Origin of the sequence: Pantoea vagans, assembly GCF_001506165.1 — a bacterium.
GTDB classification, from domain to species: domain Bacteria; phylum Pseudomonadota; class Gammaproteobacteria; order Enterobacterales; family Enterobacteriaceae; genus Pantoea; species Pantoea vagans_C.
Map to the genome: position 1 here is coordinate 2,124,323 of NZ_CP011427.1, position 460,187 is coordinate 2,584,509.

Sequence of the window (460,187 nt, forward strand, 5' to 3'; positions counted from 1 at the left end):
TCGCAGGATGGTGCAAAAGCCTTGACGTTGGGTTGCTCAAAACTTGCTGATCAAGGTATTTTGTATCTAACGAATAATTAATGAGTAGAAACCATGCCAGCGATCAATAAACGCATACAACTTGAATGCATCCTGGATGATATGGACGATGCACAGGTTGAAATTGTTCAACTAAAGATGGTTATTGGTCTGATAATTGCTAAATTGCCACCCGAAAAAAGACAAGAAATTCTTCAGGAACTGCGCAGTTTTGGACTGGGCAATAGCGCTCAAGAGTTCACTCAGTTTGTAGTGGAATGAGATGAAAATCTGAGAACTGATCTTCAATTTGGATGGAAAATATTCCGCCCCGGCAATAATTCTCATGCAGACCAATAACAGGCAGATCTGATGGATGACAACATCCATATGGAAAAGAAAGCTTAATCAGGCGGGCTACTCAGCCTTTTTAACTTTCTATTCTTTCTAGCCAGATAATCATCAGCCACCGCGTCATACTCTTCTTTAGTGAAGCCCTTCTGGTCCGGGAACTTCGCAGCCAGCAGCATCTGGAACTCGGTCATTGTGAGCTTTTCAGCCTCATCGCGAGACAACTCTAATCCGATACGCGCGGCGCTGATGTATTCAAAGGCATTGAATCCTGTCGTAGACTCGCCTCCCTCGTGGCGCTGCAGCTTTCTCACCTTAGCCTTACCGATTATGCCGTGCTGAATGAGCGATTGTGCGATCAGCACCATATCCGACACTGGCATGGCGCCCTTACGGTAAACAAAAGACCAGCGGCCAGTGCGTCCAGGGCGCAACTCACCAACCAATGAGCTGACATTGTCATCACAGCATGCGGAAAGCACATTCATAGCCGAATAAATCACGGGCTTATTAAATTGCGGCCTGCCAATGTACGTCATCAACCACTGAGGGATGCCGCCATAAGCCGCGACAGAGCGCCGAATAAGGGACGTATACTCGTCGTTATGCAGGTCATAAAAGGCCTGAACTATCGATTCCGGATCGCCAATACGCATCATATTTGCGAAGGATGGACGGAAAAAGTAATCATGGTCGCCCATTGAGACCAGGCACTCGCCAATCTCTTTGTATGGTGTCATATGGTCTCCATAAGCATTATCAGGGGCAGCACGCTACCCCTTGGAATGGTTACGAAGCGGTAACCGTTACTGCGCAATTGGCGGTGAAACTGCCATCGGTAGATGTGAAGGTGATCGTCGCACTACCCGCTGCCACCGCAGTGACAAGGCCTGTATTGCTCACGGTGGCCTTAGTAGCATCTGAAGTTGTCCAGGTTCCGGTGCGGTCGGTTGCATCAGTTGGCTGGACTGCGCCCGTTAATTGGCGCGTAGCTCCAACGGCGAGCGATGCTGTCGCCGGTGCAATAGTCACACCAGTTGCTGGAATGGTCTCGTCGGTGTCGATCACCTGAATGGTACTGGCATCACCCACCTTAAACTCAGTGGTGATTGGCACAATGTCGTTGGTCCCGCCGCTAGAGCTAAGAGCAGTGATGTTCATGTAACCAATGAACGTGATTGGACCGTATTCTAGACGAACCCAAATACCAGGCTGTCGGCGGTTGGAGATCTCAGTGTGGTAATACTTAATCAAACGACCAACGCCATATTGATCAAGCTTGTCCTTCTTACGAACTTCACCCTCAAAACTAATGGTGAAATCCGAGTTGGTTACGATAGTTTCAACATATCCCTTGCCGTCATCAGCATCACTGGTGACACTATTCGGGCTGAAGTCGAAACCTTTTGTTGTACCGGCCGCCAGTGCTTTCCATTCCGATTCCTGCGGCAGCGCATCGCTGCAGCCATCGGCAACTTCAAGCACAACGGCGCCACCGAACAAACGTTCGTTGCTGTTCTGGCATTCAGCCATGTTTTATTCCTCTTTGACGTTTTAGGAGCTGCCGAAAGTGGCAACAAACTGAAGTCGATAGACCAGACGGCCTTCGGTGGTGAGAACGGGAGCAGGTATGCCACCAAGGTTTTGCAGATAGCCGATACAGTTGTCAGACATGGGGTTTCGCTGGACGTAGGAGATGATGGACTGAACCACTTCATCAACTACACCGTTGCCGCCTTTGGCACCGACCACATCCAGAAGGACATAATATTCAGCACCAAGCTGGCTGCGTACCGCGCTACCACCATTTGGGCGAAATACCATGAACTTATCCGATTCTGTACCAGTGTCACTCCAGACAAGCAACTGCGTTTTAAACCCGTCCGTTAGACCTGCATCCACCATGTAATTACGCACGCGCGTATGCATTGGAGGATTCAAAGCACCATCTCCCTTTTGATCGCTGCACTGATGGCATCGCGCGAATCCTCAAAGCCCTTGGACAGAAACTCTTTCTGAGCGGTTGAGCGCTTGAAGTTTTGCGGGATATTAGGGTCGTGAACGTAGACGGCATAGTTGGCCGAATAACCTACGCGACCAACAATGCGTGTTCCGCTCGCAGTCACCTCACGGTACTGGCTATTTAGCAGCGTTGATGTGTCGATTGGGGTGTAGAGTGCCGCCTGAGACGAACCGATGATCAGCACGCTCTGGATGGCTCGCAAAACCCTCCGCCCCTGAATATCATTGATGACTGCATCAAGGTTTCTCTTAGCCTGCTCAACTCCACGTATTTTGATGCCCATGGTCACACTCCCGTGATGACCGCCCAGTCATCAGCAGTACGCTCGAACGTATCGGCGTACTGAATTGACTGCATGATTTCGTCAGCGCCCGCAGCCATGGGGTCAGACTCAGCCGATGCGCCGATCAGGATGTAGTCGCCAGGGGTAGCCAGCGCATATTCAGTCCAGATGGTGTTTTTAACGACCTTCTCTACACCGATAGCGCCGAGGCGTTTAGACAGGCCGCCCTGATAATCACAGGCGATGACTAACGGCTCCGACCATCCAAGCGAATCGCCATACTCATTGAGCCCGAGTCTGCGCCAGACGGTCGCCTGAGCCGTGTAAGACCAGCTCGCTAATGATGACATTTCACGCCCTCCAGCCCAGTACAATGGGCTTTTCAGCGGCAACACGTCTGCAATTGAACACCCACTCACCGCCGCTGTTGATGTAGCCGGTTGTTTCCCGGCCAGTGGACGTTTTAAGCCAGACGCGATCGTAAGGTTTCGGCGGTGATGATGGGGGTTGCCAGTTCATCAGCAGCCCCCGACAACTTCGAAGAAGCCAACCGACACGCCAGAAAGAGGCAGGCCAGCAAGACAGCCGTTCGTATCCCATGACAGCAACTGCCTATACAGGTAATCCGTACCGGAGCTGTCGTAGGTGAACGAGCGTGAAGCGCCAGACGGGGCAGACTGAGAAGCTATCTTTCTGGCACCGGACAGGGCGGCCAGTCTCGCGGCTGCATAGATAAGCATGAGCTTCTGCAGGCTTTCGGAGTAGCCCGCCCCGTCCATACATGTAGACGTGGCGTTTACCTGGTCGAGAAGTAACTGCAGGACAGCATCAGGAACCGTGAAGCCCAATTCAGCCATCAGCGGTTTGACGTCTCCCAGCGTGATTTGGGCTGCCATGGTTATTTCGCCTTCTTGGTTGCTTCCACCAGGTCAGCTTCAGCTTTATCAGCACGGGCTTTCTCGGCTTCCAGTTCAGAAGCATGAGCAGTTTTCAGCTGTTTCAGCGCGGCTGCGTGGGCTTCATCCTTTGCATCTGCATCAGACTGGGAAATTTTCAACTGCTCCAGCGCGACGTTCAGTTGATCCTGAAGCGCAAAAGTGTCAGTGCTATCCGGCGCTGACGGCGTGGCCACTTCGAATACCAGTTTTTCACTGGCCTTCTCTTTGGATGTCTCAGCCTTGCCTTGCTCGACCCACTTTTCAGCGATCGCGCTGTCCACGTCATAAACCTTACCAACCTCCAGTTTCTGGAAGTTGGCACCAGCAAAGAGGTTTGCTGCGATGATCTTTACGAGTGCCATGATCTTTCCTTAGCTCGAGGCGTGGATGACAGAGAAGTGGCCGTTGATGTCCTGCTTAACCATCAGGCCAGCAGCACCCCATGTGCGCCAGATGTAATCGCTGTTGTAGAACTGGCGCGGATCGGCAACAGTGCCGAAAGCCTGACCTACGATTGGGGCGATAACACCGGCCGCCAGCGGAACAATCACGATTTCATTGCCTGACAGTTCGGAATCTTCTTTGATTGCCGAGATACCAGCCAGTTTCGCAATTTCTTCCAGCACGGTTCGCAGAGAGTTCACATCGAAATACTGTTCCCAGTTCGACATGATTTCGCTTGAGACGTACCAGGTCTGCTGACCGTACTGCATGTTTTGCAACTTCAATACATCACGCAGCGCGATAGCGCCCGCACGCATGGCTTTCACATCGGTGCTGGTTGCGAAGTTAACTGTCAGAGTCACTTGGGCGACACGTTCATCGTGGCGTAAGCCCTTCCACGTTTTACCGTCGAAGTTGATGAAGTTGCCCGCCGGATCGCGGAAGCCTTCCCAGATGTAGTCTACATACTGACGGCGAACATCATTCACCGAACCAGCCTGCGCATCAGCCAGAGAAGCCAATGCAGAGCCTTTGTTGAAGACCGGATCACGCCAGTTGAACTTGAAGCCAGAATCATGGATAGGAACCATGGTGCCGTCGAAGGTGTAGGACTTCGCATCAAGTGCCGCACCAATCTGGCCGGACATGGAAGTGTGAGCCCAGCCGCGACCGCCGGTGCGAGCGTACTCATACACTGACTCTTCCAGGCGAACTGAGCGAGACAGCGGCATCAGGTCGTTAAGAAGCGTGAACTCAGTGTTTGGCTCGAACTCAGCCAGAACGGTCTGGTCATACGCGCGGTACAGGCGACGAATATCGTCGACTGCGTTAACTGCATCCAGTTGCGGGGCATTGGCCGCTTCACCACGTACACGGGTGCGGGCAATGAAGTCAGCAGCAGCCTGAGCGCTGGCATTACGGGCAAACTCCAGTTCGCGGAACTGAGCAGTGTTTGCCTCAAGGTTGCGCGTCTCAGTTGCCATTCGGGTGGAGAATACAAACATTCGGTGCTCCTTACTTAATGACAACGCGCAGGAGATCACCTGCAGTCGCGATGGTGGTTGAGCGGTCTTCTTCCACAAAGGCGCGGATAGATTCATCAGCAGCTAACGCTTTTACACGACCATTGGCGATCGACAGCGGTTGGCCCTTGGTGTAGGTGCCAGTCGCGGCCGGCACGTTGAAGAAGACACCAGGCGTTGGGTGCATCGCTACAACCCAATCGCCCGCGGCAATCGTGTCATCAACCGTTTTGCAGCGCAGATAGTCATAGTTAGCCACATACAGGATCGCCTCTTCGTTACCATCTACCGAGGCAGTGAACTTTTTCGTGGTGTTATCGAAGAAGCCAATGGTGCCGGGTTGAGTGTCAGCCGCCGCGGCGCCTTCACGATGAAGTTGCGGATTAGCAAAAATGCCACCCGCATGGATGACGTGCTTTCCATCTTTAGCCATTTCTTACTCCGGCATTTCGCTGAATGAATTGGTGTTGTTTACCTGACGCAGACCGCCGTTCAGACCCGTGGTTGACTGGCATTGCGCATACAAGCCGTCGAGAGCAGCGCCATCGAGGGCATTAACCGCCAGATCTTCAAGCTGGAACTTCGCTTTAACCGCGGCGCGCTTTTCGGTCTTCTCTTTGTCAGAGTTAACGGCGAGGCCGTTTTCAATGGTGCTCAGTTTTTCGGCGAAGGGCTTGAACCATGCCGGAGCCTCTTCGCTGTTAGTGGCGGTTTCTTTGGCTTTGCGGTCAGCCTCTTCTTTATCTTTCTTGGCCTTTTCATCAGTTGCAGCTTTCGCTGTTGCTTCTTCGGTGGCCATCTGGTTGTAAGCGTCCATCAGCTCAGCATCGGACTTACCTTCAACGTCAATGCCTTTCGCTTTCAGCGCATTTGTGATGAGTTCTTTCATCGGGTTTGCTTCCTCTTTGACGGAATTGCTGTTGGCGCTGAAAAACGCCTTAAGCTGGGTAAAAAATGATTTGAGTGCGGGGTCATGCGGTGAATCGGTATCTGGTGAATGGCCTTCCGAAAGGTTGACGACTTCCAGCTCTTGTTCGGTGCCATCGGAGTTGACGAAGATGCCAACGCCCTCTTCTGGCGTCCCAGCCCCAGGTTCATCGAGCAACACGGCAACGTGGTCAAACATCATGTTCGTGGCGATTTCGTTGTATTTTTTGCCCTTCGATTCACCATTTGCAGCTATGCCGGAATAAAGCAGGCCGGTAGAGATGTGAATTGGGTCCACATTGGCTTTGGATGCCATTTCGTCCAAGCGGTTGATCAGGCGCTTGCCATTGTCACTGCCTTCGGCATAGCGGCGGTCAACGTACATGTCGCCAGTGACTTTGCCGTCAACGTGGCTGACGTTCTGGAGCCATGCGCCTACGTGGTAGTTGTTTACTGCGCGGACATCGCGGGCCGATACGTGCTTGCCGTCCACCTTTGGGTGACCGAACGGCATCGGATTTCGCTCAAGCGTGTTAAACGCCTTTTCAATTTCTGCTGCCGGGTACAACTTCCGGTTCATCACGATGTCATCGACAACGGGCGTGATTCCGCGAACCACAATATGTGGCTTCCCGTCGATGGTTTCAGTGGTGATGTTTGAAGCGGAGTTGACGACGGTCAGCACGTTTACGCGGTTGCGCTTCATGCTGTGTCCTCATGGGGGTGATAGGTTAAGCGGCCTGCTGCCACTCCTTGCGCTCTTTGAGCAGCCTCTCAACAAGGCCGGTATTCACTATCTTGCCGTCATCATCGAGGATGACCGGTATCTGGCTGCAATAGCAGTGATAGCGGTTGCCGTCACGGCTATACCACTCACGCACCTCGTCAACAGTGCGTGTTTTCCCATGCCAGAAAGCATGAGTTGTTCGCGTGGTTGGCTTTAAGGCTGATAGGTGCAGTAACGCGGTATTGAGGCCAAGCCGTTCTTTTGACCATTCTGTTTCATTCCATTGAGCCTCGCGCAAAGCGCCAACCTGCTCGGTCTGCGCCATGTTCTTGGCTCTCGCCATCGATACATCAAGCCGCTTGCTGACGATCCGCGCGGTTTCCCGTGGGTTAATTCCCCGGCCAATCGCATCGGAAATCACGTTAGCCAAGTCACCACGCGCCCTGTCGGATTCGAGTAGCCAGTCGCTGTACGTAGAGACGTAGGCCGCCGCCACCTGATTCTGATAAGCAGGACTGCTTAGCAGTTGCGCCAGCGTGGTCTGCTGCTCATATATCGGAGACTGCACGGACAGATTCGTGAAAGCCTGATGCGTGCCGCGCTCATACTCGTCAGATACGTAACTCAGCGCCCACAGGTTATTACTGCCACCTTCGAGCAATGCGTCATCGAGGATGATTTGAATGCGCTGTAACAGGTCAGCCAGTTGGGTTGCCGTCATGTCGTAGACATATGCGCCTGCATTCACCTTGTAGATGACATTGCCGTGCAACGCATGCGACTGTTGGTTGGTGCCACGCTCCCGGCCAGTTAGTCGCTCATCGAACAACTGCTTTAACGCCACCTTGATGCGGTAGTAGCGGTTGACAATGTCGCGGAACATCCTGTTAACTGGCCTGGCGGACTGTGTCGGATCTGCCTTGTTGCGGGGTATTACCGGCGTCCGGATTAGCTGGAGGGTCGTCACTTAGCGGGTCTCCCGGTGGCACCGTTGGCGGCAATTCGTTTTCTGGCAGCGGCTCCAGCTCTCCAACAGCACGAATCTCGTTCTGTTCAATCGCCGGGGTGCCATACGCTGCCTGTGTTTTCTGTGCCACATCTGCCATTGCCTGCATGTTGGCGATCTTCTCTTTCTCGCTCGGGGCGAGTAAGTCAGACCAGGCCAATGTGACTTCGCCGGATGATGGCGGGTCAATTACGCCAATCGTCCATAGACGCTCAAGAAGTGTTGTTACCACTGCGGTCATGAATCCCCAGCGGCGGCCATTGCAGCGCTTAGCCCAGTCGGCTTTGTCTTCATCAGAAGCAAGGCGCCCGGTCTGCTGCCCAAACTGAATGGTGAACGGACATTGAATTGATGCAGCGAACTCGTTGGCGGTGACTGTCCATGTCGGCTGCGGATCGGCTGCGGCCACAGAGAGAACTGATGTTGTGCCTGACTGAGTTACCAGAGCTGAATCAGTGCCGCGGTTAAGCTTTTGCATTTTCTCATTCATCGCCTCGCCGATATTGGCGTATCCAGCTTCTTTAGCCTGGGCGGCAATGGTAGCCATATCGGTCTGAGAATCGAATGCGATGCCGAGCTGGCGGCTGGCGTTTTTTAGGAAGCCTTCAGAGCTGCCCCCGGAGACCTTCTCCAGATCGAGAAGTTTGTTGTAGCCAGCTCGTAAGAAAGGTACGCCTGATAGCATGTTCTCATCTTCTGAGCCTTCACTCAGGATGAGGATCCGCTCAGGGTGCACCGTGACGCCGCGCACTACGCCATAGGTGCCATCATCGCCCACGGGCTGCTCGTTGAAGTTGTAACTGAGCGGCTGGCTGTAGGTTTCCGACATTGTGTCAGTGTCGAAGTTGCCAGGCTTAACCTGCGATTCCCATGCGGGGATTAGCTTAACAATGGCTTTTTCTTTGAGCTTTGCTACGACGTTACGGTCTACCGGCTGGCTCCACTCACGACCATCCCGAAACTGGATGAGAATTGCCGAGTACCGGCCAATGAGGTTGCGGCGATCCGCATCCTTAATTTTTGGCCAGTGCTTCTTCAACACCTTAGTGACCATCGTTTCCCAGGCGGTGGTTTTGGTAGACTCTTTTGCTTCATCGCCATCGATGATGGTTGGATGATCTACCCAGCAACTATCCAGCACTTTATGCACCGCCGCGTGAGCCACAGCGTTACGCTCGTAAGCGCGATAATACTGTTCAAACCCAATCTGGTCGGGATAACCGAATTCGTCCCATAATTTGGTTCGCTTCGTATTACCATTAACCCCGGCATAAAGGGAGCGCAGACGCCCCACGGTAGCGGCCAGCGCGTTTACTAGGAAGCTTTCCCCCGGTTTTAATTCACTCACTGGTGCTCCTTAGAAGAAGATTGCGCCGACTGACTTGTGGTTGTTCTTCGCAACAGCGAAGTAGCGGAACCCATCGGAGCCGTGTGATGTGTGATCGTGAAGTGGCTTGTCTTTCCAGCAGCCGCGTTTGTCGTCCCACTCTTTGCGATAGCCTTCGAGATGGGTGATACCTTCTGAGCACTTTTCTTCGTCGAATACGCACTTAGGCAGGATTTCACGCACGGACTCAATGCCGGTATCAACACCAGTTTTCGGCACAACTTTGAATGTCATGGAATATGTCTGACCGTCGATTTCGTATCCTTCACGCGCCAACTCTTTGCGGGATTTGGCATCTGATCCAAACTCACGGTTTTCGATATCGTGCGGCCCCCAGTGCTCACCGTACTCATAGCCACGATCTTTCAGCACCTTCATGTAATGGCGCAGACCTTCACCGCTGTTCTCGTAGTAGTCGATGACATGAAATTCCTCGCCAACTTCGCGTACGAACCAGATAGCCGTTGAGTCACCCACGCCGATATCCCAGAACGTGTGAACCGGCAGGTGTGAGTTATCAGGCAAGGTGCCAATGCGTTTGTTGGTATAGAGCCAGCGAAACTGCTTGGCGTAGTACGCGCCCTCGACAGATTGCTGGAATGCTTCAGCGGGTATCGTTGGATACTCGCGCTTCATGTCATCGCCGAGCGTCTTCTCTTTGGCGTAGTACCAGGCTCTCTGGCGCTCGTTGAGGATGACTCCGTGCTTGGCTTCCATCTCATCGAAATAATCAACCAGGCGCTGAGGTAACGCCTCTACCGGGTCGATTGCATAGAGAGGATTCTTCCACCAAGAGAAGAAGAAAAACTTCCAGTCGAGGTTTGATAGCTGCTTACCCTGCAGCTGAGCTTTCTCTGCTGTCTGGCAGTAATCGAAGAAGTAACTGGCACGACCTTCAGCTGTGCTTTCGATGGTGGTGAAGCAATCGCTTGATACCGCCTCAAAGGCACCGGTGACAATCTCGCGAGCTTTTTCAGGAAATTTGGCGCATATCTTCCCGAACTCTGACACGTGCAGGAAACGCAGCGTTCCGCCACGGAATGAGGTGCTGACGTAGAGTGATCCGCCCTTCTTGAAAACCAGTTCGCCAGCTGAGTCATTGCTCGCAGGATTTGCCGCTCTGATTTCCGCTGGCAGTAGGTCATAGGCATACTTGACCTTTTCGCGAAACAGGCGCTTAGCGTCATTCAGCGTATGGGCGATCAGCGCACACTTCGCAGCCTCGAACAAGGCTGCATCCAACTGGATAATGCAGACTTCGGTGGTAAAGCCAAGCTGGCGCGCTTTGAGGATGATATTGCGGGTGTGCATGCCATTGAAGTATTCAAGCTGCTCCGGCGTCATTTTGAACCGGACTGGCTTACCTTCTTTGTTGGTGATCCAGTAGAGGTTGTTCAGTCGCCAGAGCTTGTCACGCAGAAGCGCGAGGTGTTCTGGCTTCATGGTTACCCCTTGGCTAAATCATCCATCAGATCGGAAAGTTTCTTCGTTGACTCGTCGCCGGTTGGTCCGTCGATATCGTAAGCCTGTCTCTCAAGGCCAATCAGCGTTTTGAGGGTATCGGATAAATCTTTCATCGACTTCACTCGGCCCGGCATGCTGATGACCTTATGATAAATCTCGTTGAGTTTGTCGTAGCCCTTATCATCAGGCTGATACATCAACTCGCCCAACTGCTGAAGCGCTGGCACGTCCGCGCACTCTGCTTCGAGTTCATCAAACAAAGAGTTGGCAATATTTCTTGCACGCCGGATGTCACCGCGATGCTCCATGCGAACGCTGGCTATTACCTCTGCGTTTGCCTCAATTAGTATCCGTTCGTTGGTAGCCGTTTCAGTGGATACCTTTTTGGATACCTCACGTTTGGATACCAGCGCATCAGCTTTGGCTTTTATCTTCGCCTTTAGGTCGCGCTCCCATCCATCGCGTTTGGCACGTTTGTTTATGGCGCCGTGAGTAATGCCATGTTGTGAAGCTATTTCTCGGATAGACATCAAACCAGCACGGTAAGCCAATTCGATGGCCTCCCAATCTGGTGATGCCATATTCACTCCAATAAAAAACCGCCCGTAGGCGGTTAGTTTGTCAGGGTGGGATTCGAACCCACGGTCTTGCAGTATTGGTCACGGCACCACTGCTTGATTCAGCTAGTGTCACGCTTTGTCCCGTCGAAGCTTTCGCTAAGCCATCTCGCGCACCTGACTTCTAAATCATACACCAGCTTCGCACCGTGACTAACAGTTATCCCTTGTCGGTGGATTCAGTCACGCCGCTCCCTGCTGGTCACTTTACCTGACAGCAGTGGTATTCTACTAAAAAGAGAAAATTAACGGGCTTCTAAACGATGCTTACCAGTAAACAGAACTATGCTTTGAAAATCATGATGTCACTGAGTGAGGAAAAAGTTACTCCTGTCAGAGAGTTAATTTCAGAAATTTCAATTTCTGTTAGTTACCTTGAAAGCCTGATCGCAGTGCTCAGGGATGAAGGCTTAGTTAAGAGTATGCCCGGCATGTATGGTGGTTACGCCCTGTCCCGGAGTCCCGCAATCATCACGGTGGCTGATATTTTGGCTGCCTTCATCCAGTCAGCTACTCCTTATCCTGTGGTAAAAGCTCTTACATCCGTTTCGCTTAGAGATTTAAAGGATTCGGCTAAAATTACTAATCTCGAGTCATAGTGGCGTGAATATCATCATTTGCACAGTTCGTTAATTTACTGCTGCAATCCGGCTATTTGCTTTCCGTCCCTACAATTCGAACGTATAAAGTGAATCATTCCTGCTCATTCGCAGCTCAGGCATGGGAAGCCACCCGGGCAGCATGAGAAGCCATTGCATTCTGCTTGAATGACTTCACTCGGGAAATCGCATAGCGTATCGCTTTTATCCAGCGAGGGTCGGCTGAAATTATCAGGGAGTTTTTTAGCGAAGTATGTAAACCACTCCATACCATGATGCGTACAGACACATCTCTCCCCAGCCTGTGGTTGAAGTGAGTTAAGATTGAGTTGATTGCTTCTTTGGTTTGCTGGTAGCCGTCCCCCATCTGATACATGCCCGCCAGACGTTTAATCTGAATTTCACACTCAGTCGCAATGTCATCTTGCATGATAAGCTCCGTTTTCGTCTTTGAAATTTGACTTAACGAAGAAAAGTGTAGTTGCTACCACTCAAATTTTCGACCAATTTAACTTCGAGTACGGCAGAGATTTTATCAACCAAACGAATCGGATACTTAAATATTGACAATGGGTTATATTTAAATTGCGCGCTATTTACTTAAGAAATGTCTGGTATTTGTCATTATTACCAAAAGTTTCCGTCAAATCCCGGCAACATATTTTGAAAGGTATACAATTCACCCCGCACTGGTAATGTGCCTTAGTGCATATTCCATGATTAACGAGCAGCATTAATAGCTGACAACCCTGTGTGTGACATCTCCCGCCGTAGTCCGATACGGCGGATTTTTTTTCCAGTCAGAATTTACCTGCTCTTGCAGAACAGCCTTCATTAACGCCCCTCTATCACAACCCTTCACCTCACAGATTTTCATATGTTCAGCTATTGCCAAGCTTTGTACCAGGCCTGCCATCGGTAAGTGTTGAGTCGGAGCGTTCTCACACAATCCGCATTCTCAACATCCGATTGCAAGTCTGCATCACTGTCCTTTCCCGCCGGACTGAGTTTGCATGGCGGGCTCATCAAATCCTGCGATATTGTTGGCCGCGTCGATTGCTCGCTGCCGCAGGCTGACAGCAGCATCATCAAAACGGCACACAGTGCGATTCGGATCCTGAACATATTTCACCACGTCGCGTGTAATGGTTCGATAGATGACTTTTCCATCAGCGTTGGCGGCTGCCGCTCTCTGCTCAATGGGAACCAGCTTGGATTCGGCCTTCTGTTTCTTGATTGCATATTCAGCGTTAACTTTGGCGCTGTGGGCATACCAGCCATTAAGGTAACGAACCTGCCCGTAAACTAAAGCCGCGACAATCATCAATGCGATGGTAATCAGAACGGATCGCAGGCTAAATGTCATTTCTGCCCCCACAAGCAAACTTCGCGCTCAATCTCACGGCGATTCATTAACCCTTTCCACTTTTGTCCCCCCGCGTATACCCATCGGCGCAACTGGTCGCAGGCGCCAGCGGTGTCTCCCTGGTTGATGCGCTGAAGTAGAGTCGAGGTTTTGAAGTTGCCAGCGCCAACGTTATAGGCGAACGAGTAGATAGCAGCGCGGGTTTCATCCGGTATTGGCTTTTTGATATAGGGGTCAATCTGAGCAGCTGTTGTGCGCAGATCCTTATCGAGTAGCGCGCGGCATTCCAGTTCTGTGTAGGTCTTACCAAGCATGATGTCTATGCCAGTGTGCCCATAACAAACAGTCCAGATACCGGCCACGTCTTTATATGGGGTGTATTCAACGCCTTCAAGTGAAGGGATGAGCGTTGTAGCAATAGCAATCGCGCCAGCCCCGCCGCCTACGGCAGCAACTAGCTTTTTCCGTAGAGACGGGGATAGGGACATGTTTACTGATCCTGTGGTGGGTTTGGAACGTATCCACGACGCAGAGCGGCTTCATAAGCACGTGTCTGCCGATTTTTGTAATACAGATTCACCAGGAAGGTGGCGATACCGATTACCACGCCGCTGATTACTGCAATCTGGTTCCAGTCGAGGTCATGAATCCATTGCGACACACTACCTCCGCAGACCAGCGTGCCAGAGACGCAATAGCTGGCACCTGATGCAAGTTTGTCAGGCATAATTTTCATATCCAACCCCATTTAGGGGATCCGCTTTTAAGATTTTGCCGAGGGATGAAGAAAGCGAACCCGGTTATAATTTCAACTGCTGAGGAAGAAACTTTCCAGAGTTCGACATAACCCGCCTTGCGCGGGTTTTCTTTTGCCAGTAGTCGAAAAAAAAGATGCCCGCCACCACTTGGGGATATTCCTTGAGGTCATAGGGATTGGCAGGGGCGAAAACGATAAAGGCTCGCCGAAGCGAGCCCTTATATACGTGAATTTGGAATTGCTATGCCGGGTGCCTCCCGGTGATAAGTACCAGCCAATACTTACCGCTTGAGACCGATCTTGGGAGTAAAGCTGACGCCCCTCCGCATAGGGGGATTCATAGCAATATTATCATATTAGCAGGTTGCCGGAACGCCGGGTGCCTCCCGGTGAACGAAGTGCAGCCACCTCCGTCCGCAAACTTGCGCTGGTTCTTGGCTGATGCCCCGCCGCTTAGGGGGATTCGTTCCAACACTGAATATAACATACGGTGCCGGGTGCCTCCCGGTGAACAAAGCCAGTACACTCTGTCCGCGTTAGTCCCGTCTTGGAGAAAAATGCCGCCCCATTCACTGCCGCCCCGCCGCACAGGGGGATTCACCGTATTATTATAATAACACACCAAAATTAATCTGCTGCGGTGCCGGGTGCCTCCCGGTGAGTAAGTACAGCCATGCTTACCCGCGATTAGGCTTGTTGTTACTCAGGAGAGTAATAGCTGCCGCCCCTTCGCATAGAGGGATTCACCGCATTGGTCTAAATGTAGACCAGATACGCTTGATTATGAAGACTATTCATAATTTTAAGTTGGCATACGAAATCTCAATCAAACATAAAGCAACTGAACTTCAACTACGTGCCCCTGATCGATTAACTTATTATCTCATAAACAAAAGCCCCGTCGGTTAGGACGGGGCTCAGGGCCTGGTATGCGAGATGAATGATTGGACGATAAAACAAATAACACCAGGCAACAGTTTATTTACTAAATCACTATTATCATGTCAAGTTTGACGTAGTAAAGCACAGCTTAACCTGTGCTTCTGAAATTGGTGCGCCCGTTTATCGTCATTGATTAGGTAACAATCCATCGTTAGATGTGGCGCATTGAAATGATACACAATCAATACTAGCCGTAATCTTCGGCATTTCAACAATGTTAATTTTTAATTTTGACGTAGAACAAAGCTCAGCAGTTTACGTCTATCAATATCGTAGTAAAGCCGTGCAGGTACAAATCCGAAAGCGCCAATCGGATTTCAAGTCTGGAAGCATCATCGATGAAAAACGTCAGGAATTCGAAAAAACGCCAATGAAAGACCTGATTAAGAATGTGCTTAAGGTATTTAAACTGATTACGCGTATATTACTCGGCGGGTACTACCCAATCTCTTGAAGAAACTTGAATTTTTATCCCGGAACTTATCATTTCGGGATCTTTTTTCAAAAAGGCCCACCAAGGTGAGCCATGCTTTGCTGAAGCATTATGGCTTATCTGCGATGCCGCTCGTTAGACGGTGAGTAAGGTACAGTCCCCTTAGCCGCTTGCTCAGACAGCCCTCCAGAGCTTTGACTGTTGCCACGCCACTAGGCGTGATTCACCGCATTAACCCCAGCATATAGTTAAGCAATATTTAAGTGAAGTCATTTTATGTCAATATTTTGACTTGATACTAAATGCTCTTTGCATTTAAAGCCGCTAATGGAAACAGAAGGGCCGCCGTCAAGGATTTTAACCCCGTCCTCTGGCACTAGTGCCAGCGCTCTGTCCAATAAGCTAACGGCGGATTAATTGACATACAGGAATAGAATCAGCTGATGATTTTAACCTACACGCCACAAAGAGATTATAGTCGCTACAGCGCCGGGTGCCTCCCGGTGGGCTCGTAAACAATCAACGATACCCGCATGTTAACGCACTTCGATTGTTATGCCCCTCCGCAAAGGGGGATACGTTGTAGCAAAAAAGAATTTAGCATTTGATTAAAACTATATGATTTTAGTAAATAAAAAAAACGCCTACGGCAGCTAACCTTGGCGCTTCTAATCATTCACAGATAATGGAACTGCTCAGTCCGCTTTGCTTCCCGAGCGTAAACTGAATATGCCAGGTCGCCCGCCCTTTGTCTTTAGCTATTGGTGCTATAAATTCTCTTCCATCATTATTTTAGGGGATTTAATTCTCCATTTCACGCTTAATTGCGTAAAACATTTCCCCTTCAAGGATGTCCAGTGCCCATTCCATTCTGTTTCGGGCTTCCTTGAGGCTTATGCCCGTGAAATAGATCAGAGATGCACTTATGTTTTGCACGCTCTTGCGTTTGCAATAACGTAATCTGGCTACGTTTTTAATCGGGTTGTCCTTACCGAATGTTTTCACCATAACCGATTCAACAAAGGCAGCATCATCTGATTCTTTGGCGAGAGCAATGATGTTTGCTGTTGAGGTTTGCGGCATCAGCAGGTCACGGGCTTTGCGGAATAACTCTTTTCCGCGCAAACCTTCACAGTGAAGCTCTGATACGATTTTCTCAATCTGCCTGCCCTTCTGTTCGCTCCATTCGCAACGCATCATAAGGCGGCCGATAACGTTCACTTCTCCCCGATCGTAATCTTCATTGCCGAGGTGCTGCCCCCATACGGTGAGCATGTTACGCACCCACGCCTGTTGAGATGAGTTGATAGTCTTCCACCCGTTACCAAACAGGCGGCGCATGTCCGCAGCGCTGCGTACACCGGCAAGCCTGACGAGTTGCTGGAAGTCTCGTTCAATGCGCATGTCTGAGCCTCTTGAGTTTTGCTGAGTTACAGATGATCCGATAGTTGATTTCCCCCAAGCCAGGCATTCGCAGGAGCGTGAATCGGAGCCACTTCTTTTTGAGGTATTCGGTCATGCTGCTTCGCTCCTTTGTGCGATCAGCTCGCGTGTCTTTTGACGGTAGTGTGCTGCTAGTTCCTGCAACTCTTCCCGCGTCCACTTGCTAATAGGGTGTGGCCCCATAAGGCGATCGAAAGCATCCTGCCCAATTTTCTTAATCAGGTTTGGCGTGTAGTTTTCGATGTTTCCTGAGAGGTGCTGATTGCAGGGAACGCACTGCTTATGGCAGTTGGTTTCGTCATAACGTGTGGCCGGCGATGCACCGCGGGTACGGTAATGACCAGCATCATATTTTCCATCGTGAAAGCGACCGCAACTTATGCATGGAGCGGCGGCATCGCGGGTGCGGATAAACTCGTTGAAGGCGGCTTGAGCTTGTTTGTGGAAGTGTCTGAGGGGCTGTAGTGCTAACTTGCGAATCTTGAGGTGGCGTGTTTCCTGCTGTGCTTCTTTCTTTCTGAACTTGTCCTGCTGCTGTATCCGTTTCTTTCTGGCTGCTGTTGCGAGATGGTTTATCAGTTCGTCCTGGTGCTCATCGCAACACCACCACTGATAAAGAGTAAGAGGCTTATAGCGCTTTTTACATATTCTGCATTTACGCACTTTAGGTATTTTCCTTTCTTCAGGCATTGCACCTCTCCTTACTGCGGTCATCATAATATCTGAGGTCGTCGCCCTTTAGCGGCATAAGGTATTTGGATGGGAAAATACACCAGCCATAATTTCTGAAATCCCTTAATGAGACGGACATTTTGCCAACACATACAATGTCACCTACACACAGCCAGCCGCCTGTGTTAGAAGGCATTTTTCCGCAAGTGCCATCTGGTGCATTGAAAAATTCTCCAGCCTGGACCCAACTCAGTAATGTTACAGACTTTCCGACGTTCTCAGGATTCACTGAGTCAATTACCAAGGCAACGCAACCTGCTTCAAGTCCTGATTTCATCGGATTTTCTCCATATGAACACATTTGGTCCTAATTCACATTCATAAGGACCCGGAAGTTTAAAAGCTATTACAGGGAAGACATGGTTAAAACTTCGGACGTTATCTTTGTTCTAATTTAAATATTAGATGGTAAATACAGAATTGCATGATGGAGTTATGACACTTCATCTGTGCGATTCTTTTGCACATAATCGGGCCAATATTTACTGAGGATGATTGCTGGTACCTTCAGCTTCAGACCGAGCGAGTGCGCCTTACTTGTTACAGCTGACACCGATTTGTTTATAGCGGCAGCCATGACGTGCACAGGAACTTTTCCGGCGACGCGTTCGATATAAGCCAGATCCTTATCGGACCATGTCTTTTTAGCCATTTTGATTGTCCTTCAGTTTTTGATATTCGCTATCGTGGGGAATGGTCAGTGACAGCCCGAACTGCCCGCACCACTTTTCAACCTGATTCAGGAAGAAATGCATGTCTCCGGTATCGAGGCTGGAAGTGTGGCGTGGTTCGTAGGTGGTGACCTTCTCGCCGGTAACGAAGTCGGTGTAAGTGATTTCTTCACAGCCCAGGTAAGTTCTTTTGAGGTTGCGCTTTACCCATTCAGGTGTGGCATCGATACGGCCGGACTTAATGAGGTATTCGCTGATTTCGCCAAACCACATATGGGCCAGGTTGTTCTGCGAAAGGCTACGTTTTTCTTTCCAAGGCCTGAGTATTAGCCGGTAGCATTCGCCAGATTCGAGCAAAGGCAGTAACTGTTGCCCCACGTCGAGGAAGTTCGATTTGTGCAACCGAACCCCTTTATTTGAGATGTCGGCCATATAATTTAACTGGTTTATTTTTAAGTTTTGCTTGATTTCCCTGGTGCTTAGTTTACTTAACGGTGAGGGTAAGCCCAGGAGTGGTCAATGCCCATTGATGATAAAATTCCGGTAATGGCTAAGTAAGCCAATACCAGCGTGAAGATAACAATTGCTGTAATTTCAAGTGACTTTAAAACATGATGCTTAGCCATAAATATCCCTCTTCAGTTTGTGTGTATTGAACCTCCTTACTGAAAATACGATGTTACCGGTAAAGTGCAAGTCGAATTCACACTTTGAAACGTAAAGCAGAACTTATTGATTTTTTGCGTTGCGAACTTAAACCGCTTCGCTTTAGGGCAATCATCGCCTTAATTTCGAATTTTCCTAAGCCCCCCTATACAGCCAGCTGAAGTTGCATGTTGAATTTATCCCGATGCTCACAATAGATGAGCGAGCCGGGACTATTATGCGACTCAATGCGCTCAACCATTAGGGCGGCGCGAGTCTCTTTTGAGGCCGGCGCGTATGCACCAGACCACGCCTTGTCGATTCCTATATTTCTGGCAACGTTCGTGCTATCGGCGCTGGCAAGCGGAAGTTTGGTGAAGATGAGCGGGTTCAGCATACGCAGGCCGTGAAGCTTGGTGATGGGTTGCCCGTAATCATCGGTGACATGGCGAATCAGGTCTTTCATGCGCGCCACTGCGATGTTTGGCCGCTTAACGTCATACTCGCCACAACTGCCTATCGCCACCCGCGGATACGTGTTGCACAGTCGAATAAATCGCTCGTCACTTTCGTTCATGTGCCATACCGGTACACCATAGAAAACACCGTGCGGCCATTCCTCGAGTAATGCCTCGTTCTCAGCTTCACCACCATCGATGACGTCAGGGATTATCGCGAAGTCGAAGCCAGGATTATTTTTCCAGCGCGCTACAAACTCGTAATAATCGCTCCACTCGATTTTATTCCGGCCAGCTGCTTTCCAAGCAGTAAACGCGCCGTTATCGAGGGCGAATGACTGGCAGTATTCAGAGGCGAGGTTAATCTGGCTTGCGTGGGCAAAGGATATGAATGCGTGCCGGGCTTTCCACGCTTTGATGGCGCAGGTGTCAGGCGTTATTGGTCCGCCGTGATAATGGATCATCATTTAACTCCATGTTCGCTGTGAATGCATACCCTGTTTTCTACCGGCAATCGTTGGATAAAGGCACGAAGCAACTGCAGTTTCCATCGCTCATGACTTACCTCGCTTCAGGGTGGCACGGAGCATCGCAATGCCTTCCTGCGCTTTCTCGTTAGTTGATGGGATAGAGAGCTTTAACAGCTGCTTACGCGGCTCGGGTATTTCTTCTCCAGCTTCGATGCGCTGTGACATCTTGCGCAGCTCAGAGCGGCATTTCACGCGTAGTTCGGGTTCACTCAGATTGTTAGCTCGCATCATGCTGTACAGGCCGGTGACCATCCAGTATTCGGCGTTGCTGCCCCACGGATAGTCTTCTGCCGTAACGTAACCGCCGCGTCTGGCGCAGTAGGTCATCACAAGCGAATACAGCATGTCTTCGTCTGGCAGCCCAGCAGCGAAAAATGAGCCCTTCTTGCACCATGCGATGAACTCACCAGGTGACGGCAGGAAAGGCGAACCGCTGGCACGCGCTTCACGCATACCGGCTGAAAGTTGCTGGCGATTGTGAATGCCGTTCTCTGCGAAAGCGGCGATCCACTGGCGCTTGGCTGCTGCTTCGTCTTCCGGACGCTTCCAGGCGGTGCTTACTGATGCCGGGAAGACCTGCTTCAGGTTGGTGAATAGCGCATCAACCAGACGTTCCACGTCTTCGTGTACACCGCGTTCGACAGGTGGCGGTCCATCACCAGCCATGCGGGCCAGCGCGCTACTGTCACGTTTTTGAATTGCTGATACGAGTTGTCTCATAGAAATTCATTCTCCCAGGCCTCGCGGCTGTTCCAGTGATGAGTGGACTCTTGTGGCGCAGATGCATGTCGGTTGCGGTTTGATTGGTTCATCTGAGCCTTAAGCGTGTCCCACTTTTCGCGAAGCTTTACAGGACTCATGACATTGGTTTGCCAGAAGGCATCGGTGTTAGCCCATTTGAACAATTCGCAGATTTCATGATGGGTGCACTTCAGCGCATTGCGCATCAGGCGAATATCGTTAGACCAAGCTGGCCAGTTAGGCTCCTGAGCTGTCGGAGAGACGATGAGTACCTTCGTGAAAATCCACTCTGCCGCTTTCAGGTCGTCGGCTGTACCCCACTTATCGCCTTTCGGTGACTGTACAGCTGCATCAGGACGAAGAGCAGGAAGCTGCTTAAGGGGTGAGTCTGAGGATTCGAAAGAATTCTCAGACGTAGTGTTTTTATTAATGTTCTTGTTCTTATATTGGGTGGCTACCGTTTTCGGGAAGGTTTTTCCTGATTTCGGGAAGGATTTTCCCGGTTTCGGGAATTTTGTTCCCGTTTCCGGTTTGTCTAAAATCCACGCTGAAATTTCAGTATTTACCCCTACAAGTTTCATCATCCCCTGCTTATGGCTGAAGATGATATTTCTCTCTGCCAGAGATTTGATAGCATCCGATACGTGCGTGTCGCTCAGCCCCGTCAACTCAGCAATCACAGTGTTCGTTACCCTGTCCTGCTTTTTGTTCCATCCGTAAGTGAGCCATATCACCGCTTCAAAACATTGCCATTCCCGACCCGATAATTTGAGGCGCGGTTTAAGCTTCTGAATCTCGTTGGCGACCTTGGTATACCCGTTGGACAGGTCGGCCATATGACCTCCTGTTTGTTCAGTTTTCTTTGGAAATGAAATGACTTTAGCTAGGTTCATGAATCCTCCCACTTACCGGGAGTACCAGCGCGATAGTCAGTTAAGATCGCCATGACTTCTTGTACGCTCTTTGAATCGATATAAAGAATTGAATGACCTTCAGCACTTTCCCCACTTTGAGCATCAGAAATGAGCTCAGCCAGGCGACGTGCTTTGGTTGCACTAAATTTAGGAATGGCCGCACTAAGCGACAGTTTTTTCTTTCCAGCCGCTTTAGCTTTTGCCATCTGCTCGGATGCTATGCTTCCGGCATTAGGACCATGCTCACGAGCCAGAGCCACAGCGGTAGACGGTGCAACTTCGCCAGTCTTAACCATGCCTATTAGCTCATCACCACATGTCAGAAGCTGAAGGTGGTGATCAACATCGGCCACAGATCGCTTTACCTTGCTGGCGATTTCGCTCACTGACCAACCCTGATTTTCCAGACGCTGATAAGCTGCTGCGCGTTCCAGTGAAGTCAGCGGCTTGCCCTGGCTACTGGTAACCATGAAGGCAATGCGATCGGCTTCGGTACCGGAAAAGTCTTTGCACTCAAGGCGGGGAATTTCTGTACCGGATTCTGTAGCCAGAAGCGCACCGTGATAGCGGTGGTGACCATCGATGATCTTGATGCCCTTGTCAGTTACCTGCACCGCCAGAGGCGGGACAAATTCTCCAGCGATATACGCATCGCGGAATTCTTCGATGTGTGCCTGGTCGATTTCACGCACGTTGTAACCCGGCTCGATGTACAGTTCCGCCAGCGGTACCAGAAACGTTTTCTTAACCGTGGTCTCGGTGCCGTTCTTTTCTTTGCCCTTGTAATGCAGTGATAAACTACTCATAATTACTCCTGTATGTTGATCCAGTGAACCCATACATCAGGCGCTGAAACTGTTCCCGCAGTTCGGCGCTTTTTCTTTTCCCATCGCAGCAGCTACCGCTTGTCGGGCAACCTCTGCGATCAGGCTCGTTTCCCATACCTTCTCCAGCAGCACGAAAACCGTTGCCATATCGCGCAGGTTTAAGCGGCTTACTTTCGATTCATGCCATCCAGCTTCATCAGCCAAAACACGCTGGCCTTTGTGTGTCAGGCGAGATCGGAGTTCTGTTTCCACTTCATTGATTAACTTGCTGTTTCTTGCACTGTCCATATTCGATAATTCCTTTTAGAAGTTGATAGACGTGACAAAGCCGAAGCAAATGCCACGTTTGATGTGTTTGTTTCATTGGATTCGCTTTTCAGCGACGTAGGACAGGTTGTCCGTTTTTAGAGAGCGGTTGCTGCTTATGCGGCTTGTACGTCACGCTTACTACTAGGGAACGGCTTAAGTTCCTCAGCAATCACCTTGCCATTTTCGAGAATGGTTACGGTGATATTTCTCCCTGATGAAAGAGCTTTACTTATGGCGCTTTGGCGAACATTGAAGATTTCAGCTGCCTTTTCTTGCCCGTTTCGGGAGACGAAATCTGATAGAGGCAATCTTTCCATTGAGGTCTCCTTAATAACAATCACATTATCACCAATAGTAATTAAATAGTCAACACTGTTGGTGATTGGTGATTATTCCTTGCGGTTATAAAATAGTTGTATGAAAAAGAAGCCATTAACACCTGAACAAGTCGCTGACGCCTTAAGGCTTAAAGCGATCTTTGAAAGCAAGAAAAAAGAACTTGGATGGTCTCAGGAGACCTTAGCCGAGCACATCGGCATGGGACAAAGCGGCATAGCTCAGTTACTAAATGGATCCAATGCAATTGGAGCTTCGCATGCTGCAAAGCTTGCAAAGGCATTGAAGGTGACGGTTGAAGATTTCAGCCCCTCGATAGCTCTTGAGATAAAAGAGATGAACGAGTCACTTATGGGCTCGTCTGTAGTTAGAACTCATTATGAATACCCGCTGTTTACATACGTACAAGCTGGTGATTTCTCTGAGGTAGGAAGCTATACAGTAAGAGATGCAAAGGCGCACGTTCCGACTACTAAAAAGGCCAGTGAGAAAGCTTTTTGGTTAGAAGTTAAAGGTCATTCTATGACTGCCCCGCAAGGAGTGCGCCCTAGCTTTCCAGAAGGGATGCTAATCCTAGTTGATCCAGCAGAGGATGTTGAGTCTGGAGACTTCTGCATTGCCTCAGCAAACGGTGATAGTGAAGTAACTTTCAAGAAGTACGAAAAAGATGCCGGTGTTAGCTATCTGGTACCGCTGAATCCTGCCTATCGAACGCTGGATTGCGATCACAGCTGTCGCATCATCGGCAAGGTGGTTAAGGCTCAGTGGCCGGAAGAGACGTTTGGATAGAGGTACAAATGCCAGATGAACACATTACCGCCATAATGATTATCATCATCGGCATCCTTATCCTGGTCTGGCTGATGAGGCCATAGTGAGCCTAGCAAGAAAGGATTTAGCATGAAAATTGGATATCTGTTTCCAGTAGCGATCATTGTTGCTGGTATAACACTTCTGGTGTGGTTCATCGCAAGTGGAGCTTATGCGCCAGGCGGCTAATCGCAGGAAGATAGGTTTGATAATTAAGGAGAATCATTTTGGATGATGCAGATTTGGCACAAGAGCGCGAAGAAGCCCATCTGGCGGCGTCAATGTCAGCACGTAAGCCGAGGCTGGTTAGCCGAAACGGTAAATGCATTTGGTGCGAGGATGAAGAAGTCATAGCAGATACAGCCTTCTGCTCAGCTGAATGTGATGAGGACTATCACAAATACCAGCGCGAGATGAAGCAGCGCATTTCTGGTGAGTAGTGGCTGAAGATACGTTTGGATGATAGTTGAAGATTTACTGTATAAACGATCAGGTTTAGACTAATGCACAGGACGGGCATTGATGGATAGTGATGATATGAAGTTTAGAATAGTTTACGATGGACCAGCTCTGGATACGCATGAAATGGATGTGCGTGATCTTGCGCCTGCACTGCTGTCGCTATCAGATGCCTTGGAAGAAGCTGGGAAAACTATTTATGGAAGAGAAAAGCGCATATCAGTCAAAGTTAACGCATCTTTCAGGGCCGGGTCATTTGGAGTTGATTTAATTGCGCAATCATCATCATTAACAAGTCAAATTATGGGTGTCTTCTCAGGAAATAACGCCTCTGCTGCCTGCAACATCATAAGTCTTGTTGGCTTTGGATATTACGCTACAAAAGAATCCTACAAAGGACTCATCCAACTAATAAAGTGGATTGGACCGAGGAAAATAAAAAGAATTGAGCCAACATTTGATGGTTGTACAACTATTATAGTTGATGATGAAAGCGAGATTTTTGACGATCAAGTCGTTGAACTTTACAAGAATAAAAAACTTAGGCGATCCCTTGAGAAGGTGATTACCAAACCCTTGGAAAAAGATGGGATTGATAGTTTTGCAGTAACCATCGATAATGGAAAAACATTTGTAGAAGTAAGTAAAGATGAGGCAATTTATTTCAAAGTAGATGGGGTAGCCGAAACTATTATTTCTGAATCTACGACTGAAAAGGCTCTTCAGCCTATTGATATCTCTTTCAGGGAAGGCAAAAGATGGCAATTTTCTGATGGCGGATCTTTATTTGAAGCAGAGGTTAGTGACCAGCACTTTATTGAAGCCATTGACAATCAGACGGTCGCCTTCGCTAAGGGAGATCTTTTATTGGTTGATTTAAAGGTTACTCAATTTCTAGCTGAAAAGGGAATTAAGACTACTTTTGAAATTATTAACGTTAAGAAAATAATAAATCCTCAACGGCAAATCGACTTCCCATTTTGATCGAAATTTGTAAACGCGAAGTATTATAATCCAGCCGCCGCGCCAGGTTTTTTCATGCCACCGGCAACCAACCCGTCCTGACCAGTTCCGCAGCATCCCTGTAGACCCCCTTCCCGATCACGTTCGTTTCCCGCCGTCGCATCTCCTCCAGTTTCTCCGATAGCGTGTATTCAGTTATCAACTCATCACTGAATTTTAGTTCAAGCACCGCCGTGCCGATTGCCGTGGTGATCATCACTGCACGTTCTTCGTTTAGTTCGAAAAGTCATCAACTCAATTTTCACTCAAATCAGCATATCACAACTGCGACTTTGCGGGCTTTATAGTACCTATTGAAAATAAATTCCCTTTCAAATCATAAAATTCATCACCGCTCGTAATTTAATATCACCACTAGTGTTGACTATAAAATTACTATTGGTGATACTAAGCCTATCAGCAGGACGCTGGCTAACAACGAAACGGATAACACGCTCTTGTAAAAACGGTGACGGATCACCTACGTGGCTGAAAAGCCAACTAATACCAAAGCGTGAGTTTTGGGATGGGAAAGTGCAGCCCACCGAGGCGAGCCGAAGATAAGCACCGGCGCCCATCACTAAAATTCACTCAGGAGGTATCTATGACACGCAGAACTCAATTCACTGGTTCAGCTGCAGGTCGTCGACGAGAACGCCGTGCAGGCCTCCAGAGCGAAGCCAGCAACAGTTCAGAAGTAATGCACCGCCCTACTCCAAATCGCGTCGTGTTGCAGTGCAAGCGCAGGGTAACACCAAGCGTTAATCGCGCAGTCGACACCGAGACTGATTATCACAAGCAGATTCTGGCGGGTGCCGCAGCATATGTTGAATACCGCATCAGCAGCAAATTTCAGAAGGTCAGCAACGAAGCGGGTCGTCAGATTCATGCGGTGCAGAAAATGCGAGGCAAGTCGATCCCATTGATATGAGGTGAGTAAAGTTGAATGGTCTGAACTGCCAACACATTGCGCTGGCATTTAAAATGTTCAGTTCTTAGGAAGAGTTTTATCAGAAGCTTCACTTACACCGGTAATATCATTAAGACCGTCATGATTAATTTCTTCGTCAGCACCATCAACCGCTCTGGAGATGCTCAACAAATTTTGAAGTTCGCTTAACAATAATGCAGCGTCTGACTTCAACACCTCATCGGTCTCTACTGAATCAATAACTGTGTTGATAGCTTTATTTGCTCCCTCTATCATCTCGGTAACGCCGCCCTGCTTCCCTACAGCTAAAACAAGTGCACTTATCAGTAGGGATTGAGCTTCAACACGGGCTGTTAATTGTTTCATCTCCGCATCAATGTGGGAAATTTTGGCAAGCATGCTTAAGACAACGTTTTTCATGTCATTGACCCCATAAAACTTGGATCATAACTTCAGAAAGGAGCGCTGCAAACAACATAGTTCCTAAAATTTCTAACCCGTCTCATGCCAAATTTTTGAAACCTAAAATGTGGTTACTTTTTCATCAACCGATAAACATCGAGCAACATCAGTTACTTACTCACTTTCGCCGACAGCGTTCGGAACACTTGCGAACCTCATCCCAGCACTTTTCCCATTTTTTACGCCAAGTAAAGGGGCGGCCACAAACTGTGCAAATTTTGGTTGGGAGTTCGTTTTTATTCACGGTGTTCCTTATGAGATTTGGCCTCAACAAGAATCAGCGGACATTTCCTCACTTTACAGGCTTGGGAATACGCCAATTCACATACATCGCAAATACTTCTTACTTCAGACTGATATTCGTACTCCATGTAATAACGGAAGTTGCCACCATTCGTATCTGTTCGCCAGAAACGGAGGGGTTCCAGTAGTTCATCTAGCTGCCTGAAAGTCAGGCCTGTGGGGTTATGAAAACCCACTCTTACGCGATAAGTAGTCATGATTTGATAATCCCTAACCCTCTGATTTGTTACAACCCGGTAATTAATCTCGCTGTGATAGGGATTTCCTAAATACACCCGCCTCTGAGCGGGTATTTTTTTGCCCGCAGGAGAAGGAAATGAGTGAAACAACGGATTTAGTCGTCATCGAAAAGTCGAACGCGATGGCGGTGTTTACTACCAAAGAGCAGCTCGACCCGATCATTGAAGCAATCGAGAAAGAGGCGCGCAGCCTTGTTCCTGATGTCACCACGAAGAAAGGCCGTGATGCTATTGCATCAATGGCGCATAAGGTGGCCCGCTCTAAAACCTATATCGACAACGCAGGCAAGGAGCTGGTTGCCGAGCTTAAAGCCCTGCCTAAGCAGATTGACGAAAGCCGCCGCGTGGTGCGTGAGCGTCTTGACGCTCTAAAGGATGAAGTGCGTCGACCACTTAATGAGTGGGAGCAGGCAGAAGACGAACGCAAGCAGGCATTACGGCAGCGATTGGCTGACCTCAGGGCGCTGGCAGACGTTATTGACGATGCAGGTAACTATCTGCCGTCCTCTGACATTCAGGCCCGTCTCAGTGAAGCCAAAGCAGTGACGCTGGATGACACTTGGCAGGAAATTGCCACTGAAGCAGGTGTGGCTAAGGATGCCACAGTGCAGAAGCTGGAATCCGCGGTAATTGTAGCCAAACAGCGTGAAGACCAGGCCGCTGAACTCGAGCGCCTCCGCAAAGAAGCGGAAGAGAAAGCGCGCCGCGATCACGAAGAGAAGTTGAAGCAGGAAGCCGCTGAAGCCGCCCGCCGTGAAGCCGAACAGAAAGCACAGGTTGAGCACGAAGCAGCAGAGCGCCGCGAAGCAGAGTTGAAGGCCAAAGCAGAACAGGCAGAGCGTGACCGTATCGCCGCACAGGAACGTGCAGAGCGCGAAGCCAGGGAAGCGCAGGAGCGAACCGCCAGACTGGCGCAGGAAGCTCGTGAGCAGGCTGAACGCGAGAAGCAGGCAGCCATCGCCGAAGAGCAGCGCAAAGCCAAAGCGGCGGAGGATGCCCGCCTGGCTGAAGAGAAACGCATCGCCGACGAAACTGCAAAGCGCGCAGCAAACGAAGCGCACCGCAAAGCAGTGGGTACCGCTGTAGTTAACGCGCTGATCGCTAACGCTGGCCTGTCACGCGAAGCAGCTATCGCCACTCTGGTAGCGCTGAAAGACGGCCTGATTCCTCACACCACCATCAATTACTGATCACCCAATCTAACCAACACCAAGGAAACCCACGATGTCATATGCAATCGCGGGCGATGCCATCGTGGCTCGCCCTAGCTTTACCACGCCTGTAATCAACCAGTTCGCATTCAAATTATCAGGTGCAGACGTTATGCACTGGCAGCCAAAAAGCCGCTTGCAGCAGCTTTGGGAGCGTTTGGTTGAAGTTATCACGCAGGACGGCAACCCATGAAATCAGAACAAAAAGCCGAGCAGTACCAGAAGCAACAGGAAACGTGGGACCGCCAACGCGCCGAGTTACTGAAGCGCTCCAACGGCTTCACCTTCATCAACGCTTTTTTGCAGCGCCTGATCATGGGGGAACGCAAATGAAATTCCGCCTGCACAACAAAGACGGAAAAGAGGTTCAGGCCATTGCCAACAGCCTGCCGGATGGCGAACTACAGATCATCGCAGCACGTGTTGACGAAATCATGAATAAGCGCGGCATGAGCCCTATTGTGGCGCCAGCCTGCGCATGGATGCTTCGCCACTTCGACCATGAAGCCATGGGCATGTTTGACATGGATGATGAGCTGGAAATGGCAGCTGACGCATTCATGCGCGACATGATGATCACCGCCGCTAAGCGCGAGCGGGCAATTGAAATCTGGAAGCACAAACACAGTTACGACGAGGTGGCGTGATGGAACCGGGCATTTACTTCGATATCAGCAATGAGGCGTATCACCATGGCGCCGGGATCAGCAAATCACAGCTGGACGACATTTCGATTAACCCCGCCATTTTCCAGTGGCGCAAAGAAGCGCCGGAAGACGAAGAGAAGAAATCGGCACTCGACATGGGAACGGCACTTCACTGCTTGCTGCTCGAGCCGGAAGAGTTCGATAAGCGCTTCATCATCGCACCGGAGTTTAACCGCCGAACCAACGAGGGCAAGGCGAGCGAAAAAGCCTTCCTGGCGGATTGCAGCGGCATGGGTATGACGGTCATGGATGCCGAACAGGGGCGCAAGTTGCAACTGATGCGCACCAGCGCCCTCGCCCACCCCGCCGCGCGCTGGCTGCTTGAAGCTGAGGGCCATCAGGAAGCCTCGATTTACTGGAACGATGACCAGACCGGTGAGTTGTGCCGGATTCGGCCTGACAAATTCCTCACCGGGCAGCCAGTCATCGTGGACGTGAAGAAGGTGGCGGACATGAGCCGCTTCGCCCGCCACGTTGAAGAGTTCCGCTACCACGTTCAGGACGCCTACTACCGCGAAGGCTACAGCAAGCACTTCGGCGAATACCCGCTTTTCGTTTTCATCGCCGTCAGCGAGTCGATTGATTGCGGCCGGTACCCGGTTCGCGTGTTCCAGCTATGTGAGGATGACGTCACGGTTGGTTATGACCTGTTCCGCCGCGACCTGACCGCCTACCACGAATGCATGCAGTCCGGTAACTGGGGCGGCATTGAAGAAATCACGCGCCCTGAGTGGGCTAAGAGAAAGGATTACGCATGAGCAACGAACTGACGCAGTCACCAGTCAATGAGGCTGACACTAAGGCAGCCATCTTCAGCCCGAGCGGCCTGCAGAAGTTACAGGCGTTTGCCAATGTGATGGCAGAAGGTCGCGCAACGGTACCGGCACATCTGGCCGGCAAGCCTGCTGACTGTCTGGCGATCGCTCTGCAGGCCGCGCAATGGGGAATGAACCCCTACGCAGTCGCGCAGAAAACGCATCTGGTTAACGGCACACTGGGATATGAAGCTCAGTTGGTTAACGCAGTAATCACCAGCTCAACCGCTGTGCAGGGGCGTTTTAAATATGAATATGGCGGCGACTGGGAGAAGTTTAAGCCGGGGGCAGCTAACGCGGCCAATGAGCGAGGCTTGTTTGTGCGCGTCGGCGCAGTGCTGCGCGGTGAAACTGACGTCACCTGGGGTGAACCGCTATTTATGGAGTACGTCACCACGCGTAATTCCCCGCTATGGAAAACGGCACCAAAACAGCAGTTGGCTTATCTGGCCGTCAAATACTGGGCGCGCCTTTACTGCCCTGATGTGATCCTTGACGTTTATACGCCAGACGAGTTCGAGCCACAGCAGCGGTCAGAACGTGATGTTACTCCGGCGCGCAGCCGTGCCGACCTGAACAACCTGATCAACAACAAGACAGAAACACAGCAGCCTGAGCGCGAAATTAACCCAGCGACGAACACCAGTGCCCCAAAGCGCACGCCGGATGAACTGCTTGCAGATTTTACCGAAGAGGCTGGAAAGGCGGATTCAATTGACCGCCTGGACAAGTGCTACAAATACGCCTCGAAGCATCTGGCGGAGCAAGCAGAACTGCTTGATCAGGCAACCAACACCTACCTCAATCACAAATCGCGACTGGAAGAATCCGGATCGTAATTATGCGCAGCATCCCTCAGTACCGGAGAAACGGACGCCCAAACCAAGGCTTTAAGGAGAAAACCGTTTATTAACTCATCAAAAAACCAATGACAGGGGGCGAATTAAGCGCCCTTTTTCAAATGTCACTCGGTGAGTTTAACGCGCTCATGCAAGGCTACCTTCGTGGTTAAATGGCAGTGATTAACGCCAGCGCATCGATTAGGTTGAAGAAATGATTCCCGGTAAGTTTGGCCTACCAAGGCAGATGAGCCCTGAAGCGAAAGAGGCGGACCTGATTATGCGGCTGCCGAACGCCGTAGCCTCGATTAAGATGACGGCGGGCATGCCAGATTCTTGAAAATGTTGAGCCTGATGCGTTCCTGCCCCCCCGATCAATCCTCGCTAGGCACCCGTACTTTTCCTGCAGCACTACAATGATCTCAGAGAAGTAGCCATGGCTTAACACCGCTCTCGCGGCGTATCAATCAAATCGAACGCGATTAAGTGGATGCACCGCCGCAAATTAGCGGTCGAATACCCTACGTCAACAGTTACGTATGCTTTATATATAAGTCCAATTATTTAAACTTTTAATTAGAATAAATCATAGGAAAATTATATAATTAAAAATCCCTTAATCCCCAAATTGAAAGCGCAGTTTAAAAACTGCGCTTTGATTACCTCACTGATTATTGATACTTATAATATGAGAGTGTACATCCACCCTCTCCAAGCCCCATGAGTCATCTTTTAACCTGCAAAAGTAGACTTTTGCATCAGGGAAATACTTTTTGGTTTTATTAATGACTAGTTCAACATATTCCTTGTGGTATGAGTTTCTCATTCCAAAATATATTTCCTTCACTGCGGCCCGCTCAATACTTTCTATAAAGCTCTTCTTAGTTCTACCAGTATTTCTTATTACTCTAACCTCTTCCTCATAAGACCATTCTTGGGCTTTCATGAGGAATACCCTTTGCATGGTTTCTAAATTTTCATACTCAAACCTATGAGCTCCACCTTCAAAAAATTGATAGTTATCACTTTTTAAATAATGGTGAAATGGTCTCGTTTTAGTGTAAATAACACTACCAAACTTTGCTGGCAAAACATTTTTCGACTCATCGTTTAACCCAGCTTCATTCACATCTATACCTATAACCATCCCAGCATGCGCGTGATTATTTATGTCAAGGCTTATAAAATTTCTATTCGAAAACTTATGCCCATAAGCATAATGCGACCACATTAAAGAATTCAGTGGATTTCTGGAGAGGGATAATGCCCCATAACATTGAGATAAAGTCATCAAATTCCAGTCGTGATTTTTTGAACCATCATATTTAAGCGCTGCAGCTTCAAAAGGATCATTCAGTTCATCAATCCTAGTGAACCTTACCGAAGGACTCCTTAATAAAAATCTTGAAAGATTAAGCCTGTGATATTTATAAAGAATCAAAACGCCCCCTTTAGTTTAACTTTAAATCCTGATTGCCAATCATAGTTGCTTTAGAGGCATAAAAATGATGCCCCATTCAAAAATCCCATAAATTAAGTTGAAAATCGATTAGTTAAATTTAGGAGTATTAGGAAATGACTAAAAAACAGCGTTCAGTCTATGTGAATGCTCTTGAGACTTTAAGAACTGCATCGGTGCACCAACTAAAGCAGGTTGGCGACCAGTGGCGCACCCCTGATCCAATCTGGTGGGGCATTAATTCGCTGTACGGCCCTTTCGTGCTCGACCTGTTTGCCGATCGCGAGAACAACAAATGCGAGGCGTATTACTCCGCCGAAGATAATGCGCTAACGCAGGACTGGTCAGCCCGGCTGGCGGAACTGAATGGCGCAGCGTATGCGAACCCGCCTTACAGTCGAGCCAGTGAGCACGATGGGCATTACATCACCGGCATGCGCCACATCATCGCCCACACCATGGCAATGCGTGAGCTTGGCGGGCGATATGTCTATTTCATCAAAGCGGCAACCGCCGAGACGTGGTGGCCGGAAGAAGCGGATCACGTTGCCTTTGTGCGCGGGCGCATCAGTTTCGACTTGCCAGAATGGTACCGGCCAGAGGAAGGCCAGCCAGCAGAATCATCAGCCGGGTTCGGCGCAGCGATCGCTGTGTTCGATAAGAACTGGCGCGGGCCGAAAATGGACTATGTCAGCCGGGAAGAGCTGGAGATGCGCGGCGCAGCAATGATGTCGATGATTGAACGCGCAGCAGGCAAGATGGCGCGACAGATTCAGCTGCAAAATATTCCTGAAATTATTCCTGAAACAGGTAACCGTGTCTGGCCCGCAGAAGTCACGTTGATTGCGAAGCAGATCCCCGCGCTTCATTCAATTGAAGATGGACACCATCAGAAGGTGATGCAGCACATAAACCGCATGTTGCTTGAACGCCACCCGTCAGCAGAAATCATCACCGCAGCTCAGTCGCTAACCGCATCGTTTGGAGAACAAGTCCTATGAGGGAAATCATCGTCGATAACTTCGCCGGCGGCGGCGGAGCCAGTACCGGTATTGAAATGGCTACCGGCCGCAGCGTGGACATTGCCATCAACCACGACGAAAACGCGATCGCCATGCACACCACCAACCATCCGGACACGCTGCACTACTGCGAATCGGTGTTTAATATTGACCCGGTCGCGGCGACTTCTGGCGCGCCGGTTGGACTGGCCTGGTTCTCCCCCGACTGCCGCCACTTCAGCAAAGCGAAGGGCAGCAAGCCTGTTAAAAAAGAGATTCGCGGCCTGGCTTGGATTGTCATCCGCTGGGCACTGGCTAAGCGTCCGCGCGTTGTGATGCTTGAGAACGTGGAAGAGTTTAAAACGTGGGGCCCGCTGCTGGACAGTGAAGACCGTCCGGATCCGGCGCGAGCGGGAGAAACCTTCGCGGCATTCGTTGGCATGTTGAGCACCGGCATTCCGGCGGATCATCCGGCGCTGGATGAGGTGTGCGACTTCCTACAGATCGGCCGTCACAGTGGAGACGCCCGCCGCCTTGTCGCCGGATTGCGCTATACGGTCGAATACCGGGAGCTGCGCGCCTGTGACTATGGCGCGCCAACTATCCGCAAACGCTTCTTCATGGTGATGCGCTGCGACGGTCAGCCAGTGACGTGGCCACAGCCATCGCATGGTGATCCAAAAAGCCTGGCTGTGCAGTCAGGACATTTGAAGCCATGGAGAACCGCGGCTGAATGCATCGACTGGTCAATTCCCTGCCCCAGCATTTTTGGACGCAGTAAGCCGCTGGCCGAAAATACGATGAAGCGCATCGCTCGCGGCATTCAGCGCTTCGTAACCGACAACCCAACGCCTTTCATCGTGAAGTGCAATCACACCACCAGCAAAGGCGGTTATGACTGTTTCCGGGGCCAGTCACTGGATGACCCACTTCAGACGATTACCCGCAAGCATGGGTATGCCGTGGTCGCGCCGATTTTTGCTGGTACCGGCGGATCAACATTTCAAATGAAGCCGCGCCCGGTTGATAAGCCTTTTTTTACGCTGCTGACTCAGAACCGCACCAACATTGTCTGCTCTATGCTTGCGCCGGTCATCTCCCGCCAGTTCGGTAACAGTGTTGGTCACCCGGTTGATGAACCAGCGGGAACGGTCACAGCTGGCGGCGGCGGGCATAGCGCGTTAGTCGTGCCAACAATGATTCAGATGGGATATGGTGAGCGCCCCGGACAAGCGCCGCGCGTTCTCGATATAGACAAGCCAGTTGGAACCGTTACCGCCGGGGGCAATAAGTTTGCCCTCGCGACCGCTTTCCTCGCCAAACACTTCGGTGGCAACTATACCGGCCCCGGCGCCGCGTTGGATGGGCCAGCGCATACGGTGACCACCACCGATCATCATGCGCTGGTTACGTCGAACCTGATTAAGTTTCGCGGTACCAACACCGGCCAACCTACCGACACGCCGCTGCACACCATCACCGCCAGCGGCACCCACCTGGGCGAGGTGCGCGCTTTCCTGATGAAGTATTACGGGAACGAGAAAGGCGGCGTTGGCCTGAATGAACCGCTTGGCACCGTCACCACCAATGACCGGTTCGGCCTGATCACGGTTGATGGCACCGATTATCAGATAGTCGATATCGGCATGCGCATGCTGCAGCCTCACGAACTCTACGCGGCGCAAGGCTTCCCTTCCTGGTACGTCATTGATCAGGACTTTCGCGGCAAGAAATACGCCAAAGACAAACAGGTTGCCCGCTGCGGCAACGCGGTACCGCCGCCGTTCGCTGAAGCCCTGGTGCGCGCCAATCTTCCAGAGATGTGCTCACCGCTAGCAAGAGAGAAAATTGCATGATGTCGACACAAACTGAAAACGCGCTCCGGGCGGTAGCGCGCAAGTGCCGGTCAGATATATTGGCCGCGCTTAAAGATAAGCCGCGATCAGAACGCGACGGCATCATTACCGCCATTCTCGATCGCCACGCCAAAACTATTGATTGCCTGCCGCCAAATACGTTCAGGCCTAAAACCTGGCTGATCCACTATGTGCGGCGAATTGATAAAGAAATGCGGACGGCAAAATGACTGCCACATGCGATGAAGTCGACACGGGCTGGGTTATCACAAACCTGGCCCTTTTTATTGCCCTGCTGCTGGCGTGGCTTTGGCCGCCTAAACAATAAATTTTGAAATGCAGCCACATTCCACCCGCTACCCATTTGTAGCGATATACCAAAATCCGGAGAGCCAATGGAAAACCTTATTCAACTGACACCCAATAAATGGGTGTCCGAGTCCGTTCTCACCACAGTAACCGGCATGACCAAACACATGATCCAGCACGCCCGCCGCTCTACCTGGATGGAAGGCCGTGAGTATAAGCATGTCTCACCAGACCTCGCGCCGAAAGAAAACAGCACCATCATGTACTGCCTGCCAGAAATAAATCACTGGATTGAGAAGCAGCGCCCAGCGATCCGCAGAAAGATTTCTGCTTAAATGTCGGCTCCATCAACAACCGAGGAAAGCGAATGGCTAGCTATCCAACCGGCGTAGAGAACCACGGAGGGTCTCTGCGTATCTGGTTCATATACCAAGGCAAGCGAGTAAGGGAGAGTCTTGGAGTGCCTGATACACCCAAGAACAGGAAGATGGCAGGAGAGCTGCGCACATCGGTGTGCTATGCAATCAAGACCGGGAACTTTGACTACAGCAAGCAGTTTCCGGATTCAGCTAATGTCGAAAAGTTTGGAGGGAAAAGGCAGCCGGTGACACTGTCACAGCTGGCTCAAAAGTGGATGTCGCTGAAAGAGCTCGAGTTGACGAAAACGGCACGCATCCACTACCTCTCATACATCAGGTCAGTATTTGAGGTGCTGGGTGAGCAAAGATATGCGAACAGCATTACGCAGGAAGATATGCTTCAGGCAAGAAAGATGCTTTTGAACGGATATCAAAGGCCAAGAGGAAGAGACCACCGACCACTGGAAGGAAGAAAGGCAACAACAGTGAATGGATACATCGCCTGCATAAGGGGTATGTTCTCGTTTGCAGTGCGGAATGGTTACATGGATCAAAACCCACTTGATGGGGTGTCGCCGCTCAAGAAAGAGAGGCCAAATCCTGATCCGCTCACGCGTGAAGAGTATGATCGCGTGTTAGATATGTGCCCTTCTGACCAGATGCAGAACATGATCATCTTTGCCGTGAATACCGGTATGCGCCACGGTGAGATTTACGCTTTGGCCTGGGAAGATATCGACACAGTCAACTGGACGGCAAAGATAGTGCGCGGCGAGTCCCTCGCCAATCACTTCACGCCACCCAAGACAGAATCAGGGATCAGGACGGTTCAGCTATCAGCGCCAGCGATTGAAGCTCTAAAGCGACAAATGCCGCTCACCAGAATGGGTAAGCAGCACGAAATCAAGGTTCACCTTAGGCAGAATGGCGAAAAGCGCATTGACCTGTGCACATTCATTTTTTCTCCGCACCTGACCGCGATGAATGGGAGGTCTGAGGATTACTATACTAACGGTTCTCTTGGGTCAGCATGGCGAACAATTTTGCGACGGGCAGGAGTCCGACACCGCAAAGCCTACGAAACGCGCCACACGTTTGCATGCTGGGCATTAGGTGCCGGAGTTAACCCGAACTTTGTTGCTAACCAGATGGGCCACTCTTCTGCACAGATGATTTATACCGTTTATGGAAAATGGATGACAGAAAACAACCTTGATCAGATGGCGGTGTTGAACGCTGAATTTTCAAGAAATGCCCCACCGATGCCCCACTGTAAAACAGCCTGAACGTAAAATACTGTTTTTAAAGTCACTTTCCCCCTCAATCGTTATTCATCTGGATGGCCAAGCTGGGCTCATTTGCCTTCAGCTACTTGCCGGTCATGTTCGCGATTGCTATCCCGCTGGGCATGGCGCGAGAGAATAAAGGCGTGGCCGCCTTCGCCGGTTTTGTCGGTTATGCCGTGCTCAACCTCAGCGTCAACTTCTGGCTGAACATCAATGGCATTTTGCCTACCACTGATGCGGCCGTGCTGAAAGCCAATAACGTACAGAACATTCTCGGCATTCAGTCGATCGACACCGGTATTCTCGGCGCGGTGATTGTGGGTGTGGTGGTGTTTTGGCTGCATGAGCGCTTCCACAACATCCGTCTGCCAGACGCACTGGCCTTCTTTGGCGGCACGCGTTTTGTACCGATTGTGACCACGGTGGTGATGGGCCTGCTGGGCCTGGTGGTGCCATTGATCTGGCCATTCTTTGCCCGTGCGATAACCGGTTTAGGTTGGGTCATTAACAGCGCAGGTGAATTTGGTCCGATGATCTTCGGTACCGGCGAACGTTTACTGCTGCCCTTCGGTCTGCAACATATTCTGGTGGCAATCATCCGTTTCACTGATGCCGGCGGCACCCTGGACGTGTGCGGCAAAAGTGTCAGCGGCGCGTTGACCATATTCCAGGCACAGTTAGCCTGCCCAGAGACCCATGGCTTTGCCGAGAGTGCCACGCGCTTCCTGTCGCAAGGCAAGATGCCAGCCTTCCTCGGTGGATTGCCGGGTGCGGCGCTGGCGATTTATCACTGCGCCCGTCCTGAGAATCGTCATAAAATTAAAGGATTGCTGATCTCTGGCGTGGTGGCCTGCGTGGTCGGTGGCACTACCGAACCGATTGAATTCCTGTTCCTGTTTGTCGCGCCCGTGTTGTACTTAATCCATGCGCTGCTGACTGGTTTAGGTTTTACCGTGATGGCAATCCTCGGCGTGACTATTGGTAATACCGACGGCAACGTCATCGACTTCTTCGTATTCGGCGTGCTGCACGGCCTCTCCACGAAGTGGTATTGGGTGCCGGTGATCGCTGCCGTGTGGTTTGTCGGTTATTACGCGATTTTCCGTTTCGCCATCACTCGCTTCAATATCAAAACCCCTGGCCGAGAAGCAGAAACCAGCAGTGTTGAACAACAGGTGAGTCGTGCTGGCGTGGGGAAATCCGGTTACAACACACCGGCTATTCTGGCGGCACTGGGTGGCATTGAAAACATCACTTCGCTGGATAACTGCCTGACCCGCCTGCGCTTGTCCATCGCGGACATGAGCAAAGTGGATGATGCCGCGTTGAAAGCCAATGGTGCGATTGGCGTGGTCCATCTCAATCAAACCAGTTTGCAAGTGGTGATTGGCCCGCAAGTCCAGTCGGTGAAAGATGAGATGGCACACCTGATGAGCACCTCGGTGGCATGATGGATATGTTTGATTTTAATCGTGTGGTAGATCGCCACGGCAGTTGGTGTACGCAGTGGGATTTTGTTGCTGACCGCTTCGGCGTGGCGAATCTGCTGCCTTTCACCATCTCAGATATGGATTTCGCGACCGCGCCCTGCATTCTTGATGCCCTGCAACAGCGTGTGGCACACGGTGTGTTTGGCTACAGCCGCTGGCAGCATGATGATTTCCTCGCTGCCCTGCAGCACTGGATGCAGCGCCGCTTTAGCACAACCGTCGCCGCCGAGTCACTGGTCTACGGCCCGTCGGTGATCTACATGGTGGCGCAGATGCTGCGCCACTGGACCCAGCCCGGTGACGAAGTGCTGATCCATACGCCAGCTTACGATGCGTTCTACAACACCATCAACGGCAACCAACGCCGCGTGCTGGAACTGCCTCTACAGCGTCAGGGCAACAGCTGGCTCTGTGATATGGCTCAGTTGGAGACATTGCTGGCGCGGCCGCAATGCAAAGTGATGCTGCTGTGCAGCCCACACAATCCTACTGGCAAAGTATGGCAGAAGGCGGAATTGCAGCAGATGTCCTCGCTGTGCGAACGTTACGGTGTGAAGGTGATCAGCGACGAGATCCATATGGATATGGTTCTTGGCTCGGAGCGCCATACGCCGTGGAGCGAGGTGGCGCAGTCCGGATGGGCGTTGTTCACCTCTGCATCTAAGAGCTTCAATATTCCGGCGCTGACCGGGGCCTGGGGCATCATCCCAGATGCCACCGATCGCCAGGCGTGGTTCCACGCGCTCAAACAGCAGGATGGTTTGTCGTCTCCGGCGGTGATGGCCGTCGCTGCTACCATCGCAGCCTATCGTGAGGGTGCGCCCTGGCTCGATGCTCTGCGGGACTACCTGAAGCAGAATATGCAGCATATTGCCCTGCGGCTGAATGGCGCATTTCCGGATCTCGACTGGCAGCCGCCTGCGGCAACCTATCTGGCATGGATTGACCTTAATCCCCTCGGTATTGATGAGCAGGCCCTGCAACAGCAGTTAATCCATCACTACAAGGTGGCGATCATGCCGGGTTCTACTTACGGCGAAGCCAGCCGAGGGTATTTGCGTCTTAATGCTGGCTGCCCGCGCAGCAAGCTGGATGAGGGTCTGGATCGTTTGCTGGCGGCTTTACACACCGGTTAATAGCCTGTGGATGCTGATTATTTCAGCATCCCTTTCTCGCTTTGCGCAAATCACTGGCGCTGTTGCGCAAGATGTTTTTATAATGCTCTGCACTTTATGTAACTTTAGCGAGTGCGACATGATTGACCTGAAACTCCCCCTGACTGACATCCACCGCCATCTTGATGGCAACATCCGCGCACAAACTATTCTTGATTTAGGCCGCCAGTTTAATCTTGCTCTGCCTGCTCATACCCTCGACGAACTGCGTCCGCACGTGCAAGTCACCGCCAACGAACCGGATTTGGTCAGCTTCCTGCAAAAACTGGATTGGGGCGTAAAAGTTTTGGGCGATCTCGATGCCTGTCGCCGCATTGCGCTGGAAAACGTCGAAGATGCCGCCCGTGCAGGTATTCACTATGCAGAACTGCGCTTCTCGCCGGGTTATATGGCCATGACCCACAATCTGCCGATTGCCGGTGTGGTTGAAGCCGTCATTGATGGCGTGCGTGCAGGCGCAAAACAGTATGGTGTGGATGTCAATCTGATCGGCATCATGAGCCGCACCTTCGGTGATGAAGCCTGTCTGCGTGAACTGGAAGGTTTACTGGCACACCGTGATGGCATCACGGCGGTGGATCTGGCAGGCGACGAGTTAGGTTTCCCGGGCAGTGAGTTCCTCAGTCACTTCAATCGCGCCCGTGACGCCGGTTTCCGTATTACCGTGCACGCCGGTGAAGCCGCAGGCCCGGAAAGCATCTGGCAGGCCATTCGTGAGCTGGGTGCCGAACGTATCGGCCACGGTGTGAAAGCGATTGAAGATCGTGCGCTGATGGATTTCCTCCCCGAGCAGCGCATTGGCGTGGAGTCATGCCTCACGTCAAACATTCAGACCAGCACCGTTGCCTCGCTGGCCACCCATCCGCTGAAGGCCTTCCTGCAGCATGGCATTCTCGCCACCATCAATACGGATGATCCTGCAGTTCAGGGTGTGGAACTGGCACATGAGTATCAGGTTGCCGCACCGCAGGCAGGGTTAACCGTCGCAGAGATGCGTCAGGTACAGGAAAATGGCGTGACCATTGCCTTCCTGAGTGATGCAGAGAAAGCGGCGCTGCGAGCGCGCGTCGCGGGATAAATAATAAGGTGCGCAAAAATGCGCACCTTACAATATTGGGCCACCCTAAAAGGTGATTATCCCAATCTGCGCATCATAAATTGTACGGTCACCATTTATGGTGACCGTTTCAATCAACGCACAGCCTGTATCAGGTTATCCTGTTACTTCAGCGACATCGTCTGGCGCTTCTCGGCAGACTGCAGACCCAGTTCGATCAGCTCCATCACCTGAATTGCCTCTTCAGCCTCGACCGGGTTTGCTCCGGTGCCGGCAATCGCATCACGAATGCCTGCATAGTAGGCTGGATAGTTGCCCGGCAGCGTTAACAGCTCTTTTTCCACCATCACATCGCCTTCCGCCAGTGTCAGTGTGCCGTTGCGCATGTCGTAGCCCCAGTCCTCACGCGGTGGACGTTCGCCCGCTTTCAGACGATCTTCCTGCGGGTCCAGGCCATATTTCACGTAGCTCCCACGCGTGCCGTGCACCACGAAACGCGCTGACTCAGCCGCCACCAACATGCTGGCGTGCAGCACCACGCGGCGGGTAGGATAGGTCAGTACCGCATGGAAGTAGTCGGTGGTTTGTGCGCCTGGGCGCAGCTCGGCCATATCCACATTGATCGCCACCGGTGGACCAAACAGCTGCAGCGCCTGGTCCAGCACATGCGGCCCCAGATCAAACCAGATACCGCTGCCCGGCCCTTTCATCTCACGCCAGCGCTGACGCACTTCAGGACGGAAACGGTCAAAATGGGATTCCAGATAACGCACGTCGCCCAGCGTACCGTCCGCCAGTAAGGTTTTCAGCGTCAGGAAATCGCTGTCCCAACGACGGTTGTGGAATACCGACAGCAGCAGCCCTTTGGCTTTGGCTAACGCGTCCAGTTCACGCGCTTGTGACAACGTCACGGTAAACGGTTTATCGACAACCACATGCTTACCGGCATTGAGCGCTGCTTTTGCCAGCGGGAAGTGGGTATCGTTCGGGGTAGGAATTACAATCAGTTGCAGTGTCGGGTCATCCAGCAACGCTTGCGGATCCGCCACCACCTGCACCGATGGCCAGTCAGCGTGCACTTTGCTGGCATCGCTGCTGGAGATCGCGGCCAGTTCAACACCCGGCGTTCCGGCGATCAAAGGTGCATGGAAGGTTTTACTGGCAAAGCCGTAGCCCATCAGGCCGACACGTAATTTATCGCTCATTCTCATTCCTCTTGTTCGTTACCAGACTGATTTAAGACGAATCAGTCAGTAAGAACAAGGTGGAATCACCTGAAAACTCAGGAGATCGCACTCCGTGCCGATTGCCAGCTCTCCTGAGCCACTAAAGCATCGTGTGCATCCTGGCTACGCCGACGGAAATCACTGGGGCTGACACCCACCCGTTTGCGGAACACGCGAGAGAAATAGAGTTGGTCGTCATAACCCACTTCACGACCGACCGAGGCAATCGGTTCCTGGGTAGTTTGCAGCAGCAACTTGGCGCGGATAACGCGCTGATCCTCGCGCCAGCGCAGCAAGTTGATGCCCATTTGCTCACGGAACAGATGCGCCAGCCGCGAAGGCGATAAACAGACATGCCGTGCCACTTCCTCAATTTTGACTTCACTCGCCAGATGATTGGTGACGTACTGGCAGGCCTCAATCACGCGCGGATCGCGGATTTGCTGATGGCTCCGTGGGTCCTCTTCCACGGCACGCAGCAGCAACCGTTCGAGCAGATTCATTGCCAGTTCTTCCGCAAAGCGACGCCCCGAATTGTGCGTTTGCTCGATACTGGCAAACAGGCGATCGAATTCAGCACGCTGCGCCTCAGACAGGCGCAAACGCCCTACGCCCTGGCTCTCATCCTGCCACTGCAGCCAGTCGGTCCAGTAAGCGCGTGGGCGGAAATAGACCCAGCGATGGAACCAACAAGGGCTGTCCGGGGAACGGCCATAGTAGTGTGGCGTTTTTGGCTGGAACAGCAGCAGGTCACCCGGCTCACAATCAAAAGCCGATTCACCATCAAATACCCGCCCCTGACCTTTGATGGTCAGATTCAGGATGTAGCCCTTCATACCCAGAGGGCGGTCAATAAAGAAATCCAACTGATCGTTGGCATTAATTGGCGTCAGCCCCGCCACCAGCCAGGCGTTGAACGGGTAGCCCGGTAATAAGGGGTTCTGCTGCTCATTTGGCGGTTCACGATGGTACATAGTGCCCTCACTGAAACGTAATTTGCGGGCGGCCTGGAGGCCGCCGCTACAGAATCCAGCATTAGATCGCTTTATTTTTCTGTTTGTAGCGGTCAAAAATCACCGCCGCTAACAGTATCAAACCGCGCACCACATACTGTGAGAACGGCGAGATATTCAATAAATTCATCGCATTCTCAACCGTGCCTAAAATCAGTACCCCGGCCACCACATAGGAAATTTTGCCGATGCCGCCTTTCAGTGATACTCCGCCGAGCACACACGCAGAGATCACAATCAACTCATAGCCCAGCGATGTCATCGGCTGGCCGCTGGTCATACGTGATGCCAGAATAATACCCGCGGCTGCCGACACCAGACCTGACAAAATGAAGATGATGATGCGCGTGCGCACCACCGGCACCCCTGCCAGTCTCGCCGCCTCCTCATTGCCGCCGATCGCCAGCGTATTGCGGCCAAAGGTGGTTTTGTTGAGCAGGAATCCGAAGACAATCATGGTCGCAATAGTGAGCCAAATGGGGGCCGGCACACCCAACCAGTTGGCGTAGCCGAGGGTGAAGAAACGTTCATCTTCAATACCCACCGCTTTACCATCCGAGAAGATGTACGCCAGGCCGCGCACAATCTGCATGGTCGCCAGGGTGGTGATCAACGCATTGATCTTCAGCCGGGCAATCACAAAACCGTTGATAAACCCGGTGGCCATGCCCAGCAGCAAACCCGCTGCCACACCGATCCACAGGCTTTCCGTCATGTTGATCACGACAGCGGTGACCACGCCAGCGCAGGCGATCACGGAGGCGACAGACAAGTCGAAATCGCCGGAAGCGAGGCAGAACAGCATCCCGCACGCCACCATGCCCGACATCGACATTGCCAGCCCCAGCCCTTTCATGTTGATCAGTGAACCAAAATTCGGCACAAAGATGGCGCAGACGATAAACAGCAGCGCGAATACCACCAGCATGCCGAAGTTGTCCCAAATCCGCCCCAGTTGCAGGCCATGGCGCTGCGCGGGTGGCGTGTTGGAAGTGGTAGATGAAGCCATTATTGCTCTCCTTTACATCAGGCCACGGCGGCCGCTTGAGTGGTTTTCGGCATCGCCAGGCTCAGCGTCAGCTGTTCCGTGGCCGCATCGTGTGTGAGTTCACCGGCAATTTCCCCTTCGCGCATCACAATGATGCGGTCCGCTAATCCCATCACTTCGGGCAGATCGCTGGAGGCAAACAGCACCGCGATCCCTTTATTGGCCAGCTGATAAATCAGGTTGTAGATTTCGTGTTTAGCGCCGACATCAATACCGCGCGTCGGCTCATCCAGCAGGATCACGTTCATCTCTTCCGACAACCAGCGGCCCAGGATCGCCTTCTGCTGGTTGCCACCGGAGAGATTCATGATCAGCTGTTGCGGGCCGGGGGTTTTGATGTTGAGCGATCGGATGTGGATATCGGCGTTTTTCGCTTCCCAACTGGCATTAATCAGACAACCGGCGGTGAGATTGTGGCGACGCGCGCTGATGTTGATGTTGTCTCGCACCGAGTGCACCGGAATGATGCCTTCGGTCTTACGATCTTCCGGGCACAACATGATCCCGGCGCGAATGGCATCAATCGGCTGGCGAATGTTGAGCTGTTTGCCATCCAGCGTCACCGTACCGCCACGCAATTTGGTGGCGCCAAACAGCCCTTTCATCAATTCGCTGCGTCCGGCACCGACCAGCCCAAACAAACCGACAATTTCACCGGCTCTTACCTGGAGGGAAATCGGCATACGCACGCCCTTCGCTTCGACGTTTTCCAGCTGCAGGCGTACCTTGCCGAGCGCGCGGGGTGCGTAGCCGTAGATATCGCCGAGATTGCGCCCGACCATGGCCTGCACCAAATCATCGTGATCGGTATTTTTCATGTCGGTAAAAGTGCGCACATAGCGGCCATCTTTGAACACCGTAATGGCATCGCTCAGGGCAAAGATCTCCTCCATACGGTGAGATACGTACAGCACCGTGCGGCCTTGGTCGCGCAGTTGTCGGATCACACGGAACAGATGCTCAATTTCACGAGCCGAGAGCGAACTGGTCGGCTCATCAAACGCGATAATGCGCGCGTTACGGGCCAGCGCTTTCGCAATCTCTACCATCTGCCACTGCCCCAACGACAGATATTTCAAAGGCATATCCGGATCGATATCCATGCCGAGGTTCTTAAGCTGTAAATCGGCCTCGTAGCGCAGCAGCTTACGATTAACCAAGCCACGTTTGTGCGGCAGTTGGCCGAGATAGATATTCTCCGCGACGCTCATTTCCGGCACCAGATGCAGTTCCTGGTAAATAATCGCCACGCCCGCATCCAACGCCTCAACGGTGTTGTTGAAGGTTTTCACCTCCCCTTTAATACGGATTTCACCCTCTGTGGGCTGATAGCTGCCGCTCAAAATCTTTAACAGCGTCGATTTCCCGGCACCGTTTTCGCCCATCAGCGCGTGCACTTCCCCGGCGCGGCACTGGAATGAGATGTCCTGCAGCGCTTTCACGCCGGGAAAGGTTTTGCAAATGCCATGAAAAGAGAGAAAAGCGGAATCAGTGCTATTCATGGAAACTCCTGAATCATGCTGGATCTCAGGTGCGCATGAATGCGCACCCTACACATATCGCGTTCGTCATTCGTAAGCTCGCCTTTAACAGCGACCTCAATCGGTTCACATATCGCGTTCATCATTTGCCATTCGTAGGGTCGCCATTAATGGCGACCTCCATCAATTACATCAGCCCTTTCTTCGCCAACTCAGTTTTAAAGTTGTCGCGGGTGATCAGCACTACGTCTGTGACTTCGGTAAATTTCGGTGGCTCTTCACCTTTGGTCACCCAGTTGTAGAGCATCTGGCTGCTCTTATAACCGTGCACATCCGGGCTAGGCAGCAGCGATCCGTAGAATCCGGTGGGTGCGCCTTTTGACAGTTCACTGACCGCATCCACGCCGTTGATACCAATGCCAATCACGTCAGGAGCTTTAAAGCCTTGCCCCTCAGTCGCACGCACGCCGCCCAACACGGTGTTGTCATTCATGCCGACAATCAGCCAGTGTTTGACTTCTGGATGCTGCACCAACAGCGAGTTACCGGCATCAAAGGCGCCAGGAATATCATTCGATTTGGTGGGTACCTGATAGATCTGTTTTTCCGGGAAGCCGGCTGCTTTCAACGCATCCATCGAGCCGCCAGTACGACGACGCGCGGTATCCAGTTCGTTTGCAGTGATCGCCATCACGCCGGTCTCTTTCACATCCCAACCGCGTTTTTGCATCTCTTTATACAGCTCCTGCCCCTGACGCTCGCCAATCTTGGTCGCGGCCATCATCACCAGCGGCACGGTATCCATTGGCTTGCCTTTAGCAGTGACGAACTGGTCATCTACCGCGATGACTTTCAGGCCATAACCACGCGCTTTGGCGGCAATGGCGGAGCCTAACTTGGGATCGGGCGTGCAGATCACGAAACCTTTGGCACCGCTCGCCGCCAGGCTATCGATGGCATTCAGCGTTTTTTCGCCATCCGGTACCGCGATTTTGATGACCTCAAAGCCGAGATCTTTGCCCGCTTTGTCGGCGAATTTCCATTCAGTCTGGAACCAAGGTTCCTCCGGTTGTTTAACGAGGAAACCGAGTTTCATGGTCTCGGCGATAGCGGATTGTGACATAACCGCGGCGAGACCTACCGCCGCCAGCGCTTTAGTGAATTTATGCATGATGCTCTCCGGCACAATGGTGTTTTATCGCTGTTAATAACGAATCGGTGTAAACGCTACCAATCAGATTTCACGTTCGGGTACAGCGCAAAATCAGCGCGTTAGCTCAAGGTTTGTACAAAGGCTGTGCAAACGCTGGGCTAGTTGTAGCGGGAATGGAAAGGAAAAATGTAGAGCGGTATCACATCCCAAAACGATGACAAAATCCTCCATATATTCAGCGAAATTAACCAGTCATTAACTTTTGCTGCCGATCACACATCCTCGTCGATAGCAGAAAAGTGCATGTTCTCAGCCAGCGATGACTAACCGCTTAAACAGCCGCATTCCAGGATAGAGCCAGATAACTCACACAGGAGAATCCCAATGGGTGCTGGCGCCATAACAATTGGGCTGGATTTTGGCAGTGACTCGGTGCGTGCCCTCGCCGTGGAGTGCCACAGTGGTAAAGAGCTGGAAAAAGCCGTGGTGAACTATCCACGCTGGGCGAAGGGTGATTTCTGCGATGCGCACGCCAATCGCTTTCGCCATCATCCACAAGACTATATTGATGCGTTAGAACAGGCGGTAGTCGCGGTAGTGCAAGCGTTATCACCGCAACAGCGTGCAGCTGTGGTCGGCATCGGCGTGGATTCCACGGGTTCCACCCCCGCACCGATTGATCGTGAGGGCCAGGTTCTGGCGTTAAGACCGGAATTCGCCACCAACCCGAATGCCATGTTCGTATTGTGGAAAGATCACACCGCTATCGAAGAAGCGGAAGAGATTAACCAGCTGTGCCGTAACGGTCATTTCACTGATTACACCCGCTACATTGGCGGCGTGTACTCATCGGAGTGGTTCTGGGCCAAGATTCTGCACGTGTCGCGCAGCGATGCTGCAGTGCGTGACGCGGCAGTGTCTTGGGTGGAACTGTGCGACTGGGTGCCCGCTTTGCTGAGCGGTAACACGGCACCAGCACAGCTACGTCGTGGACGCTGCGCCGCCGGTCACAAATCGCTTTGGCATCCTGAATGGGGTGGCTTACCACCCGCCGATTTTTTCCGCGCCCTCGATCCACTGCTGGTTGAGCAACTCGATTCTCCGCTGTTTACCGATACCTATACCGCCGATGTGCCGGTCGGCACGCTCTCTGCTGAGTGGTCGCAGCGTTTGGGATTATCGCAACAGGTGATCCTGTCTGGCGGCGCATTTGATTGCCACATGGGAGCGGTAGGCGCGGGCGCACAGCCTTATACCTTGGTGAAGGTGATTGGCACTTCCACCTGCGACATCCTGATAGCTGATAGCGAAAAAGTCGGTGACCGCGCGATTAAAGGTATTTGCGGCCAGGTAGACGGCAGCGTGATGCCGGGTGCTATCGGCTGTGAGGCGGGCCAGTCCGCATTTGGCGATATATACGCCTGGTTTAGTCGCCTGCTCGGCTGGCCATTGCAGCAGGCCGTGGCGCGTCATCCCGAATTACAACCTCAGCTAGCCGCAATGCAACAGGATTTAATCCGCTCATTGACCGAAGCCTGGGCCGCCGACCCGCAGTTAGACCATCTGCCGGTGATCCTTGACTGGTTCAATGGTCGCCGCACGCCGGATGCCAATCAGCGTTTGAAAGGGGTGATCACTGACCTGAATCTGGGCACCGATGCCCCCGCACTGTTTGGCGGCCTGGTCGCCGCCACCGCCTTTGGCGCACGCGCCATCATGGAGTGTTTCGAACAGCAGCAGATCCCGGTGGAGAGCATCCTGACGCTTGGCGGTATTGCGCGTAAATCTCCCGCCATCATGCAGGCGTGCTGCGATGTGATGAACCGACCCTTGGATATTGTCGCCTCCGATGAGTGCTGCGCCTTAGGTGCGGCCATTTTTGCCGCCGTGGCTGCCGGAGTGCATGCCGATGTGCCTGCTGCCCAGCAGGTCATGGCCAGCCCTATTGCCGTGACATTGCAGCCCAACAGCCTGCGCGTAGCGGGCTATCAGCAACTTTATCAACGTTATCAAAACTGGTGCCAGGCTGCTGAACCGCAGTACGCCGCATCCGCCAAGTAAGGAGCAGTAAATGGAACAGAACGTTTGGTTTGTGATTGGTACTCAGCACCTCTACGGAGCGGAAACCTTGCGCCAGGTGGAGCAGCACGCCCGCCAGGTAATGGACGGCCTGAATCAGGCAGGTAATTTACCGGTGCCGCTGGTGTTGAAACCGTTGGTGAAATCTCCAGATGAAGCGCTCGCGCTGTGCCGCGAAGCCAATCACGATAATCAATGCGCCGGTATCATTACCTGGTTGCATACTTTCTCTCCCGCCAAGATGTGGATTGGCGGCCTGAGCATCCTGAATAAACCGCTGCTGCAATTCCATACCCAGTTCAACGCGGAGATTCCGTGGGACAGCATGGATATGGATTTTATGAACCTCAACCAAACCGCTCACGGCGGCCGTGAGTTTGGCTTTATTGGCGCCCGCATGGGCTTACAGCACAGCGTGGTGACCGGCCACTGGCAGGATAAAACCAGCCAGCAACGCATCGCGCGCTGGATCAATGCCGCACTGGCCAGGCAGGCGAGCCAGCAGCTGAAAGTGGCGCGCTTCGGCGACAATATGCGTGAAGTGGCCGTTACCGAAGGCGATAAAGTCGCCGCACAGATTCAGTTCGGCTATTCGGTCAATGGCTGGGGTGTCGGCGATCTGGTCGAGGTGGTGAACAGCGTGAGCGAGGGGGAAGTGAGCGCGCTGATTGACGAATATGAGAGTCAGTATCTGTTCAGCGAAGCCGCATCAGTTAATGGCGATAAGCGGCAGAACGTATTGGATGCCGCGCGCATCGAACTGGGCCTGAAACGTTTCCTCGATGCAGAGGGCTGTAAAGCGTTCACCACCAACTTCCAGACTTTGCATGGCATGACACAGTTGCCCGGTTTAGCGGTACAGCGCCTGATGGGGCAAGGTTATGGTTTTGCAGGTGAAGGTGACTGGAAAACGGCTGCACTGCTGCACATCCTGAAAGTCCAGGCCGGGGACCGTGCCGGTGGTACTTCGTTTATGGAGGATTACACCTACCACTTCTCACCGGGCAACGATCTGGTGTTAGGTTCGCATATGCTGGAAGTGTGTCCATCGATTGCCAAAGAGACCAAACCGCTAATAGATGTGCAGTTCCTTGGCATCGGCGGCAAAGCTGACCCCGCGCGCATGATCTTTTCAACGCCAGCAGGTCGTGCGGTGAATGCCAGCGTGATCGATATGGGGGATCGCTTCCGTCTGCTGGTGAATGTAGTCGATGCCATTGAACAGCCAAAACCGCTGCCGAAATTGCCGGTTGCCCGCGCGCTGTGGCGTGCACAACCCTCGCTGGCGACCGCGTCTGAAGCCTGGATTTTGGCGGGCGGTGCCCATCATACGGTGTTTAGTCAGGCCTTAGATCTGGACGATATGTACCTGTACGGCGAGCTGAACGGCATTGAAGTGCTAGTGATCGATGAAGAGACACGTTTGCCCGCGTTTAAAGACGCACTGCGCTGGAACGAGGCGTATTACCGACTGGCACGGTGATACGGTGATACGGTGATACGGTGATTTGATAAATGAAGCCGCGAAAGATTCGCGGCTTTTTATTGGTTAAACCGTGCTGGTCAGTCAACAAAGGCGGGCGTTGCGTAAAGTCGGCGTGAATACATCCCTGTAGCCTCGACCGCCGCATCCCTGCGGCGGACGCTTTACTCCACTGCCCGCCTTTGTTTCCTTACTGAAAATCTCGTGCGTTTTGCTAAGTCATAAAAACCTGCCAGGAACGTCAACACGATCTCGGGCCACAGCAATAACCATGCTTAAAGCCCCGTAAAGGCCATCCCGAAGAGCAAAGCGTCCGCCGCCGGGATGCGGCGGCCGATCTGCATGGATGCGAGATTCCTTTGCGATCGGGCTGGCCTTTATGGGGCCGTGCACGATACCCACAGCAAGCGCGGCCGATGCGCAATAAATTGCGCCACCAAAGTTGGAGAGAATACTGATGCCATCGCGGAATACAGCAATGACCATACTCAAAGCCCCGTGAAGGCCAGCCCGAAGAGCAAAGCGTCCGCCGCCGGGATGCGGCGGCCGATCTGCATGGATGCGAGATTCCTTTGCGATCGGGCTGGCCTTTATGGGGCCGTGCACGATACCCACAGCAAGCGCGGCCGATGCGCAATAAATTGCGCCACCAAAGTTGGAGAGAATACTGATGCCATCGCGGAATACAGCAATGACCATACTCAAAGCCCCGTGAAGGCCAGCCCGAAGAGCAAAGCGTCCGCCGCCGGGATGCGGCGGCCGATCTGCATGGATGCGTGATTCCTTTGCGATCGGGCTGGCCTTTATGGGGCGATGCACGATACCCACAGCAAGCGCGGCAGATGCGCAATTAATTGCGCCACCAAAGTTGGAGAGAATACTGATGCCATCGCGGACTACAGCAATAACCATGCTTAAAGCCCCGTAAAGGCCAGCCCGAAGAGCAAAGCGTCCGCCGCCGGGATGCGGCGGCCGATCTGCATGGATGCGTGATTCCTTTGCGATCGGGCTGGCCTTTATGGGGCCGGGCACGAGACCCATAGCACCCCAGCCAAACCCAGCAACAAGTGCGCATAAATGCACACCCTACGAGGCCATACACTCACGACGTCAGGCGTTTAACCGGTGCATTCTTCTGGCGATCCCACATCACGGTCAGCAAACGCTGCAACGCGATAAAGGCAAACAGCAGAATACCGATGGCAATCTTCGTCCACCACGAACTCAGCGTCCCGTCGAAGTTAATCCAGGTCTGAATCAACCCCTGAATCAACACCCCAAACAGCGTGCCGAGCACCGTACCGACACCGCCCGAAAGAAGCGTACCGCCGATCACCACTGAGGCAATCGCATCCAACTCCACGCCCAAACCCGCCAGCGCATAACCTGCGGAGGTATAAATTGAAAACACAATCCCCGCTAAAGTCGCCAGTGTCGTCGAAAGCATATAAATCTTAATGGTGGTCGCTCGGGTGGACACTCCCATCAACTGTGCGGACGTCAAATTACCGCCGATGGCATAAACCTGATTACCAAAACGGGTGCGATGCGCGAGGATAATTCCCCCCACCACGACCACCAGCATAATCACCGCCAACAGACTCAGCCTTCCACCGCCGGGTATCTTCCACGCCAGACTCGACAACGTGGTATACAGCGGATGATCGATAGGAATCGAGTTCTCCGACACCAGATAACTACAGCCGCGCAGGAAAAACATCCCGGCCAGGGTAATAATAAAAGCCGGGATCTTCAGGGCATCAATCAGCCACCCCATCATGGCGCCAAACAGTGCGCCCATCGCTAACACAATGGCGAACGCCAGAACCGGATCGACATGGTAATCGCCAATAATCCGCGCCAGAAACACCCCGCTAAAGGCGATAACGGCACCCACTGACAAATCAATCCCGCCGGACAAAATCACAAAGGTCATCCCCACTGCGATAATGCCCAAAAACGCATTATCGGTCAGGATATTGCAAATCACGCGCGTCGAGGCAAAGCCAGGAAACTGACTCAGACAAAACAAATAACCGGCGACAAACACCAGCAGCGTAATCATCAAAGGCAGATGGCGTTTGATCATTTTGGACGTCTCCCTTTCAGCATCGCGATAAAGCGCGGTGATTGCAGCAACAGCACGCACATCACCACCACGGCTTTCACCACCTGATTCAATTCAGGCGGGAAACCTGACAGCAAAATACCGGTATTCATCGACTGAATAATCAACGCACCAATCAACGACAACACCAGATTAAAGCGCCCACCCATCAGCGATGCGCCGCCAATCACCACGGCCAGAATGGCATCCAGCTCCAGCCACAGACCAGCGTTATTGGCATCCGCACCGCGAATATCTGCCGCCACAATCAATCCCGCCACGGCGGCACACACGCCGCTAATCGCATAGGTTGACATCACCACCAGCCAGCCGGTCACCCCTGCATTGCGCGCAGCGCGTAAGTTAATCCCCACCGCTTCAATAAACAGGCCAAGTGCGGTTTTGCGCGTCAGCAACCACACCAGCAATGCCACCAGCAAGGTAATCCATACCGGTACCGGCATCAGCCACAGCGAACCGCTACCAAACCAGCCCAGGCTATCACTGTTAAAGGTCACAATTTGCCCTTGGGTAATCAGCTGCGCTATACCACGCCCCGCCACCATCAAAATCAACGTGGCGACAAAGGGTTGAATCTTCAGCAGCGCCACCAAAACCCCATTCCACAAACCGCAGGCCAGCCCAGTACCCAGCGTAGCAAGGATAATAAAGCCCAGGCTGTGTCCTGCTACGGTCAGCGTGGCGGCGGTTGCGCCGGCAATCGCCATCACCGCGCCGACTGACAAATCGATGCCGCCAGTCGCGATCACCAACGTCATACCAATGGCCAAAAGCGCAACCGGTGCCGCGCGATTGAGGATATCGATCGGACTACCGAATAAACGGCCCTCCTGCACATGGATGGCAAAAAAATTGTTCGCCACCAGGCTATCCACCAGCAGCACCAAAATCAGTGCGGCAATCTGTGGCATGCCAGGCGGCAACTTCGGCTTACGCCGTTCGGGTTTAGGCTGTGTCATAGGCGATTCAAGCATGTTGTGCTCCTCCGTCAGCGATGGCGTTAACGATCGACGCCACCGACAGCTGCTCCAGCGGGATTTCGGCCACTTGCTTCAGATCGCGCATGATCAACACACGATCGGCGTAGCCCACCAGTTCTTCCAGTTCAGAGGAAATAACTAACAGCGCCAGTCCATCGGCGCACAGGGATTCAATTAAGCGAATAATCTCGGCGTGCGCTCCCACATCGATACCGCGTGTAGGTTCGTCGAGGATCAAAAATTGTGGCTTGGTCACCAGCCAGCGTGACAGCAACACCTTCTGCTGATTCCCCCCCGACAGCAGCTCTACCGGCTGATCGGGGTGCGGCGTGCGGATACCGAGACTTTTAATAAAACGTTCGGCTATCGCCTGTTGTTCACGGCGCTTGATCGGTCGCAGCCAGCCGCGCTGAGCCTGCAACGCCAGAATGATATTCTCGCGCACGCTGGCCGCACCGATAATGCCGTCGGTTTTGCGATCTTCCGGGCAAAAGCCCATGCCAAGATGCGAAGCTTTCGCCGGGGTGCGAATGTGCTGCACTTTCCCTTTGATTTTTGCCGTACCGCGATCGGCACGACGAATACCGAACAGCACTTCAGCGGTTTCAGTTCGACCCGAACCGAGTAATCCGGCCAAACCGACCACTTCACCCGGTCGAACCTGCAAGTTAAACGGCTCGATGGTGCCCTTCTTGCCGTAATCTTCAAATTCCACCACCGGTTGATTGCTGCGCAGAGTACTGCCCTGTCGCTGCAATGCGGTTTCCAGCAGTTCGCGGCCCAGCATCAGTTTGATCAGATCAATTTGCGGCAGCGATGCCGTCTCGCGCGTCGCGATAAACTGACCATTGCGCAGCACCGTGATACGGTCGGTAATGCGATACACCTGGTCTAAAAAGTGCGTAACAAAAATCAGGCTCATCCCTTTGGCTCTTAACTGCGCCATCAGAGTAAAAAGCATCTCCACTTCACTGGCATCGAGGCTGGCGGTAGGTTCATCGAGAATCAACACCTGTGCCGACAGATCCACCGCGCGACAAATCGCAATAATTTGCTGCATCGCCACCGAGTAATGCCCCAGCGGACGTGTCACATCCAGTGCAAAGCCGTAATTACGCATCAGTGCATCGGCATCGCGCACCATTCGCTTGCGATCAATCATGCCGAATCGGCGTGGCTCACGGCCAATATAGAGATTGTCTGCCACCGACATGTTCGGCAGCAGGTTCACTTCTTGATACACGGTGCCAATGCCCATCTGCTGAGCTTCGGCCGTGTTGTGCGGGGAAATGGTTTTGCCATTCAGTGTAATGGTGCCAGCATCACGGGTGTAAACACCGGTCAATACTTTAATCAGTGTGGATTTTCCCGCACCGTTTTCACCCAGCAGCGCCATGATCTCGCCTTTGCGAATACTGAACGAAACATTATCCAGCGCTTTAACACCGGGAAAACCTTTGCTGATGCCTTGCAGCGTCAGGAGTGCGGATTCATCGGAGGTGCTCATCAGGTTCTACCTCGCCTTACGTCATGAAAAACCGCCCCGAAGGGCGGCTGCGGGGATCAGTAACCCATGCCTTTTTTGGTATCGAGCTGGGCCTGCGCAGAATCTGGCAGATACAGTTTCGATTCGGTCTTGATGATTTTTGGCGGCAAGGTGCCGTCTTTCTTGAATTTCTCCAGCGCGTCAAAGGCCGGACCGGCCATATTTGGCGTCAATTCAACGTTGGCATTGGCTTCTCCTGCCAGCATCGCTTTGTAGATATCTGGCACGCCATCGATTGAACCGGTCAGGATATCCTTGCCGGGTTTCAGGCCAGCTTCTTTGATCGCCTGAATCGCGCCGATTGCCATGTCATCGTTGTGGGCGTAAACCATGCAAATGTTCTTGCCGTTGTTCTCCGCCTTGATGAAGCTCTCCATGACTTCTTTACCCTTACTGCGGGTAAAGTCGCCAGACTGAGAGCGGATCACCTTAATGTTATTGTGGCCCGCGATGGCCTCCGCAAAGCCTTTCTTACGATCGATCGCGACGCTGGCACCCACCGTGCCCTGCAACTCAACCACGTTACACTGCTTATCACCCACCGTTTTAACCAGCCAGTCACCAATCAACTTGCCTTCCAGCACGTTATCCGCCGTCACCACGGCCATATAAAGTGACTTGTCTTTCACCACGATGGCGCGGTCTAACAGGAACACCGGAATCTTCGCGTCTTTCGCTTCTTCCAATACCGGTTCCCAGCCCGTTTGCACCACCGGCGCGATAAAGATCGCATCAACGCCCTGTGCAATGAATGAACGCACCGCTTTGATTTGGTTTTCCTGCTTCTGTTGACCATCGGCGATTTTCAAAGTGATACCGCGCTTTTGCGCTTCACTTTTCGCCACGTTGGTTTCTGCTGATCGCCATCCAGATTCCGAGCCAACCTGTGAGAAGCCCACCGTCATATCTGCAGCCAGTACAGATGCGCTGAGTGCTGAACTCACCATGGCGGTCAAGAGTAAACGTTTCCACATAATTTCATTCCTCTGAAGGGAGTGTGCTGTAGGGGTACAAAACGCGGATTAAGCCTGGCGCAAAAGGAAATAAACAAGCGCGACATGCCTCACAAATTAGAATGAATTAAAGGAGTTACGGAATTAGCCCCGTCAGAAGTCGTACCAGCTTTATGGACATTTCACCTGTGATTTATTTCAACTGCTGTTAAATAAAGGTAATAAACAGAATCGGTTATGTGCACAACAACTGGAAGCGATTACAGCTGCTACGTAAAGAATGGTTATGCGCTGTAGACGTGAGCAATGATCAGAATTGTGACTATTCGCACACTATGTGATCGGTGGTTTCAAGAGCCGTGCATTAACTTGCAAACCAACTGGTAATAAATCAGCTAATTATGCGTAGCCTGATAAAGAAATAAGCCATTTAACGGACTAAAACAGGCAGAGAGAGACGAGATTTTGAGGGTGTGAGATTTTTTCACGCCCCCCCGAATATCAAGGGGCAATTTGCCTTAGATACAGTAAGAAATGGGCGTAAAAAAACAAGAAAGGGAGAAAAAATGCCTTTTGATAAACAAATTAGCTCGCCTTGTCTGATTTTTGAATTTTTTTAACGCTGACATATGGACTCTGGCCGTGTGCTCCCTATACTTGGGCACTTCCCAGTACTTTATTTTTTTAAATGGCAATCATGACTGCGCTCGATTACCTGCTGAAATTCCGTAAAGTGAATAATCTCGATAGTCTGGAAAAGCTCTATGACCATCTCAATTATTCGCTGACCGATGATAATGACATCATCAATATGTATCGTGCCGCCGACCATCGCCGTGCTGAACTTGTTTCCGGCGGTCGCCTCTTCGATTTAGGCTGCGTGCCAAAATCTGTCTGGCGCTATGTAATGTAATTGGATTTTCCTGCCTTTTTCTGCACTATTGCGTTGTCCATGTCGGGCGTGCCCCGTTTGGACATAATACGCCTTCTCTTATTCGTTACAGGATCTGCAAGATGACCGAACCGGTGAACCCGCCGCGCATCGCTGGTTGGCTATTACTGCCGCTGGCTTGGCTGATAATGACCATGTTGACCAGTGCCCTGGTGGTGGCGATGTATCTCAGCCCGCTGTTCAACACCGAATTACGTGAAACCCTGTTTTCTCACGGTGGTCTGCTATTGACCCAATGGTCGATTTCCCTGCTCACGGCTGGGCTGGTGTGGGTTTACAGTATTTGGGTGTGCTGGATTTTTTGTAAACGTTCGCGCCGCTTACCGCGTCATTACATTCTCTGGCTGCTGCTGACGGTGTTGTTAGCACTCAAAACCTTTGCCTTTACTCCAGTGCCCGATGGCAAAGCGATTCAGACCCTGCTGCTGTCGTTGCTGGCCGCCGCGGTGTTTGTTCCCTATCTCAAGCGCTCACAGCGCGTGAAACAGACGTTTATCCAGCCATAATGGTGCGAGTTTCGTCAGGAATTTAATTCTGAGTGCTCTCAACTGCCGCACTTTTTGTGTAGAGGTTGAGATGCACCTCTCAATTCCGGATAATAGTCGCCTTTCGGCTTCCCAGGTTAAAAAATGACCGATTACTTACTTCTCTTTATTGGCACCGTGCTGGTGAACAACTTCGTGTTGGTCAAATTTCTCGGCCTATGCCCGTTTATGGGCGTGTCAAAAAAACTGGAAACGGCCATTGGCATGGGACTTGCCACCACTTTCGTGATCACCCTGGCGGCGATCTGCGCCTGGCTGGTGAACCACCTGATCCTGGTCCCGCTTGACCTGGTTTACCTGCGCACCCTGGCCTATATCCTGGTGATCGCGGTTGTCGTTCAGTTCACCGAAATGGTGGTGCGCAAAACCAGCCCGTCACTGTACCGCTTGCTGGGCATCTTCCTGCCACTGATCACCACCAACTGCGCGGTATTAGGCGTGCCATTGTTGAGCGTTAATCTCAACCATACCTTCCTGCAGGCGGCGATCTATGGCTTTAGCGCCTCACTGGGCTTCTCGCTGGTGATGGTGCTGTTCGCCGGTATGCGTGAACGTCTGGTGCTGGCCAACGTGCCCGCGCCATTCAAAGGCAACTCTATTGCGCTGATCACCGCAGGCTTGATGGCCTTGGCCTTTATGGGCTTTACCGGTCTGGTGAAATTCTAATGACCGCGATTTGGATTGCTATTGTGGCATTAGCTGCGTTGGGCCTGGTATTCGGTGCCCTGCTTGGCTATGCCTCGCGTCGATTTGAAGTGGAAGAAGATCCGATCGTAGAACAGATCGACAGTATTCTGCCGCAAAGCCAGTGTGGCCAGTGCGGTTATCCGGGCTGTCGTCCGTATGCAGACGCCGTCGGCAACAACGGTGAAGCCATCAACAAGTGTGCGCCAGGCGGCGAGCAAACCATGCTTAAACTGGCTGCGCTGCTCAACGTCGAACCGCAACCGCTGGATGGTGGCGAAGAGGTGCAGGAGCCGATCCGCACCGTGGCGTGGATTGATGAAGCCAACTGCATCGGCTGTACCAAATGTATTCAGGCTTGCCCGGTTGATGCGATTGTCGGCGCCACGCGCGCCATGCACACCGTGTTGAGCGACGTTTGCACCGGATGCGATCTGTGCGTTGCCCCCTGCCCGACCGACTGCATTGAGATGCGTCCGGTTGCCACTACCACGGCCAACTGGAAGTGGAATCTCGACACCATTCCTGTACGGGTGATTCCGGTAGAAACTCATGCTTAATTTGTTAAACCTGTTCCGCAAAGAGAAACTGTGGGATTTTCAGGGCGGTATTCATCCGCCGGAAATGAAGACGCAGTCAAACGGTACGCCGCTGAGTCAGCTGCCGCTGCCTGAACAATTTATCATTCCACTCAAGCAGCACATTGGCCATGAAGGCGAGATTTGTGTCTCTCCTGGCGAGCACGTGCTGCGTGGCCAGCCGCTGACCTTCGGCGGTGGACGGATGCTGCCGGTGCATGCTCCCACCTCCGGCACCATCGAAGCTATTGCGCCCCATATGACCGCGCACCCTTCGGGTCTTTCGGAACTGTGTATCTTCCTGCGCGCCGATGGCGAAGATCGCTGGACTACGCTCGATCCGCAACCTGACTTCCGCGCCCTGCCGCGTGAAGAGGTGGTGAAGCGCATCCATGATGCGGGTATCGCGGGTTTAGGCGGCGCGGGTTTCCCTACGGCGACTAAATTGCGTGGTGGTCTGCGTGGTGTAAAGACGCTGATTATCAACGCAGCCGAGTGCGAACCCTACATCACCGCGGATGACCGCTTAATGCAGGATTGCGCAGCGGAAGTGCTGGAAGGTTGTCGTATTCTCGCCTGGGTTTTACAGGCAGAGCGGGTGTTAATTGGCATAGAAGATAATAAACCTGAAGCCATTGCTGCACTGAAGCAGGCGTTGGGTGGCGATCGCGAATTGCAACTGCGCGTGATCCCAACCAAATATCCTTCTGGCGGTGCCAAGCAGTTGACGCAGATTCTTACCGGACGGGAAGTGCCACACGGCGGGCGCTCCACGGATATCGGCGTGCTGATGCAAAACGTCGGTACCGCCTGGGCGGTCAAACGCGCCATTGTCGATGGCGAGCCGATCACCGAGCGCGTTGTGACGCTGACCGGTGAAGCGATTGCTCAGCCGCGTAACGTCTGGGGTCGTTTAGGCACGCCCGTCAGCCATCTGCTGCATCATGTCGGTTTCACTCCCAGCGCGCGCCAGATGGTAATAATGGGCGGCCCGTTAATGGGCTTTACCTTACCATCGCTGAATGTTCCGTTGGTGAAGATTTCGAACTGTATTCTGGCCCCCTCTGCCAGTGAGATGGGCAATAACGAAGAAGAGCAGTCCTGTATTCGTTGCAGCGCGTGTGCCGATGCGTGCCCAGCCAAATTGTTACCGCAGCAGCTGTTCTGGTATAGCCAGGGCGGCGATCACGATAAAGCACGCGCGCATAATATTGATGACTGCATCGAGTGCGGTGCCTGCGCGTATGTCTGCCCGAGCAATATTCCATTAGTGCAATATTATCGCCAGGAGAAGGCCGAACTGCGTGCCATTGATCTGGAGGCGAAACGCACTGCCGAAGCCAAAGCCCGTTTTGAAGCCCGTCAGGCGCGTTTAGAGCGTGAAAAACTGGCACGCGAAGCCCGTCATGAGCAAGCCAAACAGCGCGTTGCCCGCACTGACCAGGGTGAACTCGATGCGGCAGTGGAACGTGTGAAAGCGCGTCAGGCCAAAACCCCAGAGCAGGAGGCTGCCGAGCGCGAAGCACGTCATGCGCAGGCACTGGCTCAGCAAGCAGAAAAACAGGCTGAAACTCAGGCACTGAGCCACCAGTCAGGCGACCCGCGTAAAGCCGCGGTGGAAGCGGCGATTGCACGCGCTAAAGCTAAAAAGGCGTCTGCGCCGGAGCAACCTGCTGAGGCACCTGCTGCTGAAGGTGATCCGCGTAAAGCCGCTGACGAAGCGGCCATTGCACGTGCGAAAGCCAAGAAAGCGGCTGCCGCCGCTGAACAACCGGCTGATGCACCTGCTGCTGACATCGATCCGCGTAAAGCCGCTATCGAAGCGGCGATTGCACGTGCGAAAGCCAAGAAGGCAGCTGCCGCTGAACAACCGGCTGAGGCACCTCCTGCTGAAGCCGATCCACGTAAAGCCGCTGTCGAAGCGGCGATTGCGCGTGCGAAAGCCAAGAAAGCGGCTGCCGCCGCTGAACAACCGGTAGAAGCACCTGCTGCTGATGTCGATCCGCGCAAAGCCGCTGTCGAAGCGGCGATTGCGCGTGCGAAAGCCAAGAAGGCTGCTGCTGCTGAACAACCCGATGAGGCACCTGCTGCTGAAGTCGATCCGCGTAAAGCCGCCGTCGAAGCAGCGATTGCGCGTGCGAAAGCCAAGAAAGCGGCTGCCGCCGCTGAACAACCGGCTGATGCACCTGCTGCTGACATCGATCCGCGTAAAGCCGCTGTCGAAGCGGCCATTGCACGTGCGAAAGCCAAGAAAGCCGCCGCCGCTGAACAACCGGCTGATGTACCTGCTGCTGAGGTCGATCCGCGTAAAGCCGCCGTCGAAGCGGCGATTGCGCGTGCGAAAGCCAAGAAAGCCGCAGCCGCACAGCAGGCCGAAGTGCAATCTGAATCATCCCCTGAAGTGGAGGCTGCTGCCTCTCCTGACTCCGCCGACCCACGCAAAGCGGCAATTGCTGCCGCGGTCGCCCGTGCCAAAGCGCGTAAAGCGCAGCAGCAGCCTTCGACGACTGAGGAATAAATGGCTTTTCGTATCGCAAGTTCCCCTTATACCCATAACCGCCGCAGCACTGGCAATATCATGCTGTTGGTGGTGCTGGCTGCGCTGCCAGGGATGGCCGCGCAATGGTATTTCTTTGGCATTGGTTTTCTGATTCAGGTGTTACTGGCCACAGCCACCGCGTGGATCACCGAAGGTACCATTCTGCGCCTGCGTAAAGCGCCGGTCGTGCCAACGCTGAGCGATAATTCCGCGTTACTGACTGCACTGCTGCTCGGCATTAGCTTGCCGCCGCTGGCCCCTTGGTGGCTGGTGGTGCTGGGTACCGTCTTCGCCATCGTGATCGCGAAACAACTTTACGGCGGTTTGGGGCAGAACCCGTTCAACCCGGCGATGGTTGGCTATGTGGTGTTGCTGATCTCGTTCCCGGTACAGATGACCAGTTGGATGCCACCTGACACGCTACAAGCCATCAAGCCTGGCTTGTTAGACTCGCTCAGTATGATTTTTACCCACCACACACTGGCGGGGGAAACCATGCAACAGCTACAACTAGGCGTCGATGGCGTGAGCCAGGCTACACCGCTGGATACGTTCAAAACCGGTCTACGTGCGGGACACACCGCAGAGCAACTGCTGGCTGAGCCAATTTACACCGGCGTGCTGGCGGGTCTGGGCTGGCAGTGGATTAACCTCGGCTATCTTCTGGGCGGCATGTTGCTGCTGGCGAAGAATGCGATTCGCTGGCACATCCCGGTTAGCTTCCTGGTCTCACTGGCTTGTTGTGCCACCCTCGGTTGGCTGTTCTCGCCTGAATCGCTTAACTCACCGCTGATTCATCTGTTCTCCGGTGCCACCATGTTGGGCGCGTTTTTCATCGCCACCGATCCGGTCACGGCATCAACCACCAATCGTGGTCGTCTGGTGTATGGCGCACTGATTGGTTTACTCGTGTGGCTGATTCGCAGCTTTGGTGGTTATCCCGATGGCGTGGCGTTTGCCGTACTGCTGGCCAACATCTGCGTACCGCTGATTGATTACTACACCCAGCCGCGCGTTTACGGCCATCGCAAGGATTGAAGATGATCGAAGCTATTCGTAAAAATGCGGTCACGCTGGCGGCATTTGCCGTGATCACCACCGGCGTGACGGCCGTGGTGAACTATGTCACCAAGCCGACGGTGGAGCACCAAACGGCCTTACAGCAAAAAAACCTGCTCGATCAGGTGGTGCCGACCGATCTGTATGACAACCACATCCAGCAGGAGTGTTTTCTGGTCACGGATGCCGCCGCGTTGGGTAATGATAAACCCCATCATCTCTATCTGGCACGCAAAGGCGATCAACCCGTTGCGGCGGCGCTTGAGACTACCGCGCCAGACGGCTATTCTGGTGCGATTCAGATGCTGGTCGGTGCCGACTTTCATGGCAAAGTTCTGGGTGTGCGCGTGGTCGAACATCATGAAACACCTGGCCTTGGCGATAAAATCGAGCTGCGTATTTCGGACTGGATTAATAGCTTTAACGGTAAAGTGGTACACGGCGCCGACGATAAGAATTTCGCCGTGAAAAAAGACGGCGGTGAATTCGACCAATTTACGGGTGCGACTATCACACCACGCGCGGTGGTCAATGCCACCAAACGCACTGCCCTGCTGATTGAAACGTTGCCAGCGAAGCTCGCTTCGCTGCCCGAATGTGGAGATGCCCAATGAGTGAAGCCAAAACCCTACTGGTCGGTGGCCTGTGGAAAAATAACTCCGCCCTGGTGCAGCTATTGGGCCTGTGCCCGCTGCTGGCCGTGACATCAACAGCCACTAACGCCCTTGGACTGGGTCTTGCCACCACGCTGGTGCTGACCATCACCAACAGTGCCATCTCTGCTTCCCGACGTTGGGTGCCAGCTGAAATCCGTATTCCTATCTACGTGATGATCATTGCTTCGGTGGTGAGCTGCGTTCAGATGCTGATCAATGCCTACGCTTACGGACTTTATCAGTCACTCGGGATTTTTATTCCCTTAATCGTAACCAACTGCATCGTTGTGGGTCGTGCTGAAGCGGTGGCATCAAAAAGCAGCATCCCGCTCTCGGCGCTGGACGGTTTTGCCATTGGCATGGGGGCAACCTGTGCCATGGTCACGCTGGGATCGATTCGTGAACTAATTGGTAGTGGCACCCTGTTCAACGGTGCCGATCAGCTGCTGGGGCCATGGGCCAAAGCGCTGCGCATTGAGGTGTTCCATTTCGATTCACCGATGCTGCTGGCGATGCTGCCACCGGGTGCCTTTATCGGTTTGGGAATGTTGCTGGCAGGCAAATATCTGATCGATCAAAAGATGAAACAGCGTGCGGCTCATCGTGCCGCTGCCCCTGAAGCCGCACCGCAAGGTGAAACCGGGAAGGCAGTGTGAATAAAGATAAGCGTCTGCAAATTCTCACACGCCTGCGTGATGAGAATCCGCACCCTACCACTGAGCTTTACTTCAGCTCGCCGTTTGAGTTGTTGATTGCCGTACTGCTCTCTGCGCAGGCCACGGACGTCAGTGTCAATAAAGCCACGGCTAAGCTCTACCCGGTCGCCAATACCCCAGCGGCGATACTGGCGCTGGGTGTGGATGGCGTGAAAGAGTACATCAAGACCATCGGCCTGTTTAACAGCAAGGCTGAGAACGTGATTAAAACCTGCCGTATTCTGATTGAGCAACATGGCGGTGAAGTACCGGAAGACCGTGCCGCGCTGGAAGCGCTGCCAGGCGTAGGGCGCAAGACCGCCAATGTGGTGTTAAATACCGCCTTTGGTTGGCCGACCATTGCCGTGGATACCCATATTTTCCGCGTCAGCAACCGTACCCGTTTTGCACCGGGTAAGAATGTCGAAGAAGTGGAAGATAAGCTGATCAAAGTGGTGCCCTCAGCCTTTAAAGTGGATTGCCACCACTGGTTGATTCTGCACGGTCGCTACACCTGTGTGGCGCGTAAACCTCGCTGTGGTTCCTGTCTGATTGAAGATCTGTGTGAGTTTGACGCCAAAACCGAACTCTGACGCATTGCCGCCGCTACCCGAGCGCAACCTCGCGCTCTGGTATCGGCAATTCGGCGATCCTGCCCAAGTCCTGACGCTGGAATCCTCCCCCTTATCCCCGCTTGCCGAGGGTATGTTGCGCGTGCAAATGCACTTCGCGCCGGTTAACGCTTCCGATTTGATCCCGATTACCGGTGCCTATCGCCATCGTGTTGCGCCACCGCTGGTGGCTGGCTATGAAGGTGTCGGCACCGTTTTTGAGGCATCGTCAGAGATGCAACACCTTTTAGGGCAACGCGTATTACCGTTACGCGGCGCTGGATGCTGGCAGCGCTATGTTGATATTGATGCGCGGCTTGCGATCGCTGTGCCCAACGATATTCCTCATCAGCTTGCTGCCCGCGCCTATATCAATCCGCTTGCCGCCTTATTGATGCTGCAACAGTGGCCCGTGACCGGAAAAAATGTGTTGATCACCGCTGGCGGTTCTACCTGCGCACAGTTGCTGGCGCAGTGGGCCCTGCGTCAGGGTGCAAACCAGGTGGTGGTGGTGTTTCGTGCCGCCGAACATGCTGTACGTTTGCAGGCCATGGGTATGACGCCCATACAGGAATCAGCGCGAGATGCGTTGAAGGCCGTCAGCGCTGTCACAGACGTGGTGTTTGATGCGGTGGGCGGTGATGTCGGGCAGTTGATTTGGCAACAGCTTAATGAAAATGCGCAGTTTGTCGCTTATGGCGTGCTCAGCGGCAAGCCGGTGCAGGTAAAAGCAGCCCGGCCAGCACTGCACTGGTTCCATGTTCGGCACACATTGGGTGAGATTGGCATGACGCAGTGGCAGCACCTGTTTGCGCAACTCTGGCCGTTGTTGCGTAACAGTGATTGTGGCGAGGTGGAAATATTCCCCCTGACGGAGTGGCGCGCAGCGATCGACTGTTATCACCAGTCGGGTCGAGCACGGAAACCCTTATTGTGTTTTGATGAGTCAATATAGGGAAGGCCTAAAGGCCTTCCTCTGAGCTTATTGCGCTGCAGCTTGCAGCCAGGCAACAACCAGCGGTGACAAACGGTTTTGTAGCGCCGCACGTTCTGACTGGAACAGCGTCGCGACAAAGAACGGATGGTCGGTCAACTCTATACCGCGTACGTCACCGTCCAAATCCCACGAGATGATATTCAGGTTTTTGCTGGCCAGCGCAGCGCTGAATTCCGGATTCACGCCAAAATTGCAGTGATAGCCTTCATCACTTTCTAATGCACCGTAGGCTTGCGCGATACGCGATCCCGGTTCGAAGGTCACCGTCCCGCGCTGTTCCACCAGCGAACAGGCCAGCGGCGCGATCACCCAGCGCCCCTCTTTGTCGGTTTCCGCGTGGGACGCATCTTCCCAACCCAACACATGGCGCGCGTACTCCACTATCGCATACTGAAACCCCCCGCAGGATCCGAGGAAGGGTTTGTGGTTTTCGCGTGCCCAACGGATCGTGGCGAACACACCTTCATCATTAAGATAGGGGCTGCCTGGCACTACCCAAATGGCATCGTAATTGGCCAAATTGCATTGATCAATTTCAGGGGTGGCGATCCAGTCGGCGGTGACGTGGAGTGAAAGCGATTTTGCAGCGAGCTGAACAGCAGGAGGGATGGCTTGGTGTGCAACGGCATTGGCACGGTAATCGCCGATCAGGGCGACACGAACGGACTGCGTCATGATGACTTCCTTTCAGGGAAAAAACGAGGTTACAGCAAAGTTGAGTCGCTGTCTAAACGGAGTTCGGCGCGATGAATCAGGTTTTCGCATTCGCGCATTTAACTGCAAGCCTACATTTTATGCGGTTAAACCACGCTGTTAACGGTGATTTACTCGCCAGATGTCATCTACGCAAACGTTTACTTCTTTTACTGGTTTAATTAATTCGCAATTATGTGCGCAGGATCAACAAATTAGACTATTGGAAACTTCTGGCTGCGCTTTACGCTCATTAATCAACCTATTGTGCTCAAATATTAAGCTTGCATGGACGTAATGACGGTATAAATAATCATCTATAGGGTTATGTTCTGTATAATACCGATTAAGCGGTTTATTTCAGGAAAATGATCCTTCAGATCTCCAGCCGACAGATTTATTCTGATATAATGCCACTCAGCAATATTTAACACTGATTTACAACTTCTTATAACGGCATTAACCCTACCTGTTACAAGTATTTCAGCGTGCAGAAAATGCTTGCCCTGATGGCCTGATTCAGCCAAATTAGGCGCCGTTTTTCCTTTCTAATAACAATGTTGCGCGGGATGACTCAGCCCGACGCAGACTTAATTCCTGTCGTAAAACAGGCTATGTATAAACTGAGGTACACGTGTCAACTGCAAACAAACACACTGACGAGGCAGTAAGCCTCAACGCCTTCAAGCAACCGAAAGCGTTTTATCTGATCTTCTCCATCGAACTGTGGGAGCGTTTTGGCTACTACGGTCTGCAAGCCATCATGGCGGTTTACCTGGTGAAACAACTGGGGATGACCGAAGCGGACTCCATCACCCTGTTCACCTCTTTCAGCGCCTTGGTTTACGGTATGGTCGCCATCGGCGGCTGGTTGGGCGATAAAGTGTTGGGTACCAAACGTGTGATCGTTCTCGGCGTCATCGTACTGGCATTAGGCTATTCGCTGATTGCCTTCTCCGGCCACGATACCGCCATGGTGTACGCGGGTATGGCGACCATCGCCGTCGGTAGCGGCCTGTTTAAAGCGAACCCATCGTCTCTACTCTCAACGTGCTATGAGAAAGATGACCCGCGTATCGACGGTGCTTTCACCATGTTCTACATGTCGATCAATATCGGTTCGCTGTTCTCCATGATGCTGACTCCGTGGCTGGCTGCCCATTACGGCTGGGGCGCGGCCTTCTCGCTGTCGGTTGTTGGGCTGGTGATTACGCTACTGAACTTCCTGTTCTGCCAGCGTCTGGTGAAAAAACTACGGTTCTAAACCAGACTTCGCCCCGCTGAATGTCAGCAAGCTGCTGATGACGCTGGTTGCCGTGGTGGTCCTGATTGCCATCGCCGCCTGGCTGTTGCATCACCAGAGCATCGCGCGTATGGCGCTGGGCGTGATTGCCATCGGTATCGTGCTGGTGTTTGCCAAGGAAGCCTTTGCGCTGAGAGGAGCCGCACGTCGTAAAATGATCGTCGCCTTCCTGTTGATGCTGGAAGCGATTGTTTTCTTCGTGTTGTACATGCAGATGCCAACCTCGCTGAACTTCTTTGCCATCCGCAACGTTGAGCATGCGATTCTGGGTATCACCTTTGAGCCAGAGCAGTTCCAGGCGCTGAACCCGTTCTGGATCATGCTGGCGAGCCCGATTCTGGCTGCGGTTTATAACAAGCTGGGCGACAAACTGCCGATGCCACACAAATTCGCGATTGGTATGGTGTTGTGTTCTGCCGCCTTCCTGGTGTTGCCGTTTGGCGCCAAATTCGCTAACGATGCCGGTATCGTTTCAGTTAACTGGTTAATCATCAGTTATGCGCTGCAGAGTATTGGCGAGTTGATGATTTCGGGTCTGGGTCTGGCGATGGTTGCACAGCTGGTACCACAGCGTCTGATGGGCTTCATCATGGGTTCATGGTTCCTGACCACCGCTGGCGCAGCAATGATTGCCGGTAAAGTGGCCAACCTGATGGCAGTACCAAATGATGTGACTGACCCACATGCCTCGCTGGCTGTGTATAGCCACGTGTTCCAGCAGATTGGTATCGCTACAGGCGCTATCGCCATCCTGATGCTGATCACTGCGCCACTGCTGAATCGCATGACGCAAAATGATGCTACTCAACCGGAACTGAAAAGCGCTAACGCCAATCAGTAATAAGGTTTGAGACCAGAAAGCCGGGCAAATGCCCGGCTTTTTAACATCCCCCGCCTTTTCTTCCCGCTTCTTTAACGTTTCCTGCTACCAAAGCTTCGCTTTTTATCTCATTAAACGCATGATGACGGCACCCTGTTAACCGAGCTGGCATCATCATGGATAGGTTTGAAGAGCTACAGATTTTTGTCGCGGTGATTCAGCAAGGTAGCCTGGCAGGCGCTGCACGCCTTCTTCAGCGATCTCCTCCGGTGATCACGCGCACCTTGAATGCCCTGGAATCACGCTTCAGTACCACACTGATTGAGCGTACCACCCGTCAGTTGGCACCCACTGAAGCCGGCTGGCAGCTGTTTGAACAGGCGCAACAGTTGCTGAGTGATTATCAAAAGGCGCTGGATAGCGCGCACCACAGCGGCTTACAGGGGCTGTTACGCATCACCGCGCCCGTTCCTTTTGGTCGCCTCCACGTGATGCCACTGGTGAATGCGTTTCTGCAGCAGCATCCGGAGATGCAAATCGAAGTGGTGCTCAGCGACAGCTATCAGGATCTGATTGAAAACGGGCTGGATATCGCCCTGCGCATAGGTGAGCTGCAGGACTCCTCAATGGTGGCGCGCCAGGTAGGGAGCGTGCGTTCTACGCTAGTCGCCAGTCCCGATTATTTACAGCGGGCCGGTGTGCCCACTCATCCAGCTGAACTTCAGCAACATGCGCTGATCACCAGCTTGCGCCACACGCGAGAGTGGCGCTTCGCCCACGATCTCCGGGTGAGAATTTTCCCCCGTTTACGTGTTAATGATATTGCCAGCCAGCTGGAAACACTGCGCGGCGGCCAGGGCATCGGACGTTTGCTCTCTTATCAGGTACTGGATGACGTGCATGACGGAAAGCTGGTCCGTTTATTACCTGAGTGGGAACCCGCGCCCTTGCCGGTCCAACTGGTGGCGCAGCGCGTGAAGAATATGACACCCAAGGTCCGTCAATTTTGGGATTTTGCCCTTGAGCAGTTGCCTTCGCTTCCCTGCTTCACGGCAGAAAAGCGCAACCCAGACGGTGATTCCTGATCGCTGTCACTGGTAAAATTTTTTTGCAGATTTATGCTGTTTCGATCACTACAACACTCCAGGAGAAGCCATGATGAAACTCTATTGCAAGCCCGGTGCCTGTTCGCTGTCACCGCACATCGTTGCGCGTGAATGCGGGCTGGACTTTACGCAGGTGAATGTCGATCTGCAGAAGAAAGTCACCGAGTTGGGAGAAGATTACTGGCAGATTAACCCGAAAGGACAGGTTCCCGCGCTGCAGTTTGATGATGGTAGTTTGCTGACCGAAGGCGTGGCGATTGTGCAGTATCTGGCGGATCTCAAACCGGATCGTAATCTGCTGGCACCCACCGGTAGCCTGACACGCTATCACACGCTGGAATGGCTGAGTTTTGTCAGCAGTGAGCTGCACAAAACTTTCTCTCCACTGTTCCGTCCGGACACGCCAGAAGAGTACAAAGCGATTGTCCGTGCGCAGCTTGAGAAGAAATATCAGGCGGTGAATGCAGCGCTGGAAGATAAGCAGTGGCTGATGGGCCTGCGTTATACCGTTGCCGATGTGTATCTGTTCGTGGTGACACGCTGGGCAAAAGCCATCAAGCTGGATCTGAGTGGGCTGGATGCGCTGGAAGCGTGGTTTAACCGGATCGCTGAACGTCCTGCAGTGCAGGCAGCGTTGAAAGCGGAAGGACTGTCTTAAGGGCTCGCGTTTTGGTCGCCATCAATGGCGACCTTAGAATGAGTTCATATTGTCGTTGTAGGGTGCGCATTCAGGTACAACCGGGCACATGGGTAACAGATCAGACCGGGCACATAGGTAACACTTTTGTGCTCAGTCGATTCGAATAATACTTTTTTCTGCCCGGTCATAATACGCCAGTATCACCCTGTCGAAGAGGATGACGTCAACTCCGTCATCCACTTCCAGGAACCTCACGTACTCACCCCGTAATGCCGAACTCAGGAACGTGCGCCCGTTCAGGCTCAGGTCACCTTTTTCTCCGACTTTATATAGCTTTGCCCCCTCCGGATAGTTCACCTCAGGCACTTTTCCATCCCAACTTCGCGGTGAGGGCACCCATATTTTTGCGGGCGGTACCTGTCCATGAGCCTCATGCGGCTTCTCCCGATTGAACTCATTACGCCATCCGTTACACCACACCCGTTGTTCCGACAGCGAGCCAAACACATCATGGTGGCTCATCGCGGTCTTCATCGAGAGATGCATGCGCTCGTGACGGGCATTTTGCCCCGGACATCCCGGCGTGGTTCTTTCTGTTTTAATACCCAACTTCATCAGCCACACGCTCCACTGTGTCAGCGCCAGGATGCCCGGCGCGACGAAGGGAGAGCCGTTATCGGTGCGGATAATGTCGGGGAGTCCACCTTCGCGGAAGGCGGCTTCCATACAGCCACGCACGAATGTCGTGGTCTCTGACGTGCCGGGCTCACAGCACAGGAGGTAGCGGCTGTGGTTGTCGGTGAGGGTGAACGGGCGGCACCAGCTGCCGTCTTTCAGGCGAAAGCGGCCCTTAAAGTCAGCGCTCCAGACGTGATTATTCCTGTTCGCATCGGTGAGTTCGTTCAGATTTCCCGGCGTACGCTTGCGCCTTATCCGTGGAGAAACCAGCCCTTCTTCTTTCAAAAGGTCCCCTATCGTGCTGGCCGCGGGAACGATGAAGTCAGCGTTGTTATTGAGGAACCAGTGGCGAATTTTTTTAGGCCCCCAGTCGGGATGCTGCTGGCGAAAGAGGACGAGTTGTCCGGCGATATCCGGAGGGATTTTTTCTGGCTGCGTGAGACGGGCACGGGAGCGATTTTCAACAGAGGAGAGCTCTTCAGCATTAAATCGCTTAAGCCATTTATAGCCGGTTTTTCGACTAATGCCGTGAAGGTGGCAAAGCTCGGTCATGGATTTCTCGCCTGCCTGACAGGCGAGGATGAAATGAAGGCGTTGCATGGTAACAGTCTCAGTCCAGGGCATAGTGAGTCTCCTCTGCTATACCAATTTATAACTGTTACCCATGTGCCCGGTCTAAAGTGTTACCTATGTGCCCGGTTTGCACCTTCATGCGCACCGATATAAGCGCTCAAGTGGCTGTTATAACCCCAAGGCCGCCCTTACAGCTTTTCTGCGGCGAAATGCTGGGTTGGCTGGGCAATCGCATCCTGTGCTGCCACCAGCTGCAGCTCGTACTCACCCATTTCATGGGTTTTCAGCATCACTTCATATACCGCTGCCGTCACGTGTTCCAGCGCATCCTGCAGTGATTTACCGTGCAGCAAGTCGACCAACAGCAGACCACTGGTGAGGTCGCCCACACCGACCGGTTGGCGCACACCAAAATCCACCAGCGGGCGACTGATGTGCCAGCACTCGTCAGCCGTCACCAGCAGCATTTCAAAGCGGTCACTTCGACGTCCGGCGCGTGCCAGATGTTTCACTAGCACCACTTTCGGGCCTTGTGCGACTAATGCACGAGCCGCCACCACCGCTTGATCAACGTTGGCGATTTCATGGCCGCTGAGCATTTCAAGTTCCAGCAGGTTTGGTGCGATGATATCGCTGGCGGGCATCGCCATCTTGCAGTGGAACTCCGCAACGCCTGGCGCCACGATACAGCCTTTCTCAGGATGCCCCATCACCGGATCGCAGAAGAACCAGGCATTCGGGTTGGCCACTTTTACCTGGCGCACGATCTCTAAAATTTGCTCGCCCTGCTCCGCAGAACCTAAATAACCACTCAGCACCGCATCACAGGTCTTCAGGCGATCGATCGCCGCAATACCTTTGACGATATCCGTCAGATGGGTAGCGGGCATCACGGTGCCGGTCCAGTGACCGTATTGCGTGTGATTCGAGAACTGAACCGTGTTCAACGGCCAAACGTTTGCGCCCATGCGACGCATTGGGAATTCGGCGGCGCTGTTACCAGCGTGGCCGTAAACCACATGAGACTGGATTGCGAGGATATTTTTCATTATTGCCCTGTACTGCCTTGCCATAAAAAAGGGCCGGAAACCGGCCCTCGAACCTTACTGCCAGTTTATCAGGCAGTAGTGTTTTTTACCGCGACGCAACAGCGTAAAGCGACCAAACAGTTTGTCACTCTCGCTGAAACGATACTCGGCATCAGATTGTTTTTCACCGTTCAGAGACACCGCGTTAGAGCCGATCATGGTGCGCGCCTGCCCGCGTGAAGGCACCAGTTCAGCGGCAACCAGCGCCTGCTGCAGATCGTCATCGGCGGTCAGATTGATCACCGGCATACCGTCCTGCGCTAACTGCTCGAAGTCCGCTTCGGTCATCTCACTCAGGCTGCCAGAGAACAGGCTTTCAGTAATGCGTTTCGCTGCTGTCAGACCCGCTTCGCCATGTACCAGACGCGTCACCTGCTCTGCCAACACATACTGGGCGCGTGGCGCTTTACCGCTGTTTTTATCTTCTTCTTCCAGCGCATTGATCTCTTCAATGCTCATGAAGGTGAAGAACTTCAGGAAGCGATAGACGTCAGAATCCGCGGTATTAATCCAGAACTGGTAGAACTTGTACGGGCTGGTTTTCTTGGCATCGAGCCAGACCGCGCCACCTTCGGTTTTACCGAACTTGGTGCCGTCTGATTTGGTGATCAGAGGAACCGTCAGGCCCCAGGCTTGCTGTTGATGCAGACGACGAGTTAAGTCGATACCCGAAGTGATGTTGCCCCACTGATCGGAACCGCCAATCTGCAGCACCACGTCATAACGCTTGTTCAGTTCTGCAAAATCGTAACCCTGCAGCAGGTTGTAAGAGAACTCGGTGTATGAAATACCCTGATCTTCACGGTTCAGACGCTGTTTTACCGCTTCGCGGTTAATCATCTGGTTAACAGAGAAGTGTTTGCCGATGTCGCGCAGGAAGGTCAGCACATTCATGCCGCCGAACCAGTCGTAGTTATTGGCCGCGATGGCGCTGTTATCACCGCAATCGAAGTTAAGGAAAGGCGCCACCTGGTGACGAATTTTCTCAACCCATTCGCCCACGGTATCGGTGGTGTTGAGTTTACGTTCTGCTGCTTTAAAGCTGGGGTCGCCAATCAGACCGGTGGCACCACCCACCAGCGCGACCGGCTTGTGTCCGGCGTCCTGAAAACGTTTCAGGCAGAGCAGCGGCACCAGATGGCCCAAATGCAAGCTATCAGCGGTCGGATCGAATCCGCAATAGAGTGCAATTGGCCCTTGCGCCAGTCGCTCTGCTAACGCTTCCTCGTCCGTTACCTGGGCGACTAAGCCCCTTTCTTGCAATTGTTGTATCAGGTTACTGCTGGTCATCACTGACTCCAAATTGATCAGACTGCACCTAGGCTGGTACACAGCTTTCCGCTGAGATGCGGATACGAAAAAAAAGAGGCGTATAGCATAAAGCGCTGACGCCAACTGCGCCAGCGTTGATAGGGGGTAAAACGCAGTTTTAAGGCGCTAAGCGGTCAATCGTCCAGCCGTTGCCTTCACGTTGGTAGAGGAAGCGATCGTGCAGACGGTGTTCTCCCCCCTGCCAGAACTCCATGGTGTGGAATTTGACACGGTATCCACCCCAGAAACTGGGCAGCGGCACCTCACCTTGCTGGAACTTCTGCTTCAGTTCCAGGAACTTGCCCTCCAGCACACCGCGCGCCGAGATACGGCTCGACTGCTTTGAAACCCAGGCGCCAATCTGGCTGTCACGCGGGCGGCTGCTGAAGTATTTCAGCACTTCCAAGGGCGTCAGTTTCTCCACTTCTCCCAGCACCATCACCTGGCGCTCAAGATAGTGCCATGGGAAGTGCAGCGAGATGCGAGGGTTATCCGCCAATTGCATCGCTTTACGGCTGCCGAGATTGGTGTAAAACACCATTCCCCGATCGTCATAGTGCTTGAGCAGCACAATGCGCTGATAGGGTTGCCCATTGCTGTCCACCGTGGCCACCGTCATGGCCGTAGGATCGGGCAACTGCGCAACACACGCCTGCTTTAACCACTGTTCAAACAGTGCCAGAGGCGTGTCTGGCAGATCATTACGTCGCAGCCCGCCGCGGGTGTATTCACGACGCAGATGGGCAATATTTTGCAAGCTGTCACTGTCGCTCATGCTGGTTCTCTTGGTTACTGGGCGGACGCATCCGCATGTTGCAATTCACAGTCATTAATCACGATTTTGTCATTACGCTCAACAAAAGCGCCGTTGCCTTTTGACCAGAAGACATAGGTCCCGTCACTGTAACGCGCCCCTGACGCTGACACGGTTTGCGTTAACGTCAGCGGCTTGCCATCCAGAATAAAGCTAACCTGCTGCTTTGGATTGTCCAGCGTGACCGTCAGGGGCAAAGTGCCGCACTGATAACGTAACGTCTGAGGTGCCTGTTCCTGTTTGTGCAGCATACCGCAGCCACTCAACATCACCAGACTTCCCACTAAAATAACGATTTTTTTCATCTTTCACTCCTTAACGTGTTGGTCGGGTATTGGCGGGATAGATCGCGCCCAACACACTCATTTCCCGCGCACCCGTCACCGCAGGCAAATTGCCCGGCAGGCCCGATAATGTGCGATAGGCCAGCCAGGCAAACGCCAGCGCTTCCATATCATCACCGCGTATACCCGCCGCATCGGTGGTACCCACTTCCGTACCGGGCAGATGCGCAGCCAGACGCGCCATCAGCAACGGATTTCGTCCGCCTCCCCCGCACACCAGTAGACGATCGCAGCCATCATTCAGTTGCACCTGCTGCGCGATAGTGAGCGCGGTCAGTTCACTGAGTGTGGCTTGCACATCCTGGGGTGCCAGCGCAGGGAAACGCTGCAGTTGCCGTTCGACCCAACCGAGGTTGAAGTATTCGCGACCGGTGCTTTTTGGCGGCGGCAGGGCAAACCAAGGATCATTTAACATCTCTTCCAACAGTGCGGGAACCACCTGTCCGCTGCGCGCCCAATCCGCATCTTTATCGTAGGCTAACCCTTTGTGGCGCCAAATCCAGGCATCAATCAGCATATTACCTGGCCCGGTATCGAATCCGCGCACCGGCTGACCGGGAATCAGTAAGGATAAATTGGCGATGCCACCAATATTCAATACCATGCGCCGCTCAACGCTATCCATTAACAGTGCCTGATGGAAAGCAGGTACCAAGGGTGCGCCCTGCCCACCTAACGCCATATCACGGCGGCGGAAATCACCAATCACCGTGACACCTGTTGCAGCGGCTATCTGATTGCTATCGCCGATTTGCAGCGTATTGGGTGCGTCACTTTGCGGTTCGTGCCACACCGTTTGGCCGTGGCAACCAATCGCCATAATGTCACTGGCCTCCAGCGACTCTTGCTGCATCAGGGTTAATACCGCTTCAGCAAACAGCTTGCCCAAGCGGGTATCGAGTTGCCCAAGCTGGGACAAGGTGAGTGACTGGCCCTGACAAATCGCCAACACCTGCTGGCGGATCTCTTGCGGCATCGGGTGGCAATAGCTGGCCTGTTGCGCGACCATGTGCTGATCAATAGCCGCCAGCACCACATCCACGCCATCGAGGCTGGTGCCGGACATCACGCCGATATAGCGTCCTGATTTCATAGCGGTTCCTTACCCACACGCGAGTCTGTGATTCATCTTTGTTTAGCCTGGCAAAATAACGCGGCTAATTCTATGATAAAATTCCGCTTTTCAACTTCGCGACACACTCCTGTTCAGCGCTAAAATATTTTCAGCACGAAATTGAATTTTTGTTGAGGGGCAATGGTCTATCCTCTGCTTCAGCCGCGTAATATTTGGACATAGAGTCAATTGCCAGCTTTCTGTCTTATACTCTTGCAGTAGAGGACGAGAACATGGCGTTTTTTTGCATTAAGGAGCTTTCTGATGATTAAGCGTTTTGTAGCCGTGGCACTCACCGGCCTGACGCTGGCAGGTTGTGTCAGCAACGATACCCTTTCCGGTGATGTGTATAGCGCCAGCGAAGCCAAACAAGTACAAAGTGTTTCTTACGGCACCCTGGTGTCGGTTCGCCCGGTTAAAATCCAGGGCGGGGATGAGAATAACGTGATTGGTGCGATTGGCGGTGCCGTGCTGGGTGGTTTCCTCGGTAACACCATTGGCGGCGGCACCGGTCGTAGCCTGGCAACCGCCGGCGGTGCGGTACTTGGCGGCGTGGCCGGTCAAGGCGTTCAGGGTGCGGTGAACAAATCTGATGGCGTTGAGCTGGAAATCCGTAAAGATGATGGCAACACCATCATGGTGGTGCAGAAGCAGGCCGCAAGCCGCTATTCCGTGGGCCAGCGTGTCGTGATGGCTTCCAATGGCAGCCAGGTGACCGTTTCACCACGCTAAGCGAACAGATAAAAAAAACCGACGCCAGCGCGTCGGTTTTTTTATTTCTCCCGGTTTTGTAACTCGAGAATATTTTTTTCCAGTCGAGCAATCAGCGTTACCATCTGATTGATCTCCTCCAGGCTGATGCCGGAGAGGATGTCATCCCGTGTGGCATCAATTACGCTCTCGACCTGTTCGATAATCGGTTCAGCCTGCTTGGTCAGCTTAATGCGCTTGGCACGACGATCGTTGGCGCAAGTTGCACGGGTGATTAACCCTTTATCTTCGAGCTGATCCAGCGTGCGCACCAATGAAGGCTGCTCAATGCCGATGGCCTTCGCCAGTTGGATCTGTGACTGCTCTGGCGGGAGTTGATGAATATTGTGTAACGTCACCCAATGCGTTTGTGTTAACTCAAGCGGCTTCAAACGCTGGTCGATCAAGGCGCGCCAAATGCGTACCAGGCGAGACAGGTCTGTTCCGAGGGGCGTATCCATTTCATCTCCTTATAATTAGCTTGCTAGCTATCAAGCCAGATTTTACACTATTCTGCGAGTTTACAGGACAAATTACAAATCTCAGGCCAGACGGCACGCTCTCTTCTACGCTTCTTTGAGAGAGAACCTGGGACAAAGAAGGATGATGACACGTGTCCATAACCGCACTTTCCGCCACCGCTCCGCTTACCGACCTGGTTTTCGGTGCTTCGCTGTTCTTTCCGCCGCTGTTCAAAGCTGTGCTGTTGGGTTTCTTCTTCTGGTTACTGATTCACCCATTGCTACGCGGCTGGATTTACTCTGGCGACATCTGGCATCCCACCTTGATGGATCTTTCCCTATTCGTTTTGTGCGTCACTGGCGCACTGTGGATACTGAGCCTCGGATAAATCACCATGAAATTCAACCCTTTTAAATACTTTTCCACCCTGGTGGTGTTTGCCCTGGCCCTGATTGCCGGTTGGTGGATGTGGAATTACTACATGCAGTCCCCCTGGACGCGTGATGGCAAAGTGCGCGCGGAACTGGTGGATATCACCCCGGAAGTGTCTGGCCGCATCATTGAACTCGCCGTCCGCGATAACCAGTTTGTGCACAAAGGTGACACCTTACTGAAGATCGATCCCGTGCCATGGCAAATTGCGCTGGATAATGCCGACGCGCAGTTGGCCAAGGCACAATCTGACCTGGCCAAAGCCCAGCATGAGGCCAATCGTCGAGCCAGTCTGCCGCGTAACGTCATCTCAGCAGAGGATATGGATGCCGCACGCCTGACAGCCAACGCCGCGGCAGCCACCACCAAAGCGGCCCAGGCCAGCCTCGATCAGGCGCGTTGGAATCTGCAGCAAACCACCATTACTGCACCGACTGACGGGTGGATCAGTAATCTCACACTGCGCCCAGGCAATTACGCCACGGCAGGCACACCGCTGTTCGCTATGGTAGATAGCCACTCTTATTACGTGATGGGTTATTTCGAAGAGACCAAATTGCGCCATATCCAACCGGGTGCGCAAGCGGACATCGTGCTTTACAGCAATGGCACAAGGTTGCAGGGTAAAGTGGAGAGTATTGGCCGGGCGATTTACGATCAAAGCGTCTCGACAGACAGCGGGCTGGTCCCCGATATCAAGCCCAACGTGCCTTGGGTACGTCTGGCACAGCGCGTACCGGTGCGGATTCGCTTAGACGCCATTCCCGATGACGTGCCGCTGGTAGCGGGCACCACTTGCACCATATCGATTGCGCACTGAGGTCAGGATGAATTTGCAGTGGCTGGCTTGGCAAAACCTCCCGTGGATTAAGGCAACCGGCGGTGAATGGCGCTATGCCTTGCGCAATGCCATCGCCATGTGTCTGGCGCTGACTATCGCCTATGCCCTTCAACTCGACGAGCCTTACTGGGCCATGACCTCGGCCGCGGTTGTCAGCTTTCCCACGGTGGGAGGCGCCATCAGCAAAAGTTTGGGGCGCATCGTCGGCAGTCTGCTCGGCGCTACGGCCGCCCTGCTGATTGCGGGCCATACCTTAAACGAGCCCTGGCTGTTTGCCTTCTTTATGGCCGGTTGGCTGGCTTTCTGCACCTGGATTGCCAACCACTATCAAAATAATGTCGCCTACGCTTTTTCTCTTGCCGGATACACCGCCGCCATTATTGCCTTCAGTAGCGTGAATATCACTGACGTCACTCAGCTGTGGGATATCACCCAGGCGCGGGTGTGCGAGGTGATTTCGGGCATTCTTTGCGCCGGGCTGATGATGATGATTTTGCCCAGCACCTCCGATGGCAACACCTTAATGACCTCGCTGCGTCAGATGCATGCACGTCTGCTCGACCACGCGGTGCTGCTGTTACAGGAGAGCAGTACTGACAATGTGCGTACCGCGCATGAAAATGTCATTAGCCAGATTTTGACCATGAACCTGCTGCGTATTCAGGCGTTCTGGAGCCATTACCGCTATCGACGCCAAAACAATGTGCTCAACTATGTCCTGCATCAGCAGTTGCGCCTCACCAGCGTGCTCTCCAGCCTGCGCCGCATGCTGCTTAACTGGCCCGATGCTCCGCCAGAACTGTATAACGCCATTCAGCAGTTGTTGCATGAGTTGGCACTGCCACAGTGCGACAAATATCGCCTGGCGCTGATTTTACGCAGCATTACCCCTGAAGCGACGGGCGATTTTCGCCAACGTGCGTTTGTACAGCGCCTGCGCTATTTCTGCTGGGTCTATCTCAACGTTAATCGCTGGATACGCCTGATAGAACGCGCCGATGCCGATACCCGTTTTCAACCACCTTATGCCCCCTCGCTAGCCCGCGAGAGTGACAGTGCTGAAGCCGGCTGGAGCGCGTTGCGCACCTTCAGTGTGATCATGCTGGGCTGCGCCTTCTGGATTGGCACCCAATGGGATGCTGGTGCCGCGGCATTAACGCTCACCGCCATTGCCTGCGTGCTTTACTCCTCTGCGCCCTCACCCAGTGGCAGCGTGTCGTTGTTACTCAAAACCTTGTTATGGCTGTCGCTGTTTAGTTTTTTGCTGCAGTTTGGTCTGATGGTGCAAATCAGCGCCTTATGGCAATTCCTGCTGGTGCTGTTTCCACTGCTGATCACCTTGCAACTTTTCAAATTGCAGCAGAAAAAACGCGCCGGAATGTGGGGCCAGTTTATTGTCTTCATGGGGTCTTTTATTGCGGTAACGAACCCGCCGGACTGGGATTACCAAAGCTTCCTCAACGATAACCTGGCAAAAGTGTGCGGCGTCATGCTGGCGTGGATGGCCTTCCAGGTGTTGCGCCCGAGTTCGGATGCTCGTCGCAGCCGTCGCCATATCCGCGCGTTACGTCATGCCTTTCTCGACCAACTGCGTCGACATCCGCGATTAAGTGAAAGTCATTTTGAATCGCAGATTTATCATCACATCAGCCAGTTGAGCAATAGCCGGGATGAACAGGCACGTGTCTGGCTGCTGCGCTGGGGCGTGGTGTTGCTCAACTGTTCCCATATCGTCTGGCAACTGCGTGAATGGCAGCCCGCCTCCGCCACGCTGGCCCAGGTGCGAGACAGCAGTTTGCAAGATCTGCAACGGATTATGAGCCTGCGCGGAGTGCGTCACACCTCCTTGCAGGCCACACTGGATGAGCTGGAAGCCATGATTTCACAACTGCAAACACAGCCAGACAGTGAAGCCAGCACCCTCGCCGGAATTTTATGGCGCTTGCGCTGCTCTCTGGCTCAGTTAAGCCAGGCGGTACCGGATTGATTACTGGCAGTATTGCGTCATCTGACGATCAAAATCGTCCTGCAGTTGCTGCAAGGTTTTGTGCCCCTCAAAACGGGTTTTGTCCTGATCGGTCATCGGTTCAATCACCAGCGCTTTTTCTTCTGATGAGTAGATAAAGCGGCGATTGAGGGTGGTGCCAGTGAAACTTTTGCCTTGTATACCGCCACAGACGGTGGTCAGGGCACGGTGGAAGATTTCGGTGTGAGTGAAGTTGGTCTCGGTGGCGCTACGCAACACATTCTGGCAGCCTTTGGCCTCCAATTGCTCAAGGGTGCGCGGCGTCAACCATTCTCGTCCACGGGCGATGCTCTCACAGCTGCCACGCAGTGGATTGGTGTCGATGGTGCGCTGTAACTGCCGACTGGCGTCCAACCTCAGCTGTGTCTCATTAGGTTGGTCACACCCTGCCAGCAAAAAACATAACAGCAAAATCCCACGCGTTTTCATTCCAGCCCCTGAGCGGTTTTATTCCTGAATCAACATCATAGGATGGATAGGGCGCAGAGTGTAGCGGGAAAGTGGTGCAGAATTTTTCGAGGCGAAGAGAGAAAGGCGACAGATTATCTGCCGCCTGGCGATTAAATCACACCACAGGCAAAACGCGCACCGCCGCCGCCCAATGGTTGCGGATGATCGGCATGGTTATCGCCCCCCACATGCACCATCAACGCTTTGCCTCTAATTTCACTGAGCATTTTAATGCGCGGGGCGACCACCGGATAATCTGCCTTGCCATCATCGGTGACGAAAATAGCGGGCAGATCACCCAGATGCCCGTCAGCGTAAGGCCCCAGATGTTTCCCGCTGTTCTGCGGATCAAAATGTCCACCAGCGGCTCCCGCAGCAACGGCTTTTCCTTCAATCGTTGCCGGTTCACAACTGCCTTTGGCATGGACGTGGAAACCATGTATACCCGGTTTGAGTCCGGTTAACGCGGGCGCGAACTGCAGGCCATACGGGGTTTCACTGATTGTCACCTTGCCAATCGCCGCGCCAATACCTTGCGCGGTCACTTCATGCAGCGTGACCTCTTCAGAAGCGGCCTGCGCTGCCGTAGCACAGGCCAGTGCCACAGCGGCAATGAGGATTTTCTTCATAACGTCTCCTTACGGTTAAGATGCCCATTAATCCTAAACTGGAATGCGCCGGGCTGCCGTAATTTGACTTAGTTTTACGTTTCAGGGCACATCATAACCGATTGCCGCTTTGCGTATGCGGAACCACTGCTGACGATCCAACGTCAGATTACAGGCACCCACCGCGTCTGCCACGCGCGTCGCTTTACCCGACCCGATAATCGGCAATGGACGGCTAGGGAGCTTCATCACCCACGCATACACCACCTGCTCAATGCTGCTGGCGCCCGTTTCGCGCTTCACCTGTTCGAGTTCGTCGCGCAGCGGTTGATAAAGGGGATCATTAAACAGACGCCCGCCGCCGAGGCATGACCACGCCATCGGGCGCATGCGCTGCTGCTGACACTGGTCCAGCGTGCCATCAAGAATGCTGGATTGTTCCAGCGGAGAGATCTCAAGCTGATTGGTCACCAGGCTAAACGGCAGGCGTGATTGCAACAGCTTGAACTGCGAAGCGGTGAAATTAGACACACCAAAATGACGCACTTTGCCGCTCTGATGCAGATCCATAAAGGCTTCAGCAATTTCATCCGCGTCCATCAACGGATCAGGACGATGAATCAGCAGCAGGTCCAGATAATCGGTGTTGAAATGCTGCAGCGAGTTTTCAGCGCTGTGCAGTATATGGCTGGCTTCAGTGATGTAGTGCCCAATTTTGTGCTCTGGTTTGGCGCGAGTGGCAATACCGCATTTGGTCACGATCTGCAGTTTTTCACGCAGTCCCGGCGCCAGACGCAGTGCGGCACCAAATGCCGCCTCACAGCCGTAATCACCATAAATATCGGCGTGATCGACAGTAGTGATACCCAATGACAGGTGATGTTCAATAAAGCCTACCACCTGTTGCGGTGTCATCCCCCACTCCAACAGGCGCCAGTAGCCGACAATCAGCGGCGAAAACAGGGGGCCCTGTGGGGCGATAGTTTGCTGTTGTAACATCGATACACTCCCTTAAATACGAATCCGGATCGTCAGGTCGGGAGTATAACGGAAAGACCAATCGTCGTTTTCTTAAAACAGCGACGGTTGTTCCGGATCATGATTTTCATCCACTTTTTGCTGGCGATGTAGACGCAACCAGCGCTGACGGCATAGACGCAACACATCGCGTTTCTCAGCATCCGTGAACTTCATCCAGTTAAAACGCTCCTCACGGCTACGCAGGCAACCGCGGCAATAGCCCCGCGCATCGCTTTGGCAAATTCCGCGGCAGGGGCTGGGAACCGGAAAGAACTCTAATTGCTCGGCCACATCTACTCCAGTGTTAACCACACACGCCTTATTGATAACAGCTTAGTCACATTGTGCAAAGTGCAAACGCCATTTGTCGACATTTCAATCGAATCCTCTGGCGGTAATGGATATTTACCAATGATCGCTGCACGTAAACCTTTAGATCAGTAGTGTTTAGTGAACGTTAAGGTTTTCCTCATATTGAATTCATACGATTGTCACATTCCATTTTGCTATTGAGTTTTCATGAAATTCCCGAACAAGCCACAGTGCCATGCCAGTCGCTTTAATCTGATTGCCGCCCTGTTCTTTACTTTCGTTCTCAACGCCCTGTTTCTGCTGCGGGCCTGGGAGATCATCCCTTATGATCGCCTGCATGATTATCTGTTCGCGGCCAGTATTCCCGTGGTGCTGGCATCTGCTTTCTATTTAATATTCTCGTTGCTGGCGTGGCCCTATGTTCGCAAGCCATTACTGATCGCTTTAGTGCTGGTCAGTGCTGCGGCCAATTACTTCATGCACAACTTCGGCACGGTGATCGACACCAACATGATTGAAAACGTGTTTGAGTCCGATGCACAAGAGGCCGGGGCCCTGATCAGCAGCAGTTATGTGGTGTGGATGGTGTTGATGGGACTCGTGCCCGTCGCGGCGATCTGTCTGGTGCGGATTAAAACGGGACAGCGCTGGTGGTGGAGCCTGTTGCAACGTCTTGCGGGTGCGCTGGGCGCCATCTTGCTTATCCTGTTGATGGCGGTGCTGTTCTATAAAGACTACGCCTCACTGATCCGCAACAATAAAGGGCTGGTGAAAATGATCACCCCGGCTAACATTGTCAGCGGCACCGGTCACTACGTCGACCAGCGCTATCTGCAAGGCAGCCAGGCACTGGTGAAATTGGGCCAGGATGCGAAGAAAGGCCCGCTGATCGCACAAGCCCAGAAGAAAACGCTGGTGGTGTTGGTGGTGGGCGAAACCGGCCGTGCAGAGAATTTCTCACTGGGCGGCTACGCGCGCGAAACCAACCCAGAACTGAAAAAACAGCAGGTTATCTACTATCCTGATGCCAGCTCCTGCGGTACCGAGACCGCGATTTCAGTGCCTTGCATGTTCTCAAATATGCCGCGCGAACACTACGATGCCAATCTGGCGCATCATCAGGAAGGCGTGCTGGATATCCTTGCCCACGCGGGTGTCAGCGTGCTGTGGCGTGAAAACGACGGTGGCTGTAAAGGTGCCTGCGACCGCGTCCCGCACACCGATATGACACAGTGGAAATTGCCGCAATATTGCCACGACGGTTTCTGCCTGGATGATGTGCTGCTGCACCGTTTCGATAATTACGTAGACAGCCTGCATAACGACGGCATCATTGTGTTGCATCAGATGGGCAGCCATGGTCCGGCCTATTTCCAGCGCTATCCAGCGGCATTCCGACGTTTCACACCAACCTGCGACAGTAATCAGATTCAGGATTGCGATCATCAGGCGCTGGTCAACACCTATGACAATTCGCTGCTGTACACCGACGATATGGTGAGTCGCACGATTGATAAACTCAAAGCCTTAAGCGATCGCTTCAACGTGGCGTTGGTGTATCTCTCCGATCACGGTGAATCCCTTGGCGAGCACGGCATGTATCTGCACGGCGCACCTTATCTGTTTGCTCCTTCACAACAGACGCACATTCCCTTGCTGATGTGGATGTCACCGGGTTACGCCGCGGCCTATCATATTGATGAGTCATGTTTACGCCAGCAGGCTGCGAGTGAAAAAGTGTCGCAAGATAATCTTTTCCATACGGTTTTAGGCATGTTCAACGTCCAGACAAGCGAGTATCAACCGCAGTTGGATATGATCAGATCGTGCCAACATGTTGGATAAGGTTTGCATTAGACCGACCGGTCTAATAACCTGCTGCCCATGAACAAGACTGTGCAACGCAACGAAACCCGTGAACATCTGCTCGCTACTGGCGAGCAGGTTTGCCTGCAACGCGGTTTTACCGGAATGGGCCTGAGCGAGATGCTGGCGCTGGCGGAAGTGCCGAAAGGATCGTTTTATCACTACTTCCGCTCAAAAGAAGCTTTCGGTGTCGCGCTGCTGGAGCGCTATTTCGTTAACTATCTGCAGCAGGTTGAGCAGCAACTGAATCAGCCCGGTATCCCCGCGCGTGAACGACTGCTCAATCACTTCCGCTATGGCGAAACCTTGTTCGTCGAACAGGGCCATATCGTCGGCTGCCTTGGCGTGAAGTTATCAGCAGAAGTGTGCGACCTCTCTGAGCCGATGCGTGATGCGCTGCAACATGGCGCAACCGCGATGATTGCGGCTTATGCGCGCTGTTTGACCGAAGTCGCAGCTGAACAGGCTCTACCTTTCGGGCAAACGCCGCAGCAACTGGCGCAACGTTGCTATTTGCTGTGGCTCGGTGCCAGTCTACAGAGCAAAATTTCCCGTGAGCCAGGCCCGATTAGCCTGGCACTCGAAACCATCGAACAGTGGCTAACTGGCTACTGATTTTTAAAAACCGTAGTTTCTAGACGACCGGTCTACTTACAGGAGTCATCATGGCGAGTAAACAGCTGTTCTCCCCGCTTAAAGTAGGTGCGATTACCGTACCTAACCGCGTATTTATGGCCCCGCTGACGCGTCTGCGCAGCATTGAGCCGGGCGATATTCCGACCCCGCTGATGGCTGAGTACTACCAGCAGCGTGCCAGCGCCGGTTTAATCATCACCGAAGCCACGCAGATTTCTTTCCAGGCGAAAGGCTACGCAGGCGCACCAGGTCTGCATACGCAACAACAAATTGCCGCGTGGAAAGTGGTCAACGAGAGCATTCATGCTGCCCATGGTCACAGTGCCGTTCAGCTGTGGCACACCGGACGTATTTCGCATAACAGCGTTCAACCAGAAGGCAAAGCACCGGTTGCCCCTTCCGCACTGGCAGCCGGTACCCGCACCTCACTGCGCGCCGCAGATGGTAGCGTCTATCGTGAAGATACTTCCCTGCCGCGTGAACTGAGCGTGGCGGAAATTCAGCAGATCGTAAAAGACTTTGGCCAGGCTGCGTCCAACGCGCGTGAAGCCGACTTCGATTTGCTGGAGCTGCACTCTGCGCACGGTTATTTGATGCACCAGTTCCTGGCGCCAGGTTCTAACCAGCGCACCGATGAATATGGCGGTTCCATCGAGAAGCGTGGCCGTTTCGCCTTAGAAGTGGTCGATGCGGCAATTGCCAACTGGTCTGCCGATCGTATCGGTATTCGCGTGTCACCGATTGGCGCGTTCCAGAATCTGGAAAATGGCCCGGATGAAGAAGAAGCGGCGCTGTGGTATATCGCCGAACTGGGTAAACGCGGCCTCGCGTATTTGCACCTTTCTGAGCCAGACTGGGCCGGTGGTCAGCCCTACAGCGACGCCTTCCGTGAGAAAGTGCGCGCGATCTTCCCAGGCGTGATCATTGGTGCCGGTGCGTATACCGTTGAGAAAGCGGATGACCTGATTGCTCGCGGCCTGATCGATGCCGTGGCCTTTGGTCGCGACTTTATCGCTAACCCTGATTTGGTGGCTCGCCTGCAACAAGACGCCCCGCTGAATCCGCAGCGTCCGGAAAGTTTCTACGGTGGCGGCGCAGAAGGCTACACTGATTATCCAACCCTGTAAGAATCAAGCTGCCGCACCGGATGTGCGGCAGTGCTGTTTCTTCAGGGCGTTAACTGGCTATACTTGATAGTCTTTGTCATTCCCTGATGACTTTTAAAAAGAGGATGTTATGCGTTTACTTCACACCATGTTACGTGTTGGCGATCTGCAACGCTCAATCGATTTCTACACCCGCGTGCTGGGCATGCGCGTGCTGCGCCAGAGCGAAAACACCGAATACAAATACACCCTGGCATTTGTTGGCTACACCGAAGAGAGTGAAGGCGCGGTGATTGAGCTGACGTACAACTGGGGCGTGGATAAATACGATCTGGGCAATGCCTATGGTCATATTGCACTGGGCGTAGATAACGTGGCGGAAACCTGCGAGCGCATTCGCAGCGTGGGCGGTAACGTCACCCGTGAAGCGGGCCCGGTCAAAGGTGGCACCACCATTATTGCGTTTGTTGAAGATCCCGATGGCTACAAAATCGAGCTGATCGAAAACAAACATGCCGGTCACGGCCTCGGTCACTAGTCCCGTTTGTCAGCCTGCTAATTTGCGGGCTGACCTCCCTCTCCTGCTGCACCCCGCTGTATTTTTTGCCATAATGCGCGCTGCCCCATTTCCAGCTATGAGATCCTGATGTCTGATTCGAACGCCTTAAACGCTCTCCATCAACGTTTCCGTGGTTTTTATCCTGTGGTAATTGATGTCGAAACCGCGGGTTTTAACGCACAAACCGATGCGCTGCTAGAGATTGCAGCCACCACGCTCAAGATGGATGAAGATGGCTGGTTACACCGTGATGAAACCCTGCATTTTCACGTGGAGCCGTTCGAAGGCGCGATTCTCAATCCGGCAGCACTGGCCTTTACCGGCATTGACCCGACCAATCCATTACGCGGTGCGGTGAGTGAATATGAAGCGCTGCATGCGATATTTAAAATGGTGCGTAAAGGCACCAAAGATCACGGCTGTAATCGTGCCATTATTGTGGCGCACAACGCCACTTTCGATCTCAACTTCGTGATGGCCGCTGCCGAGCGCGCCAGCCTGAAGCGCAATCCCTTCCATCCGTTTGCCACTTTTGATACGGCAGCGTTGAGTGGTTTAGTGTTGGGTCAGACCGTTCTGGCTAAAGCCTGTAAGGCTGCGGGGATGGATTTCGATAGCACACAGGCCCACTCCGCACTGTACGACACCGAGCAAACAGCAACGCTGTTTTGTGAACTGGTGAATCGTTGGAAACGTTTGGGCGGCTGGCCGCTGGCGTTTAATGATGAGCAGCCAGAAGACGACGCATCGGCCTGATCAGCAGCCAAAGAAAAGGCCGACATTTGTCGGCCTTTTCACTTATTCCGCTTCTTTATACTTCTCAGCGGTTTCTTTCAGCAGCGGCTGGAGTTCGCCACGCTGGAACATCTCGACGATGATGTCGCAACCGCCGACCAGCTCACCATCCACCCACAGCTGCGGGAAGGTTGGCCAGTTAGCGATTTTTGGCAATTCGGCACGGATATCCGGGTTCTGCAGAATATCGACGTAGGCGAAGCGCTCACCACAGGCCGAGAGTGCCTGCACAGCTTGCGCAGAGAAACCGCAGCTAGGCAGTTTCGGGGAACCTTTCATGTACAGCAGGATTGGGTTTTCTGCGATCTGGCGCTGAATTTTTTCAACAGTACTCATTATTGCCTTCCTTAAAGCATCACTTCGTGTTTGTTTATTGTAGCGACTTCAGGCCTGCACTGAAAACGGGATTTTGCGTTCGCGACCTGCGAATCGCCATGTTTGTTAAGTCCCGCCAACTTCAATAACAATTTCATATCATTAAAAGGCATGAACAAATTAATAATTAGCAATAGTTTCGCTGCGTTAACCAGCTGAAATTGCTCATTAAGGCGACAGAATAAGCCGTGTAACAGATTAATAGAAAAAGGCCTTACCTTTTGGAAAAAAAGTGGATTAGAATCACTTCGGCGCTGATCGTTGATCAGATTTCTCTTACGTAGCCGCGGCCTGTTTTTTTATCAGACTGCTTAACCTGTAACCGGACTATGCGTTTACTGATTACGCTTATCATACTGGCTTTCGCCCAACTGTTCGTTAATGTGGCCTCTGCTTCACCGCATGCGCCTGTTAACGCCAGTTTGCATAATGCTGAGAAAAAAAGCGCGCGCGAAGATGAGCGCCGCAAGCGACGTCCGGTGAAAACCACGGCTAAAAAGTCTCGCCTGTCTACTACGGTGCAAAAACTCAAGCTGAAGAAGCAAAGCAAGACAGAAACCGCGCTGCACAAAACCACCCGTAAGAAATCCCTGCTGAAATCGCCAGCAAAGAAATATGGCCATCAACGCTTAGCCAAAAAAACGCGTGAAGTCGATGATGAAGCGCTGGAGCTGACCGGCATTCGCATGAGCAAATCACACCGCCAGCGTTATCAAAAGGCGCGTGAAACAGCGATGACCAAATTGATGGGCCAGTTGGGCAAACCTTATCAGTGGGGTGGCACCTCGCCGAATACAGGTTTCGACTGCAGTGGTCTGGTGTGGTACGCCTACAAAGATTTAGTCAAATACAAATTCCCGCGCACTGCGAATGAGATGTATCACTTGCATGATGCCGCGCCGATTAAGCGTCAGATGCTCGAAAAAGGCGATTTAGTCTTCTTCCGTATTAATAATCGTGGCACTGCCGATCACGTAGGTGTCTACCTTGGTAACGGTAAATTTATTCAGTCACCGCGGACCGGTAAAGACATTCAGATTAGTGCGTTGGGTGAGGATTACTGGGAGAAGCATTATGTTGGTGCACGCCGCATGATGACGCCGAAAACCATTCGTTAGTCGTTGCGCAACGTATAAAAAAAGCCGGATGCTTTCACAGCACCGGCTTTTTTTATACGCTTTTGTTTAATGCAGGATGGCCGTAAAGCTGAACGCAATAATCATTAACAGTGCGCCAACCGTGGTCATCAGGGCCAGCTTCAGATCTGTACTCATCACTACTCCTTAGTCACACTTTTATTAGGGTTAAAACAATTTTCGCACAGCGTCAGGCAAAAATCTCGTGTTATCCGCGCCAGCTTGCTAGAATCGCCGCCTTTCGTTGCGCAACCCATTTTGCGCATGCTGTATTTACAGCCTGCTGAAGCGATTTTTCCTGCCTGAACAGGCAGCGTTGACCCAAATTTTCGGGTGCAAAACCCTTCGCAGACGCAAACGTTTAACAATATACTTATCAGTACGTTGCGATAAGCCGGGGAGTACCTTTTTCATGGCCACAATTAAAGATGTAGCAAAACGCGCGGGTGTCTCCACCACCACGGTTTCGCATGTCATCAACAAAACGCGTTTTGTCGCAGAAGAGACGCGTAACGCCGTTTGGGAAGCAATTAAAGAATTGCACTATTCCCCCAGCGCCGTTGCGCGCAGTTTGAAGGTCAATCACACCAAGACATTGGGATTGCTGGCGACTTCAAGTGAAGCTCCCTACTTTGCTGAGATCATTGAAGCGGTTGAGAATCACTGCTTCGAGCGCGGCTACACATTAATCCTTGGCAATGCGCACAACGACCTGCAAAAGCAGCGTGCTTATCTCTCGATGATGGCGCAGAAGCGCGTCGATGGTCTGTTGGTCATGTGCTCCGAATACCCAGATGACCTGCTGCAAATGCTGGAGGAGAATCGCAATATCCCGATGGTGGTGATGGACTGGGGTGCTTCGCGCGGTGACTTTACCGATACCGTGCAGGACAATGCTTTCCATGGCGGTTATTTGGCTGGGCGCTATTTGATCGAACGTGGTCACCGCGATATTGGCGCGATCCCGGGACAACTTGAACGCAACACGGGCGGTGGACGCCACGCTGGCTTCTTGCAGGCAATGAATGAAGCCGGGGTCACGGTGCGGCCAGAGTGGATTGTGCAGGGTGATTTTGAACCCGATTCAGGCTATCAGGCGATGCAACAAATCTTGAATCAGAAACAGCGTCCAACTGCCGTATTCTGTGGTGGCGATATCATGGCAATGGGTGCGATTTGCGCAGCCGATGAGATGGGCTTGCGCGTCCCGCAAGATATTTCCGTGATCGGGTACGATAACGTGCGCAACGCGCGCTTTTTCACACCAGCGCTCACCACCGTGCACCAACCGAAGGCTGAGTTGGGTGAGAAAGCGCTCGAAATGTTGCTGGATCGCATCACCAGCAAGCGTGAAGAGCCACAAACGATTGAGGTTCAACCGACCTTGATTGAGCGCCGCTCCGTTGCCGATGGCCCATTCCGCGACTATCGCCGCTAACCTCGCGTTTCGCTGAGCCATTCGTGGTTCAGCGTCTCTGCATCACCCAGATAAGCCAGAAGCCAATCCAACGCGGGTGATGCTCGCTGCTCTGACCAACTGACACAGCAAGGGCTGTCAGGAAACGGCTGCGGCAGTGGCAATTCCACCAGCGTGCCTTGATCCAACAGTGGCCGCGCTAAATGCCCTGGCACCATGCCGACACACAATCCCGCCTGCAAACAATCCATTCCGGTTTCCCACTCCGGCACCACCAAACGCCGCTGATTGTCCAGGGTCCAGGTCATACGTCTGGGTAATGCGCGAGACGTATCTTCCAGCACCAGCGATGGCCAGGCACGCAATATTTCATCATTTAATTCTGTATTGTTGACCAACGGATGATCGGGACTGACAACGCAACGCCAGTTTAAGGCCCCCATATCCTGAAAGGCGAAACGCCCGCCAACCGGAACCGCCTGCGTTGCGCCAATAGCGACATCAACACGCCCGTCGGCCAGCGCATCCCAGACACCGTTGAACACTTCGTAGCTGATAATCAGCTCCATATCCGGGAAATGACGGTAAAAATCTTTCACCAGTTGTCGGGTGCGCTGGGGTTTGACGATGCAGTCCACCGCGATGCTCAACTGTCCGCGCCAGCCGTTCGCCAACTGTTGGCACTGCCTGCGCGTTGCAAGCATTTTTTTGATAACAGATCGCCCTTCACGGACAAAGTGCTCTCCAGCTGGTGTTAAGACGACTTCACGATGCTGGCGTTCAAACAACGGAACCGCTAACCAGGTTTCCAGCTGCCTGACGGTATAGCTGACGGCAGAAGGCACACGATGCAACTCTTGCGCTGCCGCGCTGAAACTGCCGCTGCGCGCCACCGCATCTACTACTTCCAGTGCATACTCAGACCACATGTATTTGCCTTCAAAATTTTTAACAGCAGGTTGCAAATATTAGCGTTTCACAAACCGCAACGCACTCTTTTACACTCCCCGGCGTTCAATCTGCCAATGAGAATCACTATGTTGTCTTCAAAAGGATTTCTGCCCTACCTTGCCTTGCTGAGTATGCTCGGCTTTCTCGCCACGGATATGTATCTGCCCGCTTTTGGTGACATGCAACGCGATTTTGCCACGGCTCCGGGTACGATCAGCGCCAGCCTTAGCCTGTTTCTCGGTGGATTTGCCTGTGCGCAGGTGTTTTGGGGCCCCTTGTCGGATCGCTTTGGTCGTAAACCGATTCTGTTGGCAGGATTGACGCTTTTCGCCTTGGGCTGCCTTGGCATGTTGTGGGTAACAGACGTCAACCTGATGCTGGCATTGCGTTTCGTACAGGCTGTGGGCGTCTGTGCGGCGGCCGTGAGCTGGCAGGCACTGGTGGTGGATCGCTACCCGAAAGCACAAGCCAACAAAGTGTTTGCCACCATCATGCCTCTGGTCGCGCTTTCGCCAGCTTTAGCCCCATTGCTGGGTGCCTGGCTAATGGGACACTTCCATTGGCGCAGTATTTTTATCGCGCTCACAGCGATCACCGTTTTGCTGCTCATTGGCACCCTGCAACTGACTGCCCGCAAAAAGGGTCAGGCTGCAAAGGTTGCGCAACCTGGCTGGCTCACGCTGCTGAAGACCCGCGTATACAGTGGCAACGTGCTGATTTACTCAGCCTGTTCTGCCAGTTTTTTCGCGTGGCTAACCGGTTCACCTTTTATTCTCGCCTCAGCAGGGTTAACACCCGCAGACATTGGCTTGAGCTATATCCCACAGACCATTGCTTTTCTGATTGGTGGCTTCGGCTGCCGCGCGCTGCTCAATCGTTATCAGGGTGCGCAGCTTCTTCCATGGCTGCTGGTGGTTTATAGCCTGAGCATCCTCAGTCTGTTTGTGGTCGCCATGCTGCCTGCGCCATCATTGGTGGCATTATTGTTGCCTTTCTGCGGCATGGCACTGGCGAATGGCGCGATTTACCCGATAGTGGTTGCCAGTGCTTTGGCCCCCTTCCCTCAGGCCACAGGTAAAGCGGCGGGTTTACAGAACCTGTTTCAACTCGGCCTGTGCTTTATTGCCAGCCTGCTGGTATCCGCCGGATTAGCACAAGCGCTGCACAATACGACCCTGGTGATGGTGGCGACGGTCGTGCTGGCATGGGCTGGCTTTATCTGGCAGCGTTCGCCTTGCGCACAAAGTGATGTTGCTCACAACTCTCGTCCCTGCGAAGATAATCACTAACGAAATAACTTTCGTTAGCATACTAACGATAACTCGTTGAATATTGCCCCACGTGAGCATATACTCGGTGGGTCAGCATTTCCGTAACAAATCAATAACATAATTGTATTAATTTTAAGCGACTCTGTCGCTGGGATGGCGTCTGCACGATCTTCCTCTCCTGATTTGTGCCAGACATTTCTATTCAGATTCATACCTCTGTAAAACGTCGGCTATGTGGCGCACGGATTTTCCGTGAGTTCTCTCACAGGCCTGGGGAAATTGACTATTATTTCCTCAGGTTCAAATCGGAAAGGTGATGGAGAAGCTATGAGTTCATCGTGTATAGAAGAAGTGAGCCTTGAAGAAAACCACTGGTTTCGTATCGTCAGCGAATTACTGGAACGCGCTGATGTTACCATCAATGGCACACGCCCCTGGGATATTCAGGTTAAGCACCCTGATTTTTTCAAACGTGTTTTGCAAGAAGGATCGTTGGGTTTAGGTGAGAGTTATATGGACGGCTGGTGGGATTGCGAACAGCTGGATGTATTTTTCCATCGCGTACTGAAACAACATCTGGACAAACAACTGCCTCACCATTTCAAGGATACGTTGCGCATTGCTGCCGCGCGATTGACCAATTTACAGTCGAAAAAACGCGCATGGATTGTTGGTAAAGAACATTACGATCTGGGCAATGACCTTTTTTCGCTGATGCTCGATCCTTTCATGCAATATTCCTGCGGTTACTGGAAAGATGCGGAGACGCTTGAACAGGCGCAATACGCCAAATTAGATATGATTTGCCGCAAATTGCAGCTCGAACCGGGTATGACACTACTGGATATCGGTTGCGGATGGGGTGGACTGGCGGAGTTTGCCGCGCGTCACTATGGCGTGAAAGTTCATGGCGTCACCATTTCCGCTGAGCAGCAGAAACTGGCCCAGCAGCGCTGTGAAGGCCTGGATGTCACCATTCTGTTGCAAGACTACCGCGATTTGAATCTGCAATTTGACCGTATTGTTTCTGTTGGGATGTTCGAGCACGTGGGGCCGAAAAACTATGCCACTTATTTTGACGTCGCTGATCGCAACCTCAAACCAGACGGCATATTTTTACTGCATACCATTGGTGCCATCACCACGGATATGAATGTCGATCCGTGGATTGATAAATACATTTTCCCGAATGGCTGCCTGCCTTCTGTGCGTCAAATTGCTGATGCCAGCGAGAAACATTTTATTATGGAAGACTGGCACAACTTTGGCGCTGACTATGACACCACGTTAATGGCCTGGTATGAACGTTTCCAGGCGGCCTGGCCGCAGCTGTCAGAGAAGTACGGCGACCGTTTCAAACGCATGTTCAGCTACTATCTCAACGCCTGCGCGGGTGCTTTCCGTGCGCGTGATATTCAGCTGTGGCAGGTGGTATTCAGTCGCGGGAAGGATGGCGGTTTGCGTGTAGCACGTTGATTGTGCGTGAAGCAAAAAACAAAGGCGCCGCGGGCGCCTTTTTTCTCTCTTATTCCGCGTCGTCGAGGTGAGCTAACGCTGCTGCTTCACGTTGCGCCAATACGCGCTCAACGGTTTCGACAATCGCCTGCGTGTGCGGGTCGATCTCAATGTTGACCTTATGCCCCAGCTTTTTGGCTCCCAACGTGGTGCGTTCCAGCGTTTCCGGAATCAGGTGCACGCAGAATTTGCTTTTCGTCACATCCCCAACCGTAAGGCTGATGCCGTCGATGCCCACAAAGCCTTTATGCAGGATATATTTCATTTGCGACGCATCCTGCAATTTAAACCACACTTCACGGTTGTTTTCTGACTGGATAATTTTGCAAATTTCAGCCGTGGTCATAATATGGCCGGACATTAAGTGACCGCCAATTTCATCGCTGAACTTCGCCGCACGCTCAATATTCACGACATCGCCAACCTGTAATTCACCCAGGTTAGTAATGCGCAATGTCTCTTTGATCAAATCGAAACTGACGCGATCGCCCTCAATCGCCGTCACGGTCAGGCAGCAACCGTTATGCGCAACCGATGCGCCCAGTGCCAGACCGGGCAACAACTCTTCCGGCAAACGCACAATATGGGTACGAAACAACTCTTTTTCTTCAACGGCGATAATTTCGGCCGTGCCCTGCACAATCCCAGTAAACATAATCTCAGCCTTGGTGAAGTTTGCCGTAGTTTATCACAGCTTGGCCTGCGGCGTTTAATTTGCCGGAGTTCAAACTTTACACAAATAACTTAACAAAATGCGATCAAAGTTTGGTGGAACAGAGTGCTCCCGTTACACTATGCCGCGCATTCTCTGGGGATTTCACCCCACTCTCTTGATAATTTAAGCAGGTGTTACGTGCAGAAGTATTTAACAGAAGCGCGTCAATTGCTGGCCCTCGCGATCCCGGTCATCCTTGCTCAGGTGGCTCAGACAGCGATGGGTTTTGTGGATACCATTATGGCCGGTGCGGTAAGCGCCACGGATATGGCCGCCGTTGCTGTCGGCACCTCTATCTGGCTTCCCGCCATTCTGTTTGGTCATGGTCTTCTACTGGCTTTGACGCCAACCGTTGCGCAACTCAACGGTTCAGGGCGACGTGAACGCATCGCAGAACAGGTACGCCAGGGGTATTGGTTAGCCCTGGCCGTGGCGTTGCTGATCATGATTGTGCTGTGGAACGCGGGTTATCTCATCCATGCGATGCATGATATCGATCCGCAACTGGCAGCTAAAGCAGAGGGGTATCTGCACGCCTTATTGTGGGGCGCGCCTGGCTATCTCTTCTTCCAGGTCGCTCGCAACCAATGTGAAGGTTTGTCAAAAACCAAACCGGCGATGTTACTCGGTTTTCTGGGCCTGATGGTGAACATCCCGCTGAACTATGTCTTCATTTATGGCCATTTTGGCATGCCCGCGCTCGGCGGTGTCGGTTGCGGCGTAGCAACAGCCTCGGTGTATTGGGTGATGTTCATTGTGATGCGCTTCTGGGTGAAACGCATGGCCAGCATGCGCGATATTCGCATGAACACACGTTGGTCCGCGCCTTCAAAAGCCGTGCTATCGCGTCTGTTCACGTTAGGTTTACCTGTGGCGTTGGCGCTGTTCTTCGAAGTGACCCTGTTCGCCGTTGTGGCGTTGCTGGTTTCGCCGTTAGGCATTGTTAAAGTTGCGGGGCACCAAATAGCGCTGAACTTCAGTTCGCTGATGTTTGTGTTGCCACTATCACTCGGCGTGGCAACCACCATCCGTGTCGGTTACCGTTTGGGGCAAGGCTCCGCAGATCAAGCACGTGTGGCGGCGTGGACCGGACAAGGTGTGGGGATCAGCATGGCCGCGATCACGGCGATCTTCACCGTGACATTCAGAGCAGATATTGCGGCGCTTTACACCGCGAATCCTGAAGTGATTACGCTCGCAGCCCAGTTAATGCTGCTGGCCGCGATATACCAGTTCTCCGACTCTATTCAGGTGATCGGTAGCGGGATTCTGCGTGGCTATAAAGATACGCGGTCGATCTTCTTCATTACCTTTATTGCCTATTGGGTGCTGGGATTACCCGTCGGCTACATTCTGGCGTTGACGGACTGGGTCGTACCTAAACTGGGTCCGGCTGGATTCTGGTGTGGATTCATTGTTGGCCTGACATCCGCCGCCATCATGATGATCTGGCGAATTCGACGTTTGCAGCGCCTGCCTGCACAGGTCATTTTGGCACGTGCAGCGCGCTAAGTGGCTGAAGGGGCCGTTATTTGGCCCCTTCTCGCTTAAAAAAACAGCGGGTCGCACAGATGCTGGTCAGTCGTCATGGAAATTCATTTTTTCCCTTGCCAGCATCGCGGCCTGCCGTTAATATTCGTCCCCGCTGTCGCCCTGACAGCATGTTGCGCTCTTAGCTCAGTTGGTTAGAGCACCACCTTGACATGGTGGGGGTCGATGGTTCGAGTCCATTAGAGCGCACCAAGTGCGTCCGTAGCTCAGTTGGTTAGAGCACCACCTTGACATGGTGGGGGTCGGTGGTTCGAGTCCACTCGGACGCACCAAATTTCTGCAATGCGCTCTTAGCTCAGTTGGTTAGAGCACCACCTTGACATGGTGGGGGTCGATGGTTCGAGTCCATTAGAGCGCACCACTTTTCGTATTCTCTCTCTTTGCGCAACACCCCTTTCCTTGATCTGAATCGTTTTCTCTCTTAGCTTTTATATTGGTTTTCGCATACTTAGCGACTATACTATGCCGCGTTGTCCACCTGAAAGGTTTCAGCGCTAACGTGCCTATGCAAACAACTCAAATGATTTGCGCAACACTGCCTAACCAGTTCCCTCGCGTACTGCATAACTTCTCTGCACGGCTGGCCTTCGTCACCTATTCTTACTTCTGTACGATCCGAACCAACACCATACTCATTTTCACTTCGCTGCCTTGCGCTGCGAATCCCGACCTTTATCATCCATCACAACTTACAGAAAACCTGACATGAAAAAGACCAAGATTGTTTGTACTATCGGTCCGAAAACCGAATCTGAAGAGATGCTGACTCAACTGCTGGAAGCAGGCATGAACGTCATGCGCCTGAACTTCTCTCACGGTGATTATGCCGAACATGGCCAGCGTATTACCAATATGCGCGCCGTCATGGAAAAAACCGGTCGTCAGGCCGCGATTCTGCTGGACACCAAAGGCCCTGAAATCCGTACCATGAAACTGGACGGTGGCAATGACGTTTCATTAAAGGCTGGCCAGACCTTCACCTTCACCACTGACCAGTCAGTGATTGGCAACAACGAACGTGTTGCTGTGACCTACTCTGGCTTCACTGAAGACTTGAAAATCGGCAATACCGTTCTGGTTGATGACGGCCTGATCGGGATGCAAGTGACTGAAGTCACTGAAAACACCGTAGTTTGCACCGTATTGAACAACGGCGATCTGGGTGAGAACAAAGGCGTTAACCTGCCAGGTGTCTCCATTCAGCTGCCCGCTCTGGCGGAAAAAGATAAGCGTGACCTGATTTTCGGTTGCGAACAGAACGTCGATTTTGTTGCTGCTTCCTTTATCCGTAAGCGTTCAGATGTCCTGGAGATCCGTGAGCACCTGAAAGCACACGGTGGCGAACACATTCAGATCATCTCTAAGATCGAGAACCAGGAAGGTCTGAATAACTTCGACGAAATTCTCGAAGCTTCTGACGGCATCATGGTGGCTCGTGGCGATCTGGGTGTTGAAATCCCGGTTGAAGAAGTGATCTTCGCTCAGAAGATGATGATCAAGAAGTGTAACAAAGCACGCAAAGTGGTGATTACCGCTACGCAGATGCTGGACTCCATGATCAAAAACCCGCGCCCTACCCGTGCGGAAGCCGGTGATGTGGCCAACGCCATCCTGGATGGCACCGATGCTGTCATGTTGTCTGGCGAAAGTGCTAAAGGTAAGTATCCACTCGAATCTGTCACCATCATGGCAACCATCTGTGAGCGTACCGATCGCGTGATGAAATCACGTATCGATGAGCTGCTGGAGTCCCGCAAACTGCGTATCACTGAAGCCGTTTGTCGCGGTGCTGTTGAGACCGCAGAGAAACTGGAAGCGCCAGTGATTGTGGTGGCAACCGAAGGCGGTAAATCAGCCAAGGCTGTGCGTAAATATTTCCCATACGCCACCATTCTGGCACTGACTACCAATCCTACCACCGCGCGCCAGTTGATTCTGAGCAAAGGTATTGAAACGCGCCTGGTCACTGAAATTGCCTCGACTGACGATTTCTACCGCATTGGTAAAGAACTGGCGTTGGACAGCAGCTACGCACAAAAAGGTGATGTCGTGGTGATGGTTTCTGGCGCACTGGTGCCAAGTGGCACCACCAACACCGCTTCGGTGCACATACTCTGATTTTTGGTTGAAGTTTTATTTAAAAGCGCCTTTTTAAGGCGCTTTTTTTAATCTTGCGCTAATACAAAAACCAGAATTTTCCAATCGAAAATAACTATTCAATATCCCGCACAATTAAGGTTAGTCCGATTAAATCTCTCTGTTTTAGCTAAATATTTTCATCATCTTCTGCGAAACGCTGCTTCTTTGAGCGAACGATCAAATTTAAGCATGTTCTCATCAAAAATTTATTCTCAACTCAAAAAGCTTTGTGTAATACTTGTAACGCTACATGGAGATTAACTCAATTCTAGAGGGTATTAATAATGAATCGTACTAAACTGGTACTGGGCGCGGTAATTCTGGGTTCAACTCTGCTGGCTGGTTGCTCAAGCAACGCTAAAATCGACCAGCTGTCTTCAGACGTTCAGACTCTGAACGCTAAAGTTGACCAGCTGAGCAACGACGTGAACGCAATCCGTTCTGACGTTCAGGCTGCTAAAGATGACGCAGCTCGCGCTAACCAGCGTCTGGACAACCAGGCTCACTCTTACCGTAAGTAAGAGTTCTGGTTTGAAAAATGGTGCCCATGTGGCACCATTTTTTTTGTCCTGATTTTGGCCCTGCGTTAAGGCGTTGTCTTAGCCTCTCCCAGTGCCTCGGTGATGGTGGCTTGTTCCCCCTTCTGCTGCGTTTGCAGCACTGCAGGTAACGCCGTGTCCTGTGTGACTGGCTCGCCACTGCTTACCAACACCGGCATGCCAGAACGGCGTGCAATCGCCTCTTTCATCAATGCCGTGTCACTGTGCTGGCTATTGAGGAAAGCCTTCATCTTCGCCGTCAGCGCAATTGGCATGGTTTGCGGATCATCCTTCTCATTACGTGACAGTGGCTGATGCACTTCGACGTAACGCTTACCATCCGGCTCCACGGCCACCTTAATCGGCTCATTGATGATTTGTACGCGGGTTCCCTTCGGCACGCTGTTAAACAGCGCTTCGATATCATCCGGACGTAAACGAATGCAGCCAGAGCTGACACGCATGCCAATGCCGAAGTCAGCGTTGGTGCCATGAATCAGATACTGCCCGGTTCCTCGCGCCAGACGCATGGCAAACAGCCCCATTGGGTTATCAGGCCCTGCAGGCACCACACCCGGTAGAGTAATGCCCTCTTTGGCGTAGCGTTTGCGGATATTGACGGTAGGAGTCCAGGTCGGGTTGGGGATCTTCTGGCTGATAGTAGTGACCATATTGGGTGTCGCTGCACCCAACTGACCGATACCGATCGGATAGACCACCACGCGATTTTCGCCTTTCGGATAGTAATACAATCTCAGTTCCGCAAGGTTAACAACGATACCTTCCCGTGGCGCATCCGGTAGCAGCATCTGCAGCGGCACCGTTAATTGGGTACCGGCCTTCGGCAACCAGGGATCAACGCCAGGGTTGGCCTCTAACATGCCGAGCATACCAATCTTATAATGCGCAGCAATGCTCTCTAAGGGCCGTTTGTCGTCCGGCACGGTGGTCAGGGTATTCTCGCCAATTAAACGGCTGTTATCGGCTGGCAGGGGATATTCCGTAGCAAATGCAGGTGCAGAAAGCCCGAAGCAGGACAACAGCAATGCACCGGCTAAACGTAACGCTGGTTTCATGCAATTTTCTCTTTGTCGGATGGAACAGACCCCGGTCATGCCGGGGTCTGGGGAGTGTAACTTAGCTGAGGCTTTGTGCGTTATGACGGATCGCGCGAATCATCGCTTCCAGTCCCTGCGAACGCGTAGGAGTGAGGTGTTGAGTCAGTGCTAATTCGCCAAACCAGTGACGAACATCGAGGTCGAGAATTTCCTGTGATTTCAGCCCTTGATATAGACTAAACACCACTGCAATCAAACCCTTAACAATAGCGGCATCACTGTCACCTTCAAAGGCGATGGTGCCATCTGCCTGGGGGGTCATGCGGATCCAAACCTGGCTCTGGCAACCTGAAATCACGTACTTAGGTTGCTGCAAGCTTTCAGAGGATTCTGGTAATTTCGCCCCAAGCTCAATGATGTAAAGGTACTTCTCTTCCCAGTTTGCGCAACGATTAAAATTGCGCACCAGTTTCTCTTTATCTGGCAAATTCGCCATGGATTACTCCTGAAATCTGCTCAACCGCCCAGCAGACGATGAATACGGGTCAAACCTGCCGCCAGGCGATCGGCCTCTTCTTCACTGTTGTACAGGGCGAAGGAGGCGCGACACATGGCTGGCACCGCAAAATGACGCATCAGCGGCATCGCACAGTGATGGCCGGTACGGATGGCAATACCGTATTGATCAAGGAAACTTCCTACGTCAAACGCGTGGTGTTTGCCGAGGTTAAAAGCAACGACACCGCTACGCTGCGCGGGACCGTAAATCACCAGATCAGGCACCGAGGCCAGTTTATCCAGTGCGTAACGCATCAGCGCGCTTTCACGCTCATTGATCGCTTCCAAACCCAGTTCGCTGATCCAGCTCAACGCGGCACCCAGTCCGATAATGCCACCAGTATTAGGTGTACCCGCTTCAAAACGCCATGGCGTGCTGTTCCAGGTGGTGCCAGTTGGCAGCATAACCTGATCGATCATTGAACCGCCGCCTTCCCACGGCGGCATGATTTCCTGCAGCGCTTTACGCGCATACAGTACACCGATACCGGTCGGACCATAGATTTTATGGCCGGAGAAGGCGTAGAAATCGCAGTCAATATCTTGCACATCCACCGCGTGGTGCATCACGGCTTGCGCGCCGTCCACCAGCGTCACCACGCCTGCGGCTTTCGCCTGCGCAACAATGGCTTTGACCGGGTTCACCGTGCCGAGCACGTTGGAAACGTGCGTCACCGCCAGCAAACGGGTGCGGCTATCAATCAGACCACCCAGTTGCTCCAGAGCCAATTCGCCTTGTGCATTCAGTGGCAACACGCGAATTTCAGCACCGGTGCGTTGCGCCACCATCTGCCAAGGCACGATGTTGGCGTGATGCTCCATCTCGGTGATGATGATGTTATCACCGGGCTGCAACTGACTGCCGCCCCAGCTGTTGGCGACCAGATTGATGCCTTCAGTGGTGCCTTTAACGAAGATGATCTCTTCCGGCGAGGCCGCATTAAGAAAGCGCGCAGCCTGGGTGCGCACGTTTTCCATGTCGGTAGTGGCTTGGGCACTCAGCGAGTGAATACCACGATGCACGGCGGCGTAGCCGTGCTGGTAGAAATAACTTTCCGCATTGATAACCGCGAGCGGGCGCTGAGCGCTGGCCGCGCTATCAAGGTAGGCCAGCGGATGTCCGTTGACCTCACGTTTCAGAATCGGAAATTCCGCTCTGATTCGTTCGAGATCGAAACTCATAACTCAACTCCGGGGAAACGCGCCGTAATGCGTTGCAGTACCACCTGACGCAGTGACTCTTCTTCCAGGATCTCGGTCAATTCGGCCGCGAACGCATGGATGATCATCTGCTGTGCCGCTTCTTCGGTGATACCGCGCGAACGCAGATAGAACATCTGCTCGTCATCGATACGACCAATAGTCGCGCCGTGGCTGCACTTCACGTCATCAGCATAGATTTCCAGCTGTGGCTTGGTGTCAACTTCCGCCAGGCGACCAAGCAACAGGTTGTTGTTGGTCATCTGCCCGTCAGTTTTCAGCGCATGCTGTGCCACTTTAATGTGACCATTGAAGATGGAACGGCCTTTGTCACGCGAAATGGTTTTGTGCAGCTGACGACTCAGGCAGTGGCCTTTGTTGTGCTCCAGATAGCTACGGGTATCCGCCACTTCTGAATTGATCGGCAAGATCAGGCTGTTCAGTGCCAGCTCAGTATTTTCACCATTGAGCTGCACGCTGGTGTTGTGACGTGACAAGCCCGCACCCAGCAGAAAACTGGTACTGCTGACCTGCGCATCACTACCAATCACAATGTCATTGTGCGCAAAGTGGTAGCTGCTGCTCTCTTCAAAGGCCAGCTTAATGTGCTTCAGCTTGGCATTGTCTGCGACAGCAAAAGTAAAACGCGCGCCGGTAAAGTGCGAGGCACCGTTAAGCGTGACGTAGTGCTCAATCACCTCAGCTTCAGCACTCTGCTCCAGCTCAAGGTGATGACGGTGATGCACCGTGTTTAGCGCATCGGCCTTGCCGCTGGTGATGTGCAGCAAGTAGAGCGGGCGAGCTGCTGATTTGCCGCGCGCCAGACGAATAGAGGTGACCTCTTCCGCCAGGCTTTCAGTCAGATGCAGAAACACTTCAGGCTGCACGGCGGCTGGCAACGGACGGCGCTCAGCCGCGCGGCTGTGCTGCACCTCAAACAATTCGGTGTCGCGCGCGCTCAGCTCGGGCTGGAAACGGCCATCAACAAACACCAGACGAACAGCGTCCAGCGGCAGAGCCAATTCGGCCACCTGCTCGGCAGACACCGCCTGTTCTTCGGGTAACACGAACTGATTGGCCAGCAGACCATCCAGCGCGGTGTATTTCCAGTTCTCGTGCTTGCGAGTTGGCAAGCCAAGACGCATCAGTTGCTGCCAGTGCTGCTGTGCCTGCAATGAGCGCGCTTCACCGCGCGATTCAAACAGGTGGTGCCACTGTTGCAGCGCATTATCACTCTTCGTCGGTAAGCCAGCCATAGCCTTGCTCCTCCAACTGCTTAACCAGCGTGAAGTCGCCAGATTTCACGATCTTGCCCTGATACAGCACGTGTACGTGGTCAGGCTTGATGTAATCCAGGATGCGCTGATAGTGAGTCACGATGATGAATGAACGCTTACCGTCACGCAGGCTGTTAACGCCTTCAGCGACAATTTTCAGTGCATCAATGTCCAGACCGGAGTCGGTTTCATCCAGAATGCACAGTTCAGGTTCCAGCGCTGCCATCTGCAAGATGTCATTACGCTTCTTTTCACCACCGGAGAAGCCGACGTTTACTGAACGAGTCAGCAAATCTTCTGGCATCTTCAGCAGTTTGATTTTGTCTTCGATGAAGTCCTGGAAGTCGAAACGATCCAGTTCTTCTTGCTCACGGTATTTGCGCACCGCATTGACAGAAGTCTGCAAGAAGAATTGGTTACTGACACCCGGGATCTCTACCGGGTACTGGAACGCCATGAAGATACCTTCACCCGCGCGCTCTTCCGGCTCCAGCTCCAGCAAATCTTTGCCTTTGAAACTGACAGAACCGCCGGTAACTTCGTAATCTTCACGACCAGCCAGTGTTGCCGACAGGGTACTTTTACCCGAACCGTTAGGTCCCATAATGGCGTGCACTTCACCCGGTTTTACTTCAAGGTTCAGTCCGCGCAGAATTTCTTTGTCTTCAACACTAACCTGTAAATCTTTAATGCTTAACATACTCTTTCCTTCACATTGCTTCCGGCAACGCGTGTGGCATCAGCCCACACTGTGCTCAAGGCTGATAGCCAACAGTTTTTGCGCTTCCACAGCAAATTCCAGTGGCAGCTCGGAGAAAACGTCTTTACAGAAGCCGTTAACGATCATGGAGATCGCATCTTCTTCGCTAATGCCACGCTGCAGACAGTAGAACATCTGATCTTCACCAATACGTGACGTGGTGGCTTCATGTTCCAGCTGTGCGGTGTTGTTGCGCGTTTCCACATACGGGAAGGTGTGCGCACCGCAGTCCGGGCCAATCAGCATGGAGTCACACTGGGTGAAGTTACGCGCGTTAGTCGCGGTTGGCATGATTTTCACCAGGCCACGATAGGTGTTTTCGCTCTTACCGGCGGAGATCCCTTTCGAGATGATGGTCGACTTGGTGTTTTTACCAATGTGGATCATCTTGGTGCCGGTATCCGCCTGCTGGCGACCGCTGGTCAGTGCCACAGAGTAGAACTCGCCCACAGAATAATCACCGCGCAGGATGCAGCTCGGGTATTTCCAGGTGATGGCAGAGCCGGTCTCAGACTGAGTCCAGGACATTTTGCTGTGATCGCCTTCGCACAGGGCGCGCTTGGTCACGAAGTTGAGGATACCGCCCTCGCCTTCACCACCAGGGAACCAGTTCTGAACGGTGGAGTACTTCACTTCCGCATTTTTATGAATGATGACTTCAACCACTGCGGCGTGCAGCTGGTAGGTATCACGCACCGGCGCGGAGCAACCTTCGATGTAGCTCACATAGCTGTCTTCGTCGGCAATCAGAATCGTACGTTCAAACTGTCCGGTTTTGGCGGCGTTGATACGGAAGTAGGTTGACAACTCCATCGGGCAGCGCACGCCTTTCGGGATGTAAACGAAGGTTCCGTCAGAAGCCACCGCTGAGTTCAGCGCCGCGAAGAAGTTATCGTTAGGCGGAACCACTGTGCCGAGGTATTTCTGCACCAGCTCTGGATGATCATGAATGGCTTCACCGAAAGAGCAGAAAATAATGCCCTGCTCAGCCAGTTTGTCACGATAGGTGGTGGAAACGGATACGGAGTCGAAAATGGCGTCAACCGCCACTTCACGCCCTTCACGTACCGGAACGCCCAACTGGTTGAACGCGTCTTCCACTTCTTTGGTCAGGTAGTCGCTTGACGCTACGCTGCCAGAAGTCTGGGTCGCACCCGGTTCAGAGGCACAGCTGTCATCACAATTGCCGCAGGACGGCGCAGAGTAATAGCTGTAATCCTGATAATCGAGTTTGGTGTAGTTCGCTTTCAGCCAGTGCGGCTCTTCCATCTCTAACCAGGCGCGGAACGCCTTGAGACGGAATTCCAGCATCCACTCAGGTTCGTTACGTTTGGCCGAAATAGCGCGCACAACATCTTCGTTAATGCCGTGAGCCATTTCGTCGGTTTGCAACTGGGTAAAGAAGCCTTCTTTGTAGTTCAGGCTACCTTCCCACATTTGTACATCGTCAGATGCTTCGCTGTGTCGTGACATATTTCACTTACTCGACGCCAAAGCTCTCACCGCACCCGCAGGCGTGCTGAGCTTTAGGGTTGTTGAATTTAAAAATCTGATTCAGGCCTTCACGGACATAATCCAGCTCGGTACCGTCAACAAACGGCATCGCCTGAAGTGGCACAAATAATTTTGCGCCGAATTGCTCAAACGTCAGGTCGTCATCGGCAGGCTCTTTCACCAGATCCATAACGTACCCAAAACCGGCACAGCCGGACTGCTTCACACCCAGTTTCAGGCCTTTAATTTCAGGATCCTGATCAACCAGGCTAAGAATCTGTTTCGCTGCCGTTTCGGTCAGCGTAAGTCCTTTCCAGACGAAATCTTCGGGTGAAAAAGAAGCTGCATTTACTGATGACATGGTGCTACCTCGTAAGTCTGGGCCTTTTCAGGCTATCCCCCTATGGTAGTGATATCAGATATCACTTCAACCGCTTGTTTTGCAGGGATAATCATCTCGTGCTGTTTTTTACTGCTGCTTTATTAAGCATAGTCCCTTCACACCAGCTTGTGAGCGGCATTCCCGTGCGCGCCTTTACTGCGTAACCCGTTAAAATATCGAAAAATTTAAAAATTCAACTTTACGGTAATGTCACAATTGATAGGTTACGCCTTTCTTCAATGTAAAGAGATTGTTATTGCCGATTTTACTAACAGGCAAAGGAAATCAATAAAATTTCATTGCGGGAATTGCATTCCTGACGCGGTTGAATATGATAATGATTATCATTAACCCATTTAGAGCAGCGACATGACGCTTACCGTCTCGGCCTGGTTACAACACAAAATCGATGAATATAAGTTTTCGGTGCGTGATATCACCGTAGACTTCTATATGGCTCAGGCTAAGCTCAACCGCACCGATTGTACTATCGACCAACTGCGCCGCTTTAACGATACCTGCCTCGACATGGCCGAAATCTGCGAACTGAACGGCGACGATCAAAGCTATTTGCATGCCATGGGCAAGCTCCATCACCGCTTGGTGCAGGAGATGGGCAATGCCGATCGCGACCGTTTGTTCCGTATTCAGGCTTATCAACTGGCGCGCCTGTCGTTGACTCGCTTGTGTCATCAACTGGCGCTCAGCGGCCAGTGGGACCAAGCCACCAGCCTGCAAAGTGATTTCGTCCGTCACGCAGGCTGGATATTCTAATCCAGCTTTGTGACGTCTACTACAATTTGTTTACATCATTTCCAGCAGCGCTTGCAGTGGATGCCGCATGCCATTGCCTTCTGCTCGTTTGACCTGACTACGGCACGAGAAGCCAGTTGCCAGACAACGCTGACGCGGTAGCTTCTGCAACTGTGGATGCCATGAAAGCGCATAAATCCCCAGTGAATTCTCCAGGTTTTTACTTTCGTGGCCGTATGTGCCGGCCATGCCGCAGCAGCCGACATTGACGTTTTCCAGCTTAGCGCCGAAGCGCGCAAAAATATCCTGCCATTGGTTGGGAGTGGAGGGCAGCGCGGTTACTTCTGTACAGTGTGCGAACAGATACCAGGCTTCCCCACTGGCCATTTGCACGGTGCGCGAGTCTGTCGCTTGCTGTAACCATTCGTGAACCAGTTGCACCTGGAACTCACCTCGCTGCTCGCCCAGGACTTCTTTATATTCGTCGCGATAGCACAACACGGTGGCCGGATCGACGCCGACCATGGGCATACCCAGTTTTGCCACGCGGTTAAGAAGTTCTGCAGTTTTAGTGGCGGTACGTGCAAAACGCTGCAGGAAGCCCTTCACGTGTTGCGCTTTGCCATTAGGTGAAAACGGCAGCAGCACTGGGCGATAGCCCAGCTTTTCAATCAGCTTCACGAAATCAGTCACTAACTTGGCTTCGTAATAGCTGGTGAAAGGATCCTGCACCACCAGCACGCAGTCTTCACGCTGAGCCACATCCATCGCTTCGAGCTGCTCCAGCGTCAGGCTCATCGCCGGATGACCACTGAGCTGCTGTTTCAGGCTCGGAGATGAGAGCAGCGGCAGATCCACCATGCCGATATGGGTTTGACTCAACTCGCGAACCCATGGCTGCTTGAGAAAGAAGTTGAACACTTTCGGCGCTTTTGCCATTAACGGCGCATAACTCTCCACCGTTGCCACCAAATGATCGCTCACCGGGCGCAGATAGCGGGTGTGATACAGCTGCAGGAAGCGCGAGCGGAAACTCGGCACATCTATCTTTATCGGACACTGGGTCGAACAGGCTTTGCAGGCGAGGCAACCGGACATGGCCTCTTTGACTTCATGCGAGAAATCATATTCGCCCTGTTTCGCGTGCCAGGAGTTACGGGTGCGTTGAATCAAGGTACGCAGACTGGCGCCCTGCTTCGGCAGTGCCTGCTCCAGCTGAGAGGGATCAACGCCCTGCTCTGACAACAAACGCAGCCACTCACGCGTTAATGTGGCACGGCCTTTTGGAGAATGGATACGGTTGCGGGTAATTTTCATGGATGGGCACATCGGGCTGCGCGCATCAAAGTTGAAGCATAAACCGTTACCGTTGCACTCCATGGCTCCCCGCCAGTCGTTACGCACGGTGACCGGGATCTGGCGATCATAGGTGCCACGTTTGACGGCATCCACCTGCATCATCGGCTCACTGCAGCCAAAAGGTGTGCAGATTTTGCCAGGATTCATGCGATTATCCGGGTCAAAAGCGGCTTTGATGCGTCGCAGTTCGTTGAACAGGGTTTCACCGAAGAAGGCTGGACTGTACTGGGCGCGGAAACCTTTGCCGTGCTCGCCCCACAGTAATCCGCCGTAGCGAGCCGTTAGCGCCACCACTTCATCGGAGATTTGTTTCATTAATAGCTCTTGCTGCGGGTCGCACATATCCAGCGCCGGGCGCACGTGCAGCACCCCCGCATCAACGTGACCAAACATGCCATAGCTCAAACCATGGCTGTCGAGTAAGGCACGGAAATCGACAATGTAATCGGCTAACTGCTCTGGTGGGACAGCGGTATCCTCGACAAACGGAATCGGCTTGGCACGCCCTTTCGCGTTACCCAACAGGCCTACGGCTTTTTTGCGCATATTGTAGATGCGCTCAATGCCGCCCAAATCGTTACACAGCTGATAGCCAATCACGCCGCCTTGCTGTTGCTGCATCAGCTCATCCAGCCGTGCACACAAACTCTTGACCTGGTGTTCAATCAGTTCACCATCGTCACCGGCAAATTCAACGATGTTCAGGCCGAGCATCTCTTTGTCAGGCACATCAGTAATCAGCTCTTTCACTGAATGCCACACGATATCTTCGCGCGCCAGGTTCAGCACTTTTGAATCCACGGTTTCGACAGACAGTGCTTTGGCTTCGACCATAAAGGGCGCATTACGCAGCGCGGAGTCAAACGAGTCATATTTGATATTGACGAGATGCCGTACTTTCGGAATGGGTGTGATATCGAGGCGCGCTTCGGTGATGAAGGCCAGCGTCCCCTCGGCACCACACAACAAGCGCGTCAGGTCAAAGGTTTGCAAATCATCACTGAACACGTGACGCAGGTCGTAGCCCGTCAGGAAGCGGTTCAGTTTGGGGAATTTTTCCAGAATCAGCTCGCGCTGACCGCGGCAACGATTGAGCACTTCATGATAGATGCGCCCTTCCGCAGTCGGGGTGGCGGCCATTTGCTCTGCCAGCGTGGTCGGCATCGCGCGGGTATCAAGAATATCGCCGCCGATTAATACGGCGCGCAAACCTTCAACGTGATCGGAGGTTTTGCCATACACCAGAGAGCCTTGACCAGAAGCATCGGTGTTTATCATGCCCCCTAAGGTCGCGCGGTTACTGGTAGAGAGTTCAGGCGAGAAGAAAAAGCCATAAGGCTTCAGCCAGGCATTCAGTTGATCTTTCACCACGCCCGCTTCAACGCGCACCCAACCCTGTTCAGGATTAATTTCCAGGATGCGATTCATATAGCGCGACATGTCGACCACGATACCCTGATTCAGTGATTGACCATTCGTGCCGGTGCCCCCCCGCGTGGGGCGAAGGTCAGGCTGCTGAACCGCTCCTCGCCAGCCAAACGCGCAATCAACGCGACATCGGCGGTCGAGCGTGGGAACAGCGCTGCATCAGGTAACAGCTGATAAATGCTGTTATCGGTAGAAAGTGATAGCCGATCGGCATAGCTCGTGGCGGTATCACCGGTAAATCCTTGCTCTTTTAATGACTGCAGGAATGTCAGCACCCGTTGAACGAGGCCGGGTGCCTGGGAAATCTGTGGGATCATTATTGCGCGACCGAGATGTTGTAAACGTTTGCGTGGTTATTTTTTTCAACCATTGGTTTTATCATATTTTTTTATCGCCTGCTGTTTTTTCAGGAAAGACCTCTGCGACACCTGCTTTTTTCTGTTTAATTTTCAGGAAATAGCTCATCATTGATTAGGGCCCGTGCGGCCCACCATGAAGGATTAATTGAGGTCAAAACGTTGTGATGAAAAGCCTGCAACGCGGTATGGATCTACCGCAACTGCTGTTCTCGTTGATGTTCATACTGATCATGATCATCGCCTGCCTGTGGGTGGTACAACCCTTCATTCTGGGCTTTGCCTGGGCCAGCATGGTGGTGATTGCCACCTGGCCATTAATGATACGTTTGCAGCATCTGCTGTGGGGACGACGATCGCTGGCGGTGATCGCCATGACCATTCTGTTACTGCTGCTGTTTATTATTCCGATAGCCCTGCTGGTGAGTAGCCTGATCGACAACAGCGCGCCGGTGATTGCCTGGGCCACGCAACGCCATCTGGTTTTCCCGGACTTTGTCTGGCTGCGTGAAATTCCATATGTCGGTAACAAAACCTACTCCAGCTACCACAAAATGGTCGATGGCGGCGGTACGGCGATTTTAAATCAGCTGCAACCTTACATTGGTCGCACCACGGGCTTCTTTGTCGCACAGGCTGGCCACTTTGGCCGCTTTATGATCCACCTCGCTGTGATGCTGCTGTTTAGCGTGCTGCTTTACTGGCGCGGTGAACAAGTCGGTCATGGCATTCGCCACTTTGCTTATCGCATGGGCGGACGTCGCGGCGATGCGGCAGTGCTGTTGGCCGGACAAGCAATCCGTGCCGTGGCATTGGGCGTGGTGGTGACAGCGCTGGTACAGGGTGTGCTGGGCGGCATTGGCCTGGCGATTTCCGGCATTCCTTATGCCACCTTGCTCACCGTGCTGATGATTCTGACGTGCCTGGTGCAGCTTGGCCCGTTAGTGGTGCTGGTGCCGGCCATCATCTGGCTCTACTGGAGTGGTGATACGACCTGGGGCACCATATTACTGGTGTGGAGTTGCGTGGTCGGCACGCTTGATAGCGTGCTGCGTCCGATGCTGATTCGTATGGGCGCAGATTTGCCGATGATTTTAATCCTCTCTGGCGTCATCGGTGGATTGATCGCCTTCGGCATGATCGGGCTGTTTATTGGACCGGTGGTGCTGGCGGTATCCTATCGTCTGGTTTCCGTGTGGATGCATGAAGCCCCCGCACCTGATGATGACCCGCAAACGGCAATTGAAGCGCTGGCCGAGCACGAAGAAGATCAACCGTAACGACTGACACCCTCCAAAACGGTGCGTTAACGCGCACCGTCTCTCTCTTCTCTCATTTGCCTTATGCGATGGCAATTAATGCCTGTTAATCGCCATCACTTAATTGCTTCCGTTACGCATTATTTTTCATAAGCGATTTTTAAGAAAAAACGCAGATTTGGCCTATTTAGGAGAGTTTCGCTAACGGAATGATTATTTTTCGCACTGAATCATCAGGCTAAACCGGTGAAAAAGGCCACGAAAGATTATCAGCTTTAAACTAATAAGAGGATTCTTAAAGACGCCAGCAGGCGGTGTGAATAACATGAATCCTAAGTTTGAGATCAAACCACTGATTTTTAAACAACCTTTTTCCCCTGAGTAAAGTAAAGAATTGCTGTGTGTAGTCTTTGCCCATCCCCTGTGATGGGCTTTTTTTTTTGCATTTTTTATGCATAAACAAAAGGCCAGCAGAGCTGGCCTTGATGATTTCAGCAAGGACACTTCAGAATCTTACTGAAAGCGTCCTAATTAATAGCTGACTAAGATTTTGCAGCATCCAGCTCAGCCAGATTCAACCAGGTTTGCACCACGGTATCTGGATTGAGTGACAGGCTATCAATGCCCTGATCCATCAACCAGGCGGCAAAGTCCTCATGATCTGACGGCCCCTGCCCACAGATACCGACGTACTTACCCTGCTTCTTCGCGGCCTGAATCGACATCGACAGCAGCGCTTTAACCGCCTCGTTACGCTCATCGAACAGCGCAGACACCACGCCGGAATCACGATCCAGCCCCAGCGCCAGCTGGGTCATATCGTTCGAACCGATAGAGAAGCCGTCGAAATACTGCAGGAACTGTTCCGCCAGCAAGGCATTAGAAGGAATCTCACACATCATGATCACCTTCAGGCCATTCTCGCCACGTTTCAGACCCTGCTTGCCTAGCTCTTCCACAACGGCGGCAGCCTGGTCTACGGTACGCACAAACGGAATCATAATTTCGACGTTAGTCAGACCCATCTCGTTACGCACCCGCTTCACTGCTGCGCACTCTAACGCGAAACAGTCACGGAAGCTGTCCGCCACATAGCGACCCGCCCCACGGAAGCCCAGCATCGGGTTCTCTTCTTCAGGCTCATAACGCTCCCCCCCCACGAGGTTAGCGTATTCGTTGGATTTGAAGTCAGAGAGACGCACAATAACGCGTTTTGGCGCAAAGGCCGCACCCAGCGTGGCAATTCCCTCGGTCAGGCGCGCAATGTAGAATTCAACCGGATCGTCAAACCCTTTCATCATCTGACGAATCTGCTGCTGAATCTCTGGCGTCTGCTGGTCAAATTCCAGCAGCGCTTTTGGATGCACGCCGATCATACGGTTGATGATGAATTCCAGACGCGCCAGCCCGACCCCCTCATTGGGCAGGCAAGCAAAATCAAATGCACGATCGGGGTTACCGACGTTCATCATAATCTTCAGTGGCAGATCGGGCATGGTATCCACTTGTGAGCTGGTGACTTCAAAGTCCAGCAGATCCTGGTAAACGTAGCCGGTGTCGCCCTCCGCACAAGTGACCGTCACCTTATGGCCATCTTTGAGATGATCTGTCGCATCGCCACATCCCACCACCGCAGGAATACCCAGTTCACGTGCGATGATCGCGGCATGGCAAGTACGCCCACCACGGTTGGTAACAATCGCTGAGGCTTTCTTCATGATCGGCTCCCAATCCGGGTCCGTCATGTCGGTCACCAGCACGTCACCTTTCTCGATACGATGCATTTCGCTGATATCGTGAATCACCTTCACTTCACCCGCGCCAATACGATGTCCGATGGCTCGGCCTTCGACCAGCACTTTGCCTTTGCCCTGCAAGGTGTAGCGTTCCATCACCTGACCATTGGAACGGACAGTCTCCGGACGGGCCTGCACGATAAACAGCTTGCCGGTGTGACCATCTTTTGCCCACTCAATATCCATTGGGCGTTTGTAGTGCTGCTCAATCAACACCGCCTGACGCGCCAGATCTTGCACTTCGTCATCGGTCAGGCTGAAGCGGTCACGCTGTTCTTGATCGACATCTTCAATCCGCACCTGCTCCCCATGCTCTTGGGAATCGGCATACACCATGCGAATTTTTTTCGAGCCCATGGTTCGGCGTACAATCGCCGGGCGGTTAGCCGCCAGCGTCGGTTTATGCACGTAAAATTCGTCTGGGTTAACCGCGCCCTGCACCACCATCTCACCCAGACCGAACGCCGAGGTGATAAACACCACCTGGTCGAAACCGGACTCGGTATCTATGGTGAACATCACCCCCGATGAAGCGAGGTCCGATCGCACCATGCGCTGAATCCCGGCCGACAACGCCACACCGCGATGGTCGTAGCCTTGATGCACACGATAGGAGATCGCACGGTCGTTAAACAAAGAAGCATAAACGTGCTTCACGGCCACCAGCACCGCGTCAAATCCCTGCACGTTGAGGAATGTCTCTTGTTGACCGGCGAACGAGGCATCGGGCATATCTTCCGCCGTTGCAGAAGAACGCACCGCAAACGAAGCGTCGGGGTCATCAGAAGAGAGCTGCTCATAGGCTGTTCGTATCGCCTCTTCCAGTTCAGGCAAGAATGGCGTATCAACAACCCATTGACGAATTTGTTTGCCAGCTTTCGCCAGCTCTTCCACATCATCAATATCCGTAACGTCCAGCAAATCATAAATACGCTGGTTCAGTCCGCTTTGGTCGAGAAACAGATTAAAAGCGTAAGATGTCGTCGCATAACCGTTTGGCACGGATACGCCCAGAGACGACAAGTTCGTAATCATTTCTCCCAGGGAAGCATTCTTGCCCCCCACCCGATCAACATCATGCATGCCAAGCTGGTTGTACCAGAGCACTAGCGACTGTTGGTCTTGATTGGACATTGAGATTATCCTTCATTTAAATGATTGGAGCACATGGAACAATTTGCTATTCGCCAAAACAGCCTGGCACAATCAATAAATAAAGACTAAGTGTTGAATCGTTAAAGCAGAAAAAGAAACGCAAAATCGGATTAGTACCCGTCATAAATCGAGTTGCGCAACAGGCTTATTAACCGACCGCAAATGGCTACAGTGATATTTTTCCCTTTTTCAGAGGGTTAGAGATTGCTTTTCGTTGCGCAACAGCATCAGACTTTATTTCCCAGATTAAATGGAAAATGCGAGTAAATAGCGTTTTTCAAAACAGCATTTCATCTAATATTCCCTTTTGAAGAACAGCCTTGTGTGATGTGACCGTCACTGATATGGATATTTCATTTTATTTTTAATTAAAATGAAATATTGGCAGTGAGATTGTTATGTAAAAGTAAATGAGAGGATTGCTTGCCTATGAGCACTGAACGCAGTGTGTTCTACATTTCAGATGGCACCGCCATTACCGCTGAAGTTTTGGGGCACGCAGTGCTCTCACAATTTCCCGTTAGCACTAACAGTGTCACCCTGCCTTTTGTTGAGAATGTCCAGCGCGCGCAGGCGGTTAAAGCGCAAATTAATGCTTTGTACCAGCAGAGTGGCGTGCGTCCGTTAGTGTTTTTCTCAATTGTGACGCCTGACGTCCGCGAGATCATTCTGGAGAGTGAAGGCTTCTGTCAGGACATCGTGCAGGCACTGGTCGCCCCGTTGCAAAGCGAACTCGGTGTAGCTTCGATGCCCGTGGCGCATCGTACTCACGGGCTGACTGCCAGCAATCTGGGCAAATATGATGCGCGTATCGCCGCGATTGATTACACCCTGGCCCACGATGATGGTATTTCTCTGCGCGGTCTGGAAGATGCACAGGTCATTCTGCTTGGCGTCTCGCGCTGTGGCAAAACGCCGACCAGCCTCTATCTGGCGATGCAGTTTGGTGTGCGTGCGGCAAACTACCCCTTTATCGCGGATGACATGGATAATCTAAAATTACCCCCCGCATTACGCGCACATCAGCATAAGCTCTTTGGATTAACCATCGATCCCGAGCGCCTGGCGGCGATCCGTCAGGAGCGCGCCGAAAATACCCGGTATGCGTCAATGCGTCAGTGCCGCCTTGAAGTGGGTGAAGTCGAAGCGTTGTTCCGTACCCATCAAATTCGCTACCTCAACAGTACCAACTATTCGGTCGAGGAGATTGCCACCAAAATCCTCGACATTATGGGGCTGCGCCGCAGCATGTATTAGCGTGTAAGCCAGGCCGTAAAGCCTGGCTTCCGTCTTGAATAACTTTCCTTTCTTTTTAGCGGGTTGAATTCGCGAGCTATTGGTTTATTGTGACCACCATCACTTCCCGGTATTTCACCGCTGCGAAGAACAGAATTTTGAGAGTCCCAATGAACAAGACTGATGAACTGCGTACTGCGCGCATCGGCAGCCTGCTAACGCCAGCGGCCCTCGCGCAAGAACACCCTATTTCGGCGGAGATTGCCGCTAACGTCACCGCTGCGCGCCAGCGCATTGCCCGTATCCTGACGGGTGAAGACCCGCGCCTGCTGGTGATTATCGGTCCGTGCTCATTGCACGATCCCAAAGCGGCGATTGAATACGCCGAACGCCTGAATCTCTTGCGTGAGCGCTACAAAGATCGCCTTGAAATTGTAATGCGCGCCTATTTTGAGAAGCCGCGCACTGTGGTGGGTTGGAAAGGTTTGATTTCTGATCCTGATCTCGACGGCAGTTTTGACGTCAACCGCGGCATCGCTATCGCCCGCAAACTGCTGCTGGATATCAATGCACTGGGGATGCCGACCGCCACCGAATTTCTCGATATGGTGATCGGCCAGTTTATTGCCGACCTGATCAGCTGGGGCGCTATTGGCGCACGCACAACGGAAAGTCAGATCCACCGTGAAATGGCCTCGGCACTCTCCTGTCCGGTGGGTTTCAAGAACGGTACCGATGGCAACGTGCAGATCGCTGTAGATGCGATTCGCGCTTCTCGCGCCAGCCATATGTTCCTCTCGCCGGATAAACATGGCCAGATGACGATTTACCAGACCAGCGGCAATCCGCACGGCCATGTGATCCTGCGTGGCGGTAAGCAGCCCAATTACCATGCTGAAGATGTGGCGGCAGCAGCAGCGAACCTGCGTGATTTCAACTTGCCTGAGCAGTTGATTATCGACTTCAGCCACGGTAATTGCCTGAAGCAGCATCGCCGCCAGCGCGACGTCGCGGATGACATCGCCGCGCAGATTCGCCAGGGTTCACGTGCTGTTGCGGGTGTGATGATTGAGAGTTTCCTGCAGGAAGGTAACCAGAAGGTGGTGGGCGGTGAACCCTTAACTTACGGGCAGTCCATTACCGATCCCTGCCTTGGCTGGGAAGATAGTGAAGAAGTGCTGGAGAAACTGGCTGCCGCGGTAGACAGCCGTTTCTAATTAATTTAGCTGGAGCAACTCACTTCCAGCGTTTTGCCCCACTCGGGTGGCCGTTGGCGCAACTGCGCGCTAACGGCTGCATCACTAAACGGCTGCTGCAATGCCAGATGCAAGGTTTCCAACGCCGCAGTTTCCCCTTTCTCGACCTCTTCGATAACCTGCTGAGCCAGATAATTACGCAATACCAGCGCGGGATTAGCGGCTTTCATTACCGTTTGACGCTGTTCATCCGTCGTTTCATCTTGCAGCAGTCGTTGGCGATAAGTGTCATACCAGCGATCAAACGCCTCACGATCGATAAACTCATCGCGCAGCGGTGAACGGCTCTCCTGCTGTTGCGTATCGCTTAACAAACGGAACGTCAGCGTATAATCACTGTGTTCTTGCGTCATCAACTCCAGCAGCGAGGTGAGAATGGCGTTGTCATTCGCATCCGCGGTTAACAGCCCCAGCTTGGCACGCATCTTCTCACCCCAAACCCGCATCAGTTCGGTTTCATATTGACTCAGCGCCTGTTTGAGCTGATCCGTGGTCATTAACCCTGACAGAGCATGCGCCAGACGGTTGAGGTTCCACAGCCCAATCATCGGCTGGTTCTCAAACGCATAGCGGCCTTGATAATCACTGTGATTGCAGATGAAATCGGGCTGGTAATCGTCCAGGAAGCCGTAAGGACCGTAATCCAGTGTTAATCCAAGAATCGACATGTTGTCGGTGTTCATCACGCCGTGTGCAAAGCCGACACTCTGCCAGTGAGCGATCAGGCTCGCGGTACGTTTGACGATGTCGCTGAACCAAAGCTGATAGCGGTCAGCCTGATCGCGTAACTGCGGCCAGTGATGGTGAATGGCATAATCCGCCAGTTGGCGCACCTTCTCCTGTTCACCACCATAATAGAAGTGTTCGAAATGGCCGAAGCGCAGGTGGCTCTCCGCGATGCGCATCAGCATGGCGCCGCGCTCTTGGGTTTCACGCAACACTGGCTCTTCACCAATCGCCAGTGCCAGGGCACGCGTGGTGGGAATACCAAGGTGGTGCAATGCTTCGGAAGCCAGAAATTCACGCACGCTGGAGCGGATGACCGCGCGGCCATCGCCCATGCGTGAGTAAGGAGTGAGTCCCGCGCCTTTGAGGTGCCAGTCGAGTTTGCGCCCATTTTCCAGCTGCTGTTCGCCCAGCAAAATACCTCGACCATCACCTAACTGTCCGGCCCAGACGCCAAACTGATGGCCACTGTAGACCTGAGCCAGCGGTGCCATACCCGGCAGTAATTCACGACCGCTCCATACGCCATGGCCTTCGCCTTGAAACAGGTTTGGCTCCAGCCCCATTTCAGCCGCCAGCGGCGCATTGTGATAAAACAAGCGCCCACCTGCTAAGGGGGTCGGGGCCAGCGCGGTGTAAAAGCCCGGCAACTCTTGCTGCCAGCTATTGATAAATTGCATTAATACTCCAGTAGATGCATGTGTGCAACGCACCGACATTGAGTGTATCGAAGTGAGGTTTAGTGTAACGCTGACACGAGGTGGAGAACAGGTGAAAGGATTACTGCTTTGAGGGTGTATGCAAGCTCACATCAGGATAAATAAGATCGCTTAACCGTTCCGCTTTAACAACCGGGAACAAATTTCCTTGCAGTTGCGCCCCATTTAACTGGCTAACTTTCTCCAGCAGCAGGCCATCGTCGACGCCACATATAATTATCTGGTCGGCGAAATCGGAAAACGTATCAATCATCGTTTGCATAAAAGGTGTAAAAGATGCACGTTTTGCAAGCCCCTGAATAAAGACCTTATCCAGTTTCAATACGTTAAACAGATTATCATAGACTGCGGTTGCAGGCGCTTTTCCCGCCCCAAACTGCGAGAGTGATAAACGGAATTCTTGCTGTAAGGAAGCTAAAAGCGGCTGCGCTTTTCCCTTGGCTAATTGCGGAAACGTTTCGCTGACATCCAGAATAATAAAAGAAAGTTGTTTAAATTTCCTTAACAGAAATTCGCTTTCCAATAGCATTGTGGCCATGGAATCATCAATACGTACCAAGGCGGTAATTTGATGTAACTCAAAAAATTCACGGTACTTTTCCAGCAATGAAAGCTGGCTCTGCAGTAAGCGTAATTGCTGCGCATCGTCTAACTGCGGCAACAACAAATCCTGCGGCAGCGTAATAGGTGCGCTGTCGTGGACGAATTGCGTCACCAGCTCGACCGAAGTCAGCTGGCCCGCCAGAGAGTAAACTGGATAAAACCAGGTTTCCGACTGATAGTCGGCAGATAAATGGACTTTCATTTCTACAGCCAGAAGCAGTGGCAATTGGCGCATCGTATATCAATGAAAACCACCAGGCAATAGGACCAAACGTTTGAAGAGACGCTGTTTTTATGCCTGATTAAGCGGTTTTAAGCCTGAGATAATACTTAAGCCAAATAACCGGGGTTAATATCCTTACCGATTAAATAAACTTAGCACTCTTTTTAGTATTGAAGAAAGGCTATTTAAAGTTCCATTTTAAATGAGAGTTAAGTCAGGCTTTGCCATCACAATTAATAATGCATAAAACCACGCGCCTTTTATGGCATTATTACCTAGTATGGTACTCAATCAGATGCGACGCGCTTGCCAAAATACTTTGCGCCAATAAACATTGTCCAGTGAGGAACGGATTACACCCTGACTGGTAGAGGCATGAATAAAGGTGTTATCGGTATCATAAATACCAACGTGCAGGCCATTTTCACCGCTGCCGGTCTTGAAGAATACCAGATCGCCAGGTAGCAGGTCACTTTTGTCGATTCGCGTGCCAATATCGGTTTGATCAATCGTGGAACGCGGCAGCTGCATGGCAAATTGATCACGGAAAGTCAGATAAACAAAGCCCGAGCAATCCACCCCACCGCGACTTAACCCGCCGTATCGATAAGGCGTTCCCCGCCAGTGTGTGAGTTGTTCATTGAGTTGGGCAATAACGGTAATCGAATCAGACAGGCGACCATTCGGCGGCGGTGCACGATGGCTGCTACAGCCTGCCAACAGCAGAACCAGAATAAAAACCGTAAGTCGCATCAGAATAATCCTTAAATCCGTCGCCCGGCAGACACTTTAGCGGTAAATCTGCCGTTCAGGCAACGACATTCAAGGGATAAACAGCAGCGGGCCTTGTGCGGTGTCGATTTGCTCGAAGTGAGTCTGATACAGCGGTGCCAGTTGTTCGGCAGTCAATACTTCCCGTGCGCCGCCTTGGCTCACCATACTTCCTTGATGCATTAACCACACAATATCCGCATGGCGCAGGCTATGATTGAGGTCGTGGCCACTGGCGATGATGGCGATGCCTGCGTGGCATAGGCTGCTCAGTAACTTATCCACCGCACGCTGTTGCGCGACGTCCAGCGCGGTCATTGGCTCATCCAGAATCAGCAACTTCCCGCGTGGATTGAGCAACGGATGAATCTGTAATACGACCGCGGCCAGCCGTACACGCTGCCATTCACCACCCGAAAGCTGTGTCAGGTTGCAGGTCAGTTTGTGTTGCAAGCTGAGCTGAGTGAGAACATCCGACAGCGTGGCATCTGCCTGGGGAGACGCCGATGAGCAATGTAGCCGCAGAAAGTGCCAAACCGGCATCGACCCTAATGCCAACTGCTGCTGAGGCAACCACGCGCGCAACTGCGCCAACGCAGCCCCACTTAAGGTCTCAAGTTGCTGGCCAGCGATCCGAATGCTGCCTTTAACAGGCAGCAGGCCTGAAAGCGCGCTTAACAGCGTGCTTTTGCCCGCGCCATTTGGCCCAACCAGGTGAACCAGAGAGCCAGCATTCAGGGTAAGGTCGACGGGAGTCAGTCGCCCTGCGACGCTCACTCCCTCGCACTGCAACAGCATTTACTCGGCCAATGCCTGCTCAACGCGTTTCAGGATAATCGGATCGTCTGGCGTCATATCCGGTGAGAAACGCGCAATTACTTTGCCCTGCTTGTTGATCAGGAATTTCTCGAAGTTCCACAGAATATCGCCTTCCGCTTTCGGCGCACGACCTTTGCTCATCATACGTTCCAGGAAACCGCTGCCTTCCGGACGCTGGGCCTCTGGCTGAGCCGCAGTCAGTTGCGCATACAGGGGATGGCGATTCGCCCCGTTGACGTCGGTTTTATCGAACATCGGGAAGGTCACACCATAAGTGGTGCTGCAGAACGTTTTGATCTCTTCATTACTGCCAGGTTCCTGCTCAAGGAACTGGTTGCACGGAAAACCGAGCACACTGAAATCTTTGTTCTGCCAGGCTTTTTGTAATGACTCAAGCTGCTCATACTGCGCCGTCAGACCACATTTAGACGCCACGTTAACCACCAGCAAGACTTTATCCTGATACTGCGCCAACGTGGTTTTTTCGCCATCCAGTGTAACCAGATCAGTTTGATAGATACTCATTGTTGATTCCTGTTGTTGAACCCAAGATGCCAGCCGCAGCTAGCGCGAAGACTTCACTAATAGCACAATAAATAGTGGTGCTCCCAGCGTGGCGGTCACCACACCAATCGGTAATTCCGCGGAGGTCAGCACCAGGCGCGCGATAATATCCGCCCCCAGCAACACCGCGGCACCCGCCAGAGCGGATGCCGGTAACAGATAACGATGATCACTCAAGCCACTCAGCCGAAGCAAATGTGGGATCACCAGTCCGACAAAACCGATTGCGCCGGCCATCGCCACACTGGCCCCCACCAGCCATCCCATTGCCAGCACTAACAGATTGCGCCACAGCAGCAGCGGTAAACCCAGCTGACGTGCTGAGGTCTCTCCCAGCGCCAGTAAATTGAGAGGGCGCGCGGTAGCGATGAGCAGTAACGTGACCGGCAACAGTGCCAGCATCATCCAGCCGTAACGCCAGTCAATGCCGCTGAAGCCGCCCATCATCCAGTACATCAGCTGGCGCAGATCGAGGCTGGTGCTAAAGTACACCGCCCACGTCATGATGGCGCTAAAGATAATGCCGAGCGCCACGCCCGTCAGCAGCAGGCGAGTAGCCGATAGCTGACGGTGAGCAAAATGCAGCAGAATGAGGGTGATGAATAACGCACCCGCCATGGCGGCCAACGCCAGACTCCACAACGAGCCATTACCCAGCATCACCCCCAGCACTAGACCGATTCCCGCACCATTGGACACGCCCAGCAGGCCGGGTTCTGCCAGCGGATTATTAAACAGCGCCTGCATCACCACGCCACTCACCGCCAGCGCGGCACCCACCAGCAATACAGCCAGGGTGCGCGGCAAACGCAGTTGCCAGACGAAGAGGTCGTTCGATGCGCTAAACCATTGTGTGGGGGGGATCCAGTTATCACCGGCACACAGGCTAATGATGAACAGAAGCAGCACAGCGGCACTGAGTAGCATCAGCCAACGCTGGCTGCGGCGGTCGGCCTGTCGGGCAAGCTGGTCCAGCAGAGTCATAGAAAAGATTGGCTGAGAAAACAGAGATTTGATTGTAGTGGGATTGTGGCAAAAAGAAAGCGGCACCTGAAGGTGCCGCTGAGGAGACTTAATGACGCGGAGGAATCGGTTGACCGTGATCATCATGCTGGTTGTGATTATCACGCGGGTCGTTGTGCTGCTGGCGAGGCTGCGGTTTGTTGTCATGACGCGGTGCGTTGCCCGGGTGCTGTGACTGCCAGCCGTTACCGTTCCAGTAACCGTGTGGACCTTTCATACCAACACGTTGGTTATGATGCTGTTTCCACCACGTAGGCGCACGCCAGTCATAGCCATCCCAGTAGTAGCCACGTTTATCCTGGTCACCGATATGAATCGATACCCCTGGGGTGTTCATGTTGACAGAAACATTGGCACTGGCCAGCAGCGGCATTCCTAACAGGATGCTTAATAAAAGTGCTGTCTTTTTCATCAGCGAAAACCTCTTGTAATGTGATGGCGCTGTTATAACAAATGAAATGAGACAGTCACTATCGGCGAGTGCCGATTTTCATCCTATTTTCCGGATACTTACGAAATCCTGACAATATGGAAAGATTGCGTAGATCGCCTGTTTTTCAGCCAATAAAAAAGGCCGCTAAGCGGCCTTTTTGTCATACTGAAATTAGTCAGCGTCCTTCGGTGTCGCGTTCTCGACGCGACTTTTCAACTTCTGCCCCGGACGGAATGTCACCACCCGGCGGGCAGTGATTGGAATATCTTCTCCCGTCTTCGGGTTACGGCCTGGACGTTGGTTTTTGTCACGCAGATCAAAGTTACCAAATCCGGACAGTTTAACCTGTTCTCCGTTTTCTAACGCACGGCGAACTTCTTCAAAGAAGAGCTCAACCAACTCTTTGGCATCGCGTTTGCTCAACCCGAGTTTTTCAAACAGGTACTCTGACATTTCAGCTTTTGTAAGCGCCATAGGTTCAATCCCTCAAGGTTGCCTGGAATCGCTCTTTTAATGCCGCAACGCATTTGGCAACGGTCGCGGCAATCTCCTCTTCTTCGAGTGTCCGGCTGGTATCCTGCAAAATCAGGCTAATCGCAAGGCTCTTTTCGCCCTCGTTTACGCCCTTACCACGGTACACGTCAAACAAGTTTACGCCAACTACCTGATTTACGCCAACTTTCTTACACTCCGCGATGATATCTGCTGCGGGCACGTTTTCAGCCACTACCACAGCGATATCACGACGGTTTGCTGGGAAGCGTGAAATCTCGCGCGCGTCAGGCAGGACGCGGTCTGCGACCTTATTCCAAAGCAGTTCAAACACTAAGGTGCGGCCGTTGAGATCCAGCTTACGTTCCAGCTCCGGATGAACCACCCCGATAAATCCGATTCGTTCGCCACGTAAATAAATTGCAGCGCTCTGTCCTGGATGCAGCGCCGGATTGGCCTCTGCACGGAAAGAAATCTCATCAAGTTTACCGGTCAAATCCAGCAGCGATTCTAAATCGCCTTTTAAATCATAGAAGTCAACCGCCTGACGCGCCAGATCCCAATGCTCTTCGTAGCGATTACCGCTCAGTACGCCCGCCAGCATAAGATCCTGGCGAATACCGAGATCGGCCTGAGTATCAGGAACAAAGCGCAAACCGCTTTCAAACAGGCGTACACGGCCTTGCTGACGGTTCTGGTTGTACACCACAGCCCCTAGCAGACCGGTCCACAGTGACAAACGCATCGCGGACATATCGCTGGAAATCGGGCTTGGCAGAATCAGCGCTTCTTCACCGGGATGCAGCAGCTGCTGCACTTTCGGATCAACGAAGCTGTAAGTGATGGCTTCCTGATAGCCTTTATCCACCAGCAGGCTGCGCGCACGTTTCAGGGATAAATCCGCTTCGCGATGCTGTGTCATGATCAGGTTGGCTTTCACCGGCACATCAGGAATGTTGTTGTAGCCGTAGACACGCGCCACTTCCTCAACCAAGTCTTCCTCAATAGCCATGTCGAAGCGCCAGCTTGGTGCGACAGCTTTCCACTCGCCGTTGCCCACGGTCACTTCACAACCCAGACGCGTCAGAATGTCTGTGACCTGCTCATCGGCAATCACGTGACCAATCAGGCGGTCCAGCTTTTCACGACGCAGCGTGATGGTGGCACGCTCAGGCAATTTGCTGGCGTCAGTTTGATCGATAACTGGACCCGCTTCACCGCCACAGATGTCCAGCAGCAGCTGAGTCGCGCGTTCAATCGCTTTGAACTGCAGCGCAGGATCGACACCACGCTCGTAACGGTGTGAAGCATCGGTATGCAGACCCTGACGACGGGCACGGCCGGTGATCGCCAGCGGTTCAAAGAAGGCGCACTCGAACAGCACGTTTTGGGTCTGATCGTTCACACCTGAGTGCTCACCACCAAAAATACCGCCCATCGCCAGCGCTTTCTGATGGTCCGCAATCACCAGCGTGTCGCTGCTGAGTTTAGCTTCGGTGCCATCCAACAGCGTCAGCACTTCGCCCTCTTCCGCCATGCGCACCACGATGCCGCCATCAATGCGGTCGAGGTCAAAGGCGTGCATAGGCTGGCCGAGTTCCAACAGAACGTAGTTGGTGATATCCACAACCGGGTCGATTGAACGAATACCGCAGCGACGCAGTTTTTCACGCATCCACAGTGGCGTTGCCGCCTGCACGTTGATGCCTTTTACTACGCGGCCGAGATAACGTGGGCAAGCATCTGTGGCATCTACGCGAATGGGGAAGGTGTCAGAAATGGTCGCGTTAACGGGTTCAATAGTGGGCTCCGTCAACGGCAAGCCGTTAACCACCGCCACGTCGCGCGCGATACCGATAATACCGAGGCAATCTGCACGGTTTGGCGTTACGCTGATTTCGATGGTGTTGTCATCCAACTGCAGATAGCTACGGATGTCAGTCCCGATTGGTGCATCCGCTGGCAGCTCAATGATGCCACTGTGATCGTCGGAAATTCCCAGCTCAGAGAAAGAGCACAGCATGCCTTCTGAAGGCTCACCGCGCAGTTTTGCCGCTTTGATTTTGAAATCACCTGGCAGCACAGCGCCCACGGTGGCGACTGCCACTTTCAGACCCTGACGGCAGTTTGGCGCGCCACAGACGATGTCCAGCAGGCGATCGCCGCCTACATTGATTTTGGTGACGCGCAGTTTGTCGGCGTTCGGGTGCTGGCCGCACTCCACCACTTCACCCACCACCACGCCATGGAACGCGCCGGCAACCGGATCAACACCGTCCACTTCCAGGCCGGCCATGGTGATTTGCTCAGACAGCGCAGCGCTGTCCAGGGCTGGATTTACCCATTCGCGTAACCAGAGTTCACTGAATTTCATTGGATAACCTGCCCTTATTTAAATTGTTTGAGGAAACGTAAATCATTTTCGAAGAAGGCGCGCAGATCGTTAACGCCATAGCGCAGCATGGTAAGACGCTCCATACCCATACCGAAGGCAAAGCCAGAGTAGACCTCCGGGTCAATGCCGACATTGCGCAGAACATTTGGATGCACCATGCCGCAGCCCAAGACTTCCAGCCACTTGCCGTTTTTACCCATCACATCCACTTCAGCGGAGGGTTCGGTGAACGGGAAGTAAGAAGGACGGAAGCGAATCTGCAGGTCTTCTTCAAAGAAGTTGTTCAGGAAATCGTGCAGCGTGCCTTTCAGGTTGGTGAAGCTGATGTCTTTATCAACAATCAGACCTTCCATCTGATGGAACATTGGGGTGTGCGTTTGATCGTAATCGTTACGATAAACGCGGCCTGGCGCAATAATGCGAATCGGCGGTTGTTGGTTTTTCATGGTGCGAATCTGCACGCCCGACGTTTGAGTACGCAGCAGGCGCGTGGCATCAAACCAGAAGGTGTCATGGTCGGCACGCGCTGGGTGATGTCCAGGAATGTTCAAGGCGTCGAAGTTGTGGTAGTCATCTTCGATTTCCGGGCCGGTTACCACCGCAAAGCCTAACTCGCCAAAGAAGTTTTCAATACGGTCGATAGTGCGGGTGACCGGATGCAGGCCGCCGTTCTCAATACGACGACCCGGCAGTGAAACATCAATGGTTTCTGCAGCAAGACGCGCATTCAGTTCAGCACTTTCCAGCGTGTTTTTACGCTCGTTAAGACGGTCCTGCACCTGCTGCTTGGCTTCGTTGATCACCGCGCCTGCCGCTGGACGGTCTTCTGCTGGCAGTTCGCGCAGGGTGGTCATCTGCAGCGTCAGGTGCCCTTTTTTACCCAGAAATTCGACGCGCACGGCGTCCAGGGCGGCGATATCCGACGCCTCGTCGATAGCGGCCGTGGCACGGGCCACCAGGTCTGCGAGTTGGGACATGATTTCCTCTTCTTCCAGCCGGGCTGGTCAGTTCTTGTTGGGATCCTGCGATCCGATTAAGTGTCGCCAGAAACAAAAAAGCCTCCACGGGGGAGGCTTTCAGCGCGATTTTTCGTTTCTTTTCTTATGCGCAAAAGCCCCTGATTTTCAGGTGCTAAAGTAAAAAAAGAAACGGAAAATAGTAGCGTGCATGCTTGCGTTACCTTGTCTTGATAGAAACCGCACTATTGAAAAGCCCAGCGGTTAAAATGTCAATCATTTGCGTGAGTTGCAGACAATAAAAAAGGGAGCAAGCTCCCTTTTTCACCTGACTTACGCCAGAGCTGATTTCGCTTTTTCAACCAGTGCCGTGAAGGTCACTTTGTCGAATACTGCGATGTCTGCCAGAATCTTACGGTCGATTTCAATAGAGGCTTTTTTCAGGCCATTGATGAAACGGCTGTAAGAGATACCGTTCTGACGAGCCGCTGCGTTGATACGCGCGATCCACAGTTGACGGAACTGACGCTTACGTTGACGACGGTCACGGTAAGCATACTGACCAGCTTTGATAACAGCCTGGAAAGCAACGCGGTAAACACGTGAACGTGCACCGTAGTAGCCTTTAGCTTGTTTTAAGATTTTCTTGTGACGTGCGCGAGCAATTACACCACGTTTTACGCGAGCCATGTGAGCTCTCCTATATCATATTCTGTGACGCCCTATTCCCTGCAATACGCAAAGTGTTCGGGCAGATTTATAAAAAGTTTACTTATGCGTATGGCAGGCAGGCAACAACCAGGCCCAGATCGCCTTTAGACACCATGCCTTTCGGACGCAGGTGACGTTTACGCTTGGTAGACTTCTTAGTCAGAATATGACGCAGGTTCGCGTGCTTACGCTTGAAGCCGCCAGAAGCGGTCTTCTTGAAGCGCTTAGCCGCGCCACGGACAGTTTTAATCTTTGGCATTTTTACAAATATCCACTTCGCATTGTTAATAAAATGAACCAGACAGGCGAATAAAATTCCGCACAGCGCAAACGCTGCGCGGGTTTATTACTTGAAGGCCTACTGTTTCTTCTTCGGTGCGAGCACCATGATCATCTGACGACCTTCGATCTTCGAAGGGAAGGATTCGACAATCGCCAGATCTAAATCATCACACAGGTCTTTACGGACGCGGTTAAGCACTTCCATACCGATCTGCTGGTGCGCCATCTCACGACCGCGGAAACGCAGCGTGATTTTGGCTTTATCGCCCTCTTCCAGAAAGCGAATCAGGTTGCGTAGTTTGACCTGATAGTCGCCATCATCGGTACCAGGACGGAATTTAATTTCCTTAACCTGGATAACTTTCTGCTTCTTCTTCTGCTCCTTAGAAGACTTACTCTTTTCATAAAGGAACTTGCCGTAATCCATAATACGGCAAACCGGCGGTTCGGCGTTCGGGCTGATTTCAACTAAATCTACGCCAGCTTCTTCGGCTTTCTCAATTGCTTCACGCAATGAAACGATGCCAAGTTGCTCGCCGTCTACGCCAGTTAAGCGCACTTCGGTAGCACGGATTTCGCCGTTGATACGGTTCGGACGCGTCGGTTGTACTCGTTTTCCGCCTTTAATAACCTTATTCCTCTAATTGGTGAAGATGTCGGCTGCGAATCTCTTGTTGCAGCTTCTCAACAAACACATCTACGTCCATGCTCCCGAGGTCTTTACCACGGCGGGTGCGAACAGCAACTTTGCCTGCTTCCACCTCTTTCTCACCGCAAACCAGCATATAAGGGACACGACGTAATGTGTGCTCGCGGATTTTAAAGCCTATCTTCTCGTTTCTCAAGTCTGCTTTGACACGAATGCCTGCTTTCTGCAATTTCTTTGTCAATTCGCTGACATAATCTGCCTGGCTGTCGGTGATATTCATCACTACAGCCTGCACGGGTGCCAGCCAGGTCGGGAAGAATCCTGCGAACTCTTCGGTCAGGATGCCAATAAAGCGCTCCATGGACCCCAGAATTGCACGGTGGATCATTACCGGTGTCTGGCGATCGTTGTTTTCACCCACATAAGTGGCGTCCAGACGTTTTGGCAGGGAGAAGTCTAGCTGAACGGTGCCACACTGCCATGCGCGGTCGAGGCAATCGTACAGGGTAAACTCGATTTTCGGGCCGTAGAAGGCGCCTTCTCCTGGCTGATATTCAAACGGAATTTCGTTTTCCTTCAGCGCTTCTGCTAAATCGACTTCCGCACGGTCCCACATTTCGTCGGTACCGATGCGTTTTTCCGGACGGGTAGACAATTTCACCACGATTTTTTCAAAACCGAAGGTGCTGTACATGTCGTACACCATGCGGATACAGCTGTTCACTTCATCACGTACCTGATCTTCGGTACAGAAGACGTGAGCATCATCCTGGGTAAAGCCACGAACACGCATCAGGCCGTGTAAGGCACCTGATGGTTCGTTACGGTGACAGCTACCAAACTCTGCCATGCGCAGCGGCAGGTCACGGTAAGATTTCAGACCCTGATTAAAGATCTGCACGTGTCCTGGGCAGTTCATCGGCTTGATGCAATATTCACGGTTCTCAGAAGAAGTGGTGAACATCGCCTCTTTGTAGTTTTCCCAGTGGCCGGTTTTTTCCCACAGCACGCGGTCCATCATGAACGGACCTTTCACTTCCTGGTAGTCGTACTCTTTCAGCTTGGTACGGACAAACACTTCCAGTTCACGGAAGATAGTCCAGCCGTCGTTGTGCCAGAACACCATGCCTGGCGCTTCTTCCTGCATATGATACAGGTCAAGCTGCTTACCGATTTTACGGTGATCGCGCTTCGCCGCTTCTTCCAGACGCTGCAGATAGGCAGCCAGCTGCTTCTTATCGCCCCACGCTGTACCGTAAATACGCTGCAGCATTTTGTTATCGCTGTTGCCGCGCCAGTAAGCACCGGAAATTTTCTGCAGTTTGAAGTGATGGCAGAAACGCATATTCGGCACGTGCGGACCGCGGCACATGTCGATGTATTCTTCATGATGATACAAACCAGGTTGATCATCGTGACTGATGTTTTCATCAAGAATGGTGGTTTTGTAGCTTTCGCCACGCTCAGCAAACACATCACGTGCTTCCTGCCAGCTCACCTTTTTCTTCACGACATCGTAATTTGTCTCAGCCAGCTGGTGCATGCGCTTTTCCAGCAGCTCAAGATCTTCCTGCGTCAGGGTGTGTTCGAGATCGACATCATAATAGAAGCCGTTATCAATCACCGGACCAATCGCCATTTTGGTATTCGGCCACAGCTGCTTGATTGCATGACCTAACAGGTGCGCGCAAGAGTGACGAATAATTTCCAGACCGGCTTCATCTTTGGCGGTGATAATTGCCACCTGAGCATCTTCGGTGATCGGATCAACCGCATCCACCAATTCGCCATTTACGCGGCCGGCAATACAGGCTTTCGCCAAACCCGGACCGATATCCAGAGCGATATCCATCACGCTGACCGGACGGTCAAAAACGCGCTGGCTGCCATCAGGAAGAGTAATTACTGGCATTTCATATCCTTATTGCAGTGGTAAGCCACACGAAAGCCTACATGCAAGATTCAGTTTCGTTTGAGTAGCTCGGCGTAATGTCAGACCCACGTTGTCGGAATGACGCCAGGAGTGTAAAGCGCCGGAGATAATAGCAGCTTTCACTCGCCAGCAAAACCCATCAAAAATGCGCTAAGCCAAAGAGAGATAAAAAAAAACCGCTACGCGGCACAGACCGGGTAGCGGTTGTTCAATCCGATCTCGCTTACATCGCGTAGGAGAGCTGAATCGTGGTTTTGGTGTCGGTACGATCCGGCGCAGATTCCGGCGGATTGTTGTTCCAGGTCACGTTGTATGCCAGCTTCAAAGCGAAGTGGGCATTGATTGCCACTTGCAGGCCGGTTTCAGAGTTGACGGTGGTGTCATCTCCGAAGCTGCTCAGAACGGAGACACCCTGAATGAACTTGGTGGTGTCCGTCAGCTGCCACTGATAGCTGACCGCGCCATAACCCAGCGCTTTGGTTTCATGACCACCCGCGTGGAAATCGTCATAACGCACACCCGGACCGAATTCAGCACGCAGTGAGTGCACTGGGCCGTTCAGGATCTGGCGACCATAACCTGCAGTCAGTACGTCACGTGAATCATAACCGTTGAAACGATCGCTCAACCAGCTTGCCTGACCGAACAGGTAGTCAGCGCTGTTGAGGTTGTAACGGGTACGGCCACCGAGGCTGTAAGTCTCTGACGAACGCTCATCATTTGAGGAGTTGTTCGCAGCATTACCCCAAAGACTGTAAGCGGTGTTGGTCTGATACCAGGTCATGTTGGTCGCAGCACTCAGCGCTGAGCTGGTGGTGTTACCGGTCTGAGCCAGATATCCCGCTGACGCGCTGCCTTCAAACGGTTTTTTCGCCGTTGAAGGGTCATCCATGGAGGTGAATACGGTGTTATCTGCAAATGCCTGGTGACAAAATGCTCCAGCAGAGAGCAATAAAACAGCGGACAGCTTATTAAAGGCTTTCATTAAATGTGACCCGTACGACAGTTTAAAAAATGATGAGTCTGAAGAGTTTTCCCGGCCAATCAATGCAATTTACGGTAAGTTTTGTAAAAAAATATGAAAGCGCCAGAAAAGCCAGGTTTCGTGTGGAAACCGCCCGTGGAATGAGACCTTTCCCATTTCCGGCGCGCATTATAAGAGGCAATTAGCGAAATAGCAGCTTAATTGCTACAAGAATTTTCCGAACCCTGCTGACACAGATTTACGCCCCTTCCCGGTCAGAATTGAGCAGAATTCGCTCTATCCGTTGCGCTGGTCTACGCTGAAATTTGTTCCATTACAATGAGGTGAAAGATGAGCGACCATGACCTTAAACGTTACGTTGTCACGCTAAACTATCTGGATGCGAGCTTAAGTGATTTGCAGTCCCTGAACAGTGTCATGGTAAATGGCGGTTATAGCACCACGTTGCACGATGAGAACGGCCACGCACATGAGTTGGGTACAAATAGTTATGGCCTGATAAGTGCACTGGAACAGCAGGATGTCATCGAGCAAACAATCGGGTTAGCTGAAGTGGCTTTGCATCGTAAACCGGAAGTGGTGGTCACCACTCTGGACGCTTTTTTGAAGGCGCAATCCTGAAGCGTGCAAAAATTAGGCAGCACCACTGGTTTTGCTGAAGTTTTGCGCGTTACAATCACACTTACGCAGCGAATAAAGAGGATTACCCAATGTGGTCAGCCGTTAGTCGTCTGTTAAGCGAACATGTCGGCAGTGCCGAAATCACTGAGCGTCAGGAGTTACCCGGTGGAGATGTCCATCCTGCCTGGCGTATTCGTTATGGTGAATTGGAGGTGTTCGTTAAGTGTAATACCCGCGATATGCTCACCCTGTTCAGTTGGGAAGCCGATCAACTTGATTTGCTCGCGCGTACCCAGACCGTTCGCGTACCCAAGGTGTATGGCGTAGGCAGCGATCGCGACAGCAGTTTTCTGCTGCTGGAGTATATTCATCCCGACCCTCTCAATGAGCACAGTGCCTTCCAACTCGGTCAACAATTAGCGCATCTGCACCAATGGAGTGAGCAGCCGCAGTTTGGCCTCGACTACGACAATAACATCACCACATCACCGCAACCCAACAGTTGGCTACGGCGCTGGTCCGTGTTCTTCGCTGAACAACGTATTGGATGGCAGTTACAACTCGCGGCTGAAAAAGGGGTGCAGTACGGCAATACAGAGTTGATTGTTGATTGTGTGCAGCGCGCCCTGGCTAACCATCATCCTCAGCCCTCTTTGTTACACGGTGATTTGTGGCCTGCTAACTGTGCAGGCAGCAGCAGCGGGCCATGGTTGTTTGATCCGGCCTGTTATTGGGGCGATCGCGAATGTGATTTAGCAATGCTGAGCTATTACGCCGATTTGCCTCGGCAGATTTACGAGGGTTACCACGCCGTGTGGCCGCTGGCGGAAGGTTTTTCACAGCGTCAGCCGGTTTACCAACTGTATTATCTGTTGAACCGTGCCAATGTGTTTGCTGGCAACTGGGCAAATGAAGCGCAATTCGCCATTGACCAGTTGCTGGAAGAAGATGTGTCAGGACAGCGTCAGGCCAAACCGGCCTGACCGCTTAAAGCATGCCTAACAGCTTGAGTACAAAGTATCCGGCAATCGCAATGACGATGGGCAGGATATAGAGCGGGAATATCTGTAGCAGGATGGTGTGGCGCGGCACATGGATTTTTTCTTCCAGCTGCGCGCGAGTCCGCCCTTCCGAACCTTTCGCTTGCTCCAGAATCATTTGATCCTCTATCCCTTCTTTAATATGGCGAGATTGACGCCACATCCGTGCACCAGACGCCTGCAACGCAATCCCGACAAAGATCAGGATGTAGATGATCCAGAAGCCGATGTTGGCACCGCCGTTGAATTCAGGCACCGGAGAGTTTTGCCAAAATACGTTTAAAAACGGCGTGTTGAACTTGACCATATCCACCATGACGTGGACAAAATCGAGCATGACGGCATCAATGCCAGGCTGCTTTTCACTGTGTTTAAACATGAAGCCGAGGATTGAGATGATGGTCGATAGCAGCGCTGGAATGAAAATGACCCAGCCGGCCACTCGCTTAAGGATGGCGATGCGGCCAGCCTGTTGATAAGTCATGGTGTTTCCTTCACATACAGTAGTTTTGCCCTAAGTCTACCTGCACTGATGCATTTTTTCCTGAAAAATGCGTAACCTGCCGTGAGTCGGTTTTCCAGGCCTGCCATGTTAAGGTATGACAAATTTTTAAACGGAGCTGTTGTATGTCTTATCGTCGCCCTGTCGTGGCCGCTATTTTTGATATGGACGGATTGCTGATCGATTCAGAGCCGTTATGGGATCAGGCCGAGCTGGATATTTTTTCCAGTCTGGGTGTGGATATCTCCCGCCGCCACGAACTGCCGGATACCTTAGGTCTGCGTATTGATCAGACCGTGCGCATGTGGTTTGAAGCGCTGCCGTGGAATGGGCCAGATCAAGCCGAAGTGACGCAGCGGATTATTGCGCGTGCGCTGGGCTTAGTTGAGGAGACACGACCACTGTTGCCGGGTGTGGAGCAGGCTCTGCAACTTTGCCAACAGCAGGGATTAAAAATCGCCCTCGCCTCTGCGTCTCCTCTGTTTATGTTAGAGCGTGTGCTGGAGATGTTCGATCTGCGTCACTATTTCGATGCTATTGCGTCGGCGGAAGCCCTTCCTTATAGCAAGCCACATCCTCAGGTGTATCTGGATGCTGCCGCTAAGTTGGGTGTTGATCCGTTGAACTGCGTGACGCTGGAAGATTCGTTTAATGGCATGATCGCCACTAAAGCTGCACGCATGCGTTCCATCGTGGTGCCAGCGGAATCGCATCGTGACGATGCACGTTGGGCGCTGGCGAATGTGAAGCTGGCGGATTTGACAGAGCTGCGGGCTGAGCATCTGTTTAACTAATGCCATCGGTTCGGTCGCTGTACGTTCAGGCGCTCAAGCCAGGACAGACCCGTCCGATCGCAAAGACAACACGCATCCCTGCAGATCGGCCGGGCCATCCTTGGCCCGGACGCTTTGCTCTTCGGACGGGTCTGTCCTGTCTATAGCACGTTAATCATCGCTTTAATAAATGCATGCATTGTGCGTTTTTGATCGTCCACACAAATAAATAAAACAACGTTTCATTTTTATTGAATTACCATCCCATCCTGCCTAAGATGCCCAAAGACCCGATTCGGGACACTTCCTTTAACATTGAGAGGCCTGAGATGGACGTTCGTCAAAGCATCCACAGTGAGCATGCAAAGAATCTCGATACTGCGGGACTGCGCCGCGAATTCTTGATCGAAAAGATCTTTGAGGCAGATAACTACACACTGACCTACAGCCATATTGACCGCATCATTATCGGTGGCGTGATGCCGGTGCAGCAGTCGGTGACTATCGGAGAGGAAGTCGGCAAGCAGTTGGGCGTCAGCTATTTTCTTGAACGCCGTGAATTAGGGGTGATAAATGTCGGCGGGCCGGGATTGATTGACGTTGATGGTAAAACCTGGGAGATCGGCCATCAGGAGGCCCTGTATGTGGGGCAAGGGACGAAGCGCGTCATCTTCCGCAGCAGCGATGCCCGCCATCCTGCAAAGTTCTACTACAACAGTGCACCGGCGCATACGCGCTATCCCGACAGGAAAATCACGCTGGAGGATGCCGTCAAAGCCACACTGGGCGATGCCGCCACCTCGAACCGTCGCACCATCAATAAATTCATCGTGCCGGACGTCCTTCCCACCTGTCAGCTCACCATGGGATTGACCCGCCTTGATGATGGTAACCTGTGGAATACCATGCCCTGCCATACCCATGAGCGCCGCATGGAAGTGTACTTCTATTTTGATATGCCAGATGACAGCGCCGTGTTTCATATGATGGGACAACCACAAGAGACGCGCCATTTACTGGTGCATAACGAGCAAGCGGTTATCTCACCCAGTTGGTCTATCCACGCCGGTGTCGGCACCCAACGCTATACCTTTATCTGGGGCATGGTCGGTGAAAATCAGGTGTTTGATGATATGGACCACGTCAGTATCAGCGCGCTGCGCTAACAGGAGGCACAATGATCCTTAACGCATTCAATCTCGAAGGCAAAGTTGCGCTGGTGACCGGCTGTAATACTGGCTTAGGCCAGGGGATGGCATTGGGTCTGGCGCAAGCAGGCTGCGATATCATTGGAGTAAACCGCGCAGGTCCGGCTGATACCCAAGCCAAAGTCGCAGCGTTGGGGCGGCGCTTCTGGTCCATTCAGGCCGATCTCACCAAGCCGACAGGGGTGCCGCACATTGTCGAGCAAGCCGTTGCCTGTGCCGGGCGCATTGATATCCTGGTCAACAATGCCGGTATTATTCGCCGCGAAGATGCACTCAATTTTAGTGAGCAAGACTGGGATGATGTGATGAACATCAACAGCAAAAGCCTGTTTTTCCTGTCTCAGCACGTTGCCCGCCAGTTTATTGCGCAGGGTAACGGCGGCAAGATCATTAACATTGCCTCAATGTTGTCATTCCAGGGCGGTATTCGCGTACCTTCTTATACCGCATCGAAAAGCGCAGTAATGGGCTTAACCCGCCTGATGGCGAATGAGTGGGCCAAACACGGCATCAACGTCAACGCTATTGCACCGGGTTATATGGCAACCAATAACACCGAGCAACTGCGCAGCGACGAATCGCGTAATGAAGAGATCCTGGGACGTATTCCATCGGGCCGTTGGGGTAACCCCGATGACATGATGGGGCCGATCGTGTTTCTCGCCTCAAGCGCGTCTGACTATGTTCAGGGATATACGTTGGCCGTCGATGGTGGATGGTTAGCACGCTAAGCTAACCTGTTCTTTTCCCGCGTCATTATGACGCGGGGAAGTGAAAAATATTAACGCTTCGTTACAGCGTCACCATTCTCATTTACTGGATAAATCCCTATACTGGATGCATCGACAGTTTTTGCAGCCAGGTTTCATCATGACGGCCGAAGGCCATATCATTTTTGCCATTGCCAGCGCGATTTTTGCCAAGCGCGCGGAGTTGACGCCGGTTTTGGCTAGCGCCGATTGGTGGCATCTTGTGCCTGCTGCGCTGTTGACTTGCCTGCTGCCTGATATCGATCATCCTAAATCCGTGCTGGGCCAGCGTTTAAGATGGATATCCCATCCGATTGCGCGCGCCTTCGGCCATCGCGGCTTTACGCACAGCTTGCTGGCGGTCGCGGTCAGCTTGTGGCTGTTCCAGATTAATGTTCCCGCCGACTGGTTTTTACCCGCAGATGTGTTGCAGGGCATGACGCTGGGTTATCTCAGCCATATCATCGCCGATATGCTTACCCCCGCTGGCGTCCCGCTGCTGTGGCCCTGCCGCTGGCGCTTTCGCCTACCTTTGCTGAATAGCCAGAAAGGCAATCAACTAGAGCGTGCGTTGTGCCTGGCATTGGTGGGTTATGCACTGTGGTTCCCGCCCGGCACGCCCTCTTTTGGTGCTAACGGCTGGCCAGAACAACTGTTCAATACGCTACAAAATGGAGTGGGTCGGGTAATAAACGGACAGAAAGAGCAATAAGCATACAAATTGCGAGATTAAGTTATAAGCCATTCTTTTTGGATATAAGCCTGCACTTTCATGAACTGGTAACATTCCTGACATTCCCTGACGGGAATTGACTATTTTCCGCGCCAGCTCATGACGCTGCGCGGCTCATCTCTGGAGTCGAGCATGGATTTTCCCCTCATTCTTAATATCGTGGCCTTTGTCGCGCTGCTGATTGTTCTCAATCGCATTGGCAACCAAAGCTGGAGTTTGTCGAAGCGCGTACTCACCGGTCTGGTGTTTGGCGTGTTTTTCGGTTTGGCGCTGCAAACCATTTATGGTGAGAACAGCCCGGTCGTGAAGGACTCGATTAGCTGGTTCAATATTGTCGGTAATGGCTATGTGCAGTTGCTGCAGATGATCGTCATGCCTTTAGTGTTTGCCTCTATCCTCAGTGCCGTTGCGCGTCTGCATAATGCTTCTTCACTGGGCAAAATCAGCGTACTGACCATTGGTGTGCTGCTGTTTACCACCGCCATCTCCGCCTTGGTAGGCGTGCTGGTCACCGGACTGTTTGGCCTGAGCGCGGAAGGTTTAGTGCAAGGTGCCCAGGAAACCGCCCGTCTGAGCGCGATTCAGAGCAACTATGTCGGCAAAGTGGCTGATTTGAGTACGCCGCAGTTACTGCTCTCCTTTATCCCGAAAAATCCGTTTGCGGACATGGCGGGTGCTAACCCAACCTCAATCATCAGCGTGGTGATTTTCGCCGCCTTCCTTGGTGTCGCGGCTTTGCAGTTGTTGAAAGATGACAAAGTCAAAGGCGAGCGTGTGCTGGTAGCTATCGATACCCTGCAATCCTGGGTGATGAAGCTGGTGCGTTTGATCATGAAGCTCACCCCTTACGGCGTGCTGGCGTTGATGACCAAAGTGGTAGCGGGCTCTAACCTGCAAGACATCATCAAACTGGGTGGTTTCGTGGTGGCTTCTTACCTTGGTCTGGCCATCATGTTCGGGGTGCATGCCCTGCTGCTGTCAGTTAATGGCATTAACCCAATGCGTTTCTTCCGCAAAGTGTGGCCAGTGATTACCTTCGCCTTCACCAGCCGTTCCAGCGCGGCCAGCATTCCGTTGAATGTGGAGACGCAGACGCGCCGCCTGGGTGTGCCAGAATCGATTGCCAGCTTCTCTGCCTCGTTTGGTGCCACTATCGGTCAGAACGGCTGTGCTGGTCTCTATCCGACCATGTTGGCGGTGATGGTCGCGCCAACCGTGGGCATCAATCCATTTGATCCGATGTGGATTGCCACCCTGGTCGGTATCGTCACTCTCAGCTCTGCCGGTGTGGCTGGCGTGGGTGGTGGTGCCACCTTCGCGGCACTGATTGTCTTGCCTGCGATGGGTCTGCCAGTGACGTTAGTCGCCCTGTTGATCTCCATCGAACCGTTAATTGATATGGGCCGTACCGCCTTGAACGTCAATGGTTCGATGACGGCCGGTTCTTTGACCAGCCGCTGGCTCGGTTTGACCGATAAAAAAGTACTGGAAAGCGACGAACACGCCGAACTGGCGCACCGCTAATCTTCCACAGCCAGACAACGGCAGGCCGCAAAGCCTGCCGTTTTTTTTGGCTTCAGCTCCGCAATTCAGCCTAATCGTGGTGCCAGCGTCAGGAAAGTGTTAAGCATGGTAAACAGACGAAAAATCAGCCATTTTTCACTTGAGTTTTAGCGTGCAAAGGCTAATTCTGCTATCAGTCATAGCAGGAGAAACACCGATGAAAAACGTTATCGCCTCGGTGCTGGCGTTAACCTTATTAACACCAGCCATTAGTTTTGCCCACCCTTACGGATGGGGACCAGGTCCAGGTCCACATTGGGGTGGCGGTCCACGTTGGGGTGGCCCCGGCCCGCTGCGCTTCTTACCTGAAGCGGCAACTGCGGTGCTGATCGGCGGCCTGACCTATTACATGCTGAATGGCAATTACTATCAACGTCAGGGTGACACCTACGTCGTGGTGCAAGCGCCTGAAGCGCCACCATCAGGCGGTATGCGGGTGCTGGATTTCAACGGTAAGCGCTACTATGTGCAGGAAGGCCACTATTACCAGCGCGAAGTCGGTGGTAATTATGTCGAGGTGCCGCGTCCCTACGGACTCTAAGCCCAACGAAAAACGGCCCGTCTTAGACGGGCCGCTTCGTTAATCTGTCACGCTTACTGTGCGGCTTGCGGGTCAGTATCGTAATCTTTGCAGCTCTGGAAACCGTAATTCATGACGCGACCCACATCGTTATAACTCACGAAGTAGGTTTGTTGTTTACCATCACGCTCACCGATAACATAAGTCTGGCAAGTACCACGGGCATGCACCATGGTAATTTCAGTCGACGGCGGTCCAGCAATCTGGCGAACCTGGTCGCGGGTCATGCCTTTTTTCACATCCTTCACCACCGGCTTAGTCACATAGCTTTCGGCTTTGTCATAAGTCGTACAACCAGACAGGGCTACCAGCGTTAACGCAGTAGCGATACATCCCAGCACTTTATTCATCTTTATATTCCTCATACTTTGTCCATGTCACACTAATCCTGGAACATAAATCCAGATTTATCAAATCACTGGCTTCGCTTTCAGCCCATTCTGAAGCGTTAGTTTTTCGTAAAGTTGCTGTGTTGCGGCCTCCCGCTTCGTATAATCCTCCGGCAAAAAAATCTTAAGACAGAAAGAAAACAGAGGATCAATGACACCTGCACACTCCAATCGGTTGGTTTACGCCATTACGCTCGGCTTGCTGGCGGCACTCGGGCCGTTATGTATCGACCTGTATTTACCCGCACTACCTGAACTGGCTCGCGACCTGCACACCGAAACCGCCACCGCACAGCTGAGTTTAACCGCCGGTCTGCTGGGTCTGGGCGCAGGCCAACTGCTGTTTGGTCCCATGAGCGACAAATTCGGTCGTATTAAACCGTTGCTGTTATCGCTGGTGCTGCTGTTTATTGCCTCAATTGGCTGCGCACTGGCTAAAGATATTCATTCACTGCTGGTCGCTCGCCTGTTTGAAGGCTTAGCGGGCGCGGGCGGCGCAGTCCTGTCGAGAGCCATCGCGCGCGATATGTACAGCGGCCATGAATTAACGCGATTCTTCGCGCTGTTGATGTTAGTTAACGGCCTGGCACCGATTGGTGCACCGGTGCTTGGTGGCGTACTGATGACGGTGCTGAACTGGCGCGGCATTTTCGTGGTATTGGGCTGTATTGCGGTGTTACTGATTTTCCTCGCGCGCTGGAAGCTGCACGAAACCTTGCCCGCTGAACGTCGTAGCCAGGGCTCGATCTTTTCCGCATGGGCCGCGCTGGGCCAGGTTGTCACCCATCGTCCCTTTATGGGCTTCTGCCTGACGCAAGGTTTCATGATGTCAGGGATGTTTGCTTACATCGGCGCATCGCCATTTGTACTGCAACAGATTTATGGTTTATCACCGCAGGCGTTCAGTTTTTGCTTCGCTGCTAACGGCATCGGTCTGATTATTGCATCACAAACCAGTGCCCGATTGTGCCCGCTGTGGGGTGAGTATCGCGTGTTGAAAGGGGGACTAGCATTGGCATTCGTCGCCTCAAGCTGTCTGTTGCTGGCGGGACTGACCCACGCTGCCCTGCCGGTGATTTTGGTTGCGCTGTTCTTTACCATCGCCAGCAACGGTGTGATTGCCACCACCGCGTCATCCCTGGCGATGCAGAGCCAGGGACATCGCGCAGGCAGTGCCTCAGCGGTCATTGGTGTCACCATGTTTACGCTGGGCGCAATCAGCGTGCCCGTCACCGGACTGGGCGGCACCTCGGTAGTCAGCATGACGGGTACTATTTTTGGCTGCTTCATGCTGGCAATTTTGATGTTCATCGTATTGGCGAAAAAGCCTAAAAGCGCCTGAAAATCCTGCAAATAAGTGCGACAGCAAGCCTCGCGGCTTGTTGTTTGCCAGCAGAGGGGTTAGCTTTAACAAATGATTCGCATTGTGCCGTCAGGCTACAGACTTGAGGAGAGGTTCATGTCACTGCAGCAGGAAATCATTGAAGCCCTTGGTGTAAAACCCGTTATCGATGCACAGCAGGAAATCCGCGTAAGCGTTGATTTTCTGAAGTCCTACCTGAAAGCCAATCCCTTTTTAAAAACTCTGGTGCTGGGTATCAGTGGCGGCCAGGACTCTACGCTCACCGGCATCTTGTCACAAACCGCAATTCGCGAACTGCGTGAAGAAACCGGCGACAACGATTACACCTTTATTGCGGTACGCCTGCCGTACGGTGTGCAGGCTGATGAACAGGATTGTCAGGATGCGCTGGCATTTATCCAGCCAGACCGCACGCTGGTGGTGAATATCAAAGAGGCGATTCTGGCCAGTGAACGTGCGCTGAAAGAAGCGGGCATCGTGGTCTCTGATTTTGTGCGCGGCAACGAGAAAGCCCGTGAGCGTATGAAAGCGCAGTACAGCATCGCTGGGATGACCAAAGGGGTTGTCGTCGGTACCGACCACGCGGCAGAAGCCATTACCGGTTTCTTCACCAAATACGGTGATGGCGGCAGTGACATTAACCCAATCTTCCGTCTGCACAAAGGTCAGGGCAAACAGTTGCTGAAAACTCTGGGCTGCCCGGAACATCTTTACCTGAAGCACCCAACGGCTGACCTGGAAGATGATCGCCCTGGCTTGCAGGATGAAGTGGCGCTTGGCGTCACTTACCAGCAGATTGATGCCTATCTGGAAGGTAAAACCATTGATGCCGCCGCTGCGAAAACCATCGAAGGCTGGTATCTGAAAACCGAACACAAACGTCGCCCACCGATCACTGTGTTTGACGATTTCTGGAAGAAGTAATCTCTTAGCGTTTCCCGCGATACCGGCGGGAAACGCCCTCTTCAGCCACGCGTTGGCGAAATAAGCACCTGCCTGATATACTGGACGAACAACCAGTAATCGGAGTGAGCTTTGGTCAGACGTGCTGCCAGCCACCGCCTCGATTTTGATGCGGCGGCCATTTATCAATATCCCGAACATCTTCGCCAATGGCTGGAAGGATTACCCAATCAGCCTGGGGTGTACACCTTTCACGGTGACAGCGAAAACTTACCTTTGTATATCGGTAAAAGCGTCAACCTGCGCAGTCGCGTGATGGCGCATTTTCGTACGCCCGATGAAGCCAGCATGTTGCGCCAGGCGCGACGCGTCACTTGGATACCCACCGCCGGCGATTTGGGCGCACAGCTGCTTGAAGCGCAAATGATCAAAACACAGCAGCCGCTGTTCAATAAACGCCTGCGTAAGAATCGTCAGCTCTGTTCACTGCAACTTGACGCTGGCGCGCCGCAGGTGGTTTACGCCAAAGATCTCGATTTCTCCTGCTCACCCAATCTTTACGGTCTGTTCCGCAGTCGTTTTGCCGCGCTGGAAAAGCTTAAATCCATCGCCGATGAACAGCGGTTGTGCCATGGGTTATTAGGATTAGAGCGCTTGAGTGCAGGACGAGGCTGTTTCCGCGCCGCACTAAAGCGCTGTGCCGGAGCCTGTTGTGGCAACGAATCGGTTGAGGATCATCAGCAACGTTTGCATGCGGCGCTAGAGCAGATGCGCGTGGTGTGTTGGCCGTGGCAAGGTCCCGTTGGCATGGTGGAAGTCGGTACAGAGATGACGCAGATCCACGTGATTGATCATTGGTTCTGGCTGGGTTCAGTCACAACAGAGGCTGAAGCGCGTCAACTAGAGCGCGCGCGTCATGGCTTCGACCATGACGGATATAAAATTCTCTGCCGTCCCCTGCTCTCTGGCGTCTTCCCGCTTATCGAGCTTTAAAAACAAAACCGCCGACGCTGCCCAAAGCATCAGATGCAGTGGACAACGTCGGCGGTCTCAAACCGATTAGCTAAACGGCTTATTCACCATCAGCCGGCGGTGGCGGCATTTTACCGTCATGCGGGCCTTTCTCTGTCAGACGTTTCTCAAAATTAGCGTTGTACTGTTTTTTCTGCTCAGGCGTCAGCACGTTGTAAATCTTGTTCTGAGTTTCCATCATCTTCAGCGCACGATCTTTTGCGTTGGCGGTCATTTTCTCGGCCTGCGCTTCTGCTTTCGCCTTATCGAAGGTATCGGAAGCAATGATGCTGTGGTTCGCACGGCGCTCTTCCAGCGACGGACGTTTCATATCTTTATGGCTGTCACGCATGATGGTTTTGATCTGGGCTTTCTGCGCGTCAGTCAGATTAAGGCCTTTAAACATCATCTCCATGCCGTGATGGCGCATCGGCGGCTTGTGCATCGGCTTTTCGCTACCCGCTGGCGGTGGTGTGAGGTTGTCCGCAGCAGCGTGGACGATGTTGGCAGCACCAAGAGCCATTGTAGTAGCCAGGAACAGGGAAGTGAGTTTACGCATAATATTGTCCTTACTATTCAGTTTCATGACGACAAGGTGTGTCGCGTCTTCGGAAACAAGCATACGACGCCAAACGTCAACTACTCAGAGGCTGAGTAAAGCCCTGAAAGCATAAAAGACAAAGATCAGGCAATCATGGAGAGAAAGAGAAGAAATGCGTGAGGAATTGCAAAAGAGTATGACAATCAAGAAGAAATGCGCAGGAATTAAGGAGGAGTGTAACGGTATTGTCGGATTTGAGGAAGGAAAATATCGGTCTGTTAAAGGATGCCAGATATCGTCGTGCGCAACCTTCAGGCCCGCCCCTTGCCCCCGACCGTGACGGCGCGATTTATCGCACCAACAGGAAGTTATTCCGCTGCTTAAAGGCGCGCAATAAATTGCGTAATGCTCGTCAGTTAAGAACTCTGGTTGCTCATTGATAAGTGGCCTGTCTTTTCAGTGCGGGCTCTGCCGCCACTACTACCCCCACTGGGCCGTCCTCGCGCCGCTAAAGCGGTACCTTCGACTTCCACGTCGTGCCGGACGGACCGTTCGCGGATGACCATCCATGGTCGGCCGCGAACTGCCCCACGCCTCCCCGCGTGGGGCTCCTGGCCCAACGTAAAAGTCTCAGCGCTGCGGATAACCCTGAGGGGGCAGTAGAGGCGTCATAGCCTCAGACAATGTGCCCTGACAAGTCGCACTGAAGCTAATGAGCTGGCTGGGGCCGCACCGGGGCTGGCATTCCGCAGCGCTGAGCTGAGCGAGTATGCCAGGAGAGCCCGCAGGACGCGGGCGAAAGGTGTCGCTGGAACATGGATGTTCCATCGGCACCGGTCCGTTAAGGCAGACGAGTGAAGTGAAGGCACCGCGTCAGCGGCGCGAGGACCGCCAGCCCCGGTGCGGCCCCAGACGGCGTTATAACCAGTCGCTTAACTGACGAGCATTACGCAATAAATTGCGCCGCTACGGCTTGACGTTCGTGGCGCTAGCTACATGATCGGCGCTTTTACAGCGCCTGAGTCTGTTCGTTCTCTTCGACCAGCATCAATCCCGCACGCAATCCCGCCGCCACCTTAGGATTGGGAAATAATACATACTCTCGCGCTTGCTGCACGTAATAGCGTGTCTCACCCTCTTCTGCCAGCAAAGTCCCCTGCGGGAAGGCAGTAAAGTTCAGGGTTTCCGACCCCATGTGCAACACAAAATCGTCTCCATGACGGGTGATTTGCTGCGTCACGCGATAACGGCGCGGTGTTTCATGCACCTCAGGCAGTTTCTCACCGTACAGCAGCGCCGCTAAGGCACGCTGCACCGCGCTAAACTGATTAAGGTCATTCTCACCAAAGGGTAAGGCTTTACCCAGCTCCAGCGTGCTGCTCGCTGCATCATGATGTTCACAGCTGTAATGCGTGAAGGTTCCGCCAGGGGAGCGGTGGAACACCAGCGCTTCCAGCTCTGCCGCCGCCAGCCAATGCAGGAACGCTTCTGGCCATGGCTGGGGATTCAGCGGCATCACGCCAAAGCGCGCATGGTAAGAGCCGCGAATCGCCGTATGTAGATCCAGATGCCAGCGCACCTCATGATCGCGACAGGTGCGCCAGAAGTTCTCCAGCGCTTGCTCCAGCCGCAGCGCACGCTGCGCTTCCGGTAGTTCCGACACCTTCTGCCAGCGTCCACCAAACAACCGGTTCATATCGTACTGCTGATAACGCTTGCCACTGCGTAACGCCTCGGGATTACCTAAAATGACCAGCAAACGCACTGCCAGCGGCTTTTCTCCCTGCAGTAGCGGCGTCAGCAACAGATTAAGAATTTCGACTGGCGCGGTTTCGTTACCGTGAATACCGGCAGACAGTACCAGCGCTTGATGAGTCGCATGATGCGGGGTCAGCGATAAGATGCCTTCGTCGAGCCACTGCCAGCTCAAATGGTCATTACGGCCTTCTCTCTGGCGAGGTGGCTGACCGGACAAGGTTTGCTGTAAAAAGTCCTGCATGATTTCTCCTTTCTCACTCAGAGGCGGGCCTGTCGCCCGCCCCCAGTGTTAACGCTGAAATGCGTAGACACTGCCTAAGTCTAGCAGCTGAGTCAGCTCATCCAGCGCGGTACGTCCTTCGCGCAGCAATTGGGGGTCGGCCAAATCAGCCTGGGTTAAACGATCGCGATAATGACGATCAACCCACTGATTCAGCGTGGCGAACAGTCGGTCGTTCATCATCACCGCAGGGTTAAGCGCCTGCCGTTCTGCTTCAGTCAGCACCACACGCAGACGCAGACACGCCGGACCGCCACCGTTGTACATGCTTTCACGCAGGTCAAAGACTTTCAGCTCGCGAATCGGCCCCCCGCTTGCCACCAGCTCCGTCAGATAGCGCCACACGCCCGGGTGCTGGCGCGACTCCTCTGGCAGCACCAACAGCATACCGCCGTCAGGATGGCGCAACAGTTGGCTGTTAAACAGATAGGTATTGACCGCATCGGCGACAGAGACTTGACTGCTCGGCACCACAATCGGCTGGAAACCCGGCACCGCTTCCGTCAGTTGTTGCAGTAGCTGCGGTTGATCGACAAAGGCTTCCTGATGGCAGAACAGCACCTGCTGGTTACTTACCGCGATCACATCATTATGAAAGACGCCCTGATCGATCACCGCAGGATTCTGCTGCGCAAACACAGTGCGGCTGACGTCCAGCTGATGCAGCCGCGCCACCGCTTCACTGGCCTCACGTGTCTGACGCGCCGGATAGCGTGCAGGAACATTACCCTGCTGCTGCCCGTCACGGCCATAAATAAACAGCTGTACGCCCGCATCACCATACTCGGCACCAAAGCGGTTATGGTTCGCGGCCCCTTCATCGCCGAACAGCGCGACTTGCGGCAACGCGTCATGCACACTGAAATGCCGTGGATCGCGGAAAATGGCCCGCAAAAGATCGGCCGTTTCCGGCGCTTCGATTGCACGATGAAACTTATTGTTCAGATTAGCGACGGTGAAATGCACACGACCATCGGCACTGTCTGCCGAAGGAGATACCGTTGCCGCGTTCGCCACCCACATGGCGGAGGCCGAACTCACCGCAGACAATAGCTGCGACGCCTGCTGTGCCGCTTTGGCCAATACCTGCTCATCCGTGCCGCTAAAACCCATTTGGCGCAGTAAAGGAAGATTGGGCCGCTCATGCGGCGGGATCACCCCTTGCACAAAGCCCAAATCAGCCAATGCTTTCATTTTCAGCAGTCCCTGCTTTGCCGCCAGACGCGGATTAGAGGGCTGCAACTGGTTGCGCGTCGAAGCTTCGTTACCAAACGACAATCCCGCGTAATGGTGCGTCAGGCCGACCAACCCATCGAAATTGGCTTCAAACGCCTTCATCATAATGACTCCTCAGCGGAGAAATCGAGGCCCGGTGACAGGCTGCCTGGCAGCGCCAGACTTGGGCTTTCCAGCGAAGCCATCGGCCACGCACAATAGTCGGCTGCATACCAGGCGCTGGCGCGATGGTTGCCGGAAGCGCCTATACCGCCAAACGGCGCGGTACTGGCGGCGCCCGTCAGCGGTTTATTCCAGTTCACAATCCCGGCACGCGCCTCAAGTAACAGCTGATCAAACTGCGCACGCTGCGGAGAGATTAGGCCGCATGACAGCCCGTAACGCGTGTTGTTTGCCATCTTAATCGCCTGCTCATACTCGTCGTAACGGATGACCTGCAACAGCGGCCCAAACACCTCTTCATCCGGCAGATTGGCCACACCAGTCATCTCGATGATACCCGGTGTGAGGATAGCGCTGTCACGGTCTGGCCAGTGCATGCCCAGCAGCACTTTACCGCCGGAAGCGATTAATTGTTGCCAGGCAGCAAAAATGTGCCCAGCAGCCGTAGGTGAAATTACGCTGCCCATAAAGGGTTGCGGTTCCGCGTTCCATGCGCCAGGCTGCAAACGCGCCGTGACTTCAACCAAACGTTGCAGGAAGGCATCGCCTGCGGCACCCCGTTTCACCAGCAAACGCCGTGCGCAGGTGCAACGCTGCCCGGCAGTGATAAAGGCAGACTGAATAGCGATATGTACCGCACCATCCAGATCGGCAGGATCTTCCACAATCAAAGCATTATTGCCGCCCATCTCCAGCGCGAGCATCTTCTCTGGCTGTCCGGCGAACTGGCGGTGCAGGTGATAACCGGTGGCCGCGCTGCCGGTAAACAGCAAACCATCGATTTGCGGCTCATGGGCCAGCGCCTGCCCCGTTTCACGACCGCCCTGCACTAGCGCCATCACGCCAGCGGGCAAGCCTGCCTGCTCCCACAGCGCGACGGTTTTTTCGGCGGTCATCGGCGTCAGTTCACTGGGTTTAAACACCACGCAGTTCCCGGCCAGCAACGCAGGAACAATATGGCCGTTTGGCAGATGCCCCGGGAAATTGTACGGGCCAAACACGGCCAGCACGCCGTGCGGGCGATGGCGCAACGAACTCTCACCTTCGGCCTGCTCACCGGTACGCGTGTGGTAGGCTTTGACCGAGATGGCAATCTTATTGATCATCGCCTGCACTTCAGTCAGCGTTTCCCAGCGTGGTTTGCCGGTTTCGCGGGCGATGGTTTCTGCCAGTGCGGTTTTATTGCTGTCGAGTAATTTGGCAAATGCCTCCACTAACGCCTGACGTTCAGCGACCGGTTTCCGTGCCCATGCCGGAAAGGCTGCACGTGCCGCTTCACAGGCCGCAGCAACCTGCGCACCGCTCGCGGCTTTACCCTGCCAGAGGGTTTCACCCGTGACCGGGTTATGTTTGCTAAAGCTCTCCGCGCCGCCCGTCACCCACTGACCATTAATAAAGTGCGTCATGCTTTTTTCTCCTCGCGGCACAGCGTAACGACACGCAGTGCATCGCCAAATTCACAGCGCAACGCGGTGCGTTGTGCTTCATTTATGCGTACCTTGCCGGATGAGATATCCACCGGCAGTAATGCGACACGGAAATGTAGGTAATCGCTGTTAGCCACCAGGCACAGCGGCCAGTTTTCATCGGCCTCACCCGCTTCCGCGTGAAGCATCTGGCTTTTGCGGATGGCGCGGATGCGATCGATCTCGCACTCCAGCGTTGGGCCACCGTCAAAAATGTCGATATAGTTGAGGTAGCGAAACCCTTCGGCTTCCAGAACGGCGCGTGCCGGTGCAGTTTTTGGATGCACTTCGCCAATGACCTTTTGTGCCGCTTCAGTCAGGTAATGGATATACAAAGGATGCTTAGGCATCAGCTCGGCAATAAAGGCTTTTTGCCCGGTGCCGCTGAGGAAATCGGCCTCGCTAAACTCCATCGAGAAGAAGCGGCTGCCGACGCTGTCCCAGAACGGGGAATGACCATTGTCGTCACTGACGCCGCGCATCTCTGCCACCACATGTTTCATAAAGCGGTCACGGAAATTCGCCATAAACAGGAAGCGCGATTTTGATAACAGGTAGCCATTCTTCCCGTCGCGATAGTCAGGATCGAGAAACAGCGTACAGAGTTCACTGCTGCCGGTGTGATCGTTACTCAGCGACAGAGTGGGCAAACTGGCATACACATTTAACTCTTTGGAGGCGTGCACCTGGGTGCCAACGCGGAAGTTGTACCAGGGATCCTGCAAACCTACCGCTACCTCAATGGCACAGATGCCTACGGCGCGGTTATCTTCGCTATCGGCCAACACAAACACATAGCCCTGCTCAGCGCGGGATAACGTGCCCTGCCAGGTCTGCAGTGACCGCTCAATTCGCGCTTTCAGTGTTTCGCTATCGGCAGGCAGCGAGGTTAAACCGCCCCCGGTTTTGCCCGCCAGCGACAGCAACTGCGCAAGGTCGTCACGTTCAACGGGGCGAATCACCATCATGATGCGGCTCCTGATAGCACGCGAGCGCAGGCACGTTCAAAACGAGCCAGCCCTTCTTTTACTTCTGCTTCACTGATGTTGAGCGCGGGCGCGAATCGCACCACGTTAGCACCGGCAATCAGCACCATTACGCCCTCTTCAGCAGCCGCGAGGTTAAATTGCTTGGCCTTACCAGCAAAATCTTCATTCAGCACCGCGCCAATCAGCAGACCCAGCCCACGGATCTCTTTAAAGATTGGCAGGCGTTGATTCAGTTCCTGCAACGCTGCGACAAACCACTGGTGGCGTTCAGAAACACCGGCCATAAAATCGGGCTGATTGATCAGCTCCATCACTTTGCCCGCCACAGCGCCCGCCAATGGGTTACCGCCATAAGTGGTACCGTGTGTGCCCACACCCATCACCAGCGCCAGATCTTCACGCATTAGCATGGCACCAATCGGGAAGCCGCCGCCCAACGCTTTCGCCGTGGTCAGAACGTCTGGCGTCACGCCATAGTGCATGTAGGCGTAAAGTGAACCGGTACGGCCCACCCCGCTTTGCACTTCATCGAAAATCAGCGTGGCCTGATGTTTGTCACACAACTCGCGTAAACCACGCAGGAAAGCCGGATCGGCAGGTAACACCCCACCTTCCCCCTGAATCGGTTCAACAATGACGGCGCAGGTTTGGTCATTGATCAGAGCGGCAGCAGAGGCAAGGTCATTGAAGTGGGCATGCTGAATTGCGGGAGGTAGCGGCGCGAAGTCGCGCGAGTAAGCGGGCTGACCGCCGGCGGACACCGTGAACAGCGTGCGGCCATGAAAGGCGTTATTGAAAGCCACGATGCCATTTTTTTCCGCACCAAATCGATCGTGCGCCACTTTACGCGCCAGCTTAAGTGCCGCTTCGTTGGCTTCAGCACCGGAGTTACAGAAGAACACACGGTCAGCAAAGGTGGCATCTATTAACTGCTTAGCCAGACGCAAGATCGGTTCATTTGTGTAACCATTACCGGTGTGCCACAGTTTGCTCGCTTGCTCTGTCAGAGCCTGTTGCAAAGCAGGATGCGCATGTCCTAAGGCATTGACCGCGATGCCACCTGCAAAGTCGATGTAATCCTTTCCCTGCTGATCCCAAAGTGTTGAACCTTCAGCGCGCACCGGTACAAAAGCCGCTGGGGCATAAACCGGCATCATCCATTGATCGAAATCGTGACGCGAAACTTGCAGTGACATAGCCATTTCTCCTGCTCCACTTCAGGTGAAGCTTTTGTTTTAAAATTGTTAAAAGCTGTTGTATTGCAGCTCTACTGTAGAGTGCAGTAAGCGTGCCAGCTAGCAGAAAAAATGCATAAATGGCTTTGAGTAACGCAATATCAATGAGTTAAGCAATGTCGATATTCACTTTAAATGCATAAAAAGTGAATACTTGTCTGATGTGGATTGATGTGCAGGAATTTCTTTAGCGGATTTATGCATTCGCAAAATGAAATCATGCTTTTGTGATCGAACATGAAATATTTCGCCAAAATGACGCGCGCAATGCCTCTTTTTGGGGCGAGCTGTGCACCAATGGTGCGCGGGAGTGCAGGAATTGTGCAGAGGCCGATCGCTGTTGAAGCCCGCTAATTGTGAACTTTATTAACAATTAACCGAGGCCAATAGAATGTTTTTTAATCAGGGTTAATTAAACGGATCCTAAATAACATTTAGTGACTAAGGTTATTATCAAATCGGAAATAAACAGATACAAAGTGGTGAACTTGATAATTACCCTGCTAATCATTAGGGGGTTCTGGATATTTGTTATTGAACAATAACGCATAGGCTTGTGCTATTTAACTCACAAAATTAAAATTTTACTGACCGTTCTTTAACCTACATTAAAGCTTTTATTTTCAATATCTTAGTTATTTTATCAACCCATTAACTCTTCATGAATGGGATAAGTTTATCCAATGTAAAATCCCACATATTGGAAGTTAAGATTAAAAATCACACAAAAAGCCAATAGGAAATATTTAGTTACATATATTGCACTTTTGATCTTGAACTTTTTGTGTCATTTTCTTTTCACCCCGAAAGCGGGGATACAATTAAAAAATATCACAGGGTAAAAATAAATGATGAAGCGCTCTTTACTGGCAGCAGTGATGCCTTTACTGCTGGGACTTTCTTCGGCTCACGCCGCCGAAATCTATAACAAAGATGGCAACAAACTGGATCTGACCGGCAAAATTAACGTTTCGCATTTGTTCTCTGATAACGACAGCTCAAACGGCGACGTGTCTTCTTACACCCGTATAGGCTTTAAAGGCGAAACCAAAATTAATGACCAACTGACCGGTTATGGTCAGTGGCAATACCAGTACAGCCTGAGCAACTCTGAAGGCAGCGATGCGAACTCAGGCAACAAAACCCGTCTTGGTTTTGCTGGTCTGAAAATCGCTCAGTTCGGTTCAATCGACTACGGTCGTAACTACGGTCTGGTTTACGACGTATTGGGTTACACCGATATGCTGCCGTACTTCGGTGGTGACTCGGGTTATACCGATGCCTTCCTTTCTGGCCGCTCAACGGGCGTGCTGACCTGGCGCAACAAAGATTTCTTCGGTCTGGTGAAAGGCTGGAACTTTGCGGCACAGTATGAAGGTAAAAATGAGCGTTCTGACAGCGCCACCGCGAGCAATCTGGCAGTGCGTCGTTCAAATGGTGACGGTTTCGCACTTTCAACTTCATACGATTTCGACTTTGGTTTAAGCATCGTAGGTGCTTACGCTAACCTGGACCGTGTCACGGCACAAAATACCGCGACCTACGGCAGAGGCGACAAAGCGCAGAGTTGGGCAACCGGTCTGAAGTATGATGCGAACCAGATTTACCTGGCGACCATCTATGGCGAAACCCAGAACGCGACTCCGGTCGGCAATACTGGTTTTGCGAATAAAGCGGTGAATTTTGAAGCCGTTGCACAGTATCAGTTCTTGAACGGTCTGCGTCCTTCTTTAGCTTATGTTTCTTCTCGTGCTAAAGATCTGGAAAACAATGTCGGTGATACTGACCTGTTCAAATACGTTGCCGTTGGCCTGACCTATTACTTCAACAAAAACATGTCTGCTTACGCGGAATATAAGATCAACTTGTTGAAAGATAATAATCCGTTGAACATCAATACTGACGATGTTACCGCTGTAGGCTTGGTGTATCAGTTCTAAGTTGGTTTCCCCTCATTGCATACCGGCTAGTGTCGGCTGGGTATGAGCCAAGGGCAGCGCAAGCTGCCCTTTTCTTTTGTATAAGCTAAAAAATCAGTACTGGATCGTGATTCAGGACGCGCTAACCGTCTGTATTCGCTATTTATCTTCATGACTCAACTCATGGAGACTGCAATAAATGATTCGACCTTATGTTTTGGCGCTGTTACTGATTCTCATCTCTTCTTATGCACAAGCTGGAACCGGATTCCGCCAACTGACGCTAGAAGCGCAAACCGCTCGACCACTCAACGTGACCCTCTGGTACCCCAGCAACCCGGCAGGTGCGTCCGAGCAGGCAGGAGAAAATGCAGCGTTTTACGGCGAGTCAGTATTACGTAATGCCACTCCTCTGCATCAACCTCATCCCTTAATTATGCTGTCCCATGGATATGGTGGTAGCTGGCGCAATCTGAACTGGTTAGCCGTTGCCTTAGTGGCGCAGGGTTATATGGTTGCCGCTCCCGATCATCCGGGCACCACCACGGCAAATACTGAACCGCAATTTGCTCAACAGCTGTGGCTTCGTCCGCAGGATATTAATCAGTTAATCGCTGCGTTGCAGGCGAACCCGCAGCTGGCAGGCGAAGTGGATACCACGCGTATTGCGGCCATCGGACATTCACTGGGTGGTTGGACGGTGCTGGAATTGGTGGGTGCACAATTTTCATCGGCATCCTATATTCAAGATTGCCAGCACCGTCAGCAACTCTCAGACTGTAAGCTAATTGAAACCTTGGGGATCAATCACACCGCCAATCATGCATTACTGGATGCGCCCTTGCGCAATCCCGTCATTAAAGCAGCCGTGTCGCTCGATCTGGGTTTAGCTCGCGGATTCACGCCAGAGAGCCTGGCCAATATCAACGTGCCGGTGATGGTGCTTTCCGCAGAACAGGATAGCGTTGAGTTACCTGCCTCGCTGGAATCCGGTTATCTGGCACAGCATATTCCACCGCGCTGGGTGCAGTTCTCACGTGTTCGTGGCGCAACCCACTTCAGCTTTATGCAGCGCTGTAAACCTGATGCCGTAGCGCTGATTGATAAGTTTTCACCCGGCGATGGCATTATCTGTAACGATCAGGGCAGCCGCAGTCGTGCGACCATCCATCAAGATATCATTCAGCGAATCACACCCTTTCTCGCTCAGGCGCTGAATTTCCCAGCTGCCGAAAGGCGCTCGGCGTCATCCCGCTAATACGTAGGAACTCGCGATTGAAGTTAGATTTGGTGGTGAAACCTGATGCCAACATAATCTCCGTAATCGGCAGAGAGCTGTTACGAAGTAAATGCTGTGCGTGAGAAATACGCAGACCATTAATCCACTGTGAGACATTGCAGTGGTAAGTCGTATTCACGGCGCGAGAAATCTGACGAGCAGGAATGCCGGCTTTCCGCGCCAACATATTCAACGTCAGGTTGTTCTCAAGAAACAGCGCATCTTTACGCAGCCGTTCTTCCAGTTGTTCGCAAAGCGCGGCCTGCTCAGGGGATGGGATATCAACAACCTCAGCCTCGGGCACTGACGTTTCGGCAATTGGGCGTGTACGTGCGGCAAGCGCAATGGCCAGTGCCAGAAAAGGCAGCATGAATGTTTGCAACAGCGCTATGAGTGGAAGCGCAAATTTACCCTGATGCCAGGCAAATTCCACTGCCACTAACAGGTCAGTGACGCCGGAGAAACAGAGAAAAATACCAGTCGCCAGCGCCATCTTCGCCGCGAATGGCACTTCGCTAATACGCACCTCAGTCAATTTCTCGCTGCCGCATATTCCTACATGGATCAGTGCCATGCCGTAAGCAAGATAGAGTGCAAACAGCACGGCATCAATGGCTGGGGGCCAGCATTGCTGAATAATAATAGCCAGTATCACTGGCGCGATGTGCCAACGAGAAACGCTATGTTGGGTGAGATGACTGAAACAGTGCCACGCCAGCGCAGGCAGCACCGTTGCGATCAAGACACGAAGCAGCATCAGCATCGGCGAGGGCCAGACCCAACGCACTATTCCCACCGTGAGTAATAGCGAGCATAAAAGGAGGAAGCGTAGCGTATGGCGATGACGTTGCCGATCGCCAATCCATAGCGTCAACATTAAGATTAGCAGCACCAGCAGCGTGACCAGCGGCAGTGGAATTGATGGCATAGCGAGGAAGTCCATTCCTGAAATTCAGCTGCCATGTTACACAGGATCAACCCTCATCCGGCAGCAATTTCTTCGTCGTTTACTGGCAGAGTTACGGTGCCATGACGTTGAAGCGGTTGTCCTCTCCTGAGTCAATCGAGAAAGGCTCCTGTAGCTGCAGGGTGATCCAGTTTGACGTTACGCGGCTGCCTTTACTGTCTTCTAATGTCACCGAGAGACGATAGCGGTTGCTGGCACCTGAGGTGGCGTCCCATGCGGGCATGATGATGCTCCAGCCCTGCGGATCGTTAGGGTTACTGCCCGGCGTCAGGCTAAGTGCCTGCGTATCACCCTGCCAGACCACTTTAGTAATCGGATTGGCATTACGGATTTGTAGCTTCAGCGGCAGGCTCTCCCCGCCGTTAAGCTGCCACGGCGGCGTGGCGAGGAACACCGATAAGGTTTTACGCTGGCGATACTCCATCACCGGCGTGCTGTTGCGGGTGACCATATCGTAACGGCTGCCACGCAGCGATCGCGCCTCGGCTACATTATCCGCGCTGAGTTGCTGGCTGAGCGGCACGCCAAAGCGATAGTTGAGATGCAGGCCAAGTTGATCCTGGCTCTCACCTTCATTGCTGGTTTTGTGGCTGGCAGAGAAGGTGACCAGTGGCACCGGCGTGTAGGAGACACCAAAGGTCAATGCCGACGGATTATGGTAGCTGTTGCCGGTATTAAATAAATCCACGTCGTTGCCGAGATACTGCTCCCAACTCACCGACATGCCTAGCTGGCGATAAAACGGTAAGTAGCCTTGCGTCGTGACGTCGTAGCCACGCGCCAGGCGTTCCTGTTGAAAAGGATCGCGGTTTTGCCAGCCTGAAAGTGGCGTGTAATAGTTAGCAGAGAAGCGTAGGTAGTCGCTCCAGGCTTCTGTTCCCAGTGATGCTCGCTGCAACCCGCTGTTGAACATCCGGTCGACGAAGCCGTTGTAGCCTAGTAGCCATTTTCCTGCCGTCCAGCGCTGTCCGAGTCCCAGATTGCCCACCAGCCCGTCATCGGTTTGATGGAAACCCACTTCAGTGAAGGTGAGATATTGATAACGATCGGCCCACGGCGTCAGCAGGGATGCCCCGCTACCGGTGAAGTTGCCGTCCATATCTACGTTGAAGTCGATCTGCGCTTTGCCATAGGGTGACAGTAGCGACTGCCCTTCATCGACAACGCGATCCCCCAGTTCATCACGAAAGTGATTGAAAGCCCAAATCCCCGCCTGATGGCCAAAGGTACTGTCATTGCTGCTGTCCTGGCTTGCCTCCCCAATGCTTTTTGCGATGGTTGCCAGCTGTTTACTGAAGGCGGCATTCTGATCCTCATAACCCAGCGCAGGCAGCGCATCCGCCATTTTTTGGAAGCGTGTTGGATCGCTGAACGGCGTTTCTGCGACATGGGTGTCTGTTACCAGAGCCAAAGCTGGCGCCGACAAGATTAAGCCCATGGCAGCGGGCAGGATGCGCAGAGATTTGAAGGTAAACAAAACAGGTAACATAACAAAAACAGGCTTTTATCCAGTTAAGAATTAGAGGTAGATCACAAATTCCTACTGGAATACCCTAGCACATTCTGCCGTTGATGCCGAAAACACTGGGGTAATTCGGACATTTTACATACGGATATCGTGGGTCAAGGAAGTCAGGGATGACACACACGGTGGTAACGGTAATAAAGCAAGCAGGTGTCGCACCGGGGCTGGCGGTCCTCGCGCCGCTAGCGCGGTGCCTTCACTTCACTCGTATGCCTTACGGACCGGTGCCGATGGAACATCCATGTTCCAGCGCCACCTTTCGCCCGCGTCCTGCGGGCTCTCCTGGCATACTCACTCCGTTCAGCGCTGCGGATGCCTGCCCCGATACGCCATCAGCCTGCTTATCGGCGTCACTGCGGGTTGCTTAAAAATTCTTTTAATTCTGGAGCAATGCTGCCCACATCAAACCGCTGATTAATTAAGAGAAAATCAGCCCGCCATCCACATTAATAGTCTGCCCGGTGATATAGCGTGCATCGTCAGAAGCGAGGAAAGCCACCAGCCCGGCCACATCTTCGGGTTGGCCGGCGCGCTTCAGCGGGATATTTTCCACCCACTCGGCCATCAACTCTCCTTTACCGTACTGCTTTTTATCACTGCTGAGGATTTCCCCCCACACGCGGTCGTTGTAATCCCACATCTCGCTTTCAATAATGCCGGGACAGAAGGCATTGACGGTGATATGCCAGGGCGCTAATTCCAGCGCCAGGCTCTGGGTAATACCAATTACCCCCATTTTGCTGGCGGCGTAGTGCGGCGTGTAGATAAATCCCTGCCTTCCCTGCCCTGACGAGGTGTTGATCAAACTGCCGCTGCCCTGTTTCACCATGTACCTGGCCGCCTCGCGACAGCACAGCCAGACACCGGTGGTATTGACCGCCAAAATCTTTTCAAAGTCGCTTTTCGGCATCGCGTCAAAGCGATCAATGGTAATCACCCCGGCATTCTGGATTGAGACATCGATGGTGCCAAAGCGCTGTGCGGCCTGCTGATACAAGCGCTGCACGTCGGCCTCATCGGTGACATCCACCTGCAACGGTAAGATTTCACTGCCGAATTTTTCTTCAATCTCTTTTGCCGTGGTGAAGACCCGCTCTGAGTTTGACACCATCACCAGTTTTGCCCCATCGCGCGCAAAGCGGGCGGCGATGCCGGCCCCTATGCCACGGCATGCGCCGGTTATCACCACTGTCTTTCCACTAAAATCGCGTGTCATATTGCCTCCTGTTATCCATGCGTTGCTTCAGGCAGGGCGGCCGATTGCTGCTTTTTTTCATGTCTGCGCAGCAGCACCACCTTACTTTGTAATTTTTGCTGGAACTGATCGATGACCACGGCGGTGACAATCACCAGCCCTTTAATCACCATTTGCCAGAAATCGCTGACGCCCATCATCACCATGCCATCCGCGAGGAAGACGATGACAAAGGCACCGATTATCGAGCCTGATACACGACCTCGACCTCCCGCCAGCGCCGTCCCGCCCAATACCGTTGCCCCGATGGCATCCATCTCGAACATGTTGCCGGTCATCGGGTGTGCTGTTTGTAATTGCGAGGCGACGATCAGCCCCACCAGCGCGGCACACAGGCCTGAGAAGGCGTACACAAAGACTTTCACTTTGATGATTGGCACACCCGCCAAACGAGCAGCGGATTCATTGCCACCCGTGGCATAGATGTAGCGTCCCAGCGGTGTTTTTCGTGTCAGGTAGAGGCCCAGCAGTAAGAAGCCCACCATCAGCCAGATGGGGATATAAATACCTAACAGACTGCCAGAACCGAGAAAGGCAAAGCCGGTGTTGCCCAGTGCAGGCATGCCCACCAGATTGGCGTAAGTGCTGCCATCGTTAAACAACAGTGCCGCACCACGGGCGACGTACATCATCCCCAGCGTACAGATAAACGGCGCCACGCCGAGACGGGTGACCACCGCGCCGTTGATTAAACCCAGCACGATACCGAACAGCGCCACCACCAGAATCACTTCCGGGACATTAAAGAACAACGTATTGCCCCCCCACAGCGGCACACCATTGGTGAGTAACGCTCCGGCGACCATGCCGCAAATCCCCGCTACGGCACCCACCGAGAGGTCGATGCCGCCGGTGAGGATCACCAGCGTCATCCCGATCGCCAGTAAACCGGTGATGGCCACGTGCTGCGTCATAATCAGCAAATTGGAGGTGGTCAGGAAATTCGGCACCATAAAACTGAAAAAGCCGACCACGATCAGTAAGGCGATAAAGGTACGCGCCTTAAGTAAGTACATATAGAGCAGGTATTTCTGGTTCATCGGTTATTCTCCTGCGGCTCAATCATGCGGCGTCGAGGCGCTAATCAGGGCTTCACGTGTCGCCGCGCTGCGCGGTAAATCGGCGGTAATGCGGCCATCCGCCATCACCAGAATGCGATCGGCCAGTGCCATCACCTCGTCCAGTTCGGAAGAGGAGAACATCACCGCCAGACCCTGCTGTGCGAGGTTGCCAATCAGGTGGTAAACATCGGTTTTCGCCCCGACATCAATGCCGCGCGTTGGCTCGTCCAGCAACACCACCTGCGGGCCGGTCATCAATGCCTTACCCAACACCACTTTCTGCTGGTTGCCGCCGCTTAAGGAGGTGATTGGCAGTTCTGGGTCGCTGACCTTGATGGCGAGGTGGCCAATCATTTCATCCACCCGCGATTGCTCTTTTTGTGGGTTGAGCAGCCGCAAGGCGCGACGAAAACCGCGCAGGCTGAGGTCGCTCAAGGTCATGTTGGCGGTGATGGACATCAGCTGCACCACGCCTTCGGTCTGTCGATCTTCGGGAACTAAAGCGATGCCTTTTTTCAGCCGCTGCTGGAAGTTACTTTTATCCAGCGTGGCGCCATTGAGGCTGACGCTGCCGGACTGGCAATGCATCATGCCAATCAGCCCTTTAAACAGCTCAGTGCGTCCCGCCCCCAACAAGCCATAAATCCCGATCACCTCCCCTTTGCGCAGTGAAAACGACACATCATTCAGCTTGTAGCCGCCGTTCTGATGCAGCGCGGTCAGGCCGTTGACGTTCAATACGGTTTCACCCTGCGGGGCCGGTTGGTAATCGAAGTGTTTTTTCTTGTCGCCCACCATCTGTTCGATGATCCAGGGCACCGAGGCGTCACGCACGTCGCGCTCGCTGATAAAGCGTCCGTCACGAAAAATGGTGATGTGGTCACCAATCTCCATCAACTCTTCCAGCCGATGGGAAATGTAGATGATGGTGACACCGCGGCGTTTGAGCTGGTCAATGACGTTGAACAACACTTTCACTTCAGACTGGCTCAGGGCGCTGGTGGGTTCATCCATGATCAGCACGCGCGTGTCCTTCGACAGCGCCCGCGCGATCTCCACCAGTTGCTGATGACCGATGCCCAGTTCCCCTAAAGGCGCATAAGGATCGACATCCAGCTCCAGTCGCTCCAACAGGGATTTCGCCAGTGCGTACTGATACTTCTCGTTGATCACGCCACGCTGGAAAAACTCATTGGCAATAAAGATGTTGTCCATCACGTTCATGTTGGGGAACAGGTTCAGCTCCTGGAAAATAATGCTGATACCGTGTTTTTCCGCCTGATGCGTCGAGTTCAGCGTGACCACTTCGCCATCCAACAGGATGTCGCCCGAGGAAGGCGTTTCGACCCCCGCCAGCATCTTCATCATGGTGGATTTGCCCGCACCGTTCTCACCGATCAGCACATTCACTTTGTTGCGATAGACGCGGTAATTCACCTGATCGAGTGCCGTCACGCCGGGATAAATGCGTGACACATTGCGGGTCTCGATAATCACGTCCGATTGAGGATTCTGCATGCCCGCTCCTTACTGCCGGGTGATGGCAGCGGGCGTCACATTCGGCACCTGCTGTGGGATATCAAAACTGCTAAACACACCAGATATCTGAACTTTATCGCCCACCTTCGGCTTGAAGTTATTCATCATGGTGGCCGCTTGTTGGTTTATCGCGCGGCTGTAATCACCGAACAGCACCTGATCGTTGAAATCCTGATAGCTCGCCCCTTTATAGGCATCACGCAGAACCGTGCCTGGGAAAATCGGGCCGATTTGTACCGTCACATCGTCACCGGAGACATCCTTCACGGTCATGCGGCCGTTACGTGACGTGGTGTTGACTGCCGTCACTTCGCCACTCACCTTGACACTGAATACGCAGGGGTTCTCCTCCTGCGAACGGTAGCCATAGGTTTTACAGGCGCTGTCAAAATCGTTGGTCGATTTCAAGGCATTCAGCAGCTCAGCGACCGGTTTCGCATCATGCTCGACCTGCGGTACCAGTTTTTGCTGCCAGGTCTGTGCAATGTTGTCCATCTTAGGATTCGGGGGATTTTTCAGGTCGGCCAGCTCCTGCTGCGACACAATGCGGCAACCGCTAAGGATCACGACAGGAAGCAGTAACCAGAGTCGTTTGTGCATCATTTACTCCTGGACGCCCGCAATGCGGGCGTACCGATGATTAATTACGACTTGTAGTTAAAGTCCTGTACGCCTTTGGCATTGTCTGGGGTAATCAAGATGCCGCGGAACATCACGCGCTGTTTCTCTGGCTTGACGCCTTTCTGGATAAAGTTGTCGAGGTCCGTCACTCCCTGCGCGGCAATGGCTTGCGCCTGTAACATCACAGTGGCTTTCAGATCGCCTTTTTCCACCGCATCACGCTCATCATTACTGCCATCAATGCCCACTACCGTCACATCGGTGCGGCCTGCAGCTTTCAGCGCGGCAATCGCACCTAATGCCACCGGACCGTTGCCGCAAATCACCCCTTTCACATCGGGATGCGCCTGCAGGATGCTGTCCATGATGCGCTTGCCATCAATCAGGGTGCCTTTAGCATCCTGACGCGCCACGCTTTTCATGTCGGGGTACTGGTCCAGCACCTGGTGGAAGGATTTAGAACGCGTCACGCAGTTGTTGTCAGCAAGGTTACAGGTCAACTCGGCATAGCTGCCCTTCTCGCCCATTTTCTCAACAAATACGTTGGCGACATCGGAACCGGCCTGGAAGTTATTGTGCGTGATTTGTACCAGCGCCACGTCATCCACCGGGATTTCACGGTTGATCAGCACCACCGGAATACCGGCATCTTTCGCTTTTTTGATGGCGGCTACGCTGGCGGTTGAGTCAGCGTTATCCAGTACGATCCCCTGCACTTTTTTACCGATAGCGGCATCGATCAACTCACTTTGTTTTTTCACATCTTCGCCGTGCGACAACACGCTGGTTTTATAGCCAAGCTCTTGTGCTTTGAGGTTGGCACCTTTGGCTTCGGAGGCGTAATAAGGGTTATCAAGGGAGTTAACCAGAATCATGATCGTGCCTTTATCGGCAGCGAAACTGGCTTGAGCAAACAGGCAACTGGCAATGGCGGTGAACAGCAGGGTACGTTTTTTCATCTTCGTGTTCTCTCATTGTTTTGTCGTTATGGTAGGGGTGAGGCCTTACTGGTGCTGGCGCGGTGTTACCAGATGGTGAAACCGCCATCGATCATTAAATCTGCGCCGGTGATCATGTCGCTGCCGTTGCTGGCGAAAAACAGTACGGCGGCGGCGATTTCATCGGTGTAAGCAAAGCGGCCTAAAGGGATCAGTTTTTTCATCTGCTCGCCCTTCTCACCGCGCCAGGCTTTTTCCCCCATCGGCGTCAGTACCACGGTGGGTGACAGGGTGTTGACGTTGATGCGATGCGGCGCGAACTCTTTCGCCATCACTTTGGTCATGCCGAGCAGGCCGGCTTTTGCGGAGGTGTAAGCCACGTGATTATCAATAGCGATAGACGCAGCCTGAGAGGCGATATTGATGATTTTGCCGCCCTTACCGGCGCGTACCATGCGCTTGCCCGCCGCCTGTGAACAGAGGAAAGGGCCGGTGAGGTTAACGGCTATCTGCTTTTGCCATTCGGCAACGTCGGTTTCCAGTACCGGCTGCAACATCACATAGCCGGCGCAGTTCACCAGAATATCGATGTGGCCGTAGTGCTGTTCAACCTGTTCAAAGGCCGCCTCGACAGACGCAGCGTCAGTCACATCACAGCACACCAGCAGCACGCTATCGGCGGAGAACTGATCTTGCACTGCCGCCACTTTGTCACTTTCGAAAGGCGGGTATAGCAGTGCCAGCCTTGCCCCTTTCTCCAGCAACATGGCGTTACTCGCCATGGCAATCCCACCCAGCCCGCCAGTGACCACCGCCACTTTGCCGGTTAAATCCAGGTCGGTGTTTACGCCGTAGCGCAGGTTGACATCGTATTCCCCACTCATCCTCTCTCTCCTGTGCGTGCCCGGCAGCTCTGATAATGTCTGGCCGTGTGAGTACATGGCTTTATTGATTTTCGAACAAAAATATAAGCTATCGTTTCGCAATGGTTTGTGGAGGAGATCAAATTTCATACAAATGATGTGAATTAATTTTACATAACTGTTTTTATTGAAAATAATAAATGACTGTCATTTTTGATATAGAAATATCGGCTGCAGCGGCAATGAGAAATCAATCGCATGGCTTTATCTTATTTTCATTCGAAAATGTACATTTGTGCAGGTTGCCTCGCAAATCCTCAAGGCGCAGAGTAAAATCATCACGGGTTTTCTTATGGGCAAAACCAGACCGTGATTGGAAAGAGGGAGCATTTCGATTGAAAAGCAAAACTGAGCAGTTGGCTGATATGCAACAGCGCCGTGAGAAGATCCTGGAGATGATCCGTGAAGACGGCACCGTCACGGTAAAAGCCTTGACCGATACTTTTGGCCTGACCGAAGCCACCATCCGTACCGATTTACGCATGTTGCAAAAGGCCGGGCACGTTCAGCGCTATCACGGTGGTGCCACCCTCATGACCGGAAAACAGAATACGGGTGCACTGCTACTGGAACGTCAGACGCATCTCGAAGAAAAAGAAGCCATTGGCCGCCTGGCGGCGCAGCATGTGGAAAATGGCGACACGGTGATTTTCGATTCCGGTACCACCACCACCGCGATTGCTGAGGCGATTGGGCATATCCGTCGTTTATCAGTGATCACCACGGCGGTGAATATCGCACTGAAGCTTGGTGGGGAGCCCGGCATAAACATCCTTTTGACGGGAGGCACCTTTAAGTTCCCGACGCTCTCCACCTCAGGGGAAAAAGCCGCCTCCTTCTTCGAGAACGTGCTGGCAGAGAAACTGTTTCTCGCCACCGCCTGCATCTCGCCACGCCTCGGCCTCAGCTTCCCGAGTGAAACCGATATCAAAGTCAAAATGGCGATGATCAACTCAGCCAGTACGGTTTACGTGGTGGCGGACTCCAGCAAAATCGATAAGGTGTCGATGTTTGCGCTGCCGTGCGAATGGAGCAAGATTCATTATTTGATCACGGACAGCGGGATTACTGCCACTCAGATTGCCGCATTTGAGGCGTTGGGTGTGCAGGTGTTGGTGGCAGGTGTTGAAGAGATGAAAAAGCGCGCCGTATTTTAACGGCGGCTGACGAAAATGGGCCGTGTTATGGCCTGTTGGGGCGGCCAGCTGACCGCCCGCCGCATCAGAACCCTAAGCTATCCAGCAGGTCATCAACCTGGTCCTGGTTCGCCACCACACCGGGTGCGTTGGCGTGGATCTGCGGACCATTCAGCAGACTGCTGGCATCTTTACGCGCCGCTGCATTGGCTTCTGGCATATTCTCCAGTAGCACCATCAGCAGTTGACGTTCGATCTCCTGGATCACATCCATCATGCGCTTGATTACCTGACCGGTCAGGTCCTGGAAATCCTGCGCCATCATGATTTCCAACAATTGCTTGTTGGTATAAGACGTGTGCCCCGGTACGTCGGTCAAAAATTGACGCGTATCCGAAACCAACTCACGCGCATCAGTCAGTTCAATCGGATTTTCAAACCACGCATCCCAACGGCCTTTCAGCTGGTTGGCGCTGGATTCCATTTGGTCCTGGTGTGGCTGCGCAGCTTCTACGCAGTTCAGCGCACGTTCTGCCGCTTGCGCCGTCATTTGCACCACGTAATCCAGACGGTCACGCGCGTCCGGAATGGCTTCCGCCGCTTCGGCAATCGCCTGGTCTAACCCCAATTCGCGCAGGCTGTCACGCAACATGCGCGTCAGCGAGCCGATACGGGTAATAATGTCGTGTGCCGAGGCTTCTTCGGTTGGTTTCGGAAGGTCGCTCATCACATCTCCTTACATACCCAGTTTTTCGAAAATTTTGCCCAATTTCTCTTCGAGTGTTGCCGCAGTAAATGGCTTCACGACGTATCCGCTGGCACCGGCTTGTGCGGCTGCGATGATGTTCTCTTTCTTGGCTTCTGCCGTCACCATCAGCACCGGCAGTTTGCTCAATGCGGCATCGGCACGAATCGTCTGCAGCAGTTCCAGACCATCCATGTTTGGCATATTCCAGTCAGAGACGACAAAATCAAAGCCGCCAGCACGCAGTTTGGTCAGCGCATCAACACCGTCTTCTGCTTCTTCAACGTTATTGAACCCCAGCTCCTTCAGCAGGTTACGCACGATACGACGCATCGTGTTGAAATCGTCCACCACCAAAAAGCGCATATTTTTATCAGCCATATCTACTCCTGTGTTGTCTTGTCCGGCAGGACCGGCTCGTTAAATTCGCAATGCCTGTCCGGCGCTAATTTTCGCCAGCATATGCTGGCTGATGTGTCCTAAATCGACGACTTCACTGGTGCCGCCCATCGCAATCGCTTCGCGCGGCATACCAAATACGACGCAGCTGGCTTCGTCCTGCGCGATGGTCCAGGCACCCGCGCGATGCATTTCCAGCATCCCGGCGGCACCGTCATTCCCCATCCCGGTCAGAATCACGCCCACTGCATTTCGTCCTGCATGAACCGCAACCGAGCGAAACAGCACGTCAACTGACGGCTTATGGCGGTTCACTGGCGGTCCATCATTAAGTTTCACCACGTAGTTTGCGCCACTGCGGCCTAACTCCATGTGCATCGCCCCGGGTGCGATGTAGGCATGTCCGGGCAAAATACGCTCGCCGTCTTCTGCCTCTTTCACGGTGATCTGGCACAGCTTGTTCAGACGCTCGGCAAAGGAACGCGTGAATCCCGGTGGCATATGTTGCGTGATCAGCAGTGCTGGGCTGGTGGCAGGCAGCGGTTGAAGCACATGGCGAATTGCCTCTGTGCCGCCGGTTGACGATCCGATGGCAATCAGTTTTTCACTACTCAGTAACGGACCGGCTTTCAGCGTCACCTGGGCTGGCGTAGCAGGCCGCGCATGCAATTTCGCCCGCGCCGCGGCACGAATTTTGTCAGCGATCATCTGGCTGTAGGCCAGCATGCCCTCACGAATGCCTAACTGCGGCTTGGTGACAAAATCCACCGCACCTAATTCCAGTGCGCGCAGGGTGACTTCCGAACCTTTTCCGGTCAGCGAAGAGACCATCACCACCGGCATCGGGCGCAGACGCATCAGCTTCTCAAGGAAGTCGAGGCCATCCATACGCGGCATTTCCACATCCAGCGTCAGCACCTGTGGGTTGTACTGTTTGATTAAATCCCGCGCCACCAGGGGGTCCGGTGCCGTCGCGACCATCTCCATATCGGCATGGCTATTGATGATCTCGGTCATCAACTGGCGCATTAACGCAGAGTCATCCACGCACATTACGGTGATTTTGCTCATCGTCTTTCCTTGGTCAATCCATAGACTGTCTGTCCACGCAGCCAGAACTCTTTACTGATCTGGCTGAAGTTCTCTGAATGGCCGGCAAACAACAAGCCGCCCGGCTTCAGCAGGGGAACGAAACGGCGCAAGATTTTCTCCTGCGTCTCTTTATCAAAATAGATCATCACGTTACGACAGAATATTGCGTCGAACGGACCCGGCAACGCCCAGTCGTTAGCCAATAGGTTCAACTGCGAGTAATTCACCATGCCAGCCAGCTCAGAGCGCACACGCACCATGCCTTCATGTGGCCCGGTGCCGCGCAGGAAAAAGCGCTGCAGCTGTGATTGCGACAAGGTGCGCAGCTCTTCCTGGCGATAGACACCCGCCACGGCCTTTTCCAATACTTGCGTATCGATGTCGCTGGCGTGCACCTGGAATTTACCCGGTCCGGTGCCTAGCGTTTCCGCCAGCGTCATGGCGATGGAGTACGGCTCTTCGCCGGTTGAGGCGGCGGTACTCCACACGCTGTAACTGCCACTGCGCTTACGCGCATGATCCGCGAGGATCGGGAAATGGTGCGCCTCGCGGAAAAATGAGGTCAGGTTGGTGGTCAGCGCGTTGATAAACGCCTGCCACTCAGCACTGTTCTGGTCTTGCTCCAGCAACGCCAGATAACGACCAAAATCATCAATATTCAGCATGCGCAAACGGCGCACTAAGCGGTTGTAAACCATCTCCCGCTTATGATCGGCCAGCACAATACCTGCGCGCTGATAGATCAGCTGGCTGATACGACGAAAATGAGTATCTGAGAGCGGCAGGCGCTGCACCATTTGCGAGAGCAGCGTTGTCGCTTCACTTTGATCCAATAACGTCGATTTCTTCATGTCAGGTCACCCGGCAACAAACTGATTAAATTGTGATACTGCGGTTACTGCTGTGCTGCCAGTTGGGCCGCCTTGCGGCGGCCACTCGGATTAAAAGGTTTCCCAGTTTTCGTCCGCGTTACGTGTACCTGCCGGTTGCGCCAGCGCTTTTGGCGCGGCTGAACGCAAAATTTTTGGCGCTGTAGTTACGTTAACGGCCTGAGCGACAAATTCTTTACCAATATTGAACACGGCAACCGACTGTTTCAGTCGGCTGGCCTGATCTTCCAGTGCCGCCGCTGCCGTCGCGGACTCTTCCACCAGCGCGGCGTTCTGCTGAGTAACCCGATCCATTTCGTTCACCGCTAAGCCAACCTGGTCGATCCCGCGGCTCTGCTCATCAGACGCAGAGGCGATTTCACCCATGATGTCGGTCACACGCGTGACGGCATTAACGATGTTGGTCATGGTTTCGCCGGCGCTTTCTACCAGCACCGAACCGGTGTTCACGCGGCTCACCGAATCCTCAATCAGACCTTTGATCTCTTTTGCTGCCTGGGCGCTGCGTTGTGCCAGGCTGCGCACTTCGCCCGCGACCACCGCAAAACCACGGCCCTGTTCACCGGCACGCGCGGCTTCAACCGCGGCGTTCAGCGCCAGGATATTGGTCTGGAAGGCGATGCCATCAATGACGCTGATAATGTCGGCAATTTTCTTCGAGCTACCGGTGATCTCTTTCATGGTGGTGACCACGCCATCGACCACTTTGCCGCCGTGCTGCGCCGTTTCTGAGGCGGTCAGCGCCAGCTGTGAAGCCTGACGGGCGTTTTCGGCGTTCTGTTTCACCGTGGCGGTTAACTGCTCCATGCTGGCGGCAGTCTCTTCAAGCGAAGCTGCCTGCTGCTCGGTGCGAGAGGAGAGATCGTTGTTGCCCATGGCGATTTCACTGGCGCCGGTATAGATGGCGTCTGAACCATCACGCACGGTACGCACGGTGTTAGACAGCTCCTGCTGCATATGCTGGAGCGAGCTGAGCAATTCGCCCATCTCGTTACGCATGCTGACATCAATCTGCTGCGTGAGATCACCACGCGCGATATGGCGGATATGCTCAATACTCTGTTTCAGAGGACGGATCAGCACGTTACGCATGCCATTCCACACCAGCAGAATCACCAGGAAGGTCACCAGCAACGTGCCAAGTACCAGCATGATAGAGTGTTGATAAGCGCTTTCGTTGGCATCGATACCCTGCTTGGCCAACACCATGTTATTAGCGAGCCAGGCGTTGTAATCGGTTTCAAACTTATTCTGGAAACCCTGCGTCGGCTGGTCGACGAAACCTTTGAAATTTCCTGCACCCAGGAAATCAATCAGCTCAGCCAGTGCACCACGGAAGGCTTTATAGTTCGCCTGTAACGTCAGCACGTTTTCGGCAGACTTGCCTTTTTCAGACAAGTTGGCGTTGAACTCAGCAAACCCTTTGTCAGCGGTTTGTAACTCCTCATTGGCCAGTGCCACCAGTTCTTTCACGGTCGCGCCTGAGCCAGCCTGCTGGCTGTCCAGCAGATAGCGGATCCCTGCACGGTTCAGCGTGTTACGCGCCTGAACCAGTGATACCCAAGAGGTGCCCATTGCCCGTTGCAGCGTGCTGAGACGCTGGTTGTAAGCAAAATTCTCTTTATCGGCTTTCACCGTGGTAAAAAACATCCCTCCGGAAAACAGCTGCAGCAAGGCAAACAAGGCCAGCACACACAACAGCCCGGAAACGACTCGAATACGACTAAACATAAACACCTCATTGGTTGGCGGATCGCTCCTGTTATCGGCCTTCGCGGGGGATCTTTACGGATGATGTGACGGGTTGGACCAGCGGGAATTAGGGAGGAATCGGGATAAATTGGCTTTAGGGGGTAGATAAGCGGGAGAGGGGTAGATTCCCCCCTCCCTCAACGCTTAAAACGTTTCCCAGTGGCTGTCACTCACCGGTGCTGTCACTGCTTTACGTGGTGTTTTCACCGCTTGCGGCGCGATCTGAGGATGACGCACCACCACCTCTGCTTGCGCAGCACGCGGCACGCGGAAGACCGCCACCGACTGGCTCAGTCGGCTGGCCTGCTCTTCCAGTGAAGCCGCAGCAGCAGCGGACTCTTCCACCAACGAAGCGTTCTGTTGTGTCACGCGGTCCATCTCAGTGACGGCCTGACCGACCTGATCGATTCCCCGGCTCTGTTCATCAGAGGCTGAAGCAATCTCGCCCATGATATCGGTGACGCGAGTGACCGCCCCGACGATATCGTTCATGGTTTCACCGGCGGTGCCCACCAGCTGTGAACCGCTATTGACGCGGTTGACCGAATCTTCAATCAATCCTTTGATCTCTTTGGCGGCCTGGGCACTGCGCTGCGCCAGATTACGCACTTCACCCGCCACCACGGCAAATCCACGCCCCTGCTCACCCGCACGCGCAGCTTCAACCGCGGCGTTGAGCGCCAGGATGTTAGTCTGGAAGGCAATACCGTCGATCACGCTGATAATATCGGCGATTTTTTTCGAACTGCCTGCAATGTCATGCATGGTACGCACCACCCCATCGACCACTTCGCCGCCTTTACGTGCCGTATCCGAAGCGCTCAGTGCCAACTGCGATGCCTGACGGGCATTTTCCGCATTTTGTTTCACGGTAGCAGTCAACTGCTCCATGCTGGCTGCCGTCTGCTCCAGCGAGGCCGCTTGCTCTTCGGTACGCGCAGAGAGGTCGTTATTACCCGCTGAGATTTCACTCGCCCCGGTAAAGATGGCATCGGAACCGTCACGCACGTTGCTGACGGTTCGTACCAGCGACTGCTGCATCTCATGCAGGCTGGCCGCCAGCTGGCTCATCTCATTGCGCCCTTCCACTGTGATGTTCTGCGTCAGATCGCCAGAAGCGATATGGCGAATATGCCCCAGCAGCTGATGCAGCGGTTGGATCAGCACGCTACGCAAGCCAAACCAGCAGCCGACAATGACAAACACCACCACCAGTGCAACAAACGCCAGCAGCCACATCATGGTGTGGAAGGCACGCTGGTTCTGCGCCACGCCTTCCGCCGCCAGAGCGCTCTGTGCGGTGCGCCACTCGGCATAAGTCGCTTTCATCTTCACCTGTTTGGCTTCGATATTCTGATCAAACATACCCTGCAGGTCGTTGGCTTTTAGACGTTCCAGCATCGCTTTTAAGCCATCGTTAAACGCCGCGTAGTCCGCTTCCAGTCGGTCGCGCAACGCGTCCGGTAAACCTGGCGTGCCCGGCAGATCGTAATACCGCTGATAGTGCCCTGCGGCGACATCCAGCTGTTTTTCCGTCTGCGCAATCAGCGCCTGAAGCTGACCGCCGTTGGACTGTGCCGCCATAGTGCCCTGCATGCGCAGCATGGCGCGGTTCAATACGGTACGGGTCTGGTTGAGCTCAATCCAGGCATCGGACATCGCGCCAACATTATTGGTGGAGGTCTGCGCGACGGCAAACGCCTCTTTATCTTTCTGTAAAGCAGACCAGAACAGCCCGCCCGACAGTAACTGCAAAGCGCCAAACACCAGCAAGACGGTGATAAGGCTGGTGACGACATTAATTCGTTTTAACATGGGTTCTCCAGAGGATGATGCGTTTCGGCTTCCGCTGTTATCGACCGCAGTTGTTAAAATTTGAGGGGCTTTAACGGCTTTTACGAAATATAATTCTGCCAATAAGTTTCTTTACAGAGTTTTATAACTAAAGAAATTGTCATTAAAAAAAATGCGCCTTTACCGCAGGAGCGATAAAAGCGCATCGTGGTTATCTATTCTTAGCCAGGCTATAACCTGCCGTCTGTAGGGTGCGGCACTTGTGCCGTCCGCCTACTCCCGCAATCGGTTAGAAGGTTTCCCAGTTGCTGTCACTTACAGGTGCAGTCACGGCCTTACGCGGCGCACTTAACACAGGTGGCGCAATCTGTGGATGACGAACCACAGCGCCGGCCACTGCAGGCTGTGCTGCGCGCGCAACCTTGAACACCGCCACAGACTGGCTCAGGCGGCTGGCCTGCTCTTCCAGTGAGGCGGCTGCGGCGGCAGACTCTTCCACTAGCGAAGCATTCTGCTGTGTCACGCGATCCATTTCGGTGACCGCCTGGCCGACCTGGTCGATACCGCGACTCTGCTCATCCGATGCAGAGGCGATCTCGCCCATAATGTCGGTTACACGCGTCACCGCACTGACGATTTCACTCATGGTGTCACCCGCGGTGCCCACCAGCTCAGAGCCGCTGTTGACACGACTTACCGAGTCTTCAATCAGGCTCTTAATCTCTTTCGCGGCTTGTGCACTGCGCTGTGCCAGGTTACGAACTTCACCCGCGACCACGGCAAAACCACGCCCCTGCTCACCGGCACGGGCCGCTTCAACCGCCGCGTTTAGCGCCAGAATATTGGTCTGGAAAGCGATGCCATCAATCACGCTGATGATATCGGCAATTTTCTTCGAGCTACCGGCGATATCGCTCATGGTACGCACGACGCCAGCCACCACATTGCCGCCCTTCTGTGCCGTTTCGGACGCGCTGAGTGCCAGCTGCGATGCCTGTCGGGCATTTTCGGCGTTCTGTTTCACCGTTGCGGTGAGCTGCTCCATGCTGGCAGCGGTCTGCTCCAGCGATGCCGCCTGCTCTTCAGTACGTGCAGAGAGGTCATTGTTACCCGCTGAGATTTCACTGGCACCGGTGAAGATGGCGTCAGAACCATCACGCACGTTGCTGACAGTGCGCACCAGCGACTGCTGCATATCATGCAAACTGGTGGCTAACTGCGTCATCTCATTGCGACCTTCAATCGCGATGGTCTGCGTCAGATCGCCCTGCGCAATATGTTGGATGTGCTGAATATTGTCGTTGAGCGGCTTAATCAATACCTTGCGTAAGCCGACCCAGCACAGCGCAATCACGGCAATCACCACTACCATCACGGCACCCAGCAACCACATCATATGCTGGTAAGCCGATACGTTAGCTTGCACACCGGCTTCGGTCAGACGATCCTGATCGGCACGCCACTGGCTGTAATCTTTCAGGAACGCACTCTGGCTTGGTGCCACCGGTGCTTTACCGGCCAGCACCAGATCTTTTGCCAGCAGCGCGTCCTGCATCTGGCTCAGTGCACTGGCATAAGCGGTGTAAGTCTGATCCAGATGCTGATTCAGCTCGACGTCCTGTCCCGGTGTATCCGGAATCGCTTTAAACTCCTGGTAGTGATTCGCTGCACTTTTCTGAAACGCCTTGCTGTCGTCATACAGGCCAGCAATATCTGGCTCAGTACCGTTCAGTTTGCTGGTGGCCATACGCAACTGAATGCGGGTTAACACCACACGGCTCTGGTTGAGACTCATGTAGGCATCGTTGATGGCAGCCGTGTTTTTACTCGCCAGCTGTGAAACGTTGAAACTAGTTTTGTCATCACTCAGCGCTTTGAAAAACAGCGAGCCGGATGCCAGTTGCAGAAAACCAAACACCAATAGCACCAGCAATAAACTGGTGACAACACGGATTTTTGTAAACATAGTTTGCCCTGGAAAAAGAAGAAAAATGACGCAGTTCAGTTATCGACCCATGGCGAGGAATATTGAGAGTAAATGTAGGGGCTTTTGGATTTTTTTTGTTGAATTACAAGTAATTAATTTAGGTTGGTGATGATAACGGGCCACAGAGAAGCGGCCCGTTTGGGGGCATTACGCGCTACGCAGTGTATCCACCAGCGCCATCTCTTCGCTGCTCAGCAGCTTTTCGATGTCGACCAGAATCAGCATACGCTCACCCAGCGCACCCAGCCCGGTCAGGTATTCAGTGGACATGGTCACCGCGAATTCCGGCGCTGGGCGAATCTGATCCTGCGTCAGAGACAGCACGTCAGACACGCCATCTACCACGATACCGACCACACGGTGTTCGAGATTCAGGACGATCACCACGGTGTTCTCGTTATATTCCACATCCTGCTGCGCAAACTTCACGCGCAGATCGATGATAGGCACGATCACGCCACGCAGGTTGGTCACACCTTTGATGAACTCTGGGGTGTTGGCGATGCGCGTTACCTGATCGTAACCGCGAATCTCCTGCACTTTCAGAATATCGATGCCGTACTCTTCGTCACCCAGAGTGAAAACTAAGAATTCCTGGCCCACGGTTTCGCCAGCGATTTTGGTCACGGTTGCCATGTCAGTCATTTTTTTGCCCTTTAATTATCTATTACGCTGCGGCACCGGCCACACGCTTTTCACGGTTTAACGATTGCAGTGCAGAGACATCCACAATCAGCGCCACGCTGCCATCGCCGAGGATGGTGGCAGCAGAAATGCCCGGCACTTTGCGATAGTTGCTTTCCAGGTTCTTCACCACCACCTGATGCTGACCAATCAACTGATCGACCAGCAGTGCATAACGGCGGCCTGCGCTTTGCAGAATCACCACAATGCCTTGGGTGGCATCGGTTTTGGCGTTCTGCACTTCAAACACGTTCCACAGCTCAACCAGCGGCAAGTATTCGCCACGCACTTCCAGCACGCGCTCGCCACCGGCCAGCGGTTTCAGTTCTTCTGCGGTAGGCTGCAGTGACTCCATCACGGCGTTGAGCGGCAGAATGAAGACCTCATCTGCGACGCGGACTGACATGCCGTCCAGAATCGCCAGCGTCAGCGGCAGCAGGATGCGGATGGTGGTGCCTTTGCCTTGCTTCGAGGAGATCTCGACGTGTCCGCCCATCTCCTGAATATTCCGCTTCACCACGTCCATACCCACGCCACGACCGGATACATCGGTGACCTGCTCAGCGGTAGAGAAGCCTGGCGCGAAGATCAACATGCCGACTTCTTCATCGCTCATGTTCTCGCTAACCGGCAAGCCTGAAGACATAGCCTTGGCCAGAATGCGCTCGCGGTTCAATCCGGCACCGTCATCTATCACTTCGATGCAGATGTTGCCGCCCTGATGTTCCGCTGACAGCGTCAGGTTACCGACGCCCGTTTTGTTAGCAGCCAGACGTTTCTCTGGGGTTTCGATACCGTGGTCGAGACTGTTACGCACCAGGTGCGTTAACGGATCGATGATGCGTTCAATCAGGCTCTTATCCAGTTCGGTGGAGCTGCCGAGCAGCGTCAGTTCCACTTCTTTACCCAATTTGCTGGCCAGGTCACGCACCAGACGAGGGAAGCGACTGAAGACATACTCCATTGGCATCATACGAATCGACATCACGGACTCTTGCAGGTCACGGGCATTACGCTCCAACTGGCCCATGCTATTCAGCAGGTCGCCATGTGCCACCGGGTCCAGTGCGCCTGAGCGCTGCGCCAGCATCGATTGGGTAATAACCAATTCGCCGACCAGGTTGATCAACTGATCGACCTTCTCAACCGCAACACGGATGCTGCTGGATTCGCTAGCTTTTGCTGGTGCGGCCGCGCGTTTCGCTTCGCGTTTAGCGGGCGGCGTAATATCTGTCACGGTGGCGGTGTGTTCGGCCACTGGTACCACTTTCGCCTCGGCTGGCGCTTCTGCTACTGCGCCCTCAGGGAACTGAATCTGCGCTTCATCCAGTACAAAGCACAGCACCGCGACGATGTCATCTTTGCCCACGCCATCAACGGTGGCTTCCAGCGTGTTCGCGCCCTTCACTACGTTGCTGACGGTACCCAAGTTGCCAAGCTCTTCCAGCATCAACTCAGGCTCTTTCTCTTTCAAATCCACCAGTTTTAAGCGCAGACCGGCCGCTGCAACAGGGGCGGCGATTTCCACCACTTCGGCCACTTTCGGTGCTTCCGGCGCTATGCCTTTGGCTTCCAGCGCCAACTGACGCAGTGCTTCGCAGATGTATTTAAAGCTTTCTGCATTCGGTTCCTGCGCCGTTTTATAGGCATCGAGCTGTTCTTGCATAATATCTTTGGTTTCCAAAAACAGGTTGATGATGTCGGTGCTCAGCTGCATTTCGCCGCGGCGCGCACCATCCAGAATGTTTTCCAGGATGTGGGTGGTTTCCTGTAAAACCGTAAAGCCAAATGTACCGGCTCCGCCCTTGATGGAGTGGGCGGCGCGGAAGATGGCATTCAACTGCTCGGAATCGGGCTCCTGGGGATCCAATCCCAACAGGTGTTGCTCCATATCCGCTAACAGCTCATCGGCTTCATCAAAAAACGTCTGGTAAAAATCGCTGATGTCCATGCTCACGGGATCACCTCGGCTGTGAGGGTTGGTCTGGTGTCACCGCGCTCGCCGCTGGCTTATCCGCTGGAGCAGGTGTCACCACGTTGGTCGGCGCTGCCGGCTTCGCGGTTGAACCTGCCGGTGCAGTGGAGGCTGCCGGGCCGGTGGGTGCGGTAATGTCGGGAATAATTTGTGCCGGGTCAGTTACCTGCGCGGCATCGCTCTCAGAGTTCTCTTTTTCAATCGCAGCCTGGGTGTCGTGGTTCAACACCAGCAGACTGATACGGCGGTTTACGGCGTCATTTGAACCACGGTTTTTCAGCTTCATGGTGTCGGCCATGCCAACGACACGCAGCATTTTTCCACCATCCAGACCGCCGATAACTAACTCACGCCGCGAAGCATTGGCACGATCGGCAGACAGTTCCCAGTTGCTATAGCCACGATCGCCATTAGCGTACTGGAAATCGTCGGTATGACCCGCCAGGCTGATTTTGTTAGGGATATCGTTCAACACCGGTGCGATAGCACGCAAGATGTCACGCATATAAGGCTCCACCTCCGCACTACCGGTTTTAAACATCGGACGGTTTTGGCTATCGATAATCTGAATGCGTAGCCCCTCTTCCACCATATTGATGATTAAATGCGGGCGCAGTGCCTTCAGACGTGGGTCGGCTTCGATGAGTTGGTCTAATTTTTCGCGCAAGCGATTCAGACGAATCTCTTCCAGCTTCTTCTTCTGCGCATCCATATCGACCACTTTTTTCACTTCACCGTCTTTACGCGTTGGGTCGTCACCGCCACCCGGAATCGGGCTTTCACTGTCGCTGCTGCGCTGCCCGCCGGTTAATGCCACTTTCAGCGGCGTGCGGAAGTATTCAGCTATCTGGATCAACTCTTTTGGGCTGGAGATCGAGAGCAGCCACATCACCATAAAGAACGCCATCATCGCCGTCATAAAGTCGGCATAGGCAATCTTCCACGAACCGTGGCTGCCATGGTGACCTTTATGTTTGCGCTTTTTAACCAGCACAATGGGGCGATTGCCTGCCTTCATGAGTTCTGATCCGAAGTCTGTTTCGCTGGGTTTTTGGCGTTACGTACGTGCTCTTCCAGTTCTGAGAACGAAGGACGCTCAGCGGAGTACAGCGTTTTACGTCCAAATTCGACCGCAATTTGCGGGGCATAACCATTCAGACTGGAAAGCAGAGTCACTTTGACGCATTGCATCATCTTGGTGGTTTCAGCACACTTCTGACGGAGTACCGACGCCAGTGGAGAGATAAAGCCGTAAGCGAGCAAGATACCGAGAAACGTTCCCACCATGGCATGAGCCACCAGCGCACCTAATTCCGCAGCAGGACGATCAGCGGAAGCCAGCGCATGGACCACGCCCATAACGGCTGCGACGATGCCAAAAGCCGGTAATCCATCCCCCATGGCTGAGATACTTTGTGCCGGCACTTCACACTCGTGCTCATAGGTTTCAATCTCTTCGTCCATCAATGCTTCAATTTCAAAAGCATTCATATTCCCGCTGACCATTAATCGTAAATAATCGGTTATAAAATCCACCAACTGTTTATCGGCCAAAATACGCGGATAGTTAGCAAAAATTTCACTCTGGCTGGGATCTTCAATATCACGTTCTAATGACAACATGCCTTGCTGGCGTGATTTTGCCATCAGGCGATAAAGCAGAGCCATTAAATCCATGTATACAGATTTGTTATATTTCGAGCCGCGCATTAACAAAGGCAGCGCTTTTAACGTTTTTTTGATCGACTTGCCATTATTACCCACCAAAAAGGCACCAATACCGGCCCCACCGATAATGATCAGTTCAGCAGGCTGGTAAAGTGCGCCTAAATGGCCACCGACCATCATATAGCCGCCCAACACGGAGCCGACGACCACGATATAACCCAGAATAATCAGCACAAAAAATCCTTACGTCCGTAACGTGTTGGTAGAAGTTAAGCCAGAGAGCCGCAGGTGTTATTCGGTGATCGTGGGCAAAAAAAAAGCAGCGGGATTAACCGCTGCTGGATGTTTTCCACGATGCGAACAAATTTAAACGGCGCGTTTAACCTGTTCATCCAGCAGTTGTGGAAAGGTATCGGCAGAATCTGCAGAAAGTTTACGTCTTTTTACGGCACGTGATGGCGGCTGGCACAGGCTGCAGACAAAGCTGCCCACTGGCTGATGAGCGTGGTTAATAAAGCTTCCACCACAGCATTTGCAGTCAGAAAGTTCCAGCATGCCGCTTTCAACGAATCGCACCAGGGTCCATGCGCGCGTTAGCGCCAACAGCGGGCCCTCGTCCGATTGCGGACATTGCTCAAGATACAGGCGATACGCCTTGATAACGGCTTCAACACCATTGCTCAGCCCGGTTTTCAACAGAAACTGCCAGGCATTACAGAACATGGATGCATGAATATTTTGTTCCCAGGTCATGAACCAGTCGGTAGAGAATGGCAGCATACCCTTCGGTGGTGGCGCACCACGCAGCTCTTTGTACAGTTTAATCAGGCGACCACGGCTTAGCTGGGTTTCACTTTCCAGCATCTGCAGTCTCGCGCCCAATGTAATCAGCTCCATCGCCAGCTGAATATCGCGCGCTTCCTGAACAATACTTTTTTCGGTCATTACACCGCCCTCTTCTTCGCAGAAGCATCATCTTTCGACGCGCTTCGCAGTAAACGGCTGGATAATAAAATACCGGTGTGGATTTGCTGCAAGTCATCCACGCGTGACTCTTGCGTCAAACGGTTAATATGATTGTGGTCAGTAAAGCGGAACTGGCAAACCAATTGATTAGTTTCTGCTAACTTCACCATTTCCGGCAAAGTTAATTGCGACAATGCATCTGCCATCGATTCATCGATGCCTAAACGAAACATTGCTGAAGCTTTTTCCTGGTTAATTAAACGCTGAGCAAGAAGCAAATATGACAAATTGATGTCATATATATGTTTTAGTAATTCTGATGTACCCATTTTTTTCCATCCTGATAGACGCGACACATATACGGCCACAGAATTAAAGTTTCTATGGTTCGGGTTGCTGGTTGGTAAATCTAAAGATGGCAAAAAATAATCAGGCAAAGCCAACGTGTACTGAACTGTTTCACTTCCCGCCGGGACACTGATCAGTAGTAGTCAAAACTCCAGGCCATTCTTTTCTTGAGTTGTAACCATCTTCCGTGACGTCTGCTTACAGTTTTTTAAGACTAATCCGAAAACAACGCAAATCTATATCGTCTGATTTCTACATACAACGTGAGTGGCGCGAAATTTTAGATAAAGTGTGATCTACATCACACTTTTAAGGCAAATTTTTTCCTGGAAGCTTCAGGATTGCTTTTCTGTTGTGCGTTTTTTAAGCAAATTTGAATTGTTTCGCTAATATTTCACAGCTAAACAGAAGGTTTTAGCCTCTGCGGAATATTGTCATTACAATGCGATCTTTTATCTGTCACGTTGTGTTTAGATTGCTATAACGAACCAAAAATCAGAAAAAACACAGAATAAAACTCCAACTCAGCCTAAAACTAATCGCTTTTAAATTAATCACTTACTGGGAATATTGCTGCAGGACATTAACAGGAGGTCGATAGCGAAGCGTGAAGACTGAGCGCAGCCTGCCTGGGAACTGTTAGGTCTTTGTAGGGAGTGTTTAGTGAACGGCAGTGGATGTAACAGTGCGTTACATTAGAGAAACGAATGAATTGAGGATTTTACGTATTGATGTAACCAAACTATCGGCCTGGCCAACCAAATCTTTAGGGTTGAGATGAAAAAAAAGCTTTTTGATGGTGTGATTGAACGGTTTTTAACCAAAATGTGCGCTTTTGACTGTGGTGTCAGGCAGTTAACGCATAACAAAAAGCAAACGATTGCGTGGATTAATAATGGGGTGTGGAAACGGTGCGCATCCCTGCGCACCTGACAATTAGGCTAACTTTGGAAAGGTGGCGACCTTGTTGGCGGTTCCGTGATCGTCACTGCGCACTGGCAATGTGTTTAAATCCTCAAGAAAGCTCTCACGCCAGTGAGTGATATCTTGCTTGCGCAGCACTGCCATCATGTCGTTATAACGCGAGATACGCTCGGTGCGTGGCATCGTTAATGCCCGGTCCATGGCGGCTGCCACTTCATCCCGATCGTAAGGATTAACGATCAGTGCCGATGTCAGCTCATTTGCCGCACCCGCGAATCGTGACAGCACCAGTACGCCGGGATCGTCAGGGTCCTGCGCCGCAACATACTCTTTGGCGACCAGATTCATCCCATCACGTAATGGCGTCACCAAGCCGACATCCGTCAGGCGGAAGATTTTCATTAACAAGCGACGGTCAAAGTGCTGATTCAGGTAATAGAGCGGCGTCCAGCCCAGGGTGCCGTATTTACCGTTGATACGCCCGGCTTCGGTTTCCAATTGATGACGAATATCCTGATAAGCCTGTACGTCACCTCGTGAGGTGGGCGCAATTTGCGAATAACGGATATTGCCGCGATGCTGCGGGAAATTCTCCAGCAGCGCTTCATAAGCCTGAAAACGCTCAGGCAAGCCCTTGGAGTAATCCAGACGTTCACTGGCAATAATATTCTGTAAGTCCCCCAGCTCACGCTTCATCGCGGCCATTTTCGGCGGCAAGGGCCCTTCTGCCATCTCTTTAATGCTGTCAGGCTCAATCCCAATCGGATAGACCTCAGTCATAAAGGTATTGCCGAAGGCACGGTGTTTCTTCTCGCCTTTATTCTGCAACTGCGTTAACTGGCTCAAGCTGTCGAGGAAAGCCACGCGATCGGATTCTGTCTGGAAACCCAGCAAGTCGTAGTCGCAAAGCATTTCCAACAATTCCTGATGTGTCGGCAACGCATTGAAGATTTCAGGCGTCGGGAACGGGATATGCAGAAAGAATCCGATACGGTTATTGATGCCCAGTTTGCGCAGCTCTGCGGCAAACGGTAGCAGGTGGTAATCATGCACCCATAAAACGTCATCGGGTTGCAGCAGCGGTTTCAGACGCTGCGCCAGCAAGGTATTAACGCGGCAATAACCCTCCCACGCTTCACGCTGAAATTGCACTAAATCGAGACGATAGTGGAATGCCGGCCAGATGACCGTATTGGAAAACTGGCAATAGTACTGATCATAATCGTTTTGATTGAGCGGGAGGGACGCATAAGTAATGCCATCATGTTCGACCTGCGAAAGTTCATCTTGCTCTTCCCCTGAGAACTCACTGATCTCCCCATTCCAGCCAAACCACAAGCCTCCGGTATTGTGTAATGCATCCATAATGCCTACTGCGAGTCCCCCCGCGCTGGCTTTGCTCCCATCCGGAATGGCAATACGGTTAGATACGACGACTAAACGACTCATAACCTTGACTCCTTACCGACGATGTCATGTTCTAGTTGTAATAATAGTTGCGCCAACCACTGCCATACCGCATCAACGCTGTTGAGACGGTAGCGCGCGTGACTGGCGCCTTCTCCGACTTTGACAGAGATGCCCTGCATGGCGTTCACCGCGATAAATCCTTTTTCGTCTGTCAGATCGTCACCCACAAATACCGGAATGCGCCCGATAAAGGGTGCTTCTTGCATAAACTCACGCACGGCAGCGCCTTTATCGATACCTTGCGGTTTTAACTCCACCACGCACTTGCCGGGCTGTAGCGCCAACGCCGGAAAACGCGTCACCGCGTCCTCCGCCAACTGCATGATGGCTTTTTCATAGTCCGGTGCGTTGCGATAATGCAGGGCAAACGCCATCCCTTTCACCTCCAACAACGTGCCCGGCCACTGATCTAGCGTCTGCTGCAACTCGATTTGTAGCGTTTGTGCAATGTCACCCGGCAATGTTTGTCGGTGCACTCGCCCACTGGCATCACGCCGCTCCGCACCGTGAACACCGGCGGCAGGTGCTTCCAGTGGCGCCACCAGTGCATCCAGTTGCGAAATGGGACGACCGGAAACTAACGCCAACGCGCCGTGACTTAAATTGGAGATTTGTTGCAGATGCTGACGCACTGATGCGGGAATGGAAACGCGTTCGGGCTGCGATTGAATCGCCGCCAACGTACCGTCGACATCAAAAAAGAAGGCATAAAGTCCACCGCTTAACGACGGCAAGATAGTGTTCTGGTTAACCGCAGGGGTCACGTCTCCTCCTGTATTTTGGCTGCAACAGGATGTTCGGAGTCAGGCTGGGTGTTTTTCAGTCCAGGAAGGTGAAATGGATCACGGGACTGACTGCGAGGAGATTTTGTCGATAACAGGGCAATTCGCTAGGTAACTCTCCACAAACAAACAACTTTATCGTATTCACTGCAACCTGACTGCGAACATCGTCATCATTAAGTGTAGACCGGGATCACAGTTTTGCCAGGCACACAGGGTTTATTCGCCATTTAAGGTACAGTTTCGTGCCTTTCAGCGGCAAAAAATCAAGACAGCCTCTTTTATACGCTTCGCTTGGGTCTGCCTTTATTACCAGATTTTCCTCACTTGCATCCGCGCCGCCGATTAGCATATGGTGCGTCTACCGCGCGTGTTAAGGCGGAAATAAGGCCGGAAAAGGCCTATATCTGCGTCATTTGACGCCTTCAGGCAGGCATTCAGGAAGATGAGAATCCGATCAAGTTCACATTTTGGTGATGTTATGGCAGGTGGCTGCTGATGATCCCTCAGAGCTACAGTCAGCGCGTCCATTTCTATTACTGCATTCTGGTGGCGCTGAAAATCAATGCCAAATCGCGTAAATCAGGCGGCGTGCGCGGCAAGAATAATTTTTTGCTGAAATGGCTGCGCAACGCGCAGAACAACACCATTTTTCACCCCGATATCACCAGCGAAATTGAGTGGCTGCGCGGCAAAATTATCAGTGCTGGCCCGGACGCCGATTTAGAACCAATGCTGCAATACGTCTATGACACCGCGAAACGCGCAGAGACCATGCGATTAGGATCGTAAACTCCCCTACGTAACTCTACCTGGTTGCCCAGGTAATCAACCGAATTTTTCCCGCGCCCTGCCTTTTCTATGATGCGTTCTCTATTAACAAGGGAACGGAATCATATGAAACTCAAAGCATTTATCTTTGGCCTGCCGATGGTCATGGCTGCAGGAACAGCCGCTGCATCCGACACCAGCGAAGGCTACTACGCTTCCGCAAAATATCTGCAGAGCCAACAACGCGCGAAAGAGATGGATACCAGCGCACGTCCTGGCGTGGGGCAGTTTGTGGCAGGCAATGAAAAGGCCAGCAATGCGGCAGCAGCACTCGCAGCGGGTTATCAATGGGGTAACGGCTGGCGTACAGAAGGCGAATATACCTTTGGTCAGAAATCTGAGTTCACCAGCGGTTCATCCACGTTTGCCACCAGCTATAACCATCTGCAAACTGACGTCCAGCGCCTGATGCTCAACGTGTATCGTGATTATCAAATCGGCTATAACGTGGCGCTGTACGGTACGACGGGCGTGGGTGTCAGCAAGATTAAAGCGGGCGGCTGGCAGGGCAACACCTCACGCCAATATGCTTCCACCACCCAAAACAACCTGACTTACAGCATCGGCGCTGGCATCAGTTATACCCCGATTGAGCAGATCAGTCTGGACCTGGGTTATCGCTATGTGGATATGGGCAAAATTGAGAGCGGTTACAACACTTTCGCTAATGCCCGTGGGTTAAAAGATGAGCAGATGAAGGCCCGTCTGGTGGAAAACCAGTTTGTGCTGGGTGCTCGTTATTTATTCTGATATCCGTTACCAGACCCTGTCGGACGCATCGGCGGGGCTGGTTTTCTCTGTGTTCCGCTAACACCCCGCGCCGATTCAGCATTTCACCAACAGAAATGTTACGTGTTCTGTGTAACAATGTGGTCATAATGTAAAAATAACACATTGAAAAGCCAGCATATGGAGCCTCCAGCTGCGCCAGCATAAACACGGGACATCTGATATGAATTTCACCATACGCAAAGCTCACGCCGAGGATGCGCAACTGCTCCATCAGTTGGGACGCATGACTTACAGCGCCCATTTCAAACATATGTGGGTTTCGGCCGACGAGATGGATGCGTTTATCGATAAAGAATATGGGCTGGCCGTGTTACACAGCAGTCTTGCGGCAGAAAATGAAAGCTGGCTGATTGCCGAGACCGATCACCCCGTGGGCTTCGCTAAAGTAACCTGGAATTCGCCCGTACCCGATTCCGGCATGACCGGAGCGATGCTGAATAAGCTCTATCTTAATCCTGACCAGACCGGTAAAAACTACGGCAAAATCATGTTTGAGAGCATCATCCGTGAGGCCCGTGACAAGCGCGAAGGTTACATGTGGCTGGAAGTGATGGCGGAAAATGTGCGCGCCCGTAAATTTTGGGAAGCCTTTGGCATGCAGCACATCAAAGATATTCCGTTTGTCACCGCCTCGCAGCGAAGCACGCTGCAAATTCTGGGCATGGTGATCTAATCCCTCTGTTGGCGCTGCGAGTCTGATATTGCTGCGCCATCCCTCCCTTACCACTTATTCAGGTTTGTTATAACGATATAATCAGTTTTTCTTTTAAGCCCTTCCTCCGCATCATAACAGCAACACAGGAGGCTGTTATGGCTGATATTACTCTTCAAAAACACTCACACGGCATCGCGCATTTTGCGCCCGGCTTGCTGCTTACCGCTGTTATTGCACTGGCAACTGCATGGCTCGGCAACGTACCTTCGGTGGCGCAACTCGGCTTAGGTGCGCTGACGCTGGCGATTATCGGCGGGATTATCTTGGGCAACACCCTCTACCCCACCGTGCACGGTCAGTGTGATGCTGGCGTGCAGTTTGCAAAACAGAAACTGCTGCGTCTCGGCATTATTCTTTACGGCTTTCGGCTGACTTTTCAGCAGGTGCTGGATGTGGGTGTAAGCGGTGTCGTCATTGATATCCTGATGTTAACCAGTACCTTTACCCTCGCCTGCTGGCTGGGGCGTAAGATACTGAAACTGGATCGTGAAACCGCGTGGTTGATTGGTGCGGGCAGTAGCATTTGTGGTGCCGCTGCGGTACTGGCAACTGAGCCGGTGATCAAAGCCGAATCATCCAAAGTGGCCGTCGCGGTGGCGACCGTGGTGATCTTTGGTACCGTGGCGATTTTCCTTTACCCGCTCATCTGGCATAGCGTCTCTCCGCTGCTGCCAGGTGTCAGTCTGAGCGAATTTGGTGTTTACACCGGCTCAACCATGCATGAAGTGGCGCAGGTGGTTGCCGCTGGGCACGCCATCAGTGGGGAAACCGAGAACGCGGCAGTGATCGCCAAAATGTTGCGCGTGATGATGCTGGCGCCGTTCCTGGTGGTCATTGGCTTGATGATGCGTCGTACCTCACCCGTCACTGGCGGCGAGAAACAACGCATTACCTTCCCTTGGTTTGCACTGGCGTTTATCCTGGTGGCGCTGTTCAACTCTGCGCACCTGATTCCCGCTTCCGCTATTGCGATGATCAATCAACTGGATAACGTTTTACTGGCGATGGCGATGGCCGCTCTCGGCCTGACGACCCATATCAGTCAGTTGAAAAAAGCTGGTTTACGCCCGCTGCTGTTAGGGCTGATGCTGTTTATCTGGCTGATTGTCGGTGGCGGTGCGATTAACCTCGCGGTGCACCACTTCTTGGGGTAACCCCTATCAGGAACGGCGGAGAAGAGTATTTTCATGTCGGTGCGCATCAATGCGCACCCAACGAAAAACCACATCCATTCTTGTAAAGTCGCCATTAATGGCGACCGATTATTGCTCAACGTTCACACTATTCTCCCCTTACTGGCGAAAATGTTTGCGCGAGTAGATGGCGGTTTGCCTGCGGCTTTTAATGCGGAATTTGGCATGCGAAATCACCGTCATCCACTTCGGATCGACCTTATTGGTCAGATAGATATTTAACTCGCTCAACAACGCTTCCCATTGTTTAGCCTGCCAGACTTTATCGCTACCGAGCGTCTCTTTCATTTGTTGAATAAGGTGATCCACTCTGGTTTTCACTTCGTTCAATGTTTCTCCAGCCTGATGGGCTGCCGCTAATTTCCGGATCTCGGTGGCGTAATAATTGATATCGATTTCGTTCTCGCGCACGCGAACCTCTGCTTATTATTGGTCCATTTTATTACAATAACTCAACTACTCGGGTTAACATAATCGGCAGAACCTTTCGCCGCTTCGCTATTATCACACATTCGTTGTTTTATTCTGCGGCACAGCGCAATGCTGATGTCCCGATGAAATAAAAATGCCGCCAGTGAGCGGCGGCCTGAGTGAATTTTTCGGAAAACCTTGAAACAGAGTTTCATTATTTTTTCGAATTCCTTACGCAATACTGAAACTCACTCTGTCTGACCGCCAAGCCTCGACTGGCGTGCCTTGCGGCAGTTCTGACTTACGCTTTAATGGTGAACGCTAATTCACTGAGCTTTTGATATTCCTTCGCCAGTTTTTTGAGTTGCGCTGCACGCATCTTATCTGCTCGCGCCAAGGCCTCTTCCTCGGTCAACTGAAACTCTTTCTTCTTAAAAAACTGCTCAAAGTTATACTCACGGTCACGCTGCTGTACAAATACGTCACCGTCATTTTTAAGCTCACCTTCCGCGATGTAGATGCCCCGGGTTAATGCATATTTTGTTATATAGGCTTTTGTCATACTGTCCTCTCATCATTCTACATCTGATAATTAAAGCAAAAATGCCCATTTTTTTACAGCCCTGACTAAAATTACGGGCCATCCTTGGATTCCCTCTACATTATTTTCTACTCATCTTCTTCTGGTTTAGCAAATCTACTTTGCAACAGGCAAGTCAACATATCGGGTCGTGTAAGCCGGAGATAACATCTCGCGTTTCATCGACCAGGCTTTCTGTATCCCTTGTCCAGCAAACCAAAGATGACCTTTTCCTTTTTTATTGATGTCATCTATCACATGCATCAGTGCTTCACTGTTGGCCTGCGGTTGGATGCGATCAAACAGGTCCAGTTGCGCGATGCCCTGACTGTAAAAGTCACCCAACATGACGCCTGCTTTCATATAGCGACATCCTTCCCGCCAGATACGATCTAATGCTTCCAGAGCAACACGAATAATGTCGCGTGTGTCGTTAGTCGGCGTCAGCAACGAACCAATTGCCTGATTACCGTAAAAAACTTCACCTTCAGCATGGGGACTGGTGCGAATAAACACGCCAATCTGTCGACAATATTGCCGCTCTCCACGCAGTTTTTCGGCGGCACGCACGGCATAGTTGCACACGGCCTCTCGCATATCGGCATAGTCAGTGATGCGCCCGGCAAAAGAGCGTGAGCTGATGATCTGCTGTTTGGTTGGCACAGCCTCTTCCAACTCCAGACAGGGCTCACCACGCAGTTCCCGCACGGTGCGCTCCAGCACCACATTGAAATGTTTGCGGATAACCCAGGTACTCTGCTCGGACAAATCTTTGGCAGTGATGATGCCCATGTCGTTCAGTTTTTTACTGATACGACACCCGACACCCCATACCTCTTCCACCGGCACCAGTGCCAACAGTTTCTTTTGTCGTTCAGGGTTGGAGAGATCCAACACACCACCGGTTTTCGTCCATTTTTTTGCCGCATGGTTGGCCAGTTTGGCCAGGGTTTTGGTGGGCGCGATGCCTACCCCAACCGTCAAATGCGTCTCGCGTTGGATTCGTTCACGGACTTCCCGGCCAAACTCTTCCAGCACACAACAATTACGCACCCCCGTGAGATTCATAAACGCTTCGTCAATCGAGTAGATCTCAACAGCAGGCGCCATCTCTTCCAGTATCGTCATCACGCGTAGGCTCATGTCCGCATAGAGCGCATAGTTAGAACTGAACACATGCACGTTATGGCGACGTAGCTCATCTTTGATTTTGAAATAGGGGCCGCCCATACCAATCTTTAACTTTTTGGCCTCCGCAGAGCGCGCGATGACACAGCCGTCGTTGTTACTTAACACGATCACCGGCTTGCCTTTGAGATCGGGTCTAAACACCGTCTCACATGAGGCATAGAATGAGTTCACATCCACCAGCGCGAACATTATTTTTTCAACGTTTTGATGACATGTTGCACAACTCCAAAGATCTCAAACTGGTCTGGGTCAGAGACAGGAATGATGGCGTGTGCGGCATTCATCGGTTTGAGATGCAGGTAAGGCTTCAGCATCAACTGCTTCACCGTAAACTCACCGTCTATGGCGGCCACCACCACATCGCCCTGCTCTGCTCTTAGCGAGCTATCCACAATCAGCATATCGCCGTCACTGATCCCACCTTCAATCATCGAGTCACCGCTGACTTTAATGAAATAAGTTGCGCTGGGATGCGCGACGCAGAGATCGTTGAGGTCAATACGCTGCTCAACGTAGTCCTGCGCTGGCGAGGGAAAACCACAGGGCACACGGCTGATAAACAGGGGCAAGCTGAGGATGGCGCGGATTTCCGCGGGTTGATAAAACACCATGATGATGGCCTTCAATAATACTGTATATAAAAACAGTATTACCAATCCCCTCGGTTTGATCAACTCAGATCTTGGGGGGTTGTGCAAACCGATTGGCAGGAAAGAAGATTTAGTTTGATCGGCGTTTGACAGTGGATTAACCACCATCCCACACGGAACAGGCGGTGCCTTAGCGGGCACCGCCTGACGTCAGGGATAACGGGGTTAGAACTCCACGCTGGCGCTGAGCACCAGGTTACGTGTTTCGCCTTCCGCTACGCGCAGATTACCGCCGCTCGAGGTGTAATAATGCTTGTTAAAGATATTGTTGAGATTCAACTGCAGATGCGTTTTTTTACCCAGCAGTTGGTTATCCCAGCCAATAAAACTGTCGGCAACGGTATATGCAGGCAGAGTAAAGCTGTTGCTTGGATCGCCCGTACGCGTGCCCATATAACGCACCCCTCCGCCGAGACGGAAACTGCCCGGCAACAGATTTAAGTGCAGATTATGGCTTAAATAGACCGCCCCGGAATTTCGTGGTGCGTTTTGCAGACGGTTGCCATTATTCGTCGGATCGGTTTTATCGTTAACAATTTTCGCCTGGTTGTAGCTGTAATTGGCACTGATATCCCAGTCCGGCAAAATCTCTCCGTTCAGCTCTAGCTCAACGCCGCTGGAGCGGGCTTTATCCACGGCATAGGTTCCCTCGTTTAACGCTAAGGCAACATTGCGCTCATCGATACGGTAAAGCGCAACCGTGGCCAGCAGGGCTGGTGTCATTTGCCATTTACTGCCCACTTCATAGGTTGTGCCCTGTTCCGGTGCTTCGACGTCACCGCTGTCATCCGGGTTAGTAGAAGGTGTAAACGATTTACTTAAGCTGCCATAGAAAGAGACGGTCGGTGTCAGCTTATAAATCAACCCGGTTTGCGGCAGGAACTTATTCCCTTCGTCGCTGTAAGTCAGTGTGGAATTACTGCCTCTTGATTCACGTTGCTCATAATGCTGATAACGGGCACCGGCGACAGCAGTCCACTGCGAAGTCAGGTCAATACTGTCTTTAAAATAGACGGAACGATTGTGAATGCGGTTGAGCAGATTACTGTCAGCGGTTTTCTCCGTACTGCTGTCAGTGATGGTATCCAGGCCATAGACCGGATTGCTCAGGGTGAAGTCGTTATTCTTTGTACCGTTATAAGCGTGAGCACGATAGGTTTGGTTCATTTCATAATCAGTGCCGACCACCAGATTATGCACCATGCCAAATATTTCTGGCGTACCAATGGCGTCCCAGGAAACATATTTTGTTTTATGGTTAAAGCCACGGAACGCATCCGGACGCCGAGTGACAACACCGGTAGTAGTATTAATGGCGGTGGTGGTCATGGTGTTGCTGCTGTACTTACGTTGGTTCATACCCAAGGTTACGCGAGTCGACCAGGTATCATTAAACTGATAATCCCAATGGGTATTAAATGTCTGATTACGCCCCCACGCTCGGTTCGAATAATCATCCAGACGGGTTTTGTAGCCGATATCAATCGGTTTTCCATCAATAAATGCCGTACCACGGTCGTACGGAATATCGTATTGATAGCTTTCATAGCTGATATAAAAGCTGGCGTTATCGCCATACCATTGTAATGAAGGCGCCAGTAAATTGTGTTTTTCATTACCGTATCCACGCCAGTAGTTCTGCGCTTGCTTCTCAGCAATCAGACGAAAAGCAAAACCATTGCCCAGTGGTCCCGTAATATCAATATTTCCGGCCCCGCCGCCGGTGCTGTTGTAATGCCCACCGACAATGGTGTGCCAGTCATATTGTGGTTTTTTACTGACGACATTAATCATCCCGCCGGGATTGAGGATACCGTATAACAGCGAGGAGGATCCTTTTAATACCTCGACATGATCCGTAGTCGCATCAAGATTAAGCCCCTGGCTGCTACGGATACCGTCACGGAAAACAGATCCATCAGAGTTTGAACCAAAGCCGCGACGAACAATGCCGTCTTCTGTCTGGCCCAATGTATTCGCTTGCGACGCACCACTAACAAAACGCATGGCGTCGGACACAGTAGTAGACTGATAATCTTGCAGCTGTTTTTGTGTCACGACACTGACTGACTGCGCTTCATTCAGTTTCGACGTCGGTGTTTTACTGGCGACGGAGGTGGTCGGGCTGGAGTATCCATTATCAGCTTGTACCGTTGGTTCAGCAGCGGTAACAGTAAGGGTATTATTATCATCAGCGGCAAAACTGCTGGCTGAAGATAATAATGCACCACTGTAAACCGCAAGCCATATTTTCCCCATGGAATGCTTGCGGCGCTGAGCGGATTTATATTGGCTCATTCTTGACTCTTATCCCCTGAAATTAACACAAACTGTTTTTTATGGTTTGACCCCATCCTGTCATGCTTCCGTCTGTGATTGAGCGGGGTAGCGTGGTCGGCAGGTCCGGTATTTTTTTCGAAAAAATGCACATCCAAATGCAAGTGATAATCATTTCATCATGATTTGATGTAGTAGTAAATATGCAATGTCGGTCTTAACACTACAGGTTTGCGTCATCAATATTCAGGAAAAAGCGGTGCCATCCATAAAAATATAATCGTTAAATTTCAGTCATTAATGCATTAATCTTTGACGTCACTCCTCTACAAAGTTGAAAGTAGCAACACTATTCCATCCTATTTATCCCAGTGAATTCACTACATTTCGTTCACGAAAAAACGTGGAAGTTAATGATTCTCATTGTCTTTTTGACAGTGATTGACTGGATATAGAAAGAACGCCGAATGCCGCACGGGAGTGAAAGCATCACGACAGATTCAGAGGGGCAAACGCCACTGCATGATATTCATTGCCTGAAAATAGCGGCTGTCGTTAAAACCCATGACGTTACAGCGGGGCATCACCTAAGGCTTCAGCAATAAAATCCACAAAGCTGCGCACTTTAGATGGAATACGAATCGCGCTGGGATAAACCGCTTGCAGGGTGAGTTCAGTGGTGCGATATGTAGGCAGAAGGGTTATCAGCCTGCCCTGCTTTATATGTTCGCCAAACACAAAGCTTGGGCCGTACGCAATGCCTGTTCCAGCCAACGCGGCTTCAAGCAGCAGCTGGATGTTATTGGCCGTCATACGGCATGCGCCTTCAATAGTGTGTGGCCGGCCTTGAGTGTCATAGATCGTCCAGTCGCCTGTTGATACCGCCTGACTAAACGCCAGACGAGGCGCACGGGAAAGTTCCTCTGGCGTCTCAGGTGTACCCTGCTGTTGCAAGTACGCGGGTGAGGCACACAACATCATCCTGCAAGGTGCCAGCCGCCGCGTAACGAGCAACGGATCATCAAGACGCCCAACCCGGATAGCCACATCAATGCGGTTTTCCAGCAGGTCTGCGTATTTGTCATCCAGTACCACATCCAGAGTGACTTGCGGAAATTGCTCAAGATAGCGTGAGACGATCTGGCCTAAATGCATGGCACCGAAGGCGACCGGCGCGGCGATGCGAAGCAAGCCTCGTGGAGTGGTTTGAATATCGCTGGCTTCCCGGTTCGCTTCTTCCATCGCCTCAAGAATCGCTTTGCAACGAACGTAATATCGCTGACCGGCATCGGTCATGCTGAGACGGCGGGTCGAACGCTGTAGCAACCGGACATTTAAATCGGACTCTATCGCGCTGACATGCTTTCCTGCCATGGCAGGCGAAAGCTGAAAACGTCTGGCGGCGGCGGCAAAGCTGCCTTCCTCGACTGCCGCGATAAAGATCTGCATGCTGGTAAATCTGTCCATTAACCTCAACCATTCGATACTCTGGATATCGTCTGTCGATACATTTTCGCTAATTATCATCCACCGAAATCATAATTACCATGACCTCAATTTCCTGAAGAGGTATGAACGATGAAAATGGTAGTGAATGGGATTGGGATTAACGTGCAGCAGCAGGGCAGCGGTGAAATAGCGCTGGTGTTTCTCCATTATTATGGGGGCTCGTCCCGTACCTGGGAGAAAGTGATACATCAGTTACCCGATCGTTACCGCACCGTGGCTATCGACCACCGCGGCTGGGGCGAGTCTGACGCACCGTCCTCCGGATATCGGATTGCTGATCTTGCCCAGGATGCCGAAGGGGTTATTTCAGCACTTGAGCTAAAACGATACATATTGGTGGGTCATTCGATGGGAGGAAAAGTGGCCCAACTGATGGCGTCGCGTCGCCCTGCGGGTCTTGAGGGCCTGATGCTGGTCGCGCCTTCCCCACCTGCGCCAATGCGCCTGACCACCGAACAGCGTGAGACGTTAGCCAGCGCCTATTGCAGCCGCGAATCGGTCAGCTATGTGATCGATAATGTTCTGACTGTAGGCGCATTAAGTCCTGCACTGCGTGAGCAGGTTATTGAAGATAGCCTGAGCGCTTCCCCTGGGGCCAAAGAGGGTTGGCCAAACGTGGCGATCAGCGATGATATTCGCAAGGAAGTCGCTGCGATAACGGTTCCGGTGAAGGTCATTTCTGGGGAACTGGACCGCGTCGATCCTCCCTCGACATTGCAAAGCGATTTACTGCCGCACATTCCACATGCTGTTATGCAGATCATCCCCGGTGTTGGACATCTCCTGCCTTTAGAGGCCCCAGAAAAGGTGGCGAGTCAGTTGTTAGACTTTATTGCTGCTATTTATGGCGACCAAAAGTGCTGAAGTGACCAGCGGGGGAACGCTTTATCCCCTATTCCCCCGCATTTTATCTTTTCAGAAAATAAGATTGCCTATCGATGCGCCGCCATCAACATACAATGTTTGCCCGGTCATGAAGGCGGCATCTTCAGACAACAGAAAAGCAATGGTCGCGGCAATCTCATCCGGTTTGCCAAACCGATTCATTGGCACGCTCTTCAGATAACGCGCTTCACCTGAACTTCCCGGCGGATTATTAGCACGGAATAACTCCGTTTCTGTCGGCCCGGGCGCAACCGCATTAACGGTAATCCCTGTCTGTGCGAGTTCCAGCGCCCAGTTACGGGTGAAGCTTAGTAGAGCCGATTTAGCGGCTGCATAAGCGGTTCGCTCAACACTGCCGAGCACTGTAAGGCTGGAAATATTGATGATGCGTCCCCAGCCCCGCTCTCTCATACCGGCGAGAATGGCCTGCGTTCCCTGGATTGCCGGGTAAAGATTCACTCGCATCACATCCTCGAAAGCGGCTAAATCAACCTCGCCTAACCGCTGCGGTTTAACCAATCCCACATTGTTCACGATGCCATCAAAGGTGAAACGCTGACTGAGCTGGTCAAACATCTTCTGCGTTTTATTTGTGTCTGCCAGGTCTGCGCTGATCAAGGTACCCGGAAAATCATCGCGGATTGCTCGGGCAATGCCCACCACCTGGTGGCCCGCGTTCGCGAGGCGATGCGCCAACGCCAGGCCAATGCCTTTACTGGCACCCGTAATTAAAAACGTTCTCTTCATCATGTCCTCCGATTAACAGTACTTACTGTGGAGCAAGCGCGTTAACGCGTTCGATAGCGCGCTGAACCGCAGGCCGGGCCGCCATCTCATCAAACCATCGAGCCACATTAGGGGCATGCTCAAAGCTTACCCCGGCAAATTCACGACGCCACAACCAACCAAAGTGCGCAATATCCGCAATGGTCATCTCTTCTCCCGCCACAAAATGATGATCAGCCAGCACCTTATCCAGCACGTTCAGAGTACGAGCCGCTTCGGTGGTAAAGCGCTGGATCGCCAGCGGCTGCGGTTCGGATGCCTGACGCTGAAAGAAACCAGACTGACCAAAGGCTGGCCCCAACCCTGAAGCATGGAAAAACAGTTGTTCGAATACGCGCGCCCTTGCCTCACCAGAAGTCGGCAACAGCTTGCCAGTTTTCTCGGCAAGATAAACCAGAATGGCCGCTGATTCCGTCAGAATGAAAGGTTCAGATGCAGCCTCGCTATCAACCAATACCGGGACTTTTCCGTTAGGGTTCAACGCAATAAATTCGGCTGACTTCTGTTCGCCTTTGCGCACATTCACCGCATGCAAAACATAATCAACACCGAGTTCTTCCAGTGCGACAGGCACTTTAATGCTGTTGGGCGTGGCAAATGCATAGACATCAATCATGGTGAATCCCTTATCAAGATTTTGCCGGGCCAGCCCCGACAACGTGATCCGGATATTGGCTGGCGCCCATTGGGAATGGTAGATATGCTGCTGGGATAACATCTATTCTTTTGAGGAATGATATGGATCGCTTTCAGGCCATGGCCACCTATATCCGGGTGGTGGATACCGGCTCCTTCTCTGCAGCGGCCAGACAACTTAATGTCGGCCAGCCAGCGGTATCTAAAATCGTTGCTCAGCTGGAGTCGCGCTTACAAACCCGTTTACTGACCCGATCGACCCATGGTCTGACCCCCACCGAAGCCGGACAACGCTATTACGAACGCGCCCTTACCGCCCTTCAGGAAGCCGACGAAGCTGAACTGGCCGCCAGAGGAGCCGGAAAAGGGTTATCCGGTAAATTACGGCTTTCCGCCGCCACAACCTTTGCCAGGCTGCATATCATCCCTCAACTCCCTCGGTTTCTTGAGGAGCATCCGGAGCTGGAGGTGGATGTCATTCTTGATGATCGGGTGATTGATCTGATTGCCGAAGGTATCGATGTGTCACTGCGCATGGGAAATTTACCTGACTCCGGTGTAGTGGCACGCAAGTTGGCTACGGGGCCGCGGTCGGTGATGGCGACACCGCAATACCTCGCGATAAAAGGGAAACCGAAAAAACCGGCTGATTTAGTCGAACATGAGGCGGTGCTGTATAACCCGCAGCCCAGCGTCTGGTCATTCACCTGTCAGGATGCGGTGGTCTCTACGGCGTTGCGAGGGCGCATTCGGGTAAGCGCCGCAGAAGGACAACGCGCTGCCGTCCTCAGCCATATGGGATTATGTATTGCTTCCGACTGGATGTTTGCGGATGAGTTAAAAAACGGGACGGTGCAGAAAGTCCTGACGTCATGGCAACTGCCTGCCATCGATCTGTGGGCCGTGTTTCCTCATGGCCGGCTGGCGAGTGCTAAAGCACGGCAGTTCGCTGGCTTTGTCGAAAACGTCATGGCGGAGCAGTGAAAACACCCCATTCCTTAACGGAATAGGTGTTATCTAATTTCGCGGCGATCCCATTCTTAATGGAATGGAATATTGTTGTTTCACGGCCAGCCACTCCGGACTGGTAACAACAAGGATCGCCACCATGTCAACGTTCGAAACTTATCGTCATAGCTTCCCTAACGCTCACCTGACCCGCAAACCGAACGGTGTGCTGGAAGTCAAATTCCATACCGCCGGTGAGAAACTGGTGTTTGATGGCCACACCCATGAACAGTTCGTGGCCCTATTCCATGCGATTGGCGAAGATCGTGAAAACCGCGCAGTGATCCTAACCGGCTCAGGCGATGCCTTTATGGACGCCATCAGCCCGGAAGGCTTCGATTTCTTCAGCCCATTAGGCTTCGACAAAATTCTGCGCGAAGGCAGAAAAGTGCTGAGCAATATTCTGGATATCGAAGTCCCAATGATCACCGCGTTGAACGGCCCGGTTCTGCTGCACAGCGAATATGCTCTGTTGACCGATATCATTCTCGCCACGCCAGAAACGGTTTTCCAGGACAAGCCGCATTTCGAATTCGGCATTGTGCCCGGTGATGGTGTGCACATCTTGTGGCCAGAGGTAATCGGATCGATTCGCGGTCGCTACTTCCTGCTCACCCGGCAGGAACTGGATGCTCAGACGGCGAAAGACTGGGGTGTCGTCAACGAAATCGTTCCAGCCGATAGACTGCTGAGTCGTGCCCATGAAATTGCCGACGGCATTGCTGCACTGCCACCATTGACCTCTCGCTATACCCGCATCGCGCTGACTCAACGCCTGAAACGTCTGTTAGACGAAGGGATTGGCTACGGCCTGGCACTGGAAGGCATTAGCGCTGCTCAGGTTGCTCACTCCATGAACACGCAGTGATCCCCTCTTAGATTGCTAAAAATTGATGCCGCCAGGGACTCCTGCGCGGCCACCAGGAGAAGCGAATGCAAACGTTAATGTCACCGGTTACAGCAGGAAAATTAGAGTTAGCTCATCGCGTCGTCATGGCGCCCACTACACGCATGAGAACCGAACAAGGCGGCGTGCCTGGCGAATTGATGATTGAGTATTATCGTCAGCGGGCGAGCCAGGGCGGCCTGCTTATCGCGGAAGCCACAGCGGTTTCGCCTTTCGCCAATGCGTATCAGGATGCCCCCGGCATCTTTACCGACGCGCAACAGGCAGGCTGGCAGCGTGTAGTGGACGCCGTGCACGCTCGCGGCAGCAAAATCATCCTTCAGCTCTGGCACCCCGGCCGCCAGTCACTGCCTGAACTGTCATCTGGACGCCAACCTGTTGCCCCTTCGGCACTCATTGCCAGAGAGACGTATGGCGTTGTCAAAAACGCGCAAGGTGCCTATGAGGGTAAGCTGTTCCCTACTCCACGCGCTTTGGATGTCAGTGAGATTGAGGGGCTGATGGCGGAGTTACGCCAGGCAGCCTTACGCGCAAAATCGGCGGGTTTTGATGGTGTCGAACTGCATGCTGCCAATGGATATTTACCCGAGCAGTTTCTGCTGGATGGCAGTAATACACGCACCGATAACTATGGCGGCTCCCTGGCAAACCGGGCGCGCTTCTTGCTGGAGTCGGTTGAAGCGCTGACGGAGATTTGGGGCACAGGACGCGTGGCGGTGCGTATTTCGCCCAGCGGAATTTATGGCGATATGCATGACAGCGATCCCGGCGCAACATTCCGTTATCTCGCAGAACAGCTCAACCCATTTGATCTGGCTTATCTGCATATTATTGAACCGCGCATCGTGGGGCCGGAAGATCGGGAGGCTGGCTATTATAACGAGCCGGTTGCCAGCCATGATTTGCGCGCATTTTATCAGGGGACCATTATCGCAGCGGGCGGGTTCAAGCCAGGTGATGCAGAAAACATGCTGCAAAATGGCGATGCCGATTTAATTGCCTTTGGTCGCCTGTTTACATCGAATCCTGATTTGCCGCATCGCATTCGTCATGGCTACCCTTTAACGGCTTATCAGCGGGAGCATTTCTTTGGAGGCGATGATAAAGGATACAGTGATTACCCTGCGTATACGCCATTAACGATGAACGAACCGACAATTTAATAACGCTTCCGCGTAACGAAGCCGCTGCGCACAATATCCTTCAGGCACATTGGCCTGCTGCACCTGGCAGGCCATTTTGACGTGTTCTGATGTCAGTAAAAGTTAGCGTAAAGTCGAATGCCCTACTCACAAATTTTATTTACTCTATATATATCAGGGCATTAAATATTAAAATCACTCACCCAGCAGATTATTTACGCATGAATCAAACCAATAAGCCCAATCTTTCATAAACTAATAGATGTGAATCCCGTCATTCACAGATAAACGAGAAAACATCGATGACTGATTTTTGGGACTTATCTGACAACTTTAGGTTGTGAGATTAATATAAGGGGAAATAATGCCGTTGATATTTGATGAGTTATCTGGCGCGCCATCGTGGGTGCCTGCTGTATTGCTTGTCACCCTCTCATTAGCAGTGGGTTTCCTGGCCCGATTCTTACTCCTCCGATTCATCCGCTACTGGCAGAGTCGTGATCGAAAGCTCTTCAAATCACTTGAAAAGCACCTGCGTGGCTCCCTGTTTTTATTCATCCCTTTACTGTTGATCAATGTTGGGGTGAATTACGTTAATGTCCGACCGGACTCGCTCTCCTTTATTACCACCACGCTGAATATTTTTACTATATTGTCATTGTGTTCGATTTTAATTCGCCTGACCAATGTCGCACAGGATATGTTGTTTATTCGCTATGATATCAACCTGTCAAATAATCTTCGCGCCCGTAAAATTCGCACGCAAATCATCTATGTCAAAAAGGTCGCGATTGTCATACTGGTCTCATTCTGTCTCACTCTGATTCTACTCAGCTTCCCTGGAGTGCGAAAATTCGGCACCACTATCCTTGCCGGTGCGGGCGTGGCGGGCATCATCATCGGCTTTGCCTTGCAGAAGTCGCTGGTCAATCTGTTTGCAGGCATACAAATTGCCTTTACGCAGCCGATTAAAATTGATGATGCGGTGGTGGTGGAAAATGAGTGGGGCTGGATTGAGGAGATAAACCTGACTTATGTGGTGGTACGTATTTGGGATTTGCGACGTCTGGTGCTGCCCATTACCTACTTTACCGAAAACGCCTTCCAAAACTGGACGCGTAATAACGCACAGATATTAGGCTCGGTGTTTCTTTACCTGGATTACTCCATGCCACTGGAGCCACTGCGAAAGCATTTTGAAAAAGTCCTCAGTGAAACCAAGCTGTGGGATCAACAGACCCAGGTACTGCAGGTGACCGATACGACGGATAAAACCATGACTATCCGCTTATTGATGACCGCGCAAAACTCCCCTACGGCCTGGGATTTACGCTGCTACGTGCGCGAGAAGATGATTGAGTTTGTGCAGCAAAATTATCCGCAGAGCCTACCGCGTTTGAGAGCGACACTGACGGAGCCGGGGATGGAGAGTTCGGTGGAGCAGTAGTTGATTGTGATGAACGCCATGCTGGTTCAGCTGATAAGGCGGCCGTAGCCGCCACCACAATCGGTGTGGCGGCTATAATGTGATCTACATCTCATTATTTCCAGAGGGTAGACATGGGAAATCTGTCACGTAGGCACTTCTTGCGTTGGGTCTCAGCCTGTTCAATCGCTGCGCCCGCTATCTTTGAGCACTTCTCGGCAACGGCAGCGACCACATCGAATATCCAGCTACTTCATCTGGAGCGCAATGGTTGGGTGCCTAATAATCCAAAGCTTCCCGTCATTCTTTACCATCACGCGTTAATGCCCAGCTCTGATATGACTGATTCCACCGAAACGCAGTTTGAGAAGAACAACTGGCCGCCACAGTGGGTGGCGAGCATCTTTAACTACCACCACTATCACAGCACCGCACATGAGGTGCTCGGGTGTGTCAGCGGAACCGCGAAAGTGATGCTGGGTGGGCCGGGGGGAGAAATAGTGACCCTGAACGCAGGAGATGTGGCACTGCTGCCCACCGGCACAGGTCACTGCAACCAAGGAAGCAGCGATGATTTCCAGGTGGTCGGCGCTTACCCGCCCGGCCAGCAATGGGATATCTGCCGCGAAGCGCCAACGGCATCAATGATACAGCGGATGCGCCACCTTCCCTTTCCTGAGAGCGATCCGGTGCAGGGCAAGAATGGTGCACTTACGCAGAAGTGGATGAGTGAATTTGTGGATTGCTTGAGGATTGGGCTGAAGGAGGTGGTAAAGCTGCCTAAATGTGAAATGAGTAATTCTGAAGGCCTGTGTCATGAAAGGGCAATGTCAGGAATGCCCGCGGATTGCCGTGGCAATGTCTGCTGTGTGCCCAGGCTGTGTGAAAACTGTTTTGGTCGCTTAATCTGCGTAAAACAGGGTTGAAAATAGCGATCATACGTAAAATTCGGCTCAACTAACCTGTCGATTAATTCCAGATTTTGCGTAGATGCGCGCACTTAAGTTTTAGGTCACAGTTTTCACACAGCCTGTGCCAGAAGCGGAAGTTGCTTGCATCGTGCTATGTTAGTTTGTCTGGAGCTGATCAAATCAGCTAGTTCATATGACGCTTTCGTTTGAGAATGGAATAATGATTACTTATCAAAATGCGACAGACAAGGCTCTGGATTACCTTAATGGCTTTGACACTCCAGTCGTCATTACACTTCATGGTCGATTCTCAGAAGGCTGGTTCTATTGTTATCAATCGAAAGAGTATCTGGAAACGGGTGATTTTTCTGCTCAGTTGGCGGGAAATGCACCGTTCATAATTGATAAAGATAATGGAGAAATTCACTCTCTTGGAACTGCTTATCCATTAGATAAATACTTGCTGGATTACGAACAACAAAAAAACGAATAACGTCCGTTCATCGCTCATAGCTGCCCCTGCATAACGTCTTGATGGGTAGCTCCGTGCCAGAAGCGGAGTAGCGCATGAACTGTTATGGTAAATTTGGACGTCCGGCTTAATCACTTGAGGATAAGCAGAATGCTTCTGGAGAAGCTCAGATTGCTTGAGTGCAGCCTTCACGGCGACAGGCGCAATGATCGGGAGTGGCTGGAACTGATTCTTCATCCGGAATTCCGTGAAATCACCCGGTCAGGTGTGACAGTCGACCGGTCAGAGACCATTGCGTCGCTGCTAAGTGAGAAGGCTGCACCGTATATTCTCAGCAGCGATTTCCGTCTTACGGAGATGGGCTGCGGTTACGCTCTGCTTCACTATCGGACATTTTATGCTGATGGCAGCCATCATGCATTACGTTCCTCTTGCTGGATTTGTTCGGATGAGGGCCAGTGGACTCTGTTTTTTCACCAGGGGACGCCGGCTGCAGGCAATGCCGGGGTCCAGGGTTGAGTTGCACACTTAGGACAGAGAGAATGTGTTTATGCGGAAGATTATTGTTGTGCCATACGATGATAGATGGCCTGAGATGTTTAAAGCTGAAAGTTTACTGATAAAAACATTGCTCGGTGGAATGGCTAAAGATGTCCATCATATTGGAAGCACGTCAGTTCGTGGTCTCTCAGCAAAGCCCATAATTGATATGCTACTTGAAGTTTCCGACATCAATGCATTGGATAAGTACCATTCAGCAATGGCCCACGCCGGGTATGTTGCTCGCGGTGAGAACGGGATTGCGGGGCGCAGATATTTCATTAAAGGTGGTGATCAGCGTAGTCATCAAGTCCATGCGTTTGAAGTCGGAGATATGCAGATATTGAGACATCTTGCTTTCCGTGATTATCTTCGAAGAAACAAAGACATTGCAGAAGAGTATGCTGAGATAAAACACGCAGCTGCATTACTCAGCAGGAACGATGCTCATCGCTATAGCGCCCTCAAAGCGAAATTTATAGAGCGTCATCAACAACTAGCGCTAGTTGTCTGAGAACGATTGAGATTGAGTTCGTTGCCGGGAGGGTATGTTCAATAATGATGAATTCACTAAGTAGTCATCAGTCAACGTCTGCTGTTCGCTCAGGCTGTGTGAAAACCCTGACCTAAAACTGAAGTGCGCGCATCTACGCAAAATCTGGGAATACTCGACTGAGTATCTGAGAAAATTCTATCCAAGAGCGCTGTTTTCATACTTCTTTTTGGCAATTTTAGCGACCAAAACAGTTTTCACACAGCCTGCGCTCATAGCGGACATTGGTCTGCATCTTGAATACTGCCCAGCGTAATCGATGAATCTCGAGGTCTTTGTTTTTTAAGTGTTCGCCATCAGACCATAGCTGCAGACCCGAAACACATCTCGTGCGGTTCGTATCAGCTTGCCGGTATGGCCGGTTAGAGCAGTCGGGCTGACGACCCGACGTGACGGGAAGCTGGAGGGGGCATGAAAGAGTGCATATTAAAGGCTTCAAGGTGATTCTCTGGCCGTTATCCCATAAGCCAATCTGTCTTTATAAGCGGTAAACTTTTCGCTAGAGAATGGGCGTCAAAACAGAGAGTGCTAGTTTTTCTTAACGCTGACGCAGTTGTATTGGTTTCAATAACCTTCCATTTATGGAGAAAAATCGCTATAAAGTTTGACAGTTCTATTTTTATGCAACATAGGGATATGCTGATGATTGATCAAATGCTTTCATTGATTAAAATCCGACAAGAATTACCCGATGCTATAGGCTATGCCTTAACTGAGGAGAATCACATTTTCTCGCTCCCAGATGAGATAACTGACTCTTGCGACAAAGAGTTGAAAGAGAAACTTAGCCACTTATCCTGTGTCTATTTGCGCATTGATAATTTTACCAATGAAGTTCAGAAGTTTATCCGCGTGTTACTGGCTGGAAGCAGTGAATTCACACCCCGTATATTATTTCGTCGCCGTAGCAACAGAGCCACTCATGAGATTCTTTCAGAAGAAAATGAAATTATAATACATGAGATTCCTCCAAACGATTCCATTTATATTATATTTTACAACCCTGACAATAAATTCAGTATTGAGCAGATTTTGGTAAGTGACAAATCGATCACACCAATGATGCAAAAGCTAGCTGCAGCTAAGCGAGACCCTGAAATTGCCAGGCTTAAATTCCTGGCTGTATTTCTTATTATAATTGCTATATTAGTTTCAATAGGAAGCATTCCTATGATTGGCTATGCATTATGGAATCGCCATGAGACAGATCAAATCATGAAGGATGCATTCTCTGGCATTCCATTGTGTCAGAGCGAGATTTTTAACAATTCCGCTGAAAAAGAGAAAGAGCTTGAGCGTCGATTCAAGCAACTAGGTTCAGCCAGTTCAACGACCCTCTTAATGAATCACGTCTCTTCGCTTGATGAGCTCAAATTAAAAGACAATGTTATTCTTTGTGTACCCGTCAAAGGTTCTTGAACTCTTAGATTACTGACATAAAGCTATCAACACTTATTTTGTCAAAATGCCTACCGCATTAAACTGCCCAGTTCACTAGAAACAGGACGACGTGAGTGGAAGAATGAGCAGCTCACCATGTATTAACACGATGGAGCATTGTCACATTGACATGCTCCCGGTTAATTGACACAAAGCGCTGTTAGAAATGTCCGCAGATCGCTCATAGCTGCCCCCCGCACTCAAGCGTACAGCTTTCAGTGGATTATGATTGGTCCTGATTATCCTCATACTCTTTGATTGCATCGTTAACCATTCTGAGAACCAAATGAAGAAAGTCTTCTGCGGTCGTACCCCACAGTTCCGGAGCAAATTCATCTCGGAAGTAATGGTTAAACAATGCTCCAGGGGCATCACTTTTGCTAAGAAAGAGTTCTATATCGGCCACAAGTCCATACCAGCTTGCCCGGTGCTCTTGTTCTAGAAAAATTCGTATTTTCGGCTCAACTTGAACCGTATCATCAATCAGGTCGTAGTCCTGACCGAAATATATTGTAATGAAACAGCTTAACTCGTTGAAATCGGAACGGTGCATATCAGGCCTTTGGAAAAGCGGTGAGTACGAAATAGGGTTTACCGTGCCAGTTCTGAAAACGCAGTACCAGCCGAACGCGATAGCAACGGATGACCTCAGATGAGCCCCTGCGAACCATTATCCCGGTTTGCCCGGCAAAAACGCTTTCCAGCTCCATTTTAGCGTTCATGCCTGCCGGGAGATGCTTCACCCACATTTCAATTTGGTTCTTATTATCTCTGATGACGCGGCTTATTATCTGCTCAGCTTCGCGCTGGGTACGAAAGCTACTTGTCGCAGATAATGCAGGACGCCTTTCCAGCCGTGCAATAAGCTCCTCAGCAGATTTTCCAATATGGCGTTCGAGTGTATGACCGCCGGTTGCCCCAGAAGAAAGAGCTTCATGCGCGGCCAGGCTGATACTTCCGGAGCGGATTGACACGATGCGCACGGCCCCCACAGCTAATGCAAAGCCGAGGGGAAGCGTTAGGTCAACTGTTGTACCGACTTTCATTGCGGTTTTGGTGTCAGCGCCAAGTTCCTCTGCAAGCTCGACGGTGGAATTATAGGTGTCCGTCGTTATCTTGCGCCCCGTCCAGACCTGTCTGATTGAAGCCTGTATGGTATCCAGACTGTGCGTACCGACGAAAATGCATCCAGCTTTGGAGAGCATTGTGGGTTCAGGCACTACACACATTGCACCGGCACCGAACATTTCAACAACGCCACCAGCAAGATTCAGGCCGCCGTATATTCGATTACTCAGGGTTTCCCCTTCACTAACAGTTCTGTCTGAGAGAACCGCAGCCATCTGCACCGGCGATAGCGCAACTCTCAATCCGTTGTCGTCATCCATAAAACCTATCTTCTAAATTGACTCAGATCTGGCAGTTCTTATGCCAGGGTGTTTTTTTACACTTACATACTAGCCCGAAGGATATCAATAAGAATGAGGGGATAAGTTTTACTGAACTTGAATTAAGTGCGCGCATCAGCTTTAGTTTTCCTTCACGCAGCTTCAGATACACAGAACTAAATCATTTGGTTCAGTCGGCTGTATTAAGTTCTCTACTCATGCACCGACATGTCATCACTCTCAGCCGACTTTTTACCGTGCCAGGATGTCTTATAAGAGTGATGCGGAGTGACGAATCACATATTACTTAACACGTGATGGATATATTCCTCAAATGCCGCATCGGCGAAAAAATATCTGTTGTGACCGCCCTTTTTTCTATACGTGCATAGCCATGCAGTAGGTCCAAAATTAGCATGGCAGAGATTTTCGCGTTCGGGCAAGGAAAGGGCTGCATTTAAGCCCGGAGGCCTCATAAACACGCTGGGGCCTCCGGGAAAGAGGACCGAAGCAGTCTTATGTTAAATGACGTGCTGTTACGTGCTTGGGTGGGTTGCCTGTTAACAATAACTGAGGGAGTCTTTCCAGTTACACCTATACAGGAGCAACACTGTGAAAATAACGAAGATTGACCATGTACACGTGTATGTTGATGATATTGATCTGGCTGAGCGCTGGTACGAAGATGTTCTCGGTTTTACCCGCGATGACTCGTTGTACTTCTGGTTCGAGCAGGGAGGACCGCTGGTGGTCAGGAATCACGGCGCGTCGCTTTCGCTTTTTCTCAGAAAAAATCAGTCTCCCGGCCATACGATAGCTTTCGCTGTGGAAGCTGCGGCATTTGTCGATTTAGTCGCTACTCTCAATGCCAAAAATATCCCGTTTACCGCCTGCGATCACGATATATCCATGTCCCTGTACTTCAGCGATCTTAGCGATAACAAGATTGAACTGACCAGCTACGACTACTCTCAGGCAAAAAGGGTTCTGAAGAGTATGGTATAACCTTTGCCCTAGGCTGCAATCTGATCGTAACAGAACCCTTGTGTTAAATTTGAGCGCACAGCCCACGTCACAAAGAGAGAAATAAAAATCATGACCGAGACGATGCGAATCACAACGATAAGTGAAGCAGACCATCTCCCTGCCCTATCCAAAATCACTTTCGCAATAAGCCCAGACTATAATCCAGTAACCGCAACACCGACTCAATGAATGATGCTCGTTAGTCCTCAGACACATTCAGCCAACAGTAGGATAATGATGCAAAAAATTATTCTTGTTCCATCTAATCTTGGGCTTAACCCGCTCTATGAAGGGCACATACCCGGAACGTATCGCGCTCCGTCAGTGTTGATGCAGCAGGGACTGGATAAATGCTTCTCAGCTTTCAAGATCGTGACGGTTCCCTGCCCTGAATACAGCCCGGAGAGTGAACCGGGCACTGACATTTTAAACGGTCATAAACTGAGGCAGCTTAATCTGCATCTGGCAGATGAAGTAGAAGCTGCCCTTCGCTGCAAATTAAAGCCTGTTTTAATTGGGGGCGACTGCGCAATACTGCCCGGTGCTTTGCTGGGTTGCAGACGTCAACTGGGTAACTTGGCACTTGTGCATATCGACGGTCACAGCGATTTTCGTCATCCAGGCAACTGGAAGCGTGAACCTGAAGATCGTCCCGGCGCGGCGGCCGGAATGGATCTCGCACTCGTCACTGGCCGTGGCGAGCCGTTACTCACAGAGTGGCCCGGTATTGATGGCCCTTTGATTGAGGATAAAGCCGTTATTCAACTGGGAGAGCGCGAATCACTGCTGGAAGATTATGAATGGCCTGACATCGCAGAGACTGAAATTTTACGCATCACTGTTTTTGACGCGCTGAAGTTGCAGGATAGCCAGCTCGTCCATTTGATAAATGAACGCCTCAATGATTTTCCTGCAATACCTTACTGGATCCATCTCGATTTGGATGTGCTGGACAGTGATGAAATGCCAGCGGTCGATTGTCCCGGTCAGCCTGGCTTATCTTCTCAACGCCTTGTCAAAGTCTGCCGAACACTGTTTAACCCTTCCCGCTGCTGCGGCATAACAGTGACCATCTATGATCCTGATATAGATGCAGACAGGAATATCGCTAAACGGGTAGTCGATATGATCAGAAGCATTACGCAAGAAAGTGCACATTGCCCGAATGGCTAATGCGCACCTGCCACGATTAATCCAACTATCAAGGCCGTGCTGCTGTGCCATCCGGTAAGCGTGCGTTAGTCCATTCGGGGATATCACCCTGCACCGGATATTTCGCGGCTTCTTTCAAATCAATATCCACGCCGAGTCCAGGACGATCGCTGAGATACGCATAGCCGCGATCAATTTCCGGACATCCAGGGAACACCTCCATCAATGCCTCATTAACAGGCGTATATTCCTGAATACCCAGATTAGTAATGCTGAGATCAATGTGCAGGTTAGCCGCCACACCAATCGGCGAAATATCGCCAGGCCCATGCCATGCTGTTCTGACGCCGTAAAGCTCGGCAAACGTGGCTAACTTTTTCGCCGGCGTGATGCCACCAATCGTGCTGACATGACAGCGAATATAATCAATCAAGTGATTCTGGATCAGTGGTTTCCACTCATTGATCTGGGTAAACAGTTCCCCCATCGCAATCGGCGTGCTGCTCTGCGCGCGCATTTTATCCAGCCAGTCGATATTCTCAGGTGCGACCGGATCTTCTAAGAATAAGAGCTGGTAAGGTTCCAGTGATTTAGCCATCTGAATCGCGGCGATCGGAGTGATGCGCTCATGGACATCATGGATAAACTCAACGCCAAACCCAATTTTATTACGCAGATGATCAAACAGACGAGGCACGGCACGCGCGTAAGCATCAGGATCGAAGTAAATACCCTGAGTCTGTGTGCGCGGCGACACCTTGGGCTGGATGTTGCGTGCTTTCGCCAACTTACCGGCGATCAAACGCAGATCGTCTGTGCCCGCCCCACCATACATCCCCACCTGACAACGCACGTACTGATACCCCTCTTCCATACGTGCACGAATGTTGTCTTCCACTTCCACTTCGTCAGCGCCATCGCAGTGACGATACAACGCCACGCCATCACGGCACTTGCCACCCAACAATTCATAAACCGGCAAACCGGCCACTTTGCCCTTCAAGTCCCATAACGCCATATCCACGCCTGAAAGCGCATTGTTCATCACCGGGCCGTTACGCCAGTAGCCACTGACCGCCGCAGATTGCCAGATATCCTCAATACGCGCGGGATCTTTGCCCAGCAAGAAGGGTTTCATATAGTTATCGATTGCAGCCGCCACCGCATGAATTCGTTGCGTAAAAGTGGCGCATCCCAAGCCGTATAAACCCGGTTCACTGGTTTCAATTTTGACCACGACCAGATCAATGCCGCCGGGTGCAGTCAGTATGGTGGTGACGTTGGTAATCTTAAGTTGACTCATGGTACTCCTCACTATCTTGTAAGATGTCCTACATGTGATGTGCTTTAAAAAGCCCTGACGGGCTTTTCATTAGAATCAGTTGTTACGCACATCCTCTATGGCATGCACGTTATGCGTCATGGCGCTGTTCAGCGTTTCGGTAGCGAGCGAAGCATCGCGATTTTTCAGCGCCATAAAGACTTTAATGTGCGCTTCTACGCTCTCTAATGTGATGCCCAACACGCGGTTGAGCTCTTCCAGGTAGTGAACGTAAATCCCTTTCAGCGACTCCATGACGTGAATAAAGATGGAGTTATGCGATGCCTTCACGATCGCCAGGTGAAAATCATAATCTGCCAGCGAATATTTTTTGTAGTCGTCCTTGTTCACCAGCATACGGTTGAGCGCTTTTTCCAGTTCCTTGATATCGTCATCCGTGGCGTTTTGCACCGCGAGCTCCATACAGCGAAACTCAACGGTTTGGCGAAAAACGCGCATGTGATCAAACTCTTCCTGCGAGAGATGCAGAATCGGTTGATTGTCGTTGAAGGCACCGTAGCGGGCCACATCGCGCGTAACATATGTCCCCTTACCGTGATGCGTCACCACCACACCCAGATCACGTAGCTTCTGCACTGCACTTCGTACGCTCACGCGGCTAACCTGAAAAGTGGCCGTTAACGTGGGCTCCGAAGGCAGTTTGCAGCCCGGCTCCCAGATGCCATCCTGAATGTTTTTCTTCATCTGCTCGTAGATCGCATCCACGATGTTATGTTTTTGCACGCTTTCCAGGGTCACAATATTCGCTCACTTGTCCTACATGTTTGGATTTGTATCGTTTATAGCAGATCACTACAAGAGAATTTTTGTTGAGGGAATATTTTTTCATACCGGAGATAATCTTATTTACCGATTAATAATCATAGTATTAGGTTAAAAATCGCAACCTATTCCTGTACCACAGCAAACCCATTTTTTGTGAAGCACACTGCATTTTGCTTTAAGGAGAATTGCTGGTTCCATCAACCTCAAGTACAACAATCAGCATTAACTTGTTAGTCATGTTACATGAGGATTAGATATGACCACTCTTTTCGACCTTAAAGGTAAGACCGCGCTGATTACCGGATCAACGCGTGGGCTGGGATTGGCTTACGCCTGCGGACTGGCTGAAGCCGGAGCCCATGTCATCCTGAATGGCACCAGCCAACAGCATATGGATGCCGCGCTGAGTGAGCTGCAGGCCAAAGGGTATAGCGCGCGCGGCTTTATCTTTAACGTCGCCGATGAAGACGAGATCGAGCAGGTGTTCAACCAACTCGATCAGGCCAATATTCATGTCGATATCGTGATCAACAATGCCGGTATCCAGTTCCGCCAGCCGATGCTCGAACTGGCGTTGAGCGACTGGCAACGCGTGCTGGATGTCAATCTGACCAGCGCCTTTCTGGTGGCACGGGCCGCGGCGAAACGCATGGTCGCACGTAACAGCGGCGGCAAAATCATCAATATCGGCTCGCTGACCAGCGAAGCCGCCCGCCCGACAGTTGCACCTTACACTGCAGCAAAAGGCGGCATTAAGTTACTCACCAAATCAATGGCTGCCGAGTGGGCTGTCCATAACATCCAGACTAACGGTATCGGCCCCGGCTACATCCTGACGGACATGAACGCCGCGTTGGTAGATAACGCTGAATTTAATCAGTGGGTGTGTAACAGCAACCCGTCAGGCCGCTGGGGCAAACCCGAAGAGCTGATCGGCACCGCCGTGTATTTGGCGTCATCCGCCTCCAATTACGTCAATGGCCAAATGATCTACGTGGACGGCGGCTGGCTCGCCACGCTGTAAGGCAAAAACTGAGCATCAAGACTCATCGCACCCTACCGACAAAAACCTAAGAGGTCAGAACCATGAATCAGACCGTTGCAGGATCATTTATGACCACCAAACCGACTCGAACGCGTTTCTCCGTGCTGACGATGTTGTTTATTGTCACTGCGATTAACTACATGGATCGTGCAAATCTGTCCGTTGCGGGATCGCATATACAGGGCGAATTCGCTCTGTCATCCACGCAGTTAGGCTTACTGTTTTCCATGTTCACCTGGTTTTACGCCATGAGCCAGATACCGGTGGGCTATTTGCTGGATCGGATTGGCTCGCGGTGGCTGTACGGCAGCGCCATTGTGCTATGGAGCGTCTTCACGCTGCTGATGGGCTTTGCGTCACACAACCTTTTTACCACTGCAAGCGCCTCTTTTATGATGTTGCTGGCGTGTCGTGCCTTGGTAGGTATGGCAGAAGCGCCCTCTTTCCCGTCTAATACCAAAATCATCGCCACCTGGTTCCCGGATCATGAGCGCGCACGTGCAACGGCAACCTACTCCAGTGCGCAATACATCGGTCTGGCGCTGCTCACTCCGGCGCTGTCGTTTGTCGTCAGCCAGTGGGGCTGGGAGATGTCCTTCTATATCTCCGGGGCGGTAGGGATTATCTTTGGCATCTACTGGCTGTTTGCCTATCGCGATCCGCAACACAGCACGGCGGTGAATAGCGCCGAACTCGATATCATCCGCAAAGGGGGCGGATATGGTTCCGCGTCACAAAGCACCCATAGCCGGGTGAACTGGCAGTCGGTGCGCTATATCCTGCGCCAGCGCACCACATGGGGCTTATTCATCGCCCAATTCGCCGCCTCCTCAACGCTCTACTTCTTCCTGACATGGTTCATCGTCTATCTGGAAAAAGGCTTACACCTGTCGATTGATAAGGCCGGTATCGGTGCGATGTTCCCTTATTTGATGGCGATGGCGGGGGTACTCTGTGGCGGTACCTTAAGTGACATGCTGCTCAAGCGCGGCAGTAGCCGCACCTTTGCGCGCAAGTTGCCGGTGATGGCCGGCATGCTGCTGACGTGCTCGATTGCCCTGGTCAACTTCTTCCAGGACCAGCCAGTGATCGCCATTGGCATCTTGTCTGTCGCCTTCTTCGCTAACGCCTTCTCGAACCTTGGCTGGGTGGTGTGCAGCGATGTTATTCCCCGCCACCTGATCGGCACGATCGGCGGCTTTCTGAATATTTTTGGCAATCTTTCCGGTATTGCCAGTCCCATCATCATTGGCGTGATCCTGCAACGCACCCAGAATTTCCAGTATGCGATGTGGTATATCGCCGCCGTTGCGCTGATGGGCTTCCTCGCCTACCTGTTCCTGGTCGGGAAAATCGAATTGATCACCCCACCTGGAGAAAAACAGCAAAACAACGAAGAGAACACCTTCAATACTCCATCCAATGCGCAGGGATAAGTCATGCAGCAAAAAACAGTCAAAGCGGTCATGGTCAAAGGGGCACACGATGTGTGCGTGGAAACACAAAGCATCAGTTGGGATGAAGATCAGGTTTTGGTGCGCGTCGAACGGGGCGGGATTTGCGGCTCGGACATCCACTACTTTCAGCATGGCAAAGCGGGAATGTCGGTGCTGAAATCCCCGATGGTGTTAGGGCATGAATTTGTCGGCGTAGTGGAGCAAGCACCTGCTGCAAGCCATCTTCGTGTCGGTCAACCTGTGGCCATCAATCCGTCTCAACCCTGTCAGCAGTGCGAGATTTGCCGCAGCGGCAGGCAAAACCTGTGCCGCGCAATGCGTTTTATGGGCAGCGCGCAGTTCTTCCCGCATGTGAACGGCGGATTTGCACAACATGTGGTGGTGAGCCCGCAGCAGTGCGTGCCTTATGCGGAACACGCTGAGGCTAAAATTATCGCATTTGCTGAACCGCTCGCCGTGTGCATTCACGCGTTGAAGCAAGCCGGTAACTTGGTAGGCAAACGCGTTTTGGTAACCGGTGCCGGGCCGATCGGCTGTTTGATCATCGCCTGCGCATTGGCTTCGGGCGCAACGGAAGTGATCGCCACCGATATCAGCGAGCGCTGTCGCGCGTTGGCCGTTGAAATGGGTGCCACCGCCGCATACGACCCACGGGATGAAACCGTTATCTCATCATGGACTGCCGATGGCGGACATTTTGATATCTGTTTCGAAGCTTCGGGTGCAGCGGTGGCCATCGCTTCAGTGGTGTCTTATACGCGTCCAGCGGGTATTATCGTCCAGTTGGGCATGGGTGCTGCGGAGGTCAATTATCCGGTTGGCCCCTTGCTGGTGAAAGAGATTCAACTGAGAGGGTCATTCCGCTTTATCGATGAGTTCACAACCGCAGTCAGATGGCTGGAATCCGGTAAAATTAATCCACTGCCGCTGCTCACCACCGAGTTCAACATAAATGACGCGGTTGCCGCACTGGAGTTAGCATCAAATAAAGAACTGGCAGCCAAAGTTCAGTTAGTGTTTTGAGGTTAATCGCAGCGCAAAGCGTACGATTTAATAATTCAAACATAAACGGTCTTCAAATCGAACTGATTCTACGTCTCGCTTATTTCCGATTCTGACTGGCATGGGTTGAATAACACCAATTTCAATGCGATATTCCTGATGCACATTACTTTATTCACACCGAACGCCGTTCATATTTGCTTAGGGAGTAATAATGTCAGCTGAGGATAGAATCAAGGAACTGGAAGCAACGGTTCAGTACCTGAAGATTGAAACAGAAGTGCTGCGCGAATTGATGATCAAACAGGTTGCGCTGAACAACATCACTTTTAAGGGTAAGTACGATGAAGTTCTGATTCAGATGGCCAGGGAATATGAAGCCCGTGGGCTGGAATCAGATCGCAATCGTGCCCTGCATGAAGCGATACGGCAGTATGTTCGTTATGACTCGCCATCAATAGATGGCAGTGAGCCGTCAGATTAGCACTTTGCCGCAGCAACAGAGCCGCCCATAAGCGGCTCTTCGCTTAACGCTTAGATGTTAGGCTTCTGCTCATCAGGCAGATCCTGACCATCATCGTCGTCATCTGGTAACGGCTCATCGTCACCCGGCAGCGGTATCACTTTATCTGGATCTGGACGCTCTGACATATTTACCTCCAGCTACCCGGAATGGGTAAGTTAAGCTTAGTCGCTGTAGTATTCGCGCGATTTAAATAAGGAAAAGTTGTGATTAAGGCGTCGAATAAATAATATCAAGACTTACACGCTTGGCTTATTAGTGAAAAATAACATAACGATGAAAGAAAATAACAAATCATTTTACCCGCAATAAAAATAAACTTGATATTATCAACGTGATACCTTTTTATTCAGCCGTCGCGCTTGAAGCGATGTATTTCGCAATTAAAATTAAAGATGCAAAAGCACATGATGTGTTTTCCCATCATGTTAATGATCACGCATCAAGAGGCAAGACCATGGCTCAACATAGAGGCGGTTCAGGTAACTTTGCGGATGACAAACAAAAAGCGTCTGAAGCAGGTAAGAAAGGCGGCCAACAGAGTGGCGGCAGTTTTAAAGACGATCCACAAAAGGCCTCAGAGGCAGGTAAAAAAGGTGGGAAAAGTAGTAACAAAGGATCCTGATGATTCACCTTGATAATTACCGGACCGGGAGCAAGGAACGCTCCTCACCCACATTTTTTATTATGCTCATTCAATCCGGGCGATACCTCTTCTCCCACGCCCTACACCGTTCAATCGATGTTAACCGTGCACCACCACATTAAACCCTTCATCCGCGCCCGGTGCAGTAAAGTAGCTGCTGATCAGCTCAAACTGCGCATCCGTCGCCGTAAAGTCGTGGCTGCCTTCTGCATTGCGCGCGTGTAAACGGCTCTTGCACAGTGCATCCGGCACATCAAGGAAATGCAGTTGATGTTCTGCCTGCGCACTCTGGATCACCGCTTTCATCCACTGGCGTTGACTCAAGGTGTTGGCTGGGAAATCCAGCACCACCGATACGCCACGTTGCAACAACGCGATTAAATGCGGCGTCATCGCATTGCGCAGTTTGCCCGCACAGCGCACGTAATCAGCAACATCCTGCATCTCTTCTGCAAATAAATGCGCCAGCCAGGCATCTTCGCTGATGATGACGGCTCCATTTTCTTGTGCCAGTTGATGCGCCAGCGTCGATTTTCCCGCAGCAATTTTGCCGCACAGCAGATGTAAGACAGGACGAGATGTGGACACAGACGCAGATTCCATTAACCAGCTCCAGATAAAATGACGCTCTACCATGCCGTGAAATGCCGGTCCAGTAAAGTCTGGCAGCTACACTTACTTTATCTCTGTTAAAAAAGGAGACGCATGATGAGCCAACGCCTGCATAAAATTGACTTTCCGGTGAGCAAGGCGAGGAAATATCTGGAGCCCGGTCCGGTGGTGTTGCTGAGTTCGCAGTTTGAAGATCAGCACGACATCATGACGCTGGGCTGGCACACCATACTGGAGTTCTCCCCCTCCCTGGTGGGTTGCATGATCGCCAGCGGCAATTACAGCCATGAGTTGATTCGCCACAGCGGCCAGTGCGTGATCAATGTGCCATCCGCTGATCTGGTCGATAGCGTGGTCGCAATAGGCAACAGTCACGGCGATGGTATCGATAAGTTTGATGCCTTCAAACTCACCCCCGAACCCGCCAGCGTGGTCAACGCGCCGTTGATCGACGAGTGCTTTGCCAGTTTTGAGTGCCAGCTGTATGACGACTCGATGGTGAACAACTACAGCTTCTTCATCTTCGAGATCGTCAAAGCCCATGTTGCCGAGCAACCGGAATTTCCACCCACCCTGCACTACACTGGCGAAGGACGCTTTACCATCATGAGCAATAGCGTGCTCGATAAACACCGCGATTTTAAGCCAGAAATGTTAATTTGAGTCTGTTGAAATCGCACCCGAGCGCCCTCACAGTATTGCTTTCGACCTGACAGGAGTAAAAAACAATGGCAACCGAATATGCGGTGATCGCCGGTGGCTGTTTCTGGTGTACCGAAGCAGTGTTTAAAGATGTGATTGGCGTAGAGTCAGTCGAAAGTGGTTACACCGGCGGCGAGCGCCCGAATCCAACCTACGAGCAGGTGTGCAGCGGTGCAACCGGTCATGCCGAAGCGATCCGTGTTGGTTTCGATCCCGAGCAGGTGAAGTACGGCGATCTGCTGGATATCAGCTTTGCGACACACGATCCAACCCAGTTAAACCGTCAGGGCAACGACGTTGGCACGCAGTATCGTTCTGCGATCTTCCCGGCTAACCCAGAGCAGGAAGCAGAGGCGATTGCCGCCATTGCCCGCGCTCAGGCCGATCTCAATGTGCCCGTGGTCACCACCATTGAGCCGCTGAAAGAGTGGTACCCGGCAGAAGATTATCACCAGGATTACTGGGATGGTGCCGGCCAGCGCAACGGCTACTGCATGGCGGTGATCCCACCGAAACTGCAGAAGCTGCGTAAGAGCTTTGCTAACCGCGTGAAGCAGGGTTAATCCCTCACACATGCACAACGTCCGACGACGTTGTGCATGTTCACGCTACCCCGCCATCTCCCGTTTAAACACCGCCAGCGTGTGCGCTTTAACTCTGACAAACTCCGGGTCACTCATGATTTCTGCCGTACGCGGACGCGGTAGTGCAAAAGGCACGATTTCAGCCACGCGCGTCGGCCGACGCGTCAGCAATAAAATTTCATCCGCGAGAAAGACCGCGTCCTCCAGATCGTGCGAAACAATCAGCATCGTCACGCCAGTCAACAGCTGGACCTGCTGCAGTTTGTCACGGATGAACAGCGTCATCTCAAAATCCAGTGCTGAAAACGGCTCATCCAGAAACATCACTTCTGGCTCAGTGGCCAGCGCACGCATGATGCACACCGTCTGTTGTTGCCCACCCGAAAGCTCATAGGGATAGCGCTGCAGGTCAAAACGGATGTCAAACATCTCCGAGAGTTCACTCACCCGCTTTTTCACCGCCGCAGACTTCATACCCTGGCGCTTTAACGGATAGGCGATGTTCTGCCAGGCGGTGAGCCAGGGAAAGAGCGCGTCACGATAGTTCTGGAATACATAGCCAATATTGGTCTCGGCGAGGGTTTTTCCATCGAACAGGATTTGCCCACGATCGATCGGAATCAGTCCGGCAATCATATTCATCAAGGTCGATTTACCACAACCGTTGGGGCCAAATATCGACACAATCTTGCCTTTCGGCAGATCAAGATTGAGATCCTGATACAACGGTTGACCCGCAAAGCTTTTATCCAGCCCGCGAATAGTGACATGGGTATTAGGTTGCGGATATTCCCTGTTTCTCATGCTTTGCCACTCCAGTGCACGCAGCGTTTCTCAATCAGCAGAAACCCCAGATTTAACAAATAACCAAAGGCACCGGTGATCAGAATCGATGCATACATGTCTTTGATATTGAATAATTGCTGCGCATCTATGATGCGATGGCCCAACCCCGTTTCAGAACCAATAAACATCTCTGCGACAATGACGATGACCAACGCCATAGAAACGCCAGTGCGCAACCCCACGAACGTTTGCGGCAGGCTTTCCATCAACATGATGTCTTTAAATACGTGCCAGCGTGAAACGCCCATCACCTGCGCCGCCATAATGCGGGTCTTTTTCGCATTCATCACCCCGTAGGCGCTGTTGAACAGAATCACTAACACCGCAGCAAAGGCGGCAATAGCAATCTTGTTGGTATCGGTAATACCGAAAATCAGCATGAATAGCGGGATTAACGCCGAAGATGGCGTTGAGCGGAAGAAATCCACCAGGAATTCGACGCTGCGATAAAGCCGTTCACTGCTCCCTAGCATCACGCCCAACGGCACACCGATAATCGCGGCCACAATAAAGGCCATCAGCGTGCGATACAGTGTTGCGCCGATGTCCTGATTCATACTGCCATCGGTCAAAGCTCCCAAGAGATAACCCAAGGTTTCCCCCGGAGAGGGAAGCAATACCGGATTAAGCCATTTGGCACTGACCGCCGTTTGCCATAGCAAAAAGAGCAGTATCGGGCCAATCAGGGGGATCAGTTTGGATCGCCATTTCAGCATGTTCGCTTCTCCTTAAGCTTTGTAGATCAAGGGTTCAACCTGTAATGGCTTGCTGAAAATTTTGCGTTCCGCGAACACGTCATAAAACTTCTGGAACCATTGCAGGTTGTCACCGGTAAGCTGGTCATACATAACGAACCCTGGTAACGGCACTTCTTTCACTAATCCCGCTTCAATGCCGGTATAGCCTGCCACATATTGCCGAGCCTCTTCTGGCTGCTGTTGAATGAACTTCACGGCTTCGCCATAGGCATTGATAACCTGCTGTGCACGCGCCTTGTCCGCGTTAATAAAACTGCTGGTTAGCGCCGCGGCACCGCCAAACCACGGAGCGTTGGCATCACCGAGTACATATTTGGCGATCACGCCGGTTTCCAGAACCTTACCCATGCCTTTCATCCGCGCCACGGTCCCGGTCGGTTCCAGCGTGTAGACACCGTCAATTTGTCCGGCGGCCAGTGACGGTGCATGCTGTCCAACAGGCAGCTCAATCACTTTGGTGTCGGTGAAACCGTTTTTCTCCAGAATGATTTTTGCCATGGTAACGTTTTGGATGCCCGGACCACTGGCAATACGTTTACCCTTGAGATCGCTGATGGATTTTGCCGTGCTGTTCATCGGCACAAGGAACTCATCCAGCACCATTTTTTCATTTGAGGGGTTAGAGCAGATAATTTTGAACAAGTCTGGGCTGGTAATCGCCCCCAGGCCCAGCGCGCCGGTTGCGGTGCCGTTGGCACATCCATGAATGCGACCGGTGATCATCGCTTCAACCACTTGTTGCGGGCTGGCAAATTTAACCGCCTTGACATTCAACCCAGCTTGTTTGAAGAAGCCCTTCTCAATACCGGCGTATAACGGCAAACCACCCACAATCGGCCAATAACCAATCAGAATTTCATCATCTGCTGCCAGTGCCGCTGTACTGCCTAACACGCCACTGAGTGCGACACCGCCGAGTGCCAGCATGGAATATTTCATCATCTGACGACGCTGTGCGTTGATGTTCTCTTTATCATTATCATTGTTACGCATGTTTACCCCTCCAGGGTGATTGACTGGTATGCGGCCTTGTATACAAGCCATCAAAACCTATGCAGATGTCGTGCCAATCACAATTGAACCGTGGTGAGGGGAAAAGGTGTTAACAAAGGGGATTAAGCGAAAATTATTGGTGCAACCTACGCACCACAGACGCACATCGCGTGGCAACTTCAGGTCCTTGTGAGTTTATGACGACCTTTTTACATTTAACCGTCATAATAGCCCCCTCTTCTTTCAGGGAGCGACAATGAGCACGCCACAGCCTGTAACACCCGCACGTAAGCGCCCAATGAAACTCAACACCCTGGTGACACTGATGCTCAGCGCAGTGATCGTGCTGGTGCTGCTCAGCGTGCACATGTTCTATTTCTTTCAGATTGGTGCCGCTACGCGAACGCAGTTGGAAGAGAAAGCGATGGCCGTGGCGCGTACACTGGCCAAATTGCCGGAAATACAGCGCGCGCTGGTACTACCGCCCAACACCACCGCGATCCAACCTATCGCCAGAGAAGTGCAGCAGAGCAATCATCTGCTGTTTGTGGTGGTGACCAACATGGACACCATTCGCTATTCGCACCTGAATCCTGAGCTGATTGGCCAACACTTCATAGGCAATGACATTGAACCTGCGCTGCTGGGTCACGAGAACGTCTCGGTGAATCAGGGCGTGCTGGGGCGTGCGATGCGCGTTTATACCCCGGTTTATGATGCACAGCATAAACAGATTGGTGTGGTGGTAGTGGGTATATCACTCAGTGCCGTTGCCGATCAAATCAATGAGAGTCGCTGGAGCATTCTTTGGACCATCCTGATCGGCACCGTGGCGGGCGCAATTGGCACCTTTATTTTGGTGCGAGTACTGAAACGCATTCTGTTTGGCCTGGAACCGTATGAAATTTCCACCCTGTTCGAGCAGCGCCAGGCGATCCTCAACTCGGTGAAGGAAGGCGTGGTGGCGATGGATGACCAGGCCGAAGTGACGCTGGTCAATCAGGCAGCGCGCACCTTGCTCAACAACGCCTTGGCCAACGGCAACGTTAGCGGTGATGCGTCCGTGATTCATGACCATCTGCAAGCGGTGCTGCACAGCGGTCGCGCACGGCGTGATGAAGAGTTAAATGTGAATGGCCGATTGCTGCTGAGCAATACCGTACCGGTGCACAGCCAGGGCCGCATCATCGGTGCGGTCTGCACCTTCAGGGATAAGACCGAAATTAGCCAGTTGATGCAGCGTCTGACCGGCATGGTAAACTACGTCGATGCGCTGCGTGAGCGTTCGCATGAGTTTATGAACAAACTGCACGTGATTCTTGGCCTGCTGCACATGAAAAACTATACGCAGGTCGAAGCGTATATCCTGAAAACAGCCAATAATTATCAGACTGAGATTGGCTATCTGCTGGATAAAATTAAGTCACCGGTCATTGCTGGTTTTCTGCTCAGCAAGATTAATCGCGCTTCGGATTGCGGCCATCGCCTCACCATCAGCGATGCCAGCTTCGTGCCGGATAGCGGCAATGAAGATCAAATGGCGGCCCTGATCACCGTGATCGGCAATCTGGTGGAGAATGCGATTGACGCGCTCAGCGAGCAAACCGAAGGTGAAATTCACCTGATGCTGCACTATCAAAACGGTTGGCTGGCCTGTGAAGTGAGCGATGATGGTCCGGGCATTGAACCGGAGCACCTTGCCACCATTTTTGACAAGGGCTTCTCGACCAAAGGTGAAAACCGGGGCGTAGGGTTATTCCTGTTAAAACAACAAACAAAAAACCTCGGTGGCGGTGTGAGTGTTGAATCAGAACCTGGTGTGTTTACGCAATTCTTAGTACAACTTCCCTGGGATGGAGGAAATAAATCCACATGATCAATGTGTTAGTGGTCGATGATGACGCCATGGTTGCCGAACTGAACCGATCGTTTATCGGCCAGGTACAAGGCTTCAACTGCTGTGGCACGGCTTCAACCCTGAAGCAGGCCAAAGAGTTCCTGTTTAATAGCGACACCCCGATCGATCTGGTGTTGCTGGATATCTACATGCAGCAGGAAAATGGCCTCGATCTGCTGCCTGAACTGCGTCAGGCGCAGAGTGCGGTGGAAGTGATCATCATCTCTTCTGCGGCCGATGCCGAAAACATTAAAACCTCGCTGCACTATGGCGTGGTGGATTACCTGATCAAGCCATTCCAGTTCCCGCGTTTCGAAGAAGCACTGACCAGCTGGCGCCAGAAGAAGTCGCTGATGGATAATCAGCACTATTATCAGCAGTCCGATGTTGACCTGTTGATTCACGGCAACCCGGCCACCCAGCATGACAACAAGCGCCTGCCGAAAGGCTTAACGCCACAAACGCTGCGCACGCTGTGCCAGTGGATTGATGCGCATCCCGGTCATGAGTTTTCCACGGATGAACTGGCAGCAGAAGTGAATATTTCCCGCGTGTCTTGCCGTAAATACCTGATTTGGCTGGCGCAGATTAATATTCTGTTTACCAGCATCCACTATGGCGCCACCGGCCGTCCGGTGTATCGCTATCGTTTGCAGCCGGAATACCATTCACTGCTGCAACAGTACTGTCAGTAACGTAGCTGCCAACTAAAGTCGCGCTGCTGGAATCGGAAGTGGCGCGGCGAAGAGCAGATGATCTGTCGATCGCGTGTGACAAATATTGCATCAAGCTCGGGTTGGTCGGCAAGATACGCCAGCCCTTGCTCCACGCCCATGCCATACAGCAAGGTGGTGTAGATATCACCATCCAGCGAACGATCGGAGATCACGGTGATGCTCAATAGCTCGTTATCCAACGGATAGCCGGTGTGCGGATCGAAGATGTGATGCCAGCACTTGCCGTCCAGCTCGAAGTAACGCTCATAAATCCCCGATGTCACCACCGATTTGCCCTGCACCTGCAACACCCCTAACAGCTCATCCCCGGCAAAGGGTTTTTTCAGGCCGATACTCCAGCCCTGTGGTTCATGTGGGGGAGAGCCAAGCGTCTGCACGTTACCGCCGAGATTAATCAACGCCTGCGTGACACCCTGCTGGCGCAAAAATGCCTGCACCACGTCGGCGATATAGCCTTTGGCGATGGCCCCGAGATCGATCTCCATGCCTGCTTGTTGCAGAAACACCGAGCGGTCCTGCTCATTGAGGATCACCTGGTGAGGATCGGTCAGCGGCAATAGCGCGGCAATCTCCTCTGCGGGGGGAATTTCACGCCCCTGAAAACCAATCTTCCAGCGTTTCACCACCGGACCAATGGTGAAGTTGAAGGCGCTGCCCGGGGAGATGCTCACAGCATGCGCCACGCTAATCAATCGAAAGACCGCCTCACTGACGCGCACCGGATGGCGACCAGCAGCGTGGTTAATCGACATCACTTCGGATTCGGTACGGTTGACCGTGAACAGGTTTTCCTGCTGTTTGATAAGTTGAAAAACCTGACGCGCTAAGGTGGGATTGTCATCGAAGAGTTTGAGCAGAATGGGGGAACCCATTAGTACGGCGGAGTAATTGTAGATGCCGGCGTCAGTTGACATTTTAGCCTCATGAAAGCGGCCAGGTGCGCATCAATGCGCACCCTACAAAACACCGCAATGAACTTTGTAGGGTCACCATTTATGGTGACCTCCAACTTGCTTAGTGACCTAACGCCAGTTTAGCCGCATTGTGGCCAGCCTTGATACCGAAGATGATGATATCCGCCACTGCGTTACCGCCAATACGGTTCGCGCCGTGAATCCCGCCGACCACTTCACCGGCCGCCCACGCGCCCGGAATCACCTGTTTCTGCGCATCCAGCACTGAAGTGTCGGTGTTGATGGTAACGCCACCCATGGTGTGGTGCACGCCCGGGGCGATGCGAATGGCGAAGTACGGTCCTTGATTCAGCGGATGACGCAGCGCGGTTTTGCGCCCGAAATCTTCATCATCCTGCTTCGCCACGAACTCGTTATAGCGACCGAGCGTGGTTTGCAGCGCTTCCTGATCCATGTTGAGTTTGACCGCCAGCTCGTGCGGGGTTGGTGCACTGATCACAAAGCCTTTGGCGATATACTCGTCGGCCGCTTTATTATTAGCACGCACCTGCTCATCGAACACGATCCACGCGCTTTTCTCTGGCAGCGCGATGATCTCAGCAGAGACTTTGTCACGCGTTTCCATTTCGTTGTAGAAACGCTTACCGGCCTGGCTGACCAGAATCGCACCGCCGCCGCGCATCGCTTCAGAGATCAGGTAAGAAGTGGTCTGTTCAACGGTTGGGTGAATCTGGATCTCACCCATGTCAACGGTATCCGCACCGATTTTCTGCAACATGGCGATGCCGCTACCTGTGGCACCTTTGTGGTTAGTGGTAACAAAACCATCCAACTCAGGGCGATATTTCACCACCATCTCACGGTTGGCGCTGAAGCCGCCAGTGGCGACAATCACGCTTTTCGCGTTGAGGATACGGCTGTCGTTATACTCATCCACCACTTTCACGCCGGTCACAGCACCGTTTTCCACCAGAATCTCAGAGACTGAGGTTTCCAGCAGCACTTCGATTTCGCGCTTATTGACGTTCTTGACCAGACCGCTGATCAGGAAGCCACCGACCGCAGAACGATCTTCGGGGCGGTGCGTACGGTCAATGCTCATCCCGCCGGTGATGGTGATATCGCACAGTTCGATATCTTTCGCCGCCAGCCACTCAATCGCTTCCGGCGCTTGCTCCACAAATTCACGCAGCAACACTGGGTTGTTTTTGAACTTGCCGCCTTTCAGCGTCTCTTCGTAGAACAACTCTTTGCTGTCTTCGATACCCTTCAGTTTTTGATAGCGGGTTTCTGCCGCGTTCATACCCACTGAAGCTTTAATGGTGTTACCGCCGATGGTCGGCATCTTCTCAATGATCACCACGCGAGCACCGTCGTCGTGCGCCTGAATGGCGGCTGCCAGACCTGCACCGCCGGTACCAATCACCACCACGTCGTAATTGACCGGTGCGTTCGGGTTGCCGCCCTCCTCAATCACATACTCTTTGTTGGAAGTGGTCATGGCGCGAGACACGGCTTTTTTCAGCGCCTCACTCTGGGTAGTGGCACCGGTGATGGCATCCACGTGTGGGCTGTTGGCCACCAGGATGCGTTCACGCAGGCTTTCAAAGGTGCTGGTGAAGTCGACGTCCAGACTTGGGTCCGGCACCAGTGAGATGTCGGTGATACGGTCGGTATCCAGCGTGACGTTGATTTTCAGCTTCAGCGCTTCGGCTTCGACTTTCGCCTGATAGACGCCCGCTTTGTATTTACGATGGCCATCGCTGACGTCGCGGATCATCGCATCCACCAGCGAGAAGCGCCACAGGGGCTCTGGGATCGTCAGCGCTTCACGCTTGGTGCTGTCGATGTAGAGATCCATGTGCTCGTTTTTAATGATGCGGTCGGCCCAGTCAGGGTAAGCAATACAGGCTTTACCGACGGCAACCAGATCAAAGCCGTGCTCCAGTGCGTTCTCAGCATCTTCTTTATTGACAACGCCACCCACGCCAATCACCGGCACTTTCGCCAGAGTCGCAGAGCGTTCAGCCAGATATTTGGTGATCAGTGGCGTTGGATCTTTGGTATCGACAATGGAGGGACGCAGCAGTTGGCCCACGGAGAAGTGCACATAATCCAGACCGCGCGCGGCCAGTTTTTCCAGCAGGTACATGGTGTCATCCCAGCGGATGCCGGGCACTTCCAGCTCTTCCGGTGAGAAGCGATAGCCGATAATGAAGTCAGCAGCGGCAAAGCGATCCGCCATTTTATGGGTGATTTCCAGCACTTCCATTGGGAAACGTGCGCGGTTGTCGCGGCTGCCGCCCCATTTGTCATCACGCTGGTTAGAGTTAGGCGAGTAGAATTGCTGTATCAGATAGGTGTTGGCACCGTGGATTTCGACACCGTCGAAGCCCGCTTTGATGGCACGGTTCACCGCATCACCAAACTTAGTGATCATCACGTCCACTTCTTCCGCCGTCAGCGCTTGCGGTTTAGTGGCCCCCTCACGTGGTGCAGCAATGGCGCTGGGTGCAACAGGGGTTTTACCGCCAATCAGCGCCGGTTCGACCATACGGCCGCCATGGTAAATCTGCAGAATGGCTTTAGAGCCTTCAGATTTGATGGCATGGGCGATTTTTGCCAGGCCGGCAATTTTGTTGTCGCTATCGATACCCAAGGCACCCGGGAAGGCCGGGCCTCGGTTATCAATAAAGCAGCATTCGACAATTACCGTACCGATGCTGCCCGCGCGCACGCGGTAATACTCGACGAGGTCACTGGTGACACCGCCGTCAAAGTAGCCGGTACAGGTGGTCATGGGTGCCATCACCAAACGGTTTTTCAGCACCGCACCTTTCGGTAGCGTAAGCGGGTTAAGGATGGGGGTGAGCTTATTCATAATGAGCAACTCCAGAATTAAGAAATTGTGTATTCAATTCTTTTGCGGTTCGGAGCAATTTTATAATTATTTGAGTGGTCCGATTTCATGGCGTAAATATACCATTTTCTTTAGTTACATAACCCAGATTGTTAGTTATATAAGTTTTACGTTTAGAAATAGAATTTGATGCTCATTGCTGTAATTAGCGCTCCGCTAAGTTTTAACCAAGACTTGACAAAAATCAACTTTTTACTTACATTTAAAACAAATCCAGTACTATCATAAAGATAAAACCACTCACCCTGCCCCATTTCGCTTGATTTTTTGCGTTTCGCTCGCCGCAGACGCTTAATCCACAGCAGACAGAAAATTAAATAAAAAGCAAAAGCTAAAAATTAAAAAAGAGTGCATATTTTTTATTGATCTAGATCAAAATAGATATTTTAATTAATCGCATCATAGCTGCATTCAATTGATAATTCGCGTATCGAATTTGCAAAGCAATGTTTCATTAAAGAGCAACTTTAAATTGTCCTGGCCACGCATGTTGAGACTAAAAAAACAGTGTGTCCCTGACGATCAATCGCATTCTCCATAACTTGCAGACCAAAACTATGAACACACAAACAACCCAGAGTGAATCCCTTAAAGCGCCCCCTGCGGCGCCGGGGAAAAAGAACCGCCTGATCATGTTGTGCCTGCCTATCATCGTCGCGGTGCTGTTGCTGCTGGTACCTACCCCTGCCGGGTTGGAACCTTATGCATGGCACTTCTTTGCCATCTTTGTTGGCGTCATCGTTGGACTGATCTTTGAACCGCTGCCCGGCGCCGTTATCGGCCTGACGGGTGTCGTCGTCATTGCGCTGTTCAGCCAGTGGGTGCTGTTTAGCCCGGCAGAACTGGCGGACCCTAAGTTCAAAACGGCAGCACAGTCGTTCAAATGGGCGGTGAGTGGCTTCGGCAACTCCACGGTCTGGCTGATCTTTGGTGCCTTTATGTTTGCGGCTGGCTACGACAAAACCCAGTTCGGTCGCCGTCTGGCGCTGATTCTGGTGAAGTATCTGGGTCGTCGCAGTTTGACGCTGGGTTATGCCATCACCTTTGCCGACCTGTTGCTGGCACCGTTTACCCCGTCTAACACCGCGCGCAGTGGCGGTACTATCTACCCCATCATCGCTAACCTGCCGCCGCTGTACGGTTCAAAACCTAATGATCCGAGCGCGCGTAAAATTGGTTCTTATCTGATGTGGGTCGCGATTACCGCCGCCTGTATCACCAGCTCGATGTTCCTCTCTGCGCTGGCACCTAACCTGTTGGCGCTGGCGCTGGTGAAAAGTGTCGTTGGCTTCGAAATCTCATGGGGCATGTGGTTCCTCGCCTTCCTGCCACTGGGTGTGCTGCTGATTCTGACCATGCCGTTGCTGGCCTACTGGCTCTATCCGCCGGAAGTGAAGGTTAATGACGAAGTGCCACGTTGGGCCACCGCTGAACTGGAAAAGCTGGGTCGTCTGAGCCGTAATGAAATCCTGCTGCTGGTGTTTGTGGTGTCCGCGCTGATGATGTGGATCTTCGCTGCCGCATGGATTGAACCGGCAATGGCCGCACTGTTAGTGATTGTATTGATGCTGTGGACAGGCGTACTAAACTGGAACGATATCACCAGCAATAAAGCGGCATGGAACACCTTTGCCTGGTTCGCCACTCTGGTGGCACTCGCAGATGGTCTGGCACGCGTTGGCTTTATCGCCTGGCTGGGTAAAGAAGGTGCGCAGTTGCTACACGGTTATGACCCACAGGTTTCTGCTGTGGTACTGCTGGTGGCCTTCTACTTACTGCACTATCTGTTTGCCAGCACCACGGCGCACACCACCGCGCTGTTGCCAGCGATGCTGACCATTGCGGCCTCCATCCCAGGCATCAATATGCCGGTGTTCTGTTTGATGATGTGTGTTTCTCTGGGTGTGATGGGCATTATCACCCCATACGGCACTGGCCCAAGCCCGATTTACTACGGTAGCGGCTACCTGCCAACCAAAGACTACTGGCGTCTCGGTACCATCTTTGGTGCCATCTTCCTGGTTGCTCTGATGGTTATCGCCTACCCATGGATGGTGATGATGTTCTGATGATGTTGCTCCGATGTTAAAAACGGAGCCGCGTATGACCGTGAAAGTGTTATGATGCTCGCCAGTCAGCCCCTGCGGAGGCTGGCGAGAGAAAAATCGAAAAACAGATCGCCTATTTGTCGCCCGTCATGCTGGCGGGCAACACGAAGCTAAGTGAGCCAACATGTCGAACAAACCCTTCTATTATCAGAATCCTTTTCCTCTCGCCAAAGATGATACCGAATACTATCTGCTGAGCCGCGATTACGTGTCAGTAGCGGAATTCGATGGCGAGGAAATCCTGAAAGTCGATCCTAAAGCCCTGACGTTACTGGCGAAGCAAGCGTTCCACGACGCGTCCTTTATGCTGCGCGCTTCACATCAGGCGCAGGTCGCGTCGATTCTGGCGGATGACGAAGCCAGTAAAAACGACAAATACGTAGCCCTGCAGTTCCTGCGCAACTCTGAAATCGCCGCCAAGGGCGTGTTGCCAACCTGCCAGGATACCGGTACCGCCATTATCATGGGCAAGAAAGGCCAGCGCGTCTGGACCGGCGGTGGCGATGAAGCCGCACTTTCTCGTGGCGTCTACGACACCTTTATTGAAGATAACCTGCGCTATTCTCAGAATGCCGCGCTGGATATGTACAAAGAGGTCAACACCGGCACCAACCTGCCGGCACAGATCGATCTGTACAGCGTGGATGGCGATGAGTACAAGTTCCTGTGTATTGCCAAAGGTGGCGGTTCAGCCAACAAAACCTATCTGTATCAGGAAACCAAAGCGCTGATTACCCCAGCCAAGCTGAAAAATTACTTGGTCGACAAAATGATGTCGCTGGGTACTGCCGCTTGCCCGCCATACCATATCGCATTTGTTATCGGCGGCACCTCCGCTGAGAGCACCCTGAAGACCGTGAAACTGGCCTCCACCCACTACTACGATTCGCTGCCGACCGAAGGCAACGAGCACGGTCAGGCATTCCGTGATGTGGCGCTGGAAGAAGAACTGTTGAAGGCATCGCAAGAGCTGGGCTTAGGCGCGCAGTTCGGTGGTAAATACTTCGCACATGACATCCGTGTGGTGCGTCTGCCGCGTCACGGCGCCTCCTGCCCGGTGGGTATGGGCGTGTCTTGTTCCGCAGACCGTAACATCAAAGCCAAGATTAACCGCGAAGGTATCTGGATTGAGAAGTTGGAAGACAATCCAGGCCGCTACATCCCGGAAGAACTGCGTCAGCAGGGCGAAGGGGAAGTCGTGCATGTCGATCTGAATCAACCGATGAGCGAGATCCTCGCCCTGCTGTCAGCCTATCCGGTTTCTACGCGTCTTTCGCTGAATGGCACCATCATCGTGGCGCGAGATATTGCCCACGCCAAGCTGAAAGAGCGCATTGATAACGGCGAAGGTCTGCCGCAGTACATCAAAGACCATCCGGTGTATTACGCAGGCCCGGCGAAAACGCCAGAGGGTTATGCCTCCGGTTCACTTGGCCCAACTACGGCGGGTCGTATGGACTCCTACGTTGACCTGTTGCAGGAACACGGCGGCAGCATGGTGATGCTGGCGAAAGGTAACCGTAGCAAACAGGTGACGGATGCCTGCCATAAACACGGCGGCTTCTACCTTGGCAGTATCGGTGGTCCAGCGGCAGTGCTGGCGCAGCAGAGTATTAAGAGCCTGGAGTGCGTGGAGTACGCTGAGCTGGGTATGGAAGCGATCTGGAAAATTGAAGTGGAGAACTTCCCGGCGTTCATCCTGGTGGATGACAAAGGCAACGACTTCTTCCAGCAGATCCACAACAACTGTGCAGCCTGTGTGAAATAAGCGCTTAAGCTGAGCTGAAAACAAAAAATCCGCGGCTAATGGCTGCGGATTTTTTTATGGGTGGGGTATTGCCGTTTGCTTACATCTCACCGATTTGCACGTCTAACAGCAGGTCGGCATCATCATCGTTTTGACCAATCACGTAGATCGCCTGACGACCGGGTAGATTTACCGTGATGATATGTTGGTCATCCGCATCCAACACATCGTCGTGCTGCTGCTGAAATTTATGCTGTGTGTTCATCTCTTCTCCTTAAAATGGCGCACTGTTTTAGTTTCCTTGCTCTCTAATATCGTCAAGACACGGCTTAAATGTAGCGGAATTGTCTGTATTCGTGATGCAGGCACTGTGGCACGGCAAAATGACAGTCAGATTAAAGAAGTGACGCACATTTTTTACTGTGAAGGGCAGCGGTATCACCCGCTGCCCTGTTACTTAGAAGAAGCCCAACGGTTGGGTGCTGTAACTCACCAGCAGGTTTTTGGTTTGCTGGTAATGATCGAGCATCATTTTGTGGGTTTCACGGCCAATACCGGATTTCTTGTAGCCACCAAACGCCGCATGCGCCGGATAGAGGTGGTAACAGTTGGTCCAGACACGCCCCGCTTTGATCGCGCGACCCATGCGGTAAGCACGGTTGATGTCACGCGTCCAGACGCCTGCGCCCAAACCGTAAATGGAGTCGTTGGCGATAGCGATCGCTTCTGCCTCATCCTTGAAGGTCAGTACGCCGACCACGGGTCCAAAGATCTCCTCCTGGAAGACGCGCATGCTGTTGTCGCCTTTCAGCAGCGTAGGTTGGATATAGTAACCGCTGTCGAAGGCTTCACCGATTTTCTCCACGCCACCGCCGTGCAGCACTTGCGCACCCTCTTTCTGCGCAATCTCAAGATAGGAGAGAATTTTATCGAACTGCTGCTGTGACGCCTGAGCACCAATCATGGTCTCGGTGTCCAGTGGGTCGCCGCGTTTAATGGTTTTGATGCGTTTCATCACCGCCGCCATAAAGGGTTCAAAGATAGACTCTTGGACCAGCGCACGTGAAGGGCAGGTACAGACTTCACCCTGGTTGAGGAAGCCCAGCACCACACCCTCCGCCGCCTTCTCGATAAAGCTCTCTTCGGCCTGCATGATGTCTTCGAAGAAGATATTCGGTGATTTGCCGCCCAACTCCACGGTGGACGGAATCAGACTTTTGGCGGCCAGTTCGAGAATGTGCCCCCGGTGGCGGTGGAACCTGTAAAGGCGATTTTGGCAATGCCCGGATGCGACGCCAGCGCTTCACCGGCCTCTTTACCGTAACCGTGCACCACGTTAATCACACCCGGTGGCACCAGATCTTTGATGACTTCCATAAACAGCGTAATCGACAGCGGGGTTTGCTCCGCCGGTTTCAACACCACGCAGTTGCCCGCACCCAACGCAGGGGCCAGCTTCCACGCCGCCATCAATAGCGGGAAGTTCCACGGGATGATTTGCCCCACCACGCCCAGCGGTTCGTGGAAGTGGTAAGCCGCGGTGAATTCATCGATTTCGGCCGCCGTGCCTTCTTGTGCACGCACACAACCCGCGAAATAGCGGAAATGGTCCACCGCCAGCGGCAAGTCCGCGGCCAGCGTTTCGCGCACCGGCTTACCGTTATCCCAGGTTTCGTTGACGGCGATATATTCCAGATTGGCTTCAAGCCGATCGGCAATTTTCAGTAGCACTAACGAGCGTGCCTGCGGAGAGGTCTTTCCCCAGGCATCGGCAGCGGCTTGTGCAGCGGCGACAGCATTATCGACATCGGCTTTATCGGAGCGCGGAAACTCGCCAATGGTAGAACCATTAATCGGTGTGGTGTTGACGAAGTAGTTACCGTTCACCGGCGCAACAAATTCGCCGTTGATAAAGTTGCCATAACGCGATTGCAGAGTAATGAGAGAACCTTGTTCTCCCGGAGCAGCGTAACGCATGGTGTTTCTCCTTGCGGGACAGAGTGGCGAATAACAACTATGAAACCTGTTATTAACATTGATCGATCAATGTCAGCCTGTCAGATCGCAGAGCGGGAAACTGTGACCGCACCGAAGGAAAATCCCGGGATTTTTAATTTGAGATTTAGCCATATCGGTATCAACAGCGGTCGCCATAAATAGCGACCCTACAATGGCATTTCACGTTTCTGTAGGGTGCGCATTTATGCGCGCCAGGAATGGGCATCTTTGCCGCGCCTCGCTGCGGATAATTCCGAGTTTTAAGCAGAATGCAGCGAAAAGCGAAACAAGCGCGCCGAATGTGGTCAATATGAAGCAGGACACTAATCAGGAGAAAGAGATGTTGGCTTCAGCCCTGACGTTAATGCGCGCCAAAGCGAACTTTGTTCAGCAATTTATTCGAAACCCGCGCAAGATGGGCAGCATCACGCCCTCCTCTGCCGCGCTGTGCCGCACCATGTGCGATGCCGTTCACTGGGATCGCAGCCTGCGTATCGCCGAACTCGGCGCGGGTGATGGCGTGCTGACACGGCACATTCTGGCAAGGATGTCCCCTCAGGCACAGTTGGATGTGTTTGAAATCAGTCCGGAGCTGGTTGATAGCCTGCGTGAATGGAGCGACCCGCGCATGCAGGTACGCGCCTGCTCCGCCGAGTATCTTTCCGGGGAGTACGATGTGATTTTCTCTGGCTTGCCACTGCTGTCGCTGCCGCCGGAAACCCGCGAAGCGATCCTCAGTGCGGTGCATGACGTGCTGGGGCCGCGCGGTGTGTTTGTGCAGTTCCAGTACACCTCGCTGACCCAGCCCGATTTGTCGCGTTACTTCACCTGGCAGCGCCAGCGAGTGCTAAAAAACATGCCACCCGCGTGGGTCTACCGCTGCACCCGGCACTACGCGCCCTGAGCTTGCACACGCGGCTGCGGCCGCGTGTGCTGCCAGAAACGGCGTAATAACTCTCGCGACCAATCCTCTCCCGTCACCGTTGTGCCATCATCGCTGACACCCGCCGGTAAACAGGCGGTCATGATGTCGCGGGTGAACTCCGGGTGGAATTGCACTGAGAGAGCCTGTGCGGAGTAACGCAGAATCTGGCAGCCATCCTGTTCCGATCTCGCCAAAACCTCAGCCTGAGGTGGCGGAGTGAGCACCGATTGACGGTGGGATAGCCAAGCCTGAAACTCGCCTGGCAACGAACCCAACCAGGGATCGCGGCTGGCACCGTGCGTCAGGGTTTTGAGTCCGCGCTCCCAGCCATTGGGGTTATCACCCACTTTGCCGCCCAGCGCATAGGCCATTAGTTGGTGGCCGTAGCACACACCTAACAACGGTAACGCCGCTTCCAGCGCACCACGAATCCATGCCGCAGTGCGCTCGCTCCAGTCGGCATGGTCAGTTACCATCGCCCAGGATCCACTGAGGATCGCGCCACTGACGCGCTCAAAGGCGGGCAGCTCTTCGCCCAGATGCGGACGGATAATCACATAGTCGTCAGGCTGCAGTTGCAGCGCGTCGATAAACCAGACGGGTTGTTCACCAATTTGCGCCACAACCGACGGCGGCGGCACTTCGAGTTGAATCAGGGCAAGAGGTAGAGCGCGGGTGTGTGTCATTCCGAATTCATTCCTTAACGGAGTCAGCTTTCGGACATCCACTTTGACAGGAAATCAGGGACATGTCTTATTTTTTTCCTGCATAAGCTCATGCGCACGCGAAAAATATTTTTGCTCAATGTCACAGAAAGTAGCGGCTTCGTGCCATGATTAGCCGGTGATAACTCCCCCTTTGATGTGAAGGATGACACTGTGGCAGTGCGGCATTTCTTTATGGTTTTGATGGTGGTTTCCATCTGGGCTTTCAATAACGTAGCAGTAAAGTGGGGATTGCTGGAGCTTCCTCCGCTGTTTCTCACCTGGATGCGTTTTGTGGTGGTAGCCATCGTGCTGGTACCCTTCTGCCGCATCACCCGTGAGCAGCTGCCATGGTTACTCACCCTCGCCTTCACCTTTGGTTTCATGCACTTCTCACTGCTGTTTGTCGGCATGCGCTATACCGATGCCGGTACCGGAGCAATTGTGGTCCAGCTGGGCACGCCGATTGCGATGCTGCTGGCGATGCTGGTGCTGAAAGAAAAACTGCGTCTGGTGCAGTTATTTGGCATCGGCATTTCTCTCAGCGGTGTTGCCGTGCTGTCTGGCAGCCCGACCATTCCCGCATGGTGGGTGCTGTGTATTTTGCTGTGCAGCGCCTTTGGCTGGGCGATAAGCAATATGATCGTGAAAAAATCACCGCCGATTAAACCGCTCACTCTGACGGGCTGGATCTCCTTTCTTGCCGTGCCGATTGTCGGTGCCGCCTCCTGGCTGACCGAATCACAGCAGTTTTACGCACTCAGCCATGCCGGTTGGCGCGGCTGGTTTGGCATTCTCTACAGCGCGCTGGCCTCCTCGATTGTCGCCTACACGCTGTGGTATGCGCTGCTGAAGAAGTACAACGTCAATCTGATCATGCCCTACTCCCTTTTGACCCCGGTACTGGCGGTGTTGATGGGCGTACTGGTGCTGGGCGACAGCATGAACAGCTTCAAAATCCTCGGAGCCTCTTTGGTGGTGCTGGGCACCGCGATTGCGGTGATCAATCTGCGTAACCTGCGCATGCACGCGCGTTTTCCGCGGTTGCGTCGCCGTTAAAACCCCTCTGCTATGCTTGAGTCTCGCGTGTTTTCCGGAGACTTAACATGGATACTCAATCTGCTGCTGCGTTATGGCAGCAACTCTGGCAGGGATTGCGTGGTGAAGACCCGCGCCCTGCTCTCAGCTTTCTCCAGCCCGATACCTTCCAGTCTGCCTTCGCCGTCAGCGAACTGGCGGCCACCAGCATTGGGTTAGCCAGCCAGGCGCTGAGCGATTTACTCGGCCAGTCCACCCCAGTAAGTGTGAATGTCCGGCTTGCCTCACGCTGGTTCCAGCATAGCCTGACGCCGCTCAATCGTCCGTCTGCTGCGTTATGGGATCCCTTTGCCGGTGACTACGCCACTGCGGATGGTTGGATCCGCCTGCATACCAATGCACCGCATCATCGTGCCGCGATGGAACAGGTGTTAGGTCAGCATCCTGACCGCGCGGCATTGAGTCAGGTAGTCGCCACCTGGCAGGCCGAAGCCCTTGAACACGCGGTAGTGATGGCAGGGGGTTGTGCCGCGCTAATGCGCAGTGAGCAGCAGTGGCAACAGCATCCACAAGGCATGGCGGTGAACAGTGAACCCCTGATTGACCAACAGGCCACCGGAGAAGCCCCAAGGCCGGGTTGGCGGTTGCCTACGGCACGCCCTTTACTCGGGGTACGCGTGCTGGATCTCACACGCATTATCGCAGGACCGGTTTGCACACGCTTTCTTGCCAGCCTCGGTGCGCAGGTATTACGCATCGATCCTTATGGCTGGGAAGAGCCGACGCTGGAAGAGGAGATCACCTGCGGCAAGCGTTGTGCGCGGCTCGATCTGAAAAGCAAAGCTGGCCGTGAGCAGCTGCGCGATTTAATCCAACACGCTGATGTGATGGTGCATGGCTATCGTGCTGACGCACTGGAAAAACTGGGGCTGGATGCCGACACCCGCCGCTCACTTGCCCCCGGACTGGTGGATGTCAGTCTCAATGCGTGGGGCTGGAGCGGTCCCTGGCGTAACCGGCGTGGCTTCGATAGCCTGGTGCAAATGGGATGCGGCATTGCCGAGCGCGGGATGATGTGGAGCGGTAGCGCGAAACCGCACCCGTTGCCGGTGCAGGCGCTCGATCATGCCACCGGTTACATGATGGCCGCCGCCGTGCTGGAAGGGCTGCGGCAGCGACGTGAGAATCATGTGGGCTGGCAGGCACGCTTGTCACTGGCACGCACGGCTCGGCTGCTGCAACAACAGGGGTCAGCGCCGCAACAGCCGCAAAGCGGCATTACCGCGCAGCGCGATGATGCGCTGAGTGCGCTGGAGATCAATGCCTGGGGGATTGCGGAGAGGCTGCGTGCCGCCGCGTATCTGCCCGGCACGCCAATGATCTGCGCCACACCGGGTGTCAGGCTCGGCAGTAGCGCAGCCAGCTGGTAATCAGGCTTCTTCTTCGTTGCCTTCGTTCAGCTCATCGTACATGGTTTGGATTGCCTCACGACTCAGCGCAGCCAGCGTGCGGTAGAACGCGCTGGTGGCGTGTGCTTCGACTTTTCCGAGGAATGCACCGCACCACGGCAGCAGATAGTCATCGAACAGCGCCAGCTGCGCAGCTGACTCATCTTCTGCCGACTGATCTTCCAGCCACGAAGCCGCCAACAGCAGCACACCAAAGTGATCGGCAGGCGCATCGCTCAACGGCATGCCACGTGAACTCAGAAACGCACGCACATCCGCTTCGGTTGGACCGTTTGGCCACTGTGAAGCGTACGGCGGCACGCTGCACTCACTGCCCACGAACAGCGCGTTGTAATCCGCGGCCAGCGCCTGAGGATCGCTATTTTGTTGCAGACGGGTCAACAGTTCATCCTGCTCCAGCGGCCACTGGTCTTTCAGTTTGCCTTCACGCAGCACGGTGAAAAGCGGCACCAGCAGCGGATCTTGCGGCTGGCGGTTGAACAGCGAGCCGATGACGCGGCAGAGAATGGAAAACTCATTCATGCAACAGAATTCCTTGAGGCAAAAAGTTAAAAGTCTGCAAATTCAGCAATATGCTTCCCGGTACGCTGTTCGAGGAAATCGAGCAAGCGGCGTGGCGTGACATTTAACACGCGATCCTCGGGAAAATCCACTTCACGCGTAATACGGATGCAGTGTTCAAAGTGGCCCAGCGTAAAGGCAGTGTGGGAATCAGAACCAAAGGCCAGACGCCCGCCGGCATCGCGCACCGCTTCGGCGATGGCGCGGCAGTTAGGTTCACTGCCAGGTCGTGAATGGGTAAACGAGGAGTTGTTGATCTCCAGCGCGACATCATAATGCGCCGCCGCTTCAGCAATCGCGCGGATATCGACCGGGAATTTCGGATTGCCAGGATGCGAGATGATGTGCACCAGTCCACCGGCCATCGCCGCAATCATCGCTTCGGTGTGATGCGCTTTATCACGTGGCGCGTACACTGGCTCGTGGAAGCCTGCCACAATCAGATCCAGCGCATCCAGCATCGGGCAACTGCAGTCGATCTCGCCCTGCTGGTTTTTGATGTTGGCTTCAATACCGCGCAGCACGCCCACGCCATCGATCACGCGTGGCCAGATGCGCATATTGACGAAGTGCCAATAATGCGGCGCATCCGCCATATCCGGACCGTGATCGGTTATAGCAAACAGCTTCAGGCCATTCTGCTTAGCCTGTACCACGTAATCGTGCAGCGTACTGTAGGCGTGGGTGCTGGCAACGGTGTGCATGTGCAAATCGACGGGATACATCCTCTTCTCCTGACAAAATGTGAATTAATAACCGCGTTGACGATCGACTAAACCGCCCGGCTGCTGGCCTTGCTCCAGAGCAAGTATGGCACCCGCAATGAAATCCATCGCCTCACCCGGCAATGTTATGGCAGCAGTATGTGGCGTGATTGTGACATGCGGATGCGACCAGAGCGGGTGATCCTTGGGCAAAGGTTCCGTCTGGAACACATCCAGCGCGGCACCTGCCAACTGGCCGCTATTCAGGGCCGCCAGCAAATCGGCTTCCACCACGTGCGCACCGCGCGCCATATTGAGGAAAAAGGCGCCGTGCGGCAGTACGCTTAGCACGTGCTCATCAATCAGGTTGGTGGTCTCCGGCGTGGTCGGCAGCAAATCAATCAGCACTTGCGTGCCATCGAGAAAGGCATTCAGCTGCTCGCGACCGTGGAAGGTTTGCACGCCTTCAATGGTTTTTGCTGAACGGCTCCAGCAGCGTAGCGGGAAGCCCCACTGACGCAGACTCTCCAGTACGCTGCGCCCCAGCACACCGGCACCCAGAATACCGATGGTAAAGTTCTCGCGTTCATAGCCCTTCAACTGCTGCCAGTGCGCCCGTTGCTGCTGTTGACGATAGTCGGCAAAACGACGGAACCAGCCCAACACGCACCAGTTGGCATACTCTTGCATCTGACGCGCCATTCCGGTGTCTTCTAAACGTATCAGCGGCACTTCATCGGACAGCATTTCCGGATGGGCGTGCTGTTGTTTAAGAATCTCATCCACGCCAGCGCCCATGGCGAATACGCCTTTCAACGGGCGTCCGGCGAGCATCTCTGTGGGCGGTGAACGCACGATGGCGTAGTCGGCCGGTGCATTATCACCCGGTTGCCAGTAGCGTACGTTGACGCCCGGTATACGTTGATGCAGTCCGTCAATCCAGCTCTGCGGATTGGATGAGGGGTGATACCAGATGATCTCCATACAGCTCTCCTTTTTTTCCTTCAGCCTCAGGCAAATACCTGTTGAGGGCAAGCAAAAACCTTAGGGTTAATGCAATTTCTCCCGTGATTAATTCCGAACGCTTCACATTTCCGCCCCCTTGGGGGGATAAGCGGCGGATAAGCGACTAAAGTTGTTCGAGTGGTCAATGCGTTAGCACACCACCTTTTCGGACAAGGAGAAAAACCGATGATAAAAAATGTCATATTCACGCCCGCGCGCCTCACCTTTTTACTGAGCGCTGCCCTGCTCGCGGGTTCTGCCGTTGCGCAGGCTGAAGATAACAGCCGCATGCTGAGCAACCAGCCCCAACCACCGGATATCCGTTTGGGGCCACTGTTTAACGCCGTGCAGCAGGCGAAATTTTATCCGGACCAGAAAACCTTTGCCGACGCGGTCCCGAAGTACAACCCCTCTTCCATTCTGGCCGACTGGCAGATGCAAAAGAGCCAGCGCAACTTCGATCTGAAGCACTTTGTTGACGCCAATTTCACCTTGCCTAAAGAGCAGGACAAATATGTGCCGCCCGCTGGGCAGAGCCTGCGTGAGCATATCAACGGCTTGTGGCCGGTGTTGACCCGCTCCACGCCTAACGCCAGCCAGTATGATTCCCTGCTGCCGTTGCCTAAGCCTTACGTTGTACCGGGTGGTCGCTTCCGCGAAGTCTATTACTGGGACAGCTACTTCACCATGCTGGGCCTGGCGGAGAGCGGCCATTGGGATCGGGTGCAAGATATGGTGGACAACTTCGCCACCGAGCTCGACAAATATGGCCATATCCCGAACGGCAACCGCAGCTACTATCTCAGCCGATCGCAGCCACCGTTCTTTAGCCTGATGGTCGATCTGTTAGCCACTCACAAAGGTGATGACGTCTATCGCCAGTATCTGCCGCAGTTGCAGAAAGAGTATGACTACTGGATGGCCGACAGCGATAAGGTCGCCGCAGGACAAGCCAGCAAGCGCGTCATTAAGCTCAGCGATGGCACCTTGCTCAATCGCTATTGGGATGACCGCGATGCCCCACGCACCGAATCCTGGCTGGACGATGTGAACACCGCCAACAAAGCACCGGACCGCAATAAACAGCAGGTGTATCGCGATCTGCGTGCTGGCGCGGCATCGGGCTGGGATTTCAGCTCACGTTGGTTTACCGATGCGCATAATCTGGCCTCCATCCGCACCACACAACTGGCACCGGTGGATCTGAATAGCCTGATGTTCCATCTGGAGCAGGTGCTGTCTAAGGCATCCAAACTGGCGAAACAGGATGACCAGGCCAAACAGTTTGCTGCTGATGCCGAGAAGCGTCGGGCGGCGATCAATCGCTATCTGTGGGATGCAAAACAGGGCTGGTATGCCGATTACGACTGGCAGAAAAAACAGATCCACCCGCAGCTCACCGCGGCAACACTGTTCCCGCTGTATATGCAGGTGGCGAGTGAGAAACAGGCCGATCGCACGGCGAAAGCGGTAGAAAAACAGCTGCTAAAACCGGGTGGGTTAGTGACCACCACGGTGAATAACGGTCAGCAATGGGACGCACCTAATGGCTGGGCACCGCTGCAATGGGTTGCCATTGAAGGACTGGAGCATTACCACCAGCCCAAACTGGCGCAAGAGATTGGCCAGCGTTTCCTGCAAAACGTGCAGGCCACCTATGACAAAGAGCATAAGCTGGTTGAGAAGTACGTGGTGGAAGGCGCGCAGCTGGGCGGCGGTGGCGGCGGTGAATATCCGTTGCAGGATGGCTTCGGCTGGACCAATGGCGTGACGCTAAAACTGCTGGATAAGTATTGCCCGAAAGATAAGACCTGCAATAACGCTGGGGATATCCCGAATATGCCAGCGTTAAGCGCGGGGAAATAAGCGCTTTAGACAGGGGCGGCCTAAGGGTGCAGCAGAGGCGTCATGGCCTCAGACAACGTGCCCTTTTTGACAACGCGCACTGAAGCTAAGGAGCTGGCTGGGGTCGCACCGGGGCAGGCATCCGCAGCGCTGAGCTGAGCGAGTATGCCAGGAGAGCCCGCAGGACGCGGGCGAAAGGTGGCGCTGGAACATGGATGTTCCATCGTGAACTGAACCCCTTAACCTGGACTCTTTAAGTCAGCTTAATTTGATTATGAGTCCGGTACTCCACCGGACTCAGTCCGCCCAGTCCCATCTTTATCCGCTTGTCGTTCCAGAAGTCTATGTACTCACCGATCGCAGCACTCAGTTCGCTCACACTTCGGAACGTCTTCAGATAAAACATCTCTGTTTTAAGATGCCCAAAGAAGTTCTCTATCATCGCATTGTCCAGACAGTTGCCTTTCCTGGACATACTTTGCTGTATTCCTCTCTCTGCGAGTTGACGCCGGTAATATGGCCGCTGGTAATGCCACCCCTGATCACTGTGCAACAACACGCGGCTCAGGCTACTCAGGTGACTGAACGCCTTTTTCAGCATGCCATCTATCAATGATGCCGTTGCCTTCTGTGAGCCTTCCCAGGCCACGATTTCATCGTTGTACAGGTCCATTATGGCTGACAGGTAATATTTATCCTCTCCCACTCGGAACTCCGTCACGTCTGTTACCCATTTCTCTTCAGGCGCTGAAGCAACGAAGTTTCTTTGTAGCAGGTTAGCCACTGTCGGATTCACGCCTCCCCGGTAGGAACAATATTTCTTCCGCCTTACCGGGCACTCCAGCGACAGAGCTTTCATCAGCTTAAGGATAGTTTTACCACTGTGACTGTAGCCACATTGTCTGAGAAGCTCGTTAAGCCGCCGGTAGCCATACAGGCTTCTGTGTTCACTGAACAACCGGAGCATCAGCACCTTAACCTCAGCATATTTATCCGGTATCTGAAGGCGAGCCAGATGATAAAAGAAGGTGCTCCGGGCCAGTTGAGCCGCTTTCAGCAGCACCGGCAGGCGATGTTGCGTACGCAACAGGTTTACCGCCGCTGCTTTTTCAGCGACTCCAGCCGCTTTTTTTCAAGGAGTATCCCCTGCAGCGTCTTCAGATAGTCATTTTCCGCCCGGAGATATTCGAGCTCCTTCAGCAGTTCTTCAGGCGTTTTATCATCTGCTTTACGAGGCTTGTCTGGATTAACTGGCATAAATACGCTCCGCTCCGGTTGTGTCGGACAAAAGGCACTGTACCCCTTTAGTCTGAACCGTTTGAGCCAGTTATCAACAGTGGTATGGGAAGCAATACCAAATCGGGCCGCGAGCCTTGCCGATGTCTCAGGATGGTTGATGGCATAGGTGACAACCTCTCGTTTGAACTCCGGTGAATACATCTGAGAGCGGGAGCGGGAACGGGGACGCAGTGCTTCCTCACCGTGGTGAAGATAAAGCTGTATCCAGCGGATAGCATGCGTCCTCGAAACCCCGAAATGTTGTGCTGTCCCGCCCTGACCGGCATGACCGTCGAGAAAGTAACGCACGACCTTTAACTTGAATTGAGTGGAATATTTGGGCTTCATGATTTATCCCCATTATGTCGTTTTACAGTCCAACATTATGGGTTCAGTCCATCGGCACCGGTCCGTTAAGGCAGACGAGTGAAGTGAAGGCACCGCGTAGCGGCGCGAGGACCGCCAGCCCCGGTGCGACCCCAGACGGCGTTATCGTCAGTCGCTTAACTGACGAGTAATTTGCCATAATTGGCGGCCCGACAAGCAAGGATACGGATTTCTGGGGTGTGCATTCATGCGCACTAGCAGAAAGCCAGTCAGTTAATCCCCCAACTTCCGCCCACCTTGTGAGATTTTCTCACACCTCATCTATCTCAAATTTACATCTTGAAACACAGCCTACTAAAAGATAATAATTATCACTCTAATATCGACTCTTATTCTCACATTTGAGGTGGTGCTTTTACATGTGCTGCCATTTTGCCTGCTTTCAGTTAAAGGATTTCTGATGTCGCTTTTTACCCTCAATCGTGGCCGCGTGCTGTGTGCGCTGGCTTTAGCCCTGCCTGGAGCCACCTTCGCTGAAGAGTCCATCGTGGTAACGGCACAACCGCAAGAGAGCGCCAACTCACCGACACAAGGTTATCTCGCCACACGCAGTAGCGGCAGCAGCAAAACCGATCAGCCCTTAATCACCACGCCACAGTCGATTTCAGTGGTAACGCGACAGCAAATGGAAGACCAGGGTGCCCAGGATCTTAACCAGGCGCTCAACTACACCCCTGGCGTGTTTACCAACTTCGGTGGTGCGGCAACGCGTTACGACACTATCGCTTTACGCGGCTTCCACGGCGGCGATGTGGATAACACCTTCCTTGATGGCCTGCGCATCATGAGCGATGGCGGCAGCTTTAATATCCTGCAGGTCGATAACTGGTTCCTGGACCGCGTGGACGTGATTAAAGGCCCCTCCTCCGCGCTGTACGGCCAGACTGTACCGGGTGGATTGGTAAATCTGGTCAGCAAGCGCCCGCAGTTTGCCGAGGAGGGTCACTTCCGCCTGTCGACTGGCACCAATGCCACCAACAGCGCCGCGTTTGATTACACCAACGCCATCAACGATCAGTGGGCATTTCGTCTGACCGGCATCACGCGCAACAGTGATACCCAATATGACCATACCCGCGAAGAAAAATACGCCATTTCACCGCAGCTGATGTGGCAGCCGAGTGAAGACACCAACCTGGTGCTGCGCGCCTATCTGCAAAAAGATCCTTCCGGTGGGTATCACGGTTCCGTACCTGCAGAAGGGACGCTTTATAGCCACAATGGCCGTAAACTGAGTGACAGCTTCTATGAAGGCGACAGTGCGCTGGATCAGTTCAAACGTAATGAACAGATCTACAGCTACGACTTCTCACACCGCTTTAATGATGTGTGGTCGTTCTACTCCACCGCCAGCTATAGCCACTCGAATGTCGATCTCGATCAGGTGTATCAGATTGGTTGGGATGCCACCAACCCCGATTTGCTGACGCGTTACTATTCTGGCGAACGATCATCACTCAGCGCCTGGGCCAACGACAACCGCCTGCAGGCCGATTTTTCCACCGGTGCAGTGCAGCACCGTGTGATTTTAGGTGCGGAGTACCACCGATATAAGAACGATCTCAGCAACGCCAGCGGCTACGCCAGCTCACTGAATCCATGGACGGGCGAAGCTGTTGGCACCATGCCGGATTACAGCTGGACAGAATCGACCCGCCGCTACTATCAAACCGGGATTTATCTGCAGGATGAGTTACAGCTGGATCGCTGGCATTTGGATCTCTCTGGCCGCTATGATCGCATCGTGTCGAATAATGGCACCAGTCGCCGCCAGGATGACCATATCAGCGGTCGTGCTGCACTGCTGTACGCCTTCGACAGTGGCATCTCGCCTTATGTCAGTTGGAGTCAGGCGATCACTCCCGCCTCACTCACTGACCCGTACGGCAATCAGCTGAAACCCACCACCTCGGAACAGTATGAGGCCGGCGTGAAATACCAGCCGGTTGGCACGCGCGATATGTATTCAATTGCGTTGTATGACTTGACGCAGAATGATGTCGCCAACCGCAACGTCATCGACAGTACCTTCACCCCTTCTGGCAAAGTGCATTCGCAGGGAATTGAGCTGGAAGCGCGTAATCAGCTGACACCGCGCCTGAGCACCATCGCGGGTTACACCCTCAACCACCTGCGCTTCAAAGACTCGGTGGATGGTAACGAAGGTCATACTCCGTATGTCACCCCCAATAGCATGGCGTCCTTCTGGGGACATTATCAGTTCGATTACGGCTTGAGTGCCGGTGCCGGTGTGCGTTACATCGGTAAGCAGTGGGCGGATAATGAAAACACCACCCGTTTGCCGTCAGTGACGCTGTTTGATGCCTCGGTGCGTGCCGATCTGGGTGCCTGGAATTCACAGCTGAAAGGCGCGTGGTTGCAGGTGAATGCCAATAACCTGACCGATAAAAAGTATCTTACCGCCTGTTATGGCACTGGATACTGTTATCGCGGTGCAGAGCGTACGGTGATGGCGACAGTGGGTTATGATTTCTGATAAGACGGGAGGCCTAAAGGCCTCCCGCGCATAAAAAAACCGCACCCCATGAGGTGCGGTTTTCTTTAAATCAACGCGTGTTATCAGGCACGCACTTTGCGGTAAATCCACAACACCACAATGGCACCAATTACCGCCACCACGAAGCTGCCAAAGTTGAAACCGTCAACTTTACCGAAGCCAAACAGGGTACTGATCCAGCCGCCGACGACCGCACCTACGATACCCAACACCACAGTGATGATAAATCCGCCGCCATCTTTACCCGGCATGATCCACTTAGCGATAATCCCGGCAATCAAACCAAAAATAATCCATGAAAGAATACCCATTTACTGCTCCTTACGTTATGAATCAAGGTGTTCACTGCGATTAGTATAGCCTGGAATTTTCATTGTGCCGGGTGAGCGCAACGGTAAAATAATCGTTAGCACGCTAAAGCTTTTTTGGGCCAGGCCGATAACAAATCGGTAGCATTGGCACTCGTGATAATAACAATCGGATAAGTGGAGCAGGACGTGAAAGAAGCCGATAAAGAACAATACCTCAAACGAGGCACGCTGGCAGTATTGAACGTAATGAAGGACTTGCTACGTTACCAGACCCCGCTGATGGTGAGTTTTGCGCGCGGACAGTTTATTAGCCGCTTACTGGCTGCCGACGAAGACCAGGTGATCTTCGATCTTGGCAGCAATGCGCTGGATAATGATTTAGCCTTACAGGGTGGCGAATTAAATATCGCCGCCGAAACCCAGGGAGCCAAAGTGGAATTTGGCCTGGCGGGATTACAACGTGTCGAGTTCGAAGGCTTACCTGCTTTCTCCGCGCCACTACCGGAACTGGTTTGGCAAATTCAACGCCGTGAGTTCTTCCGCGTAAATGCCCCAATGGAACCGGTGTTTTATTGCCACAGTGAATGGCCGGATGGCAGCAAAGTGCGCTTCCGTTTGCAGGATCTGTCGCTGGGTGGCGCAGGTGTGCTGCTGGATGAAGCACTGCCAGAAGGCTTGAATCGCGGCGACACCTTTAAAAAACTACGCGTGGAACTGGGTGAATATGGCCATTTCGAGGTCACCGCGCAGCTGCTGCACATCGGTGAACGCAGCACCATCACCAGCAAAAATGAAACCCGCACCACACCCCGTTTGAGCTTCCGCTTTACTACCATTGAACCGGTGCAGGAGCGTCAGTTACAACAGGTTATCTTTGCGCTGGAGCGTCTGGCACGGGATAAGGCTAATCGTTTTCAGTGATGGGCACAGGTCGCTTAAGTGGCGTCATGCTTGCCAGTTAAGCGCCTTTCGGTCGCCATAAATGGCAACCCTACGGCGATCGGGCGAGGTTTTCGTAGGGTGCACATTGATGCGGAATTGGGGGGCCTCGGAGTTTCAATGAGGCTGATAACGGCATCGCGCCACCGCATCCAGCCAACCGCGATAAGTTTCCTGCATCATGACCGCCCGTTCTGTTCGCGGTTCAATCACCGAACCTCCTTGCAATGCCTGCATTTCACTGCCCTGCTGCCACCAGCCTAACAAACGCCCGGCCAGTAAGGCTGCCCCCAGCGCTGAGACTTCGGCTGTGGGAACACGTTTCAGCGGACGCTGTAACACATCGGCCTGCAACTGCATCAGCCAACCGTTCTCGGTGGCGGTGCCGTCGACACACAGCGCCGGGAGCTGCACACCGCTGGCCTGCTCCATGGCGAAAAACACATCGGCAATCTGGAACGTGATGGATTCGAGCGCCACCCGCGCCAGTACTTCGGGCGTGGCGGCATCGGTCAGTCCACACACCATGCCACGCGCCTTTAAATCCCACCAGGGTGCGCCCAAGCCAGACAGCGCTGGCACAAAATAGATCCCCTGATTGTGCTCACTGCGCTGTGCCATTGCCGTCAGCTCACGCGGATCGCTGATACCGAGCATACGCCCCAGCCACGCCGCCCCTGAACCGGTGTGAGTAATATTGCCCTCAAACGCATAGCGCAAGGTGCCATCATGCCATGCCACCGTGGTACTCAGGCCGTTTTCCGTCAGCAGTGGCGTGGCCATCGACATCATTAACGACGAACCCGTGCCGTAGGTGGCCTTCACCACTTCTTCACCGGCACTGCGCTGTGCCTGCAAAGCAGCGTGAGAATCGCCAATTCGCGACAAAATCGGCGTGCCGGGTTTCAGACCCGCAATATCATTAACCGTCACCACACCCTGCGCACTCGCGGAAGGCACAATCTGCGGCAGTGCCGCCCGTGGGATATGGAACAGCGCGAGCAATTCATCATCCCAATCGCCGCTGTGCAGGTTATAAAGTTGGGTGCGCGCGGCGTTGGCATGGTCGGTGACAAAGGATTCACCACCGCTTAATTGCCAGCTCAACCAGCTGTCTACCGTGCCGATACACAGTTCACCGGCTTGTGCACGCGCCAGGCCATCGGGCAATGTCGCCAACATGCCGGTAAGTTTTCCTGCCGGGAACATCGGGTCGACCGCTAACCCGGTTAGACCGGTAATGCGCGGTGCTTTGCCCGCGACGCGCAGATCGCGGCAAAACGCTTCGGAGCGGCGATCTTGCCAACTCACCAGCGGTGTCAGCGGCTGCCCATCCGCACGCTGCCAAATCAGCACCGATTCGCGCTGGTTGCTGATGGCTACAGCCGCCACCTCCGCCCCGGCACACTGAGCCAGACAACTTTCAATCGCCTGTTTTACGGCATGCCAGATGGCTCGCGGATCTTGCTCCGCCAGACCCGGCTGCGGGTGCGCCAGCGTTAACGGCTGGCTGCCACGTGCCACTACCTGACCTGCACCATTCACCGCAATCGCTTTGGCGTTGGTGGTACCTTCATCAATTGCCAGTATTAACGGTCCCGCCATGTTTATGCTCCTGCCACCATGCCCACTGCGCTATTCACTACGCTGGCGGCATCAATTCCGTGATGCGCCCGCGTCGAGGCGCGATCGCCCGCTATCGCATACTGCCCATCCGGGATGCCCAAACGCTGCAACGGAATACCACAGCCACCTTCCGCCAGCACTTCGGCCACCAGGCTACCGACACCACCGTTAACGTTATGCTCTTCTACGGTTATCACCGCGGAGTAATGATTTAGCAGCTCTCGCAGCCGTTGGGTATCACAAGGGCGAATCGATGGAATGGCGATCACACCTGCGTTGATGCCCTGCTCTTTAAGCTGCTCTGCAGCCTCAACCACCTCGTGTACCGTCGAACCCATCGCCACCAGCGCAATCTCTTTGCCTTCGCGCAGAACATCAATTTGTCCTGGACGGAACTGGTAGTTTTCATCGTGCAGTTGCGGCAGGTCTTTACCATCCAGACGGATATAGACCGGCCCAACGTGTGCCAGGGCGTACTCGATGATTTGCCGGCACTCTAGCGGACAGGATGGTGCATAAATTTCGATATTGCCGAAGCCGCGCATCACCGCAATGTCATCAATACTGTGGTGGGTGCTGGCCAGCGGACCATAACTGGCACCGGCATTCAGGCCAAACAGTTTGACGTTGGTGTTGTTGTAGCAAACATCGACCTTGACCTGCTCATTCGCACGGGAAATCAGGAAGGGTGCGGCGTTGCAGGTCACCGCCACTTTGCCACCAATCGCCAGGCCTGCCGCCGTGCCGACCAGGGTTTGCTCAGCGATGCCAACGTTGATCAGTCGATCGGGGAATGCCTTGATAAAAGGCGCAATTTTGGCGGTTGAGGTGGAATCTGCCACCACCGGGACTAAATCGACACCCCGATTCACCGCATCGATAAAGGCTTCCACCATCACCGTCGCCAGATGTTTTGCATTACTCATCTTTCAATTCCTCCAGTGCCAATGCGATCTCTTCCCCTTTAGGTACACGGTGATGCCACTCCGGCTTGCCTTGAATAAAGGAGATGCCAAAGCCCTTCTCGGTATGCGCCACAATCACCTGCGGCTTGCCATTGCGTGGCAGGCTCTCTATGGTTTCCACCACCGACGCCATATCGTTTCCGTTGCATTCGGTGACCTCTAACCCAAAGGCACGCCATTTATCCGGTAGCGGATCGGTATTCATGATGTCGCGCGTATGGCCCGCCAGTTGCAGCTTGTTCTTGTCATTGATGATCACCAGGTTATCGAGGCCGTAATGCGCCGCCACCAGTGCGGCTTCCCAGTTACTGCCCTCTGCCAGTTCACCGTCGCCTGTCACCACAAAAATACGGCGATTGCTGTTGTCCTTTTTCGCCGCCAGCGCAATGCCCACCGCAACCGGTAAACCGTGACCGAGCGCACCGGTGTTTAACTCCACGCCTGGCGTTTTCTGCCGTACCGGATGGCCAGGCAGATGTGAGTCAGAGTGCTGATACGTCGGCAACCACTCAGTTGGGAAATAGCCCGCCTCAGCCAGCACGCAGTAATAGCCGCCCACCGCATGGCCTTTCGACTGGATATAGATGTCGCGCTGCGGATCGTTAGTACGATCCGGCGCGCAGTTGAGAATGCGGAAATAGAGTGCGGTGAGAATCTCTACCTGGGAAAGGTCCGCCCCGGTGTGGCCGCCCGCCGGGCTACCCGCATTAAGCTGGATAATACGGCGGCGTACGGCTCGCGCTTTCGCTGCCAGATCGGCTACCGAATATTTGAAAGGATTCATAGACACCTCTGAATTTTCATGCGTTATTGAATATATATTCAATCTGGATAAAAAAAGAGGGAGCAAGCAAGCGTGGCTCGCTCCCAACCGATTAACCTTTGGTATCAGCCTCCTCGATCAGCGCCTTTTGCGCTACAACGGCGGCCTTCTGCTGCATACGGCTCTGCATTTGGTCGATGATCACCGCCACAATGATCACGATGCCCTTGATCACCATCTGCCAGAATTCACTGACGCCCATCATGATCAACCCGTCGGCAAGGAACCCGATGACGAATGCCCCCACCAGTGTACCTAAGATGGTGCCGCGACCGCCTGCGAGTGAAGTGCCTCCCAGTACCACCGCAGCGATGGCGTTCATTTCAAACGAGGTGCCGTTAGCCGGATGGCTGGCCACAAGTTGTGAAGAGACCACGATGCCGGCAATGGCAGCGCAGAAACCGGAGATGGTGTAGACCCAGATTTTCACCGACTTCACTTTGACGCCCGAAAGTTCAGCCGCCCGCTCGTTGTCACCAATCGCATACACCTGGCGACCAAAAGGCAAGCGCCGTGCGACATAAGCAATCACCAGCGCCAACACCACCATCATCCAGATGGCCCACGGCAGGCCGAGAAAATAGCCCGCGCCAATTTTGTCAAAGCCGGTATTGCCAAGTAGCTGATTGCCCTGCAAGCCCGGGAAAGTCTCACCGCCAGAAGTCAGCATCGCCGCACCACGCAGGATGTACATGGTGCCCAGCGTGCAGATAAACGGTGCCACATTGTATTTGGTGATAATCCAGCCGTTGACCGCACCAATCAGCCCACCAATCACTAACACCAGCGGCACAATCACCCAGACACTGGGGAAAATGGCGATGCCAAACATCGGCAGGACAATCCCTTTGGTAATCAGCCAACCGGCAATCATGCCGCACAGCCCGAGTGTCGCTCCGATCGAAAGATCAATTCCGGCGGTGATGATGACAAAAGTGATGCCCAGCGCCAGAAAGGCATTGATGGCGATATGTTTCACCATGATCACCATGCTACCCACCGCGAGGAAATCCGGCACCGTGATGGCAAAGAAGCCAACAATCAGAAACAGCGCGATAAAGGTACGCAGTTTGAGCAGCAGCAGAATCAAGCCTTCGCGTGAGTTAAAGGCTTTACCTGGTGTCGCGAGCGCCATTGCGCCTTGATTTTTCATGTTCAGAATCCTTGTGCGCTTGCTTTCACCAGCGCCGCTTCTTCCGCTTCTGCTCGCGGGAGATCGGCGGTTAATTTGCCGCCAGACATCACCAGGATGCGATCGGCGACAGCCATAATTTCTTTCAGATCGGAAGTGGAAAACACCACCGCAATGCCCTGCTCTGACAACCGCACCATCATGCGGAACACCTCGGCTTTGGCACCCACGTCAATGCCACGGCTGGGTTCATCCAACAGCAGCAAACGCGGATTGGTCAGCAAAGAGCGACCAATCACCACTTTCTGCTGATTGCCGCCGCTCAAGGCGCTGATGGCGACATCAGGCGAGGAAATTTTAATCGCCAGATTGCCAACCGTACTGGTGACGGCCTCGCGCTCTGCCTGTTCAGAGATCACTGTACGGTGAGACAAACGCCGCCACAGGCTGGCGATGGTGAGATTGCTGGCCACTGACGACACCGGAAAGATGCCCGCCCGCTTGCGGTCTTCTGGCACCAGACTCATGCCCATGCGGATGCGTTCAGCGGTAGGCAGGCGCGTCGGCAGGGGTTTGCTGTCCAGCCACAGTTTTCCGAGGTAGTTGCGCTGGCTGCCGAGCAGGCATTCAAATAATTCGGTACGCCCGGCCCCCATCAAGCCATAAATGCCGACGATTTCCCCAGCGCGCACGTTGAAGCTGACATCGTCCACCAGCGTATTGCCATTGGGACTGACACAGGTGATGTGCTCTGCTTCCAGCACCGCGGCACCAAACTGGCGGTTCGGCGGCAGGAAGTTACTGACCGGTTCGCTGCCGAGCATCTCGCGCACGATCCACGGCACATCAATATCGCTAACCTTGGCCTCCGCCTGAAAACGGCCATCACGCAGGATGGTAATCACATCGCCAATCGCCATCAGCTCTTCCAGCCGATGTGAGATATAGATGATGGAGACACCCTGACGCGTCAGTTCGCGGATCACCCGGAACAGGATTTCGACTTCGGTTTTGCTCAACGCAGAGGTCGGTTCGTCGAGGATGAGAATGTCGGCGTTTTCCGCCAGCGCTTTGGCGATTTCGACCAACTGCTGCTGGCCGACTTTCAGGTTGCCCACCGTCTCATCCGGCGAAATCGGCTGGTCGAGACGTTGCAGTAAGGCAGCGGTACGACGCTTCTGTTCCGCCTCATTGATCGGGCTGATACCGCGCTGGATCTCGCGACCCAGAAAAATATTCTCCGCTACACTGAGGTTTTCAAACAGGTTAAGTTCCTGATGCACCATACCGATGCCGTGGCGTGCCGCATCACGCGTGCTGCTAAATGCGACCTTCAGCCCATTAAGGAACATCTCTCCGCTGGTGGGTTGCTGTACCCCCGCCAGGATTTTCATCAGCGTCGATTTTCCCGCGCCGTTTTCACCGATAATGACGTTCACTTTGCCGCGCCATACGCGGTAATCCACCCGATCCAGTGCCAGCGTGCCGGGGAATAGCATCGACATCTGGTTCGCCTGCAAGATGATTTCATCGCTCATCATGGATTCCCCTGCTGCAACTGAATCGCTACCACGTCATCCACCTGGTTCAGTTTCATGCTGACCGCCAGCAGCGCCTGCACGGGTTTGCCCACCCAGCTCGCATCTATCGCAGGTAACTGCTGCACGGCATGGCGGTTAAGCGCTTTGGTCAGCTGCGCGTACTGCACCTGATTGGTAAACTCTTCGAAGCGGAATCCGGCCGCATCACGAATCGCATTGCTGCGCAGCACCGGGCCAATCAGCACCTGAACCGGCTTGCCGTTGATGGTCATGGTTAAACTGCGCTCACGATCGTTACTGTTATCAAAGGCCGTCACGGTTCCAGCCGCACGCACAAACACACTTTCACTGGTACCGGCTTTCACGGTATGGCTTTTGGTTTCCATGTCCGCCCAGCTCAGCGCCTGTTTTTCTGCCGGTTGCTGCACCCGGCTGGCCCAACTGGATTCGGCAATCTGCTGCGGGGTTTGATCGCTGTAGCCCGGTTTGGCGTTGGGATCTTTCGGCATGATGGGATTGCCATTAGCATCGAGATCCACCACGGTGCAGGCGGTTAACACCAGCGTCATCAGCGCAACCACTAGCCCGCCAGCTGTTTTTCCCTTCATGCCGACCTCCGTCTTATTTCGCCAGGTTGAAGTTTTTCAGCTTTGAGGCGTTGCTGTCGTCAATCAGCACGCAGTCCATCAGCTGCTTCTCTTCTTTCTGCGCTTTGCCGTTTTTCAGGTAGTAATCCACCTGCTCAACGGCCATTTGCGCCTGGGCCCAACCCGGCTGCAGCACAGTGGCTTTGATGTTGCCTTTATTGAGGATGGAATCACGGGTGTAATCACTGCCGTCGAAGCCCACCACGATGACGTTGGTTTTACCGGCCGCTTTCAGCGCAGCTTCAGCACCGAGCGCCATGGTGTCGTTGCCAGAAATCACGCCGACGATATCGGGGTTTTTCTGCAGGATGGTTTCCATACGGCTGAAGGCTTCGGTCTGGCTCCAGTTGGCACTCTGCTGTGCCACCATTTTCATGTCTGGATAATCATCCAGCACGTCGTGATAGCCCTGAGAACGCACGCCCGCATTGGTATCGGACTCTTTCCCCAGTAACTCAACGTAGGTGCCTTTACCGTTTAACAGCTTGGCGAACTTCTCTGCGCCGAGCTGCGCGCCCTGATAGTTGTTGGAGACGATCTGCGCCACGGCGACGCCGGTTTTGTTAATCTCACGGTCAATCAGGAAGGTCGGGATACCCGCGTCTTTAGCTTTCTGTACAGGACCCACGGTGGCGTCAGCGCCGGCGTTATCCAGAATGATCGCTTTGGCTTTACGCGCAATCGCGGTTTCGATCAGTTGGTTCTGCTTATTCACGTCATCATCGTGTGAAGCCACCAGCGTGGCGTAACCGAGCGCTTTGGCTTTTTCCTGCGCGCCATCCGCTTCGGCTTTAAAGAAGGGGTTGTCGTGTGAGGGAGTGATGATGGCGATCAAACCTTTATCTGCAGCCAGCGTTGCCGCCGATGCCAACATCAGTGAAGCCAGTAGGGTAACTTTCAGGACAGATGCTTTCATTGATTTTTCTCCGCTTGAATATATATTCAATTGCGATTTTATATGCATAATGACTATGCGCTGGCTTATCGAGCACGTCCATCACCCGATCCTGAAAAAGCGAAAACGATCACAAAATGTTCTGCGTTGTTATTTATGACGGGCTGATTAACAATACCAGGCAGCTTAAGAGAGAGAAAAAACCATGGCAAAACAGGACGAACAGCGGCTGATGGTGAAAATCGCCACGCTTTATTATGTGGAAGGCATGAAGCAGTCCGACATTGCACACTTGCTGAAGCTGTCGCAATCCTTTGTCTCACGCATCCTGAACCGCAGCGTGAAAGAAGGCGTGGTGAAGATCAGCGTGGTGCCGCCCGCGAATGTGTTTCCCGAACTGGAGAAAGCCATTGAGCAGCAGTATCAGCTGCCGCAGGTGATCGTGGTGGATGTGCCGGATCAGGCTTCGGCGTTGCAAATCAAGCAATCCATTGGCTCGGCCGCCGCGCACTATCTGGAAACCCGTGTGCGCGCGGATGAGTTGATTGGTATTTCGTCATGGAGCGGCACGATTCGCGCGATGGTTGATGCCCTGCATCCACTGAGTGCGCCCTGCAAAGGTGTAATTCAATTATTGGGCGGCGTGGGCGCGAACGGCAACGTACAGGCCACGATTCTGACGCAAAATCTGGCTGCGCTGCTGGATTGCCCGGCGTGGTTGCTGCCTTCGCAGTCAATTGAGCATTCAGTACAGGATCGTCAACGTCTATCGGTGAACCCCGACGTGGCGGTGGTGCTGGAGAAATTTGATCAGGTGGACTTAGCGATTGTCGGCATTGGCGATCTGGAGCCATCTGCGTTGCTGCGTAATTCTGGCAACTATTACGATCAAGAGATGTTACGCACGCTAGCGGAACGCGGTGCCGTGGGCGACATCTGCCTGCATTATTTTGATGCGGATGGAAAACCGGTATTGAGCGCTGAGGAAGATCCGGTCATCGGCATGGAGCTGGCGCAGGTGAAACAGTGTTCTCAGGTGGTGGCGCTGGCGGGAGGCAAAGAGAAAGCGCAAGCCATTCGCGGCGCCTTGCGTGGCGGCTACGTCAAAGTGTTGATTGTGGATTACCCCACGGCGCGGTTGTTGGTGGATTGATGCGGCCTGGCGGGTCGTTATTGCTTTCGTGCGATGATTGACTGGTCGCCATAAATGGCGACCCTACAGTGTTTGGTGTGCTTTCGTAGGGTGCGCATTGATGCGCACCAGGACCTGTTAACCAATGGTGCGGTACGCGGTGGTGACTTTCCACAAGTAACGCGGGGCCTGCGCTGCCGGATGTTTATCCTGCACGTGCTGATAAAACTCATCTGGCGTCATGGCGTTGATCATGGCAATAGCCCGGTCACGGTTACGTGAGAAGGTGCGCAGCAGTGCCCCCGCCCCGTTAGCATAAGAGACAATCGTGGCATAACGCAGCGTCAGTGGATTGCGAATTCCTGCCAACTCGGAGTCCTGCAACAGCTTCAGGTAAGCCGCACCAATATCAATATTCTTCGCCGGATCGCGCAGCTCAGAAGAGGTTGGCTGACCATGACGCCCTTGAGTGCGATAGACCGCTCGGCCCGCAGTCGACGCCTTAATCTGCATCAAGCCAACGGCATTGGAACGGCTGGTCACAGTGGGATTCCCACCCGATTCGACACTAATAATGGCGCTGATTAACTTCTCATCAACGCCATAATGACTGGCGGCATCTTCGGTAAACATCGACCATGCATCATTCACTTTCGACGGCGGCGCCTGGGTTAACGGCGTATTTTTTTCGGGTACAACCGTTTTTTCCGGCTCGCTGGCACAGCCAGCCAGCAACAGCGCTGATAGCATAAGTAGGCGAATTTTCACTAATTTTTGGTTCCGCAATAAGATTGGCGCAAGCTATCATACCTGGCGCAGCGCAATGCAAAATTACCGTTTATCCTAATTAAGTAAAAAACCTTGTGCTGTCGTGACATCAGTTACGGATTTCGCCATCATCGGCAGGCCACTTTATATCAGGATGAACGCTATGCTCGCCTCTCGCTCCATTCGTCTGATCGCCCCTTCCGGCTATTGCCATAATCAGGATGCTGCGCAACGCGCCGTAAGTCGTTTAACGGCCGAAGGCCACCAACTGGAAAACCTCTCCGCAATTACGCGCCGTTTCCAGCGATTTGCCGGCGAGGATGAACAGCGTCTGAATGATATGAATCAGTTGGCCGTGTTAGAGACTTTGCCTGATATCGTTCTTGCCGTGCGCGGCGGCTATGGCGCGTCACGGTTACTTGACCAGATTGACTACGTTGGCCTGCAACGTCATTTACTCAACCAACCGATCGCACTCTGCGGTCACAGTGATTTCACTGCCATCCAGCTCGCCCTACTGGCGCAAACTGGATTGATCACCTTCAGTGGACCGATGCTGGCGGGAAATTTCGGCGCAGAGACATTATCTGAATTTACCCTGTCGCACTTTTGGCAAACGCTGACATCACCTACAGTCAATATAGGCTGGCGCAGCCTCAGTCCTGATGTGGGCCGCTGGCAAGGCACTCTCTGGGGTGGCAATCTGGCGATGATCTGTTCGCTGATCGGTACACCATGGATGCCGCAGATTGAAGGCGGGATTTTGGTGATTGAAGATGTCAACGAACACCCTTTCCGTATCGAACGCATGCTGATTCAGCTGCAACAAAGCGGTATTTTGGCGCGTCAGCAGGCAGTTATTACCGGCAGTTTTACCAGTACTGCCCTGTCGGCCTATGACAACGGCTTCGACTTTGCCACCGTGTGGCAGCGCATCCGCGACCAGTATCAAATCCCGGTGATCAGCGATTTGGCATTTGGTCACGATGCCGATACCGTCACGCTGCCACTGGGTGCCAGCGCCACCTTACAGCTTGAAAATGGCGAAGCCCAACTCGCCTTCACCGGCCACCCGACATTGCGCTAACGTCTTGCCGCAGGAGACCGACATTGAAGCCACTGTACGAAGATTTGTGGATCTCCACGCCGGAATTTCCCGCAGAAGAAACCGCAAGCGATGTGATGATGCATGGCTTCATGCTGCGCCACCCGCGCGGTAACTTGCTGATTGGTCGGGTTGAACACCCGCTGGATCATGAATTTCTCAATGATGCCGGTGGCGTGATTCGCCATTACCTTACGCACTCGCATGAAGCCGCCCCCGGCGCGGTGGCGATTCAGCAGCGCTTTAACAGCGCGCTCTATTGCCATAGCCGTTCGCTGGGTGCCGTCAGCCTGATCATCGAACCTGATGAGACCTTTACGCAACAGGAAGCCCACTTTGGTGATTTTCATCTGCTGCCCACGCCGGGCCATACACCTGGCAGCAGCAGTTTTCTCTATCACTCGCCACTCGGACAAACCTACCTGTTTGTAGGTGACACCCTGACCTGCGATTACAACCGTTGGATCAGCGTGCTGGTCCCGGAAAGTAATCCCATGGAGCTGCAACAGTCACTGGAGCTTTACCGCGCGCTGCGACCTGATGTGGTGCTAATGAGTACCACGCGCGGTCATCTCTCCTGGGCAAAGGTGGACTTGCCCGGCTGGCTGGCGGCGATTGATGAGGCGGAGCAGTCCCCGCTGGATCTGCGCCAGCAGCAACTGATTTGATATAACGCTGAGGCGACCGTTAAGAGTTAGGCCGTTGGCTGTCGTCGTAGCGTTCCAGTGAAAGGATCTCCGTATCGCGTTTTTCCGTGCGATTACACGGCAGCAGCTTATCGCTATTGGCGTAGACAAAGAACGTATCGCCATTGTCCTTGTTCACAAGCAGCTGATCGCCGTTACGAAAACGCGTAATGGCCACCTTGTCCCCACCTTTTATACTGGTGCGCTGTTGTCCAGCGGCTATCTGGAAGTGACGCGTCGGCCACATCAGGGTGCTTAAGCCGTATTCCGCACGGGAAACAGTCATGGTCGCGCGTCCAGGACAGGTGATTTGAAATTCGGTATCGCTCCAGGCTGGCATGATATGGCACGCCGCTAAGCCAACGGCAATCGCTATCGCCTTCATGGGATTCTCCACTGCGGTTAGATGATGATTTTGTTGGGATTTTGTGGAGAGGAGCGTAACACAGAATGGCGCAGAGTGACGTTTAATGGCCCGCCAGATGCGGGCCAGTCAGGATTGAATCAGGAAAAAACATTAGTTCACCGAATTCATATCCTTGATTTGATTACGGTTTATTTGCTGTTGCTTACCATCAATATCTTTGTAAGTAATCATGCCGGTATCTTCATCTACCACCGGTTTGCCTTGCGCCACGATGGTTTGCCCGTCAGTGGTATGGATTACATGGTCAGATGCACAACCCGCCAGCATTAGGCCGAGGCTAAAAGTACCAATCAATAACAGTGTCTTTTTCATCTCATCCTCCTTTTGGATTCACTCTCAGGTTTAGCACAACCCACAGGAAAGTGAACCAGGAGAAAGACTAATGCGAATTTGCACAATCGCTGCGCGTCAGCCGATATCGACTGAGCAGCAGCTATATTGCAAGGATTTTCCACCGCAAACGGGTGGGAAGAAAGGTTTGTCTTGGGGATTACTCTGCCGCAACCTGCGCAGCGACCAGCATTAATGCCAGACCCGCTGCTTCTGAGTCGAAACGTTGCATCACTTCTTGCAGGGCCGCTACGCAGTTCATTACCTGCTTTTTCTTGTCGGCTTCTAGTTTGTCGATCGCGTGTTGAAGAATCATTAAACTGGCTTCTTCTTCTCTCATAGATTTGCCCTTGTTTTGCTTACCTGATGCGCAACGCTGGCAAGAATAACGTTTATCTGCTACCAAAGTCACCCCTTTACATTCTTACCGCTTAACGATTAAGCAAATGACAAATGGGAAGCGGCGCCAGACCTGCTATGATCAGCGTATCAGTGCGCAATTATGGGCCACTGCAAACCAGGGAACGAACCAGGACAGGATCATGTTGCGAATCACGGCGTTACTTACCCTCTTAATTTTACTGGCTGGCTGTAGTTCAACGCCGAAAGGTGTCGACTGCCCCGGCGAAGTGTCGACCATTTATGGGCAGTCGATGGGCCATACGGAAGCGCGTATTTTCGATTTAGTTAGCGCCTTCACGGTGACGCGGGATGGTGTGGCCGTTAAAAGCGGTACCCTGCACTCCAGCGACCGATTCCAGTATGTGCCGTCTGCCATCACCTCCGAGGGATTCACCGCCCAACGACTGTCCGATAAGCAGTTCAGGCTAATTAACCCTTATCAGAACACCATGATTACCTGGACGTGTCCTTAAACGTGCTTAGCAGTGCGAGATGGTTTATTGTCAGGCTTCCTCACGCTGCGGACCTGCATCATGGAAAAGAGTCTGGATAATAACGGCTATATCGAGTTTCCCTTCCCCGCCACCACCAACGCAGATGGTTCGGTGAATCCGTGTGGTTTTGACCTTACGGTAGAAACCGAACGGATTGATGAGATCGCAGCGGGAGAACATTCCGAAAATTTGCGTCGCTTACTGGAAGAGGTCAATTTGCAGGATGGCGTGTTTATGACGCTGGCCTGTGACTGGCAACAGCGCGAGGACGGTGTTTGCGGTTTTATTGACATTGCCTTCCGCCCTGCACTGTCCAGCGGCAGCAGTGAAGAGACGCAAAGTCTCGACCAGGCTTTTGAACTCTATCTCGGACGCCAGGAGAAGCAACACAATATGCAGAGTGGCACTTTGGTGAACTATGCCCGCGCCGTGCTTGATTGGGGCTGGTCGCCACTGCATCAGCGCCATATGCGCTATGAGAAAGTCACGGTTCGCTATTACTGCCAGCAGGCTGAAGACGCTGAATGGTGTTTTGACCATCTGCGCCATTTTTTAGTGACCTGGTACCCCGCCTATCGCGGCAAATCTTAATATCGTGATGACGTTAAGGTTTCACCAGACGAATCGCATGTTCCAGCATGCGTTGTTCGTCACGTTCATCATGGGCGCGATGATGGCGGGTGCGCTGTAATAAATCGGTGATCTCCGCCCGCTTGGTTTCATGGCCGCATTCGGAAAGAACAATGACGGCATCACCAATGACCCGGCACACTTCATCGTAATCATCTTCACTCAGTACATCGCGTTTCATTGTTCCCCCAGGACCCATTTGGCTGGCATGATAGCCATCGCAGGTTACCCTTCAAGCCTGGACAGAATTCCCACATCCTGCAAACCGCTGTTACAACCTGGTCTGACTCTCAGTTGCTGCACTGAGATTCTGTGACTACGCTGAAACGTAACATTCACAACCATCAGGGAGTCATTATGACTGGAAAAGCGGAAGCAAAATTGAATGAAGCAGCGGGTGCAGTAGAAGAGAAAATCGGTGAGGTCACCGGTTCGCGTAAACATCAAGCCCGTGGCGCAGCACGTCGTTACCCTGCGCAGGCCAGCTACGCAGTGCAAGATGCCGCAGATTGTGTGGTGAAGTCGGTACGTGAAAATCCCGCCACCGGTCTCGCTGTAGCGGCCAGTATTGGCATCATTGTCGGTTTTCTTTTGGGAAGAAAATAAACTGAATTCGGGGGCCATCATGGCCCCGTCATGAATGAGAGTGCCCTACGTCGTCCTGCCGTTCCTTTATATGCTCGTCTGGCGTTTCAGCCACATCAGCCGTGTTGTTTTCCACATCCAGATGACGACCATGGTGAAAGGTGATGTTCACAGGGATATTCGGTAATTGTGCACAGCTGCCGAATGAAACCAGCAGAAAAAACCACGCCACGATAAATTTGCTACCCATCTCTTCAACCGCCCGCTCTGATTTCGTCGGCTAAGATTGCCTGAGCGAGTGCAAATTAGCGTCAATATCACGCAAAGCTGTGTGGGCAGATGTGAGCAATCAGGCTTGGGTACGCCGTGCTTTGTAGCGCGCCACCATGGTCATCAGCGCCTGATAAATCAGACCCGCATACAAGCTCTTCACCACCACCATGCTGATTGCTTCACCTTCTGCCTGCCATGACATAAACCACATGAATACACCCCACAGCAGCGAAAACAGCAACCAGCCTTTTACAAACTTGATGACACCCTGCATACCACCTCCAGAATCTGAAGCGCTGAAGATAACGGTTTCACCGGCAAAAGGCACGGTTGATAAAGCCTGAGTGTTAACTGTTTCAAAGTTTTGCTGAATGTGTTGCTGAGACTCTCCACATTCCGTGAAACAAACTCGCACAGAGAGACTTTGCGGTATTCAACTCCCTTTACGAGATGGCTAGTGTGGCCATCACCACGCTCGATGCCGTGCCAATCAGATTGCAAAGGTGTGTATCGTGTGTATAATCCCCATTCAAGGATAGCCATGAAAAGCGCAGAGTTGATAAAGCTGTTGAAGCGCAACGGATGGATTCTGGAGAGAATTAAGGGTAGCCATCATCAATTCTCACATCCTGATTTCGTCCACCTTATTACGGTGCCGCATCCGCAAAAGGACCTTAAGAAAGGCACCCTGCTGCAGATCCTGAAAGACGCCAACCTCAATAATCGGCACTAATTGCCCCATCACCCAGCAGGAGAGATTATGCTATTTCCCGCCTTTGTAGAAATCGATGCTGATGGCTCCGCAAGCGGTTTTTTCCCCGATGTAACCGGGTGCTATTTTGCAGGTGACACCCCGGAGCAGACGCTGCACGATGCACACAGCGCATTACACACGCACTTCGAATTAATGGCAGAAAAAGGTCTGTTGATCCCAGAGCCCTCGAACCAGTGGATGAACAATCTTCCTCAGCCGGGAATATGGATATACGTGGAGATTGATATCACGCGCTATCTCGGTAAATCCGAGCGCATCAATATCACCATGCCTCATCTGTTAATCGAGAAGATTGATCGTGTTGTGGGTCATGATGCGCGTTATAGCAGCCGCAGCCACTTTCTGGCAGAAGCAGCACGCAAAGCGTTGTCGCATTCGTGAGCTGAAACTCAGAATGCGCACGCGTCGCTTATCGTCACGGGAAGGAATATGTTTGAATTCCCGCCAACGTTGTCAGGCCTGTGGTTGAAATGAATTATTTAAGTGATATCCAGAAGTTTATTGAAGGCAATTCCCTGTTATCTACCCCGTTTAGCCTGCTGCTGTTAGTGATTGCCGGTCTGGTTACTCATTTAATCTGTAAGTTTTTACTGGTGAAAGTGGTGCGCAAGGTGTTTTTCAGCGCACACAAGAATCAAGTACCGTTAGATAAGGATGTGCGTCTCTCTGAGAAGCTGTCCAACTTTATCCCGGTGATCACGGTTTATTATCTGCTGCAGTTTATGCCGGATTTGCCCGAACATTTGCAGATTGCGATAAAAACCATCTGCGGCATCCTGTTCTTCATTTACCTCTCGCTGTTCTTTACCGAAGTACTGGAGATCGTTAATAACTCCTACTCGCGCAAATCAAAACGTAAAAACCACTCCATCAAGGGCTACATTCAGGTCGGTAAGATCCTGGTGCACATTATCTCGGCGATCATGATTCTGGCGATCATGTCGAATAAATCGCCGGTGATCATTATTTCCAGTCTGGGTGCAGTGGCAGCGGTCTTGATGTTGGTGTTTCAACATACTTTACTTTCGCTGGTGGCAAATATTCAGGTGTCATCCAATGATGTTCTGCAATTGGGTGACTGGATTGAAATGCCCGATAACGGCCTCAGCGGTGAAGTGATCGACATTGCGCTGCACACCATCACCATTCGTAACTGGGATAACACGCTTTCGCGTATACCGACGAAAAACTTCCTGACCGAAACCTACACCAACTGGCAAGCGATGTTCGCCTCAGGGGCACGCCGAATCATGCGCAGTTTTCATCTTGACCAGACCTCAATTCGCTTTGTCGATCAAGAGATGGTGCAACAGATGAGTCAGGTGCGTGGCGTGAACGAACAGCTGTCGGCGTTAATGGATGGACGTGACAGCAGCGTGGTCGGTGATCGCTGGTTTGCGGAAAATGGCATGACCAACCTAACGGTATTTCGAAAATACCTGACTGCCTGGCTGGCACAGCGTGATGACATCAAGAAAGACATGTACCTGGTGGTGCGCGCGATGAAGCCCTCACCTGAAGGGTTGCCCGTCGAAGTGTATTGTTTCACCTCATCGGTACTGTGGGTCGATTATGAGAACTCACAATCAGCGATCTTTGAATATATTTACGCCATCCTGCCACAGTTCTCACTGCGAACGTATCAGCACCCTACTGGCCATGATTTTTGGCGGCTGTCGCAGCCGCGGGAAAAATCATCACTTTCTCATGACAGTGACGGCCACTAATCAGACTTTGCAGGCGCTTCCGCGTCTGCTACTTCTCGACCAGCCCAGTCAGATAGTTTTTTCCCTACCTCAATTCTGGTAAGATTTATCCCAATTAACACCCTGATTGTTATCTTCATTTCACTGTTGCTTATATTCGGCGATAGCTTTGCCACCGATGAGCAATCAAAAATAATCGATTTATTGTCAGGATTTAACTGACCGTCAATGATGCTAAAACTTTTTGCGCGATACTCTTCGATTGGAGTGATCAATACGCTCATACATTGGGCACTGTTCGGCCTGCTATATGCCTTGGGCTCGCCGCAGTCGCTGGCAAATTTCCTCGCTTTTTGCGTTGCCGTTACCTTCTCTTTCTTTGCCAATGCCCGCTGGACCTTCAATACCCAGGCTACCCATTTAAGATATCTGCTTTATGTCGTTTTTATGGGAGCACTCGCTTTGGGAGTGGGTCGGGCTGCCGACCGGTTCGCCATCAACCCGCTGGTTACGCTTATTTTCTTCTCTCTGCTAAGTTTGCTGGCCGGTTTTTTCTACTCATGCTTCATCGTTTTCAGGATTAAAAAGTGAAAATTTCTCTGGTGGTCCCTGTTTTCAATGAAGAGGACGCGATACCTATTTTTTACCGCGCCGTTAAAGAAAAACTCAGCCAGTATGAGATTGAGATAATTTTTATCAATGATGGCAGCAAAGATGCTACCGAACGCATTATCAACGCGTTATCAGATGCTGACTCAGCCGTTAACGCGATCAGTTTTGTGAGAAACTTTGGCAAAGAGGCGGCATTGCTGGCTGGGCTTGAACATGCTAACGGCGATGCGGTGATCCCGATTGACGTCGATTTGCAGGATCCGATTGAGATCATCCCAGACATGATCGCCAAATGGCAGGAAGGCTGGTCGGTAGTGCTGGCAAAGCGCAGTGACCGAAGTAGCGACACCAATTTCAAGCGTAAAACAGCGGAATGGTTTTATCGTCTTCACAATAAGATTAGCCATCCCAAAATTGAAGAGAACGTGGGTGATTTCAGACTCCTGTCGCGCGAAACCGTTGAGAACATAAAACAGTTGCAGGAAAGAAACCTTTTTATGAAAGGTCTTCTCAGCTGGGTTGAAGGTGAAACTGCGATTGTTGAATATGCGCGTTCGGAACGCATCAGCGGCACAACAAAATTCAATGGTTGGAAATTATGGAACCTCGCTCTTGAGGGACTGACCAGTTTCTCAACGTTCCCGCTGCGGATGTGGACTTACATCGGCTTTACCGTCGCTGCACTGTCATTCATTTATGGCATATGGATGGTTATCGATAAATTGGTGTGGGGAAATCCCGTTGCAGGCTACCCTTCCTTGCTGGTTTCCATCCTCTTCCTTGGGGGGGTGCAGTTGATCGGTATCGGTGTACTTGGCGAATATATCGGCAGAATTTACATTGAGAGTAAACAAAGACCACGTTACTTAATTAAGAGTATTAAAGGGAATACAAAATGCTAAATGCACCACGCTCGCAAAAAATAGCCTGGATAGCCATCACGCTATTTACGCTAGCAGTCTCATGGTTCTTAACTTTTCGTTATTTCCCGTATGAGCCTGATGTAGCTAACAGCCCGATTGTTTGGCGTGCCTTCCTCAATGAGGGGTTTTCCATCTTCCGTGACTGGCTTCCGACCCCAGACAACTGGTACTTTACCGTTTATCCGGTGAATTTTATCTTCTTTACCTTGCTGTCGGATGATGGTCGATTTGCTCTCACCTTATCCACGGTGTTCTTTGTTTTCCTTACTCCATTACTGATTGCGGCGGTCAATAACGGGGCAAATCGCAAAAACACCTTTATATTAGCGCCCATCTTGATTGTGTGCTTACCCGCATATTGCTACGTCAGCGGTTTTATCGCGCATCCCTTTTCACATTATTCCACCCAATTTTTTGGCGTACTGGTTTTCACCCTTTGCTTCTTCAACTTGCAAAAACGTTCTACTGGCATGGTGCTGCTATATAGCTTGATATCGATACTGTCTGCCGTTTCAGATCCCTGGTTTGCTGCCACCTTCTTCTTGCCGCTGTTACTGGTTCATTTTTATTTCTCATGGAATAAAACCATCAGTAAAAAGGCCACGGCAATCTTCCTGATCGCATTTATCTTCACCATGATTCATGCAGTACCGCGCTGGTTACATATCCCTGTGCAACGTTTTACCCTTGTGCCCGTGGATCAGTGGTTCATTAATGCAGAGTGGGTAGTGCATATCCTGGGTCGTGGATTGAATCTGTTCTTTATCGATAACAGTATTGCCTATGCCGTGTCGCTGATACTTTGGGTGGCTCTCTTTCTTCATGCGATGGTAATTTGCTGGAATAAAGGTGAAAAGGCACGTTTTATTGCCCTCTTTGCTTTCCTCAGTATCGCGGCCATCATAACCTCGTTTATCATCGGTTATGATATGCCTTATGAGGGCAGTGCACGCTTCTTTGTCAATGCATTTTGTTTCGTCATGATGCTGGTTGCTCTTCGGTTATCTTTTAAGGGGAATATGTTTATTGGCTGCATCTTAGCCTTATTCTTAGCCTCTTCGGGCTACTCCTGGTATAAAAATACTGGCCCCTTCGCAGACAATGAAGCACAAACCAGAGCGTATATCGCGTTCCTGCAGCAAAACGATCTGACTTTTGGCTACGGTGATTTCTGGAAGCTCTCCAATAACGTTAACTGGCTTTCAGATAACAAAATCCATATCACCCCCGTTCTGTGGGAAGATAATTATCAGATCATGTTCTCCAGCTCACGCGGGCAAACACTGCGCTCATGGTTGCAGCCAGCGTTTATTGCGCAATCACCTGAAAGACAGTTTGTATCCATTCCCGCTATTGCGACGTCAGATGCAAACAGTGAAGCTAACCGACGTGTAGCGGCCATTCGTCAACAGCTTGGTGAGCCCGATGAAGTAAAAACTTTCGCCGGGATGACTTTCTTTATCTATAACCACAGAATTACGTTTAATTAATTCGAAGTAATGGACAAATAAAAACGGGAGCCCATTGGCTCCCGTTATGCATTCTGCCTGAAGGCAAATTACATATTAGCGATGATCGCGTCACCAAACTCTGAACATTTCAGCAGTTTAGCGCCATCCATCAGACGCTCAAAGTCATAGGTCACGGTCTTAGCGGCGATTGCGCCTTCCATGCCTTTAACAATCAGGTCTGCGGCTTCGAACCACTCCAGGTGACGCAGCATCATTTCAGCTGACAGGATTACTGAACCTGGGTTCACTTTATCCTGACCGGCGTACTTAGGTGCAGTACCGTGGGTGGCTTCAAACAGGGCGCACTCGTCACCGATGTTTGCGCCAGGTGCGATACCGATACCGCCAACCTGTGCCGCCAGGGCATCAGAAATGTAGTCACCGTTCAGGTTCATACAAGCGATAACGTCGTATTCTGCTGGACGCAACAGGATCTGCTGCAGGAAGGCATCTGCGATCACGTCTTTAACGATGATCTCTTTACCGGTGTTCGGGTTCTTGAACTTCATCCATGGACCGCCATCGATCAGCTCGCCGCCGAACTCTTCTTTCACCAACTGGTAGCCCCAGTCTTTGAAAGAACCTTCGGTGAACTTCATGATGTTGCCTTTGTGGACCAGGGTCAGAGAATCACGATCGTTGGTGATGGTGTACTCAACCGCTGCGCGGACCAGACGTTTGGTGCCCTCTTCAGAGCACGGCTTCACGCCGATACCACACTGCTCAGGGAAGCGAATTTTCTTCACGCCCATCTCTTCGCGCAGGAACTTGATCACTTTATCCGCTTCTGGCGTGCCCGCTTTCCACTCGATACCTGCATAGATATCTTCAGAGTTTTCGCGGAAGATCACCATATCGGTATCTTCTGGACGCTTAACTGGGCTTGGGGTGCCCGTGTAGTAGCGAACCGGACGCAGACACACGTACAGATCCAGCTCCTGACGCAGCGCAACGTTCAGAGAACGAATACCGCCACCGACTGGGGTAGTCAGCGGGCCTTTAATGGCAACGCGATATTCTTTGATTAAATCGAGGGTTTCTTGCGGCAGCCAGACGTCCTGACCGTAAAGTTCTACTGATTTCTCACCAGTATAAATTTCCATCCAGGAAATTTTACGCTCGCCGTTGTAGGCTTTCTTCACAGCGGCATCAACCACTTTCAGCATGACAGGGGAAACATCAACGCCGATGCCATCACCTTCGATATAAGGAATGACTGGGTTATTCGGAACGTTCAGTTTGCCCTGATCCAGGGTGATTTTTTGACCTTCCGCCGGAACAACTACTTTGCTTTCCATCAACCTCTCCTTCGAGCGATTTTTTGTTAATGATTTGTAAGATGCGGGTCAATACTACTTGAATATTTACGCTACGCCAATCACCGTCGTTTCGCGCTATAATGCGCCGATTGTTTCCGACTGCAAAGATCATGCGAAAAACTTCTCAACAAATTCACCAGGATAAACGTCCAAACACCGCCGCACGCAAGCCCGTGCGCCGAGACACGCGCCCAAAAGGGCCGCGCCGCGTCATACTCTTTAACAAACCTTTCGATGTCTTACCGCAGTTCAGCGATGAGGCGGGCCGCCGCACGCTGAAGGATTTCATTCCCGTTAGTGACGTCTATGCCGCAGGCCGACTCGATCGTGACAGCGAAGGGTTGCTGGTCCTGACCAACGACGGCGCGCTGCAGGCGCAGTTGACACAACCGGGCAAACGCACCGGGAAAATCTATTACGTGCAGGTGGAAGGCGCACCGCAGGAATCAGATTTATCCCCATTACGCAGCGGCGTGACCTTGAACGATGGCCCCACGCTGCCCGCTGGCGTGGAGTTGGTGGATGAGCCAGCGTGGTTATGGCCGCGCCAACCGCCGATCCGCGAGCGCAAAGCGATTCCAACCTGTTGGTTAAAAATCACTTTATATGAGGGCCGGAACCGCCAGGTGCGTCGGATGACCGCACATATTGGCTTTCCGACCCTGCGCCTGATTCGTTATGCGATGGGTGGATACAGTTTGGGCGACTTAGCCTGCGGCGCGTGGCTCGAAGTCGAGGCGTCAGTCTAAACTGGGTTTTTTAATAACTTTTAGTTAACAAATTCGGAGGAAGGATGTTTAAACCTCATGTAACCGTGGCCTGTATTGTGCAGGCACAAGGTGAGTTACTGGTGGTTGAAGAGCGTGTCCACGGCCGCATCACCTGGAACCAGCCCGCTGGACACCTGGAAGCAGACGAAACCATTATCGAAGCCGCCCAGCGCGAGCTGTTTGAAGAAACCGGCATAGACGCGAAACCGGAATATTTCCTCGGCGTCCAACAGTGGATCGCCCCGGACGATACACCTTTTGTGCGTTTCCTGTTTGGCCTTGATTTGCCCGAAAAATGCGAGACCTCCCCACACGATCGTGACATCGATTGCTGCTGGTGGCTGCCGCCAGAGCAGATTCTCACGGCTAATCGCCTGCGTTCACCGCTGGTCGCCGAGAGCGTCAGATTGTGGCAACAAGGTGAGCGTTATCCGCTGCAACTGGTCGCGCCGTTCCAGTGGCCTTTTCACGAGGGTGCGCGCCCGGCTTCTGCATGATAGAATGCGCCGCCTGTTTTTATCGTAATCATAGAGTGCGTCATGTCTGACAACAGCCAGAAAAAAGTGATCGTCGGGATGTCCGGCGGCGTCGATTCTTCCGTATCCGCCTGGTTACTGCAACAGCAGGGCTATCAGGTTGAGGGCCTGTTCATGAAGAACTGGGAGGAAGACGACGGTGAGGAGTATTGCACCGCCGCAGATGATCTGGCTGACGCACAAGCCGTGTGTGACAAACTCGGCATCAAACTGCACAAAATTAACTTCGCGGCTGAGTACTGGGATAACGTCTTCGAGCACTTCCTTGAAGAGTACAAAGCGGGCCGTACACCGAACCCTGATATTCTGTGCAACAAAGAGATCAAATTTAAAGCCTTCCTGGAATTTGCCGCAGACGATCTCGGTGCCGACTTCATCGCCACCGGGCACTACGTGCGCCGCGCCGATGTCGACGGCACCAGCCAGTTACTGCGAGGCCTCGACGGCAATAAAGATCAGAGCTACTTCCTTTACACCCTGAGCCACCAGCAGATCGCGCAAAGCCTGTTCCCGGTTGGCGAGCTGGAGAAGCCAGAAGTTCGCCGTATCGCTGAAGAACTGGATTTAATCACCGCGAAGAAAAAAGACTCCACCGGTATCTGTTTCATTGGTGAGCGCAAATTCCGCGACTTCCTTGGTCGTTATTTGCCTGCACAACCGGGTGAAATCGAAACCGTTGACGGTGAGATTGTCGGTGAGCATCAGGGTCTGATGTATCACACCTTGGGTCAGCGCAAAGGTTTGGGCATCGGTGGCCGTAAAGAGAGCAATGATGACCCTTGGTATGTCGTGGATAAAGACGTGGCGCGCAATCGACTGGTGGTCGCCCAAGGCGGCGATCATCCACGTCTGATGTCTGTTGGCTTGATTGCGCAGCAACTGCACTGGGTTGATCGCCAGCCCATCACTGCACCGCTGCATTGCACGGTGAAAACCCGCTATCGCCAGACCGATATTCCTTGCCAGATTATTCCGCTGGCAGAAGACCGTATCGAAGTGCGTTTTGACGAGCCGGTTGCGGCCGTCACGCCAGGCCAATCGGCCGTATTTTATCTGGGTGATGTTTGCCTCGGCGGCGGCATCATTGAACAGCGCCTGCCACTGGCAGAAGCCTAAGGTCGGCGCTGCCGACGCGATGACAGGAGTTAAGCGTGGCTAAGAACTATTATGAGATTACGCTCGCGTTAGCGGGTGTTTGCCAGGCCGCCCATTTGGTGCAGCAGTTAGCGCATCAAGGAAACTGCAACACTGCCGCGCTGAATGTGTCACTGCGCAGTGTGTTGGATCTTAATCCCGGTTCGACGCTTGCCGTCTTCGGTAACGATGAAGCCAATCTGCATTTGGGATTAGAAACGCTGATGGCGGTGCTGAATAGCGGCAGTCGTCAGGGTGCGGGCGCTGAACTGACGCGTTACACCCTGAGCATGATGGTGCTGGAGCGCAAGCTGGAGAGTAACAAGTCGGCGCTGAACACGCTGGCACAGCGCATCAGTCAACTCGATCGCCAGTTGGCGCATTATGAACTGGAGTCAGACACCATCACCAGCGCGATGGCAGGCATTTATGTCGATGTGATCAGTCCATTAGGCCCGCGTATCCAGGTGACAGGTTCGCCACAGGTTTTACAGAATTCGCAAGTGCAGAGCAAAGTCCGCGCCACGCTGCTGGCCGGTATTCGCGCTGCCGTGTTGTGGCAGCAGGTTGGCGGTGGCCGCCTGCAGCTGATGTTCTCACGTCAGCGCTTGCTGCGTGAAGCCAAAACCGTTTTATCCCGGCTGGGCCCGGCGTATTAAGCGCCGCCCTGCCCTTAATTGTTAACGATTCAGGAGTTGCACTGATGGAATTATCCTCTCTGACCGCCGTCTCACCTGTCGATGGTCGTTACGGCGATAAAGTCAGCCCACTGCGCGCCATTTTCAGCGAATACGGTTTGCTGAAATTCCGCGTTGAGGTTGAAGTTCGCTGGTTACAGAAACTGGCCGCGACCGCAGAGATCAAGGAAGTTCCTGCATTTGATGCTGACGCAAACGCTTTCCTTGATGCGATTGTCGCTAATTTCAGCGAAGAAGATGCTGCGCGCATTAAAACCATTGAACGTACCACCAACCACGACGTGAAAGCGGTTGAGTATTTCCTGAAAGAGAAAGTGGCCGATGTTGCTGCGCTGCACGCGGTTTCCGAGTTCATCCACTTCGCTTGTACTTCCGAAGACATCAATAACCTGTCACATGCGCTGATGCTGGAAACGGCACGCCGCGATGTTATCGTGCCGTTCTGGAACAAAATCATCGATGCGGTGAAAGGTCTGGCGCACGAGTACCGTGATATTCCGCTGCTGTCTCGCACGCACGGTCAGCCAGCCACCCCGTCAACCATGGGTAAAGAGATGGCTAACGTCGCTTACCGCATGGAGCGCCAGCTGCGCCAGTTAGGTAAGATCGAAGTGCTGGGTAAAATCAACGGCGCGGTCGGTAACTATAACGCCCACATCGCCGCTTATCCGGAAGTGGACTGGCACCAGCTGAGCGAGCAGTTCGTGACCTCTCTGGGTATCACCTGGAACCCGTACACCACGCAGATCGAGCCACACGATTACATCGCTGAATTGTTCGATTGCATCGCACGTTTCAACACCATTTTGATCGACTTCGACCGTGATATCTGGGGTTACGTTGCGCTGAACCACTTCAAGCAAAAAACCATTGCCGGTGAAATCGGTTCTTCTACCATGCCACACAAAGTGAACCCGATTGACTTCGAGAACTCTGAAGGCAACCTCGGTCTGGCCAACGCGATGATGCAACACTTGGCCAGCAAACTGCCTGTTTCCCGCTGGCAGCGTGACCTCACCGACTCCACCGTGCTGCGCAACCTCGGTGTCGGCGTGGGCTATTCACTGATCGCCTATCAGGCAACCCTGAAAGGTATCTCTAAGCTGGAAGTGAACCGCGATCGTCTGTTAGATGAACTGGATCATAACTGGGAAGTACTGGCAGAGCCGATTCAGACCGTGATGCGTCGTTACGGTATTGAGAAGCCTTACGAGAAACTGAAAGAGCTGACGCGTGGCAAGCGCGTGGATGCCGCCGGTATGCAGGCGTTTATCGACAGTCTCGAGATGCCGGAAGAGGAAAAAGCGCGTCTGAAGCAGATGACACCAGCCAATTACCTCGGCCGTGCTATCCAGATGGTTGATGATCTGAAGTAATCCTCTGCGGGCGGTCATCTGGCCGCCCCTGCTGTGACAATCTTGCCCTACTGCAGACGCATGACGGGCAAGCGTTGTTATGCTGTTTAATTCGCTTCGCATATACTCTTGCCATCATCACTGAGTTTGAAGGTAAGGAAATACTATGCGTGTTCTGGTTGTGGAAGATAATGCACTGCTGCGCCATCACCTCGCTGTGCAGTTACGTGAGATGGGCCATCAGGTGGATGCCGCCGAAGATGCGAAAGAAGCCGACTATTTCCTTCAGGAACACATTCCCGACATTGCGCTGGTCGATTTAGGTCTGCCCGATGAAGATGGCATGTCATTAATTCGCCGCTGGCGCGGTGATGCCATCCGTCAGCCGATTCTGGTATTAACCGCGCGTGAAGGCTGGCAGGCTAAAGTCGAAGCGCTGGAAGCCGGTGCCGATGACTATGTCACCAAGCCTTTCCATATTGAAGAAGTCGCGGCTCGCCTGCAGGCATTGATGCGTCGTAACAGCGGGCACGCCTCGCAGATCATCTCCATGCCGCCGTTCCAGGTTGACCTGTCTCGCCGTGAAGTCACAGTAAATGATGAGCCGGTCAAACTGACCGCTTTTGAATACACCATCGTGGAAACGCTGATCCGCAATGCCGGAAAAGTGGTCAGCAAAGACTCGCTGATGCTGCAACTCTATCCCGATGCCGAACTGCGTGAAAGTCACACCATTGATGTCTTGATGGGACGTCTACGCAAAAAAATTCTCGCGCTCCACCCGACCGAAGTGATTAACACCGTGCGCGGCCAGGGCTATCGATTTGATCTCTGATTTATGAATTGGTTACGCCGTCAACGCCCCTTCTCTTTACGTGCTCGCTTTTTGCTGGCAACAGCCGCCATCGTCCTGTTTCTGTCGCTTTCCTACGGCATGGTGGCGGTGGTCGGTTATGTGGTGAGCTTTGATAAAAACACTTATCGCGTGATGCGTGGTGAGAGCAACCTGTTCTTTACCCTCGCACAATGGCAGAACAATAAGCTCACCATTGCGCAACCCGAGCGCATGACGCTGAACTTCCCGACGCTGGTGTTTATCTATGATGAGCACGGTAAATTGCTGTGGCAACAGCGCGACGTGCCCGACATCCGCAACAATATCCGTCGTGAATGGCTGCTGAAGCCCGATTTCTATGAAATCGACACCACCAATCGCACCAGTCTGGCGGCCATCGGTAACAACTCCGAGGTGAAAGAGCGGCTTCAGCAGTTGGATAGTGATAACAACGACACCTTCACCCACTCTGTTGCGGTGAACCGTTACGATGCCACCACCAATCTGCCAGCTTTGACCATTGTGGTGGTGGATTCGATCCCGCAAGAACTCCAGCACTCTGATGTGGTGTGGTCATGGTTTAGCTATGTGCTGGCGGCCAACCTGCTGTTGGTCATTCCACTGTTGTGGTTGGCTGCGCACTGGAGTTTGCGTCCTATCGGCCATCTGACGACGCAAGTCCGTGAACTCGAAACCGGGCATCGTGAAAACCTTGATGATAATCCACCGCAGGAGTTACGCAGTCTGGTGCGTAACCTCAACCTGCTACTGACCAATGAGCGTCAGCGTTACACGCGCTATCGCACCACGCTGTCGGATTTAACCCACAGTCTGAAAACACCACTGGCGGTGTTGCAAAGTACGTTACGCTCACTGCGCAGCGGTAAAGAGCTGACCGTAGAGCAGGCAGAACCGGTGATGCTGGAGCAAATCAGCCGTATTTCTCAGCAAATCGGTTATTACCTGCATCGCGCCAGCATGCAGGCTGACCACAACCCACTGCAACGCGATCTGCACTCAGTTTCGGCCTTGCTCGATAGCCTGTGCTCTGCCTTGAACAAGGTTTATCAGCGCAAAGGGGTCGACATCACGCTGGATATCTCGCCAGAGCTGACCTTTATCGGCGACCAAAATGATTTTATGGAAGTGCTCGGCAACGTATTGGATAACGCCTGCAAATACTGCCTCGAATTTATTGAGGTTAGCGCACGGCAAACAGATAAAGCCCTGCATCTGTTTATCGATGATGATGGTCCCGGCATTCCTGAGAGCAAACGCGACCTAATCTTTTTACGTGGTCAGCGCGCTGATACCTTACGCCCCGGACAGGGCTTGGGCCTGGCAGTGGTGCGTGACATCCTCGAACAGTACGCTGGCCAGGTAATCGCCACCACCAGCCCACTGGGCGGTGCGCGCATGGAAGTGATTTTCCAGCGTCAGGAAGTTGAACATCACCGCGAGTAGAAAGGCCTGTGGGCTGTTATACTTGCCTGCATTCATGGCCCCAACCGGAACACTCGTATGGACTATCAGCTCGACATCAACTGGCCCGACTTTATTCAGCGCTACTGGCAAAAACGCCCAGTGGTGCTCAAACGTGGTTTTAAAAACTTTATTGATCCTATTTCTCCTGATGAGCTTGCTGGTCTGGCAATGGAAAACGAGGTGGATAGCCGCCTTGTCAGCCATCACAACGGCAAATGGCAGGTCAGCCACGGTCCGTTCGAAAGCTATGATCATTTAGGCGAAAGTAACTGGTCTCTGCTGGTTCAGGCCGTCAACCACTGGCATGAACCCTCTGCTGCGCTGATGCGCCCGTTCCGTTTTCTGCCTGACTGGCGCATCGACGATCTGATGATCTCCTTCGCCGTACCTGGCGGTGGCGTGGGTCCCCACTTCGATCAGTATGATGTGTTTATCATTCAGGGCACCGGTCGTCGTCGCTGGCGTGTGGGCGAGAAAGTGCCGATGAAACAGCACTGTCCGCATCCCGATTTGCTGCAGGTTGAGCCTTTCGACGCCATCATCGACGAAGAGATGGAACCCGGCGATATTCTTTATATTCCGCCAGGATTCCCGCATGAAGGGTATTCGCTGGAAAATGCCATCAACTACTCGGTTGGCTTCCGCGCGCCCAACGGCCGTGAATTGATCAGTGGTTTTGCCGACTTTATGTTGGCGCATGAGTTAGGCAGCTATCGCTTCAGCGATCCGGATGTGCCCTCACGTGATTGCCCGTCGCAGATCCTGCCTTCCGAAGTAGAGGGCATTCGCCAGGTGATGCTGGATGTGATCAATCAGCCGGAACAGTTTGAACAGTGGTTTGGTGAGTTCATTTCCCAGTCACGCCACGAGCTGGATATCGCGCCACCTGAACCGCCGTACCAACCTGACGAGATTTATGATGCGTTGCAGCAAGGCGATGCGCTGACGCGTCTCGGTGGGCTGCGCGTGCTGACCCTCGGCGATGGCGTGTTTGTGAATGGCGAACGCGTGGCATGCAGCCATCCTGAAGTGCTGGCTGCACTGGCGCATAATCAGGTGCTGACGCTGGAAGATTTTGGCGATGCGCTGGATGATCCTTCTCTGCTGGCGCAGCTTGCCGCGCTGGTGAATAGCGGGTATTGGTTTTTTGGTGAGTAATAGATAGCTTGCCATGGCACTGATTGTAGCGGCGCGATTCATCGTGCATTTTGGCAACGGCACTGCTGTTGAATGCGCAATAAATTGCGCCGCTACAGAACGTGCTGAGGAAAGACCAAGTGCGCACAAATGCGCACACTACGTAAACCCCGCACGTTCGTCGTAGGGTTGCCATTTATGGCGACCACAAAGCGTTTAAGTGACCCGTGTTGCGCCATCCATGGCGTCCGCCAAGGGCTTAAAGGACAAGCGTTACTGCGGTGCAGGCCTATTTACTACTCTTTCTTTTCTGCTGCCAGCGCCGACAAGCGCACAATCACGTCTACTGCTTGCGACATCACATTCAATGATGCGAACTCGTGTTTACCGTGATAGTTATATCCGCCAGTGAACAGATTCGGGCACGGCAGTCCTTTCCATGACAGTGCTGAACCATCGGTTCCTCCGCGAATCGGCTTCACCACTGGTTCGATGCCGCAATCACGAATCGCCTGCAGTGCCAGCTCAATAATTTGCGGATGCGGTTCCACCTTCTCGCGCATGTTGCGATAGCTGTCGCTGATTTCCACTTTCACGCCGCACTCATTCGGCAAACCTTTGCTGATACGTTGCCCGATCTCTTCCATCATTTTTTTGCGCTGCTCATAGCTGTCGGCGTCAAAATCACGGATCAGATACATCAACTCAGCGTGTTCCACCGTTCCCTTAATGGTGTGCAGGTGGAAGAAGCCTTCGTAGCCATCGGTGAACTGCGGTTTTTCTTTGGCAGGCAATTCCGCATGGAAACGCATCGCCAGGTCCAGAGAGTTGACCATCACGTTTTTCGCGCTGCCGGGATGCACATTGTTGCCGGTGATTTTCACCATCACGGTGGCGGCATTGAAGTTTTCAAACTCAAATTCACCGAGGTCACTGCCATCCACGGTGTAGGCCCAATCGGCGGCAAAACCTTCCACATCAAAATGCGAGGTTCCGCGTCCAATTTCTTCATCGGGGGTGAACGCCACGCGGATCGCGCCGTGGGGAATATCCCCTTTCGCCAGACGCGCCATGGCCGTCATGATTTCAGCGATGCCGGCTTTGTCATCCGCCCCAAGCAATGTCTTGCCATCGGTGGTAATCAGCGTATGACCAATCAGCTTATGCAGGATGGGGAACATCACCGGTGATAAAATCTCATCGCCATTGCCCAGCGCAATGTCACCACCACGGTAATTTTCGATAATCTGCGGATTGACGTTTTTAGCGGTAAAGTCCGGTGAGGTATCCATATGCGAGATAAAACCAATCACCGGGGTCGGCCAGTCAACATTGGCGGGCAACGTACCCATCACGCAACAATGATCGCTCAGGGAGACATCGACGAATCCCAGTGCAATCAGCTCTTCTTGTAACTGGCGCGCCAGCGTCCACTGCCCTTCACTGCTGGGTACCTGTCGCGCCTGCGGTTTTGACTGAGTTTCTACTGCCACATAACTGAGAAAACGCTCAAGTAATTGATCCATTTGTCATCCCTCTAAAGAACCTGCGTTATTATCATGGCGCTTGAAGCCCGCCATGTTGCGTCAAATCATTATCCCTTAGGTTAGCGTTCTCAGCGCGAATTGCTTAACCGGATACAGCCTACTTATAAAGTCCGCGTAAAAAGGTATGCACAAACTCCGGCACCACTTCGCTGGCCAAGCCGTAGTGGCTTTCCGCGAACTCATTGCCGACCTGGCTCGGTTCCAGATTGAGTTCAACGGTGTGAGCACCTTGCAGTTTTGCTTCATGCACAAAACCGGCCGCCGGATAGACATGGCCAGAGGTGCCAATTGCGATAAACAGATTCGCTTTCTCTATTGCCTGATAAATCTCTTCCATGCCCAATGGCATTTCACCAAACCACACCACATGTGGGCGCAGCCTCGCCGGAAACTGGCAACAGGTGCAGCGATCGTCTGGCGTGACATCTTCAGTCCAGTCCAACACCTGACCGCTGCTCTCACAGCGCACTTTTAGTAGCTCGCCATGCATATGCAGCACGCGTTGGCTGCCCGCACGCTCGTGCAGGTTATCGATGTTTTGCGTCACCAGCAGGAAGTTATCACCTAGCACCTGCTCCATCTCTGCCAGCGCTTTGTGAGCGGCATTCGGCTGGATCTCTGGCAGCTGCAATTGACGGCGGCGCGAATTGTAAAACCCTTGCACCAAGGCCGGATCGCGATGAAACCCTTCGGGTGTTGCCACATCTTCCACCCGATGCTCTTCCCAGAGTCCGTCAGCGGCACGGAATGTGCGAATCCCGGATTCGGCGGAGATGCCCGCTCCCGTCAGCACCACCACGCGCGGTTGCGGATGCGCAGCCAGTTCAGCTTTGCGATCGCGTTCAAAGATGCGCTGGCGAAAGCGCTGATGCACTTTGCGGCGGTTTTTCTTGTCGCGGGCGAGTCGTAGGCGTCGGCGCGGTATGCGCATAAAGGCTCCTTAATCTGCGGCGGTTAACGCTGCACGTCGGGTGTTTTGTTCGGGTTAATGGTTCCCGATAATAGCGGCTACGCATGACGGCTGCATGCCACTGATGCTGAAAATGTGCGCAGCCGCGAGGGCGGCTGCGTTTATCGCTTTACTGACCACTGAGTACGCGTGCAGGATCGATACGGCTGGCACGTCGTGCCGGATACCAACTGGCGATCAAACTGAGCACAATCGCCGTCACCAGCACCGAAATCACGTCAAGCCAGTGCAGTTCAGAGGGCAGGAAATCAATGAAATAGATATCCCCGGCCAGTAACTGGTGTCCGGTCAGATGCTCCAGGCCGCGGATAATCGGCGTAAGGTTAAGTGCCACCAGCACCCCAACCACCACACCGCTGATGCTGCCGAGCAGCCCAGCCAGTAAGCCATACCAGATAAAGATAGCGCGGATCAGACCATCTTTAGCACCCAGAGTACGCAGCACCGCAATATCACTGCTCTTATCTTTGACGGCCATCACCAGCGTCGAGACGATGTTGAAACAGGCCACACCAATCACCAGCACCATCGCCAGATACATGATGGCGCGGATCATCTGGATATCGCGGTACATGTAGCCATAAGTGCCGATCCAGCTTTTGATGTAGACATAAGAGTGCGTCACTTCACCGGCATCGCGCACCAGTTTCTGTGCCTGGAACGGATCGCTCATTTTCAGCGCAATCCCGCTGACGCTGTCGCCCATGTCCAGATACTTCTGCGCATCACCCAAGGGAACCAGTGCCAGGCTGTGATCGAGCATGCCGCTAAGCTGGAGAATGCCTGAAACCTGCAAGCGAATACGCTTCGGCTGCAGCAGCTTGTTCTCACCGTCGTTGTTGGGGATCATGATGGTGATCCAGTCGCCCTGCTTCACGTTCAGCGATTTCGCAATGCCGCCACCGAGAATGATTTGCTGTTTACCCGCGGCGAACTGTTGCCAGGCATCACCGTCCACAAAGCTTGGCAGCGCACTGAGGCGCGACTCCTGCTGCGGATCAACGCCCTTCACCTGCAGCGCCTGCATCTTCGCCCCGCTTTCGATCAAACCGGTAAAGTTGACGTACGGTGCCGCCGCCGCAATGCCTGGGACTTTTTCAATCGGCGCGATCATCGGCTGCCAGTTGCGGAATGGCTGATTCACGGGCTCGATCTCCCCGTGCGGCACCACGGCCAGAATGCGTTTGTTCAGTTCGCGTTCGAAACCGTTCATGGCACTCAGGCCGATGATCAATACCGCCACGCCTAATGCAATGCCAATAGTAGAGATGATGGAGATCAGCGAGACCATGCCACCACGTCGCCGACCGCGGCTAAACCGCAGTCCAAGCAACAGGGATAATGATGAAGCCATTAGATCGCTCCCAACGTCAGTTGGTCGTTCAACTGACCGTCTCGCATCTCCATCTGGCGGCTGAGACGCTTAGCCAGGTTGAGATCGTGCGTTACCACTAAAAATGCCGTGCCCTGCTGGACGTTGAGTTCGCCAAGCAGTTCAAAAATTGCATCCGCATTGCGCGCATCGAGGTTGCCTGTCGGCTCATCGGCCATTACCAGACGCGGACGATTCACCAGCGCACGCGCAATCGCCACACGCTGACGTTCCCCGCCTGATAGCTCAGATGGACGGTGCGCGGCACGTTTTTCCAGCCCTACTGCCGCCAGCATTTCACGCGCGCGTGAGGCGGCTTCATCTTTACCGGTTTTGCCAATCAGCAGTGGCATCGCCACATTTTCCAGCGCGCTGAAATCAGGCAGCAGATGATGGAACTGATAAATAAAGCCCAGCTCGCGGTTGCGCAGTTCAGCTTTGGCAGAAGAAGACATGGCGTTCAGTGACTTGCCATCAAACACCACATCACCTGAGGTTGGCGCATCCAGGCCACCCAGCAGATGCAGTAAGGTACTTTTACCCGAACCCGAACTGCCAACGATGGCGGTCAGTTCACCTGGCTGCAGGCTAAAAGCCACATTGCGCAGCACATCGGTCTGCACGCTGCCTTCCTGATAGCGTTTGCACAGGTCACGACACTGCAACAAAGGGGTATTACTCATAACGTAAAGCCTCAGCGGGTTGTACGGCGGCAGCGCGCCATGACGGATAAAGGGTAGAGAGCAGCGCCACGATCATAGAGACCAGCGCAATGGTAACCACCTGCCAGACATTGATGTCCACCGGCAGCGCGGCGCCGTCCAGGAACAGGCCAATGACCGGCATTAAATTGTTAAGCTGGCTGGCGAGCAACACCCCCAGCAGCGTGCCGAGTAAGGTACCGATAATGCCCGCACTGGCACCCTGCACCATAAACACCGCCACAATCTGCCGACGGGTTAAGCCTTGGGTTTGCAGAATCGCCACTTCGCCCTGCTTTTCCATGATCAACAGGCCGAGCGAGGTGATGATATTAAACGCGGCCACCGCAATGATCAGACTCAGCAGCAACCCCATCATATTTTTCTCCATGCGTACCGCCTGGAAAAGATCACCCTTACGCTCGCGCCAGTCTTTCATTGTTAGCCCATCGGGCAAATGCTGTTCACTGAACGCATCAATGTTCAGCGGCTTTTCCAGCCATAAACGCCAGCCCGTAATGTTACCCAGCGGATAGCGCATCACGCGTGAGGCGTCCTGCTGGTTAACCAGAATCTGGTAGCCATCCACCTCACTGTTGGCCGCATAGGTCCCGGCAACGGTAAAGATTCGCTGGCTTGGCAGACGCCCTACTGGCGTGAACTGACTGACTGAAGGCACCATCAAACGCAGTTGGTCGCCGCGTTTCACCGCCAACTGCGACGCCAGTTGTTCACCGATGATGACGTTATATTGGCCGGGTTGCAGCACGCTCTGCTGGGTATTGACGAGATACGGCGTCAGCGGGTCCTGTTCGTCAGGGTTGATGCCCAGCATCACGCCGACAGAAACATTGCGCGCACTTTGCAACACCACATCCGCGGTGGTGAGCGGCGCCATGCGCGTCACACCTTGCAATTCAAGGTCCTGCGCAGGGATCTGCTGCGGATTGATGCTGCCTTTATCGCTGGTCACCAGCGCTTGCGGCATCAGGCCGAGGATATTGCCCTCCAGCTCACGCTCGAAGCCGTTCATCACTGACAATACCGTGACCAGCGCCAGCACGCCGAGCGTGATGCCGATGGTCGAAAGCCAGGAGACAAAGCGACCAAAGCGGTCTGAGGCTCGTCCACGCATGTAGCGCAAACCGATGAATAACGCGACTGGTTGATACATGAGATCCGTCTTGGCAGTTGCCTGAAAATAAGTAGTGGGATGATAAAGGAGCCGTCTGCTTTATGAAACCTCTAACCCTCTGAGTCTGCGGCAAAGTTACGTCTAAATACGTCACGATCTGCGTCAATGCATAAAATTTCGACAAAATAATGATACTTATTGTGCGTTTATTAGACATCACCTGGCGTAGACTGCTTTAAAAGAAGTAGTTTTTACAACCGGCACCGCAGCCAGCCCAAAGATTTCGTGCTGTGGCAAGGCGGCAAGTCTGCTAATCCCCAGGAGCTTACATTAGTAAGTGACTGGGGTTAGTAGGCGCAGCCAACGCCGCCACGGTGCGAAAGATTTCGTGCGGTGGCAAGGCGGCAAGCCTGTGAATCCCCAGGAGCTCACATCAGTAAGTGACTGGGGTTAGCAGGCGCAGCCAACGCCGCCACGGTGCGAAAGATGCCGGGCGAAAAGGAGTACACCCATGTTCAGATTTCCGAAGGGCAGTATCGTTAAACACAAATCGGGAGAAATTAAAGGCGAGATCGTTAACGTCTTTGAACAGGGAGATGCGCCAACCGGCTATTACGTGAAGTGGGACGACGGCAATCACAGCTACCATCTGGAGAAAGAGCTGTCATGGGCCAATATCGATCGTCCGCGCATGCACTATACACAGCAATCCAGTAAGTGACTGGGGTTCGCAGGCGCGGCCACAGCGCGAAGTATGAAGGGCGATGAGAAATAGCACCGCGACAGATGATCCTCAAGGCAGATTGTGGAATGATGACGCCCTGGAATCCAAGGAGAGAATGTCGAGTCCTTATGTCGGAACAGCGTCGTTATACCCTGCCTGCGAAAGCGGGCGATCATCGTCAGCTCGGCGAACTGATTGGCGCCGCGCAAGCGGTGGAGTGCGCCAGCATCACTGAACGTCATCCCGGTCCGGTGTTGATGATTACCCCGGATATGCAGTCTGCCCTGCGTTTGCAGGAGGAGATTCGCCAGTTCACCGATCTGCCGGTCACTAACCTCGCCGACTGGGAAACGCTGCCCTATGACAGCTTTTCCCCGCACCAGGACATTATCTCTGCCCGTCTCTCCACCTTATACCAACTGCCCAATTTAACGCGCGGCATGCTGATTATGCCGGTTAACACGCTGATGCAGCGCGTTTGCCCGCACAGCTTCCTGCACGGCCATGCGCTGGTAATGAAACAGGGGCAAAAACTGTCGCGCGATGCACTGCGTGACCAGCTGGAGCAAGCGGGTTACCGCCATGTCGATCAGGTGATGGAACACGGTGAATATGCCACGCGTGGTGCGCTGCTGGACCTCTATCCGATGGGCAGCGATCAGCCTTATCGCATTGATTTCTTTGATGACGAAATCGACAGTCTGCGTCTGTTTGACGTTGACAGCCAGCGCACGCTGGAAGCGGTTGATGCCATCAATTTGCTGCCCGCCCATGAATTTCCGACCGATAAAACCGCCATCGAGCTGTTCCGCACCCGCTGGCGTGAAATTTTTGACGTGCGCCGCGAGCCGGAACACGTCTATCAGCAGGTGAGCAAAGGCACCTTGCCTGCGGGCATCGAATACTGGCAGCCGCTGTTCTTTGAGCAGGAACTGCCCACGCTGTTTAGCTATCTACCCGCTAACACGCTAGTGCTAAACAGCGGCGATCTGCACGGCAGCGCCGATCGGTTCTGGCAAGATGCCAATGCCCGTTATGAAAATCGCCGTATCGATCCGATGCGTCCGCTGCTGGAACCCGCCAGCCTGTGGCTGCGCCCGGACGCTCTGCTGGGTGAACTGAAAGCCTGGCCGCGCATGCAGTTAAGCAATGAGACGCTGCCAGAGAAAGCCGCCAACACCAACCTGGGCTATCAGCCCCTGCCCGAACTGGCGGTGCAAGCACAGGCTAAAGCCCCGCTTGATCTTCTGCGCCAGTTTATCGAGCAGTTCGATGGGCAGATTATCTTCTCAGTGGAGAGCGAAGGACGCCGTGAAAGCCTGCAAGAGCTGCTGGCACGTATCAAGCTTCGCCCACAGCCGATCGAGCACTTTGATCAGGCGAGTCAACACCCCCACAGTTTGATGATCGGTGCCAGCGAGCGCGGCTTCATCGACAGCACCCGTCACCGTGCACTGATTTGCGAAAGTGATTTACTGGGTGAACGCGTCAGTCGCCGCCGCCAGGATAATCGTCGCACCATCAACCCTGATGTGCTGATCCGTAACCTGGCTGAGCTGCATCCCGGCCAGCCAGTGGTGCATCTGGAACATGGCGTGGGACGTTATATCGGCCTGACCACGCTGGAAGCCGGCGGCATTGTTGCCGAGTACCTGATGCTCTCCTATGCAGGTGATGCCAAGCTCTACGTGCCGGTTTCCTCACTGCACCTGATTAGCCGTTACGCCGGCGGTGCGGATGAAAATGCCCCCTTACACAAACTCGGCAGTGATGCCTGGTCCCGCGCGCGGCAGAAAGCCGCCGAGAAAGTGCGTGATGTCGCGGCAGAATTGCTGGATATCTACGCCCAGCGCGCCGCCAAAACCGGCTTCGCCTTCAAACATGACCGCGACCAGTATCAGCTGTTCTGCGAAGGTTTCCCGTTTGAAACCACGCCGGATCAAGGCCAGGCCATCAATGCCGTGCTGAGTGACATGTGCCAACCGCTGGCGATGGATCGTCTGGTGTGTGGTGACGTAGGTTTCGGTAAAACCGAAGTGGCAATGCGTGCCGCTTTCCTCGCCGTTGAGAATGCCAAACAAATCGCGGTGCTGGTGCCGACCACCCTGCTGGCGCAGCAGCACTACGACAACTTCCGCGATCGTTTTGCCAACTGGCCGGTACGTATCGAAATGCTTTCACGCTTCCGCAGCGCCAAAGAGCAGAGTCAGGTGCTGGAGCAGGCGCGCGAAGGCAAAGTGGATATTTTGATCGGCACACATAAGTTGCTGTCCAGCGATCTGAAATGGCACGACCTTGGTCTGCTAATTGTCGATGAGGAGCACCGCTTTGGGGTGCGACACAAAGAGCGGATTAAAGCGATGCGCGCCGATGTGGACATCCTGACGCTCACCGCCACGCCGATTCCGCGTACCCTGAATATGGCGATGAGCGGTATGCGCGATCTGTCGATTATCGCCACACCGCCTGCACGCCGACTGGCGGTGAAAACCTTTGTCCGTGAATACGATAGTTTGGTGGTGCGTGAAGCGATCCTGCGAGAGATTTTACGCGGCGGGCAGGTTTACTACCTGTATAACGATGTTGAGAACATCGAAAAAGCCGCGCAACGCCTGGCCGATTTGGTACCGGAAGCCCGTATTGCCATTGGTCATGGCCAAATGCGCGAACGCGACCTGGAACGGGTGATGAACGATTTCCACCACCAGCGTTTCAACGTGCTGGTGTGTACTACCATCATCGAAACCGGTATCGACGTACCCAGCGCCAACACCATTATCATTGAGCGTGCCGATCACTTTGGCCTGGCGCAGTTGCATCAGTTGCGTGGCCGTGTGGGGCGTTCGCACCATCAGGCCTACGCCTGGTTACTCACGCCGCATCCTAAAGCGATGACCACCGATGCGCAGAAACGTCTGGAAGCCATCGCCTCGCTGGAAGATTTGGGTGCGGGCTTTGCGCTGGCCACGCACGATCTGGAGATCCGCGGTGCTGGTGAATTGCTGGGTGAAGATCAAAGCGGCCAGATGGAAACCATTGGCTTCACGCTGTACATGGAATTGCTGGAGAACGCCGTGGATGCGCTAAAAGCCGGGCGTGAACCTTCACTTGAAGATCTCACCAGCAATCAGACGGAAATCGAACTGCGCATGCCCGCTCTGCTGCCAGATGATTTTATCCCGGATGTGAATACGCGTTTGTCACTGTATAAGCGCGTGGCTTCGGCCAGCGATGCGCAAGAGTTGGCGGAACTGAAAGTGGAGATGATTGACCGATTTGGTAAGTTGCCTGATGCGGCGCGAAATCTGCTGGATGTCGCAGGGCTGCGCCTGGAGGCGCGTGAGCTGGGCATCCGCAAAATTGAAGCCAGTGAAAAAGGTGGCTTCTTCGAGTTCGCACCCCAGAACCATGTCGATCCAGGCTGGCTGATCGGCCTGCTGCAAAAAGATCCCAAGCAGTGGAAGCTGGATGGCCCAACCCGCTTGAAGTTCACGCGTGATTTAGAAGAGCGCAAAGTGCGCATGGAGTGGGTACAGAGCTTTATTGGTGAGTTGGCGAAGAACCGGGTTTAGTGTGATAAAAAAAGCGCCTTACGGCGCTTTTTTCGTTACTGCTGCTGTGACGTGTCTTTGCCCAATTAGGCCTGATTCGAATTCAGGATCAGCTGACCGTTACGGTCAAGCGGAATGCGGGTGCCAGGGTCATTTTCCATGCGGATTTTGCCCTGCTGGTCGCCTATTTTATAGGTCACATCATAACCCAGCATTTTTTCCTGTTTGTCGTAGACGGTTTTGCAACGCTGTTCATTGGTGGTGTAAGTGTCACGATCCTGCAATGCACCCTGCACCTGATTACCACCGTAACCGCCTGCCAACGCGCCCGCTACCGTCGCGACATCACGCCCACGACCGCCACCGAACTGGTGACCGAGCACACCACCCGCCACGGCACCCAGTACCGAACCGGCGATACGGTTCTCATCCTGTACCGGACGACGATGCGTTAACGTCACATTGCGACACTCCTGTCGCGGTTGTTTAATGCTCTCTTTGATCGGCGTTGCCGAGAGAACCTGAGCATACTGCGGGCCACGATCAAAGACATCCATGCTGGCGACGGCGGCCACACCTAATGCGGCTGCCACGCCGATACCGATACCCGCTAACATTGATTTATTCACAGGAATGTCCTCCTGAAGGTTGTTACCGCGCAATCCTGCCGCTACCGAATCCTGTGTAGCCGAGGCATAAACGGCGTGCGCGCCGCGCCGTGTTTGTGGATATAAGTTTTACAGATGGTCCGTAATTGCAACATCAGATTAATGGAGGAAACGAGGCGGAAACCGGTCAGGGCCAGTTTTTCAGAGAGTTCTGAGAGCAGCTGAAATAGCGCCGTAACCTTAAGCTGAACTGTCTTTTTTCAGTGGGTTACAGCAGGAGGAAGGCTTGAGGCGGTATTGCACCGCCCCGAAATCATTAGTGTAGCTTGAGGCGCGGGCGCAGCACGCGGTTCAGGCTACCCACCAGCATCATCAGGCCGGTTTTGAAATATCCGTGGAGCGCAATCTGGTGCATACGATATAGAGAGATGTAGACAAAACGCGCAATGCGCCCTTCTACCATCATCGAACCGCGCATCAGGTTACCCATCAGGCTGCCAACGGTACTGAAGCGGGACAGCGACACCAGTGAACCGTGATCTTTATAGACATAGGCTTTCAGCGCGTTGCCTTTACGCTGCGCCAGGATGTTCTCCAGCGCGCGTGAAGCCATCTGATGGGCAGACTGCGCGCGTGGAGGAACAAAACCGCCAGTTGGCAATGCGCATGAAGCACAATCACCAATCGCGTAGATATCATCATCCAGCGTGGTTTGCAGCGTGTCCTTCACCACCAGTTGGTTGATACGGTTGGTTTCCAGTCCGCCAATGTCCTTCATAAAGTCCGGCGCTTTGATCCCTGCCGCCCACACCATCAAATCCGCGTTGATGAACTCTCCACCTTTAGTGTTCAGCCCCTCTTCGGTGGCGCTGGTGACCATGGTTTGCGTCAACACACGCACGCCAAGCTTGGTCAGTTCCTGATGTGCCGCCGCAGAAATGCGGGGTGGCAACGCGGGCAGAATGCGCTCACCGGCTTCGACCAGCGTAACATTCAGCGCGGAGCTATCCAGACCTTTATAACCGTAGCTGTGCAACTGTTTTACGGCGTTGTACAGCTCAGCCGACAGCTCAACGCCCGTGGCACCGCCGCCGACAATGGCAATATTAACCTTTTCCAGGCTGCCTTCACTGGCGGAGAAGCGCAGGAACAGGTTGAGCATTTCATTATGGAAACGACGGGCCTGATGCGGGTTATCCAGGAAGATGCAGTGATCTTTCACGCCCGGCGTACCGAAGTCATTAGACGTACTGCCCAGCGCCATCACCAGACGGTCATAGGCCAGCTCACGCTGCGGCACCAGCAACTCACCGTTAGCATCGCGGATCTCTGCCAGTTCAATGGTTTTGGTTTCACGATTGATTTGCGTCAGCGATCCCAGCTGGAACTGGAAACCGTGGTTACGCGCGTGCGCCAGGTAACTCAGCGCATCGATACCTTCGTCCATCGAACCCGTCGCCACTTCATGTAACAACGGCTTCCACAGATGACTGTGATTGCGATCGACGAGAATAATCTCGGCTTTCTTTTTGCGGCCAAGCTTATGACCGAGCTGTGTTGCCAGCTCTAAGCCACCGGCACCACCGCCAATAATGACGATTTTTTCCATAGATGTAGTCAACAAAGACCCCCTCAAAGTTGTAAACCAATAGTTAATTAATGGTTACTAAAAACCTTAATAAACATAGGGTTGGCGACGTTAAATCGCGAGCTGAGGGCAGAATATCACGGCGCAATCGTCAGATCATAAGAAAATTGATGTACATCAATCTTTCAGCTGCATTATCAGAATGTTAAACATTCTGTGCGCCGCATCACACGGCGCGTTTTCACTCAGGCAAGGGATTTGAAGGCTTTGATGCGGTGCAAATGAGGGGAAATATTCTTGAATTTATGGCTGGCGTCTTCGTCCCAGACAATCTCATAAAACGGATGTAACAGCGCAGCACTGCGTTGATTATCCAGCGCCTCATCATGGCGCGAAAGGATTGTCAAACAACGGTCACGGTTCTTTTCACGAAAATCGTTGACGCACTTGGTGGCGATATCGAGATACTCTTCCGGGCGATCGATCTTGCCTTCCATGTTCTCAAACGGGAACAGGTTGGGGTTAAACATCACCTGCCGCATGCCACAGAGAAAGCCAATACGCTCGGCCCAGTAACCGCCCAAGCCCACACCGCAAATCAACGGGTGCGCATCGCCTGCTTGCTGCAGCAGCTTGTCACTCTCTTTCAGCAAAAACTGCATGTCGTGTTTCGGGTGAAGCGTGCTGTAACTGATCAGCCTGACATCCGGGTCAATAAACTGCAGTTGCAGCACCTTTTCATGGTTGCCCGGACTACTGGAATCAAAACCGTGCAGATAGATGATCATGATTTTCCTCAGCGTGGAATGAAATCCGGGCAGCGGCGCTTATCTGCCCGACGCTTTATGCTCCAGCCAGCGATCCTGCAATGCGCTGAGCTGGTGGTGATTCTGCTTCCAGCGTTCACTGGCTAACAGAGTCTGACGGGTGTATCGCCCTTGATGGTATAACTGCGTCACTCGCTCTGCCTGGATCGGCGTCAAGTTATCCAGCACACTTACCGCGCCGGCACGTTGGTTGCAGACCAGGATCATGTCGCATCCGGCATTGAGTGACTGCTGGGCGCGCTCGGCGTAGCTGCCCATCACCGCGGCACCTTCCATTGACAAATCGTCAGAGAAAATCACCCCATTGAAACCCAGCTCCTTGCGCAATACCGTTTGCAGCCAATAGGGTGAGCCGCTGGCGGGTAAAGGATCTACCTCAGTATAGATAACGTGGGCAGGCATCACCGCATCCAGTAACTGCTCATCAATCAACTGCTTGAAGATAGCCATATCGTGCTGACGCAGCGTGGCGGCATCACGTGGGTCGCGCGGGGTTTCTTTATGCGAATCAGCACTCACCGCACCGTGGCCAGGGAAGTGCTTACCGGTGGTTTTCATTCCCGCTTCGTGCATGCCATTGATAAATCGGCGTGCGATTTGCAGTGCAATTGCCGGATCTTCATGGAATGAACGGTCACCAATCGCCGCGCTAATGTGACCGATATCCAGCACCGGCGCAAAGCTGATGTCGATGTCCATCGCAATCATCTCGGCCGCCATCTGCCAACCCGCCTGCTGCGCCACTTCACCGGCGGTAGCCATATCGTGCAGGGCCGCAAAAGATTGCATGGCGGGTAGCTTGGTGAAACCTTCGCGGAAACGTTGTACGCGCCCGCCTTCCTGATCCACTGCTACCACCAGACGATTGCGTGAAGCCGCACGAATCTGGCGCACCAGTTCAGCTAACTGTTCGACATCGTGAAAATTGCGGGCAAACAGAATCAGCCCGCCCACCAGCGGATGTTGCAAGATCTCGCGCTCTTCTGCATCGAGTTCATAGCCTTCGACATCCAACATCAGCGGGCCGGGGGTATTCATGGTCATGTTGACAATCCTGAGTTAAAGATGCTGCCAGCTGGATCGGGCCAGCTGCTGCAAAGTGTGATCATGGCTCTGCTCGGCGCGCAGTTGATACCAGCTCGCCATCAGCAGTTGCAGCCATGGCTGCCAGCGGCGCATCTGACGCGCCAGCACCTGTTCGTCAAGCTGACTGTGTTGCGCATATCCGGCAATCCAGTCCGCCTCATGTTCTCCATCGACCGCGCACAGCGCGGCGAGTTCCAACGCCACATCGCCGTCGGCGGCGTACTCCCAGTCAATCAGGCGCAGGCCACCGTGCGTCGCCACCAGATTACCGGCGTGGATATCCATATGCAGCGGCGCGAGGCGTAACGGCTGCGGTTCGCCTTGTTTGATTAAGCGTTGCAACTGGTGCTGCCAGCGCCAGTGGCGTTGCTGACACAGCTGCCAGTAACGCTGTAGCAGTGGCGCGAGACGCAGACGATAACCGGTCAGCGGTTGTTGATGCAGGCGATGCATCAGTGCCAACACAGCTGGACGCTGCTGATTAAATTGCGCCGGGGTTAACACTTCCCCGGGTAACCAGCTTTGTAAAAGCCATGGGGCACGCCAGCTTAGTGGTGCGGGCCCTAACTGCGTATGGCGCATTTTGTGCAGTATGCGATATTCACGCTGACGATCGACAAACGGAATCGGTTGTAACGGAGAACGGCGCGCCAGCAACTCGCCCTGCTCTGTTTGCACCTGCACGCTGTTGCCACTGAGTCCCGGCAGCGCGAAAAAATGACCGGCAGCTTGCGCCGTCGGCCATTGTTGCTGAAGCAGTTGTTGCAACTGGGGATCAGGGTTGTGCAATACCATTGCCTGACCAGATGATTTCACCGGTCTGCACCAGCATCAGCTGCATTTGCAGTGTTGGAGACTTCACATCGCCCTGCGCATTGCTGTAAAGCACGTACTGAGCGTTAACGTTACGCGCCAGGCCAATCGCTTTGCTGCGCGAATTCAAACTGTCATCCGCTGACAGGCCGAGTGCCTGCTTGGCCTGCGCCAACTGATCTGGGGTGACTAAGGTGAATTTGCCATTGTTTGCCAGTGCGCTTTGAATCGCGTCAGTGGCTTTATCACTCTGCAACGCGCCGTTTGTACTGTTTTTAATGCGATCCACCAGCAGCACGCTGCCAGGATTAACGCCTGCTGACTGCACCATATTCGCCACTAACGGCTGCACGCTGGCACTCCAGTTTATGGTTTTCAGTTTTGGCGGCTGCGGCACGTTTTCCGGCGGTGGCACCGGCGGCGTTGGCGGCTGCTCGGGTTGCGTTGGGGTAGTCGGCTGGGTCGGTTCAACCGGCGCCGGGGTTTGCTGTTTCACCACACAACCGGTGAGCATCAGCGCAAATAACAGCGCGCTGGAACGTTTTACACTGCGAATCACAGGTTACTCCTCAGAGAAAGAGATACAGACGCACCTTGCTGGCGGTCAAATTACCGATTTGCGAGACAACTTCAGTGCTGCCATGCGCGGGAACGGTCTGGGTTTGTGCCGGTTCTTCAGGCGTTATCTCAAGGCCTTTATCGTCATACCAGTAGAAACGATAGTGCACGGTCACCGGTGTTTCACGCTGATTATAGAGCACACTTGACGCACGCTGCTGGCCGTCACGGCTTGCAAGCGTGGGCTCATCGGTGATGATACCCGCAGACAACACGGAAGACTCCATCACCAGCGATTGCGAGGTATTGATCATCGGTTTGTTACTGCTGCAACCCGCCAGGGTCAGTAACAGCATGCCACACAGCCATTGACGCATCACAAGGTCCGCCTGAGGTTAGATGGCCAGCATCGGGCCCAGCGGCTGTCCGCCAACCAGGTGCATATGGATGTGGTAAACCTCTTGGCCGCCATGACGGTTGCAGTTCATGATCAGACGGTAGCCATCTTCGGCAATCCCTTCATCCTTCGCGATTTTCGCCGCTACCGTGATCATGCGGCCCAGCGCATGTTCGTGCGCCTCTTGCACGTCATTAGCGGTGGGGATCAATACGTTAGGAATGATCAGAATATGCGTCGGCGCTTTGGGCGCGATATCGCGGAAGGCAGTGACCAGTTCGTCCTGATAAACCACGTCGGCGGGGATTTCGCGACGGATGATTTTACTGAAAATCGTTTCTTCAGCCATGGTGCATTTCCTTAAGCCTTAAGTTCAGTCCGCCAGTATGCGTGAGGAATTCTGTTTCTTACAACCTCAGGACCACTTTTCTTGCATTGAATGACTGTCTTTGCACCATTTTTTCTTTTGGTTTAACCGCTGTGCGGCACCTCGCATTTCTGCATCGCCAATCAATACAAAAATGAAACGCTGTTTTATAAATTAGAGATATCGCGTCGATTTCTTTGTGTTTTTGCCACTATCCCGCCAACCCTTGCCAAATGACGAAGGTTTGCCGGGTCACAGCGCTCTACTTTCTATCCAATCCGGGCAAGCAGTACGGAGTAATGAGGGATGTGCAATCCGTCGATTTCAAGGAGAACCTGCCATGCAGTCTCGTAAGATTGGTCTGGGCCATTATCTGGCTTACGGTTCCGGGGATTTCCTCGGAGCAGGCACCACGGCGCTCACTGCCGCCTGGTTGCTCTATTTTTACACCACCTTCTGCGGACTTTCGCCGATAGAAGCCACCTTCATTTTTGCTGCCGCCCGCGTACTGGATGCGCTGGTCAGCCCCTTGATGGGCTTCCTCACCGACAACTTCGGTTCCACCTGGCTGGGTAAACGCTTTGGCCGCCGCAAATTCTTCATTCTGCTCGGCATCCCGTGCGTGTTCAGTTATAGCCTGATGTGGATTAGTGACATGAGTTTTTGGTGGTATCTGCTGACCTATCTGCTGTTCGATGTGGTCTACACCATGATTCTGGTGCCCTATGAAACGCTGGTACCGGAAATGACCGATGACTTTAAGCAGAAAACCCGTTTTTCCGGTGCGCGCATTGCCCTCGCACAATTGTCTTCGATTCTCGCCGCCTTTTTACCCGGCGTGCTGATTGGCTGGTTTGGCAAAGAGAACCCGGTCTCCTTTTTCTATGCCAGCCTGGTGTTCTCGGTGATCTGCGCCCTGGTGTTGACGCTGGTGTGGCGTTTCACCTGGGAACGTGCACCCGAGGATTTCTCCGCTGAGTCGCGTAGGGCGGAGGAGCAAAAGTCGCAGCTGTCGTTGCTGCAAAGCCTGAAGCGCTTGTATGTCGAACTGGCCTCCACGTTGCGCATTCGCATCTTCCGCCAGCACCTTGGTATGTATCTTGGCGGCTACATCGCGCAGGACGTGTTTAATGCGGTGTTCACCTGGTACGTGGTGTTTGTGCTGATGCAGAGCGCGCAGATCGCATCAAATCTGATGGGCACCATGGCGGTGCTGCAGTTTATCGCCGTGATGGCGATGATTCCACTGTGTATCCGCATTGGACCTGCCCCGGCCTATCGCATGGTGGTGATACTGTTCGGCCTCAGCGCCCTCTCTTACGCAGGGCTTTGGTACACCGGCATGAATGATAATCTCGCGCTGCTGGTGCTGATTTCCGCCTTAGCCGGCTTGGGCCGCGGCGGCATCAACTACGTTCCGTGGAATACCTATACCTACATCGCGGATGTTGATGAGGTGATTACCGGCCAGCGCCGCGAGGGGATTTTCGCCGGCATCATGACCTTGACCCGCAAAGCCTCGCAAGCCGGTGCCGTTATGATGGTAGGTATTGTGCTGCAGTTAGCCGGATTTACCTCCGGGAAAGCTGAGCAGGCCCCAGCCGTAGGCCATACCATCCTGTTCATTCTCAGCGTCGGTACGCTGTGTGTGCTGACCTGCGGCTTTATCGTGTCATTGCGCTTCAAACTGAACCTGCACACCCACACGGTTTTACGCCAGGAAACGGTGAAGATGCGCGCGGCCGGGCGCGTCGTGCCGGAACAGATTACGCCGCAGGCGCGCACCATCGTCGAAACGCTGGCGGGCATGCCGTATGAAAATTTGTGGGGCAACAACAATGTGGGCTATCTCAATCGCCACAAGTCTGCTGCACCGCCGCTCCCCACGCACCGTAGCCCTTTGCAACCTCTCCCTACCCTGATTAACGATAGGAATGAACCATGACTGTATTTCCTGTAAAGCACAGTGCTTTGCTGCGCCAACCTGAGTTTTTGTTACCGCGCAGCGAACTGGTACAGCTAATCCATAAACTCACCGTCAATCTAGTGAATATCACCGATCACAGCGGCGAGTTTTTACTGCGACTGGATGATGGCCGCGTGATAGACACCAAAGGCTGGGCCGGTTGGGAGTGGACGCACGGTATCGGCCTTTACGGCATGCTGCACTTCACCCAGCAAACCGGCGATAAGGCTACGCTGAAAATAATCGATGACTGGTTTGATGCCCGACTGGCGGAAGGCACCCCCACCAAAAACGTCAATACCATGTGCCCCTTCCTGACGCTGGCTTATCGCTACCAGGAGACCGGGAATGCCGCCTGGCGTCCGGTGCTGGAGCGCTGGGCCGAATGGGTAATGTATGAAATGCCGCGCACCGAACAGGGTGGCTTGCAGCATATCGTTTATAACAATGAGAATACCCAACAGTTGTGGGATGACACGCTGATGATGAGCGTGATGGCGCTGGCGAAGATCGGACAGCTATTTGATCGCCCTGAATTTGTTGAGGAAGCCAGTTATCAGTTCCTGATTCACACGCAATATTTGATGGATCGCCAAACCGGTCTGTGGTTCCACGGTTGGACGTTTGAAGGCCGCCACAATTTCGCCAACGCCCGCTGGGCGCGAGGAAACAGTTGGTTAACCATCGTGATCCCTGACTTCCTCGAAATGATGAACTGGCCTGAGCATCACGCCACGCGCCGTTTCCTGCAGCAGGTGCTGGCCAGTCAGGTGAAGGCATTAGCAGAATGCCAGCATAGCAGTGGGTTATGGCACACCTTGCTCGACGATCCACAAAGCTATCCAGAGGCGTCAGCGACCGCGGGATTTGCCTACGGCATTCTCAAAGCCGTTCGTAAGCGTTACTTACCCGAGGAATATCGCCCGATGGCAGAAAAGGCGCTGCGTGGCGTGATTGCCAACATCGATGAACAAGGGGAGTTGAAACAGGTGTCGTTTGGTACCGCGATGGGCAGCGATCTGGACTACTATCGCCAGGTACCGCTCACCTCAATGCCTTATGGTCAGGCCATGGCGCTGTTGTGTCTGACGGAGTATTTGCGGGTTTATCTCTGAATGTGTTGGGGGCAGCCATTTGGCCGCCCCCTGTTTCAATCCGTTACATATTACGGATATAGTCATCCATTTCGGTTTTCAGGTTATCGGATTTGGTCCCGAATATCGCCTGAACGCCGGAACCGGCCACCACCACGCCGCGTGCGCCTAGGGTTTTCAATTTCGCCTGATCAACCTTCGCCACATCCGCCACGCTCACACGCAGACGGGTAATACAGGCATCAAGGTTGGTAATGTTTTCTTTACCACCGAAGGCAGTCACCAGTTTGCCCGCCATTTCGCTGCCGGTTGCGCTGCTCTGTTCCATTGCCGTGTCCTCACGTCCAGGTGTTTTCAGGTTCAGTTTCACAATCAATACACGGAAAACGGTGTAGTAAATCAGGCCATAAATGATACCCACGATCGGGAACAGCCAGATTTTGCTGCTGTTACCGCTCAACACCACGAAGTCGATCAAGCCGTGTGAGAAACTGGTGCCGTCACGCATGCCCAGCAGAATACAGATTGGGAACGCCAGGCCAGCCAGAATCGCGTGGATCACGTACAGAATCGGCGCGACGAACATGAACGAGAACTCGATCGGTTCGGTAATACCGGTCAGGAACGAGGTCAGCGCAGCGGAGATCATGATGCCGCCCACTTTGGCGCGGTTCTCTGGTTTAGCCGAGTGCCAGATAGCAATCGCTGCAGCCGGTAAGCCATACATTTTAAACAGGAAGCCGCCAGAGAGTTTACCCGCGGTTGGATCGCCCGCCATGTAGCGCGGAATATCACCGTGGAACACCTGACCTGCTGCGTTAGTGAACTCACCAATCTGCATCTGGAATGGAACGTTCCAGATATGGTGCAGACCAAACGGCACCAGCGAACGCTCCACCACACCGTAGATACCAAACGCCACAACCGGGTTCTGATAGGCAGCCCATTGTGAGAAGTCCTGAATCGCCGTACCAATAGGTGGCCAGATAAAGGAGAGCACAATACCGGTGAAAATCGCGGTCAGACCCGAAATGATCGGCACAAAGCGTTTACCGGCGAAGAAGCCGAGATACTCAGGCAGTTTGATACGGTAGAAACGGTTGAACATGTAGGCGGCAATCGAACCCGCAATAATGCCCCCGAGCACCCCAGTATCCGCCAGGTGCTTGGCATCAATCTCCGCTGCAGGCAAATGCAACACCAACGGCGCAACCACCGCCATGGTTTTCACCATGATGCCGTAAGCCACCACGGACGCGAGTGCCGAAACACCGTCGTTGTTGGTAAAGCCGAGCGCCACACCAATCGCGAAGATCAACGGCATATTGGCGAACACGGAACCACCCGCTTCTGCCATGACATGGGAAACCACCGCTGGCAACCAGCTGAAGTTTGCCGAACCAACACCTAGCAAAATACCGGCAATCGGCAGAACCGATACCGGCAACATCAGCGATTTACCTACTTTCTGCAGGTTCGCAAATGCGTTCTTGAACATAGAAACTCCTGAGTATGAGTGCGTTTTTTGCGCAGTGCGCATGGTAAAGGGGGAGGATCCTTTACCGGGGTGACGCTGGGCGTCTTTTGATTTATTACGAAGGGTAAAATAAATAGCGAATTGTTACTTTGACGGCTATCACGTTTCGCTGATGAAATTTTATTGCTTTCAGTCATTTCTTACTGACCTGCATGAATAAGCAGCAATAAAACACTGCCTGCACCGCATTAAACGCGGTACAAGACAGCAATAAGGAATTAATTCATGGTTCGAAATAAAACGAATTAGCCGCCGAGACGGCTCATTGGGACGTGGAACAGGCGGGAAAAGTTCTCGGTGGTTGCTGCAGCCAGGGTTTCAATGTCTACCCCTTTCAGCACCGCCATATAATCGGCGACATCACGGGTAAAGGCGGGCTGATTCTCTTTTCCGCGATGCGGTACTGGCGCCAGATACGGAGAATCGGTTTCCACCAGCATCCGGTCCAGCGGCACATAGCGCGCGGCATCACGAATTTGCTCTGCGTTGCGGAAAGTCAAAATACCGGAGAAGGAGATATAGAAGCCCATATCCAGCAATTTCGCGGCGGTGGCTTGATCCTCGGTGAAGCAATGCAACACACCACCACACTTTTCAACCTGCTCTTCACGCAGGATCGCCAGCGTATCTTCACGCGCATCGCGGGTATGAACGATGATCGGTTTGTTCAGCGCAATACCGGTACGGATATGCTCGCGGAAGGAGGCTTGCTGCTGCGCTTTGGTTTCCTGCTGGTAAAAGTAATCCAGTCCCGTTTCACCCAGCGCGATCACCTGCTCTTCTGCGGCTAAGCGACGAAATTCGTCAACATCATAAGGCGTTTCCTGATTGAGTGGATGGACGCCGCACGCGAGCGCGATATTTTCATGGTCCCCCACCAGCTGTTTGATTTTGTAGTAATCCGGCAGCGTGGTGGCAATGGCCAGCATGAACTTCACATCACGGGCCGCCGCTTTGGCGATCACATCGTCCAAATCGCGGTGCTGTTTTTCATAATCAAGACCATCAAGATGGCAGTGCGAATCAACAATAAACATACTTCTCTCTTTTTTACTTAGCCGACCACCGCGGGTGACATCAATCGTCCCCAGGCGAGCAAGCGGTCGGTCAGAATCAGTTCACGATTTAGCGCTGCAACATGCAGCAACTGTTCGCGGCACTGCATCCACTGCTGGGCACTCGCATTCAGCGCACTGCTGTTGAGATGTTGTGCCAGTTGCATAACGACATCGACTCTGTCGCCGTTGCTGAGCCATTGGCTGGCACCCTGCTGCACTTTCATGGCATCAACTAACATCGAAATCAGCCAACTCAGTCGCTCTGCCACATCATCGCTATTGAGAGCTGGCAACAGTTGCAGCACATCCCCATTTATAGCGGTGAGCAAGGTCTCACATAGCCTGGTGCGCGCCTGCCAGCGTTCGGGTTGCAACAGCGATAACGCCGCAGCGGGTGCGCCATTACTTAAACGCAGTGCAGCACGCAGCACGACTTCAGGCTGCGGTTGCTGTTTGTGCAACCAAGACAGACTTTGCACTTCTTCCGGCGGGGACAAATGCCACGTCATGCAGCGACTGCGCAATGTTGCCAGTAAGCGCGACGGCTCACGCACGCTGAGGAAGAACCAACAGTTTGCCGGAGGCTCTTCCAGTGTTTTCAGCAGGGCGTTTGCCGCGGCTTCGGTCAGTTGTGCGGCATCAGGCAGCCAGACAATCTTGGCACCACCCTGTTGGGCGAAATGGTAGAGCTTTTCAGTCACATCGCGCACGGCATCGATCCCCAGCGACGACTTGCCCTTTTCAGCCTCTAGCCGATACCAGTCTGGATGGGTGTGCGCCTGCATCAAGTGGCAACCGTGGCAGTGACCACAGCTTTTTAACCCTTCCGGCTGCTGGCACATTAGCCAGCGGCTTACGCCCCAAACCAGCGCATCATCCCCCATTCCTTCGATGGCCTGGATCAATAAAGCATGATGCGCCTGACCGGCTTGATGTCGGGCAATAATCTGCCGATAAGGCTGGTTCAGCCATGGATACCAGTTCATGCCGCCTGACCTGCCAGCCAGTTGCGCAGCGCCTGCTGAAGTGACGATGTCACGTCTGCAATATTCTGCGTCGCGTCAATCGTGGTGATGGTAGGATCTGCGGCTGCCAGGGCCAGATAACGTTCACGTGTGCGCTCGAAAAAGCGCAGCGATTCCTGTTCAATACGATCCAGCTCACCGCGTGCACGCGCACGCTGCAGACCCATTTCTGGCGTGACATCAAGATAGAGCGTCAAATCAGGACGGAAATCACCCAGCACCGCATCGCGTAACGTGGTCATCAACTGCGTATCCAACCCACGACCTCCGCCTTGATAGGCCTGTGAAGACAAATCATGACGGTCGCCGATAACCCAGGCACCGCGCGCCAGAGCGGGCTTGATGACGTTTTCCACCAGTTGCACGCGTGCGGCATACAGCATCAGCAACTCGGCTTTATCCGTGACTTGCTCACCCTCGATGCCTTGCTTCACCAGCACACGAAGCTGCTCAGCCAGTGGCGTACCGCCGGGCTCACGGGTGAAAACCACGTCAGTGATCCCCTGCTCATGCAATACCGCGACGATGGCATCACGGGCGGTTGTTTTGCCTGCGCCTTCCAGACCCTCGATGACGATAAACTTACTTTTCATTTTTTTCCTTCATGGCCAGCCGGTAAACCTGTACCGCTTTATTGTGGCTGGCGAGGTTGGTGGTAAAGGTGTGACCGCCTTTACCATCCGCGACGAAATAGAGGTAATTGGTTTTTTCCGGATGCGCTGCCGCTTCCAGTGATGCCCTACCCGGCATGGCAATTGGCCCTGGCGGCATACCACTGATGGTATAGGTATTGTAATCGGTTGGCGTTTCCAGGTCTTTACGCGTCAGCGTGCCCGTGTAACTGTCACCCATACCGTAGATCACCGTGGGATCGGTTTGCAGTTTCATGCCGGTACGCAGTCGGTTTATAAACACCGATGCCACACGCGCGCGCTCTTCGCTGACGCCCGTTTCTTTTTCGATGATGGAGGCCATGGTCACCAAATCCTGCTCTTTCTTATAAGGCAGATTGTCCATGCGGCCTTGCCAAATCTCATCGACCAGTTTGTTCATGCGCGCGTGCGCACGCTCCAGTAGCGCCACATCGCTGGTATTGGCGGTGTAGAGATAAGTGTCAGGATAGAAAGCGCCTTCGAGCTGGCTGGCATCCAGTTTAAGGGCTGCTGCCACGGTGGCAAACTCATCATCCGTCAGGGTGTGTTTGAGATAAGGCGCTTTGCGCAGTTCTGCCAACCACTCTTTCAAACGTGAGCCTTCAACAAAGCGCACCGGGAACTGTGCCTCTTTACCGCTGGCCAACAGCTCAAGCAACTGGCGCACCGTCATATTGCTTTCCAGCCGATAAGTACCCGCCTTGAATTTGGCTAATTCCGGTTCCAGTTTCAATAACGGGCCAAACCAGATGCTGGCAGGAATAATATGCTGACTTTCCAGCTGTGCTTCCAGTACCACGCGACCGCTGCCTGCTGGCAGGGTATAAAGGGTTTCCTGGCTGATCGTCAAAGGTGTATCGGCTAAACGTTCGATTTGCCAATAACTAAAGGCGGCCGCGAGGCCGGCAATCGCCACGGCGCTGGCGACGATTTTTTTCATTCGGGTCATGTTGCTTCCATTGTCTGGCAACTGTCCTGCAGTTGCTGGTACAGCGTGCGCGCGGAGAACGAAACATCGTCAATTTTCCGCACAGGTAAAACCGGCATCAGGGCGTTACAAATCACCACTTCATCGGCGTTCAACACATCGTCCCTGCTACCGTCAATCAATTGACAAGACTGGCCTGCCATCGCCATTTGCGCCATCAGATAACGGCACATAATGCCATTCACACCCGCTTGTTCCAGGCGCGGCGTATAGATGCGTTCGCCTTTGCGCCAGAATAAATTGGCCGCACAGCATTCCACCACCGTCCCTGCAGTGTCAAGCACCAGCGCTTCGTCAGCGTCGGTCTGATCAAGATGTCGACGGATCAGCACTTGTTCAAGTCTGTTCAAATGCTTTAGCCCAGCCAGTAAAGGATTTCTTGCCAACCGAACCGGACTGGTGACGAGGGTTGCACCTTGCTGCTGCAAACGGGCGTAATGATTCGGCCAGGGTGCCAGCGAAAGAATGCGAGTCGGCGTCTCGCAGCCGGCTCTGCTGTAGCCTCTGCCTCCTGCACCGGGCGTCAGAATGACTTTTAATACGGCCTGAGCCTGACCGCTGGCCAGCTGCTGCATCTCTGCCGACAATCGGGCGAGATCAGGGAGCGGTATAAACAGGCGTTCACAGCTCTCTTTCAGCCGTTGCAGATGGGCATCCAGCAACTGAATTCTGCCGCCAACCACCGCGGCAGTGGTAAAGCAGCCGTCGCCAAACTGCACCGCGCGATCGCTTGCGGAGAGCACGTTCTGCTCTATGCCGTTTATCAACATACCCATCCCCTTGGCTACTGTGCCTGTTTACATACCATCGACGAACGTAAGATTCCACGCCACTGCGTGTCAAAATATAAAAAAGGCCCGCATTGCGGGCCTTTTATTGGGCGGGGTATGAATTATACCTTGCGGAAGATAAGCGAACCGTTGGTGCCGCCAAATCCGAAGGAGTTACACAAAGCATACTCCAGACCGCTCACCTGGCGCGCCGTATGCGGCACGAAATCCAGGTCGCAACCTTCATCTGGGTTATCCAGGTTGATGGTTGGCGGAATGGCCTGGTCACGCAGTGCCAGAATCGAATAAATCGATTCTACGGCCCCTGCCGCACCGAGCAAGTGTCCGGTCATGGATTTGGTAGAGCTGACCATCACACTGCGGGCCGCTGCACCAAATACTGACTTCACTGCCTGCGCTTCAGCTTTGTCACCGGCTGGCGTCGAGGTGCCATGCGCGTTAACGTAGCCAATCTGCTCCGCATTCAGCTGCGCATCACGCAATGCATTGACCATTGCCGCTGCTGCACCTGAACCATCTTCCGGAGGAGAGGTCATGTGGTAAGCATCGCTGCTCATGCCGAAACCGATAATTTCAGCATAGATTTTAGCACCGCGCTTCTTCGCATGTTCGTACTCTTCCAGCACCACAATGCCTGCACCGTCACCCAGCACAAAGCCATCACGATCTTTATCCCACGGACGGCTTGCCGCCTGCGGGTTCTCGTTATTTGTGGAGAGCGCACGTGCAGCACCGAAGCCACCGACACCCAGTGGGGTACTGGCTTTTTCAGCACCACCAGCCAGCATAACGTCAGCATCGTTGTACGCGATGATACGCGCAGCATGACCAATGTTATGCACGCCTGAAGTACAAGCCGTTGCAATCGAAATGCTTGGTCCTTTGAGACCGTACATGATGGTCAGATGACCGGCTACCATGTTAACGATGGTCGAAGGAACAAAGAATGGGCTGATTTTGCGCGGGCCGCCGTTGACCAGAGAACTGTGGTTATCTTCAATTAAACCCAGTCCGCCGATGCCGGAACCAATTGCCGCACCGATGCGACCGGCATTCTCATCAGTTACAACCAGACCGGAGTCTGCCATAGCCTGAATGCCGGCAACAATGCCGTATTGGATGAAGTCATCCATCTTGCGCTGATCTTTGCGCGAGATGAATTCATCGCAATTAAAATCTCTTACTAAGCCCGCAAAGCGTGTTGCGTAGGCACTAGTATCAAAATGGTCGATCAGGTTAATGCCGCTCTGACCGGCAAGGAGAGCACTCCAGGTAGACTCTACGGTATTGCCGACAGGAGACAACATGCCAAGACCAGTCACAACTACACGACGCTTAGACACGTACGTCCTCCAGGGAGGGAAAAAATAACGCTATGTGGGGCAAACATAAAACTCAGGCGGTCGAGGTGACCGCCTGAAGATATTCATTAGCCTTGATGGCTATTGATGTAATCGATCGCTGCCTGAACGGTAGTGATTTTCTCAGCTTCTTCGTCTGGAATTTCAGTATCAAACTCTTCTTCCAGAGCCATTACCAGCTCAACGGTGTCAAGAGAATCTGCACCCAGGTCTTCAACGAAAGAAGCAGTGTTAATCACTTCGTCTTCTTTAACACCCAGCTGCTCAGCTACGATTTTCTTAACGCGTTGTTCGATATCGCTCATACTATTTAATTTCCTATCAAAACTCGCTTTCGCGATGGTTTTCGTAGTGTATAAAATGTTGAAAAAGATGCAACAAAATCCCGGCTGGTCGAACCACGATTTTGCGCTATTCTGCGGTGTTTACCGCAGATAATGCAAATGATTTCGTGATTATCAGACCATGTACATGCCGCCATTGACGTGCAGCGTCTCACCCGTGATGTAAGAGGCTTCGTCAGAGGCTAAGAATGCAACAGCATTGGCAATCTCCTGCGGGTCGCCTAAACGACCTGCCGGCACTTCTGCCAAAATGCCCGAGCGCTGATCTTCGTTCAGTGCACGCGTCATGTCCGTCTCAATAAAGCCCGGAGCCACGACGTTTACGGTAATGCCACGTGACGCGACTTCTCGCGCCAGTGATTTGCTAAAGCCAATCAAACCTGCTTTTGCTGCCGCGTAGTTTGTTTGGCCCGCGTTACCCATGGTTCCAACTACAGAACCGATGGTAATGATACGGCCCACGCGTTTTTTCATCATGGCACGCATAACCGCCTTAGAAAGACGGAAGACCGATGTCAGGTTGGTATCGAGGATATCCGCCCATTCATCGTCTTTCATGCGCATCAACAGATTGTCACGCGTAATGCCTGCATTATTGACTAAAATGTCCACTTCGCCAAATTCAGCGCGAACTTTCTCGAGCACGCTCTCAATAGAGGCGGCATCGGTCACGTTCAGCAGCAGACCTTTACCTTTATCGCCGAGGTAAGCACTGATTGCTTCCGCACCGCTTTCACTGGTAGCCGTTCCCACCACTTTCGCACCGCGTGCAACCAGCGTTTCCGCGATCGCACGGCCAATGCCGCGGCTTGCGCCAGTCACCAGCGCTACTTTACCTTCAAAGCTCATGTTTTTCCTCTTATTCCTGTGTAAACGCAGCGTTTAGTGAAGCAGAATCGTTCACTGCAGCAGCGGTCAGGCTATCTACAATACGTTTGGTCAGACCGGTCAGGACTTTACCTGGACCGATCTCCAGCAACTGGTCAACACCTTGGGTCGCGATAAACTCAACCGCTTCCGTCCAGCGAACGGGGCTGTACAGCTGGCGTACCAGGGCGCTGCGAATCGCCGCGGCCTCAGTTTCGCACTTCACATCCACGTTGTTAACCACCGGTACGGCTGGGGCGTTGAACGTAATGTTCTCCAGCGCAACGGCCAGTTTCTCTGCGGCGGGCTTCATTAACGCACAGTGCGACGGTACGCTGACAGGTAACGGCAACGCACGTTTTGCACCTGCTGCTTTACAGGCTGCTCCAGCACGCTCTACCGCTTCTTTATCGCCCGCGATAACCACCTGGCCAGGCGAGTTGAAGTTGACCGGTGAAACCACCTGACCTTGCGCGCTTTCTTCGCAGGCTTTACGGATGGATTCATCATCAAGACCAATAATTGCCTGCATGGCGCCCGTGCCTTCTGGCACCGCTTCTTGCATCAATTTGCCGCGCAGCTCAACCAGCTTAATCGCATCGGCGAAATTCAGTACACCAGCACAAACCAGCGCAGAATATTCACCCAAGCTGTGGCCCGCCATTAACATCGGCTGTGAGCCATTTTTGCTCTGCCAGACACGGTAAATGGCCACTGAAGCCGCCAGCAGGGCTGGTTGGGTCTGCCAGGTTTTGTTCAACTCTTCAGCGGGGCCTTGTTGCACCAGCTGCCATAAGTCGTAACCCAGTGCATCTGAAGCTTCACGGAATGTGGCTTCAACCTGCGGATTTTCTGCAGCCAGGTCGGCCAACATGCCAACGGTCTGCGATCCCTGTCCCGGGAAAACAAAAGCAAATTGTGTCATCTTTCGTTCCTGTCAATCAAAAGCGAACCAGCGCCGAACCCCAGGTAAAACCGCCACCAAAGGCTTCGAGCAAAATCAGTTGTCCTGGCTTGATACGGCCATCACGCACGGCTTCATCGAGTGCACTTGGCACTGAGGCAGCGGAAGTATTGCCGTGGCGATCCAGCGTGACCACAACCTTGTCCATGCCCATGCCGAGTTTTTTGGCGGTGGCGCTGATAATGCGCAAGTTGGCCTGGTGTGGTACCAGCCAGTCGAGCATTTCGCGGTCAAGGTTATTGGCCTGTAACGTCTCGTCAACGATGTGGGCGAGTTCAGTTACTGCCACTTTGAAGACTTCATTACCTGCCATGGTGAGGTAAGCTGGCTCATCCTGATGCGCACGGTCCTGATACGGCAGCGTCAACAGTTTGCCGTAGCGGCCATCAGCGTGAAGATGTGTCGACAGAATGCCCGGCTCTTCGCTTTGACCCAGTACCACCGCACCGGCGCCATCACCGAACAGGATTATGGTGCCGCGATCTTCAGGATCCAGTGTCCGCGCCAAAACGTCCGCACCAATCACCAGCGCGTGTTTAACCACGCCATTTTTGATGTATTGATCGGCAACGCTTAATGCGTAGGTAAAACCTGCACAAGCGGCGGCCAAATCAAATGCCGCGCAGTCGTTAATCTCCAGCATTTGCTGGATCATACACGCTGAACTTGGGAAGGCGTGGCTGGAAGAGGTGGTTGCCACAATAATCAGACCGACATCGCTGGCAGCGACGCCAGCCATTTCCAGCGCACGTTGCGCGGCGGTAAAGCCCATGGTGGCCACGGTTTCATCTGGCGCAGCAATGCGGCGCTCACGGATGCCGGTACGGGTGACAATCCACTCGTCCGAAGTTTCCACCAGTTTTTCAAGATCCGCATTGGTGCGAACCTGCTCAGGCAAATAGCTGCCCGTACCGATAATTTTGGTAAACATCTACGCTTTGTCACTCCTGGCTAATACAGCGTCAAGGCGCGCAGCAATCCTCTCTGGGACTTGCCTTCGCACCGCCTGCTCTGCCTGCTCTATCGCCACGGCAAACGCACGTTGATTCGCCGCACCGTGGCTTTTGATCACTGTCCCGCGCAATCCTAACAGACAAGCGCCATTGTACTGGTCGGGGTTGAGATGACCGAAACGTTTAGCCAGGCGCTTTTGAATCCAGCGCCCGACCAGTTTCAACCACCAAGCCCGTTTTTTCCCATCCTCTGACGACTTGAGCAGAGAAAGAAACATTCTTACCACGCCTTCCATGGTTTTCAGCGTGACGTTACCCACGAAGCCATCACAGACCAGCACATCCGTCTTGCCGGTGAGGAGATCGTTCCCCTCAAGATATCCAATATAGTTGATTTGCGGTGTGTCTCGTAGAACCGCAGATGCTGCGCGAATCGTTTCCAGCCCTTTGGTCTCTTCCTGACCAATGTTCAAGAGTGCAACGCGCGGCTTGGCAATTTCCAGCACTTCTTCTGCCATGACGGCGCCCATCACCGCAAACTGCACCAGCATGTCGCTGTCTGAATCGACGTTTGCGCCTAAATCCAGCACCACCGTTTTGCCATGCTGCTGATGCGGCAAGACGGTCATCAACGCCGGACGCTCAATCCCATCCAGCGGCTTTAATAACATTTTTGCCAGACCCATCAATGCGCCGGTATTCCCCGCACTGATACAAGCCTGTGCTCTCCCCTCTTTCACCTGTTCTAACGCCACGCGCATGGAACTGCCGCGACTGTTACGAATAGCTTGTGAAGGTTTGGCATCACTTGCAATAACCGATTCGGCAGGGATCACCTGCACACGCCCCAGTAACGAGGAATCCGCTTTGGCAAGAAATGACGAGATGATGTCGGGATCACCGACCAGAAGAAGAACCAGATGCGTATGAGAGGCCAGTGCCTGCAAGGATGCAGGCACTGTCACGCAGGGACCGAAATCCCCGCCCATGGCATCAACTGCCAGGGTCAAACGTGTCAAGGTATCGCCTTGCGTAACCGCAAAGAATTACTTGGTGATAACCTTGCGACCGCGGTAGTAACCATCCGCAGTGATATGGTGACGCAGATGAGTTTCACCAGAAACTTTATCTACTGACAGAGCTGCGGTGGTCAGCGCATCGTGTGAACGACGCATACCACGCTTAGAACGGGTTGGTTTATTCTGTTGTACGGCCATGGACCTTACTCCTATTACTTACGCTTTAAACTGGCTAATACGGCAAACGGATTTGGTTTTTCTGCCTCTTCAGGCAGCTTCCCAAATACCATGTCCGCGTCGGACACTTCACAGTGTTCAGAATCATGCACCGGAACGACAGGCAGCGCGAGGATGAGTTCATCTTCGATGACTGCCAGCAAGTCGATTTCGCCGAAATCATTGATATCAACTGGCTCGTACGCTTCCGGCAGTGCCTCGGCCTGCTCATCAGAAGAGACAGGACTGAAGCAATAGCTTACGTGAACATGATGCGGAAACGACTGGTTGCAGCGTTGACAAGACAGAGTCACCTGCGTTTCAGCTGTTCCCTCAAGAACCGCTAAGCGCTGGTTGTCAATCGCAAACGACATGGTGCATTCCACATCACTGTCCACACTCACGACCGTTTCAGCCAAACGCGCCACCAATTCAGGTGCATACACACCTTGGTAATCAAGGCGTTTTTGCGCGGCACGGGCCACATCGATCGTCAGGGGTAATTTTACCTTTTGCATAGGGCGCGCATATTAACTTTGTAACGTCATAGAGTCAAAGAAAAAGGCCGGTTTACAGCATCTTTCACCCGTTAGTCGCATCCAGTGCGGCGCATAGTTTAAAATGACTGTCATCTTTACGCTATCTATTCTGAAAAAAAATGATGACTCCGTTAATTTTGGCCTCGACCTCCCCTTTCCGTCAGACCTTGCTGGCCAAGCTTGGCCTGCCGTTCATGGCCGCCGCCCCAGATTGTGACGAAACCCCACGGCCCGATGAATCCGCGCAAGAGTTGGTACAACGCCTGGCGTTAGCCAAAGCGCAAGCATTGGCGGAAGATTACCCTAACCACTGGATCATTGGCTCTGATCAGGTTTGCGTGCTGGATGGTGTGATTACGGGAAAACCTCATACCGTTGCCAATGCCTGCCAGCAACTTTCGGCTGCCAGCGGTAAGGTGATCACTTTTTACACCGGGTTGGCGTTGATACAACCACAAAGTCAGCAACAGCACGTGATTGTTGAACCCTTTAACGTGCATTTCCGCACCTTAAATGATGAAGAAATTCGCCTCTACGTAGAAAAGGAACAACCGTTGCACTGTGCAGGCAGTTTTAAAAGTGAAGGGATGGGAATTTGTCTGTTTGAACGGCTTGAGGGACGCGATCCCAATACATTAATTGGTCTACCGCTGATTGCGCTAAATGAAATGCTCATAAAAGTGGGCATCAACGCGTTAGGTTGATGCCCGTTGCATCACGCTTTTTTCTGACGTAACTGTGCAAGGCAATGCTTAAGCGCATTATCCAGCGGCGCTTCCATCCGCAACACTTCCCCGGTATTAGGGTGTGTGAAGGTCAACGCTGCCGCGTGCAAGAACAAGCGAGCCAAACCTGTTGAGGCAAGTTGGCGGTCAAATTCACGATCGCCATAACGATCGTCAAACGCAATCGGATGTCCACCATGCAGCGTGTGCACGCGAATCTGATGCGTACGACCGGTGACCGGGCTCGCTTTTACTAACGTCGCAAAGCCAAAACGCTCTTCCACTTTAAAGCGCGTCTCTGAAGGCTTTCCTTCCGCACTCACGCGCACAACACGCTCACCACTTTGCAAAATGTTTTTCAGTAAGGGAGCCTGCACAACTTTCAAATGTGATGGCCAGTCACCGCGCACCAGTGCCAGGTAATCTTTCTGCATGCCTTTTTCGCGCAACTGCTCATGCAACGAACGCAGAGCCGAGCGTTTTTTAGCAACCAGCAGAATGCCTGAGGTATCACGATCAAGGCGATGAACCAATTCAAGGAAACGCGCTTCCGGGCGCAGTGCGCGCAGACCTTCAATAACCCCAAAGCTCAGGCCGCTTCCGCCATGAACTGCTGTGCCTGCCGGTTTGTTCAACACCAGTAAATGATCGTCTTCGTACAGGATGGCATGCGCCAACGCCGCGACTTTATCAAGTTTCGGCGACACAGCCTGCTCTTCTCGCTCAGCAACCCGCACTGGAGGAATTCGGACTTCGTCGCCCTCTTCCAGTTTATATTCCGGTTTGACGCGACCTTTATTCACGCGCACCTCGCCTTTACGCAAGATGCGATAAATCATGCTTTTCGGCACGCCCTTGAGCTGGGTGCGCAAAAAGTTATCAATTCGTTGTCCGGCATTTTCAGCCGAAATGGCGACATACTGTACGCCGGGATTCTCTGTTTTCATGGCGGCGATTCTAAATAGTGTCCCTGGATAGCGCCACCCCTTTTTCTGTGCTTAACTCTCTCTTTATCGCGTTGGGAAAAGGTCTTAATGATGACTTTTTCATCAAAGCGAGGTTAAGCCCTGCAAATGAACAGGTTAAGGATGCACAAACTTCACAGCTCGGCAAAAGTCGCCTTGCTATATGTTGGTGAGCAATGGAATAATGCAGGGGTTTCTGTCCTGGAAAGAGTCAGGCAGGAAAAAGAGCGAAATTAAGGTATTTTGCCGGATGAAACTGACACGCAGCAATGGCGTAAGACGTGATGTTTAATCAGGCACTTAGCGGGCTGCGGGTTGCGGCCTGGACGACAGACTAGGATGTGTGGATTTCTGAATACTCTGTAGCAATTCCACCTTCAGGCGCTGGTTTTCCTTATGAAAAACAGGCCACCGACAAGATTTGCGCCTCTTTAGCCGACGACAACCGTGAGGTTGACGTCAGTGCATTAAGACACGAGGCCATCGGTTGATTCTCGTCCATGGGTAACGATGCCCGCAGCTTTATCACTCATGTGAGAATAACGAGTAAGTCACGATGAAAAGAATGTTAATTAACGCAACTCAGCAGGAGGAGTTGCGCGTTGCCCTTGTTGATGGACAACGTCTGTACGATCTGGATATCGAAAGCCCCGGACACGAGCAGAAAAAAGCCAATATCTACAAAGGTAAAATCACCCGTGTTGAACCAAGCCTCGAAGCTGCATTTGTAGACTACGGTGCTGAACGCCACGGTTTTCTCCCTCTTAAAGAAATTTCCCGCGAATATTTCCCTGCCAATTACAACGCACATGGTCGTCCTAACATCAAAGATGTGCTGCGTGAAGGTCAGGAAGTTATCGTTCAAATTGATAAAGAGGAGCGCGGTAATAAAGGTGCTGCATTAACCACCTTTATTTCACTGGCCGGTAGCTATCTGGTACTGATGCCGAACAACCCGCGTGCCGGTGGCATTTCCCGTCGCATCGAAGGTGATGACCGTACCGAACTGAAAGAAGCACTCTCCGCGTTGGAACTGCCAGACGGTATGGGCTTAATCGTTCGTACTGCAGGCGTGGGCAAATCTGCCGAATCACTGCAGTGGGATCTCAGCTTCCGACTGAAACACTGGGAAGCGATTAAAAAAGCCGCCGATAGCCGCCCTGCACCTTTCCTGATCCATCAGGAAAGTAATGTCATTGTGCGCGCCTTCCGCGACTACCTGCGTCAGGATATCGGTGAAATTCTTATCGATAACCCGAAAGTACTGGAACTGGCTCGTCAGCATATCGCTGCGTTGGGTCGCCCCGACTTCAGCAGCAAAATCAAACTGTACACCGGTGAAATACCGCTGTTCAGTCATTATCAGATCGAGTCGCAGATCGAATCCGCCTTCCAGCGTGAAGTGCGTCTGCCTTCCGGTGGTTCGATTGTTATCGACAGCACTGAAGCGTTGACCGCTATCGACATCAACTCCGCACGTGCCACGCGCGGTGGTGATATCGAAGAAACGGCGTTCAATACGAACCTGGAAGCCGCTGATGAAATCGCGCGCCAACTGCGCTTGCGTGACCTTGGTGGCCTGATCGTTATCGACTTCATCGATATGACACCAGTCCGTCACCAGCGTGCGGTTGAGAACCGTCTGCGCGAAGCCGTCCGTCAGGACCGCGCACGCATTCAGATCAGCCACATTTCGCGTTTCGGTTTACTGGAAATGTCGCGTCAGCGCCTCAGCCCTTCATTGGGCGAGTCCAGCCACCACGTGTGCCCACGTTGTAGCGGTACCGGCACCATTCGTGATAACGAATCGCTCTCCTTGTCTATTTTGCGTTTGATTGAAGAAGAAGCGCTGAAAGACAACACCAAAGAAGTGCATGCGATTGTACCTGTGCCGGTAGCCTCTTACCTGCTGAACGAAAAACGTGATGCAGTCAGCGCTATCGAGAAGCGCCAGGGTGGCGTCCGTGCCATTATCGTGCCGAACGATCAGATGGAAACGCCACACTACTCCGTGCTGCGCGTGCGTAAAGGTGAAGAGACGCAGACCCTCTCTTATCACCTGCCGAAGTTACATGAGGCGGAGATGGCGTTGCCTTCGGAAGAAGAGCATGCTGAGCGTCGTCGTCCTGAGCAGCCGGCACTTGCCGCGTTCGTGATGCCGGATGCACCACCTGCGCCGGTTGAAGCTGAACAAACCAGCCAGCCTGTGGCGAAAGCCGCCGCTAAACCGGCCGCAGCTGCTGCACCTGCCGTTGCCAGCACCGGCTTTGTTGCTCGCCTTCTGAGTGGCTTGAAAAAACTGTTCGCGGGTGATGCACCTGCAGCAACTCCAGCAGAAGTTAAGCCAGAAGAGAAAGCCGCTGAAGGTGAGAACAATCAACAGCGTGGCGAACGTCGTAACAACCGTCGCAGCAACAATCGTCGTGAGCGCACACCGCGTAATGGCGACAATGCGCAGGGCCGTGAAGCTCGCGAACCGCGTGAAGCACGTGAACCTCGCGAGTCGCGTGAACCGCGTGAAGCACGTGAGCCTCGTGATAACCAAGACAATCGCCGTAATAAGCGTCAGAACGAGCCACGTGGCGAGCGCCCTGCACTGACTGAAGAGCAGTTGCAGCAGCGTGATGAGCAGCAACAACAGCGCCGTGAACAGCGTGCTGAGCGTCAGCGTCGTCGTCAGGAAGAAAAACGCACTCAGCAGCAGGATCAGAAAGCCGCTGATGCCGTTCAGACTGATATCGTTGACGAAAACGTTGCTCAGGAAGAAGAACGCGTTCAAGTCATGCCGCGTCGTAAACCGCGCCAGCTGAATCAGCGTGTCCGCGTGGGTGATACCACTGAAGTGACCGCCGCGATTCCAACCCCAGCCGTTTCAGAAGCTGCGGTTGAAACAGCACAGCGCGCTCAGTTCAATGAACAACCTGAAGCAACCCATGATGAGCAAGATGACAACGAAAACCGTGATAGCGCGAATATGCCGCGCCGCTCACGTCGTTCTCCTCGTCACTTGCGCGTGAGTGGTCAACGCCGTCGTCGCTATCGTGACGAGCGCTACCCAACGCAGTCTGCGATGCCGCTGGAATCAGCCTCTGCTTCACCAGAAATGGCGTCAGGCAAAGTCTGGATTACCTATCCGGTTGCTCAGACGCACGAGCAGTTCTCTTCTCCGGAAGCGTTGAACGAAATGCCAGATTACAGCTATCAGCATACTGGTGAGCCGGATACTCAGCTTGTGGCAGTGGAAGCGGCATCAACTGAAGTCGCGCAGCCTGAAACACAAGAGATCGTTCATCACGCTGAACCGCAGGCACACACTGAAGTGCCAGTGGTGAATACGGATGATCTGGCACCTGTTGCCGCTCCGGTCAACGAAGAACCTGCCGTGATCCCGGCTGCTGATGAGCAGATTGCGCAACAAACGGCGGCAGAAGCGGTCCCGGCCATCACCGCTGATGAGCCTGTTGTTGAAGCCGTCGCAGATGTTGAACCTGTGGCAGAAGTTGAGCCTGTAGCGGAAGTCGTGCGTGAAGCCGTAGTCGTCGCTGAACAAGCCCCAGCAGATGTCGCGCCGGCGGTTGAATCGCAAGTGGAAGACGTGCTGAGTGCACCGGTTGCTGCTGAAGCGCCTGTTGCAGCTGTCGCGGAACCCCATGCGCCTGTTGCAGCGCGTGACACTGCTGTAAACAACGCTGAAACCCGCTGGAAGCATCACGCCACTGCGCCGATGACCAAAGCACCGGCGCCGGCATGGGAACCTGCAGCGGTTCGTCACAGCGACTGGGTTCGCCCACCGTTCGACTTTGACGGTCGTGGTTCTGCAGGTGGCCACAGCGCCACTCACCAGGCGACAGCACCGGCTACACGTCCTGAAAGCGTTTAAGCTTAAGCCGTAAAGCGATAACAAAACCCCGACTGGTTCGGGGTTTTTTATTGCCAGTAAGAAGCGCGATAGATTGCGCAAAAAAAATCCCACGGCCTCGAAAGGCGGTGGGAGAAACTAAGCGCGCCCGGTTTAAGCACGCTCAAATTTTCAGTTCAGTTATTTAAGAGTTGAGCTGGAATAGCGACATCTTAGACATATCAGTGAAGGTCTTATAAGACGCCTGCAGTGCCGTTTGTTGCATGGTGTAGCTGGAGATCGCAGAGGTGTAATCGACATCCACCAGGTTGCTCATCTGTGTGGCCATAATGGTGTCATTGGTATCACCTTGTGCATCAAGGGTATCCACTTCATCCATTTTGATCCCGACATCAGAACGCACGGCCAACACATTGTTGAGGGAGTTGCTCAAACCACGGTTGGTCTTGTCCATTGCGTCCTGGAACGTCTGCTTAGTCGCATCATCGGCATCATCCTGTGGCACCTTCAATGCAGCAATTGCGGTATCCAGCATGGTGAATAGATTGGTTTCGCTGTCAGTACCATCCGGTTCGGCTTTGGCATTGCTGGTGATAGACATGAACACTGAGTCGCCGGTATTGCCGACGGTCATCGTGCGGCTGTCGCTGATCTTCTGACTGATCGCATCGTCGCTGCCAACATAGGTGACGCCTGTGCCTGTGTCGCTGAATGGTGCCGATTCGGTTTTATAACCGGCAAAAATATAGCGGCCACTGGCATCCTGGCTATTAGCCAGACCCAACAACTGATCGCGCAAACCTTGTAACTGAGTAGCCAGAGATGCACGGTCATCGTCACTCAATGTACCAGTGGAGGCATTGACGATAGTGGTCTGCGCTGACTGAATGGCTGAGGTCACGCCCTGTAATGTATTTTCTTCAAGCGACAAACTTTGATTCGCAAAAGTGCGCGCAGTGGCGTACTGGCTGCTCTTTGCTTGTGACTGCGCCAAAATGACCGAGCTTGCCGCTGCGATCGGGTCATCAGACGGATTATTAACGCGCAGACCACTAGAAAGCTGTTCGCCTACTTTTAACCATGAAGATTGGGAACCAGTGATACCGCGTACCTGCTGGTCAAAAATCATATTCGTGCTTAAACGCATGGGTTTTTATCCTCTGTTGACTTAGCCGCGGATATCCATCAGCGCATTGAAAATGGTGCTGGCGGTTTGCAATACCTGCGCATTCGCCATGTAAAACTGCTGATACTTGGTCAGGTTGGCGTACTCTTCATCGAGGTTGACACCCGAAACTGATTGCTGACGATCGGTTAACTGAGTCACTACGCTCTCTTGGGTCGTGCTTGCCGTCTCCAGTGAGCTGGTTTTGTTACCCACGGTGCTGACGATCGTGGCATAGGCTTGTGCCAGGGTGGCATTGCCATTTACCAGTTTTGAGTTCTGCAGGTCGAGCATTTTCTGCGCGTTGGTGTTATCACTTTCACCGCTGGTCGCAGAGGATGCGGCGGCGATCTGTGATTCATCCGTTATCGCGACTGACATTCCACCGATGACGTCCTGCACCGGCTTCACCAGGAAACTGTCTTTGGCTTGCGCGTCACCAGTGACCGTCAGGTTAAGACCATCAAAACTTAACGTGGTGTTGCCGTCAGTGTCTGTGCCCGGCGTGGCGTTAACTTTGACGTTGTCTGACATACGCGTGACCGACCAATTAGTACCGTCATAACTCACGGTATAATTTGAAGCTTTCAGCGCACTGCTGTCCGACCATGCTGCGGTGACCTCTGCGGTGCCGGTGTTTTTGGTATTGCTCACCACCGTTGGGCTGCCGATGGTAAAGAAGTTTGTGCCCTGATCGCCGTTGCTGTCGTAACCGGCGGTTTGAACCGCGTTAAAGCTGGTGGTGAAAGCGGCCGCCAGCTGGCCCAATTGATTTTGTGCAGTGTCGAGATCCTGAGTTCGGAAAGCCAGTAACCCGCCTAATGAACCGGTGGTCAGGGTTTTTTCTGGAATCTCGACATTGCCCGCAGACTTATCAACATAACCTACAGTGGTGCGCGATGGATCGCTGCTGGATGGCATTGCGACCAGTTGCGTGGTGTTTTTACCGTTGACCAACGTGGTACTACCCATAGAAACGATGTAGCTGCCATCCTGCTGAGCGACGGTGACGCCGACCACGTTATTGAGGTTATTCACCAGTTGATCACGTTGGTCCAACAGGTCATTAGGCGCCGAACCATCTGATGTGGTGAGTTTGGCAATTTGCGCGTTGAGATCGGCAATCTGACCGGTGTAAGTGTTGATCTGATCAACACTGGATGAAATATCCGTGTTGACGCTGCTTTGCATGTTGGTCAGATATTGCGACGTGGTCTGGAACTGATTCACCAACCCTTGCGCATAGCTCAGCATCGATTGACGCGCTGAAGGATCGTTAGCATTACTGACCACGTTTGACACGTTGGTAAAGAAGCTTTGAATAGATGTCGACAGGCTGGTGGTCGAGGTTGAAAGCAGATCGTCGATATTAGAGATCTGAGAATATTGGGTGTTCACCGCACTATAGTTGGCGCTGGAACCGCGTAACTGGGCGGTAATGAACTGATCATATTCACGCTGCACGCCAGTGACGTTCACGCCATTGCCGTAATAACTGTTGCCCGATAACGTGCTGTTTGCCTGATTTAACAGGATAATCTGACGTGAGTAGCCCGCTACCGTGTAGTTACTGATGTTATTACTGGTGGTGCTTAATGCGGCCTGTGCGGCGCTCAGCCCACTCATCGCTGAGTTAATTATGCTGGACATCTCGGTTCCTTAATTTCCCGTTAACCGGGCTGGCAGTCATCAGTGCGATTGTGCGGGCCATAACGCCCGCAGCTTATGTTGGTTATCGGCGTGCTTAAGTGAAACTTGAGGCAAAAAATCAGAACAAATCGGTGATATCCTGGCTGTACGCCTTTACCACTTTTTCGCCCATGTTTTTGAATTGTTGGATCATTCCCACCAGCTTTTGCGCATACTTCGGATCGGTAGCGTAACCTGCCTCTTGCAGGGCGCGTGCACCCTGCTCCGGCGTAGCGGCGTTGGCCACCGCGGCATAACGTGGGTTATTGGAGAGCAGTTTGACGTAGTCACTCAGCGCCTCCATATAGGAGCCGTAGACGCGGAAGGTGGCCCGGACTTTGTGTGCCACGCCGCCCTCATATTCCGTGGTCATGATATCGGTGGTGGCGCCTTTCCAGTCGCCACCGGCTTTGATGCCAAACACGTTGTAGCTTGGCTTGCCATCACGCGTCAGAATCTGACGTTGCCCCCAACCCGACTCCAGCGCGGCCTGCGCCAGAATCAAGTGATGAGGGATGCCACTCTGCTGACTGGCGACCTGCGCCGGTTGCGCCAGCTGCGAGATAAAATCGCTGCTGTCCGCAGGCAAACTGGAAGGTGAAACCGGCAAGCGTGGTACCGCCTTGCGTACCATCTGCTCTAACTGGTTCGAAGGCAGATTGCTGTAGATGAAGCTGTTATCCAGCTTCATCGGCACTGTCCCTGCGGTTTCATCCGGTTCCTGCGCTGGCTGCATCTGCTTGACGATAAGGTCCGCCATACCCAAACCACGTTTTCCAATTTCCTGTGCAATCTGCTGATCGTACATTGAGGTATACATGCGTGTGGAATCGCTGCTGAAGATGCCATCTTTCGGCAAGGCTTCACGCATGCTCTTCAACATCATCTGTACGAACATCCCCTCAACCTGTTTCGCCACCTGCAGCGCCTTTCCTTTTGGATCGGTGGCAGCTTCACGTTTCAGATCATTGAGTGAGCGGCTGTCAAACGCCGCATTCATCATCGATTGCGTATCAGTCATCAGATGATTTCCAGTTTGGCGCGCAGACAGCCTGCACTTTCCATCGATTGCAGAATCGACATCAGCTCAATCGGTGTGGCACCCAAGGCATTCAGCGCACGCACCACGTTGTTGAGGTTGGCGCTGGAATTCACGCGCTGCAGTGCCCCGCCACTCTGACGCACATCGATCTGCGTATTGTTGGTGGTTACGGTCTGTCCACCGGCGAACGGCGTGTTCGGCTGGCTGACGTTCTGCTGCTGGTTCACGGTGACGGACAGGTTACCCTGCGCAACGGCACAGGTGTTCAGCGTCACTTCGCGGTTCATCACGACAGAACCGGTACGGGAGTTGATGATCACCTTGGCATCTTCCAGCGGCACAGAAACGTCAATGTTCTGGATTTCAGAGAGCAAACGAACCTGCGAGCTGTTGTTTGGCGATACGCGAATCTGCACCGTGCGCGCATCCAGAGGTTGTGCTGACCCCATGCCACGGCTGTTAATGGCATCGGCGATGCGCTGCGCCATGGTGAAATCTTCATTATTCAGCTGCAGGTTAATGGTGTTTTGGCTGCCAAAGTTGCTCTGCAACTCACGTTCTACCGTCGCCCCGCCGGTGATACGCCCACCGTTCAACTGGTTGACCTGCACACTGCTGCCGCCTGCTGATGCGCCCGCACCACCGACCAGGATGTTACCTTGTGCTAAGGCGTAAACCTGGTTATCGACGCCTTTCATCGGCGTCATCAACAGTGTACCGCCGCGTAAGCTTTTGGCGTTACCCAGTGAAGAGACCACCACATCGATGTTTTGTCCCTGGCGCGCGAAAGAAGGCAGTTTGGCCGTCACCATTACCGCAGCCACGTTTTTCAACTGCATATTGGTGCCGGTGGGTACGGTGATACCTAACTGCGACAGCATGTTGCTGACAGTTTGTGTGGTGAATGGGGTTTGCGTGGTCTGGTCACCGGTTCCGTCCAGACCAACCACTAAGCCGTAACCGATCAGCTGGTTATCGCGCACGCCCTGCACGGAAGTCAGATCGCGGATGCGGTCAGCATGAGCAACCAGGCTGATGCCAAGCAGTAAGCTCAGGCCCAGACGCAGCAGAGTGTTTATTTTCATCATTACCTCGATTACATCGGCGAGACGTTCAGGAAGAAACGCTGGAACCAGCCCATGGTCTGCGCCTCATTGATATAGCCATTTCCGACGTACTCAATACGTGCATCGGCCACCTGCGTTGACAACACGGCGTTGCTGGCGCTGATGGTGCGTGGGTTAACCACACCAGAGAAGCGAATAAATTCGGTGCCCTGGTTGATTTCGATCTGTTTTTCACCGACGACGCGCAGGTTGCCGTTCGACAACACCTGATTAACCGTGACGGTGATGGTGCCGGTAAAGGTGTTATTGGCGGTTGCGCCACCTTTGCCAGCGAAGTCATTTTTGCCGGTTGCATCGACGCCCACTTTCTCGCCGCTGGCACCGACCAGTCCATTCAGCCCCGTCGGCACGCCGGTCACGCCAAAGCTGTTGCTGCCATCGCGGCTGGCGTTGGCGGAAGAACTTTTGCTGGCGCTGACATTTTCTTGCAGCGTGATGGTCAGGGTATCGCCAATGTTGCGAGGACGACGATCCTCAAACAGTGGCTGGTAGCCGTAGTTCAGCGGCGCCACGCCCTGGAAAATAGAACCGTTAACCACCGGTGGTGCAGACGGCGTCGGTTCCGCCGTGGTCGCGCCTTGTACCAGTGGCGTGCGCGGTACCAGCGCACAACCGTTAAGTGTCAGTAGCAGCGTGGCTACTAACCAATGCCCAGGCTTGAGAATCACTTGCTTCGCCACGGAGTTCTGACCTTATTCATGTTCTTAATCGGGCCAGCTAAGCTGGCCCAAAGACACCAGATTAGATCTGGGTTAATTTCTGCAGCATCTGATCAGAAGTTGTGATCGCTTTGCTGTTGATTTCATAAGCGCGCTGCGTCTGGATCATCGTCACCAACTCTTCCGCCACGTTGACGTTTGAGGTTTCGACATAACCCTGATACAGCAAGCCCGCGCCGTTCTGGCCCGGCGTACTTTGTGTGGCCGCACCGGATGCCTGAGTTTCCTGGTAAAGGTTTTCCCCCAGGCTATCCAGACCGGCATCGTTCATAAAGGTGCTCAGCGTCAGCTGACCCACCTGTGCCGGGTTCGTCTGCCCCTGCTGCGTCACGCTCACCACACCGTCACGCGAGATGGTGATGCTGGTGGCGTTAGCAGGAATGGTAATCCCTGGCTGCACCGGATAACCGGCGTTGGTCACCAACTGGCCATTCTGATCGACCTGGAATGAGCCGTCGCGGGTGTAAGAAGAGGTGCCATCTGGCATCTGCACTTCGAAATAACCCTGACCGTTGATCGCCACATCTTTCGAGTTGCTGGTCTGCGACAGGTTGCCCTGGGTATGCAGGCGTTCGGTGGTCACGGGACGTACACCGGTACCAATCTGCAAACCCGATGGCAGCGTTGTTTGTTCAGAGGACTGAGTACCCGGCTGACGCAGCGTTTGGTACATCAGATCTTCAAACACCGCACGTGAACGTTTAAACCCGTTGGTCGACACGTTGGCGAGGTTGTTCGAGATGACGTCCATATTGGTTTGCTGGGCATCAAGACCGGTTTTCGCGATCCACAAAGAACGAATCATGCTGTTTTCCTTACGCCTTAGCTGCTCATGTTGAGCAGTTGATTGGCTTTCTGTTCGTTTTCATCGACGTTAGTGATGACTTTCATCTGCATCTCAAAACGTCGGGCGTTGGCGATCATATCGACCATGGTTTCCACCGGCTTGACGTTGCTGCCCTCCAGCACGCCCGGCATCACGGCAACAGTCGCATCATTGGCCAGTGCCGCACCGCGTGTAGCCTGCGTGGCTTGGGTCGGACGGAACATGCCGTCGTCGCCACGCTGCAGCTCTTTCCCCGTGGCGCGAACCAACTTCAGCTTGCCGATTTGTACCGTGGCATTTGGCGCATCACCCGCATTACGCGAAGTGATGGTACCGTCAGCGGCGATAGTCAGTTCGGAGCCTTGTGGAATAGCGATTGGACCGCCATCGCCCATCACGGGATTGCCTTGAATGGTCAAAATACCGGTCGAGCTGATCTGCATGTTGCCGTTGCGGGTATAAGCTTCTGAGCCGTCAGCAGTACGCACCGCCAGCCAGCCATCTTGCTGTACCGCCACATCCAGCGGGCGCCCGGTGTTGTCCATCGCGCCGGGCGTCATGTCCGCGCCCGGCGTGGAAGCCGCCACCAGAGTACGCGTTGGCAGCGACCAGCCATTCACCGGCACCGCGCGCAACGCGTTGAGCTGGGCACGAAAACCCGGCGTTGAGGCGTTGGCGAGGTTGCTGGCGGTCACCGACTGCTGTTCCATCGTCTGACTGGCCGCGCCCATCGCGGTATATATTGCGTGATCCATAGTGCAATCCCGTTAGCGTATTAACGTAAGTTGATCAGAGTGTTGAGGATCTGATCCTGCGTTTTGATGGTCTGGCTGTTCGCCTGATAGTTACGCTGCGCAACGATCATGTTGACCAGTTCTTTACTCAGATCAACGTTGGAAGCTTCCAGAGCGCCTGAGGTCAGTGAACCGTAAGTGCCGGTGTTCGCCAGACCAATCGCTGCCTGACCTGAAGAGTTGGTTGCCGACCAGACGTTATCGCCCTCTGACTGCAAGCCTTCTGGGTTAGAGAAGCTGGCCAGCACGATTTGACCCAGTAACTGCGTTTTCTGGTTGGAGTAGGTACCGGTGATGGTGCCGTCATCGTTGATGGCATAGCTGGTCAAATCGCCTGGTGCATAACCATCCTGAGTCGGGTTACCGAATGAGGTGGTGCCGGTGTTCTGCTGCGCACTGCCCAACAGGCTCAGGCTGATCACCTGGTTAGCAGCCGCGCCGTTGGCGGCAGTCGCTGTTGCTGATGGGTTCAGCGTCAGTGAAACGGTGCTGGCGGTGCTGGCACCGCTGCTGTCTGTCACACTGGTCAACTGGCCGTTGGTGCTGAACTGCATATTGAAGCTGCCCAGGTCATCGCCAGTGGTAGAGTCAAGCGCATGTACGGTCCAGCTGTTGCTCGCAGAGTCTTTGACGTAGTACAAATCCAGCGAGTGGTCGTTACCCTGTGAGTCATACACAGTTACAGTACTTTTCGCGTTATAGCTATCCACGTCAGACGCACTGAAGGTGGTTACGGTTGGCACGGTATCAGTCGAGTTCAGGTTTGAGACCAGGCCTGCCGTGGTGGTGGCGCGCGCGGCCATCTGCGTGGTCGGGACGCTCAATGCCACTGGGTTAGCACCGGTTTGAATGGTTGGCGGCGTACCGGTTGCCGGGTAGCCTGTCACGCTCATACCTTGGGTGTTTACCAGATTACGGTTTTCGTCCAAAGTGAACTGGCCATTACGTGAGTAATACACGCTGCCCGCTGCATCGGTCATACGGAAGAAACCGTTGCCGCTCAGTGCCACATCCAGACCACGGCTGGTTGAGGTGGTGGTACCGTCGTTGAAGTTCTGGATTACCGCAGCCACTTTAGTACCCATACCGATGTCAGAACCCGCGAACATATCGGCAAAGGAGATGGTGCTGGATTTGAAACCTGCAGTGGCGGAGTTGGCGATGTTGTTACCGATGACATCCAGGTTACTGGAGGCCGCATTCATACCACTTACAGCTTGAGAAAAAGACATAGCGTGTCTCCTGCTTAAATTGAGTTAGAGAATCTGACGAACTTCATCAAGAGTGGCGGAGCCCATGGTGCCGAGATCCAGTTTTGCGGTGTCATCGACCGTACTCACGCCATTGACGTAGGCATAGTTGAGCGGCTGGGCCACCAGTTGTGTGCTGCCGTTACTGGCGGCGATCGAAACAGAATATTTGCCGTCGGCCACGGTTGCGCCATTGGCATCAGTGCCATCCCACGAGAAGGCATGCACACCTGACGTCAGTGCGCCCAAATCGATGGTGCGAACCACTGTTCCGTTGGCATCTTTGATGGTGGCCGTAGTCGCAGTGGAAGCGGTGGTCAGTTCCACACCGAATGGTGTGGTGGTGCCGCTTCCAACCAAAATCTGGCTGCCATCGATCATCACGCCATGACCAATCAGCGTGGTGCTTTGCAAGGACTGGCTGGTGGTCAACTGACCGGAAATGGAGCCCAGGGTGGTATTCAACTTCTCAATACCACTCAGGGTATTGATCTGTGCCAGCTGGGTGGTGAGCTGGCTGTTATCCATCGGATTGGTTGGGTCCTGGTTCTGCAACTGCGTTACCAGCATGGTCAGGAACTGGTTCTGCAGGTCCTGTGCACTGTTGCCGGTATCGGTAGAACTGGAAGAACTGAGGACCGTTGGGTCAAGATTGGCGTTAACGCCTACTGCTACACTCATGATCGTGCTCCGTTATTGACCCATGGTCAGGGTTTTCATCATCATTGACTTCACCGTGTTCAGCACTTCGACGTTGGCCTGATAGCTGCGCGACGCTGACATGGTGTTAACGGTTTCTGAGACAACATCCACGTTTGGCATCTTGACGTAGCCCTTCTCATCCGCCATCGGATTGCCCGGGTCATACACCAATTTGGCGGGGGTTGGGTCGTTGACCACGCCAGCCACTTTGACACCGCCCGTTGCCGCACCCGGTGCCGCATCGGTCTGGAAAATCACCTGCTTCGCCACGTAAGGCTGGCCATCCGGTCCGGTGACGCTGTCGGCGTTGGCCAGGTTACTGGCGCTAACGTTGAGGCGCTGAGACTGCGCCGTCATTGCAGAACCGGCGATATCAAAGATATTCAGCAATGCCATGATTATTGCCCCTGCAGTACGTTCATCATGCCTTTGATCTGGCTACTGATGAGGGTGAGATCGGTTTGGTATTTCAGGCTGTTATCAGCAAACTGCGTACGTTCCCGATCCATATCCACGGTGTTGCCATCCGCGGCAGGTTGATCGGGTATGCGATACATCAGGTCCATTGACGGCTGAGAATTGGTCTCAGCCGCAATGTGACGAGAAGAGGTCACCTTCAGCGCCATGCTGCTGCCTTCGGCGCGACCGTTCTCCATTACCTTGCTCAGTTGGCTGGCAAAGTCGATATCCCGCGCCTGGTAGCCCGGGGTATCGGCGTTGGCAATGTTTGACGCCAGGATTTCCTGACGCTGAGCACGCAGGTTTAACGCTTCTGTACCAAATCGCAGCGCGGCATCGAGTTTGTCGAGCATGCTTCCTCCGCGAATGAGAATTTTGAGCTGACAGCTTAAGTGGACAAAAGCAAGGGTGATCGTCTGAATAGCAGCAAAAATAACGGCTATTTTTGACATTGAATTTTTCGCGCGAAGAGTAGACTCAGGCCATCTTCTCGACAGGAGGCGTTTATGCGCAGATCTTCACCCTTGCTGGCCACCCTTTTGTTGGCCATCGCGCTGCCCGGCTATTCAGCGGATTTGACCGCTCAGTTAACCCAGTTTTTCAAAGCGCGCGATCCGCAGCACGCGGCGGGTATGACCGTAGTGATTCGCACGCCACAAGAACAGTGGCCGACGTGTGATACGCCGGAGCTGCAGCTCCCGGGCAACAGCCGCCAGTGGGGTAACCTCAGCATTTCAGCTAACTGTGCGCAGAATCGTCGCTTTTTGCAGGTGCAGGTGCAGGTCACGGGGCAATATCTGGTGGCCAGTCGTCAGGTGATGCGCGGAACAACGCTCGACCCAAATGATTTCCGCATGGAAACTGGTCGTCTGGATGAATTGCCGCCACGCGCGCTGTTTGACCACAACAGCGTGGCCGATGCGATTGCGCTGCGCGATATCCCCCCTGGACAGGCGGTAACCGCTTCCATGTTGCGTCAGCCATGGCGTGTTAAAGCGGGTCAAAATGTGATGGTAGTGGCGAGTGGAAACGGGTTTAATGCCAGCAGCGAAGGACGTGCGCTGAACAACGCCAGCGCAGCTCAAATGGTGCGTGTACGCATGGGAAATGGGCAGGTGGTCAGCGGTCGCGTCGACGCGGATGGGAATATTCTGATATCGCTATAAAGCGTTAAAGAACCCTGCTGTTCTGCCGATAGAGATATCAACAAAGACATTACCCTATGCTGACTCAGTTGGCTGACCCCCAACTGACCTTACAGGAGCAAGACCATGAGCATCGAAAGAACGCAACCATTAAATCCGGTGAGCACTGTACAGTCTCGCGACACCAACGACAACAGCAGCAAAGTGCGTCAAACCGCCACGTCTGCCACCACAACTACCACCAGCGAAAGCGGTGCGGAAGTGAAGTTGAGTGCCGCTCAGGCGCAGCTGATGCAGCCTGGCAGTAAAGACATCAACACCGCACGTGTTGAACAACTGAAGACCGCCATTCGTAATGGTGAACTGAAAATGGATACCGGTAAGATCGCCGATGCGCTGATCGCCGATACCAAGGCGTATTTAGAGGGTAACTGATCCCAATGGACAATCTGCTGACCACCTTAGAAAAAATGCAGGATGTGCTGGCTTCACTCACTGTAGTGATGGATGAAGAGCAACAACAACTTTCTGCCGGCCAGGTTAATGGCAACCTGTTACAGCGCATATCAGAAGACAAAAGCGCGCTGCTGACCACGTTGAATTATCTGGACGAAATGCGCCGTAATACCGAAAAATCGCTCGGTACGCAGGCGCCTTATGGTGGTCACAGCGATCGTGAACGCCGCTGGCAGAGCATTCAGCAGCATACCCGCCGTTTGCGTGATACCAACACGCACAATGGTATTCTGTTGCAACATCAAATCCGCTATACCCATGATGCGCTGGCGGTGCTTAAACCGCATCAGACGCAGGCGTTTTACGGCCCAGATGGATTAGGCAAGGGTCAGGCGACCTTGAGTCGCAAAGGGTAAAAAGAAAAAATCCCGCCGAAGCGGGATTTTTTTTATGCCAGCGTGCGGCGGGCAAAATCCTTGGGTCGGAAGCCGAGCAAGCCCAACATCACAAAGTAGGCGCCGCCACCGATGGCGCACACCGCCGCCAGACGCAGCAAACGCCACCACATCTGCCCCTCTTCCCACGCCGGCATCACGTACAGAATGCCGAGCAGTGCAGCGGCCATCACCACCACCGCAATAAACAACCGCACAAGGAAGCTGAGCCAGCCAGGCTGCGGCTGGAAGATATCTTGCTTACGTAATTGCCAGTAAAGCAGCGCGGCATTAAGACAGGCCGCCAGACCAATCGATAATGACAGCCCAGCATGCTTAAGCGGGCCAATAAAGGCCAGGTTCATCAGCTGTGTCATGATTAGCGTGACGATAGCAATTTTAACCGGCGTTTTGATGTCCTGACGGGAATAGAAACCGGGTGCCAGCACCTTCACCACAATCAGCCCCATCAAGCCCACCGAATACGCGACCAGCGCGCGTTGCGTCATGGCGGCATCAAACGCCGTGAACTTACCGTACTGGAACAAGGCCACTGTCAACGGCCCGGAAAGAATGCCCAATGCCACCGCGCTAGGCAGCGCCAGCAGGAAGCACAAACGCAAACCCCAATCCATTAAACGCGAATATTCGTCATGATTACCGCTGGCAAAACTCTTCGCCAGTGACGGCAACAAAATGGTGCCTAATGCCACACCCAGTACGCCGGAAGGGAATTCCATCAGTCGGTCCGCATAGTACATCCAGGATACCGAACCGGAGACGAGGAAGGAGGCAAAAATGGTGTTGATGATCAACGAAATCTGACTCACCGACACACCAAGAATGGCTGGCCCCATCTGACGCATCACACGCCATACGCCCGCATCACGCAGATTAACGCGAGGCAGCACCAGCATGCCAATTTTCTTCAGATGCGGCAGCTGGTAGAAGAGCTGCAGGACGCCCCCCACCACCACGGCCCATGCCAGTGCCATCACCGGCGGATGGAAGTGTGGCGCGGCAAACACGGCAAAACCAATCATGCTGATATTCAGCAGCGTAGGGGCAAACGCGGGCACCGAAAAGCGATTCCAGGTATTCAGGATCGCCCCCGCCAGGGACGCGAGGGAGATCAGCAGAATATAAGGAAAGGTCACGCGTAACAGCGAACTGGTCAGGGCAAATTTATCCGCTGTATCGGCAAATCCTGGCGCCGTCACGATAATCACCCAAGGTGCGGCAATCATGCCCAGCACCGTCACCACCGCCAACACCAGCGTCAGCAAACCCGAGACATAGGCGACAAACACGCGCGTGGCGTCTTCACCCTGTTTACTCTTGTACTCAGCGAGAATGGGCACGAACGCCTGTGAAAATGCGCCTTCGGCAAAAATACGGCGCAACAGATTCGGCAGCTTGAAGGCAACGAAGAAGGCATCGGTGGCCATCCCGGCACCGAAAACCCGGGCCACAATGGCATCACGGGCAAAACCCAGCACGCGGGAAAACAGCGTCATCGAACTGACCGCAGCCAGCGATTTCAACAAATTCATAGTGTGTGGCGCATCCTGAAAAGTTTCGGATAAATGAGCAACTTAGCGCGGACATCCTGTGATGTCCGGCGATAGTCTACTGCCACAGCGGGAAATGACCAGCATTGAGTGTTACAAGGGGTTATTCCTGTTCAGCATCTCGCCACAGTTTTTCGACCCAACGCTGCGCCGCCAGCGCCTGTTCGCCACTGGTTTCAGGCATCGTCTGATTTTCTACACACTGGATAAAATGGTGTGCCGCACCGCTGAATCCACGCTGCGTCAGGTGGTCTTGCCAGGCTGGCGGCGCGCTGCGATACAAACCGCTGCTGTTCTCTTGCTGCCAGTCACGCATTTCGTTGATTTCGATATAGTCGCCGTCACAGATAGCACTGACCACTTCACGCTGAGTGCCGGCACGCCGATGCATGCTGGTGGTGATTTGCAGCGCACCTGCCGAGAAGTGATGCTCCGCGTACAACATTGCACCCTCGTCATTAGTCTCAATGTGGCCTTGCTCGCGCGTCAGCTTGCCCCCCGCCAGCCACAGTGCGGTATCAACCACATGCAGATAATCATCCAGCAGGGTAAAACGCAGATCATGAGGGCCGACGCTATCCGCACGATGTTTCTCAATGCGCAATGAGGCTGCACGCGGCATTTCACTTTTCAACTGCTGATAGCGTGGCGCAAAACGGCGATTGAACCCCACCATCAATTTACGTTTCCGCTTCTCCGCCAACGCCACCAGGGTTTCAGCTTGCTGCAAGGTTTCGGCTAAGGGTTTATCGACACAGACATCTTTACCCGCCAGCAGCAGTGCTTGCACCACCTCAAAATGGCTGGCGGTACTGCTGTGCACAAATACCGCGTCACTGGCCGCGGCCAGTGCATCGAGCTGACTAAAATAAGGCATACGGTAGCTGTCGCAGATCGGCTGCGCTTTTGCCTGATTGGGTGAAAAAGCCCCGGCTAACTGCCAGCCTGTTGCCTGAGACAACACCGGCAACCAGGCTTTCTGTGCGATGCCGCCTAGTCCCACCATGCCAATACGCAGCGTCATCTTAATGCTCCTGTTGCAGCAATTGTTCCAGCTGCGCCACGCGGGCTTCTAACTGTGCAACCCGTGTAGCAAGATCGTCGTGGTTAACTGCACTGACGTTTTCTGATGCCTCTTCCAGCACATCACCAGCGAAAAGGTGCATGTAGCGGCTTTCGCGTTTTCCCGGCTCACGTGCAAGGCGCACCACCATCGGGCCATCATCCCGCGTAATTAAGTCATTGAGCGTCTGCTCCACTTCGTTCATGTCGCTAAACTCATGCAGACGGCCACTGCGGGTACGCAGCTCGCCTGGCGTCTGCGCACCGCGCAAGAACAGCAAGGTCAATACCGCGACTTCGGCACTGCTGAGTTGCAGGTTGCCAAACGCCGAGTTGCAGAAGCGCTGCTCATATTTACTCACGCGCTGACCAAAACCGCTATTGGAGGTCACCAGATGCTTCTTCACCAGCTCATCAAGCTGTGACTGCACCTCCATTTCGCTGAGGTTCATCACCGGTTCGCGGTTGGATTTTTGATTGCAGGCGGTGACAACGCCATTGAGGGAGAGTGGATACTGTTCGGGCGTAGTGACCTGCTTTTCCAGTAGGCAGCCAATAACGCGCAGCGCCTGAGCAGAGAGTGCCATCTTCATTTTCAAGTCCTTATTATTGTCCACGACGATCCGGGGTCCAGTCGCGCCAGGTGAGCGCCGTGAGGACATGATCCTGCCAGCGTCCATCAATCAGCAAATAGTCTTTCGCATAACCCTCTTTCTCAAAACCGAGTCGTGCCAGCAGATCGCCACTGCGTTGATTATGCGGCATATAGTTGGCCATGATGCGATGGATACGTTGCTGGCGCTGCATATAGCGAATCGCCGACTGCAGCGCTTCAAACATCATGCCCTGCCCTTGCCACTTTTCGCCCAGCGAATAGCCGAGATAACAGGCGTGAAAGGAACCACGCAGCACATTACTGAAATTCGCGACGCCGCGTATTTCATGCTCTTCCTGGTCCATCAACACAAAATAGTAGGCAGACCCCTGTTTATGCATATCAGCGATCAATCCTAAACGCGCCTGCCAGCCGGAGGGATAGCAGTGGCTTTCATCACGCACCGGCTCCCAGGGTTTGAGAAAAACGCGATTTTCGGCGTAATAATCCGCCAGTCGCCAGGCATCGCGTTCGTGCACTAAACGAACCACCAAACGGTCGGTCGTGAGGCGCACGCGTGGGCCAGCAGAACGATAGCCAAACATCATGACTCCTGAAATCCATAACTTTAAGAAAGATGTACGCCAGCGGCGATACTTCTCACTATAACCGCCACCTTGGCTGCGGTAAAACCCTTGCCATAGGGCAAAGTGATTCTTCCCGATTCAGGATTAATATTCCTGCTCATGCGATTAAAAAATATCATCCTGATAACCCTGTTTTTCCCCTGTTGGCAGGCGGAAAATAGACCAACTGGTCTCTTTCTCTTCTCTCTTGCTCAGGATAAAGCATGTCTCGGGTAGCGCGGGCACGACGCCTCGGTAAAACATTTTTGTTAGTGGATAACATGCTGGTGGTGTTAGGGTTTTTCGTGGTATTCCCCCTGATTTCCATTCACTTTGTTGAGCAACTCGGCTGGGCGGCATTAATGGTCGGCATCGCGCTGGGTCTGCGTCAATTTGTGCAGCAAGGATTGGGCATTTTTGGCGGTGCTATTGCTGACCGCTTTGGTGCGCGTCCTTTGATTGTGACAGGCATGTTGATGCGCGCCGCCGGGTTTGCCTGCATGGCGCTGGCACACCAACCCTGGCTGCTGTGGCTGGCCTGCCTGCTCTCGGGGCTGGGAGGCACCTTGTTTGATCCCCCCCGCAGTGCCATGGTGGTTAAGCTGGTGCGTGCTCGCGAGCGCGGACGTTTTTTCTCCCTTCTGATGATGCAAGACAGTGCCGGTGCGGTATTGGGCGCGCTGGTCGGCAGTTGGCTGCTGGCGTGGGATTTCCGTCTGGTGTGCTGGGTGGGTGCAGCGGTGTTTGTCGCGGCAGCCATCTTTAATGCCGTATGGTTACCGGCATGGCGCATCTCAACCGAACGGATTGCCATGCGCGAAGGCATGCAGCGGGTCTGGCAAGATAAGCGTTTTCGCCTCTATGTGCTGACGCTGACAGGCTATTACATTCTGGCGGTGCAAGTGATGCTGATGCTGCCCGTGATGGTCAACCAGGTGGCTGGCGCGCCGGCTGCGGTGAAATGGATGTATGCCATCGAAGCCATGTTGTCATTGAGCCTGCTCTATCCGCTGGCACGCTGGAGCGAAAAACGTTTTCGTTTAGAAACGCGTCTGATGGCCGGTTTGTTCCTGATGACCTTCAGCCTGCTGCCAGTAGGCATGACCGATTCATTGCCCTCTCTGTTTATGCTCATTGGCGTGTTTTATCTCGGTTCCATTATTGCCGAACCGGCGCGAGAAACGCTTAGCGCTTCATTGGCCAGTTCACGTGCTCGCGGAAGTTACATGGGCTTTAGCCGATTAGGGCTCGCCATTGGAGGGTTGATTGGCTACTCCGGTGGCGGCTGGATGTTTGATGTTGGGCAGCAGATGGCACTGCCTGAACTGCCATGGATGTTATTGAGCAGCGTCGGCATGATCACGCTGTTGGCCTTGTGGTGGCAGTTCCAGCCACGCCCGGTGGCACCGGCCATCTTCAGCAGCTAGTTTGCCCCTGCTGATAATCTCTTCCATACTTCCCGCACGTCCGGAAAAAGGGTGACGCTTGTCACCCTTATCATCACAGGAGAAGCGGGATGAAACTCTACATCTACGATCACTGCCCTTTCTGCGTCAAAGCGCGCATGATTTTTGGTTTAAAAAATCTGCCGGTCGAGCTGATCGTCATGCTCAATGACGACGAGCAGATGCCAAAGAAACTGATTGGTCAGAAGATGGCCCCGATACTGCAAAAGGCCGATGGCAGTGCGATGCCGGAAAGCATGGATATTGTGCGACTGGTGGATAAGCAAGACCGCGAGCCGCTGCTTAACGGCAAAAATAACCCGGCTATCAGTGACTGGCTGCGCCGCGTTAATGGCTACATTAATAAACTTCTGATTCCCCGTATTGCTGACGCCGCCTTTGCCGAGTTTGCCACGCCTGAAGCGCGCAACTATTTCCGTGATAAAAAGCAAGCCAGCCTCGGTGACTTTGGCGAACTGCGCAAACACGCGCCGGGACTGATTAAAAATATCAGTGATGATTTGCGCCAGCTCGATAAGTTGATCGTCAAACCCAATGCGGTCAATGGCGAACTGTCTGAAGACGACATCAATCTCTTCCCGCTGTTACGCTCCCTGACGCTGGTTGCCGGTATCGACTGGCCCAGCCGCGTCGCCGATTATCGTGACAACATGGCAAAGCAAACGCAGATTAACCTGCTCTCTTCTATCGCTGCATAATCTGTGCTTTACGAGAAACGCATCCGCGTTTCTCGTACCTCTCCTGGTGACTCCTGGCCCGCTTTCAGGCAGGCTATGCCGGGTTTGCCATATCATTCAGGAAGAGGAAAGATGAAAAAGGCGATGTACGGGCTACTGGCCCTGTTTTTAGCCGTGCTATTGAGCGGCTGTAACCAATTGACGCAATACACCATCAGCGAACAAGAAGTGAATCAGGCGCTGCAAAAGCGCAATAACTTCGAGAAAGACGTCGGCGTTTCCGGGCTGGTGAATGCGCATATTGTGCTAAGCGATCTGAATAGCCAGATTGGCCGCGAAGAACCGGGCAAGATCACCCTTTCCGGTAAAGCCAACATCAATGTCAGCTCACTGTTTGGCCCACAGCAAGCAGAAATGCAGCTGAAGATGAAAGCACAACCGGTGTTCAATGCTCAGGAAGGGGCAATTTACCTGCATGACATGGAGATCGTCGATGCCCAGGTGCAGCCAGAAAAAATGGCCTCCATCATGAAGACCCTGACGCCCTACCTGAATGAATCGCTTAAGCGCTATTTCAATGAAAAACCAGCGTATGTGCTGAGTGAAGATCGCAGTAAAGGTGAAGCTTTGGCGAAGAAATTTGCCAAAGGCATTGAAGTAAAACCCGGACAACTGGTGATTCCGTTTACGGATTAACCGACACAACCGCACCATCTGGTGCGGTTTTTCATGGCGGCAACAAAATCCCGTGCAAACGGTTGCTCACACCCTTATGATTACTCCCCGGCCTAAACGTGCCCTTTCGTTTTTTTTCTTAGCCGGAGCCTTTTGAATGACAGCCCAACCTCAGCAAATCACCATTCGCCGCCCTGACGACTGGCACATCCATCTGCGCGATGGCGCGATGCTCAATGCAGTACTGCCTTATACCAGTGCGGTGAACGGTCGTGCGATTGTCATGCCAAACCTGGTTCCGCCAGTCACCAGCGTTGAAGCCGCTGTTGCTTATCGCGAACGCATTCTTGCCGCGCTGCCAGCAGAACACGCTTTCACGCCGCTGATGACCTGCTACCTCACGGATTCATTAGATCCGGATGAAATTGAACGCGGCTTCCGCAACGGCACGTTCACCGCCGCTAAGCTTTATCCCGCTCATGCCACCACGAACTCCAGCCATGGCGTCACCAATATTGATTCCATTGCCAAGGTGTTAGAGCGTATGCAGCAGCTCGGTATGCCGATGCTGGTTCATGGTGAAGTCACGGATTCCCATATCGATATTTTTGACCGCGAAGCACGCTTTATTGAAACCGTGCTGGAGCCGCTGCGTCAGCGCTTCCCGGCATTAAAAGTCGTCATGGAACACATTACGACCAAAGAAGCTGCGGAGTACCTCGCGGCAGGTAACGAATTGCTTGGTGCCACCATCACGCCTCAACACCTGATGTTCAACCGGAACCACATGCTGGTGGGCGGCGTGCGCCCGCATCTTTATTGCCTGCCGATTCTAAAACGAAATATCCATCAGGAAGCGCTGCGTAAATTGGTCGCCAGTGGCAACCGTCGCGTGTTCCTTGGCACGGATACCGCACCACATTTGCGCCATTTGAAAGAAGCCAGCTGCGGCTGCGCGGGCGTGTTTAACGCACCGACCTCTCTGCCGGCCTACGCCACGGTGTTTGAAGATTTGAATGCGCTGGAACACTTTGAGGCGTTCTGTTCAGAGAATGGTCCCAACTTCTATGGCTTGCCACTCAACGAAGGCACCTTAACCCTGGTACGTGAAACCTGGATAGTGCAGGAAAGCGTTCAGGTCGCCGACGATACACTGGTCCCCTTCCTGGCCGGTGAGACCCTCAACTGGCGCATAAAAGAATAACGTTGCATCTGTTGCCTTCGGCATAATTATACTGTACAAATAAACAGTATATTATCCCGGAGGCTTTTATGCGTGTTGAAATTACCGTTGCGAAAACTCAGCCCCTTCCCCCAGGCGCACTGGATGCACTCAGTGCAGAACTGACCCGCCGTATTTCTCGTGATTTCCCCGATGACGATCACCATGTCAAAGTCCGCTATGCCGGCGGCAACCAGCTCAGCGTATTCGGCGGCGGCAAAGACACGCGGGAGCGTATTAGCGATATTTTACAAGAAACGTGGGAAAGTGCAGACGACTGGTTTATTACTGATTAACTGCCGCAGTGCCGTTTTACCGGGTTTCGCCACCCGGTTTTTTTGTTTTTATTTCCCCCTCGCCAGATAAACTCGCTGCATCTAGACTCTGATCAAACGATCCCCTATTCTTGCCTCGTCATGCTTACAGGAGGTGTTTTACATGACTACTGAAAAACCAGAAGAGGCGATGACCTTTGGTGAGTTGCTGGCTTTAATTGCCGAACAACAGCGCCGTTTAACCGTGCTGGAAAACGCATTCGCCAGTTTAACGTTCTGTCTCGACGATCGTGCCAGTCAGCTACTGGTGCACAATCTGTCGCTCGAAGCACAAAACCAGAACCATGACGCACAGTTACAGCAGCATTTTACCCGGTTAGCGGAAGAGATTCAGAAACGCAATGGCCAGTCGCCCACAGAACCTCACGCCTGAGACCAGCACTTTCGCTCGTGTTGAGAGAACCTAAAGTTTCTGGTTAGGTTCGCCGATAATGCTGTTACTGATACGCGTTAGTTTATCGAATAAATGCCCGTCTCACTGGGCATGCTATTATTCGACGAAAGTCGCATTCTAAACGCAATTATTTTAGTTCAGATTTAGAACACCCCACTTTTTAACTATTGTACCGCCTGTTTCATGTTATAATTGTCCCGCTAGTGCAAGAAAAGCCGCATTGAACCTCAAGAAGCACTTCGTTTAACGAGTAATATGGAGGTTATAATGGACAGAAATAAAGACGTCATTCAGACTCATCCGCTGGTAGGATGGGACATCAGTACTGTAGACAGTTATGACGCCATGATGATCCGCCTGCACTCGCTATCATCGCAGGATCAGAAAGAAGAAGAAGCTGACGTGGGACCCACCTACTGGCTGACTACCGATGTAGCCAGACAGTTCATCTCGATACTCGAAGCTGGCATTGCAAAGATAGAGTCCACAGAGCAATACCTACGCGATAATCAAAAGCACTAATTTCTTATCTTCGCGTGAAAGGGCACCCAACAGGGTGCCTTTTTCATGGGCGCTCTCTTTTGGTATGCTGTTGAAAATTTTCGCCGTTTTGCAGGAGTGATGGGGTTATGGTTTATGATCTGATTGTGGTGGGCAGCGGATCGGTCGGGGCAGCCGCCGGTTTTTATGCCACGCAGGCTGGCTTATCTGTATTAATGATTGATAGTGCCCACCCGCCACACAACCAAGGCACGCACCATGGTGAAACCCGCTTGATCCGTCATGCGTATGGTGAAGGTGAACGTTATGTCCCTTTGGTGTTACGTGCGCAAACTCTGTGGGACGAGCTGGAACAGCAGAGCGGTGAACGCATTATGCATCGCAGCGGTATTCTTAACCTCGCGCCCATCACTTCTTCGTTTATCCAGAACGTCATCGACAGCGCAAAAGCGTTTCAACTGGACGTGAAAGTGTTGCAGGCTGATGAGGTGCGCAAGCGCTGGCCGCAGGTTAGCGTACCAGACGGATACATTGGCGTATTTGAACCTCATTCCGGCTTCCTCAAATGTGAACAGGCCGTGCGCAGTTGGGTGCAATTGGCCGAGCAAGCGGGCTGTGCCCAGCTGTTTAACTGTCCAGTGAGTGAAATTGGCCGCGATGGTGATCTTCAGCAGGTCACGACGCGTGACGGCGTGTTTCGCGCACGTAAGCTGCTTATCAGCGCCGGAACCTGGGTCAGCCAGTTAGTAAAAGATTTACCGGTCACACCGGTGCGTAAAGTCTTCGCCTGGTATCAGGCTGACGGTCGTTACAGTGAGAATAACCAATTCCCTGGTTTCACCGTAGAGATGCCAGACGGTACTCATTTTTATGGCTTCCCTGCGGATAACAACGCCTTAAAAGTGGGCCGCCATGATGGCGGACAGCCAATGCAAAAACCTGAGGACCGCAAGCCTTTTGGCAGCATCGCGGCTGATGGTAATGAAGCCTTTAGTTTCCTGCGCCAGTTCCTGCCCGGTGTGGGAGTTTGTTTACATGGTGAAGCGTGCAGCTATGACAACACGCCAGATGAAGACTTCATTATTGATACACTGCCGGGCGAACCCAATCGTTTGATCATCACCGGTTTGAGTGGGCACGGTTTTAAATTTGCCAGCGTGCTGGGTGAACTGGCCAGCGAATTTGCGCAGGAAAAACCGTTCTCTTTCGACGTTTCACCGTTCTCACTGGCACGATTCGCATAAAATTCCTTGGTGCTGGCGCAGTGATGCGCCAGCCTTATTGACATAAACTGACGTTAATTGTTATTTCATGAAACTTTACCGACAGCGGTGACGCATTTGGTGTAGTAATTATGCCATTATTCATTTTTATCCCCACCGATAACACCCTGCATTCAATAATCCTGGTTAACTTTTAAATAATCACTCATTTATTCCGAAAGTCTTTGCGGAAGTTATAGAAAAGTAAGCCTGATTGCTTTCACATTTCAAAATGTGGATGCTCATTGCTACTTATTTCCATCACTGGTTCACAAACATGTGGCGTAATTCATCCCAACACTTCGGGCTCGTCTCCATTTTATTACACTGGCTCATGGCGCTGGCTATTTACGGCATGTTTGCATTGGGTTTATGGATGGTGGGTTTGGGGTATTACGATAGCTGGTACCACAACGCCCCGGAAATCCATAAAGGCATCGGCATCCTGTTGTTCGCCGCACTCCTTCTGCGCCTGTGCTGGCGTGTAATCTCCCCTCCTCCTGCGCCGCTCAAACATTACTCGCCGCAGGTTCGCCGTGCAGCCAGCGCCGCGCACTGGCTGCTGTATGGGCTGTTGCTGGTTCTCTTATTGAGCGGCTATCTCATCTCTACAGCCGATGGCAAACCCATTTCTGTTTTTGGCTGGTTCAATGTCCCCGCCCTGTTCAGTGGAGCCGGCGTCCAGGCTGACCTGGCGGGGAATGTGCATCTATGGCTGGCATGGAGTTTGGTGCTGTTTTCCGTTCTGCATGCGCTGGCCGCGTTGAAACACCATTTTATCGATCGAGATGTGACCCTAAAAAGGATGCTGGGTTACCGCATCCCCTTAACCTCTGAAAAGGAAAAGTAACATGTTAAAGAAAACGATTTTGGCGTTGAGCGCCGCCGGTGTACTGAGCACCGGTTCTATGGCTAACGCTGCGGAGTATAAGTTTGATAAAGAAGGCCAGCATGCCTTTGTACAGTTCCGCATCCAGCATCTGGGTTACAGTTGGTTGTATGGCAGCTTTAAAGACTTTGACGGTACCTTTACCTTTGACGAGGCGAATCCGGCCGCAGATAAAGTTAACGTCACCCTCAATACTGCCAGCCTTGATACTAATCATGCTGAGCGTGACAAACATATCCGCAGTGCCGACTTCCTGAATACCGCAAAATTCCCGCAGGCCACTTTTGCCTCTACAGCGGTGAAAAAAGAGGGGCAGGATTATAAGATCACCGGCGATCTCACGCTGAATGGCGTGACGAAACCGATCACGCTGGATGCCAAATTAATCGGCGAGGGCAAAGATCCATGGGGCGGTTATCGTGCAGGATTTGAAGCCAGCGGCAATGTCGTCCTGAAAGAGTTTAATATCAGTAAAGATCTCGGACCCGCATCGCAAACGGCAGAACTGATCATTTCGGTGGAAGGCGTGCGTCAGTAACATATATATACCCTAAATACTTCGAGTCCCCTCATGGGGCCTACTCTTGGAGCAGGAAGGCGGCAACTGAACGAATCCCCGGGAGCATACACCAGTATGTGACTGGGGTGAGTGAAGGCAGCCAACGCACCTGCGGCTTGAAGTATGACGGGTATATAGCCTGAAGTCAGGTGACCTCAGGCTGTTAAGCGATTACTTCTTCTCGGGTACAGGGATGGCCATGGTCATGTTCAGTAATCCGCGAGATTTATTGAACACTTTATTGCCATTTTCCCGACCAGCACGGCGTGCGCGCTGCTCTTCAGGTTCCAGTTTTGACTCTTCCATGCAGATAGGGCTGCAGCAGTTATGGTACTTCTCTGCGCAGCTTGGGCACTGAATAAACAGCAGATGGCAGCCGTCATTGACGCAGTTAGTATGGCTATCGCAAGGCGCGCCACACTGGTGGCAGCTGGAAAGAATATCGTCGGAAATACGCTCACCCATACGCTCATCAAAGACAAAGTTTTTGCCTTTGAAACGTACCGGTAACCCCTGCTCACGGGCACGACGGGTATATTCAATAATGCCGCCCTCAATGTGGGACACATCGTTAAAGCCGTTGTGTTTCATCCACGCGCTGGCTTTTTCACAGCGAATGCCGCCGGTACAGTACATGACAATTTTTTTGTCTTTCTGGTCCTGCAGCATATCCACTGCCATCGGCAGTTGATCGCGGAACGTATCAGCCGGAACTTCAATGGCATTATCGAAATGCCCTACTTCGAATTCGTAGTGGTTACGCATATCGACAAAAACCACTTCCGGGTCGTCGAGCAAGGCATTCACGTCCGCGGCTTTCAAATAGGCGCCGACATCGCTGGCATCAAAACTCGTGTCTTCTATCCCGTCCGCGACAATACGTTCGCGCACTTTAAGACGTAACACCCAGAATGATTTACCGTCATCGTCTAACGCAATGTTCATACGCAGATTGTTGAACGCCGGGTCAAACGCATACAGCGCAGCCTTCATAGCTTCATACTGGCTGGCTGGCACACTGATTTGCGCGTTGATCCCTTCGTGCGCCACGTACACGCGGCCAAACACCTTGAGCCTGGTCATCTCAACATAGAGGGCGTCACGGAATGCTTTAGGGTCGGCAATCTGGAAGTATTTATAAAAAGAGACTGTGGTACGTGGTTCGGTTTCCGCCAACATACGTTCTTTCAGCTCTTTATTGGAAACGAGGTTGTGTAACACTGGCATGGTGTTCTTCCTGTTAGCAATCAGAGAAATTTAGCGCGCACATGATACCTGAATTCACCCTGAAGCAAAGCCCCAGGAAGGATTATCCTGATAGCCGTGATTACGGGCGCAGTTCTGCGCTGCCATTGCTATTTAATGCGCAAAGCTGCTGCCTTTCACCAACGTGCAAGCTATGCTTGATTTCAGTCAGCAAGAAAAAATGGCATAATCGCGGCAAATAACAGAAACCGGACTCTCTGGCACAAGACGCAGGATACTGACATTTCAATGACTCAACTTCCCCAATTTACTCGTGAGCTTCTTCATCCACGTTACTGGTTTACCTGGATTGGCATTGGTTTCCTCTACCTGTTGGTATTACTCCCCTATCCGGTTTTGCACGCGTTTGGCTGTGGTCTGGGTCGTGTAGCGATGCGTTTCATGAAACGGCGTGTTGAAGTAGCGCAACGTAACCTTGAACTCTGTTTCCCTGACATGCCCACCAACGAACGTGAGGCGATGGTAAAGCATAATTTTGAATCGGTGGGTATGGGGCTGATTGAAACAGGTATGGCGTGGTTCTGGCCAGACTGGCGCATCCAGAAATGGGTGAAGACCACTGGGCTTGAGCATGTGGCTAATGCCTTGGCCGAGAAACGCGGCATTTTACTGATTGGCATGCATTTTCTCACCCTTGAACTGGGCGCGCGCGTATTTGGCATGCACAATCCGGGCATCGGTGTTTACCGCCCTAACGACAACAAGTTGATTGACTGGCTGCAGACGTGGGGAAGAATGCGCTCCAATAAAAGCATGCTTGATCGTAAGGATCTTAAAGGCATGATTCGCGCCATGAAGAACAATGACATCATCTGGTATGCACCCGACCATGATTATGGTCCACGCAGCAGCGTGTTTGCGCCGTTCTTCGCCGTGCAGGATGCCGCAACCACCACTGGCACGCATATGCTGATTCGCCTGGGCAATCCCAGCGTGGTGCCTTTTCTGGCGCGTCGCCTGCCCAATGGACGCGGCTATGAATTAAAGATGATGCCCGACATTCGTGCGAAGTTCTCACTGGAAAGCGAGCTTGATACAGCAGTTGTGATGAATAAAGTGGTGGAAGAGTCCGTTCTACTCGCACCAGAACAATACATGTGGCTGCATCGTCGTTTCAAAACCCGCCCCGAAGGTCAACCATCGCTGTATTAATGTGATGTGGAGCACACTTTGTGTTCCACTGTTTTCCGTGTGAATTTGCCTTATATCACGATGATATCCGCTCAATTTAGGTAAAACTGGACCAGTCGGAACTCAGGCTGAATGTTTCGTTGGTACCAGTTTTAACTTTATTCGATGTGATAAAGCATCAGTAGCGATGCAGAATCTTAATCTTTGTTAACAAAATGTGAACATCCAACCACGCAACTTATTGAAATTAGCTCTATCAGCATCAACGCCATTTACTGATTGAAATATGCTCGCACGGATCTGATTTTCATCAATTCCAGGCCTATTCCTATTTAATATTGCTGAATGCTTTGGCTCCGCTTATCAATGCAGTAAAATTAACTTACTTAACAAGGTATTGTCTTAGTGCCTGGTCACTATATGCCACTTTCGTGTATTTAAAACTATCCTTATTCCATTCTGGAATTTGTCCGCGAAATCGATTCCAGTTAGTTTCAACCGTGACAGTTAGTTCAATAACTGCCCTTCTAAAAATATAAAAAGATTACACACAGCAAATATATCGCAGGAACTTATAATATGAATAAAGGCATCTATTACTACGTAACGATCAGTACCGATCAGGAGGGCTATCACCTTCTGCATCGGAAAGAGTGTAAACGTCTACCCGTAAAGGAGGATATGGTTTTTATCGGTACGCTCTATAATTTAAATCAGGCTTTATCGACCGCGAGAATTAATTTTAAAAAGGTGAAACCCTGTATTAAATGCTGCATCCGTTATTCTTCCCCAATTATTCGCGAGTCTGTGCGTCCTGTACTGCACTTCCCGCAAAAGATGATATAAACGGTATGGGTGGTTGAATTTTCCTCAACCACCCACCGTTATTTTCTCGCCGCTCTGCACGCTGCCATTTTTTTGTCTATTCTTCTGTGAAATCCTCTTTCAAGCGACAAGGAGTTCACCATGAACCTGTTTAGCACCCTCGAAGAAGCCATTGAAGCTGCACGTGAAGAGTTTCTTGCCAGCCAATCTGATATCACCGCAGACGATGCCAGTGTGAGTCAGTTCGCGCTGCAAAAGTATGTCATGCAAGATGGCGACACTATGTGGCAGGCCGAGTTTTTTGCCGACGAAGAAGGCCAGGGAGAATGCCTGCCCATCTGTAACGGCGATGCAGCACAGGCGGTGTTTGACGGTGATTTCGACGAGGTTGAACTGCGACAGGAGTGGCAGTCAGAAAATACCTTGCACGAGTGGGATGAAGGCGAGTTCCAGCTTGAACCTCCGCGTGACCTCGAAGAAGGCGAGGCTGCAGCGGAAGAGTGGGAAGATGATGATAGCCCCTCAGACAACTGGGCCTAAAGCTTATTCGTACGGGCCATGATGGGCATCAACCGGTAATAGCAGGGTGTCCATCACCAGCGACAGCGGCAAGTCTAATATGGTCAGTACGCGCCAGGGCCCGTCACGGACATCCCACTGTACGCCGGGATAATATTGGCTACCGTGCCCTTGGCCAGGAATGGTGCGGCTGATAATACTGCCGCAACCGCTCAACAGCAGAATGGCGGCACTGAGCGCGGTTATTTTCAGGAAATCTTTCACAACATTTACTCACAATGAACTGGCGTCAGTTTAACCGCCTGAGTAGGCAAATAACTACATCTCAATGCGTAAAGATTGCGTTAGTCAGAATCATGGCAAAAAAAAAGCGGCATTTCTGCCGCTTTTTCGATTTCCCATCTTAACGCTGAGGCAATGCCTCAGGATTGAGTTTCAGCTTTTGATAGCTCTCCACCCACTGATGGTATTTATCCGCACTTTCCCACAAACGTGAATGCACGCGTGCCAGCACCACCGGATCACTGATTAACTGCAAGCGTTGCTCGCGGTTCAGTTTTTCTGGTGCATCGCTCAAGGCCTGATCGACGCGACGATCGCGTGCATGATCCAGCAAGGTACTTTGCTTATGACGTGAGGTCGCCATGGCTGTCGCCAGCGCGTTAAACGCCGGGTTAAACAGTGCATGCATAAAGCCATTCTTCAGCGCGCGCTGGCGGTTCACCTGTAAGTAGTGATCGGTATCGACCAGCTCTTTCGGCGGCTCATACTCTTCCGGAATCAGGAACAGCTTGGCGTTCTTACTTTTCTGCCCCACAGTGGCACGGCTCGACATCACCGAGACAAAGGGTGACAGAATCAGTGAGAACACAATCGGCGCCAGCCACCACAGGAAGTTGAGATCCAGCACGCCCATACCCACTGCCCAGACAATACCTAACAGCATTTGCGAACCATGGCGACGGAAAGCTTCACCCCATGGCGTGGCATCGTCGTCACGCTGCGGTGAGTTCCAGACCACTTCCCAACCCAGGAAGGCGCTGACCACGAACACCGTGTGGAACAGCATACGCACCGGCGCTAACAGCACCGAGAACAGCATTTCCAGTATCAGTGAGCAGAATAAGCGGATGGCGCCACCATAAGGTTTTGCCCCTTTACACCAGATCAGCACGACACTGAGCAGTTTCGGCAGGAACAGTAGCACCAGAGTGGTAGAGAACAGCGCAATTGCCAGATCAGGACGCCACTGCGGCCACACCGGGAACAGCTGGCGCGGTTGCAGGAAGTAGGTCGGCTCCATGAGCGTATGCACCACCTGCAAAGCGGTGGACAAGGCGAGGAACATAAACCACAACGGCGCTGACAGGTAAGACATCACCCCGGTCAGGAACACCGCACGGTGCACCGGGTGCATACCTTTCACCAGGAACAGGCGGAAGTTCATCAGGTTACCGTGACACCAGCGACGGTCACGCTTCAGTTCATCCAGCAAGTTCGGCGGCAGCTCTTCATAAGAGCCAGGCAGATCATAGGCGATCCACACCCCCCAACCGGCACGACGCATTAAGGCCGCTTCAACGAAGTCATGCGACAGGATCGAGCCCGCGAAGGAACCTTCACCCGGTAGCGGTGCCAGCGCACAGTGTTCGATAAACGGCTGAACACGGATGATGGCGTTATGGCCCCAGTAGTGCGACTCCCCTAACTGCCAGAAGTGCAGACCGGCCGTAAACAGCGGACCATATACACGCGTGGCAAACTGCTGACAGCGAGCATACAGGGTATCCATACCGGACGCTTTAGGTGACGACTGGATGATACCGGCGTTCGGGTTCGCTTCCATCATGCGCACCAGACCGCACAGGCACTCACCGCTCATCACGCTATCGGCATCCAGCACCACCATGTAGCTGTAGTTGCTCCCCCAGCGACGGCAGAAGTCATCGATGTTGCCACTTTTACGCTTCACACGGCGACGGCGACGGCGGTAGAAAATCTTGCCTGCCCCACCGACATCACGCACCAGCTCCATCCACGCTTTCTGCTCGGCGATGGCAATATCGGCATCGTAGCTGTCGCTCAGGATATAAACATCGAAGTGCTCGGCATTACCGGTACGCTGCACCGATTCCCAGGTGGCACGCAGTCCGGCGAACACACGCTCAACATCCTCATTACAGATAGGCATGATCAACGCAGTACGGTGTTCAGGATTGAGTGGTTCATCACCGGTGGTGGAATAGGAGATGCTGTACTTATCGCGGCCAATCAGCAGTTGCAGGAACCCCATTAAGGCAGTCCAGAAACCGGCGGAGACCCAGCAGAACAGAATCGCAAACAGGAACAAGATCCCGGTTTGTAATATGTACGGCAGGATCAGCTCAACCGACTGCAACCAGTTCTGGTTAAACAACTCGATCGGATCGAGCAGTGTCCAGCCCTGATAAGGCAGAATGGTCTTCATGTACCAGGTGGCAACCACAGTCTGCAACAGCGTCAGGATCAGCAGCACATAACGACGCATAGAACCCACATGGCGCCATTTGTCTTCCGTCTTCTGTTCTTCTGCCGTGGCATAGCGCGGGGTGGATTTCTGACCACGCAGTGAATCCCAGGCGCGGGCAATCGGGTTAGTCCGCCAGATTTCCGGGAACATCAGCGATCGCTTCACTTTTGGCATCGCCTTCAGTGTGGTGCGGTCAAGATAATCCTTGCTGAGCTGTTGGCCATCTGCCAGCGAATCTGGCCAGGCCATTTGCACGCGGGATGACACCGATTTGAGCGGCGCATCGTCCGGGCGCTCGCTGGCGGCGTTATCCTGCCCCAGCGACGTATGAATAGCGTGGAACGCCTGAGCATGCTGAAGCGAATCGCTCAGACGAGCCCGCCCTGCCGCATCTAGCGGCAGAGCTTCCACGTAAGATTGAGGTAGAAATATCGATTTATTCATTGGCAGGTAACTGATAGCTCCAGGTTTCCGTCAATGTCTTGTCGCCGCTCACCAGCGCCGCACGCATTTCGGTCGGCTGCTTGTTATCTTTCACGCGCAGACGCAACACTAAACGCCAGCCTTTGGTTACCGGGTTGTAGCGTACGCTTTGCTCAACCACATCGGCGTTATTGCCCACGCTAACCTGCGGCGTAACTTGCGTATTGTCAGGCAGCTTGCTCATCGCTTTACCGACGAAATCGATGGTAAAGGCGATGGAGCCATCTGGCTGACGCACCAGATTAGACTGTTTAACATCACCGGCTGAACGCAGCGTGTTTTTCACCCATGCCACATCATCTTGATGCAACAGGTTCTCATCACGCGTGAAGTGCAGGCGATACTGGAAGTTCATCTCTTTGCCTGGATCAGGCAGTTTTTCCGGCGTCCAGAACGCAACGATGTTGTCGTTGGTTTCATCGGCGGTCGGGATTTCAACCAGCTCAACACGGCCTTTGCCCCAGTCACCCATTGGCTCAACCCAGCCACTTGGGCGCAGGTCGTAGCGATCGTCGAGATCCTGATAGTGGCTGAAGTCACGACCACGTTGCAGCAGACCAAAACCTTTCGGATTTTCTATGGTGAAGGTGCTCACCGCTAAATGTTTCGGGTTATTCAGCGGACGCCAAATCCACTCACCGTTGCCCGCGTGAATCGACAGGCCATTGGAGTCATGCAATTCATTACGGAAATTGGTGACTGGCGATGGCTGATTAGCGCCAAACAAGAACATACTGGTCAGCGGTGCTACACCCAGTTTGCCGACGTTGTCACGCAGGTAGACTTTCGACTGCACATCAACCGTCGACTCTTTGCCCGGCTTGATGATAAAGCGATAGGCACCGGCGGCACGTGGTGAATCCAGCAGTGCATAGATCACCAGCTGTTTGTCTTGCGGTTTTGGACGTTCAATCCAGAACTCTTTAAAGCGCGGGAACTCTTCACCTGACGGCAACGCGGTATCAATGGCTAAACCACGCGCAGAAAGACCATAAACCTGGCCTTCACCAATAACACGGAAGTAGCTGGCGCCGAGGAAACTGGCAATCTCGTCGTCTTTACCCTTTTTGTTCAGCGGGTACAGTACCTTGAAACCGGCAAAGCCGAGATTTTTAACCGAATCAGCATCGTGCTTGACGTTGCCGAAGTTGAAATAGTCGGGGTTGTATTTGATTTCGCGAACAGAAGACGCCGTGACTTCATTAATTTTCACTGGCGTATCGAAATACATGCCCTGATGATAAAACTCGAGCTTAAACGGCGTACGCAGTTTGCCCCAGTATGCTTTGTCGTGGTTAAACTGGATTTGCTGATAATCCGCAAATTTCATATCACGAAACTGAGAGGGTAAATTGCTCTTCGGCGCTTCGTAACCTTTCCCTGCCAACGCCTTGGCTTGTTTTGCCACATCATCAATGTTGAACGCCCAGCTATTGTTGGCGTACAACGCCAGCAGGACTGCCGCGCCTACCCAGCGCATTTTTACCAGTCCCACTTTATTATTCACTTTATTTAGCACATCCCCCCCTTTCGTGCGCTCAAATCAAACCTGTTTATCTTAAAGGATTATTCGGTTTTCCGACAGCATATGCATAAGATTGTTCCGCTGATTTGTAAGCTAAAAGCGTGCTTTTCGGATAATTAAACCCTTCAGGTTAAGATACAGAATCACCTGATAGTATACGCTGTTTACAGGCGGTAGGATTTTCATCCAGCATAATCTGGTTTCAGGGCGAAACCGGCAAGTAAACTGACAAATTGGAAGCTTATGAGTTCAGCAAAACCCGAACGCGAATATTTTCTCGACTCCATCCGAGCATATTTGATGTTATTAGGCGTACCCTTTCACGTCTCTCTGATTTACTCCACTCAGCGCTGGGCTGTTAACAGCCAGGATGCCTCTATGTGGTTGACGGTGTTGAATGATTTTATTCACGCGTTCCGCATGCAGGTCTTCTTCGTTATATCCGGTTATTTTTCCTACATGCTCTATCTGCGCTACAAGCCTCAACGCTGGTTGAAGGTGCGCATGGAGCGTGTTGGCATCCCCCTTTTGACAGCCATTCCGCTGATTACGTTGCCGCAGTTTTTTATGCTAAAAAACCTCACGGATAAGGTAGGGAATTGGGATAGCTTTTCGCTGTATGACAAGTACAACACCCTGGCCTGGGAACTGATTTCTCACCTGTGGTTTTTGCTGGTACTGGTGATCCTGACAGCACTGGGTATGTTGACGTTCCGTTGGTTACGTACCCAGCAACGCCGCATTGATTATCAGCAGGTTGGCTGGGGGAAATTGACGCTGGCCTTTTTGGCTTATGCGCTGCTGTGGTGCCTGTTCCGCCGCGCCCTGTTTTACACCGTACCCGCGGTTTTCGCCGACGGTTTGTTTAGCGTAGCCGTGATGCAAACTCTGACGTTCTTGCCGTTCTTTATGCTGGGTGCATTGGCCTGGAAGCATCAGGCACTGAAAGCGCTGTTTGTACGTTTCAACCCGGTGATGTGCTTTGGTGCTATCGCCGTGTTTATTGCTTACAGCTTGAATCAGCGCTACAGCAGCGGCGACGGTTGGTTATATGAAATTGATGCCATTGTCTCGACTCTGATGGGCTTGTGCATGTTGAATGTCTGTTTTAGCTTTGGTCACAAGCTGCTGAACAGCCATTCACCGCGCATTATGTATCTGGTCAATGCCTCGCTGTTTATCTACCTGGTGCACCATCCACTGACCATTTTGTACGGTATTTACGTTGTGCCGCACATCAGCAGCAACACGCTGGGCTTCTTTGTCGGTTTGGCTATGGTGTTTGGTATCGCCTTTACCCTGTATGAAATCCATCTTCGTATCCCGCTACTGCGCTTCCTGTTCTCGGGTAAACCGCAACGTAAATAGTGACTTGGTGAGTTATATCACCCACTGCCCAGCCTGCTCATGAGCTTCAGTGCGAGTTGTAAAAAAGGGCACGTTGTCTGAGGCCATGACGCCTCTACTGCCCCCTCAGGGCTATCCGCAGCGCTGAGACTTTTACGTTGGGCCAGGAGCCCCACGCGGGGAGGCGTGGGGCAGTTCGCGGCCGACCATGGATGGTCATCCGCGAACGGTCCGTCCGGCACGACGTGGAAGTCGAAGGTACCGCTTTAGCGGCGCGAGGACGGCCCAGAGGGGGCAGTAGTGGCGGCAGAGCCCGCACTGAAAACAAAGGCCACTTATTAATAAGCAGCCTGAGTGCTTAACTGACGAGCATTACGCACTACATGAGTGATGCGCAATAAATCGCGTCGCTACAGCAACCACTCCACCGGTAAGCGCCACACCAGTCGCACCAGCAGTCGTTGCATCAAGGTGCACTGCGGTTCGTGTTTATGCACCACTTCGCCTGACTCCCCCTCGTACTCCACCCAGTTCACGCGGCCCCAGCTATCCAGCCTTAATGTCCAGGCACGATCGCGCATCCCGGCAATAAAGCGCTGATGGGTTTGCTGCGCCAAGGTTTCACTTTCAATCACCAAGCCCATCTCGGTATTTAACACCGCCGATCGCGGATCAAAATTAAACGAGCCAATAAACACCTTTCGGTTATCCACGGTGAACGTTTTGGCGTGCAAACTTGAACCTGAGTTACCGGTCAAACCGCGGTCGTGCGGCGCTTCGCTGGCATTGTCTTGAGGCTTCATCTCATACAGCGCAATGCCGTGGCGCAGTAATTTTTTGCGCCAGCGCGCATAACCGGCGTGGACGACCGAGACATCGTTTGCCGCCAGCGAGTTGGTCAGGACTGCAATTTTTACACCACGCCTTTTTAAGGCGAGCAATTGAGCCACACCCGCGCGCGTCGGCACAAAATAGGCTGAAATAATGTCGAATTGCTGCTGTGGAGTGCCGATCACCTCCAGCATACGCTGCGGTAGCAGGCTGGAGCGCTTGGCCTTACCTAACCCTTTGCGCGGGTCGTCGCTTAACAACCGCGATTCTGCCCAGGTCATCTGCATAGAGCCCTGCTCCATCTGACTGACAAAAGATGAGTGTTCCAGCCTGGCAAGATAGCGCTGCACTGCCTCGCTCTGCTGCCATTCCGTCGGTAAACGCACCGCTTGATGCGCATCGCCGGAGACATCGACCACGCTGCGCAATGGCGAAACCGCTTTACTGTTCCAGTACCGCTCAAAATCGTGCGCCACCTGTTGCACCACCGGCCCTATTGCCAGCACGTCCAGGTCAGTGAACAGCGGCTCGTCACCGGTACCAAAATATTCATCGCCGATATTGCGGCCCCCCACCAGCGTCACCGCGCCATCTACCGTCAGGCTCTTATTATGCATACGGCGATTAAGACGAGCGAAATCGGTTAAATAACCCAGCGCACGCAATGTGCGAAATGAAAAGGGGTTGAATAGCCGCACGGCAATATTGGGATGGCGATCGAGCTCGGCCAGCGTGTCATCGAGGCCTGGCGTGTTGTTATCATCCAGCAGCAAACGTACTTTAACGCCACGTTCAGCGGCATCCAACAATGCGCTAAACAGCAATCGACCCGACATATCGTTGTGCCAGATGTAGTACTGCACATCGATAGTGTGCTGCGCCATGCCCATCACCAGGTATCGCGCAGCAAACGCATCCAGCCCATCGTTGAGCGGATGAATACCGCTCATATCCGGATGCAGCGCACAGCGCGCATCAATAATTTCTCGTAACCCCTCTCCTGCCGGCGATGGGTATTGCACAGGTGCTGCTTCACTCATATCGAATCCCTGAATTCGCTGGATCTATTATTGTTGGTATGACCGCGCCTCACGGCAATCAGAGGCTTCTGCATCCGCCCGCTAACGCGACATGCATTTAAAGTCTAGACTTAGGCTTGCGTTCTGCATCCGGCGTTTACCGTGAGGAGAGGATTATGACTCAGCAATCCCCGCGCCATCACCCGCAACTTTTCCGCAGTTTCTTCCAGGGAAGCTTCCCCTGCTCTACCGCCCGTCGCAGCGGCGGGCGCCGCATGGATATGGTGATCAGCAGCGGGCATGACATGCTACTGGAAAAAGATTACGCCTCGCTGGCACAGGAAGGTTTGCTCACCGCCCGTGACGGCGCGCGCTGGCACCTTATCGAAGCCACGCCCAATGAGTACGACTGGCGCAGTTTCTTGCCTATGGTTCACGCGGCGGCGCGCAATGATATACAGATTATCTGGGAGCTGGCGCACTTTGGCTATCCCGACCATCTGGATATCTGGCGCGCCTCTTTCATCGACCACTTTGAGCGATTTGCGCGCGCGATGGCACAACTGATGCGCGATGAGGGCGTACAGCACCCCTTTTTTACCCCCATCAACCAGATTTCCTTTTGGTCATGGGCGGGCGCGGACGTTTCCTGGCTCGATCCTTACGCCAGCGAGCGCGGGCGTGAACTTAAACGGCAACTGGTGCGCGCCTCGTTAGCGGCCATGCACGCCATCCGTGATGTCTATCCCGATGCACGTTTTGTGTTGACCGATCCGCTGGTACAGATCGCGACCGATCCTGAGAACCCTGACAGCAAACCTTACGCCGATGCACAGCATCAGGCGCAATTTGAAGCCTGGGATTGGATCGCCGGACGGGATGCGCCGGAACTGGGCGGACGCGAGGATTTTCTCGATATCCTTGGGCTGAACTACTATCCCGACAATCACTGGTTCTTCTCAGGAGACACCATCCCGGCCGATCACAGCGCGTATCAGCCGCTGCATCGTTTGATGTTGCAATGCTGGCAACGCTACCAGCGGCCGATGCTGCTGGCAGAAACCGGAGCGGAGGGCGATGCACGCGCATCCTGGCTGCGGCATGTCACAGAAGAGGCACGGTTAGCACTGGATGAAGGGGTCGCACTGGAAGGGATATCGCTCTATCCGGTGGTGGAGTATCCAGCATGGGCCGACGACCGTCGTTCACCGGGCGCCCTGTTTGGCTTGGGGGATCCGAATGGCAATCGCACGCTGCATGAAGCGCTGGCGCTGGAATTACGCAGTCAACAGATTAAATGGCAAAACCGGGAAAAGCAGCCTTAAGAGTGTTGCGTTGGCACGGTCTTGGGCGGGCAGGTTTGCACATCGAGTGTGGGATCGGCGGGATGGCGAACATCAGTCAGCCAGGTCATGGTGAACAGGAATACCACGCCAATTAAACAGGCGGAAAGCAGGCCAATTATGGCGATCAGTTTGTCATCTCGGGCTTCCATCGACATCTCCTTGCAGGCTTCCATGAACCGTTGCTGACCTTAGCTCATCCATAACGTCACCATCAGGACGAAGATTATAAGGGTAACAGAGGTCACTGCAAGTACCACAATGGCGAAGTGTGCGTCGTCGAGCGACTGTCTTAACGGTTCATCGTGATCGTCAGGTGGCGCGGGTGAACTCATGTTGACTCAATAACAAGAAGACGTTTTAAGCGCAGGATTGCCGCACTGAGTGTAATGAAATGCAGGATAAGGTACAGGATTATTTCAGCATGAAATGACAACGGGGCGCGATTGCGCCCCGTAAACAGCAGATTAGAAATCGTAGCTCATAGAGACTTTCAGGGTACGTGGTTCGCCCTGGAAGATGTAATAGCCATAGCTTTCTACGCTGGACCAGTATTTCTCATTGGTTACGTTATCCACACCGACGCGCCAGACCATGTCGTGATCGTTAAGCTTGGTACGGTAACGCATGCCCAAATCCAGAGTGGTGTAGCTATCAAGCGACTTGGTGTTTTGTGAATCCGCATATTGTGAACCCGAGTGATTCACATACGCTGTTGCCGTCAGGCCATCCACCGGCTTGATATCGTATTCTGCACCCAGCACGAAGTAGTAACGCGGCACGCCAATCGCCTGTTTACCGTTCAAGCTACCGTTTGCTGACTCCGTGATCTGTGCGTCCAGCCAGGTCGCGCTGCCGTTAAGGCGGAAGCCCAAGACCGGCTCACCAAACAGGTTCAGCTCAACACCGCGATTGCGTTGCTCACCATTCAGCGCGTAGACGTTATCGCTGTTGGTGATGGCATTTGGCTTACGAATATCAAACAGTGACAGCGCACCACCTACGCGATCGAAATCGACTTTTACGCCCACTTCATTCTGCTTAGAGTGCGCAATGCCGGTGGTTTTACCGTAGTTAGCTGCGGTGTTTGGCGCCGCGCTACCCGGTTGCAACGCTTCGGTATGGTTGGCATAGAAAGAGACTTCTTTCCACGGCTTATAGACCACACCATAGGTTGGCATCCAGCGACTGGCATCAAAGCGAGAATCCGTATCTTCGGCACCTGTGTCGTTATCGTAGCTGCGTACCACCACTTTCTGATGACGTGCGCCAGCAGTGAACAGCACGGTATCATCAAAGAAGCCTAAGGTATCGCTCAGCAGATAACCCTGAGTGCGTGTGCGGCCGGTGGTTAATGGATCATGATAATCACCGCTGCCGGAAGTAGTAACAGGTACCACTGTGGTTGGGGTGTCATAGATGTTGGTATCAACCGATCCTGCGCCGTAACGCCATGCCGTTTTGTCCGTTTTAGTGATGGCGGAATAACCAAAGTTAACTTTATGCGTCACGAAACCAGTGGTGAAATTGCCACGAATGCCGGTCATGCCGCTGAATCCATCGATAATACGATTGGTATCTAAACGAGCGTACTGCGCATCACCGCTGGCATCGGACACCGCCGGGCTGGCGTAAAGGCCAATCTCATGTGAGTGCTGTGCGCCAAGAGCGCCGTACCACGTCCAGTTATCTGTGAGGTCATACTCTGCCTTCGCCATACCGAATTCGCTTTCGATATTGCTGTAGACCCAAGGCTGGCTGGTGTTATGTGTTGCGTCCGGCGCATCAGGGATAAAGTCCAGGCCACTGACGTTCACACCGATACGACCACCGTGGAAAGTCTGCTTCTGGTAGCCGACATCCAGAGAGGTACGTAAACGGTCACCACGGTAATCCAGTCCCAGTGATGCTGCCGTAGTGCGGCGCTTTTCGCCATGAACCGCGGTATCGCCTTCACGATCCAACACATTCACGCGCACACCAAACTGGTTGTTATCGCCAAAGCGGCGACCGGCATCCATAGATCCGCCAACCTGAGAAGACGAGGTGTAATCCAGCCCAACGCGCGCCATCGGTGTATCTTCCGCGTGTTTTGGCTCAAGATTAATCATCCCGCCTACGCCCGAAGTCGCCGCACCGTTAACCAGTGAGTTCGCCCCTTTAAACACTTCAACGCGGTCAATCAACTGCGTATCGATAACCTGACGCGGTACCACACCTGGCAAACCGCCAAATGTCATGTCATCGCCATCCAGTTCAAAACCACGGATGCGATACGTCTCTGCGTAGTTACCGTAGCCCTGCACGTTCTGTACGCTTGCGTCATTCTTCACCACATCAGCAATGGTTTTAGCCTGCTGATCCTGAATCATCTTCGAGGTGAAACCGATGACGTTAAACGGCACGTCCATGGCATTTTGTTCACCCAGCATGCCTAAGCGACCACCGTGGGCAATCTGCCCATCAAGATAGGCAGGCACTAAATCATTGCCGCCTGGCTTGAAATCCGCTTGTGGTGTCGCCGTGACGGTGAGGGTCGGCTGATCTTTTTTCGCATCAGCCGTTGAGGTTGTGGTGTTGGTGGTGGCAGCCATCACTGGCAAACAACCGGCACTGACCATAACAGCGAGCAGCGTCGGTTTCAGTCCGGGATTGAAAGGCGTCATGCGCATGGAAAACCCCTGATAAGAAGTAAAGTGATAATCATTATTATTGCGGTTTGCGATTATGCGTTCTGCTAATAAGAAAGCAAGAAAAATCGCTGAACTTTCTTAGTCAGGTGTGGTCTGGCAGGGAGAAGCGTTAAGAAAGGGTAAAGATTGCGGAGATAGCGTATCAATTCAGCCATTTTCACGCATTTTAAGTAGGGATTTGAGGCCGGATAAAAATGAAATAGTCACGGCTTCGGTGAATGAAGCCGTGACGCAAAGACGTGTCAGGCATCGCGCCAGCGTTTAAACACCAATGAGGTATTGATGCCGCCAAACGCGAAATTGTTGGACTGGATATAATCGGTTTCAAGATGACGCGGTTCGCCGATGATGTAATCCAGATCGCCGCACTCTGCAGCGGGCTGGGTCAAATTCAGCGTGGGTGCAAACCAGCCCTCGCGCATCATCTCAATGCTCATCCAGGCTTCCAGCGCACCACAGGCGCCCAGGGTATGTCCAAAGTAGCTTTTCAATGACGAAATCTGCGTGCTGTTGCCGAAAATCGCTGCCGTTGCCTGGCTCTCAGCGATATCCCCGCGATCGGTAGCGGTACCGTGCGCGTTAATATAACCAATCTGATCCGCCGTCACGCCTGCGCTCTTCAATGCCCGCTCAATACAGATCTGCATGGTTTCACGCTGTGGTTGGGTGATATGTGCCGCATCGCAGTTGGTGTGGAAACCCACCAGCTCGGCATAAATCGTCGCACCGCGCGCTTGCGCATGCTCCAGTGATTCGAGTATCAAGGTGCCCGCACCTTCACCAATCACTAAACCATCGCGCTGCTGGTCAAACGGCGCAGGAGAGGTCTGGGGAGCATCGTTGCGTTGGCTGGTGGCAAACAGCGTATCAAACACCGCAGCTTCAGATGGACACAGCTCTTCGGCGCCGCCCGCCACCATCACCGTCTGATAACCGTGACGAATCGCTTCCCATGCATAACCAATTGCCTGGCTACCTGACGTACAAGCGCTTGATGTGGGGATGACGCGGCCGCGCAGGCCAAAAAACAGTCCGGCATTGACGGCGGTGGTGTGTGGCATCATCTGCACATAGGTGGTGCCAGTAATGTTGTTGGTATGCTTTTCGGTCAACATGGTGGCGAATTCGCTCACCGGTCCGGTACTGCCGGTTGACGAACCATAAGCAATGCCGGTTTCACCGTTGGTCAGCACTGGATGGTCTATCAATCCCGCGTGTTCTAACGCCAGTTCAGTGGCACGTGTGGCCATCAGTGACACACGGCCCATGGCGCGAATGCGTTTTCGCGTGTAGTGCGCAGGCAGCTCGAAGTTATCCACTGGTGCGCCGAGCAGTGTATGCAGCCCGTCATAAATCTGCCATTCAGGCATTTTACGCACTGCATTTTGCCCCTGTTTCAAACGAGCCGCCACGGCTGGCCAGTTTTCGCCGAAGGCGGTGACGCCCCCCATGCCGGTTACCACTACACGCTGAATCAAAGCATACCTCCGTTGATTGAAATCACCTGGCGTGTCACATAGCCCGCGATATCTGACATCAGGTAGCTGGCGAGCCCGGCCACCTCTTCCGCTGCCCCCATTCGCTTCATCGGGATCATTTTCAGCGCTTCATCGATCACCAGCGGTTCAAGATCGGTCATGCCGGTATCGATCAAACCCGGCGCGATACAGTTCACGGTGATTTTGCGTTTTGCCAGTTCGATAGCCAGCGCCTTAGTGGCACCGATAATACCTGCTTTTGCAGCACTGTAATTGACCTGCCCACGATTCCCCATCAGGCCAGACACCGATGACAAGGTTATGATGCGGCCGCCTTTGCGCAGGCCAATCATTGGCATCACGCACGGATGAATCACGTTATAGAAGCTGTCGAGGTTGGTGTGGATCACGCTGTCCCACTCATCTTCTGTTAACGCCGGGAAAGCGCCGTCACGCGTGATTCCCGCGTTATTGACCACGCCATAATAAGCGCCGTGAGCCTCGATATCCTGTTCGATGGCGGTTCGTGTGGCATCGCGTTGTGCGACATCGAACTGCAGTTTACGCCCGCTGCCGCCTGCTGCGGCCATCAACGCCAGTGTCTGTTCTGCGCCCTGCTCATCACGATGATAGTGAACCACCACCTCAAATCCATCCTGCGCCAGACGCAGTGCGATGGCGCGGCCAATCCCTTTACTGGCACCGGTCACTAATACGCTGCGTGTCATGGCTGAGTTCCTTGTTGTGCTAATTGGGTTAATTCTTGTTCATCCGGCTGATAGGTATTCAGACGGCCACTGGCGATCACTACGTCATTACAACGGATTTCGCCTTCAAAACTGCCGAGTTTGTCATCACGCATCAACAGGTGCATCTCAACACGTAAGGTGCTATTCGCTGCAAAACTCGGCGTCGTTGCACGATAACCGCGTCCACCCAGCAACATGCCGGGACGAATTTCCGTATCGCCGCGCTGGTGCGCATGAAATCCTGACCAGACGCCTACCGTTTGCGCCATGATTTCAACGCCAAACCACGCGGGTAATGCGCCTTGCGGGTTGAGAAACGGAGCCAGCACACCTGAGTGATTGAGGGTGACTTCACACACCACGCGGTCTTCGCTGACCTGAATCACGCGGTCCAGTAACAGCATCGGTGCCCGGTGCGGCAGATAATGGCTCACCGGCAGAAAATCAGTCATAAGGCCTTCCTACAATCAGGCAGGTATTGTTCCCACCAAAAGCGAACGAGTTTGAGGCAATCATCGGACGCGCCAGCGGTTGTGGCGACGTCAGTACTCCACACGCAGGCAAGCTACTATCCAGTGTGGTCGCGCTAAAATCCTGCGCCGGTAACGGCAAGTTGTACTGCAAAATTAGCGCCGCCAGCGCCGCTTCTGTAGCACCCGCTGCGCCCAGAGTATGACCGGTAAGATGTTTGGTCGAACTGCAGGGCACGCGATCGCCAAACAATCGATGTATCACCCCGGCCTCTACCTGATCGTTCAGCGGTGTCGCGGTGCCATGCAGATTAATGTAACCAATATCCTGCGGCTGCAATCCGGCCTGTTGCAACGCCATCTGCATCGCGCGCTCAGCGCCCACCCCTTCCGGATGAGGTGCTGACATATGCCAGGCATCCGATGACTCTCCCGAACCGAGTAGCGCCAGCGGCTGGGGTTCACGCGTCAGCAATAACAGCGCAGCGGCTTCGCCTATCGAGATGCCGTCACGCTCGGCGCTGAACGGTGCACAGTGATGTTCCGATAACGAATCCAGACTGGCAAAGCCATTGATGGGCATACGGCTCAATGAATCCGCGCCGCCGACCAGCGCCACATCGGCCAGACCGGCATCGATCAGACGTTGGCCGCTGATCAGCGCACGTGCGCTGGAGGAACAGGCGGTTGAAATGGTATAAGCCGGACCGTCCAGGTCGAGATAGTGCGCGAGAAAGCGTGAAGGATCGCCCAACTCCTGCATGCGATAGTCATAACCGGGTAAACCCGTATCTCGCTGACGATCGCCCTCATCCACGCCGGAGGTGCTGGTGCCGAGTACAATGGCAACCCGCTCACGGCCAAATTGCGCAATCGCCGCCTCCACCGCTGGGCGCATCTGATCCAGTGCCGCCAGCAACAGTTGGTTATTGCGGGTGTTATGCGCCGCCAGTTCAGCGGGGATTGCTGGCAACGTGCCCTGCACTTCCCCCAGCCAGCAGCTTTTACCGTGCTGTAACCACCCTTCTCGCGGCTGCATGCCTGGCGCATACCCTGAGGTGAGCTGGGTAGCAATCTCCGCGAGGCTGTTGCCCAGCGCATTCATCATGCCGAACGCTGAAATGTACATCATGAAGAAGCATCCAGATGCTGGATTTGGATTTGATAACCGAAGGCGCGTTGATCGATGCTAATCGGCTCGCGCACGTCCCCGCGTTGCAGATAACGAATCAGTGTCACGATCTGGCCAGCAGGATCGCGCAGTTCGCGACGATCGCCGCTGTCCACCAGTTGCCAACCCGGCGGCAACTGCGTCTGCCAGGCACTGATCGGCCAGTGGCTGAGCATCACATCCGCCAATACCTGGCTGGCGGGAGGCATTTCTGGCAGCGCCATCATCTGTTGCGTATGAATGCCGGTTTTATCATAGGTCACGCGGAACAGGCGAATACCCAGCGATGACAAACCCGCCAGGCTAATCTGCTGTGCATCCGCGTTCAACAACACCAGCAGAGACTGGGTTTTCCCTTTCGCGTGACCGGTCAACAATTGTTGCTGCTGAAAAGCCGGCGAAATCCCCGGAGCAGGCAAAGTGACACGCACCCCCGGTTTCAGCCATGCAGTGGGCCGGTTCGATTGGCTATCCTGTTGGGCACAGCCACTCAACAGCAGGCTGAACACCAGCAATAAGGCACTCGTTTTCATCGTTGCTTCCTTTTGCCCGGAGCCAACGCCATCGGCGCCAGCAAAAATGCACAAAAAATCCCGCTGCACAGTACCGTACCAAAGCCACTGATTGCCGCCGTGCTACTGAACACCAGCATGCCCAACGTGAGCAGCGTGGTCATCATCGCCAGCGTCACTGCCAGCATCGATGTCAGCGGCGTCCCGCGCGGATTACTGAAGAACAGCGTGTAATTAATCCCAATCCCGAGCACAAGGATCAGCGCCAGCAGTGCAAACAAGTTCAGGCTGGCACCGATCCAGCCCAGCGTGGCCAGTGCCGCCGCCAGTGATAACCATGACGGCAAGGCACTGCGCAAACCCGCCTGCAAACCGAGACGCACGGTGTAACTGACCGTGATCAGTAACAGCGCCAGTGCCAGTAACCCACTTAACAAGGTGCGCCAGAAACGGAACAATTCATCATAGCTGGCCTTACGATCGACCCAACTCACACCGGGCTGCTGTGTCGCCAACTCTTGCAGCGCCAGACTGTTTTTCACCCCGTTCACCGGGACCAGTACGCTGCTGCGCCCATCGGGCAACGACAACCACAGTAAACGCCAGCCTTCACTGAGCGGGCTCGCCAACCAGTCACTGGCTTTTACTGGCATAGCATTAAGATCAGCACTGGCTGCGGTGATCCCCGCCTGCTTTAAGCGTTCAAGAATAGTGGGGGCCGCCTGCTGCAACAGTTGCACATCTTGTTGTTGCTGCTTCAGGGAGTTCAGCGGCAAAACACGGTAGCCTGCTAACCAGCCCTGCTGCTGCGCCTGTTGTAATTTGGGCGCCAGCGTACTCAGGCGCTGCAGCGCTTGCTGCTCATTCTCCCCCCAGACGACAAACCAGGTTTGGTCCGCCTGCTGGCCGGTCAGTTGCGCCAGTTGGCGGTCCTGGGCCAGTAAACGGGCGGGAGCACTCTGTAAATGGGCAATATCATCATCGATGCGTAGCTGGACCATGCCGCTAATGGCATAAACGGCCACCAGCAGCGGCAAACCAAATTTCAGTAAATTGTTACGACGCCACGCGGCTAACCAGCGCGCCAGCCACACCATGGCCGGGATCGGACGCACCGGTAGCCCTCGCACCAGCCAAGGATAGAAACAGATCACCGTCAGGCAAGATGCGCTCAACCCACTGGCGGCGAACACCGCCAGCTGACGCAAGCCGGGGAATGGCGCTAATAACATCAACAACCACGCGATGGCGGTGGTACCGAGCGCCAGCAATAGCGTCGCGCGGACTTTGTGCAAACTTTGCCACGGCGAAGATTGCTCACCATGCACCATCCGCTCCGTCAGGTAGTACAGCGTATAATCGGCAGAGATACCGACAATACTGAGGCTCATCACCAGCGTAGTGAGATGCAGCTCACCAAAACAGATTAAGGTCAGTACCGTTCCCGCCATGGCACCTATCGCCACCGACAGCGCACACAGCGCCAGCGGTCGCAGCGATCGAAACACCAGCCAAACCAGTACCAGTAAACCACCCAGCGTGACACTGCCAAGGGTTTCCACATCGTGCTGGGCGCGTTGGCTGGCGTCATCACTGAACAACACCGTGCCGCGTGTTAACACTTGCGCATCTGGCCAGCGGGTTTTCAACTGCTGCTCTAACTGATTCAACGCCGTCACCAGCTGATGACTTTGCTGGATGCTAAAGGCGTTGCTGGACAGCTCACCGTGCAGGAAATACCAGCGGCGTGGCTCGGCGTCATTCACCGTTAACCAGCCGTTATGCAGCACCATTTTGCTGGCGTTTTGTTGCAGCGCCAGCTGCGCACCGCGCACCAGCAACAGGGGATCGTTGTGGATCTCTTTGCTGCCTACACCGGCAAAGGCCGAAAACAGCTGCGCCAAAATCCAGTCAGCTTGCGCACCACCGCCGTTTTGCAAGCGCGCACGGGTCAGGGGATCAATTAATCCATTGCGATGCTGAAACGCATACGTGCCCCAACGTTGCATCTGGTCATCATCCAGCGCACCGCTCACCTGCCTGAGCATCGGCAATCCCTGCAACTGGCTTTGCCACCATGCCGCCACTGCATCACCCTCTTGCTCTTTAGCACTGACCAGCCACACCAGTTGGCGGTCAAGGCGCTGCATAAAGCCCTGCTGAATCTCAGCCGGAGCCTGCCCGAGATTTTGCTGAGGCAACAAGGCCAGTACACTGCTGTTCAACTGGCTACGCGGTAACAGCACCGCCAGTGCCACGGCGAGTGCCAGGCACACGCTCAGCCACAGTAGCGCGGAAATTTTTTCACTGCGCTGGGGCAAAACGCGCTCGCTCTTCATCAGTCAGTTGTTGCGGTTCGGTGCGGGTATCGCTCAGGGTTATGAGGGTTTTGTCGCCCTGCTTATCATCCAGCGTGATCCCATTGAGAAACGCCGCGCCCTGCAAATCGATACGGTTGAAGATTTTATTCAGCGGCGCCGCTTTGGGTGTCAGGCTGAGCTGCCAGCTGTTGTTGCCACGGTCATGGAAATCGAGGTCAAAGTTTTCACGCAGCACTTTTTCATCCGCCTGGAACAGCGCGCGTAACAGGTGGTTGAACTGGAACATTTGTGGATTGCTGTCCGCCGTAATCACCTGTGGCGGCTGGCCACTCATGCTCTGCACCATACGTTTGTCATCCAGGATCAACGTCATGGCAAAGGGCGTGGCCTGATGCCACCACAATCCCTGTTGCTGGGCAATGATCAACTGACCACGCGATACCAGCGGCTGGGACATGCCAGCAATGGTGCGCACCTGCTCAAAGTTGGCACGGATCACCGCCTGGCTGGCAAACCGCTGCTGAAGCTGATCGAGCGTCACCGCATGGGCACTGGCGGTGGTCAGGATCAATAACAGACAAAAAGCTCTGATCACGGCTTCACCCCCAGGCGCTCAAACAAAATATCCGGTGAAACAAAACTCATCTCCTGGCTCGCGGCATCCACCGCCACCTGCAAGGTATGCGCTTTGGTGGTGACCTGCCCGGCAGCGTTACGGATCACATAATCGATGCGCAGGCGGTTTTCATATTCCGTGATGCTGGCTTCGACGCGGATGACCTCTTCACAACGCAGCGGTTGGCGATATTTCACCCGCGTATCCACTACCGGCCAGACGAAACCGCTGGCGGTCATCTCGCCATAGCTGTAGTTGATGCTGCGCAGCAAGGCTTCCCGTGCCACTTCGAAGAAGCGGAAATAGTTGCCGTGCCACACCACGCCCATTGGGTCGCAATCATGGAACGACACGGTTAATGCCACTTCAGCGCGCCAGGTGCGTTCACTCATCGCGGCTCTCCTCCTCTGGTAAGGTCCAGAAATCGTAAAAGTTAAACCAGTCCAGCGGCGCCATCAGCGCATGCTGTTGTAATCGTTCGGCATAGCGATCCACCGCTGCCTGCAGTGCCTGCTGGCGCTGGGCGCGTGGCAGCACTAACGGATTGGCAAAGGGTTCACAGTGCACGCGCAAGGTCCCTTGCTCACGCAAGGCAAACATCAGCAACACCGGGCAACGCAGTGCAGCAGCCAGAACAAACGGGCCTTGTGGAAACGGAGCCGGACGGCCCATAAACTCACTCCACACCACACGACGTTCTCCGCCGCGCTGGCGATGGACGGCCGTGCGGTCACCAACAATCGCCACCCACTCACCGGCATCCAACTTCTGTTGCAACAGGATCGCCGTGTCCGGGCCAATATCCGTCACCGGCATCAAATTCACCCCCGCCTGAGGGGCAATGCTCTCCAGCACCTCGCGAAAACGCTGGGCGTTGTCGGTAAACACCAGCGCGTTAATCACCAGGCCACTGACTTGCTTAGCCATGGCGCGGCAGGCTTCGATATCACCAAGATGCGAGGCCAGAATCAAATGCCCCTGGCCGTCGGCTGCACGGATCACCGCTTCGGCACCCGGCGCAAAATCAATATCACGTCCCCATTGCACATCACCACGCCAGCTGGCGACTTTATCCAGCATGCTGTAACCAAAGCGCAAAAAGTGATGATAGCTGGTGAGCGGTCCTGGCAAGGCGGTTTGCTGCCTGCTGGCTTCTGCTTGCACCTGTTTCAGCCATTGCTGGGATGCGGCGCGTGCTTTGCGACCGCTCAGCCAGTAAACCGCCACCACCGGCCACAGCAGCAGCACAAATGGCAGACGCCCGGCACGACGATACAGCCACAGCATAAAGCGCAGCCCATGTTGACCGCGACGTTCCGGCGTGGCAGACCAGTGTTGCGTTTGCTGACGGCGGCGCAGCAGCTGCGGGATGCGCGGTAACATGCCAAAAAACAGACGGGTGTGCATCCATGAGATGCGCAGATTGTCATGTAACGCGTCGAAGTGTGACAGGCCACTTTCTGGATAGGTTACGCGCGTGCTGATAAACCGACTTGGCGTACCTTGCCAGTACAATCGCACCATGATTTCAGTATCGAAATCCATGCGCTGCCCGATCGGATGGCGATCGCACAGCTTTAGCGAAGGCTGCAGCGGATACACGCGAAAGCCACACATGCTGTCTTTTAACGAAAACGACAGTGTCTCGACCCACACCCAAAAATGGGTGATATAGCGGCCATACAATCGCGATTTGGGGATGGAGGCATCGTAAATCGGCTGGCCCGAAATCAGGCTGTCGGGATATTGCTGCGCTTCCGCCAGCATGCGAGGCGTATCTTCAACCTGATGCTGACCATCCGCATCGAGTTGCAGTGCATGGCTGTATCCTGCCGCTGCCGCTTTGCGCAGGCCGGCAATCACCGCCGCCCCTTTGCCCTGATTGGTCGGCAATGTGAGGATATCCAGGTGCGGTGCATTCAGGGCAGCGATCTGCTGTTTGGTCTGCACATCGCTGCCATCATCCACAATGATCACCGGCAGATTAAAAGGTGCGAGACGAGCCAGTACCGATGCCAGCATGGCACCGTGGTTGTAGCAGGGAATCAGCACGCAGGGCATGAACGCAGCACTCAACACAGGCGAATCTTCCCACTGCTGGCGATGTCGGCACCATCCTGACGAATCAGGCTATAGCTGAAGCTGAGCAGTGATTTGTCTTCCTGCCAGTTGAGTTGTAATTCCAGTTCGGCATCCGGCGGCACCGGCTGTTGGAACTTGATGTTGTCAATTGAGGCAAAGGCTTTGCCAGGCGCCAATCGGGTTAAACCGTAGTGCAAAACCCAGTCGAGCTGCGCCACACCGGGCAAAATGGGTAACGTGGGAAAGTGGCCGCGGAACCAAAACAGATCCGCTTTAGCATGCAGGCGCAACGTCAGCATCGCACCCTGCTGCTGGGCGTTGAGTTCAACCGGCAACATCAAACAACTCCTCAATTTGTGGCCACGCACGTTTGCTTTGTGCCGTCACCGGAATGGTGGTGACGACGCGCCAGTAGCGCGGCATGGCAACCGGCTCCAGCCAGGGTTGCAATTCGCTTCGCCACTGTTTTTTTCGCAGCGATAATGCCGTGGCATCCAGCGTTTCTGACAGTGCCAATACTACGCCAATCGCATGGCGACCATGGCGATGAATCGCTAGCGCCGCTGCATCTGTTACCCCAGGCAACGCCAGCAAGCGGCGTTCAATTTCGCTCAGTGACACACGCTTATCTTCAATCTTCACCACGCGATCCTGACGGCCCGCCAGCTGAAATGCACCCGATGGCTGCTGCACAATGCGGTCATCCAGCGGCCAGCCCTCATCGGTTTCCAGCAAGGGAGAATAGACTCGCCAGTGCCCGGCCTGTTGCTCGCAGAGGGTGACGAGGGGGAAACACTGCCACGCCGCGTGTTCAACACTGGCACAGCGCCAGCCAATCACACCGGTTTCAGTGCTGCCGTAGATTTCATCCACAGCACAGTGCAGAGCACTTTCAGCCTGCTGGGCAGCAGGCCAGGGCAGCGCCCCACCGGCTGACACCACCAATGCACAATGCGGGGCAGTGAGCGAAGGATCGAGACGGCGCAGAAAAGCCGGGCTGCTGATAAAGGCATAGCGGCGATCGCTGCGCTGATCGGCCAACTGCTCACCGTAGAAGATCTGCTGCGCCGCAAGCGGCAAGCTCAGCGCCATTGGCAGCACAATACGAAAGGTCAGGCCATACAGGTGTTGATGGCTGACTGATGCGATCACGTGGCACTGCTGTAAGCGCTGTCCCCACAGGTGAGCAAGCCAGTGCGACTCCAGATCCAACGCACGCAGTGATTTCACCACGCGGCGCGGTGTGCCCGTCGACCCCGAAGTGAACAGGACCAGGGTTGCGTCATCCGCTATCGCAGGCAGTTCCCCCAGCGCCAAAGCACCATCCCAGCGGAGATGCGGCATTGACAGGGCCAGCGACATATCGCTGATCACACCGTCAAGGTGCTCGGCCATCTCTTCGAGTTGCGCCGCGCGACAGTGACCGGGGATCACCGGCGTCTTACCGGCGTACCACACGGCTAGCAGCGCCGCCGTGAAGTGGTAGCTATTGTCGAAGCACAACGCCCAGTGTTGACCGGGTTGGCTGCGCAGTTTTTCCGCGAGCGCCTGCACCTGCTGGCGCATCTCTGATAGCCAGTGCTGTTGCTGGCCTTGCCAGGCCACCACGCGATCAGTCGCAGCCAACCAGTCGCGGATACTCAGAACCTTCATGCCTTGTTCCTCAAACGCTGACGCAGCAGCCATTCGCCGCCCATCAACGACCCCATCAGCAGATAGCTGATGCACCCATTCCAGAGTGTCCATAGCGTGACATCATTGAGCAGGCAGGTGACCAGCGCCACGCTGCCATTGAAGATAAAAAAAACGCACCACACCTGCGTCACCTGACGGGTATAACGTACCGCTCGCGGTGGCAATTCGGGCTCGCGTAGCCGCGCTAAGCGCTCCACTAGCGGCATCGGGCTCCACAGGGAGCCCCCGAACAGCAGCAGCATCAAGCCGTTCACCACCACCGGATACCACAGCAGCAAGTGCTGACTGCGCAGCAGCAGGCTGGCAAGGCACAACAGCGATCCCACCAGCGCCAGCAGCAGCATAACGCGGCCCATCGCCCCTTGCGCATGGCGCAAACTCCAGATGCGCCAGCCAAAAACCAGCGCCAGCACCACTATCACCCCACGCCATTGTGGATGCGTGATCGCCAGCCATACCAGAAATGGCCAGGCCAGCAGCGCCATTGCATTGAGCAGGCGCAGGAGTAAAGGCATCAGGCTTCGTTGTGCATCAGTTGGTAAACCGCGTCCACCACATCCTGCACGGTACGCACGGCGCGAAACGCTTCAGGTTTGATTTTGCGTCCCGTGCGTTTTTGCAGATGGACCACCATGTCGACCGCATCAATGCTGTCGAGCTCGAGGTCTTCATACAGACGCGCGTCCGGGCGAATATCATCGGCATCAATTTCAAACAGCGAGGTGAGCAGCGAAGCCACTTCCTGGTAAATTTCGTCTTTGTTCATCATTTTGACTGTTCTCAGGCTTGCTGTTGTTCAACAAACGCGGCCAGCGTGGCCACGGAAAAAAAGTGCGCGCGTAGCGTTTCGCTCTCGGCTGAAAGCTGAACGCCAAAGCGATTTTTCACCGCCAGTCCTAGCTCCAGCGCATCGATCGAATCGAGGCCAAGCCCTTCACCAAACAGTGGCGCATCGGTTTCAATATCGTCCGGGTTGATATCTTCCAGATTCAGCGTGTCGATAATCATCAGTTTGATATCGTCAATCAGTGCTTGCATAACTTATGTCGTCTCTTCAGGGACCAGCGCCTGTTGCAGGTGACGCGTCAGGCGACGTGCAGCCAGCGGCTGCGCATCTTCATCGGCTTCACAAAAGGCATGGCTATCAATACGCGATTGTACGCGTACAGTAAAAAGGGGTTTAACCAGCGGAATCTGATACCAGCGGCTCTGTTTATCGAGCATACGCTGTGTGCAGCTAATATGTACCACGCGCAGATCGCATCCCGCTCGCACCGCAATATTGGCGGCACCGCGTTGCAACTTCAGCGGCTCGCCGTAGCGCGTGCGCGTGCCTTCAGGAAAAATCAGGATAGTGTCACCCCGCGCCAGGCGCAGTTGGCTGTCTGGCAGTAGCGTGTCGGCTTCGCTATTAATTAAGTAATCTGCGGACTTGATGACGCCGCGAAAAAAGACATTGCGCTGTAACTCAGCTTTGACCAGACAATCCATTTCTGGCAGTACCGAGGCAATCATCACGTAATCAATCAATGAGGGATGATTAGCCACAATCAGGCATCCCCGATCCTTGCGCAGCAACTCCGCCCCAATAATCTGGTAATCGTAAACCCCGACAAAGCGGCAAAAGCGCAGGAAGCAGCGGAAGCTCCAGGCGATGCTGCTACGGGCAATTTGCCGGCGACGTAAGCCATCGCGCTGGAGTAACAGCAGTAGATTGAACCAGGTGACCGAGAGCAATAAGCCGCCCACACTGAACAGCGTGAAACTGACGGCGGTCATCACCAGCCGCCAATAGTAATTGAAGCCAGCACGACGATGCTGAGACAGAGCGTTATCCGCCATTATCGCGCTCCCAATGCCAGTAATGGCGCTCACCTGGTATAGTGACGCGATCGCTCCCCTGCAGTATGGCGTGCAGGAACTGTAAACTTTGCGGTAAAGAGGAGGCTGCAGGCTTTGACGCCTGGCTTTCGCAACGCCAGTCGGTTCCGGCACTCAGCAGCAGCGCCACTGCATAGGGCGCATTGAACGGGTCGATTTCTGGCAGCCAGGGACGATAGTAGTCCGGCACCACGCCTTCAAAATCCACCAGCAATACCTGCTGATATCCTGCCTGATGTAGTGCGGTTACCTCGACTAATCCCTGCTGGAAACTGTCGATACCGGCGGAAATTGAGGTCGACACCAGCGGCTGATGAGCAGCTATAGTGAGGCTGCCAACCGCCGAGTTGTGCACTGACATGGCGAAATCTGTCGGTGACAGCGCCTGTTGCTCAGCCAGCGCGGTGAGAATCCGCAGATTGCGCTCTAACTCACCGTGGCGGCTGGTGAAGACAATGGCATCAACCGATTGACGTGCCAGCAGTGCCAGGCCGCACTCCACTGCCGCACGGCTGCCCGCGCTGAGGCGGCGCGCCGTCATCATTGGTAAAAATTGCGGTTTCGCGATGGGTTGTGTGGCGTCCAGCATCGGTGCATGCCCGGCCCAACGCTGCCAGTCGTCAGCAGTGCTGTGTCCCGGCGCTATCGCGTGCCAGTCAACCAAGGTGTAAGCGAGTTTCATACCTGTATTCTTTCTTCAGCCTCGGGGATGTTCAGATTTCGCTGTGCGGCATCCCTTCCCTGCTTGCTTTCTATTCCCGTCATCCGTCTCATGCGGATGTCGCCGATTAACAAGGCGGGCACCTGGCCCGCCTGTTTTCTATTTCGGCAGCATAGCGGCTAACTTTACAACAATGTGTCAGCCGTGATGCATGGTGCTTATTTTACTGCCTGAACGGCGAGACGTGTCTGAATACCCTGGTTCAGGTTTTGAATCCAACGGTTGTAATTGCGATGAATCTGGCCGCTGCCTGCTTTCAGGTTGGTACTGCTGACATAATCAATACGATAGCTGTTGGCAGTGTAGGTGATACGAATATCAGCAGTATGACCACGCTCTGCCAGCTGGCCGTTCATCACGCCAGGTCCCGCTGGGGAAATCACCCAGTGGTTGGCCGCTCCTGCTTCCACAATCGCACGCTGCATCTGGCTATCGGAGTAGCTCTGACCCACGGTCTGGCTCACATTTTGAATCGGCGCAGTGCGTGGTGCGCAACCGCTCATCAGCGCGGCGGTAATGACTAATGCAAAAACAGCTTTTTTATTCATCATTTCCTTTTTTTCCCTTGTCATAGCAAGTCGCACATGGCGGCGACCGTGCAGGTAAACCTACATGCACAATTCCGTTCAGACTTTGTAAAGCGCGCAAATAATACCACTATATGTAAAGACAAGTAAAAAAAAGCACGAATAACTTAAGAACGCTCTCATACCACGGGAAAAGCTGAATTTGGTCGCTTTACAGCGAAAAAAATGCCGCAAAATGGGGTTGCGGCATGAAATTTAACCTCGCCAACCGCCGCCCAAGGCACGATAAAGATCGATTTGCGCCAGCAGCAGCGTATTTTTCACTGAGACGATGTTCAACTGCGTGCTGAACAGCGTGCGTTGCGCATCCAGCTCATCCAGGTAAGAGGCGTAACCATTCTGATAACGGTTCCGTGCAATACGATACGCTTCAGATACATAGCCTTCCTGCTTCTGCAACTCAACCAGCTGCTCCTGGCTGCGACGAATGGCATCAATGGCGGTATCCACCTCGGAGAAGGCACTTCGCACCACCTTTTCGTAGCCGTAAAGTGCCTGATTACGCGTGGCCATCGCCACATCGACCTGCGCCGTCAGCGCTTCACGGTTGAGCAGCGGCGCCAGAATACTGCCGCCAATGCTCCACAGGCGGAACGGGTTATCCAGTAGCTCATGAAGTTGATAGCTTTGCAGCGTGCCGCTGGCCGTGAGATTCAGCGACGGTAACAAATCGGCCTGAGCTGAGGCCAGTGAGGCATCAGCGGCGATCAGCTGGCGCTGAGCCTGTACGATATCCGGGCGGCGATTAAGGAGCTGAGACGGCAGTAACGACGGCAGCGTCTGTGGTTTGATATGGTCAAACTGGCTGTTACGGGCAATCTCACGTGGGTTCATGCCCACCAGCACGCTCAGCGCGTTCTCCTGTTGCTCAATTTGATGCTGCAACTGGGGGATTTGCGCTTTGGCGGTCTGATATTCCGATGCCGCCTGCATCCACTCCAGGCGCGAGGTGTAGCCGGTTTCAAACTGACGCTGCGCCAAATTGAGCGAGTTTTCACGGGTTGCCAGGGTCGCGATGGTCACCCGCAACTGCTCATCCAGCGCACACAGACTCAGATAACCCGATGCCACCGAACTGGCAACAGTGAGTTCCGCGGCTGAGGCTGCGGCACGCTGCGCCTCCAGCGAGGCCTGCGCGGCACGAATACTGTTGCTGCGGCTGCCCCACAGATCGACCTCATAGTTCGCCTGCAGCAGCCCCTGGAATACGGCGTTTTCATATGGCTGCCCTGTCACCGCCGACAAGGCGCGTTGATGGGTTGCCGCTACCCCCGCCGACAACGTGGGGAAGTTATCGCCCTGTGCTGCCCTTAGCTGGGCGCGATATTGATCTACTCGCGATCGCGCAGTGAGGATATCGCTATTGTGCTGCAACGCCTGATTGACCAGCCGATTAAGATTATCGTCCCCAAAGCTTTGCCACCACTGTGCTTCTGGCGCGGCTGACGGCCCCACCTGCTGCCGCCAGCTATCAGGGATCGGTAATGACGACGGCGCTTTTTCGACTTCAGTGGCACAACCGCTTACCATCAGCGCAATAATGGACGCCAACATTACCCGCTTCATGGGGCGTCCTTATGCGGCTCGGCAGCGGTATCAATACTCACTTCCACCGACATCCCCGGACGCAGCTCATGGGTGTCACCGAGAATGCGGATACGTACCGGAATACGCTGCGCAATTTTCACGAAGTTACCGGTGGCATTATCGGGTGAAATGGCACTGAATTCAGAGCCCGCAGCCGGAGAAATATACTCAACCCGGCCCTCATAACGCTTACCTTCAAGCGCATCGACACGCAACGTCACCGGCAAACCAGGTCGCACCCGCGCCAACTGCGTCTCTTTAAGGTTGGCAATTACCCATTTGTTATCCGGCACTACTGAGGTTAACCGCGTACCGGCCGTCACGTAGGTGCCTTTGCGCACGGATAACTGTCCGAGCTGACCACTGTCGGGAGCAATGATGCGCGTATTCGCGAGATCGATATTGGCTAACTCCAGCGCAGCTTGGGCGCTTGCCACATCCGCCTCCAGCGAGCCTCGGTTCACCACCACGGTCTGCAAACTTTGCTGCGATACCGCCACCTGGGCATCGGCCTGACGCAACTGCGCCTGAGCCTGCGCATTTGCCGCACGTGCTGCATCACGTTCGCGTACCGACAATGATCCATCCGCCGCCAGATTCTCAACGCGTTTAAGATCGAGACTGCTCTTCAACGCCTGCGCTTTGGCATTTTCCAGAGCGGCTTTATTGCTGAGGATGGTGGCCTCGGCGCTGCGACGCTGCTGTTGGTTGTTATTTTGCGCCGCAATTTTCATATCCAGCTGCGCCTGTGCCTGATGCACCCGCTGGCGATAGATTCGATCGTCGATGGTCATCAACAGTTGTCCCTTGGTGACGGGTTGCAAATCCACCACCTGTACATCGGTGAGATAACCGCTGACCTGCGGGCTGATGAAGGTGACCTGACCGCGTACGTAGGCGTTTTCCGTTGATTGAACGGTGCTGGTAAACGGCCACAGCTGCCAGGCATACAAAATCACCAGCACGCCAACAATGACGATGCCGCTGCCGAAAGCGATGGAAAGGATACGTCGGCGGTTGGCGCGTTCGCGTTCCGCAGCCTGAAGATCATCCTGTTGGCTCATGAATTCTCCGTATGATGTAAAGCTTGCTGATTTTGCTCGGTCAAATCACGGCGTGCCTGACGCCAGTTGATAAAACGCAGCCGCGAAAGTCGCCACAACACCCATATCAGCGTGATCAGCGCCAGGGCGGCGGTAAGTAAATAGGTATCGTTATACGCCAGCACGTTGGCCTGCAGCGTGGCGACCGTTTGTAACTGGCTGGTGCTTTGCGCACTCAGCAAGACGTTATCTGAGAGTTGGCTGCTGAACAGCGCGCTGTATTGGCTTAACCGCTCGGTGACATTAGGGGCAAGCTGTGAAAGCTGATCGCCCAACAGACTGGAGTGATATTTCTCGCGCCACGTCTGGAAGGTGCCCAGAATCGCTGCACCAATCAGCCCGCCTAAGTTTTGGCTCATACCAAACAGCACAACAAAACTCACCAGGTTCTTCGGCTGCGTCACCACGCCACCTATCCCTAACAACATGGCCGGGGCAAGGAAGAATGCGCTGCTGAAACCGAGTAAGAACTGACTGATATACAAATTATTGGCGCGCGTCAGCGGGCTGGATTGTGCATCCATGTACGAGGCGATAATCATCACCACCAGCGACGTGACAATCGGCCAGCTAAGGTGGGTGGGTTTGATCGTCAGCGCACTGGCCACCATGCCACAAATCACCCCGGCGATAATGGCCAGCGCCAGACCGCGCATCTGATCATTCAGCAGACCAAGCTGTTGCAGAAAGCCCACGGCCCCGGTGTTCTGCTCGGCCAGCACAATACGCATCATGATCATGACAATACCGAGCCGGACGATCATGCCGTTACTCAACCAGCGGGTATTGATCAGCGGATTGGCGCGGTTGTGCTCGACCACCACGGCGGCGACGATCAACACCAGAGAAATTGCCAGAGAGATGCCCAACCAGGGGGTGGTAAACCACCATTCAATGCGTCCGAGCGACAGTACACCACAGAGCAACGCCATACCGGGAGCCAGCAGGATAAAGGTGACAAAATCCATCTTTTCAAAGGCTTTAATACGATCGCCAGGCGGCAGTTTCACCACCAGCACGCAACCCAGCGCAATCAACGCCAGCCCGAGTTCAAACAGATACAACCCGCGCCACTCTTCCAGTTGCAATAGTTCAGTCGAAAACAGGCGAGCCAAAGGGATGGCCAGCTGTGAAGCGGTGATACCAATCACCAACGCTTTCAGCCGGTGTTTCGCTGGCCATGCCTGAATTTGGTAATAAATGCCGAGCGAGCTGAGTGCCGCGCCGACCATACCATGTGCGGTTCGCACAATAATCGCCGAGCTAAGATCGTTAGCCAGGATATGGAAGAACGCCACGATGACGTACAGCACCAGAAAAGCTTCGGTGAACAAACGCAACCCGAACTGCTGGCGGAATTTCACTAACAGCAAGTTGATGGAGATATTACCCATCACATAAACCGCAGGCAGCCAGGCGATTTCATTGGTGTAAGCACCAAATGTGCCCTGCAGATTGGTGAGGTTGGCGGTGACCAGTGCATTACTGAGTGCACCGGTAATGGAAATCAGCAGTCCAATGATACCAAATGCCACCCGCTTTGAGGGTGAATGGATTGGCGTAGAAGGTGAGCCCGGCAGCATCGGTTTTTCATGCGGCAGCCACTCTCGCTGGGCATAGGGATTGCGTTTGGCCACGACTAGCTGCTTCCCAATTTAGCCAGCAGTTGTTGCAGCACTTTTTCGGTTACCGCCAGTGCGTCAGGGTCGATGTCCGCCAGCAGCTGCGCGCGCAGGGCATCCGCCTGTGTTTTGACCTCAGCAAAGGCCACACTTCCTTGCTCTGTCAGCACCAGCAGACGTTTACGACGATCCTCTTTCGGCTGCACGCGCGCCAGCAATTGCTGCTTGACCAATCGATCGACCAAAGGCACCACACTCGCCTCTTCCAGGCCCAGCAGTTGTGCCAGTGCTTTTTGTGTTGGCGGTTCATTGGCGGTAGCGACGGTGGCGATCGCCATCCAGCTGCTCATACTCAGACCGCTCTCTTTCAGGCGGCGATCCACCGCCAGACGCCATGCGTGCGCAGTGAGATGTAATAAACGAGAAAAAGGTTGTGGATAGTCGCTCAAAACGTAGTAGCCTAATGGTTAGGTTTCTAACTAAACGGGTGCGTTATTATAAGCAAAGCCGAGTGCCATTGAAAAGTTTGCTTACATTGCCACCGTCAATTGCACACATCCCCTGCGCTCTGCTCCCCCTTTTTATTGTACAACATGATGATGATATCGATGCTGTACAACCTTTTTGTATAAGTTTTCAATCTCATGCATCAATTTAACTTATTGTATTTTAACGATTAGCACATTATGCACAAAAAACTACTTGTACAAGTTACATCAAATTTTATAACTTTACCTCCCGTGAGCCAGCTAATGGCTCCGTAACGAATGATGCATATTGCGTCGCCTCTGAAGGTGTATTGGATTTCCACCTTCAGAGGTGTCTTTTTTGCGTTGGTTGATGAGTTTGGGTCATACGTGCCTGTCCGCACGTATTTTTTCATCATGGAGCTGAAGGCATCTCTGCCAACAGACCGATCATAAGGGCTTCACACATGCAAAATACTGCGACCAGCAGCGAAGCCATCGCTGACTACTTTAAACTTGCAGGTAACAGCGACAGCGTTGAGATGGAAATGTTTGGTCAAATTATTGCGGAAATCCTGCAATGTGGTATGCAGGTGACGAATAAGACGATTATCGCTTCGTTAATCCAGCGTCTGGAAATGGAAAGTGATGTCATCACCTTAGATATTTATCGTCATTTACTGGAACTGGTGGTGAATAAAACGCCAGACGATATTCAGGTTTAATATCGATTCCAGGGACGGAATCACACTTGTTTGCCTACCCTTTTTACTAGCACCCTTCAGCTTTGCCAGTTAACATCTTCCTCGTCTGATTTCCATCTGGTTACTGCCATGCCGTGACAGCATGCGCAAAATAATAAAAGAGCCTGCAAAATTTATGAGCCAACCCACTGAACACGCCCCAGCGGTGAACGATATCACGGTGGGCAGCGTGCTACGCTCGCCTGCTTTACTGACCCGAGAGTGCCTGGCGGGTGTCATCACCGCGCTGGCACTGATTCCTGAAGTCATCTCCTTTTCTGTGATAGCCGGCGTCGACCCCAAAGTGAGCCTGGTCGCTTCGGTCGTACTTTGCCTGACGCTCTCCATTCTTGGCGGACGTCCGGCGATGGTCACCGCAGCAGCCGGTTCGGTAGCGCTGGTCATTGGCCCGATGGTGCACGTTCACGGCGTGGAGTACATCTTACCGGCCGTGATCCTGGGGGGCATTATCCAGATCATCTTCGGCCTGGCAGGATTATCCCGCATGATGCGCTATATTCCGCGCTCGGTGATGATCGGCTTTGTGAATGCGCTCGGAATATTAATTTTCTTTGCACAAGTCCCGCACGTTTGGGGGCAGTCAGGATTGGTTTGGGTGCTGTTTGCTGCCACCCTGGCAATAGTGCTGTTACTGCCAAAAATCCTGAAAAGCGTTCCATCCCCGCTGGTGGCGATTGTGGTGGTCACCGGTGTGGCGCTCCTGATGGGTTATCGGGTACCCAACGTCGGCGATGAGGGGCCAATGAGTGCGGGCCTTCCAGGTTTTACCACGTTGTTAGTCCCTTTTAATCTGCAAACGCTACAAATCGTCTGGCCTACAGCGCTAAGTATTGCCTTTGTTGGTCTGATGGAGTCGCTACTCACGGCGAAACTGGTTGACGATATTACGGATACCCCTTCAGGTAAACGCCGTGAATCCTGGGCTCTTGGCGTGGGCAATATCCTTGCTGGATTCTATGGCGGCATTGCCGGCTGTGCGATGATCGGTCAGACCATCGTCAACGTGGAATTGGGCAAAGCGCGTACCCGAGTATCTACTATTGCAGCGGGTATCGTGCTGCTGTTGCTGGTCACGGGTTTGAGCCACATTATGGCGCAGATCCCGATGGTGGTTCTGGCAGGTATCATGATGGTGGTCGCTGTCAAAACAGTGAACTGGCATAGTCTGCAACCGGCAACGCTCAAACGTATGCCGTGGTCCGAAACCTCAGTTATGGTACTTACCGTGGCCGTCACCGTATGGACAGGCAATCTGGCACTGGGCGTTCTGATTGGTGTCATTCTCGCCATGATGCTGTTTGCACGCCGCATAGCGCACGTTATCCACGCTGAACGTAAGTTGAGTGAAGACGGTGAGCAGGTGCATTACACCGTGCGCGGACCGCTGTTCTTCGGCAGCAGTAACGATCTGTTTGAACACTTCGACTACGGTCACGACCCTAAAATCGTCACCATTGACCTGACTCATGCGCAAATCTGGGATGCGTCGAGCGTCGCGGCACTCGATGCGATTGAGCATCGCTATCAGCGTCACGGCGCAGCGGTACAGTTTATTGGATTAGATAACCGCAGCAGCGATTTCCGCGATCGATTGAGTGGCAATCTGGGATAAGTTTTTTAGGGAGGCCTGAGGGCCTCCCCTATTGATATATTGGACACGACAAAAACAAAAAAACCGCCCTTAGGCGGTCACGACATTACTGCATATTGCTTTGATTTTATTTGGTTTTAGGTCTAGCTAAATATGGTGCCCGGGGCGGGACTTGAACCCGCACAGCCATAAGCCGAGGGATTTTAAATCCCTTGTGTCTACCGATTTCACCACCCGGGCAGGGTGTAAATTGGAGGCGCGTCCCGGAGTCGAACCGAGGTAGACGGATTTGCAATCCGTTGCATGGCCACTCTGCCAACGCGCCTTTATTCTGATATGTCACCCGTTAAAAACAGGTCACTAAATTTGGAGCGGGAAACGAGACTCGAACTCGCGACCCCGACCTTGGCAAGGTCGTGCTCTACCAACTGAGCTATTCCCGCATAATCTTCGTATTTGAGTCGCTAACTGCGTTGGCTGCTTTCACTCAACCAGGTCACTTACTGATGTAAGTGACATGGTACTCGCTCAATTGCCGCCTTGCTGCAAACTGAAATACTCGATTCTGTACTTCGTTCCTTACCGAACTCACTGATTTCACTCAGCTTCTTGCAGACTCGCTGCCGTTCGATGCGATGCATTCTACTTATCTGACGCAATGAGTCAACAGAATTATCCACGCAGTGCGTCCGTTTGCTGCTTTTTGAATCGTATCGATCAGCTATCGAGCAAATCGCCGCGTGCTGCGCTCAAATACTGGAACATTGACCAGAAGGTCAGCACCGCTGCGATATACAACGCCACCACACCAACACCCACGACAGTGGCATCCGGGCGCCATAACAGGACAAACAGTGAGAACATCTGCGCAGTGGTTTTGACTTTACCAATCCATGACACGGCAACGCTGCTGCGTTTACCAATCTCCGCCATCCACTCACGTAAGGCAGAGATAATGATTTCACGCGCAATCATGGTGGCAGCAGGTAAGGTAATCCACCAGGCGTGAAAATGTTCCGCCACCAGCACCAGAGCAATCGCCACCATCACTTTATCAGCGACAGGGTCAAGGAACGCGCCAAAACGCGTGGTCTGCTTCCAGCGACGGGCAAGGAAGCCATCAAACCAGTCAGTTATCGCGGCAATCACAAATATCAGCGCGGTGACAAAAGGCGCCCAGTGAAATGGCAGATAGAATGCCAGCACGAAGAAAGGAATCAGTACAACTCGAAACAGGGTAAGACACGTCGGAATGTTAAATTGCATATGCCAGTAACTGTCTGGTGTGGGTAGGATTTAACGTATGTTCCTACATTGCCCCCCCTGTTTCAACGTTAGTGTTTCAGCGAGTGGTATATTTTTTCCGCCAGTGCAAAGGAAATCCCAGGTACTTTCGCTATCTCATCAACGCTGGCATTCATCAGCGGTTGCAGGCCACCCATGTACTTAAGCAGCTGTTGACGCCGTTTTGGCCCTACGCCTTCTATGCTTTCCAGTGCACTGGTGTTCTTCACTTTCGCGCGTTTTTTCCGGTGCCCTGAAATTGCATGATTGTGAGAGTCATCACGAATGTGTTGAATGACATGCAGTGCTGGCGAATCCGGCGGCAGGGAGACGCCCTCTCCTTCCGCTTCGAAAAACAGAGTTTCCAGCCCGGCTTTGCGATCGCTACCTTTTGCCACGCCCAGCAGAATGGGTCGATCTTTATCCCATGGCACATCCAGTTCGGCAAACACTTGCTTCGCTTGCGCCAACTGACCTTTTCCCCCGTCAATGATAATTACATCTGGGATCTTGTCTTGTTCCAGCGCTTTGCCGTAGCGACGGCGTAACACCTGATTCATCGCCGCGTAATCATCCCCCGGCGTGATGCCTTCAATGTTATAGCGGCGATAGTCTGAACGCAGTGGGCCATCACGGTTAAACACCACACAGGAGGCAATCGTCTGCTCACCCATGGTGTGACTGATGTCGAAGCACTCCATGCGTTTGATGCTATCAAGCTCAAGAAACACCGCCAGCGCCGCGAGCCGTTGTTGAATAGTCGAGTGCTGGGAAAGTTTAGTGGTCAATGCTGTCGCGGCATTGGTGCGTGCCAGCTTGAGATAGCGCGCGCGATCGCCACGCGGTTTACTCTGGATGTTCACTTTACGCCCGGCTAACTCGCTCAACGACTCAGCCAGCAATTCACGTTCGGGTAAATTGAAGTCGAGCAGAATATCGGCGGGCAAGGTGCGTGCTTCACTGCCCTGCAGATAAAACTGGCCGACAAAGGTTTGCACCACTTCGGTTAATTCCGTATCAGCAGGCACTTTCGGGAAGTAGCTGCGGCTGCCCAACACTTTACCCTGGCGAATAAACAGCACGTGCAAGCACGCCATGCCAGCATCGAATGACACGCCCATCACATCCAGGTCATCGCCTTGATTCGATACAAACTGTTTTTCCGTCACACGGCGTACCGCCTGAATCTGATCGCGCAGACGTGCGGCTTCTTCGAAGCGTAATCCGTGGCTGGCCTCTTCCATGCGTTTGACCAGTTGGTTGATCACTTGATCATCTTTACCCGCAAGAAAAAGTCGTACGTAATCGGTTTGCTGTCGATACTCCTCTTCTGTCACCAGACCGGCGACACAGGGGCCAAGGCAGCGTCCAATTTGGTATTGCAGACAGGGGCGAGAGCGGTTGCGATACACGCTGTTCTCACACTGACGAATGGGGAATACTTTTTGCAGCAAGGCCAGAGTTTCGCGCACGGCGTAACCATTGGGGAATGGCCCAAAGTATTCACCTTTAGCATGCTTAGCGCCGCGATGCATGGCCAACCGTGGATGCGCGTCAGCACTCAGGAAAATATACGGATAGGATTTATCATCGCGCAACAACACGTTGTAGCGCGGCTGATAGAGCTTGATGTAATTATGCTCAAGCAGCAACGCCTCGGTTTCGGTGTGGGTGACGGTGACATCAATATTGTGAATGTTACTGACCAATACCTCGGTCTTGCGACTGCCCACTTGGGTACGAAAATAGCTGGTCAGACGCTTTTTGAGGTCTTTGGCTTTGCCAACATAGATCACCGTGCCTGTCGCGTCATACATACGGTAGACGCCGGGCTGACTGGTCACGGTGCTGAGAAAGGCTTTGGAGTTGAAAACGTCACTCACTACTGATTAATGGCTCCGCATTGAACAGGCCATGACGAATGGCCAAATGCGTTAACTCTACGTCGCCACTGATATTCAGTTTGCTGAACATGCGATAACGATAGCTGTTAACGGTTTTCGGGCTAAGATTGAGCTGCTCGGAAATGTCCGTCACCTTTTGCCCTCGGGTGATCATCAGCATAATCTGCAATTCCCGTTCCGACAAACAGCTGAACGGAGATTCTGCTTTTTGCGGCTCGATCTGGCTGAGTGCCATTTGCTGAGCGATATCAGACGCGATATAGCGTTGCCCGGAATGCACAGAACGAATCGCACTCACCACTTCCTGCGGCGCAGCACCTTTACTCAAATACCCCGAAGCACCGGCCTGCATCACTTTCGCCGGCAGCGGATTTTCGGTGTGAATGGTGAGCATAATGATGCGGATGTCAGGATTAAAACGCACGATTTTGCGTGTGGCCTCGAGGCCACCAATGCCGGGCATATTCATGTCCATCAGCACCACGTCAACCGGGTTACTGCGACACCATTTAACCGCATCTTCGCCACAGGCCACTTCCCCGGCAATCACGAGTCCCTTCATATCTTCAAGAATACGGCGAATACCGGCGCGTACCAGTTCATGGTCATCAACAAGAAGCAGGCTGATCAACGGGACGTACTCCGCAGGTTAGTGAAGGGAAAATATATTACTGGGAGGCCATCTTACCGGGTTTGCGGAGGAAATAACATCTGGTAACGCAGATAAATCCCAATTGAAATGATGTAAATCAATTAGGCCCACTCGGCCCTTGTCATTTGTGTATAACGCATTAACATGCAAGAATTAAAATTCAAAATTGTGATTAATATCATTATGTTATAATTTATAACATTTTCTCATGCCTGTGATATCACGACGAAATAAATAGGGAATTTTTTTCATTCTTCTCTGGTGATAAATAGCGCGAACAGCAATTAATCACCCGCATGACATTTACCGCTTCGCCTGGCCTAAATTCCTCAAACAACCTTATGATATACTCTGTTTTTTACGCACAGGTAATGTGCCAACATCGAGTAACACCACCAAGGAGTCAATTATGAGTGATGAAGACTTTTCAACTTCGCAGGAAACCCAGGCGCTGGCAGATGAAGTGGCCTGTCTGAAAATGATGGTGACGCTGATCCTGAAAGGTATGGGTCAAGCCGATGCGGGCAAAGTGATTATCAATATGGAGCGCTATGTTCAGAGCGCATTAGTTGATAAACCGCAGGCGGAAGTGTTTAGCAACACCATTCGCCAAATCAAAACCGCTTATCGTCAGTAAGCGGCCAGCCCCGCGCATGGCGCGGGGTGATTAGCTATGCGCCTGCCAGTTGACCGACACGCCCAGTGTAGGCAGCACTTCTTCAGGGCCGAAACGTCGTGTACCACGGTACTTCTCTGCCAGTGCCGGTTGCTGAACCGGTATTCTTATGGCAAACAAATTATCTTCAGACTGAATCAAACCGGGTGACAGCGGTTCGTACACCACCTGATGCCGTTCAAACATTTTCTCCAGCATCGGCGTGGCTGAACTAATCAGAAAATCCATGCCATTCAATTCTGCCATCTGCACTGAATGCCATAAAATATTGAGTGGCAACTCTGCGTCTACTTCAAGACGGGCCGAAAAGCGCGACATTTCCCACACTTTGTTTTGATCAAACGGCAGCACGATGCCTTCGGGCACTTCAGGCTCATGCCAGGGCAGCAGACGCGCGCACCCGCAGATACCCTGGCGCGCATTCCAGGCTATCAGCCAAGTCACATCGGAACGATCGAATCGATCGTATTCCTGTCCAGGCGTGCTCAGCCTCGGAGGAATAGACCATCCTTCTCCACGCGCAAAAACGCTATACCGGTAAGTTCCCAATTCGGCCAACAAAGAGGACGGCATATCCTTAAGCTGTGTTTGAATTATTTTCATCATGCGCCTCTGACATCCCCATGTTTGCAATGATTTCTTTGCGCCAGCCTGGCAAAGTTCCGGCGCAGGGTAGACAACTGACCTTTGGCTGGGAACTACTAAAATTAGTAGTTGCCTTTTTGCTATATCAAGCCAATCGCTGCTGCATAACAGGCAATCTGCGTTTTATTGGAAACATTAAAACGTTTTTGCATATTCTTTTGGTGAAAATTCACCGTATGTTCAGATATCGCTAAAATAAGTGAAATTTCCGCAGAGGTTTTCCCTTCTGCCGTCCATTTCAGGATTTCCAGTTCGCGTTGACTAAAATCATTAGATAAAACTGCCATAGAACTATCGTTCAGCCGCTCCAGCACGCGCAAACTCAGTTCCGCCAGGAAATGAAGTTTCACTTCTAGCTGAACGCGTAAGTGTTGAGTCTGACTATGAATCGATGATGCAATAGATAATATACCAATGGCACGATTTGACGCCATTGCTGAACAGGAAAAGCCGCTATTGAGCCCTGCCGCGTTAGCCTCAGCCCACAAATTGCCTGCGCCAGTAAATAAATCACGCGTCCATTCCACGCCACGTCCCGGCCGCTGGCAAAGTAGCAGCACCGGATCCACGGTATAATAATTTTCGCTTTCATAGCGCTTTACCCAGCTCTCAGGGTAAGTACTAAACAAAAACACACGAGGCCGGGTAAAAGGCACCGGGTGCTGAACCAAAAAAGCGAATGAATCAAAACCCAACGCTTCTATGTGCTTTTGTAATAGCGCTTTCAATTGCAACACTTCCGTCAGCGCCTGAAATTCATTTTCAGTATCGCCTCGCCAGACGAAATAATTATCGGTAGTCATTATTGCCTCAGCGTTGTTTCACGCTTTTACCTTGTTATTCGTTCTGATTAACATAAAAATTAATTAACATGAGAAAAAATATTGATTGAAATGAAAGCAGCACTTGCGGTAACAATCATAACTATCCAGATGTCAATGCGTTACCGTAATGAGAGTGTGCGAGCAGGTATTTTTTGCCAATAGCTTCACAATTTTAATCGTCTTAGCTGATTAGAATAGGATTTTTCCGAAGACGTTTCAATCACCCGATTCATTGAAAATTATCATTAGATTGATAAATTTTTAGCATCGTCATTAACCGAAATCACTCACCTTCAGAGCGGATACTTAAGGTACAGGGATATTTAGCGTGAGGCGGCAATGAGGTTCATTCTTAATCTTTGTGGCTTCTGCGGTGAACAGTACAGCGTGATTTCCGTCACCCTCTTTTCCAGCTACTCTTAGAGGATAGCGGTGCATCATGCCACGGGATTTAGCAAAGGGGAGACAATGCCGCAGCACGGCTCAGCCGCATTGTCGCGCGTTTTTGGGATAACAGCGGAACTGACTATGTTGAACCAGTTGGCATTACCTTTCCTTGTATTGGGCGGCTGCACAGCCCTGATGATCTTAAAAGACCTTTTCCGCCATCCACATCCCGTGGCGGTGATGAATATCATCTGGCCACTCACAGGCTTGTATATGCCCTTCATTGGCTGGCTCGCATGGTGGTATCTGGGTCGTAAACCCTCGCGACAGGTTAAACTTGCGCTGCTGGTTCCGCAAAAAATACAGGGTTACGCTAGCTGGCAAACCATATTTATTTCCACTTCATTATCTGCCGCTGCCTGTATATTTGGCGATATAATGACAATCCCGATAGTCACCTTACTAAATCAGTTCGCTATTAACCCCACGCTTTGGCTTCAGGGGGTTATTTGCGTGATAGTTTCCTTGCTGGTCGGTTTATTTTTGCAGTTTCTCGCCATTCGCCAGCGTGAAAAACGTTCATTTGGCCGTGCCTTATTATTAGCATTAAAAACAGAAACTTTTCCGCTGCTGATTTATCAATTAGGCATTTTTATCTTTATGGCGCTGGCCCTAAAGTTCGTGCTTAACCAGCAGATCAATCCATTCCTGGTGGGGTTCTGGTTTATGTTGCAATTAGCGATGATGATCGGCTTCCTGTTCTCCTGGCCTGCTAATCATTTCCTGATAAAACGTGGGCTTAATCCCGCTGTTTAGTCAACGACAGTAACCTGCCCCGCGCATACCAAGGTGGAAATGCGCGGCATGCGCGGCGTTGTAGTCCGGCCCCAGCGCATTACCAAAGGTGGCGCAACCCGTGCGCCACAGCGCGTGCAAGGCCGTTGCCGCATCAGCGGGTTGTTGCCAGTTCTTCCCCACCTGCAACCAGCGGTCATTGGCCAGCTGAAATCCGCTGATATCCCAAGCATCCGCTGTCGCATGTTCACTTAAGCGCCCTTGCTGGCGATGATAAATATTGCGGCACGCATAGCTCCCCACATGCGCGATACGGCGAAGTGGGCTGTTGATCCCTGCCTGCTTTAAGGCCAGTTGACTGTTCACTACAAACAGAGTGCTGCTCACCGCCATCGGACAGCTGGCAAGGAAAGAGCTGCTCAACCCCACCTCACCAAACCCACTTACGCGCAGCGGCTGCTCCAGGGGGCAATCGCCCTGGAGAGTAGGCACAACACGATATTGGATGAAGCCCAGCTGTTTCGCACTTTCCAGTACCGCAAGGCAGGCAGCAGGGTCACGACTGAGTCGTTGCAGTTTATAACGCATCATCCAACCCGGTGGATCGGTCATGGCCAATGACGTGAAGGGATTCCATTGCGCGGGCAAATGCGTTTTCAGCCAGGGAATGCTCCACCAGCCACACAACGCCAGAATGGCTATGGCAATGATTGCGCGCACAACACCTCACCCTTTCTTTTTATAAGAACTCGTAAGTGTAGGAGGCGAAGGGTAAACCAACACAAAAAAGGCTTTATTGTGGAAGATTTACGCAAAATAGCGGATGAAGATCCCATGTAAATAATTACTGACAGAGTAAAGCGCGTAAAAGCTCACAATTGTTAAAAAACAATTACCGAGAGTCGCTGCCTTTCCACTATCTTATGCCACTTGCCCTTATAGCGGCACAATATCAAACAGCCAGCAGAGCTGACACAACATCAAAACAGGAAAGATATATTTATGGTTGATCAATCCAAAGAGGCGCTTATCGAGGCCAACCAACCGGAAAAACTCCAACGTAGTTTGCATAATCGTCATATTCAGCTCATCGCTATCGGCGGCGCTATCGGTACCGGGCTCTTTATGGGGTCGGGCAAAACCATTAGCCTGGCCGGTCCGTCGATCATTTTTGTTTATATGATCATCGGTTTTATGCTGTTTTTTGTTATGCGCGCAATGGGTGAGTTGCTGCTTTCCAATCTCGAGTACAAATCGTTTAGCGATTTCGCCGCTGATCTACTTGGTCCTTGGGCGGGGTACTTTACCGGCTGGACCTACTGGTTCTGTTGGGTGGTGACCGGAATTGCGGACGTGGTGGCGATTAGCTCCTATTTCCAACTGTGGTTCCCAGGCTTTTCCGTGTGGATGAGCGCCCTGCTGTGTATTTTCGTGTTCCTGGCCCTCAACATTGCCACCGTGAAGTTATTTGGTGAGATGGAGTTTTGGTTCGCGATTATTAAAATTGTGGCGATTGTGGCGCTGATTGTGACCGGCATTGTGTTGGTCGCCATGCATTATCCATCACCTGGTGGCACCACTGCGTCATTAAGTAATATCTGGGATCACGGCGGCATGTTCCCGAAAGGCCTGAGTGGCTTCTTTGCTGGTTTCCAGATCGCTGTGTTTGCCTTTGTCGGTGTGGAATTAGTGGGCACTGCGGCAGCAGAGACCAAAGATCCGCACAAAGTGCTGCCACGCGCGATTAATGCCATCCCGATTCGTATCATTATGTTTTACGTGCTGGCGCTGTTGGTGATCATGGCGGTAACTCCGTGGAATCAGGTGCTGCCAAATCGTAGCCCGTTCGTTGAGATGTTTGTGTTAATCGGGTTACCTGCCGCGGCCAGCATCGTTAACTTTGTGGTACTGACCTCTGCGGCATCGTCCGCTAACAGCGGTATTTTCTCCACCAGCCGTATGTTGTTTGGTCTGGCGGAGATGGGCGTGGCGCATAAAGCCTTTGGTCGCTTGTCTTCCCGCGCCGTCCCAACAACCGGTTTATTCTTCTCTTGCTTCTGTCTGCTGGGTGGCGTGGCGCTGATTTACCTGATCCCGGATGTGATGACCGTGTTCACCATGGTCACCACGGTTTCGGCGATTCTGTTTATGTTTGTCTGGACCATTATCCTGTGCAGCTACCTCGCGTATCGCAAGCAGCATCCAAAACGCCATGCGGAATCGAAGTTTAAGATGCCGTTGGGCAAGTTTATGTGCTGGGTATGCATGGCGTTCTTCGCCTTTGTGTTAGTGCTGCTGACTTTACAGGAAGATACTCGTCAGGCGCTGATGGTGACGCCACTGTGGTTCGTCATTCTGACCATGGGCTGGCTGTTACGTCGTCGTAAAGCCTGATTCAGCTCATAAAAAAGGCCCCTCTATGGGGCCTTTTTTTATAACCGCTCCCGCAGTTTATGCCATGCCTGCGCCAGCGAGGGTCGTACCGAAGGTTCTCTTTCTGGTGCCAGATCAGGGGATTGTGGCGATCCCAGATCAAAGGTGAAGGTGTAATTGGGCGTCTCGCCCATGCGTAAATCCGACATCAAAGTGTCCTCACCTTGCTGCCTCATGGCGTAAAAACCATGGCTAAACCATGCCACGCGCTCAGCATGCCACTGTCCTTTAAAAGCAGCGAACAGCTCTGGATGACGAGGGTGCCAGCTAATCTCAAGCGGACGGTCCGGGGACATCAATGACCAATACGCCTCGCCATACTGGTCCGGTGTCATGATCACGGTGCGCCACACCAAAGTATTAAAGGCAGTTGGGGTCACCAACACCTGCTGTGGCGTGACAGACTGCTGCACTAAATCCTGCTCAATATGCTGCGTCGCCACACACTGCACCACCATACTCCAGCCTAAATAGAGCGTACTCACCAGCAATCCAGCCTGGTTCCAGAGCAATCCCACCCTGTCCCGCCGCCATAATGCAATCACCAGGGCTATCAACAGCGGCAAGGTATACAGTGGGTCGATAATGTACATACTGCCGATAGCGTAGGGGAAATCGGTAAAGGGTAAGCCCAATTGCGTACCGTATACCGTTGTTAGATCGAGCAAAGGATGGGTGATCAGCGCCAGCCAGATTGCCAGACACCAACTGCGCCAGTATTCACGGCTGCGTGTGGCACGAGCGACCAGCCAGCCAAGCAACGGCGCCACCAGCGTCAGCAAAAGCAATGCATGACTTTCGGTGCGATGCAGCGTCATATTGCGAATTGCATCGCCGTGATCGATAAACACATCGAGGTCGGGCAAAGTACCGGCGATAGCGCCGACCAACGCCGATTGCCACAACGGCACGCGTTTGCCCATCACGGCGACAGTAACCGCCGCGCCCAACGTTAACTGCGATAGCGAATCCATGCACTCTCCTGGCAAAAGCGGGATCAGCGCACGCGGATCCCTTCAATAATCATGCGCTGTACATTATCCAGCGTCTGCTCAAAGAACTCAGGGTCACTTAAAGTCTGGCCGGTAATCGCTTCCACCTGTGAGGCAAAATCAGCGTAATGCTGCGTCGTGGCCCACAGCAGGAAAAACAGATGCTGTGGTTGCACGCCGGCTAAGCGCCCTTCAGCGATCCACTGCTCAATAATCGCCGCCTTCTCATCCACCAGCGCTTTTAAGTCCCCGGCTAATTCACCTTTCAGCAAGGGCGCGCCTTGTAGCATCTCAAGACAAAACAGGCGTGAGGCCTGTGGATGATCGCGCGACACTTCCAGCTTAAGACGGATATATTTCCGAATGGCGGTTAGCGGGTCGTGATCATGCTGCAAGGCGCGTAAAGGGGCCAGCCACACATCCAGAATCTCTTTCAGTACCGCCACATACAACAGCTCTTTTGACGGATAGTAGTAAAGTAAATTGGTCTTCGAGACGTCGGCGCGCTCCGCCACTTTATCGAGGCTGGTGCCATGAATACCGTATTGCGAGAAGAAGGCTAACGCCGCTTCCAGAATCGCGGCACGTTTTGCCGCCACTGCGCGCGAGCGTCGCCCTGGCTTTTTTTCATCGCTTTTCACACTGTTACCTCTTCCATCCTGCGTCATCGCATCATAACAAAGGCCTCGATTCCTGCCTAATCGCCGATATGCACCTTTTTTGACCATGATACGCATGAAAAATGTGCATAACGTTTTGACCAAACGGTCTGTTTTGGACCACTTACTCCATTTTATATCACCTCACGTTTTTAACACATTGTTGTTAAAGGCCTTTAAAAATGTGGCACAGGCTTTGCAATTTTGTGACTGAGCGCCGCCAGCAGGATGCGTGCAGGAAGCAGCGCAGCGCGTGAAGCAGTTCCCGTTCATTGCAGAGAGGTTTCACATGAAAATTGGCGTCTTTATCCCGATTGGCAACAATGGCTGGCTCATATCCACCCATGCGCCGCAGTACAAACCGACTTTTGAACTGAATAAAGAGATTGTGCTGAAGGCCGAGCACTACCACTTCGACTTCGCGCTATCGATGATCAAACTGCGCGGCTTCGGTGGGAAAACCGAGTTTTGGGATCACAACCTCGAATCCTTCACCCTGATGGCGGGACTCGCGGCGGTGACCTCACGCATTGAAATTTATGCCACCGCAGCCACTCTGACGCTGCCGCCAGCGATTGTGGCACGCATGGCTTCCACCATCGACTCCATCTCGAATGGTCGCTTTGGCGTCAATCTCGTTACCGGCTGGCAAAAGCCTGAGTACGAACAGATGGGGCTCTGGCCCGGCGATGAATACTTTTCCAGCCGTTATCAATACCTGACGGAGTACGTCACGGTACTGCGCGATTTGTGGGGCAGCGGTAAGAGCGACTTCAAAGGTGAATTTTTCACCATGAACGACTGTCGCGTCAGCCCACAGCCACAAAAACCAATGAAAGTGATTTGTGCCGGGCAGAGCGATGCCGGCATGGCCTTCTCAGCGCAGCACGCAGATTACAACTTCTGCTTTGGTAAAGGCGTCAACACGCCAACGGCGTTCGCACCGACAGCCGCACGCATGAAACAAGCGGCAGATAAAGCAGGTCGCGATGTGGGTTCCTACGTGCTGTTTATGATCATTGCCGCCGAAACCGACGAAGCCGCACGCGCCAAATGGGAGCATTACAAAGCCGGTGCTGACGAAGAGGCTCTTGCCTGGCTGACCACGCAAAGCCAGCAAGACACTAAATCCGGCAGTGATACCAATGTGCGCCAGATGGCTGACCCCACTTCAGCAGTCAACATCAATATGGGCACGCTGGTCGGTTCTTACGCCAATGTGGCACGAATGTTGGATGAGGTTGCTTTGGTCGAGGGCGCGCAGGGCGTGTTACTGACCTTTGATGATTTCCTGGAAGGTATTGAAGCCTTCGGTGAACGTATCCAGCCATTGATGAAATGTCGCCAAGAGTTAATCGCTTCGCAGAAGGAGGTTGCCTGATGAGTACTGTTGTTTGCGCCCATACGTCCAGCTTACCGAACATTACCTTGCCCGCTCGCCCGGAAGCCATTGCGCTGCCGCCAGCGCAGAGCGCGCTAATTGTGGTGGATATGCAAAACGCCTATGCCACCGAAGGCGGGTATCTTGATCTTGCAGGGTTTGACGTCTCCGCGACCAAACCGGTGATCGCCAAAATTCATCAGGCGGTCACCGCTGCGCGTGCTGCGGGCGTGCAGATCATCTGGTTCCAAAATGGCTGGGACGATCAGTATGTGGAAGCTGGCGATGCCGGTTCGCCGAACTTCCACAAATCCAACGCACTGAAAACTATGCGCAAACGTCCAGAGTTGCAGGGTACCCTGCTGTCAAAAGGGGGCTGGGATTACGCTCTGGTGGATGAACTGACCCCGCAACCGAGTGACATTGTGTTGCCAAAACCCCGCTACAGCGGCTTTTTCAACACGCCGCTCGACAGCATGCTGCGCAGCCGCGGTATTCGTCATCTGGTATTTACCGGTATCGCCACCAATGTCTGTGTGGAATCGACGCTGCGTGATGGCTTCTTCCTCGAGTACTTCGGTGTGGTTCTGGAAGATGCCACGTACCAGGCGGGACCGGCCTTTGCACAGCAGGCCGCCATCTTCAACATCGAAACCTTCTTTGGCTGGGTCAGCGACACCGATACGTTCTGCGAAGCCTTGAAAGGCTAAAACCACTTTCACCTGCAAAACCATAACGAAAAGGAAAATAGCGATGCCGAAGAGTGTGATTATTCCAGCCGGGAGCGGCACCCCCATCGCCCCATTTGTACCCGGGACGCTGGCCGACGGTGTGGTGTATGTTTCGGGCACCCTGCCGTTCGATACCAGCAACAATGTAGTGCACGTTGGCGATGCAGCAGCGCAGACACGTCATGTGCTGGAAACGATTAAAAAGGTGATTGAAACCGCCGGTGGCGAGATGAGTGACGTCACCTTTAACTCCATCTTCCTCACTGACTGGAGCAACTACGCGGCGATTAATACGGTCTACGCCGAATACTTCCCCGGCGATAAACCGGCTCGCTTCTGTATCCAGTGTGGTCTGGTAAAACCTGAAGCCTTGGTAGAAATCGCCAGCGTGGCGCACATCGGCAAACCGGAGGCGTAATGCATCTTGAGATTCAGGGATTAACGGCAGCAGATGCGCCCACGCTGGTGCTCTCCTCTGGGCTGGGCGGCGTGGCCGGATTCTGGCAGCCGCAGTTGGCCGCACTGACGCCACATTATCGGGTGGTGACTTACGATCAGCGTGGCACCGGGCGCAGCCAGGATACGCTGCCCGAAGGTTACAGTATGGCAATGATGGCGGCAGAGCTGGCTGACGCTTTGCAACAGCATGACATTCAGCACTACGACATTGTCGGGCACGCGCTAGGTGGGTTGATTGGACTGCAACTGGCGCTGGATTTCCCTGAACGTGTAGGCCGCGTGGTGGTAATCAACGGCTGGTTGTCTCTGGATCCCCACACGCAGCGCTGCTTCCGGGTCCGTCAGGATTTGCTACTTAACGTGGGGGTTGAAGCCTTTGTGCGTGCTCAGCCGCTGTTCCTCTATCCCGCCGAGTGGCTGGCCCGCCATCAGGTGCGTATTTGCGCTGAAGATGCACACCACGTGGCACATTTCCAGGGCATGGAGAATCTGCTGCGCCGCCTGCATGCACTGATGAACTGCGATTTTCGCCCGTTTGCGGCAAAAATCACCCAGCCGGTGTTAGCCATTTACAGCCAGGACGATCTGCTGGTGCCGTGGAGTTGTTCGCCACAACTGGCGCAGGCGCTGCCTGCTGGCAGTCTGATTGAGATGGCCTGGGGTGGCCACGCAATGAGCGTGACAGATGCCGATACCTTTAACTCGCTGCTACTGGGCTGGTTGGCAGAAACGGCTCCCCTTCCCCACCGAGCGGTCAGTTGATAACAGGAGCAATGACATGAGTGTGCATGAATTGCCGGTTATGCCTGAAGTAGACCGCGATGCGTTTCGCAACGCCATGGCACGGCTGGGCTCCGCAGTGAACATCATCACCACCGATGGCCCGGCAGGCCGCGCAGGCTTTACCGCTTCTGCTGTTTGTAGCGTCACTGACACCCCACCAACGCTACTGGTGTGCCTCAATCGTTCCGCTTCAGTGTGGCCCACCTTTCGCGACAACGGCCACTTGTGTGTCAACACCCTGGCCGCCGGTCACGAAGCGCTCTCTACGCTGTTTGGCGGTAAAACGCCGATGCCAGAGCGCTTCGCCGAGGCGGGATGGCACACGCTGACGACCGGCTCCCCCCTGCTGGAGGGCGCACTGGTCTCATTCGATTGTAAAGTCTCGCAGGTGGTCAGCGTCGGTACACATGATGTGCTGTTCTGTGAAGTCTTGGCATTAGCACGCAACGACGACTCGCATGGCCTGGCTTGGTTTGACCGTGGATATCATCACCTTTTGCGGCAGGATGCCCGCTAATGCCGCGTTGTGCGGCCCAATCCCACTGACATCCTGGAGAGCAAGATGGCGAATTCCTGGTTCCCCCGCTGGCAGAAAAAGTCAGCCATGACTGAAAATGGGCTGATTGCGCCGGATGAAACGCTGCCACTCGGGCAGACCGTTGTCCTTGGCCTGCAGCATGCTGTAGCAATGTTTGGCGCAACGGTACTGATGCCGCTGTTAATGGGACTGGACCCCAATCTGGCGATTCTGGTTTCCGGTATCGGTACGTTGCTGTTCTTTGTGGTCACCGGTGGCCGCGTACCCAGCTATCTGGGCTCCAGTGCGGCGTTTGTCGGGGTGATCATTGCCGTCACCGGATTTAACGGACAAGGGCTAAATCCCAATCTGGCGCTGGCTTTAGGCGGAGTGATTGCCTGCGGTGCGCTCTACACCTTGATTGGTTTCGTGGTGATGAAAGTGGGCACCGGCTGGATTGAACGTCTCATGCCACCGGTGGTGACGGGCGCGGTGGTGATGGCGATTGGCCTCAATCTGGCGCCGATTGCGGTGCACGGTGTGTCGGCATCGATGTTCGACAGCTGGATGGCAGTGATGACCGTGCTGTGTATTGGCGTGGTGGCGGTGTTTACTCGCGGCATGGTTCAACGTCTGCTGATTCTGGTTGGGTTGATTGTCGCCTGGGCCCTCTACGCACTGCTGACCAATGTGATGGGATTCGGTAAACCGGTGGATTTTAGTGGCCTGGCCACTGCCCCCTGGTTCGGACTGCCGCACACCACGGCACCCGTATTTGATATGCAAGCGATTGTGATGATTGCCCCTGTGGCGATCATTCTGGTGGCAGAGAATCTGGGTCATATCAAAGCGGTAGCGGGTATGACGGGGCGTAATCTTGACCCCTGGATGGGCCGTGCGTTTGTGGGCGATGGCCTGGCGACCATGCTATCGGGTTCAATGGGCGGTAGTGGCGTCACCACCTATGCGGAGAATATCGGTGTAATGGCGGTGACCAAAGTCTACTCAACGCTGGCATTTGTTGCGGCAGCGGTTATCGCCTTGGTACTGGGCTTCTCACCAAAATTTGGCGCCTTGATTCACACCATCCCTGGACCGGTAATTGGCGGGGCATCGATTGTGGTGTTCGGTTTGATTGCCGTGGCGGGTGCGCGCATCTGGGTGCAGAACCACGTTGATTTCAGCCAAAACGGCAATCTGATCATGGTTGCCACTACGCTGGTGCTCGGCGCGGGTGATTTCTCGTTGAAAATAGGCAGTTTCACCATCGGCGGCATCGGTACAGCGACTTTTGGTGCCATTATTCTCAATGCGATTCTCAAACGTCGCGGTGCCGCACTGGCTAGCCAGGCGGCACGACCGCAGCCTTAAGGTTCTTGCGGTGCCTGATCGGGCACCGCTTTCTTCCGCCGCAGCCGCAGTTCACTGACGATCACCCCGCAGACAATCAGCGCGCCCCCCAGCAATGCCGCCGCTGGCAGTCGCTCGCCCGCAATGCGTCCTACAACTCCTGCCCAAACCGGTTCACCCGCATAAATCACCGTTGCCCGCGTCGGAGAGACACTGCGCTGCGCCCAGTTCATGGTGACCTGAATCAGCGCACTTGCCGCACCCAGACCCAGCGCGCTGAACAACAGCGGCGCGGACAGAGTTGGCACTGATTCGCCATTAGGGATCATAAAGACAAATGCGCAGGCTGAAGCCACCATCAGTTGAATCAAGGTGACACGGCGCACATCAACTTCACCGGCATAACGGCTGATCAAAATAATTTCTGCTGCAATCGCCAGTGTGCTGAGCAGCGTGGCGATTTCGCCCGCATTCAACGTCAGGCTGCCATCTTGTGGCCCTGCCACCAGCACAAGTCCGGTAAAGGCCAACAGAATACCCATCCACGCCATCAATCCCGGCGGGCGGCGCAGAAACAGCCATTGCAGTAACGGGACCACCGGCACATAGAGCGCCGTCAGAAAGGCCGATTGACTACTTGATATGGTTTGCATACCCCAGGTCTGAAGACCATAGCCACCGGCAATGGCCAGCCCGATCAGCGTACCGGCTTTGATTTCCAGCCAGGTCATCTGCTTAAGATAGCGACGGAAAAAAAAGGCCAGAATCAGCGATGCCGTAGCAAAACGTAGCCCGACAAAGAAAAAGGGGCCGGAGTGTGCCATCGCCCGATGTACGACCAGGAAGGTTCCACCCCATACCATGGTGATGAAAATAAGAACCAGTTCCTGACGAGAAATACGCAGGCTGAAACGTGAAGTTGAAACGGACATAACGCACCAGAGTAATCAATTGGCGGTTATTTTTGCTCATGAGGTGGGGCAATTGCAATCGCTGTGACCGCCGGGATAAACCCGGCGGAGGGGAACATCACAGCCGTGTTATTTCTTATTACGACTGCGTCCCCCTTTCTCACCCGCTTCAGAAGCGCGTTGCGGATCGTTTCTAAAATTACCGCCACTGTTTTTACCGCCTTTGCGGCCAGCTTCTGCAGCTCTCTCACGGTCTTCGGCGAAATTGCCTGATCCTCCACGATGTTGAGCCATCATTTCCTCCAGGGATTGAGCATCTGTGGTTAGGACTTTTCATCCAATGAGGTGAAAAGCAAGGCGGTGGAATGTCCGTACCGCCTGCTGAAAGAATAGCCAATGACACGCAAGATCTGGCTGATATTCATACTTTGAAACACATAATCCTCTTATTTATCACATCAAAACCAGATAAATGTCCGGCATACAGGCGGTTAGTCGTGCTTTTAGCGTAACGGCTCACCCGCTTGATTAACCTCTTTCCAGCACCCCGCGCAAGCTCTTCTATACTTCTGAATACTCATCACTCTCAGCAGGATGGAAACCATGGCAAAAATTTTGGTGCTTTATTATTCCATGTATGGACATATCGAAACCATGGCGCAAGCCGTGGCTGAAGGCGCAAAAAGCGTGAGCGGCGCAGAGGTGACGATATTACGCGTACCTGAAAGCATGGAAGCTGAACGATTTGCGCAGGTCGGTGGCAAGGTGAATCAAGCCGCAGCAGAGGCGAAACCGGAAGACTTGCCGCAGTATGACGCGATTATTGTTGGCACACCGACCCGCTTCGGCAACATGGCCGGGCAGATGCGCAACTTCTGGGATCGCACCGGCGGTTTATGGGCCTCAGGCGCGCTTTACGGCAAACTCGCCAGTGTCTTTGCTTCCACGGGGACTGGGGGTGGTCAGGAGCAGACCATCACGTCGGTGTGGACTACCCTCGCTCATCACGGCATGGTGATTGTGCCCATTGGCTACGGCACCAAACAACTCTTCGATATTTCTCAGGTTCGCGGCGGAACACCTTATGGCGCCACCACGATCGCGGGTGGTGATGGTTCACGACAGCCCTCTGCCGAAGAACTGGAAATTGCCCGCTATCAGGGCCAATACGTCGCCGGACTGGCGGTAAAACTGCAAGGATAAATCCACTACAGGAGACTTTTATGGCCACAGAACAGTCAAAAGCTCACCACGTGGGCGAATGGGCCACGCTGCGCCACACCTCACCAGAAATTGCCGAAGCAATATTCGAAGTGGCGAACTATGACGAACGACTCGCGGAAGAAATCTGGCGTCAGCAAGGAAGCGATGATGTGCTGCTCCGCGCTTTTGACAAGACTGATCAAGACGTTTTGACGTGGGACGACAAGACGGTCGAGCGTAAGAACGTTTAAATCACAGGCGGGCTTGTCCCGCCTTTGTCATTTTTACATGCCAAGGAACCCTTTATGTCAGCCTATCAAAGTATCAATCCGGCCAATAATGAATTGCTGAAAACCTGGCCCGCGCATGATGACACTTTTATGCAGCAAGCACTCAGCACCGCAGATGCACTCTATCATTCCGCGTGGAGTAAAGGCGATATGCAACCGCGTTTGCAGGTGCTGCATAAGCTCGCGGATTTGATCGACCAGCGGGTTGATGAACTTGCCACCATCGCCAGTAAAGAGATGGGCAAACTGATTGGGCAAAGCCGGGGTGAAGTAAAAATTTGCGCCCAGATCGCGCGCTACTATGCCGAACACGCTGCGCATCTGTTGCAAGCACAGCCCTACCCCAGCGCAGTGGGTGATGCGTGGCTGGAGTACCACCCGATTGGCGTGATCGTCGCCGTCGAGCCATGGAATTTTCCCTACTACCAGTTGATGCGTGTGCTGGCCCCCAATCTGGCCTTAGGTAATCCAGTGCTGGCAAAACATGCCAATATTGTGCCGCACTGTGCCGATGTGTTTGAAAAGTTGGTTGAGGAAGCCGGTGCACCCAAAGGGGCATGGACCAACTTGTTTATTTCCACGGAACAGGTGGCAGACTTGATTGCTGACCCACGTGTCCAGGGTGTGGCCTTGACCGGCTCTGAACGCGCCGGAAGTGCGGTGGCGGAACAAGCCGGGAAGCACTTGAAAAAGTCCACCCTTGAATTGGGGGGGAACGATGTATTTGTGGTGCTGGATGATGCCGACGTCGACGAGGCGGTGCGACAAGGAGCACAGGCGCGTCTGAGCAACTGTGGTCAGGTGTGTACTGCAGCCAAACGCTTTATCCTGCATGAAAAAATCGCCAGTGAGTTTATGGCAAAATTCAGCGTGGCACTGCAATCCGCGACGCCGGGCGATCCGCTGGATGAGAAAACTACCCTGGGCCCACTGTCTTCGCAAGATGCGCGCGATCGCCTGGTCAAACAGGTGGATGATGCAGTGAAACAGGGTGCGCGCGTGGAATTTGGCGGTAAGGTAATTGAAGGCGTAGGTTGCTACTACCAGCCAACGGTATTAACTGGCCTGACACCGGATAATCCCGCCTATTATCAGGAGTTTTTCGGTCCCGTGGCGCAAGTGTATGTGGTGGCGGACGATCGTACTGCGGTTACCCTGGCTAACGATTCTCACTATGGATTAGGCGGTTCGGTCTGGACGCGCGATATTCTGCGTGGGCGCAATATGGCATCACAGATTGAAACCGGCATGGTGTTTATCAACTCCCAGAGCGACACCGCAGCCGAATTGCCATTTGGTGGCGTGAAGCGTTCGGGATATGGGCGTGAACTCTCCGATCTCGGCTTGAAAGAGTTTGCCAACCAGAAGCTGGTGGTGGTGGCCGGCTAGCCATAATAAAAAACCCCGTCGAGACGGGGTTTTTTCATTGCCTGACCACTCAGTTGCTGGCCGGTGCCGGTTGCTGAGCGGGTTTAGTTGCATCAGTTTCCGGTTTGGCATCAGCCTGGGCTTTCTGGGCTGCTGCTGCATCGGCTTTCGCTTTGTCTTCTGCTGCTTTCTGCGCAGTGGCTTTCTCGGCTTTGGCTTTTTCCTCAGCGGCTTTCTGGGCAGCCGCTTTATCGGCTTTAACCTTCTCGTCGGCGGCTTTGGCATCTGCCGCTTTCTGAGCAGCGGCTTTATCCGCGGCAGCTTTATCAGCAGCAGCCTGGTCTTCTTTCACTTTCGCATTATCAGCTGCAGCGGGAGCCGGTTGCGCAGCAGGCTGTTCTGCGGGCGCAGGCGCTGCCGGTTGCAAAGGCGTGCCCTGCAGTGCGGTGTTTAAAGCGGTAGTGAACTGGTCCCAGCTGCAGTAGCCATTGGCATCTGCATCACATCCCGCCAGTTGCAGCGTGACACGCTTCGGTGGATTTTTCAGACTCAACACATCTGCATCGCGCAGTTGTTCAGCCGTCTGATAAACGTACTCCACTTTCAGCAGGTCTTTATTGTTCTTCGCATCATGCCAGCGCTCAAAGACGACCTGACCACCAATTGGCGTTTTCTCATCGTTGCCTGGCAGTTCATAAGGTTTAACCTGCAATGCACTCAGCAACGACGCGATGTTGGAATCGTGACCCACCATCACCGTGACTTTCGGCGCGTTGGCTTTGTCTTGATCCACTAACTGGCTGCGGATGTAATCCACCAGCGGCGCAGCCACTTCGCGCGCAACATCGGGAGAGGTAAACAGTGCGTCCTGATAGCCATTTTTAATGGCGGCCAGCGCTTTCCACTGCTCAGGCGTTTTGATCTGCCCCCAGGCAACCTGATCCGCCGGGAAACCTTCGTAATATTGCAAGGTGAATGCATCCACCAGCGAGTTACCGATTTTCAGCGGGCCGTTCACGTTTGGCTCTTTACCATTTTCTGCACTGAAGGTGTTATCACCGCTGCTCAAATCACACTGTTTTTTACCGTTACAGGCCGGTGCAGATTTGTAATCAACAATCTTTTCCAACTGCTGGAAAGCCGGTTTCAACGCCAGCTTTTCATTGGCAGCAGTCATCGCAGCCAGCGCTTTCTTGTTGAATTCATCGCTGCCGTCGGTGATCACCGGATTGAAGATCGGATCCATGGTTCCCATCGCATCTTGATGGGTAACGCTGATATCACAGCCTGGGAACGCGCCAGTAATGAAGTACTGTGCGGTCGCGACAGTGCGCTGTAGGCTATTGGCATACACGAAGATGTTGCTGCTGTCAGGACAGGTACCGCTTTGCACCAATCCCTGCTGTGCCAGCCACTGACGGGTATAGTTACCCATGTAGACTTCCAGCACGCCACCTTTGGTGGTCAGCTCGCCGCCGGGGACATCCCATTGTGGCCAGCTTTTCTTGGTGGATTGCTCAAGCACGCTTCCGTTGTTCGCCAACGGTGCACGTAAATTGTGACGACTCAGCATCAGCACCTGCTGCAGCTGCATATCCCCCTCTGCCGCATAAGCAGACATACCCATTGGGAGCGCAGCGATAACTGACAACGCGCAAAGACTCAGTTTCTTGATCATTGTGCCTATTCCATAATTCATCAGTGAAACACTCTGGCATTCAAACGATTAGCTCGCCATTGAGCGAATTACCGCACAGTGTAACCCAGCTTGCCTCGGAAAATCGCCAGATGTTTGCAAAAACCGTGAATGGACTATAGCAGTAATCGCGCTTGCCGTCGGGCAACGGCAGCAGTTTGAAAAGCAAAGGGATGTTTTTCGGAATCTCTGAACGCTGAAAAGCAAAAAGCCCGCATCGCTGCGGGCTTCTTTAATATGGCGGAGGAACAGAGATTCGAACTCTGGGATGGTTTCCCATCGACGGTTTTCAAGACCGTTGCCTTAAGCCACTCGGCCATCCCTCCGGGGATTTTTTGTTACGACACTCAGCAAGAGTGATGGCGGAGGAGGAGAGATTCGAACTCTCGGATGGTTTCCCATCGACGGTTTTCAAGACCGTTGCCTTAAGCCACTCGGCCACCCCTCCGCAATGAGGCGCACTATAAACATCCCCCCGAACGATGTAAAGCGTCGATTGAATCGTTCGCCTGAAAAACAGTCAAAATGCATTTTTTTGCTGTCAAAATCGCCATTCTGCTCAATGAAACAGCCATTTATCGCGTAAAGATGGGTAAAACGCCTTTGCTGACTTCCAGCCGTTGCGTATTCTCAACCCATATTTGGTGTTCTCTCTCTATAATGGAGCGCATGATGGATAGAATAATTAGCTCGTCGCAGCAGCAATCGCTGATCAGCACCCACAAAGTGCTACGCAATACCTACTTCTTACTGGGCCTCACACTGGCGTTTTCAGCGGTCACCGCCACGCTCAGCACCGTATTTGCCTTACCGTCACCGGGTTTGATCCTGATGCTGGTCGGTTTTTATGGTCTGATGTTCCTGACCTATCGTCTGGCAAATAGTCCTGCGGGTATTCTGGCTGCCTTTGCCTTTACCGGTTTCCTCGGTTACTGCCTGGGGCCAATTCTCAGCTCCTTCCTTGCCGCTGGCATGGGTGATGTGATTGCCATGGCGCTGGGCGGAACGGCGCTGGTGTTCTTCTGCTGCTCAGCCTATGTCCTGACCACCCGCCGTGATATGTCGTTCCTGGGCGGAATGATGATGGCCGGTTTCGTGGTGCTGCTGGTTGCGGTGGTTGCCAACATCTTCCTGCAATTGCCTGCACTGCACCTGGCAATTAGCGCCCTGTTTATTCTGTTCTCTGCCGGTGCGATTCTGTGGGAAACCAGCAACATCATCCACGGCGGTGAAACCAACTACATCCGCGCCACAGTCAGCCTGTATGTGTCGCTCTACAACATCTTTGTTAGCTTGCTGAGTCTGCTGGGCTTTGCCAGCAAAGATTAAGTCGTCAAAGATTGCATCTCTGACCCCGCTTCGGTGGGGTTTTTGCTTTTTTGAATCTGGAGAACTTACAATAGAGCTAATGATGCTGTGAGGAATAACTGTGATTTTTGCCGGTAAAGAGATCGCCACCGATGCGGAAGGCTATCTAAAGAATAGTGCAGACTGGAGCGAAACCCTCGCTGCAGAGATTGCAAAAAACGAAGACATTGAGATGAGCGAAGCGCACTGGGAAGTGGTGCACTTTGTGCGCGCCTTCTATCAGGAGTTCAATACCTCACCAGCGGTGCGCATGCTGGTCAAAGCCATGGCTCAGAAATATGGCGAAGAGAAAGGCAACAGTCGCTACCTTTTCCGACTCTTTCCAGAAGGTCCGGCAAAACAAGCCACCAAAATCGCTGGCTTACCTAAACCGGCTAAATGTCTGTGATTAGCCAGTGGTAAACCTGGCTGGAATTTGCGCTGGCTGATGCGGCTCAACCAAGACCTTATCAACGCGTGCGCTGCGCGGCCCTCCCGCTTTCAGCCACGCGATTAACGCTTCAACCTGTTTATGATCACCCGCTGCCAGCACTTCCACGCTGCCATCGCGGAGATTGTGCGCATAGCCTGTTACCCCAAGTTCGTTTGCCTGCGCTTGGGTGTAATAGCGAAAGCCAACCCCTTGCACAATCCCGTGTATCCAGATTTTGTAGCACGTGTTCGCCATGGCAATCTCCCCTTTGTACATTGCATTTTGCCGCCATCCACCGGAAAATGGCGCCTCATTTTTTCAGGTAAGCATAGCAAACATGACCGTTCGATTGATTCTCGCAAAGGGACGTGAAAAATCCCTGCTCCGCCGCCATCCGTGGGTGTTCTCTGGTGCTGTTGCACGTATGGAAGGTAAAGCCCAGTCAGGCGAAACCATTGATATCTGTGATAGCAATGGCAAATGGCTGGCCCGTGCCGCTTATTCTCCGCAATCACAAATTCGCGCGCGCGTCTGGAGCTGGCAGCAGGATGAGTCAATCGACATCGCATTCTTTGTTCGCGCCTTTGAAAAGGCACAACAGTGGCGCGAGTGGTTGGCGAAGCGTGACGGGCTTGATAGCTATCGTGTGATCGCCGGTGAGTCCGATGGCATGCCAGGCGTGACCATTGACCGTTTCGGCAACTTCCTGGTGTTGCAGCTCCTCTCTGCGGGTGCTGAGTACCAGCGCCCTGCCATCCTCTCTGCCTTGCAGCAATGTTTCCCAACCTGTTCGATCTACGATCGTTCTGATGTTGCGGTGCGTAAAAAAGAGGGGCTGGAGCTGGCACAAGGTCCGGTAACCGGTGAACTGCCGCCTCCGTTACTGCCGATTACTGAACACGGCATGAAACTGTTGGTGGATATCCAGGGCGGCCATAAAACCGGTTATTACCTCGATCAGCGTGACAGCCGTTTCGCCACCCGTCGCTATGCGGAGAACGCCCGCGTGCTGAACTGCTTCTCTTACACCGGCGGATTTGCAGTGTCTGCGTTGATCGGTGGCTGCCGCGAAGTGATCAGCGTCGATACCTCACAAGATGCGCTGGATGTCGCAAAACAAAACGTAGAGCTAAATGACCTCGACCTTACTCGTGCACAGTTCGTGCGCGATGACGTGTTCAAATTGCTGCGTCGTTACCGTGACAGCGGTGAGAAATTTGACCTCATCGTGATGGACCCGCCCAAATTCGTTGAGAACAAAAACCAGCTGATGGGCGCTTGTCGTGGTTATAAGGATATCAATATGTTGGCGATGCAGTTGTTGAATCCCGGCGGTATCCTGCTGACGTACTCTTGCTCAGGCCTGATGGCGACTGATTTGTTCCAGAAAATTATTGCTGATGCCGCCGTCGATGCCGGTCGTGATGTACAATTTATTGAGCAGTTCCGTCAGGCAGCCGACCATCCTGTGATCGCCAGCTATCCTGAAGGGCTTTATCTGAAAGGGTTTGCCTGCCGCGTGCTGTGACTTGAAAACCTGAACCCTGCCTCCATATTGGTAGCAGGGCACAGTTTTGGGAGGTCACAATGATTACCAGCAAATTTGGAATTGGACAGCAAGTCCGACACCGTCTCTCCGGGGTGCTCGGCGTTATCGTGGATGTCGATCCGGAGTTTTCGCTTGATAAACCCGAGCTGGATGATGTTGCTGCCAGTGAGACATTGCGCATGGCACCCTGGTACCACGTGGTGATGGAAGATGAAGAAGGCGAGCAGGTCCACACTTACGTCGCCGAAGTTCAGCTGGCAGGAGAAACCTCCTTCGAGCATCCTGAGCAGCCGTCGATGGACGAGCTTGCCGCTTCGATACGGCAGCAGCTGCAGGCACCCAGCCTGCGCCATTAAAGTAAACGGCGACCTATGTCGCCGTTTCTGTTTAGTGAGTTGACTGCAATAATCCCAGTCGTGGAATTTCAATTTTTGGACATCGGTCCATAATCACTGTCATACCCGCATCCTGCGCCAGTACCGCCGCCTGTTCATTAATGACACCCAGCTGTAGCCAAAGCGTATCTGCACCAATCGCAATCGCTTCTTGCGCTACGCCCCACGCTGCTTCCGCATTACGAAAGACATCAACCATATCGACTTTGCCCGGAATATCCGCCAATGCCGCATAGGCGGTTTGGCCCAGCAGTTGCTGCCCAGCCAGTTTTGGACTGACCGGAATCACTTCATATCCCTGATCGAGCAAGAACTTCATTACACCGTAACTCGGGCGGTCAGCACGATCGCTGGCACCGACCAGGGCAATGCGTTTGGTCTTGCTCAGCACATCGCGAATCGTTTGGTCATTCATGCAATTTCTCCTTTTCCACTCGCCTGAGTGTAGATGGCTATGCCTTACCTGTTGCAAGTCTTACAGCAGGAATCTTTGCGCGGCAGCACGAATAAATATGTAAAAATGTAAATTTACTGCCATAATGTAATAATTTGCTACACATCACCGATTTTTCCCCACCTTCCGGGAGTTGAAATGAAGCTGTCTTTGGCTGTTACGGGTTTACTCGTGTTGCTCGTATCGGCATCCTGCCATGCCATCACCTTAAAGCTCGATCCTGAGATCGATCTGCTGGTGCTGGATGGCCGCAAAATCTCAGGCTCGCTGCTGAAAGGCGCGGACAGCCTTGAGCTGGAGCGTGGACAGCATCAATTTCTGTTTCGCGTTGAAAAACCGGGGTCAGACGCCACGCATTTTCAGTCGGTGCCGATGATTGTCACCTTTAATGCCAACGCCAGTTCAGTCGCCATTCGTTTACCCTCGCTCGATAATCGCCGTGAACGTAACGCCTTTGATAAGGCACTCAATTTTCAGCTGATCGATGAACGCGGTAATGAAATCGCCAGCGTGCGCGATCGTTTGCCAAAAGAGAGTGATAGCGATCTTGAAAAGGCGATGGTGAATTATAACCGTAATGCTCAGGCGGCTTCCGTTCCACGTTTTGCTCTGCAATCAGCCAGTTTGCCTGATGCCAAAATGGATCTCGATTTTGCCTGGCAGGATGCGGGCGACCTCCCCTCCCTCCAGCGCTGGTTTGAGCGTTTTGATGCCGCCACACGTCAGCGATTTATTAGTTGGATGAAAACCTTACGCGCAAGTTGATAGTGATGAAATGCCAAGGGTAAACTCGTGCCTTAATCACTATCGCATGAGAAGAAACAGGAAGCCCTATGGAGCAGACCGTTCGTACCCTTGAAGTCAAAAAGCATATTGCCCTCGTCGCACACGACCACTGCAAAGCCTCGCTGCTGGAATGGGTTAAAGCCAATCAACCCGCGCTGCAACCCCATACCCTTTATGCCACCGGAACCACAGGCAATCTGATTAATCGCCATACGGGTTTAGACGTGAATGCCATGCTGAGCGGCCCGATGGGCGGCGATCAGCAGGTCGGTGCATTGATTTCAGAAGGGAAAATTGATGTGCTGTTCTTCTTCTGGGACCCGCTGAACGCGGTGCCCCACGATCCGGATGTTAAAGCACTGCTACGCCTCGCCACGGTATGGAATATCCCGGTGGCGACCAATCGCGCCACCGCGGATTTTATTATTCAGTCACCGATGTTTGCGCAGCAGGTTGAGATCCAGATTCCTGATTATCAGCGTTACCTCGCTGAGCGCTTAAAAGCCTAATCCTCAGGCCTTCCGACTCTGCGGTACACCTAACTCGCGGAAGTGCTCGACAAAGACGGAAGGTCGATCTTTATCAAACAGCAGCCACACCTGCTGACGGGCACGGGTTATCGCCACATAGGCCAGTCGACGCTCCTCAGCATCCGGAAAGTCCTCTGGTTGCGGTAACAAGCCCTCTTCCATGATCGATTCACGTGCCTGTGCAGGGAAACCATCACGCCCCTCGTGTAACCCCAACACCATGACAAAATCGGCCTGCTGTCCTTTGCTGGCGTGAATAGTCATAAAATCAATCTGTAATTTCGGCCAACGCGTTTTGGCTTTTTCCAGTATCGCCGGGCGAAGATGATGGTAGCGGGCTAACAGCAACACACGCTCTTCTGGCCTGGCATAACCACTCAATTTATCTAACAACGGCTCCAACTGCTCCTGTGGCAGCAGCGTAACGGATTTCTTGTTGCCCTTGGTCAAACTGTTTAACGGCTTACGCAACTGGTGTGGATTCTGCTGCACAAAGCGGTTGGCAATCTCACCGATCCGGTCGTTAAAGCGATAGGTGGTGTCCAGCACACAGCGATCGCCCTCACCGAAATAGTGATGGAAGGCGGTGGTCAAACTCATTTCTGCCCCGCTGAAGCGATAGATCGCCTGCCAGTCATCCCCCACCGCGAAAAGGCTCGTACGCTTATTTTGCTGACGCAGTGCGGTTAACAAGGCTGCACGCTGCGGTGAGATGTCCTGGAACTCATCCACCAGAATATGTTTCCACGGGCTGATAAAGCGTCCTTTTTCCAGAATGGCAATCGCCTGATGAATCAACCCAGAGAAATCGACTGCACCCTCTTCTTTGAGTGCGGTTTTCCAGGCTTTCAGTAGCGGAGCCATCAGCTTAACGCGCTTACTGAAATTATCGCGGAAATCTTCGGGTACATCGGCAATCATCGCCGCTTGTGCGCCGCCGTGCATACGCATCAAGCCAAGCCAGCGTTCCAGACGCGAAGCCAAACGTTGCGCCAGCTTGTCATCTTGCCAGTAAGGCCCTTCTGCAACATCCCATTCCAGTTCATCTTGCAGCCATTGCCGCCAGCCGCTCGCCTGCGCTTTTTTACTGCTGCACTGTTCACGCCAGGTATCGATCAATAATTGACGGCGCGCCTTACTGTCGCTTTCGAGCTTGCTGATCACCGGCTGCTTATTGCTGCCTTCACGGATAATATGCAGCGCCAGGGCGTGGAATGTGCGGGCCTGAATGGTGCTTTCGCCTAAGCGCGATTGAATGCGCTCGTTCATCTCTTCCGCCGCCTGGCGGCCAAAGGCCAGCAGCAGTATCTGATCTGGCTGCGCCAGTTTGCGCTTTATCAGCCACCCCGCCCGCGCCACCAGCACTGACGTCTTGCCACTTCCCGCCCCGGCCAATACCAGCAGAGCATCCTCGCCGTTGACCACGGCTTCACATTGGGAGGGATTAAGCGGTGTGGTTTCGACGGTAGAGAAGAATTCGTGATAATCCTTGATAACCTTCGCCGTCCATTCACGGTTACGCTGGCGGATGGCTGCGTCACCTTGCTCAAGCCACTGCTGACAGAACTGCCACAGCGCACGGCAGTTTTCAAAACTATCCAGGCGCGATAGTGGTAGAGGTAAAGCCGAGAACTGGCGTGTAATGTTCTCTTTCACCGCCGCTAACTCACTGCGTTTCAGCCAACGATCTTGCTGGGTGAAGGCCAAAATTTCGTGTTCCAGCGCGGTTAACACCTCCGCACTGACCTCACTCATCTCTACGCTCCACTGCTGCCATGCCTGCTGGAGATAATGGAAAAAGCGCTGTGTTTCCTGCCATTCAGTGCCGTGTAAGCGCACCACTTTCTCTTCTGGTAGCTGAAATTCAAGCTCTCCCCAGACCATGCCGCGCTTGCAGGTAATATTAATTAACTGGTTAAAAGGGATCAGATATTCATGACGATCGCCACTGACTTCCACTCCGGCAGCCAGCAACCGTACCCGGTTGTAGGGATGCTGAGCCAGGCGCTTACCCATTGATGTTGCTTTCAGTTCCATGTCCGCACCGTCATGTGGAATTCGATTATCGCGCAGTTTACCTGTCAGACCCTTGGCGCTCCAGCCTTAAAACAGGCTAAACTTGGCGGCACATATTGCGGATTGCAAAAGGAAAATAGCGTTATGCGCACCGTACTCAACATTCTTAACTTCGTTTTGGGTGGCGTGTTCACCACGCTAAGCTGGCTGTTTGCCACTCTTGTCAGCATCGTGCTGATTTTTACCTTGCCATTAACGCGCTCCTGCTGGGAAATCACCAAACTGTCATTGTTACCCTTTGGCAATGAAGCCGTGCATGTGGATGTATTGCGTCCTGATAGTAAAAGCAACGTCATGAATGCTGGCGGCACCTTTTTAAATATTTTCTGGCTGCTGTTTTTTGGCTGGTGGCTCTGCCTGATGCACATCTCTGCCGGGATTGTGCAGTGCCTTACCATCATCGGCATTCCCGTTGGCATTGCTAACTTTAAAATTGCCGCTATTGCGTTATGGCCAGTCGGTCGTCGCGTAGTGTCGGTGGAAGAGGCCCAGGCTGCGCGTGAAGCTAACGCGCGTCGTCGTTACTGAGGCCGCCTCCAATGCTTCAGAACGCGATGCCTGGCTGGCGACGTTATCTGTTTAATAGCAGCCTGCGCTACCTGTTACGCATCTTTTTCGCGCTTGCAGGCTGTGCGGCAGTGCCGTGGTGGTTGCAGCAGATAGAATGGACGATCCCCTTAACGCTTGGCGTAGTGGCTGCCGCGCTGGCCGATCTTGATGACCGATGGACCGGTCGCCTGCGCAATTTACTGATCACGCTAGTCTGTTTTTGCATTGCGTCAGTATCAGTTGAGCTACTGTTTCCTTATCCGTGGGCGTTCGCCATTGGCTTAGCGCTCTCCAGTTGGGGATTCATTCTGCTGGGTGCATTGGGGCAGCGTTATGCCACTATCGCGTTTGGTGCGCTGTTAATCGCCGTCTATACCATGCTGGGGATTGGTCTCTTCCCGCAGTGGTGGATGCAACCCGCACTGCTGTTGATCGGCGCATTGTGGTACAACCTGCTGACTTTTATTGGTCACCTGATCTTTCCTGTGCGACCCGTGCAGGAACAGCTGGCAGCCAGCTTCTCGCAACTGGCACGCTATCTGGAAGCCAAAGCGAATCTGTTCGATCCGGACGCTGGGGAACAAGATGACGCCAACATGGTTGCTACCGCCATGGTGAATAGCCAGTTGGTCGCGCAGCTTAATCAGACTAAAACCACCATTCAAAGCCGCTTACGGGGCGATCGCGGTTCACGCAGTACGCGCCGCAGCCTGCACTATTACTTTGTCGCGCAGGATATTCACGAACGCGCCAGTTCTTCTCATCTCCAGTACCACTTGCTGCGCAGCGACTGGCGATATAACGAAGTGCTATTCCGCTTCCAGCGACTGCTCAATATGCAGGCACAAGCGTGTCGTAAGCTGGCAGAAAACATTTTATTGCGCCAGCCGTGGCATCATGACAGCCAGTTTGAACGCACTTTCACCCGGCTTGAAACCGCCCTTGAACGCCTGCAACAGCAAGACCCACAGGACCCTCACATTCGTGCGCTATTTTGGTTACTGCGTAATCTTCGCGCGATTGATGCGCAGTTGGCCTCGATTGAATCGGAGCAAATGCTGGCCGATCCCCCCTCTTCTGGCGATACCCACCTGTCACGCGAGGGACTGAGCGGATGGCAAGATATTCGTCTCCGTTTGAGTCGCCATCTGAGCCCCGGCTCTGCACTGTTTCGCCATGCCGTCCGCATGTCGCTGGTGCTTTGTGTTGGGTACGCCTTCATTCAGATTACCGGTTTGCATCGCGGCTACTGGATTTTGCTCACCAGCTTGTTTGTCTGCCAGCCTAACTACAATGCTACGCGCCGACGTCTTGCCCTGCGTATTGGCGGCACACTGGCCGGCATTGCCATCGGCTTGCCGGTTTTGTGGTTAGTGCCGTCAATCGAGGGACAACTGGTGTTGATTGTGTTAAGCGGCGTGCTGTTTTTTGCCTTCCGCCAGATTCAATATGCGCAAGCCACGCTGTTCATTACCTTGCTGGTACTGCTTTGCTTTAACCTGTTAGGTGAAGGCTTCGAGGTCGCTCTGCCACGCATAGTCGATACGATACTGGGTTGTGGATTAGCCTGGCTGGCAGTGGCCTTTGTCTGGCCAGACTGGCGTTTTCGCAAGATTAGCGCGGTAGCTGACCGCACGCTTAACGCCAACTGCCGTTATCTCGATGCCATTATGGAGCAATACCATCAGGGCAAAGATAATCGCCTGGCCTATCGTGTGGCCCGTCGTGATGCCCACAATGCTGATGCTGAGCTTGCTTCGGTGGTGTCGAACATGAGCAGCGAGCTGAAGTTGCAACAACCGCTGCGCGAAAATGCTTTTCGGCTGTTGTGCCTCAACCATTCGTTCCTGAGCTATATCTCGGCTTTGGGGGCACACCGTGAGCAACTCACAGACCCTGAACTCCTGAGCACATTAGATGATGCCGTGTGCTTTGTGGAGGACGTCCTGCAAATTGAGCGTGTGGCGGATGCACAGGCGTTAGAGATGCAACAACAGCTAATGCAACGCTTAAGCACATTAAAAAACAGTTCAGAGTTGCAGGCACCCCTGGTGATACAGCAGTTAGGTTTGCTGATCGCGTTGCTGCCTGAAATTGCCCGCCTGCGTCGCACCCTGACCAGCCACTAACGTTGTGAACGCTCCACTTTGGGATCGATGTGGAGCGTTTTTACATACCAGGCGTACAACTCTTCTCGCGTGACCACCGGCAGTGCTGCCTGATGATGGCCCGAAATGGCGCCTTCCAGAGCCAGCAGTGTTTTTAAGCCAATATGTTTGTTGACTGCACGCAGTTTCAGCCAACTCTGACGTGACCCCATTTCGTGCAGCAACCTTACCGAACTGATGCCGACTCGATGCAACATCATCTCCATGCGTAAACTCAGGTTAGGCAAATCTTTTAAGCGCAAGGTGACGCTGCGCGTGGCGATTTCGTCCTGAGCGGCTTGCAGTGCACTGGCAGAAAGCTGCAAAAGTTGTTCGGCATCCTGCCATAACGTTGCATCGACCTTGTAGTAGTTCAATTGCACAGGTATGCCACGTTTACGATAGACCAGCGGCTCAAGTGCGCGTCTGGCGTGGTAGACCTGAAGCGCTTCACTGGCACGCAGGTAAAGTGCTTCTTCATTGATGTAGGCAAAAATCACCTTCTCAACCGTCAGCGCATATCCCCCAAACTGGGTGCGTGATTCGATCTTTCCGAGAGGTGCTAACTGAGTTTTTGACTGCACAACCATAGATTTGTTGGTTTTCATTACATCTCCTTTCCGTGAATTCTCATTAGAGAAAATTCCATAAAAACCTGGATATTCATTTGGTTAGAAGATAAAAAAATCCCATTAGCTGTTCAATGAATAAAAACATTTTGGCAGGATGTTGTGCAAAATTTGCGAGGTGTTTTCAGAAATTGAGGTTGATCTTTATCCAGGAAGACATTACTGTATATTCATACAGTCAATCACTGAGTGATTAAATTATGCGTACTCAATACTCTGGCCTTGCTGATCGTTCTTCCCGTTTTGCGACCCCAAGCTTAACGCAACCTTCTCTGGGTGGAATCACTGAACTGCGCTACAGCGAACAACCGGGTATGATGCAGATGCTGCTACTGCCGGTGCTGAAACAGCTCAGTGAACAATCGCGCTGGCAGCTATGGTTAACTCCTGCCCACAAGCTAAACCGTAGCTGGATGCAGCAGTCGGGTCTGCCGTTAGAGAAGAGTATGCATATTACCGAATCAGAGCGACTCAGCACTGTGGAAAGCATGGTGAAAGCGTTGCGTACCGGTAACTACAGTGTCGTATTGGCCTGGATTCCATACGAATTGAACGATGAAGAACGTCTGGAATTGGAATTAGCAGCGTCGGAAGGTGAAGCGCTTGGCTTAATAATGCGTCCACAAGGTCATGAACGCGTCCTGACAAGACAACCTAATCCGTCAAAAATTCCGTCGGATTTGTTTCATTAAGTAAAACCAGGAATTTTCTCACGCTATTTTTTCTTTAGATTGCAGCTAAGCCACTGATTCTTTTCCCGCCAGCTTTGACAATGGTTTAGCCGCTTTTTCTCAATCTGCTAGCGAAGATTTTGCCACGTGATTTGTTAAAATGTGTGTATAAATCCCTGTTTTTTTACTCACTGACCTCACATCATACTTGTAACTTTCCAATCTCGTTGTAGACTTTATCTCGCCAGGGTGCTCAATAACCTCCGTTTTTTCGGTAGAGTCAAAAGCGAGCGTTTAGACCCGGCGAAGGATTAACACAAAGAGCAACCTTTTTGCTCATTGCCTATTTGGATGATAACGAGGCGCAAAAATGAAAAAGACAGCTATCGCAATTGCAGTGGCACTGGCTGGCTTCGCTACCGTAGCGCAGGCCGCCCCTAAAGATAACACCTGGTACACCGGTGCTAAACTGGGCTGGTCTCAGTATCACGATACTGGTTACTACGGTAACGGTTACGAGAACAACAACGGTCCAACTCACGAATCTCAGCTGGGTGCTGGTGCCTTCATGGGCTATCAGGCTAACCCTTACCTGGGCTTCGAGCTGGGCTACGACTGGCTGGGCCGTATGCCTAACAAAGGCAGCGTGACCAATGGCGCGTTCAAAGCACAAGGCGTTCAGCTGGCAGCTAAACTGAGCTACCCAATCACTGACGACTTCGACGTGTACACCCGTCTGGGCGGCATGGTATGGCGTGCAGACTCTACTCAGACCAACCCAGACAACGGCCGCATCAGCAACCACGACACCGGCGTTTCTCCGCTGGCTGCTGTTGGTGTTGAGTACGCACTGACCAAAAACTGGGCAACTCGCCTGGACTATCAGTGGGTTAACAACATCGGTGACGCAGGTACCGTTGGTGCGCGTCCAGACAACAGCATGCTGAGCGTCGGCGTTTCTTACCGTTTCGGTCAGGATGAAGAAGCTGCACCAGTTGTTGCTCCGGCACCAGCTCCAGCGCCAGTTGTTGAAACCAAGCGTTTCACTCTGAAGTCTGACGTTCTGTTCACCTTCAACAAAGCGACCCTGAAGCCAGAAGGCCAGCAGGCTCTGGATCAGCTGTACAGCCAGCTGAGCTCAATGGATCCTAAAGATGGTTCTGTTGTAGTACTGGGCTTCACTGACCGTATCGGTTCAGAGCAGTACAACCAGAAACTGTCTGAGAAACGCGCTCAGTCTGTAGTTGATTACCTGGTATCTAAAGGTATCCCTTCTAACAAGATCTCTGCACGCGGTATGGGCAAATCTAACCCAGTTACTGGCAACACCTGTGACAGCGTGAAAGGCCGCAATGCCCTGATCGACTGCCTGGCGCCAGACCGTCGCGTTGAAATCGACGTGAAAGGTATCAAAGACGTTGTAACTCAGCCACAGGCTTAAGTTATCACGCAATAAAAAACCCCGCTTCGGCGGGGTTTTTTTATGTCTCTGACATCGCGAATGAACAATTTCGCTATTCGTTCTCCGTTCCGCCTTTGCCCAGAATCGCTTGCAAATCCTGCTTCAGAGTCGACATCTGACTGGCATACTTCTCTTTACGTTCTGCATCTTCAATCAACTGCACGATGGTCTCTGACAGCGTGTTGCTGCGTCGTTGAGCCAGTCCTGCCAGTCGTTGCCACACCAGATACTCAAGGTCGATAGACTTCTTACGCGTATGCTGATGCTCCGCATTGAAGTGGCGCTTACGGCGTGCACGGATGGTTTGCTTAAGTCGATTCTCGAGATCAGGATGAATATGCTGAGCAATCCACTCACCAACTTCAACGGGGCTGTTTTCCATTGTCAGTAAGGTATCCACCGCTGCCTGTGCAGCGCTGAGCTCAAGGTGACGGGTGATCGGCTCACCCTCCCGATGCTTTTTCACCAGGTATTTCCACTTCCATCCACTTTCAAGATTTTCGAGTTGCTGGTATTTCATCGGAATCTCATCGTGATCACGTAACAAACTAAGAATAACAGCTTTTTTCCTGGATGCAGCAAGGAAAAACATGTTGCGGTCATCACATTTCGGGCCGGAACTCCGCAGTGCTTAACCCGGTTGATTCCTGTATAATCGCGCTTTTCCTGAATCTGACTAATGCGAATATTTTGACCAGCACTCAAATTACGTGGCAAGCCCTGCAGCCGGATAGCACCCGCTACCAATCCATTTTCTCTCATGTCTCACTGGAGGATAGCGATAGTCTTGCCGCGGTTCAGCCGCGCCTGCTGAATGCGCTGGCGCATTTGCATCATCAAACACTGGGTTTTCCACTGCTGTTATTGCGTAGTCAGGAAAACAGCGACTATCTCGCCTGTATTGCCGAAGCCGCCCAACGCTTCCAGCCCGACGACGTTACGCTGTATGGCGGTGATTATCATGTGATGGGCGATAACATCAGCTTGATGCCACCCAGTGACGCTAATCGCCCCTTCACCAGCCAGGGCGGCGTGCACTACGCTGACTGGATTGAATCGGAACAGCTGTTTGGCTGTGTTCGCCAGTATAAAGATCGTATTCAGCCAGAACCGGGCCTGATTCATCGTGCCAACGGTGGAACCCTAATCCTTTCCGTCAACACGTTGCTGGCTCAACCGCTGCTGTGGCTGCGTTTACGTAAGTGCATTGAGCAAGGGCGCTTTGACTGGTATTCACAGGATGAACGTCAGCCGTTGCCGGTGAGCATCCCTTCGTTACCAATGCAGCTGCGTCTGGTGCTGTGTGGTGACCGTGATGCGCTGGCCAGCTTCCAGGAACTGGATGCTGAAGTGCATGAAATGGCGTTGTACAGCGAATTTGAAGAGAACCTGCAGGTCAATGATGAAGAGGACATGACCTTCTGGTGCCAATGGACACTCACACAGGCAGAGCAAGCTGGGCTGGAGCAACCTGAAGCGGATTTCTGGCCGCTGTTGATCACGGAAGGTGTGCGTTTTACTGGCGATCAAGACACGTTACCGCTCTGTCCACGTTGGTTACGCCGCCAGCTGCAGGAGACTGCGCTGCACGGTGACAACATGAATGCTGAAGCATTGAAAGATGCTCTGGAAGCGCGTGAGTGGCGCGAGAGCTACCTCGCTGAACGTATGCGCGATGAAATCCTGCTTAATCAGATCATGATTGAAACAGAAGGTGAAGTGGTTGGGCAGATCAATGGTCTGTCCGTGGTGGAATTCCCAGGCCACCCACGCCCGTGGGGCGAGCCTTCACGTATTACCTGTGTGGTGCATCCTGGCGATGGCGAATTCACCGATGTTGAACGCAAAGCGGAGTTAGGCGGCAACATTCATGCGAAAGGCATGATGATCATGCAGGCCTATCTGATTGCCGAGTTGGAACTTGATCAGCAGCTCCCCTTCTCTGCGTCGCTGGTGTTTGAACAGTCCTATTCCGAAGTGGATGGTGACAGCGCCTCACTGGCTGAGCTGTGTGCCTTAATCAGCGCACTGGCGAATCAGCCGCTCAATCAGCAAATTGCCGTAACCGGTTCGGTTGATCAGTTTGGTAATGTGCAGCCTGTCGGTGGCCTGAATGAGAAAATTGAAGGCTTCTTCCAGATTTGCCAGTCTCGCGAACTGACCGGTAAACAAGGGGTGATTCTGCCTGCCAGCAACGTACGTCATTTAAGCCTCAGCCAGGCTGTGGTCGATGCGGTGAAACAAGAGCAGTTTCACATCTGGGCGGTCGAAAGCGTCGATGAGGCCCTGCCGCTGCTGACGGGTGTGGCGTGGCAATCTGAAAGCGGTGAGTCACTGTTAAACACCATTCAGGAACGTATTGCCCAGTTCAATCAGCAAGAAATACGCCATCGTCCATGGCCGTTACGCTGGCTCAACTGGTTCAACCACCGCTGATTGATTTGCCCAGCGTACAACTGTTCGCTAATATTCGGGCTTCACTAAAAGAAGGCATATTGAGAACATGGTAGATAAACGCGAATCCTATAGCAAAGAAGACCTGGTTGCCTCAGGTCGCGGCGAACTGTTTGGCGAAAATGGACCGCCGCTTCCCTCTGATAACATGTTGATGATGGACCGCGTGGTCATGATGACCGAAGACGGCGGTAAATTTGACAAAGGTTTTGTGGAAGCCGAACTGGATATCCGCCCTGACCTGTGGTTCTTCGATTGCCACTTCAAAGGCGACCCGGTAATGCCTGGCTGCCTCGGCCTCGATGCCATGTGGCAGTTGGTTGGCTTCTACCTTGGTTGGCTGGGTGCCGAAGGTAAAGGCCGTGCACTGGGCGTGGGTGAAGTGAAATTCACTGGCCAGGTTCTGCCAACGGCGAAAAAAGTGACCTACAAAATTCACTTCAAGCGCGTAATCAACCGTAAACTGGTGATGGGCGTGGCTGACGGTGAAGTGTTTGTCGACGGTAACCTGATTTATACCGCGACCGATTTGAAAGTGGGCCTGTTTAAAGACACCTCTGCTTTCTAATCTCCCAAACGAAAACCTCCGCACGCAGCGGAGGTTTCTTCCTTATTGATAGACATTCGACAGTGCTAGGCCACCGCCGACCTGTCCTCCATGGCCTGACGCCAACCTCCCAACCAGTAAGACCGCGCATCGATCATTTGATAAGGGCATATCTCTTTTGAGCGCCCCGTAATCCCGGCTTGATAGCCTCTTGAATGTGCACGTTCCAGGCGGTCTCTCTTCTGTCTCTTCATGCCTCGTTTCCCTCATTTCAGGTCTGGTGGAATCTGGGTGGAAAGAAAGAGTGGTGTTTTAATGTTCAACCACAGTAATGTTCTAACCCCAAGCAGAAGAAAGGTCAATGCGCAAAATTCACGCCAATGTCATCATTTCGCCGTTAAATCGACATATATAATTGTCAATTCCCTGTATATCTGGCTGATTCGACAATAAAAAAAGCCCCTGATTTGACTGCGATCACACAACAGCAAATCAAGGACTTAGCATAAGCATCGAACAAATCTTAATTTAGAGAAATGACACTATTTGCGATTTGTTGCGCCGTTTGCTGCCAACCGAGAGCCAGAGTACGGACTAAAGCATCATAACCATCTTCCGATTGCGGCAGCGTCAGATTAAAGCCATGTTTGATTAGTCGCCCTTGATGTTGCAGTAGCCACTCGCCGCTGACCACCACCTGACCATCATAACGACCCTGGAATCCAGTGACATTAACGGACAACGTATCGTGGGTATCACCGAGCGGTGAACCGGAGACGAGGCGCCCCGGCAGTGCTTTACTTAAGTTTGTCACCAGCGTTTGTTGCAGTTGCTGGTCAAGCGGGCTGGCCCACAAGTTATTGGCGGCAATCACATATTTCACATCGCTGGTTTGATATACCAACCCATTGCCCGCCATGTAATCGGGCACCGTAACCTGCTCGACCCAAATCATCGGCTGGTTGCCACTGGATGCGCTGTCCACCCGAGCCATATTGCTGCCCGAAGGCAGCTGGTAATAGGTGTTTTCGATGGTGCTGCTGCACCCTGCCAGCAGCAGCAGCGCGCCCATAATCAGCCCTTTTCTCACTGTTTCGCCCTCTTTGGCTGCGGATCCTCGCCCGGTTTAGCTTCAAACACCAGCGCGTTGCTCTTGGTATTGAGCGTTTTGAGTACCGGCTGCAGTTCACGAAGTACCTGATCCAATCGCTGCATATCCCCCACCAGCTTGTTGTAAGCGGGCGATCCCGGTTGCAGCCCTTTCATGCTGCGATTCAGCTCACGCAAGGTTTGCTGCATATCCTCAGGTAACTTTTTCATCGCCGGGCTGGCAGTGATTTGATTCAGGTTATCCAGCGTTTTCTGCATATGCTGCATCGTACGCTGGCTCTCTTTCAACGTTCCGGTGGCCTGCTCAAGTAACGGATTGAGAGGAAGCGCGTTGATCTTATCCAGCGCGGCGACCAACTTCTGTTGAATCTGACTCAGCCCACCGCTGACGGTTGGGATCACTTCCAGACCCGCGACTTCGTTCGGCCCTTTGTACGCCGGCGCATTGTCGTAGAAATCCAAATCCACAAACAGCGCACCTGACAGCAGGTTACCAGTTTTCAGCGTGGCGCGCAGGCCGCGCTTCTTACCATCCTGCAGATGCTGCTCAAGATTGAAATCACCACCCAGTCGACTGATAAAACGATCGGGTTCGATGCGAATCAATACTGGCACACGATAATCCGTGTTCAACGCCTGATTCACACCCGGAATGGTGTAAGGCACTTGAGAAACGGTTCCCAGACGAATACCGCGGAACTCAACCGGAGCACCCACCTGCAGGCCACGAATCGAATCGGTGAAGAACAGCAGGAAATCGGTGTGCTGAGTGTAGAGTGAATCCTGGATACTGCGTTGATCGTCAAACAGATGGTATTCCGCTTTGTTGTCGGCAACCTGCCCCAGTTCCGCACCATCTGGCACGTCAAAACTGACACCGCCGCTAAACAGCGTGGTCAACGATCCCATTTCAACCCGCATGCCCGATGCCGACATATCGACGGCAATGCCGCTGTCTTTCCAGAAGCGCACATTGGTAGTGACAAGACGATCATAAGGTGCAGCGATAAACAGCTGATAGGTCATCATGCGCTTTTCGGTATCAAAGGTACTGGTCTCAACCGTACCGACACGATAACCCCGGAACAGCACCGGATCGCCTGCATTAAGCTGACCGGCCTTTTTGCTATCCAGCGTCACGCGAATACCTTTGGCATCTGGTGGAGCCAGCGGAGGCGCATCAAGTAGCTGATAACGTTCAGGTTGGTCGCCTTTAGTCCCCGGCTGAAGTTCGATATAGGCACCTGACAGCAAAGTGCCAAGACCCGTAATCCCTTCGCGTCCAATTTGTGGTTTCACCACCCAGAACACGCTGTCGCCATGCAACAGTTTTTCCATACCTGAATTGAGGCGTGCCTTGATCTCCACATGGTGCAGATCATCCGTCAACACCGCACTTTCCACCACACCGACGTTAACGCTGCGGCTTTTAATGGTGGTTTTTCCGGCCTCGATGCCTTCAGCGCTCTCGGTGATCAACGTCACTTCCGGGCCCTGATGGCTAAAATGATAAAACAGGATCCAGCCACCAATTAATAGCGTGACGATAGGTACGATCCATACCGGTGACCAGCGTTTAATCTGGTCTACCTCAGCAGTCCCGTGATGGTTGTCCGTCAAGACGCGGCTCCTTACGTTCAGTTTCCCGTAGTCGATCCCAAATCAGGCGCGGATCAAAGGTCATGGCTGCAAACATGGTGAGAATCACCACCATCGCAAACAGTAGCGCGCCTGGCGCAGGATAAACACTCATCAACCGTCCCATCCGCACCAACGCGGAGAGAATGGCGATCACAAACACATCGATCATTGACCAGCGGCCAACAAATTCCACCACCTCATAAATCAGGTGCATTTTTTCGTCATCGCGCTGCCCGCGTCCGCTGGCGTGCCAGCAAAGCCAGGCAATCGCCAACATTTTCAATGTCGGCACCATAATACTGGCTACAAAGATCACCAGCGCTACCGGCCATGAGCCATCACTCCACAGCAGAATCACACCGGCCATTATGTTCGAGGGATATTGTGAACCCAGCGTTTCGGTCACCATGATCGGCATAATATTCGAGGGGATGTAGAGCATCACTGAGGTGATCAGCAGCGCCAGCGTCCATTGCAAACTGTGTTTCCGCCGAGCTGGCGCGACTACGCCACAACGTGGGCACTCCCCCTGCGCAGTGGATAATATCGCAGTACAACAAGGGCAACTGCGTAGTCCCTGCTTCAGGCCACTGATCCCCGCCATTGGGACGATGGGTAGTGGAGGAAGAGGATCGATGCGCTGCCATACCCAACGGCGATCAACACACTGAAAAGCGCGCAGTTGCAAGACACAAAACAGGCACCACGGCCAGAAGCTACTGCCCAGACCAATATCGCCATATGCCATCAGCTTGACGAAACTCACCAGCACACCAGCCATAAAGATTTCGGCCATGCCCCAGCTACGCAGCTGGAAAAGAATACGTGCCAGCCCCAGCCTGAGGCTATGCGGCATACGTACCCGATTGACCAGCAAAATAATGGTGATCATGCAGAAAGCCGGAATGCCCTGCACAAACAGCATGAACAGCGTGGCCAGGCTGCGATAGTCTTCGCGGTCCATCACTTGAGGAATTTCGAGCAGCGAAATCTGGCTGCTCAAACCCGCAACATGCATGTTGATGAAAGGAAAAAGATTCGCCAGCACCAGCATAAAGAGTGCCGCGCAAGCGTACCCGGTTGGGCGTTTGCGCGGCTCATGCCAGTTAGCGGTGAGCGTGGTGTGACAACGTGGACAACGCGCGCGGCTGCCCACCGGCACGGCAGGCAGTTTCACGGTTAAATCACATTGTGGACAGAGTATCCACTGATGCGCCTGATCCGTTGCACACATGCTGACTTCCTCTGTGTTACGCGCCGTTTTTCAACGCTTCTAACTCTTCCCAGCGCTCAAACGCCACTTCCAGCTCTTGTTCGGTTTGCGCTAATGCATCCAGGACAGGCTGGGTCTTATCGTGTGGCTGGCTGAAAAAGTCCGGATGGCTCATTTTCGCCTGCAATTCACCGATACGTGTTTCCAGTTGCTCCAGTTTTTGCGGTAGCTGTTCCAGTTCACGCGTCAGGTTATAGCTTAGCTTGCCTGCGCTACGTTTGGACGCATCGGTTTTTTCGGCCGGTTTTGCCGCTGGAGAAGCGCTTTTCACCGCAGACGATTTAGTCTGTTTGTAAGCACTCCGCTGCAACTGCGCATCATGGTAGCCGCCGACAAAGGCACCGATCTCACCATTACCTTCAAAGATCCAGCACTCAGTGACGGTGTTATCCACGAATTGACGGTCATGGCTGACCAGCATCACGGTGCCCTGATAGCCATCCACCAGCTCTTCCAACAACTCCAGCGTTTCCACGTCGAGGTCGTTGGTCGGTTCATCAAGAATCAGCAGGTTGCTTGGCTTAAGGAACAGACGCGCCAGCAACAGGCGATTACGCTCACCGCCAGACAAGGCACGCACCGGCGTCATCGCACGTTTCGGATGGAACAGGAAGTCCTGAAGATAACCCAGCACGTGACGCGGCTTACCGTTAACCATCACTTCCTGTTTACCTTCCGCGAGGTTATCCATCACGGTACGATCCGGGTCCAGCTCAGCACGATGCTGGTCAAAGTAAGCAATTTCTAACTTGGTGCCACAATGCACGCGGCCGCTATCGGCCTTGAGCTGATCCAGCATCAGGCGCAGTAAAGTGGTTTTACCGCAGCCGTTCGGACCGATAAGCGCAATTTTATCACCGCGCTGCACCTGAGTAGAGAAGTCACGCACCAGCGTTTTGCCCTCTACGCTGTAATTGACGTTCTCCAGCTCGAAGACAATTTTACCTGAGCGCGCGGCTTCGCCGACCTGCATATTGGCTTTGCCCATCACATCGCGGCGCTCAGAGCGTTCACGACGCAGCGCCTTCAAAGCACGCACACGGCCTTCGTTACGGGTACGACGCGCTTTGATGCCCTGACGGATCCACACTTCTTCCTGCGCCAGCTTGCGGTCAAACTCAGCGTTCTGCATCTCTTCCACACGCAGCGCTTCTTCTTTACCCAACAGGAACTGGTCGTAGTCACCTGGCCAGGAGACCAGTTTGCCGCGATCGAGATCGACAATACGCGTCGCCATATTGCGAATGAATGAACGGTCATGCGAAATAAACACGATGCTGCCGGTAAAGGTTTTGAGGAACGTCTCCAACCAGTCGATGGTTTCGATATCGAGGTGGTTAGTCGGTTCGTCGAGCATCAACACGCGCGGATTGCTGACCAGCGCACGGCCAAGCGCCGCTTTACGCAGCCATCCGCCGGAGAGTGAAGAAAGCTCGGTATCCGCCTCTAAACCAATCTGCTGCAAGACGTCGTTGATACGGCTGTCCAACTGCCACAGATTCTGGTGATCCAGAATGGTTTGCAGTCGCCCCATCTCATTCAGGTTTTTCTCGCTCGGATCTTCCATCACCAGATGGGAAATCGCGTGGTAAGCCTTAAGGTGCTCCGCCTGCTCCGCCACACCTTCAGCAACGAAGTCATAAACCGAACCGGTAATGTTACGCGGTGGGTCCTGTTGCAGGCGCGAGACCACCAAATCCTGCTCATAAATAATGCGGCCATCATCCAGCGGTTGTTCACCATTGATGATTTTCATCAACGTGGATTTGCCTGCGCCGTTACGGCCGACCAGACAGACGCGCTCGCCTTCTTCGATGTGCAGTTCGGTGTTATCCAACAGCGGCGCATCGCTGAAAGAGAGGTAAGCGCCATGGATACTGATCAGTGACATAAAACTTATTCCTTACCGGCGTGGCTAACCAGCCAGCAGTTGTGAATTTGACGATTGCGCGCAAAATCTTGCGACAACGTTTTTTGGGTAATTTCCTGCGCCTGCAGACCAAGACGGGCTAAGCCATCGAGATCCATTTTGAAGCCGCGCTTGTTATTAGAGAACATAATGGTGCCACCGCGACGCAGCAGACGTTTCAGATTCTGCATCAGCATCATGTGATCGCGCTGCACGTCGAAATCTTCTTCCATACGTTTGGAGTTAGAGAACGTCGGCGGATCGATGAAGATCAAATCAAACTGCTCGTCACTGTCACGCAGCCAGCTCAGGCAATCCGCGTGCATTAAACGGTGTTGGCGTCCGGTCAGGCCATTAAGACGCAGGTTACGCTCAGCCCACTCCAGATAGGTGCGTGACATATCCACGGTGGTGGTGGTTTTTGCCCCACCCAAACCGGCGTGCACACTGGCCGTGCCGGTGTAAGCAAACAGGTTAAGGAAATCTTTGCCCGCGCTCATTTTACCCAGCATCTGACGCGCCAGACGGTGGTCGAGGAACAGACCGGTATCCAGATAGTCAGTGAGATTCACCAGCAGACGCGCGTCAAACTCCTGAACTTCGAAGAAGTCACCCTTCTCGCCTAATTTCTGATACTGGTTTTTCCCTTTCTGCCGTTCACGGGTTTTCATCACCAAACGGTTAGCGGGGATCTCCAGCACGCTCAGGGTCGCACTGATGACGTCAAACAGACGCTGGCGTGCTTTATTGGCATCGACCGTTTTAGGGGGAGCATATTCCTGAATCACTACCCACTCACCGTAACGGTCAACCGCCACGTTGTACTCTGGCAGGTCGGCATCATACAGGCGATAGCATTCGATGTTGGATTGACGCGCCCACTTCTCCAGCTTCTTCAGGTTTTTGCGCAGACGGTTGGCGAAGTCTTCCGCGATCTGTGCGCTACCTTCACCACTGTTGGCGGCCAGCTGGTAGTTTTTCTGCACGCATTCCAGCGGGCCATTTTTCGCTTTGAACTGGCGATCGGCGCGCAGTTGCAGGCAGCTCAACAGTTCCGGGGAAGCGCTAAACAGCGACAGATTCCAGCCACCAAATTGCTGTTTCATAATACGGCCAAGCAGACTATGCAGGGCGATCAGTGCTGGTTCACTTTCCAGACGCTCACCGTAAGGTGGGTTGCTTAGCACCGTACCCGTCACATCCTGACCCGCCAGCGGATTTTTCAGCTTGATGACATCCTGCTGCGCGAAGGTAAATAGTTCGAACACCCCTGCACGACGCGCGTTAGCACGTGCAGATTCCAGCACCCGGCTGTCATTGTCATAACCAAAGAAACGGGCAGTCGCGGAAGAGGTACCGATGCGCGCACGCTCTTTTGCTTCGCTGTGCACTTCCTGCCAGACCGCTTGATTATGATTTTTCCAGCGATTGAAACCCCAATGGGTACGCAACAAGCCTGGCGCGCGATCGGTGGCGATCAACGCAGCTTCCAGCAGTAAGGTGCCGGAACCACACATTGGATCGATCAGCGGTGTGCTGCTCTGCCAGCCGGAGCGCATCACAATGGCGGCCGCCAGCGTTTCTTTCAACGGCGCCGGGCCGGTTTGCTGGCGATAACCACGCTGATGCAGCGCATCGCCACTGAGATCCAGGGCGATGCTCACGCGATCTTTATTCAGCCACGCATTAATACGAATCCCCGGCTGTTCACGATCAACGCTCGGACGTTCCAGGTTCTGACGCGTAAAGCTATCTACAATTGCGTCTTTGATGCGCAACGCACCAAACTGGCTGTTGCGGATCACTTCGTTGGTGCCGCTGAAGTGGATCGCAAAACTGGTGTTGCTGTCGAACATCTCGGTCCAGGGGATACTTTGCGCCCCAACATAGAGATCGAGATCGCTCCAGACGCCAAATTCTCCCAGCGGCAGCAAAATACGCGAAGCCAGGCGGCTCCACAGCAGGCTTTGGTACATCACACGGTCGTCGGCTCGGAAGTGGACGCCGCCCTGCACCACCTGCAAATCCTGCGCACCCAGCGCGTCCAGCTCAGTTTTTAACAGCTCTTCGAGCCCACGCGCCGTACTGGCAAACAGAGAATTCATATCGTCACTTTTTACTCTTGCTAAAATTGTTGCGCATTATAGCGAATCAGCGTCCTATGTCATAAAGTTAGCTTCTTTTTGTCTTGTTGGAGTTTTGATGATTACGCTCTCTCGCCTCTACATTCATCCGGTCAAATCCATGCGCGGTTTGCAACTGTCTCATGCACAGGTACTGGAGAGCGGTTTAGCGTTTGATCGCATCTTTATGGTGACAGAGTTAGACGGGACGTTTATTACCGCCCGGCAGTATCCGGAAATGGTTCGCTTTACCCCAGCGCTGTTACCCGATGGCTTATTTCTCAATGCGCCCGATGGCAGCCAGGCGCTGATCCGCTTCAGCGATTTCACCGCACAGCAGGCACCGACTGAAGTGTGGGGCAATACCTTCACTTCACATATCGCGCCTGCAGAGATTAACCAGTGGCTGAGCAGTTTCTTCCCGCGCCCGGTGCAGTTGCGCTGGACCGGAATCGCGCCAACCCGCCGGGTGAAACGCTTTGAAAGCGTGCCGCTTAGTTTTGCTGACGGTTTTCCTTTCCTGCTGGTGAATATGTCGTCTTTACAGGATCTCCAGCAACGCTGCCCCGCCAGCGTTCGGGTCGAGCAATTCCGTCCTAATCTGGTGGTCAGTGGTGCCGCTGCCTGGGATGAAGACAGCTGGAAGACCCTCAAAATTGGCGATATCACCTTTGAGATGCCCAAACCCTGCAGCCGCTGTGTGTTCACCACCGTTGGCACCGAAAGCGGACGTAAACATCCTGAGGGCGAACCATTGGCCACGTTGCAACGCTTCCGCAGCGGCCAGGATGGCAGCGGCGATATCGATTTTGGCTTGAATCTCATCGCGCTGAACAGCGGCGTGATTCGGGTGGGCGATGCCGTCACCATTCTTGAGCGACAGACGCCGCGAGCTTATGGTCCAGGTGAGGTGGTAGAAACGCTGAAGCCGGCCGCCAGCAACCAGGCTGAAGTGACCATTGGCTATCAGGGAAATGCGTTTATCGGTGACAATCAGCAAGTGTTGCTGGAACAGTTGGAGATGCAGGGCTTTCGCATCCCTTACTCCTGTCGTGCCGGGATTTGCGGCAGTTGCAAGGTAACGCTGGTCTCTGGCGAAGTAAAAGCACTGAAGAAAAGTGCAGTGCGTGCAGATGGCACCATTCTCAGCTGCAGCTGTATTCCGGCAGGTGACATCGAACTGGCGTAAGCGTTTAAACAGCTCTCGCCAGGTGGGCTGCTTGTTCCTGCTGGTGAGGATGCAGGCGATCGTTCATGATCTTGATTGCATCGCCTAACTGCATGCCTTTACCGGCAACCGATAACGCATTTTGTGCCAGCAGGCACAGCGCCGCATTTTCACCGCTCTCAACCACCAGCAACTGCGCCCGCTCTCCGGTGTCCGCTAATGTCACGGCGACCATATCGCCCGCACCGGGCTGCCAGCTTTGCGCATGGCTGGTGAAATGCCAGCTTTTCGGCATAAGAGGTTTGAGAAAACGGCTGGCGACCAAGGCATTTAATACTAATTCGGCACGTTGATCGCCTTTTAATCCACTCTGACGGCAACGTTCTTCAAAAGTAAAATACAACGCGGCGTCATCCACGCAAAAACCGCTTTCATTAAAGGCATCCGGCGTCAGCATTTTACGCGAGAAGCGCGAGCGAAATAACATGCCGTCTGCCAAATCCAGCATCATGCGGTCATGCTCTGCGTCGAAATACCAACGCCAGTTGTCATCAGGTTTAATTTTCATGATGTGCCCTGTAGTTTATCGCTGCGCTAAACGGCGCTTAATTTTAAAATATACCCGTCATACTTCTAACCGCAGTTGCGTTGGCTGCGCGTGCTCACCCCAGTCACTTACTGATGTAAGCTCATGGGGATTCCCCCACTTGCCGTCTTCCTGCAACTCGAATTATTTAGGGTATATAACGCTAAAGAAAAGCTGAAAAATGCATCAGCAGCACAAAATATAAACGAGCCGAAGGGATAAATAAACCCCCCGGCGCGGGAAAGTGAGAAATGTCTTAGAGGTGGGTCACGATATCTTTAATTAACGTTGGGCCTTTATAAATGAAACCGGAGTATATCTGTACCAAGGTTGCACCGGCTGCGACTTTTTCACGTGCAGAAACCAGCGAATCAATGCCACCGACACCAATAATGGGCAAACGGCCCTGGAGCTCCTGCGACAGGCGGCGGATCACTTCCGTGCTGCGGGATTGCACCGGACGGCCACTTAATCCCCCCATTTCGTCAGCATATTTTACGCCCGTCACCAATGCACGATCGAGTGTGGTATTTGTCGCAATCACGCCGTCAATTTCATGGCGCACCAAACTGTCGGCAACCTGGATCAATTCTTCCTCTGAAAGATCCGGCGCGATCTTCACCGCTACTGGCACATATTTAAGCTGCCGTTCTTGCAGTTCTTTTTGTTTTAATTTGATCGCAGACAGAAGATCGTCCAGCGCTTCGCCATATTGCAGCGTGCGTAATCCCGGTGTGTTCGGTGAGGAAATATTGATGGCAATATAACCGGCATGGGCATACACCTTCTCCATGCAGGTCAGATAATCGTCTTTACCCTGCTCCACTGGCGTATCTTTATTTTTGCCAATATTGATACCGAGGATACCTTTAAACCGCGCCTTTTTAACGTTCTCGACCAGGTGATCGACACCGTGATTATTAAAGCCCATGCGGTTAATAATTCCTTCCGCTTCCACTAAGCGGAACATACGCGGCTTATCATTACCCGGTTGTGGGCGTGGCGTGACAGTCCCCACTTCTACAAAACCGAAGCCCATCGCGCCGAAAGCATCAATGCACTCCGCATTCTTATCAAGCCCTGCGGCAAGGCCCAGCGCGTTCGGGAAAGTCAGTCCCATGCAACTGACCGGGCGCGACGGCAGCGACTGGCGAATCAGCCCTTCCAGCGGGGTACCGCTGATAAAACGTAATTGTTGCAAGGTGAGTTCGTGCGCACGCTCTGGATCGAGCTTAAACAGCGCCGGCCGGACGATAGGATATAACATGCACTCTCCTGAATGGCGGAAGCGAGGGAAGTCGGGTGCACGCAAATTTGTGCGCCAGAATGGTAAAGGCCTCTGGCGCAAAAGTAAATTTAATCAGGTGATGCAGAGTTGATCGAAGTCAGCGCTTACCGGTATAGCGTGCTAACAGACTGCGACTTGCCTTCAAACCGTTATAAAGCATGGGATAGTACCACTGCAGTTTCATGCGCTTGCTCTCGCCGGTCACTTTACGGATCAACTGGTCGATGGTGACGTGCCACTCCTTGGGGACGTCGATGTTATTTTTGCGCATCTCAATCAAACAACCGTACATCACCGGTTCGTAATAGCGGTCCATCAGCCACTCATCGGCAGGCATACCCCACGCTTGCATAAAGCTTTCGCTGTTACCGCGTGCAATAAAGTAGTTTTCAACCCAGGCAAAAGTGGCTTTGCGTTGTGACAGCGAAGTCACCATAAAACGCTTGTAGTAATAGCTTTCGCCTGTGAGCACCACTTCCTGCGCCTGCATGTACAAGGCAAACATGTAGGGCGCATCCTCATGGTGTTGAATCGGCAGAAATTGCACCCCCACCCTTTCAATCAAATGGCGTGAGACAATACTGCTCCACAACACGCGATGCGCAGATTGATGCGTGATCATATTGCGGAGGGTAGTGCTGCCGCCGGGAAACGCGCCCTGGATACGTCGTTGGTGAAAAAGTTGATATTGCCGCTGGGCGACGGGCAAGTCCGTAAACATTTTGGCGCCAAAGCAGAACAACTCCATTTCGGGATGCTGCGCCTTTGCGCGACGGAAATCTGCGAACAGGGTTTTACCGATGAAATCATCCGCATCCATAAAATAGATGAAGTCGCCGGTGGCAATCTCCAACCCAAGCGTGCGCGCCGCGCTGACACCACCCCGCTGCGCCTGCAACACCGTGATTTGTGGATAGCGAGCCGCCATCTCTTCTAGTAGCGCCACGCTGTTATCCGTTGAGCCATCATCAATTACGATGATTTGCTCGGGAGGAGAAGATTGACCTACCAGCGAATCTATCGCTTCCCCTAACCATGGAGCGCAGTTCCAGTTAGGCACGATCACCGTCATGCTCACGCCGTTCATTCTCTCTCCTCAACGTTAAAGCCTTTATTGAACGGCAGCAGACGCTTGATCACCAGGCTGTGTAAGAGACAACACACTGCCAGATTGACCATGCCAATCAGCCCGAGCCATAACAGATTCAACCAGCGATTTTGATCCCAACTAATGGGCAGGAGTGAGCAGAGCCAGGCCATAACCGCCGCAACAACCCATACCAGCAACACATCACGCGTTAACCATGCGAAATGAATGCCCGGCGCGAAGCGGCGATGCACCAGCCACGCCCACCCCAGCAGGTAGAACACGTTTTGCCCCAGCCATAACCAGCCGGTACCCATCGCGCCAAAATGGAGAGCCGCAAAAATATTGAGCGGCACCAGAATAATGGCAAAACAGGAGAAACCTTTAACATGCAGCTTGAGGTTGCCATTGACGTATTGCAGGTGATACAGCAAGCCACATATTGCCTGCACGCCACTGCCCAGCGCATAGAGGCTGAGGACAAACGACATCTCATTCACCACCTGCTGATTCTGCGTCCATGCCCACAACAGCGGTGCAGAGAAGCACGCAATGGTGATACTGAGCGGAGCCATAAATATCGCCACCGCTTGGGTGGTATACCGATACAGCGTCAGCGACTGGGCATCACCCTCTTTTTTGGTTTTCATCCCGGTCATACGCGGCACGATAGCCTGCATAATCGGGCTGCTCAGCAAAATAATCCCGGTAGCGGCCGTCGCGACCACGGTAAAGGAACCGTATTCGCTCAACGGCAACGTTTTTGACAGTACCAGACGGTCAATCTGAGAAATGAACGTCCATACGGCGCTGGCGTAGGCCGCACTCAGTGCGAAGCGAATAAAAGGTTTAAGTACCTGCTTTAAATTCTCATGCTTCTGTTTGCGCGCTGAAGCTGGCACCAACTGGAAACATTTGTAAATCAGACATACCGCTTCGGCGATCGAGACCAGTAACTGCCAGATAAAGAAACTCAAAACCGGATTTGAAAACAGTTGGATCACCAGGACGGCACCAAACGTTCTCAGCGTGACGATCACCAGATTGACGCCGTTGAGCCACACCTGATGTTCAAAGCCGACGATGACACTGCGATACGGGCTGGTACGCCAACGAATAGCGGCGGTGATGACCATAATCGCTACTGCAGTCACCACATCTGAAGATGGAAGATGCTGTGCATCCAGCCAATGATGCGCAATCCATGGCGTGGCCAGCCAACCGATGACCACTAAAATCACGGTCGAAATCAGGAAGAATTTTGACAGTGCGGCAAATAAAGAGGGAAACCAGATAAATTCAGCCTGGTTAGCACGATAGCGCGCGGCCTCACGCATCAACGTCGTTGAAACACCCGCATCTAACAACTGTAACCAGGTCAGTAAAATCGAAAAGAAACCGACTAAACCATACGCTTCCATCCCCAAATGATGAATATAGAGCGGTACAACCAGAATACCCGAGAGTGTCAGGTAGATCTGACCTACATAGTTGGCAATAGCGTTACGTTTAATTGACATAAGTATTGAGGTGTCTGGGAAATTTCGCTGAAAAACAGAGCCTGACACAGAACACCCTAACTGCCTACCAGACTTATTCTTAATTTTATCCTTGGTGCTAAATTAAGATTTTTGACATGCCATTTCGGCCATGAAAAAGAATTCACGGGGATGGCTAAAAATAACCAACCCCAATCTTCTCATGGGCCGAAGGAAAGTGAATTGAAGTTAAAATGCACATTATCTGTAACATCTTTAGCCGTCATGACGATAATTATTACACTTTTCTTGCAGAAACAGCCGGTCGTGGTTATTTCCTTTCTTCGGAATAAAATGGAATTACGCAGCGCGTTTTAATGTTTTCGCCACTTTAATATTCTGCAACAGAATAAACATTTCTGGCCGATGGATAAGTAGCCACTCTTTAATATTGGCTGGATCGTACTGCCCGCCTAAAAAACGAATCGCATTAATCACATACTCGGGTACTGCGGTTCCATTATAGAGCGAGAGGTAAATCATTAAGCGGAACGAGTGCAATAAATACTCTTTCTCAAGTTTCTGTTTCAACGGAGAGTGGCCCAGCGCGATTTTTAAGATGCTGAATGCCTGCATAAAGGCGTTATAGCGCTGCAGGAAATAGTCATCACTCTTCCTGCTGTTCGTCAGTGAACCGTTACGCACGCGTTGATGATAATAAACTTTCTGGCTGACCCACGCATGTTGTGAGTAAACAAACGCCGACAAGGTGAACTGGTGATCCTCATGAACGCGGTCGCGAAAGCGGAGACGATGCTGTTCGACCAACGCTCTCTTCACGGCATAATTCCATGCAGCTGAGGTGTAACTACCATTGCACAGCAGGCGGGAAAACACCTGTTGAGACGGTTGTTTGCCGAACGTTTCATGACGGACTTTGGGGCGAGTGATGTGTCGCTGCCCCTCCTCGAACATTTGCGAACTGAAGCAGAACAGCTCGGTTTCTGGGTACGTTTGGTAGACTTGCTGTAATTCCTCCACCAAACCATCGGCCACAATATCATCTGGATCGCAAAAGAATAAAAACTCCCCTTGCGCAGCTTCAATCCCCTTGTCACGCGCTTGTCCTGCGCCAACATTTATCGTGGTAATAATCTTTACCTGTGGTAGATGCCCATAATGTTGTTCAACTAGCGCCAGCGTGCCGTCAGTCGAACCATCATTAATGATAATAATCTCATTGGGTGTACTTATTTGTTTAAGCAACGCGTCAACACATTCGACGATATAATTCTCTACATTGAATGTAGGAATAATCACAGATAACAGGACTTTAGACATAAACCTTTCCCGATAACGGTTGAAAGAAAATAAACCCTCAGGTCAATACCCGCGAGTTAAAAGCATTACGCTCAACAGTTAAACGCACGATAAACAGCAATAATGTTAATTCCGGGATCAGTTAAGCAGAGGGGTTTTTTATTTCACAGGGCCAAACAATAATTAAGTGAATTAAATCAATTCCCATACATTACGCCCATTAACCTCTTAGCTGATCTCGCTAAAAGGCGCATTAATAACTTTTACGTTTCCCGCCAGAGGGAAAGGCTGGTTACATATTTTATGTATGAAGTCATGTCTAAAAGGGCTTATCTAAAGAAAATAAACAGATAGTGTTAAATACATTCTTTCAATTAAAGCTAAACGGTGTTTAAACGTGCCTTATGTTGCTACTGATTTACCTCGTTTTTTTTCTGTATTTTCCTGTTGATATTTCTTAGGGTACTCATACCCACTCAATCGACATGAGTTTGACCAAACGTAACCACGGTTACACCTCTCTTTCAGAAAAAATATCATTTCGATAGCAACGATTAGCCACGGTTTAATTCACGGCTGGTAATCAATGCATCGGGTGTGGGTGCCGGTTTTTAAGATTATTCGCAATTCGGTAGCACCACATCTATTGCGCCCATTCTGCCGCAATCATCCTTTTTGCAGTTTCTGCCTTTTTATTGCCAGATAAATCATTTAAGCCCATCCCCCTGCTCTGCCAGTATTGAACACATCAGTTCTCAATATCAGATAATCAATAACTTTCAGTTATAAGGAGTGACCATGCGGGTTATTACGCTGGCGGGTAGCCCTCGCTTCCCTTCACGCTCTACGGCACTGCTCAGCCTATGCCAACACGCGCTGGAAGCACGCGGTGTTGAGGTGATTCCATGGAATATTCACAATTTTCAGCCGGAGGATCTCCTCTACGCACGTTTTGATTCCCCTGCACTGGCGGCACTTAAAGCCGATCTGGCTATCGCCGATGGCCTGATTGTCGCCACGCCCATTTATAAAGCATCGTTCTCTGGCGCGTTGAAAACGCTGCTAGATCTGCTGCCGGAACGTGCCCTGGAACATAAAGTGGTGCTGCCACTGGCCAGCGGTGGCAGTGCTTCGCATTTACTGGCGGTGGATTATGCCCTCAAGCCGGTGCTTAACGCCCTGAAAGCGCAGGAAGTACTGCATGGCGTATTTGCCACTGACGGTCAGATTCTGCATTACGACCGCCAACCAGAACTGGACCAGCAACTGGCCGATCGTATTGATGATGCGTTAGAGACCTTCTGGCATGCGCTGCATCGTCGCCATCAACCCTATGCTCACGCGGTTTAAAGGAAGAACAATGAAAAGGATGTTTACGGGTTTACTGTTACCGGCGTTTGCCGCGCTTGTTGCCTTGAGCGGCAGTGCTGGTGCGTCTGATGCCCCAGACCAGTTGCGCATTGGCTATCAGAAGGGTTCCGTCAGCATGGTGCTGGCCAAATCACACCAACTGCTGGAGCAACGTTTCCCACATACCAAAATTAAATGGATCGAATTTCCAGCGGGACCACAGATGCTGGAAGCCCTGAATGTTGACAGCATTGATGTGGGCAGCACCGGCGATATCCCGCCGCTGTTTGCGCAGGCTGCAGGCGCCGATCTGCTGTATGTCGGTTCGGAGCCGCCCAAGCCGCAAGCGGAAGTGATTCTGGTGCCAAAGGATAGCCCGATTAAAACCGTTGCCGACCTGAAAGGCCATAAAGTGGCGTTCCAGAAAGGTTCCAGCTCGCACAATCTGCTGCTTCGCGCGCTGGAGCAGGCAGGGCTGAGTTTTAAAGACATCCAACCGACTTATCTGACCCCAGCCGATGCCCGCGCCGCTTTCCAGCAAGGCGATGTGGATGCCTGGGCGATTTGGGATCCGTACTACTCTGCCGCACTGCTGCAAGGCAATGTGCGAGTCCTGGTGGATGGTAGCAAGCTCAATCAAACCGGCTCCTTCTATTTAGCCACGCGCAAGTACGCGCAAGCGAATGGCCCCTTTGTGCAACAGGTACTGCAGGCGTTTAGTGATGCCGATGCACTCACTCGCAGCCAACGTGATCAGAGCATCGACTTACTGGCGCAAGCCATGGGCCTACCCAAGCCGGTGATTGCCAGCTACCTCGACCATCGTCCACCGACCACCATCACGCCGGTCAGCGCCCACACCGCGCAGGCCCAACAGCAAACGGCCGATCTGTTTTACGCCAACCATTTGATGCCGGTAAAAGTGAATATCGCTGACCGTATCTGGCATCCACAATCGGCCCAGCCATAAGGAATTGAATCATGAGCGTATCCGTATTCTGGTTTCTCCCGACCCACGGTGATGGGCACTACCTCGGCACCGCAGAAGGCTCACGTCCGGTAGACCACGGCTATCTGCAGCAAATTGCACAGGCCGCCGATCGCCTCGGTTTTGGTGGCGTGCTGATCCCCACTGGCCGCTCCTGTGAAGATGCATGGCTGGTGGCGGCGTCACTGATCCCGGTGACACAGCGTCTGCGTTTCCTGGTGGCGTTACGTCCTGGCGTGATTTCCCCCACGCAGGCGGCACGCCAGGCAGCAACGCTGGATCGCCTCTCCAATGGTCGCGCGTTGTTTAACCTGGTGACCGGTGGCGATCCCGAAGAACTGGCGGGGGATGGCGTGTTTCTCGATCACCGTGAGCGATATGAAGAGTCCGCCGAGTTCACCCGCGTCTGGCGTCGTGTTTCCGAGGGTGAGACGGTGGATTACGAGGGCAAACACGTCAAGGTGCGCGGTGCACGTTTGATGTTTAAACCGGTGCAACAACCCCGTCCGCCACTGTGGTTTGGCGGTTCGTCAGACGCTGCCCAGGATCTCGCCGCTGAACAGGTCGATGTCTATCTCACCTGGGGTGAGCCTCCTGCATTAGTGAAAGAAAAAATTGACCAGGTGCGGGCCAAAGCCGCCGCACAGGGCCGCAAGGTACGTTTCGGTATTCGCTTGCACGTGATTGTGCGCGAAACCAATGAAGAGGCATGGCAGGCGGCCGATCGTCTGATTGCCCACCTCGATGATGCCACCATTGCTAAAGCGCAGGCTGCCTTTGCCCGCACCGATTCCGTCGGCCAGCAGCGTATGGCTGCGCTGCATGGCGGCCGCCGTGACAAGCTGGAGATCAGTCCTAATCTGTGGGCCGGTGTCGGTTTAGTGCGCGGCGGAGCCGGTACCGCGCTGGTGGGCGATGGCCCCACCGTGGCGGCACGCATGCAGGAGTATCAAGACTTAGGCATTGAGACCTTTATTCTCTCGGGCTATCCGCATCTCGAAGAGGCTTATCGTGTCGGCGAGCTGCTGTTCCCGCATCTTGATTTAGCCATCCCGGAAGTGCCGAAGCCACGCGTGGTGCAGGCGCACGGTGAAGCGGTGGCGAATGATTTCACACCACAAAAAGTGTCACAGAGTTAAGGAGTTGATGATGGCAAAGATACAAAAACAGCTAACGAATGCCCTGCTCCCCTGGGCGCTGCCGGTGCTGTTGATTGTGGTGTGGCAACTCGCTTCACAAGTGGGGTGGCTCTCTACCCGCATCCTTCCGTCACCGGAAAATATCATTATTACGTTCTGGAAGCTGACCGTTAGCGGAGAGTTATGGCAAAACCTGGCGATCAGCGGCTGGCGTGCCGCCATTGGCTTCGCCATCGGTGGATCGATTGGTTTGATTCTCGGGCTGATCACCGGCACATCACGCGTTGGCGAACGTTTACTGGATACCTCAGTGCAGATGCTGCGCAACGTGCCGCACCTGGCATTGATTCCTTTGGTGATCCTGTGGTTCGGCATTGATGAGTCTGCCAAAATTTTCCTGGTGGCATTAGGCACACTGTTCCCGATCTACCTCAACACCTATCACGGCATTCGCAACATTGATCGGGGTCTGGTAGAGATGGCACGTAGTTATGGTCTTTCCGGCTGGAGCCTGTTTATCCAGGTGATCTTGCCCGGTGCCCTGCCTTCCATCATGGTGGGTGTCCGCTTTGCCCTTGGGCTGATGTGGTTGACGCTGATTGTTGCCGAAACCATCTCTGCCAACTCCGGCATTGGTTATCTGGCGATGAATGCTCGTGAATTCCTGCAAACCGATGTGGTGGTGGTCGCCATCATTCTCTATGCGCTGCTCGGCAAACTGGCCGATGTTGCTGCCCAACTGCTGGAGCGCGTATGGCTGCGCTGGCATCCAGCTTACCAATTAAAGGAGAACGCATGAGCAACGTAACCTTAAGCCCGTCGCGCCTGAACAGCGGCACCCCAGTGGGTGTGAACGGTGTCAGTAAGCAATACGGCGATCGCACCATTCTGAATAACATCGACCTGCATATTCCGGCAGGCCAGTTTGTCGCCGTGGTTGGCCGCAGTGGCTGCGGTAAAAGTACCCTGTTGCGCCTGCTTGCCGGGCTGGAGTCCACCACCCGTGGCGAGTTACTGGCAGGAACCGCGCCGCTGGCACAGGCACGTGAAGATACCCGTTTGATGTTCCAGGATGCCCGCCTGCTGCCATGGAAAAAGGTGATTGATAATGTTGGTCTGGGTTTAAAAGGACGTGAATGGCGCGCTGCCGCGCTGGAAGCGCTGGATGCTGTAGGCCTCGCCGATCGCGCCAATGAATGGCCCGCTGCGTTATCGGGTGGACAAAAACAGCGTGTGGCACTGGCGCGTGCGCTGATTCATCGTCCGGGATTGTTGCTGCTGGATGAACCGCTGGGCGCACTGGATGCCCTGACGCGTATCGAGATGCAGGGATTGATCGAGTCACTGTGGCAACAGCATAACTTCACCGTGCTGCTGGTCACGCACGATGTCAGTGAAGCGGTGGCCATGGCCGATCGCGTACTGTTAATCGAAGAGGGGCAAATCGGTCTGGATTTAACCGTGGATCTGGCGCGACCACGCCGTCGTGGTTCGGCGCGTCTGGCCGAGTTAGAAGCGGAAGTTTTGGATCGCGTGATGAAACGCAGTACATCCGAACAACCGCTGAAATTTGCGCAACAGCGATAAGAGAAAAGCGCGATAAATCGCGCCGCTACAGATTGGTGCATACCCTGTAGCGGCGCAATTTTATCAGGCATTCAACGCCTTGGTGATCTTCTCATACAGATCGCCCGACAGTTTATCCAGCCCTTTCAGAGTCTCCAGTGCCTTGCGCATCAGTGCCTGACGGTCAGCATCATAGCGTTTCAGGCGAATCAACGGCTCGATCATACGCGCCGCCACTTGCGGGTTACGCGTGTTGAGATCGGTCAGCATCTCCACCAGGAACTGATAGCCACTGCCATCTTTAGCGTGGAACGCGGCTGGATTACCCGCAGCAAAAGCGCCAATCAGCGAACGAATACGGTTCGGGTTGCCCATGGTGAATGAGCGGTGGTTGAGCAATTCGCGCACCTTACTCAGTACGTTATCTGCTGGGCTGGTTGCCTGCAGCACAAACCATTTGTCCATCACCAGACCATCCTGATGCCAGCGCTCATCGTACGCCGCCAGCAACGCGTCACGGCAAGGCAATTGCGCCGCCACTGCCGCTGAAAGCGCCGCCAGTGCATCCGTCATGTTAATCGCCTGCTGATACTGCGCCTGCACCAGCTTATCGGCCTGCTCCGCATCGGCGAAGGCCAGATAGCTCAGACAAACATTTTTCAGCGAGCGCTTGCCGATTTCCGCATGCTCAATACGGTAATCTTGGCTCTGATTCGCCAGATACACGGCATAGAGTTCATCGCTCAACTCCGTGGCCAGCGCATGGACTAACGCCGCACGTACTGCCGAGATCGCCTGCGGATCAATCACCTCAAACAGCTCGGCGATTTCGTTCTCTGAAGGCAGTGACAGAATCAGCGCCGTCAATGCCGGATCGCCCTGCTCATCCAGCAACACGGCACGGAAGGCATCCGCAACATGCAACGGTAATGACAACGGTTGTCCCTGCTGATGGCGCGCCACATTCAGGCGAATGTAAGTGGCCAGCAGGCTCTGTGCCGCATCCCAGCGCGAGAAATCATTGCGTGCGTGACGCATCAGGAAGGTGAGCTGTGCATCGCTCCATTTATAGTCGAGCTTCACCGGAGCCGAGAATTCACGCAGCAATGAAGGTACCGGCTGAAAGTGGACGTTATCGAAGATAAAGGTCTGGAACTCTTCCGTGACATTTAATACGTGATGTACCGGATGACCATTGTGCTGCAGCGGAATCACTTTGCCTTCGTTATCGTACAGTTCAATATCCAGCGGAATGTGCAGCGGTAATTTCTCTTTTTGTTCAGCAGTCGCCGGGGTGCGCTGCGTCACGTGCAGGGTGTATTGCTCCAGTTCCGGGTTATAGTCATCGCGTATTGTCAGCACTGGCGTACCCGCCTGGCTGTACCAGCGGCGGAACTGCGACAGATCGACGTTAGAGGCATCTTCCATCGCCTGGACAAAATCGTCACAGGTTGCTGCGCTGCCATCATGGCGCTCAAAATAGAGTTGCATGCCTTTCTGGAAGTTTTCCTCACCCAGCAAGGTATGCATCATGCGGATGACTTCCGAGCCCTTCTCATAAACGGTCAGGGTGTAGAAGTTGTTCATTTCAATCACCTGATCCGGGCGGATCGGGTGTGCCATTGGACTGGCGTCTTCAGCAAACTGCGCACCGCGCATCACGCGCACGTTATCAATGCGGTTCACCGCGCGTGAACCCAGGTCCGAGCTGAACTCCTGATCGCGGAACACGGTCAGCCCCTCTTTCAGGCTGAGCTGGAACCAGTCACGGCAGGTAACACGGTTACCGGTCCAGTTATGGAAATATTCGTGCCCAATCACCGCCTCAATGCCGAGATAATCTTTATCCGTCGCGGTTTCCGCTTTCGCCAGCACATATTTGGAGTTGAAGACGTTAAGACCTTTGTTCTCCATCGCGCCCATGTTGAAGAAATCCACGGCGACGATCATGAAGATGTCGAGATCGTATTCAAGATTAAAGCGCTCTTCATCCCATTTCATGCTGGCTTTTAACGAGGTCATTGCCCAGTCAGCACGGTCAAGATTGCCGCGATCGACAAAGATCTCCAGCGCCACATCACGGCCTGAACGCGTGGTAAAGCTGTCTCGCAGCACATCGAAGTCACCTGCTACCAGTGCAAACAAGTAGCAAGGTTTCGGGAAGGGATCCTGCCATCTCACCCAGTGGCGGCCATCTTCATGCTGTCCACTCTCCAGCTTGTTGCCGTTAGACAGTAAGAACGGATAAGTCGCGGCATCAGCAATGATGGTGGTGGTAAAGCGCGCCAGCACATCAGGGCGATCCAGATACCAGGTAATATGGCGGAAACCTTCGGCTTCACACTGGGTACAGAGCGCATCACCCGATTTGTACAACCCTTCCAGCGCGGTGTTCTTGTCTGGATGAATGTCATTAATAATGGTCAGCGTAAAGTTGTCCGGCAGTTGGCTGATCACCAGAGCCCCTTCTTCTTCACGGTAGTGCGGCCACGGCTGCCCTTCCACCGCCAGTGACACCAGCGTAAGGTCTTCGCCATCCAGACGCAGCTCGGCATCCGCAGCGCCAAGGCGCTTCACCTGGCTTACCGCAGTGACGCGCGTGCTGGCAGCATCCAGATCAAAGGTTAAATCGATATCGGTGATGGTGAAATCTGGCGCACGATAGTCGTGGCGATATTTAATTTGCGGCTGTTGCGTCATAAGTCCTTCTCGCATCGTTGAATTATCTACCCGTCAAAGTCTAAGCGGGTTGCGCCTTCGTTGCCACGCACAATGCGTGCCTTCGCTGAAAAGGCTACAATTCATTAACAATGGCACAAATGACCCTCGACCTGCCACCCGCAATTATGGTGTGATCCCGGTCATTACTGTTTTATACTCCTGCGTCTTTATGACTTTGTTGACACCGGGCTCTGCTCCGCGGAAGAGGATGCTGAAACGCACCATGACTGGACACGCTTCCCCGATTTTGACCACGCTGCTTGATACCGATGCGTATAAGCTTCACATGCAGCAGGCCGTTTATCATCGTTATTACGATGTCCCGGTTACGGCAGAATTTCGCTGTCGCGGCGATGAATTGCTCGGCCAGTATGCCGACGAGATTCGTGCGCAGATCGATACCCTGCAATCTCTCGCCCTGAGCGACGATGAATATAATTACCTCAGTGGCTTACCTTTCTTTGAAACCGATTACCTCAACTGGCTACGCCAATTCCGCTTCGATCCTGCGCAGGTTAAGGTGCGTAATGATAATGGACGCCTGACGATTCAGATCAGCGGACCGTGGCGTGAAGTGATTTTGTGGGAAGTGCCGCTGCTGGCACTGATCAGTGAAGTGGTACACCGCCATCGCACGCCGCAAATGGGCGTTGATCAAGCGGTCACACATTTGCAGCAGAAGCTGGTGGATTTCCGTCAGCAGGTGGGTGACCTGGATATGTCACGCTTCCAACTGATGGATTTCGGCACCCGTCGCCGCTACTCCAAAGCGGTGCAGGAAGCGATTGTCAGCACCCTGAAAGCCGATTTCCCATGGTTAGTAGGCACCAGTAATTACGATCTGGCCCGCCGCTTACAGCTCAATCCGGTTGGCACCCAGGCACATGAGTGGTTCCAGGCACATCAACAGATCAGTCCTGTGCTGGCGAACAGCCAACGTGCCGCGCTGCAATCCTGGTTGGATGAGTATGATGACCAACTGGGTATCGCTCTCACTGACTGTATTACCATGGATGCCTTCTTGCGTGATTTTGGGCCAGGCTTCGCGCACCGTTATCAGGGGCTGCGCCATGACTCCGGAGACCCGGTTGAATGGGGTGAAAAGGCCATCGCACATTATCAGCGCCTGGATATTGATCCGAAAAGTAAAACGCTGGTGTTCTCCGATAACCTGAATCTGGACAAAGCCTTGGCGTTATATCGTCACTTTGGCCAGCGCGCCAACGTGGTATTCGGTATCGGTACGCGCCTGACCTGCGATATTCCCGGCGTTACGCCGCTAAATATCGTGATCAAACTGGTGAGCTGCAATGGCAAACCGGTGGCAAAACTCTCGGATAGCCCTGGCAAAACCATCTGCCAGGATAAAGCCTTTGTCCGTGCACTGCGCAAAGCTTTCGACCTTCCACTGGTCAAAAGAGCCAGCTAATCACCGATGCAGGGTGCTCGCACCCTGCTCTCTTGCAACAAATCTCCCCTTCTCCCGGCAAAATTGCTTGTTTCCTGTTGGCTCGCAAGTAACATAGCAAAACCCCAAAAAGGGGCTTTTACCCACTTATATAGAGAGATATTTATGAGCGTAGTGCCTGTAGCGGATGTACTGCACGGCCGTGTCGCGGTTGACAGTGAAGTCACCGTACGTGGTTGGGTGCGTACCCGAAGAGATTCCAAAGCCGGTCTTTCCTTTATCGCCGTTTATGACGGTTCCTGCTTTAATCCCGTTCAGGCCGTCGTCAATAATTCTCTGAATAATTATCAGGATGAAGTGCTGCGTCTGACCACCGGCTGCTCGGTTATTGTCACCGGTAAAGTGGTTGAATCACCGGGCGAAGGCCAGGCGTTCGAACTGCAGGCGACGAAAGTGGAAGTCACCGGTTGGGTTGATGATCCAGACACCTATCCGATGGCAGCTAAACGTCATAGCATCGAATACCTGCGCGAAGTGGCTCACCTGCGCCCGCGTACCAACCTGGTCGGTGCCGTAGCGCGTACACGCCATACGCTGGCCCAGGCGCTGCATCGCTTTTTCCATGAGAATGGCTACTTCTGGGTTTCCACCCCGTTGATCACCGCCTCTGATACTGAAGGCGCGGGCGAGATGTTCCGTGTTTCCACACTGGACATGGAAAACCTGCCGCGCGATCCACAAGGTAAAGTCGATTACGACAAAGACTTCTTCGGTAAAGAAGCCTTCCTGACCGTTTCCGGCCAGCTGAATGCGGAAACTTATGCTTGTGCACTGTCAAAAGTCTACACTTTCGGCCCGACCTTCCGTGCAGAAAACTCCAACACCAGCCGCCATTTAGCGGAATTCTGGATGCTGGAACCGGAAGTGGCATTTGCTAACCTTGACGATGCCGCGGCGCTGGCAGAAGCCATGCTGAAATATGTGTTTAAAGCGGTGCTGGAAGAGCGTGCGGATGACATGGCGTTCTTCGCCGAGCGCGTAGACAAAGATGCGATTGCGCGCTTAGAACGTTTCGTTACTACCGATTTTGCTCAGGTAGACTACACCGATGCAGTGGATATTCTGCTGAAGAGCGGTCAGACGTTTGAGAACCCGGTGTCATGGGGTGTGGATCTCTCTTCTGAGCACGAACGTTATCTGGCAGAGAAACACTTTAAAGCGCCGGTAGTGGTGAAAAACTACCCTAAAGATATCAAAGCGTTTTACATGCGTATGAACGATGACGGTAAAACTGTGGCGGCGATGGACGTTCTGGCGCCGGGAATCGGTGAAATCATCGGGGGTTCGCAGCGTGAAGAGCGCCTGGATGTACTGGATGCGCGTCTGGCTGAGATGGGCCTGAATAAGGAAGATTACTGGTGGTATCGTGACCTGCGCCGCTACGGCACCGTTCCACATGCAGGTTTCGGATTAGGTTTCGAACGATTAATCGCCTATGTCACCGGCGTACAAAATGTAAGGGATGTTATCCCCTTCCCACGTACCCCGCGTAATGCTAATTTCTAAAATTAGCCATTAAATATAAGTAATTCATATATATAACGAGGTCGGCACTGCCGGCCTTTTTTTATTTTTGTAAATTTTGAGTTCTCTCACAAAGTTCCCGATATTTTACAAATTGTAATACATAATTTCTTTTTGATACGTAATTGCGAGATTTGAATCATTTTCGGGCTAGAAATAGCAACCCTGTGATGGAAAGATGCGTGCAGACACAGGAGACATCAAACTTCTTTCAAGGTTCTGTAAAGATTTCTTGACGGCAGTGGCAGATGTCCAAATAACTCCAATGAGGGTAATAAAAAATGATGAAGCGCAACATTCTTGCAGTGGTTATCCCTGCTCTGTTAGCTGCAGGCGCAGCAAACGCAGCAGAAATTTACAACAAAGACGGCAACAAACTGGATCTGTACGGTAAAGTTGATGCGCGTCACAATTTCTCTGACAACGCTGGCGATGACGGCGACCAGACCTATGTTCGCTTCGGCTTCAAGGGTGAAACCCAGATTAACGATCAGCTGACCGGTTACGGCCAGTGGGAATACAACGTACAGGCTAACCACACCGAAGGTGGTGCTGACGCACAGTCTGGCAACAAAACCCGTCTGGGCTTTGCTGGTCTGAAATTCGGTGACGCGGGTTCATTCGACTACGGTCGTAACTACGGCGTTATCTACGACGCAATGTCTTACACTGACCAGTTGCCAATCTTCGGTGACGATACCATGTACCAGGAAAACGACAACTTCATGATTGGTCGTTCAAGCGGTCTGGCTACTTACCGTAACAGCAACTTCTTCGGTCTGGTTAACGGCCTGAGCTTCGCTGTACAGTATCAAGGTAAAAACGAAGGCAGCCGTGACCCACTGTATCAAAACGGTGATGGTTGGGGTACTTCTGTAGCCTATGACACCGGTATGGGCATCAGCGCTGTAGGTTCTTACTTCTCAGCTGACCGTACCACCGCTCAGGTTGCTGATGGCAACGGCGATAAAGCTGACGCGTACGCATTCGGTCTGAAATATGACGCGAACAATGTTTACCTGGCAGCCTTCTATGGCCAGTCAAACAACACCACTGCTTACGGTAACACCGCTCGTCAGACTGCAAACAAAACTCAGAACTTCGAAGTGGTTGCACAGTACCAGTTCGACTTCGGTCTGCGTCCATCCATCGCTTACCTGCAGTCTAAAGGTAAGGACCTGAACGGAAACACTGCTAACGGTTCTACTTTCGCTGGCGGCGATGCAGACCTGGTTAAATACATCGAAGTGGGCGCGTACTACTACTTCAACAAAAACATGTCTACCTATGTTGACTACAAAATCAACCTGCTGGATGACAACGACTATACCCGTGCTCAGGGCGTAAGCACTGATGACGTAGTGGGTGTTGGTCTGCAATACCAGTTCTAATCACCTGATTAGAAACTTGTAAGACCTAAAAACGGAGCCTTCGGGCTCCGTTTTGCTTTTCAGTGATCGGCTTCTCAATTAGCGCCACTACTTTATACACGCGGCTTATTTCTTTTTTATGTCAGCGGTTGGCAATAGTATCATCTGACGTTACCCTGATAGCTCATTTCGCTAAAGTTCACCTACACGGAACTGACTCATGTTTGAATCGATCTCTGCCGCACCCGCCGATCCTATTCTGGGACTGGCTGACCTGTTTCGCGCCGATGACCGCCCGAATAAAATCAACCTTGGCATTGGTGTCTATAAAGATGAAACCGGTAAAACCCCGGTTCTGACCAGTGTTAAAAAAGCTGAGCAGTATCTGCTGGAAAATGAAACCACCAAAAATTACCTGAGCATCGATGGTCTGGCTGATTTCGCCAGCTGCACTCAGGCGTTGCTGTTCGGTAAAGAGAGCAGCTTGATTGCTTCGGGCCGTGCCTGCACGGCGCAGACGCCTGGTGGTACCGGTGCTCTGCGTGTTGCCGCTGATTTCCTCGCTAACCAGACCAACGTTAAGCGGGTCTGGGTGAGTAATCCAAGCTGGCCGAACCACAAGAACGTGTTTAACGCGGCTGGCCTGGAAGTCTGTGATTATCAATACTATGACGCAGCCAACCACAGCCTCGATTTTGCGGGCATGGTAGCATCGCTGCAGGAAGCGAAAGCCGGCGACGTGGTGCTGTTCCACGGCTGCTGCCATAACCCGACGGGTGTCGATCCTTCCGCAGATCAGTGGCAGCAGTTGGCGAAGCTGTCGCAGGAAAAAGGCTGGCTGCCACTGTTTGACTTCGCTTACCAGGGCTTCGCCCGTGGATTAGACGAAGATGCAGAAGGCCTGCGTATTTTCGCTGCCTCACATCAGGAATTGCTGGTTGCCAGCTCCTACTCCAAGAACTTTGGTCTGTACAACGAGCGCGTGGGTGCGTTGACACTGGTTGCTGCAGACAGCAACACCGCTAAGACCGCCTTTAGTCAGGTGAAGTACAGCATCCGTGCTAACTACTCGAACCCGCCTTCACACGGTGCCGCTGTGGTGGCAACCATCCTGGGCAACGATGCGCTGCGTACCATTTGGGTACAAGAGTTGAGCGATATGCGTCAGCGTATCCAGCGCATGCGTCAGCTGTTTGTGAATACGCTCGCCGAGAAAGGGGCAAAACAGGACTTCAGCTTTATCATCCAGCAGAACGGCATGTTCTCGTTCAGCGGTTTGACTAAAGATCAGGTGGTACGCCTGCGTGATGAGTTCGGCGTGTATGCCGTTAATTCTGGTCGCGTGAACGTGGCAGGTATGACGCCGGACAATATGTCTGCGCTGTGCGAAGCGATTGTCGCCGTGCTGTAAGACTCAGCATCGTTACATGAAAAATGGGCCTCTGCGGCCCATTTTTTATTGCAGAAATGGATTACTGATTCGCTCGCGACCCAGGGTTGAAATGGGTCCATGGCCCGGCACAAAAGTTACATCATCGCCTAACGGCAGCAGCTTAGTATTGATTGCAGCGATCAGGTCGCTGTGACTGCCCTGCGGGAAATCGGTACGGCCAACACCGCCATTAAAAATCACATCACCGGAGATCAGCAAGCGACCCGCGCGGTCGAAAAAGACAATGTGTCCCGGCGTGTGGCCAGGGCAAAGCAGCACCTCAAGCGAGACATTTCCTACCTGTACCGTTTCACCCTCTTCCAGCCAGCGATCTGGCGTCAGCGGCGCGCACTCGGGTAAACCAAACATACGGCTTTGGGTTGGCAGATTATCCAGCCAGAAGGCGTCCAGTTTATGTGGGCCGACAATTGGCACCTGATAATGCGCAGCGAGCTCGGCAGCGGCACCAACGTGGTCGAGATGACCATGCGTCAACAGGATTTGTGCGGGTGTTAAGCCCCGCTCAGCCAGCACGGCAATAATGGTTTCTGCATCGCCGCCGGGATCGACTAACGCCGCCTGCTGGGTCTCTTCATCCCAAATGACCGAGCAGTTCTGAGAAAAGGCCGTAACCGGAATAATATGGTAATTCATAGCGCTCCATGACCGACACACGCAGCGCTGCCGGTATCAGGACCAGTGCCTTGCAGGCCCGGTATCAATGTGTACGAAGTTGCTGCGCGGGTAATATCCTACACCACCAGCGCGCATAGATAACGCCGCTTTGCGAACATTGCTCAATGAAATTCCCTCGATATGGAAATCCATCGCCTGCCCTTTGGTGTGATAACTGTGTTTTGCCACGCCAGGGCCCGATTCACGCAGCATATTATTGGTGGCGAGCGTACGGTAACCCGAGATCAGCTGCACAGGCTTGCGCGTATTCAGTACCATCTGCAAACGGTAAAGCTGGTCAAAGAGATGCGGATCGATGTGTTTTACCTGATTGGCGCGGTAATCTCGGAAGAAGTGGTTTAAACGGGCTAACTCATCCTTGTCATAACTCTTGCCGTTAAAAAACTCCGTTTTAAGGGTTTCGCCGGTGTGAAGGTTATTAAGCGTCAATACTCGTGGGCGAGCGGTGGAAAGCGAAGCCAGAGCTGAACCTGGAAGCAGTGACAAACCTGCCGCTGCGCCTCCAATCAGGAGTAATCGACGACGTTGAGAATCAAAATTAGCCATGTTGCGGGGTTACCTAATCTAAAACGATAAAAATATGTGTAAAAAGTACACAAGGCCGAACAGTAACCTCAGCCCAAGAGTCAGTCAACCCAGAATGCGTCACAGAATGATCAAAACCCGCCTGAGAAGGTATTTCTCAGACGGGTCTTGGGGTTTTTATCGAGAGGTGATAACAGATAAATCAACCACTAGAGCAGCAGTTTGCCCGCTTTTGCCAGGACCTGGCTACCAGAACGCGCGGTGTTATCATAATTGTAAATATCTGTACGATATTGCGGTTGGCCATCTGCGGCGACCCATGCCGTCAGATAGTAGAGATTCACCGGGATACGATGACGAATCGGCACGTAACGGGTGTCGCCCTGCTTCAGCGTGTCGGAGATCCGGCTGTCGTTCCAACCCACATCCTGCAACAACAGATCGGCCAGTTCCGAAGCTTTATTCACGCGGACACACCCTGAACTTAACGCGCGTATATCTCGCTGGAACAAACCATGATTCGGCGTATCGTGCAGGTAGATGGCATCCGAACTTGGCATATTGAATTTATAGCGGCCCAACGAGTTCATCGCCCCCGGAGCCTGACGAATCCGATAAGGGAAGCTCGCGGCGGAAACCATGTGCCAGTCAATCATCGAAGGATCGATCACTTCAGCATCAGCACTCCAGCCGGATAACAAGGTGTAACCATGCTTATAGAGGTAGCCAGGATCCTGTTTGACCTTGGGCACAATATCCTGGCGCACCAGTGTAGTCGGCACATTCCAGGGCGGGTTAAGCACCACATTATTTAATGCGCTACGCATCAGCGGGGTTTTGCGATCCGGACGCCCCACAATCACACGCGATGAAAGGATGGTGGCACCGTTGTTGTAATAGGTCAGTGAATAGTTAGGAATATTCACCATGATGCCGTTATGCATATCATCCGGCAGCAGGCGCAGACGCTGAATATTGAGTGCCAGTAAAGAGGCGCGCATTTGAGGCGAGACATTCAGCCACTCGCGGGTACGCGGCCCAATGGCGCCATCATCCGCTAAACCTTGCCAGTGCTGGAAGCGCTTCACGCCCTCCACCAGCGCAGCATCGTAAACATTATCGCCTGCTGGGGTCGGATTGGCCGCCACATTACCGGCGGTCTGCGGGCTCTGCGACGGGAGATCACTGACGTTGGCCGCTGATGGGCTCACCGCCACAGGTTGATTGCTCTGACTGACCGGCACCGATGCCGTAGGCACCGCATCGTCAGCTGGAGTAGGCGTGCTGCTGTGCGCGGCTGTTAACATGCCGGTGCGCTGGAGAATCTCACGCAGTGCCGGGATATCGTTGCTGATTTGGCCTGGCTTTAAAGTTCCGTTGTCACGCAGCTGCGGCCAGGGGCGGTTATCGGTGAGCAGGGCCTTTAGCGCACTGTGCATCGGCGCATATTGTGGATGCTGTGGCGCTAAAGACAGCACAAAAGCACGGCTGCCGCCGCCGTTTACCGCATTCTGCCATTGATTAATGGCCGCGATGCCGGGCATAGCGAGTTTGTAAGGCACATTGCTATACAGCCAGGTTTCACCCTGGGTCGGCACATTAGCGACAAACTGCAAATACCCCAACATGGCATCGCTCAGGACGATATCGCGCGCAAGACCCGTAATGGTTGGATTAGTGAGCCTTTCAACCCAGCGCGTGAACTGCGGCTGTACGCCTGAAAGCGCCACTTCCGCCAGCTGTTGCTGAAATGCCTGCACAGCGTCACGGTCTTGCCACAGCGGCGCCATATTGCGTGACGCATAAATGCCGGCGAGACCGGGGAGATAAAACGGTTGTTCACTCGGGCTGAACGCCTGCTGAATTTGATGCTGGCTTGCCGCCACGCTCAGGGTGCTATGAGACGTTCCCGGCAGTGCGGCAATGATCGCTGCATGGCTGGTGGCCAGCGGCGATAAAACCAGTGAAAGACTGAGTGCTAATGCAGCACGTTTAATTCTGTTTCTTTTGTTCAGCAACATCCCTGCCCCCTTCTCACCTAAGACACAGCGCCCTGTTATCGCTATGTACAACCTTACTCTTATTGTTGAGTATACAAATAAAAAACGGCATCTGCCTCAGTGTGCAAATGCCGTTTACAGATTAAACGGTACGCTGTTTTTTAACCAGATTCAGCGCTAGGTATTTTCTGTTTCCAAATCGATATCGCTGTTCTCACGCTTCACCGGTGCCGGGTCCGCAGAGAAGCCACGCAGACCGACCACATGAACGTGTTCCGTATTATTGAACACTTTACGTACCAGCTTGTAAGTGGTCCCTTTTTCCGGACTGATGTTCTCTGGCGCAGCAATCACCAGCTGCATCTCCAGACGTTCACAGAGTTCAAACAGCGTGGCAATCGAACGGGCATCAAGACGCGCTGCTTCATCAAGGAACAGCAGACGGCACGGCGAAATATCCTTACCGCGCAGACGACGGGACTCCTCTTCCCAGCTCTGCACCACCATCACCAGAATCGACATACCGGTACCAATCGCTTCACCGGTCGACAACGCACCGCTCTCTGCGCGCAGCCAGCCATCCGAACCACGGTTAACCTCCACTTCCATCTCCAGATAGTTGCGGTAGTCGAGCAGCTCTTCACCGATGGTTTGCGGCGTGCGCTGACCCATATCGATTTGTGGGTTGAGGCGCTGATACAATTTTGCCAGTGCTTCCGAGAAGGTCAGACGATTACTGGTAAACAGATCCTGATGCGCTTCATGCTGTTCTGACAAGGTATCCAGCAGCGTTGAGTGCGCTTCGCGGACATTGACGTTGAGACGCACACTGCGCACCTGACCAAAACTCACCGCCTGCAGGCCTTGGTTCAGCTGACGAATACGGTTCTGCTCGCGCTGAATAGTCTTACGAATGATGTTAGCCGCACTGCGGGAGCTGATAGCCAGTGTTTGCTCGCGCGCGGTCAACTCTTCCGTCAGTCGATTCAGCTCGATTTCCATCTGTTCGATGGCTTCAACCGGATCGTCGGTGCGAATGATATCCTGGCGGATACGCTCACGCAGATGCTGATACACCGCGATAAAGAATTGAACCTTGCGCTCCGGGCGTTTGGGATCTTCTGACATACGCAATACATCGCGTAAATGCTCGTTATCTGCCACCGCCAGACGCAGCGCACCCAAGGCCTTATCTGACATCGAACGTAGCTCGTCACCGCTCAGATAAGCGAGTTCACGACGATGCAGACGGCGCTCAACGCCATTCTCTTTCACCAATCGCAGTACCGTGCACCAACCCGCTTTGGCACTGACCACCTGCTCGCGAATCACATGGTAATCGCGCTCCAGCTTACGCAGTTTTTTCTGCAGGCTGTCCATTTCGGCTTCGCAGAAGGTCAGCTGTTTTTCCAGCTGATTGCGACGCGCACGGTTATGGCTCAGCGCCGTGTACAGCTCATCACGGCGAATACGTGCACGCTCTTCGGCGCTGGCATCGGCATGAACCCCAATGTCCTGCATCTCTTGCTGCATCTCTTTCAGCATGTCGCGCTTGGCATCGTAGGAACTTTTCAGTGACGCCAATACTTGCGAATACTGCGTGAGCTGGGCCTGATGGCCACGCAGGCGTTCACGCGCGCTGCTGCGCTCGGCTTCTGCTTGTTCAAGACGACGGCGCAGTTTCTCGTTAAGATCGGTGTTGCCATTCAGCATGCCCGCTGAATCTTCGTAGCTGAAGTGCGCGCGGCGCTGCACCACTTCCGTCAGGGCAAAGGCCTGCTGACGAGCATCGCGCTGCTGCTGTTGCGCCTGCTGATAGTCACGTTCCAGTTGGTCATGCTGCTGAGGATCGCTTTGCAACACGGAGACCAGTGGCTCCAGCTTGCTGAGTTTAGTGCTGTGCTGATGTAAGAAACGCGCTGCTTCCTGTGCCTCTTCAACGCGCTCGCGGATCTCTTCGCAGCGATCGCCTAGCGAATCGTCCAACAGCAGGTTTACGCGCGGTAACAGGCGGTTCAGCTGGCTGACACCTTCTTTGGCCTGCTCGAACTGCGCACGCTGTTGCTGGTTGTCATTCTCATGCTGCGCCAAAGCGCGTTCCAGCTCGCCACGACGGCTATTGAGTTGGCGGATTTGCGCTTCAGGATCCTCATCAAAGGCTACCGCCAGATGACTGCCGATAAAACGGCTAAAGGATTGATGCAAACGCTGGGTTTTCTGCACATCGAACGAGAGCGTGGCAAAACGCTCCGCCAGCTGCTCGCGTTCGTTGTTCAGCAGTTCCAGCTGATTTTCACGCGCAGCGCGACCAAACAACGGCACTTTCGGGAAGCGAGAGTAGCGCCACTGGCGCTCTGCCACCTTCACCACGACTGCTTTTTCCAGCTCATCGACGCTGAATACGCTGTCATCAAAGGACTGCGGATCCCCTTCGATTAAATAGAGATCTTCCGGACAATCGTCGAGGCCATCCAACAACTCACGCACCAACGACAGATCCGGCACCACGATGGCGTGGCGAGAAGGACCATACAGCGCCGAGAAATAGGGTGCGTCGTCGAGCGTGACGTCATCGTAGATTTCCGACAGCAGCACACCGCCAAAACGCTCCGCAAGCTGGGTCAGGCGGGCATCTTCGGCACCGCCTGGCTGGCTAAGGCGCTCGATTTGCTGCTCTACCTCACGCTTGCGGGCCGCCACGTCGTCGCGCTCGACGGTGGTTTCACGCTCACGCTCCAGCAACTGCTGCATAAATTCGGTGATTTGCTGGCTATTGGTCAGCGCTTGTCCGGTCTGCTCACTGAGCTGAGTCAGGATTTCCTGCGCGGCCAACCAGTGCGGCGCACGGGCGGTCAATGCCGTGATACGTTCGCGCAGTTGTTCCAGCTCCTGACGCATCAGCATGCGGCGTTCACCCGCATCTGCAACGCTTTCATTCAACTGCTCAATCTGTGCTTCTAATTCACGTTGCAGCCCTTCCAGCGCATCCGCGTCGTACTGCTGCCCCTGGCGTTTGCAGAAGTCAGCCAGCAAACGCTCGGCGTCATGCTGTTCACGCAGACGCGTTTCCAGTTCGTTGAGGCGCAAACGCAGTGAAGAGAGTTGATCCGCGTGATGGCGCTGATTGGCCGCATCGCGCAGTAACTCACGTCCGACTTGCCATGCATCCTGACGGCTAACCTCACCGGCAATGCTGGTGACCAGCGCCAGTGCCTGCTCAAACTGACTGTGGGCCGCTTCGGCCACGCTGAGTTTCTGTTCCAGACGCAGCAGTTGCTCAGTCGCTTCTTCTTCACGTGCCTGGAACGTTTCTTGCCATTCAGCCGCGTTATCGATGGTCAGACCCGGCAACTGACACTGCGTACGCGCTTTTTCCAGCGCCTGTAAGGCTTGCTGATACTGAATCGCGCGGGTTTGCTGCACATCGAGCGCCTGCTGGAAGTCGGCTAACTGGCTTTTCAGCTCATCCACTTCGATTTCTGCTGCTTCGGCGCGCGCTTCGTTCTCTTCCTGCACTTCACGCGCTTCTGCCACCACCTCATTCTGCTCTTCGAGGCGGTAAGTCAACTCTTCGAGATCGGCATCATAACGCTCAATCTTCTCCTGCTGGCGCATGGCGGTCTGCACCAGATTCAGGTGATCGCTGGCACCTTGATAATCGGTTTCCAGATCGTTTTCTGCACCGTTATGCTCAGACAACTCTCGTGCCATCTCGATATGGCGATACTGCTCCGATGCCAGTTGGTTGCGGCTGGTAAACAGCTCATTACGCAGTTGCAGCGCACCGTCGAGATGAATACGTCGCTCATTGGCATGACGCATATAATCCGCAGAAACGTAGCTGGTCGATTCAGAAATCAGATGTTTAAACAGGTCGCGATCGGATTGCGTGACGCGAATCGCTTCCAGCGTCATGCGGTTCTCACGCAGCGCCGCTTCCATATCCTGGAAAGCTTTGCGCACGCCGCCATTTTCTGGCAGCAGGTAATCGCGCAATGAACGGGTGATCGCACTGGAGATACCGCCGTACAGCGATGCCTCAATCAAACGATAGAATTTACTACGATCGCCTGCGGTGCGCAGACGACGCGGCACCACGCCCAGCTCAAACAGCACCGCGTGGTAATCAGTTACGGAGTTGTACTGACGGAACTGTACGCCTTCCTGCGCCTCGACTCGTTCTTTCACTTCCGCCAGCGGTAACACACGCGCCTGACGGCTGTTAAGAATTTCGGTCAGCATATCTGTCGGCTGAGAGTCCGTCGGCAAGCCGTGAATACTGAAAGGCTTGATATCGACTTTCTTATCGCGACCGGCCACTTGCTGCAGTCGTACGCCCACCACCACACGCTGATGGCGTGAATTGACGACATCCAGCACCGAATAGCAGACGCCCGCACGCAGTTTACCGTGCAGACCTTTGTCACGTGAGCCAGAGGTGGCACCCGCTTCGGTGGTGTTACGGAAATGCAGCAGCGTTAAATCGGGGATCAGCGCCGTGACAAACGCGGCCATGGTGGTGGATTTACCGGCACCATTACCGCCGGAAAGCGTGGTCACCAACGCATCGAGATCAAAAGTACGGGCAAAGAAACCGTTCCAGTTGACCAGCGTTAGCGAACGAAATTTACCGCGTTCAATCATTCCTGTTCATCCTCCGCGTGATCATTCGCATCGCTTTCAGCGTCCTGTTCATTTTCTGCGTCATCACTCTCATTGGCTGCGGGTTTCGTCTCCAGCGTCATGGCTTCACCATCACGGATCAGGCGCAGTTGCGCTTCGCGCGCATCATCACCGCTGCGCACATCCGCACCAAAGCGGAATACGGACTCCATAATGCGGAATTTACTGCTGTCGTTGCCCATAAACCACACCATGCCCAAACGGCGCAGGCGGCTCAATGAAGCACGCATTTTTTCCTGCAGTTTGGCGCGGTCCAGGTCTGAGCCGGTTGAACGCTGATTCACCAGCTTCAGCAACTTGCTCTCATCAGCCAGCGACAGCAGCTCGTCATACAGCTCCTGCTGGGTGAAAATTCCTTCATTCGCCAGACGTTCCGGGCTGAGGTAGAGGTAGCACAGGATTTTGCCCACCATCATGTCCAGCTCTGAGAGTACCGAGCGCGGAATCAGCGTGGTTGAGCGCGGACGCAAATAAAAGAAACCTTCGGGTGCGCGCATCAGTTCAACGTTGTAGCGCGCATAAAACTCTTCCAGGTACTCCTGGTAATCCATCAAAAAAGCGTGATTATCCAGCTCTTCGATGCCGATGTGGCGTCCCGCACGCAACAGACTGTCAAGCGCAGGGAAAATCGGGTTTGCCAGTGCCAACGCCAGCTTAACTGGCATCACTTGTTCAATATTTGTCGATGACATGTGCCTGCACCTTGGCTCCGTAATCATTAATGGTCTGCCACTGCGCGGGCAGACCGGCTAAATCAGCTTCTGCCACACCCAGTCGCACCGCTTGATCGATGACGATGCGCGCCAAATCAAAGTGGCGCGCACGCGGATACTGCGACAGATAGTCACGCATCACGGTGGCGAGGTTGAGCGGCTTTTGCTCTTGCTTATAAATCTGTAAGGCTTCTTCGATCATCGCGGCCAGCTGCTCGCGAATCTCGTTAAACTCTTCGTATTCCATCTCAGGCGGCAGTTCACCCATCACCTCGTCATTACGCAGCGTCATCTCTTCATCACGCATATCGTAGAGGCGATCGGCATTGGCGTAGGTCAGCGCCCAGGGTTGATCGAAGTAGTTCTGCACCGACAGGCGTAAACGCTGTGCGAACACGCGGTTCTTATCCATGTCGATGGCGGTACGAATAAACTTATGCACGTGGCGGTCGTAGCCAATCCACAAATCGATGGCCTGCTGGCCCCAACTGATGATGCGGTCCAGCTTGCTTTGCAGGTCATACACCAGTTTGTCGACAAAGCCGAGATCCGGGCTGCTCAGCGTGGCGTCCTGAATGCGTAACAGGTTAGCCTGCAACTTATCGCCCGCAGCTTCCAGCGTATCCTGCAATTCACGCAACGTGCCGGAGGTTTCTGACAGCAACAGCTCACAGCTGGAAATTGCCGCACGCCAGTCTTGATTGAGCAGATCGGCGATGTCCGTTTTCACCGCTTGCTGCTGCTCATCCATCAAACGTTGCGTCATATCGATGCTGTCGAAGATCTCCGCCACGGAGTATTTCAGCGGCGCGAAGACGTTACGATGCCAGTGGAATTCGTCGCCATCCTCTTCAGCGGCATCGGCGGCGCGCTTCAATTCCTGGGCTACGATCGACAACTGCATCGACAGACGCAGCGTAGAAAACTCACGCTGACGGATGTAGTAGTCGGTAATGCCGATGGCGAGCGGCGTCAGGCGATAGATGGCATGCCCTTCCGTCAGTTCGCTGGTAAAGCGGTTCAGCAAGCGTTGACGCACCATGTCATTGATGGCGTTATTAGCACGCACTTGCACAGTTTCGTTGGTTTGTTCGAACGCTTTACTGACGTGACGAAACGCGTCGATCAGTTCACCTTCACTCATTTCACCGTCCATGCGCTCACCGTTTAAGGTGGCAATGGCCAGCAAAAAGGCCAGACGTTCTACCGGCAACGCAAGTGAAAAGTCATTCTTGCGCGCCCATGCCACCAATTCGGGGACCGTCTGGGAAAATTCGCTCATAGTTGATCCTTCTACCTGGGTTTGCGCGCGGTCACGTGGATATAGCGCCCTAAGCTTAAAAAGGGCTCCTGACGACAGTAGCGCCGTTCCATTTCAATAATGTCTTCTATGCTCTTCACAACGCCAGGCGGTGGGGGTTTCATGTAATCACAAAACACACGAATCCCGGCTCGCTGCTCAATCTCAAAACCTGCCGCGACCAACCAGCGATTGACGTCCTCAGGATCGCGCGGGAAATCCGGCGATAGTGTCCGCTTTTTACGTTTGGTCATATTGGCACGCAGGTAGCCGAAATTACCGAGTTGCAGCGTGCGGAACGTTAGGCTGTGCGCATTGTAAAACATCAATGACAACACTCCGCCGGGCTTCAGCGTTTGCCACAGCGCGCGGAGCACTGCTTCCGGTTCGGCTACCCACTCCAACACAGCGTGAAACAATACCAGATCAACTGGCTTATCCAAATGTTCACCAACCTGCTGGGCGCTAATTTGTTTGAATTGCATGTTGTGGCTCACACCCTCGGTGTGGGCATGGGCTTCCGCCAGTTTCAGCATCTCAGCAGAGAGATCGCACAGCAATACCTGATGGCCACGCGCCGCCAGACCACTTGAAATTTGTCCTACGCCGCCGCCGGCATCCAGCACGGCAAGCGGGCCATCTGGCAAAGTGGGTAACAAGGCATCAAGCTCGTCCCACAGGATCGCCTGGCGCACCTGCCCTTTGCGCGTGCCATAAATGTTCTGCGAGAATTTGTCCGCCAGATCGTCAAAGTTACGATCCTGCATGATGATGGCTCCGATCTGCTGCATTCAACTTATGCTATTTTGTCACAGGCTCGACAAGAATGAACCTTTCACGCCACCGTAACTGTCTGGCTGCTGTTTTTTCGGACAAAAGGAGCAATTTTCAATGTTTTTTGCATTAAAAAAATGGATTGGCGCGATGTTATTGCCTTTGCCACTGCTGCTGTCACTGATGGCGGCGGGACTTTTGCTGCTCTGGTTTAGCCGTTGGCAAAAAAGCGGCAAAATCCTTATCTCCGCCAGTTGGCTAATGCTCTTGTTGCTGAGCCTGCAACCCATCGCCGACCGCTTACTGCTGCCGCTGGAACGTCACTATGCGACCTGGAACGGCACGGAACCGGTGGATTATATCGTGGTGCTCGGCGGTGGCTATACCTTCAATCCGAATTGGGCTCCCAGCTCCAATTTGATTAACAACAGCCTGCCGCGAGTGGCGGAAGGTGTTCGCCAGTGGCGGCGCTATCCGCAGGCCAAAATGATCTTCACCGGCGCAGCAGCGGGGTTTAACCGTCGCAGCAACGCCAGCGTGGCGGCGGAAGTGGCGGAAAGTCTGGGCGTGCCGCCTGAGGCGATCATTACACTGGATCAACCTCACGACACCGGTGAAGAAGCGCAGGCAGTGAAGCAAACCATTGGACAACACCCTTTCCTGTTGGTCTCTTCTGCTAACCATCTGCCCCGTGCGATGCACTTTTTCCAGAGCGCAGGCATGAATCCGATTGCCGCCCCCGCGAACCAGCTCGCGATTACCTCACCTATCAGTGCGTGGGATCGTATTCTGCCTTCGCCGCTATGGTTAAGTCACAGTGAGCGCGCCATTTATGAAACATTAGGGCAAATCTGGCAGCGGCTGCGTGGTGATGACCTTAACTCAGCCGAGCCAGGGCAGTAACTGTTCACGGGCATTGTCGAAGCGCGGACGGTCAAACTGTCCGCTGCTGACTAAGGTATCCACACAATCCCACAGCTGGTATAGCCAGCGCCGCCAGACAAAGCCTTCGGCCACCGGTGCACGCTGCAGATAGTGTTGCAGCAATGAGGCTTCGGCACCGCTATCAGCCAGCCGCATCAGCTCATATTCGCGTGGAGCCCACAGAATATTGCCGGGTTGCATCATCGCCACCAGTTGGTCGCTGTGCGCATCCTTCAACATACTGGCCAGGCGCAGATTGCCATGCATCAGCACGCAGGGGTCATCGAAATCGGCAAACAATTGAGTTAATTGCTGGCGACTGCGGAACAAAATCTGCCGATCTTCTAACGTAAATGAGGGCGGTGAGAGGTAGCCGAGCGTCGACCACAACACTTCAACACGCTGGCGATACCACGCAGGCCAGCTGTTCTCCTGCACACTATCGACACGGCCCACTAAACCGTGGCTGTCGATTCGATGCCAGCCCAGCACACCCTCAACGATCTGTTCGCACAGTTGCTCCCAACGGAGTGAGGTACGGGCCGGTGCCTCAGCCGATACACCATTGAAACGAGCCATCAACAGCATTTCATGCACCGGTTGCTGCTGGCTCAGCACTAAGCCAAAGACCGCAGGCACCGGCACCAGGCCATCATGGCCCAGCATTGTAAGTTTTTTGGCTTCTAGCGCAGCGCGACCCTGATGACGGAAATACTTCGCCACCAGCGGCATAGGCTTACCGCTGTTGTCATAGAGTGCATACAGACGCGATTGCGCCTGTTCGCTGATGGTTTCGAGGCGGCTGATACCTTCACCCAGTACCAGCGCCAGTTCTGAACGGAGCTGTTCCATGCGTTATCCTCCGCGGTCAAAAGACTTTACTATCCTGGAGGCCATGGTGGCGTAATACTTAGCGCCAGATCAAACTTTGTGGCCAGCACACGTGGCTGGCCGATAGGAGATTAACCTTGCATGGCCGCACGTACGCGCGCCAGGTCTTCCGGTGTATCCACGCCAACGCTTGGCACGGTTTGCGCCACCGCGACGTGAATCTTCTCGCCATACCACAATACGCGCAACTGCTCGAGCAGCTCAATGTGTTCCAGCGAACACGGCTCCCAGGCGATATAGCGACGGACAAATCCGGCACGATAGGCATAGATACCGATGTGTCGTAGTAATGTGTCACCAATTTGCTCACGCGATTTCGCGTAACGCTCACGATCCCAGGGAATGGTGGCGCGTGAAAAATAGAGCGCGTAGCCTTTGGCATCCATCACCACTTTAACGGCATTGGGATTGAACGCTTCCTCAGCATCGGTGATCGGCACCGCCAGAGTCGCCATTCCTGCATCGGCTTGCGCCAGATTATTCGCGACCTGACGGACGATTTCAGCCGGGATCATCGGCTCATCACCCTGCACGTTGACGATGATAGTGTCATCGGCAAACTGGTATTTTTCGATCACTTCGGCCAGACGTTCGGTGCCAGATTGGTGATCGGGGCGCGTCATACAGACTTCACCACCCGCTGCCGTCACCGCTGCAGCCACTTCTGGGTGGTCAGTGGCGACAATTACCCGATCCGCTCCCGATTCGCGCGCACGCTCCATCACGTGCACCACCATCGGTTTGCCGTGAATATCCACCAGCGGTTTGCCTGGCAGGCGCGTCGATGCGTAACGCGCTGGGATGATCGCGACGAAACTCATGGATGGATCTCTTCAACTGACAGGGTACGGGCTTCCACTTCCAGTAACACGGGAATGCCGTCACGCACCGGGAAGGCCAGTCCGTCAGGTTTGCAGATCAGCTCCTGCTGCTCTTTGTTGAAATACAGTTTTCCGTTACAAACCGGACAAGCAACAATCTCAAGTAAACGGTGATCCATCATTTTCTCCTTTAGCACCGATTCGTCAGGCACTAAGCATACCATAGCGCACCCGGCCACAGTGCGCTGGGCGCGGCAATATTCGTGTGTTGTCAGCGGTTGATATCCCACTGATGGGACCAGGCAGCCAGCAACGCGGGGGGCGCATTTTCCAGTATCACCTGGCTCGCACCCTGCCATTGTGCAAAACGATTAATCGCTTTTTGCACATCCTCAAGAAACGCGTTGCTCACCCGCGCACCGGGTTCGAGCCAGAAGGCACGAATTACCAGTTGCTGGGACTGGCGATCCATTTTGGCATCAATACGCGCTTTTAAAGCGCCACGATGCAAGACAGGCAGGACAAAATAGCCATATTTGCGTTTCTCGGCCGGGGTGTAACACTCGATACGATAGTCGAAATTAAACAGTTCAAGCGCACGGCGTCGGTCCCACACCACGGGATCAAAGGGAGAGAGCAACGCAGTGTGCGTAGCTGTCGGCATTTTTTCCAACAGCGGCAACAGACCTGTGTGCAACCACATTTCACCCAGTTGCTCCACTTCGACCCGGACAATGTCACCCCGTGCCTCTGCCTTTTCCAGCCAGGTTTTGATAGGGGCGCGTTTGAGCCGGTAATAGTCCGCCAGCCAGTTCGTGCGGAAAATACCCAAGCTGCGTGCGCTATGATTCAACATCGCCAGCACCGCTTCCGCTTCGCTAAGCGCATGCTGTTCATCATTCCATTCCGGCATCACGCGGCTGCGCAGATCGTAAACACGTTGGAAGTTGCGCCGCTCTACCACCATCAATTCACCGGCGCTGAAGAGATTCTCCAGATGACGCTTATGGGGCTTCCATGCCCACCAGCCGGGTTTCGTCTGCTTATCGTTAGCGAAATCCGCGGCGCGAACTGGGCCGTTTTCACTGATATGTGCCAGTAAGTCGGTAATCTCCTGCTGATGCGCTTCCACCCACTGCTCACTGTATTTCCAGCCAAGCCGTTGTGGCTCCAGCATACGATGGCGCAGCAGCGGATAATCCTCAAACGGGATAAAACAGGCTTCATGTGCCCAGTACTCAAACAGTTCCCCGGCAGCTAACGTCTCTTCCAGCCAGTTTGTTGGGTAAGCGCCAAGACGGCTAAATAACACCAGATAAGGGCTGCGCGCAACCACGTTGATGGTGTCAATTTGCAGCAAAGACATTTGGCGCACGCTGGCGTGAATATCCGCAAAGCGCGCGCGGCGGCCCAGCGGACGTAACAGTCCCTGGGCAGCCAGATGGAGATGACGAGCGGTTTGCAGCGAGAGGGAATTAACGGTAGTCATACTCGGTTCCCTGTGACGGTTATGCGCGCGAGCGGGTTTCGCGCGCAGTAGTGCAGAGTTGCGTTACATCATCGAGTAGCGCATCAAGTGTTGCGCCCGACAGATGCGCATCAACCGGCAGATACCACCAATGCTTTTGAGCAAAGCCACGGCACTTCACGGCATCTTTTTCCGTCATCAGCAAACATTGCCCGGCCTGCGTTAAGCGGACCAGTTCATCTTCGCTGTAGGCATGATGGTCAGCAAAAGCGACCTCAGCAACCGGACTGACGCCCTGCTGCTTCAGGGTATTAAAGAAGCGCGGGGGGTGACCGATACCGGCCATCGCCACGATCGCCGGTAACTGATCCAGACTGGCAGTATCACCAGTGAGCAGATTCACCGCTAAGCCCGGCTGCAGCGTCATCGAGATTTCTCCCGCTTGCGCCTCACCGCCATTGACGATAACCGCATTCACATCCTGCAGGCGTGAAGCACGTTCACGCATGGGACCCGCAGGTAACCACCAGCCATTGCCAAAACGTCGTGCACCATCCACGACCACAATTTCACGATCGCGCTGCAAGGCGTAATGCTGCAGCCCATCGTCAGTAATAATCACATCCAGTGCGTGATCGGCCAGCAGCGCTTCCACAGCCAGACGGCGTTCAGGGGCAACCGCCACTGGCGCCTTTGTACGCTGCGCAATCAGCACCGGCTCATCACCCGCTAACGCTGTAGGGGTATCCGCCGTGACCCGCAGTGGGTAACGATCTGCTTTCCCACCGTAACCGCGCGACACAACACCCGCACGCAGACCACGCTGCTGCAGCGCCTGTACCAACCAGATCACCACGGGCGTTTTGCCATTGCCGCCAGCCGTGAGGTTGCCGACTACAATCACCGGGCAAGGCGCACGCCAGCTTTTACGCCAGCCGCGCTGATAGCTAAGGCGAATCAGTACACTGATGGCCCCATACAGCAAGCTGAGTGGCCACAACAGTAGCCACAACGGCGAGCGCCCGCTCCAGATGCGTTCAATCATTGGCCAAACTGCAGTTTGTGAAGTTGCGCATAAGCGCCCTTCTCAGCCAGCAAGACTTCATGGGTACCACGTTCAACAATCCGACCATCTTCCACCACCACAATTTCGTCGGCCTTTTCGATGGTCGACAAGCGGTGGGCAATCACCAGCGAAGTGCGGTTTTTCTGTAGTTCATCCAGCGCGGCCTGTATGGCGCGCTCAGATTCGGTATCCAGCGCGGAAGTGGCTTCGTCGAGAATCAGAATCGGGCAATCACGAAGCAAGGCGCGCGCGATGGCGATTCGCTGACGCTGGCCGCCAGACAGCAGAACTCCGTTCTCACCAATGACGGTATCGAGGCCGTTATCCATTTTCTTGATGAAGTCCATGGCATGCGCCATGGTGGCAGCCTGCTCGATCTGCTCACGCGTGTATTCACCGTTGCGCGCATAGGCAATGTTGTTGGCAATGGTGTCGTTGAACAAGTGGACATTCTGGGAAACCAGCGCCACCTGATTACGCAGCGAACGCAGCGTATACTCACGCAGATCGTGACCATCCAGCAGAATTTCACCTGAATCGATGTCGTAAAAACGCGTCAGCAGGCTAGCCATGGTCGATTTACCCGAACCCGAACGCCCCACCAGTGCCACGGTTTTACCTTCTGGCAGCGACAGGTTGATATCACGCAGTGCAGGCACTTCACGGCCTGGGTAGGTGAAGGTGACGTTGCGGAATTCAACATCACCTTTGGCACGGCCAATTTCACGCTTGCCGTTATCAATTTCCTGCTCACTATCCAGAATCGAGAACAGCGTCTGGCAAGCCGCCATCCCACGTTGGAACTGGGCGTTAACGTTGGTGAGTGACTTCAATGGACGCATCAGCGCAATCATTGATGAGAACACCACGGTAATGGTACCGGCAGTCAGGGTTTCCATTACGCTTGGGAAGCTGGCAGCATACAGTACAAAGGCAAGGGCCAGAGAAGCAATCAGCTGAATCACCGGATCGGAGATGGAAGAAGCCGATACCAGCTTCATACCCTGCTGACGCATTTTATTACTGACCTGAGAAAAACGTTCTGCCTCGACATCCTGACCACCAAAGATCAGCACTTCTTTGTGCCCTTTCAGCATCTGTTCGGCGCTGGTGGTGACCTGGCCCATGGTGTTCTGCATGTTCTTACTGATGTTGCGGAAGCGTTTGGACACGGTGCGAATGGCAAAGGAGACAATCGGTGCCAACACAATCAGGATCAATGACAGCTGCCAGCTGTAATAGAACATCATGATAAACAGGCCAATGATCGAGGCCCCTTCGCGTACCACCGTCACCAAAGCACTGGAAGAAGATGACGCAACCTGTTCCGAATCATAGGTAATGCGCGATAACAGCGTACCGGTGGATTGCTGGTCAAAGAATGCCACGGGCATGCCCATCATGTGACCAAACAAACGGCGGCGCATGTTCATTACCACGTTGCCGGATACCCAGGAAATACAATAGCTGGAGATATAACTGGTGACGCCACGAATCAGCATCAGACCAATCACCGCAAGCGGCATCCACAGCATCACGGACTTATCGGCTTTCCCGAAGCCATCATCCAGTAAAGGTTTCAACAGCGACAACATTAAGGTATCGCCAGCCGCATTGAGAATCAGCGCCACCGCAGACACGAACAGTCCAGCTTTGTGCGGTGCAATCATCGGCCAGAGTCGGCGGAATGTCTGCCACGTTGAGAGATCTTTGTCTTGATGCATTATTTATTCACGCTGTTTGAAATAGCCGCTCATTCTACCTGGATTCACGTTTGACGCCAAACCACTGATGATACCAGCGGGGCATTATTTGCTCTCTTAACCCCTTAATCTGCCAGTCTCCTTGCCGAATACCGATGTGGATCTGTCCCGATTGTGCGGTGTCATGCCAGATGTAGCCCTGTTCGCGATAGCGAGAGACCACAGATTGTGCCGGCATGCGCCACGCGTTATAGCGAGCGACAGAGGCGATTGCCGCTTTTCCTGCAACACTACGTAACAGTAATGGTCCAGAAGAAGTCCGGCTGCCGTGATGAGGAACCTGTATCAAGGTGCTGGCCAGCCGTTCTTTCTCCAGTGCCACTAATTTTTTTTCTGCTTCCAGCTCAATATCCCCCGTGAGCAGCAGACTGACTTTGCCGTCATCTACCCGCACCACACAGGAATCATTATTTTGCCCCTGAGTATTACCTGCCGGAGGCCAGAGTGCGGTGAAGGTCAGTTTCCCCCACAGCCACTGTTCCCCGCGCTGACAAGGCAAATGCCCTGCTTCTGCTAACGCGCTACGGATAACAAGGTCTGGATTGGCGTCGCGCAATGAGTGCAATCCACCCCGATGGTCCAGGTGTTTATGGCTAATGATCACCGCTTGTAGTTTGCGCCCCTGATAGTGTAGCCAAGGCAAAATAACGCGGGCGCCAGCATCATCCTGTTGCCAGCGTGGTCCCGCGTCATACATCACAACGTCTTTGCCCTGAGTAATGGCGATGGCGAGGCCATGTCCGACATCTATCATGTCCACCTGCCAGTCATCTTGCTCCGTCTGGCTGCGCCAAATGACGATAGCTAACGCCAAACCACAGCATGGCGTCAGCGCACGATACAGTAAGCCGCTACGCCACAATATCAACCCTACCCACAGCACCGCGACGGCGGGTATTGCTTCATTCAGCGGCCACCATCCTGCCGGGAGTAGCGCCAATCCCTTCATCACCAGACTGACAGACCCGTCGGCCAGCCACCACAAAACGGCAGAAACAGGCGGCACCGGTAGCAACAGTGCCAGTAAAATCAATGGCACGGTAATTAATGACACCACGGGCACAGCAATAAGGTTGGCAACCAAAGCACTGAGGCTGATGCCCTGGAACAGATAGATTTGCAGCGGTGCCATTAAGATCATCATGCCCAACTGCAAGTGCAACAGGCGCAGCGGCAACCATCGCCAGCCCTTGCTGAATCTCGCAGGCAGCGGATACCACTGAAACCAGGCTATCAACATCGCCACAGCGAGTGAAGAGAGCCAGAAACTCTCTGACAAGATGGTGAGTGGATCCAGCCAGAGCAGGCTGCCGATGCACAGCGTCCAAACCTGCCAGCCACTGAGTTGCCAGCCTGCAAGCCGACTCAGTATCCAGATCGTCAGGGCAACCATCGCGCGCTGCGCTGGAGCGTGGCTGCCAGAGATCCAGCAGTAAACAGCAGCCGTCACCAGGCTGCCCACCAGGGGCAATACATATCCAATGAATCGAGCTGGAAGGAAAAATTGCAGTGCCCGAGCGATTGCCCAGCCCACGCTGGCGGCTAGTGCGATATGCATCCCCGATATTGCCATCAGATGTGCGGTTCCCGTTTCCCGCAATAACTGACGTTGTGCAGACGTCATGCTGTCGCGATCGCCAAAGGCTAACGCTTGTAATATCGCCGGTTGCTGCAGCGTTTCTATTCGCGGTAAGTGAAAGTTGACCAACTGTGCTCGCCAACTGCAGTTCAGTGATTGTGCCTGCTGTTCGATAATACGTCCCTGCAGTGGCGTGTGATTGGCGAGTGCAAAGCGTTGGGCATCAAACCCGCCTTCATTTAATCGACCATGTACCGCACGCAGACGCAGTTTCATTTGCCAGCGTTGTCCGGCACAAAATGGTGATTCGTTGGACGCTGTACTGAGGGTGACAAACAGCGGGGGAAACTGATATTTTTCGCCAACGCGGATAATCTGCGCACTGAGTTGCTGCTTTGTTTCACGTACTTCGGTAATGCGCAGCGTCACATCGACGGGGGCTGGCGTCAAATCCTCTATCGAATCGATTATCTGCCGGGCTTCCAGCAGCGCCCATGACAACAGTAGTAAGCCCATGCCGGTTACACGCAACGCTGTAAGTGGCATCAATCCAGCAACGACGCCTGCCGCAGCCAGGGAGGCGATCGCTGCGCTTGTCGGAATTTGCGGCAAAAAAACCAACGCTAAGGTGGCCAGAATCATGGCCCGGGCCAGCAGTATCCCTGTCATACGCATGCACTATCTCCCTTAAAGAGCGATAAGTTTGCGCGCGGTTAGAGAGAATAGCGTGGTGATTATTTTGCGTTTTAGGCAGGGATTCAACGGAATCGATAGGGTTTGCAGCAGGCCAACTTGATGTTGGAATCAAGTGCACAGTGTCTGGCTGTAGGCAAAAAAAAAACGACACCCTGAGGTGTCGTTTTTGTCGTTCGGTCACGGCTTAGCCGTATATGTTTGCACGGTCACGCAATTCTTTGCCCGGCTTGAAGTGGGGAACGTATTTACCTTCCAGATCCACTTTGTCACCCGTTTTCGGGTTACGACCAGTGCGCGGTGCGCGGTAGTGCAAAGAAAAGCTGCCGAATCCCCGGATTTCAATGCGCTCGCCCTGTGCCAACGTTGTGGCCATGTGCTCGAGCATCTCTTTGACTGCATCCTCAACGACTTTCGCCGGGATATGAGAGTGCTGGCCAGCAAGTCTTTCAATCAGTTCTGACTTGGTCATGTAACCTCCGGTTAATCCTTAATGGGAAAGGTATGACAGCTTTTACCGAAACCGGACGATTTGCATCGTCCGGTGCCTCGGGTCGATTACTCGCCTTTAGCCGCTTTGAACGCTTCAGCCATAGCGCTAGAGAAGTTGCTTTCTTCCTGTTTGGTGTTAACAGTGTTGATTGCTTCTTTCTCATCAGCCTGGTCTTTAGCACGAACAGACAGGCTTACAACGCGGTTCTTACGGTCAACGCCGGTGAATTTAGCTTCAACGTCGTCACCAACACTCAGAACCAGAGTTGCGTCTTCGATACGGTCCAGTGAAGCTTCTGAAGCGCGCAGGTAACCTTCAACGCCATCAGCCAATTCTACTGTAGCACCTTTAGCGTCTACTGCAGTCACTTTACCGTTAACGATAGCGCCTTTCTTGTTCAGGGTGATGTAGTTGTTGAATGGATCTTCAGCCAACTGCTTCACGCCCAGAGAGATGCGCTCGCGCTCTGCATCAACCTGCAGTACAACAGCAGCGATTTCGTCGCCTTTTTTGTACTCACGAACGGCTTCTTCGCCAGTCGCGTTCCAGGAGATGTCTGACAGGTGAACCAGACCGTCGATACCACCGTCCAGGCCGATGAAGATACCGAAGTCAGTGATTGACTTGATTTTACCTTCAACGCGATCGCCTTTGTTGTGGGTCTCAGCGAACTGCTGCCATGGGTTGTTTTTGCACTGCTTCAGACCCAGGGAGATACGACGACGTTCTTCGTCGATGTCCAGAACCATAACTTCAACAACATCGCCCACGTTAACAACTTTAGATGGGTGAATGTTCTTGTTGGTCCAGTCCATTTCAGAAACGTGTACCAGACCTTCAACGCCTTCTTCGATTTCTACGAAGCAGCCGTAATCAGTCAGGTTGGTTACACGACCAGTCAGGCGGGTGCCTTCTGGGTAACGCTTAGCGATAGCAACCCATGGATCTTCGCCCAGCTGTTTCAGGCCCAGAGATACACGAGTACGCTCGCGGTCGAACTTCAGCACTTTAACAGTGATTTCGTCGCCCACGTTGACGATTTCGCTCGGATGCTTAACGCGTTTCCAAGCCATATCGGTGATGTGCAGCAGGCCGTCAACGCCACCCAGATCCACGAATGCGCCGTAGTCAGTGAGGTTCTTAACGATACCTTTAACTTCCATGCCTTCCTGCAGGTTTTCCAGCAGCTGATCACGTTCAGCGCTGTTTTCAGATTCGATAACTGCGCGGCGAGAAACAACCACGTTGTTACGTTTCTGATCAAGCTTGATCACTTTGAATTCAAGCTCTTTGCCTTCCAGGTGCAGAGTATCGCGAACCGGACGAACGTCAACCAGTGAACCTGGCAGGAACGCACGAATACCGTTCAGCTCAACTGTGAAGCCACCTTTAACTTTGCCGTTGATAACACCGGTAACAGTTTCAGCTTCTTCGTAAGCTTTTTCCAGCGTGATCCAAGCTTCGTGACGTTTAGCTTTCTCACGGGACAGCAGGGTTTCACCGAAGCCGTCTTCTACTGCGTCCAGCGCAACGTCAACTTCGTCGCCTACCTGGATTTCCAGTTCGCCGGCTGCGTTCTTGAACTGCTCTGCAGGAATTGCAGATTCAGATTTCAGACCCGCATCAACCAGGACTACGTCTTTGTCGATAGAGACAACAACGCCACGAACGATGGAACCCGGACGGGTTTCGATTTCTTTCAGTGATTCTTCAAATAGTTGAGCAAAAGATTCAGTCATATTGATAATCTTAGGATTCTTCAATTTAACGTCCACCTGACGTCATTGTCGGATGGGGTTGTTTCACATGCCCAGCACCGGGTCCTTGGTACAGGGTTACAGCAATTCGGTTGCCTTAGCGATTACATGCCCAGCTTACTTCGGGCATAATCGAGTGCCTTTTCAATCACTTGCTCAATGGACATACTGGTTGAATCCAGCACCAGAGCATCAGCGGCAGGCACTAAAGGTGCGATAGCGCGATTACGATCGCGGTCGTCGCGTTCCTTTATCTCGGATAAAAGGCGATCAAAGTTAACATTAAAGCCCTTCTCCTGCAACTGTAGCATACGACGATGCGCACGCTCTTCCGAACTGGCATCCAGGAAGATTTTTACCGGTGCATCGGGGAAAACCACGGTGCCCATATCTCGACCATCCGCAATCAGGCCTGGTTCTTCACGGAATGCACGCTGGCGACGCAACAGTGCTTCACGCACACGTGGGAAAGCTGCCACGCGCGAAGCCGTGTTGCTGACTTCTTGCGTGCGAATTTCACCCGTCACGTCTTCACCTTCAAGAATGACCTGCATTTCACCTTCCACAGAAAGGAAACGCACATCCAGGTGAGCCGCCATCGGAACTAACGCTTCTTCTGATTCAATATCTACCTGATGATGAAGTGCAGCCAAAGCCAATACGCGATAAATGGCACCAGAGTCCAGCAAGTGCCACTGCAATGACTCCGCCATCGCTTTACACAAAGTCCCTTTACCTGCGCCACTTGGCCCATCAATGGTAATGATCGGGGCGATTGCCGTCATTGTTCTCTCCTGTTGCTGCGTGCTTATTATCAGCCTTCTTGGCTGTCTGGATTGCGCGGCATTATACGCTGCCCGCGTCAGGTTAGTACCCTTTCGCGAACACAGCGCTAGAATTTTAGTCAGATTCGGAAGAATTTCCGCTCATCAAGACCAGAAGAGAGCGAAGAAACCCGGCACAAGCGTACCGGGTAGGAAGATTATGAGGCGTGGCTGATTTTCGCTAACTGTTGGAAGTAGTCCGGGAAGGTTTTCGCCGTGCAACCAGGATCAAGGATGGTTACTGGCGTGTCGGACAGCGCAACCAGCGCAAAGCACATGGCCATACGGTGATCGTTGTAGGTACCGATATCCGCATGTTGCAACTGGGCAGGAGGCGTGACACGGATAAAATCGTGGCCCTCTTCCACTTCAGCACCGACTTTGCGCAATTCTGTCGCCATCGCGGCCAGACGATCGGTTTCTTTAACGCGCCAGTTATAGATGTTGCGCATTAAGGTTGTGCCTTTGGCAAACAACGCCGTGGTGGCAATGGTCATCGCCGCATCAGGAATATGGTTCATGTCCATATCGATGGCGGTCAGCGTGCCACGCGTACAGGCAATGTAATCATCACCCCACTCGATCACCGCACCCATTTTTTCCAGCACATCCGCAAAACGAATATCGCCTTGCACGCTATTGCGGCCGATACCCGTTACACGCACGGTTCCGCCTTTAATTGCTGCAGCAGCAAGGAAGTAAGAAGCCGAAGACGCATCACCTTCCACCAGATAATCACCCGGTGACTGATATTGTTGCTGGCCCTTCACCACAAAGCGTTGATAATTTTGGTTATCAACGTCCACACCAAAGCAACGCATCAGGTGCAGAGTGATATCGATATAAGGCTTGGAAACCAAATCACCTTTGATGGTGATAACAGTATCTTTCGCAGCCAAAGGCGCGGTCATCAGCAATGCGGTCAGGAACTGGCTGGAAACACTGCCATCCACGCTGACTTCACCACCCACGAAGCCGCCGTTCAGGCGTAACGGGGGATAATCCGTCTGCTCCAGATAATCAATGTTCGCGCCGCCCTGACGCAACGCATCAACCAGATGACCAATTGGGCGCTCTTTCATGCGCGGTTCACCAGTCAGTACGATCGACTGTTGGCCTAAGCACAGTGCCGCCGCCAGCGGACGCATTGCCGTACCCGCATTCCCCAGGAACAGCTCCAGTGGCTGGTCAGCGTGCAGTGGCCCTGCATTACCCACCACTTCACACACGGTGCGATCGGCAGAGAGCGTATAACTGACGCCCAGCGCTTTGAGCGCATTCAGCATGTGTTTGACGTCATCGCTATCCAGCAAGTTCGTCAGGCGAGTTGTGCCGTTTGCCAGCGCAGCCAACAGCAACGCGCGGTTAGAGACGCTTTTTGAACCCGGTAAGTTTACCGTGCCGTCAACGCGGGCAATCGGTTGTAGAGTCAGGGAGTCCTGCATGTGAAACCAAATCTCCAGAAAAGACGAGACCCCGTCCAATCACGGGGCCAGATGCCAGCCAGGCTGGCATAAAGTAAGTAATTAACCGTGGCGACGTTCGAAGTCGATCATGAACTCAGTCAGGGCTTTAACCCCTTCCAGCGGCATCGCATTGTAGATCGATGCACGCATGCCGCCAACCACACGGTGGCC

At 53.1% G+C, this 460,187-nt stretch carries 456 protein-coding genes, 8 tRNA genes, 1 other RNA gene, 4 pseudogenes and 1 other annotated feature (1 of these 470 cut by a window edge); of the genes and pseudogenes, 188 read left to right on the forward strand and 281 right to left on the reverse strand.

The window, feature by feature from the left end; translation table 11 throughout:
• Positions 1-93: 93 nt before the first annotated feature.
• Positions 94-300, forward strand: a complete 207-nt coding sequence (locus LK04_RS09785; protein ID WP_039330924.1) for a hypothetical protein — start codon at positions 94-96, stop codon at positions 298-300.
• Between the two features lie 122 nt (positions 301-422).
• On the opposite strand, the gene LK04_RS09790 is transcribed toward LK04_RS09785, so the two are convergent.
• Genes LK04_RS09790 through LK04_RS09855 form a run of 15 tightly spaced genes read right to left on the reverse strand, consistent with a single transcriptional unit; the run spans position 423 to position 11,171 of the window.
• The gene (locus LK04_RS09790) at positions 423-1,109 is read right to left on the reverse strand and encodes a DUF6246 family protein (RefSeq protein ID WP_039330926.1); all 687 of its coding nucleotides are present in this window, start codon (positions 1,107-1,109) and stop codon (positions 423-425) included.
• 49 nt (positions 1,110-1,158) lie between these two features.
• Positions 1,159-1,902 carry an Ig-like domain-containing protein gene (locus LK04_RS09795; RefSeq protein ID WP_039330927.1) on the reverse strand — a complete coding sequence of 248 codons (744 nt, stop codon included), beginning with the start codon at positions 1,900-1,902 and terminating at the stop codon, positions 1,159-1,161.
• Positions 1,903-1,923: 21 nt separating this feature from the next.
• On the reverse strand, positions 1,924-2,310 hold the full coding sequence (locus LK04_RS09800; protein ID WP_039330929.1) for a hypothetical protein: 387 nt from the start codon (positions 2,308-2,310) through the stop codon (positions 1,924-1,926).
• Positions 2,307-2,675, reverse strand: coding sequence for a hypothetical protein (locus LK04_RS09805; protein WP_039330931.1), 369 nt, complete (start codon positions 2,673-2,675; stop codon positions 2,307-2,309). Before LK04_RS09805 ends, LK04_RS09800 begins: the two co-directional genes overlap by 4 nt.
• 2 nt (positions 2,676-2,677) lie before the next feature.
• Positions 2,678-3,025: a hypothetical protein gene (locus LK04_RS09810; RefSeq protein WP_039330933.1), complete on the reverse strand. Its 348-nt coding sequence runs from the start codon at positions 3,023-3,025 to the stop codon at positions 2,678-2,680.
• A gap of 1 nt (position 3,026) precedes the next feature.
• Positions 3,027-3,194, reverse strand: a complete 168-nt coding sequence (locus tag LK04_RS20110; protein WP_071885741.1) for a 50S ribosomal protein L13 — start codon at positions 3,192-3,194, stop codon at positions 3,027-3,029.
• Positions 3,194-3,571 carry a DUF7370 family protein gene (locus tag LK04_RS09815; protein WP_039330935.1) on the reverse strand — a complete coding sequence of 126 codons (378 nt, stop codon included), beginning with the start codon at positions 3,569-3,571 and terminating at the stop codon, positions 3,194-3,196. Before LK04_RS09815 ends, LK04_RS20110 begins: the two co-directional genes overlap by 1 nt.
• Positions 3,572-3,573: 2 nt before the next feature.
• On the reverse strand, positions 3,574-3,975 hold the full coding sequence (locus LK04_RS09820) for a hypothetical protein (protein WP_039330937.1): 402 nt from the start codon (positions 3,973-3,975) through the stop codon (positions 3,574-3,576).
• A gap of 9 nt (positions 3,976-3,984) precedes the next feature.
• Entirely contained in the window at positions 3,985-5,061 is a 1,077-nt protein-coding gene (locus LK04_RS09825; RefSeq protein WP_039330939.1) for a major capsid protein, read from the reverse strand.
• A gap of 10 nt (positions 5,062-5,071) precedes the next feature.
• Entirely contained in the window at positions 5,072-5,512 is a 441-nt protein-coding gene (locus tag LK04_RS09830; protein ID WP_039330941.1) for a hypothetical protein, read from the reverse strand.
• Positions 5,513-5,515: 3 nt separating this feature from the next.
• A complete protein-coding gene (locus LK04_RS09835) occupies positions 5,516-6,712 on the reverse strand; it encodes a hypothetical protein (RefSeq protein WP_039330943.1) in 1,197 nt (398 codons plus the stop codon).
• Between the two features lie 25 nt (positions 6,713-6,737).
• Positions 6,738-7,616: a phage minor head protein gene (locus LK04_RS09840; RefSeq protein WP_039330945.1), complete on the reverse strand. Its 879-nt coding sequence runs from the start codon at positions 7,614-7,616 to the stop codon at positions 6,738-6,740.
• 4 nt (positions 7,617-7,620) lie between these two features.
• Positions 7,621-9,087 carry a DUF1073 domain-containing protein gene (locus LK04_RS09845; protein ID WP_039330947.1) on the reverse strand — a complete coding sequence of 489 codons (1,467 nt, stop codon included), beginning with the start codon at positions 9,085-9,087 and terminating at the stop codon, positions 7,621-7,623.
• A gap of 9 nt (positions 9,088-9,096) precedes the next feature.
• Positions 9,097-10,569 carry a terminase gene (locus tag LK04_RS09850; protein ID WP_039330949.1) on the reverse strand — a complete coding sequence of 491 codons (1,473 nt, stop codon included), beginning with the start codon at positions 10,567-10,569 and terminating at the stop codon, positions 9,097-9,099.
• 2 nt (positions 10,570-10,571) lie between these two features.
• The gene (locus LK04_RS09855; protein WP_039330951.1) at positions 10,572-11,171 is read right to left on the reverse strand and encodes a hypothetical protein; all 600 of its coding nucleotides are present in this window, start codon (positions 11,169-11,171) and stop codon (positions 10,572-10,574) included.
• Positions 11,172-11,470: 299 nt separating this feature from the next.
• Between LK04_RS09855 and LK04_RS09860 the strand changes: the two genes are divergently transcribed.
• Positions 11,471-11,806, forward strand: a complete 336-nt coding sequence (locus tag LK04_RS09860) for an RrF2 family transcriptional regulator (RefSeq protein WP_052206038.1) — start codon at positions 11,471-11,473, stop codon at positions 11,804-11,806.
• 115 nt (positions 11,807-11,921) lie between these two features.
• Here LK04_RS09860 and LK04_RS09865 read toward each other — a convergent pair whose 3' ends face one another.
• From LK04_RS09865 to LK04_RS09940, 15 genes are all read right to left on the reverse strand, one after another.
• On the reverse strand, positions 11,922-12,236 hold the full coding sequence (locus LK04_RS09865; protein WP_039330953.1) for a hypothetical protein: 315 nt from the start codon (positions 12,234-12,236) through the stop codon (positions 11,922-11,924).
• A 552-nt stretch (positions 12,237-12,788) separates the two neighbouring features.
• On the reverse strand, positions 12,789-13,172 hold the full coding sequence (locus tag LK04_RS09870; protein WP_039330955.1) for a hypothetical protein: 384 nt from the start codon (positions 13,170-13,172) through the stop codon (positions 12,789-12,791).
• Positions 13,169-13,660 (reverse strand): lysozyme, encoded by a 492-nt coding sequence (locus tag LK04_RS09875; RefSeq protein WP_039330957.1) that lies wholly within the window; start codon positions 13,658-13,660, stop codon positions 13,169-13,171. The genes LK04_RS09870 and LK04_RS09875 overlap by 4 nt, the downstream gene beginning before the upstream one ends.
• Before the next feature lie 2 nt (positions 13,661-13,662).
• Complete coding sequence (locus LK04_RS09880) at positions 13,663-13,908, reverse strand: phage holin (RefSeq protein ID WP_039331022.1); 246 nt, start codon at positions 13,906-13,908, stop codon at positions 13,663-13,665.
• A gap of 2,197 nt (positions 13,909-16,105) precedes the next feature.
• Positions 16,106-16,708, reverse strand: a complete 603-nt coding sequence (locus LK04_RS09890; protein WP_039330961.1) for a hypothetical protein — start codon at positions 16,706-16,708, stop codon at positions 16,106-16,108.
• Positions 16,709-16,819: 111 nt separating this feature from the next.
• On the reverse strand, positions 16,820-17,437 hold the full coding sequence (locus LK04_RS09895; protein WP_039330963.1) for a recombination protein NinG: 618 nt from the start codon (positions 17,435-17,437) through the stop codon (positions 16,820-16,822).
• A 475-nt stretch (positions 17,438-17,912) separates the two neighbouring features.
• Positions 17,913-18,131: a hypothetical protein gene (locus tag LK04_RS09905; RefSeq protein ID WP_039330965.1), complete on the reverse strand. Its 219-nt coding sequence runs from the start codon at positions 18,129-18,131 to the stop codon at positions 17,913-17,915.
• Positions 18,124-18,582 carry a YbcN family protein gene (locus LK04_RS09910; RefSeq protein ID WP_039330967.1) on the reverse strand — a complete coding sequence of 153 codons (459 nt, stop codon included), beginning with the start codon at positions 18,580-18,582 and terminating at the stop codon, positions 18,124-18,126. The genes LK04_RS09905 and LK04_RS09910 overlap by 8 nt, the downstream gene beginning before the upstream one ends.
• Before the next feature lie 56 nt (positions 18,583-18,638).
• Positions 18,639-18,776, reverse strand: a complete 138-nt coding sequence (locus LK04_RS20765; protein WP_197063320.1) for a hypothetical protein — start codon at positions 18,774-18,776, stop codon at positions 18,639-18,641.
• 185 nt (positions 18,777-18,961) lie between these two features.
• Positions 18,962-19,717, reverse strand: coding sequence for a hypothetical protein (locus tag LK04_RS09915; RefSeq protein WP_039330969.1), 756 nt, complete (start codon positions 19,715-19,717; stop codon positions 18,962-18,964).
• A 90-nt stretch (positions 19,718-19,807) separates the two neighbouring features.
• On the reverse strand, positions 19,808-20,503 hold the full coding sequence (locus LK04_RS09920; protein ID WP_039330971.1) for a replication protein P: 696 nt from the start codon (positions 20,501-20,503) through the stop codon (positions 19,808-19,810).
• Positions 20,500-21,360: a replication protein gene (locus tag LK04_RS09925; protein ID WP_081998089.1), complete on the reverse strand. Its 861-nt coding sequence runs from the start codon at positions 21,358-21,360 to the stop codon at positions 20,500-20,502. Before LK04_RS09925 ends, LK04_RS09920 begins: the two co-directional genes overlap by 4 nt.
• 53 nt (positions 21,361-21,413) lie before the next feature.
• Entirely contained in the window at positions 21,414-22,244 is an 831-nt protein-coding gene (locus LK04_RS09930) for a ParB/RepB/Spo0J family partition protein (protein WP_039330975.1), read from the reverse strand.
• A gap of 36 nt (positions 22,245-22,280) precedes the next feature.
• The gene (locus tag LK04_RS09935; RefSeq protein ID WP_039330978.1) at positions 22,281-22,553 is read right to left on the reverse strand and encodes a CII family transcriptional regulator; all 273 of its coding nucleotides are present in this window, start codon (positions 22,551-22,553) and stop codon (positions 22,281-22,283) included.
• Positions 22,554-22,687: 134 nt separating this feature from the next.
• Positions 22,688-22,891: a Cro/CI family transcriptional regulator gene (locus LK04_RS09940; protein WP_039330980.1), complete on the reverse strand. Its 204-nt coding sequence runs from the start codon at positions 22,889-22,891 to the stop codon at positions 22,688-22,690.
• A 100-nt stretch (positions 22,892-22,991) separates the two neighbouring features.
• Here LK04_RS09940 and LK04_RS09945 point away from each other — a divergent pair, with 100 nt between their 5' ends.
• The 4 genes from LK04_RS09945 to LK04_RS09955 all read left to right on the forward strand — a co-directional run bounded on the left by LK04_RS09945 (position 22,992) and on the right by LK04_RS09955 (position 25,163).
• Positions 22,992-23,699, forward strand: coding sequence for a LexA family protein (locus tag LK04_RS09945; protein WP_039330981.1), 708 nt, complete (start codon positions 22,992-22,994; stop codon positions 23,697-23,699).
• 111 nt (positions 23,700-23,810) lie between these two features.
• Entirely contained in the window at positions 23,811-23,909 is a 99-nt protein-coding gene (locus LK04_RS20660; RefSeq protein WP_013512152.1) for a YoaK family small membrane protein, read from the forward strand.
• A gap of 38 nt (positions 23,910-23,947) precedes the next feature.
• Entirely contained in the window at positions 23,948-24,160 is a 213-nt protein-coding gene (locus LK04_RS09950) for a hypothetical protein (protein ID WP_039330982.1), read from the forward strand.
• 82 nt (positions 24,161-24,242) lie between these two features.
• A complete protein-coding gene (locus LK04_RS09955) occupies positions 24,243-25,163 on the forward strand; it encodes a hypothetical protein (RefSeq protein WP_039330983.1) in 921 nt (306 codons plus the stop codon).
• Between the two features lie 52 nt (positions 25,164-25,215).
• Here LK04_RS09955 and LK04_RS09960 read toward each other — a convergent pair whose 3' ends face one another.
• On the reverse strand, positions 25,216-25,398 hold the full coding sequence (locus LK04_RS09960; RefSeq protein ID WP_039330984.1) for a hypothetical protein: 183 nt from the start codon (positions 25,396-25,398) through the stop codon (positions 25,216-25,218).
• 387 nt (positions 25,399-25,785) lie between these two features.
• Here LK04_RS09960 and LK04_RS09965 point away from each other — a divergent pair, with 387 nt between their 5' ends.
• Complete coding sequence (locus LK04_RS09965; protein WP_039330985.1) at positions 25,786-26,112, forward strand: hypothetical protein; 327 nt, start codon at positions 25,786-25,788, stop codon at positions 26,110-26,112.
• Between the two features lie 57 nt (positions 26,113-26,169).
• On the opposite strand, the gene iraP is transcribed toward LK04_RS09965, so the two are convergent.
• The 3 genes from iraP to LK04_RS20885 all read right to left on the reverse strand — a co-directional run bounded on the left by iraP (position 26,170) and on the right by LK04_RS20885 (position 27,074).
• Complete coding sequence (gene iraP, locus LK04_RS09970) at positions 26,170-26,532, reverse strand: anti-adapter protein IraP (RefSeq protein WP_039330986.1); 363 nt, start codon at positions 26,530-26,532, stop codon at positions 26,170-26,172.
• Positions 26,533-26,692: 160 nt separating this feature from the next.
• A complete protein-coding gene (locus LK04_RS20115; RefSeq protein WP_197063321.1) occupies positions 26,693-26,818 on the reverse strand; it encodes a DUF2256 domain-containing protein in 126 nt (41 codons plus the stop codon).
• A complete protein-coding gene (locus tag LK04_RS20885) occupies positions 26,811-27,074 on the reverse strand; it encodes a hypothetical protein (protein ID WP_071885743.1) in 264 nt (87 codons plus the stop codon). Before LK04_RS20885 ends, LK04_RS20115 begins: the two co-directional genes overlap by 8 nt.
• Positions 27,075-27,193: 119 nt before the next feature.
• On the opposite strand from LK04_RS20885, the gene LK04_RS09975 reads away from it, so the two are divergent.
• Genes LK04_RS09975 through LK04_RS09995 form a run of 6 tightly spaced genes read left to right on the forward strand, consistent with a single transcriptional unit; the run spans position 27,194 to position 30,688 of the window.
• On the forward strand, positions 27,194-28,306 hold the full coding sequence (locus LK04_RS09975; protein ID WP_039330987.1) for a hypothetical protein: 1,113 nt from the start codon (positions 27,194-27,196) through the stop codon (positions 28,304-28,306).
• A gap of 34 nt (positions 28,307-28,340) precedes the next feature.
• Positions 28,341-28,520, forward strand: a complete 180-nt coding sequence (locus LK04_RS09980; RefSeq protein ID WP_039330988.1) for a hypothetical protein — start codon at positions 28,341-28,343, stop codon at positions 28,518-28,520.
• Positions 28,517-28,660: a hypothetical protein gene (locus LK04_RS20665; protein ID WP_156138052.1), complete on the forward strand. Its 144-nt coding sequence runs from the start codon at positions 28,517-28,519 to the stop codon at positions 28,658-28,660. The genes LK04_RS09980 and LK04_RS20665 overlap by 4 nt, the downstream gene beginning before the upstream one ends.
• Positions 28,657-28,974, forward strand: a complete 318-nt coding sequence (locus tag LK04_RS09985; protein ID WP_039330989.1) for a hypothetical protein — start codon at positions 28,657-28,659, stop codon at positions 28,972-28,974. Before LK04_RS20665 ends, LK04_RS09985 begins: the two co-directional genes overlap by 4 nt.
• Positions 28,974-29,792, forward strand: coding sequence for a PD-(D/E)XK nuclease-like domain-containing protein (locus tag LK04_RS09990; protein ID WP_039330990.1), 819 nt, complete (start codon positions 28,974-28,976; stop codon positions 29,790-29,792). The genes LK04_RS09985 and LK04_RS09990 overlap by 1 nt, the downstream gene beginning before the upstream one ends.
• Positions 29,789-30,688, forward strand: coding sequence for a RecT family recombinase (locus tag LK04_RS09995; RefSeq protein WP_039330991.1), 900 nt, complete (start codon positions 29,789-29,791; stop codon positions 30,686-30,688). The genes LK04_RS09990 and LK04_RS09995 overlap by 4 nt, the downstream gene beginning before the upstream one ends.
• Before the next feature lie 664 nt (positions 30,689-31,352).
• Here the strand turns inward: LK04_RS09995 and LK04_RS10000 are convergent.
• Entirely contained in the window at positions 31,353-32,129 is a 777-nt protein-coding gene (locus LK04_RS10000; RefSeq protein WP_156138053.1) for a DUF2971 domain-containing protein, read from the reverse strand.
• A gap of 134 nt (positions 32,130-32,263) precedes the next feature.
• Between LK04_RS10000 and LK04_RS10005 the strand changes: the two genes are divergently transcribed.
• The 8 genes and pseudogenes from LK04_RS10005 to add all read left to right on the forward strand — a co-directional run bounded on the left by LK04_RS10005 (position 32,264) and on the right by add (position 40,701).
• Positions 32,264-33,148 carry a phage N-6-adenine-methyltransferase gene (locus LK04_RS10005; protein ID WP_039330992.1) on the forward strand — a complete coding sequence of 295 codons (885 nt, stop codon included), beginning with the start codon at positions 32,264-32,266 and terminating at the stop codon, positions 33,146-33,148.
• The gene (locus tag LK04_RS10010; RefSeq protein WP_039330993.1) at positions 33,145-35,004 is read left to right on the forward strand and encodes a DNA cytosine methyltransferase; all 1,860 of its coding nucleotides are present in this window, start codon (positions 33,145-33,147) and stop codon (positions 35,002-35,004) included. Before LK04_RS10005 ends, LK04_RS10010 begins: the two co-directional genes overlap by 4 nt.
• Entirely contained in the window at positions 35,001-35,234 is a 234-nt protein-coding gene (locus LK04_RS10015) for a hypothetical protein (RefSeq protein ID WP_231568855.1), read from the forward strand. The genes LK04_RS10010 and LK04_RS10015 overlap by 4 nt, the downstream gene beginning before the upstream one ends.
• A gap of 165 nt (positions 35,235-35,399) precedes the next feature.
• Positions 35,400-35,648, forward strand: a complete 249-nt coding sequence (locus tag LK04_RS10020; protein ID WP_039330994.1) for an excisionase family protein — start codon at positions 35,400-35,402, stop codon at positions 35,646-35,648.
• Positions 35,649-35,680: 32 nt separating this feature from the next.
• Positions 35,681-36,958, forward strand: coding sequence for a site-specific integrase (locus tag LK04_RS10025; protein WP_039330995.1), 1,278 nt, complete (start codon positions 35,681-35,683; stop codon positions 36,956-36,958).
• Between the two features lie 35 nt (positions 36,959-36,993).
• A pseudogene (malX, locus tag LK04_RS10030) lies at positions 36,994-38,409 on the forward strand (maltose/glucose-specific PTS transporter subunit IIBC); the annotation flags it as partial.
• Between the two features lie 5 nt (positions 38,410-38,414).
• Positions 38,415-39,584, forward strand: coding sequence for a MalY/PatB family protein (locus tag LK04_RS10035; RefSeq protein ID WP_197063322.1), 1,170 nt, complete (start codon positions 38,415-38,417; stop codon positions 39,582-39,584).
• A 118-nt stretch (positions 39,585-39,702) separates the two neighbouring features.
• Positions 39,703-40,701 (forward strand): adenosine deaminase, encoded by a 999-nt coding sequence (gene add, locus LK04_RS10040; RefSeq protein ID WP_039331030.1) that lies wholly within the window; start codon positions 39,703-39,705, stop codon positions 40,699-40,701.
• Between the two features lie 143 nt (positions 40,702-40,844).
• Here add and LK04_RS10045 read toward each other — a convergent pair whose 3' ends face one another.
• The 5 genes from LK04_RS10045 to LK04_RS10065 all read right to left on the reverse strand — a co-directional run bounded on the left by LK04_RS10045 (position 40,845) and on the right by LK04_RS10065 (position 46,619).
• Positions 40,845-41,885, reverse strand: coding sequence for an oxidoreductase (locus LK04_RS10045; RefSeq protein WP_039330997.1), 1,041 nt, complete (start codon positions 41,883-41,885; stop codon positions 40,845-40,847).
• 77 nt (positions 41,886-41,962) lie between these two features.
• Entirely contained in the window at positions 41,963-42,880 is a 918-nt protein-coding gene (gene araC / locus LK04_RS10050) for an arabinose operon transcriptional regulator AraC (RefSeq protein WP_039330998.1), read from the reverse strand.
• Between the two features lie 61 nt (positions 42,881-42,941).
• Positions 42,942-43,928 (reverse strand): L-arabinose ABC transporter permease AraH, encoded by a 987-nt coding sequence (gene araH / locus LK04_RS10055; protein ID WP_039330999.1) that lies wholly within the window; start codon positions 43,926-43,928, stop codon positions 42,942-42,944.
• Positions 43,929-43,945: 17 nt separating this feature from the next.
• Complete coding sequence (gene araG / locus LK04_RS10060) at positions 43,946-45,469, reverse strand: L-arabinose ABC transporter ATP-binding protein AraG (RefSeq protein ID WP_039331000.1); 1,524 nt, start codon at positions 45,467-45,469, stop codon at positions 43,946-43,948.
• A gap of 166 nt (positions 45,470-45,635) precedes the next feature.
• A complete protein-coding gene (locus LK04_RS10065; RefSeq protein WP_039331001.1) occupies positions 45,636-46,619 on the reverse strand; it encodes an arabinose ABC transporter substrate-binding protein in 984 nt (327 codons plus the stop codon).
• Between the two features lie 366 nt (positions 46,620-46,985).
• Between LK04_RS10065 and LK04_RS10070 the strand changes: the two genes are divergently transcribed.
• Both LK04_RS10070 and araA read left to right on the forward strand, forming a co-directional pair.
• A complete protein-coding gene (locus tag LK04_RS10070) occupies positions 46,986-48,662 on the forward strand; it encodes a ribulokinase (RefSeq protein WP_039331002.1) in 1,677 nt (558 codons plus the stop codon).
• A 10-nt stretch (positions 48,663-48,672) separates the two neighbouring features.
• Positions 48,673-50,163: an L-arabinose isomerase gene (araA, locus tag LK04_RS10075; protein ID WP_039331003.1), complete on the forward strand. Its 1,491-nt coding sequence runs from the start codon at positions 48,673-48,675 to the stop codon at positions 50,161-50,163.
• Between the two features lie 219 nt (positions 50,164-50,382).
• Here the strand turns inward: araA and LK04_RS10080 are convergent, their stop codons facing one another.
• From LK04_RS10080 to ytfQ, 5 genes are all read right to left on the reverse strand, one after another.
• Positions 50,383-51,204 (reverse strand): hypothetical protein, encoded by an 822-nt coding sequence (locus LK04_RS10080; protein ID WP_059109792.1) that lies wholly within the window; start codon positions 51,202-51,204, stop codon positions 50,383-50,385.
• A gap of 61 nt (positions 51,205-51,265) precedes the next feature.
• Entirely contained in the window at positions 51,266-52,252 is a 987-nt protein-coding gene (gene yjfF, locus LK04_RS10085) for a galactofuranose ABC transporter, permease protein YjfF (protein WP_039331005.1), read from the reverse strand.
• Positions 52,249-53,265 carry a galactofuranose ABC transporter, ATP-binding protein YtfT gene (gene ytfT, locus LK04_RS10090; RefSeq protein WP_039331006.1) on the reverse strand — a complete coding sequence of 339 codons (1,017 nt, stop codon included), beginning with the start codon at positions 53,263-53,265 and terminating at the stop codon, positions 52,249-52,251. The genes yjfF and ytfT overlap by 4 nt, the downstream gene beginning before the upstream one ends.
• Complete coding sequence (locus LK04_RS10095; RefSeq protein WP_039331007.1) at positions 53,258-54,778, reverse strand: sugar ABC transporter ATP-binding protein; 1,521 nt, start codon at positions 54,776-54,778, stop codon at positions 53,258-53,260. Before LK04_RS10095 ends, ytfT begins: the two co-directional genes overlap by 8 nt.
• A gap of 56 nt (positions 54,779-54,834) precedes the next feature.
• Positions 54,835-55,791 carry a galactofuranose ABC transporter, galactofuranose-binding protein YtfQ gene (gene ytfQ / locus LK04_RS10100; protein WP_039331008.1) on the reverse strand — a complete coding sequence of 319 codons (957 nt, stop codon included), beginning with the start codon at positions 55,789-55,791 and terminating at the stop codon, positions 54,835-54,837.
• Between the two features lie 676 nt (positions 55,792-56,467).
• Here ytfQ and ydgT point away from each other — a divergent pair.
• From ydgT to LK04_RS10150, 10 genes are all read left to right on the forward strand, one after another.
• Positions 56,468-56,683, forward strand: coding sequence for a transcription modulator YdgT (gene ydgT, locus LK04_RS10105; RefSeq protein ID WP_039331009.1), 216 nt, complete (start codon positions 56,468-56,470; stop codon positions 56,681-56,683).
• Positions 56,684-56,784: 101 nt separating this feature from the next.
• A complete protein-coding gene (locus LK04_RS10110; RefSeq protein WP_039331010.1) occupies positions 56,785-57,228 on the forward strand; it encodes a DUF2569 domain-containing protein in 444 nt (147 codons plus the stop codon).
• A 123-nt stretch (positions 57,229-57,351) separates the two neighbouring features.
• The gene (gene rsxA / locus LK04_RS10115) at positions 57,352-57,933 is read left to right on the forward strand and encodes an electron transport complex subunit RsxA (protein WP_039331012.1); all 582 of its coding nucleotides are present in this window, start codon (positions 57,352-57,354) and stop codon (positions 57,931-57,933) included.
• Positions 57,933-58,511 (forward strand): electron transport complex subunit RsxB, encoded by a 579-nt coding sequence (gene rsxB, locus LK04_RS10120; RefSeq protein WP_039331013.1) that lies wholly within the window; start codon positions 57,933-57,935, stop codon positions 58,509-58,511. The genes rsxA and rsxB overlap by 1 nt, the downstream gene beginning before the upstream one ends.
• Positions 58,504-61,047, forward strand: coding sequence for an electron transport complex subunit RsxC (gene rsxC, locus LK04_RS10125; RefSeq protein WP_059109793.1), 2,544 nt, complete (start codon positions 58,504-58,506; stop codon positions 61,045-61,047). Before rsxB ends, rsxC begins: the two co-directional genes overlap by 8 nt.
• Positions 61,048-62,106: an electron transport complex subunit RsxD gene (gene rsxD / locus LK04_RS10130; RefSeq protein ID WP_039336866.1), complete on the forward strand. Its 1,059-nt coding sequence runs from the start codon at positions 61,048-61,050 to the stop codon at positions 62,104-62,106.
• Between the two features lie 2 nt (positions 62,107-62,108).
• Positions 62,109-62,741 (forward strand): electron transport complex subunit RsxG, encoded by a 633-nt coding sequence (rsxG, locus tag LK04_RS10135; RefSeq protein WP_039336864.1) that lies wholly within the window; start codon positions 62,109-62,111, stop codon positions 62,739-62,741.
• The gene (locus LK04_RS10140) at positions 62,738-63,439 is read left to right on the forward strand and encodes an electron transport complex subunit E (RefSeq protein WP_039336862.1); all 702 of its coding nucleotides are present in this window, start codon (positions 62,738-62,740) and stop codon (positions 63,437-63,439) included. The genes rsxG and LK04_RS10140 overlap by 4 nt, the downstream gene beginning before the upstream one ends.
• Entirely contained in the window at positions 63,436-64,071 is a 636-nt protein-coding gene (gene nth, locus LK04_RS10145; protein WP_039336861.1) for an endonuclease III, read from the forward strand. The genes LK04_RS10140 and nth overlap by 4 nt, the downstream gene beginning before the upstream one ends.
• A complete protein-coding gene (locus tag LK04_RS10150; protein WP_231568916.1) occupies positions 64,043-65,044 on the forward strand; it encodes a zinc-dependent alcohol dehydrogenase family protein in 1,002 nt (333 codons plus the stop codon). The genes nth and LK04_RS10150 overlap by 29 nt, the downstream gene beginning before the upstream one ends.
• Positions 65,045-65,071: 27 nt before the next feature.
• On the opposite strand, the gene LK04_RS10155 is transcribed toward LK04_RS10150, so the two are convergent.
• Complete coding sequence (locus LK04_RS10155) at positions 65,072-65,761, reverse strand: CTP synthase (protein ID WP_039336860.1); 690 nt, start codon at positions 65,759-65,761, stop codon at positions 65,072-65,074.
• A gap of 652 nt (positions 65,762-66,413) precedes the next feature.
• On the opposite strand from LK04_RS10155, the pseudogene dtpA reads away from it, so the two are divergent.
• From dtpA to gstA, 3 genes and pseudogenes are all read left to right on the forward strand, one after another.
• Positions 66,414-67,923, forward strand: a pseudogene (gene dtpA / locus LK04_RS10160) (dipeptide/tripeptide permease DtpA).
• A 155-nt stretch (positions 67,924-68,078) separates the two neighbouring features.
• A complete protein-coding gene (locus tag LK04_RS10165) occupies positions 68,079-68,987 on the forward strand; it encodes a LysR family transcriptional regulator (protein ID WP_039336858.1) in 909 nt (302 codons plus the stop codon).
• Positions 68,988-69,060: 73 nt separating this feature from the next.
• Complete coding sequence (gene gstA / locus LK04_RS10170; RefSeq protein WP_197063381.1) at positions 69,061-69,666, forward strand: glutathione transferase GstA; 606 nt, start codon at positions 69,061-69,063, stop codon at positions 69,664-69,666.
• 132 nt (positions 69,667-69,798) lie between these two features.
• Here the strand turns inward: gstA and LK04_RS10175 are convergent, their stop codons facing one another.
• The 6 genes from LK04_RS10175 to anmK form a co-directional block, all read right to left on the reverse strand.
• On the reverse strand, positions 69,799-70,950 hold the full coding sequence (locus LK04_RS10175; RefSeq protein ID WP_059109794.1) for a DDE-type integrase/transposase/recombinase: 1,152 nt from the start codon (positions 70,948-70,950) through the stop codon (positions 69,799-69,801).
• A gap of 137 nt (positions 70,951-71,087) precedes the next feature.
• Complete coding sequence (pdxY, locus tag LK04_RS10180) at positions 71,088-71,948, reverse strand: pyridoxal kinase PdxY (RefSeq protein ID WP_039334180.1); 861 nt, start codon at positions 71,946-71,948, stop codon at positions 71,088-71,090.
• Between the two features lie 54 nt (positions 71,949-72,002).
• Positions 72,003-73,277, reverse strand: a complete 1,275-nt coding sequence (tyrS, locus tag LK04_RS10185) for a tyrosine--tRNA ligase (protein ID WP_039334182.1) — start codon at positions 73,275-73,277, stop codon at positions 72,003-72,005.
• A gap of 139 nt (positions 73,278-73,416) precedes the next feature.
• Positions 73,417-74,073 (reverse strand): pyridoxamine 5'-phosphate oxidase, encoded by a 657-nt coding sequence (gene pdxH / locus LK04_RS10190; protein ID WP_039334184.1) that lies wholly within the window; start codon positions 74,071-74,073, stop codon positions 73,417-73,419.
• A gap of 14 nt (positions 74,074-74,087) precedes the next feature.
• Positions 74,088-74,417, reverse strand: a complete 330-nt coding sequence (locus tag LK04_RS10195) for an MliC family protein (RefSeq protein ID WP_039334186.1) — start codon at positions 74,415-74,417, stop codon at positions 74,088-74,090.
• 10 nt (positions 74,418-74,427) lie between these two features.
• Positions 74,428-75,549 (reverse strand): anhydro-N-acetylmuramic acid kinase, encoded by a 1,122-nt coding sequence (gene anmK / locus LK04_RS10200; protein ID WP_039334188.1) that lies wholly within the window; start codon positions 75,547-75,549, stop codon positions 74,428-74,430.
• Positions 75,550-75,834: 285 nt separating this feature from the next.
• Here anmK and slyB point away from each other — a divergent pair, with 285 nt between their 5' ends.
• Positions 75,835-76,302: an outer membrane lipoprotein SlyB gene (gene slyB, locus LK04_RS10205; RefSeq protein ID WP_039334190.1), complete on the forward strand. Its 468-nt coding sequence runs from the start codon at positions 75,835-75,837 to the stop codon at positions 76,300-76,302.
• Positions 76,303-76,343: 41 nt separating this feature from the next.
• Here the strand turns inward: slyB and slyA are convergent, their stop codons facing one another.
• Positions 76,344-76,781 carry a transcriptional regulator SlyA gene (gene slyA, locus LK04_RS10210; RefSeq protein ID WP_039334192.1) on the reverse strand — a complete coding sequence of 146 codons (438 nt, stop codon included), beginning with the start codon at positions 76,779-76,781 and terminating at the stop codon, positions 76,344-76,346.
• Positions 76,782-76,933: 152 nt separating this feature from the next.
• On the opposite strand from slyA, the gene LK04_RS10215 reads away from it, so the two are divergent.
• The 3 genes from LK04_RS10215 to LK04_RS10225 are packed head-to-tail and all read left to right on the forward strand — an operon-like array spanning position 76,934 to position 80,042.
• The gene (locus LK04_RS10215) at positions 76,934-77,170 is read left to right on the forward strand and encodes a DUF1656 domain-containing protein (RefSeq protein ID WP_039334194.1); all 237 of its coding nucleotides are present in this window, start codon (positions 76,934-76,936) and stop codon (positions 77,168-77,170) included.
• Between the two features lie 6 nt (positions 77,171-77,176).
• Positions 77,177-78,034 carry an HlyD family secretion protein gene (locus LK04_RS10220; RefSeq protein WP_039334196.1) on the forward strand — a complete coding sequence of 286 codons (858 nt, stop codon included), beginning with the start codon at positions 77,177-77,179 and terminating at the stop codon, positions 78,032-78,034.
• A gap of 7 nt (positions 78,035-78,041) precedes the next feature.
• Positions 78,042-80,042: an FUSC family protein gene (locus LK04_RS10225; RefSeq protein ID WP_059109795.1), complete on the forward strand. Its 2,001-nt coding sequence runs from the start codon at positions 78,042-78,044 to the stop codon at positions 80,040-80,042.
• Here LK04_RS10225 and LK04_RS10230 read toward each other — a convergent pair whose 3' ends face one another.
• From LK04_RS10230 to LK04_RS10245, 4 genes are all read right to left on the reverse strand, one after another.
• Entirely contained in the window at positions 80,043-80,510 is a 468-nt protein-coding gene (locus LK04_RS10230) for a hypothetical protein (protein WP_039335823.1), read from the reverse strand.
• Positions 80,511-80,641: 131 nt separating this feature from the next.
• Entirely contained in the window at positions 80,642-81,160 is a 519-nt protein-coding gene (sodC, locus tag LK04_RS10235; RefSeq protein WP_039335821.1) for a superoxide dismutase family protein, read from the reverse strand.
• A gap of 81 nt (positions 81,161-81,241) precedes the next feature.
• Positions 81,242-82,138, reverse strand: a complete 897-nt coding sequence (locus LK04_RS10240; RefSeq protein WP_039335818.1) for an aldo/keto reductase — start codon at positions 82,136-82,138, stop codon at positions 81,242-81,244.
• Between the two features lie 72 nt (positions 82,139-82,210).
• Entirely contained in the window at positions 82,211-82,450 is a 240-nt protein-coding gene (locus tag LK04_RS10245; RefSeq protein WP_039335816.1) for a DUF1289 domain-containing protein, read from the reverse strand.
• Between the two features lie 228 nt (positions 82,451-82,678).
• Between LK04_RS10245 and eptA the strand changes: the two genes are divergently transcribed.
• From eptA to rnt, 5 genes are all read left to right on the forward strand, one after another.
• Positions 82,679-84,316 carry a phosphoethanolamine transferase EptA gene (eptA, locus tag LK04_RS10250; RefSeq protein ID WP_039335814.1) on the forward strand — a complete coding sequence of 546 codons (1,638 nt, stop codon included), beginning with the start codon at positions 82,679-82,681 and terminating at the stop codon, positions 84,314-84,316.
• Positions 84,317-84,355: 39 nt separating this feature from the next.
• On the forward strand, positions 84,356-84,952 hold the full coding sequence (locus tag LK04_RS10255) for a TetR/AcrR family transcriptional regulator (protein WP_039335812.1): 597 nt from the start codon (positions 84,356-84,358) through the stop codon (positions 84,950-84,952).
• A gap of 50 nt (positions 84,953-85,002) precedes the next feature.
• Positions 85,003-86,100 carry an alkene reductase gene (locus LK04_RS10260; RefSeq protein WP_039335810.1) on the forward strand — a complete coding sequence of 366 codons (1,098 nt, stop codon included), beginning with the start codon at positions 85,003-85,005 and terminating at the stop codon, positions 86,098-86,100.
• Between the two features lie 109 nt (positions 86,101-86,209).
• Positions 86,210-86,617 (forward strand): lactoylglutathione lyase, encoded by a 408-nt coding sequence (gloA, locus tag LK04_RS10265; protein WP_034821634.1) that lies wholly within the window; start codon positions 86,210-86,212, stop codon positions 86,615-86,617.
• Positions 86,618-86,725: 108 nt separating this feature from the next.
• Entirely contained in the window at positions 86,726-87,394 is a 669-nt protein-coding gene (rnt, locus tag LK04_RS10270; RefSeq protein WP_039335807.1) for a ribonuclease T, read from the forward strand.
• Between the two features lie 42 nt (positions 87,395-87,436).
• On the opposite strand, the gene LK04_RS10275 is transcribed toward rnt, so the two are convergent.
• A complete protein-coding gene (locus LK04_RS10275; RefSeq protein ID WP_197063369.1) occupies positions 87,437-87,772 on the reverse strand; it encodes a Grx4 family monothiol glutaredoxin in 336 nt (111 codons plus the stop codon).
• Positions 87,773-88,137: 365 nt separating this feature from the next.
• On the opposite strand from LK04_RS10275, the gene LK04_RS10280 reads away from it, so the two are divergent.
• Complete coding sequence (locus tag LK04_RS10280) at positions 88,138-88,926, forward strand: C40 family peptidase (RefSeq protein ID WP_039335803.1); 789 nt, start codon at positions 88,138-88,140, stop codon at positions 88,924-88,926.
• A 66-nt stretch (positions 88,927-88,992) separates the two neighbouring features.
• Here LK04_RS10280 and LK04_RS20550 read toward each other — a convergent pair whose 3' ends face one another.
• Positions 88,993-89,082 (reverse strand): YnhF family membrane protein, encoded by a 90-nt coding sequence (locus LK04_RS20550; protein ID WP_097119278.1) that lies wholly within the window; start codon positions 89,080-89,082, stop codon positions 88,993-88,995.
• A 274-nt stretch (positions 89,083-89,356) separates the two neighbouring features.
• Here LK04_RS20550 and purR point away from each other — a divergent pair, with 274 nt between their 5' ends.
• Positions 89,357-90,382 carry an HTH-type transcriptional repressor PurR gene (gene purR, locus LK04_RS10285; protein ID WP_039335801.1) on the forward strand — a complete coding sequence of 342 codons (1,026 nt, stop codon included), beginning with the start codon at positions 89,357-89,359 and terminating at the stop codon, positions 90,380-90,382.
• On the opposite strand, the gene punR is transcribed toward purR, so the two are convergent.
• The gene (gene punR / locus LK04_RS10290; protein WP_039335799.1) at positions 90,379-91,290 is read right to left on the reverse strand and encodes a DNA-binding transcriptional activator PunR; all 912 of its coding nucleotides are present in this window, start codon (positions 91,288-91,290) and stop codon (positions 90,379-90,381) included. The genes purR and punR overlap by 4 nt on opposite strands.
• Before the next feature lie 108 nt (positions 91,291-91,398).
• On the opposite strand from punR, the gene punC reads away from it, so the two are divergent.
• Positions 91,399-92,601, forward strand: coding sequence for a purine nucleoside transporter PunC (gene punC / locus LK04_RS10295; protein WP_039335797.1), 1,203 nt, complete (start codon positions 91,399-91,401; stop codon positions 92,599-92,601).
• A gap of 309 nt (positions 92,602-92,910) precedes the next feature.
• Complete coding sequence (cfa, locus tag LK04_RS10300; RefSeq protein WP_039335795.1) at positions 92,911-94,059, forward strand: cyclopropane fatty acyl phospholipid synthase; 1,149 nt, start codon at positions 92,911-92,913, stop codon at positions 94,057-94,059.
• A gap of 49 nt (positions 94,060-94,108) precedes the next feature.
• Here cfa and LK04_RS10305 read toward each other — a convergent pair whose 3' ends face one another.
• Positions 94,109-94,753, reverse strand: a complete 645-nt coding sequence (locus LK04_RS10305; protein ID WP_039335793.1) for a riboflavin synthase — start codon at positions 94,751-94,753, stop codon at positions 94,109-94,111.
• A gap of 198 nt (positions 94,754-94,951) precedes the next feature.
• Between LK04_RS10305 and LK04_RS10310 the strand changes: the two genes are divergently transcribed.
• The 6 genes from LK04_RS10310 (at position 94,952) to LK04_RS10335 (ending at position 99,024) form a co-directional block, all read left to right on the forward strand.
• Positions 94,952-96,325, forward strand: coding sequence for an MATE family efflux transporter (locus LK04_RS10310; RefSeq protein ID WP_039335790.1), 1,374 nt, complete (start codon positions 94,952-94,954; stop codon positions 96,323-96,325).
• 154 nt (positions 96,326-96,479) lie between these two features.
• Positions 96,480-96,556: transfer RNA gene (locus LK04_RS10315), tRNA-Val, on the forward strand.
• 3 nt (positions 96,557-96,559) lie between these two features.
• Positions 96,560-96,636, forward strand: a tRNA-Val gene (locus tag LK04_RS10320).
• Positions 96,637-96,648: 12 nt separating this feature from the next.
• Positions 96,649-96,725: transfer RNA gene (locus LK04_RS10325), tRNA-Val, on the forward strand.
• Positions 96,726-97,069: 344 nt separating this feature from the next.
• Positions 97,070-98,482: a pyruvate kinase PykF gene (pykF, locus tag LK04_RS10330; protein ID WP_039335788.1), complete on the forward strand. Its 1,413-nt coding sequence runs from the start codon at positions 97,070-97,072 to the stop codon at positions 98,480-98,482.
• Between the two features lie 305 nt (positions 98,483-98,787).
• A complete protein-coding gene (locus LK04_RS10335; protein ID WP_007374746.1) occupies positions 98,788-99,024 on the forward strand; it encodes a major outer membrane lipoprotein in 237 nt (78 codons plus the stop codon).
• A gap of 65 nt (positions 99,025-99,089) precedes the next feature.
• Here the strand turns inward: LK04_RS10335 and LK04_RS10340 are convergent, their stop codons facing one another.
• The 7 genes from LK04_RS10340 to sufA form a co-directional block, all read right to left on the reverse strand.
• Positions 99,090-100,118, reverse strand: coding sequence for a L,D-transpeptidase family protein (locus LK04_RS10340; protein ID WP_039335786.1), 1,029 nt, complete (start codon positions 100,116-100,118; stop codon positions 99,090-99,092).
• Between the two features lie 61 nt (positions 100,119-100,179).
• Positions 100,180-100,596: a cysteine desulfuration protein SufE gene (gene sufE / locus LK04_RS10345; protein WP_039335784.1), complete on the reverse strand. Its 417-nt coding sequence runs from the start codon at positions 100,594-100,596 to the stop codon at positions 100,180-100,182.
• Positions 100,597-100,616: 20 nt separating this feature from the next.
• Positions 100,617-101,840: a cysteine desulfurase SufS gene (gene sufS / locus LK04_RS10350; protein ID WP_039335780.1), complete on the reverse strand. Its 1,224-nt coding sequence runs from the start codon at positions 101,838-101,840 to the stop codon at positions 100,617-100,619.
• The gene (gene sufD, locus LK04_RS10355; RefSeq protein WP_039335778.1) at positions 101,837-103,114 is read right to left on the reverse strand and encodes a Fe-S cluster assembly protein SufD; all 1,278 of its coding nucleotides are present in this window, start codon (positions 103,112-103,114) and stop codon (positions 101,837-101,839) included. Before sufD ends, sufS begins: the two co-directional genes overlap by 4 nt.
• A complete protein-coding gene (sufC, locus tag LK04_RS10360; RefSeq protein ID WP_039335776.1) occupies positions 103,089-103,835 on the reverse strand; it encodes a Fe-S cluster assembly ATPase SufC in 747 nt (248 codons plus the stop codon). Before sufC ends, sufD begins: the two co-directional genes overlap by 26 nt.
• A gap of 39 nt (positions 103,836-103,874) precedes the next feature.
• Positions 103,875-105,368 (reverse strand): Fe-S cluster assembly protein SufB, encoded by a 1,494-nt coding sequence (gene sufB, locus LK04_RS10365; protein WP_039335774.1) that lies wholly within the window; start codon positions 105,366-105,368, stop codon positions 103,875-103,877.
• A gap of 7 nt (positions 105,369-105,375) precedes the next feature.
• Positions 105,376-105,750, reverse strand: coding sequence for a Fe-S cluster assembly scaffold SufA (gene sufA, locus LK04_RS10370; RefSeq protein ID WP_039335772.1), 375 nt, complete (start codon positions 105,748-105,750; stop codon positions 105,376-105,378).
• Between the two features lie 390 nt (positions 105,751-106,140).
• On the opposite strand from sufA, the gene LK04_RS10375 reads away from it, so the two are divergent.
• Positions 106,141-106,545 carry a hypothetical protein gene (locus LK04_RS10375; protein ID WP_039335769.1) on the forward strand — a complete coding sequence of 135 codons (405 nt, stop codon included), beginning with the start codon at positions 106,141-106,143 and terminating at the stop codon, positions 106,543-106,545.
• 30 nt (positions 106,546-106,575) lie between these two features.
• Here the strand turns inward: LK04_RS10375 and LK04_RS10380 are convergent.
• A pseudogene (locus tag LK04_RS10380) lies at positions 106,576-109,628 on the reverse strand (FAD-binding and (Fe-S)-binding domain-containing protein).
• A 206-nt stretch (positions 109,629-109,834) separates the two neighbouring features.
• Here LK04_RS10380 and ydiK point away from each other — a divergent pair.
• Complete coding sequence (gene ydiK / locus LK04_RS10385) at positions 109,835-110,947, forward strand: AI-2E family transporter YdiK (protein ID WP_039335765.1); 1,113 nt, start codon at positions 109,835-109,837, stop codon at positions 110,945-110,947.
• 312 nt (positions 110,948-111,259) lie between these two features.
• Positions 111,260-111,368, forward strand: an RNA gene (gene rprA, locus LK04_RS10390) — antisense sRNA RprA.
• Between the two features lie 100 nt (positions 111,369-111,468).
• Here rprA and ppsA read toward each other — a convergent pair.
• Entirely contained in the window at positions 111,469-113,856 is a 2,388-nt protein-coding gene (gene ppsA, locus LK04_RS10395; RefSeq protein WP_039335763.1) for a phosphoenolpyruvate synthase, read from the reverse strand.
• A 444-nt stretch (positions 113,857-114,300) separates the two neighbouring features.
• On the opposite strand from ppsA, the gene LK04_RS10400 reads away from it, so the two are divergent.
• Together LK04_RS10400 and LK04_RS10405 are read left to right on the forward strand one after the other, a co-directional pair.
• Positions 114,301-115,134 carry a pyruvate, water dikinase regulatory protein gene (locus LK04_RS10400; RefSeq protein ID WP_039335760.1) on the forward strand — a complete coding sequence of 278 codons (834 nt, stop codon included), beginning with the start codon at positions 114,301-114,303 and terminating at the stop codon, positions 115,132-115,134.
• 149 nt (positions 115,135-115,283) lie between these two features.
• Positions 115,284-116,330 (forward strand): 3-deoxy-7-phosphoheptulonate synthase, encoded by a 1,047-nt coding sequence (locus tag LK04_RS10405; protein WP_039335758.1) that lies wholly within the window; start codon positions 115,284-115,286, stop codon positions 116,328-116,330.
• Positions 116,331-116,335: 5 nt separating this feature from the next.
• On the opposite strand, the gene LK04_RS10410 is transcribed toward LK04_RS10405, so the two are convergent.
• The 16 genes from LK04_RS10410 to LK04_RS10480 form a co-directional block, all read right to left on the reverse strand.
• Complete coding sequence (locus LK04_RS10410) at positions 116,336-117,775, reverse strand: protein adenylyltransferase SelO (RefSeq protein WP_039335756.1); 1,440 nt, start codon at positions 117,773-117,775, stop codon at positions 116,336-116,338.
• Positions 117,776-117,875: 100 nt separating this feature from the next.
• Positions 117,876-118,619, reverse strand: coding sequence for an EAL domain-containing protein (locus LK04_RS10415; protein WP_039335825.1), 744 nt, complete (start codon positions 118,617-118,619; stop codon positions 117,876-117,878).
• Positions 118,620-118,931: 312 nt separating this feature from the next.
• Positions 118,932-119,393, reverse strand: a complete 462-nt coding sequence (locus LK04_RS10420) for an NlpC/P60 family protein (RefSeq protein ID WP_039335754.1) — start codon at positions 119,391-119,393, stop codon at positions 118,932-118,934.
• Between the two features lie 69 nt (positions 119,394-119,462).
• Entirely contained in the window at positions 119,463-120,209 is a 747-nt protein-coding gene (gene btuD / locus LK04_RS10425; RefSeq protein ID WP_039335752.1) for a vitamin B12 ABC transporter ATP-binding protein BtuD, read from the reverse strand.
• On the reverse strand, positions 120,210-120,755 hold the full coding sequence (locus tag LK04_RS10430; protein WP_039335750.1) for a glutathione peroxidase: 546 nt from the start codon (positions 120,753-120,755) through the stop codon (positions 120,210-120,212). It abuts the gene before it with no gap.
• Between the two features lie 39 nt (positions 120,756-120,794).
• Positions 120,795-121,778, reverse strand: coding sequence for a vitamin B12 ABC transporter permease BtuC (gene btuC / locus LK04_RS10435; protein WP_039335748.1), 984 nt, complete (start codon positions 121,776-121,778; stop codon positions 120,795-120,797).
• An 88-nt stretch (positions 121,779-121,866) separates the two neighbouring features.
• Entirely contained in the window at positions 121,867-122,229 is a 363-nt protein-coding gene (locus LK04_RS10440; protein WP_039335746.1) for a DUF2502 domain-containing protein, read from the reverse strand.
• Positions 122,230-122,421: 192 nt separating this feature from the next.
• On the reverse strand, positions 122,422-122,724 hold the full coding sequence (ihfA, locus tag LK04_RS10445) for an integration host factor subunit alpha (protein WP_007892687.1): 303 nt from the start codon (positions 122,722-122,724) through the stop codon (positions 122,422-122,424).
• Positions 122,725-122,728: 4 nt separating this feature from the next.
• Positions 122,729-125,116 (reverse strand): phenylalanine--tRNA ligase subunit beta, encoded by a 2,388-nt coding sequence (pheT, locus tag LK04_RS10450; protein WP_039335743.1) that lies wholly within the window; start codon positions 125,114-125,116, stop codon positions 122,729-122,731.
• A gap of 14 nt (positions 125,117-125,130) precedes the next feature.
• The gene (gene pheS, locus LK04_RS10455; protein ID WP_039335741.1) at positions 125,131-126,114 is read right to left on the reverse strand and encodes a phenylalanine--tRNA ligase subunit alpha; all 984 of its coding nucleotides are present in this window, start codon (positions 126,112-126,114) and stop codon (positions 125,131-125,133) included.
• A gap of 71 nt (positions 126,115-126,185) precedes the next feature.
• Positions 126,186-126,311 (reverse strand) — a sequence feature (Phe leader region).
• Entirely contained in the window at positions 126,262-126,306 is a 45-nt protein-coding gene (gene pheM, locus LK04_RS20670) for a pheST operon leader peptide PheM (RefSeq protein ID WP_156138093.1), read from the reverse strand. (Overlaps the previous feature by 45 nt.)
• Before the next feature lie 115 nt (positions 126,312-126,426).
• A complete protein-coding gene (rplT, locus tag LK04_RS10460; RefSeq protein WP_007892678.1) occupies positions 126,427-126,783 on the reverse strand; it encodes a 50S ribosomal protein L20 in 357 nt (118 codons plus the stop codon).
• A gap of 82 nt (positions 126,784-126,865) precedes the next feature.
• Positions 126,866-127,063, reverse strand: a complete 198-nt coding sequence (gene rpmI, locus LK04_RS10465) for a 50S ribosomal protein L35 (RefSeq protein ID WP_006118955.1) — start codon at positions 127,061-127,063, stop codon at positions 126,866-126,868.
• Positions 127,064-127,162: 99 nt separating this feature from the next.
• On the reverse strand, positions 127,163-127,714 hold the full coding sequence (gene infC, locus LK04_RS10470; RefSeq protein ID WP_039335733.1) for a translation initiation factor IF-3: 552 nt from the start codon (positions 127,712-127,714) through the stop codon (positions 127,163-127,165).
• 4 nt (positions 127,715-127,718) lie between these two features.
• Positions 127,719-129,647: a threonine--tRNA ligase gene (thrS, locus tag LK04_RS10475; RefSeq protein WP_039335731.1), complete on the reverse strand. Its 1,929-nt coding sequence runs from the start codon at positions 129,645-129,647 to the stop codon at positions 127,719-127,721.
• Positions 129,648-129,891: 244 nt separating this feature from the next.
• Positions 129,892-130,653, reverse strand: a complete 762-nt coding sequence (locus LK04_RS10480) for a DUF481 domain-containing protein (protein WP_039335729.1) — start codon at positions 130,651-130,653, stop codon at positions 129,892-129,894.
• Positions 130,654-130,983: 330 nt separating this feature from the next.
• On the opposite strand from LK04_RS10480, the gene ghoS reads away from it, so the two are divergent.
• Complete coding sequence (ghoS, locus tag LK04_RS10485) at positions 130,984-131,274, forward strand: type V toxin-antitoxin system endoribonuclease antitoxin GhoS (protein WP_058973123.1); 291 nt, start codon at positions 130,984-130,986, stop codon at positions 131,272-131,274.
• Between the two features lie 89 nt (positions 131,275-131,363).
• Entirely contained in the window at positions 131,364-132,257 is an 894-nt protein-coding gene (locus LK04_RS10490) for a fructosamine kinase family protein (protein WP_039335908.1), read from the forward strand.
• Positions 132,258-132,261: 4 nt separating this feature from the next.
• On the opposite strand, the gene LK04_RS10495 is transcribed toward LK04_RS10490, so the two are convergent.
• Positions 132,262-132,798 (reverse strand): YniB family protein, encoded by a 537-nt coding sequence (locus LK04_RS10495; protein ID WP_039335910.1) that lies wholly within the window; start codon positions 132,796-132,798, stop codon positions 132,262-132,264.
• Between the two features lie 143 nt (positions 132,799-132,941).
• Here LK04_RS10495 and hxpB point away from each other — a divergent pair, with 143 nt between their 5' ends.
• The 6 genes from hxpB to LK04_RS10525 all read left to right on the forward strand — a co-directional run bounded on the left by hxpB (position 132,942) and on the right by LK04_RS10525 (position 138,383).
• Positions 132,942-133,610 (forward strand): hexitol phosphatase HxpB, encoded by a 669-nt coding sequence (gene hxpB / locus LK04_RS10500; RefSeq protein ID WP_039335911.1) that lies wholly within the window; start codon positions 132,942-132,944, stop codon positions 133,608-133,610.
• A gap of 308 nt (positions 133,611-133,918) precedes the next feature.
• Positions 133,919-134,755, forward strand: a complete 837-nt coding sequence (kduI, locus tag LK04_RS10505) for a 5-dehydro-4-deoxy-D-glucuronate isomerase (protein WP_039335914.1) — start codon at positions 133,919-133,921, stop codon at positions 134,753-134,755.
• An 11-nt stretch (positions 134,756-134,766) separates the two neighbouring features.
• Positions 134,767-135,528: a 2-dehydro-3-deoxy-D-gluconate 5-dehydrogenase KduD gene (kduD, locus tag LK04_RS10510; RefSeq protein ID WP_039335917.1), complete on the forward strand. Its 762-nt coding sequence runs from the start codon at positions 134,767-134,769 to the stop codon at positions 135,526-135,528.
• A 139-nt stretch (positions 135,529-135,667) separates the two neighbouring features.
• Positions 135,668-136,258 (forward strand): metal-dependent hydrolase, encoded by a 591-nt coding sequence (locus LK04_RS10515; RefSeq protein ID WP_039335932.1) that lies wholly within the window; start codon positions 135,668-135,670, stop codon positions 136,256-136,258.
• 153 nt (positions 136,259-136,411) lie between these two features.
• The gene (locus tag LK04_RS10520; protein ID WP_039335919.1) at positions 136,412-137,803 is read left to right on the forward strand and encodes an L-cystine transporter; all 1,392 of its coding nucleotides are present in this window, start codon (positions 136,412-136,414) and stop codon (positions 137,801-137,803) included.
• Between the two features lie 196 nt (positions 137,804-137,999).
• On the forward strand, positions 138,000-138,383 hold the full coding sequence (locus tag LK04_RS10525; protein WP_039335921.1) for a DUF6515 family protein: 384 nt from the start codon (positions 138,000-138,002) through the stop codon (positions 138,381-138,383).
• Positions 138,384-138,436: 53 nt separating this feature from the next.
• Here the strand turns inward: LK04_RS10525 and osmE are convergent, their stop codons facing one another.
• Positions 138,437-138,772 carry an osmotically-inducible lipoprotein OsmE gene (osmE, locus tag LK04_RS10530; protein WP_039335923.1) on the reverse strand — a complete coding sequence of 112 codons (336 nt, stop codon included), beginning with the start codon at positions 138,770-138,772 and terminating at the stop codon, positions 138,437-138,439.
• 190 nt (positions 138,773-138,962) lie between these two features.
• On the opposite strand from osmE, the gene LK04_RS10535 reads away from it, so the two are divergent.
• The 3 genes from LK04_RS10535 to cho all read left to right on the forward strand — a co-directional run bounded on the left by LK04_RS10535 (position 138,963) and on the right by cho (position 142,070).
• Positions 138,963-140,153: a multidrug effflux MFS transporter gene (locus LK04_RS10535; RefSeq protein WP_039335924.1), complete on the forward strand. Its 1,191-nt coding sequence runs from the start codon at positions 138,963-138,965 to the stop codon at positions 140,151-140,153.
• 117 nt (positions 140,154-140,270) lie between these two features.
• Positions 140,271-141,098: an ammonia-dependent NAD(+) synthetase gene (nadE, locus tag LK04_RS10540; protein WP_039335927.1), complete on the forward strand. Its 828-nt coding sequence runs from the start codon at positions 140,271-140,273 to the stop codon at positions 141,096-141,098.
• Between the two features lie 111 nt (positions 141,099-141,209).
• Positions 141,210-142,070, forward strand: coding sequence for an excinuclease Cho (cho, locus tag LK04_RS10545; protein ID WP_039335928.1), 861 nt, complete (start codon positions 141,210-141,212; stop codon positions 142,068-142,070).
• 79 nt (positions 142,071-142,149) lie between these two features.
• Here the strand turns inward: cho and spy are convergent, their stop codons facing one another.
• The 6 genes from spy to LK04_RS10575 all read right to left on the reverse strand — a co-directional run bounded on the left by spy (position 142,150) and on the right by LK04_RS10575 (position 149,716).
• Entirely contained in the window at positions 142,150-142,647 is a 498-nt protein-coding gene (gene spy, locus LK04_RS10550) for an ATP-independent periplasmic protein-refolding chaperone Spy (protein ID WP_039335930.1), read from the reverse strand.
• A gap of 991 nt (positions 142,648-143,638) precedes the next feature.
• Positions 143,639-144,628, reverse strand: a complete 990-nt coding sequence (astE, locus tag LK04_RS10555; protein WP_039328858.1) for a succinylglutamate desuccinylase — start codon at positions 144,626-144,628, stop codon at positions 143,639-143,641.
• Positions 144,629-144,676: 48 nt separating this feature from the next.
• Positions 144,677-146,005 carry an N-succinylarginine dihydrolase gene (astB, locus tag LK04_RS10560; protein ID WP_039328862.1) on the reverse strand — a complete coding sequence of 443 codons (1,329 nt, stop codon included), beginning with the start codon at positions 146,003-146,005 and terminating at the stop codon, positions 144,677-144,679.
• Positions 146,005-147,471, reverse strand: coding sequence for a succinylglutamate-semialdehyde dehydrogenase (gene astD, locus LK04_RS10565; RefSeq protein WP_039328856.1), 1,467 nt, complete (start codon positions 147,469-147,471; stop codon positions 146,005-146,007). Before astD ends, astB begins: the two co-directional genes overlap by 1 nt.
• A complete protein-coding gene (astA, locus tag LK04_RS10570; RefSeq protein WP_039328854.1) occupies positions 147,468-148,499 on the reverse strand; it encodes an arginine N-succinyltransferase in 1,032 nt (343 codons plus the stop codon). Before astA ends, astD begins: the two co-directional genes overlap by 4 nt.
• Positions 148,496-149,716, reverse strand: a complete 1,221-nt coding sequence (locus tag LK04_RS10575) for an aspartate aminotransferase family protein (protein ID WP_039328851.1) — start codon at positions 149,714-149,716, stop codon at positions 148,496-148,498. The genes astA and LK04_RS10575 overlap by 4 nt, the downstream gene beginning before the upstream one ends.
• A gap of 887 nt (positions 149,717-150,603) precedes the next feature.
• Here LK04_RS10575 and LK04_RS10580 point away from each other — a divergent pair.
• Positions 150,604-151,695, forward strand: a complete 1,092-nt coding sequence (locus LK04_RS10580) for a porin (protein ID WP_039328849.1) — start codon at positions 150,604-150,606, stop codon at positions 151,693-151,695.
• Positions 151,696-151,873: 178 nt separating this feature from the next.
• Complete coding sequence (locus tag LK04_RS10585) at positions 151,874-152,932, forward strand: alpha/beta hydrolase family protein (RefSeq protein WP_039328847.1); 1,059 nt, start codon at positions 151,874-151,876, stop codon at positions 152,930-152,932.
• Here the strand turns inward: LK04_RS10585 and LK04_RS10590 are convergent.
• The 8 genes from LK04_RS10590 to LK04_RS10625 all read right to left on the reverse strand — a co-directional run bounded on the left by LK04_RS10590 (position 152,865) and on the right by LK04_RS10625 (position 161,743).
• Positions 152,865-153,881, reverse strand: a complete 1,017-nt coding sequence (locus tag LK04_RS10590) for a helix-turn-helix domain-containing protein (RefSeq protein WP_039328845.1) — start codon at positions 153,879-153,881, stop codon at positions 152,865-152,867. The genes LK04_RS10585 and LK04_RS10590 overlap by 68 nt on opposite strands.
• A gap of 91 nt (positions 153,882-153,972) precedes the next feature.
• On the reverse strand, positions 153,973-155,409 hold the full coding sequence (locus LK04_RS10595; RefSeq protein ID WP_052205972.1) for a YchO/YchP family invasin: 1,437 nt from the start codon (positions 155,407-155,409) through the stop codon (positions 153,973-153,975).
• A 454-nt stretch (positions 155,410-155,863) separates the two neighbouring features.
• Positions 155,864-156,661, reverse strand: a complete 798-nt coding sequence (locus LK04_RS10600; protein WP_039328843.1) for an SDR family oxidoreductase — start codon at positions 156,659-156,661, stop codon at positions 155,864-155,866.
• Positions 156,662-156,672: 11 nt separating this feature from the next.
• Entirely contained in the window at positions 156,673-157,740 is a 1,068-nt protein-coding gene (locus tag LK04_RS10605) for an ABC transporter permease (RefSeq protein WP_039328841.1), read from the reverse strand.
• An 18-nt stretch (positions 157,741-157,758) separates the two neighbouring features.
• Positions 157,759-159,279, reverse strand: coding sequence for a sugar ABC transporter ATP-binding protein (locus LK04_RS10610; protein ID WP_058972356.1), 1,521 nt, complete (start codon positions 159,277-159,279; stop codon positions 157,759-157,761).
• Between the two features lie 9 nt (positions 159,280-159,288).
• Positions 159,289-159,900, reverse strand: coding sequence for a DUF2291 family protein (locus LK04_RS10615; protein ID WP_059109796.1), 612 nt, complete (start codon positions 159,898-159,900; stop codon positions 159,289-159,291).
• A 44-nt stretch (positions 159,901-159,944) separates the two neighbouring features.
• Complete coding sequence (locus tag LK04_RS10620; RefSeq protein ID WP_039337540.1) at positions 159,945-160,880, reverse strand: D-ribose ABC transporter substrate-binding protein; 936 nt, start codon at positions 160,878-160,880, stop codon at positions 159,945-159,947.
• Positions 160,881-160,945: 65 nt separating this feature from the next.
• The gene (locus tag LK04_RS10625; RefSeq protein ID WP_059109797.1) at positions 160,946-161,743 is read right to left on the reverse strand and encodes a GolD/DthD family dehydrogenase; all 798 of its coding nucleotides are present in this window, start codon (positions 161,741-161,743) and stop codon (positions 160,946-160,948) included.
• A gap of 374 nt (positions 161,744-162,117) precedes the next feature.
• On the opposite strand from LK04_RS10625, the gene LK04_RS10630 reads away from it, so the two are divergent.
• Positions 162,118-162,939 (forward strand): DeoR/GlpR family DNA-binding transcription regulator, encoded by an 822-nt coding sequence (locus LK04_RS10630; RefSeq protein WP_059109798.1) that lies wholly within the window; start codon positions 162,118-162,120, stop codon positions 162,937-162,939.
• Positions 162,940-163,003: 64 nt separating this feature from the next.
• On the opposite strand, the gene cheZ is transcribed toward LK04_RS10630, so the two are convergent.
• The 15 genes from cheZ to otsB all read right to left on the reverse strand — a co-directional run bounded on the left by cheZ (position 163,004) and on the right by otsB (position 180,376).
• Positions 163,004-163,645 (reverse strand): protein phosphatase CheZ, encoded by a 642-nt coding sequence (gene cheZ, locus LK04_RS10635; RefSeq protein ID WP_039337377.1) that lies wholly within the window; start codon positions 163,643-163,645, stop codon positions 163,004-163,006.
• Between the two features lie 9 nt (positions 163,646-163,654).
• Entirely contained in the window at positions 163,655-164,044 is a 390-nt protein-coding gene (cheY, locus tag LK04_RS10640; RefSeq protein ID WP_007892562.1) for a chemotaxis response regulator CheY, read from the reverse strand.
• Positions 164,045-164,083: 39 nt separating this feature from the next.
• Positions 164,084-165,133, reverse strand: coding sequence for a protein-glutamate methylesterase/protein-glutamine glutaminase (locus LK04_RS10645; protein ID WP_039337374.1), 1,050 nt, complete (start codon positions 165,131-165,133; stop codon positions 164,084-164,086).
• Complete coding sequence (gene cheR, locus LK04_RS10650; protein WP_039337373.1) at positions 165,130-166,005, reverse strand: protein-glutamate O-methyltransferase CheR; 876 nt, start codon at positions 166,003-166,005, stop codon at positions 165,130-165,132. Before cheR ends, LK04_RS10645 begins: the two co-directional genes overlap by 4 nt.
• A 90-nt stretch (positions 166,006-166,095) precedes the next feature.
• Positions 166,096-167,775 (reverse strand): methyl-accepting chemotaxis protein, encoded by a 1,680-nt coding sequence (locus tag LK04_RS10655; protein ID WP_039337371.1) that lies wholly within the window; start codon positions 167,773-167,775, stop codon positions 166,096-166,098.
• A gap of 165 nt (positions 167,776-167,940) precedes the next feature.
• Complete coding sequence (locus LK04_RS10660; RefSeq protein WP_039337369.1) at positions 167,941-169,611, reverse strand: methyl-accepting chemotaxis protein; 1,671 nt, start codon at positions 169,609-169,611, stop codon at positions 167,941-167,943.
• Between the two features lie 268 nt (positions 169,612-169,879).
• A complete protein-coding gene (locus LK04_RS10665; protein ID WP_039337366.1) occupies positions 169,880-171,556 on the reverse strand; it encodes a methyl-accepting chemotaxis protein in 1,677 nt (558 codons plus the stop codon).
• Between the two features lie 168 nt (positions 171,557-171,724).
• The gene (gene cheW / locus LK04_RS10670; RefSeq protein WP_039337364.1) at positions 171,725-172,222 is read right to left on the reverse strand and encodes a chemotaxis protein CheW; all 498 of its coding nucleotides are present in this window, start codon (positions 172,220-172,222) and stop codon (positions 171,725-171,727) included.
• Positions 172,223-172,244: 22 nt separating this feature from the next.
• Entirely contained in the window at positions 172,245-174,212 is a 1,968-nt protein-coding gene (cheA, locus tag LK04_RS10675; protein ID WP_197063388.1) for a chemotaxis protein CheA, read from the reverse strand.
• 10 nt (positions 174,213-174,222) lie between these two features.
• The gene (motB, locus tag LK04_RS10680) at positions 174,223-175,254 is read right to left on the reverse strand and encodes a flagellar motor protein MotB (protein WP_058972365.1); all 1,032 of its coding nucleotides are present in this window, start codon (positions 175,252-175,254) and stop codon (positions 174,223-174,225) included.
• Positions 175,251-176,138, reverse strand: a complete 888-nt coding sequence (motA, locus tag LK04_RS10685; protein ID WP_039333403.1) for a flagellar motor stator protein MotA — start codon at positions 176,136-176,138, stop codon at positions 175,251-175,253. The genes motB and motA overlap by 4 nt, the downstream gene beginning before the upstream one ends.
• A 132-nt stretch (positions 176,139-176,270) precedes the next feature.
• Complete coding sequence (gene flhC, locus LK04_RS10690; RefSeq protein ID WP_039333405.1) at positions 176,271-176,849, reverse strand: flagellar transcriptional regulator FlhC; 579 nt, start codon at positions 176,847-176,849, stop codon at positions 176,271-176,273.
• Positions 176,849-177,199, reverse strand: a complete 351-nt coding sequence (flhD, locus tag LK04_RS10695) for a flagellar transcriptional regulator FlhD (protein WP_039333407.1) — start codon at positions 177,197-177,199, stop codon at positions 176,849-176,851. The genes flhC and flhD overlap by 1 nt, the downstream gene beginning before the upstream one ends.
• A 955-nt stretch (positions 177,200-178,154) precedes the next feature.
• On the reverse strand, positions 178,155-179,591 hold the full coding sequence (gene otsA, locus LK04_RS10700; protein ID WP_039333410.1) for an alpha,alpha-trehalose-phosphate synthase: 1,437 nt from the start codon (positions 179,589-179,591) through the stop codon (positions 178,155-178,157).
• Positions 179,588-180,376, reverse strand: coding sequence for a trehalose-phosphatase (gene otsB, locus LK04_RS10705; RefSeq protein WP_039333412.1), 789 nt, complete (start codon positions 180,374-180,376; stop codon positions 179,588-179,590). Before otsB ends, otsA begins: the two co-directional genes overlap by 4 nt.
• A 516-nt stretch (positions 180,377-180,892) precedes the next feature.
• Between otsB and LK04_RS10710 the strand changes: the two genes are divergently transcribed.
• The 4 genes from LK04_RS10710 to LK04_RS10725 all read left to right on the forward strand — a co-directional run bounded on the left by LK04_RS10710 (position 180,893) and on the right by LK04_RS10725 (position 183,886).
• Positions 180,893-181,186: a hypothetical protein gene (locus LK04_RS10710; protein ID WP_418903600.1), complete on the forward strand. Its 294-nt coding sequence runs from the start codon at positions 180,893-180,895 to the stop codon at positions 181,184-181,186.
• Between the two features lie 105 nt (positions 181,187-181,291).
• Complete coding sequence (locus LK04_RS10715; RefSeq protein ID WP_039333414.1) at positions 181,292-181,975, forward strand: outer membrane protein; 684 nt, start codon at positions 181,292-181,294, stop codon at positions 181,973-181,975.
• Between the two features lie 202 nt (positions 181,976-182,177).
• On the forward strand, positions 182,178-182,690 hold the full coding sequence (locus tag LK04_RS10720; RefSeq protein WP_039333416.1) for a GNAT family N-acetyltransferase: 513 nt from the start codon (positions 182,178-182,180) through the stop codon (positions 182,688-182,690).
• A 137-nt stretch (positions 182,691-182,827) separates the two neighbouring features.
• Positions 182,828-183,886, forward strand: a complete 1,059-nt coding sequence (locus LK04_RS10725; protein WP_039333418.1) for a YeiH family putative sulfate export transporter — start codon at positions 182,828-182,830, stop codon at positions 183,884-183,886.
• A gap of 138 nt (positions 183,887-184,024) precedes the next feature.
• Here the strand turns inward: LK04_RS10725 and LK04_RS10730 are convergent, their stop codons facing one another.
• The 6 genes from LK04_RS10730 to LK04_RS10755 all read right to left on the reverse strand — a co-directional run bounded on the left by LK04_RS10730 (position 184,025) and on the right by LK04_RS10755 (position 190,501).
• Positions 184,025-184,336 carry a hypothetical protein gene (locus tag LK04_RS10730; RefSeq protein ID WP_039333421.1) on the reverse strand — a complete coding sequence of 104 codons (312 nt, stop codon included), beginning with the start codon at positions 184,334-184,336 and terminating at the stop codon, positions 184,025-184,027.
• A gap of 301 nt (positions 184,337-184,637) precedes the next feature.
• Positions 184,638-184,898, reverse strand: a complete 261-nt coding sequence (locus LK04_RS10735) for a hypothetical protein (RefSeq protein ID WP_039333423.1) — start codon at positions 184,896-184,898, stop codon at positions 184,638-184,640.
• 135 nt (positions 184,899-185,033) lie between these two features.
• Positions 185,034-186,296: a translesion error-prone DNA polymerase V subunit UmuC gene (gene umuC, locus LK04_RS10740; protein WP_039333425.1), complete on the reverse strand. Its 1,263-nt coding sequence runs from the start codon at positions 186,294-186,296 to the stop codon at positions 185,034-185,036.
• Positions 186,296-186,718 (reverse strand): translesion error-prone DNA polymerase V autoproteolytic subunit, encoded by a 423-nt coding sequence (gene umuD / locus LK04_RS10745; protein WP_039333427.1) that lies wholly within the window; start codon positions 186,716-186,718, stop codon positions 186,296-186,298. Before umuD ends, umuC begins: the two co-directional genes overlap by 1 nt.
• 204 nt (positions 186,719-186,922) lie before the next feature.
• A complete protein-coding gene (locus tag LK04_RS10750) occupies positions 186,923-189,016 on the reverse strand; it encodes a TonB-dependent siderophore receptor (protein WP_039333430.1) in 2,094 nt (697 codons plus the stop codon).
• Between the two features lie 588 nt (positions 189,017-189,604).
• Entirely contained in the window at positions 189,605-190,501 is an 897-nt protein-coding gene (locus tag LK04_RS10755) for a LysR family transcriptional regulator (RefSeq protein WP_231568877.1), read from the reverse strand.
• A 111-nt stretch (positions 190,502-190,612) separates the two neighbouring features.
• On the opposite strand from LK04_RS10755, the gene LK04_RS10760 reads away from it, so the two are divergent.
• Positions 190,613-191,407, forward strand: a complete 795-nt coding sequence (locus LK04_RS10760; RefSeq protein ID WP_039333432.1) for an alpha/beta fold hydrolase — start codon at positions 190,613-190,615, stop codon at positions 191,405-191,407.
• A 51-nt stretch (positions 191,408-191,458) separates the two neighbouring features.
• On the opposite strand, the gene LK04_RS10765 is transcribed toward LK04_RS10760, so the two are convergent.
• Positions 191,459-192,175: an SDR family oxidoreductase gene (locus LK04_RS10765; RefSeq protein WP_197063345.1), complete on the reverse strand. Its 717-nt coding sequence runs from the start codon at positions 192,173-192,175 to the stop codon at positions 191,459-191,461.
• A gap of 22 nt (positions 192,176-192,197) precedes the next feature.
• Positions 192,198-192,830, reverse strand: a complete 633-nt coding sequence (locus LK04_RS10770; protein WP_039333435.1) for a glutathione S-transferase family protein — start codon at positions 192,828-192,830, stop codon at positions 192,198-192,200.
• Between the two features lie 122 nt (positions 192,831-192,952).
• Between LK04_RS10770 and LK04_RS10775 the strand changes: the two genes are divergently transcribed.
• From LK04_RS10775 to LK04_RS10815, 9 genes are all read left to right on the forward strand, one after another.
• On the forward strand, positions 192,953-193,834 hold the full coding sequence (locus LK04_RS10775) for a LysR family transcriptional regulator (protein ID WP_039333437.1): 882 nt from the start codon (positions 192,953-192,955) through the stop codon (positions 193,832-193,834).
• Between the two features lie 124 nt (positions 193,835-193,958).
• Entirely contained in the window at positions 193,959-194,726 is a 768-nt protein-coding gene (locus tag LK04_RS10780) for an enoyl-CoA hydratase/isomerase family protein (RefSeq protein ID WP_039333439.1), read from the forward strand.
• Between the two features lie 125 nt (positions 194,727-194,851).
• Positions 194,852-195,928: an alkene reductase gene (locus LK04_RS10785; RefSeq protein ID WP_233797852.1), complete on the forward strand. Its 1,077-nt coding sequence runs from the start codon at positions 194,852-194,854 to the stop codon at positions 195,926-195,928.
• A gap of 343 nt (positions 195,929-196,271) precedes the next feature.
• Positions 196,272-197,354 carry a mechanosensitive ion channel family protein gene (locus LK04_RS10790; protein WP_039333443.1) on the forward strand — a complete coding sequence of 361 codons (1,083 nt, stop codon included), beginning with the start codon at positions 196,272-196,274 and terminating at the stop codon, positions 197,352-197,354.
• A 317-nt stretch (positions 197,355-197,671) separates the two neighbouring features.
• Positions 197,672-198,259 carry a hypothetical protein gene (locus LK04_RS20770; protein ID WP_199766492.1) on the forward strand — a complete coding sequence of 196 codons (588 nt, stop codon included), beginning with the start codon at positions 197,672-197,674 and terminating at the stop codon, positions 198,257-198,259.
• 205 nt (positions 198,260-198,464) lie between these two features.
• Positions 198,465-198,737: a YrhB domain-containing protein gene (locus LK04_RS10800; protein ID WP_039334844.1), complete on the forward strand. Its 273-nt coding sequence runs from the start codon at positions 198,465-198,467 to the stop codon at positions 198,735-198,737.
• Between the two features lie 129 nt (positions 198,738-198,866).
• Positions 198,867-199,235 carry a DUF4440 domain-containing protein gene (locus LK04_RS10805; RefSeq protein ID WP_039334842.1) on the forward strand — a complete coding sequence of 123 codons (369 nt, stop codon included), beginning with the start codon at positions 198,867-198,869 and terminating at the stop codon, positions 199,233-199,235.
• 31 nt (positions 199,236-199,266) lie between these two features.
• The gene (locus tag LK04_RS10810) at positions 199,267-199,770 is read left to right on the forward strand and encodes a GrpB family protein (RefSeq protein WP_039334829.1); all 504 of its coding nucleotides are present in this window, start codon (positions 199,267-199,269) and stop codon (positions 199,768-199,770) included.
• Between the two features lie 681 nt (positions 199,771-200,451).
• Positions 200,452-201,228 (forward strand): hypothetical protein, encoded by a 777-nt coding sequence (locus tag LK04_RS10815; protein ID WP_127645010.1) that lies wholly within the window; start codon positions 200,452-200,454, stop codon positions 201,226-201,228.
• Positions 201,229-201,472: 244 nt separating this feature from the next.
• On the opposite strand, the gene LK04_RS10820 is transcribed toward LK04_RS10815, so the two are convergent.
• Together LK04_RS10820 and LK04_RS10825 are read right to left on the reverse strand one after the other, a co-directional pair.
• Entirely contained in the window at positions 201,473-201,802 is a 330-nt protein-coding gene (locus tag LK04_RS10820) for a contact-dependent growth inhibition system immunity protein (protein ID WP_039334823.1), read from the reverse strand.
• 1 nt (position 201,803) lies between these two features.
• Complete coding sequence (locus LK04_RS10825) at positions 201,804-202,637, reverse strand: RNase A-like domain-containing protein (RefSeq protein ID WP_039334820.1); 834 nt, start codon at positions 202,635-202,637, stop codon at positions 201,804-201,806.
• 612 nt (positions 202,638-203,249) lie between these two features.
• Here LK04_RS10825 and LK04_RS10830 point away from each other — a divergent pair.
• Positions 203,250-203,642 (forward strand): VOC family protein, encoded by a 393-nt coding sequence (locus tag LK04_RS10830; protein WP_039334818.1) that lies wholly within the window; start codon positions 203,250-203,252, stop codon positions 203,640-203,642.
• Between the two features lie 255 nt (positions 203,643-203,897).
• Entirely contained in the window at positions 203,898-204,836 is a 939-nt protein-coding gene (locus tag LK04_RS10835; RefSeq protein WP_231568889.1) for an arginase family protein, read from the forward strand.
• A 28-nt stretch (positions 204,837-204,864) separates the two neighbouring features.
• Here the strand turns inward: LK04_RS10835 and LK04_RS10840 are convergent, their stop codons facing one another.
• A complete protein-coding gene (locus LK04_RS10840; RefSeq protein ID WP_039334813.1) occupies positions 204,865-206,118 on the reverse strand; it encodes an enolase C-terminal domain-like protein in 1,254 nt (417 codons plus the stop codon).
• Positions 206,119-206,193: 75 nt separating this feature from the next.
• Positions 206,194-206,895 carry a FadR/GntR family transcriptional regulator gene (locus LK04_RS10845; RefSeq protein WP_039334811.1) on the reverse strand — a complete coding sequence of 234 codons (702 nt, stop codon included), beginning with the start codon at positions 206,893-206,895 and terminating at the stop codon, positions 206,194-206,196.
• 283 nt (positions 206,896-207,178) lie between these two features.
• On the opposite strand from LK04_RS10845, the gene LK04_RS10850 reads away from it, so the two are divergent.
• From LK04_RS10850 to LK04_RS10870, 5 genes are all read left to right on the forward strand, one after another.
• Complete coding sequence (locus LK04_RS10850) at positions 207,179-207,946, forward strand: SDR family oxidoreductase (RefSeq protein ID WP_039334808.1); 768 nt, start codon at positions 207,179-207,181, stop codon at positions 207,944-207,946.
• An 89-nt stretch (positions 207,947-208,035) separates the two neighbouring features.
• Positions 208,036-209,403, forward strand: coding sequence for an MFS transporter (locus LK04_RS10855; RefSeq protein ID WP_039334805.1), 1,368 nt, complete (start codon positions 208,036-208,038; stop codon positions 209,401-209,403).
• Between the two features lie 3 nt (positions 209,404-209,406).
• Complete coding sequence (gene idnD / locus LK04_RS10860; protein WP_039334802.1) at positions 209,407-210,447, forward strand: L-idonate 5-dehydrogenase; 1,041 nt, start codon at positions 209,407-209,409, stop codon at positions 210,445-210,447.
• Positions 210,448-210,640: 193 nt separating this feature from the next.
• Complete coding sequence (locus LK04_RS10865; RefSeq protein ID WP_039334799.1) at positions 210,641-210,910, forward strand: hypothetical protein; 270 nt, start codon at positions 210,641-210,643, stop codon at positions 210,908-210,910.
• Positions 210,911-211,406: 496 nt separating this feature from the next.
• Complete coding sequence (locus LK04_RS10870; protein WP_059109824.1) at positions 211,407-211,574, forward strand: general stress protein; 168 nt, start codon at positions 211,407-211,409, stop codon at positions 211,572-211,574.
• 120 nt (positions 211,575-211,694) lie between these two features.
• Here the strand turns inward: LK04_RS10870 and LK04_RS10875 are convergent, their stop codons facing one another.
• Positions 211,695-212,198, reverse strand: coding sequence for an AAA family ATPase (locus tag LK04_RS10875; protein WP_039334794.1), 504 nt, complete (start codon positions 212,196-212,198; stop codon positions 211,695-211,697).
• 105 nt (positions 212,199-212,303) lie between these two features.
• Between LK04_RS10875 and LK04_RS10880 the strand changes: the two genes are divergently transcribed.
• Positions 212,304-212,870, forward strand: coding sequence for a flavin reductase family protein (locus LK04_RS10880; RefSeq protein WP_197063360.1), 567 nt, complete (start codon positions 212,304-212,306; stop codon positions 212,868-212,870).
• A gap of 65 nt (positions 212,871-212,935) precedes the next feature.
• Positions 212,936-213,472 carry a peptide-methionine (S)-S-oxide reductase MsrA gene (gene msrA, locus LK04_RS10885; RefSeq protein WP_039334791.1) on the forward strand — a complete coding sequence of 179 codons (537 nt, stop codon included), beginning with the start codon at positions 212,936-212,938 and terminating at the stop codon, positions 213,470-213,472.
• A gap of 45 nt (positions 213,473-213,517) precedes the next feature.
• Here msrA and LK04_RS10890 read toward each other — a convergent pair whose 3' ends face one another.
• The 3 genes from LK04_RS10890 to LK04_RS10900 are packed head-to-tail and all read right to left on the reverse strand — an operon-like array spanning position 213,518 to position 216,090.
• Positions 213,518-214,297 (reverse strand): ABC transporter ATP-binding protein, encoded by a 780-nt coding sequence (locus LK04_RS10890; RefSeq protein ID WP_052206175.1) that lies wholly within the window; start codon positions 214,295-214,297, stop codon positions 213,518-213,520.
• The gene (locus tag LK04_RS10895; RefSeq protein ID WP_039334786.1) at positions 214,294-215,055 is read right to left on the reverse strand and encodes an ABC transporter permease; all 762 of its coding nucleotides are present in this window, start codon (positions 215,053-215,055) and stop codon (positions 214,294-214,296) included. The genes LK04_RS10890 and LK04_RS10895 overlap by 4 nt, the downstream gene beginning before the upstream one ends.
• Before the next feature lie 12 nt (positions 215,056-215,067).
• The gene (locus LK04_RS10900) at positions 215,068-216,090 is read right to left on the reverse strand and encodes an ABC transporter substrate-binding protein (protein WP_039334783.1); all 1,023 of its coding nucleotides are present in this window, start codon (positions 216,088-216,090) and stop codon (positions 215,068-215,070) included.
• Between the two features lie 256 nt (positions 216,091-216,346).
• Here LK04_RS10900 and LK04_RS10905 point away from each other — a divergent pair, with 256 nt between their 5' ends.
• Both LK04_RS10905 and dcuR read left to right on the forward strand, forming a co-directional pair.
• A complete protein-coding gene (locus tag LK04_RS10905; protein ID WP_039334781.1) occupies positions 216,347-217,966 on the forward strand; it encodes a sensor histidine kinase in 1,620 nt (539 codons plus the stop codon).
• Positions 217,963-218,682: a two-component system response regulator DcuR gene (gene dcuR, locus LK04_RS10910; protein WP_039334778.1), complete on the forward strand. Its 720-nt coding sequence runs from the start codon at positions 217,963-217,965 to the stop codon at positions 218,680-218,682. Before LK04_RS10905 ends, dcuR begins: the two co-directional genes overlap by 4 nt.
• Here dcuR and LK04_RS10915 read toward each other — a convergent pair.
• Both LK04_RS10915 and LK04_RS10920 read right to left on the reverse strand, forming a co-directional pair.
• On the reverse strand, positions 218,676-219,638 hold the full coding sequence (locus LK04_RS10915; protein ID WP_039334774.1) for an FAD:protein FMN transferase: 963 nt from the start codon (positions 219,636-219,638) through the stop codon (positions 218,676-218,678). The two genes, dcuR and LK04_RS10915, sit on opposite strands and share 7 nt — an antisense overlap.
• Before the next feature lie 100 nt (positions 219,639-219,738).
• Complete coding sequence (locus LK04_RS10920; RefSeq protein WP_039334771.1) at positions 219,739-222,519, reverse strand: flavocytochrome c; 2,781 nt, start codon at positions 222,517-222,519, stop codon at positions 219,739-219,741.
• A gap of 596 nt (positions 222,520-223,115) precedes the next feature.
• On the opposite strand from LK04_RS10920, the gene LK04_RS10925 reads away from it, so the two are divergent.
• Complete coding sequence (locus LK04_RS10925; protein ID WP_039334836.1) at positions 223,116-224,627, forward strand: anion permease; 1,512 nt, start codon at positions 223,116-223,118, stop codon at positions 224,625-224,627.
• 163 nt (positions 224,628-224,790) lie between these two features.
• Positions 224,791-226,434: a class I fumarate hydratase FumA gene (gene fumA, locus LK04_RS10930; RefSeq protein WP_039334769.1), complete on the forward strand. Its 1,644-nt coding sequence runs from the start codon at positions 224,791-224,793 to the stop codon at positions 226,432-226,434.
• Between the two features lie 79 nt (positions 226,435-226,513).
• On the opposite strand, the gene LK04_RS20775 is transcribed toward fumA, so the two are convergent.
• A complete protein-coding gene (locus tag LK04_RS20775) occupies positions 226,514-226,678 on the reverse strand; it encodes a hypothetical protein (RefSeq protein ID WP_197063359.1) in 165 nt (54 codons plus the stop codon).
• Positions 226,679-226,870: 192 nt separating this feature from the next.
• Positions 226,871-228,390, reverse strand: a pseudogene (locus LK04_RS10935) (aldehyde dehydrogenase family protein).
• A gap of 361 nt (positions 228,391-228,751) precedes the next feature.
• Here LK04_RS10935 and LK04_RS10940 point away from each other — a divergent pair.
• Positions 228,752-229,315 (forward strand): class I SAM-dependent methyltransferase, encoded by a 564-nt coding sequence (locus LK04_RS10940; RefSeq protein WP_039334764.1) that lies wholly within the window; start codon positions 228,752-228,754, stop codon positions 229,313-229,315.
• Here LK04_RS10940 and LK04_RS10945 read toward each other — a convergent pair.
• Positions 229,303-230,022 (reverse strand): glutamine amidotransferase, encoded by a 720-nt coding sequence (locus LK04_RS10945; RefSeq protein ID WP_039334755.1) that lies wholly within the window; start codon positions 230,020-230,022, stop codon positions 229,303-229,305. The two genes, LK04_RS10940 and LK04_RS10945, sit on opposite strands and share 13 nt — an antisense overlap.
• A gap of 192 nt (positions 230,023-230,214) precedes the next feature.
• Between LK04_RS10945 and LK04_RS10950 the strand changes: the two genes are divergently transcribed.
• On the forward strand, positions 230,215-231,099 hold the full coding sequence (locus LK04_RS10950; RefSeq protein ID WP_039334751.1) for a DMT family transporter: 885 nt from the start codon (positions 230,215-230,217) through the stop codon (positions 231,097-231,099).
• Between the two features lie 47 nt (positions 231,100-231,146).
• Positions 231,147-232,508 carry a CoA transferase gene (locus LK04_RS10955; RefSeq protein ID WP_039334749.1) on the forward strand — a complete coding sequence of 454 codons (1,362 nt, stop codon included), beginning with the start codon at positions 231,147-231,149 and terminating at the stop codon, positions 232,506-232,508.
• On the opposite strand, the gene LK04_RS10960 is transcribed toward LK04_RS10955, so the two are convergent.
• The 3 genes from LK04_RS10960 to ghrA are packed head-to-tail and all read right to left on the reverse strand — an operon-like array spanning position 232,509 to position 234,796.
• Positions 232,509-233,069: a TorD/DmsD family molecular chaperone gene (locus LK04_RS10960; protein WP_039334747.1), complete on the reverse strand. Its 561-nt coding sequence runs from the start codon at positions 233,067-233,069 to the stop codon at positions 232,509-232,511.
• A 26-nt stretch (positions 233,070-233,095) separates the two neighbouring features.
• A complete protein-coding gene (locus LK04_RS10965; protein WP_039334745.1) occupies positions 233,096-233,833 on the reverse strand; it encodes a phosphatase in 738 nt (245 codons plus the stop codon).
• A 24-nt stretch (positions 233,834-233,857) separates the two neighbouring features.
• Positions 233,858-234,796, reverse strand: a complete 939-nt coding sequence (gene ghrA, locus LK04_RS10970) for a glyoxylate/hydroxypyruvate reductase GhrA (protein WP_039334743.1) — start codon at positions 234,794-234,796, stop codon at positions 233,858-233,860.
• A 207-nt stretch (positions 234,797-235,003) separates the two neighbouring features.
• Here ghrA and treA point away from each other — a divergent pair, with 207 nt between their 5' ends.
• On the forward strand, positions 235,004-236,683 hold the full coding sequence (gene treA, locus LK04_RS10975; RefSeq protein ID WP_052206172.1) for an alpha,alpha-trehalase TreA: 1,680 nt from the start codon (positions 235,004-235,006) through the stop codon (positions 236,681-236,683).
• 232 nt (positions 236,684-236,915) lie between these two features.
• Here treA and LK04_RS20560 read toward each other — a convergent pair.
• Positions 236,916-238,288, reverse strand: a protein-coding gene (locus LK04_RS20560) for an IS3 family transposase (RefSeq protein ID WP_102136011.1) whose coding sequence is annotated in 2 segments (ribosomal slippage) — positions 236,916-237,787 and positions 237,787-238,288 — 1,374 coding nt in all. Because the reading frame shifts where the segments join, the coding sequence is not laid out codon by codon here.
• Positions 238,289-238,727: 439 nt separating this feature from the next.
• On the opposite strand from LK04_RS20560, the gene LK04_RS10990 reads away from it, so the two are divergent.
• Entirely contained in the window at positions 238,728-240,824 is a 2,097-nt protein-coding gene (locus LK04_RS10990) for a TonB-dependent siderophore receptor (RefSeq protein ID WP_039330599.1), read from the forward strand.
• A gap of 83 nt (positions 240,825-240,907) precedes the next feature.
• Here LK04_RS10990 and LK04_RS10995 read toward each other — a convergent pair whose 3' ends face one another.
• Positions 240,908-241,156, reverse strand: coding sequence for a GlsB/YeaQ/YmgE family stress response membrane protein (locus tag LK04_RS10995; protein WP_039330600.1), 249 nt, complete (start codon positions 241,154-241,156; stop codon positions 240,908-240,910).
• Positions 241,157-241,342: 186 nt separating this feature from the next.
• On the opposite strand from LK04_RS10995, the gene LK04_RS11000 reads away from it, so the two are divergent.
• Positions 241,343-242,077 (forward strand): flagellar brake protein, encoded by a 735-nt coding sequence (locus LK04_RS11000; RefSeq protein ID WP_039330601.1) that lies wholly within the window; start codon positions 241,343-241,345, stop codon positions 242,075-242,077.
• 135 nt (positions 242,078-242,212) lie between these two features.
• On the opposite strand, the gene LK04_RS11005 is transcribed toward LK04_RS11000, so the two are convergent.
• From LK04_RS11005 to LK04_RS11035, 7 genes are all read right to left on the reverse strand, one after another.
• Positions 242,213-243,700, reverse strand: coding sequence for an FGGY family carbohydrate kinase (locus tag LK04_RS11005; protein ID WP_039330602.1), 1,488 nt, complete (start codon positions 243,698-243,700; stop codon positions 242,213-242,215).
• A 2-nt stretch (positions 243,701-243,702) separates the two neighbouring features.
• Positions 243,703-244,647, reverse strand: a complete 945-nt coding sequence (locus tag LK04_RS11010) for a transketolase family protein (RefSeq protein WP_039330603.1) — start codon at positions 244,645-244,647, stop codon at positions 243,703-243,705.
• Positions 244,640-245,470, reverse strand: a complete 831-nt coding sequence (locus LK04_RS11015; protein ID WP_039330604.1) for a transketolase — start codon at positions 245,468-245,470, stop codon at positions 244,640-244,642. Before LK04_RS11015 ends, LK04_RS11010 begins: the two co-directional genes overlap by 8 nt.
• 91 nt (positions 245,471-245,561) lie before the next feature.
• A complete protein-coding gene (locus LK04_RS11020) occupies positions 245,562-246,662 on the reverse strand; it encodes an ABC transporter permease (RefSeq protein WP_039330605.1) in 1,101 nt (366 codons plus the stop codon).
• A 2-nt stretch (positions 246,663-246,664) separates the two neighbouring features.
• Positions 246,665-248,179 carry a sugar ABC transporter ATP-binding protein gene (locus tag LK04_RS11025; RefSeq protein ID WP_039330668.1) on the reverse strand — a complete coding sequence of 505 codons (1,515 nt, stop codon included), beginning with the start codon at positions 248,177-248,179 and terminating at the stop codon, positions 246,665-246,667.
• Positions 248,179-248,790, reverse strand: a complete 612-nt coding sequence (locus LK04_RS11030) for a DUF2291 family protein (protein WP_052206030.1) — start codon at positions 248,788-248,790, stop codon at positions 248,179-248,181. Before LK04_RS11030 ends, LK04_RS11025 begins: the two co-directional genes overlap by 1 nt.
• A 13-nt stretch (positions 248,791-248,803) precedes the next feature.
• Entirely contained in the window at positions 248,804-249,745 is a 942-nt protein-coding gene (locus LK04_RS11035; protein WP_039330606.1) for a D-ribose ABC transporter substrate-binding protein, read from the reverse strand.
• 184 nt (positions 249,746-249,929) lie between these two features.
• On the opposite strand from LK04_RS11035, the gene LK04_RS11040 reads away from it, so the two are divergent.
• Positions 249,930-250,877, forward strand: a complete 948-nt coding sequence (locus LK04_RS11040) for a sugar-binding transcriptional regulator (protein WP_039330607.1) — start codon at positions 249,930-249,932, stop codon at positions 250,875-250,877.
• Positions 250,878-250,994: 117 nt separating this feature from the next.
• Here LK04_RS11040 and emtA read toward each other — a convergent pair whose 3' ends face one another.
• The gene (gene emtA / locus LK04_RS11045) at positions 250,995-251,606 is read right to left on the reverse strand and encodes a membrane-bound lytic murein transglycosylase EmtA (RefSeq protein WP_039330608.1); all 612 of its coding nucleotides are present in this window, start codon (positions 251,604-251,606) and stop codon (positions 250,995-250,997) included.
• 181 nt (positions 251,607-251,787) lie between these two features.
• Between emtA and ldcA the strand changes: the two genes are divergently transcribed.
• Both ldcA and LK04_RS11055 read left to right on the forward strand, forming a co-directional pair.
• Positions 251,788-252,711 carry a muramoyltetrapeptide carboxypeptidase gene (ldcA, locus tag LK04_RS11050; protein WP_039330609.1) on the forward strand — a complete coding sequence of 308 codons (924 nt, stop codon included), beginning with the start codon at positions 251,788-251,790 and terminating at the stop codon, positions 252,709-252,711.
• Between the two features lie 23 nt (positions 252,712-252,734).
• Positions 252,735-253,397 (forward strand): MBL fold metallo-hydrolase, encoded by a 663-nt coding sequence (locus LK04_RS11055; RefSeq protein ID WP_039330611.1) that lies wholly within the window; start codon positions 252,735-252,737, stop codon positions 253,395-253,397.
• Positions 253,398-253,416: 19 nt separating this feature from the next.
• On the opposite strand, the gene LK04_RS11060 is transcribed toward LK04_RS11055, so the two are convergent.
• From LK04_RS11060 to LK04_RS11070, 3 genes are all read right to left on the reverse strand, one after another.
• A complete protein-coding gene (locus LK04_RS11060; protein WP_039330612.1) occupies positions 253,417-253,800 on the reverse strand; it encodes a hypothetical protein in 384 nt (127 codons plus the stop codon).
• A gap of 132 nt (positions 253,801-253,932) precedes the next feature.
• Positions 253,933-254,154, reverse strand: a complete 222-nt coding sequence (locus LK04_RS11065; protein ID WP_039330613.1) for a YgdI/YgdR family lipoprotein — start codon at positions 254,152-254,154, stop codon at positions 253,933-253,935.
• A 178-nt stretch (positions 254,155-254,332) separates the two neighbouring features.
• Positions 254,333-254,512 (reverse strand): hypothetical protein, encoded by a 180-nt coding sequence (locus LK04_RS11070; RefSeq protein WP_039330614.1) that lies wholly within the window; start codon positions 254,510-254,512, stop codon positions 254,333-254,335.
• A 202-nt stretch (positions 254,513-254,714) separates the two neighbouring features.
• Here LK04_RS11070 and LK04_RS11075 point away from each other — a divergent pair, with 202 nt between their 5' ends.
• Both LK04_RS11075 and LK04_RS11080 read left to right on the forward strand, forming a co-directional pair.
• Positions 254,715-255,047, forward strand: coding sequence for a hypothetical protein (locus LK04_RS11075; RefSeq protein WP_039330615.1), 333 nt, complete (start codon positions 254,715-254,717; stop codon positions 255,045-255,047).
• Positions 255,048-255,107: 60 nt separating this feature from the next.
• Positions 255,108-255,659, forward strand: a complete 552-nt coding sequence (locus LK04_RS11080) for a hypothetical protein (RefSeq protein WP_039330617.1) — start codon at positions 255,108-255,110, stop codon at positions 255,657-255,659.
• Positions 255,660-255,672: 13 nt separating this feature from the next.
• On the opposite strand, the gene LK04_RS11085 is transcribed toward LK04_RS11080, so the two are convergent.
• Positions 255,673-255,879, reverse strand: coding sequence for a DUF2767 family protein (locus LK04_RS11085; protein ID WP_034822002.1), 207 nt, complete (start codon positions 255,877-255,879; stop codon positions 255,673-255,675).
• 176 nt (positions 255,880-256,055) lie between these two features.
• Here LK04_RS11085 and LK04_RS11090 point away from each other — a divergent pair, with 176 nt between their 5' ends.
• The gene (locus tag LK04_RS11090) at positions 256,056-256,304 is read left to right on the forward strand and encodes a DUF883 family protein (protein WP_039330626.1); all 249 of its coding nucleotides are present in this window, start codon (positions 256,056-256,058) and stop codon (positions 256,302-256,304) included.
• 28 nt (positions 256,305-256,332) lie between these two features.
• On the opposite strand, the gene LK04_RS11095 is transcribed toward LK04_RS11090, so the two are convergent.
• Positions 256,333-256,533: a hypothetical protein gene (locus tag LK04_RS11095; protein ID WP_039330628.1), complete on the reverse strand. Its 201-nt coding sequence runs from the start codon at positions 256,531-256,533 to the stop codon at positions 256,333-256,335.
• A gap of 99 nt (positions 256,534-256,632) precedes the next feature.
• Positions 256,633-256,830 carry a DUF6404 family protein gene (locus tag LK04_RS11100; RefSeq protein WP_039330630.1) on the reverse strand — a complete coding sequence of 66 codons (198 nt, stop codon included), beginning with the start codon at positions 256,828-256,830 and terminating at the stop codon, positions 256,633-256,635.
• Positions 256,831-257,097: 267 nt separating this feature from the next.
• On the opposite strand from LK04_RS11100, the gene LK04_RS11105 reads away from it, so the two are divergent.
• The 6 genes from LK04_RS11105 (at position 257,098) to LK04_RS11130 (ending at position 262,062) form a co-directional block, all read left to right on the forward strand.
• The gene (locus tag LK04_RS11105) at positions 257,098-257,289 is read left to right on the forward strand and encodes a type II toxin-antitoxin system HicA family toxin (RefSeq protein WP_039330632.1); all 192 of its coding nucleotides are present in this window, start codon (positions 257,098-257,100) and stop codon (positions 257,287-257,289) included.
• Between the two features lie 27 nt (positions 257,290-257,316).
• Complete coding sequence (locus LK04_RS11110) at positions 257,317-257,712, forward strand: type II toxin-antitoxin system HicB family antitoxin (RefSeq protein ID WP_039330634.1); 396 nt, start codon at positions 257,317-257,319, stop codon at positions 257,710-257,712.
• A gap of 89 nt (positions 257,713-257,801) precedes the next feature.
• Positions 257,802-259,058, forward strand: a complete 1,257-nt coding sequence (locus LK04_RS11115; RefSeq protein ID WP_039330672.1) for a mechanosensitive ion channel family protein — start codon at positions 257,802-257,804, stop codon at positions 259,056-259,058.
• A gap of 210 nt (positions 259,059-259,268) precedes the next feature.
• Positions 259,269-259,628 (forward strand): GtrA family protein, encoded by a 360-nt coding sequence (locus tag LK04_RS11120; protein ID WP_039330675.1) that lies wholly within the window; start codon positions 259,269-259,271, stop codon positions 259,626-259,628.
• Entirely contained in the window at positions 259,625-260,551 is a 927-nt protein-coding gene (locus tag LK04_RS11125; protein WP_039330636.1) for a glycosyltransferase family 2 protein, read from the forward strand. Before LK04_RS11120 ends, LK04_RS11125 begins: the two co-directional genes overlap by 4 nt.
• Positions 260,545-262,062 carry a hypothetical protein gene (locus LK04_RS11130; RefSeq protein ID WP_052206033.1) on the forward strand — a complete coding sequence of 506 codons (1,518 nt, stop codon included), beginning with the start codon at positions 260,545-260,547 and terminating at the stop codon, positions 262,060-262,062. The genes LK04_RS11125 and LK04_RS11130 overlap by 7 nt, the downstream gene beginning before the upstream one ends.
• A 68-nt stretch (positions 262,063-262,130) precedes the next feature.
• Here the strand turns inward: LK04_RS11130 and icd are convergent, their stop codons facing one another.
• Positions 262,131-263,381: an NADP-dependent isocitrate dehydrogenase gene (gene icd, locus LK04_RS11135; protein WP_039330638.1), complete on the reverse strand. Its 1,251-nt coding sequence runs from the start codon at positions 263,379-263,381 to the stop codon at positions 262,131-262,133.
• Positions 263,382-263,512: 131 nt separating this feature from the next.
• Here icd and rluE point away from each other — a divergent pair, with 131 nt between their 5' ends.
• The 8 genes from rluE (at position 263,513) to LK04_RS11175 (ending at position 271,373) form a co-directional block, all read left to right on the forward strand.
• A complete protein-coding gene (rluE, locus tag LK04_RS11140; RefSeq protein ID WP_039330639.1) occupies positions 263,513-264,151 on the forward strand; it encodes a 23S rRNA pseudouridine(2457) synthase RluE in 639 nt (212 codons plus the stop codon).
• Between the two features lie 44 nt (positions 264,152-264,195).
• Complete coding sequence (locus LK04_RS11145) at positions 264,196-264,669, forward strand: NUDIX domain-containing protein (RefSeq protein ID WP_039330642.1); 474 nt, start codon at positions 264,196-264,198, stop codon at positions 264,667-264,669.
• Positions 264,670-264,711: 42 nt separating this feature from the next.
• The gene (gene mnmA / locus LK04_RS11150; protein WP_039330644.1) at positions 264,712-265,824 is read left to right on the forward strand and encodes a tRNA 2-thiouridine(34) synthase MnmA; all 1,113 of its coding nucleotides are present in this window, start codon (positions 264,712-264,714) and stop codon (positions 265,822-265,824) included.
• A 35-nt stretch (positions 265,825-265,859) separates the two neighbouring features.
• A complete protein-coding gene (gene hflD, locus LK04_RS11155) occupies positions 265,860-266,501 on the forward strand; it encodes a high frequency lysogenization protein HflD (protein WP_039330646.1) in 642 nt (213 codons plus the stop codon).
• Between the two features lie 44 nt (positions 266,502-266,545).
• Entirely contained in the window at positions 266,546-267,916 is a 1,371-nt protein-coding gene (gene purB, locus LK04_RS11160; protein ID WP_039330648.1) for an adenylosuccinate lyase, read from the forward strand.
• 145 nt (positions 267,917-268,061) lie between these two features.
• Positions 268,062-268,730, forward strand: coding sequence for a two-component system response regulator PhoP (phoP, locus tag LK04_RS11165; protein ID WP_039330649.1), 669 nt, complete (start codon positions 268,062-268,064; stop codon positions 268,728-268,730).
• A gap of 3 nt (positions 268,731-268,733) precedes the next feature.
• Positions 268,734-270,194, forward strand: coding sequence for a two-component system sensor histidine kinase PhoQ (gene phoQ, locus LK04_RS11170; protein WP_039330651.1), 1,461 nt, complete (start codon positions 268,734-268,736; stop codon positions 270,192-270,194).
• A 57-nt stretch (positions 270,195-270,251) separates the two neighbouring features.
• The gene (locus LK04_RS11175) at positions 270,252-271,373 is read left to right on the forward strand and encodes a cupin domain-containing protein (protein WP_039330653.1); all 1,122 of its coding nucleotides are present in this window, start codon (positions 270,252-270,254) and stop codon (positions 271,371-271,373) included.
• 275 nt (positions 271,374-271,648) lie between these two features.
• On the opposite strand, the gene pepT is transcribed toward LK04_RS11175, so the two are convergent.
• The 5 genes from pepT to lolC form a co-directional block, all read right to left on the reverse strand.
• Entirely contained in the window at positions 271,649-272,878 is a 1,230-nt protein-coding gene (pepT, locus tag LK04_RS11180) for a peptidase T (RefSeq protein WP_039330654.1), read from the reverse strand.
• Between the two features lie 118 nt (positions 272,879-272,996).
• A complete protein-coding gene (gene cobB, locus LK04_RS11185; RefSeq protein WP_039330656.1) occupies positions 272,997-273,830 on the reverse strand; it encodes a Sir2 family NAD+-dependent deacetylase in 834 nt (277 codons plus the stop codon).
• Positions 273,831-273,978: 148 nt separating this feature from the next.
• A complete protein-coding gene (gene lolE / locus LK04_RS11190; RefSeq protein WP_039330658.1) occupies positions 273,979-275,223 on the reverse strand; it encodes a lipoprotein-releasing ABC transporter permease subunit LolE in 1,245 nt (414 codons plus the stop codon).
• On the reverse strand, positions 275,223-275,924 hold the full coding sequence (gene lolD / locus LK04_RS11195) for a lipoprotein-releasing ABC transporter ATP-binding protein LolD (RefSeq protein WP_039330660.1): 702 nt from the start codon (positions 275,922-275,924) through the stop codon (positions 275,223-275,225). Before lolD ends, lolE begins: the two co-directional genes overlap by 1 nt.
• Positions 275,917-277,116, reverse strand: a complete 1,200-nt coding sequence (gene lolC / locus LK04_RS11200) for a lipoprotein-releasing ABC transporter permease subunit LolC (RefSeq protein WP_039330662.1) — start codon at positions 277,114-277,116, stop codon at positions 275,917-275,919. The genes lolD and lolC overlap by 8 nt, the downstream gene beginning before the upstream one ends.
• A 472-nt stretch (positions 277,117-277,588) precedes the next feature.
• On the opposite strand from lolC, the gene LK04_RS11205 reads away from it, so the two are divergent.
• On the forward strand, positions 277,589-277,798 hold the full coding sequence (locus tag LK04_RS11205) for a hypothetical protein (RefSeq protein ID WP_039330664.1): 210 nt from the start codon (positions 277,589-277,591) through the stop codon (positions 277,796-277,798).
• 131 nt (positions 277,799-277,929) lie between these two features.
• Positions 277,930-281,373 (forward strand): transcription-repair coupling factor, encoded by a 3,444-nt coding sequence (gene mfd, locus LK04_RS11210; protein WP_059109800.1) that lies wholly within the window; start codon positions 277,930-277,932, stop codon positions 281,371-281,373.
• A 65-nt stretch (positions 281,374-281,438) separates the two neighbouring features.
• Here the strand turns inward: mfd and LK04_RS11215 are convergent, their stop codons facing one another.
• The 8 genes from LK04_RS11215 to hinT all read right to left on the reverse strand — a co-directional run bounded on the left by LK04_RS11215 (position 281,439) and on the right by hinT (position 287,578).
• Positions 281,439-281,981: a glycine zipper 2TM domain-containing protein gene (locus tag LK04_RS11215; RefSeq protein WP_034822117.1), complete on the reverse strand. Its 543-nt coding sequence runs from the start codon at positions 281,979-281,981 to the stop codon at positions 281,439-281,441.
• A gap of 295 nt (positions 281,982-282,276) precedes the next feature.
• Positions 282,277-283,581, reverse strand: a complete 1,305-nt coding sequence (locus LK04_RS11220; protein WP_102136012.1) for an NAD(P)/FAD-dependent oxidoreductase — start codon at positions 283,579-283,581, stop codon at positions 282,277-282,279.
• 212 nt (positions 283,582-283,793) lie between these two features.
• Positions 283,794-284,336 carry an alpha/beta hydrolase YcfP gene (ycfP, locus tag LK04_RS11225; protein ID WP_039333701.1) on the reverse strand — a complete coding sequence of 181 codons (543 nt, stop codon included), beginning with the start codon at positions 284,334-284,336 and terminating at the stop codon, positions 283,794-283,796.
• 39 nt (positions 284,337-284,375) lie between these two features.
• Positions 284,376-285,419, reverse strand: a complete 1,044-nt coding sequence (gene nagZ, locus LK04_RS11230; protein WP_039333699.1) for a beta-N-acetylhexosaminidase — start codon at positions 285,417-285,419, stop codon at positions 284,376-284,378.
• 15 nt (positions 285,420-285,434) lie between these two features.
• Positions 285,435-286,250: a thiamine kinase gene (gene thiK, locus LK04_RS11235; protein WP_039333709.1), complete on the reverse strand. Its 816-nt coding sequence runs from the start codon at positions 286,248-286,250 to the stop codon at positions 285,435-285,437.
• The gene (lpoB, locus tag LK04_RS11240) at positions 286,237-286,833 is read right to left on the reverse strand and encodes a penicillin-binding protein activator LpoB (protein ID WP_039333697.1); all 597 of its coding nucleotides are present in this window, start codon (positions 286,831-286,833) and stop codon (positions 286,237-286,239) included. Before lpoB ends, thiK begins: the two co-directional genes overlap by 14 nt.
• Positions 286,834-286,843: 10 nt before the next feature.
• Positions 286,844-287,209, reverse strand: coding sequence for a YcfL family protein (locus tag LK04_RS11245; protein WP_039333696.1), 366 nt, complete (start codon positions 287,207-287,209; stop codon positions 286,844-286,846).
• Positions 287,210-287,227: 18 nt separating this feature from the next.
• Positions 287,228-287,578, reverse strand: coding sequence for a purine nucleoside phosphoramidase (hinT, locus tag LK04_RS11250; RefSeq protein ID WP_039333694.1), 351 nt, complete (start codon positions 287,576-287,578; stop codon positions 287,228-287,230).
• A 358-nt stretch (positions 287,579-287,936) separates the two neighbouring features.
• On the opposite strand from hinT, the gene LK04_RS11255 reads away from it, so the two are divergent.
• Together LK04_RS11255 and LK04_RS11260 are read left to right on the forward strand one after the other, a co-directional pair.
• Positions 287,937-289,541: an MFS transporter gene (locus LK04_RS11255; RefSeq protein WP_039333692.1), complete on the forward strand. Its 1,605-nt coding sequence runs from the start codon at positions 287,937-287,939 to the stop codon at positions 289,539-289,541.
• On the forward strand, positions 289,538-290,677 hold the full coding sequence (locus LK04_RS11260; RefSeq protein WP_039333690.1) for a glycoside hydrolase family 88/105 protein: 1,140 nt from the start codon (positions 289,538-289,540) through the stop codon (positions 290,675-290,677). The genes LK04_RS11255 and LK04_RS11260 overlap by 4 nt, the downstream gene beginning before the upstream one ends.
• Positions 290,678-290,720: 43 nt before the next feature.
• Here LK04_RS11260 and ptsG read toward each other — a convergent pair whose 3' ends face one another.
• The 14 genes from ptsG to yceD form a co-directional block, all read right to left on the reverse strand.
• The gene (gene ptsG, locus LK04_RS11265) at positions 290,721-292,154 is read right to left on the reverse strand and encodes a PTS glucose transporter subunit IIBC (protein WP_039333688.1); all 1,434 of its coding nucleotides are present in this window, start codon (positions 292,152-292,154) and stop codon (positions 290,721-290,723) included.
• Positions 292,155-292,438: 284 nt separating this feature from the next.
• Positions 292,439-293,230 carry a metal-dependent hydrolase gene (locus LK04_RS11270; RefSeq protein WP_039333685.1) on the reverse strand — a complete coding sequence of 264 codons (792 nt, stop codon included), beginning with the start codon at positions 293,228-293,230 and terminating at the stop codon, positions 292,439-292,441.
• Positions 293,231-293,247: 17 nt separating this feature from the next.
• Complete coding sequence (gene holB, locus LK04_RS11275; RefSeq protein ID WP_039333683.1) at positions 293,248-294,237, reverse strand: DNA polymerase III subunit delta'; 990 nt, start codon at positions 294,235-294,237, stop codon at positions 293,248-293,250.
• On the reverse strand, positions 294,234-294,869 hold the full coding sequence (tmk, locus tag LK04_RS11280; RefSeq protein WP_039333681.1) for a dTMP kinase: 636 nt from the start codon (positions 294,867-294,869) through the stop codon (positions 294,234-294,236). The genes holB and tmk overlap by 4 nt, the downstream gene beginning before the upstream one ends.
• Positions 294,859-295,878, reverse strand: coding sequence for an endolytic transglycosylase MltG (gene mltG / locus LK04_RS11285; RefSeq protein WP_039333679.1), 1,020 nt, complete (start codon positions 295,876-295,878; stop codon positions 294,859-294,861). Before mltG ends, tmk begins: the two co-directional genes overlap by 11 nt.
• Positions 295,875-296,687: an aminodeoxychorismate lyase gene (gene pabC / locus LK04_RS11290; RefSeq protein ID WP_039333677.1), complete on the reverse strand. Its 813-nt coding sequence runs from the start codon at positions 296,685-296,687 to the stop codon at positions 295,875-295,877. Before pabC ends, mltG begins: the two co-directional genes overlap by 4 nt.
• Positions 296,688-296,809: 122 nt before the next feature.
• Positions 296,810-298,051 (reverse strand): beta-ketoacyl-ACP synthase II, encoded by a 1,242-nt coding sequence (gene fabF / locus LK04_RS11295; RefSeq protein ID WP_039333675.1) that lies wholly within the window; start codon positions 298,049-298,051, stop codon positions 296,810-296,812.
• 86 nt (positions 298,052-298,137) lie between these two features.
• Positions 298,138-298,374 carry an acyl carrier protein gene (acpP, locus tag LK04_RS11300; RefSeq protein WP_007885774.1) on the reverse strand — a complete coding sequence of 79 codons (237 nt, stop codon included), beginning with the start codon at positions 298,372-298,374 and terminating at the stop codon, positions 298,138-298,140.
• Between the two features lie 153 nt (positions 298,375-298,527).
• Positions 298,528-299,262, reverse strand: a complete 735-nt coding sequence (gene fabG / locus LK04_RS11305) for a 3-oxoacyl-ACP reductase FabG (RefSeq protein ID WP_039333672.1) — start codon at positions 299,260-299,262, stop codon at positions 298,528-298,530.
• A 10-nt stretch (positions 299,263-299,272) separates the two neighbouring features.
• Entirely contained in the window at positions 299,273-300,205 is a 933-nt protein-coding gene (gene fabD / locus LK04_RS11310; RefSeq protein WP_039333670.1) for an ACP S-malonyltransferase, read from the reverse strand.
• Between the two features lie 16 nt (positions 300,206-300,221).
• Entirely contained in the window at positions 300,222-301,175 is a 954-nt protein-coding gene (locus LK04_RS11315) for a beta-ketoacyl-ACP synthase III (protein ID WP_039333668.1), read from the reverse strand.
• A complete protein-coding gene (gene plsX, locus LK04_RS11320; protein ID WP_039333666.1) occupies positions 301,176-302,216 on the reverse strand; it encodes a phosphate acyltransferase PlsX in 1,041 nt (346 codons plus the stop codon). It abuts the gene before it with no gap.
• A 27-nt stretch (positions 302,217-302,243) separates the two neighbouring features.
• Positions 302,244-302,414 carry a 50S ribosomal protein L32 gene (gene rpmF, locus LK04_RS11325; RefSeq protein ID WP_007885783.1) on the reverse strand — a complete coding sequence of 57 codons (171 nt, stop codon included), beginning with the start codon at positions 302,412-302,414 and terminating at the stop codon, positions 302,244-302,246.
• A gap of 14 nt (positions 302,415-302,428) precedes the next feature.
• Complete coding sequence (gene yceD / locus LK04_RS11330; RefSeq protein ID WP_039333660.1) at positions 302,429-302,950, reverse strand: 23S rRNA accumulation protein YceD; 522 nt, start codon at positions 302,948-302,950, stop codon at positions 302,429-302,431.
• A gap of 143 nt (positions 302,951-303,093) precedes the next feature.
• Between yceD and LK04_RS11335 the strand changes: the two genes are divergently transcribed.
• Positions 303,094-303,675, forward strand: a complete 582-nt coding sequence (locus LK04_RS11335) for a Maf family protein (RefSeq protein ID WP_197063347.1) — start codon at positions 303,094-303,096, stop codon at positions 303,673-303,675.
• 11 nt (positions 303,676-303,686) lie between these two features.
• On the opposite strand, the gene rluC is transcribed toward LK04_RS11335, so the two are convergent.
• The gene (gene rluC, locus LK04_RS11340) at positions 303,687-304,643 is read right to left on the reverse strand and encodes a 23S rRNA pseudouridine(955/2504/2580) synthase RluC (RefSeq protein WP_039333656.1); all 957 of its coding nucleotides are present in this window, start codon (positions 304,641-304,643) and stop codon (positions 303,687-303,689) included.
• A gap of 574 nt (positions 304,644-305,217) precedes the next feature.
• Between rluC and rne the strand changes: the two genes are divergently transcribed.
• A complete protein-coding gene (gene rne, locus LK04_RS11345; protein ID WP_039333654.1) occupies positions 305,218-308,541 on the forward strand; it encodes a ribonuclease E in 3,324 nt (1,107 codons plus the stop codon).
• A 163-nt stretch (positions 308,542-308,704) separates the two neighbouring features.
• Here the strand turns inward: rne and flgL are convergent, their stop codons facing one another.
• From flgL to flgB, 11 genes are all read right to left on the reverse strand, one after another.
• A complete protein-coding gene (gene flgL, locus LK04_RS11350; protein WP_039333652.1) occupies positions 308,705-309,667 on the reverse strand; it encodes a flagellar hook-associated protein FlgL in 963 nt (320 codons plus the stop codon).
• A gap of 21 nt (positions 309,668-309,688) precedes the next feature.
• Positions 309,689-311,335, reverse strand: a complete 1,647-nt coding sequence (gene flgK, locus LK04_RS11355; RefSeq protein ID WP_039333650.1) for a flagellar hook-associated protein FlgK — start codon at positions 311,333-311,335, stop codon at positions 309,689-309,691.
• A gap of 118 nt (positions 311,336-311,453) precedes the next feature.
• Positions 311,454-312,395 (reverse strand): flagellar assembly peptidoglycan hydrolase FlgJ, encoded by a 942-nt coding sequence (gene flgJ / locus LK04_RS11360; RefSeq protein ID WP_039333648.1) that lies wholly within the window; start codon positions 312,393-312,395, stop codon positions 311,454-311,456.
• Positions 312,395-313,501 carry a flagellar basal body P-ring protein FlgI gene (locus tag LK04_RS11365; RefSeq protein WP_102136034.1) on the reverse strand — a complete coding sequence of 369 codons (1,107 nt, stop codon included), beginning with the start codon at positions 313,499-313,501 and terminating at the stop codon, positions 312,395-312,397. Before LK04_RS11365 ends, flgJ begins: the two co-directional genes overlap by 1 nt.
• A gap of 11 nt (positions 313,502-313,512) precedes the next feature.
• Positions 313,513-314,223: a flagellar basal body L-ring protein FlgH gene (locus LK04_RS11370; RefSeq protein WP_039333644.1), complete on the reverse strand. Its 711-nt coding sequence runs from the start codon at positions 314,221-314,223 to the stop codon at positions 313,513-313,515.
• Positions 314,224-314,284: 61 nt separating this feature from the next.
• The gene (gene flgG, locus LK04_RS11375) at positions 314,285-315,067 is read right to left on the reverse strand and encodes a flagellar basal-body rod protein FlgG (RefSeq protein WP_039333642.1); all 783 of its coding nucleotides are present in this window, start codon (positions 315,065-315,067) and stop codon (positions 314,285-314,287) included.
• Positions 315,068-315,084: 17 nt separating this feature from the next.
• Positions 315,085-315,843 (reverse strand): flagellar basal body rod protein FlgF, encoded by a 759-nt coding sequence (locus tag LK04_RS11380; RefSeq protein ID WP_039333640.1) that lies wholly within the window; start codon positions 315,841-315,843, stop codon positions 315,085-315,087.
• Between the two features lie 20 nt (positions 315,844-315,863).
• On the reverse strand, positions 315,864-317,114 hold the full coding sequence (gene flgE, locus LK04_RS11385) for a flagellar hook protein FlgE (protein WP_039333638.1): 1,251 nt from the start codon (positions 317,112-317,114) through the stop codon (positions 315,864-315,866).
• A gap of 24 nt (positions 317,115-317,138) precedes the next feature.
• Positions 317,139-317,813 (reverse strand): flagellar hook assembly protein FlgD, encoded by a 675-nt coding sequence (flgD, locus tag LK04_RS11390; RefSeq protein WP_039333636.1) that lies wholly within the window; start codon positions 317,811-317,813, stop codon positions 317,139-317,141.
• Positions 317,814-317,825: 12 nt separating this feature from the next.
• Positions 317,826-318,230, reverse strand: coding sequence for a flagellar basal body rod protein FlgC (gene flgC, locus LK04_RS11395; RefSeq protein ID WP_034830669.1), 405 nt, complete (start codon positions 318,228-318,230; stop codon positions 317,826-317,828).
• A gap of 2 nt (positions 318,231-318,232) precedes the next feature.
• A complete protein-coding gene (flgB, locus tag LK04_RS11400) occupies positions 318,233-318,646 on the reverse strand; it encodes a flagellar basal body rod protein FlgB (RefSeq protein ID WP_039333634.1) in 414 nt (137 codons plus the stop codon).
• A 153-nt stretch (positions 318,647-318,799) separates the two neighbouring features.
• Here flgB and flgA point away from each other — a divergent pair, with 153 nt between their 5' ends.
• The 3 genes from flgA (at position 318,800) to flgN (ending at position 320,310) form a co-directional block, all read left to right on the forward strand.
• Entirely contained in the window at positions 318,800-319,459 is a 660-nt protein-coding gene (flgA, locus tag LK04_RS11405; RefSeq protein WP_039333632.1) for a flagellar basal body P-ring formation chaperone FlgA, read from the forward strand.
• A 105-nt stretch (positions 319,460-319,564) separates the two neighbouring features.
• Positions 319,565-319,873: a flagellar biosynthesis anti-sigma factor FlgM gene (gene flgM, locus LK04_RS11410; RefSeq protein WP_039333630.1), complete on the forward strand. Its 309-nt coding sequence runs from the start codon at positions 319,565-319,567 to the stop codon at positions 319,871-319,873.
• 5 nt (positions 319,874-319,878) lie between these two features.
• Positions 319,879-320,310: a flagellar export chaperone FlgN gene (gene flgN, locus LK04_RS11415; RefSeq protein WP_039333628.1), complete on the forward strand. Its 432-nt coding sequence runs from the start codon at positions 319,879-319,881 to the stop codon at positions 320,308-320,310.
• 32 nt (positions 320,311-320,342) lie between these two features.
• On the opposite strand, the gene murJ is transcribed toward flgN, so the two are convergent.
• From murJ to rimJ, 4 genes are all read right to left on the reverse strand, one after another.
• A complete protein-coding gene (gene murJ / locus LK04_RS11420; RefSeq protein WP_039333626.1) occupies positions 320,343-321,881 on the reverse strand; it encodes a murein biosynthesis integral membrane protein MurJ in 1,539 nt (512 codons plus the stop codon).
• A gap of 121 nt (positions 321,882-322,002) precedes the next feature.
• Positions 322,003-322,923 carry a Gfo/Idh/MocA family protein gene (locus LK04_RS11425; protein WP_039333624.1) on the reverse strand — a complete coding sequence of 307 codons (921 nt, stop codon included), beginning with the start codon at positions 322,921-322,923 and terminating at the stop codon, positions 322,003-322,005.
• A 1-nt stretch (position 322,924) separates the two neighbouring features.
• A complete protein-coding gene (locus LK04_RS11430) occupies positions 322,925-323,554 on the reverse strand; it encodes a DUF480 domain-containing protein (protein WP_039333622.1) in 630 nt (209 codons plus the stop codon).
• A gap of 13 nt (positions 323,555-323,567) precedes the next feature.
• On the reverse strand, positions 323,568-324,161 hold the full coding sequence (gene rimJ, locus LK04_RS11435) for a ribosomal protein S5-alanine N-acetyltransferase (protein WP_039333620.1): 594 nt from the start codon (positions 324,159-324,161) through the stop codon (positions 323,568-323,570).
• A 245-nt stretch (positions 324,162-324,406) separates the two neighbouring features.
• Between rimJ and mdtH the strand changes: the two genes are divergently transcribed.
• From mdtH to LK04_RS11485, 10 genes are all read left to right on the forward strand, one after another.
• Positions 324,407-325,609, forward strand: coding sequence for a multidrug efflux MFS transporter MdtH (mdtH, locus tag LK04_RS11440; RefSeq protein WP_039333618.1), 1,203 nt, complete (start codon positions 324,407-324,409; stop codon positions 325,607-325,609).
• An 89-nt stretch (positions 325,610-325,698) separates the two neighbouring features.
• Complete coding sequence (gene grxB, locus LK04_RS11445; RefSeq protein WP_039333616.1) at positions 325,699-326,346, forward strand: glutaredoxin 2; 648 nt, start codon at positions 325,699-325,701, stop codon at positions 326,344-326,346.
• A gap of 111 nt (positions 326,347-326,457) precedes the next feature.
• On the forward strand, positions 326,458-327,021 hold the full coding sequence (locus LK04_RS11450; protein ID WP_039333614.1) for a lipoprotein: 564 nt from the start codon (positions 326,458-326,460) through the stop codon (positions 327,019-327,021).
• A 136-nt stretch (positions 327,022-327,157) separates the two neighbouring features.
• Positions 327,158-328,204, forward strand: coding sequence for a dihydroorotase (pyrC, locus tag LK04_RS11455; RefSeq protein WP_059109801.1), 1,047 nt, complete (start codon positions 327,158-327,160; stop codon positions 328,202-328,204).
• Positions 328,205-328,272: 68 nt separating this feature from the next.
• The gene (gene dinI, locus LK04_RS11460) at positions 328,273-328,518 is read left to right on the forward strand and encodes a DNA damage-inducible protein I (RefSeq protein WP_039337104.1); all 246 of its coding nucleotides are present in this window, start codon (positions 328,273-328,275) and stop codon (positions 328,516-328,518) included.
• Positions 328,519-328,660: 142 nt separating this feature from the next.
• Positions 328,661-328,930, forward strand: a complete 270-nt coding sequence (locus LK04_RS11465; protein WP_039337103.1) for a hypothetical protein — start codon at positions 328,661-328,663, stop codon at positions 328,928-328,930.
• Between the two features lie 288 nt (positions 328,931-329,218).
• On the forward strand, positions 329,219-329,473 hold the full coding sequence (gene bssS / locus LK04_RS11470) for a biofilm formation regulator BssS (protein ID WP_013508627.1): 255 nt from the start codon (positions 329,219-329,221) through the stop codon (positions 329,471-329,473).
• A gap of 107 nt (positions 329,474-329,580) precedes the next feature.
• The gene (gene solA, locus LK04_RS11475) at positions 329,581-330,696 is read left to right on the forward strand and encodes an N-methyl-L-tryptophan oxidase (protein WP_039337102.1); all 1,116 of its coding nucleotides are present in this window, start codon (positions 329,581-329,583) and stop codon (positions 330,694-330,696) included.
• Between the two features lie 295 nt (positions 330,697-330,991).
• Positions 330,992-331,564 (forward strand): cytochrome b, encoded by a 573-nt coding sequence (locus tag LK04_RS11480; RefSeq protein WP_039337101.1) that lies wholly within the window; start codon positions 330,992-330,994, stop codon positions 331,562-331,564.
• Between the two features lies 1 nt (position 331,565).
• Complete coding sequence (locus LK04_RS11485) at positions 331,566-332,141, forward strand: YceI family protein (RefSeq protein ID WP_039337099.1); 576 nt, start codon at positions 331,566-331,568, stop codon at positions 332,139-332,141.
• 192 nt (positions 332,142-332,333) lie between these two features.
• On the opposite strand, the gene LK04_RS11490 is transcribed toward LK04_RS11485, so the two are convergent.
• Positions 332,334-333,389 (reverse strand): rhodanese-related sulfurtransferase, encoded by a 1,056-nt coding sequence (locus tag LK04_RS11490; protein ID WP_039337098.1) that lies wholly within the window; start codon positions 333,387-333,389, stop codon positions 332,334-332,336.
• 267 nt (positions 333,390-333,656) lie between these two features.
• Between LK04_RS11490 and LK04_RS11495 the strand changes: the two genes are divergently transcribed.
• From LK04_RS11495 to LK04_RS11505, 3 genes are all read left to right on the forward strand, one after another.
• Positions 333,657-334,580 carry a Kdo(2)-lipid IV(A) acyltransferase gene (locus tag LK04_RS11495; protein WP_039337097.1) on the forward strand — a complete coding sequence of 308 codons (924 nt, stop codon included), beginning with the start codon at positions 333,657-333,659 and terminating at the stop codon, positions 334,578-334,580.
• 558 nt (positions 334,581-335,138) lie between these two features.
• The gene (locus LK04_RS20890) at positions 335,139-335,405 is read left to right on the forward strand and encodes a hypothetical protein (RefSeq protein ID WP_039337095.1); all 267 of its coding nucleotides are present in this window, start codon (positions 335,139-335,141) and stop codon (positions 335,403-335,405) included.
• 120 nt (positions 335,406-335,525) lie between these two features.
• Entirely contained in the window at positions 335,526-335,924 is a 399-nt protein-coding gene (locus LK04_RS11505) for a MysB family protein (RefSeq protein WP_039337094.1), read from the forward strand.
• Positions 335,925-335,927: 3 nt separating this feature from the next.
• Here the strand turns inward: LK04_RS11505 and LK04_RS11510 are convergent, their stop codons facing one another.
• The 3 genes from LK04_RS11510 to LK04_RS11520 all read right to left on the reverse strand — a co-directional run bounded on the left by LK04_RS11510 (position 335,928) and on the right by LK04_RS11520 (position 340,384).
• Positions 335,928-336,167, reverse strand: a complete 240-nt coding sequence (locus LK04_RS11510) for a YceK/YidQ family lipoprotein (protein ID WP_039337093.1) — start codon at positions 336,165-336,167, stop codon at positions 335,928-335,930.
• A gap of 139 nt (positions 336,168-336,306) precedes the next feature.
• Positions 336,307-338,856: a glucans biosynthesis glucosyltransferase MdoH gene (gene mdoH, locus LK04_RS11515; RefSeq protein ID WP_039337092.1), complete on the reverse strand. Its 2,550-nt coding sequence runs from the start codon at positions 338,854-338,856 to the stop codon at positions 336,307-336,309.
• Entirely contained in the window at positions 338,849-340,384 is a 1,536-nt protein-coding gene (locus LK04_RS11520; RefSeq protein WP_197063384.1) for a glucan biosynthesis protein G, read from the reverse strand. The genes mdoH and LK04_RS11520 overlap by 8 nt, the downstream gene beginning before the upstream one ends.
• A 279-nt stretch (positions 340,385-340,663) precedes the next feature.
• On the opposite strand from LK04_RS11520, the gene mdoC reads away from it, so the two are divergent.
• Positions 340,664-341,788, forward strand: a complete 1,125-nt coding sequence (gene mdoC, locus LK04_RS11525) for a glucans biosynthesis protein MdoC (RefSeq protein WP_039337090.1) — start codon at positions 340,664-340,666, stop codon at positions 341,786-341,788.
• A 389-nt stretch (positions 341,789-342,177) separates the two neighbouring features.
• Here the strand turns inward: mdoC and LK04_RS11530 are convergent, their stop codons facing one another.
• Positions 342,178-343,638 (reverse strand): phospholipase D-like domain-containing protein, encoded by a 1,461-nt coding sequence (locus LK04_RS11530; protein ID WP_039328890.1) that lies wholly within the window; start codon positions 343,636-343,638, stop codon positions 342,178-342,180.
• A gap of 155 nt (positions 343,639-343,793) precedes the next feature.
• Here LK04_RS11530 and LK04_RS11535 point away from each other — a divergent pair, with 155 nt between their 5' ends.
• Positions 343,794-344,942 (forward strand): beta-glucosidase, encoded by a 1,149-nt coding sequence (locus tag LK04_RS11535; RefSeq protein WP_039328891.1) that lies wholly within the window; start codon positions 343,794-343,796, stop codon positions 344,940-344,942.
• Here LK04_RS11535 and LK04_RS20780 read toward each other — a convergent pair.
• The 23 genes from LK04_RS20780 to LK04_RS11645 form a co-directional block, all read right to left on the reverse strand.
• Positions 344,939-345,112 carry a hypothetical protein gene (locus tag LK04_RS20780; protein ID WP_167347682.1) on the reverse strand — a complete coding sequence of 58 codons (174 nt, stop codon included), beginning with the start codon at positions 345,110-345,112 and terminating at the stop codon, positions 344,939-344,941. The two genes, LK04_RS11535 and LK04_RS20780, sit on opposite strands and share 4 nt — an antisense overlap.
• 315 nt (positions 345,113-345,427) lie before the next feature.
• Positions 345,428-347,632: a TonB-dependent receptor gene (locus LK04_RS11540; RefSeq protein ID WP_039328892.1), complete on the reverse strand. Its 2,205-nt coding sequence runs from the start codon at positions 347,630-347,632 to the stop codon at positions 345,428-345,430.
• 263 nt (positions 347,633-347,895) lie between these two features.
• Positions 347,896-349,131, reverse strand: a complete 1,236-nt coding sequence (locus LK04_RS11545; RefSeq protein WP_197063308.1) for a beta-ketoacyl-ACP synthase — start codon at positions 349,129-349,131, stop codon at positions 347,896-347,898.
• A complete protein-coding gene (locus LK04_RS11550) occupies positions 349,128-349,859 on the reverse strand; it encodes a 3-ketoacyl-ACP reductase FabG2 (RefSeq protein WP_039328894.1) in 732 nt (243 codons plus the stop codon). The genes LK04_RS11545 and LK04_RS11550 overlap by 4 nt, the downstream gene beginning before the upstream one ends.
• Positions 349,856-350,332: a hotdog family protein gene (locus LK04_RS11555; protein WP_039328895.1), complete on the reverse strand. Its 477-nt coding sequence runs from the start codon at positions 350,330-350,332 to the stop codon at positions 349,856-349,858. The genes LK04_RS11550 and LK04_RS11555 overlap by 4 nt, the downstream gene beginning before the upstream one ends.
• Entirely contained in the window at positions 350,325-351,482 is a 1,158-nt protein-coding gene (locus tag LK04_RS11560) for a beta-ketoacyl-[acyl-carrier-protein] synthase family protein (protein ID WP_039328897.1), read from the reverse strand. The genes LK04_RS11555 and LK04_RS11560 overlap by 8 nt, the downstream gene beginning before the upstream one ends.
• Complete coding sequence (locus LK04_RS11565) at positions 351,479-352,054, reverse strand: DUF3261 domain-containing protein (RefSeq protein ID WP_039328898.1); 576 nt, start codon at positions 352,052-352,054, stop codon at positions 351,479-351,481. Before LK04_RS11565 ends, LK04_RS11560 begins: the two co-directional genes overlap by 4 nt.
• Positions 352,051-354,372: an MMPL family transporter gene (locus LK04_RS11570; RefSeq protein ID WP_039328899.1), complete on the reverse strand. Its 2,322-nt coding sequence runs from the start codon at positions 354,370-354,372 to the stop codon at positions 352,051-352,053. The genes LK04_RS11565 and LK04_RS11570 overlap by 4 nt, the downstream gene beginning before the upstream one ends.
• On the reverse strand, positions 354,338-354,949 hold the full coding sequence (locus LK04_RS11575) for an outer membrane lipoprotein carrier protein LolA (protein ID WP_039328901.1): 612 nt from the start codon (positions 354,947-354,949) through the stop codon (positions 354,338-354,340). Before LK04_RS11575 ends, LK04_RS11570 begins: the two co-directional genes overlap by 35 nt.
• Positions 354,946-355,362 (reverse strand): acyl-CoA thioesterase, encoded by a 417-nt coding sequence (locus LK04_RS11580; RefSeq protein ID WP_039328903.1) that lies wholly within the window; start codon positions 355,360-355,362, stop codon positions 354,946-354,948. The genes LK04_RS11575 and LK04_RS11580 overlap by 4 nt, the downstream gene beginning before the upstream one ends.
• Entirely contained in the window at positions 355,355-357,049 is a 1,695-nt protein-coding gene (locus LK04_RS11585; protein WP_039328905.1) for a glycosyltransferase family 2 protein, read from the reverse strand. The genes LK04_RS11580 and LK04_RS11585 overlap by 8 nt, the downstream gene beginning before the upstream one ends.
• Entirely contained in the window at positions 357,043-357,390 is a 348-nt protein-coding gene (locus tag LK04_RS11590; protein ID WP_039328907.1) for a hydroxymyristoyl-ACP dehydratase, read from the reverse strand. The genes LK04_RS11585 and LK04_RS11590 overlap by 7 nt, the downstream gene beginning before the upstream one ends.
• Positions 357,377-358,705 carry an AMP-binding protein gene (locus tag LK04_RS11595; RefSeq protein WP_039328909.1) on the reverse strand — a complete coding sequence of 443 codons (1,329 nt, stop codon included), beginning with the start codon at positions 358,703-358,705 and terminating at the stop codon, positions 357,377-357,379. The genes LK04_RS11590 and LK04_RS11595 overlap by 14 nt, the downstream gene beginning before the upstream one ends.
• Positions 358,702-359,262 carry a hypothetical protein gene (locus LK04_RS11600; protein WP_039328910.1) on the reverse strand — a complete coding sequence of 187 codons (561 nt, stop codon included), beginning with the start codon at positions 359,260-359,262 and terminating at the stop codon, positions 358,702-358,704. Before LK04_RS11600 ends, LK04_RS11595 begins: the two co-directional genes overlap by 4 nt.
• On the reverse strand, positions 359,262-359,516 hold the full coding sequence (locus LK04_RS11605; RefSeq protein WP_039328911.1) for an acyl carrier protein: 255 nt from the start codon (positions 359,514-359,516) through the stop codon (positions 359,262-359,264). Before LK04_RS11605 ends, LK04_RS11600 begins: the two co-directional genes overlap by 1 nt.
• A gap of 11 nt (positions 359,517-359,527) precedes the next feature.
• Positions 359,528-359,785, reverse strand: a complete 258-nt coding sequence (locus tag LK04_RS11610; protein ID WP_039328912.1) for a phosphopantetheine-binding protein — start codon at positions 359,783-359,785, stop codon at positions 359,528-359,530.
• 3 nt (positions 359,786-359,788) lie between these two features.
• Positions 359,789-360,589, reverse strand: coding sequence for a lysophospholipid acyltransferase family protein (locus LK04_RS11615; protein WP_039328913.1), 801 nt, complete (start codon positions 360,587-360,589; stop codon positions 359,789-359,791).
• Positions 360,579-361,310 carry a beta-ketoacyl synthase chain length factor gene (locus LK04_RS11620; protein WP_039328914.1) on the reverse strand — a complete coding sequence of 244 codons (732 nt, stop codon included), beginning with the start codon at positions 361,308-361,310 and terminating at the stop codon, positions 360,579-360,581. The genes LK04_RS11615 and LK04_RS11620 overlap by 11 nt, the downstream gene beginning before the upstream one ends.
• A 197-nt stretch (positions 361,311-361,507) precedes the next feature.
• The gene (locus tag LK04_RS11625) at positions 361,508-361,900 is read right to left on the reverse strand and encodes a hypothetical protein (RefSeq protein WP_418903602.1); all 393 of its coding nucleotides are present in this window, start codon (positions 361,898-361,900) and stop codon (positions 361,508-361,510) included.
• A 231-nt stretch (positions 361,901-362,131) separates the two neighbouring features.
• Positions 362,132-363,502 (reverse strand): efflux transporter outer membrane subunit, encoded by a 1,371-nt coding sequence (locus LK04_RS11630; RefSeq protein ID WP_039328917.1) that lies wholly within the window; start codon positions 363,500-363,502, stop codon positions 362,132-362,134.
• Positions 363,499-364,587, reverse strand: coding sequence for an HlyD family secretion protein (locus tag LK04_RS11635; RefSeq protein ID WP_039328919.1), 1,089 nt, complete (start codon positions 364,585-364,587; stop codon positions 363,499-363,501). The genes LK04_RS11630 and LK04_RS11635 overlap by 4 nt, the downstream gene beginning before the upstream one ends.
• The gene (locus tag LK04_RS11640) at positions 364,584-366,263 is read right to left on the reverse strand and encodes an MFS transporter (protein WP_039328920.1); all 1,680 of its coding nucleotides are present in this window, start codon (positions 366,261-366,263) and stop codon (positions 364,584-364,586) included. Before LK04_RS11640 ends, LK04_RS11635 begins: the two co-directional genes overlap by 4 nt.
• Before the next feature lie 2 nt (positions 366,264-366,265).
• A complete protein-coding gene (locus LK04_RS11645) occupies positions 366,266-366,697 on the reverse strand; it encodes a MarR family winged helix-turn-helix transcriptional regulator (RefSeq protein WP_039328921.1) in 432 nt (143 codons plus the stop codon).
• Positions 366,698-367,182: 485 nt separating this feature from the next.
• Between LK04_RS11645 and LK04_RS11650 the strand changes: the two genes are divergently transcribed.
• Together LK04_RS11650 and LK04_RS11655 are read left to right on the forward strand one after the other, a co-directional pair.
• Entirely contained in the window at positions 367,183-367,440 is a 258-nt protein-coding gene (locus LK04_RS11650; RefSeq protein ID WP_039328922.1) for a biofilm/acid-resistance regulator YmgB/AriR, read from the forward strand.
• A gap of 154 nt (positions 367,441-367,594) precedes the next feature.
• Positions 367,595-369,091, forward strand: a complete 1,497-nt coding sequence (locus LK04_RS11655) for a SulP family inorganic anion transporter (RefSeq protein ID WP_039328923.1) — start codon at positions 367,595-367,597, stop codon at positions 369,089-369,091.
• 133 nt (positions 369,092-369,224) lie between these two features.
• Here LK04_RS11655 and LK04_RS11660 read toward each other — a convergent pair.
• The 6 genes from LK04_RS11660 to uvrY all read right to left on the reverse strand — a co-directional run bounded on the left by LK04_RS11660 (position 369,225) and on the right by uvrY (position 372,889).
• Positions 369,225-369,310: transfer RNA gene (locus LK04_RS11660), tRNA-Leu, on the reverse strand.
• 11 nt (positions 369,311-369,321) lie between these two features.
• Positions 369,322-369,395: transfer RNA gene (locus LK04_RS11665), tRNA-Cys, on the reverse strand.
• Between the two features lie 42 nt (positions 369,396-369,437).
• A tRNA-Gly gene (locus tag LK04_RS11670) sits at positions 369,438-369,513 on the reverse strand.
• A 274-nt stretch (positions 369,514-369,787) separates the two neighbouring features.
• Complete coding sequence (gene pgsA, locus LK04_RS11675) at positions 369,788-370,336, reverse strand: CDP-diacylglycerol--glycerol-3-phosphate 3-phosphatidyltransferase (protein WP_039328924.1); 549 nt, start codon at positions 370,334-370,336, stop codon at positions 369,788-369,790.
• A gap of 68 nt (positions 370,337-370,404) precedes the next feature.
• Positions 370,405-372,237, reverse strand: coding sequence for an excinuclease ABC subunit UvrC (gene uvrC, locus LK04_RS11680; RefSeq protein WP_039328925.1), 1,833 nt, complete (start codon positions 372,235-372,237; stop codon positions 370,405-370,407).
• A complete protein-coding gene (gene uvrY, locus LK04_RS11685; RefSeq protein ID WP_039328927.1) occupies positions 372,230-372,889 on the reverse strand; it encodes a UvrY/SirA/GacA family response regulator transcription factor in 660 nt (219 codons plus the stop codon). Before uvrY ends, uvrC begins: the two co-directional genes overlap by 8 nt.
• Positions 372,890-373,319: 430 nt before the next feature.
• Here uvrY and LK04_RS11690 point away from each other — a divergent pair, with 430 nt between their 5' ends.
• The gene (locus tag LK04_RS11690) at positions 373,320-373,547 is read left to right on the forward strand and encodes a DUF2594 family protein (RefSeq protein WP_039328928.1); all 228 of its coding nucleotides are present in this window, start codon (positions 373,320-373,322) and stop codon (positions 373,545-373,547) included.
• Positions 373,548-373,577: 30 nt separating this feature from the next.
• On the opposite strand, the gene LK04_RS11695 is transcribed toward LK04_RS11690, so the two are convergent.
• Together LK04_RS11695 and sdiA are read right to left on the reverse strand one after the other, a co-directional pair.
• The gene (locus LK04_RS11695; protein ID WP_039328929.1) at positions 373,578-374,189 is read right to left on the reverse strand and encodes an acyl-homoserine-lactone synthase; all 612 of its coding nucleotides are present in this window, start codon (positions 374,187-374,189) and stop codon (positions 373,578-373,580) included.
• Between the two features lie 122 nt (positions 374,190-374,311).
• A complete protein-coding gene (gene sdiA / locus LK04_RS11700; protein WP_039328930.1) occupies positions 374,312-375,034 on the reverse strand; it encodes a transcriptional regulator SdiA in 723 nt (240 codons plus the stop codon).
• 489 nt (positions 375,035-375,523) lie between these two features.
• Here sdiA and LK04_RS11705 point away from each other — a divergent pair, with 489 nt between their 5' ends.
• Positions 375,524-376,258, forward strand: coding sequence for a DUF4396 domain-containing protein (locus LK04_RS11705; protein ID WP_231568839.1), 735 nt, complete (start codon positions 375,524-375,526; stop codon positions 376,256-376,258).
• Here LK04_RS11705 and LK04_RS11710 read toward each other — a convergent pair whose 3' ends face one another.
• Entirely contained in the window at positions 376,259-376,957 is a 699-nt protein-coding gene (locus LK04_RS11710) for an extensin family protein (RefSeq protein ID WP_039328931.1), read from the reverse strand.
• A gap of 282 nt (positions 376,958-377,239) precedes the next feature.
• Between LK04_RS11710 and cycA the strand changes: the two genes are divergently transcribed.
• Entirely contained in the window at positions 377,240-378,631 is a 1,392-nt protein-coding gene (gene cycA, locus LK04_RS11715) for a D-serine/D-alanine/glycine transporter (protein ID WP_039328932.1), read from the forward strand.
• Between the two features lie 38 nt (positions 378,632-378,669).
• On the opposite strand, the gene LK04_RS11720 is transcribed toward cycA, so the two are convergent.
• Both LK04_RS11720 and rutR read right to left on the reverse strand, forming a co-directional pair.
• Positions 378,670-379,644, reverse strand: coding sequence for a metal-dependent hydrolase (locus LK04_RS11720; protein ID WP_039328933.1), 975 nt, complete (start codon positions 379,642-379,644; stop codon positions 378,670-378,672).
• A gap of 23 nt (positions 379,645-379,667) precedes the next feature.
• Positions 379,668-380,303 carry an HTH-type transcriptional regulator RutR gene (gene rutR, locus LK04_RS11725; protein WP_039329002.1) on the reverse strand — a complete coding sequence of 212 codons (636 nt, stop codon included), beginning with the start codon at positions 380,301-380,303 and terminating at the stop codon, positions 379,668-379,670.
• Between the two features lie 307 nt (positions 380,304-380,610).
• Between rutR and rutA the strand changes: the two genes are divergently transcribed.
• Genes rutA through rutG form a run of 6 tightly spaced genes read left to right on the forward strand, consistent with a single transcriptional unit; the run spans position 380,611 to position 385,563 of the window.
• The gene (rutA, locus tag LK04_RS11730) at positions 380,611-381,702 is read left to right on the forward strand and encodes a pyrimidine utilization protein A (RefSeq protein WP_039329004.1); all 1,092 of its coding nucleotides are present in this window, start codon (positions 380,611-380,613) and stop codon (positions 381,700-381,702) included.
• Positions 381,702-382,412: a pyrimidine utilization protein B gene (gene rutB, locus LK04_RS11735; RefSeq protein WP_039328934.1), complete on the forward strand. Its 711-nt coding sequence runs from the start codon at positions 381,702-381,704 to the stop codon at positions 382,410-382,412. The genes rutA and rutB overlap by 1 nt, the downstream gene beginning before the upstream one ends.
• Positions 382,413-382,455: 43 nt before the next feature.
• Positions 382,456-382,851: a pyrimidine utilization protein C gene (rutC, locus tag LK04_RS11740; RefSeq protein ID WP_039328935.1), complete on the forward strand. Its 396-nt coding sequence runs from the start codon at positions 382,456-382,458 to the stop codon at positions 382,849-382,851.
• The gene (gene rutD, locus LK04_RS11745) at positions 382,851-383,654 is read left to right on the forward strand and encodes a pyrimidine utilization protein D (RefSeq protein ID WP_039328936.1); all 804 of its coding nucleotides are present in this window, start codon (positions 382,851-382,853) and stop codon (positions 383,652-383,654) included. Before rutC ends, rutD begins: the two co-directional genes overlap by 1 nt.
• A 16-nt stretch (positions 383,655-383,670) precedes the next feature.
• The gene (gene rutF / locus LK04_RS11750) at positions 383,671-384,192 is read left to right on the forward strand and encodes an NADH-dependent FMN reductase RutF (protein ID WP_039328937.1); all 522 of its coding nucleotides are present in this window, start codon (positions 383,671-383,673) and stop codon (positions 384,190-384,192) included.
• A 45-nt stretch (positions 384,193-384,237) separates the two neighbouring features.
• Positions 384,238-385,563 (forward strand): pyrimidine utilization transport protein G, encoded by a 1,326-nt coding sequence (gene rutG / locus LK04_RS11755; RefSeq protein ID WP_039328938.1) that lies wholly within the window; start codon positions 384,238-384,240, stop codon positions 385,561-385,563.
• On the opposite strand, the gene LK04_RS11760 is transcribed toward rutG, so the two are convergent.
• Positions 385,560-386,474: a DMT family transporter gene (locus tag LK04_RS11760; protein WP_039328939.1), complete on the reverse strand. Its 915-nt coding sequence runs from the start codon at positions 386,472-386,474 to the stop codon at positions 385,560-385,562. The genes rutG and LK04_RS11760 overlap by 4 nt on opposite strands.
• Positions 386,475-386,582: 108 nt before the next feature.
• Entirely contained in the window at positions 386,583-386,747 is a 165-nt protein-coding gene (locus LK04_RS20130; protein WP_013508570.1) for a general stress protein, read from the reverse strand.
• A 309-nt stretch (positions 386,748-387,056) separates the two neighbouring features.
• Between LK04_RS20130 and wrbA the strand changes: the two genes are divergently transcribed.
• The 3 genes from wrbA to LK04_RS11780 are packed head-to-tail and all read left to right on the forward strand — an operon-like array spanning position 387,057 to position 389,335.
• Positions 387,057-387,656 (forward strand): NAD(P)H:quinone oxidoreductase, encoded by a 600-nt coding sequence (gene wrbA, locus LK04_RS11770; RefSeq protein WP_039328941.1) that lies wholly within the window; start codon positions 387,057-387,059, stop codon positions 387,654-387,656.
• A gap of 20 nt (positions 387,657-387,676) precedes the next feature.
• Positions 387,677-387,907, forward strand: a complete 231-nt coding sequence (locus LK04_RS11775) for a YccJ family protein (protein WP_038647733.1) — start codon at positions 387,677-387,679, stop codon at positions 387,905-387,907.
• 54 nt (positions 387,908-387,961) lie between these two features.
• Positions 387,962-389,335 (forward strand): NAD-dependent succinate-semialdehyde dehydrogenase, encoded by a 1,374-nt coding sequence (locus LK04_RS11780; RefSeq protein ID WP_039328942.1) that lies wholly within the window; start codon positions 387,962-387,964, stop codon positions 389,333-389,335.
• A 49-nt stretch (positions 389,336-389,384) separates the two neighbouring features.
• On the opposite strand, the gene agp is transcribed toward LK04_RS11780, so the two are convergent.
• The 3 genes from agp to LK04_RS11795 all read right to left on the reverse strand — a co-directional run bounded on the left by agp (position 389,385) and on the right by LK04_RS11795 (position 391,458).
• A complete protein-coding gene (agp, locus tag LK04_RS11785) occupies positions 389,385-390,992 on the reverse strand; it encodes a bifunctional glucose-1-phosphatase/inositol phosphatase (protein ID WP_102136014.1) in 1,608 nt (535 codons plus the stop codon).
• Positions 390,993-391,248: 256 nt separating this feature from the next.
• A tRNA-Ser gene (locus LK04_RS11790) sits at positions 391,249-391,336 on the reverse strand.
• 34 nt (positions 391,337-391,370) lie between these two features.
• Positions 391,371-391,458, reverse strand: a tRNA-Ser gene (locus LK04_RS11795).
• A gap of 224 nt (positions 391,459-391,682) precedes the next feature.
• Here LK04_RS11795 and yccA point away from each other — a divergent pair.
• Both yccA and tusE read left to right on the forward strand, forming a co-directional pair.
• Entirely contained in the window at positions 391,683-392,339 is a 657-nt protein-coding gene (yccA, locus tag LK04_RS11800; protein WP_034820380.1) for an FtsH protease modulator YccA, read from the forward strand.
• A gap of 100 nt (positions 392,340-392,439) precedes the next feature.
• A complete protein-coding gene (gene tusE, locus LK04_RS11805; RefSeq protein ID WP_039328945.1) occupies positions 392,440-392,766 on the forward strand; it encodes a sulfurtransferase TusE in 327 nt (108 codons plus the stop codon).
• On the opposite strand, the gene yccX is transcribed toward tusE, so the two are convergent.
• On the reverse strand, positions 392,767-393,045 hold the full coding sequence (yccX, locus tag LK04_RS11810) for an acylphosphatase (protein ID WP_039329006.1): 279 nt from the start codon (positions 393,043-393,045) through the stop codon (positions 392,767-392,769).
• An 82-nt stretch (positions 393,046-393,127) separates the two neighbouring features.
• On the opposite strand from yccX, the gene rlmI reads away from it, so the two are divergent.
• Together rlmI and hspQ are read left to right on the forward strand one after the other, a co-directional pair.
• Entirely contained in the window at positions 393,128-394,318 is a 1,191-nt protein-coding gene (gene rlmI / locus LK04_RS11815; protein WP_039328946.1) for a 23S rRNA (cytosine(1962)-C(5))-methyltransferase RlmI, read from the forward strand.
• 59 nt (positions 394,319-394,377) lie between these two features.
• Positions 394,378-394,695, forward strand: coding sequence for a heat shock protein HspQ (gene hspQ, locus LK04_RS11820; RefSeq protein WP_039328947.1), 318 nt, complete (start codon positions 394,378-394,380; stop codon positions 394,693-394,695).
• 31 nt (positions 394,696-394,726) lie between these two features.
• On the opposite strand, the gene LK04_RS11825 is transcribed toward hspQ, so the two are convergent.
• Positions 394,727-395,149 (reverse strand): CoA-binding protein, encoded by a 423-nt coding sequence (locus LK04_RS11825; RefSeq protein ID WP_039328948.1) that lies wholly within the window; start codon positions 395,147-395,149, stop codon positions 394,727-394,729.
• 177 nt (positions 395,150-395,326) lie between these two features.
• Here LK04_RS11825 and LK04_RS11830 point away from each other — a divergent pair, with 177 nt between their 5' ends.
• Positions 395,327-395,953 (forward strand): DUF2057 family protein, encoded by a 627-nt coding sequence (locus LK04_RS11830; RefSeq protein ID WP_039328949.1) that lies wholly within the window; start codon positions 395,327-395,329, stop codon positions 395,951-395,953.
• 68 nt (positions 395,954-396,021) lie between these two features.
• Positions 396,022-396,483 (forward strand): methylglyoxal synthase, encoded by a 462-nt coding sequence (locus tag LK04_RS11835; protein ID WP_039328950.1) that lies wholly within the window; start codon positions 396,022-396,024, stop codon positions 396,481-396,483.
• A gap of 3 nt (positions 396,484-396,486) precedes the next feature.
• Here LK04_RS11835 and helD read toward each other — a convergent pair whose 3' ends face one another.
• Entirely contained in the window at positions 396,487-398,541 is a 2,055-nt protein-coding gene (gene helD, locus LK04_RS11840; RefSeq protein WP_039328951.1) for a DNA helicase IV, read from the reverse strand.
• 123 nt (positions 398,542-398,664) lie between these two features.
• On the opposite strand from helD, the gene LK04_RS11845 reads away from it, so the two are divergent.
• Both LK04_RS11845 and yccS read left to right on the forward strand, forming a co-directional pair.
• Entirely contained in the window at positions 398,665-399,108 is a 444-nt protein-coding gene (locus LK04_RS11845) for a YccF domain-containing protein (protein ID WP_039328953.1), read from the forward strand.
• Between the two features lie 11 nt (positions 399,109-399,119).
• Entirely contained in the window at positions 399,120-401,258 is a 2,139-nt protein-coding gene (gene yccS / locus LK04_RS11850) for a YccS family putative transporter (protein WP_039328954.1), read from the forward strand.
• Here the strand turns inward: yccS and LK04_RS11855 are convergent.
• On the reverse strand, positions 401,255-401,884 hold the full coding sequence (locus LK04_RS11855) for a TfoX/Sxy family DNA transformation protein (protein ID WP_039328955.1): 630 nt from the start codon (positions 401,882-401,884) through the stop codon (positions 401,255-401,257). The two genes, yccS and LK04_RS11855, sit on opposite strands and share 4 nt — an antisense overlap.
• 221 nt (positions 401,885-402,105) lie before the next feature.
• Between LK04_RS11855 and sulA the strand changes: the two genes are divergently transcribed.
• Together sulA and ompA are read left to right on the forward strand one after the other, a co-directional pair.
• Entirely contained in the window at positions 402,106-402,597 is a 492-nt protein-coding gene (gene sulA / locus LK04_RS11860; RefSeq protein WP_039328957.1) for an SOS-induced cell division inhibitor SulA, read from the forward strand.
• 349 nt (positions 402,598-402,946) lie between these two features.
• Positions 402,947-404,017: a porin OmpA gene (gene ompA / locus LK04_RS11865; RefSeq protein ID WP_039328959.1), complete on the forward strand. Its 1,071-nt coding sequence runs from the start codon at positions 402,947-402,949 to the stop codon at positions 404,015-404,017.
• Positions 404,018-404,090: 73 nt separating this feature from the next.
• On the opposite strand, the gene matP is transcribed toward ompA, so the two are convergent.
• On the reverse strand, positions 404,091-404,558 hold the full coding sequence (matP, locus tag LK04_RS11870) for a macrodomain Ter protein MatP (RefSeq protein WP_156138042.1): 468 nt from the start codon (positions 404,556-404,558) through the stop codon (positions 404,091-404,093).
• A gap of 53 nt (positions 404,559-404,611) precedes the next feature.
• Between matP and LK04_RS11875 the strand changes: the two genes are divergently transcribed.
• Entirely contained in the window at positions 404,612-406,474 is a 1,863-nt protein-coding gene (locus LK04_RS11875; RefSeq protein ID WP_052205974.1) for an AAA family ATPase, read from the forward strand.
• Positions 406,475-406,541: 67 nt separating this feature from the next.
• The gene (fabA, locus tag LK04_RS11880) at positions 406,542-407,060 is read left to right on the forward strand and encodes a bifunctional 3-hydroxydecanoyl-ACP dehydratase/trans-2-decenoyl-ACP isomerase (protein WP_034820448.1); all 519 of its coding nucleotides are present in this window, start codon (positions 406,542-406,544) and stop codon (positions 407,058-407,060) included.
• Positions 407,061-407,125: 65 nt separating this feature from the next.
• Here fabA and rmf read toward each other — a convergent pair whose 3' ends face one another.
• The 6 genes from rmf to rlmKL all read right to left on the reverse strand — a co-directional run bounded on the left by rmf (position 407,126) and on the right by rlmKL (position 415,077).
• The gene (rmf, locus tag LK04_RS20135) at positions 407,126-407,293 is read right to left on the reverse strand and encodes a ribosome modulation factor (RefSeq protein WP_007887362.1); all 168 of its coding nucleotides are present in this window, start codon (positions 407,291-407,293) and stop codon (positions 407,126-407,128) included.
• Positions 407,294-407,562: 269 nt separating this feature from the next.
• Positions 407,563-408,129, reverse strand: coding sequence for a membrane integrity-associated transporter subunit PqiC (pqiC, locus tag LK04_RS11885; protein WP_039328963.1), 567 nt, complete (start codon positions 408,127-408,129; stop codon positions 407,563-407,565).
• Positions 408,126-409,769 carry an intermembrane transport protein PqiB gene (gene pqiB / locus LK04_RS11890; RefSeq protein ID WP_039328964.1) on the reverse strand — a complete coding sequence of 548 codons (1,644 nt, stop codon included), beginning with the start codon at positions 409,767-409,769 and terminating at the stop codon, positions 408,126-408,128. The genes pqiC and pqiB overlap by 4 nt, the downstream gene beginning before the upstream one ends.
• Entirely contained in the window at positions 409,741-411,024 is a 1,284-nt protein-coding gene (gene pqiA / locus LK04_RS11895; protein WP_039328965.1) for a membrane integrity-associated transporter subunit PqiA, read from the reverse strand. The genes pqiB and pqiA overlap by 29 nt, the downstream gene beginning before the upstream one ends.
• Before the next feature lie 16 nt (positions 411,025-411,040).
• On the reverse strand, positions 411,041-412,954 hold the full coding sequence (locus LK04_RS11900; protein ID WP_039328966.1) for an ABC transporter ATP-binding protein: 1,914 nt from the start codon (positions 412,952-412,954) through the stop codon (positions 411,041-411,043).
• Positions 412,955-412,959: 5 nt separating this feature from the next.
• Positions 412,960-415,077, reverse strand: coding sequence for a bifunctional 23S rRNA (guanine(2069)-N(7))-methyltransferase RlmK/23S rRNA (guanine(2445)-N(2))-methyltransferase RlmL (gene rlmKL / locus LK04_RS11905; RefSeq protein WP_039328967.1), 2,118 nt, complete (start codon positions 415,075-415,077; stop codon positions 412,960-412,962).
• Between the two features lie 97 nt (positions 415,078-415,174).
• Here rlmKL and LK04_RS11910 point away from each other — a divergent pair, with 97 nt between their 5' ends.
• Entirely contained in the window at positions 415,175-416,284 is a 1,110-nt protein-coding gene (locus LK04_RS11910) for a YcbX family protein (protein ID WP_039328968.1), read from the forward strand.
• A gap of 4 nt (positions 416,285-416,288) precedes the next feature.
• Here the strand turns inward: LK04_RS11910 and LK04_RS11915 are convergent, their stop codons facing one another.
• The 5 genes from LK04_RS11915 to LK04_RS11935 form a co-directional block, all read right to left on the reverse strand.
• Positions 416,289-416,831, reverse strand: a complete 543-nt coding sequence (locus LK04_RS11915; RefSeq protein WP_039328969.1) for a cell division protein ZapC — start codon at positions 416,829-416,831, stop codon at positions 416,289-416,291.
• 274 nt (positions 416,832-417,105) lie between these two features.
• A complete protein-coding gene (gene pyrD / locus LK04_RS11920; protein WP_039328970.1) occupies positions 417,106-418,116 on the reverse strand; it encodes a quinone-dependent dihydroorotate dehydrogenase in 1,011 nt (336 codons plus the stop codon).
• A gap of 118 nt (positions 418,117-418,234) precedes the next feature.
• Positions 418,235-419,224 (reverse strand): glycosyltransferase family 2 protein, encoded by a 990-nt coding sequence (locus LK04_RS11925; protein WP_039328971.1) that lies wholly within the window; start codon positions 419,222-419,224, stop codon positions 418,235-418,237.
• Positions 419,221-420,744, reverse strand: coding sequence for a lipopolysaccharide biosynthesis protein (locus LK04_RS11930; RefSeq protein ID WP_039328973.1), 1,524 nt, complete (start codon positions 420,742-420,744; stop codon positions 419,221-419,223). Before LK04_RS11930 ends, LK04_RS11925 begins: the two co-directional genes overlap by 4 nt.
• 318 nt (positions 420,745-421,062) lie before the next feature.
• Complete coding sequence (locus LK04_RS11935) at positions 421,063-422,043, reverse strand: glycosyltransferase family 2 protein (protein WP_039328974.1); 981 nt, start codon at positions 422,041-422,043, stop codon at positions 421,063-421,065.
• 777 nt (positions 422,044-422,820) lie between these two features.
• On the opposite strand from LK04_RS11935, the gene ssuE reads away from it, so the two are divergent.
• From ssuE to ssuB, 5 genes are read left to right on the forward strand one after another with little or no spacing between them, the layout of a single operon-like run.
• Positions 422,821-423,372: an NADPH-dependent FMN reductase gene (gene ssuE, locus LK04_RS11940; protein WP_039328976.1), complete on the forward strand. Its 552-nt coding sequence runs from the start codon at positions 422,821-422,823 to the stop codon at positions 423,370-423,372.
• 10 nt (positions 423,373-423,382) lie between these two features.
• Positions 423,383-424,342: a sulfonate ABC transporter substrate-binding protein gene (locus LK04_RS11945; RefSeq protein WP_102136015.1), complete on the forward strand. Its 960-nt coding sequence runs from the start codon at positions 423,383-423,385 to the stop codon at positions 424,340-424,342.
• A gap of 11 nt (positions 424,343-424,353) precedes the next feature.
• Positions 424,354-425,499: an FMNH2-dependent alkanesulfonate monooxygenase gene (ssuD, locus tag LK04_RS11950; protein ID WP_039328979.1), complete on the forward strand. Its 1,146-nt coding sequence runs from the start codon at positions 424,354-424,356 to the stop codon at positions 425,497-425,499.
• Between the two features lie 10 nt (positions 425,500-425,509).
• A complete protein-coding gene (gene ssuC / locus LK04_RS11955; RefSeq protein WP_039328981.1) occupies positions 425,510-426,298 on the forward strand; it encodes an aliphatic sulfonate ABC transporter permease SsuC in 789 nt (262 codons plus the stop codon).
• Complete coding sequence (gene ssuB / locus LK04_RS11960) at positions 426,295-427,086, forward strand: aliphatic sulfonates ABC transporter ATP-binding protein (RefSeq protein ID WP_039328983.1); 792 nt, start codon at positions 426,295-426,297, stop codon at positions 427,084-427,086. The genes ssuC and ssuB overlap by 4 nt, the downstream gene beginning before the upstream one ends.
• Before the next feature lie 63 nt (positions 427,087-427,149).
• Here ssuB and pepN read toward each other — a convergent pair whose 3' ends face one another.
• Positions 427,150-429,765 carry an aminopeptidase N gene (pepN, locus tag LK04_RS11965; RefSeq protein WP_039328985.1) on the reverse strand — a complete coding sequence of 872 codons (2,616 nt, stop codon included), beginning with the start codon at positions 429,763-429,765 and terminating at the stop codon, positions 427,150-427,152.
• Positions 429,766-430,009: 244 nt separating this feature from the next.
• On the opposite strand from pepN, the gene pncB reads away from it, so the two are divergent.
• From pncB to LK04_RS11985, 4 genes are all read left to right on the forward strand, one after another.
• The gene (pncB, locus tag LK04_RS11970) at positions 430,010-431,215 is read left to right on the forward strand and encodes a nicotinate phosphoribosyltransferase (protein WP_039329008.1); all 1,206 of its coding nucleotides are present in this window, start codon (positions 430,010-430,012) and stop codon (positions 431,213-431,215) included.
• A gap of 144 nt (positions 431,216-431,359) precedes the next feature.
• Complete coding sequence (gene asnS / locus LK04_RS11975; protein WP_039328987.1) at positions 431,360-432,760, forward strand: asparagine--tRNA ligase; 1,401 nt, start codon at positions 431,360-431,362, stop codon at positions 432,758-432,760.
• 299 nt (positions 432,761-433,059) lie between these two features.
• A complete protein-coding gene (gene ompC / locus LK04_RS11980) occupies positions 433,060-434,169 on the forward strand; it encodes a porin OmpC (protein ID WP_039328989.1) in 1,110 nt (369 codons plus the stop codon).
• Positions 434,170-434,368: 199 nt separating this feature from the next.
• On the forward strand, positions 434,369-435,559 hold the full coding sequence (locus LK04_RS11985; protein WP_039328991.1) for an amino acid aminotransferase: 1,191 nt from the start codon (positions 434,369-434,371) through the stop codon (positions 435,557-435,559).
• Between the two features lie 45 nt (positions 435,560-435,604).
• On the opposite strand, the gene LK04_RS11990 is transcribed toward LK04_RS11985, so the two are convergent.
• The 7 genes from LK04_RS11990 to cmoM all read right to left on the reverse strand — a co-directional run bounded on the left by LK04_RS11990 (position 435,605) and on the right by cmoM (position 446,264).
• Entirely contained in the window at positions 435,605-436,234 is a 630-nt protein-coding gene (locus LK04_RS11990; protein WP_039328992.1) for an MBL fold metallo-hydrolase, read from the reverse strand.
• 36 nt (positions 436,235-436,270) lie between these two features.
• Positions 436,271-436,822, reverse strand: coding sequence for a YcbK family protein (locus LK04_RS11995; RefSeq protein ID WP_039328994.1), 552 nt, complete (start codon positions 436,820-436,822; stop codon positions 436,271-436,273).
• A gap of 188 nt (positions 436,823-437,010) precedes the next feature.
• On the reverse strand, positions 437,011-438,822 hold the full coding sequence (gene ldtD, locus LK04_RS12000) for a L,D-transpeptidase (RefSeq protein WP_059109802.1): 1,812 nt from the start codon (positions 438,820-438,822) through the stop codon (positions 437,011-437,013).
• Between the two features lie 156 nt (positions 438,823-438,978).
• Positions 438,979-443,445: a chromosome partition protein MukB gene (gene mukB, locus LK04_RS12005; RefSeq protein ID WP_059109803.1), complete on the reverse strand. Its 4,467-nt coding sequence runs from the start codon at positions 443,443-443,445 to the stop codon at positions 438,979-438,981.
• Positions 443,442-444,176, reverse strand: a complete 735-nt coding sequence (gene mukE / locus LK04_RS12010) for a chromosome partition protein MukE (RefSeq protein ID WP_039332446.1) — start codon at positions 444,174-444,176, stop codon at positions 443,442-443,444. The genes mukB and mukE overlap by 4 nt, the downstream gene beginning before the upstream one ends.
• Complete coding sequence (gene mukF, locus LK04_RS12015) at positions 444,157-445,479, reverse strand: chromosome partition protein MukF (protein WP_039332444.1); 1,323 nt, start codon at positions 445,477-445,479, stop codon at positions 444,157-444,159. The genes mukE and mukF overlap by 20 nt, the downstream gene beginning before the upstream one ends.
• Positions 445,480-445,490: 11 nt before the next feature.
• A complete protein-coding gene (gene cmoM, locus LK04_RS12020; RefSeq protein ID WP_039332454.1) occupies positions 445,491-446,264 on the reverse strand; it encodes a tRNA uridine 5-oxyacetic acid(34) methyltransferase CmoM in 774 nt (257 codons plus the stop codon).
• A 124-nt stretch (positions 446,265-446,388) separates the two neighbouring features.
• Here cmoM and elyC point away from each other — a divergent pair, with 124 nt between their 5' ends.
• Positions 446,389-447,174, forward strand: coding sequence for an envelope biogenesis factor ElyC (elyC, locus tag LK04_RS12025; protein WP_039332441.1), 786 nt, complete (start codon positions 446,389-446,391; stop codon positions 447,172-447,174).
• Here the strand turns inward: elyC and LK04_RS12030 are convergent.
• From LK04_RS12030 to serC, 12 genes are all read right to left on the reverse strand, one after another.
• Positions 447,154-448,047 carry a YcbJ family phosphotransferase gene (locus LK04_RS12030; RefSeq protein WP_039332439.1) on the reverse strand — a complete coding sequence of 298 codons (894 nt, stop codon included), beginning with the start codon at positions 448,045-448,047 and terminating at the stop codon, positions 447,154-447,156. The genes elyC and LK04_RS12030 overlap by 21 nt on opposite strands.
• A gap of 110 nt (positions 448,048-448,157) precedes the next feature.
• Positions 448,158-448,907 carry a 3-deoxy-manno-octulosonate cytidylyltransferase gene (gene kdsB / locus LK04_RS12035; protein ID WP_039332437.1) on the reverse strand — a complete coding sequence of 250 codons (750 nt, stop codon included), beginning with the start codon at positions 448,905-448,907 and terminating at the stop codon, positions 448,158-448,160.
• Positions 448,904-449,086: a Trm112 family protein gene (locus LK04_RS12040; protein WP_039332435.1), complete on the reverse strand. Its 183-nt coding sequence runs from the start codon at positions 449,084-449,086 to the stop codon at positions 448,904-448,906. The genes kdsB and LK04_RS12040 overlap by 4 nt, the downstream gene beginning before the upstream one ends.
• A 92-nt stretch (positions 449,087-449,178) precedes the next feature.
• Positions 449,179-450,396, reverse strand: a complete 1,218-nt coding sequence (locus LK04_RS12045; RefSeq protein ID WP_039332433.1) for a winged helix-turn-helix domain-containing protein — start codon at positions 450,394-450,396, stop codon at positions 449,179-449,181.
• A 19-nt stretch (positions 450,397-450,415) separates the two neighbouring features.
• Positions 450,416-451,420 carry a tetraacyldisaccharide 4'-kinase gene (gene lpxK, locus LK04_RS12050; protein ID WP_039332431.1) on the reverse strand — a complete coding sequence of 335 codons (1,005 nt, stop codon included), beginning with the start codon at positions 451,418-451,420 and terminating at the stop codon, positions 450,416-450,418.
• The gene (gene msbA / locus LK04_RS12055; RefSeq protein WP_039332429.1) at positions 451,417-453,165 is read right to left on the reverse strand and encodes a lipid A ABC transporter ATP-binding protein/permease MsbA; all 1,749 of its coding nucleotides are present in this window, start codon (positions 453,163-453,165) and stop codon (positions 451,417-451,419) included. The genes lpxK and msbA overlap by 4 nt, the downstream gene beginning before the upstream one ends.
• 34 nt (positions 453,166-453,199) lie before the next feature.
• Positions 453,200-455,458, reverse strand: a complete 2,259-nt coding sequence (locus tag LK04_RS12060) for a DNA internalization-related competence protein ComEC/Rec2 (protein WP_039332427.1) — start codon at positions 455,456-455,458, stop codon at positions 453,200-453,202.
• Positions 455,459-455,663: 205 nt separating this feature from the next.
• Positions 455,664-455,948, reverse strand: a complete 285-nt coding sequence (ihfB, locus tag LK04_RS12065) for an integration host factor subunit beta (RefSeq protein ID WP_039332425.1) — start codon at positions 455,946-455,948, stop codon at positions 455,664-455,666.
• Between the two features lie 86 nt (positions 455,949-456,034).
• Entirely contained in the window at positions 456,035-457,708 is a 1,674-nt protein-coding gene (gene rpsA, locus LK04_RS12070) for a 30S ribosomal protein S1 (RefSeq protein WP_039332423.1), read from the reverse strand.
• Between the two features lie 122 nt (positions 457,709-457,830).
• On the reverse strand, positions 457,831-458,511 hold the full coding sequence (cmk, locus tag LK04_RS12075; protein ID WP_039332421.1) for a (d)CMP kinase: 681 nt from the start codon (positions 458,509-458,511) through the stop codon (positions 457,831-457,833).
• Positions 458,512-458,708: 197 nt separating this feature from the next.
• Positions 458,709-459,995 (reverse strand): 3-phosphoshikimate 1-carboxyvinyltransferase, encoded by a 1,287-nt coding sequence (gene aroA, locus LK04_RS12080; RefSeq protein WP_039332417.1) that lies wholly within the window; start codon positions 459,993-459,995, stop codon positions 458,709-458,711.
• 81 nt (positions 459,996-460,076) lie between these two features.
• Positions 460,077-460,187 carry the 3' portion of a 3-phosphoserine/phosphohydroxythreonine transaminase gene (gene serC, locus LK04_RS12085; protein WP_039332415.1) on the reverse strand. It continues 975 nt past the right edge of the window, so the window shows 111 of its 1,086 coding nt (coding positions 976-1,086); the start codon falls outside the window, past its right edge; the stop codon is at positions 460,077-460,079.

Excerpts from the sequence above, each read along its gene's own strand:
- LK04_RS09785 (WP_039330924.1), top strand. The coding sequence starts at position 94 with ATGCCAGCGATCAATAAACGCATACAACTTGAATGCATCCTGGATGAT.
- LK04_RS09790 (WP_039330926.1), bottom strand. The coding sequence starts at position 1,109 with ATGACACCATACAAAGAGATTGGCGAGTGCCTGGTCTCAATGGGCGAC.
- LK04_RS09795 (WP_039330927.1), bottom strand. The coding sequence starts at position 1,902 with ATGGCTGAATGCCAGAACAGCAACGAACGTTTGTTCGGTGGCGCCGTT.
- LK04_RS09805 (WP_039330931.1), bottom strand. The coding sequence starts at position 2,675 with ATGGGCATCAAAATACGTGGAGTTGAGCAGGCTAAGAGAAACCTTGAT.
- LK04_RS09810 (WP_039330933.1), bottom strand. The coding sequence starts at position 3,025 with ATGTCATCATTAGCGAGCTGGTCTTACACGGCTCAGGCGACCGTCTGG.
- LK04_RS20110 (WP_071885741.1), bottom strand. The coding sequence starts at position 3,194 with ATGAACTGGCAACCCCCATCATCACCGCCGAAACCTTACGATCGCGTC.
- LK04_RS09815 (WP_039330935.1), bottom strand. The coding sequence starts at position 3,571 with ATGGCAGCCCAAATCACGCTGGGAGACGTCAAACCGCTGATGGCTGAA.
- LK04_RS09820 (WP_039330937.1), bottom strand. The coding sequence starts at position 3,975 with ATGGCACTCGTAAAGATCATCGCAGCAAACCTCTTTGCTGGTGCCAAC.
- LK04_RS09825 (WP_039330939.1), bottom strand. The coding sequence starts at position 5,061 with ATGTTTGTATTCTCCACCCGAATGGCAACTGAGACGCGCAACCTTGAG.
- LK04_RS09830 (WP_039330941.1), bottom strand. The coding sequence starts at position 5,512 with ATGGCTAAAGATGGAAAGCACGTCATCCATGCGGGTGGCATTTTTGCT.
- LK04_RS09835 (WP_039330943.1), bottom strand. The coding sequence starts at position 6,712 with ATGAAGCGCAACCGCGTAAACGTGCTGACCGTCGTCAACTCCGCTTCA.
- LK04_RS09840 (WP_039330945.1), bottom strand. The coding sequence starts at position 7,616 with ATGTTCCGCGACATTGTCAACCGCTACTACCGCATCAAGGTGGCGTTA.
- LK04_RS09850 (WP_039330949.1), bottom strand. The coding sequence starts at position 10,569 with ATGAAGCCAGAACACCTCGCGCTTCTGCGTGACAAGCTCTGGCGACTG.
- LK04_RS09855 (WP_039330951.1), bottom strand. The coding sequence starts at position 11,171 with ATGGCATCACCAGATTGGGAGGCCATCGAATTGGCTTACCGTGCTGGT.
- LK04_RS09860 (WP_052206038.1), top strand. The coding sequence starts at position 11,471 with ATGCTTACCAGTAAACAGAACTATGCTTTGAAAATCATGATGTCACTG.
- LK04_RS09865 (WP_039330953.1), bottom strand. The coding sequence starts at position 12,236 with ATGCAAGATGACATTGCGACTGAGTGTGAAATTCAGATTAAACGTCTG.
- LK04_RS09870 (WP_039330955.1), bottom strand. The coding sequence starts at position 13,172 with ATGACATTTAGCCTGCGATCCGTTCTGATTACCATCGCATTGATGATT.
- LK04_RS09875 (WP_039330957.1), bottom strand. The coding sequence starts at position 13,660 with ATGTCCCTATCCCCGTCTCTACGGAAAAAGCTAGTTGCTGCCGTAGGC.
- LK04_RS09880 (WP_039331022.1), bottom strand. The coding sequence starts at position 13,908 with ATGAAAATTATGCCTGACAAACTTGCATCAGGTGCCAGCTATTGCGTC.
- LK04_RS09890 (WP_039330961.1), bottom strand. The coding sequence starts at position 16,708 with ATGCGCATTGAACGAGACTTCCAGCAACTCGTCAGGCTTGCCGGTGTA.
- LK04_RS09895 (WP_039330963.1), bottom strand. The coding sequence starts at position 17,437 with ATGCCTGAAGAAAGGAAAATACCTAAAGTGCGTAAATGCAGAATATGT.
- LK04_RS09905 (WP_039330965.1), bottom strand. The coding sequence starts at position 18,131 with ATGGCTAAAAAGACATGGTCCGATAAGGATCTGGCTTATATCGAACGC.
- LK04_RS09910 (WP_039330967.1), bottom strand. The coding sequence starts at position 18,582 with ATGGCCGACATCTCAAATAAAGGGGTTCGGTTGCACAAATCGAACTTC.
- LK04_RS20765 (WP_197063320.1), bottom strand. The coding sequence starts at position 18,776 with ATGGCTAAGCATCATGTTTTAAAGTCACTTGAAATTACAGCAATTGTT.
- LK04_RS09915 (WP_039330969.1), bottom strand. The coding sequence starts at position 19,717 with ATGATCCATTATCACGGCGGACCAATAACGCCTGACACCTGCGCCATC.
- LK04_RS09920 (WP_039330971.1), bottom strand. The coding sequence starts at position 20,503 with ATGAGACAACTCGTATCAGCAATTCAAAAACGTGACAGTAGCGCGCTG.
- LK04_RS09925 (WP_081998089.1), bottom strand. The coding sequence starts at position 21,360 with ATGGCCGACCTGTCCAACGGGTATACCAAGGTCGCCAACGAGATTCAG.
- LK04_RS09930 (WP_039330975.1), bottom strand. The coding sequence starts at position 22,244 with ATGAGTAGTTTATCACTGCATTACAAGGGCAAAGAAAAGAACGGCACC.
- LK04_RS09935 (WP_039330978.1), bottom strand. The coding sequence starts at position 22,553 with ATGGACAGTGCAAGAAACAGCAAGTTAATCAATGAAGTGGAAACAGAA.
- LK04_RS09940 (WP_039330980.1), bottom strand. The coding sequence starts at position 22,891 with ATGGAAAGATTGCCTCTATCAGATTTCGTCTCCCGAAACGGGCAAGAA.
- LK04_RS09945 (WP_039330981.1), top strand. The coding sequence starts at position 22,992 with ATGAAAAAGAAGCCATTAACACCTGAACAAGTCGCTGACGCCTTAAGG.
- LK04_RS20660 (WP_013512152.1), top strand. The coding sequence starts at position 23,811 with ATGAAAATTGGATATCTGTTTCCAGTAGCGATCATTGTTGCTGGTATA.
- LK04_RS09955 (WP_039330983.1), top strand. The coding sequence starts at position 24,243 with ATGGATAGTGATGATATGAAGTTTAGAATAGTTTACGATGGACCAGCT.
- LK04_RS09960 (WP_039330984.1), bottom strand. The coding sequence starts at position 25,398 with ATGATCACCACGGCAATCGGCACGGCGGTGCTTGAACTAAAATTCAGT.
- LK04_RS09965 (WP_039330985.1), top strand. The coding sequence starts at position 25,786 with ATGACACGCAGAACTCAATTCACTGGTTCAGCTGCAGGTCGTCGACGA.
- iraP (WP_039330986.1), bottom strand. The coding sequence starts at position 26,532 with ATGAAAAACGTTGTCTTAAGCATGCTTGCCAAAATTTCCCACATTGAT.
- LK04_RS20885 (WP_071885743.1), bottom strand. The coding sequence starts at position 27,074 with ATGACTACTTATCGCGTAAGAGTGGGTTTTCATAACCCCACAGGCCTG.
- LK04_RS09975 (WP_039330987.1), top strand. The coding sequence starts at position 27,194 with ATGAGTGAAACAACGGATTTAGTCGTCATCGAAAAGTCGAACGCGATG.
- LK04_RS09980 (WP_039330988.1), top strand. The coding sequence starts at position 28,341 with ATGTCATATGCAATCGCGGGCGATGCCATCGTGGCTCGCCCTAGCTTT.
- LK04_RS20665 (WP_156138052.1), top strand. The coding sequence starts at position 28,517 with ATGAAATCAGAACAAAAAGCCGAGCAGTACCAGAAGCAACAGGAAACG.
- LK04_RS09985 (WP_039330989.1), top strand. The coding sequence starts at position 28,657 with ATGAAATTCCGCCTGCACAACAAAGACGGAAAAGAGGTTCAGGCCATT.
- LK04_RS09990 (WP_039330990.1), top strand. The coding sequence starts at position 28,974 with ATGGAACCGGGCATTTACTTCGATATCAGCAATGAGGCGTATCACCAT.
- LK04_RS09995 (WP_039330991.1), top strand. The coding sequence starts at position 29,789 with ATGAGCAACGAACTGACGCAGTCACCAGTCAATGAGGCTGACACTAAG.
- LK04_RS10005 (WP_039330992.1), top strand. The coding sequence starts at position 32,264 with ATGACTAAAAAACAGCGTTCAGTCTATGTGAATGCTCTTGAGACTTTA.
- LK04_RS10010 (WP_039330993.1), top strand. The coding sequence starts at position 33,145 with ATGAGGGAAATCATCGTCGATAACTTCGCCGGCGGCGGCGGAGCCAGT.
- LK04_RS10015 (WP_231568855.1), top strand. The coding sequence starts at position 35,001 with ATGATGTCGACACAAACTGAAAACGCGCTCCGGGCGGTAGCGCGCAAG.
- LK04_RS10020 (WP_039330994.1), top strand. The coding sequence starts at position 35,400 with ATGGAAAACCTTATTCAACTGACACCCAATAAATGGGTGTCCGAGTCC.
- LK04_RS10025 (WP_039330995.1), top strand. The coding sequence starts at position 35,681 with ATGGCTAGCTATCCAACCGGCGTAGAGAACCACGGAGGGTCTCTGCGT.
- LK04_RS10035 (WP_197063322.1), top strand. The coding sequence starts at position 38,415 with ATGTTTGATTTTAATCGTGTGGTAGATCGCCACGGCAGTTGGTGTACG.
- add (WP_039331030.1), top strand. The coding sequence starts at position 39,703 with ATGATTGACCTGAAACTCCCCCTGACTGACATCCACCGCCATCTTGAT.
- LK04_RS10045 (WP_039330997.1), bottom strand. The coding sequence starts at position 41,885 with ATGAGCGATAAATTACGTGTCGGCCTGATGGGCTACGGCTTTGCCAGT.
- araC (WP_039330998.1), bottom strand. The coding sequence starts at position 42,880 with ATGTACCATCGTGAACCGCCAAATGAGCAGCAGAACCCCTTATTACCG.
- araH (WP_039330999.1), bottom strand. The coding sequence starts at position 43,928 with ATGGCTTCATCTACCACTTCCAACACGCCACCCGCGCAGCGCCATGGC.
- araG (WP_039331000.1), bottom strand. The coding sequence starts at position 45,469 with ATGAATAGCACTGATTCCGCTTTTCTCTCTTTTCATGGCATTTGCAAA.
- LK04_RS10065 (WP_039331001.1), bottom strand. The coding sequence starts at position 46,619 with ATGCATAAATTCACTAAAGCGCTGGCGGCGGTAGGTCTCGCCGCGGTT.
- LK04_RS10070 (WP_039331002.1), top strand. The coding sequence starts at position 46,986 with ATGGGTGCTGGCGCCATAACAATTGGGCTGGATTTTGGCAGTGACTCG.
- araA (WP_039331003.1), top strand. The coding sequence starts at position 48,673 with ATGGAACAGAACGTTTGGTTTGTGATTGGTACTCAGCACCTCTACGGA.
- LK04_RS10080 (WP_059109792.1), bottom strand. The coding sequence starts at position 51,204 with ATGGGTCTCGTGCCCGGCCCCATAAAGGCCAGCCCGATCGCAAAGGAA.
- yjfF (WP_039331005.1), bottom strand. The coding sequence starts at position 52,252 with ATGATCAAACGCCATCTGCCTTTGATGATTACGCTGCTGGTGTTTGTC.
- ytfT (WP_039331006.1), bottom strand. The coding sequence starts at position 53,265 with ATGCTTGAATCGCCTATGACACAGCCTAAACCCGAACGGCGTAAGCCG.
- LK04_RS10095 (WP_039331007.1), bottom strand. The coding sequence starts at position 54,778 with ATGAGCACCTCCGATGAATCCGCACTCCTGACGCTGCAAGGCATCAGC.
- ytfQ (WP_039331008.1), bottom strand. The coding sequence starts at position 55,791 with ATGTGGAAACGTTTACTCTTGACCGCCATGGTGAGTTCAGCACTCAGC.
- ydgT (WP_039331009.1), top strand. The coding sequence starts at position 56,468 with ATGACTGCGCTCGATTACCTGCTGAAATTCCGTAAAGTGAATAATCTC.
- LK04_RS10110 (WP_039331010.1), top strand. The coding sequence starts at position 56,785 with ATGACCGAACCGGTGAACCCGCCGCGCATCGCTGGTTGGCTATTACTG.
- rsxA (WP_039331012.1), top strand. The coding sequence starts at position 57,352 with ATGACCGATTACTTACTTCTCTTTATTGGCACCGTGCTGGTGAACAAC.
- rsxB (WP_039331013.1), top strand. The coding sequence starts at position 57,933 with ATGACCGCGATTTGGATTGCTATTGTGGCATTAGCTGCGTTGGGCCTG.
- rsxC (WP_059109793.1), top strand. The coding sequence starts at position 58,504 with ATGCTTAATTTGTTAAACCTGTTCCGCAAAGAGAAACTGTGGGATTTT.
- rsxD (WP_039336866.1), top strand. The coding sequence starts at position 61,048 with ATGGCTTTTCGTATCGCAAGTTCCCCTTATACCCATAACCGCCGCAGC.
- rsxG (WP_039336864.1), top strand. The coding sequence starts at position 62,109 with ATGATCGAAGCTATTCGTAAAAATGCGGTCACGCTGGCGGCATTTGCC.
- LK04_RS10140 (WP_039336862.1), top strand. The coding sequence starts at position 62,738 with ATGAGTGAAGCCAAAACCCTACTGGTCGGTGGCCTGTGGAAAAATAAC.
- LK04_RS10155 (WP_039336860.1), bottom strand. The coding sequence starts at position 65,761 with ATGACGCAGTCCGTTCGTGTCGCCCTGATCGGCGATTACCGTGCCAAT.
- LK04_RS10165 (WP_039336858.1), top strand. The coding sequence starts at position 68,079 with ATGGATAGGTTTGAAGAGCTACAGATTTTTGTCGCGGTGATTCAGCAA.
- gstA (WP_197063381.1), top strand. The coding sequence starts at position 69,061 with ATGAAACTCTATTGCAAGCCCGGTGCCTGTTCGCTGTCACCGCACATC.
- LK04_RS10175 (WP_059109794.1), bottom strand. The coding sequence starts at position 70,950 with ATGCCCTGGACTGAGACTGTTACCATGCAACGCCTTCATTTCATCCTC.
- pdxY (WP_039334180.1), bottom strand. The coding sequence starts at position 71,948 with ATGAAAAATATCCTCGCAATCCAGTCTCATGTGGTTTACGGCCACGCT.
- tyrS (WP_039334182.1), bottom strand. The coding sequence starts at position 73,277 with ATGACCAGCAGTAACCTGATACAACAATTGCAAGAAAGGGGCTTAGTC.
- pdxH (WP_039334184.1), bottom strand. The coding sequence starts at position 74,073 with ATGAGCGACAGTGACAGCTTGCAAAATATTGCCCATCTGCGTCGTGAA.
- LK04_RS10195 (WP_039334186.1), bottom strand. The coding sequence starts at position 74,417 with ATGAAAAAAATCGTTATTTTAGTGGGAAGTCTGGTGATGTTGAGTGGC.
- anmK (WP_039334188.1), bottom strand. The coding sequence starts at position 75,549 with ATGAAATCAGGACGCTATATCGGCGTGATGTCCGGCACCAGCCTCGAT.
- slyB (WP_039334190.1), top strand. The coding sequence starts at position 75,835 with ATGATTAAGCGTTTTGTAGCCGTGGCACTCACCGGCCTGACGCTGGCA.
- slyA (WP_039334192.1), bottom strand. The coding sequence starts at position 76,781 with ATGGATACGCCCCTCGGAACAGACCTGTCTCGCCTGGTACGCATTTGG.
- LK04_RS10220 (WP_039334196.1), top strand. The coding sequence starts at position 77,177 with ATGAAATTCAACCCTTTTAAATACTTTTCCACCCTGGTGGTGTTTGCC.
- LK04_RS10225 (WP_059109795.1), top strand. The coding sequence starts at position 78,042 with ATGAATTTGCAGTGGCTGGCTTGGCAAAACCTCCCGTGGATTAAGGCA.
- LK04_RS10230 (WP_039335823.1), bottom strand. The coding sequence starts at position 80,510 with ATGAAAACGCGTGGGATTTTGCTGTTATGTTTTTTGCTGGCAGGGTGT.
- sodC (WP_039335821.1), bottom strand. The coding sequence starts at position 81,160 with ATGAAGAAAATCCTCATTGCCGCTGTGGCACTGGCCTGTGCTACGGCA.
- LK04_RS10240 (WP_039335818.1), bottom strand. The coding sequence starts at position 82,138 with ATGTTACAACAGCAAACTATCGCCCCACAGGGCCCCCTGTTTTCGCCG.
- eptA (WP_039335814.1), top strand. The coding sequence starts at position 82,679 with ATGAAATTCCCGAACAAGCCACAGTGCCATGCCAGTCGCTTTAATCTG.
- LK04_RS10255 (WP_039335812.1), top strand. The coding sequence starts at position 84,356 with ATGAACAAGACTGTGCAACGCAACGAAACCCGTGAACATCTGCTCGCT.
- LK04_RS10260 (WP_039335810.1), top strand. The coding sequence starts at position 85,003 with ATGGCGAGTAAACAGCTGTTCTCCCCGCTTAAAGTAGGTGCGATTACC.
- gloA (WP_034821634.1), top strand. The coding sequence starts at position 86,210 with ATGCGTTTACTTCACACCATGTTACGTGTTGGCGATCTGCAACGCTCA.
- rnt (WP_039335807.1), top strand. The coding sequence starts at position 86,726 with ATGTCTGATTCGAACGCCTTAAACGCTCTCCATCAACGTTTCCGTGGT.
- LK04_RS10280 (WP_039335803.1), top strand. The coding sequence starts at position 88,138 with ATGCGTTTACTGATTACGCTTATCATACTGGCTTTCGCCCAACTGTTC.
- LK04_RS20550 (WP_097119278.1), bottom strand. The coding sequence starts at position 89,082 with ATGAGTACAGATCTGAAGCTGGCCCTGATGACCACGGTTGGCGCACTG.
- purR (WP_039335801.1), top strand. The coding sequence starts at position 89,357 with ATGGCCACAATTAAAGATGTAGCAAAACGCGCGGGTGTCTCCACCACC.
- punR (WP_039335799.1), bottom strand. The coding sequence starts at position 91,290 with ATGTGGTCTGAGTATGCACTGGAAGTAGTAGATGCGGTGGCGCGCAGC.
- punC (WP_039335797.1), top strand. The coding sequence starts at position 91,399 with ATGTTGTCTTCAAAAGGATTTCTGCCCTACCTTGCCTTGCTGAGTATG.
- cfa (WP_039335795.1), top strand. The coding sequence starts at position 92,911 with ATGAGTTCATCGTGTATAGAAGAAGTGAGCCTTGAAGAAAACCACTGG.
- LK04_RS10305 (WP_039335793.1), bottom strand. The coding sequence starts at position 94,753 with ATGTTTACTGGGATTGTGCAGGGCACGGCCGAAATTATCGCCGTTGAA.
- pykF (WP_039335788.1), top strand. The coding sequence starts at position 97,070 with ATGAAAAAGACCAAGATTGTTTGTACTATCGGTCCGAAAACCGAATCT.
- LK04_RS10335 (WP_007374746.1), top strand. The coding sequence starts at position 98,788 with ATGAATCGTACTAAACTGGTACTGGGCGCGGTAATTCTGGGTTCAACT.
- LK04_RS10340 (WP_039335786.1), bottom strand. The coding sequence starts at position 100,118 with ATGAAACCAGCGTTACGTTTAGCCGGTGCATTGCTGTTGTCCTGCTTC.
- sufE (WP_039335784.1), bottom strand. The coding sequence starts at position 100,596 with ATGGCGAATTTGCCAGATAAAGAGAAACTGGTGCGCAATTTTAATCGT.
- sufS (WP_039335780.1), bottom strand. The coding sequence starts at position 101,840 with ATGAGTTTCGATCTCGAACGAATCAGAGCGGAATTTCCGATTCTGAAA.
- sufD (WP_039335778.1), bottom strand. The coding sequence starts at position 103,114 with ATGGCTGGCTTACCGACGAAGAGTGATAATGCGCTGCAACAGTGGCAC.
- sufC (WP_039335776.1), bottom strand. The coding sequence starts at position 103,835 with ATGTTAAGCATTAAAGATTTACAGGTTAGTGTTGAAGACAAAGAAATT.
- sufB (WP_039335774.1), bottom strand. The coding sequence starts at position 105,368 with ATGTCACGACACAGCGAAGCATCTGACGATGTACAAATGTGGGAAGGT.
- sufA (WP_039335772.1), bottom strand. The coding sequence starts at position 105,750 with ATGTCATCAGTAAATGCAGCTTCTTTTTCACCCGAAGATTTCGTCTGG.
- LK04_RS10375 (WP_039335769.1), top strand. The coding sequence starts at position 106,141 with ATGACGCTTACCGTCTCGGCCTGGTTACAACACAAAATCGATGAATAT.
- ydiK (WP_039335765.1), top strand. The coding sequence starts at position 109,835 with ATGAAAAGCCTGCAACGCGGTATGGATCTACCGCAACTGCTGTTCTCG.
- ppsA (WP_039335763.1), bottom strand. The coding sequence starts at position 113,856 with ATGTCCAATCAAGACCAACAGTCGCTAGTGCTCTGGTACAACCAGCTT.
- LK04_RS10405 (WP_039335758.1), top strand. The coding sequence starts at position 115,284 with ATGAACAAGACTGATGAACTGCGTACTGCGCGCATCGGCAGCCTGCTA.
- LK04_RS10410 (WP_039335756.1), bottom strand. The coding sequence starts at position 117,775 with ATGCAATTTATCAATAGCTGGCAGCAAGAGTTGCCGGGCTTTTACACC.
- LK04_RS10415 (WP_039335825.1), bottom strand. The coding sequence starts at position 118,619 with ATGAAAGTCCATTTATCTGCCGACTATCAGTCGGAAACCTGGTTTTAT.
- LK04_RS10420 (WP_039335754.1), bottom strand. The coding sequence starts at position 119,393 with ATGCGACTTACGGTTTTTATTCTGGTTCTGCTGTTGGCAGGCTGTAGC.
- btuD (WP_039335752.1), bottom strand. The coding sequence starts at position 120,209 with ATGCTGTTGCAGTGCGAGGGAGTGAGCGTCGCAGGGCGACTGACTCCC.
- LK04_RS10430 (WP_039335750.1), bottom strand. The coding sequence starts at position 120,755 with ATGAGTATCTATCAAACTGATCTGGTTACACTGGATGGCGAAAAAACC.
- btuC (WP_039335748.1), bottom strand. The coding sequence starts at position 121,778 with ATGACTCTGCTGGACCAGCTTGCCCGACAGGCCGACCGCCGCAGCCAG.
- LK04_RS10440 (WP_039335746.1), bottom strand. The coding sequence starts at position 122,229 with ATGAAAAAGACAGCACTTTTATTAAGCATCCTGTTAGGAATGCCGCTG.
- ihfA (WP_007892687.1), bottom strand. The coding sequence starts at position 122,724 with ATGGCGCTTACAAAAGCTGAAATGTCAGAGTACCTGTTTGAAAAACTC.
- pheT (WP_039335743.1), bottom strand. The coding sequence starts at position 125,116 with ATGAAATTCAGTGAACTCTGGTTACGCGAATGGGTAAATCCAGCCCTG.
- pheS (WP_039335741.1), bottom strand. The coding sequence starts at position 126,114 with ATGTCCCAACTCGCAGACCTGGTGGCCCGTGCCACGGCCGCTATCGAC.
- rplT (WP_007892678.1), bottom strand. The coding sequence starts at position 126,783 with ATGGCTCGCGTAAAACGTGGTGTAATTGCTCGCGCACGTCACAAGAAA.
- rpmI (WP_006118955.1), bottom strand. The coding sequence starts at position 127,063 with ATGCCAAAGATTAAAACTGTCCGTGGCGCGGCTAAGCGCTTCAAGAAG.
- thrS (WP_039335731.1), bottom strand. The coding sequence starts at position 129,647 with ATGCCAGTAATTACTCTTCCTGATGGCAGCCAGCGCGTTTTTGACCGT.
- LK04_RS10480 (WP_039335729.1), bottom strand. The coding sequence starts at position 130,653 with ATGAAAGCCTTTAATAAGCTGTCCGCTGTTTTATTGCTCTCTGCTGGA.
- ghoS (WP_058973123.1), top strand. The coding sequence starts at position 130,984 with ATGAGCGACCATGACCTTAAACGTTACGTTGTCACGCTAAACTATCTG.
- LK04_RS10490 (WP_039335908.1), top strand. The coding sequence starts at position 131,364 with ATGTGGTCAGCCGTTAGTCGTCTGTTAAGCGAACATGTCGGCAGTGCC.
- LK04_RS10495 (WP_039335910.1), bottom strand. The coding sequence starts at position 132,798 with ATGACTTATCAACAGGCTGGCCGCATCGCCATCCTTAAGCGAGTGGCC.
- hxpB (WP_039335911.1), top strand. The coding sequence starts at position 132,942 with ATGTCTTATCGTCGCCCTGTCGTGGCCGCTATTTTTGATATGGACGGA.
- kduI (WP_039335914.1), top strand. The coding sequence starts at position 133,919 with ATGGACGTTCGTCAAAGCATCCACAGTGAGCATGCAAAGAATCTCGAT.
- kduD (WP_039335917.1), top strand. The coding sequence starts at position 134,767 with ATGATCCTTAACGCATTCAATCTCGAAGGCAAAGTTGCGCTGGTGACC.
- LK04_RS10515 (WP_039335932.1), top strand. The coding sequence starts at position 135,668 with ATGACGGCCGAAGGCCATATCATTTTTGCCATTGCCAGCGCGATTTTT.
- LK04_RS10520 (WP_039335919.1), top strand. The coding sequence starts at position 136,412 with ATGGATTTTCCCCTCATTCTTAATATCGTGGCCTTTGTCGCGCTGCTG.
- LK04_RS10525 (WP_039335921.1), top strand. The coding sequence starts at position 138,000 with ATGAAAAACGTTATCGCCTCGGTGCTGGCGTTAACCTTATTAACACCA.
- osmE (WP_039335923.1), bottom strand. The coding sequence starts at position 138,772 with ATGAATAAAGTGCTGGGATGTATCGCTACTGCGTTAACGCTGGTAGCC.
- LK04_RS10535 (WP_039335924.1), top strand. The coding sequence starts at position 138,963 with ATGACACCTGCACACTCCAATCGGTTGGTTTACGCCATTACGCTCGGC.
- nadE (WP_039335927.1), top strand. The coding sequence starts at position 140,271 with ATGTCACTGCAGCAGGAAATCATTGAAGCCCTTGGTGTAAAACCCGTT.
- spy (WP_039335930.1), bottom strand. The coding sequence starts at position 142,647 with ATGCGTAAACTCACTTCCCTGTTCCTGGCTACTACAATGGCTCTTGGT.
- astE (WP_039328858.1), bottom strand. The coding sequence starts at position 144,628 with ATGCAGGACTTTTTACAGCAAACCTTGTCCGGTCAGCCACCTCGCCAG.
- astB (WP_039328862.1), bottom strand. The coding sequence starts at position 146,005 with ATGAAGGCGTTTGAAGCCAATTTCGATGGGTTGGTCGGCCTGACGCAC.
- astD (WP_039328856.1), bottom strand. The coding sequence starts at position 147,471 with ATGACGCACTTTATTAATGGTCAGTGGGTGACGGGCGGCGCGGAGAGC.
- astA (WP_039328854.1), bottom strand. The coding sequence starts at position 148,499 with ATGATGGTGATTCGCCCCGTTGAACGTGACGACCTTGCGCAGTTGCTG.
- LK04_RS10575 (WP_039328851.1), bottom strand. The coding sequence starts at position 149,716 with ATGTCACTGCAAGTTTCGCGTCACGATTTCGATCAATGGATGATGCCG.
- LK04_RS10580 (WP_039328849.1), top strand. The coding sequence starts at position 150,604 with ATGATGAAGCGCTCTTTACTGGCAGCAGTGATGCCTTTACTGCTGGGA.
- LK04_RS10585 (WP_039328847.1), top strand. The coding sequence starts at position 151,874 with ATGATTCGACCTTATGTTTTGGCGCTGTTACTGATTCTCATCTCTTCT.
- LK04_RS10590 (WP_039328845.1), bottom strand. The coding sequence starts at position 153,881 with ATGCCATCAATTCCACTGCCGCTGGTCACGCTGCTGGTGCTGCTAATC.
- LK04_RS10595 (WP_052205972.1), bottom strand. The coding sequence starts at position 155,409 with ATGTTACCTGTTTTGTTTACCTTCAAATCTCTGCGCATCCTGCCCGCT.
- LK04_RS10600 (WP_039328843.1), bottom strand. The coding sequence starts at position 156,661 with ATGACACGCGATTTTAGTGGAAAGACAGTGGTGATAACCGGCGCATGC.
- LK04_RS10605 (WP_039328841.1), bottom strand. The coding sequence starts at position 157,740 with ATGAACCAGAAATACCTGCTCTATATGTACTTACTTAAGGCGCGTACC.
- LK04_RS10610 (WP_058972356.1), bottom strand. The coding sequence starts at position 159,279 with ATGCAGAATCCTCAATCGGACGTGATTATCGAGACCCGCAATGTGTCA.
- LK04_RS10615 (WP_059109796.1), bottom strand. The coding sequence starts at position 159,900 with ATGCACAAACGACTCTGGTTACTGCTTCCTGTCGTGATCCTTAGCGGT.
- LK04_RS10620 (WP_039337540.1), bottom strand. The coding sequence starts at position 160,880 with ATGAAAAAACGTACCCTGCTGTTCACCGCCATTGCCAGTTGCCTGTTT.
- LK04_RS10625 (WP_059109797.1), bottom strand. The coding sequence starts at position 161,743 with ATGAGTGGGGAATACGATGTCAACCTGCGCTACGGCGTAAACACCGAC.
- cheZ (WP_039337377.1), bottom strand. The coding sequence starts at position 163,645 with ATGAGCGACCTTCCGAAACCAACCGAAGAAGCCTCGGCACACGACATT.
- cheY (WP_007892562.1), bottom strand. The coding sequence starts at position 164,044 with ATGGCTGATAAAAATATGCGCTTTTTGGTGGTGGACGATTTCAACACG.
- LK04_RS10645 (WP_039337374.1), bottom strand. The coding sequence starts at position 165,133 with ATGAGCAAAATCACCGTAATGTGCGTGGATGACTCTGCGTTAATGCGC.
- cheR (WP_039337373.1), bottom strand. The coding sequence starts at position 166,005 with ATGAAGAAATCGACGTTATTGGATCAAAGTGAAGCGACAACGCTGCTC.
- LK04_RS10655 (WP_039337371.1), bottom strand. The coding sequence starts at position 167,775 with ATGTTTAGTCGTATTCGAGTCGTTTCCGGGCTGTTGTGTGTGCTGGCC.
- LK04_RS10660 (WP_039337369.1), bottom strand. The coding sequence starts at position 169,611 with ATGTTAAAACGAATTAATGTCGTCACCAGCCTTATCACCGTCTTGCTG.
- LK04_RS10665 (WP_039337366.1), bottom strand. The coding sequence starts at position 171,556 with ATGTTTACAAAAATCCGTGTTGTCACCAGTTTATTGCTGGTGCTATTG.
- cheW (WP_039337364.1), bottom strand. The coding sequence starts at position 172,222 with ATGACTGACATGGCAACCGTGACCAAAATCGCTGGCGAAACCGTGGGC.
- cheA (WP_197063388.1), bottom strand. The coding sequence starts at position 174,212 with ATGGACATCAGCGATTTTTACCAGACGTTTTTTGATGAAGCCGATGAG.
- motB (WP_058972365.1), bottom strand. The coding sequence starts at position 175,254 with ATGAAGGCAGGCAATCGCCCCATTGTGCTGGTTAAAAAGCGCAAACAT.
- flhC (WP_039333405.1), bottom strand. The coding sequence starts at position 176,849 with ATGACCGAAAAAAGTATTGTTCAGGAAGCGCGCGATATTCAGCTGGCG.
- flhD (WP_039333407.1), bottom strand. The coding sequence starts at position 177,199 with ATGGGTACATCAGAATTACTAAAACATATATATGACATCAATTTGTCA.
- otsA (WP_039333410.1), bottom strand. The coding sequence starts at position 179,591 with ATGAGTCGTTTAGTCGTCGTATCTAACCGTATTGCCATTCCGGATGGG.
- LK04_RS10710 (WP_418903600.1), top strand. The coding sequence starts at position 180,893 with ATGATCCCTCAGAGCTACAGTCAGCGCGTCCATTTCTATTACTGCATT.
- LK04_RS10715 (WP_039333414.1), top strand. The coding sequence starts at position 181,292 with ATGAAACTCAAAGCATTTATCTTTGGCCTGCCGATGGTCATGGCTGCA.
- LK04_RS10720 (WP_039333416.1), top strand. The coding sequence starts at position 182,178 with ATGAATTTCACCATACGCAAAGCTCACGCCGAGGATGCGCAACTGCTC.
- LK04_RS10725 (WP_039333418.1), top strand. The coding sequence starts at position 182,828 with ATGGCTGATATTACTCTTCAAAAACACTCACACGGCATCGCGCATTTT.
- LK04_RS10735 (WP_039333423.1), bottom strand. The coding sequence starts at position 184,898 with ATGACAAAAGCCTATATAACAAAATATGCATTAACCCGGGGCATCTAC.
- umuC (WP_039333425.1), bottom strand. The coding sequence starts at position 186,296 with ATGTTCGCGCTGGTGGATGTGAACTCATTCTATGCCTCATGTGAGACG.
- umuD (WP_039333427.1), bottom strand. The coding sequence starts at position 186,718 with ATGGTGTTTTATCAACCCGCGGAAATCCGCGCCATCCTCAGCTTGCCC.
- LK04_RS10750 (WP_039333430.1), bottom strand. The coding sequence starts at position 189,016 with ATGGGGAAAATATGGCTTGCGGTTTACAGTGGTGCATTATTATCTTCA.
- LK04_RS10755 (WP_231568877.1), bottom strand. The coding sequence starts at position 190,501 with ATGGACAGATTTACCAGCATGCAGATCTTTATCGCGGCAGTCGAGGAA.
- LK04_RS10760 (WP_039333432.1), top strand. The coding sequence starts at position 190,613 with ATGAAAATGGTAGTGAATGGGATTGGGATTAACGTGCAGCAGCAGGGC.
- LK04_RS10765 (WP_197063345.1), bottom strand. The coding sequence starts at position 192,175 with ATGAAGAGAACGTTTTTAATTACGGGTGCCAGTAAAGGCATTGGCCTG.
- LK04_RS10770 (WP_039333435.1), bottom strand. The coding sequence starts at position 192,830 with ATGATTGATGTCTATGCATTTGCCACGCCCAACAGCATTAAAGTGCCT.
- LK04_RS10775 (WP_039333437.1), top strand. The coding sequence starts at position 192,953 with ATGGATCGCTTTCAGGCCATGGCCACCTATATCCGGGTGGTGGATACC.
- LK04_RS10780 (WP_039333439.1), top strand. The coding sequence starts at position 193,959 with ATGTCAACGTTCGAAACTTATCGTCATAGCTTCCCTAACGCTCACCTG.
- LK04_RS10785 (WP_233797852.1), top strand. The coding sequence starts at position 194,852 with ATGGCGCCCACTACACGCATGAGAACCGAACAAGGCGGCGTGCCTGGC.
- LK04_RS10790 (WP_039333443.1), top strand. The coding sequence starts at position 196,272 with ATGCCGTTGATATTTGATGAGTTATCTGGCGCGCCATCGTGGGTGCCT.
- LK04_RS20770 (WP_199766492.1), top strand. The coding sequence starts at position 197,672 with ATGACTGATTCCACCGAAACGCAGTTTGAGAAGAACAACTGGCCGCCA.
- LK04_RS10800 (WP_039334844.1), top strand. The coding sequence starts at position 198,465 with ATGATTACTTATCAAAATGCGACAGACAAGGCTCTGGATTACCTTAAT.
- LK04_RS10805 (WP_039334842.1), top strand. The coding sequence starts at position 198,867 with ATGCTTCTGGAGAAGCTCAGATTGCTTGAGTGCAGCCTTCACGGCGAC.
- LK04_RS10810 (WP_039334829.1), top strand. The coding sequence starts at position 199,267 with ATGCGGAAGATTATTGTTGTGCCATACGATGATAGATGGCCTGAGATG.
- LK04_RS10815 (WP_127645010.1), top strand. The coding sequence starts at position 200,452 with ATGATTGATCAAATGCTTTCATTGATTAAAATCCGACAAGAATTACCC.
- LK04_RS10820 (WP_039334823.1), bottom strand. The coding sequence starts at position 201,802 with ATGCACCGTTCCGATTTCAACGAGTTAAGCTGTTTCATTACAATATAT.
- LK04_RS10825 (WP_039334820.1), bottom strand. The coding sequence starts at position 202,637 with ATGGATGACGACAACGGATTGAGAGTTGCGCTATCGCCGGTGCAGATG.
- LK04_RS10835 (WP_231568889.1), top strand. The coding sequence starts at position 203,898 with ATGATGCAAAAAATTATTCTTGTTCCATCTAATCTTGGGCTTAACCCG.
- LK04_RS10840 (WP_039334813.1), bottom strand. The coding sequence starts at position 206,118 with ATGAGTCAACTTAAGATTACCAACGTCACCACCATACTGACTGCACCC.
- LK04_RS10850 (WP_039334808.1), top strand. The coding sequence starts at position 207,179 with ATGACCACTCTTTTCGACCTTAAAGGTAAGACCGCGCTGATTACCGGA.
- LK04_RS10855 (WP_039334805.1), top strand. The coding sequence starts at position 208,036 with ATGACCACCAAACCGACTCGAACGCGTTTCTCCGTGCTGACGATGTTG.
- idnD (WP_039334802.1), top strand. The coding sequence starts at position 209,407 with ATGCAGCAAAAAACAGTCAAAGCGGTCATGGTCAAAGGGGCACACGAT.
- LK04_RS10865 (WP_039334799.1), top strand. The coding sequence starts at position 210,641 with ATGTCAGCTGAGGATAGAATCAAGGAACTGGAAGCAACGGTTCAGTAC.
- LK04_RS10870 (WP_059109824.1), top strand. The coding sequence starts at position 211,407 with ATGGCTCAACATAGAGGCGGTTCAGGTAACTTTGCGGATGACAAACAA.
- LK04_RS10875 (WP_039334794.1), bottom strand. The coding sequence starts at position 212,198 with ATGGAATCTGCGTCTGTGTCCACATCTCGTCCTGTCTTACATCTGCTG.
- LK04_RS10880 (WP_197063360.1), top strand. The coding sequence starts at position 212,304 with ATGAGCCAACGCCTGCATAAAATTGACTTTCCGGTGAGCAAGGCGAGG.
- msrA (WP_039334791.1), top strand. The coding sequence starts at position 212,936 with ATGGCAACCGAATATGCGGTGATCGCCGGTGGCTGTTTCTGGTGTACC.
- LK04_RS10890 (WP_052206175.1), bottom strand. The coding sequence starts at position 214,297 with ATGAGAAACAGGGAATATCCGCAACCTAATACCCATGTCACTATTCGC.
- LK04_RS10895 (WP_039334786.1), bottom strand. The coding sequence starts at position 215,055 with ATGCTGAAATGGCGATCCAAACTGATCCCCCTGATTGGCCCGATACTG.
- LK04_RS10900 (WP_039334783.1), bottom strand. The coding sequence starts at position 216,090 with ATGCGTAACAATGATAATGATAAAGAGAACATCAACGCACAGCGTCGT.
- LK04_RS10905 (WP_039334781.1), top strand. The coding sequence starts at position 216,347 with ATGAGCACGCCACAGCCTGTAACACCCGCACGTAAGCGCCCAATGAAA.
- dcuR (WP_039334778.1), top strand. The coding sequence starts at position 217,963 with ATGATCAATGTGTTAGTGGTCGATGATGACGCCATGGTTGCCGAACTG.
- LK04_RS10915 (WP_039334774.1), bottom strand. The coding sequence starts at position 219,638 with ATGTCAACTGACGCCGGCATCTACAATTACTCCGCCGTACTAATGGGT.
- LK04_RS10920 (WP_039334771.1), bottom strand. The coding sequence starts at position 222,519 with ATGAATAAGCTCACCCCCATCCTTAACCCGCTTACGCTACCGAAAGGT.
- LK04_RS10925 (WP_039334836.1), top strand. The coding sequence starts at position 223,116 with ATGAACACACAAACAACCCAGAGTGAATCCCTTAAAGCGCCCCCTGCG.
- fumA (WP_039334769.1), top strand. The coding sequence starts at position 224,791 with ATGTCGAACAAACCCTTCTATTATCAGAATCCTTTTCCTCTCGCCAAA.
- LK04_RS20775 (WP_197063359.1), bottom strand. The coding sequence starts at position 226,678 with ATGAACACACAGCATAAATTTCAGCAGCAGCACGACGATGTGTTGGAT.
- LK04_RS10940 (WP_039334764.1), top strand. The coding sequence starts at position 228,752 with ATGTTGGCTTCAGCCCTGACGTTAATGCGCGCCAAAGCGAACTTTGTT.
- LK04_RS10945 (WP_039334755.1), bottom strand. The coding sequence starts at position 230,022 with ATGACACACACCCGCGCTCTACCTCTTGCCCTGATTCAACTCGAAGTG.
- LK04_RS10955 (WP_039334749.1), top strand. The coding sequence starts at position 231,147 with ATGGATACTCAATCTGCTGCTGCGTTATGGCAGCAACTCTGGCAGGGA.
- LK04_RS10960 (WP_039334747.1), bottom strand. The coding sequence starts at position 233,069 with ATGAATGAGTTTTCCATTCTCTGCCGCGTCATCGGCTCGCTGTTCAAC.
- LK04_RS10965 (WP_039334745.1), bottom strand. The coding sequence starts at position 233,833 with ATGTATCCCGTCGATTTGCACATGCACACCGTTGCCAGCACCCACGCC.
- ghrA (WP_039334743.1), bottom strand. The coding sequence starts at position 234,796 with ATGGAGATCATCTGGTATCACCCCTCATCCAATCCGCAGAGCTGGATT.
- treA (WP_052206172.1), top strand. The coding sequence starts at position 235,004 with ATGATAAAAAATGTCATATTCACGCCCGCGCGCCTCACCTTTTTACTG.
- LK04_RS10990 (WP_039330599.1), top strand. The coding sequence starts at position 238,728 with ATGTCGCTTTTTACCCTCAATCGTGGCCGCGTGCTGTGTGCGCTGGCT.
- LK04_RS10995 (WP_039330600.1), bottom strand. The coding sequence starts at position 241,156 with ATGGGTATTCTTTCATGGATTATTTTTGGTTTGATTGCCGGGATTATC.
- LK04_RS11005 (WP_039330602.1), bottom strand. The coding sequence starts at position 243,700 with ATGGCGGGACCGTTAATACTGGCAATTGATGAAGGTACCACCAACGCC.
- LK04_RS11010 (WP_039330603.1), bottom strand. The coding sequence starts at position 244,647 with ATGAGTAATGCAAAACATCTGGCGACGGTGATGGTGGAAGCCTTTATC.
- LK04_RS11015 (WP_039330604.1), bottom strand. The coding sequence starts at position 245,470 with ATGAATCCTTTCAAATATTCGGTAGCCGATCTGGCAGCGAAAGCGCGA.
- LK04_RS11020 (WP_039330605.1), bottom strand. The coding sequence starts at position 246,662 with ATGAAAAATCAAGGCGCAATGGCGCTCGCGACACCAGGTAAAGCCTTT.
- LK04_RS11025 (WP_039330668.1), bottom strand. The coding sequence starts at position 248,179 with ATGAGCGATGAAATCATCTTGCAGGCGAACCAGATGTCGATGCTATTC.
- LK04_RS11030 (WP_052206030.1), bottom strand. The coding sequence starts at position 248,790 with ATGAAGGGAAAAACAGCTGGCGGGCTAGTGGTTGCGCTGATGACGCTG.
- LK04_RS11035 (WP_039330606.1), bottom strand. The coding sequence starts at position 249,745 with ATGAAAGCATCTGTCCTGAAAGTTACCCTACTGGCTTCACTGATGTTG.
- LK04_RS11040 (WP_039330607.1), top strand. The coding sequence starts at position 249,930 with ATGGCAAAACAGGACGAACAGCGGCTGATGGTGAAAATCGCCACGCTT.
- emtA (WP_039330608.1), bottom strand. The coding sequence starts at position 251,606 with ATGCTATCAGCGCTGTTGCTGGCTGGCTGTGCCAGCGAGCCGGAAAAA.
- ldcA (WP_039330609.1), top strand. The coding sequence starts at position 251,788 with ATGCTCGCCTCTCGCTCCATTCGTCTGATCGCCCCTTCCGGCTATTGC.
- LK04_RS11060 (WP_039330612.1), bottom strand. The coding sequence starts at position 253,800 with ATGAAGGCGATAGCGATTGCCGTTGGCTTAGCGGCGTGCCATATCATG.
- LK04_RS11065 (WP_039330613.1), bottom strand. The coding sequence starts at position 254,154 with ATGAAAAAGACACTGTTATTGATTGGTACTTTTAGCCTCGGCCTAATG.
- LK04_RS11070 (WP_039330614.1), bottom strand. The coding sequence starts at position 254,512 with ATGAGAGAAGAAGAAGCCAGTTTAATGATTCTTCAACACGCGATCGAC.
- LK04_RS11075 (WP_039330615.1), top strand. The coding sequence starts at position 254,715 with ATGTTGCGAATCACGGCGTTACTTACCCTCTTAATTTTACTGGCTGGC.
- LK04_RS11080 (WP_039330617.1), top strand. The coding sequence starts at position 255,108 with ATGGAAAAGAGTCTGGATAATAACGGCTATATCGAGTTTCCCTTCCCC.
- LK04_RS11085 (WP_034822002.1), bottom strand. The coding sequence starts at position 255,879 with ATGAAACGCGATGTACTGAGTGAAGATGATTACGATGAAGTGTGCCGG.
- LK04_RS11090 (WP_039330626.1), top strand. The coding sequence starts at position 256,056 with ATGACTGGAAAAGCGGAAGCAAAATTGAATGAAGCAGCGGGTGCAGTA.
- LK04_RS11095 (WP_039330628.1), bottom strand. The coding sequence starts at position 256,533 with ATGGGTAGCAAATTTATCGTGGCGTGGTTTTTTCTGCTGGTTTCATTC.
- LK04_RS11100 (WP_039330630.1), bottom strand. The coding sequence starts at position 256,830 with ATGCAGGGTGTCATCAAGTTTGTAAAAGGCTGGTTGCTGTTTTCGCTG.
- LK04_RS11105 (WP_039330632.1), top strand. The coding sequence starts at position 257,098 with ATGAAAAGCGCAGAGTTGATAAAGCTGTTGAAGCGCAACGGATGGATT.
- LK04_RS11110 (WP_039330634.1), top strand. The coding sequence starts at position 257,317 with ATGCTATTTCCCGCCTTTGTAGAAATCGATGCTGATGGCTCCGCAAGC.
- LK04_RS11115 (WP_039330672.1), top strand. The coding sequence starts at position 257,802 with ATGAATTATTTAAGTGATATCCAGAAGTTTATTGAAGGCAATTCCCTG.
- LK04_RS11120 (WP_039330675.1), top strand. The coding sequence starts at position 259,269 with ATGCTAAAACTTTTTGCGCGATACTCTTCGATTGGAGTGATCAATACG.
- LK04_RS11130 (WP_052206033.1), top strand. The coding sequence starts at position 260,545 with ATGCTAAATGCACCACGCTCGCAAAAAATAGCCTGGATAGCCATCACG.
- icd (WP_039330638.1), bottom strand. The coding sequence starts at position 263,381 with ATGGAAAGCAAAGTAGTTGTTCCGGCGGAAGGTCAAAAAATCACCCTG.
- rluE (WP_039330639.1), top strand. The coding sequence starts at position 263,513 with ATGCGAAAAACTTCTCAACAAATTCACCAGGATAAACGTCCAAACACC.
- LK04_RS11145 (WP_039330642.1), top strand. The coding sequence starts at position 264,196 with ATGTTTAAACCTCATGTAACCGTGGCCTGTATTGTGCAGGCACAAGGT.
- mnmA (WP_039330644.1), top strand. The coding sequence starts at position 264,712 with ATGTCTGACAACAGCCAGAAAAAAGTGATCGTCGGGATGTCCGGCGGC.
- purB (WP_039330648.1), top strand. The coding sequence starts at position 266,546 with ATGGAATTATCCTCTCTGACCGCCGTCTCACCTGTCGATGGTCGTTAC.
- phoP (WP_039330649.1), top strand. The coding sequence starts at position 268,062 with ATGCGTGTTCTGGTTGTGGAAGATAATGCACTGCTGCGCCATCACCTC.
- phoQ (WP_039330651.1), top strand. The coding sequence starts at position 268,734 with ATGAATTGGTTACGCCGTCAACGCCCCTTCTCTTTACGTGCTCGCTTT.
- LK04_RS11175 (WP_039330653.1), top strand. The coding sequence starts at position 270,252 with ATGGACTATCAGCTCGACATCAACTGGCCCGACTTTATTCAGCGCTAC.
- pepT (WP_039330654.1), bottom strand. The coding sequence starts at position 272,878 with ATGGATCAATTACTTGAGCGTTTTCTCAGTTATGTGGCAGTAGAAACT.
- cobB (WP_039330656.1), bottom strand. The coding sequence starts at position 273,830 with ATGCGCATACCGCGCCGACGCCTACGACTCGCCCGCGACAAGAAAAAC.
- lolE (WP_039330658.1), bottom strand. The coding sequence starts at position 275,223 with ATGGCTTCATCATTATCCCTGTTGCTTGGACTGCGGTTTAGCCGCGGT.
- lolD (WP_039330660.1), bottom strand. The coding sequence starts at position 275,924 with ATGAGTAATACCCCTTTGTTGCAGTGTCGTGACCTGTGCAAACGCTAT.
- lolC (WP_039330662.1), bottom strand. The coding sequence starts at position 277,116 with ATGTATCAACCAGTCGCGTTATTCATCGGTTTGCGCTACATGCGTGGA.
- LK04_RS11205 (WP_039330664.1), top strand. The coding sequence starts at position 277,589 with ATGTTCAGATTTCCGAAGGGCAGTATCGTTAAACACAAATCGGGAGAA.
- mfd (WP_059109800.1), top strand. The coding sequence starts at position 277,930 with ATGTCGGAACAGCGTCGTTATACCCTGCCTGCGAAAGCGGGCGATCAT.
- ycfP (WP_039333701.1), bottom strand. The coding sequence starts at position 284,336 with ATGATCATCTATCTGCACGGTTTTGATTCCAGTAGTCCGGGCAACCAT.
- nagZ (WP_039333699.1), bottom strand. The coding sequence starts at position 285,419 with ATGACCATGAATACCCCCGGCCCGCTGATGTTGGATGTCGAAGGCTAT.
- LK04_RS11245 (WP_039333696.1), bottom strand. The coding sequence starts at position 287,209 with ATGCGTCAATGGCTGTGTGGCATGCTGTTACTGACCCTGGCGGGTTGC.
- hinT (WP_039333694.1), bottom strand. The coding sequence starts at position 287,578 with ATGGCTGAAGAAACGATTTTCAGTAAAATCATCCGTCGCGAAATCCCC.
- LK04_RS11255 (WP_039333692.1), top strand. The coding sequence starts at position 287,937 with ATGCAGTCTCGTAAGATTGGTCTGGGCCATTATCTGGCTTACGGTTCC.
- LK04_RS11260 (WP_039333690.1), top strand. The coding sequence starts at position 289,538 with ATGACTGTATTTCCTGTAAAGCACAGTGCTTTGCTGCGCCAACCTGAG.
- ptsG (WP_039333688.1), bottom strand. The coding sequence starts at position 292,154 with ATGTTCAAGAACGCATTTGCGAACCTGCAGAAAGTAGGTAAATCGCTG.
- LK04_RS11270 (WP_039333685.1), bottom strand. The coding sequence starts at position 293,230 with ATGTTTATTGTTGATTCGCACTGCCATCTTGATGGTCTTGATTATGAA.
- holB (WP_039333683.1), bottom strand. The coding sequence starts at position 294,237 with ATGAACTGGTATCCATGGCTGAACCAGCCTTATCGGCAGATTATTGCC.
- tmk (WP_039333681.1), bottom strand. The coding sequence starts at position 294,869 with ATGAAAAGTAAGTTTATCGTCATCGAGGGTCTGGAAGGCGCAGGCAAA.
- mltG (WP_039333679.1), bottom strand. The coding sequence starts at position 295,878 with ATGACCCGAATGAAAAAAATCGTCGCCAGCGCCGTGGCGATTGCCGGC.
- pabC (WP_039333677.1), bottom strand. The coding sequence starts at position 296,687 with ATGTTGATAAACGGCATAGAGCAGAACGTGCTCTCCGCAAGCGATCGC.
- acpP (WP_007885774.1), bottom strand. The coding sequence starts at position 298,374 with ATGAGCGATATCGAACAACGCGTTAAGAAAATCGTAGCTGAGCAGCTG.
- fabG (WP_039333672.1), bottom strand. The coding sequence starts at position 299,262 with ATGAGCTTTGAAGGTAAAGTAGCGCTGGTGACTGGCGCAAGCCGCGGC.
- fabD (WP_039333670.1), bottom strand. The coding sequence starts at position 300,205 with ATGACACAATTTGCTTTTGTTTTCCCGGGACAGGGATCGCAGACCGTT.
- LK04_RS11315 (WP_039333668.1), bottom strand. The coding sequence starts at position 301,175 with ATGTTTACCAAAATTATCGGTACGGGCAGCTATTTGCCTGAGCAGGTT.
- rpmF (WP_007885783.1), bottom strand. The coding sequence starts at position 302,414 with ATGGCCGTACAACAGAATAAACCAACCCGTTCTAAGCGTGGTATGCGT.
- yceD (WP_039333660.1), bottom strand. The coding sequence starts at position 302,950 with ATGCAAAAGGTAAAATTACCCCTGACGATCGATGTGGCCCGTGCCGCG.
- LK04_RS11335 (WP_197063347.1), top strand. The coding sequence starts at position 303,094 with ATGACTCCGTTAATTTTGGCCTCGACCTCCCCTTTCCGTCAGACCTTG.
- rluC (WP_039333656.1), bottom strand. The coding sequence starts at position 304,643 with ATGAAAACAGAGAATCCCGGCGTACAGTATGTCGCCATTTCGGCTGAA.
- rne (WP_039333654.1), top strand. The coding sequence starts at position 305,218 with ATGAAAAGAATGTTAATTAACGCAACTCAGCAGGAGGAGTTGCGCGTT.
- flgL (WP_039333652.1), bottom strand. The coding sequence starts at position 309,667 with ATGCGTTTAAGCACGAATATGATTTTTGACCAGCAGGTACGCGGTATC.
- flgK (WP_039333650.1), bottom strand. The coding sequence starts at position 311,335 with ATGTCCAGCATAATTAACTCAGCGATGAGTGGGCTGAGCGCCGCACAG.
- flgJ (WP_039333648.1), bottom strand. The coding sequence starts at position 312,395 with ATGACTGATACGCAATCGATGATGAATGCGGCGTTTGACAGCCGCTCA.
- LK04_RS11365 (WP_102136034.1), bottom strand. The coding sequence starts at position 313,501 with ATGAAAATAAACACTCTGCTGCGTCTGGGCCTGAGCTTACTGCTTGGC.
- flgG (WP_039333642.1), bottom strand. The coding sequence starts at position 315,067 with ATGATTCGTTCTTTGTGGATCGCGAAAACCGGTCTTGATGCCCAGCAA.
- LK04_RS11380 (WP_039333640.1), bottom strand. The coding sequence starts at position 315,843 with ATGGATCACGCAATATATACCGCGATGGGCGCGGCCAGTCAGACGATG.
- flgE (WP_039333638.1), bottom strand. The coding sequence starts at position 317,114 with ATGTCTTTTTCTCAAGCTGTAAGTGGTATGAATGCGGCCTCCAGTAAC.
- flgD (WP_039333636.1), bottom strand. The coding sequence starts at position 317,813 with ATGAGTGTAGCAGTAGGCGTTAACGCCAATCTTGACCCAACGGTCCTC.
- flgC (WP_034830669.1), bottom strand. The coding sequence starts at position 318,230 with ATGGCATTGCTGAATATCTTTGATATCGCCGGTTCTGCAATGACGGCG.
- flgB (WP_039333634.1), bottom strand. The coding sequence starts at position 318,646 with ATGCTCGACAAACTCGATGCCGCGCTGCGATTTGGTACAGAAGCGTTA.
- flgA (WP_039333632.1), top strand. The coding sequence starts at position 318,800 with ATGCGCAGATCTTCACCCTTGCTGGCCACCCTTTTGTTGGCCATCGCG.
- flgM (WP_039333630.1), top strand. The coding sequence starts at position 319,565 with ATGAGCATCGAAAGAACGCAACCATTAAATCCGGTGAGCACTGTACAG.
- flgN (WP_039333628.1), top strand. The coding sequence starts at position 319,879 with ATGGACAATCTGCTGACCACCTTAGAAAAAATGCAGGATGTGCTGGCT.
- murJ (WP_039333626.1), bottom strand. The coding sequence starts at position 321,881 with ATGAATTTGTTGAAATCGCTGGCTGCGGTCAGTTCGATGACGCTGTTT.
- LK04_RS11425 (WP_039333624.1), bottom strand. The coding sequence starts at position 322,923 with ATGACGCTGCGTATTGGCATGGTGGGACTAGGCGGCATCGCACAGAAA.
- LK04_RS11430 (WP_039333622.1), bottom strand. The coding sequence starts at position 323,554 with ATGAAGATGGCACTCTCTGCTCAGGCGCTGCGCGTTATTGGCTGCCTA.
- rimJ (WP_039333620.1), bottom strand. The coding sequence starts at position 324,161 with ATGTTTGGCTATCGTTCTGCTGGCCCACGCGTGCGCCTCACGACCGAC.
- mdtH (WP_039333618.1), top strand. The coding sequence starts at position 324,407 with ATGTCTCGGGTAGCGCGGGCACGACGCCTCGGTAAAACATTTTTGTTA.
- grxB (WP_039333616.1), top strand. The coding sequence starts at position 325,699 with ATGAAACTCTACATCTACGATCACTGCCCTTTCTGCGTCAAAGCGCGC.
- LK04_RS11450 (WP_039333614.1), top strand. The coding sequence starts at position 326,458 with ATGAAAAAGGCGATGTACGGGCTACTGGCCCTGTTTTTAGCCGTGCTA.
- pyrC (WP_059109801.1), top strand. The coding sequence starts at position 327,158 with ATGACAGCCCAACCTCAGCAAATCACCATTCGCCGCCCTGACGACTGG.
- dinI (WP_039337104.1), top strand. The coding sequence starts at position 328,273 with ATGCGTGTTGAAATTACCGTTGCGAAAACTCAGCCCCTTCCCCCAGGC.
- LK04_RS11465 (WP_039337103.1), top strand. The coding sequence starts at position 328,661 with ATGACTACTGAAAAACCAGAAGAGGCGATGACCTTTGGTGAGTTGCTG.
- bssS (WP_013508627.1), top strand. The coding sequence starts at position 329,219 with ATGGACAGAAATAAAGACGTCATTCAGACTCATCCGCTGGTAGGATGG.
- solA (WP_039337102.1), top strand. The coding sequence starts at position 329,581 with ATGGTTTATGATCTGATTGTGGTGGGCAGCGGATCGGTCGGGGCAGCC.
- LK04_RS11480 (WP_039337101.1), top strand. The coding sequence starts at position 330,992 with ATGTGGCGTAATTCATCCCAACACTTCGGGCTCGTCTCCATTTTATTA.
- LK04_RS11485 (WP_039337099.1), top strand. The coding sequence starts at position 331,566 with ATGTTAAAGAAAACGATTTTGGCGTTGAGCGCCGCCGGTGTACTGAGC.
- LK04_RS11490 (WP_039337098.1), bottom strand. The coding sequence starts at position 333,389 with ATGCCAGTGTTACACAACCTCGTTTCCAATAAAGAGCTGAAAGAACGT.
- LK04_RS11495 (WP_039337097.1), top strand. The coding sequence starts at position 333,657 with ATGACTCAACTTCCCCAATTTACTCGTGAGCTTCTTCATCCACGTTAC.
- LK04_RS20890 (WP_039337095.1), top strand. The coding sequence starts at position 335,139 with ATGAATAAAGGCATCTATTACTACGTAACGATCAGTACCGATCAGGAG.
- LK04_RS11505 (WP_039337094.1), top strand. The coding sequence starts at position 335,526 with ATGAACCTGTTTAGCACCCTCGAAGAAGCCATTGAAGCTGCACGTGAA.
- mdoH (WP_039337092.1), bottom strand. The coding sequence starts at position 338,856 with ATGAATAAATCGATATTTCTACCTCAATCTTACGTGGAAGCTCTGCCG.
- mdoC (WP_039337090.1), top strand. The coding sequence starts at position 340,664 with ATGAGTTCAGCAAAACCCGAACGCGAATATTTTCTCGACTCCATCCGA.
- LK04_RS11530 (WP_039328890.1), bottom strand. The coding sequence starts at position 343,638 with ATGAGTGAAGCAGCACCTGTGCAATACCCATCGCCGGCAGGAGAGGGG.
- LK04_RS11535 (WP_039328891.1), top strand. The coding sequence starts at position 343,794 with ATGACTCAGCAATCCCCGCGCCATCACCCGCAACTTTTCCGCAGTTTC.
- LK04_RS20780 (WP_167347682.1), bottom strand. The coding sequence starts at position 345,112 with ATGGAAGCCCGAGATGACAAACTGATCGCCATAATTGGCCTGCTTTCC.
- LK04_RS11540 (WP_039328892.1), bottom strand. The coding sequence starts at position 347,632 with ATGCGCATGACGCCTTTCAATCCCGGACTGAAACCGACGCTGCTCGCT.
- LK04_RS11550 (WP_039328894.1), bottom strand. The coding sequence starts at position 349,859 with ATGACACGCAGCGTATTAGTGACCGGTGCCAGTAAAGGGATTGGCCGC.
- LK04_RS11555 (WP_039328895.1), bottom strand. The coding sequence starts at position 350,332 with ATGACTGATTTTCTGCCGGTGAGCCATTATCTGCCGCACCGGGCACCG.
- LK04_RS11560 (WP_039328897.1), bottom strand. The coding sequence starts at position 351,482 with ATGATGTACATTTCAGCGTTCGGCATGATGAATGCGCTGGGCAACAGC.
- LK04_RS11565 (WP_039328898.1), bottom strand. The coding sequence starts at position 352,054 with ATGAAAACGAGTGCCTTATTGCTGGTGTTCAGCCTGCTGTTGAGTGGC.
- LK04_RS11570 (WP_039328899.1), bottom strand. The coding sequence starts at position 354,372 with ATGAAGAGCGAGCGCGTTTTGCCCCAGCGCAGTGAAAAAATTTCCGCG.
- LK04_RS11580 (WP_039328903.1), bottom strand. The coding sequence starts at position 355,362 with ATGAGTGAACGCACCTGGCGCGCTGAAGTGGCATTAACCGTGTCGTTC.
- LK04_RS11590 (WP_039328907.1), bottom strand. The coding sequence starts at position 357,390 with ATGTTGCCGGTTGAACTCAACGCCCAGCAGCAGGGTGCGATGCTGACG.
- LK04_RS11595 (WP_039328909.1), bottom strand. The coding sequence starts at position 358,705 with ATGAAGGTTCTGAGTATCCGCGACTGGTTGGCTGCGACTGATCGCGTG.
- LK04_RS11600 (WP_039328910.1), bottom strand. The coding sequence starts at position 359,262 with ATGCCTTTACTCCTGCGCCTGCTCAATGCAATGGCGCTGCTGGCCTGG.
- LK04_RS11605 (WP_039328911.1), bottom strand. The coding sequence starts at position 359,516 with ATGATGAACAAAGACGAAATTTACCAGGAAGTGGCTTCGCTGCTCACC.
- LK04_RS11610 (WP_039328912.1), bottom strand. The coding sequence starts at position 359,785 with ATGCAAGCACTGATTGACGATATCAAACTGATGATTATCGACACGCTG.
- LK04_RS11615 (WP_039328913.1), bottom strand. The coding sequence starts at position 360,589 with ATGGCGGATAACGCTCTGTCTCAGCATCGTCGTGCTGGCTTCAATTAC.
- LK04_RS11620 (WP_039328914.1), bottom strand. The coding sequence starts at position 361,310 with ATGAAACTCGCTTACACCTTGGTTGACTGGCACGCGATAGCGCCGGGA.
- LK04_RS11625 (WP_418903602.1), bottom strand. The coding sequence starts at position 361,900 with ATGATGAATAAAAAAGCTGTTTTTGCATTAGTCATTACCGCCGCGCTG.
- LK04_RS11630 (WP_039328917.1), bottom strand. The coding sequence starts at position 363,502 with ATGAAGCGGGTAATGTTGGCGTCCATTATTGCGCTGATGGTAAGCGGT.
- LK04_RS11635 (WP_039328919.1), bottom strand. The coding sequence starts at position 364,587 with ATGAGCCAACAGGATGATCTTCAGGCTGCGGAACGCGAACGCGCCAAC.
- LK04_RS11650 (WP_039328922.1), top strand. The coding sequence starts at position 367,183 with ATGCAAAATACTGCGACCAGCAGCGAAGCCATCGCTGACTACTTTAAA.
- LK04_RS11655 (WP_039328923.1), top strand. The coding sequence starts at position 367,595 with ATGAGCCAACCCACTGAACACGCCCCAGCGGTGAACGATATCACGGTG.
- pgsA (WP_039328924.1), bottom strand. The coding sequence starts at position 370,336 with ATGCAATTTAACATTCCGACGTGTCTTACCCTGTTTCGAGTTGTACTG.
- LK04_RS11690 (WP_039328928.1), top strand. The coding sequence starts at position 373,320 with ATGAGTGATGAAGACTTTTCAACTTCGCAGGAAACCCAGGCGCTGGCA.
- LK04_RS11695 (WP_039328929.1), bottom strand. The coding sequence starts at position 374,189 with ATGAAAATAATTCAAACACAGCTTAAGGATATGCCGTCCTCTTTGTTG.
- sdiA (WP_039328930.1), bottom strand. The coding sequence starts at position 375,034 with ATGACTACCGATAATTATTTCGTCTGGCGAGGCGATACTGAAAATGAA.
- LK04_RS11705 (WP_231568839.1), top strand. The coding sequence starts at position 375,524 with ATGCCGCAGCACGGCTCAGCCGCATTGTCGCGCGTTTTTGGGATAACA.
- cycA (WP_039328932.1), top strand. The coding sequence starts at position 377,240 with ATGGTTGATCAATCCAAAGAGGCGCTTATCGAGGCCAACCAACCGGAA.
- LK04_RS11720 (WP_039328933.1), bottom strand. The coding sequence starts at position 379,644 with ATGGATTCGCTATCGCAGTTAACGTTGGGCGCGGCGGTTACTGTCGCC.
- rutA (WP_039329004.1), top strand. The coding sequence starts at position 380,611 with ATGAAAATTGGCGTCTTTATCCCGATTGGCAACAATGGCTGGCTCATA.
- rutB (WP_039328934.1), top strand. The coding sequence starts at position 381,702 with ATGAGTACTGTTGTTTGCGCCCATACGTCCAGCTTACCGAACATTACC.
- rutC (WP_039328935.1), top strand. The coding sequence starts at position 382,456 with ATGCCGAAGAGTGTGATTATTCCAGCCGGGAGCGGCACCCCCATCGCC.
- rutD (WP_039328936.1), top strand. The coding sequence starts at position 382,851 with ATGCATCTTGAGATTCAGGGATTAACGGCAGCAGATGCGCCCACGCTG.
- rutF (WP_039328937.1), top strand. The coding sequence starts at position 383,671 with ATGAGTGTGCATGAATTGCCGGTTATGCCTGAAGTAGACCGCGATGCG.
- rutG (WP_039328938.1), top strand. The coding sequence starts at position 384,238 with ATGGCGAATTCCTGGTTCCCCCGCTGGCAGAAAAAGTCAGCCATGACT.
- LK04_RS11760 (WP_039328939.1), bottom strand. The coding sequence starts at position 386,474 with ATGTCCGTTTCAACTTCACGTTTCAGCCTGCGTATTTCTCGTCAGGAA.
- LK04_RS20130 (WP_013508570.1), bottom strand. The coding sequence starts at position 386,747 with ATGGCTCAACATCGTGGAGGATCAGGCAATTTCGCCGAAGACCGTGAG.
- wrbA (WP_039328941.1), top strand. The coding sequence starts at position 387,057 with ATGGCAAAAATTTTGGTGCTTTATTATTCCATGTATGGACATATCGAA.
- LK04_RS11775 (WP_038647733.1), top strand. The coding sequence starts at position 387,677 with ATGGCCACAGAACAGTCAAAAGCTCACCACGTGGGCGAATGGGCCACG.
- LK04_RS11780 (WP_039328942.1), top strand. The coding sequence starts at position 387,962 with ATGTCAGCCTATCAAAGTATCAATCCGGCCAATAATGAATTGCTGAAA.
- agp (WP_102136014.1), bottom strand. The coding sequence starts at position 390,992 with ATGATCAAGAAACTGAGTCTTTGCGCGTTGTCAGTTATCGCTGCGCTC.
- yccA (WP_034820380.1), top strand. The coding sequence starts at position 391,683 with ATGGATAGAATAATTAGCTCGTCGCAGCAGCAATCGCTGATCAGCACC.
- yccX (WP_039329006.1), bottom strand. The coding sequence starts at position 393,045 with ATGGCGAACACGTGCTACAAAATCTGGATACACGGGATTGTGCAAGGG.
- rlmI (WP_039328946.1), top strand. The coding sequence starts at position 393,128 with ATGACCGTTCGATTGATTCTCGCAAAGGGACGTGAAAAATCCCTGCTC.
- hspQ (WP_039328947.1), top strand. The coding sequence starts at position 394,378 with ATGATTACCAGCAAATTTGGAATTGGACAGCAAGTCCGACACCGTCTC.
- LK04_RS11825 (WP_039328948.1), bottom strand. The coding sequence starts at position 395,149 with ATGAATGACCAAACGATTCGCGATGTGCTGAGCAAGACCAAACGCATT.
- LK04_RS11830 (WP_039328949.1), top strand. The coding sequence starts at position 395,327 with ATGAAGCTGTCTTTGGCTGTTACGGGTTTACTCGTGTTGCTCGTATCG.
- LK04_RS11835 (WP_039328950.1), top strand. The coding sequence starts at position 396,022 with ATGGAGCAGACCGTTCGTACCCTTGAAGTCAAAAAGCATATTGCCCTC.
- helD (WP_039328951.1), bottom strand. The coding sequence starts at position 398,541 with ATGGAACTGAAAGCAACATCAATGGGTAAGCGCCTGGCTCAGCATCCC.
- LK04_RS11845 (WP_039328953.1), top strand. The coding sequence starts at position 398,665 with ATGCGCACCGTACTCAACATTCTTAACTTCGTTTTGGGTGGCGTGTTC.
- yccS (WP_039328954.1), top strand. The coding sequence starts at position 399,120 with ATGCTTCAGAACGCGATGCCTGGCTGGCGACGTTATCTGTTTAATAGC.
- LK04_RS11855 (WP_039328955.1), bottom strand. The coding sequence starts at position 401,884 with ATGAAAACCAACAAATCTATGGTTGTGCAGTCAAAAACTCAGTTAGCA.
- sulA (WP_039328957.1), top strand. The coding sequence starts at position 402,106 with ATGCGTACTCAATACTCTGGCCTTGCTGATCGTTCTTCCCGTTTTGCG.
- ompA (WP_039328959.1), top strand. The coding sequence starts at position 402,947 with ATGAAAAAGACAGCTATCGCAATTGCAGTGGCACTGGCTGGCTTCGCT.
- matP (WP_156138042.1), bottom strand. The coding sequence starts at position 404,558 with ATGAAATACCAGCAACTCGAAAATCTTGAAAGTGGATGGAAGTGGAAA.
- LK04_RS11875 (WP_052205974.1), top strand. The coding sequence starts at position 404,612 with ATGCAGCAAGGAAAAACATGTTGCGGTCATCACATTTCGGGCCGGAAC.
- fabA (WP_034820448.1), top strand. The coding sequence starts at position 406,542 with ATGGTAGATAAACGCGAATCCTATAGCAAAGAAGACCTGGTTGCCTCA.
- rmf (WP_007887362.1), bottom strand. The coding sequence starts at position 407,293 with ATGAAGAGACAGAAGAGAGACCGCCTGGAACGTGCACATTCAAGAGGC.
- pqiA (WP_039328965.1), bottom strand. The coding sequence starts at position 411,024 with ATGTGTGCAACGGATCAGGCGCATCAGTGGATACTCTGTCCACAATGT.
- LK04_RS11900 (WP_039328966.1), bottom strand. The coding sequence starts at position 412,954 with ATGTCACTGATCAGTATCCATGGCGCTTACCTCTCTTTCAGCGATGCG.
- rlmKL (WP_039328967.1), bottom strand. The coding sequence starts at position 415,077 with ATGAATTCTCTGTTTGCCAGTACGGCGCGTGGGCTCGAAGAGCTGTTA.
- LK04_RS11910 (WP_039328968.1), top strand. The coding sequence starts at position 415,175 with ATGATTACGCTCTCTCGCCTCTACATTCATCCGGTCAAATCCATGCGC.
- LK04_RS11915 (WP_039328969.1), bottom strand. The coding sequence starts at position 416,831 with ATGAAAATTAAACCTGATGACAACTGGCGTTGGTATTTCGACGCAGAG.
- pyrD (WP_039328970.1), bottom strand. The coding sequence starts at position 418,116 with ATGTTATATCCTATCGTCCGGCCGGCGCTGTTTAAGCTCGATCCAGAG.
- LK04_RS11925 (WP_039328971.1), bottom strand. The coding sequence starts at position 419,224 with ATGAACGGCGTGAGCATGACGGTGATCGTGCCTAACTGGAACTGCGCT.
- LK04_RS11930 (WP_039328973.1), bottom strand. The coding sequence starts at position 420,744 with ATGTCAATTAAACGTAACGCTATTGCCAACTATGTAGGTCAGATCTAC.
- LK04_RS11935 (WP_039328974.1), bottom strand. The coding sequence starts at position 422,043 with ATGTCTAAAGTCCTGTTATCTGTGATTATTCCTACATTCAATGTAGAG.
- ssuE (WP_039328976.1), top strand. The coding sequence starts at position 422,821 with ATGCGGGTTATTACGCTGGCGGGTAGCCCTCGCTTCCCTTCACGCTCT.
- LK04_RS11945 (WP_102136015.1), top strand. The coding sequence starts at position 423,383 with ATGAAAAGGATGTTTACGGGTTTACTGTTACCGGCGTTTGCCGCGCTT.
- ssuD (WP_039328979.1), top strand. The coding sequence starts at position 424,354 with ATGAGCGTATCCGTATTCTGGTTTCTCCCGACCCACGGTGATGGGCAC.
- ssuC (WP_039328981.1), top strand. The coding sequence starts at position 425,510 with ATGGCAAAGATACAAAAACAGCTAACGAATGCCCTGCTCCCCTGGGCG.
- ssuB (WP_039328983.1), top strand. The coding sequence starts at position 426,295 with ATGAGCAACGTAACCTTAAGCCCGTCGCGCCTGAACAGCGGCACCCCA.
- pepN (WP_039328985.1), bottom strand. The coding sequence starts at position 429,765 with ATGACGCAACAGCCGCAAATTAAATATCGCCACGACTATCGTGCGCCA.
- pncB (WP_039329008.1), top strand. The coding sequence starts at position 430,010 with ATGACTGGACACGCTTCCCCGATTTTGACCACGCTGCTTGATACCGAT.
- asnS (WP_039328987.1), top strand. The coding sequence starts at position 431,360 with ATGAGCGTAGTGCCTGTAGCGGATGTACTGCACGGCCGTGTCGCGGTT.
- ompC (WP_039328989.1), top strand. The coding sequence starts at position 433,060 with ATGATGAAGCGCAACATTCTTGCAGTGGTTATCCCTGCTCTGTTAGCT.
- LK04_RS11985 (WP_039328991.1), top strand. The coding sequence starts at position 434,369 with ATGTTTGAATCGATCTCTGCCGCACCCGCCGATCCTATTCTGGGACTG.
- LK04_RS11990 (WP_039328992.1), bottom strand. The coding sequence starts at position 436,234 with ATGAATTACCATATTATTCCGGTTACGGCCTTTTCTCAGAACTGCTCG.
- LK04_RS11995 (WP_039328994.1), bottom strand. The coding sequence starts at position 436,822 with ATGGCTAATTTTGATTCTCAACGTCGTCGATTACTCCTGATTGGAGGC.
- ldtD (WP_059109802.1), bottom strand. The coding sequence starts at position 438,822 with ATGTTGCTGAACAAAAGAAACAGAATTAAACGTGCTGCATTAGCACTC.
- mukB (WP_059109803.1), bottom strand. The coding sequence starts at position 443,445 with ATGATTGAACGCGGTAAATTTCGTTCGCTAACGCTGGTCAACTGGAAC.
- mukE (WP_039332446.1), bottom strand. The coding sequence starts at position 444,176 with ATGTCATCGACAAATATTGAACAAGTGATGCCAGTTAAGCTGGCGTTG.
- mukF (WP_039332444.1), bottom strand. The coding sequence starts at position 445,479 with ATGAGCGAATTTTCCCAGACGGTCCCCGAATTGGTGGCATGGGCGCGC.
- cmoM (WP_039332454.1), bottom strand. The coding sequence starts at position 446,264 with ATGCAGGATCGTAACTTTGACGATCTGGCGGACAAATTCTCGCAGAAC.
- elyC (WP_039332441.1), top strand. The coding sequence starts at position 446,389 with ATGTTTTTTGCATTAAAAAAATGGATTGGCGCGATGTTATTGCCTTTG.
- LK04_RS12030 (WP_039332439.1), bottom strand. The coding sequence starts at position 448,047 with ATGGAACAGCTCCGTTCAGAACTGGCGCTGGTACTGGGTGAAGGTATC.
- kdsB (WP_039332437.1), bottom strand. The coding sequence starts at position 448,907 with ATGAGTTTCGTCGCGATCATCCCAGCGCGTTACGCATCGACGCGCCTG.
- LK04_RS12040 (WP_039332435.1), bottom strand. The coding sequence starts at position 449,086 with ATGGATCACCGTTTACTTGAGATTGTTGCTTGTCCGGTTTGTAACGGA.
- LK04_RS12045 (WP_039332433.1), bottom strand. The coding sequence starts at position 450,396 with ATGACTACCGTTAATTCCCTCTCGCTGCAAACCGCTCGTCATCTCCAT.
- lpxK (WP_039332431.1), bottom strand. The coding sequence starts at position 451,420 with ATGATTGAACGCATCTGGAGCGGGCGCTCGCCGTTGTGGCTACTGTTG.
- msbA (WP_039332429.1), bottom strand. The coding sequence starts at position 453,165 with ATGCATCAAGACAAAGATCTCTCAACGTGGCAGACATTCCGCCGACTC.
- LK04_RS12060 (WP_039332427.1), bottom strand. The coding sequence starts at position 455,458 with ATGCGTATGACAGGGATACTGCTGGCCCGGGCCATGATTCTGGCCACC.
- ihfB (WP_039332425.1), bottom strand. The coding sequence starts at position 455,948 with ATGACCAAGTCAGAACTGATTGAAAGACTTGCTGGCCAGCACTCTCAT.
- rpsA (WP_039332423.1), bottom strand. The coding sequence starts at position 457,708 with ATGACTGAATCTTTTGCTCAACTATTTGAAGAATCACTGAAAGAAATC.
- cmk (WP_039332421.1), bottom strand. The coding sequence starts at position 458,511 with ATGACGGCAATCGCCCCGATCATTACCATTGATGGGCCAAGTGGCGCA.
- aroA (WP_039332417.1), bottom strand. The coding sequence starts at position 459,995 with ATGCAGGACTCCCTGACTCTACAACCGATTGCCCGCGTTGACGGCACG.